The following is a 461373-nucleotide window of genomic DNA, read 5'->3' on the forward strand; positions in this document are numbered from 1 at the left end:
TGTTGCGCCGTATCGCGCAGTCAGGCCCGCTTTCTGTGGCCGAGTTTATGACCGAGGCGCTGCTTCACCCTGAATTTGGGTATTACATGAAGAAACCCGCTATTGGTCGGGACGGGGATTTTGTGACGGCACCCGAAGTCTCGCAAATCTTTGGCGAGATGATTGGGTTGTGGTTGGTGCAGGTTTGGTCTGACCAAGGCAGACCATCCGATGTAAATTTGGTCGAGCTTGGCGGCGGGCGCGGGACCTTGATGGCCGATATTCTGCGCGCTGCAAAACTGCTGCCCGAATTCACCCAAACGATCAGATTGCACATGGTCGAAGCCTCGCCCTTGATGCGCGCAGCCCAAGCAGAGGCTTTGGGACAGTATCAACCGCAATTTCACGACACTATTGCCACCCTACCTGACGGGCCGCTTTATTTGGTGGCGAATGAATTTTTTGATGCCTTGCCCATTCGGCAATTTCGAAAAGGGCGTGATGGATGGCATGAACGCCAAATCGGTGCAGATCAGGGCGCGCTAATATGGGGGCTTGGCCCTGTCATTGCGCCCGATTGGATAACGGCCCGTTTTGGTGACATGCCAGAGGGTACGATTGTCGAGGTTAATGCTGCGGCCGAGGCGATTGCATCAGATATCGGGCGGCGCATTGATGCGCATGGCGGTGCGGCGCTTTTGATTGATTACGGGGATTGGATCAGCGCAGGCGACACCTTTCAAGCCGTCAAAGATCACAGATACGCCGATCCATTGGTGGATATTGGCACATCCGATCTGACCGCCCATGTGGCGTTTCAGCCTTTGGCGGCCGGTGCCGCACCCGCCCGCGCGGCACCGCTACAGACGCAAGGTCTGTTTCTTGAGCGTCTTGGGATCACCGCACGGGCGCAGGCGCTTGCGCAAAAATTGCACGGTGACGCGCTTCAATCACATATTGCCGCGCATCGTAGGTTGACCCACCCCGAAGAAATGGGACAGCTATTCAAAGTGCTGGGTCTTACGCAACAGTCTGCGCCCGCCCTGCCAGGTTTGGATGATCTTGAAATAAGGGATATTTGAGATGGCTGCGCATTTCGCTCCAATTGACCCGATCACATCGCCGCTTTTGGGGGCAGCAAAGCATGGTTTTTTTACACGCAAGGGTGGTGCATCTAGCGGTATTTTTAGCAGTCTGAATTGTGGTGCGGGATCATCTGATCAATCAGATTTGGTCGAAATCAACCGCGCGCGCGTGGCGCGTGAGATGGGGGTTGCGGAAGATTGCCTTGTGACGGTGTATCAAACGCATTCCGCGGATGTTGTCTTGGTTGAAGGCCCGATTGGCGGCGGTACCCCTGAGGCAGATGGTCTGGTTTCCTGCAGCAAGGATTTGGCCATTGCGATTCTCACAGCCGATTGTCAGCCCGTCCTGTTTCATGAAGCGGAGGCTGGCGTGATCGGCGCTGCCCATGCGGGTTGGAAGGGCGCGCGGGCAGGGGTGCTTGAGGCCACGATTGACTTGATGGTTGCACAAGGGGCGGTGCGCGAAAAAATCAAAGCGGTGATTGGCCCTACGATCAGCCAAGCGAATTACGAGGTCGGGCAAGAATTCTTTGAGGAATTCGTAGATGATGATCCGCAGTCTGCGCGGTTTTTTATCAATGGGGCGGCACCTGATAAATATCTCTTTGATTTACCAAGCTACGGATTAACGCGCCTGCGTAATGCGGGCATCGGGCAGGCAGAATGGTGCGGGCATTGCACCTATCGTGACGAAGAACTGTTCTTCTCCTACCGCCGTGCCACACATCGGGGCGAGGCGGATTACGGGCGCCTGATTTCGGCTATTAGCCTTTAGGCTTTGCCGCGCAATCACCTTTTTCTTTACCCAAGCTGACGGGATTTCGTCCAATCTTTGACAGATTTGGACGCGACTTTAGACCCATCGAAGCGCAATGTTGCGCGAATCTTTTTGGAGGGTCTGAGATGAAAACACGTTGGATGGAGTCGGTGATCGCGATGACCAAGCACGAGGCGCCACGCATGCCTTGGATGCGCGATGAAACCGAAGTGCAGCGACCAGCGATGACAGATCGTGCAGAAATTGGCTTGAAACGGGCAGGATAATCCGCTTCGCCTTAATCCATCTTGGCCAGTCGGTCTTCGAGAACTTCGAAGGGCACGCCTGGTTGATCCTTAGCCCCACGAATGACAAGCGATGTACGCACGCTTGCAACATTCGGGGCGGCGGTTAGGTGTTCGGTAAGGAAGCTTTGGAATGTGGACAGGTCAGGCGCCACGCATTTCAAGATGAAATCAATCTCGCCGTTCAGCATATGACATTCGCGCACGAGGGGCCACTCGGCACAGCGGTTTTCAAAGGCGACCAAATCAGCCTCGGCCTGACTGTGCAGGCCCACCATGGCGAAAACCTGAACTTCGAAACCAAGCATCCGCGCATCGACATCTGCGTGATAGCCGCGGATATAGCCCGACTCCTCCAAAGTGCGCACGCGCCGTAGGCAAGGGGGTGCAGAAATCCCAACGCGTTTGGCCAATTCCACATTGGTCATCCGCCCGTCACTTTGCAGTTCCGCAAGAATCTTGCGGTCAATCGGATCGAGTTTGGTCGTTGGCATTATTGTTATCCTCTCGCTCGCGACTTTGCGATCCTGAGCGATAATGCCAGAAATACGCAATTTTATTTCGCACCCGCGCAATATATGGAATATTGAGCGCCGCTTTGCAAGGCTTAGGCGGGGCTTTCATCGCGGGCGATCGGTGGTTATATCAGGATCAAGATAAGTGCTGCGCTGTGTCGTTCGGGTGTCATTGCCCATGCTGCGATGGCGGCGCGTGACAGGTTTAATGAAGGATCCATCTCATGAGTGCAACCCGCCATACCCGTCTTTTGATTATTGGCTCTGGCCCTGCTGGCTATACGGCGGCAGTCTACGCCAGCCGTGCTATGCTCGAGCCGATTTTGGTGCAAGGCATCCAACCGGGCGGACAGTTGACCATCACAACGGATGTTGAAAACTGGCCGGGTGATGCCTCCGTCATGGGGCCTGATCTAATGGTGCGGATGGAGAACCACGCCCGCGAGATGGGGGCGGAGATCATCTCGGATCATATTTCTGATCTCGATTTGTCGCAGCGCCCATTCCGTGCTTCGGGCGATACAGGCACAACATATACGGCCGATGCGGTGGTTCTGGCGACAGGCGCGCAGGCGCGGTGGTTGGGCTTGCCCTCTGAAGAGCATTTCAAGGGCTTTGGCGTGTCGGCTTGTGCCACCTGTGATGGGTTCTTCTATCGCGGGCAAGAGGTGGTGGTTATCGGTGGCGGCAATACAGCCGTTGAGGAGGCGCTGTTTCTCACCAATTTCGCCTCAAAGGTCACATTGATCCACCGCCGCGATAGCCTGCGTGCGGAAAAGATCATGCAAGATCGCCTTTTTAAAAATCCGAAAATCGAGGTGATCTGGAACCACGAGGTGGATGAGGTGGTCGGCACAGATGCCCCCCGTGGTGTTGAGGCGGTCAAAGCGCGCCATGTCGAGACAGGCGCCATCACCGAAGTGCCTTGCAAAGGGTTTTTTGTGGCCATTGGCCATGCACCTGCCAGCGATTTGATCAAGGATCAGCTTGAGCTGCATTCGGGCGGTTATGTTTGGGTTGAACCTGGCACGACCCGCACCTCGATCCCTGGCATTTTCGCGGCGGGGGATTTGACCGACCACACCTATCGCCAAGCGGTTACAAGCGCGGGCATGGGCTGTATGGCCGCTTTGGATGCCGAGCGATGGTTGGCGGAACAAGCGGCAGGTGATGTGAAAGCCGCCGAATAGGGCTAGGAACAGGGGTTGCGTGATTGCCAATTTTTCAGCACCGCCATTTCGTTTGTGGTGGATCGGCAATCACGCTGTTTCTTTTTTCTTTGAAAAAGACAGCTTTGCTTGAATTTCGCCACATTCGGGATCTATGGCGGCGCTGAATGCGGGGCCGTGTCGTTTTCTTGCGGCCCCTAATGTTTTGACCCTTGTTGGAAAGTAAACTTGATGGCTGCCCAATTTCACGCCCCGATCCCTGAACTTTATGTCTCTTACGACTCCGCGCAGAAGCTAAAGCTTGAGGCGGCGGAGTTGGTTTCATGGGATCTGACCCCGCGCCAAATCTGCGATTTGGAATTGCTGATGAATGGTGGGTTCAACCCGCTCAAAGGGTTTTTGGGGCAGGAGGATTATGATAGCGTGGTTGAGACCATGCGTCTGGCCGATGGCACGCTTTGGCCGATGCCGATCACGCTTGATATTTCCGAGGATTTCGCCGCCAAGGTCGAGACAGGCCAAGATATCGCACTTCGCGATCAAGAGGGGGTGATCCTTGCGATCCTCTCTATCTCTGACAAATGGGTGCCCAATAAGGCGCGCGAGGCAGAAAAGGTGTATGCCGCAGATGATCTGGCCCATCCTGCAGTGAACTATCTGCATCATGTGGCAGGCCCCGTTTATTTGGGCGGGGCGATTACGGGCATCCAACAGCCCGTGCATTACGATTTCCGCGCACGCCGTGATACGCCCAACGAGATGCGGGCCTATTTCCGCAAATTGGGGTGGAAGCGGATTGTTGCCTTCCAAACCCGCAACCCGCTGCACCGCGCGCATCAGGAATTGACCTTCCGCGCCGCCAAAGAGGCACAGGCAAACCTATTAATCCATCCTGTGGTTGGCATGACCAAGCCCGGCGATGTGGATCACTTTACCCGTGTGCGCTGTTACGAGGCGGTGCTTGATAAATACCCTGCCGCAACCACAACCATGAGCTTGCTGAACCTTGCCATGCGCATGGCTGGCCCGCGCGAGGCGGTTTGGCACGGCTTGATCCGCGCCAATCATGGCTGCACCCATTTCATCGTGGGGCGCGATCACGCGGGGCCAGGAAAGAATTCAAACGGCGAAGATTTCTATGGCCCCTATGACGCGCAGGAGCTGTTCAAGAAGCACCAAGATGAAATTGGCCTTGAGATGGTGGATTTCAAGCACATGGTCTATGTGCAAGAAAAGGCCCAATATTACCCCGCAAATGAGGTGCTAGAGGGCGATACGGTTCTGGATATTTCGGGCACGGAACTGCGCCGCCGCCTGCGCGAGGGGTTGGAAATTCCCGAATGGTTCTCCTTCCCTGAGGTGGTTAAGGAATTGCGCCGCACCTCTCCACCGCGTAGCAAGCAGGGCTTTACAGTGTTTTTCACGGGGCTTTCAGGCTCGGGCAAATCGACCATTGCGAATGCCCTGATGGTCAAGCTGATGGAAATGGGCGGCCGTCCTGTGACGCTGCTTGATGGGGATGTGGTGCGCAAGCATCTCTCCTCGGAATTGGGGTTCAGCAAGGAACACCGCGATATCAATATTCGCCGCATTGGCTATGTCGCTTCGGAGATCACGAAGAATGGCGGGATCGCCATTTGCGCCCCCATCGCGCCTTATACAGCGACCCGCCGCTCGGTACGCGAGATGGTCGAAAGCTTTGGCGCTTTTGTTGAGGTGCATGTGGCCACCAGCCTTGAAGAATGCGAGCGCCGTGACCGCAAGGGTCTCTATAAATTGGCGCGCGAGGGCAAAATCAAGGAATTCACGGGGATTTCTGATCCTTACGAGGCCCCAACCGCTGCAGAATTGGTGGTCGATACCGAAGGCACGGAGGTGGATTACTGCGCGCAGCAGGTGCTGTTGAAACTCGAAAGCATGGGGCTGATTGCAGCCTGATTTTACTGCGATTGCGGTTCGCTGACATCAGGGGTTTCGGGGGCAGGTGGCAAATCCGCCGCCCCCGCGCCCACTAATTGGCCGTTTTCCCACAGTCCTTCTACCACTTGGCCCGTGGCGTAGGTCAGTCGCCCTTGACCTTGGCGGGTTCCGTTTTCGAACGTCCCTTCATAAACATCGCCCGAGCGATAGCGCGCCACGCCTTGGCCTGTGATTTCACCTGCGCGCCAAGCGCCCTCATAGGTAAACCCATCGGCCATCTCGAGGCGGCCTATGCCTTCGCGCGCCCCGCCTACGAATTGCCCACGATAGCTGCTGCCATCAGGATAGGTTGTGATCCCTTCCCCCTCGCGCAGGCCTGCGTTCCATCCGCCCTCGTAGCGATAGCCGTTGGTTGAGGTCATTACCCCTTGGCCGTGTTGGCGCCCATTGAGGAACTGGCCCTCATAGCGCAACCCATCGGCATATTCCGCAAGGCCAAAGCCTTGCATCGCCCCCGCGACCCAATCGCCCTCGTATTTGGTGCCGTCAGGATAGGTTATGGTTCCCGTCCCATGGGCCAAATCATTTTCAAATCCGCCAGCATAGACCACCCCATCTGGGTAGGTCATCACGCCTTGCCCCTCAATGCGCCCTTCGACCCATTCGCCTTCATAAACAAGCCCCTGATGCCCTGTGAAACGACCTTGGCCATGGCGGCGGTCATTGAGAAATTCGCCCTCATAGAAATCGCCATTCGCATAGCGCACCACGGCTTGGCCTTGGCGCGCGCCATTGACTAAACCGCCCTCATAGATATCGCCATTGGGTTGGGTCAGGCTGCCTTGACCGTTGATCTGATCATTTTCCCATGCGCCCTCAAACACCATGCCATCCGAGGTTTCCAACCGTCCTGCGCCGTGGCGCATGTCGTTGAGAAATTCCCCCACATATGTTGAGCCATCTGGGAAAGTGAGGCTTCCTTGGCCATGCTTCTGGCCCGATTGCCACCCACCTTCATAGACAAAACCATCGGTGTTGGACAGCCGTCCCTGTCCCTCTTGAAGGCCCACGACAAAGCTGCCCGTATAGGTCAGTCCGTTGGAATAAAAGGCGCGCCCTTCGCCTGACATGAGGCCGTCTGCCCAAGTGCCTGTATAGGTTGATCCATCGACAAAGGTGATCTTGCCTTGGCCATTGGGTTTGCCCGCCACAAACGCACCTTCATAGACCGACCCATCAGGAAAGGTTGCGCGGCCTTCGCCCATAATTTGGCCATCAACCCACTGCCCCGTATATTCATACCCATTGGGCAAAGTATAGGTGCCCGTCCCGTGTTGTAGCCCGTTGCGGAATTGCCCGCGATAGATCGCGCCATTGTCATATTGCTGTTCGTCACGGATGATTTCGCCCTCTTGGGCAAGCCCGCTCTGCGGCGCCAATCCAAAAAAAAGACCAAGCAAAGCTGCCTGTGCTGTCCTTTCCAAGGGGCGCATTTTGTTTCGCATATTTAGCAAATGTCCCATCTGCTTACTCTGGCCTTGTAAAAGAAACTATTGAAGCCCGCCTCATCTCGCAACGTCTTTTGCGCCTTTTGGTGCGATCAATATGCGCAATGGCCTTGGCCTGAGGGTTTGATCTGCTAGAACCTCGGGTGAGTGAGTAGGGAAGGCACAGCTAAATGGCGTCTCGGTTTTGTTTGAGTGTTGCGCAGATTAACCCCACAGTCGGTGACCTCGCAGGCAATGCACAAAAGGTCTTGGCTTATTGGGCCAAAGCGCGGGATGCGGGGGCTGATTTGGTGGTGTTCCCCGAAATGGCGTTGACGGGCTATCAGTTGCAAGACCTTGTCACGCGGCCCGCTTTCTTGGCCTCAGTCGTGCAGGCCTTGGAAGATTTGGCAGAGGCCACCAAGGATGGCCCTGCCTGTGGGATTGGTCTGCCTTTGCCTGCCGAAGGCGGGGGTATCAACAACGCCTATGTCATTTTGCAAGGCGGCGTGCAGATTGCGCGGATCAATAAACATCATTTGCCTAATGACAGCGTTTTTGACGAAAAGCGGTATTTCAAGTCAGGCAATCCGTCTGGCCCCGTGCGCATTGGCCCTGTGCGGATCGGTATCCCGATTTGTGAAGATGCGTGGCATGAGGACATTACCGAGACGCTCGCCGAAGCAGGATCAGAGGTTTTGCTTGTCACCAATGGCTCGCCCTATCATTGCGGCAAGATGGGATTGCGGCAGACCCATATGGTCGCGCGCGTGATCGAGACGGGCCTGCCATTGATCTATTTGAACCTTGTCGGTGGACAAGATGATCAGATTTTTGATGGTGCCAGTTTCGCCTTGAACCAAGGCGGGGCCTTGGTGGCGCAGATGCCCGCCTTTGAAGAAGGCATGACCCATCTGACACTTCGAGAGGGGGCTGAGGGCTGGCAGATTGACAAGACTGACCTGACCTGCTTGCCCGATGACATCGAGGCGAATTACCACGCGATGGTTTTGGGTCTGCGTGATTACATGGCCAAGGCAGGGTTTTCTCGCGCGGTTTTGGGTCTGTCGGGCGGGGTGGATTCGGCCTTGGTTGCGGCCATTGCCGCCGATGCCATTGGCCCTGAAAACGTGCATTGCGTGATGCTGCCTTCGCGCTATACCTCGCAGGCTTCGCTTGATGATGCCCGCGATGTGGCCCAGATGCTTGGGGTCACGCTTGACAGTTTGCCGATTGAGGCCCCGAAAGAGGCGGTTGAGGCTACGCTTGCCCCGCTCTTTGCAGGCCGCGATCCAGATTTGACCGAGGAAAACATCCAATCCCGTTTGCGCGGGGTTCTTCTGATGGCGTTGTCGAATAAATTTGGCGAAATGTTGTTGACCACAGGTAATAAATCCGAGGTCGCGGTAGGTTATGCCACCATCTATGGCGACATGGCAGGGGGCTATAACCCGATCAAAGACCTTTATAAAACGCGCGTCTTTGCAACATGCCATTGGCGCAATGCCAACCACCGCGCTTGGATGAAAGGGCCAGATGGGCCTGTGATGCCTGTGTCGGTGATTGAAAAGCCGCCATCGGCTGAACTGCGCGATGATCAAAAAGACGAGGATAGCTTGCCGCCATATGAGGTTTTGGATGCCATCCTTGAGGGGCTGATAGATCATGAGGCAAGCGTTGCAGATTTGGTTGCACAAGGGTTTGATATCGCGACAGTCAAGCGGATTGAGCATCTGATCTACATTTCGGAATATAAGCGCTTTCAATCCGCACCGGGGGCGCGGCTGACGTCCCGCGCATTCTGGTTGGATCGGCGCTATCCAATCGTCAATCGCTGGCGCGATCCATCTGCGGGATAGGGCGCATGCTGGGTCTGAACCTAACGCTAATGGGGGCTGAGGTCTTGGGCCCTGAGGGGCTTGCGCCGCGCCCTGTGAGCATGGCGGAGGGGGTCATCACCCAAGATCAAGGCTCGCGCTGTATTGATCTATCTGGCTATATCATCTTGCCGGGATTGGTCGATTTCCATGGCGATGGGTTCGAACGCCATGTTGCGCCCCGCCGTGGGGCTGTTGTTGACCCGCGCGAGGGGATACGTCCCATCGAGGCGGAGTTGGCGGCCAATGGGATAACGACAGCCATGCTTGCACAATTCTACTCTTGGGAAGGGGGGATGCGCGGCCCCGATTTCGCCGCCGCCATGGCCCGCGCCTTGCAAGATGCGCAGGGCTTGATCTGTGATTTGCGTCTGCAATTGCGCGTTGAGATGAATATGGTTGACCATTACGCCGCAATTTTAGACTTGGTGCGCGATTACCAAATCGCTTGCGTGGTGTTAAATGATCATCTGCCGCATGAGGCCTTAGCGGCGGGAAAACGCCCGCCGCGTTTGACGGGGCAGGCGCTTAAGGCAGGCCGCTCGCCCGAGGCGCACCTCGCGTTTCTGCGCAGCCTCCATGCCCGAAAGCCCGAAGTGATGCCTGCATTGCGTGATCTGGCGGGACGCCTTTCTGAACTTGGGGTGGTGATGGGCAGCCATGATGACGCAACCCCCGCCGCCCATGCGCAATTCTCGGAGATTGGGGTCAGCTTGGCGGAATTTCCTGAAACAGTCGAAGCTGCAAAGGCCGCGCGCACAGAAGGCCATGGCGTAGTGATGGGGGCGCCCAATGTTCTGCGTGGCGGGTCGCATGCGGGCAAGGTCTCTGCGCGGCTTTTGGTCGAAGCGGGTTTGGTCGATGCTTTGGCGTCAGATTACCACTACCCTGCTTTGCTGCGCGCCGCGCTGACTTTGTGGCAAGGGGGAATGGATTTGACAGAGGCTTGGGCGCTCGTGTCCTCTGGCCCTGCGCGGCTTTTGGGTTTGGAGGATCGTGGTGTGATTGCCACGGCCAAGCGCGCCGATTTTGTCATCCTAGATGCCAAAAGCCATGCGGTGGCCGCCACAATCGCGGGCGGGCAGATTGCCTATGCGCGCGGGGATATTGTGCAAAGGCTGTTGTCATGACGCGGTTGATCCTCGCGGCCTTTCTGACCTTGATTGCTTTTGCTGCCAATTCTGTGCTGAACCGTATGGCCGTGGCGGGAGGGCATATCAGCGTTGGGGATTTCGCAATTTGGCGTGTGGCTGCGGGCGCTGTGACGCTGCTTGGCCTGAGTGTGATTTTATGCGGGCGGAAGTTTCTGACGATTGCGCGCGCCAATCCCAAGATGCGTCTTGCGGGCGGGTTTTGCCTTGCGACCTATATGTTGGGCTTTTCATTGGCCTATTTGAAATTGGATGCGGGCTTGGGCACTTTGCTGCTCTTTGGCGCGGTGCAATTGACCATGTTTTCAGGATCGCTCCTTTTGGGGGAGGGGGTGTCACCCCGCCGCTTGGGGGGCGCGGCTGTCGCGCTTGCGGGGTTGGTTTGGTTGCTTCTGCCAGAAGGGCAGATCACTTTGCCGCTAGATGCGGTCACCGCAATTGCGGTCGCAGGGTTAGGATGGGGGGGCTATTCGCTTTTGGGGCGAAAGGCCCGCGACCCGATCCCTGAAACAGCCGTGAATTTTTGGATTGCCTTTGGCCTTTGTGCCTTGGCCCTGTTCTTGTTTCCCCTTCCCAAAGTTCAGACTGCCGATGCAACGGGGCGGGGTTTGGCGATCCTGTCAGGTGCGGTGACTTCGGGAATGGGCTATGCGCTGTGGTACACGATCTTGCCGCATCTGGGTGCCGCCCGCGCAGGGCTTGCGCAGCTCAGTGTTCCGCCTTTGGCAATTTTGGGCGGTGTGCTGCTGTTGGACGAGGTTTTGACGCTGCATTTGATCGCTGCAAGCCTCGTGGTCATTGGTGGCGTGGCCTATGGTCTGACGGGCACGCATAAAGCGTCTTAGCGCAGAATTGGCTCTAGCGCGTCATAGATCATGATCTCGCCATCCCATGCAACGCGTGCAAGGCTATCAGGTTTCACCTGTAGGGTCGCAAGCTCTGCGCGCGTCACCCAGCGCCTTTCGCTCACCACACCCTCAGGATCGCGCCACTCTCCCGTAAGATTGCCTGCGATATGGGTCACATGAAAATAAATGTCGACCTGATGAAATGTGCCTTGAGGGTCGTGGAACTCGTTGACCAAGCAGGGCGCAGCTACCTCAACTGTCAGCCCCGTTTCTTCGTGAAATTCGCGCTGCAGGTTTTCGGGAAGGGATTGGCCTGCCTCAACCCCACCGCCCGGGGCGCAATAAAGCGCCCCTTCACGCCCCTTATAGGCATTCACAAGCAACAGCTTGTCTGCCAACACCAACAGGCCGCGCACGGCCAAACGGGGTTTGGCGCGGATCATCGGCTGCTGCGCTCATCGGTGACGGCGGGCGTAAGACCCATAGACAAGGCCAAAGCCCCGAAACGCGCTTGGGCGACCTCGCCAAACAGATCATCCGCTGCATCACTGAGCAAATGTAGGATCAATTTTTTGCGCCGCCTGTTCACTTCGAGATAGCAATGATCCAGCGGTTTTTCCAAGGTAAGCATCGCCCCAAAGCGCATGGCGCCCCCCAAAATCTCGGCCTCTTGCACTTCCACCTCGCGCAAAAGGGTCAAGAGATTGGTGTCAAAATGTGTCGCCTCGCGGTTCGATTTATACCGATGCAATAGGGCAAGACCCAAATAGACGCGTTCCCAATGGGCGAGCCCGCCCAAATTGGCGCGCGTTGCATTGTCAAAACATGTCTCGGCCCGATAGTCGGGATGTGCGCGCCATGAGACATCATGCAGCAAGCACGCCGCACGGATCAGTCGCTTTTTTGCAGGCTTTGCCTGTGGAAAAAGCGGCTCAACAAAATGATATAGTTTGCGCCCAAACCCTGGAATGCGGGCTGACATGGCCTCGGCGTGGCGGGCGGCCTCGATCAGCGGGTCGCGTTGGCGCAGCTCTTCGGACATTTGTTCATAGAGCAGACCTTCGCGGATGCCATAGCTTGAGATGGCCACATCGCGTGGTTTCAACTGCCGCAGCAATTCCTTCAGCACGATCGCCGCAAGGGGCACAAGGCGCAGACGTTCAAGACTGGTGCCTGTCTGTGCGCGCAGCGTTTCGATGTCGGTCTTGGCAATATATTTAATTGTTTCAAGAATGGCCTTTGGTGTCATGCGATATTCATGCAAAACCTTAAGCGGGTAGCCGCGCCGCTCCATATCGACCCGCGCGATAGCGCGCCATGATCCGCCGACTAAGAACAGCCTTTGGTGATCTTCGGGAAATTCAGCCTTGAGATCAGCAATGCGTGCTTTGATATGCGCCTTGATTGCGCGTTTGCCGCCTGTGATCCCCATCAGCTTCAGCGGCCCAAGATCCACCGATCTGCGCCGCCCGATGCTGCCGCCGCCTTCAAGGGCGGCCAATTCCATTGATGAGCCACCAATATCGCAGATCAACCCATAGGCCCCGGGCCATCCTAAGAGAACGCCCTGTGCAGAAAGACGGGCCTCCTCTTCGCCTGTTACGATGCGGATCGCGAGGCCTGTTTGATCGAGCACATCTTTGCGGAAGTCCGCGCCATCTTGAGCATCGCGCACCGCCGCAGTGGCCACAGTCAAAAGAGGTGCCACCCCCATGCCCTTGCACAGCGTGGCAAAGCGGCGCAGCGCGACCAGGGCGCGTTGGCGGCCTTCTGGGTTCAAGCGCCCCGTTTCTGCAAAGCCTTCCCCTAAACCACAGAGAATTTTTTCATTGTAGAAATAGGCAGGGCTGCGGGCGGCCCCATCAAACACCACCATCCTCACAGAGTTTGAGCCGATGTCGATAACCCCCACCCGCGAGAGCGAACGGGCATGATCGGCATCAAAAAGAGGCGCGCCGAAAGGCCCCCATTCAGGATGATCCTCAACCACCAATTCGGATTTCTCAGCGGGCACCACGATACTCATGGAATTGGTTGTTTCACAAAGCGTGGTCTTGCGTCAATCTTCTGTATGGGTCAATTCGGGCACATCATTTGCCCCCGCAGACCCCCGCCCTGAAAGGGATGGGTTTTCCATAAAAAAGCGGTGACAATTGAAGGGTTGGTCAATCACGCTGAGGTCAGGGCGCAGGAAACTTCCATCGGGCTGCAACATCCAAGATTGCGCGACATCTGCCATATTCGCCGCCATAATTTGGCTGACAATCTGCGCCTTTACAGTCGGGTTTTTACATTCGACCAAAGTCTCTACGCGGCGACCGAGATTGCGGCCCATCCAGTCAGCAGAAGAAATATAGACCCGTGCCTTTTTCGAAGGCAGCCCCGCCCCATTTCCAAAGCAAACGATACGGGAATGTTCTAGAAAGCGACCCACGATAGATTTGACGCGGATATTTTCAGACAGCCCTTTGATATTGGGACGCAAGCCGCAAATGCCGCGCAGCACCAGATCAATTCGCACCCCTGCCTGAGATGCGCGATACAGCGCGTCAATCACATCGGGGTCGATGAGACTGTTCATCTTGGCCCACATCATCGCAGGGCGACCCGCTTTTGCATGGGCAATCTCGGCATCGATTTCCTCTAAGATGCGCGATTTTAGGTTGATGGGCGAGATGGACAGGTTTTCCAGTCCCTCAGGTTCGGCATAGCCGCCTACATAATTAAACACTTTGACCGCATCGCGCCCCAAAGAATCATCACAGGTAAAGAGGCTAAGGTCAGTGTAAATCCGCGCCGTGATCGGGTGATAATTGCCTGTCCCATAATGGGTATAGGTCACCAATCGGTCACCCTCACGGCGCACAACCGAGCTGATCTTGGCATGGGTTTTATAGTTGATGAAGCCATAGATCACATGGGCGCCTGCGCGCTCGAGTTTGCGTGACTGCCGAATATTGGCGGCCTCGTCAAAACGGGCTTTCAACTCGACAAGGGCCGTAACTGACTTGCCGTTTTCCGCCGCTTCACACAGGGCCGCCACAATCGGGCTTTCATTTGAGGTGCGATACAGCGTCTGTTTGATCGCCACAACATTCGGGTCGCGCGCGGCCTGCGCGAGGAAGCGGATTACCATGTCAAAGGTTTCATAGGGGTGATGCAAAAGCATATCTTTTTGGCGGATTGCGGCGAACATATCGCCTTCAAAATCCTGCACCCGTTCTGGCACGCGCGGGGCAAAGGCGGGCCACAGCAAATCGGGCCGCTCGTCAATCACCAACTCCTTGAGATGAACAAGGCCAATCATGCCGCGCACTTCAACAATCTCAGTGTCATCCACGCCCAATTGGTCGATGATCTCATCGCGCAGATCTTCGGGCGCGCCCGCGCTGATTTGAAGGCGCACCACTTCGCCACGGCGGCGGCGTTTGAGGGCGGTTTCAAATTCACGCACCAAATCTTCGGCTTCTTCCTCAACCTCCAAATCGCTGTCGCGCAGGACGCGGAATGTGCAGGAACCTGTCAACTCATAGCCAGGAAATAATTTGCCAAGATGCAGCAGCAGCAGCTCTTCAAGGGGCAAGAACCGTGCTTGGCCTTCTGCGGCGGGCAGTCGAATGAAACGATCAATTTGCGCAGGGATTGGCAGCAACGCCGATAACATCCGCCCATCTTTGCTACGCTTCATCTGGAGGGCAAGGGCAAACCCCTCGTTTGGGATGAAGGGAAACGGATGCGCGGGGTCAATCGCCAAGGGCGATAAGATTGGAAAGACGCGGCGGATGAAAATCTCCTCAAGATCTGCCTTGTCGCGTGCCTTGAGATTGGCGCGGGTGCAGACCGTGATCTTTTCGGCCTCTAATTTGGATTTCAGCTTGCGCCACACCTGTTGTTGATAGGTCATCAATTTGCGCGCATCCGCGTTGATGAGCTTGAGCTGTTCAAGCGGGGTGCGCCCATCGTCAGCTGGGGTTGTGTTGCCACTATGGGCCAATTCGCGCAAACCTGCCACGCGCACAGTGTAGAACTCGTCCAGATTGCTTGCCGAGATTGACACAAAGCGCACCCGCTCAAGCAGGGGAACACGTGGATTTTCCGCCTCATCCAAAACGCGCCAATTGAAGGCCAACCAACTCAATTCGCGGTTAAAATAGCGGCTAGGCCCCGTGATCTCCCGCTCAGGAAGGGTCACGGGATCAGGCATGGGGGCATTCAGGAAATCTGTAAAATGTGTCATGCCTGCGTCTTTACTGGCTCTCTATCACAATTCAATGACAGTCAAAATTGGCTCACCCCTCCATCCCAAGAATTGCACGGGCATGCGAAAGGCTTGGGGATTTTCCTTCAGAAAGGGCTTGTTGATCAAGTTCTATCACAAAATCGATCACGGCTTTGAAACTGCGCTCAATGCGGGGCAGCGCGTAATGCAGGACTGATGCAGGCAGGCTTATGCCGCGATCATGGGCCAGTTTCATCGTGAGCGCCATTAAGGCCGCATCATCTGGGGCCTCAAGGCGCAGCAGATCGGTCTGACGCAAGCGGCTATCAAGATCGGGCAGGGCGATGCCCCAGGCCTCTGGCTTGTCGCGAGCGGTCAGCAAGAGTGGTGCTTGACGGGTGGCTGCATCATTGTGCAGGTGAAACAGAATTTCCTCACGCGCAGCATCGCCTGCGATTTGGTCGCAATCTTCAATCACCAAAGCACAGGCTTGCATGAGTTTTGGGATGTCTGCCTCTTGCAGCCCCGTTGCGTTGTGGATCAGCGCCCCTGATTGTGCCGCAAACACATGGGCGAGGTGGGTTTTTCCCGCGCCTTCAGGCCCGATCAAGATCATTTTTGACAAGGGCCAATGGTGCCATGCGTCAATGCCTGCTACCGCAACCGCGTTGCAGGGGGAAAGAAAGAAATCTTGCCGCCCCATAGCTGCGCGATAGGGCAGATCAAATTGCATCTGTTTGGCCATGTCAGTCGTCCTGCGGGGGTTCAAGCCCGCGATAGAGCAGGCTTGCCTGATAGCGGGTTATGGCAAAGCGCACCAAAACGCCGATCACTGCGGCCACGGGCACAGCAACCAGAAGCCCGACAAAGCCAAACACCGCCCCAAAGGCCGAGAGCGCGAAGATCAGCCAAACGGGATGCAACCCAACGGAGGAGCCGACCAGTTTCGGGGTCAATACATTGCCCTCAAGCATCTGTCCGACCTGGAAGATGATTGCGATGGCGGCGATGTTCCACCAATCTCCCCAGAATTGGAAAAGGGCAAGCCCTATGGATAAAAGCCCCCCCACCAAAGCGCCAACATAGGGGATAAAGGTCAAAAGCCCTGCAATCAAACCCACCACAAGCCCAAATTGCAAACCAACCACCATGAGCGCGATGGCATAAAATGTGCCCAAGATGAGACACACTGTGCCTTGCCCCCGCACAAACCCTGCCAAAGTGCGATCCGCATCAGCGGCGATTTGACGGATCACGGGGCGATGGTCGCGGGGCAGCAATTCATCGATACGGGCCACCATACGATCCCAATCGAGCAACATGTAAAAGGCGACAACAGGCACAACGACCATAAACACGATCGCGTTTACTACGTTGATTGCTGAGGTGAGAGCCGTATTGAGCAATTCGCCCCCGCGCGCCTGAATGGTCTGGCCGACGGAAATCAAGGATTGGCGCAAAGGCGATCCATCATCCATCAATGACGGAAACTGTTGGGTCAAAAAGGCCTGCAATTCGATGAATATTTGCGGTGCGGATTGGATTAACGCCGTGGCTTGCGCCACCAAAAGTGGAACGATCACAAAAATACCTGCCACGACCACCAAAAGCGCAACCAAGGAGATCACGGTTGTAGCCGCCGCGCGACCAAGGCCCCATTTCTCAAGCCGATCTGCGAGAGGATCAAGAAAATAGGCAATCGCCCCCCCTGTCAAAAAGGGCAGAATGACATCACCCAAGAACCATAACAGCGCCAAAAAGACGGTAATAATGCCACCCCAAATCGCTGCTTGTTGTTTGATTGGCAATGCCATTGGTTGCGCGCGCCTTTGAACCAGACTTCCCTTTCCTCACATCTGCGGCATTGCTGCCTGTGGTTCAAGGGGTTTCGCCAAAGGCGCGCTGCAAAACTATCCCCGTGCCTCGCGAATAAGGCGCAGAATATCGGCGGCTGCGGCGGGGATGTTCGTGCCAGGCCCAAAGATTGCCTTGACCCCTGCGGCCCTGAGAAAGTCGTAATCTTGCTGCGGGATCACGCCGCCGCAAATGACGATGATTTCCTCGGCACCTTGCGCCTTGAGCGCGGCGATCAATTTGGGTGCTAGGGTCTTGTGACCTGCCGCCTGACTGGAAATGCCCACCACATGGACGTCATTGTCGATGGCATCTTGGGCCGCCTCATCGGGCGTTTGGAACAAGGGGCCGACATCCACATCAAAGCCTATATCAGCAAAGGCTGTGGCGATCACCTTAGCGCCACGATCATGGCCGTCTTGGCCCATTTTGACCACCAACATGCGGGGGCGGCGGCCTTCTTCCTCTGCAAAAGTTTCGACATCTTTTTGAATTTGTGCAAAGCCCGCATCGCCTTCATAGGCCGCGCCATAGACCCCTGCGAGAGTTTTGACCTCGGCGCGGTGACGCCCGAATGTTTTCTCCATAGCCATGCTGATCTCTCCTACGCTGGCCCTTGCGCGTGCTGCATCAACGGCCGCTTCGAGAAGGTTGCCGCCCTCTGCTGCGCGGCGGGTCAATTCGGCCAAGGCCGCCTCAACCGCCGCGCCATCTCGGGTGGCGCGGATATTTTCAAGCCGCGCGATTTGTGACGCGCGCACCTTGTCATTATCGACTTCGAGAATGTCGATCTGGTCTTCTTTTTCTTTGCGATATTTGTTGACGCCCACGATTACCTCTTGACCACGATCAATCATGGCTTGGCGTTTGGCGGCGGATTCCTCGATCCGCAATTTCGGCAGACCCGAAGCCACCGCTTTGGTCATGCCGCCCATGTCTTCAACTTCTTCAATCAGTTTCCAAGCGGCTTCGGCGAGGTCATGGGTGAGCTTTTCGACATAGTAAGACCCAGCCAGCGGGTCGACCACTTCGGTCACGCGTGTTTCTTCTTGCAGCACCAATTGCGTGTTGCGCGCGATACGCGCCGAGAATTCGGTGGGCAGCGCAATCGCTTCATCAAGCGCATTGGTATGAAGGCTTTGCGTCCCGCCCAAGACCGCTGACATGGCCTCATAGGCCGTGCGGATCACGTTGTTATAGGGGTCTTGCTCTTGCAGGCTTACGCCTGAAGTCTGGCAATGGGTGCGCAGCATTTTCGAGCGGGGATCTTTGGGGTCAAACTCGTCCATGATCCGCGACCAGAGCAGGCGTGCGGCGCGCAGCTTGGCGATTTCCATGAAGAAATCCATGCCAATGGCAAAGAAAAAGCTAAGACGGCCCGCGAATTTGTCGACATTCATGCCGCGCGCAATCGCAGCGCGCACATATTCGCGGCCATCGGCCAAAGTATAGGCCAATTCCTGCACCAAATTGGCGCCTGCCTCTTGCATGTGATAGCCTGAGATTGAGATCGAATTGAATTTTGGCATCTCATTGGAGGTATATTCGATGATATCCGCCACTATCCTCATCGAGGGCTCTGGTGGATATACATAGGTGTTACGCACCATGAATTCTTTGAGGATGTCATTCTGGATTGTGCCAGACAGGGCGGCTCGGGACACGCCTTGCTCCTCGCCTGCTACGATGAAATTGGCCAAGATGGGGATAACGGCCCCATTCATGGTCATCGACACCGATACTTGATCGAGCGGGATGCCATCAAAGAGGATTTTCATATCCTCAACGCTGTCAATGGCCACGCCTGCTTTGCCGACATCCCCCTCGACACGGGGGTGGTCGCTGTCATAGCCGCGATGGGTGGCGAGGTCGAATGCGACCGAGACGCCCTGCTGCCCCGCTGCAAGGTTCTTGCGATAGAAGGCGTTTGATTCTTCGGCAGTTGAGAAACCCGCATATTGGCGGATCGTCCAAGGGCGGCCCGTATACATCGTAGCCTTTACCCCCCGCGCGAAGGGCGCAAATCCGGGTAAATTCCCCATATGGGGCAAGTCTTGGATGTCCTCGTGGGTATAAAGCGGTTGGACAGTGATCCCCTCAAGCGTTTCCTTGTTCAAACTCTCAAGCGGCTTGTCGCGCAATTCTTTCGAGGCGAGCTCTTGCCAGTCTTTTTTGGTCACAGTCATATCCGTCTTCCTCTGTCCTTCATCTGCGGCGCAAATCCTTGTGGCTGAAATGCTTGTTTGGCGCAGTTTCTCGTAGCTTCGGCCTTTGGTTTCGTGGCTTAGGCCCTATATGTCTTTCATCAGCAGGAGGCGTGATGAAACGGGTTCTTTCCTTTGCGATTACAGTCTGGATGGCACTCGCCCCCAATGGCGCATGGGCCGATGAGGAGGGAGAGTTGCCGATTTTGCGGGCCGAAGATGTCAGTCTGGATGACTATCTGTGGACGGCGCGACCGCTGATTGTTTTCGCCGACACCGAGGCCGATCCGCGGTTTGCGGAACAAATGGCGCGGCTTGCGGCGCGCCCCGCTCCGTTGTTGGAGCGCGATGTTGTGGTGATCATCGACACTGACCCCGATGGCCAAAGCGACATTCGCAGCACCTTGCGCCCGCGTGGTTTTGCAGTCGTGATTTTGCAAAAAGATGGCCGTGTCGGCCTGCGCCGCCCCAGCCCGCGCGATGTGCGCGAACTGACCCGCGCGATTGACAATTTCGCCCTGCGTCAGGACGAGTTGCGCAACCGCTAGGCTTTGGGCGGCAAGGGTCATTTATTCGAACTCCATGATCACATCATCGACCGCAAGGCTGTCGCCTGCTGCGGCGTTGATCTTGGCCACAACACCCTTGCGCTCAGCGCGGAGGATGTTTTCCATCTTCATGGCCTCAACCGTGCAAAGGGCCTGACCCTCTTGCACTTCTTGGCCTTCCTCAACGCTGAGTTTCACCATCAATCCTGGCATTGGGCAAAGCAGAAGGCGCGAAGTATCTGGGGGCAGCTTTTCAGGCATCAGGCGCGCAAGCTCGGCTTGGCGGGGGCTGCGAATGAACAGTTTGAAATCCGCGCCGCGCGTGCGCACGCGGAAGCCCTGCGGAATTTTTGACACTTTCACAGTCAATGGGCCGCCATCAACAGTCAGTTTTGCCAACATTGTTCCAGGCCGCCAATCCGATGTCACTCGTATATCTTGACCATCATCAAAGCGAATTGTGGCCCCGTCATGATCTGCTGTAATGGTCACAGGCCATTCTGTTTCACCCATGCGCGCAACCCAGTGATTGCCAACCACACGCTCGTGATTGTCCATCCGACCCGAGACGCGGGTGCGGCGGATTTCTCTGACGCGATACATTGCGGTTGCGGCGGCCACGACACGGCGCATTTGATCCTCAGGCAAGGTCACGCCTTCGAAGCCTTCGGGATATTCCTCGGCGATAAAGGCGGTGGTCATATCACCTGACACGAATTTCGGATGATCCATCACGGCAGAGAGGAACGGCAGGTTGTGGCCAATCCCCTCCAACTCGAACCCGTCTAGGGCGTGGCGCATGGCTTCGATAGACTCTGCCCGCGTTGGGGCCCAAGTGCACAGCTTGGCGATCATCGGGTCGTAATACATGCTGATTTCGCCGCCTTCGTAGACGCCCGTATCGTTGCGTGTCGCCGTATCGCCCTTGGGGGCATCGCCCTGCCATTTGTCACTTTCCAACAGCGGCCCCGCAGCCACTTCGACAGGAGGGCGATAGCGGGACAGGCGGCCGATTGAAGGCAAGAAGTTCCGATACGGGTCTTCTGCATAGAGGCGGCTTTCCATGGCCCAACCTGTCAGCGTCACATCCTTCTGCGCGAAAGGCAGTTTCTCGCCATAGGCGACACGGATCATCTGCTCGACCAGATCAACGCCCGTGATCAACTCGGTCACAGGATGCTCCACCTGCAAACGGGTGTTCATCTCAAGGAAGTAGAAATTGCGATTGCCATCGACAATAAATTCCACTGTGCCCGCACTTGTATAATTCACTGCTTGGGCCAAGGCCACGGCCTGCTCGCCCATGGATTTGCGGGTGGCTTCATCCAAGAAGGGCGAGGGGGCTTCTTCGATCACTTTTTGGTTGCGGCGTTGGATTGAACATTCGCGCTCGCCTAAATAGACGCAATTCCCGTAACCATCGGCGAGAACCTGAATTTCGATATGGCGCGGCTGGGTTACGAATTTCTCGATAAAGATGCGGTCATCCCCAAAGGAATTTGCCGCTTCATTCTTGGAGGATTGGAACCCTTCGCGTGCCTCATCATCATTCCATGCAATTCGCATCCCCTTGCCGCCGCCGCCTGCGGAGGCCTTGATCATCACGGGATAGCCGATCTCATTGCTGATTTTCACCGCTTCTTCAGCATCTTCAATCAGCCCCATATAGCCCGGAACAGTGGAGACGCCCGCCTCTTGGGCGAGTTTCTTTGAGGTGATCTTATCCCCCATGGCCTCAATCGCGCCTGCAGGTGGCCCGATAAAGGCCACGCCTGCGGCCTCAAGGGCTTCGGCGAATTTCTTATTTTCGGACAAGAACCCATAGCCGGGATGCACGGCCTCGGCACCCGTTGCATTGATGGCTGCCATCACCTTATCGATGACGATATAGCTTTCATTGGCGGGGGCGGGGCCGATATGCACCGCCTCATCTGCCATTTGCACATGCAGCGCGTTGCGATCCGCATCGGAATAGATCGCCACGGTGGCGATGCCCATTTTGCGCGCGGTTTTGATGACGCGACAGGCGATTTCGCCACGGTTGGCAATCAGAATTTTTTTGAACATGGGTTCACGTTCCTTCCTTTTGGGCCAAGCTGGCCGTCTGTCTCAAACAAAAAGCCGCGTGCGGGGCGCTTCCCCACACGCGGCGATTTGAATTTTTACGTATTGCGCTGGGTTAGCGGCGGCACAGCCCCACATCGTCACAAAGCGCACCGCCTGCTGCGCCGACAATGGCGCCTGTGGCAATGTCGCCATCCAAGATAACAGCTGCACCAGCCCCCGCAGCGGCGCCAACGCCCGCGCGCTCAATATCTGAGGAGACGCAAGCCGAAAGCATTGCGCCCACAAGAACGATGCCGAAGAGTTTGAGTGTTTTTTGCATATTGGATCTCCTGTCCGATGACTGCCTATATGCGAAAATAATACATGGTTTATCCATGCAATCCTAGAGGGTCGATGCGCGGGGCGCACCGACCCTTTCGAAGGGGAATAGATGGAACATCTTGGGGCCGTATGGGCCCCGCTGCAGCGGCTAGGATAGGAGGTAAAATCCGTTGCGTGACCAATCATATGGGCAGGCGGCTGCCGTGCTTCAAGTGGGGAAGCGGGCTCAGATTTGGCATCAGCGGCAATTCGCTGAAATCTGTCGAAGATGGGCAGATTCATGCCGATCGCCCCTCCCAAACGCCTGATCCATCAAAGGCTTCAGGGAAGGCGGCCTGTGCGCGGGCCACATCAATCCGCAAAAGCGCATCATAGCTTTCTGGATCAAACGGGTCTTCGGCGGCGATAATTTCGCGCCCAAAGAGCCATGACAGGCGACCTGCATCGAGATTTCCCCGCTCGAAAGGGGCCTCGCCAAAATAGAGCCACAACGCCTCCATGAAAGCTGCATCTGCGCGGCGATCTGCGGCTTTGCGATCCGCAAAACGCTCGCGGCGCTTAAGGGGGGTGGCCCCCTCACGGCTTTCACGGCGGATGGTGAAGTGATAATCGGTGCCTGGAAGGCGCGAGGGGAAACCGCGATGTTTGATCATGGCCGCACCTCGTAAGGAGCGGCCATCGTGAACCCAAACCGATTATAACGCGGTTCAGCGGTATTTGTTGTAAACAGGCTCTGGCATGATTGGCGCAGGCTCGACATAGATGACTTCGTCTTGCACAGGCGCGCGTTGCGCACAGCCTGCAAGGCTGGCCAAACCTGCCGCAACCAGAATAATTTCGATGCTCGCTGACATCTTGCTCTCCTCAACTTTGTTATAGGCGCAAATTCACTTCCGAATTCGCGCAACGCTTTGGCCATGAACTCATGGCTTGCGCGCATCATATACGCAGTCAAAGGAAATTTTAAATATAAATTAAACATGATTTTAATGTAAACGATGGGCCGTTCTGTCCTAGAGCGGGATATTGTCGTGCTTCTTCCATGGCATGCTGCGCTTTTTGCTGCGAAGCATGGCAAAGGCTTTGCAAACGCGCTTGCGGGTGGATTGCGGTTGGATCACCTCGTCAATGAACCCACGCTCTGCGGCCACGAAAGGATTGGCGAACCGATCCTCATAATCTTTGGTGCGCTGCGCGATTTTTGCGGCATCGCCCAATTCGGAACGATAGAGGATCTCCGTGGCACCTTTCGCGCCCATAACGGCCACCTCTGAGGTGGGCCACGCGTAATTGACATCGGCGCGCAGATGTTTGGAGGCCATAACCACATAGGCCCCGCCATAGGCTTTGCGGGTGATGACAGTGACTTTTGGCACGGTCGCCTCGCCATAAGCAAAGAGTAGCTTTGCGCCGTGCTTGATCACCCCGTCATATTCCTGCTTCGTGCCTGGCAGGAAGCCTGGAACATCCACCAAGGTCAGGATCGGGATCTCGAAGCAGTCGCAAAAACGTACGAAGCGGGCGGCTTTGCGGCTCGAGTCGATATCAAGAACGCCCGCCAGCACCATCGGCTGATTGGCAACGACACCCACGGTCTGCCCCTCAAGGCGGATAAAGCCCGTGATAATGTTTTTCGCGAAATTTTCCTGGATCTCGTAAAAATCGCCCTCATCCGCGACCTTTTCGATCAGTTCTTTCATATCATAGGGCGTGTTGGGGTTGTCGGGGACGAGCGTATCAAGGCTCTCTTCGATCCGATTGGGCGTATCGTAGAAGGGGCGGACTGGGGGTTTTTCGCGGTTGGATAGCGGAAGGAAATCAATCAATCGGCGCACTTCTGAGATAGCCTGAACGTCATCTTCAAAGGCGGCATCCGCGACCGAGCTTTTCTTGGTATGTGTCGAGGCGCCGCCCAGTTCTTCGGCTGTGACGACCTCGTTGGTCACGGTTTTCACAACATCTGGCCCTGTGACGAACATGTATGAGCTGTCTTTGACCATGAAAATAAAATCAGTCATCGCGGGGCTGTAGACCGCACCGCCCGCACATGGCCCCATGATCAGGCTGATCTGCGGAATAACGCCTGATGCCTCAATATTGCGTTGAAAAATCTCGCCATAGGCAGCCAAGGAGGCAACGCCTTCTTGGATGCGCGCACCGCCTGAGTCGTTCATGCCGATCACAGGCGCGCCATTTTGCATGGCCATATCCATAATTTTGCAGATTTTCTGCGCGTGGGTTTCCGATACGGAACCGCCAAGCACGGTAAAGTCTTGGCTAAACACATAGACCAAGCGGCCATTGATGGTGCCCCATCCCGTGATCACCCCATCGCCGCGTGGCTTGCTTTCGGCCATCCCAAAATCGGTGCAGCGATGGGTGATGAACATATCATATTCTTCGAAGGAGCCTTCATCGAGCAACAGTTCGATCCGTTCGCGTGCGGTCAGCTTGCCTTTGCTGTGCTGGGCATCAATGCGCTTTTGCCCGCCCCCCAAACGCGCCTCCGCGCGGCGATCCTCAAGCTGTTGCAAAATATCCTTCATCAGGCGATCCTCCTTCATGCCGCGTCATGGGGCGGTCTCACAATTCCGTTGAACTTACGCAATCTTATGTGGTCGGGCGAGTCTTCTCTGGCATATTTGCAAATTACTTCGCTTTGCTTTTAATAATTTTGCAAATCTGCAAATATTAGAGGCATTGCCGCCATGTGCAGATTTTGAACTAGACAGTTTAGTCAAACGGGCTTAGCGATGGGCTATGTCTCACATCCCTCCGCAGCGGTTCTTAGACCGCAGCACGGCCCCATCCATTTTCACATTGATCGTGCTCACGGGCTTGGGCGCGTTGTCGATGAATGTATTTCTGCCGTCTTTGCCGCAGATGGCCGAGTATTTTGGGGCAGAATACGGTGTGGTTCAGCTTTCTGTGGCGCTTTATTTGGGGGTGAACGCTGCCTTGCAGCTGTTGGTTGGCCCGCTCTCTGATCGCTATGGCCGCAGACCTGTGATGCTTGTTGGGGTGGCGATCTATTGCTTGGCCAGTTTGGGGTGCCTTTGGGCGCCAGATGTCATCACCTTTCTGGTGTTTCGCATGACCCAAGCCAGCGTTGTTGTGGGTTTGGTGTTGGGACGTGCTGTGGTGCGTGACCTTTACCCTCGGGATCAAGCGGCCTCGATGATTGGGTATGTCACCATGGGTATGGCGATTGTTCCAATGGTTGGCCCCGTCATCGGTGGCGCTTTGGGGCAAGCCTTCGGATGGAAGGCCAATTTCTGGCTCTTATTTGGCGCAGGCCTAGTGATCTTGCTCTTGGCATGGGCTGATTTGGGCGAGACCGCGCGGAAGGGGGAGGGGCGCTTGCGGGATCAATTCGCGCAATATCCCACTTTGCTGCTTTCGCGCCGCTTTTGGGGCTATAGCCTATCAAGCACTTTGGCCTCGGGCGCGTTTTTTGCCTATTTGGGCGGTGCTCCTTTGGTGGGCGCGCGCATCTTCGGTCTAGAGCCTGCATTGCTTGGCCTGTTTTTTGGCGCGCCCGCTTTGGGTTATTTCTTTGGCAATTTCATATCGGGGCGCTTCTCAGTGCGCGTGGGCGTTGACCGCATGATCCTATGGGGCGCACTGATCACCGTTGCAGGTCTCAGCATAGGCTTGGGTCTGTTTTTCGTAGGCTATAAAACCGCACTGGTCTTTTTTGGCTCAATGACTTTTGTGGGCCTTGGAAATGGGATGGTGCTGCCGAATGCGACATCTGGGATGATGTCCATCCGACCTGATCTGGCGGGCACGGCTTCGGGGCTTGGTGGCTCGATAATGTTGGCGGGTGGGGCCAGTCTTTCCGCGCTTTCGGGCGTCATTCTGTCTCAATCGGATCAGGCCTATCCGCTGATTTATTTGATGCTCGCTTGCGCTATTGGCGCCGCCGCTTCGGCTATCTACACGGCGCGGCGCAATCATGCGCTTCGGATCAGTTAGGCGATCCCCATAGCGCAGCTCTGCCCTTGTCGTGCGCCGCTCCCTTCGCTAACAACACTCACAGAACGATAGCCGTGAAGGAGTGCGATTGATGCGAATTCTGATTACCAATGACGATGGCATCAATGCGCCGGGTCTGGCCAGCCTTTACAAAATCGCAACTGATCTGGCAGGCTCTGATGGCGAAGTTTGGACGGTTGCCCCTGCCTTTGAACAGTCAGGTGTCGCGCATTGCATCTCCTATGTGCATCCTACGATGATCGCTGAACTTGGCCCCAAAAAATTTGCCGCTGAAGGCACGCCTGCGGATTGCGTTTTGGCGGGGCTTTACGATGTGCTGCAAGACTGCCCGCCAGATTTGGTTTTGTCTGGCATCAATCGCGGCAATAATTCTGCTGAGAACGTGCTCTACTCTGGGACGATTGGCGGTGCGATGGAGGCGGCCTTGCAGGGCTTGCCTGCAATCGCATTGTCGCAATATTTCGGGCCGCAAAATGCCCATCTGGAAAACCCGTTTGAGGCTGCCGAGGCGCATGGCGCAGATCTTTTGCGCGCGTTGTGGCAGCAGGCGCATTGGGATCAAAATGATTATCGGCTGTTTTATAACGTGAATTTCCCACCCGTTGCCGCAGCAGATGTGAAAGGGCGCCGCGTTGTTGCGCAGGGCTTTCGCCGCGAAACAAGCTTTAAAGTCGAGGCTATGATCGCCCCCAACCAGCGCCGCTTTTTGTGGATCAAGGGCGGCGCGCAAGATGTGCCGACCCAGCCCGATACAGATGCCCATGCCAATTTGGCAGGTTATATCTCAATCACGCCAATGCGCGCAGATTTGACCGCTCATGATGCGCTGTCAGATCTGAAATCCCGCCTTGAGTGATCCAATATGAGCGATTTGGCCGAACGCAAAATGCGGTTTCTGTTCACCTTGCGCTCCAAGGGGATCAGCAATGCGCGTGTTTTGGCGGCTATGGAAAAAGTCGACCGCGGCATGTTTGTGCGCGGCCATTTCGCGGATCGGGCCTATGAAGATATGCCCTTGCCGATTGCCTCGGGTCAGACCATCTCGCAACCTTCCGTGGTGGGGTTGATGACCCAAGCCCTTGAGGTGAGCGAACGCGATAAGGTTTTGGAAATTGGCACAGGGTCTGGATATCAGGCTGTGGTGCTGTCGCATCTGGCGCGCCGCGTCTATACGATCGACCGCCATCGCAACCTGACCCGTGCCGCGCAAGAGGTGATCACGGCGCTCGGTATCCCCAATGTCACTGTTGTGACAGGGGACGGGTGTTTCGGGATGGAGGAACAAGCCCCGTTTGATCGTATCCTCGTCACAGCCGCGGCCGAGGACCCGCCGACACCCTTATTGGCGCAGCTGAAGGTGGGCGGCATAATGGTGCTGCCTGTGGGGCAGTCCGATCAGGTGCAAAGCCTGATCAAAGTTGTGCGCCATGAGGGCGGGTTTGACTACGAAGAATTGATGCCTGTCCGCTTTGTCCCGCTTGTCGAAGGCTTGGCCGAGGCATAAAGCGCGCAATAACGCGGGACAAAGGGTAGAAACGACCCTCATCTTTGATATATAGTTGAGCGTAAAGAACGTGCAGCGGTGAAACCGATGCCCTCCCTCTGGCTGAGCGGCCAGAAGCTGAAAGAGCAGATGATGAAACGCAAATTTTCGGTGGCGCGCCACTTGCCTGTGACCAATATTCTCGCCTTCGGGCTGAGCGCTGCGCTGTTGTCGGGCTGCGTTGGTGCGGTCAGCGATTTGGATTTTGATTTGCGTGGAAACGCAATTTCCAACACGGATGTTAGCGCCACAGCTCCACGGCCTGAATCTGATGCGCAAGGTTTAATCACCTATCCCAATTATCAGCTTGCTGTCGCGCGGTCGGGTGACACAGTGCGCAGCGTGGCATCGCGCATCGGTATTGATGCGGACAGTTTGGCGCGGTTCAATGGTCGCACTGCGGATGATCCGCTGCGCCCGAACGAGGTTTTGGCCTTGCCGCGTGATGCGCGTGTGGGCAGTGGCGGTGCGGGACGGGACATCACGCAGATTGCAAGCTCGGCCATTGATGCGGCTGAGACACGCAGCCCGCAATCGCCCGCCGTGCAATCTGGTCAAGAGCCTGTGCGCCACCGCGTGACACGCGGGGAAACGGCCTATTCCATTGCGCGTCTTTACAACGTGTCTGTGCGCGCCTTGTCGGATTGGAACGGGCTTGGCCCCGATCTCGAGGTGCGTGAGGGGCAATATCTCATCATTCCGTTGGCCCTTGAAACCGCCACAGGCACTATTGCCGATGGGGCGGTGCCAGGTGCCTCGACCCCACCCCCACCGCCTTCTGCAAGCCAAGCTTTGCCAGCCCCCATCACCAGCGAAACGCTGCCCGCGCAACAAAGCGCAGCCGCACCTGCAAGCAGCACTGCGCCTGCGCCGCGCCCCGCGACCCCAAGCAGCGCACCCGCACCTGCACCTGCTGCGCAACCGCAGGCAGCCGCGCCTGCAGTGGCAGATGCAGGGGGGGCTTTGTTGCGCCCCGTATCGGGCAATATCATCCGTGCCTTCTCGGCCAGCAATGAGGGGGTTGATATCGCCTCGGCGGTTGGCACGCCCGTGCGAGCAGCGGAGGCGGGCGAAGTGGCGGCTATTACCCAAGATACGGATCAAGTGCCGATCTTGGTTTTGCGCCATGCCGATGGGTTGCTGACCGTTTACGCCAATATCCGCGACATCACCGTCTCGCGCGGGGATCGTGTCAGCCGCGGTCAAACCATTGCCGAGGTTGGGCCTGGTTCGCCGTCCTTCTTGCATTTTGAGGTGCGGCGCGGGTTCGAAGCCATCGATCCGATGCCCTTCTTTGATTAACCCGCTCTGGAGTAGAAGGCAGCTTAACCCATGCATTGGATCTATCTTACTATCGCGATATGCGCCGAAGTTGCGGGAACAAGCGCGCTCAAGGCTTCTGATGGGTTCACACGGGTTTTGCCATCTGTGGTGGTTGTCATCAGTTACGGCTTGGCCTTTGTCATGCTTTCACAGGCCTTGCGGGTTTTTGATTTGGCCGTGGCCTATGCGATTTGGTCAGGGGCAGGGATTGCCGCAATCGCACTGGTGGGGCTGTGGGTTTATGGGCAAAAACTTGACCTTGCGGGCATCATTGGGATTGGCATGATCGTGAGCGGCATTGTGGTGGTGCAGCTTTTTTCCAACAGCACACATTAGCATCTTGGCCACAGGCCCCTTGCCGCATCGCGGATGATGGCCTAAGCGGTTTTGTCAAACGTATTGCGCCTGATTGAGAGGGCGCATCACCATAATCCATGAGGATCGCTATGCGCCTGACCCGCTATTTCCTGCCCGTCCTGAAAGAAACGCCCTCCGAAGCGCAGATTGCAAGCCACCGCTTGATGCTGCGCGCAGGCATGATCAAACAGGCCAGTGCGGGGATCTATAGCTGGCTTCCTTTGGGCTATAAGGTTCTCAAGCGGATCGAGACGATCGTGCATGAAGAGCAGGTGCGCGCAGGCCATATTCCAATGCTGATGCCCACCTTGCAATCTGCCGATCTTTGGCGCGAGAGCGGACGCTATGATGATTACGGCCAAGAAATGCTGCGCATCACAGACCGCCATGGCCGCGATATGCTCTATGGCCCGACCAATGAGGAATTGATCACTGATATCTTCCGCGCCCATGTCGGCAGTTACAAGGATTTGCCGCTAACGCTCTATCATATCCAGTGGAAATTCCGCGATGAAATCCGCCCGCGTTTCGGTGTCATGCGGGGCCGCGAATTTTTGATGAAGGACGGGTATAATTTCGATCTGACCAAAGAGGATGCGCTGCACGCCTATAACCGCCATTTGGTCAGTTACCTGCGCAGCTATGAACGTATGGGGCTGCAAGCAATTCCGATGCGCGCTGATGGCGGCCCTATTGGCGGCGATTACACCCATGAATTCCTTGTTCTGGCCGAGACAGGCGAGTCTGAGGTATTCTATGACAGCGAAATCACGGATCTGCGTTTTGGTGATCGGGATATTGATTACGACAATGTCGACCAGTGCCAAAGCGTGCTGGAGGAATTCACAAGCCGCTATGCGCGCACAGATGAAACACATGATGCCGAGATTTTCGCGCAAGTGCCCGAAGCGCGTCAGCGCGTGGCGCGCGGTATTGAGGTGGGCCAGATTTTCTATTTTGGCACAAAATATTCAGAGGCAATGGGGGCTGTTGTCTCAGATTGTGATGGCAATCGTGTGCCCGTCCATATGGGCAGCCATGGCATCGGGGTGAGCCGTCTTTTGGGTGCGATCATTGAAGCCAACCACGATGATAATGGCATCATCTGGCCCGAAGGCGTGACCCCGTTCCATTGCGGGATTGTCAATCTCAAGCAGGGTGATGCTGCCGCAGATGCAGCCTGTGACGAGATTTACAACGCCCTCAGTGCCAAGGGTCTTGAGCCACTTTATGATGATCGCGCCGAGCGGGCAGGGGGCAAATTCGCCACGATGGACTTGATCGGCCTGCCATGGCGTATCACTGTTGGCCCGCGTGGCCTTGCCAATGGCGTGGTTGAATTGACCTCGCGGCGCACGGGCGAAAGCGTTGAGATGAAGCCAGAAGATGCGATTGCGCGCTTGGTCGAGATTTACGCCCCGCATTTCGGGCATATCCAGAGCTGAGGAGCGTGGCCATGTCTGCATCTGCCAAGCACGGGCTTGAGATTGATTGGTCAACCATCCCTGCGCCTGTTGATGATGGTGCGGCAGATCACTTGCGCGGTATGACCTTGCCTGATGTATCTTTGCCTGCCACTGATGGGGCGGTCGTCTCTCTGGCGGCGCTTCAGGGGCGGAGCGTGATCTTTGCCTATCCGCGCACGGGACGACCTGATGTCGCGCTGCCAGACGGGTGGAATGACATACCCGGCGCGCGGGGCTGCACCCCGCAATCTTGTGCGTTTCGTGATCTTTACGCAGATTTGCGCGCGCTTGGGGTCGATCATCTTTTTGGCCTTTCAACCCAAGACAGCGCCTATCAGGCTGAGGCGGTTCTGCGTCTGCATCTGCCCTATGCGATGCTATCGGATCGGGGGCTTGCACTGCGCGATGCGCTGCGGTTGCCTAGTTTTGAGGTTGCGGGAGAGGTGTTGTTGAAACGCCTGACCCTGATCTGTTGCGATGGGGTGATCGAAGATGTGATCTATCCCGTGTTTCCGCCTGACGAAAACGCGAGCCAAGTTGTAGAGCGCCTCAAGAAGGCCTAAATCAGGGCAAGGAAGCCTTGCGAAGGAGTGGTCATGACCACCGCTGCCACCGCCAACCCTGCACCGCGTTCCCCGCGCCCGTTTGCGCGGTTTGAATTTATGATCGCCTTGCGCTACCTGCGCGCCCGCCGCGCTGAGGGGGGCGTGTCCGCGATGACATGGATCAGCTTTCTTGGCATCGCTTTGGCCGTGGCGGCGCTGATTGCGACCCTCTCGGTGCGGGCGGGGTTTCGACATGAATTTGTTGGCACGATTTTGGGCGCGAACCCGCATATTTCGGTCTATGGTGCGCCCAATTACAGCGCAACAGGCGCGATGAGCCGTGAGATTTCAGATTACACTGATATTGCTTCGGCAATTGCAACGCTAGATGGCGTGGCCCATGTGACCCCGGTGGTCACGGGGCAGGTCATGGCCGCCGCTTTTGGCCGAAATGCAGGCGTTGAGGTTGTGGGGATCACAGGCGCAGATTTGCGCAGTCTGCCCCTTGTCGCGGACCCTGAACGCGCATGGGGCAATCTGGATCAATTTGATCAAGGTGTCGCTATCGGCTCGGGCGTGGCGCGGGAATTGGGGGTGGTGGTTGGAGATCAAATCCGCCTGATTTCGCCCGATGGCGCGCGCACCGCTTTTGGCACAAGCCCGCGCATTGTGAATGCTAAAGTGGTCTATATTTTCCAAGTGGGCCGTTTCGATATCGACCGCGTGCGGGTCTATATGCCACTTGATCAAGCGCAGCCCTATTTTAACCGCGAAGGTTTGGTTGATCGCATCGATGTGATGCTGGACGACCCCGAACAAGCAAATGCGGCCGTGACCCGTGTGCTCGGTGCAGCGGGGCCCATGGCCACAGCATGGACTTGGGAAGACAGTTCTGGCGCCTTTTTGCAAGCGTTGCAAATGGAGGACAATGTGATGTTCATCATCTTGTCGATCCTCGTGATGATTGCCACGCTAAATATTGTTTCGGGCCTTATCATGTTGGTTAAAAACAAGGGGCGCGATATTGGGATTTTGCGAACAGTTGGCCTCACGCAAGGGGCGATTTTGCGCGTCTTCTTCATTTGCGGGGCCTCTGTAGGGGTGGCGGGAACGCTATGTGGCGTGGCCCTTGGCTCGGCCTTCGCGATTTATATTGATCCCATTTTTGCTGCCGTAAATTGGATGGCAGGGGGCGGGGTCTGGGATCCTTCGGTTCGATATCTGTCGCAATTGCCTGCCCGATTGGAGATGGGCGATATTGTTTCCGCCATGTCCCTGTCCCTTGGGTTGTCATTTTTGGTGACGATGTTCCCTGCGCGCCGTGCGGCGCGAATGAACCCTGTGGAGGCACTGCGTTATGAGTGATCAGCCTGTGCTGCGCCTCGAGGGGGTGGAAAAGTCCTATAACCTTGGTCGCCCCAATGAGACGCGTGTTTTGTCGGGTGCGGATCTGCGCATTCATGCAGGCGAGATTGTTGGGCTCATTGCGCCGTCAGGCGCTGGTAAATCCACGCTTTTGCATATCGCGGGCTTGCTTGATACGCCTGACGCGGGGCAGGTTGATCTCTGCGGTCAGGCCATGGCGCGCGCGACTGATGCGGGGCGCAGTGCTGCACGGTGCCGTGATCTGGGGTTTGTGTATCAATTTCACCATCTCTTGCCTGAATTCAGCGCGCTAGAGAATATCGTGCTGCCACAATTGGCCCTTGGCCATGGTGAAGGGGCAGCGCGGGCACGGGCCGCCGCTTTGCTTGATCGTGTTGGCCTCTCGCAAAGGGCGCAGCATCGCCCCGCCCAAATGTCTGGAGGCGAGCAGCAGCGCGTGGCAATTTGCCGTGCTTTGGCCAATGCACCACGGATGCTTTTGGCGGATGAGCCAACGGGCAATCTTGATCCTGATACGGCGGATATGGTGTTTGATATGCTGCTTGATCTCGTGCGCGCCTCCAACATGGCCGCGCTTGTGGCCACCCATAACCACGCCTTGGCTGCGCGCATGGATCGGGTGTTGGTGTTATCCCAAGGGCAGATTGCCCCGCATTGCCCCTAAGGGGCAACGCGCCCCAAAATCTGGGCTATGGCGCGCAAGGCTTGATCGCGCAGGGGATCTGTTTCCATCAACACCTCATGCGCGGCGCCTTCAATTTCAAGAAACTGACCATCAGGCCATGTCGCCATGATCTTTGCAATTCTCGCGCGCGAGACCACGCGCTCATCCGTGCCGACAAAGCCAAGGGTCGGAACACCTTTTGGCGCAGGCAGTGCGGCAAGGGCCTGACACTCGGTCAAGGCATGATAGACCCATGAAATGGATGCCCCCCCAAGGGTCAGCAGCGGGTCTGCCTTGGCTTGTTCCTTCATCCAATCGAGACGCGCCTGATCATGGGTTAGGGGATTGCCTTCAAACACCATCGGCTTATGCGGGCCTTGCGTGGGCGCATAGCGCGCGGCAAGGCCAATCGGCTTAGCGATGACATAGGCAACCTTTGCCAAGATCCGCAAGACGGGGCTCAGTTGAATGTCCCACATTGGCGCAGAGAACACCGCAGCTGCGGGGCGGAACCCGTTGTGAAGGGCGCGCAAGCCGATAGCGCCGCCCATCGAATGGGCGAACATGACCCATGGCTTGGGCAAATCGCAACGCGCGCAATAGTCAAGAAACGCATCCACATCGCGTTGATATTCAGAAAAATCACCCACATGACCGATTTGTGGATCTTCTAGCAACCGCGCCGAGAGGCCTTGACCCCGCCAATCAAGCGAAGCTATCCCCCATCCAAGCGCGGCAAAAGTTTGGGCCGCATCCGTGTATTTCTCAAGGAATTCGGTGCGCCCCGTGAACAAAAGAATTGTTCCCTTTTGCCCCTTCGGCCAATGGCCCGCGCGTAAGCGTTTGCCGTCTGCGGCGGTGATCCAACGTATATCCTCGGGCCGATCTGCGCCGTAAAACGGGGGAGGTGTCACGCCAGAACCCCACCAAGGCGCATGGCGGCACTCATATCGCCCTCAAGTTTAAGTTTGCCTGACATAAATGCCATGGCGGGGTTTAGTCGCCCTGCGAGGATGTCTTGGAACACCTCTGATGTTGCACGCATGGTCACATCGGCAGGTTCAGCCTCGTCACTGGGGCGCACGTCTGCGCCTTGGATAATCACGCAACCTGCCCCCTCGATCACGAATTTTGCCGCGCCATCGTAAGGTTTGACCAGTTTTTTGGCGATTGCATCCACGGCTGCGGCAATCAAATCGGACATTGGAATTTCTCTTTCATAACGCGGCCTCACCGCAAGGATTTTGAAAATCAGGACTGGATGTCGCGTGATTGGCTGCTAACTTCTCACCTATGATGTGGCTATTTCGGATCAGCTTCAACATCCTGATCGCGGTATTTTCAATAAATACGGCCCTCTGCGGTGCTGCCCTCGCACAATCTGCGCCTGCTGCACCAAGTGAGGAGGCTGCATCCGATGCAAGGCTCGCCTCCCTGTTGAGCGAGTTGCAAACCCCCGTTTTGCCCGATTGGGAACGTGTCGAAGCCGAAATCCTAAACCTTTGGTCGCGCTCGGGCTCTCCCGCGATGGATTTGTTGCTGCGCCGTGGCAGGCAGGCCATGGCACGGGGGGATTATCCCGCTGCATTGACCCATTTGACGGCCTTGACCGATCATGTGCCTGAATTTGCGGAAGGCTGGAACGCGCGCGCGACCCTATTTTATGAAATGGGCGATTATGGCCCAAGCCTTGATGATATCGCGCGCACTTTGGCCCTGAACCCCAATCATTTTGGGGCGCTCACGGGATTGGGCATGATCATGGAGCAGGTGGAGGCCTATTCCCATGCTTTGGACGCTTTTCGTGCCGCGCGCGCTATACATCCGCATCGCCCCGACCTAGAACAGGCAGTGGAGCGGCTGGAGCGCCAGCTTGAAGGAATCAGCCTCTAGGCAAGAGGCGGGCAGGGCTCTGCCTAAAACGGGCAAGATGGGCGGCATGACGGGCACATTGATGGGCCAAGGGCGGATCGCTGCCGTATTAGGCCCCACCAATACGGGCAAAACCCATTACGCCATCGAGAGGATGTTGGCGCATCGCACTGGCGTGATTGGCCTGCCTTTGCGCCTCCTGGCGCGCGAAGTCTATGATCGCATCGTGGCCATACGCGGCCCTTCCGTGGTCGCGCTGATCACGGGCGAGGAACGCATCATTCCTGATCGCGTGCAATATTGGGTCTGCACAGTCGAGGCGATGCCCACAAATCTCGCATGCGATTTTTTGGCTGTGGATGAAATCCAACTTTGTGCTGATCCAGAGCGGGGCCATGTCTTTACCGACCGCTTGCTTCACGCGCGGGGCCTGCATGAGACGTTGTTTCTGGGCGCAGATACGATGCGGGGCGCAATCGCGGCGCTTGTGCCGAAGGCGCAATTCCTGAGGCGAGAACGCTTTTCTGAACTGATCTATACTGGTTCAAAGAAACTGTCGCGCATGTCGCCGCGCTCGGCCATTGTTGGGTTTTCGGTTGAAAACGTCTATGCCATTGCCGAGCTTTTGCGCCGCCAAAAGGGCGGTGCTGCGGTTGTGATGGGTGCGCTTAGCCCGCGCACACGCAATGCACAGGTCGATTTATATCAAAACGGCGATGTTGAATTTCTGGTGGCTACGGATGCCATTGGCATGGGGCTTAATCTGGATATCAAGCACGTGGCCTTTTCGGGGCTGCGCAAATTTGATGGTCGCAAGATGCGCGATTTGGCGCCGAATGAATTGGGTCAGATCGCGGGCCGCGCGGGCCGTCATACTTTGCCAGGCACATTTGGTGTGACGGGCGAGGCAAGCCCATTAGATGATGAAGTGGCTAAAGCCATCACCGAGCATCGTTTTGCCCCTATCCGCAAATTGCAATGGCGCAACAGTCGCCTGTCATTTGGATCAATTTCGCGTCTTTTGATGTCTTTAGAGGCGCAAACCGACAATGAATGGCTGACGCGGGCGCGTGCAGCCGATGATGTCATCGCGCTGCGGACGCTTTCGGAACGGGCTGATGTGACCCATCGGATCAGAGATGCCCAAGATGTGCGGCTTTTGTGGGATGTATGCTGTATCCCTGATTTTCGGGGGATTAGCCCCGCTGAGCATAGCAGCCTCTTGGTGGGTATCTTTCAATATTTGCATGAATTGGGCCGCGTGCCTGATGATTGGCTTGCGCGTCAGGTAAAGCGGATTGATCGGCAAGATGGCGACATTGACACATTATCGAAACGCTTGGCTTATATCCGCACATGGACATTTGTCGCACAACGTGCTGCTTGGGTGGATGATGTCGCGTATTGGCGCGAGGAAACCCGTGCGGTAGAAGACCGCTTGTCAGATGCGCTCCATGAGCGACTGACCCAAAGATTTGTCGATCGGCGCACATCGGTTTTGATGCGGCGATTGAAACAGAAGGAGAGCCTTGTGGCCGAAGTGAATGAAAACGGGGAAGTCACCGTAGAGGGCCAATTCATTGGTCGTTTGGACGGGTTCCGCTTCCGCCAAGATAGTGCCGCCACCCCTGATGAAGCGAAAACTTTGCGCCAAGCCGCCGTGGCTGCCCTCAAGCCCGAGCTGCATCTGCGCGCAGATCGTCTGTATAATGCACCCGACACGGAATTTGACTTCACCGAGCAAGGTGGGCTGATGTGGGGCCAATCGGCGGTTGGCAAACTCACCCTTGGCAGTGACGCAACACGCCCCGTGGCTGAGGCCTTTGTTGACGAGGATGCTGGCCCTGAGGTTATCCAGAAAGTGCAGCGGCGCTTGCAGCATTTTATTGATCGCAAAATTGCGGCCCTGTTTGAACCTATGTTGGCGATGCAAAAAGATGAGGGCATCACAGGGCTTGCGCGCGGTTTTGCCTTCCGCCTGTCTGAGGCCATGGGCATCTTGCCGCGCAGCGATGTCGCAGACGATGTCAAAGCCCTTGATCAAGAGGCACGCGCGCTCTTGCGCCAACATGGGGTGCGCTTTGGTCAGTTCACCGTGTTCATGCCTGCCTTGCTAAAGCCCGCGCCGACACGGTTGCGCTTGGTTCTATGGGCGTTGGCAGGCAAGTTGGATCAATTCCCCGAAAGCCCCCCTCCGGGGCTCGTGACAATTCCCAATGACGCAGAAGCGCCAGAGGGGTATTTCACAATGTCAGGTTACCGTCCTGCTGGCGCGCGTGCGATCCGTATTGATATGCTTGAACGTCTCGCTGACATGCTGCGCAAGGAAGACAGCCGCGCAGGGTTCGAGGGCAATGCAGATATGCTGTCCATCACGGGCCTCACGCTGGAGCAATTCGCGGATTTGATGACAGGTCTTGGCTATCGCGCTGAGAGGGGCGAACGGGTGAAGGTTAAGGCGGTGGTTGATGCCCCCGCCGAGATCGCAGCGCCTGATGCCGCCACGGATGCAGAACCCGCCGAAACTACCCCTGAGCCAATCACCGAAGTGCCACAGGTGGCAGATGCTGCTGCAACCGATGCCCCAGAGGATGCCCCAGAGATGGAAGTTTTCTATAACTTCAAATGGGCGCCACCACGGCGGGATCGTAAACCAAACCCGCGCCGCGAAGGTGCGGGTGAGGCGGATGGATCAGGACGGCCTCCGCGCAAAGGTGGCAAGCCGCAGCGCGGGCCCAAAGGGAAGGGTCAGGGCGGCAAGCCTGCGGCCGCGCGCAGTTTCAGCGCCAAGCCCGAGAAAAAAGATCGCATTGATCCCGATAACCCATTTGCGCAGGCCTTGATGGGTCTGAAGGAGAAAGGTTGACCCAACCCCGCCCGACCTTGCGGATTGATAAATGGCTGTGGCACGCGCGGTTCTTCAAAACCCGCAGCCTCGCCACCCGTATTGTTGAGGAGGGGGCGGTGCGGGTGAACAGCGCGCGGGTTACCAAACCCGCAACTGCCATCGGCGCGGGGGATGTTCTGACCTTCGCACAAGGCCAGACGGTGCGCGTGGTGCGGGTTATATCCTTGCCCGTCCGCCGCGGCCCCGCCTCGGAGGCGCAGGCCTGTTATGCCGATTTGAGCGAGATCAAAGAAACTGTTCCAGAAAAGCCCCAGATGGAGGGACATGGACGCCCCTCAAAACGCGAAAGGCGACAGGCTATTTCTTTGCGCCAAGGGGTGCTTGAATGATGGGCGACAGGGCAGTAAACCCATGCCGCATGATCTTTTGAAAAGAGTGATGACCCTATGACCTATGTCGTGACCGACAATTGCATTGCCTGCAAATATACAGACTGCGTTGAGGTATGCCCCGTGGATTGCTTCTACGAGGGCGAGAATATGTTGGTCATCCATCCAGACGAATGTATCGATTGTGGCGTCTGCGAGCCTGAATGCCCTGCCGATGCGATCCGGCCCGATACTGAGCCAGATATGGAGCAGTGGGTTGAGTTTAACCGCAAATGGTCAGAAGCATGGCCTGTGATCATTACCAAGAAAGACCCACTGCCCGAGGCAGAGGAAATGGATGGTAAGCCTGGCAAAATGGATCTCTTTTCCGAAAAGCCCGGTGAAGGTGGTTAAATAGCAAAAAGACGCGGCGATTCTGGCACCGATTCGCCTGTGTTCTGTTTGTGCTGGCCTTTATTTGTGCGCAAATTTATCTGAAAAAATAGGGATACGGGCGCAGGTCTGCTGCGCCAACTTTGAATCAGCGTAATTTTGTGTTAAAATGATGGTGCAAGCTTTTTTGGAATCACTGCCCAAACCAACATATTCACGGGCTTAGGCCATCGCCTCACATTCCGTAACAATCGCCAAGGTAGAAAAGCAGCTCTTTTCTGCGTGCGGTTTTTTCGGCTGATTGCCGTGGGTGGCCCGTGCAAAGGAAACACTGCTTATGAGCAAGTCGCGTAAATCGCAAGAATTCAGCCCCAATGATTATGTGGTCTATCCCGCCCATGGTGTAGGTCAGATCATCTCGATTGAAGAGCAAGAGATTGCTGGCATCAATCTGGAGCTGTTCGTGATCTCGTTTGAAAAAGACAAAATGACCCTGCGGGTGCCAACCGCAAAGGCCACTGAGGTCGGGATGCGCTCGCTGTCGAGTCCCGATGTCGTGTCCAAGGCGCTGGATACGCTGAAGGGTAAGGCGCGGGTGAAGCGGGCCATGTGGTCGCGCCGTGCGCAAGAATATGAGCAAAAGATCAATTCTGGCGATTTGATCGCAATTGCCGAAGTGGTGCGCGATTTGCATCGTGCGGATGACCAGCGCGAGCAAAGCTATTCTGAGCGTCAGCTGTATGAAGCGGCGCTCGAGCGTTTGACCCGCGAGTTGGCCGCCGTGCAAGGCATGGATGAGCGCGGCGCGCAGCAGCGCGTGGATGAGGTTTTGACCGCCCGCGCGGCCTAAGCCATTTCTTGAAACATTCGATGCGCCGCGTGAAGGGATCTTCGCGCGGCGTTTTCGTTATAAGACAGATGCAATTGTCGCCAAGGCGACAATTTCGGTGATCTGTTGGCTTGCCCCCAACACATCCCCCGTTTGCCCGCCGATTTTTGCCTTAGCCAACAGGCCAAGGCCAAATGCCGTCAAGGTTGCAACGCCAATCACCAAGAGGCCCGAAAGCGGCCCGATTAGGCCCAATGTTATCAGGCAGGCAAGAATAGCTGCGCCGCCCGTGGTGACGTTAGACGGGGTTCCCACGCTGCGCGACAGGCCCGCGGCGCGGGGGTTAGGCAAAAAGCGCATCAGCACGACCATGGGCGCGCGGCTCAATGCGGCGATGGCAATCAGTGCAAGGGGGGCTTGCGGTAAAACCGTGATAATTAGGCTTGCGCGAAGCAGCAGCGATAAGGTCAGGGCAATGACGCCGTATACGCCCACATGACTGTCTTTCATGATGGTCAGGCGATCTTCCACACTCCATCCGCCCCAAAACCCATCAGCCACATCCGAGAGACCGTCCTCATGCATCGCGCCTGTGCTGAGGATAAGGGCGGCAAGCGCGATTATACCCGCAACGCTAAGCGGCAGGCCCAGCCCCAAAGCCGCACCGCCAAGCCCCATCCCAATCGCGCCGATAGCCGCGCCCACAAGCGGATAGGCCCATGCGGCCTCTGCGCCGCGCGTATAATCGGGTTTGAAGGGCAGGGAAAGGCGGCTCAAAAGCGCAAAGGCAACGGCGATATCGCCTAGTTTTGGTCGGTTTCCATGCAGAAAGTTATGGGTCATTCTTGCGATGTTCCTGTTGTCCCTGCCATTGTCTATCGGATAGGGGGGGCAGCACGCAATCCTTTGATCTGGTGGACAAAGCTCGTCATGCAATTTGAGACCCTTTCCGACATTCGCGCGACCCTTGTCGCAGCCCCCAAATCTGATGCAACCGCGTTGGAGGCTGCCGAGTTGCGCAACAGCCAATTGACCAAGCCCCCTGCCGCTTTGGGGCGGCTTGAGGAGGTGGCAATCTGGTATTGCGGGTGGCGCGGTAATGCGCGCGCGCAAATTGACGCCCCACAGGTCATTGTCTTTGCTGGGAACCACGGGATCACAGCTCAGGGTGTCAGTGCCTTTCCTGCTGAGGTCACAGTGCAAATGGTTGCTAATTTCGAGGCAGGCGGGGCAGCGATCAATCAACTGTCCAAGCTTGCTGGCGCGAAGATGGATGTTCATGCGCTTGATCTGGAACAGCCAACCGCAGATTTCACGCAAGGCCCTGCAATGGATGAGGCCGCATTTTTGGCTGCGTTCTTAACGGGCTGGGGGGCTGTTGATCCAACTTCTGACCTTTTGGTGGTGGGAGAAATGGGGATCGGCAACACCACTGCCGCTGCGGCGATGGCCTGCGCGCTGTTTGGTGGCACGGGGGGCGATTGGGTTGGTCGCGGCACGGGTGTGGATGATGCGGGCCTTGCGCGCAAGGCGGATGTGGTGGCGCGGGGGATTGCCGCGAACCCTGAGGCGCGGAGCGATCCATTGACGGCTTTGCGATGCTTGGGCGGGCGCGAGATTGTTGCCATGGCGGGCGCGATTGCTGCGGCGCGCGCAAACTGCATCCCTGTTATCCTTGATGGATTTATCTGCACTGCGGCGGCCGCCTGTTTGGAGCAGGCCCAAAAGGGTGCATTGGATCATTGTGTGGCAGGCCATCTCTCAGCTGAGGGAGGACATCGCAAATTGCTGGACGCGATTGGCAAAGAGCCTTTGCTGAACCTTGGATTGCGTCTTGGTGAAGGTAGCGGGGCCGCCTTGGCCATTCAAATTCTTAAAGGGGCGCTTGCCTGCCACTCAGGCATGGCGAGCTTTGCTCAAGCTGGCGTCAGCGCGGGTTAAGAGGCATCCCGCGCACCGCCACGTGACAGCTTGCCCGAAAGTGCGCTGGCATCACCGCGCGCGCGGCGGCGATCTGTCGGGCCTTCCCCCATGGCATTCTCCCGCGTGGCTTCGTCTAATGCGCTGAGCAGCGCCGCCTCAAGGTTCGCGTTCAATTCGCGCGCGCGTTCCATATAGGCGGGGTTCTCGGCAATCGGCACGCCTGGTTTCCACAGTTCCGCCAAATCGCGCAGATTTTGGCGGTCATGGCGGTAAAAGGCCACCTCCATTTCATGGGCCTCGTAATCAGACAGGCCCATATCCTCAAGCACATAGCGCGCGGCCCGCAGTGAGCTGTCGAACATCTCGCGCACGATATGATCTGCACCTGCCTTATAAAGTTCGTAGACATGCAGCCGATCATGCGCCCGTGCAGTGATATGGAGATCTGGCCTGATGCGGCGCGCATAGGTGACAAGACGCACCGCGCTTTCCTTGTTGTCGACCGCAACGACAAGAACCTTGGCCTCTTCTAACCCTGCCGCGGTCAAGAGTTCGGGGCGGGTCGGGTCACCGAAAAACGCCTTAAAGCCAAAGCCGCGCATCAGCTGGATGACCGATAAATCGGCATCGAGCACCACCGTCTTAAACCCTGCACCTTGGACAACACGATTGACCACCTGCCCAAACCGCCCCACGCCTGCGATGATGATGGGCGCGGTTTCCCCGATTTCATCGGCCTCTGGGGCGGTGCCTGTATCGGCTAAACGATGGGCGAGCCGATCATAGAGGATGAAGGCCAAAGGTGTCAGCAGCATGGACAGCGCCACAACCAGCAAAAGCATTTGGCCGGTCGCATCGGTCATCACCGATTGCTGAACTGAGAATGAGATCAAAACAAAGCCAAACTCGCCCGCTTGTGCAAGGCCAAGCGTAAAGAGCGACAGGTCTTTTTTCCGCATTCCAAAGCCAAAGCCGATAGCCAAAAGGATCACGCCTTTGAGGGCCATCATTCCCAAGGTCAGACCCAAGATTGTCAGGGGTGCTGAAAATAGCGTTCCGAAATTTATACCTGCGCCCACTGTGATGAAGAATAGCCCCAAGAGCAGGCCTTTGAACGGGGCGATATCGGCCTCTAATTCATGGCGGAATTCGGAGTTGGCAAGGACAACGCCCGCAATAAACGCCCCAAGCGCGGGCGAAAGCCCCACCAAGATCATGAGGGCTGCGATTCCAACAACGATCACAAGGGCCACCGCGGTATAAACCTCGCGCAAGCGTGCCATGTGGATAAAGCGGAACAGGGGGCGGGATAGGAAATGCCCCGCAAGGATCACAAGCGCGATGGCGGCAATTGTGACCAGCGTCACCCCCCATCCCGGCAGTCCTTCGACCAGTGAGAAGGAATGGGCCCCATGATCCGCCGTATCGGTGGCGCGTTGGATCGAGCCGTCTTGCGCAAAACTTAAACTGCCCGACACGGCCAAAAGGGGAAGGAACGCCAACATCGGAATGACTGCAATATCTTGGGTCATAAGCACAGAAAACGCGCCTCGGCCGCCGTTGGTTTTCATCAGTCCCTTTTCGCTGAGCGTCTGTAGCACAATCGCGGTCGAAGACAGGGCCAAGATCATCCCTGTTGCCAAGGCCAATTGCCATTGCAAGCCAAAGAGCAGCGCGACCCCTGCAAGCGCAAAGGTTGTCAAAACAACCTGCGCCCCGCCTAAACCAATCAAGCGTTGTCGCATATCCCAAAGATTGCGCGGCTCTAGCTCTAGACCGATCAGAAACAGCATCAGCACCACGCCAAATTCGGCGTAATGTTGAAGGTCATCTGTGTCCGAGCCGATATAACCAATCAATGGGCCAATCGCGATGCCAGCAAGCAAATACCCCAAGACCGACCCCAGACCAAACCGCACGGTCAGGGGCACAGCGATCACCATCGCAGAAAGATAGATTGTCGCCTGTAAAAGCAGGCTTTCCATCGGCCTGTCCTTTGCGTGGGGGAGGGTGCGTTTGTCTTGAGTGCAACTTTGACACGAGTGGATCAGAGCGGCAAGGCACTGTCTGGCTTGATTTGCGCCATCACGATCTCGGTGTGCAGTTTCTCGACCATCGGATGGGGTAAGATGATGGTATCAATAAGCTCGCGTAGCGCGTCTAGATCGCTGCACCAAACGCGCAGGATTGTGTTTGCAGAACCTGTGACATCAAAGGCTGAAACGATTTCAGGGGTGCTGTGCAGCAATCGCTTGAAATCATCCATCAAGGCAGGATCATGGGCACTGCGGGTGAGTGTCAAAAACGCCTGCACGGATAAGCCGCAGGCCTCTGGTGCAATATCTATGCTGACCGCGCGCAGCACGCCTGTTTGTTCTAGCTTTTGTCGCCGCCGCCCTGCTTGAGAGGTCGAAAGACCAAGATGGCGCCCCATCTCCTGCGCCGTCATTGCGCCATTTTGTTGCAAGGCACGCAATAAGCGGCGGTCAGTTCGATCAAGCATGCGAAAATCACCAAAAATATACTCAAAATTTGTATATAATTTGCATGTTTTGTGTAGCTTTCCAAGTCTTTTGCGCGCGGATTAAAGGCCGCCCAACATCATGGGGCGCAATTCGCGTTCGAGTTTTCGCAACATGGCGGCTTCAAAATCTTGGTAATCGCGCGCCTGTTCGATAAAGGCACCCCGCCCGCGCAGGATTTCGCGTTGGTAATATTCGATAATATCAACCGCCGCGCCCCCAATCGCCAACCCGTTCACAGTAACACCGTCAAAAGGGAAATGGGCAAAAGCATGGCTTGGTTGAAATCCCTCGTTGTTTTCACCATCCCCAGAGATGTCGAGCGTATAAAAATCACAGGCAGGTGCGGCGGCTAATTGCGTGGCCCCAAAGCCAAGCGCGTATCCAAGTGCGGTTGGAAATTCATCATCCCCGCGCGGCGCGGCTATAATTTCGGCAGCAACAGCGGTGAGGGTTGTCGGGGTGTCGAGGATCGTCCAGTCAACCAAAACTTGCTGTTGCCTTCTCCCTGACCACTCATACACCAAGATGGCCACAGGTGCCGCGCTGTCAAACAGTGCGGTCATGACAACTGGGCTTGTCAACGCATTGGCAAGGCCCGCGCGCATCAGCCTGTGTTCATCACTGTCAACCGATGCCGATGCATCCAACCCAAGGGCCAAGGCCAAGCGGCAAGCTGTGGCCGATTGGGGCAGCAGCAAAGCCACCCCAATTATGAGTGCGGCCCTTACCAATGCCCGATATTTGGCATCAAAGCCCATGGTTCAGCGGGCTCTTGTGCCGCACCTTTTTGAAGCAATTCGACCGAGATATTATCGGGTGAGCGCACAAAGGCCATACGACCATCGCGCGGGGGGCGATTGATTGTCACGCCATGATCCATCAAGTGCTGACACATCGCGTAGATATCATCCACCTCATAGGCGAGATGCCCAAAATGGCGGCTATCTGATGGCAGCCCATCATCGCCATCCCAGTTATAGGTCAGTTCAACGGGACATTCTTCTTGGCCTTCAGGGGCCATGAAGATCAGGCTGAAGCGCCCGCTTTCATAATCAGTGCGCCGCGTCTCCTTTAGGCCCAAGAGCGCAAAGAATTTTTGGGTTGCTTCAAGGTCTTTGACGCGCACCATTGTGTGAAGATATCGGATTGCCACGGCTGTCTCCCTCGTGAAATTTCGCGTTGCCTCAAGCTTAGCGTGAAATTTGCAGAATTACAGGGGGCGGGGGCAAGAAATGCCCTACCCGATATTGCGGTTTGTGCTAAAATCGTTTCAATATATAGCGTAACGATGGCCCAACCTGTGGATGTGTGGCGATGCAGCAATATCATGACCAATTGGCGCTGATCCTTGAAAAGGGCGTGGATACAACCGACCGCACAGGCACGGGCACGCGCAGCTATTTCGGCCTGCAGGCGCGCTATGATTTGAGCGAAACTTTCCCGCTCATCACAACCAAAAAGCTGCATCTGAAATCCATCATCCACGAGTTGTTATGGTTCCTCGCAGGCGACACGAATATCGGCTATCTTAAAGAAAATGGCGTGTCTATCTGGGATGAATGGGCCGATGAGAAGGGCGATCTTGGCCCGGTTTACGGCCACCAATGGCGACATTTCCCAAAGGTTGCGTGTGGCGCAGATGGCGCCGTGTCGATTGGATCGGTTGATCAGATTTCGAATTTGGTTGAGATGATCAAACGAACGCCTGACAGCCGCCGCCTGATTGTGTCTGCTTGGAACCCTGGCGAGGTGGATCGAATGGCCCTGCCGCCCTGCCATACGCTGTGGCAGGTGAAAATCTTGAACGGGCGGCTGAGCCTGCAGCTTTACCAGCGTTCGGCAGATATGTTTTTAGGGGTTCCGTTTAACATTGCCTCTTATGCCTTGCTCGCGGTGATGCTGGCCCATGTCACGGGCTATAAGCCTGGTGAATTTGTGCATTCCATTGGGGATGGTCACATCTATTCGAACCATATGGATCAAGTCAAAGAACAGCTGTCGCGCGACAGTCGCCCTGCGCCGACCTTGCGGCTTGCACGCGATGTTGGGTCGATTTTCGATTTCCGCTACGATGATTTTATCATCGAAGGGTATGATCCCCATCCCGCCATCAAAGCGCCTGTGGCGGTTTAGGGAGGCGGTCATGATTTCACTTGTGGTAGCGCGGGCGCAGAACGGCGCAATTGGTAAAGGCAACACAATCCCGTGGCACGCGCCCGAAGATTTGGCCTTTTTCCAACGTGAAACAATGGGCGGGGCGGTGATTATGGGCCGCAACACATGGGAGAGCCTACCGTTTAAGCCGCTGAAAAATCGCCTCAATATCGTGGTCAGCCGTGATAAAACGCTGCACGAAACGGTTGTCGCTTCTGTGGATGCAGCGATTGAGTTGGCCCGAAGCGCAGGGTATCCGCGGATTTACGGGATTGGCGGTGCACAGATTTATGCGCAAATGTTGCCGGTGGCAGACAGGCTTTTGGTCACCGAGGTTGATTTGGTGATTGAGGCGGCAGATGCCTACTTCCCTGAGATCAACGAAGGTGATTGGCGCGAGGTGTGGCGGCATTCCTTGCGCGAGGATGGCCCCGCGTGCGTGGTGCGGGAATTGGTGCGGGCCTAAGGTTTTGCCTTATTCAAAAGCACCGCTAACTTATGCCATGCGGGACGTAGCGCGAAAAGGCGGCACCTGATGACACTCTTGATCCTCTTTGTGGCGACATCTTTGATCTTCCTCATTGCCGATGCGGTGATGTTGAACATAGTTTTGCAGCCTGTCTTTGCGCGGCATATTGGCGATTTGCTTTATGAAGGTGGGTTTCGCCTGTTGCCTGCAATCTTGTTTTATCTGACCTATATGGGGGGCATTCTTTACTTTGCCTCCACCCCCGCGATGCGCGCAGATATGCCAAGCCTGGCCCTGATCAATGGCGCAATTTTGGGCTTTGTGGCCTATGGCACCTATGAGTTCACGTCATGGGCGGTGATGCGTGACTGGCACCCGCAAATGGTGGTGATGGATGTGATTTGGGGCGCCACGCTGACAGGGGTTGCTGCATGGGGCGGGGTCATGATCGCGCGCGCCATCACGGCCTAGGGGGCCATGCGCGCAAAGCGGTGTGGCTGCCTTGCGCGCGGGGTTTTGACGTCAGAGAATTTTCAGATCGACCGCAGAGGCCCGACCATCGCGGCCTTCACGAAGCTCAAAGCTGATTTTCGTGTTATCGGCTAATTCTTTCATCTCCGCTTGTTCAACTGCAGAGATATGCACGAACACATCTTTGCCGCCGCCATCAGGCGCGATAAACCCGTAACCTTTGGTGGTGTTGAACCATTTCACAGTGCCAGTGGGCATTTTCGTATCTTTCCTGTCTCAAGTCTCGATCCCACAAGCGTGTCTGCGCGTGGGGTGCAGCCAGGGCCGATGACCATACCTTTGCTGCCGTCTCAAAAGCAGTTCAACAGGTGACCTAGAGGCACGCGAATAGAGTGCCTTGGTTTTGCTAAAAATCAAGAAAAACTCTCTGGAACCCAGCGCCTGCGGCCCTATGCTGTGGTTTGTGGAATAAAAAAGAGGCACAGATGCAGATTATTGGGCTGAAAAATTGTGACACATGCCGCAAGGCGGTGAAGGAATTGACCACTGCAGGTCATAGCGCCGCGTTGCGTGATCTGCGCGAAACCCCGTTGAGCGATGCTGAGATTTCGCAGTTTTTGGCAGAATTAGGGGCGGATGCCCTCATTAATCGCAAATCCACCACATGGCGTGGTTTGGATGATGCCACGCGCGCCACTGACCCAAAGGCGCTATTGGCGACCCATGCCGTGCTGATGAAACGCCCCGTCATCCTTGCGGATAACGGGGCGCTCTATCTGGGATGGGGCGCGGATGTAAAAGCCGCGCTTTTATAAATTAGCTGCGCAGATCAGGCGCAATCGCCTCGGCCACCAAGGCATCAATCACGGCATCTAAGGGCTGAACGGAAGTTTGGCTTTCACCCAAACGGCGCAAGGTCACGCTGCGATCTTCCATCTCTTTGCGTCCAACGGCCAAAATTACAGGCACCTTTCCTGTGGAATGCTCGCGGATTTTATAATTGATCTTTTCGTTGCGCTTATCAGCCTCGGTGCGTACGCCGCGTTTTTTGAGCAGCGCGACAATCTCATCCACAAACCCATCCGCTTCGGAGACGATAGAGGCAACCACAACTTGGCGCGGGGCCAACCAGAAGGGCAGGCGGCCTGCGAAGTTCTCGATCAAGATGCCAATAAAACGCTCAAAGCTGCCCAAAATAGCACGGTGCAGCATGACGGGGCGGTGTTTCGCGCCATCCTCACCGATATAGGTTGCGTCCAGACGTTCGGGCAGAACGAAATCCACCTGCAACGTGCCGCATTGCCAATCGCGCCCAATGGCATCGGTCAGCACGAATTCCAGTTTCGGGCCGTAAAAAGCCCCTTCGCCGGGATTCAGTTCATAGGCATATCCCGCCGCTTCGGTGGCGGATTTAAGTGCCGCTTCGGCCTTGTCCCAAACCTCATCGCTGCCCGCGCGGGTGTCGGGGCGGTCAGAGAATTTCACGCGGAATTTCTCAAACCCAAGATCCTTGTAAACCGCTGAAAGCAACTCGATGAATTGCTTTGTTTCATCCTCAATCTGCGTTTCGCGGCAGAAGATATGCGCGTCATCTTGGGTAAAGCCGCGCACCCGCATGATCCCATGCAATGCGCCCGATGGTTCGTATCGGTTACATGATCCAAATTCCGCCATCCGCAAGGGCAGGTCGCGATAGGATTTCATGCCCTGATTGAAAATCTGCACATGGCAGGGGCAGTTCATCGGCTTCAGGGCGTTGATGGCCTTTTCGCGAGCATGGTCTTCGTCCACTTCCACGATGAACATATTCTCTTGGTATTTTTCCCAATGGCCCGAGGCCTCCCAAAGACGGCGGTCAACTACTTGCGGGGTGTTAACTTCTACATAGCCGCCATCTTGCTGACGGCGGCGCATGTAATCTTGCAGCGCTGTATATATGCGCCACCCATTGGGGTGCCAAAACACCTGACCTGGGGCCTCTTCCTGCATATGGAACAGGTTCATCTCTCGGCCCAAGCGGCGGTGGTCGCGCTTTTCGGCTTCTTCCAAGAAAGTCAGATGCGCCTTGAGGTCATCGCGGTTTTTGAACGCGACCCCATAGATGCGCTGCAACATCGGGCGGTTGCTGTCGCCGCGCCAATATGCGCCTGCGAGTTTCATCAATTTAAACGCATCAGCGGGCAATTGCCCTGTGTGCTGCAAATGCGGGCCACGGCAGAGGTCTTGCCAATCCCCGTGCCAATACATCCGCACGGGTTGATCTTCGGGGATCATCCCAACCAGTTCTACCTTATATGGTTCGCCTGCTGCTTCGTAATGGGCGATTGCGCGTGCGCGATCCCAGATTTCTGTGCGCACGGCATCGCGGGAGTTGATGATCTCTTTCATCTTCGCCTCAATCCGACCCAGATCATCTGGGGTGAAGGGCTCTTTGCGGTCAAAATCGTAATACCAGCCATTTTCGATGACGGGGCCGATTGTCACTTTTACATCTGGCCAGATTTCTTGAACGGCGCGCGCCATCACATGGGCAAAGTCGTGACGGATCAGCTCTAAGGCTTCGGCGTCATTATCCTTCATGGAGTTGATCGCGATGGTGGCATCGGCATCAATTGGCCAAGCCAAGTCGTAATGCGCGCCGTTCACTGTGGCGCTGATCGCCTTTTTGGCAAGCGAGCTTGCGATGCTTTCGGCCACCTCGGCGGCTGTCACGCCAGCCTCGTAGCTGCGGGAATTGCCATCGGGAAATGTTAGGGAAATCTGTGGCATAGCCATTGCTCCTCGTCAGTTTGGCGCCTACGAAACGCCCGGTTGCGGGTTAAGTGTTGCTTGGTCTTTTGGCGCGCCTTTGATGTGGTGTCAACTCTTGCGCGGGGGGACAGGTTTTTGGCATGGAGGGGACATATGCCTGCACATGAAAGCGAAACCATGCCCGACCATCTGATCACCGAGAAATCTCGCAGCATTGCCTATCATCTGACGGAAGGCACCCATCCGATGGTGGTGTTTTTGGGCGGCTTGCGCTCAGACATGGCGGGAACCAAGGCTGTATTCCTTGAGGAATACGCTAAATCCCGTGGGCGGGCTTTCCTGCGGTTTGATTATTCTGGCCATGGCGAAAGCAGCGGCGCGTTCACCGAGGGCTGTATTGGCGATTGGGCCGAAGACGCCGCCGAGGTTTTAGATCGCCTTGCCCCGAAGCGGGTGGTTTTGGTGGGGTCGTCCATGGGGGGATGGATTTCATTGTTGATAGCGCGCCGAAACCCCGAACGGATTGCGGGGCTGATTGGCATCGCGGCTGCCCCTGATTTTACTGAAGATGGGTTTTGGGCCGGTTTCACCGAAGATCAACGCGCTGAAGTCATGGGGCAGGGGCAAACCGCGCTGCCCTCAGAATACGGGGAGCCGATGATCGTCACCAAGCGCATGATTGAGGATGGACGCAAGAATTTGGTTCTGCGCAGCGCTCTGGCGATTGACGCCCCTGTGCGCCTTTTACAAGGCACCGAGGATGAGGCGGTGGATCAAGCGGTGGCTTTGCGCCTTCTTGCGCATTTGCAGTGCGATGATTTGCATTTGGAATTGGTCAAAGGCGAGGATCACCGCTTTTCCAGCCCGCATTGCCTTGTTCTTTTGGCGCGCAGGCTGGATGAAATGCTGGAAAGCGCGGTTTAACTGACGGCTTTGATCTTCACGGACTTATTGTTGGCGTCAATGAAATCCAGAACAAGCGGGCGGATATTGTTGCGCCAGCTTTTGCCTGCAAAAATCCCGTAATGGCCTGCATCAGGCTCGAGGTGGCTCGCCTTTTTGCTGTCTGGCAGGCCGGTGCATAGATCTAGGGCTGCAACACATTGGCCCGGGGCGGAAATGTCATCTTTGCCGCCCTCAACAGTTTTCACCGCAACCGATGTGATTTTGCCGATATCAACAGGCTTACCCGAAACGGAGAAGGTGTTTTTCGCAATCTCGCGCTTCTTGAAGATACGATCCACGGTTGAGAGGTAGAATTCCGCAGGCATATCCATGACCGCAAGATATTCATCATAAAAGCGGTTATGCTTGTCGTTGTCAGATGCCTCGCCCTTGGCCACACGAAGGATCTGCTCGGTGAAGGCGCGGCTGTGTTTTTCGGCATTCATCGCCATAAACGAGCTAAGCTGCTGCAATCCTGGATAGACCATGCGGCCGGCGCCTGCATATTTGAACCCCACCCGCTGCAACATGGACTGTTCCAACTGGCCCATGGTGACGCGGTTGCCAAAATCGGTCACATCCGTTGGCGCGGCTTCTGGGTCAATTGGGCCCCCGATCAGGGTCAATGAGCGGGGCTGTGCCTTGGGGTCTTCCTCGGCCAGATAGGCGGTCGCTGCTAAGGTCAGAGGGGCGGGTTGGCAGACCGCGATGACATGGGTGTCTGGCCCCATGTGGCGCATGAACTCCACCAGATAGAGGGTGTAATCCTCGACATCGAACTTGCCTGCGCTGACAGGGATGTCGCGGGCATTGTGCCAATCGGTGACATAGACATCACAATCGGGCAGCAGACTGATGACGGTCGAGCGCAGAAGCGTGGCGTAATGGCCCGACATTGGGGCAACCAACAACACTTTGCGGGTCATAGCCGCGCGCTCTGCAACAGCGAAATGCACCAAATCGCCAAAAGGTTTTGGAAGAACAACATTCGGACTGACAGCGTGGTCACGGCCATCGCTGAGTGTGATGGAGCGAATGCCCCAATCAGGTTTTACCGCCATGCGCGCAAAACTGCGCTCCATTACCTCACCCCAAGCGGCGGTCATTTGGATGGCGGGATTGGCCACAAGCCCGAATTGCGGATAGGAGCACATCGCCCGCGCGGTTGATCCAAGCCATTGGTTGGTCACGCGCATGGTTTCCATGAAATCATAGGTGAGAAGCTGTCGCATCGGATGCATATCTCCAAAATTGAGCTTGGGCGCCGTCAATGCACCCTGCGGTAAATCAGCCCTACCCCCTCACCTTGGTAAAGCCTCTCTATGCAAATGCAGCATTTATCGGATAAAATCAAGCAAAGTGACGATCCGCGCGCGAGGAGGCAAGAGTCATGGGTGACCATTTAGAAAAGTTAAACACCAACCTCAAACGCGTGGAAGAGTTAAGCCGACGTTTGGTCGAAGCCCTCGCAAATAAAGGCCAAAACGACCCTGGCCTGAATGGGCCAGGCCCCGATCTCTATATGAAAGCCAGCATGGCATACTGGTCGGAATTGGTGAATAACCCCGCAAAATTAATGGAGCGGCAGGTCAAATTTTGGGCTGATTCCGTCACGCATTACGCGGAAGCTCAACAGAATCTTACGCAAGGCAAGCTAGAGCCGCCCGAGGATAACACCCCGGATGATCGCCGTTTTTCCAATCCGCTGTGGAAAACGCACCCCTATTTTAACTACGTCAAACAGCAATATATGATCTCGGCCAATGCCATAGAGGTCTCGTTGAAGGATCTTGAGGGGCTAGAGCATAAAGATCGGCAGAGAATCGAATTCTTTGCAAAACAGATGGTTGATCTTTTGGCACCAACAAATTTTCTGGCCACAAACCCAGATGCGTTGGAGCGTGCGGTCGAAACCGAGGGCGAAAGCCTTGTGAAGGGCTTAGAGAACCTCGTGCGCGATATTCAGGCCCATAAGGGTGAGATCTTGCCAACTTTGGCCGATGGTTCGGCCTTTGAATTGGGCACGAATATCGCAACCGCAAAAGGCGCCGTCATCTATCGCAACGAAATGATGGAGTTGCTGCAATTCGCGCCGACCACAGAGAAGGTCTATAAAAAACCTGTGATCATCTTCCCGCCGTGGATCAACAAATATTACGTAATGGATTTGCGCCCCGAAAATAGTTTGATCCGATGGATTGTGGATCAAGGCTATACCTTATTCGTAGTGTCGTGGAAGAACCCTGATAAGTCCTATTCAGATAAGGGCCTCGAAGATTACATCGAGAAAGGCTATCTCAAGGCTATTGACGTCGCCAAAGAGATCACGGGCAGTAAGGCGGTCAATACGGTGGGCTATTGCATTGCAGGCACCACCCTTAGCCTCACGCTCTCGCTGCTGAAAAAACGGCGCCAAAAGCCGATTTCATCGGCCACCTTCTTCACCACGATGACGGATTTTTCCGATCAGGGTGAATTTACGGTCTTTCTGCAAGATGACTTTGTCGATGCCATCGAACGGCAGGTTGCCGAAGATGGTGTGCTTGATAACAAATATATGGCCAAGACCTTTAGCTTTTTGCGCGCCAAGGATTTGATCTACGGCCCTGCGGTGCGCAGCTATATGATGGGGGAGGCGCCGCCTGCCTTTGACCTGCTTTACTGGAATGGTGACGGGACGCATTTGCCTGGCAAGATGACCGTGCAATATTTGCGAGGTCTTTGCCAAAGCAATGATTTTGCTGAGCGCACGTTTGAATTGATGGGAAAGAAGCTCAAGGTCAGTGATGTCGACCTGCCGCTTTGCGCCATTGCCTGCGAGGCGGATCACATTGCGGCGTGGAAGGACAGTTATCGCGGTGTGCAAAAAATGGGGTCACAAGATAAAACCTTTATCCTATCCCAATCGGGCCATATCGCGGGGATCATCAATCCGCCCAACAAAAAGAAATACGGTCATTATACACATGATGACCTTAGCCTTTCCGTGAAAGACTGGCGCGAGCAGGCTGAATTCCACGAAGGGTCATGGTGGCCTCGGTGGGAAGCATGGTTGCGCACCCATTCGGGAAAGCGCGTTGCCGCGCGCAGCTTGGGTGAGTCGGGCTATAAAATATTGGCGCAAGCCCCCGGAACCTATGTCAAGGAAACGCCAGAACTCTGATAATCCATAAAATTTTTGGCTTTTGCTGCGGTGCAGAAAAGTGCTTGACTTGCTGCGGTGCAGCATGGCATATACTGCACATGCAGCAAACGCAGTCCGCGAAACACGCGATATTTTTTGGAGTAGAGACCATGGCAAAAACAGCCGCAAACGAATTCACAAAAGTTCTTCAGGACATGATGAAGGCTTACCCAATGGACATGTCGGCAATGACCGACGCGTTCAAAAACTCTGCCGCGATGGGCGAGAAGTTCTCAAAAGTTGCTCTTGAAGCTGCTGAGAAATCCTCTGAGATCCAAGCAGGTTGGACAAAAGAAACCATCGCGAAACTCGGCGATTTTGCAAAAGTAAAAGAAGAGCCTGCTGATTACAGCAAAGCCCTGACCGATTTCGCTTCTGCACAAGCAGAAATCGCAGCTGAAAACATGGCTGCTTTCGCTGAAGTCGCGAAAAAAGTTCAGATGGACACTGTTGAGTTGATGATGGCCGCAGGCAAATCTGCAACTGAAGAAGCTTCTGCAGCTGTTAAAAAAGCAACTGCTGAAGTCACTGCAGCAGCCAAGAAAGCAGCAACTGCAGCTGCATAAGCTACAGATTTCTGTGCCGCGTTGGTATCCTCCCTTCCAACGCGCTCCCAAAAAGGGCAGGCCTCACCGCCTGCCCTTTTTGCATCTGCAAAACAATTATTGTTTTTTTTCTGCGACTGCTTAGGCTGATCCCTAGGGTGAACGCGTGACAGTAAGTCAGGGAGGATGAAATGGCACAGGCACAAGAGCCTTTATTGATCAAACGCTATGCCAGCCGCAGGCTCTATAATACTGAGACCTCCGATTATGTGACGCTTGATGATGTTGCGGGGTTCATCCGCGCAGGGCGCGAGGTGAAGATTGTTGACCTGAAATCAGGGGATGATCTGACCCGCCAATTTCTGTTGCAGATTATCGCAGAACATGAATCACGCGGCGAAAGTGTTTTGCCAATTGCCGTGCTGAATGATCTGGTCCGCAGTTACACAAGCCAAGCACAAAGCGTGGTTCCCGATTTTCTTGCGATGTCCTTTGATATGCTCAAACAGGGCCAATCCGCGATAATGGAAAACATGAGCGCGATTAACCCGATGGCCTCCATGCCCGGGTTTGAGGCCATGCGCGCCCAGCAAGAAGCCTTGATGAAAGCGATGACTGGTGGTTTGGGCAAAGGGTGGTCAGGCCCGAGCGCAGAGGAGGAAGACGCGCCCACCCCTGCGAGCGAAGAGGACGAACTGAGCCAGATCAAACGCCAGCTTGCGGAACTGCAAAACAAGCTCTCCAAGCTGTGATGGCATCGGAGGCGCGCTGTGCTACAGCGCCCTCCATCCGATGTCTGAGCGGCAAAACCCGTCAGGCCAATCAATTTTATTGACCATGTCATAGGCGCGGTGGCGGGCCTCGGCCAAGGTTTCACCTCGGGCGGTGACGTTTAAAACGCGCCCTCCTGCGGCTGTGATTGCACCATTCACTTCCTTGGTGCCTGCGTGAAATACCATGTGGTTGCTGTCTTGCGCCAACGCCTCAAGCCCGTTGATCACGCTGCCTTTTTCATATGATCCGGGATAGCCATTTGCCGCCATCACAACGCTGAGCGCGTGATCCTCGGCCCAGTTGACCGACATTTGGTCAAGCCTCTGTTCCGCGCAAGCCACCATCAGATCTAAGGCCTGCGCGCCGAGGCGCATCATCAACACCTGACATTCAGGATCGCCAAAGCGCACGTTATATTCGACCAAGCGTGCTTGGCCGTCTTTGATCATCAACCCTGCATAAAGCACGCCGCGATAGGGCGTGCCGCGCTTGGCCATTTCGTCAATCGTGGGCTGCACAATCTCGCGCAAGGCGCGCGCGGCGATCTCATCGCTTAGGACGGGGGCAGGGCTATAGGCACCCATGCCACCCGTATTCGGCCCCGCATCATTGTCAAAGGCGCGTTTATGATCTTGGGCTGTGCCAATAGGCAGGATGGATGCGCCATCAGAGAGAATGAAGAAGCTAGCTTCTTCACCCTCCATGAACTCTTCGATTACCACCTCGGCACCTGCATCGCCGAACTCGCCGCCGAACATATCGTCAATCGCGTCCAACGCCTCGGTCAGGGTCATCGCCACGATCACACCTTTGCCCGCCGCCAAACCATCGGCCTTGACCACAATGGGCGCGCCTTGTGCTGTGACGTAGTCCCGCGCGGATGCTGCATCGGTGAACCGCGCGTAGGCGGCAGTCGGTGCCTTGGCCGCGTCACAGATTTCCTTGGTAAAGGCCTTAGAGGCCTCAAGCCGCGCCGCCTCTCGGCTTGGGCCAAAAGCCAAGATGCCCGATTGTGACAGGGCATCGACCACGCCCTCGGCCAAGGGGGCTTCGGGCCCAACAATCACAAAATCAATCGCGTTTTCGGCAGCAAAATCCACAACCGCCTGCGGGTTAAGAATATCGATATCGGCACAAGCGGCGATTTGGGCGATCCCCGCATTGCCGGGGGCAACGATCAACGTATCACATTTGGGGCTTTGCAAAACCGCCCAAGCCAAAGCGTGTTCACGGCCACCACTGCCCAAAATCAAGATATTCATCGCATCCGCTCCACTTGGCCTTTTCGTTGCCGCGTTCTAAGCTGCGAGGGAAATCAACGCAAGCCAACCCAAGGGATGAAAGGCAGATGTCGGATTTGATCGAAGAAGCCGAGGGCGGAAACGCACCAGAGTTCTCTGTCACTGAGCTTTCTGGTGCGGTGAAGCGAATGATTGAGGGGGAGTTCTCGCATATCCGCGTGCGCGGCGAATTGGGCCGTATTTCGCGCCCTGCTTCTGGTCATATCTATTTGACCTTGAAAGATGATCGCTCAAATTTGGATGCCGTGATCTGGAAGGGCACAGCCGCGCGCCTATCCCACAGACCCGAAGAGGGGATGGAGGTTGTCGCCGCGGGGCGCATGACGACCTTTGCAGGCCAATCGAAATATCAATTGGTGATCGAGGATATGCGCCCTGCGGGGGCGGGTGCCTTGATGGCGATGTTGGAACAGCGCCGTATGAAATTGGCTGCTGAGGGTTTATTTGATGCTGCGCGCAAGCAGGAGCTGCCCTTTTTGCCTGAGGTGATCGGTGTGGTTACCTCGCCCTCTGGGGCGGTGATCCGCGATATTTTGCACCGCCTGCGGGATCGTTTCCCACGGCAGGTCTTGATCTGGCCTGTCGCGGTTCAAGGAGAGAAATGCGCGCCAGAAGTGACGGCAGGCATTCGCGGGTTTAACGCCCTTACCGCAGGGGGGCAAATCCCCCGCCCTGATTTGATCATCGTGGCGCGGGGCGGAGGCAGCCTTGAAGACCTGTGGGGGTTCAACGAGGAAATCGTGGTGCGCGCCGCCGCCGAAAGCAGGATCCCCCTGATCTCCGCTGTGGGGCATGAAACCGATACCACCTTGATTGATTTTGCGGCTGATTATCGCGCGCCCACGCCGACCGCTGCGGCCGAGCGTGCGGTGCCTGTGCGGATGGATATCCTCACTTGGGTTCAAGATTGCGGCGCGCGCCTCTCGCGGGGGGCACAGGCAGTTGTCACGCAGCGGCGTGTGCGGCTGGCGGATCTCTCGCGCGCCTTGCCGCGCCCTGCCTCGCTGCTTGAGACTGCGCAGCAGCGCCTTGATCGCGTGGCAGACAGGCTTGAGCCTGCATTGGTGCAATCCGTGCAAACCCGCAGCCATCATGTGCAAACTGTGGGCGCGCGACTGGTGCCTGCCTTGGATCGTGCTTTGGCGCAAAAACGCCTGCCTTATGAGCGCGCTTGCGCCAATTTGCGCCCCTCGGTTCTGAGCCGCGCGATTGCAGATGCACAGCAAAAACTGAATGCCCTTGAACGGATGCGGCAAAGCCTCGGCTACACGGCAACGCTCAAGCGCGGCTATGCGGTGTTGCGCAATGAGACGGGGTTGATCACCACAACTGCAGCTCTGCGCACGGCGTCCGAGGTTGAGGTTGAACTGGCTGATGGTAAGGCGCAGGTTAAGCCGCTCCCGTAAAGGTGTGGCGGGAATCCGCTTGCTGCCTTATCTAGGCGGGATATAGTTTTCGTGAGACAGCCGATGCACAAGAAAGGGGCCTCTTATGCCGATCAAAAACCGCTTTGCCGAATTGCTGCCCGAAATCACCGCGTGGCGGCGCGATCTGCACGAGAACCCCGAAATCCTGTTCGAAACCCATCGCACTTCGGCTGTGGTGGCCGAGCGGTTGCGCGAATTTGGCTGTGACGAGGTGGTTACGGGCTTAGGGCGCACAGGGGTTGTGGGCATCATCAAAGGCAAATCCACTGCATCGGGTCGCTGCATCGGGTTGCGCGCAGATATGGATGCCCTGCCGATCCATGAAGAAACGGGGCTTGATTATGCCTCGAAAACACCCGGTGCAATGCATGCCTGCGGCCATGATGGGCATACGGCCATGTTGCTCGGTGCCGCGAAATATCTGGCCGAGACGCGCAATTTTGATGGCACGGTTGCCATCATCTTCCAACCCGCCGAAGAGGGCGGCGGCGGCGGCCGCGAAATGGTTGATGACGGGATGATGGAGCGTTTCGGCATCCAAGAGGTCTACGGGATGCATAATTGGCCGGGGATGCCCACGGGCGCATTCGCGATCCGACCTGGTCCATTTTTCGCCGCGACCGATCAATTCGATATTTACCTGACGGGCAAAGGAGGCCATGCCGCCAAACCGCAAGACACGATTGACCCTGTGGTGATGGGCAGCCATCTGGTGCTTGCCCTGCAAACCATCGCCAGCCGCAATGCCGACCCTGTGAAACAGGTGGTGGTTTCGGTGACGGCGATGCACAGCGCGGGCGAGGCCTATAACGTGATCCCTGAGAAAATCCATCTGCGCGGCACTGTGCGCACGCTTGACCCTGATCTGCGAGAATTGGCCGAAGCGCGGATTACCGCGATTGCCAAAGCCACCGCCGAGGGTTTTGGCGGGCAGGCCGAGGTGCAGTATCACCATGGCTATCCTGTGATGATCAATTCGGAGGCGCAAACCGAATTCGCCGCCGAAGTCGCCCGCGCCGTTTCAGGCGATTGTGTCGAAGCGCCCCTGATCATGGGCGGCGAAGATTTCGCCTTCATGCTCAATTCCCGCCCTGGGGCCTATATTCTGGTCGGCAATGGTGACAGCGCAGGCGTGCATCACCCAAAATACAATTTCAACGATGAAGCCATCCCCGCAGGCTGCAGCTGGTGGGCCGAGATCGTAGAGCGGCGGATGGCGGCGGGCTGAAGGGGTAAACCTACCCCCCCGTATGGCTCATATGCCGTGACATCTGACCCGCCACTTTTTGGCGGGAATAGTCGAAATCATGGCCTTTGGGTTTGCGGGCGATGGCTGTGCGGATGGCGGCCTCTAGGGTGGCGTTATCATCACTGGTGCGCAAGGGGGCGCGTAGGTCGGCCATGTCCTCTTGCCCCAAACACATATAAAGCTGCCCCGTGCAGGTCAGGCGCACGCGATTGCAGCTTTCGCAGAAATTATGTGTGAGCGGCGTGATGAACCCGATTTTCTGCCCTGTCTCCTCAAGGCGGACATAGCGGGCGGGGCCGCCTGTGCGTTCGGCCAGATCGGTCAGGGTAAAGCGCGTGGCCAGACGCCCGCGCAAATCCGACAGGGGCCAATATTGGTCTAGGCGGTCTTCATTGCCCAGATCGCCCATTGGCATCACCTCGATAAAGGTCAGATCCATATCGTGCTGCGCGCACCAGGATTGGATGTCGAACAGTTCATCCTCATTGAACCCTTTAAGGGCCACCACATTGATTTTGACGCGCAGGCCCGCGGCGCGCGCGGCCTCGATTCCCGCGAGGACTTGGGGCAGGCGGCCCCATCGGGTGATGGCGGCGAATTTGTCATCCTTCAGCGTATCAAGCGAGACATTGATCCGCCGCATCCCCAAATCATAAAGCGGCTGCGCAAAGCGGCTAAGTTGGCTGCCATTGGTGGTGAGGGTCAATTCCTCGAGCGCGCCTGTTTCCAGATGCCGTCCCATCGCCTCGAAAAAGGTCATGATGCCACGGCGCACCAAGGGTTCCCCGCCTGTGATCCGCAGTTTCTTGATCCCAAGATTGACGAAACTGGAACAAAGCCGATCCAGCTCTTCCAAGCTCAACAATTCGGCCTTGGGCAGGAATGTCATATTCTCCGCCATACAGTAGACGCAGCGAAAATCGCAGCGATCCGTGACGGAGACGCGCACATAGGAAATCGCGCGGGCAAATGGGTCGATTAAAGGCGTGGTGGTGTTCATGCGCACAAGCCTAAATCAGCGCATAAACCCTGCGCAAGCCCTCATTCGATATGGCGGCGCAGGCGGTTGATCACAAACCAGACAAGCCCGATCACAGGGATCACCGCAGCTGCTGTGAGTGTGGTTTTGGAAATCCCCAAAGGTTCGGATAAGGGGGCCAAAAGATAGGCCACCAGATTGATGGCGTAATAGCTGATGGCCACGACCGAAAGACCCTCAACCGTTTTTTGCAGCCGCAACTGCAGATCCGCGCGTTTGTTCATGCTTTCCAGCAGCAATTGGTTCTGTGCAGACCGCCCCACATCGACCCGTGTGCGCAACAAATCGCCCGCGCGAATGGCGCGATCTGTGATCTGTTGCAGGCGGTTTTCATTCGCCTTGACGGTTCGCATGGCGGGGTCAAAGCGGCGCATCATAAATTCCGCAAAGGTTTGCCGCCCCGCGAACCGCTCTTCGCGCAGCACGTTTATGCGTTGATTGACGAGCGCATTATAGGCGGTCGTGGCCCCAAAGCGAAACGCGCTTTCAGATTGCAATTTCTCCAATTCCGCGGCGATGGAGAGAAGTTGATCAAGCGTGTCTTCGGGCTGTGCCAAGTCACCATTCATATCAGCGACAAGTTGCGACAGGGTTTCGTCCAACTCGCCCATCCTTGCGCCAATATCGCGCGCGCGGGGAAGGCCGAGCATGGACATGGTTTTATAGGTTTCGATTTCGCAAATACGCTGCACCACGCGGCCGATACGCCGTTGGCCTGTCTCGCTATCCACAAAAACGGCAAAGCGCATGTGCCCGCCGCTATCAATGCGAAAATCGCCTGCAATCACAGCACTTCCATCGAGAACCGAACTGACGGCAAGGCTTTCTGGAACGAACCACTCGTCAATCTCTTGTGCGATCTGGGCATCGCTTGGGGCATTGGCCACGCGAATATGAAGGGATGTGATCCGCGCACCGGGTGCGGATTTTAGCCATTCCTCGGGAAAGACCTGCCACAACTCAGGATCAAAGGCGCGTGTTTCTGGCCCGTCCATAAAGACGGTATAGGTTACAAATTCCGTGTGCATTTCCCATTTGATACGGAACTTGCCCATATCACCGAAATAATGGGTGGCATCAGGCTGCGGATGCGCGGCGCCGAACCGATCAAGCAGCGCGATAAGATGCGCGCGATCAAGAGCGCGGTCGCGCTTGGCGGCATTTTGCGGCTGTTTGATCGCGAGGAACAAAGCCTGCGAAGGCGCGTTCAGCGAAGGAAAGGGCCTCGCGTGCAACTCATTGGCAAGCGCATAGCGCAGCGGATGATCTTGTAGCATATGCCGTCACGCCTTTCAGGCGGGGAAAGATGCTTCAAACTGACGAAAATTTTTGGATATGTAAACCAAAAATTTATTTGTATTTTAAAGGTTTATCTGCACTTAGCGGTATGCAATCAGGCGACCTTAGGTCACTGCGTTGCGTGTCTTCCATTCGGGGCGATCCCAAAGCCGGCCTTTGATGATTTCCGAAATTGCGCCAATGGCTGCGTCAATTTCAGCCGTGCCGATGTAAAGCGGCGTAATCCCAAATCGCAGAATGTCGGGGGCGCGGAAGTCTCCGATGATGCCGCGCGCGATCAGGGCTTGGCATAGGGCATAAGCCTGTTCGAAATGAAATGATACCTGACTGCCGCGTTGCTCGGGGTCGCGGGGGCTTGCAAGGCGCAGAGTGGGGCAATTGGCCTCAATGCCTGCAATCAAACGCTCGGACAGCGCGACCGAGGCCGCACGTAGATCATTCAGATCAACCCCCTGCCACACATCAAGGGCGGCATCTAGGATTTGCATCTGCACCACCGCAGGGGTGCCAATCCGCATCCGATCCACCCCTGTGGCGGGTGTATATTCTAGCGGAAATGCAAAGGGTGTTGCGTGCCCAAGCCACCCGTTGAGCACAGTATGCGCATGGTCACGATACTGCGGGGCGATATAGATAAAGGCGGGCGCCCCTGGCCCGCCATTGAGATATTTATAGCTGCATCCAACCGCAAAATCCGCGCCTGTTTGCGCAAGATGCAAGGGAAACGCCCCCGCCGAATGGGCCAAATCCCAGATTGTGATAATCCCCAATTCATGTGCCCGAGCCGTCAGGCGCGCCATGTCATGCCTGCGGCCTGTGCGATAATCAACTTGGGTCAGCATCAGCACGGCGATCTCGTCACTGAGCGCCGCTTCCACGGCTTCGGGTGCAACCAAGCGCAGTTCGTGGCCTTGGCCCATGATTTGGATCAACCCTTCGGCCATATAGAGATCGGACGGAAAATTGCCTTGATCGCTAAGAATGATCTTGCGATCTGTCATCGCCAAAGCGGCCCCAAGCGCCTGATAAAGTTTCAACGATAATGTATCGCCCACTTGAACTGTTTCAGGCTCAGCCCCAATCAGCGGTGCGATGCGATCCCCCAATTTGCGCGGCAGATTAATCCAGCCTGCGCGGTTCCATGCGGTGATCAACATCTCGCCCCATTGATCGGTCAAGGTCTGGCTGGCGGCTGCTTGTGCCGCCAAGGGCAGGGGGCCGAGGGAATTGCCATCAAGATAGATCACCCCATCGGGAATATGGAATGCCCCACGGGTTTTGGTGAAATCTGTCATCTTGGCCTCTCCTCTTTTTAAATTGCTGCCGCATCTGCCCGTTGAGGTCAATTGATCTGGCGCGGCTGCGTTCTGCCTCTGGACATTGCCGCAACTTGAGCCAATTCTTGTTTCGTACAGATATTGCGCGGTATGCGGTTGTATACGAAATATTATGTCGCGGAATGGGCCGTTGTATCCATCTGCGGCACTTGTTATGGGGGCGGGAGCCACCAAAAACTGGAGGGAATGTAGCGTGAAAATTGGCGCTTTAAAAGAAATCGAAGAGGGCGAAGCGCGGGTTGCGATGACACCCGACAGCGCGGCGCAATTGCAGAAGCTTGGACATGAATGCGTGATCGAAACAGGTGCGGGTGCAGCAGCTGGCTTTTCAGACGCAGTCTACAAGGCGGCTGGCGTCAGCGTTGTGAAAACAGCGGCGGCCTTGTGCAAAGCCTCGGATGTTGTGATCAAAGTGCGCCCGCCCCAAGAGGCTGAGGTCAAGCGCTTGCGCGAGGGGCAGACCCTGATTTCATTCTTCTGGCCCGGCCAGAATGAGGCGTTGATGGAATTGGCCCGCAGTAAAGGTGCCAATGTGATCGCAATGGATATGGTGCCCCGCATCAGCCGCGCGCAGAAAATGGATGCGCTCTCCTCAATGGCGAATATCGCAGGCTATCGCGCGGTGATTGAGGCAGGCAATAACTTTGGCCGCTTCTTCACAGGGCAGGTGACTGCGGCAGGCAAGGTTCCCCCTGCAAAGGTTTTGGTGGTTGGTGCAGGCGTTGCGGGCCTAGCCGCCATTGGCACGGCCACATCTCTGGGCGCAATCACTTATGCGTTTGACGTGCGTCCCGAAGTTGCAGAACAGATTGAATCCATGGGCGCGGAATTCGTGTTCCTTGAATTCTCAGATGACGAATTGCCCGATGGGGCAGCGACTGGTGGGTATGCCCCGCCCCAAAGCCCTGAGTTCCAAGCCAAGCAATTGGCCAAATTCCGCGAGATCGCGCCAGATATGGATATCGTGATCACCACGGCCTTGATCCCAGGCCGCCCTGCGCCATTGCTGTGGACCAAAGACATGGTCGAAAGCATGAAGCCTGGCTCGGTAATCATCGATCTGGCTGCAGAACGGGGCGGCAATTGTGAATTGACCAAGGCGGATGAGCGGATTGTCAGCGACAATGGCGTGGTGATTATCGGTTATACCGATTTCCCTAGCCGTATGGCGGCGCAATCCTCAACCCTCTATGCCACAAATATCCGCCATATGTTGGCCGATCTCACCCCCGCAAAGGATGGTCAGGTCGTGCACAACATGGAGGATGATGTGATCCGCGGGGCAACTGCGGTGTTCGGCGGTGAGATCACTTACCCACCGCCGCCACCCAAAGTGGCGGCTATTGCCGCGCAGAAGCGTGAAAAGCCCAAAGAACTGACGCCCGAAGAAAAGCGGGAGCAAGAGATCGCTGCCTTCAAGGCGCAGACGAAGAACCAAGTTACCCTTCTGGCGATTGGTGCCGCGTTGGTCTTGGGCGTGGGCTTGATTGCGCCTGCGAGCTTTATGCAGCACTTCATCGTCTTTGTGCTGTCGGTGTTCATCGGGTTCCAAGTTATTTGGAACGTGGCGCACAGCCTTCACACGCCTTTGATGGCGGTGACCAATGCGATTTCCTCGATTGTGATCTTGGGCGCGCTGATGCAAATCGGCTCGAGCTCTGCGCTGATCACGATCTTGGCGGCCCTTGGTATCTTTATGGCTGCAGTTAATATTTTCGGCGGCTTCCTCGTGACACGGCGGATGCTCGCCATGTTCCAGAAATCGTAAGCAGCAGGGGTATCAGATATGGATTTCGGTTTCACCATTGCGGCTTATGCAGTCGCGGGCGTTCTCTTCATCCTCTCGCTGGGCGGTTTGTCGGGACAAGAAAGTGCCAAGCGCGCGGTTTGGTATGGCATCGCAGGCATGGCCATTGCGATTTCGGCCACCTTAATCGGCCCAGGTTCGGGGTTGTGGCTGATGTCATTGGTCTTGATCGCGGCAGGCGCAGGGGTTGGGTATCAACTCGCCACCAAGGTTCAAATGACGCAAATGCCTGAACTTGTGGCAATCATGCACTCCTTGGTGGGTCTTGCTGCCGTTTTCGTAGGCTTTAACGCGCATCTTGAATTGGTCAGCGTGGGCGAAGTTTTGCGCGAGGCAGGTATGGCCTTCCCGCAACCCAAAGGCCCGATTGCGGCGCCTGTTTATGAAATGCTTGGCACCCTGTCCAATTTCGCGGCGCTGTTGGGAAAGAAAACCGCCGTTGAAGTTGGCATTTTGCGCGTTGAATTGGTCTTGGGGATTTGGATCGGTGCTGTGACCTTTACGGGTTCCGTCATCGCCTATGGCAAACTTGCAGGGCGTGTGAACAGTGCGGCGAAGCAACTGCCTGGTGGGCATATCTTGAATGCTGCTGCCGCTGCCGCATCCTTGGCGTTGGCCGCGATGTATCTGGGCGGCGCAGGCGGCTGGACATTGATTGCCTTGACAGTTTTGGCTCTCTTTATCGGCTATCACCTGATCATGGGGATCGGCGGCGCGGATATGCCCGTGGTTGTGTCCATGCTGAACAGCTATTCAGGTTGGGCGGCGGCGGCGATTGGCTTTAGCCTTGGCAATGATCTGTTGATTGTTGTGGGGGCTTTGGTGGGCTCTTCGGGCGCCATCCTCAGCTACATCATGTGTAAAGCCATGAACCGCAGTTTCATCAGCGTGATTTTGGGTGGTTTTGGCGGTGCCAAAGGCGAGCAGCAGGCCATTGAGGGCGAGCAAATCGCAATCGACAGCGATGGTGTGGCCAATGCGCTGAACGAGGCCGACAGCATCATCATTATCCCAGGCTATGGGATGGCGGTGGCACAGGCACAGCAAGGTGTGGCTGAGCTTACACGCAAACTGCGCGCGGCAGGCAAAACCGTGCGTTTCGCCATTCACCCCGTTGCAGGCCGCTTGCCCGGTCACATGAATGTTCTGCTTGCAGAGGCCAAAGTGCCCTATGACATCGTTCTGGAAATGGATGAAATCAACGAGGATTTCCCATCCACCGATGTGGCCATTGTGATCGGTTCAAACGACATCGTGAACCCAGCCGCGCAAGAAGACCCCAACTCGCCAATCGCAGGGATGCCTGTGTTGGAATGCTGGAAAGCCAAGCAGGTTTTTGTCTCCAAACGGGGGCAGGGCACGGGCTATTCGGGCATTGAGAACCCGCTTTTCTACAAAGAGAACACGCGGATGTTCTATGGCGATGCAAAGGCCTCAATCGACAGCTTGCTGCCGAAAATCGCCTAAGCCCTTGTGGTGCGCGAATGACAATCAGGCGGCCCTTATTCGGGGCCGCCTTTTTTATGGCAAAACGCCCTGCGCCGCAGGGCGCGCAGAGAGCAGGGCAATGCGATCTCGGATTGTATCGCGAATTGGTGTTTCGTCTTGGTTGTCATGCAACTGCGTGAACCATGTCGCGGGTGGTGATTTCCCTTTCGAATGCCCCGCCCAAGATAGACCCCGCAAGATCGCTTCGCCCTCTTGTGGGAGGCGGTCAGGAATATCTTGCCCGCTGAGTGTGGCCCAAATGCCGCTCCAGACGCGGGCGACTGTCCATGGGTTATAGCCCCCACCCCCTGTCACCAATAGGCGGGGACAGCGTAACGATTGAACGGCAGCGACCATGTCCCAATAGCTTTGCGCAGATAGACAGAGCCTTGAGAGCGGATCATCGGTCACCGCATCAGCACCGCATTGCAACACGATGGCCTCAGGCGAAAACGCCGCAAGGGCGGGTAAGATCAGCATATCCCGAATGAGTGCCATTTCCGCATCAATAAACCCGCGCGGGACGGGCAGGTTTAGACAATTTCCCCCGCCATCATCGTCCAGCGCCCCTGTAAATGGCCAACGCCGCTCTTCATGCACAGAGATCATCAAGACATCGGACGCGCCCTTGAACCCATGCTCCACCCCGTCTGGATGGTGGGCGTCCATATCGACATAGGCGATGCGCGTCCGCCCTTGCTGTCGCAACGCCGTGATCGCAAGCGCAGGGTCATTGAGATAGCAAAACCCGTTCGCGCGGTCGGGCAGACCGTGATGCGTGCCGCCGCCTGGATGAAAAACGACACCGCCCGCGCGCAGCAATTCAACCGCCAAAAGCGCGCCACCTGCCCCCGTGGCGGGGCGGCGATACATTTCGGGAAAGACGGGGTTTGCCACAGTCCCAAGGCCATGGCGCGCGCGGGTTGCGTCATCCACATCTTGGGTTTCTTCGGCGCGCATGAGCGCCTCGATATAGAGGGGGTCATGCCATGCAGACAGGGCTTTTGGCTTGGCTCGAGGGCTTTGGCGATATTGCGCTGCGCTCAGCCACCCCATGGCTCGGCATAAATCCATCACAGTTGAGACACGCGGAATGCGCAAGGGGTGCCACGAACCATAGGTTGATCCGCGATATATCTCGGAGCCAAGAAAAACGGGCGTGGTCACAGGGACTAGCGCGCCAATTCGCGCTCAACCGCCCGAATGATCGCGCCACTTGTCGGGCCTGTCAGGCTTGACCAATCCTCGACAAATTCACCATTTCCATCAATGAGGAACTTTGAAAAATTCCATGACGGCCGCGCATTATGTTCGCGCGCGAGCCATTCGAAAAATGGATGTGCATCGGGGGCTTTAATCCGCGTGATCTCGGTCATCGGAAGGGTCAAATTGTAATTCAATTCACAAAACTCGGCCACTTCGGCCTCGCTGGCCAGTTCCTGCCCAAAATCATCGGAAGGCACGGCCAATACAATCAATCCCTGATCGGCATAACGATCATGCAAGGCCTGCAATCCCTCATATTGTGGTGTGAAGCCGCATTGCGATGCCGTGTTTACCACCAAAATTGGCTGCCCACGCCAGTCTGAAAACTGATATTCACCGCCGTCAATCGAAGGAAATGTGAAATCCTCTACAGCCACGGCCATTGATGTGGCCACAGCCCAAACCAAAACGGATTTGGCCAAAATCCCTGAGACTGTCATCAATGCTGCTCCTTCGATTGGCATTTGTGCAAAAGTTAGTTGAAATGCCAATGTGATCAAGGGCGCGGGTGCTACATGCGCCAACCCCCGCTTGAAAAATTTATGGTTTATTTTGCTTTTCTTGGGAAAGTTCGGCAAACTGGGACATAACGAATATAACAAAGAGCGGTGATAAAACGCGATGAGCAATCTTCGCACAGTGCAAGGGCCATTACGGGTTGAGGGGGCATCCAAACGGGAACCGCGCTCGCAATTTGCAGCGCTGTGTTTTCGCCGCAAGAAGAAAGGCGTCGAGATTTTGTTGATCTCCTCGCGTGACAGTGAGCGGTGGATCATCCCCAAAGGATGGCCCATGGATGGCAAAACCCCCGCCGAAGCCGCAGGGATAGAGGCATGGGAAGAGGCAGGTGTGCGCGGCACGACCCTAGACCTTTGTGTCGGGCTTTATTCCTATTCCAAAGAGATTGATGGCACCGATCCAGTGCCCTGTATCGTGTCCGTCTTTCCTGTCGAGGTGAAATCTTTGGCCGATAAATATCCCGAAGCGGGGGAGCGGCGGCGCAAATGGTTTTCCGCGAAAAAGGCCGCGTCAAAGGTGCGGGAGCCTGACCTTAAGGCGATCCTGAAAGGGTTTCTGCCACCGCCACCTGCCACGTGATTTTGACCCTTGCAGGGGGCAATGCGCAGGATGTAACACTTAGGGCCACTTGCAATCTGACGTTTTCGCCACAGTTAGGGACTCTATGATCCGATATGCGTTGAAATGTGCCGAAGGGCACGGGTTTGACAGTTGGTTCCAATCTGCTGCCGCCTTTGACGATCTGGCGGAGCGGGAATTGCTGTCTTGTGGTGTTTGCGGATCTTCTGATGTCACAAAGGCGATCATGGCGCCTCGTGTCGCCCCAAGCGATGGCGATGGCGATAGCCCTCAAATTGCACATAACCTGCCTGTGCCAAGCACCCCGCCCACAGGGGCGCTGAGCGCCCCCGATGGTAAACTTCAGGAAATGATCCAAGCGATGCGCAAACATGTCGAAGAAAATTCGACCTATGTTGGCAAGAATTTTGTCAAAGAAGCGCGCGCAATCCATGATGGCACCGCGCCTGAGCGCATGATCCACGGCGAAGCCGCCCCCGGTGAAGCCAAAGCATTGATTGAGGAGGGCGTGCAAATAGCGCCCTTGCCGTTTTTACCGAAGTCGAAGGCAAATTGACCCTGCTGTTTGGCCTTAATACGCAAGGCCAATAGGGGCAATGATGGTGTGGATTAGAAGATTTAGGGTTATACTAGGCGGGGTTATAAACGCCTAGCGCCCCCCTGAGACTTCCACAATTGTTCCAGTCACATAGCTTGCGTCGTCTGAGAGCAACCAACTGACGACCTCGGCTACCTCATCAGCCCGTCCGATACGCTGCATCGGTACATTTTTTTTCATTGTGACTAGCCGGTCTCCCACTCCTGCGGCTGCATGAATCTCCGTATCGATCAAGCCAGGGGCCACCGCATTCACTCTGATGCCAGCTGGCCCCAGTTCGCGGGCAAGGCCGACGGTCATAGTGTCAATCGCTCCTTTTGAGGCTGCGTAATGCACCCATTCGCCCGCGCCACCCAGTTTTGCCGCACGGCTGGACATCAAAACGACAGACCCACCTTGGGGCATCGCGGCAGTGGCGGCCTTGGCGATCGCAAAAACACCCAGAAGGTTGGTATCAATAACACGCCGCAGATCAGCCATGTCCAGATCACGCAATGGTAGGGCAGGTCCCGTGATGCCAGCATTTGCAAATAGCGCGATTGGGGCCCCAAAGCGCCTTATGCATTCGGTCACCACGGCCTCCGCCGCGGCGGGGTCAGCCGCATCAGATTGCAGTGCCACCACTTGCGCGTCCTGTGCATGAAGGTCTGCACAGAGCGTATCAGCAGCGGCGGCGTTGCTGTGATAGGTGAAGAGCACAGGATAGCCTGCAAGGGCCAAGCGGCGCACCGTTGCGGCCCCGATCCCGCGTGAGCCGCCCGTGACAATGACCGCGCCTTTTGGATCAGAATGCGACATCACCCGCCCCCTTCAAATCTAGCATCTCGCGCGCTTCGTCAGGCGTTGCCACTTCGAGGCTCAGTCCTTCAAGCAAGGCACGCGCTTTTCTAACTTGGTCGGCATTGCTTTGTGCTAATTGACCCGGCGCCGACCAAAGGCTGTCCTCAAGCCCGACACGGATATTCCCCCCTTGCGCAGCGGCTTGGGCCGCCACGGGCAATTGATTGCGCCCTGCACCCAAAACAGACCACACATAAGTATCCCCGAACAAGCGATCTGCAGTGCGCTTCATATGTGCGACATCTTCGGGGTGCGCGCCAATTCCTCCTAAGAGGCCAAAGACGGTTTGAACCAAGAAAGGGGACCTGACTAAGCCACGATCCACAAAATGCGCCAAATTGTAGAGATGGCTTGTGTCATAACATTCAAACTCAAACCGCGTGCCATTGGCATTGCCCGTGCGCAGGATGTGTTCGATATCGGCAAATGTGTTTTTAAAGACAAGGTCGCGGCTGTTTTCGAGATGCTCGCGCTCCCAGTCATGTTTGAACTCTTTGAAACGGTTAAGCATGGGATACAGTCCGAAATTCATGCTTCCCATATTGAGGGAGGCAACCTCGGGCTTGAGCTCTGCGGCAGGGCGCATTCGCTCCGCTACGGTCATATGGGGCGAACCGCCTGTGGTTAGGTTCAACACCGCTGAGGTTGCCTGTTTGAGTTGTGGCAGGAATTTGCGGAACATCTCAGGGTCCTGTGTAGGCCGTCCATTTTCAGGATCGCGCGCGTGCAGGTGCAAAATAGATGCGCCTGCCTCAAAGGCCTTGATCCCGTCATCAATGATCTCTTGTGGGGTGACAGGAAGGAAGGGTGACATAGATGGCGTGTGGATTGCGCCTGTAACCGCGCATGTGATGATCACCTTACGTGAAGATTTCGGCATTCTGGCGGCTCCTTATTCTAAAAGCTGTTAGCAAGCTTACCTGAGTATTTTAGTGTAATGAACATGATCCAAGCAGGATTAAAGTGTTTCAACACCACCACAGACGCTTAGAGCTTGACCTGAAATGTTGGAGCCCCCGGGAGATGACAAAAATAGACACATTGATGCAATGTCCTGCGGGCTTACCATTCGACGCAACGATACTTTGGCAAGATATGTATTCCGCATTTCTTCAAAGCTTACGCCTGTTTGTTCGGCTCGGGCCGATATCACGCCATCCATGCGGGGTCCTTGAACTATTCCCGGTAAAATAGCATTGGCGCGCACCCCTGTTGGACCAAGCTCTGCAGCGAGGGATTTAGCCAATCCTACTACGCCCCATTTGGAGGCTGAATAAGGTGTCCTAAAAGCATAGGGAAGTCGACCAGCGGCTGACGACATTGCGATAAATAAGCCTTTTGATTTAATTAGTTCATTGCTTGAGTGGTGAGCTGCTAGATAGGCTCCTTTCAGGTTAACTTCGAGTGTTTCATCCCAATCTTCTGGTGAGACATCATCAATAGTTGCTGTGGGCCCTGCTATCCCCGAATTTGCAATTACTACATCAAGCCCCCCCAGGTTTAGCATCGCTTGTGTAAACAGCTGCTTGGTATCTTCGGGACTAGCTGAGTTTGCTAGGGTTCCCGTGATTGGGCCGCCTATTGCCTCATTGAGGGCATCTGAGTTGATGTCAGAGATATGGACACGAGCGCCGGCTTCTATGAACCCATCCGTGATGTGTTTGCCTATGCCGCTGGCTCCAGCAGTTATCAAAACGCGTAAGCCCTTTCGTGGAGTCAAAGACGCGAGTATCGACATTAGCAGCTACCTCTTTCAGATCTTGTTAAGATGCGACTGTGGGCAATTTCTGAGTTTTTGAAAAGAGTCATTTTTTTTCATAACCTTGACAGTTCGGTTTCATCTGTCCCCTATGTCCATGACCTTTTATAAATGATGCAGGGGACTTTATGAAACAGCGCAGACTTGGTGCAAATGGGCCCATGGTTGGGGCAATTGGTTTGGGATGTATGAGTTTTGCGGGTGTATTTGGCGAAACGGATGAGGCAACAAGCCACGCGTGCCTTGATTGCGCTTATGAGATGGGCATCACATTTTTGGACACGGCTAATGTCTACGGAATGGGGAGATCGGAAACTGTTCTTGGCTCTTGGCTAAAAAAAGCCCGTCGTGATGTTGTGCTTGCTACAAAAGTTGGGATCCAACGTGATGCCAAAGAGCCGGTTAACAACCGCCCCGACCATATTCGAGCTGAAATAGAAGGATCGCTGAAGCGCCTCGGTGTAGATCATGTCGCACTATATTATCTGCATCGTCGCGATCCCGCAGTGCCCTTATCGGAGGCTGTCGGGGTAATGCAAGATTTGATCCGAGAGGGAAAGATCGGCGGTTACGGTCTATCTGAGGTAGCGCCTTCGACAGTTAGGGAAGCTCATGCAATTTTACCCCCGCTTGCAGTCCAAAGTGAGTATTCACTCTGGTCTCGATTGCCGGAATTGGGAGTAATCCAAAGTTGTGAAGAATTGGATATTACCTTTGTGCCGTTTTCGCCTCTGGCGCGCGGCGTCTTTGGCGAAAATTATCCCGATCCGACGCTGATGGCCGAGGGTGATTTGCGCCGTGATATTCCACGTTTTTCAACCGAGAATTATCCAAAAAACAAGGCTCTGATCGACCGCTTCAAAGAATTAGCAAGGGCCAAATCTGTACCTGTATCCGCCATGGCAATGGCGTGGGTGCTGCAGCGTGGGGCTGGGTTTGTTCCCATACCTGGAACACGGACTGCGGCGCATCTAATGGAATGGGTTCGCGCTGATGAGGTTGCCCTTTCCGATGCTGATATGGCGCGGATCGAAGCAGTGTTACCTGTGGGATTTGCCCGCGGGGATCGCTATTCTTACACTCACATGCGTACGATCGAGCGGTATTGCTAAGCCAACCAGGCAAGTGAGATCAGCGAGAGGGTTGATGTCCAGATAATGACTGGGGCGATAGTATCTGTGCGTACTCCGTGTAGCATTGCGAGTGTAAATGCCATTGCCCCGGACGGACCCGCTGCGCAAAGGACCACAAGCGTATTCCATTGGGCTGGACGTTCTCCAAGGCTCAAAGCTGCAAATACTAAGGCTGGGAACGCTAGAAGTTTCATCCCTGTAAGCATGATGACACTGGCGTTGGGTGTAAGTGGATGGCTTGATAGGATTACGCCAAGTGCGAATAACGTCAGCGGCGCAGCAGCTGCCCCAGCAAAGTCGAGACCTGTGAGTATTGGTTCCAGCGCTACTACGCCCATCAAGTTGGTGACGATCCCCAAAAAAATTGAAATCAACACAGGGTTGAGTGCTATGCGGCGCATAGATTGGTAAACATTTGCTTTTGGGTTGGCCATCAAATCCGTTGTTATTATGAAGAAAGCAAATGTAATAGTGGCATCCCATGCCACAATTGCAGTGATCGGAAGGGCTGCGGCTTCGCCATAAATTAGATATGAAATCGGCCACATGTATAGCAAAGTGTTTACGAAAATCATGGCCATTGAGAGCAGCCAGGCCTCAAGCTTTTCGCGACCTAAAACGATCCGGCAGATGAAAAAAGTAATGCTAAATATTATTATTTGGCAAATTGCATAAAGACCGATTGCGTCGAATTGAAAGTCATGCCAATCGAGCAAATTCGTCAGGGGAAACAGAAGTGCAGGCTGTAGTAGAAATGCTACACGGTTAAGCGTTTTCGCATCTGGAACACTGACTAAGTTACCCCTACCGAGTATGAAACCCAGTGCCATCATGGCAAAGACTGGCAGGATGTCATGTGTCAGAACATGCAGCATCGCGAGCATGGGGAGGGCTCTTTCTAAACTATGGGGTCTTAGGCGTAGATGCCTTTTTGTGCTTTTGCGCCTGCCATCATCGCTTTGGCGCGCGACTGCCTTATTTCGTCATAAAGATCAATTGCGCGAGACTCAAACAGAGTTTGCGGCGCGGTGTAATGGATAAACTTGCCCACCCGGTCGATGCCACGCGCAAGCATAGCAAAATCCTGATCGGCCATGTTTTGCGCTACTTTAGGCGTGAGATAGCGTACTACAACCGCGATGCGCCGATCATCCGAGACATTTGGACCAGAGCCATGAATGGTCAGCCCGTGATGTAACGACATTTGCCCCGGCATCAGCTCAATGGCGGTTTTGTCTGTCTCGGCCACATCGACCGCAATCTCTTGGCCACGCGACAGCAGGTTCTTCTCACTGAACGTATCGGTATGAGGTAGAATTTCCGATTTATGACTGCCTTTGACGAAATCCATACAGCCACTTGCCCGCGTTGCTGGAGAAAGGGCGATCCAAGCGGTGACCATCTCAGAGGTGGTGCCCATTCCCCAATAGGTCAAGTCTTGATGCATCGAGACATACTGATCGCTTTGTGCGTTTTTAATGAAAAACTCGGCACTATAGATCAAAATATCAGGTCCAAGAATGCCTTCGATCACGTCTAAGACCTGTGGCTTAGTCGCTATCTCATGGACAAAGGGCATTACCAGCTGCGCGTTGACGCGTTTGTAGGTGTTGAGGGGCAGGGGCAAATCACCGTCTAGCCAATCACGCTCGACCAATTCCAGTTGAGTGCGGTAGGCTTGCGCCTCATCGCGTGACAGAACATCTATTGGAAAGAGAAACCCATCCTCCCAGTAGCGCGCGATCATATCAGGGGCGAGATGGGTTCCGTTGCGTGCGACAGGTTCTTGCATCAGGTCATCCTCTTTTCCCGCAATCCAAGGGGCAGAGTTGCCTCGCTTGGGTTGTCATCTTCGAAATAGGCTTCATGCTCGGCCCGAATACGGATCAGTTGTTCATGAATGCGTGAGAGATGAGCGCGCATGATCTCTGCCGCGCCATCAGGATCACGATCAGCTAAGGCGCGGGTCAGCGCTATATGATCATCCCATGCCGTTTGCGATGAAAACGCCAAGGACAGCATTCTGACCCGATCCATATGGCCTTTGTTTTCTGCAATCAGGTCCCATGTAAATTCTAGCCCCGCCCGCAAACAGATTTCGCGGTGGAAGGCGTCATCGGCGGCATGAAACCGCAGCTTGTCGCCAGCGTCTTTGGCGGCGGTCTGTTCTGCGATCAGCCCCTCCAATGCTTGAATATCTGCGGGGGCAAGCCGTGTGGCCGCATGGCGCACGGCCTCAGCCTCAAGCGCGATGCGAATGAACTGGGCCTGCATCACCGCCCGGGTGGAGATCAACGACACCAATGTGGCGCGTTGCGGGCGGATCAGCAGGAAGCCCATTTTCGAAAGCCTGTAGAATGCATCGCGCACTGGTTGACGGGAGACTTCAAACCGTTTTGCGATCTCAGCTTCTGACAGCTTCTCACCGGGTTTCAGGTCAAGGTTGAGCACCTGTTTGTGCAATTCCCCATAGACCAAATCCGCGATCGCAGGGCGGGCGGTTCGGTCAAGCGATATGAGTGGCATGTCTTGGGTCATTTCAGGATCAATCCCTGTCTGATTGACCTAGGTTATATACTAGCATATCAGTTTGCAAGAAGATTAACCAAAAGGGGCCGCCTATGGGCTTTTTAAGTGAAGACCGCCTGTTTCCTACAGAGCCTACAGCGCGGTCGCTGGCCCGTGCGCTTTATGCGCAGGTCAAAGATGCGCCGATCATCTCACCCCATGGTCATACCGACCCCCAGTGGTTCGCGAAGAATGAACCCTTTGAAGACGTCGCCAAACTGTTCATCACGCCCGATCACTATGTGTTTCGGATGCTTCATTCCCAAGGTGTCGCGCTAGAGGATTTAGGCGTGCCGCGTGCCGATGGTGGTGCGGTGGAAACGGATCCGCGCAAAATCTGGCGGCTGTTTGCGCGGCACTATCGCCTTTTTGCAGCGACCCCTTCGCGGATGTGGATTGACCACGCGCTGCAAGATTTGTGTGGCCTAGATCAAAGACTATCGCCAGAGACGGCAGACGCGGCTTTTGATGCAATCAACGAGAAATTAGCAAGCCCCGCCTTTCGGCCCCGCGCCCTATTTGAGCGGTTCAACTTAGATGTTCTCGCGACCACGGAAAGCGCGCTTGACGATTTGGCCCATCACCGCACGATCCGCGACAGCGGATGGCAGGGTCGCGTTATCACCACCTATCGGCCTGACGCGGTTATTGATCCCGATTTTGATGGGTTCATAGGCAATGTCGAAGCCTTCTGTGCGCATGGTGGCGGTGCTGTAACATGGGAGAGCTACCTTGCCGCCCATCATGCGCGCCGTGCGTATTTTGCATCTTTGGGTGCAACCGCGACTGACCATGGCCACCCAACGGCCAACACCGCCAATCTCTCGCGGGCCGAGGCCGCGGCTCTGTTTGACGATGTCATGACAGGCAAAGCTGACCTCGCCACGCGCGAGTTGTTTCGCGCGCAAATGCTGACCGAGATGGCGCGCATGTCGGTTGCAGATGGTTTGGTGATGCAAATACACGCAGGATCACAGCGCAATCATTCCGATTGGGTTTTGGCGCGCTTTGGTCGGGATAAGGGTTACGACATCCCGCAACGCACCGATTACGTCAACGCGCTGCGCCCTTTGTTGCAGGAATTTGGCCGCGCGGACGGGTTCCATCTGATCCTATTCACCTTGGATGAAAGCAGCTACGCCCGCGAACTAGCACCTTTAGCGGGAGTATATCCTTGTCTCTTTCTGGGCCCGCCTTGGTGGTTCCATGACAGCTATGAAGGGATGATGCGCTTTCGCCGTTCGGTTACGGAAACCGCAGGGTTCTATAACCTTGCAGGGTTCAATGATGACACCCGTGCCTTTTGCTCGATCCCCGCGCGCCACGATGTCGCCCGGCGGGTCGATGCAGCCTATTTGGCGGAATTGATTGTCACAGGCCGCTTGGACGAAAGCGAAGCGGGTGATCTGATGCAGGACTTAACCACGGGGCTTGCGCGCCGTGCCTATAAACTTTGAAAGGACCGCCCCGATGATCGAGGTTGAAACCCGCCATGCCATTCACCCTGACCACGCAAAGGGTATGGATACGGCAATGTTGCGCGCGTCCTTTTTGGTCGAAGGTCTGTTTGAGAGCGGCAAGATCAAGCTGTGTTATTCGCATTATGACCGCTTCACCCTTGGCGGCGCCGTGCCAAATGGCGGCAGTCTGCGCCTTGATAAAATTGGACAGACGCGCACGGCCAGTTTCATGGAGCGCCGTGAAATGGGCATCGTCAATATTGGGGACACAGGCCAAGTCAGCGCGGATGGTCAGGTGTGGGAGATGGCGCAGGGCGATGTGCTTTATCTGGGGATGGCGGCGGGTGATGTGACCTTCTCAGGAGCGGGGCGGTTTTACATTACCTCCGCCCCCGCGCATCACCGCTATCCACATCGTCATCTCACACCGAAAGACAGCAACCGCGTGGCCTTGGGTGCGGCTGAGACGGCCAATGAGCGCGTGATTAACCAATTCATCCATCCTTTGGTGATGGAGAGCTGCCAATTGGTCATGGGCTACACCACTTTGGGTCAAGGATCGGTCTGGAACACGATGCCGCCACACACGCATGATCGGCGCATGGAAGCCTATCTTTATTGGGATATGGCACCAGAGGCGCGGGTGCTGCATCTGATGGGGGAACCGCACGAGACCCGCCATTTGGTTGTGGGAAATGAGGCGGCTGTGCTGTCGCCGCCGTGGTCAATTCATGCGGGCGCGGGGCATGGGCATTACAGATTCATCTGGGCCATGGCGGGCGATAATGTCGATTTCACGGATATGGATTTTGTTGATCTGGAGGATCTGCGATGAGCGCGTTTTCCCTCGCCGGCAGACGGGCCTTGGTGACGGGGGCGAATACGGGCATTGGTCAGGCCATTGCCCTTGCCTTGGCCGATCAAGGGGCATCTGTCACTTGTGCGGGGCGGCGCGACTGCGCTGAAACTTGCGCGGCGATTGCGGCGCAGGGCGGTATTGCCGATGAGATGATCCTTGATTTTGCGGATCCCATGGCCGCGCGCGAAATTTTTGCGGGCGCGGGCTATTCCATCTTGGTCAATAACGCGGGCATCATCCGCCGCGAGGACAGTCTCGATTATACGGCGGCGGATTGGGACGCGGTGATGGATGTAAATCTCAAGGCGTTGTTTTTTACCACGCAGGCCTTCGCCAAGGCGCATCTTGACCGCGCGCCGCGCGGCCCCGCAGCGGTGGTGAATATTGCCTCATTGTTGGCGTTTCAGGGTGGCATTCGCGTACCTGCTTATACCGCCTCAAAGCATGGGGTTGCGGGTTTAACCAAAATTTTGGCCAATGAATGGGCGGCAGACGGCATCAACGTTAACGCGATTGCGCCGGGTTATGTTGTGTCCAACAACACGGAAAACCTGCGCAAAGATGCCGATCGCAATGCGGCAATTCTGGCGCGCATTCCCGCAGGTCGGTGGGGCGAGCCGTCAGATATTGGTCATACGGCGGCCTTTCTCGCCTCGCCTGCGGCGGCTTATATTCATGGTGCGGTGATCAATGTAGATGGAGGATGGCTTGCCCGATAACCCTTTGACCCGCACGGCACCTGCCCCAAGCCCGGGCATTGTTCACTTGGGCCTTGGCGCGTTTTTTCGCACGCATGGGGCAATTTACACGCAACAGGCCATGGCAAAGGCAGGCGGGGATTGGGGGATCATCGGGGTTTCTCTCAAATCGCCCACAACCCGTGATGCGCTGCAACCGCAAGGCGCTGTTTATCACGCTTTGGAACTTGCCCCAGATGGTGCGGAGCTTCTCCTTGTTACAAGCCTAAACACGGTTTTGGTTGCCCCAGAAGACCCTTCTGCGGTTTTGGCCGCAATGGCAGCCCCTTCGGTCAAAATTGTTTCGCTGACCGTCACGGAGAAAGGCTATTGCCACCATCCCGCAAGCGGCGCGTTGGATCGAGATCACCCTGATATCATCCATGATTTGACCCATGACAGCCCGCAAAGCAGCATTGGCTATCTCACTCGCGCGCTTGCCTTGCGCAAGGCGGTGGGCATCCCGCCCTTTACCATTTTGTGCTGTGATAACCTACCTCATAACGGGAAACTCTTGCGCGGGCTGGTTTTGGAATTTGCACAAATCCTTGACCCAGATCTTGCGCAATGGATCGCGGATCATGGGGCCTTTCCTTCAACCATGGTCGATCGGATCGTGCCCGCTACGACCGATGAGACACGGGCAGAAGTGGCGCGCCTGACGGGCTTTGCCGATGCCGCACCCGTGGTGCATGAACCTTATCGCCAATGGGTGATGGAGGATGATTTTGTCGGCGGTGTGCGCCCTGCATGGGATCAGGTCGGGGCAGAGTTGGTGCAAGATGTCGCCCCCTATGAGGATATGAAGCTTCGGATGCTCAACGCCTCCCATTCGGCCTTGTCCTATTTGGGTTATGTGGCGGGGCATCATACGATCACGGATGTTATGGCTGATCCCGTGTTTGACGCTTATGCGCAACGTCTTTGGGCGCGCGAGGTCATTCCGCATTTGACCCCGCCTGAGGGTGTATCGCTCGAAAATTATGCCGCAGCCTTGCGTGCGCGGTTCAACAACCCTGCGATCCAGCACCGCACATGGCAGATCGCGATGGATGGCAGCCAGAAATTACCGCAACGCCTGCTCGGGACATTGCGCGCGGCGCGCAAAAAGGGGGCTGAGGATCGGGGTCTGATCCTCGCTGTTGCAGGGTGGATGCGCTACACCGCTGGCTTTGACGAGGCGGGGGAGGCGATTGAGTTGCGCGATCCTATGGCCGATGTCCTGCGCGCCGCTCATTCAGGCGTGGATGAGGCCGAGGCGGTTACACGAATTTTGGGCCTTGAGGCGATCTTCGACCCAAGCCTTGCTGCTGATATTCATGTGCCCGTGACGGATGCCTATCTAGCCCTGTCCCGTGAGGGGGTGCGCAAAACGCTAGAGACTTATCTTACGACTTAACGCGAAAGCCGTGCTTTGGCGGCGGCAACAATGGCCTCGGTTGTGATGCCGAAATGGGCGAAGAGTTCGGGCGCTTTTGCAGAGGCGCCAAAGCCCGTCATGCCGATAAACGGATCTTCTGGGGCAAGGATTTGATCCCATCCGAACCGCACAGCGGCCTCAATACCGATTTTGGGCCCCGTGCCCAAGATTGCGGCGCGCTGCGCGGGGCTTTGGGTTTCGAAAATTTCCCAACAGGGCAACGAGACAACCGTGGCGCGGATGTCTGCCCGTTGCAACTGCGCGGCTGCGTCAAGCGCAAGTGCAACTTCACTGCCTGTTGCAATCAGCGTGATATCGCGAGGGTCTTCGCCTGCCAGGATATAGCCCCCATTGGCACAACCCGATATTTGGGGCAGCTGCACCAAGTCCTGACGGCTGAGCGCCAAAAGGGTGGGGCCTGATTTTCGGCGCAGGGCTTGATCCCACCCCATGACTGTTTCGCGCGCATCGGCGGGGCGCATCACCCAGAAATTCGGCATAGCGCGAAAACTGGCGAGGATTTCAACGGGCTGATGGGTTGGCCCATTCGACCCGACCCCGATGGAGTCATGGCTAAAGACAAAAAGCACGGGCAGCCCCATCAAGGCGGCCATCCGCATCGCAGGGCGCTCGTAATCTGCGAAGGCCAGATAGGTCACATTGACCGCAATCAGCCCGCCATGGGCGGCGATCCCACAGGCCATTGCCCCCATTAAATGCTCGCGCACCCCGCAATGCACATAGCTGCCTTGGCGGTTCTCAGGGCCGAATGCCGTGCGACCGCGCTTGTGATTGGTGGGGGCCTCCAAATCTGCGCAGAGAATGCACAGCTCGGGCAAAGCGGCCTCTAATCTTTCGCAAACATCACCCGATGAGGCGATTGTCGCGCGGGCTGCGTCCGTTGCTGTTAAACGCGCCTCAATATCGGCCATAATTTGCGGCCAGTTTTGGGGCAATATGCCCTCCATTCGGCGGGTGAATTCTGCGGCCTTTGGGTCGAACTCTAGACGCGCGGCCCAATCCCGCGCAGCATCTCTTCCGCGCGACATTGCGGCTGTCCAATCGGCATAAATGTCTTGCGGGATCACAAAGGCCTCGTGCGTCCAGTTGCGCGCAGCGCGCGCCTCAGCCGCGTCTTTTGGAGAGAGTGGCGCGCTATGTCCGCCGCGTTGCCCCTGAAGGCGGGGGATGCCGCGCGCGATTGTGGTGCGGCAGGCAATCAAAGACGGGCGGCGGTCAGACTTTGCAGATAGAATGGCGGCATCAATCGCGGCGATATCATGGCCATCCACCTCGACCACATGCCACCCCGCCGCGGTGAAACGGGCGGGAATGTCCTCGCTGATCGACAAAGCAGTGTCGCCGTCATCGGTGATATGGTTGTCATCCCAGAGAAATGTCAGACGCCCCAAGCGCAAGTGACCCGCCAGTGAAATCGCCTCTTGGCCAATGCCCTCCTGCAAGCAGCCATCACCCACAAAGGCCCATGTGCGATGATCGCAGAGATCAGCGCCAAATTCTGCGCGCATTCGTTCTTCGGCCACGGCCATGCCAACCGCACAGGCGATGCCCTGGCCAAGCAGCCCCGTGGTGATCTCAATCCCTGCATCTTGCTCAATCTCGGGATGGCCTGCGCAGACCGAGTGCAATTTTCGAAAAGATTTCACCGCCGCAAGATCAACCTTCTCATAGCCTGAGAGGTGCAACAGCGCATAAAGCAACATAGATCCATGACCATTGGAGAGAACCACGCGATCGCGGTCGGGCCAGAGCGGGTTTTTGGGGTCAACCTTGAGGTGATTGGCGTAAAGCGTTGCGGCAACCTCGGCCATACCAAGCGGGACGCCTTGATGACCCTCACCCGCTGCCACAATCGTATCAAGTGCCAAAAAGCGGATTGAATCCGCCATGGATTGGATGTTCATGCTGCCCTCCCTAGCCATTGGCCATTTCGCGCAAGGCACGGCGCATCTCAAATATATCGAGATCGTCTTTGATTTCGACATCGTCTAGGGTCACGATCTGGTCGCGGGCGATGTCGCGCTTGAGTTTGATGTGATGTGCAAGCCCGATTGGCAAGGCATTGACCTTGGCCGCGCGCGTTGCGGGGATTGCCTTGGCCCACACTTTGAACCCGCCTTCGCCGTCCAAATAGTCGCCTGCTTTGAAGTCCCCTTTGGCGGTTGCGACTGCATCGGCGCGATAAAGCGTTGAACTGCCTGTGGCCTCGCCCCGCAAAACAGCGTTCAACACGGAAACCGATGTTTCAAGGCCGATCAAATGGAACGGCCGCCACATTGACCCATACCACCCGCTGTCATCGGTCAAGAGTCCATATTGCTGGAAGCAGCCGCGCGTATATTCATCGGGCGCCCGAAAGGTGACGAACATTCCGTATTGGATATTGTTCATTACCACCCGCCCATCGGGCTCGCGACTTGCTGCGATATCGACCAAACCTGCGCGGGCCAATTCCCCGCCTTCGGATTGGGGTTTGAATACGCGTGCCAGATCATGCAGGCCCGCAGGGTGGAAGGCCAAGCCATCCTCTGGACAGTCAAGCCCTGTGGCATTGGCGACCGCGGCCATTTCAATCGCGGCCTTCGTGCCATCGGTGAAACTGTTATACATTTTTGGATTGAAATCACCTGCAGCGACTTCTTCATCGCTCCACCCGAAAAAGCCCCAGACCGTGTCGGGGGTCGAATAGCGGTAATGCGGGCAGAAATTCATGCCCTTTCCTGCGGCGACCAATTCAAAGCCGCTCGCCTGCACCCAATCGACAAGTTCGCAAATGGCGGCAGGCTGATCGCCATAGGCCATGGAATAGACCACACCTTTTTCACGGGCGCGCGCGGCCAGATAGGCCCCGCATAGAACATCGGCCTCAACATTAACCATGATCACATGTTTACCCGCCTCAATGGCGGCAAGCGCATGGCGGATGCCTGCAATCGGATGCCCTGTGGCCTCAATCACGCAGTCGATGCCATCAAATTCCATCAACGCCTCCACGTCATCGGTAATGCAGGTTTTGCCCGTCTTATACGCGTCAGAGAGGGTCGGGGCGTCATAGGCCTCGGCAGCCCAATGAACGCGCGCGAAGGAGGATTTGGCCTTGCTGATATCAAGATCCGCAACACCCACAATGTGATAGCCCTTGATGTGCTTCGCCTGCGCGAGGATCATTGAGCCAAATTTTCCCGCCCCAATCAAACCAACACGCACAGGCCCCTTGGCGGCGTTATATTCGGCAAGCAGTCGTGACAGGTTCATGATGTTTTTCCCCTATTGGTTGCGGCACAAGCTCTATCTTTGATAACGGGACGGCTGCGACAATAACCATCATTTTTTTGAGCATTATCTTAAAGCAGGGCTTAAAGATAATTCATTTATCTGGTCTTGTTTTTCGTCCTGTCGCTGCCGCATCTTCGGCGCGGATATCATGGGGAAACCGCAGAGCATGCAGGGAGGGGTGTTGTGAGCCAGAGCGGAGCAAATATGTCGCTGGCACAACGGGCTTGGGCAATTCGGCGCAACGCGCTATTGATGGGTGAGGTGCAGGGGCAAGGCTATATTGGTCAGGCGCTTGGTGTCGCTGATGTTTTGGCCGTGTCCTATTTTCATGCGATGCGCCTGCGCGCCGATGATCCAGAATGGGAAGGGCGCGATAGGTTTTATCTCTCTATCGGTCACTATGCGATCGCACTCTATGCAGCACTGATTGAAGCGGGGATTTTGCCCGAGGATGAAATCGCCACCTATGGCATGGATGATAGCCGCCTGCCGATGTCGGGCATGGCCGCCTATACGCCTGGGATGGAGATCACAGGCGGATCGCTTGGTCATGGGTTGGGCATTGCGGTGGGCGCAGCCTTGGGTCTGAAGCGCAAGAACAACCCTGCCTTTGTCTATAATCTGTTGTCAGATGGCGAACTTGGCGAAGGCTCGACTTGGGAGGCCGTGATGTCTGCCACCCAATGGAAATTGGACAACCTGATTGCGATCGTTGATTTCAACAATCAACAGGCCGATGGGCCAAGTCGTGCGGCCTTGGCCCAAGGGGCCGAAGCGCCGAAATGGGAGGCCTTTGGCTGGTTCGCACAAGAGGTGGATGGCAATGATTTAGCAGCGGTGGTTGCGGCCTTTGATGCGGCCAAAACGCATCCCAATCCATGCCCTCGTGTTATTATTTGCAATACCAAAATGTGTCATGGGATCAGCTTTCTTGAGACCCGTGAGAAAACGCATTTTATCCGTGTCGAAGCCGATGAATGGGCCAAGGCCTTGGCTGAGCATGAGGAGAAAAAGCCGCTATGAGCATCCCTCCCCATTCCCGCAGAAAGTCGAAATATACCCCCCGCAGCCGCGCAAGTGGCGCAGATGCAGTGCGCACATCCGCTATGATCGCCTCTCTCGATGCCGAAGGCCGCGAGACGATTGCGGCGCCATTTGGTCATGCATTGGTGGACTTGGCCAAGACCCGTGCGGATATCGTGGGGTTGTCTGCCGATTTGTCGAAATACACCGATCTGCATATTTTTGCGCAGGCCTATCCTGAGCGGTTTTATCAGATGGGTATGGCCGAAGGGCTTTTGATGTCGGCCGCAGCAGGGCTTGCCCGCGAAGGGTTTACGCCCTTTGCAACCACCTACGCGGTTTTTGCCGCGCGGCGCGCCTATGACTTTATCGCTATGGCGATTGCAGAGGAAAACCTGCCCGTCAAAATCGTCTGCGCGCTGCCGGGTTTGACCACAGGCTATGGCCCAAGCCATCAAGCGACCGAAGACATGGCGATCATGCGGGCGATGCCCAATATGGTGGTGATTGACCCTTGCGATGCGGTGGATGTGGCACAGGCCACGCGCGCCATCACAGACTATAACGGCCCTGCATATATGCGGCTTTTGCGCGGACAAGTGGCCAATGTGTTGGGCGCGTATGATTATAGTTTTGAGCTTGGTCGCGCGAAGTTGCTGCGTGAGGGTGCGGATGTTTTGATCATTTCTTCAGGGATCATGACCATGCGCGCTTTGGATGCGGCGCAGGTTCTGGCGCAAGATGGCATTGGCGTTGCGGTGTTGCACAGCCCAACCATCAAACCCTTGGATCAAGACACAATTCTTGCCGAGGCACAAAAAAACGGGCGCCTTGTGGTGGTTGCAGAAAATCATTCCATCACAGGCGGGCTTGGTGATGCGGTCGCCAAGACGCTGATGACGCATGATGTCTTCGTGCCATTGCGCCAAATTGGCTTGCCAGATGAATTTTTGGACGCAGGCGCATTGCCAAGCCTGCATGACCAATACGGGATCACAGTTGAACGGATTGCAGAGCAACTGCGCCGTTGGGTCGACCAATAACCACGCGCCGCGCGGCGCGGTCAAAGGAGAAGCGAGAATGGGTTTACTGGACGGACAGATTGCCATCATCACAGGGGCTGCAAGCCCGCGCGGATTGGGCAAGGCCACGGCAAAGCTTTTCGTGAAGCATGGCGCAAAAGTGGCAATCTTGGATTTGGACGAGGGCCAAGCCGAAGAAGCCGCCGCTGATTTGGGCGCAGGCCATATCGGGCTTGCCTGCGATGTGACGCGCAAAGAGGATTGCGACCGTGCGGTCGCTGTGATCCTCGAGGCCTATGGCCAGATTGATATTTTGGTCAATAATGCGGGCATTACACAGCCATTGAAGATCATGGAAATTCGCCATGAAAACTATGATGCCGTGTTGGATGTGAACCTGCTTGGCACGCTGAATATGAGTCAGGCTGTAATCCCGCATATGCGTGAGCGCCAAAGTGGCAAGCTTGTGAATATGTCATCGGTATCGGCGCAGCGGGGCGGCGGTATTTTTGGCGGGCCGCATTATTCGGCGGCCAAGGCGGGTGTTTTGGGCCTGACCAAGGCAATGGCACGGGAATTGGCGCCTGATGGCATCCGTGCCAATGCGATTTGCCCAGGATTTATCGCCACCGACATTACGGCGGGCAAGCTGACCCCTGAGATGAAGGTGCAGATCCTTGCGGGTATCCCGATGGGGCGCGCGGGCGAAGCCTCGGACGTGGCAGGTTGCGCGTTGTTCTTGGCATCTGATCTTTCGGCCTATGTCACGGGTTCTGAGGTCGATGTGAATGGCGGATCGTTGATCCACTAAACCTAATGCTGCTCTGCCGCCCGCTCGAGGTCGAATTCTATACGGGTTTGACGCAATCCGTGGCGGGCGCAGGCAGCGGTGATTTCAGTTTCGAAATCCTTGGTCTGCGATTTTAACCACGCAAGAAATTCTTGCACAGCGCGCCGCTTGATATAGCGGCTCGGGCAGATCGCCCAATAGGATGTAAAGCGCAAAACGGGAATTTGCGGCAGAACTGGCACAAGCCGCCCCTCGGCGATTTCAGGCATAGCTAAGGACATGCTGTCGAGCACCACCCCCACCCCATCAACGGCCAGTTGCAGCGCCATAGAGGAGCGATCCATCAAAATCGGCATATGCCGTTCGGGCAGGGTGATGGCATTGTGGTTCAGCCAATAGTCCCACTGGCACAAGGCCCGTGGCGTGCCAATGAGACGTGCCGCGGCAAGGGTGGCGGCGGCATCGCCGCTTTGTGGGAGCTCTTTTAGGTAGTCGGGGCTGCACAGGGGAACCACGCAATCGTCAAACACCGCTTCGCTGTGATAGCCCGGCCAATTCCCCGTGCCATAGCGTAGATCCAGTTCCATCATCTCGCGGTCAAAATCGGTGGGGTCGGGGGCCGCATCAATGTGAAGATCCCAATCAGGATGGCGCGCGATGAAATCAGACAGGCGGGGGCCCAACCACCGCACCCCAAAACTGGGGGTTACGCGCATATTCAGCTGATAAGTTTCGCGCCCGCGTTTGAAATGACGGCTTGTGTCGCGCAGCATGCGAAGCGCCACGGAGGCCGATTGAAACAGTTGCTCGCCTTCCAGCGTCAGGCTCAACATACGCCCCTGACGACGGAACAGCTTTACGCCCAGATTTTGTTCAAGAAGTTTGATTTGTTGGCTGACCGCTGAGGGCGATACTGACATCTCTTCGGCGGCGCGGCTGATCGTGCCCCGCCGTGCCACGGTTTCGAAATACAGAAAGCCGTTAAGGTTGGGCGTGCGCGACATGGGGACAAACTCTGGCCGAACATAAAAAACCAAGGCGGGCGAACCCCGCCTTGGGAAACTTAGATGGCCTTAGCTTGCAGCTTCGGCTGTTTGTTTTTGTGCGCCGAGACCCTTCACTTCGATCTCCATCATATCACCTGGCTTGAGGAACCGTTGCGGTTTCATCCCCATACCTACGCCCGAAGGTGTGCCTGTCGCGATGATATCGCCCGGAACCAGTTTCATGAATTGGCTCATGTAAGAGATGATTTTCGCGACACCAAAAATCATATCATCGGTGTTCGAATCCTGCACAACTTCGCCATTCAGCGACAAGGTTAGCCCCAGTTTTTGTGGATCGCCAACCTCATCTGCGGTGACCAGATAGGGGCCTGTAGGGCCAAAGGTTGGGGCAGATTTGCCTTTGATCCACTGACCACCTTTTTCGATTTGGAACTCGCGCTCTGAGACATCGTTAATGGTGCAATAGCCCGCCACATAAGAGAGCGCATCCGCCTCGCTGACATAAAGCGCCTCGCGGCCGATCACCACGCCAAGCTCGACCTCCCAATCGGCTTTGACCGAATTGCGTGGAATGACCACAGGGTCAAACGGGCCAGACAAGGATGAGGTCGCTTTGGAGAAAATGATGGGCTCCTTTGGGGGCTCTGCGCCTGTCTCGGCGGCGTGTTTGGCGTAGTTTAAGCCAATGCAATAGAAATTAGGCACAGAGGCAAGGCAGGCCCCAATCCGACCAGGATTGGCAACAACGGGTAGCGTTGAGATGTCGATTTTGCGGATTGCGTCCAAAGCCTCAAGTGACACGGCTGCGCCTGCGAAATCGGCGACATGGCCCGACAGGTCGCGCACTTGGCCTTCTGCATCTAGAATAGCTGGCTTTTCCTGACCCTGGGGGCCGTAGCGCAGTAATTTCATCTATTATTCTCCTACTCTTGATTTGATCTTGCTATGTACCCTTCCGGGCATTTTGGTTTGTAATCTGTTGACGAATATCTTCGGCTAATTGCGACAGATGCGCTCCCACTGCGCTGCAAGCGGCCCGTTTGTCTCTCATTTTTAACCCTTCTAGGATAGAGTTATGTTGACTGACGACACGATCTCGGTTGCGACGTTCCCGCGCGGCTAAATAGCGTGCGTGCCATAGCCGTTGCTGAAAGGCTTGATGTGTCTTTGCTAGTGCCGAGTTGTGCGACGCTTTGGCGATAGCTGTATGAAACGACATGTCAATCTCAAACATGTCGAGGGGGTCGAACTGGTAGAAATTCGCATCCATATTTTCAACAATTTGCTGCATGTCCTCGAGATCTTTCTCGGTCGCGTTTTCGCACGCTAGTTCAACGGAAAGATTTTCCAAAGCAATAAGGACTGCAGCCTGCTCTGTTGCGGATGTTATATTCAGCTCTGCAACTACTGGACTCCTGCTTGGCCGAAGCTCAATGAGCCCTTCCTTGGATAGCATACGGATCGCCTCGCGCATCGGCGTACGACTCACACCCATCACGATGGCTGTGTCTCGTTCTTTGATTGGATCGCCAGGTTTGATGTCACCTCTAAGGATGCATCTTCTGAGCTTTAGAGCCGTTTGGTCGGCCAAATTTTGCGATGAAAACTCTGACATAGAAATTTCACAATCGACAACAAACCAATAAACAACGTTTGAAATAATTGAGATGAAAAATTTTGGTATACCAAAAGTGGTTGATTGTCGATAGCGCTTTGGCTACCGTCGATTCTAGATGGTGCGCCATCGAATTTTAAAAGCTGCAGTACAGCAGCAAAATACTCAGCGGCTAAAGCCGCAAAGGGAGGAACGATGAAAATTAAATCGCTTTTAGTAACGGCTGCAGCGGGCGCTATGGTCGCTGGCGCAGCGGCAGCGGACCCGGTTAATCTCCGGATCCAAACTCACCACGCAGCAGAGACGCCGCTTGGTCGTCATATTACACAGTGGGCTGACGACGTAAATGTGATGTCTGGCGGAGACATTACCGTAGAGATGTTCTTCTCTTCATCTGTTGTGGGTTCTGTTGAAACTTGGGACGCTGCGGTTAACGGCATTCTGGATTGCGACGCAACCGGCGCCGCTTACCAAACTGGTAAAAACCCTGCCTTCCAATTCTTGGGCGATATCATGGGTGGTTATGACACTCCATGGCAGCAGTATTCTTGGCTTTACCAGGGCGGTGGATACGATGATGCCCAGGAGCTGTACAATTCATACAACATGCAGCTCATCGGATGGTCGCTGTTTGGCCAAGAATCGATGTCTTCTTCCCGTCCAATCGCTGGACCAGCAGATCTTGAAGGTTGGAAGTTCCGCTCGCCTCCTGGAATGGAGACCGAGATTTTTGAGAAGCTTGGTGCATCGCCAATCGTGATGGATTTCACTGACATCTTTACCGCTCTTGAGACGGGTGTTATCGACGGCGCCGACGCTTCTGCACTTGCTAACAACGTAGCAATGGGTCTTTACGACATCGTAGGACATGCGTCGTTCCCTGGCTTCCACTCAATGCCATCTGACCACCTCGCCTGTAATAAGGACGTCTGGGATGGTTTGACTGAGCAGCAGCAACGCATCATGGAAGTCGCATGGCAGAAGCTTTCTCTGCAGCTGACCCTCTACATGGACGTTGCAAACGCCGAAGCGGCGGCTCAGCTGACAGCGGATGGTATCGTGCTTCACGACTGGTCGGCAGAAGATCGTGCGATGTTCCGCTCGATGGCTCAAGAAGCTTGGGCTGACTGGGCAACACGTTCGCCTGAGGCAGCTGCGCTGGTAGACAGCCATGTTGAGTACATGACCGTTCTGGGTCTGATCAACTAATGCTCAATGGCCGCAATTAGCGGTTAGCTTGGGGCTGGCGAACTACCAGGTTCGCCAGCCCCTTCCAGCAGGGTTAAACCAACAAGTGATTGGGGCAAATTATGCAGACTAATAGTCTTTGGTTGGGGAAGATGCGCCAACCAGTAAAAATGCTAGCGATTGCATCTGGCTGTATTACGGGCGTCATCTACTTGTATCTCTTGTCCACCCATTTGTGGGCAGAGGAAGGTATGGGCCTGTATGAGATGATCCGGCCTGAAGGGCGGCCAATTGTACCGGTTACTTGGGTATCAGTTGCCTTTACCTTAATCATGACCTCGCTTTATTTTTCTGACACCAAAGGTGCGATTGAACCCGTGCCCGACGGCTTTTTTGACAAACTAACTTTGGTGACGTCCAGGCTTACCATGATCGCGATTGCTGTAATTGTGATGGTAATGTTCTACGAGGTGGTTGCGCGGTATGTATTTTCAGCGCCAACTTTGTGGGCCAACGAGATGTCGCTTTGGATTGCTGCTTTCGTGTTCTTGTTCGCTGGTCAGTACGCCATGCAGCAACGAAGCCATATTCGGATCTACGTTATCTACGATATGATGCCGCGCTGGGCGCAAAAAACTGCTGACGTTATTTCTGTTGTTTTAATCGTTTTCTTTGCCTTTGCGCTTGTCTGGGGTGGCTACAACGATGCGGCAGCACGTTGGGCCCGTATGGAGGTTTTCGGAACGTTTTGGGATCCACCCATCCCAGGCACGTTGAAGGCTTCACTTCTGGCCATCATCAGCTTGGTCGCTGTGCAAGCTGTGTCCAACCTCTTCTCAGATTGGAACAAGGCTCCTGAGCACCTTGCCCACGATGACATTGATGAAACGGAAATCGAAAATATCCGTAAGACTTTGGAGCAGTAAACATGGAATTTTTGGAATTATTTTCGTGGATCAAGACTGGTGACATCGGCACAATTAGTCTTGTTCTGCTCCTTTCAATGTTTGCCTTGTTGGCGATTGGTATGCCGCTTGGGTTTGCATCAGCTGCGTTGGCAGTTCTTGTTCTGGGTATGAAGTTTGGCCCGGAATTGATCTTCAGAGATTTTGGCTCTGGCCCATTGGCCGTTCTCAGTCAGGCAATTTATCGCCAGATGACAAACTATGTTCTGATTTCGGTTCCTCTCTTTATCTTCATGGCGGCACTACTAGAGCGCTGTGGTATCGCCCGAGACATGTACAGTTCTCTGAACGTTTGGTTGAGCCGAACTCGGGGTGGTATTGCAGTAGTTACCGCGATTATGGCGGTCATTATGGCTGCCATGTCCGGCATTATTGGTGGTGAGGTTGTACTTCTGGGCCTCATCGCTTTGCCTCAAATGCTGCGTCTTGGATATAATCAAAATCTGGCAATCGGAACCATCTGTGCGTCTGGCTCGTTGGGTACAATGATCCCGCCATCTATCGTTTTGATCTTCTATGGCTTGGTGACTGAAACTTCGATCAAGGCTTTGTTCACAGCATCCTTCCTACCTGGCTTCATGTTGGCGACGTTTTTCATTCTTTATATCTTGATCCGCACCAACCTAAACCCGTCACTTGCTCCTCTACCGGAGCCTGATCCTTCGATGCCTAGTGGGTCCGAAAAGGGTATGTTGTTCCTTGGCTTTATCGCTAAGTTCGCCATGTGGGTGACGGGTGTCCTGTTCATCCGAGCGGTGTTTTTCACGCTCACTGGTGATAATAAAATCGTAGAAGGTATTGATCCAATTCCGTTGGGGATGGTTGCTGATATTCCCTACATTGTTGGAGCCTTTGCTCTGGCTACAGCGACCGTCTTTTTGTTGGTTGGAAAAGAACGCACCGAACGTGGTTGGGAGATGGGCAAAGGCTTGATTGCCCCTACGATCGTGATTGGTGTTGTTCTGGGTTCCATCTATATGGGTATTACTGGGATCACAGAGGCTGCTGGGATGGGCGTGATAGCAGTGTTTGTGCTTGGGTTAGTCCGTCGCGAAATGACCTTCGAGATTGTGTGGGACAGCCTTATGAGGACTTTGAAGTCTACCGGTACAATTATTTGGGTCACTATCGGTGCCGCAGCTTTGGCAGCATCATACACGCTAGCTGGGGGACCAACTTACGTGGCTAACTTGATCGTTGCCTCGGAGTTGCCGACAATGGGCGTTATCTTGATGATGATGCTCATCTTCCTCATCATGGGCATGTTTATGGACTGGATTGGCATTGTGCTTCTGGTCATGCCAGTGTTTTTGCCCATTGTGACAAGGCTTCCGATTGAGGAGATAGGACTAATAGGCCAGCTCGAGCCTCGCTATGTCGCAATTTGGTTTGGTGTGGTGTTCTGTATGAACATGCAGGTAAGCTTCCTGTCGCCACCATTCGGACCAGCGGCGTTTTACCTAAAATCGGTTGCGCCGCCGCATATCACATTGACGGCCATTTTTAGAGGTTTCCTGCCCTTTATTCTTCTGCAGCTTTGCGCTTTGGGTGTATTGCTTATTTGGCCTAACATGGTGACGTTATTCCTTTAGGATAGGTCAATAACTGATCAAAATTGGAGCGCGCGTAATTGTGAAATAAATTGCGCGCGTTCTTTTATGGACGTTAAGTTTAGTGGTGTGTGCATATGAAGACAGTAAGACTTTCCCAATCTGATAATGTTGTTACTGCCCTAGAAACTCTTAAAATTGGCGATGAAGGTGCGGTGCAGGAAATTCCTCAAGGTCACAAAGTTGCTTCAGAGGATATTCCGGCGGGTTCAGCAATTATCAAATATTCGCAAACCATTGGTTACGCTGGTTGCAACATACCGAAGGGTTCGCATGTCCACACGCACAACTTGGAATTCCGTAACGTAGATACCGAGTATGAATATTCGACTAATCTGCGTCCTGTCCTTGCTGCAGATCAGACAGATTATTTTATGGGGTATCGACGTGCCACGGGTCGCGTTGGTACCCGTAATTATATTGCAGTGTTAACCAGCGTTAACTGCTCTGCAACTGCGGCTCGCTTAATCGCCGAACATTTTACCTCTGAACGTCTCGCAGCGTATCCGAATGTAGACGGGGTGGTTGCATTCGTCCATGGAACTGGCTGTGCAATGGGTGGAGACGGCACTGGCTTTGAGCTGCTGCAGCGAACTCTTTGGGGATATGCACGAAACCCAAATGTTGGTGGAGTTCTTATGGCCGGTTTAGGCTGTGAGATGATGCAAATTGATTGGCTGATCGAAGCCTATGGTTTGAAGCCTGGCCCATTGTTTCAGACAATGAATATTCAAGATATCGGTGGACTTCGCCGGACAGTCGAATGGGGTATCGAAAAAATTAACGCCATGCTGCCTTTGGTAAATGAAGCCCAGCGTGAGAAATGTCCCGCATCTGAGTTAATGGTTGCCCTTCAATGCGGCGGATCAGATGCATGGTCTGGAATTACCGCTAACCCAGCAGTTGGATATGCATGTGATCTATTAGTTGCGCAGGGAGGCACGGGAGTTTTGGCCGAAACTCCTGAAATTTATGGGGCCGAACACCTTTTGACGGCCCGTGCGGTAGATCGCAAAGTTGGCGATAAGCTGATTGAATTAATTAAATGGTGGGAAACTTATACATCGCGCAATGGGGGGTCGATGGATAACAATCCTTCTCCCGGAAATAAGAAGGGCGGTTTGACCACAATTTTGGAAAAATCCTTGGGCGCAGCGGCCAAGGGCGGGACCACTCCGCTTACCGGTGTTTATAAATACGCTGAGCCGGTCACAGCCAAGGGGTTCACTTTCATGGATAGCCCCGGATATGACCCGGCAAGTGTTACGGGACAAATTGCAAGTGGTTGTAACCTAGTTGTCTTCACGACAGGGCGCGGTTCGGCTTTTGGCTCTAAGCCTTCACCGACTTTAAAGGTAGCAACAAACACTGAGATGTATAACCGACTTATTGAAGACATGGATGTGAATGCCGGTCGTATTCTCACCGATGGCGCATCTGTCGAGCAAGTAGGACGTGAAATCTATGATGCTTGGTTACGTATGGCGTCTGGTGAGAAATCAAAATCTGAGACGCAGGGGTTGGGTGATTTTGAATTTGTACCATGGCAAGTTGGCGCGGTGATGTAAGGTAGGATTATGAAAAAACCTCTCCCAATTTGTGTTATCGGAGCAGGATTAATTGGAGCGCGCCATGTAGAAGTGGCGCAAAAGTCTGATTTTGTTGATCTTGTTGCTGTTGTAGAGGCGGATGAAGCCCGGCGGATTAAACTTACAGAAAGCGGCCTGTCTGCTGTGGCTACCTTGGATGACTTGCCCAAAAATGTTAGGGCTGCTGTCATTGCGACACCGACTCCAGCTCACTACGAGAACTCTATGTCGGCTTTGGATAAAGGGCTCGGAGTGCTTCTTGAAAAGCCCGTGGCGGCAACACTCGGTGAGGCTCTTGCAGTTGTTGATGCTTTCGAAAAAGCTGGCATCCCGCTGGTTGTTGGGCATCATCGGCGCTGCCATCCTTTCACGGTTTCGGCGCGTGAAGAGCTTTCAAGTCTCGGTGATTTGGTTGGTGTTCAAGGTTTTTGGTCGCTACGCAAAAATGACAGCTATTTCGACCCACTTTGGCGCCGTAAGCCAGGTGCGGGTCCTCTTATGATAAATTTGATCCACGAAATCGATTTACTAAACTTTTTAATTGGTGAAATCAGTGAGGTAACAGCACTGACTTCATCTGCTCGCCGCAAGTTAGAAATCGAAGACACCGCTTCATTGGCGTTGAGATTTGAAAATGGAGCTTTAGGATCTTTTTTAATCTCTGATGCTGGGGCTTCGCCTTGGAGTTTTGAGGCGGGAACGTTCGAAAATCCAAATATTGCAGGGACAGGTCAGGACTATATTAAGATCTCTGGTACAAGAGCTTCGATGGAGTTTCCGTCACGAAAGATTTGGAGGGCCAATTACTCCGGTGAAGTTGAATGGGGACGGGGTCTGTCTCAATTTGAAGCGCCTGCTTATAATTCTATTGATCCGATCCTTGCTCAGATGGAGCGGTTCGCTGCGGTTATAGATGGTGCACATGATGATGTCCTGTGCACTGGATCCCAAGGTATTCTGGCGATGGAAATGACGCTTGCTGCTGCCTTGTCGGCAAAGCTCGGAAAGCCTGTATCTCGTGGCGAGGTTCCCCAAGATTTCCGTGGTATTTGAAAAGATAAAAGGTAGAGCATATGGCTGAACACATTGGATTTATTGGACTGGGTCTTATGGGGCGAGCGATGGCTTCCCGCCTCTTGGCAGCGGGTCATCCTGTAACGGTTTTGGGGCACAAAGATCGTAGTGGGATCGAGGAAGTCGCTGCAAAAGGCGCGGTTGAAGCGCTAGACGCTGCAAGTCTAACAGCGTCGGTCGATATTGTGATGCTTTGCATGGGTACATCGGCACAGGTGGAAGCGCGAATTTTTGGCGAGGCCGGTGTGCTTGCGGGCGCAAAGCCAAATCAAATTGTGATTGATTTTGGCACCTCGCTGCCGGCGTCCACGCTAAAGATCGGAGTGGCGTTGGCTGAGAAAGGCGCGATTTATCTTGATGCACCTTTAGGGCGCACCCCTGCCCACGCCTATGATGGCAAATTAAATATTATGTGTGCCGGCGATGAAGATGCTTACACACGCGTGAAGCCGGTTCTGGACGTCTTGGGTGAAAATGTTTTCCATTTAGGCAAGCTTGGGAATGGTCACACAATTAAGTTGATCAACAATTACTTTGCCATGACTACGGCGATTTCTATGGCAGAGGCTTTTGCTCTCGCCGATGAGGCGAAAATCGCGCGTCAATCTCTTTATGAGGTGATGGCGGCAGGACCAAACCATTCAGGCATGATGCAATTTGTTCGAAATTACGCCACCGAAGGGCAGATCGATCTGGCGTTCTCAGCACAAAATGCGGCTAAAGATGTCGGCTATTATCGACAAATGGCCCAAGATTTGGGCCTTAATAGCCGTATGTCAGGCGCAGCTAACGCCACGCTTGCCGAAATTGTTGAAAGTGGCGCAGGGGGTTTAATGGTCCCACAGATTGTGGACTGGATGGTTGAAAATTTGGGAAGGAAATCATCATGAGATTACAAGGTAAGCGCGTATTTGTAACTGCTGCTGGGCAGGGGATTGGGCGGGCCAGTGCTATTGCGCTTTCGCGTGAAGGCGCACACGTTATTGCCACGGATTTACATGATAAATTTCTGTCTGACTTGAATGTCGCGGAAGCCTTTGCCCTTGATGTTCTTGATAAGGCTGCTCTGGTTGCTGCAGTGACTAAAGCACAGCCAGACGTTTTGGTGAATTGCTCTGGGATTGTGCATTCTGGTACGATTGAGCAAGCAACCGATGAAGATTTTGACTTGGCGATGAACCTGAACGTGCGGGCCCATTTTCACGCAATCCAAGCCGCTGTTCCTGGGATGTTGGAGCGTGGTCAGGGAGCCATTGTGAACATTGCATCAGTATGTTCATCTCTCCGCGGTCTTCCCAACCGCTTTATTTATGGGACATCTAAAGGCGCAACTATTGCCCTAACCAAACAGGTTGCCGCCGATTATATTACGCGCGGTATTCGCGCGAATTGTATTGCACCTGGCACTGTAGATACACCAAGTTTACAGGTCCGTTTGCATGCAACAGGTGATTACGATCAGGCGATGAAAGATTTTGTTGCGCGACAGCCAATGGGAAGACTTGGTACCGCGGATGAAATCGCAGAGCTTGTGGTGTATCTTTCCTCCGACGAAACGAAGTACATGACCGGTCAATGCGTCGCCATTGATGGTGGCATGACGATGTAATTCATAAACATGAACGTCCCGGAGCCCAGAGAGCATCGAGTTTTGGCTGGCGTGCTTGCCATGACCCTAGCGGTGATATTTTTCACTGGCATTGATACGTCTGCAAAATGGTTGAGTATAGTTGGCATTCCTATTTTGCAGATTGTCTTTATTCGGTACGCAGGACACTTTCTGATTTCACTAGTAATTTATGTGCCGCGTGAAGGATTTGAGGTGTTTCATTCCAACGCGCCAAAGCGTCAAATATTGCGCTCTTGTGCTCTTTTCATGGGTACTGTTTTGAACTTTCAAGCTCTAAAATTTCTTCCCATTACCGTGACTACTACGATTTCTTTTGCTGGACCCATTGTAATAACCTTAATGGCTATCCCAATTCTTGGTGAAAAAGTGGGTTTGCGTCGTATTATTGCAGTGTGCGTTGGTTTTCTCGGGGTTCTTCTGGTGATTCAGCCTTGGGGGCAATCGTTTCATCCAGCAATGCTTCTAAGCTTATGCACGTTATTGATGGCTTCGACATATTTCATCATGACCCGGCTGTTAGCCGGTGTAGAGACCAATGCAACACAACAGGTATGGTCCAGCGGAATTGCTACAATAGTGCTAGCGCCATTTGCTTTAAATGTTTGGGTATGGCCAAATAACGGCGTTGACTGGGCCGTCCTAGGCATAATTGGTTTCTGCGGTGCTATGGGCCATATTGCGGTTACCACTGCCCATCGTTGGGCTGACGCATCAATTCTAGCTCCACTTATCTACACACAGGTTTTTTGGGCTGCGTTGGTAGGTGTGGTAATTTTCAACACATATCCAACGGTTTGGACTTTAGCCGGGGCTGCAGTTATCATCGCTTCTGGTCTCTATATTTGGCGAAGAGAACGTGACAAAAAAGTGCAGGCCAATCGCGTTGGATAAGTCTTCTTTTGGGGTGATTATGTCAAAAGAGAAAAAAGTCGGCTTCAGTAAGGGACTTACCAATTACGGTGACCAAGATTTCTCATTGTATTTGAGGAACTCATTTGCGGCTTCAATGGGATACTCAAAAGAGGTTTTGAAAAAGCCTATTGTTGGAATAGCCAATAGTTATTCTGGATTTAACAATTGCCATCGGCATTTCCCTGAATTGCTTGAGGCGGTTAAGCGGGGCGTTCTTCTAGGAGGGGGACTGCCCATTGAGTTTCCGACCATATCGCTTGGCGAGGTTTTTCTTAATCCAACTAGTCTCAAATTTAGAAATTTGATGTCGATGGACGTCGAGGAAATGATAAGAGCTCAGCCAATGGATGCCGTTGTGTTGATGGGGGGCTGCGACAAAACTGTGCCGGCTCAATTAATGGGTGCGGCTTCAGCAAATTTACCGGCAGTTCAGCTGGTTGGTGGTCCAATGATGACTTCCCGCTATGGTGAAGAAAGGCTAGGAGCTTGCACCGATTGTCGCAGGTTTTGGGCTAAGTTCAGGTCTGGTGATGTCTCAAAAGACCAAATCGATGATATTGAAGGTCGGCTAGCCACTACTGCAGGCAGTTGTGCAGTTATGGGCACTGCCTCAACAATGGCTTGTGTTGCTGAAACTCTAGGAATGACCATTCCTGGTACGGCCGCTATACCCGCGGTGCATGCGGATCGCCTTAGAGCGGCTGAAGCGTCTGGTTTGGCCGCGGCGCGGATGGTTGAAAAACCCATACTTCCTAGTGAAATCATAACTGAAAAATCCGTTGAAAACGCAATCAGGGTTTTGCTCGCGCTAAGCGGCTCAACTAATGCCATAGTGCACCTAACTGCCGTTGCTGGTCGGCTAGGGATAAACGTTTCTTTAGAGCGATTGAACGAGCTATCGGATACGACACCAGTCCTCGTTAATCTAAAGCCTATGGGCTCACATTACATGGAAGATTTTTTCTTCGCGGGTGGGATGGGAGCTGTACTTCGCGAATTACGTCCCCTGCTACACTTGGATACAATTAGTGTGACCGGTGAAACGCTTGGCGATCGATTGGAGACAGATGACGGCTACATAGATACGAGGGTTATAGCACGTGCACAGGAGCCGTTAGAGCCAGAAGGAGGGTTGATTGCTCTTTTTGGAAATTTGGCTCCAAATGGTGCAATATTTAAGCGGGCTGCGGCCGACAAAAATCTCTTTGAAGCAGAGGGCCGTGCCGTTGTTTTTTCCTCTCTCGAAGATTTAGCTGCAAGAGTTGATGATCCAGATTTAGATATTTCTAGCGATGACTTTATGGTTCTACAAAATGCAGGGCCAAAAAGTGACTCTGGGATGCCTGAAGCGGGGTATTTACCTATTCCTAAAAAGCTCAGCAAATTGGGTGTGAAAGATATGGTGCGGATATCTGATGCCCGAATGTCTGGAACTGCTTTCGGTACTATTGTGCTTCATGTGTCTCCTGAAGCAGCCATAGGAGGTCCGCTATCACTCGTGCGAAATGGAGATCGCATTCGCATTTCTGTTTCTAACAAGCGTATTGATTTGTTGGTCGATGAAAAGGAATTAGATAAGCGTCGGTCAGAATGGGTATCTGATCTCGAAGAGCCTGAGAATTTGCGTGGATATAATAAGCTCTATGCTACCGAAGTCACACAGGCAGAACAGGGTTGTGATTTCCAATTTCTTAAGCCGGTAAAACGATAGCGGAAAAAGAGTGACTTCGCGCTTACAGCGGTAGGTGGCGAGTGGAAGGGCGGTTCTCCCTTCCACTAATAATTTAGCCACGTCCAATATATGGCATATTCGTAGCCATGACTGTCATAAACTGGACATTGGCCTCCAAAGGAAGATTTGCCATATGAAGCACGGATGTTGCGACATTAGACACATCCATGACCGGCTCTACTTCGATACTTCCATCAGCTTGCGGTACACCTTTTGTCATTTTTCTGGCCATGTCGGTAAGTGCGTTGCCGATGTCAACTTGCCCGCAAGCAATGTTAAATGGACGTCCGTCAAGGCTGATTGAGCGAGTAAGACCGGTAATCGCGTGTTTTGAAGCTGTATACGGCGCAGAGCCCCAACGTGGTACATAGGCAGAGACAGATCCATTGTTGATAATGCGGCCGCCTTGTGGCGATTGATGTCGCATGATCCTAAAAGCGGCGCGGGCCACAATGAAGCTGCCTGTAACGTTGATATCAATAAGATTACGCCAGTCGTCCACTGAAAGTTCGTCGATTGGCGCGCCTCCGAGGCTCACGCCGGCATTGTTGAATACGGCGTCCAATCGCCCCCATGCCTCGTAGGCAGTGTTAAACGCACTTTCCACTTGGGTTTCGTCAGTGACATCACATGGTAAAATAAGTGTATTTTTATTTTTTGCCGCGGTTTCTTCCAAAGCGGCGGATCTGCGGCCGATTAAGCCGACTTGCCATCCATTGGCGAGGAAATGTTGCGCTGTGGCGCGTCCGACACCGCCGCCGCCGCCTGTAATGATAATAGTTTTGGACATATTAGGCCTCCTTGTTCGATTGATCTTATGCGGTGGCTTCAGTGATTGTCCCTGGGTAGATCACGCCCAATCTTCTGATACGCAGTCGCTAATTCTAAGCAACCTCCATCGGCTAGCTGGCCCACATGAGTACGATAAATTTCCTGCCATGGGGTTTGATGATGTAATTCAGGAGGGATCCAAGCATCAATTCTGGCTTGCCACTCGGCATCATCAACTAATGCGTGCAATGTTGAACTGTTGAAATCCAATCTTACCCGGTCGCCTGTCTTTAGATAGGCAAGGCCACCTCCAACTACGCTTTCTGGCGAAGCGTTCAGGATTGATGGGCTCTCAGATGTACCTGATTGACGCCCATCTCCCACGGTCGGCAAGTGGCTGATACCTTGACGAATGATGTGATCAGGTGGCTGCATGTTCACAACTTCCGCTGAGCCAGGATAGCCAACGGCGCCAACGCCACGTATAAACATGATGGTGTGCTCATCGATGCCCAAAGAGGCTTCATTAACTCGTTCGTGATAATCTTCAGGGCCCTCAAAAACCACTGCCTTAGCCTCAAATACGCCCTCACTCCCGGGTTCTGAGAGGAAGCGCTTGCGAAAGTCTTCCGAAATCACAGAGGTTTTCATTAAAGCTGAGTCAAACAGGTTACCTGAGAGCACCTTAAAGCCTGCATTTTTACGCAGCGGTTTTTCATAAGTCGTAATTACGCTGTGGTCACGAGAGACCTGACCTTCCAGGTTTTGGCCCATACTTTTACCTGTCGCAGTAATTACATCTTCATGTATGCGGCCTGCCTTTTGTAGTTCTCCCATAACAGCAGGAACACCGCCGGCTCTGAAAAAGCTTTCCCCCAAATACTCGCCTGCTGGCTGCATATTAAGCATTAGTGGTACGTCATAGCCGATCTTTTCCCAGTCCCGTACGTTAAGTTCTACACCTATGTGACGGGCAACCGCCTGCAAATGAGGTGGAGCATTTGTCGAACCACCAATCGCCGCATTAACGACGATAGCATTTTCAAAAGCTTTGCGCGTCATGATGTCGGAAGGTTTTAGATCCTCATGAACCATTTGTACAATTCGCTTGCCTGTTTCGTAAGCCATTGTCATCCGCTCACGAAATGGTGCAGGAATAGCCGAGTTTCCAGTCAGAGACATTCCCAAGGCTTCAGCCATGGCGTTCATAGTCGAAGCTGTCCCCATGGTATTGCAATGCCCGAGTGAAGGCGCTGACGAGCATACCCGCGACATGAACTCTTCGTAGTCTATCTCACCAGCAGCAAGCAGGCGACGGCTTTCCCATACGATCATGCCGGAACCCGCTCGCTTTCCATTCCACCAACCGTCAAGCATTGGTCCGCCATTAAGCGCGATTGCTGGCAAATCGACAGTGGCTGCTCCCATCAACATTGCTGGGGTTGTTTTGTCACATCCTGTGGTTAACACCACTCCGTCGATAGGATAACCATGCAAAACCTCTACCAACGAAAGATATTGCAGGTTGCGATCAAGCGCTGCAGTTGGCCTCTTGCCTGTTTCCTGAATTGGATGGACGGGAAATTCCATTGGAACCCCGCCTGCCTCACGAATGCCTTGTTTGATCCGTTCCATCAGGAAAACATGTATCTTATTACATGGTGCCAGATCAGATCCCGTTTGAGCGATGCCAATGATTGGACGCTCACTTTGTAATTCTTCGCGTGAAAACGTCGAGTTCTGATAACGCTCAACATAGAGAGCAGTCATCCCCGGGTTGTTGGGGTTATCAAACCACTCTTGTGAGCGGAAACGTTTGTTGGCGCGAGTGTCAGACATTGTAATCTCCTGATCGAGCGGCTTCGCTGGGGTTAGCAGCTCTAATAAAGTCAAACGTCAAAGTGTTCTTGTTATACAAAATGCAAATGGTATACCAAATGCAAGAGTAAAGCGTTTGAACTGAGAAACATTATGAAAACGAAATTTTGGTCATTCCTCACAGTGGCCTGCATGCTAGTTTTTTCGGGCCCTGCATTAGCGCAAGATGCACGACTAACACTCAACACGTGCTTGTCTGATGGTACTCAGGACGAAGAGGGAGTACTGTCGTGCATCAATGAAGCGCTATATCCGTGTCTCACTCAGTCTGAAGATATGAGTTCGGTCGCGACCTTATGTTTTATCGAAGCCCGTGGTCAGTTTGATGAGGGCATCAGTTCTGCGATGTCAAATATCCGCGGCAGAGTTGACGAGCAGTTAATTGCTCTTATGACGATTGGGCTTAAATACGATATGCTCAGCGGTTTGTTGCAGTGCGATCGTTTGGAAGAGCTAGCGCTCGCTTTATCCGAACTATCAGGAGAAATAATTCAAAGGCAAAAAGCACAGTGCCTCGCAACGACCTCTGGTCTTGCATTGGCCAGGGTCACATCACGCGCAGCAGGCCTTGATTGATGGTGTAAAAGCCACTCAATTCGCTTGCCTGGATATTGATTAGTTAGAATGAAAAAAGTTTGATTGGCTGTTTTATAACAGGAGAAAATAACGTGATTTTTGAACCACCAATTTTGACTATTTGTGAGAACTTCAAGCGCCCATCCTCAGCACAAATTGCTGCTTTTAAGAATATACCTACCGGCTATGTCTGTGACGCCATGGAGGGGCAGGGTGCGATGGACAGTAGTATTAAGCCCCTTTTTGCAGCTACTCGAGATAAAGATCTTTACACCACCGTGGGGGTGGCACTTGTCGCTGAAAATGGCCCAGCAGAAATTCTTGCTACAATGGGTGCGCTGCATGTTTTGCAAAAGGGAGATATAGTCATTGCTGCAATGCAAGGCGGTAAAAACTGCTCGGCTTCCGGGGATCGCTTCTGTGGCATGCTAAAGAACAAGGGTGCGGCGGGGTTCGTTACAGATGGCGAAATGCGTGATTATGAGGGGATTTTGGAAACCCGTTTGCCAGTTTTTTGTACGGGTCTTAGCCCTAATTCGCCCTATTCCAATGGGCCTGCTCGTGTTGGTTTCGGCGCCATAGTTGGCGGACGAAATGTGCAAAGTGGTGATATTATCGTGGCTGACATAAACGGCGTGGTAGTAGTACCTTTTGCTCGAATTGATGAAGTTATTGCTACAATAAATGAAATCAGCGCAGCTGAAGATGCATTGGATGAAAAAGTCCGCAGTGGATTTTGCGAAATGCCCATTATCTCCGAGATGATTAATGATGGGCGTGCAGTAATAGTCGATTAATTAGGGAGTAAGTTATGTCAGACACTGAAAGCAGGATTAACTTAGAGGGCCTTTGTGCGGTGGTGACGGGTGGCGCGCAAGGCATAGGTTATGCTGTAGCATCACGAATATTGCGATCCGGGGCTAGTGTTATGCTTTGGGATATGAATTCGGCACTAAATGATAAAGCGGTCAAAAGCTTGTCTGCGATTGGGCGGGTTCAGGCTCTTGATTGTAATGTAAGCGATTACAGTTCTGTTGAGGCAGCGGTTAATGCAACTGAGACCGCGTTTGGACGCATCGATATCCTTGTGAATAGTGCGGGTGTTGCAGGCGATAACGCGACGGTGGCGGAGTATTCCAATGACGAATTTCGGCGGGTTATAGACATCAATTTGATGGGCACGTATTACACGAACAAAGCTGTGATTTCTGGAATGATGGAACGCAATTTTGGTCGGATCGTAAACATTGCGTCTATCGCTGGTAAAGAAGGCAACCCCAATGCAAGCGCTTATAGCGCTTCGAAGGCTGGTGTCATTGGCTTTACTAAGTCACTAGGAAAGGAATGCGCGAACCACGACATTGCAGTTAATTGTGTAACACCTGCCGCAGCACGCACAGCGATTTTCGATCAGATTACGCAGCAGCACATAGATTATATGCTTTCAAAGATCCCACGTAATCGTTTTCTAGAAGTTGATGAGGCAGCGGCAATGATCGCTTGGCTTGTGAGCCGCGAGAATTCCTTTACCACTGCATCAGTTTTTGACCTGTCAGGTGGGCGCGCGACTTATTGAAGGTCCGCGCTCGTTGTCACTGAAACGCACTTTTCGCGCCTGCGCTTTGTTGAGTTTTGAAAATTGAACTGTTGTCTGGCGCAGGTGGCAGGGGCATACGCACAGGCACTGTTTCAAGACGGGGCACTAGGCAGGCTTTGCCTGTGATGATGCGTTCCTGTAAATCTTCCCAAAACCGCCGCTGACCCAATTCGTGGATATACGAAGCGGCACCAAGGATCGGCCATGCGTCTGCCTTGGCGATTTCATAGAACAGAATATAGCGCGGTCTATCGCTGACATTCGGGGCTGAGCCGTGCAGAATGCGGGCGTGATGCACCGTCATTGATCCTGCTTTTCCTGTCAAAGTTACAATCTTGTCGCGCTCAAAGAGTGGGTCATCGGGATTGATCGCGCCCGCGAAAACCCCGTTTATGCCGTGATCCAAAATTGGCCCGCGATGGGTTTCAGGGATCACCATCAATGGGCCATTGGCCGCATCCACGTCCTCAAGCATCAGGCCAAAGGCCAGAAGGTCATCGTTAGTATGTGGATAAAATGCCCAATCTTGGTGCCATTCCACCGCTGCCCCACCGCCTGGTGCCTTGGTGTTGAGCTTAGAAGTGATAATGGCTGTATCGGGGCCAAGCAGGCTTGCCAACACCTCGGTCATGCGTGAATTGCGCAGCACCTCCCAGAAATAGGGATGCTGCTTATGCGGGATTTTGATCCGGGTTAGGCGCGGGGTGTCTGGCCCGTGGCCCTTGTCGAGATCATAAACCGCGTTGCTTTCGCGTACATCGCGGGAAGCCTCAATGAACTGCGCGGTCAAGCGGCGCAATTCGTTTAATTGGGAGGGGCTGACTGCATCCTCCACCATCAGATAGCCATTCTTTTGGTAGGATGCGATCTCGTCTTTGGATAGCATGGTTAGCCTCCTTTTTGATGCAGGTGCTACTTTTTACCTTTGGCTACTTCGGCGGCTAAATCCATTCCGTTTAAGTTGCCAATGTGATCCGACAGCATTGGAACAAAATCTCCGCCTTTTCCGATGGCTTCGGCATGGGTGAAATAATGCCGCGCAGCGGATGCCATGACATTCATCACGCCCGCATCTGTTGCCATCGCATTCACATAGCGGATGTCCTTTGACAGATTCTCAATCGAGAATTTATGCGCATTCTCATCCCTATCGCAGACATATTGCATGAATGTACCAAAGAAGCCTGAGCCAAGACGGCTGGGTGCAATCACTTCGCGAAACGCGTGGGGTGAGATCCCAACTGCTGCGCCTAGAACAGTAGCCTCGGAATAAAGAGCAGCATAAGCGGCTCCTAAGAAATTCATCAAGAGCTTCATCTTGTGGCCTGTGCCCACCTCGCCAATGCGCGTGATGGTGCCAGCCCAGCAATCAATGACCGGATGCACCTGATCAAACAGTGCAGCATCGCAGCCCAACATCGCGTCAAGCATCCCTTCCTCGGCCTCTTTGGGCGTGCGGCCCAAGGGGGCATCCACCATATGCGCGCCAACCACTGAAAGCTTTTCTGCCATAGCCAGCGTTGATGTTGGATCAGCGGTGGTCGTGTCGATCACAATCATACCTTTGCGCGCACCTGCGATGATGCCACTTTCGCCCGTGATCACCGCTTCGACCTGGGGCGAGTTGGACAGACACAGATGGATGATGTCGCATTTTGAGGCCATGTCTTGTGGCGATGCGGCCTCTTTTGCACCCATGCTGAGCAAGCTTTCGACAGGCGCGCGGTTGCGGTTGCCCAAGATCCAAAGTTCATACCCGCCCTTTAGGATGTTTTTCGCCATCCCATGGCCCATGAAACCTACGCCGATAAAACCGATAACGGGTTTTTTTGTCATGATATGGATCTCCCTTTCCTATAGACTTGCGGTGATGCCGCCATCGACAAACAGCGTGTGGCCGTTCACGAAACTGGATGCTTCCGCAGATAAAAACACGCACGCGCCCACCAATTCATCCACCTCCCCCCAGCGGCCTGCAGGGGTGCGCTTTTCAAGCCACGCGGAAAATTCGGGGTCAGCAACAAGGGCCGCGTTGAGCGGTGTGTTGAAATAGCCAGGCGCAATGGCATTGCAGTTGAGCCCGTATTTCGCCCAATCGGTCGCCATCCCTTTGGTGAGGTTCGCAACCGCGCCCTTAGACGCCGTGTAAGGTGCGATAGAGGGGCGGGCGAGGGCGGTTTGTACGCTTGCAATATTGATAATGCGGCCTTTGCCTCGTGCGATCATGTGGCGTGCCACTGCTTGGGCAACATAAAAAACCGAATTCACATTTGTCCGCATCAACCGATCAAAAGCATCGGCTGGAAAGTCCTCTAATGGCGCACGATGTTGCATACCTGCATTATTCACCAAAATATCAATTGCACCCTCTTTTGCCTCGAAGGCATCAATCGCTTCGCGCGCTGCGACTGGGTCGGTTACATCAAAGGCTAATGCCAAAACATTTGCCCCTTTTGCGCGTAGGTCTTCGGTAGCCGCATGAAGGCGGTCTGCATTGCGGGCATTCAGCACAACTTGAGCGCCTGCGTCACTCAGACCTTTAGCCAAAGCGTATCCAATACCCATTGAAGAGCCTGTAATCAAAGCACGTCGCCCGCTTAGACTAAACAGTTTCATTGTTTCTCCTCTGGGTTTTTCGCACCCTGATTTTTGATTGGCCTAGCCGAACCAAGCGCCACTCGCGCCCTTGACATTTCTTGTAAATCCCGCGCTCTATGCTCAAATGGTATACCATTTTTAGGTTGGCGCAAGAGAAAGCCTGACGTTTGAAAAACGAGGATATTGTTGTGGCACAAGCGCTATTCGTACATGGCTCTGGAGACCTCCGCGTTGGGACCTGTAAGACGGCCTGTCCATCGGAAGGTGAAGTGCAGGTTGCCCTGCGCCGAGGGGGGATTTGCGGGTCAGATTTGCATTATTTCAACCATGGCGGCTTTGGCACCGTGCGTCTGCGTGAGCCGATGATCTTGGGTCATGAGGTGGCGGGCGAGATCACTGAAATTGGGCCAGAGGTAACGGGCTTGGCGGTTGGGGATCTGGTTGCCATTTCACCCTCGCGTCCCTGTTTCACTTGTGTCGAGTGTAGGCGCGGATTGCCCAATCAATGCCTTAACATGCGGTTTTACGGATCGGCTATGCCTTTTCCCCATATCCAAGGCGCATTTCGAGAAGTAATTACAGTGCGCGCAGAAAACTGTGTTAAAGCCGATGGTTTGAGTGCTGCTGAGGCTGCGATGGCCGAACCCTTGGCTGTGGCGCTGCACGCAGTCCGCCGCGCAGGGAACCTGGTGGGCCAGAGCGTTTTAGTGACGGGATGCGGCCCGATTGGCGTTTTGGCCATTATGGCTGCGCGCCGTGCGGGCGCAGGCGAAATCATCGCCACAGATATCAGCGACACGATGTTAAGCTATGCGCGCAAAGCGGGTGCAGATGTCTGTCTGAACACCGCGCGCAACCCAGAGGCGCTAAGCCCGTATGAAGAAGGCAAAGGCACAGTTGATGCGTTGTTTGAATGTTCAGGCGCGCAAGTGGCCCTTGTTTCTGCACTGCTCGCGATCCGCCCCCAAGGTCGTCTTGTGCAATTGGGGATGTCTGGGGATATGCAGCTTCCCATGATGCAGATCACCGCGCGCGAATTACAACTGATGGGCTCTTTCCGCTTCCATGAGGAATTCGCAATGGCTGTGCGGATGATGCAAAATGGGCTGATCGACACGCGGCCCCTGATTACGCATAGTTTTGCTTGGGCGGAATTTTCGGCGGCTTTTGCGATGGCCAATGACCGCACTCAGGCCATGAAAGTGCAATTGGAGTTTGGCCCGTGCTGACTTTTGCGCTTGCTGTCATTTTGCTTATCATCACTCCTGGGCCGGGTGTTCTTAGCACCGCGGGCTTTGGCGCGGCTTATGGGTTCAAGCCCTCTTTGCGCTATGTTCTAGGTTTGTTTATTGGCACAAATTTGGTGATGCTGGCAGTCGTGTCTGGATTAGCGGCGGTGGTCTTGTCTGTGCCATGGTTGCGCGTGGTGCTAATGGGGGCCTCGGTGGCCTATCTGCTCTATCTCGCGACGAAGATTGGTTTTGCAGGCGCAAAAATCGCTTTTATCGAGGCTGCCACTCCGCCAGGCATCTTGGGGGGTATCTTGCTACAAGCGATTAACCCCAAGGCCTATGCCGTCAATACATCGCTGATGACTGGTTTTGGATTCGCGCCCGATAACTTGGTCTTTGAGATTGCCATGAAAATCCTGATTGCCAATGCGATTTGGATTCCTATCCATTTGGCGTGGCTTTGGGCGGGGGTGACGCTGCATCGCCTTGATCTGCCGTCTCGAACGCAGCGGATCATTAATATTTTCATGGCATTGGCCATGCTCAGCGTTGTTGGTTTGGCCCTATGGTCAAGTTTCGGAGGTCAGGGATGAAAATTACCAAATTGGAAACCATCCGGGTTAAGGAACGGCCCAACTTGGTATGGCTGCATGTGCATACAGATGACGGTGTGATGGGCCTTGGCGAAACATTTTTTGGCTCAGGCGCAGTAGAAGCGTATATTCATGAGACCCTTGCACCATTGGTAATTGGTGAGGATCCATTGCGTATTGAGTATCTGGCCCGCAAAGTGGAGGGCTATCTCGGGTGGCGCTCAACAGGCGCTGAGGCGCGGGGAAATTCTGCATTTGATATTGCGCTTTGGGATCTTTGGGGCAAGTCCACAGGCCAGCCAGTGGCGCAGCTACTAGGCGGTTTCACTCGTGATAGCATTCGTACCTACAACACTTGTGCAGGCAATGATTACATCAAAAAAAATGAAGGCCAGACTACCAAGAATTACGGACTCGGTGCGGATGATCGATATGATGACCTAAATGGATTTTTGAATCGAGCGGACGATTTGGCTCAGTCTCTTCTGGAAGAAGGGATTACCGCAATGAAAATTTGGCCATTTGATGCGGCGGCAGAGGCTAATGAGGGATCGCATATCTCGGCTGAGGAATTGAAATTGGCGCTCTCGCCGTTTGAGAAAATTCGCCGCGCCGTTGGTGATCAAATGGATATTATGGTCGAATTCCATTCGATGTGGCAATTGACCCCTGCAATTCGCATTGCGCGGGCGCTTCAACCCTATCAGACCTATTGGCATGAAGACCCGATCCGAATGGATAATTTTGCAGCCCTTTCACGTTATGCTCAAGAAAGCCCCGCACCTGTTTGTGCCTCTGAAACGCTTAATGGAATCGGTGCATTTCGTGATCTTTTGGCCTCGCAGGCAGCAGGCGTCGTTATGTTGGATTTATCATGGTGTGGCGGCTTGACTGCTGCTCGGAAAATCGCTGCGATGGCCGAGGCAGAGAAACTTCCAGTGGCACCGCATGATTGCACAGGTCCGGTAGTTTTAGCGGCTTCCACGCATTTGTCGCTCTCTGCACCCAATGCCCTGATCCAAGAAAGCGTACGCGCTTTTTATAAGGGGTGGTATGCAGAAATTGTGACATGTTTACCCGAAGTCAAAAACGGCCAAATTTCTGTTAGCCGTTCTCCAGGTTTGGGCATGGAATTGATACCTGATCTTGATCGCGCTTTCACAACTGCGCGCCGTGTATCGCAATGAGGGATGACATGCGTGATCATTCACAGGCCATTACTGAGCTCAGCGCACTGTTGGGAGAACGCTTAGTTACTAGTGCAGCTGATTTGAACCTGCATGGTCAAAATGAGACCTATTATCCCAACACACCACCCGATGCCGTTGCCTATCCTGAGACGACCGAGGAAGTGTCTCAAATTCTCAAAATCTGCCACGCGCAAGAATGTCCCGTGGTAGCTTATGGCGCTGCATCGTCCTTGGAGGGGCAGCATCTCGCCGTTGCAGGGGGGATCAGCTTGGATATGTCGCGCATGGCGCGCGTGCTGTCCTTGGATGCTGAAGACTTGAAGGTGACTGTGCAGCCCGGCATCACGCGCAAATCCCTCAACGAGGAATTGCGCGCAACGGGTTTATTTTTCTCGGTAGATCCTGGCGCAGATGCGTCAGTCGGGGGTATGGCCGCCACCCGCGCCTCTGGCACAACTGCAGTGCGATACGGCACGATGCGTGAGAATGTCCTTGCCCTTGAGGCGGTGATGGCAGACGGCACGATTATCCGCGCAGGTTCAGACGCGCGCAAATCCTCGACTGGCTATGACTTGGCCCATCTTTTGATCGGTTCGGAGGGAACGCTTGGGATCATCACTGAGTTGACCCTGAAATTGCACGGTGTGCCTGAAACAATTGCGGCTGCCACTTGCCGTTTTCCGAGCGTCGAGGATGCGGTCAATTGTGTCATTTTAACGATCCAGTCGGGTATTCCGATGGCGCGTATCGAATTGGTAGATGAGATGATGGTGCGTGGCTTTAACGCATATGCAAAATCAGATTTCCCCGAAATACCGCATTTATTTTTAGAATTTCACGGCACAGAGGCGGGTGTCAAAGAGCAGATGAGCTCTTTTGCGGATATCGCAAGCGAGTTTGGCTCAGATGGGTTTGAGACAGCCACTACCACTGAAGCGCGCAACGCCCTTTGGGCGATCCGCCACAATTCCCATTACGCCAGTGCGGCCTTAGGGCAGGGCGGCCATATTTGGCCCACAGATGTGTGCGTCCCGATCTCAAAATTGGCCGAGGCCGTGTTGCAGGCGCAACGCGATGCAAAGGCAATGGGGCTCACCGCAACGATTGTTGGCCATGTTGGCGATGGAAATTTCCACGCAGGCCTCAGTGTTGATCCGAATGACTCAGATGAAATGGAGCGGGCCGAAAAATTCACCACGGCCTTAGCTGAAACCGCGCTACGCTTGGGGGGCACTGTCTCGGGCGAGCATGGGATTGGCCTTGGCAAAGTCAAATTCATGAATGCTGAACATGGCGCGGCAGTGGCTTACATGCGGGCAATAAAAACGGCTTTTGATCCGAAAAATATTCTCAATCCGAACAAGATGTTTCCAGCGCATTAGGAAAGGGCAAGGCATGATTTCCACAAAAGATTTTGATCCAAAAGGAACTTATGTAGGCCGCGTCTGGCGACCTGATGTGGGGCCTGCGCTTGTTAGGCTTGAGGGAGGGGATGTGCTTGATATCACGAGCCGCGCTTGTCCCACCATGCATGACCTTTTGGAAGGTGAGCACCCTGCGGCGACCGCCCGTGCTGCTAAGGGCGATGTGATATGTGGTCTTGATGATCTGGTTGAAAGCAGCCTTTCCGCTGCGCAAACAGGCGATGCCAATGCTTTGCGTTTTTTGGCCCCACCCGATTTGCAAGCGATTAAAGCGTCTGGCGTGACCTTCGCCGAAAGCATGGTCGAGCGTGTTATTGAGGAGCAGGCGGCAGGCAATGCCGATTTGGCTGACGGGATCCGCGCGCGCGTGAAAGCGGTGATTGGCGACAGCTTGTCCGGCATTGAGCCTGGATCAGAGGCGGCGATGAAGGTGAAATCGGTTCTCCAAGAAGAGGGGCTCTGGTCGCAATATCTTGAGGTGGGCATTGGCCCTGACGCGGAAGTCTTCACCAAATCCCAACCAATGGGATCGGTGGGCTACGGCGCTCTAGTTGGGCTGCATCCGATGTCCAGTTGGAATAACCCAGAGCCCGAAATTGTTTTGGCAATCAATTCTAAAGGCGTGATTGTAGGCGCTACGCTTGGTAATGATGTTAATCTTAGGGATGTAGAGGGGCGCTCTGCGCTTCTTTTGGGTAAAGCTAAAGACAATAACGCGTCTTGTTCAATTGGCCCATTCCTGCGCCTGTTTGATGACAGCTTCAGCCTTGATGATATTCGAGCGGCGGAGCTTTCCATGCGGGTTGTGGGCGAAGATGAATTCGTTCTTGAAGGGCATTCATCGATGACCAAGATCAGTCGTGACCCTGCCGATATTGTGGCGCAGACCATCGGACGACATCACCAATATCCTGATGGGTTTTTCTTGTTCTTGGGAACAATGTTTGCCCCCGTCAAAGATCGCGACGCAGTAGGTCAGGGCTTTACCCATCATGGTGGCGATGTGGTTACCATTACTGAAGCGCGGCTTGGATCGTTGCAAAACACTGTGCGACTGTCGACCGAATGCCCCGAATGGCGCTTTGGTATGGCGGCTTTGATGCGCAATTTGGCAGAGCGTAGATTGATTTAATGGGGTCGTCCTTCATCTCTTTGGGTGAGTGTATGGTTGAGCTGTCCGATCAGGGCGGTGGCCTCTATCGGCGCGGCTTTGCGGGGGATACGTTTAACACCGCATGGTACGCCCGCCGCATTTTGCCAAAGACATGGTCAGTGTCCTATGGCAGTTGCATTGGTGCGGATGCAGCCTCAGGCGAGATGCGCGCCTTTATGGAGGCAGGTGGAATCGATACTAAGGCATTGCGCGTGATCCCGGATCAAACCGTTGGGCTTTACATGATCAGCCTGGATCAGGGCGAGCGCAGCTTTTCCTATTGGCGCAGCCAATCTGCTGCGCGTTGCCTCGCTGATGATCCCGCATGGCTTCAGGCCACTCTTGCCGGCTGCGATGTAATCTATTTTTCTGGCATCACCCTAGCAATCCTTTCGCCTGAGGGGCGCGCGGCCCTTTGCGCCGCATTGGCGGAGGCGCGTAGACAAGGGACCATGATCGCCTTTGATACAAACCTTCGCCCCCGTTTGTGGGAAGATCATGCGACTATGCAGACAGGAATAATGGCTGGTGCAGCAGTGGCTGATATTATTTTGCCGTCTTTTGATGAAGAACAAATCTTGTTTGAGGGAGCGACAGCGTCAGACACGATTGCCCGCTACCGCGCAGCAGGGGCACATATCATCGCGCTTAAAGATGGCGCGGGCGATGTGCAATTGTGGGATGAAGCAGGCGGGGTGCGTGTCTTACCGTGTCGGCCCGTCGACCATGTGGTCGATAGTACCGCTGCGGGGGACAGTTTTGGCGCAGCTTTTGTAGCAAACGTAGCGCAGGGTTGCTCTTTGGAAGAGGCCGCATTAGCCGCGATGCAGCTTGCAGGTCAGGTTATCCAATATCGCGGAGCTTTGGTGCCACAGATTTTTAAGGGAGAAAAGTAATGCATATTCTGATTATTGGCGGCGGTGGCGTCGTGGGACAAAAACTGGCGCGATCATTGGCAGCACGCGGGCAGTTGCGTGGAAAAGAAATCCGTAAAATCACTTTGGCTGATATTGTTGACCCCGCAATGGTAGAGGCCCCGTTCGACGTCGATTGCGTTTCCTGTGATATCAGTAATCCCGCTTCAGTGGCTGCCACGCTCGGAGCAGATGTGGATGTGATCTATCTACTCGCTGCCATTGTCTCTGCCCATGCAGAAGAGGATTTTGATGCTGGGTTGTCGATTAATTTAATGGGGACGCTCCACGTATTGCAGCGGGCGCGCGAGTTGCAGACTAAGCCGGTAGTGGTCTTTACCTCTTCAATTGCTGTTTATGGGGGTGAAGTGCCGGACCCGATTGTGGATCACACTTTTCTAAATCCACAAACTTCATATGGTGCGCAAAAGGCAATGGGCGAATTGTTGGTGAATGATTTTAGCCGCAAAGGTTATATCGACGGTCGCGGCTTCCGCTTGCCTACCATCTCAGTGCGCCCAGGCAAACCAAATCGCGCTGCTTCGAGCTTTATGTCATCGATTTTGCGCGAGCCGCTCAATGGGCAAGAGGCAATTTGCCCTGTTAGTGATGATTTTCCGCATTTCTATCTGTCGCCGCGCAAATGTGTCGAAAACCTTATTCGCGGAGCAGAGGTTAACGAGGAAGATCTCGGCCAAAACCGATGCATGATGATGCCCGGTAGAACTTGGACAATTCGTCAGATGATTGAAGCCTTGACAGTGGTCGCTGGACCGGAGCCAGCCAAGCTAATTAAATTTGAAGCGCAACCAATGATTGAAGAAATCTGCAAAGGATGGCGTTTTGATTTGCGCCCTGAAAAAGCTCTTAAACTTGGCTTAAGTGCAGATGAAAGTTTTGAGGATAACATCCGATATTATTTGGAAGACGATAAACCTGCAGCCTGACTTAGGTCGTATATCATCAAAAAACCCCCGTTTTTCGGGGGTTTTTATTTTGGGTTAATTGACGGGTGTGATCAAATTGGATCCTTGAATGAACGCGTGAATGTTGTCTCGTTGAAGAGCCGCCATAGCGTCACGGGTTTCGACTGTTCCAGAGCCTTGATGCGGCTGAACCACTACATTTGGCAAACTATAAAATCTCGGATTAATGTTGGGTTCGTTGAGAAACACGTCCAATGCAGCGCCGCCAATTTTACCAGTCTCCAGCGCTTCGAGCATAGCTTCTTCGTCTATTGTGCTTCCGCGTGAGATGTTCACAATTATCGAGCGGGGGCCCAATGCTGCAATGACTTCGCGCGATACAAAATTTATAGTGTCTGGACCGCCTACTACAGCGACAATCAAATAATCCACCGCTGCGGCCAGGCTCGTGACGTCTGAATGATAGGTCCAACCTGGGGTTTCTTTTTCTGTTCTAGCGTAATAGTGGATGTCCATTTTAAAGGCCGCTAAACGGTTAGCAATTTCTCGTCCGATACGACCAAGGCCAACGATTCCCGCGCGCCCACCGGAGAACTTTCGATTTAGGCGGTATTCGCCTGCAGTTTTCCAGTTTCCTGAATGTGCCCATTCGGAAGCTTGAGCCATTTCTCGGACTTGCATCAACAACATTGCAACGGCTAGATCCGCCACGTCATCATTAAGAACATTTGGAGTGTTGGTAACTTTGATGTTTCGTTCATTTGCAGCCGAAATATCAATAGCATCATACCCAACCCCAAAATTTGCTATGAGATTTAGGTTTGGAAGCATTGCGATTTCATTAGCGCCAAACGAGGTGTGCCCCTTGAACGCAAGTGCTTTTATTTTTGATCGCTCGCTTGCATCGAGTTCATGCATTTGAGAAGGCGTGTCCAAAAAAATAGGATCAAAAGCAGATTTTAGACCTGAAATATCACGTTCGCTGTATGGCCCAATTGCAAGTACGTCAGTCATAAGGAGCTCCACTTATATCTATTTAAAGTTCAGAATTGTGCAAGTTTACAATCAGGATTGAGCGTCATCCCAAAACCCGGTTTCGACTCTAATTTGAGTTTTCCATTTTTTGGTACGGGTTCGTCGCTAAACAATTCACCAAAAACCGGTCGTATATAGGTTCCATCAGGTGCTGATGTAACATATTCGCATCTCGGTTGTTCGTTTTGGCTCATTATAAAGTGGTAACTATAAGGACCGGAGCCATGAGGAATAATGGGAATATCATACGCTGATGCATGTGCCGCAATGCGTAGAAGTTCAGTTAAGCCGCCTACCCACATGACATCAGGTTGAAGAACGTCGATGGTTCGTTCCTCAATTAACTTTCTAAATCCATGCCTAGTGTAGTTATGTTCACCTGTCGTCCACTTTAGTGTGGGATGAGCATTTCTTATTATGCGATAGCCTTCAATATCTGTCGGCTGCAGTACTTCTTCCCACCAATAAATGTTCAGATCAGAGCAAGCTTTTGCAAGTTCGATAGCATAGCTTGGAGTTAAGGACATGTAGCAGTCCACCATCAAAGGAAAATCACTTCCAATTTCGGCCCGCTGCTTTTTGAGAAATTGATAATTCTGTTTTACTCCATCAATTCCATCATAGTGGCCATGAGGAAGCGGTACTTTCGCCCCCCAAAAGCCCATTTCCTTTATGGCTTTGGCATTAGGGCCTGTACAATAAAACGATATTTCTGGACGGCTACACCCGCCAATTAAATTATAGACAGGCTCGTCGCGTAGTTTTCCCAGTAAATCCCACAAGGCCAAATCAACAGCAGAGATAGCCGCTATTGGCAAACCAGCTTGCCCGTAGGGCAAGCTGGCGCGATACATTTGATCCCAAATAAGATTAATATTTCTAGCGTCTTGGCCAACCAAAAAACGGTTAAAATGATGATTAATTATCCAAGCTGCAGGCGCGCCACCAAATCCTGTTGCAACTCCAATTGTCCCATTAGAAGTTTCGATTTCGACTACTATCGATCCCAGAACGTCTATTCCCCAGCTTGTTCTCACTTTTTTATAGTCATCATGCCCTGACATCGGATTGGCGATCAAAGAACCTATGAGCCAATGTTCTTTGCTTTGCTGGAAATAGTCCCCACCGCTTCCACTTCCTTCAACACGGCTAACAGTGACTCGTTTGATAGTAAAATCCATGCCATCAGTCCTAGATTTGTAGCAACGGGTTTCGGAGTATCGCTAACTCGTTGATCGTCACGAAAATCTTTTAGTAATAGGTTGGCTCGTGCAACCCTATTAATCCTATGATGCAGGGCATATTGGCACTTTAACGGCAATAGTAACGCTATTATGGCGCTGCCGCGTCGTTAATCTTCGCAGATTTCAGTGACTGACTTCTTGACGGCGCCCAGATCAAAGACGCGATCTAACCAATCGGGTTGGAAGATCACAGAGCGCGCCTTATCAATCGCCATCAAGGCCCCGTCTGAAAATTTGCCCTCAGGGAAAATACCAAAGGCGATGGCCAATTCAATTTTGAGATGGCCCAAGATGAAATCATGTGCGGCCGCCTCAGAGATGCCCATGGATACGGCGCGATCTGTTGCCTCGCGCAGCGCCAAGGCCATGGTTGCCCCGACCGTCTCAGAAAGGGCTGGTTCCAGAACAGCAATATTTTCAAGGCTGCACCGATGCGAGCGCGCAACGGGGGCATAGATCACTTTAGCGATATCTTCACATAGCGCATAATGCGGCTCTGGCCCTTGGATCAGCGCGCAAACAATGCCCTGCGGCGCGGCGATCCCACCAAAATAATCCTGCTGCGCGGCAATGCTGTCATGTGCCTCAAGGATATGGGGGTGGCAGGGATGCGTGCAGAAATAAGTGACATCTTCGCGCACGGGCATCTGACCTGCATAGGGTGCGGCAGCATCCAACACGATCACGGCCGCGCCAGATTTCAATTGATCCACAAATCCATGCGCGATTTTGCCGATCAGGCGATCTGGTACGGCCATGACAACAACATCGGCATCGCCAAGGGCGGTTTCAGCGGCCACACAGTCAAGCCCCGTTTCCGACTTAAGGCGTGCTTGGCCTGCCTCGGTTACTTCGACAGGGGCAAGATGATAGCTGCTTTGCATCAGGTTGCGCGCAATCCGCACACCCATTTTGCCGCCCGCACCAAGAAGTGCAATTTTTGTCATGATCTATCCTTTCGCTTCGGCACGCGCGCCGTTTTTGATCCAAGAGAAATAATCAGGGCTGCCCATTTGACCGCCCTTTAGGGCCAATTCCAAACCATCAAATTCGAGGTTGTCGCTATGCCCTTTCAAAAGGGCCGCGCCTGCCGTGGTTGCGCCAATCGCGGTGAGGGCAAACAACCCGAGCGCTTGAGCGGCAAAGCCTGATGTGTCGCCGCCTGCGATGATCGCGCGCGCAACGCCCGTGCCGCGCAAAAGATCTCGCAAAAGCGCGCCGAGACTTGTGCCGATGAGCGCATTGGCCTCATGCGGTGTATGCTGAGATGCTGACAGCGCCGCGCGCATGGCCGCAACGGCCGGGTCATCTGGCCCGCGCGCGCTGCAAATCAGCGGATCGCGCCCTTGGGAGAGCGCGGCGCGTGCGGCTTCATAGCTGTTGGTCATAGCCCGCTTGGCGCTATCGCCGCCCTTGATCAGTGCTGCAGCGTCCAGTGGGATGACGACAAACCCATCTTCTTCAGCGCGGGCAATTTGCGCCGCAGTGGTGGGTGAGACAGAGCCGGAAATCGTAATCACCTGATCCACTTTGCCAAAACTTGGGGCGGGTTCGGGCGGGGGTATAAGGCCCGATTTTTGCCAATGGGCCACCAGTGCATATTCCACCCCCTGCGAGCCTATTGCCAGATGTCCATCCGCCCCTGCGGCATCCCAGATCAACGCGCCCAGTTGCGCCGCGTGATCCATGTCGGTGCAATCAAGCGTTATGATTTTCGCGGGCGCGTTGGCGCGCAAGGATGCAAGGCCTGTGGGGTTGAGATGCTCAAGCGTCAGTGTCGCAAGCGGCAGGTCGGTTTGCTTCCGCAGATGCATGGCCACATCGGCCTCTTGCATCGGGGTTACGGGGTGGGATGCCATCACAGGGTGGCGATCAAGCCGATAGACCGCGTCCCCTGCGGCGGCAAATAGCTGACCAAAGGCTTGGTAGCGCCGTAACGGTGGTGCGGCGATCAAGCAAGAAACCCAATCGCTACCGCGCACCGCAAGGGCTAATTCAACTGCCTTGCCAATCGAGCCTGTATGCGGCGCGCTGTCCAAGGTGGAGCAGGTTTTGTAATGCAACAGGGGCGCGCCCGTAGCGGCCAAATGTGCAAAAAGGGGTGGCAGATGTCTGGCCATCCAATCGGGTGATTGGCTGCGCGCGGTGGTGGCAATGCCGATGCCCCGCATCGCGCCAAATCGCGCCGCTTGCGCCTTTGTTGGGGGCGCAAGGAACAGCACCGTTTGCAGGCCTGCAAAACTCAACACCTCCATCGTGGCGGCGGAGCCTGTGAAATCATCGCCCAAAAAGGCAATTAATGGCCCATCACGGAGTGTCATTTCGCATAGGCCTTTAGCGCGCGGGAAAGCTCGGGATGGGATTTGGCATAATCAGCGGCGGGGATGCCCGCCATCGCCGCTTGCCACGATTGCCGCAATGCCGCGACACCTGCACGCGGCCCGTCAGGGTGGGCCATAATCCCACCTCCTGCTGCATAAATGCAATCTGCATGGCCGAGGTGGCGATAGGTTTCAGGGGGTTGCAGCGCGGATTGGCCCGATGAAAAGACGGGCATCGGGATGCAGGGTGCATCACCAAAGAGTGGGGTGAGCAAAGATTTGGCCGAGGCGATGACGCTTGCGTCACTTTCGCTGAATTTGTTTTGGAGGCCGTTGACGTGCATATGATCTGCCCCCGCCAAGCGCCAGATTTTCGACCATGCTGCATAGTCCCATCCTAACAATTCGGCGCGGCTGAGATATCCCCATCCGTTGCGATGAGCATGGAGAGGCAGCGCGCTATGCCGTGATAGGCCCAAGAAGCCCGCCACGCCGACCGAATTGAGGCTGACCATCACGCAAGTTGCACCTTTTGAGAGGGCAAAATCATGTCGGGCACGCATCTCATCGACTTCGCCTGTTAGGTTGAAGGCATACATGACCTTTTTACCAGTGCGGTCGGCATGGGCGTTGATGACATCCATCACCGCGCTCACCCTCTCCTCGAAGGGGCAGGCAGGGCCATTGGCCTGCAATTCATCATCCTTGATGAAATCAATGCCCGCTTCGGCAAGTGTGCCGACAAATTTGGCAGTCTCCTGCGGGTCAAGCCCGACAGAGGGTTTAATAATCGTGCCAATCAGAGGGCCAACCACAACCCCTGCCAATTTACGGGTGCCGCTGATCCCAAATTTTGGGCCAGAATAGGCATCCGCAAATGCGCGCGGCAGGCGGATATCCAGCAAACGTAGCCCTGAGAATTGCGCCAATTCGAAAAGATTGCCCGCGACCGTAGCCATGAGGTTCGGTAAATCGGGGCCGATATTATCCAAGGGCCAACTGAGTGTGACCTTGGCGCGCTGATAGCGCGTGCCCTGCTGCCCGCCTGTCAAGCTTGGGCTGTCGGTTGCATCAAGCGGAGTTAGGGAAACCACTTGGGCCCCCGCGCGGGCCTGTAGTTCTGGCGTTTCGGCCGGCACTTTTACAAAGGTGCCCGCGCTTTGCTCGCCCGCCATCACGGCGGCGGCGCGGGCGGGGTCAATCGGGGTTTCGATCAGGTAATCTGCTTCAATTCTGTCGCTCATTGCGCGTGATCCTGATGATATAGGGCGTTGGCGCGCTCCAAATGCTCGCGCATGGCACGTGCGGCGGCATTGGTATCTTTGCGGGCAATTCCATCCAAAATGGCGCGATGCTCGGTCAATGTCAGTGGCTCTAGGCCCAATTTGTGAACCTGTTCTTTATGAAAGGCGCTCATCCAAGAGAAAACGCCATGGGTCAGGGTTTCAAAGATCGGATTGCCCGAGATGGCAGAGATGCGGCGGTGAAACTGCCCGTCCATCTGGGTAAAAAGCGGCACATCGCGCTTGGCTGCGGCTTGGGCGCGCAAAAGCTGTTCTAAATCGTTTAAGTCACCTGCGCTGCGGCGTTCTGCGGCAATGCGCACCATTTCGACCTCAAGGGCCACGCGCGCCTCCTTGAGATGTTCGAGAGAGGAGTGCGAATGCGTCAGAATATGGCGCATGGAAATGCCCAATTGATCAATAACCCCATCCAAGGATGGGGTTGCCACGCGCGGCTTGCCGCCGTGGCGGATATCAATCACGCCTTTATGCTGAAGGCTTTGCATGGCTTCGCGAATGGCAGGGCGGCCAATGCCATAGCGCGCCATCAAAGCGCGCTCGCTTGGCAAAACATCACCTGGTTTGAGGTCATCCGCGCGGATCAAGGCCAACAGGCGATCTTCGACTTCGTCTGACAGTTTTTTGGGCCGTATGATCTGGTCGCGGTCGGACATGGGCTGCCATAATTCTGGTATACTGGTCATACCAGTGTGGCATAGAAAAAGACCCCCCGCAATCCCAAACACGCGTGGGGATCAGCGAAACTGTGCCATCCAGTCTAAGGTCAGGTCTGTCTCGATTTTCGGCTTATATTCTGCACCTATCGGGCGGGCCCAACCAAGGCTGTCGATATGGGAGAAGATATGCCCATAATTCACCTCACCATGATCGGGGGTGCCACGATCAGGCACAGAGGCAAATTGAATATGCCCAATCACAGGCAGAAGGCGGCTGAGGCGGTTGGTCAAATCCCCCTCCATCAACTGAACATGATAGCAATCAAACATCAGCCGCAAATTTGGGGCTTTGACCTCTTCTATGATGGCGACCGCTTGTGCGGTTGTCGAAAGGAAATAGCCCTTTGCATCATAGTGATTGAGGGGCTCAATCAATATTGTGATGCCCTTTTCGGCGGCCTGTGTGGTCGCGTAGCAGAGATTGGCTACAAAGGTCTTATGGGCGGTTGCGCCACTGGCGAAGCCCGCCATCACATGCACAGCGCCTGCGCCGATGATGTGGGAATAGTCGAGTGCTTGATCAATCGCGGCGCGCGCCTCTGCCTCGCGGTTGGGCAAAGCGGCCAATCCGTTTTCGCCAGCCGGAACATCGCCTCGGCTTGTGTTGAGCCCAAGCATCTCAAGACCCGTTTCATCTAAGGCGGCCTTTACGTTGTGCGGGTCATGGGCATAGGGCCAATGACATTCGACCGCATCAAACCCTGCCGCTTTTGCAGCGCGGATGGCATCAGGCAGGGGGCGGTCAGCCCATAGAAACCCTAGATTTGCAGAAAAACGCATCAATCCCACTCCACCTCGAATTTACGCACGACATCGCGCACCTGTACAGGCGTCAAGGCGCGGGCATCAAAGCCACGCATCATGATCGCAAGCTTGGCTGTTTCCTCCAGCTCTTCAATTGCGTTGCAGGCGGCCTCGACATCTTTGCCTGCAACCACTGGGCCGTGATTGGCAAGCAAGACGGCGCTGCGCTTGCCCCCTAGACTGCGCAGGGCTTCGCCCATTGCGGCATCGCCTGGCATGAAGAACGGCAAAAGCTGCACCTTGCCCAGTTTCATGATCGCATAAGGGGTCAGCGGCGGCAGCACATTGTCGGGGTCAATTTCAGGCATCATTGACCACGCCACAGAATGGCAAGAGTGTAAATGAACCACCGCGCCTGCTGATTTTCGTGTCTCGTAAAAGGCACTGTGAAGCGGCATTTCCTTGGTTGGTTTCAGGCCCGCGATATGTCGGCCCGCTGAATCGAAGCGGGACAACTCTGCGGGATCAAGCCGCCCAAAAGAACTGCCCGTAGGCGAAACCAAAAGCCCCCCATCTTCGGTGCGGGCGGAGATATTGCCTGTTGATCCCCCCGTCAGGCCACGATCGAACATCGATTTCGCCAAGAGGCAAATCTGATCGCGCAGTTTGGATTCAGAACTCATGCGTCCTCCAATTTTGCGAAAGCATCGCTGAAAAAGCTTTCTGCGCCAAAATTGCCAGATTTGAGGGTGAGGGCGATATCCTGCCCCTTTGATGTGCAAAAACACCATGGCACGCCTGCGGCAATTTCAGGCCCGATATCCAACCTGTCGACCCGCAAGGCCTTTGTGACCGCGCCTGAGGTTTCCCCGCCCGCGACCACAATTCGCCGTGCGCCCTGATCGCGTGCGGCAACGGCCAAATCTGCAAGTGCCGCCTCAACGATTGCGCCCGCCTCAGCCTTGCCCAATTGGTCTTGTGCGGCGCGCACCGCATCGGGTGTTGCGGTCGCGTAGATTAGGGGCTGCGCTGTGAGATCTTGCGCTGCAAGCCAATCCATGGCGGGTTGCAGGCCCCGTGCCTTCAGGCTTAGGGGGTCAAGCTGGAAACTGGGCTTTCCTTGGGATTGATACCGCGCAACTTGTGCATTTGTCATCGCAGAGCAACTGCCAGATAAAACGACCCCTTCTGGCGCGATGTCGCGGGATCTGGTTTCTGTCTCATGCGCAGCCAGTAGGCCGCGCTTGGCATAAATCTGGGGGATCGGCATCGCAATCGCAGAGCCGCCCGTCAGAAACCGCATATCGGCGCAGGCCTCGGTGATCCGCGCAAGATCGGCGTTTTCCACCGCATCAACCACGATATGCGCCACGTTTTTCTCGTCCAAGTCTGCACAAGCTTTTTTAATGGCAGCGGCCCCTGTGGCGACAGTCAGGCGGTCAATCAGCCCAACTTTCCCACGCACCTGCGGCTGCAAAAGCCGCATCAGATTGCTGTCGCGCATGGGCGTCAGGGGGTGATCTTTCATCGGGCTTTCTGACAACGGCACTTGGCCCACAAACAAATTGCCCATGAAAATGGCACGGCCATTTTCGGGAAAGGCGGGGCAATAGATCGTCTGCGCGACATCCAGATCGGCCATAATCGCCTCGGCCACTGGCCCGATATTGCCCTCTGGGGTCGAGTCGAAGGTTGAGCAGTATTTCCAAAAATATTGCTGTGCCCCGGCGCGCTTGAGCCATGCGAGGGCCGCGCGCGCCTCTGCAACCGCATCTGTCACGGGCTCAGTGCGGATTTTAAGGGCGATGACCTCGAAGGGGCTTGTGCCCTGTGGCGGTTCAGCAGGAACGCCAATCCGCAAGGAAACAGGGTATCCGCTGCGCGCCAAAAGCCCTGCAAGATCCGTTGCGCCAGTGAAATCATCGGCAATTGCACCAAAAAGCGTGGTCATTGTGTTATTGTCCCTTGGGTAAGGTCAGACCTGCGGCCTTGGCATAGAGTTTGGCAAGGGCTGCATCATCCTCTGCCCCAAGACCCTGCGCTGCGGCCTCCTTGAATAACGCAAGCGCGGCCTCAGTGATCGGGGCAGAAAAGCCCGAGTTTTGCGCAATATCCATCACAATCCCCAAATCCTTGGGCCAGATATTGATGGTGCTGCGTGGGGTGTAATCACCTTCGATGATGTGGGGCGCGCGGTTTTCTAACATCCAACTGGTTCCCGCGCTTTGCGACACCACCTCTAAAAACCGCTCAGGAGAGATGCCCTGCGCCAGCGCAAAGGTGATCGCCTCGGCCATTGAGGCGATGTGAATACCTGCCAACATTTGGTTTGTGGCCTTCATCGCGGAGCCTGCCCCCGCGCGGTCGCCCATTTTAAAGACTTTTGCAGAGATGGCATCGAGTGCGGGCTTTGCAGCCTCAAAGGCCGCTTTGCGCCCCGATGCCATGATCGTCAACTCACCCGAGGCAGCCTTAATCGCCCCGCCAGAAATTGGCGCGTCCAGATAAAGCAGGCCTGCGCTTTCTGCGCGCGTTTCCATTTCGGCAGCGAAAGCAGGGGGGATCGTGGCGCAAGAAAGGATCACCGTGTTTTGTTGAAGCGCTGCCGCCACGCCCTCAGGGCCGAAAAGGACGGCTTCGGTTTGCGCCGCGTTGAGCACGACCACCACCAACGCGTCCAAAGCCTCTGCATGATCTAAGAGCGCACCTGCTTGTGCACCATCTGCCACAAGTCGCGCGACCGCATCGGGGTTGATATCATGGCCCCAAACCTGATGACCCGCCTTGATCAGATTGCGCGCCATGCCATAGCCCATAGACCCCAATCCGATAATCCCGATCTTTTGCATATCTCGGCCCCTTTGCCTAAGTTGTGAGGTGCAATCTTCCGCTCGTCATGCTTGAGGTTGCTGCCCTCTTCACATAGCTCTATGCCTTGGGTATCACAAGTTTGGTATACCAAAAAAGAGTGGCCATTTTGGCCGCGCATCATAGAGGGAGCGCGCATGTCTGACTTGAAATTCGCCCAAAGCCTGTCTCGCTTGGGAACGGAATCTGCCTTTGTCGTTTTGGCCCGCGCGCAAGCCTTGGCCGCCGAGGGGCGCGACATCATCAATCTGGGCATCGGTCAGCCCGATTTTCGGACGCCTGAGCATATCGTTGAGGCAGGCGTCAAGGCGCTGCGGGATGGTCATCATGGCTATACGCCCGCCAATGGCCTGCCCGCACTGCGCGAGGCGGTGGCCGCCGATTTGCATCGCCGCCATGGGGTAGAGGTGAACCCTGATTGTGTGGTCGCCGTTCCTGGGGGTAAACCCACGATGTTCTTTGCGGTAATGATGTTCGGCGAGCCTGGCGCCGAGATCATGTATCCCAACCCTGGGTTCCCGATTTACGAATCTGTCATCCGCTATTCAGGGGCAACCCCTGTGCCGATTGCGCTGCGCGAGGAAAACGGGTTTTCCTTTTCGGCAGAGGAGGTCTTGGCACAGATCACGCCCAAGACGCGGTTGATCATCATCAACTCGCCCGCAAACCCAACGGGCGGTGTGACCCCGAAGGAAGAGATCGACAAGTTAGTCGCGGGTGTTTTGGATCATCCCCATGTGGCGCTGATGTCGGATGAGATCTATTCCAACATGCTTTATGGCGGGCGCGAGCATGTTTCGCTTCTGCAATATCCCGAAATTCGGGATCGATTGATTATGCTAGATGGGTGGTCAAAGACCTATGCGATGACAGGGTGGCGTTTGGGTTATGCCGTTTGGCCTGAGGCCTGCGTGCCGCATGTGACCCGCCTGTGCATAAATGACCATTCCTGTGTGAATGCCGCTACACAATTTGCAGGGATTGCGGCGCTCAATGGCCCTCAAGACGCCGTGCGCGAGATGGTCGCCCAATTCGATGCGCGCAGACAAGTGATTGTTGAGGGGTTGAACACCCTCAAAGGCGTGACCTGCACCGATGCGGCGGGTGCGTTTTATGCATTCCCAAATATCTCGGGCACCGGCATGACTGCCGTGGAGGCACAGAACCTGTTCCTGAACGAGGCGGGCGTGGCCACAGTGGCGGGCACGAGTTTTGGCGCGATGGGCGAGGGCTATGTGCGCTTTTCATACGCCAATTCCACCGAGAATATCCTCGCTGCGCTTGATCGTATTGCGAAGGTGTTGTGATGCAATGACGCGCGAAGATGACCCTTCGCGCGTCATTTTTTAAGATCTGGGCGCTGTGGCGCAATGCGCGCCGCTGGCGGCTTGACCTGAACCCAGTGCCAGAATGGCAGGCGCGCGGAATGGATCAAGCGGTGCGCTGTGGCTAAGGTCAAAAGCCAAAAGAGCGCCGATCATCACGAACAGCGCGATGACCCTATGTTTGCGAGACAATGTCATGTGCGGGGCTCCAGTTGTAGAAGCGGGCGCAGACGCACACCGATGATGGATCCAACAAAGGCTGCTGCAAACCAAACCCATCCATGCAGGCTGCCTGTGGAAATGCCGCTGAAAAAGGCACCCACATTGCAGCCAAAGGCAAGGCGTGAGGAGTAGCCAAGCGCAAGCCCCGCAAGGATCGTAGCACCCCATGCAATCAAGGGCAGTCGCGGGATTGGTTGCGAGAGGCCAGCGCGCCATGCGGCCACGATGAATGCGCCCCCGATCAGGCCAAGATTGGTGAGCGAGGTAACATCGGTCAAAAGGCTTTGCGCGATGCGTTCAGCATGGGTGGGGCTTCCCCAAAACGGGTTGAGCGTCAGATCAACGCCTGTCGCACTGACGCCCTTAGCCACCCAAAGGCCAAGACCGTAAACCACGCCCCAAGGTTGCCCTGCGACCACAAGGTTGCCCAGTGCCAAGAGAGCGACCAATATTGCGGCCATCACAAGACGGCGGGGCAGGCGGCGTTTGCCTTGTTCGGCGAAAATCCACACCATGAGCGCGACACTGCCAAGCCCCATAAGGGTCAGGCCAAGGCCTGCGCCGCCCTCAAGCGCGACTAGAGGCAAAGTGCCAAGTGACGTCCACCAGTTGAGATGTGCAGCGCCAAGAAAGCTGCCGATGCCGAAGAAAGGTAACGCGACCAATGCCACGGGATTGCCGCTGCCTGCATTAACCAAGGTGCCAGAGCCACAGCCCAGAACCACTTGCATTGCGATGCCAAAGACAAAAGCACCGCCCACCATGGCAAACCCGATGGGCGCATGGGCCCCGATCAACTCGCCCGAGTGGCTGGCCAATAGCGGGAAGGCCACAGCGGCCACAAGGGCGATGGCCAAGAGCTGCGCAAAGAGGCCCGATGGATCACGGCGCAGGATCATCGCGCGCCACGGCCCCGCAAAGCCAAACCGCAACCCTTCGAGCGTTGCACCAAGGCCAAGACCGATCAGCAAAAGCAGACCGAACCGCGCACCCGCAGCGGCGGCAAGGATCAAAACAAAAGAAATCGCGCCAATCAGCAAGGCAAGGCGCCCCCAACGCGCGGGGCGTTGGGGGCGGTCTAAGTGGCTGCTTTGGTCGCTTTGGGCCAGCGGCGCCATTGCGTCTCTCCTTAGAAAACCGATTTGATCTGGTTCCACAGGTTGCGGATTGGGCCTGGGACATTGGCCATCTCATAACCTGCATTCGACCATCCGACCATGGATTCGGGGTAGAGTTTCACATTCTCAATCCCTGCCAATTCCGAGAGGGCGAACCAGTTGGTTGCAGCCCAGTGGCCGGTGTTGCAGAAAGACACCAAGGTTTCTGCATCCGTGAACCCCTCGGCCTCGGCCAAAGCACGCGCGGCATCGGCGTCCACAATTGCAGGGCCATTGTCGAACCAGCTGCTATGCACAAAATATTGCGACTGCGGCAGCGTGCCTGGACGGGCAGCGGCAGGGTGGCTTTGGTCACCGTTCCAGAAGCTTTCAGGGCGCGCATCAAGCAACAAACCATTGCTGCCGCCTGCAATCACAGTCTGGATTTGCTCTGCCGTGGCTGTCCACTGATCAGAGAGGGTGACAGTGATCGTGCTTGGAATTGGGGTGGTTGCCTCGGTCGACAGTGCAAGCCCTGCTTCCGTCCATGCGGCAACGCCGCCATTGAGGATCGACAGATTTCCGAAACCTGCGGATTTCAACGTCCAATAAACACGCGCCGCGGCACCGAAATCGGTTTCATTCGCGCCTTGATGGGCAATCACAACAGTCTGGTTCTGGCGCAAACCCAATTCACGCAACAATGCGGTCAGCTCTTCGGCGCTGGGCAATTGGCCAGGGTTTTCAGCAGGCCCACGGAACCGACCATAGGGGGCGTTGATTGCGCCCTCGATATGGCCTGCTCTGTAGGTATTTACATTTTCTTGACCTTCGGCTGCGGCAGGCGCGCGAATGTCCAATATAACGGGCGCATTTGTGCCCAAGCTGGCGTTCAATTCAGCGGGGCTGACCAAAGGGCCAAATTGCGCTGCTGCAACATTTGCCATCAGCACTAGGGCTGCGGCTGCATAAGAAAGAAGTTTCATCTCATGGCCTCGTTTTTCGGGTGAGAGGGACGATTATGGCGCCGCATGTGACGTGAGAATGCATGACTGACAAGGGGACAGCACATCAGAAAACAGCCCCGAAGGCGGCCAAAATTCTAAGTAAGGTGGATCGGCAGAATTCCTGTCAAGTCGCAGAGTTGATCGAGAAAATTTGTTCCGCAATTTTCAATTCAACAGAACATTTTCGTTCTTTTTTGCATGGACGCACGAATGGCGCGAACAATCTACCCGCTTAGGGCGATTTTTGTATGAGGATACTAAAACTGGGGGGAAGTGGAGGCGAGTACCGGAATCGAACCGGTGTACACGGATTTGCAATCCGCTGCGTCACCACTCCGCCAACTCGCCTTCGGGGTATCTGTGGTGTCCATGGGGCGGTGCTACTGCAAGGTTTGCGCTTGCGCAAGTGGTAAGAGGGCAAAACGCGCGGAAGAACGGGTGGGGTTAGCTTGAAAACAGTCCCTTGCGCCTTGGTTTTTCCACCGCATCGGCCTCACGGATCACGATTTTGATGCGAGGCCCCGTTTGGATCATGGATGGATCCACGGGGCAAAGGCTGAGGTCAAGGATCTCAAGCCGTTGCAGCCGCGCAATCGGCGTGATGTCATAAACTTCGGTGTCACGCAGAATCAATTCCCGCAGATCTTTGCACAGGCTCAACGGGCTGATATCCGCAACGCGGCTATGAGATACATCGAGATAGCGCAGCCCCGTCAATTCGCGCAAAGCTGTGATGTCCGATATAAATGTTCCCCCAAGCTGCAGATGGGTCAGGCTGCGCATACCCGCCACGGGGCTGAGATCACTAATTGGCGTGGCCCAAGCTGAGACGCGCTCAAGATGAGACAGGCCACGCAAAGACTGTAGACTGGTGACGCGGGTGTTTGAAATGTTCAGGCTGCGCAAATTGCTGCATTTGGCGATGCTTGAGGGCAATTCCACCAAATTGTTAAGCCCCGAAAGATCAAGCGATTGACCATCACTCATCAAACAATCTGCGATCATGCCTTGGCAAATTGAGTAACCGGCGGCGCATTCGGGCAGGTTACGCAAATATTCGGTCGATGGCGCCTCAACATCCATGCTGCGCGCAAGTTTCATCTGCGAGGCATTGGACACAAAGACCAGTTCATTGGCGTTTTCATACTCTGCGCTCATGGTGCTGTACCTATTGATTGCTGCGCGGTTCAATCGTTCATCACCATGCTAGATTGCTGCTTCACGGTGACATTACCTTCAAAGCGCGCGCCAAAGGCCACGGCGAGGATGTTTTGGTTGAACTCGCCGCGCGCTTGCGCGTTGCTGTCGATTTGCAGCTTTCTGCAGGTGATCGTGCCCTCGAACTGGCTATCGATTTTAACCATGTCAGCGGTGATTGTGCCGCGCACTTTAGCCCCGTGGGCAATGGTGACGTTATGACCCGTGATGTCGCCCGTCACGCTGCCTTCGATGACGACATCGCCATTGCTGCGCAACTTCCCCTCAATCGCCATACCTGCATGGATGACTGTTGCAGACGCGGTGCCGCGTGGGCCGTCAAGGTTGGGTTCATTCGGGCTTGTGGGAGAGAACGGCGTCATCATTCATCCAGAAAAATTATCAATATGATATAATATGCCTTTGGAGGGCCACGGGTCAATCCGCTGCGACCCTATGGATCGCGCTGTATAGCGTGCTCCATACGCTTGCCCAAATTCATCGCAATTTGGGTGCCAAAGGCCACGCAATATTTGGGATTTTCGGCCACGGTTGCAGGAACGCCCGTGAGGTCAGACAAGGCTTTGTCAATGCCCCTGAGGCCCGCGCCACCGCCTGTAAGCATCAACCCATATTCATGGATGTCCGATGCCAGATCGGGCGGTGTTTGATCGAGCAGTGACATCACCGCCGTCCAAATCTGTTCGATAAGCGGGTGCAGTGCCTCGGCCACATCCTGTTCGGTCACAACTTGCTCTTTGGGCAGGCCATTAAAGGCATCGCGCCCCCGCACTGTGGCGCTCCGTCCTTTACCAACTGCGGGGAAGATGGCGGTGCCGATCTCATGTTTGAGCTTTTCACAGGATGAGACGCCCACGTTCAAATTGTAGTTTTTCTTGATGAAGTTTGAGATAGCCTCATCAAAATGGTCGCCCCCGATGCGCACTGAGCGTGCTGTGACAATGCCGCCCAAGGAGAGAACGGCAACTTCGGTTGTGCCGCCGCCAATATCGACAACCATCGCGCCGCGTGGGTCAAGAACAGGCAGGCCCGCACCAAGTGCGGCGGCCATCGGTTCTTCGACTAGCCCAACTTTGCGCGCCCCTGCTGCTTCGACCGAGTGCTTGATCGCACGCTTTTCAACGGGGGTGGCGCCATATGGCACGCAGACATAGACAATCGGCTTTCGCAGCATGAAACGGCTCAAGGCCTTGCGGAAAAACGCACCAATCATTTCTTGAGCTGCATCAAAATCGGCGATGACCCCATCGGACAGGGGGCGGCAGGCTTGGATCGATTCCGGCGTCTTGCCGAGCATTAATTTGGCATCTTCACCCACCGCGAACAGCTTTTTGCGCCCGTCTTTGATGTGAAACGCCACGACAGATGGCTCATCCAAGATCACGCCCGACTCGCTATCCACGAAAACGGTGTTGGCCGTGCCAAGATCAATGCTGATTTTTGACGTCATACTGGTTAACCGAAATACAAATAAACTGACAGATGGGCATCAATCAGGCCGCCCTTGCGCAAGTGTTAATCTATTGTGATACGCGCGTCTATCACCCCATTGCGGGGGAATTTTGGGCAAGGATGCGGCAAAGCAGACCTAACTTGCACCAAAGCGCCCAGCAGGCGTTGCACGAGGGCCCGCCATGTGCCATAGCAAGAACAACGTAAACTAGACTCATTGGTTCAGTTGAATGGCCGACTTTAAATCTCGCCGCGTCACGATGGTAGACACCCAAGTGCGCCCCTCAGATGTCACGAAATTCCAGGTGATTGATGCTATGCTTGCCATCCCGCGCGAGGCCTATGTGCCCGCCGATATGCAGGATGTGGCCTATATTGGTGAAAACCTGATCCTTGGGGCGGGTCGCGTGATCCTTGAAGCCCGCAGTTTTGCGAAAATGTTGGACGCGCTCGACATTGGCCCGAGTGATCTGGTTCTCGATGTCGCCGCAGGCCTTGGTTATTCCAGTGCGGTGTTGGCCCATATGGCCGAGGCTGTGGTCGCGGTCGAAGAAAATGCCGACTTTGCCCAAGAGGCAGAAGCAAATTTCGCAGCACAATCTGTTGATAATGCCGCAATGATTTGCGCAAGCCATGTTGAAGGCGCGACCAAATATGGCCCCTATGACGTCATAGTTGTGAACGGGGCTATTGAAACCATGCCCACAAGCCTGACGGATCAATTGAAGGAAGGTGGCCGCATGGGCGCGATCTTCGCGGTTGGTCAACTCTGCGAATTGCGGATTGGGCGCAAAATTGACGGCCAAATGAATTGGCGGCTGTTGTGCCATGCCAATGCGCCTGTTTTAGACGGGTTCAAGCGTGAAGCGGCGTTTCAGCTCTAAGCACGCGCATCAGCGGCGGCACGAAGTGAATTTGGGGCGCCTATGGGCCCCGTGAGGGAGTGTTGCTTGTGAGTGTTCGGATCAAGAAATCCTTTCAGATGTTTGGCGCCTCTTTGGCCATGTCCCTGTCCGTTCTCGGGGCAGGGCATGTGAGCGCACAAGGGTTGCAGGCCACGATGGAAGCGGCCTATGAAAATTCCGATCTGCTCGAGCAAAACCGCTATCTTGCGCGAGTTGCTGATGAAGGCATTGCGCAGCGCGTTGCCGCGTTGCGACCCACCCTCAATATGGTTGCACAGCGGGCGCGCACGGACGCGGCAGGCAGCTTGACCGAAACCATTGCCCTCACCGCAGATTTGGTGCTGTTTGCAAGTGGCAGTCGCAGCGCTCAGATTGCGGCGGCGCGGGCCTCCGCCGAGGCCACCCAAGCGCAGCTTTTGGGGCTTGAGGGGCAGGTGCTGCTTGATGCTGTCACGGCCTATATGAATGTCTGGCGCGATGTTCAGGTGGTGAATGTGCGTCAATCCAATTTGCGGGTGGTTGAGGAACAATTACGCGCCGCAAGAGATCGCTTTGATTTAGGCGAGGCCACCCGAACCGATGTTGCGCAGGCCGAGGCGCAGATGGCTGCGGCACGATCCGCTTTGGCCGCGGCGCAAGGGACGCTCAGCATCAGTCGCGAACTTTATCAATTGGCCGTGGGCGTAGCACCAGAGGCACTTGGCGCACCAGGTGCACGGCCCGAATTACCTTCATCTGCTGAGGCAGCGGAAATGATTGCGCGCAGCTCAGCCCCTTTGATCCTCGCCGCACAGCATGAGGTGACGGCCAATCAATATAATTTGACCGCGGCCCGTGCCGCTTATGGCCCAACTGTCAGCATGAGCGCGACCTCGACAGACACGCGGGAAGGGGCCCCCAATACCATCGGAAACAGCGAGCGTCTGTCGCTGACCATCACGCAACCCATTTACCAAGGTGGGCGGCTGGCCTCTCTTGAGCGGACTGCGCTGGCCAATCTTGCAGCCTCTCAATCCAATTTGAGCCGCCAGACCGCAACTGTCATCCAAAACTTGGGCAATGCTTATGCACGCCTTTCTATCGCATCCGCGCAAATTGCGGCCACCGAGCAGCAGATTAACGCGGCGCAGCTGGCCTTTGAAGGCGTCCGTGAAGAGGCGTCTTTGGGTGCGCGCACCACGCTTGATGTGCTGAATGCGGAACAAGATCTGCTTGATGCGCGCATAGCCCGCATTCAGGCGCAGACGGATCTCTATACGGTAAGCTACAGCGTTTTAAATGCGATGGGCGGGCTGACCGCAGAGGCGATGGGGCTGGATGTAGAGCTATACGATGCTGACGCCTATGGCGCGCGCTTCTCAGGCGCACCACTTGGCCGCCCATCGGTGCAAGGCAGCCGCCTTGACGGTGTTCTGGAACGCTTAGGGCGTGAGTAAGCCCAAACGGCCAAGTCGCGACTAGGCCCGATGAAACCCGCCCCATGGGGCGGGTTTTTCATATCTAGGCCACTGGTCTTGCATCCGCCCTGCCGTGTCACGTGTCGCAGCTGCCGCATCGGCAGAATTCTTTACGTTGCTATTTGACTTTCTTGCAGAGTATATAATTAAATAAATACATAAATAATTTACTATTTTACTGTGATCAAAATGTTCTGCCCCGCGATGCAGGTGAGATCGGCAACAAGACCGCAAAGCGGATGGCATTTGGGGTGACGGGATGAGCGAAGATAAAGACGGCGCTGATATAGAGGATGTGCTCTCTTCCATCCGCCGTTTGGTGGCTAAGACAGCGCCCGCGCAAACGGTGTCATCGGCCGCGCGCTGCGCGCAGAACCACACTTGCGACCAACGCGCCCAGTGGGTGACGCTGTTGAGCAAAAATTGGTGCTGTCCCCAAGCCAACGGGTGAGTGAGCCTGAAAACCCTTGGGCAGTGATTCCCCTTGATCCTGCAGATCACGCGTCTGGCGATGAACGTGCTTGGGCGCGTGAGGATCGCTTGGCGGATTATGCAGATGGCGGCGCTTCGCCATCAGCCGCACCGCAAGATGCGCTTGGTGCTGCCTTGGCTGCCGCTGCAGATCCCCTGCCTGATCAGGCAGATGCAGCGCAACAAGACGCGCCTGAAAGGCATCATAATTTTATATCAACCGAGATAGCCGATGAAGATGGCTATGACGAGGAGGTGGAAACCCTGACCCTCTTCGCCGCGCCGCCGCCGCCATTGAGGGCCAAGCCCAAAGCGGAGGCCCCCCCTGTCTACACGATTGAGCCCGAGCCAGAGGGGCAAGAAGATGATCTTGCAACGGAGGATCCTGTTGATGACTTGGGCCATGCCCCGCATATGCGGTTCGCTGCAAAAGAGGCCGATCTCATCTTGGCCGAGCAAGACGAAGTTGCGTTACGCGCCCTTGTTGCGCGTGTTGTCCACGAGGAATTGCAGGATGATTTGGGGCAACGGATTACCAGCAATCTGCGCAAATTGGTGCGCCGCGAAATTCGTATGATCCTCGCGGCTGAGAAACTGGATGGATAAGCCTTGACGACAGGCGCGGTCCCGCGAAGATGGCAGTGTCATGTTTCCGATACGCGACCATAACCCATCCAACCGCAAGCCCGTGATCACGATCGGTCTGATCTTGGTGAATGTTGTTGTGTTTCTGGGCTATTACCCCGAACTTTCATCGACCCCTACAGGTCTTGCGCGGTTTTTTGACAGTTGGGCGCTTGTCCCCGCCGAAGTGCTGAAGGGCGGAGATCCCCATAGTTTGATTACGTCCATGTTTCTGCATGGCGGCTGGATGCACCTGATCGGCAATATGCTGTTCTTATGGATTTTTGGCGATAACCTAGAGGATCAGCTCGGGCATGTTGGGTTTTTGGCCTTTTACCTTGTCGCAGGGCTCGCAGCGGCGTTTGGACAAATTTTGTCAAACCCCGCTTCGCAAGTGCCGATGGTGGGTGCCTCTGGGGCCATCGCTGGGGTGATGGGGGGATATTTACTGTTATTCCCGCGCGCGAAGATCGACATCCTTTTTATCTTCATCATTTTCTTCAAAGTCTTCACTGTGCCCGCATGGGCCATGTTGGGGCTATGGTTTGGGCTGCAGCTGTTTAATGGTCTGTCGATGGATGCCACAGGTGGCGGTGTGGCCTATTGGGCCCATGCGGGCGGGTTTATCGTGGGCTTCGCATTGATGCTGCCGTTTTGGATCAATCGTGGCGCTCAGGCTTTTTGGGCGCGCACCGCGGGGGTTCCCCCCCATGAAGAGGCGCAATATCGCTTCGGCCAAAGCCGAATTCCTGCTGTGGGTCGGCCCAAAAATGCGCCAACCGCAGTCACCCGTGTGCCGCGGGTGACCCGCAAGACGCGCGGCGACAACCCTTGGTCAAAGTGATCTGCCAAACGAAAAATGCCCCACGCATCGCGCAGGGCATTTGATCTGACCGACCGCGTGCGTGTTTAGGCGCGTTCGGAATATTCCATCGTTTCGGTGTTTACGATGATCATTTCCTCTTGGCCGACAAAGGGCGGAACCATAACCTTTACGCCGTTGTCGAGGATTGCGGGCTTAAAGCTATTCGCGGCTGTTTGGCCCTTTACCACGGGTTCTGTTTCCACAACTTTGCAGGTGACTTTCTGAGGCAAGGTTGCGTTGAGCGCTTCGCTTTCATGGAATTCCACCACGATGGTCATCCCATCTTGCAAGAAGGGGCGGCGGTCGCCCAACAATTCCGCAGGCAATTCGATCTGCTCATAGGTTTCGGCGTCCATGAACACCAACATTCCATCTTGCTCATAGAGAAATTGTTGGTCTTTTTGTTCAAGACGCACGCGTTCTACCTTGTCCGCAGAGCGGAAACGCTCGTTCAATTTGCTGCCATTGCGCAGATTGCGCATCTCGACCTGCGCAAAAGCACCGCCCTTACCAGGCTTCACGTGATCCACTTTTACAGCGGCCCAGAGGCCACCATTATGTTCCAAAACATTTCCGGGACGAATTTCATTGCCGTTGATTTTAGGCATATTGTAAACCCTAGCAAACCTTGATGATTGATTAACGCTCCCTATATCTAGGCGATATCAGGGTGGCAATACACAAGCGCCGTGCAGCATTAAATGCGATCCCATGCAAAAAACGCATACGAGGTATGCAATATTCGCATACCAGAATCGCTTAGAACATGTGCATAAGGGGCCCCACGCCGCAAAACGCAAGAGCAAAAAATAAAAAGGACGACGAAATGCGAGATTTCGTTGATGGCACCGCCTTCAATTACGAGCAAGGTCAACGCGCACGCAAGTTGTTTGCTGCCGTTGTTTTGGCCGCGCTTGATGATGCAATCGCCGATGACAAGAAATTCGGCAACGGTCCAGAGCAAATCGCACGCTGGGCGCGCTCCCGTGATGGGCGCGAAGTGCTCAGCTGTGCAGGGATCGACCCCAATGAGCGCGTTGTTCAAGGCTTGATGAAATTTGTGGCCTCTGGCGTGCGCACCTCTGTTGCGCTGAGCCGCGAGGAAAGCGAACGCCGCAATCAGGCCGAAGCTGCCTGATCAAACGTCACGCCTGATCTTTCAAAACGCGTCCCATTGGGGCGCGTTTTTTTGGGGAAGGTGGTGGCCGCTGTGGGACTCGAACCCACACGCCCGAAAGCCTCGGATTTTAAGTCCGGTCTGTCTACCAGTTCCAGCAAGCGGCCACAGGGTTTGACTAGAGGAAAGTTTCCCGCCCCGCAAGCGGCCAAGGCACGTTCCATCCCCTACATCCAAAATTCGCCCCGCCCATAATATGAGCGAGGCGAGGGTTTGGGTTAGCAAGCAACATGTTCGCACGTGCTGGCGAACGCCCCTTCGATACAGGGCAGGGCGTTAAATTTTGGTGAAATTGCGAAAAATTTTATAGCCCATCGAATTGGCAGAGCGCGTGAACGCTTTGGCCCATCTCCTCAAGCTTGGCGCGCCCCCCCAATTCGGGCAGATCAACCACAAAGGCGCAGCCCGTCACCTGCGCGCCGAGGCGCTCAATCAGGTGAATGCCCGCTCGCGCCGTGCCGCCAGTGGCCAAGAGATCATCCACGAGCAGGACACGTTCACCCGCCTCGAAAGCATCATCATGGATCTCGACAGTGGCGGTGCCATATTCCAATGCGTAATCTTCGCTGATTGTGGCCGCGGGCAATTTGCCTTTCTTGCGAATAGGAACAAAACCTTTGCCCAGTTGATGCGCGACCGCGCCGCCAAGGATGAACCCCCGCGCCTCAAGCCCCGCGACCTTATCAATCTTTTGCCCAACATAAGGGGCAAGCAATTGATCCACAGCCAATCGAAACCCGCGCGGGTCTGCAAAAAGCGTGGTCACGTCACGAAATAAAATCCCCTCATGCGGGAAATCGGGAATGGTGCGGATATAATCCTGAACCGTTTTTTGGGGCGTCATAGCGTCTCTCCGTTCGGCGGGCCTTACAGCACGCGGCCTGCAATCGCATCTAGCTTGGTGACCATATCAGGGTCGCGCTTATCGGGGGCCGTCATGATGGCGTGATCCAATGCGCGATCACAGCCGCACCGACAAGGCGCGCGCTCAGGCCCCAAAAGCGCAGGCAAGGCGGCTATGGTTTTGCGCGCATTCTCTGCATTTCCTGTGAGGGTTTTGATGATCTCGGTGATATCCACTGCGCCGTGATCTGCATGCCAACTGTCATAATCCGTAATCATTGCAATCGGGGCGTAGCACATCTCCGCTTCGCGGGCCAATTTTGCCTCTGGCATATTGGTCATGCCGATCACATCGGCCTTCCATTCATTGCGATACATCAGTGATTCCGCGAGGGTCGAGAATTGCGGGCCTTCCATCGCCAGATACGTGCCGCCTTGATGCAGTTTTGCGCTGCTTGCGCTTGCGGCCTTGGCCAATTTTGCGCTGAGATCCGCGCAGGTTGGATGCGCCACGCTGACATGGGCCACCAGACCTGTGCCGAAAAAAGATTTATCGCGCGCGAAGGTGCGGTCGATGAATTGATCAACCAAGACGAAATCACCAGGCGCCAAGTCTTCGCGGAATGACCCGCAGGCGGAGACAGAGATCAATTCGGTCACCCCAAGGCGTTTTAGCGCGTCAATATTGGCGCGATAGGGCACCGTGGTGGGGCTGTGGACATGACCGCGCCCGTGGCGGGGCAAAAAGGCCATGCTGACCCCGCTCAGGCGGCCCGTCAGGATGGCGTCAGAGGGTGTGCCAAATGGGCTGTTCACCTCAGCCCATTTCGCGCCCTCAAGCCCGTCTATCTCATAGACGCCCGAGCCGCCGATCACGCCAATCACGCGCTCTGTCATCCTGCCCCTCCATGGGTTGGTTCCAAATCCAAGCGTGCAGTATCGCAAGCGGCGGGGGGAAGGGAACCCGCGAATTGGTATTTTGGCCTATTCAGGCCGCGTCATGGTGAAAATTTCACCGATTTGCGCGTAATCCTGATAGCCAAGCCGTGAAATCACGCCCGCGCGGGTGATGTCAAAGCGGCCATCATTCAGGCAATCGGGGCGGATATGAACCCCCGTCACTTCGCCAAAGACCGCAAAATTATGTGCCCCGTCCAAGGCAACGATTTGGGTCAGTTTGCATTCAAGGCTTGCGGGGGCGTTGGCCACCCGCGCCGCCGCAATGGTTTCACAGGGGGCACGGGCGATCTGTGCATGGGTGAATTCATCCACGCCCCTTGGCCACGGGCCAGAGCTTTGGTTCATCATATCGCGCATCTCGTAGCCCACGAGATTAACACAAAACACCCCCGTCTCGCGAATATTGGCCACGCTATCCTTGGTGCCGCCGCGATCCGCTTTGGCCGAGGTCGAGGCGAACATCACCTGTGGCGGCACATAGGCGACTGCGTTGAAAAAGGAATAAGGCGCAAGATTGTCCTGACCATCGCTCCCCCGTGTCGAAATCCACCCAATCGGGCGCGGTGCGACTATGGCATTGAATGGGTTGTGGGGCAGGGGGTGGCCGTCATCAGGTTTATAGAACATCGCCGCGCCTTTTGCTTCTTCGGTTTGGCATTGAGCTAGTGCCGTGCTACCAGTTTGACCAGAGGCATTACATGAGCAGCCAATGGTCGATATAGCCAAAGAGCAGCCAAATGACTGGTGGGAGGTCGAAGCCCTTTTCGATCTGTGCTTTGCGCCCGGGCGCACGGCCCTGAGTTCCTATCGCTTGCGTGATGGGGTGCCGCCTGTTGAGGAGCTCTGTCTCATAGCCCGCGATGACTATGGCGCGATTGGTGGGGCGATCCGCTTTTGGCCCGTGCGTGTCAGGGCCAAAGAGGCGTTGTTGCTTGGTCCGATTGCCGTGCATCCCACCCGTCAGGGGGAAGGTTTGGGCGGGCTGCTGATCCGTGAAGGTCTGCGGCGGGCTGACGCCTTGCACTGGTCGCGCACCATGTTGGTGGGGGATGCCCCGTATTATAGCCGCTTCGGGTTTCACCGCCTCGAGGGGGTAGAGATGCCACCACCCACCAACCCTGCTCGCATTTTGGGCGTTGGGGATTGGTCAGGGGTCACGGGGAAAGTGACGCGTTGGGGTGCCTAAGCGAGGCGCGCCAAGATCAAATCTGCGGCTTTTTCGGCAATCATGGTCACGGGGGCATGGGTATTTCCCGAGGGGATGGATGGCATCACGCTGGCATCCGCCACAGACAGGCCCGAAATCCCGCGCAAGCGCAACTCTGGGTCAAGCGGCGCGTTTTGAGCCGCTCCCATTCGAACGGTTGAGACAGGGTGAAAAATCGTGGTTGCGATATCGCCTGCGGCGCACACCAGATCACCTTCGCTATTGATATGGGTGCCAGGTTTGATTTCTTGCGGTGCAAAGGCGCGCAAGCGTTCGGTTTGCATCAGGCGGCGGGCATGTTTGATGCTATCGACCGCCACGCGCTGATCAGCTTCAGCCGATAGGTAATTCGGGTCAATGACAGGGGCGGCGTTTGCATCGGGCGAGGTGATATGCACCGAACCGCGGCTTTCTGGGCGCAGGTTGCAGACCGAGATGGTGAGGGCGGGGAAGTCATGCAAAGGCTGACCAAAAGCTTCAAGCGATAGGGGCTGCACATGATATTCGATATTAGCGGTTTCGTAATCGGAACTTGATTTCGTGAAAATACCCAGTTGTGAGGGGGCCATGGCCATCGGGCCAGATCGCTTGAGTGCATATTCAAGCGCAATTTTGGCCCGCCCCCAGAGCGAGGCGTAAAGGGTGTTGAGTGTTTTTGCGCCTGAAATGCGGAAAATCGTGCGGATCTGAAGGTGATCGGCGAGGTTTTCGCCAATCTCGGGGCTGTCTTGGATCACGGGTATGCCCAAACCCTGTAGGCGCTCCGCTTGGCCGATCCCTGACAACTCCAAAAGTTTCGGTGTGCCAATTGCCCCTGCGGCTAAGACCAACTCACCACGGATTTGGATGTCTTTGACGATCCCGTTTTGACGATAGCGCAAGGCGCGAACGCGCCCCTCGGTGATGACGATTTGCTCGGCCTCGGCATTCGTTACGATCCTCAGGTTCTTGCGGGTTTTGGCAGGATCAAGGAAGGCGCGGCGCGCATTCCACCGCAAACCGCCTCTTTGGGTCACTTCGAAATATCCCGCGCCCTCATTGTCGCCTGTGTTGAAATCATCTGAGGGCGGGATGCCCATTTCAGCGGCGGCTTCCCGCACCGCATCTAAAATTTCCCATGACAGGCGCTGATTTTCCACGCGCATTTCGCCGCCTGCGCCATGCAGGGCGTCCGCGCCGCGATGATAATCTTCCGAGCGTTTGAAATAGGGCAGGACATCCTCCCATCCCCAGCCCGTATTGCCCATCTGGCGCCAAAGATCATAGTCGCGCGCTTGGCCGCGCATATAGATCATTCCATTGATTGAGGAGCAGCCCCCTAAAACCCGCCCACGCGGATAGTTGAGCGCGCGCCCATTCAACCCCGCCACAGGCGCGGTTTTATAGCACCAATCAAGGCGCGGATTTCCCATCGCATAGAGATATCCCACGGGGATATGCACCCAAGGGTGGCGGTCATGCCCACCCGCCTCTAACAACACGACCTTGTGCTTGCCATTTTCAGACAGGCGATTGGCCAACACACATCCCGCTGACCCTGCGCCGACAATCACAATATCCGCTGCCTGCATAATTTGACCTCGATTGCTTTTTATATGCCCGCTTCAATACGGGCTTTTCTTGTTGCAGAAAGCTTCATCCCTGGGCTTGAAAGTTTGCTTTCAGGCCCAAGCCATGCATATGCCAAGAGGCAGGGATCAAGATCCGCCGTTGTTATCCGATGTTCGTCACCGGGGCGGTTTAGGATTAACGAACCTGGCGCATGAACTGCGACCTCGTTTTCAGACCAATCGCCCGCGACCGAGATATCGCTTTCTTCAATTTCCGCATGGCTGTGTTGCGGGTAAGTGGTGCGGGGGGCAAAGAGAACAAAACCCAAGATCATCTTTTCAGAATAGATCGGCCCGCGCGGCATCACCACGGGATTTGTGTCAAATACCTGCGAGATGCCTTCACGCACCCGTTTGCGGTGGGTGCGGATTGGTTTTGATCCCCCCGCCGAGCCGCGCCTGTAAAGCGCCTCAAACTCGCGCAAGAGATAGACCCAATTTGGAAAGGCCATAAGCCGCTTTGGGGCCTCAACCTCAAGCGCTAAAGGGGCAAGGGGGGCTGTCATAGCTGCTATCCTTTTGGGGCCCTATCAGGCCAGTGCCGCATTCAAAGGCACAACCACGCGGCCGCGGATTTTACCTTCAAGAAATTTTGGCGCCTCTGCGATGACATCTTCAAGGGCCATTTCATGGGCGATTGCCGCCAATTTGCTCATATCCAAATCTTTGGCCAGGGCCGCCCATGCATCAATCCGCTCATCGCGCGGCACCATGACACTGTCGACCCCCAATAGGCTGACCCCGCGCAAAATGAAGGGCGCGACCGAGCTTGGCAAATCCATGCCTGCGGCAAGGCCACAGGCGGCGACAAGCCCACGATATTTCATTTTCGAGATAACATTAGCCAAGACGGTGCTGCCCGCAACATCGACCGCGCCTGCGAAACGCTCCTTGTCGAGGGGACGGGGTTTGCCTGCGAATTCCTCTCGCGGCAGGATTTCGCTTGCGCCCAAGGATTTAAGATAGGCTTCTTCCTCGGCGCGGCCCGTGACCGCACAGACAGTAAATCCTTTCGCCGCCAAAAGGGCCACTGTAACACTGCCAACACCGCCCGCGGCCCCCGTGACCACGACCTCGCCCGCCTCTGGCGTGAGACCGGCCTTCACCAAGGCGCTGACGCAGAGCTGCGCGGTATATCCTGCCGTGCCGATCTCCATCGCTTGGCGCAGGCTGACACCATCGGGAAGTGGAACCAACCAATCGCCCTTGAGCCGTGCGAAACGCGCCAAACCGCCCCAATGTTTTTCACCAACACCCCATCCGTTCAAGACCACCCGATCGCCGGGATTATAGCGTGGATCTGCGCTTTCACGGACGATGCCCGATAGGTCAATGCCGGGAACCATCGGAAAACCGCGCACCACTGGCGCGGCCCCTGTGATGGCGAGCGCGTCCTTGTAATTCAAGGTTGACCAAGCCACTTCGACCAAAACATCCCCCTCGGGCAAGTCTTCCTTGGCGATTTGGCGCAAGGCCACGCTTTGCTGATCATCCTCTTTGCTGATTACGATGGCATCGAACATAGGGCATCTCCTTTTGGGGTGGTGTTAAGTTGTGCAAGAAATCGCGCTGCAAACAGGCGCAAGGGCGCAGGCCCGCGTTCCAATTTGGCCCGCAAAACGGCGCCCTCCCATCCGATCCAGAACATTTGCGCCAGATCGGCGGGGTTTTGATGGGGGGATATCTCGCCCTGATTTTGGGCAAGCTGTAGAACCCGCGCCAAGCGGGCTTGCCAATCTTCCAAGGTCGCAATGAGATCGGCTCGAAATTCTTCGGGCAATGCGCCCATTTCTTGGCCCAGATTGCCAATCAAACATCCGCGCCGAAAGCCGTGACGGGCCATGCCCGCCTCGGCCGCCGCAGCAAAGGCCGCGACACGGGCAAGCGGGGCAAGACTGTCATCGCTCAAGTGGCGTTCCATCTTTGCCACGAAATAGGCGCGATAGGCCGCGATGGCGGCGCGACCGAAGGCGGCCTTGCTGGGAAAATAATGATAGAAACTGCCCTTTGGCACACGGGCATGCGTCAGGATCATATCAAGCCCGACCGCAGAATAACCCCGCTCTGTGAGATGCACCAACCCGGCGCGGATCAATCGCTGATAGGTGGCCGCGTCTTGGGGCGCAGTGGCGGGGCGGCCACGGCGTTTGGGGGCGTCATATGTCACATCGGCTAAGCTCATGCGATATTTCTTAGACGGCTCGGTCTAATAATAAAAGCCCTCATTTTTCGGGCGGCATAAATTCCGCTTGCCACGAGCGCGGAACCCGTCAGGATGCCACGGCAAAGCCAACATAAAGGGAGGGACAAACAGGTGAGCAAAGTAGCGATTGTAACGGGGGCCGCGCGCGGTATCGGATTGGCCACCACTGATCTTTTCCTTGAGATGGGCTGGCGGGTTGCGATGGTGGATCGCGATGCGGCCGAACTTGGCGCGACATCCACCCCGCGTGATGGGGCCCTAGGGTTTGTTTGCGATGTCTCAGACCCTGAGGCTGTGGCAGAACTGGCGACCCAGATCAGCGCCAAAATGGGGCGCGTGGATGCTTTGGTGAATAATGCAGGTGTCGCGGAATTTGGGCCGATTGAAGAATGCGATTTCACAACATGGCGCCGTGTCATGGCGACCAATTTAGATGGCGTTTTTCTGATGTCACAGGCAATGACGCCTGCGCTAAAGGAAACCCATGGCGCGATTGTCAATATTGGGTCAATTTCTGGTCTGCGGGCGTCAACCTTGCGGGTGGCTTATGGCACGACCAAGGCGGCTGTTATTCATTTGACCAAACAGCAGGCGGCAGAATTGGGCGAATACGGCATTCGTTCGAATTGCGTCTGCCCTGGCCCTGTGCGCACGAAATTGTCGATTGCGGTGCATTCGCCCGCCATCATCGCCGCCTATCATGATGCGATCCCGCTCAATCGTTATGGGTCCGAGCGTGAGATTGCTGAAGCGATCTGCTTCCTATGCAGTGAAAAAGCGAGCTACATCTCTGGTCAAATACTGGCTGCGGATGGGGGGTTTGAGTCGACAGGCGTTGGGCTGCCTGCGCTGCGCAGCTAGGGCCTAATGGCCGTTTTGATTAGCGAGCCAGTTTGCAACCGCGCAGCGCACGCTCATCGCCCCTGTTGCCTGCGCTTCGCGGATCACGGCGCGCAGTTCGCGCAAATCAACCCGCCGCAAGAGGCTTTTGACGGGGCCGATGGAGGCGGGGCGCATCGACAATTTGCGCAAACCCATCGCGGCAAAGCACAACGCCTCAAGGGGGCGGCCTGCATCCTCGCCACAAAATGACAAATCGGTTTCAGTTTCCGCGCACCGCGTGACGATCATTTCTAGGAAATTCAAGAAACTGACATTGAGCGTGTCATAGCGGCGGCGCACCTGTTCGTTCTCGCGGTCAGCGGCGAAGAAGAACTGCTTAAGGTCATTGCCGCCGATTGAGACAAAATCAGCCATTTCAAAAAATTGGCGCGGTGCGAAAGCAAGGCTTGGGGTTTCCAGCATGGCCCCGATTTTAAGGGTTTTGGGCAAGATATGTCCCAAGGCCGCTTCGCGATCCATTTCGCGCAAAAGATGATCACGGGCCTCGGTGAATTCTTCAAGCTGGGCCACAAAGGGGAACATGACCGAAAGCGGGCGGCCGTGTGCCGCGCGGATTAGGGCCTGCAACTGCATCCGCATAACGCCCGGTTTATCAAGACCCACGCGGATCGCGCGCCACCCCAAGGCGGGGTTTGGTTCTTCTGGCCGCTTCATATAGGGCAGCACCTTATCCGACCCAATATCAAGCGTGCGAAACACCACGCGCTTGCTGCCTGCTGCATCCATGACGCGAGAATAGAGCGCGGCCAATTCCCCGCGCCGTGGCACTTGATTGCGCGTTAGAAATTGCAATTCCGTGCGAAATAATCCTACGCCTTCAGCACCTGACGAGGGCAGGGAGGGAAGATCCGCCATAAGGCCCGCATTCATCTCAAGCGTGATACGCGTGCCGCAAAGCGTCTCGGCGGGTTTGTCACGGATCGAGGCATAGCGTTTTTGGGCTGCGGCCTGCATGGCGATTTTATCGCGAAACGCCTTGGCCACATTCTCTTCGGGCCGCAAATGCACGATGCCCTGCTCGCCATCGACCAAAATCGGGTCACCGTTCAGCGCCTCGGTTGTGATACGTTTGGCATTGATGATTAGCGGAATGGCAAGGGCGCGGGCCACAATCGCCGCGTGACTTCCAACCGATCCCTCCTCAAGCACCACGCCTTTGAGGCGGCGGCCATAATCCAACAATTCCCCTGGCCCAATGTTGCGTGCCACGAGAATCGGGTGTTCGGGCATTTCCGCGCCCGTGTCGCCGCCTTGACCTGTCAAAATCCGCAAAAGGCGGTTTGAAAGGTCGTCTAAATCCTGCAAACGTTCGCGCAAATAGGCGTCAGGCACAGTTTCGAGCCGCGCGCGGGCGGCTGATTGTTCTTTTTCAACGGCTGCTTCGGCCGATAGGCCGCGCGCAATGTCCTCTTGCATCCGTTTGATCCAACTGCGCGAATTGGCGAACATGCGATAAGCTTCGAGAACTTGGCGTTCCTCGCTGTCATCGTTGTCCATACGGGTCAAAAGCTGATCAACCGATTGGCGCAGCGTGGCGATTGCATCCGATAGGCGGGCTTGTTCGGCCTCTGGATCATCGGCTACGGGGCGGGTGACGACCACGCGCGGTTCGTGTAGGTAAACCGCGCCTTCGGTCACGCCCTCTTGCGCGACACCGCCACGGATCATCACCTGCGACTGGTGACGAGCCGATAAAGCCTCGCCCTCACCGACAAAGGCGCCAAGTTCTGTCATTTCAGCCAGAACCATCGCGACAACCTCTAGGGCATAGAGTTCATCTTCCGAATAGCTGCGCGCCTCTTTCGATTGCACAACCAAAACGCCAAGCCGTTCCCCTAAGCGCTGGATTGGCACGCCTAAGAAACTGGAATACCGCTCTTCGCCCGTCTCAGGCATATAACGAAATCCACGCGCGGCGGGGGCGTTGGGGGTGTTAATGGGTCGGGCATCGCGGGCAACGCGCCCCACCAGACCCTCGCCGAGGCGCATTCGGGTGACATGAACGGCCTCTGGGGCCAAGCCCTCAGTCGCGCAAAGCTCGAGGGTGTCGGAATCGCGCAGCAGGTAAATCGAGCATACCTCCGTGCCCATCGAATCGGCGATCAGATGGGTGATACGGTCAAGTCGCTCCTGTCCTGCGCCTGCTTCGGCCAAACTGGCTTGCAGGCGGCGCAGCAATTTGCGGCTCTCGGTTTCCGTGCGCTCTGGCATAGTCCCTCATTTAGCCCCATGGGGGCTTGTCGTTCGGCCTAGACATACCGCCCGATGCAGGTGTCGCGCAACACAGGGTTAGCGCAATCCGCGCCTTGCGGCATAAATTTGCACGAAACTCGGGCCTTTGGTTGAAAAAAGCAGCGACAAAACGTGCGCAATGCGCGCGCATCGGTTGACCACTTCAAGGCTTGGCGCTAGACCCTGCGCTGACCGGACACCCTTTGCCACGGTTCCTGACAACCGAGGGAGAGCATCTTGCAAGACCTTCTTTCTGAATACGCGCCAATTTTGATCTTTCTTGCCATGGCCATCGGCCTTGGCCTGATCCTGATTTTGGCTGCTGTGATTGTCGCTGTGCGCAATCCTGATCCTGAAAAAGTTTCCGCCTATGAATGTGGGTTCAACGCCTTTGATGATGCGCGCATGAAATTTGATGTGCGTTTCTATTTGGTGTCGATCCTGTTCATCATCTTTGATTTGGAAATCGCGTTCCTGTTCCCGTGGGCGGTTGCCTTCCCAGATATGTCGATGACGGCGTTCTGGTCGATGATGGTGTTCTTAGGCGTGCTGACCATTGGCTTTGCCTATGAATGGAAAAAAGGAGCGCTGGAATGGGAGTGATGACAGGTCAAAACACCGCAGGTGTGGACAAAGAGGTCGCCACCCAAGCGCTTAATCGCGAGCTTCAGGATAAAGGGTTTTTGCTGACCTCGACAGAGGACATCATCAACTGGGCGCGCACGGGCAGCTTGCATTGGATGACATTTGGTCTGGCGTGCTGCGCGGTTGAGATGATGCACACCTCAATGCCGCGCTATGATGCGGAGCGGTTCGGGATCGCCCCACGCGCCTCTCCACGCCAGTCGGATGTTATGATCGTGGCGGGCACTTTGACCAACAAAATGGCCCCTGCGTTGCGCAAGGTTTACGACCAGATGCCTGAACCGCGCTATGTGATCTCGATGGGATCTTGTGCGAATGGCGGCGGTTACTACCATTACAGCTATTCCGTTGTGCGCGGCTGTGATCGGATTGTGCCAGTGGATATTTATGTTCCTGGCTGCCCTCCGACCGCTGAAGCGCTGCTTTATGGTATCCTTCAGTTGCAGCGCAAAATCCGCCGCACGGGAACGATTACGCGCTAAGGCGCATCTTTGGGCGCAAGGCGCTCGAACCAAAAAGAGAGTGACGCAATGAGCGACCAGGCCTTGCAAGAATTGGCGAATTATCTGGCCGAAAAGCAGCCCGAAGCCGTGATGGGCAGCGCCATCATACGCGGCGAATTGACGGTTGAGGTCTCTTTGGCCCATCTTTTGGATTTCGTGGAATTCTTGAAACTCGACCGCAATTGCGCCTTCTCGACCTTGGTCGATGTGACCGCTGTGGATTACCCCGGTCGGGAGCGGCGCTTTGATTTGGTCTGGCATTTCTTGTCCATGTATCAAAATCAGCGCATCCGCCTTAAAGCAGCGCTGCGCGAGGATGAGATGGCCCCCTCTATCGTGTTGATTCATCCATCGGCGAATTGGTTTGAGCGCGAAGTGTTCGATATGTTCGGCATCCTTTTCACAGGCCACCCCGATCTGCGCCGCATTTTGACCGATTACGGCTTTCGCGGTCATCCGTTGCGCAAGGATTTCCCGACCACTGGCTATGTTGAGCTGCGCTATGACGAGGCGCTCAAGCGCGTGGTCTACGAGCCTGTAAAACTGGTTCAGGAATACCGCCAATTTGATTTCATGAGCCCATGGGAAGGCGCGCAATATGTGCTGCCCGGGGATGAGAAGGCAGACCAAGCCAAGGAGGCGCAGAAATGATGGACGGCTCCAAAGGATTTGAAGACGCGCTGACAGGCGAGCAGAAAATTCGCAATTTCAATATCAATTTCGGGCCACAACACCCCGCAGCGCATGGCGTGTTGCGTTTGGTGCTAGAATTGGACGGCGAGATTTGCGAGCGCTGTGATCCCCATATCGGCCTTTTGCATCGCGGCACAGAAAAGCTGATGGAAAGCCGCACCTATCTGCAAAACCTGCCTTATTTCGACCGTTTGGATTACGTTGGCACGATGAACCAAGAGCACGCATGGTGCTTGGCGATCGAACGTATGACAGGTGTCGAGGTGCCGCGCCGCGCCCAGTTGATCCGTGTTCTCTATTGCGAGATCGGGCGTATCTTGAACCATTTGCTGAACGTGACCACGCAGGCAATGGATGTGGGCGCGCTGACGCCGCCCCTTTGGGGCTTTGAGGAGCGCGAAAAGCTGATGGTGTTCTACGAGCGCGCCTGTGGTGCGCGTTTGCACGCGGCCTATTTCCGCCCCGGTGGCGTGCACCAAGATCTGCCCCATGAATTGATTGCGGATATCGATACATGGGCGAAGGACTTCCCGCGCGTGTTGTCAGATATTGACGGGCTTTTGACCGAAAACCGCATCTTCAAACAGCGCAATGTCGATATTGGCATTGTTACTGAAGAAGATATTCAAAACTGGGCATTCTCGGGGGTTATGGCCCGCGGGTCTGGTTTGGCATGGGATTTGCGCCGCGCACAGCCCTATGAATGCTATGACGAGTTCGAATTCCAAATCCCTGTGGGCAAGAATGGCGATTGCTATGATCGCTACCTGTGCCGCATGGAGGAAATGCGCCAATCCATTTCGATCATCCGCCAAGCCTGTGCTAAGTTGCAACTGCCCGAAAATCAGGGCGATGTTCTGGCACGCGGCAAGATCACCCCGCCCTCACGCGGTGAGATGAAAACCTCGATGGAGGCGCTGATCCATCACTTCAAACTTTATACCGAGGGCTTCCACGTCCCTGAGGGCGAAATTTATGCCGCCGTCGAGGCCCCGAAAGGTGAGTTTGGTGTCTATCTGGTTTCTGATGGCAGCAACAAACCTTACCGCTCTAAGATCCGCGCCCCTGGATTTGCGCATCTTCAGGCGATGGATCACCTATGCCGCGGCCACCAATTGGCGGATGTGTCTGCTGTTCTTGGGTCGCTTGATGTTGTGTTTGGTGAGATTGACCGCTGATCTCCGATCGGCCTTTGCAGCGGCGGGATCACCGCCGCGTTCAACCTGTTGACGGAAAACTTTACGATGCTCAGACGCCTTCATTCGGAACAGCCAGATAGCTTTGCCTTTACCCCTGAAAATCAGGCATGGGCTGAGGCGCAGATCACCAAATACCCTGAAGGACGTCAGGCTTCGGCGATTATTCCCCTGTTGTGGCGCGCACAAGAACAGGAAGGGTGGCTCAGCAAGCCTGCGATTGAATTTGTCGCTGATATGCTCGGCATGGCCTATATCCGCGCCTTGGAAGTCGCGACCTTCTATTTCATGTTCCAATTGCAGCCCGTGGGCAGCGTGGCGCATATTCAGGTTTGCGGCACCACCTCCTGCATGATCTGTGGCGCGGAAGATTTGATTGGCATTTGCCGCGAGAAAATTGCCCCCAACCCGCATGAGCTGTCAAAAGATGGCAAGTTCTCGTGGGAAGAGGTCGAATGTTTGGGCGCCTGTTCCAACGCGCCAATGGCGCAGATCGGCAAGGACTATTACGAAGACCTGACGGCGGCGCGCCTGTCTGAGATTATTGATGAATTGTCGGCAGGCAAGGTGCCGACACCTGGGCCACAAAATGGCCGCTATACATCCGAGCCTGCATCGGGTCTGACCAGTTTGGCCGCACATGAAAAGGGCCGCGATCCGCTGAATGCCTCTGCGCGATTGGCGGCAGATATCGGTGATACGGTCAAGCGGATTGATGGCACCGAGGTGCCATTGCTGGCCCCTTGGGGTAAGCAGTCATCGGCCGGTCTTCCCAAGGAGGCCGCGCGGCCCAAACCCGCAAATGCGGCGAAGAAAGCGCCTGCGAAAAAGCCTGCTGCTAAGAAACCAGCCGCCAAAAAAGCGGCAGCAAAGCCCGCATCGCGCAAGCCAAAGTCGAGCGAATAAGCGGCTTTACCATTCAAAATTCGGATCAATTCCACAAAAAACCCGCCTTTATGGCGGGTTTTTTACATGTCACCCCATGAAAAGATGTTTTTTATATGTGAAAAGATAGGGTAAGTTGCCGGACATTAAGGCGCGACAGGCGCATGTCGAAATCAGTGATCAAAAATCTACGATCAGACGGGGGAAAATAAATGAGCGAGAATTCAGGGGGTTTGACCTGTGCAGCTGTGTCATGGGGCTTGGCGGCATTGGTCGGGGCATTTGCAGCGGTGCTTGTGGCAGTCCTTGGCGATTGGAGCTTTATGCAAGCCGTGTTTGCGGCTGTGATCGTGGCGGTTGGTGTGGGGTTGTTTTTGATGCTCACGCTGTGTCGCAGCTTGCCTGAGCCCGCCAATAAGAGCGTTTCTGCGCCACAGCCCGTAGCGCCAAAACCCGCGGCCCCGAAGGCGGCAGCACCTGCTGCATCCACAACCACAAAACCTGCTGCAAAACCTAAAGCCGCCTCCAAGCCAGAAGCAGCGGCGAAACCCAAAGCCACAGCAAAACCCAAAGCGGCTGCCAAAGCCGCCGCACCCGCGGCCACCACAGGCGCGGGCACGCGCCCTGCCGCCTTGAGCGCCGCGCGCGCCTCAGGAGCGGATGATTTGAAAATGATCAAAGGCGTTGGCCCGAAACTGGAGGCGTTGCTCAATCGTTTAGGGTTTTACCATTTTGACCAAATTGCCTCTTGGACGGCGGATGAGGTTGCATGGGTTGATCAGAACCTCGAAGGGTTTAAGGGCCGCGTCAGCCGCGATAATTGGGTTGCGCAAGCCAAAACCTTGGCAGCCGGTGGGCAAACGGAATTCTCAAAACGCGTTGGCGATGGGGATGTCTACTAAGTCCTAATGCGAATTCCTTCAAAAGGCGGCCCTGCATCCCAGATACGGGGCCGCTTTTTCTTGCAGCTTGCAGCCACCCCCGTTAAAACCCCGAGCAAATGACATGCCATGTTGCAGACCAAATGAATGACCCGCAAACTGCCAATGCAAAACGCTGAAGATGCCGCGCTCGACCGCAAGGGGCGGGTGGCTGCCTTGGTTATTGCGGGGGCAATGCTATTGTGGATGTTGATGCAGGCCATCGGTGCCCATCTTGGGTGGCCTGCGAGACTGGCTTTTTTGTTTGACCTTGCGGCAATTGCGGCCCTTTTCTGGGCGCTTGTGGTAACGTATCAGGTATGGCAAGGCCGTAAAAAACTCCGTGCGGGGCACGGGCAGCGCCAGAACGACAAGGACTAGGACATGCTTCAGGATAAAGACCGCATCTTTACCAACATCTATGGGATGCATGAGCGCGGCCTGAAAGGCGCAAAGGCGCGGGGCCATTGGGATGGCACCAAAGACCTGATTGCGCTGGGCCGTGACAAAATCATTGAGATCATGAAAGCATCGGGATTGCGGGGCCGTGGCGGGGCAGGGTTCCCCACAGGTCTGAAATGGTCCTTCATGCCGAAGGAAAGCGATGGTCGCCCGTCATACTTGGTGGTGAATGCGGACGAATCTGAGCCTGGCACCTGTAAAGACCGCGAGATCATGCGCCATGACCCTCATACGCTGATTGAGGGATGTTTGATCGCCTCTTTCGCGATGGGGGCCCATGCCTGCTACATCTATATCCGCGGTGAATATATCCGCGAACGCGAGGCCCTACAGGCCGCGATTGACGAATGTTATGATGCGGGCCTTCTGGGCAAAAATGCCGCGAAATCGGGTTGGGATTTTGATCTATACCTGCATCACGGGGCAGGGGCCTATATTTGCGGCGAGGAAACCGCGCTTCTTGAAAGCCTTGAGGGCAAAAAAGGCATGCCACGCATGAAACCACCCTTCCCTGCGGGGGCGGGTCTTTATGGATGCCCGACCACGGTGAACAATGTCGAATCAATCGCAGTTGTGCCGACCATTTTGCGCCGTGGGGCTGAATGGTTTGCGGGCTTTGGGCGCCCCAATAATGCAGGGACAAAACTTTTTGCAATTTCTGGCCATGTGAACACCCCATGCGTGGTGGAAGAGGCGATGTCGATCACATTTGAGGAATTGATCGAGCGTCATTGCGGCGGCATTCGCGGTGGCTGGGATAACCTTAAGGCGGTCATTCCCGGTGGATCATCTGTGCCCTGTATCCGTGGTGAGGATATGCGCGAGGCCATCATGGATTTTGATTATCTGCGCGAACAGCGCTCTGGCCTTGGCACAGCTGCGGTGATCGTGATGGATAAATCCACAGACATCATCAAAGCGATTTGGCGCTTGTCGAAATTCTACAAGCACGAATCTTGTGGCCAATGCACGCCTTGCCGCGAAGGCACGGGCTGGATGATGCGCGTGATGGATCGTTTGGTCAAAGGCGAGGCATCGGTTGAAGAAATCGATATGCTGCTTGATGTGACCAAGCAGGTTGAAGGTCATACAATTTGCGCGCTTGGTGATGCGGCTGCATGGCCGATCCAAGGTTTGATCCGCAATTTCCGTGATGAAATTGAAGATCGCATCAAATCAAAACGCGGTGCCGCGATTGCAGCAGAATGATAGAGAACGGGGCCCTTGCGGCCCCGTTTTTGTATCTATCGTTGGTCTAAGCTCTGCACGGGCTTGTGAATTGCGCTCTGACATCCGATGTGGCCTGATTTGAATATGGTAACGCAGATGCACAAATCCCCTCGAAATGGCCCGCGCGCGATGGTGCGCGCCTTGGTCCTTACGCTGCTTTTGGCGGCAGCGGCGATGCCTGCAAGGGCTGAGGATCGCTTTGATGCCTTGCGCAACGATCCCCAAATTCATGAGGGTCTTTTGGTCATCTCAATCGGGCGATTGGTGCGCAATCATTGTGACAGTATCAATGCACGGATTATGCGCGCTTGGGCTTTTGCACGAAGTTTGGTTGATCGCGGCATATCCTTGGGCTATTCGCGTGCTGAGCTAGAAGACTATCTCGACAGCGATGCTGACAAAGCACGATACCGTGCCCTAGCAGCGGCCTATCTGGCAGAGCGCGAAGCAAGTGTCGAAGATGCCCAATCTATGTGCAGATTGGGCCGCGACGAAATTTCTTCGCAGTCAGCCGTTGGCAGATTGCTTGTTGAGGGTTAGAAGGCACCAAAAGCGAATTTGCAGGGCATAAATTCCAGACCCGCCCTGAGGCCAACGAAGGACCGCGCGCATGAGCGACCTGAGAAAAATCGTAATTGATGGGAATGAGATCGAGGTGGAAGGGGCGATGACCCTGATCCAAGCTTGTGAAGTGGCAGGAATCGAAATTCCGCGCTTCTGCTATCACGAGCGCCTCTCCATCGCGGGCAACTGCCGGATGTGTTTGGTTGAGGTTGTGGGTGGCCCCCCCAAACCTGCGGCCTCTTGCGCGATGCAGGTGCGCGATTTGCGCCCTGGCCCAGAAGGTCAGCCGCCTGTGGTGAAAACCAATTCGCCTATGGTGAAGAAAGCCCGCGAAGGGGTCATGGAGTTTCTTCTGATCAACCACCCGCTTGATTGTCCAATCTGTGACCAAGGCGGTGAATGTGATCTGCAAGATCAGGCCATGGCTTACGGCGTGGATTTTAGCCGGTATCGCGAACCCAAACGTGCCTCAGAAGATTTGGACTTGGGCCCCTTGGTCGAAACCCACATGACGCGCTGCATTTCCTGCACGCGCTGCGTGCGCTTCACCACCGAGGTGGCAGGGATCACCCAAATGGGCCAGACAGGCCGTGGCGAGGATGCAGAGATCACCTCTTATCTTGGGGAAACCCTGAATTCGAACTTGCAGGGCAACATCATCGACCTGTGCCCCGTGGGCGCGCTGACCTCCAAGCCTTATGCCTTTACCGCGCGGCCTTGGGAGTTGAGCAAGACCGAGACTATCGATGTGATGGACGCGCTTGGCAGCAATATCCGCGTGGATACAAAAGGGCGCGAAGTGATGCGTATCCTGCCGCGCAACCATGATGGCGTGAACGAGGAATGGATTTCGGATAAAACCCGCTTTGTGTGGGATGGCCTGCGCCGCCAGCGGCTTGATGTGCCCTATATCCGCGAAAAAGGTAAATTGCGCAAAGCAACGTGGGGCGAGGCTTTGGCCAAAGCCGCGGAGGCGCTGAAAGGCGCTAAGAAAATTGTCAGTCTCGTGGGTGATTTGGCCCCCGTTGAGGCGATTTTTGCAATGAAACAGATGATCGAGGGTCAAGGTGGCGTTGTAGAATGCCGCACCGATGGCGCGAAATTGCCCGAAGCCAATCGCGCGGCCTATGTGGGCACAGCGGCGATTGAAGATATTGATCACGCAGATCATATCATTCTAATCGGCACCAACCCCCGCCTTGAGGCCCCCGTGCTCAATGCGCGGATTCGCAAAGCATGGGCGCGCGGCGCAAATGTCGAGGTGATCGGCGAAGAGGCTGATCTGACCTATGACTATGCACATCTGGGCACAGATCGTGCGGCCTTGGAGAATACCTTGTCCCGTGCGGCAGGGGCGGTCGCAAAACAGGCATCACTGGTCATCATCGGCCAAGGGGCCCTGCGTGAGGCCGATGGCGAGGCGGTTTTGGCCGCAGCGCAAGCCTTGGCTGAGAAAACCAAATCGGGCCTCTTGGTCTTGCACACGGCCGCGGCCCGCGTGGGCGCGATGGATGTGGGCGCTGTTACCAAGGGGGGGCTGCCCGCCGCGGTAAAAGATGCGGATGTCATCTATAACCTCGGCGCAGATGAGGTTGAGATCGCCGATGGTGCCTTTGTTATCTATCAAGGCAGCCACGGGGATCGTGGCGCGCATCGTGCGGATGTCATTCTGCCTGCTGCAGCTTATACCGAAGAAAATGGCCTCTTCGTAAACACCGAAGGGCGTCCGCAATTGGCGCTGCGCGCGAATTTCCCCCCCAATGAAGCCAAGGAAAATTGGGCGATTTTGCGCGCGCTTTCCGCTGAATTGGGCGCGACATTGCCTTACGATACCCAAACCCAATTGCGTCAGGCCTTAGTGAAAGCCGTGCCGCATTTGGCTATGGTGGACGAGTTGCCCGCGAATTCAGGCGCGGCTCTGACGCAAAAGGCCTTGGGTAAGGCAGATTTCAAATCGGCCATTGCAGATCATTACCTAACCAACCCGATTGCCCGCGCCAGCCAATTGATGGCCGAGCTATCGGCGAATGCAAAGGCGCGTAATGCGGCCGCATTGGCGGCTGAATGAAGAAATGATGTTCCGCGATTTACATCATATTATCTCGAAACGGGGTTCTATGATGGTCGCGGGGCTGATATGGGCGGGCTTAGGCCTTGCGGGATGCCAGACCATTCCGCGTTACGATTAAGGGCCACCCGCTTTTTATGACGGTGTAGAGACAAGACTACTGGACGACGACTTGGTGAATTTCATCGTGCAAATGTCAGGCGCGGCCACGACAAGTAATGTCGAGGACTATGCCAAATGTGCGGCAGCGCAATATGCGCTGATCCGCGAATATGGTTTTGCGCGACATGTGCGCACAAATGTATACGAAGAGGGTGGCATTTGGCGCGGAGATGCGGTTTACACCATCTCGCCATCGCTCCCGCTCGGGTCGCAAACGATAGATGCAGAAGTCATCGTTGCGGCCTGTCAGGATAACGGCATACCGACGGTTTGAGGACGACATGGACGGTTTCTTATCAACCACGCCCGGAATGATGCTGATCATCGCAGCACAATGTTTGCTTGTGATCGGCTTTGTGATGGTTTCGCTACTTTTTCTTGTTTATGGCGACCGCAAAATTTGGGCGGCTGTTCAGATGCGCCGCGGCCCCAATGTGGTGGGTGTGTTTGGCGTGTTGCAGACCGTGGCCGATGCGCTGAAATATGTCGTGAAGGAGGTCGTGATCCCCGCAGGTGCGGATCGCCCCGTATTCCTTTTGGCGCCAATGACCAGTTTTGTCTTGGCCATGATTGCTTGGGCGGTGATCCCGTTCAACGATACATTGGTTTTGGCCGATTTGAACGTGGCAATCCTGTATGTTTTCGCGATTTCCTCGCTTGAGGTTTATGGCGTGATCATGGGGGGATGGGCGTCCAACTCGAAATACCCGTTCCTTGGCTCTTTGCGCTCGGCAGCGCAAATGATCTCTTATGAGGTGTCCATTGGTCTGATCATCGTTGGGGTAATCATTTCGACTGGCTCGCTGAACTTTGGCGATATCGTGCGCGCGCAGGACGGGGATTTCGGCCTGTTCTCGTGGTATTGGTTGCCGCATTTGCCGATGGTGTTTTTGTTCTTCATCTCGGCGCTTGCTGAAACCAACCGCCCGCCCTTCGATCTGCCCGAAGCGGAATCGGAATTGGTCGCGGGCTATCAGGTTGAATATTCTTCGACACCTTTCTTGCTGTTCATGGCCGGCGAATATATCGCGATCTTCTTGATGTGCGCGCTGATGACGCTGTTGTTCTTCGGCGGTTGGCTATCGCCCATTCCAGGGGTCGCAGATGGCGCGCTGTGGATGGTCGCTAAGATGGCCGTATTCTTCTTCTTCTTCGCGATGGTAAAGGCGGTTGTGCCGCGCTACCGCTATGACCAATTGATGCGCATCGGTTGGAAAGTGTTCCTGCCTATGTCTTTGGCTTGGGTCGTCTTGGTCGCTTTCCTTGCAAAGTTTGAACTCTTTGGTGGGGCATATGCCCGTTGGGCAATTGGGGGCTAAACGATGACACAGATCGATTATATCCGCGCTGCAAAATATTTCTTGCTGGTCGACTTTTTTAAAGGCTTCAAGCTGGGCTTTAAGTATTTCTTTGCCCCCAAAGCGACCGTCAATTACCCGCATGAAAAGGGGCCTCTGTCGCCGCGTTTTCGCGGTGAACATGCGCTGCGCCGCTATCCTAATGGCGAAGAACGCTGCATCGCGTGTAAATTATGCGAGGCGATTTGCCCCGCACAGGCGATCACGATTGACGCAGAACCCCGCGAGGACGGCAGCCGCCGCACCACGCGCTACGATATCGATATGACCAAATGCATCTATTGCGGTTTCTGCCAAGAGGCTTGCCCTGTGGATGCGATTGTTGAAGGGCCGAATTTCGAATTCGCCACTGAAACCCGTGAAGAACTGTATTACGACAAGGCCAAACTTCTGGCCAATGGTGAGAGATGGGAAGCGGAAATTGCCCGCAACCTAGAGTTGGACGCGCCGTATCGGTAAGTCCGAACCCGTGAGTGTGTAAAATGAGTAACGAGTTCCCCCAGAATCCTTTCGAGGCATTGATGCGCCAAACGCAAGAGATGACACAGGACTTCCTCAAGGCGGTTAACCCCGCCATGGCGAATATTACTGCGTCAAATCTTGATAAACTTTGGCCCACCATGCCCGCCGAAATGATGGAGGCTTTCTTTGGAAAGCAATTCAATCCTGGGGGTTTGGACGCGAAAACGCGGCTGCTTTTGACCCTGCATGGTCTGACCGTTCAGGGCGCATTGGCCGAGGCGCAAATCCGTATGACGGTGCGCCACGCGGTCGAGGCAGGGGCAAGCCCGCAAGAGATTGCTGAGACCATTGGCATGGCCGCTATGTTTGGCGGTGTGCCTGCGATGAACAAAGCGATGGAACTGGCCAAAGCGGCCATTGACGAAGGCGAGGACTAAAATATGGGCGTGGCCGATATCACCTTCTATGCGTTTTCAACCGTTCTGGTTGCCGCAGCACTTTTGGTGGTGCTGGCCCGCAACCCCGTGCATTCGGTTCTGTGGCTGATCCTCAGCTTCCTGTCTGCCGCGGGTTTGTTTGTCCTTTTGGGCGCTGAATTTGTCGCGATGCTGTTGATCATTGTCTATGTGGGCGCGGTGGCGGTGCTGTTCCTCTTTGTGGTGATGATGTTGGATGTTGATTTCGCCGAACTTAAGGCGGGAATGGCGCAATATATGCCACTTGCGCTTTTGATTGGTGTGGTTTTGTTGATCCAACTGGGCCTTGCCTATGGCACATGGGCCTTTTCAGATGGGATTGATACCCGCTTGGGCAATCCAACCCCCGCAATCGATCAGATGCACAACACCAAAGCTTTGGGGATGATCCTTTATGATCATTACCTGTTGGTGTTCCAATTGGCAGGTTTGGTTTTGTTGGTTGCGATGGTGGGCGCGATTGTTCTGACGCTGCGCCACCGCGTGGACGTCAAGCGCCAGAATGTCTTGGCGCAGATGTATCGTGATCCTGCGAAAGCGATGGAACTAAAAGACGTAAAGCCTGGTCAAGGGCTGTGACATAAGCGGGGCTTTTAGCCCCGCAGAATATTGAATGACCATGAGGGAAACCCCCTCGGAGGGACGAAATGACGATCGGACTGGAACACTACCTAACGGTGGCGGCTGCGCTCTTTGTGATCGGGATTTTTGGCATCTTCCTCAATCGGAAGAATGTCATCGTGATCCTGATGTCAGTCGAATTGATTTTGCTATCGGTGAATATCAACCTTGTCGCGTTTTCCTCCTATTTGGGGGATTTGACAGGTCAGGTCTTTACCATGTTCGTCCTGACAGTCGCCGCGGCAGAGGCCGCGATTGGTCTTGCGATCCTTGTCTGTTTCTTCCGCAACCGTGGCACCATCGCGGTTGAAGATGTTTCGAATATGAAGGGCTGAGCCGATGGAAACGATCCTGCTTTTTGCACCGCTCATCGGCGCGCTTTTGGCTGGCTTTGGCTGGCGGTGGTTTGGTGAACAACTCGCCTGCATCATTGCAACCGCGCTTTTGTTCTTGTCGATGATCCTGTCTTGGGCCCTGTTCATCGGGTTTGATGGCGAAACCTATTCCATATCAATCCTGCGTTGGGTGGAATCAGGCAGCCTGTTCACGGATTGGGCCATTCGCATTGATCGCTTGACGGCGATTATGTTGATTGTGATCACCTCTGTCTCGGCGCTCGTGCATCTGTATTCCTTTGGCTACATGGCGCATGACGACAATTTCCGCGAAGGCGAAAGCTATCGCCCGCGGTTCTTTGCCTATCTGTCGTTCTTCACCTTTGCCATGCTGATGCTGGTGACCGCGGATAACCTGCTGCAACTCTTCTTCGGGTGGGAAGGGGTAGGGGTCGCCTCCTATCTTTTGATTGGCTTCTATTTCCGCAAGCCAAGCGCAGGTGCGGCGGCGATGAAGGCCTTTATCGTCAACCGCGTTGGCGATTTCGGCTTCTTGTTGGGGATCTTCGGTCTGTATTGGATGGCGGACTCGATCCAATTTGATGTGATTTTGCCGATGGGTGCGGAACTGGCAGAGCAAAGCTTTGCCTTCCTCGGCTTCGAGGTGAATGCCGCCAATACAATCGCAATGCTGTTGTTCATCGGCGCGATGGGGAAATCGGCGCAGCTCTTGCTGCACACATGGTTGCCTGACGCGATGGAAGGCCCGACCCCTGTATCCGCGCTGATCCACGCTGCAACCATGGTGACGGCGGGGGTCTTCTTGGTCTGCCGTATGTCGCCGATTATGGAATACGCCCCCTATGCCACAAATTTCATCATCATCCTTGGCGCGCTGACCGCGTTCTTTGCGGCCACTGTTGGATTGGTGCAGAACGACATCAAGCGCGTCATCGCCTATTCCACCTGTTCGCAATTGGGATACATGTTCGTTGCGGCAGGGGTTGGGGTTTATTCGGTGGCGATGTTCCACCTCTTTACCCACGCATTCTTCAAGGCCATGCTGTTCCTTGGCGCAGGCTCCGTCATCCACGCGATGCATCATGAGCAGGATATGCGCAATTACGGCGGATTGCGGAAGAAGATTCCCTTTACATTCGCGGCCATGATGATTGGCACATTGGCCATCACGGGCGTTGGTGTCCCGCTGACCTATTATGGCTTTGCAGGGTTCCTGTCCAAAGACGCGGTGATTGAAAGCGCCTATGCCTTTGGCGGTGGATTGGGCCATTACGCCTTCTGGATGTTGGTGATCGCTGCTGCCTTCACCAGCTTCTATTCATGGCGTTTGATGTTCCTCACCTTCTTTGGCACCCCGCGGGGTGACAAGCACACGCATGATCACGCACATGAAAGCCCTGTGGTGATGTTGATCCCGCTTGGCGTTCTGGCCTTTGGTGCGGTGTTTGCAGGTATGATCTGGCTGAAGCCGTTCTTTGGGCATCCAGATGAGGTCGGTAAATTCTTTGGCGTCCCCTATGCTGAGGCGATGGCCCATGGTGAGGGGGACGCAACCCATGGCACCGAAGGTCACACCGATGCGGCCATGGCCAAAGAAGGTCATGATGCCACCCATGCCGCCACGCATGAGGGTACAGCCGAAGCTGAACATCACTATGTCTTTAAGGGCGTACCCGGGGAAGGGGCCATTCACCAAGCCCCTGACAATACCGTTCTCAATGACGCGCATGAAGTGCCCAAATGGGTCAAAGTTGCGCCGTTTATCGCGATGTTGGGCGGGCTACTTGTGGCTTACATCTTTTACATAGCTGTCCCAAGCCTTCCTGCCCGTTGGGCAACGGTCAACCGCCCGCTTTATCTGTTCTTGCTGAACAAGTGGTATTTTGACGAGATTTATGACGCGGTCTTTGTGCGCCCTGCTCAGACGATTGGCCGTGTCTTTTGGAAGCTTGGCGATACCAAAATCATTGACGGGGGGATCAACGGCCTTGCCCTTGGGATCATCCCCTTCTTAACCCGCCTCGCAGGGCGTGCGCAGTCGGGTTACGTTTTCCATTATGCATTTGCCATGGTGGTCGGTGTGGTAGCACTGATCACATGGATCAGCCTTTCGATCGGAGGCTAAGGGATTTCCATGGACAACTTACTTTCCATCGTCACCTTCCTGCCTATGGTTGCGGCCCTCATCCTTGCGCTGTTTTTGCGCGGCGAGGATGAGGCGGCACAGCTTGGAGCCAAGCGTTTGGCGCTGGCAGCCACCACCGCAACCTTCCTGATCTCCTTGGCGATCCTTGTGCAATTCGATGCGAATGACACGGGCTTCCAAATGGTGGAAGAACGCGAATGGCTCTTTGGCCTCAGCTATAAATTGGGTGTAGACGGGATCAGCGTGCTATTCGTTCTGCTGACCACATTGTTGATGCCGATTACAATTGCTGCCTGTTGGGGCGTAGAGCATCGCGTCAAAGAATACATGATCGCGCTTTTGGTTCTCGAAAGCCTGATGATCGGCGTCTTTGTGGCATTGGATTTGGTTCTCTTCTACCTGTTCTTCGAAGCAGGCCTGATCCCGATGTTCTTAATTATTGGGATTTGGGGCGGCAAAAACCGCATCTATGCGGCGTTCAAATTCTTCCTCTACACCTTCCTTGGTTCGGTGCTGATGCTGGTGGCGATGGTGGCGATGTATATTGATGCGGGCACCACCGATATCCCCACATTGTTGACACATGAATTCTCGGCGGCAGGTATCAGCCTCTTTGGATGGCAGATTGCAGGTGGGATGCAGATGTTGCTTTGGCTTGCTTTCTTCGCGTCCTTTGCGGTCAAAATGCCAATGTGGCCTGTCCATACGTGGTTGCCCGATGCACACGTTCAGGCGCCAACCGCAGGCTCTGTGGTTCTGGCGGCAATTTTGCTGAAGATGGGCGGATACGGTTTCTTGCGCTTTAGCTTGCCAATGTTCCCAGTCGCCTCTGACATCATGGCGCCATTGGTGCTGTGGATGTCTGTGATTGCGATCATCTACACCTCACTGGTCGCGATGGTGCAAGAAGATATGAAAAAGCTGATCGCTTACTCATCAGTTGCGCATATGGGATATGTGACGATGGGGATTTTCGCCGCCAATCAACAAGGTGTAGATGGCGCGATTTTCCAAATGGTCAGCCACGGCTTTGTTTCGGGGGCTTTGTTCCTCTGTGTTGGCGTCATCTATGATCGCATGCATACGCGCGAGATTGATGCCTATGGCGGTCTGGTAAATCGGATGCCCGCTTATGCGGCGGTGTTCATGCTGTTCACTATGGCCAATGTGGGCCTTCCTGGCACATCGGGCTTTGTCGGCGAATTCCTGACCTTGATGGGTGTTTTCCATGTGAACACGCTGATTGGGCTTTTGGCGGCAACAGGCGTGATCTTGTCGGCGGCCTATGCGCTCTGGCTCTATCGCCGCGTGGTGTTTGGTGACCTGATCAAGGAAAGCCTGAAATCCATCACCGACATGACCGCGCGCGAAAAGGCGATTTTCGCGCCATTGGTGGTGATGACCATTCTATTGGGTGTCTATCCGAGCCTCGTCACCGATATTATTGGCCCCTCGGTAGAGGCGCTTTTGTCGAATTATCACACAAGCGTTGCGGAGTTTGCCCCCGCAACTGCGCTTGCAGCCAGCCATTGAGGAATTTCTAATGATCGGCGCAGACCTCGCAGTTTTGATCCCAGAGATTGTCCTGTCCATCTATGCGATGGCGGGGCTGATGTTGGCTGTTTACACAACCAAAGATGGCATGGCGCCTGCCTTGACCTACGCGACCGCCGCAGTCTTTGCGATTATGGCGCTCTATGTCGCGGCAACAGGTCAAGGCGATGCAAGCAGCTTTGGTGGCATGATCGTGGTTGATGATTTTGCGCGCTTTGCCAAAATTGTGATCCTTTTATCCGCGGCGGCAATTTTGATCGTGGGCCAAGAGGCGATGCAGAAATCGGGCCTTGGTCGGTTTGAATATCCGATGATTGTCACCTTGGCGGTTGTTGGCATGATGATCATGGTGTCTGCTGGTGATTTGATCGTGCTTTACATGGGGTTGGAGCTGCAATCCCTAGCCCTTTATGTGGTTGCCGCCTTGCGCCGTGACAGCGTGCGCTCAACCGAAGCGGGCCTTAAATATTTCGTACTTGGCGCTCTCTCCTCGGGTCTATTGCTCTATGGCGCGTCCCTCGTTTACGGCTTTGCGGGCACCACGCTTTTTGCGGGCATAATCGAGGCATCGATGGGCGGTATGTCTTTGGGTATGGTGTTTGGCCTTGTCTTTATGGCGGCAGGTCTGGCCTTCAAAGTATCAGCGGCCCCGTTCCATATGTGGACACCTGATGTTTATGAGGGCGCACCGACCCCTGTGACAGCCCTTTTTGCGACAGCGCCGAAAATGGCCGCAATGGGGCTATTTGCCCGTTTGGTCTACGATGCCTTTGGCATGGCCATTTCCGATTGGCAGCAGATTCTTGCGGCCTTGGCGGTTTTGTCGATGTTTGTCGGGGCCATTGCAGCCATTGGCCAAACTGATATCAAACGCCTGATGGCTTATTCCTCCATCGGGCATATGGGCTTTGCCCTGATGGGTCTGGCTTCTGGCACGGGGCAGGGTGTCGAGGCGATGCTGATCTATATGGCGATTTATGTGACCATGAATATTGGTGTTTTCTCCTTCATCATGTCGATGGAGAAAGATGGTTACCCCGTCACCGATATCTCTGCCTTGAACGGCTATGCTACCGCACAATCGGGTCAGGCCTTGGCGGTTTTGGTGCTGATGTTCAGTCTCGCAGGTGTCCCACCCATGTTGGGCTTTTTCGCGAAATACGCGGTCTTGGTAGCGGCTGTTGATGCGGGCTTGGTTTGGTTGGCCGTGGCAGGGGTCATCGCCTCTGTGATCGGCGCCTACTATTATTTGCGTATCGTCTATTTCATGTATTTTGGCGAACCGCGCGAAGGCCTAGATGGGCGGATGTCGATCATCCAATTCTTGGGCCTGACGATTTCCGCCGTGGTCATGATTGCGGGCATTGTGAATTTGTTCGGTATTGACCATTTGGCGGCCAACGCGGCGCAGGCACTTGTGCGCTGACAGCACGGCGGTTGAACGGGTCATTTTGGCCCGTGTCGACAGCACCATGGCCGAAGCGGAGCGGCGCTTGCGCGCCGCGCCGCTAGAGCGACCCACATGGATTTTGGCCCATACCCAAGATGCGGGATATGGTCGGCGGGGGCGGGCATGGCGCGCCCCCCTTGGTAATTTCACAGCCTCACTTATCCTGCCACTCAACTGCCCCCCGCAAGAGGCAGCTTTGCGTTCGTTCACCGCAGCGCTGGCCTTGCGTGATGCTTTGTCCAGTTATGTGGCGCCTGACGCATTGACCTTAAAATGGCCCAATGATGTGCTACTTGAGGGCCAGAAAATCGCGGGCATCCTGCTGCAAAGCCGCGGGATCGCTGCGGGCAAGCAGGGGCATTTGGTGATCGGCATCGGTGTGAACCTTCGACACAGCCCAAATGTGGCGGGCCTTGAGGAGGGCGCGCTTGCGCCCATTGATCTGTTCAGCGTTGCAGGCCGATGCCCAGACCCTGAAACCTTTTTAGATCAGCTGACCCCGCGCATGGCGCATTGGGAGGCGCAGATCTCTCAGCAGGGTTTTGCCCCTGTGCGCGCCGCATGGATGACCCACGCGGCCAAGCGCGGCCAAGTCATTTTGGCGCGTTTGCCCAATCGGGACATTCGTGGCGTTTTTGACGATGTCGATGAAACTGGTAATCTGATATTAACCACGCCAAGCGGGCCTTGTGCCATTGCGGCGGCGGATATTTATTTTTAGGGGGCGTGCGAGATGCTTCTTTGTGTGGATTGCGGCAATACGAATACGGTGTTTTCCCTTTGGGATGGCGCGCAATTTCTGTGCACATTGCGCACCGCAACCGAGCATCAACGCACCGCAGATCAATATTACGTTTGGTATTCAACCTTGATGGATCATTATGGGCTAAAACCCAAGATTGACGCGGTGATTATCTCCTCAACTGTGCCGCGCGTGGTCTTTAACTTGCGCGTTTTGTGTGATCGCTATTTCGACTGCCGCCCGCTTGTGGTTGGTAAATCTGAGTGTCTCTTGCCTGTGCCGCCACGGGTGGATGCAGGCACGCAAGTGGGGCCTGACCGCTTGGTCAATACCGCGGGCGCCTATGATCGCCATGGCGGCGATTTGATTGTGGTGGATTTTGGCACAGCAACTACCTTTGACGTTGTGGCCGAAGATGGCGCTTATGTGGGTGGTGTCATTGCGCCGGGCGTCAATCTTAGCCTTGAAGCATTGCACCACGCAGCCGCCGCCTTGCCCCATGTGGATGTGACAAAACCGCAATCGGTGATTGGCACCAATACGGTGGCTTGCATGCAGTCGGGCGTGTTTTGGGGCTATGTGGGCCTTGTGCGCGGTATTTGTGACCGCATTCGCGCCGAGCGCGACCGCCCGATGCGGATAGTTGGGACAGGGGGGCTTGCGCCACTCTTCTCTACGGGCGATGTGTTGTTTGACAGGATCGAAGATGATCTGACCATGCATGGTCTGACCGTGATCCATAAATATAACGAGGAACAGGCAAGCTGATGAGCGATCGAAACAGGCTGATCTATCTTCCCCTTGGCGGGGCAGGTGAGATCGGAATGAACGCATATGTCTATGGTGTTGGAGAACAAGGTGCGGAGCGTTTAATCCTTGTCGATTGCGGCGTCAGCTTTCCCGACATGGATGGTCAACCGGGCGTTGACCTGATCCTACCTGATATCGCGTGGTTGGAAGAACGTGCAGATCGCCTTGAGGGGATTTTCATCACCCACGCCCATGAAGATCACGTTGGCGCCCTCGGCCATTTGTGGGGGCGCCTGCGCGCGCCTGTTTACGCCCGTAATTTCACGGCCATCCATGCCCGCCGCAAATTGGAAGAGGCGGGTCACGACCCTGATCAGGTGCGGGTCGTTGGTGCCTATCCCAAAGTGGTGGAAGCAGGCCCTTTCAAGGTGCAATTTGCCCCCGTCTCGCATTCCATCCCTGAAAGCTCGGGCCTTGTTATCGACACGGAACATGGCCGCGTAGTGCATTCGGGTGATTTCAAAATCGACACGAACCCAATGGTCGGCGAACCTTTTGACGAAGCCATGTGGGGTGAGATAGCAGGGAAGGGGGTCTTGGCCTATATCTGTGACAGCACCAATGTGTTTTCGCGCCATGAAGGGCGCAGCGAAAGCCAGTTGCCAGAACCCATCACAGCGCTGATTGGGCGCGCGCGGGGCATGATGGTGGCGACCACCTTTGCCTCCAATGTTGCGCGGGTAAAAACCTTGGCCGATGCCGCAGTGGCCAATGGCCGTTCCGTCTGTCTGCTAGGCCGTGCAATGCAACGCATGATCCGCGCCTCGGTCGAGGCAGGCGTGCTGACTGATTTCCCCTCGACCGTGTCAGTTGAGGAGGCCCGCGATATCCCACGCGAAAACCTTATGCTGATTGTGACAGGCAGTCAGGGGGAGCGGCGGGCAGCCTCGGCGGCCCTATCGCGTGGCTCTTATTTGGGGATGGAGCTCAAAGAGGGCGATATGTTCCTCTTCTCGTCCAAAACCATTCCAGGCAACGAGGTCTCTGTGGGGCGCATTCAAAACGCGCTTGCAGAAATCGGGGTAGAGATCGTGGATGAACAATCGGGCTTTTTCCATGTGTCGGGCCATGCCAATCGCCCCGATTTGGAAAAGATGCATGATATTTTGCGTCCGCGTATCCTTGTGCCCAATCATGGTGAATTCCGCCATTTGCGCGAACATGCGCGGCTTGCCATGGAAAAGGGAATGCTTGGCCTTGTTGCGCCAAATGGCACAATGTTGGAATTGTCAGGCAATGCGCCCGCTGCGGTCGAATATGTCGAGGTCGCGCGCGATTACCTAGATGGCAGCACACGGGTGGGCGCCTATGACGGGGTGATCCGTGATCGCATGAAACTGGCCCTAAATGGCCTCGTGATTGCGGCGCTGATTGTCGATGAGGATGACAGCTTGATTGAAGATGCGTGGGTCGAGCTGCGTGGCCTGCCAGATCATTTGCGCAATGGCCATGGCAGTTTAACCGAGATGCTCGAGGATGAATTGGCCGATCTTCTGCCGCGTCTGGATCGCAAGATCACCCGTGATGACGACAAGATTGAGGAGGCGGTGCGCCGCGCCATCCGCCAATCTGTTCAGGCCGAAATCGGCAAAAAGCCTGAGGTCAGCGTGATTATCAGCCGCCTTGTCGCTGAATAAAAAAACGCCCCAAGATGGGGCGTTTTTTTATTCTTCTGATACTGGTTCAGCGGGGGTTTCTGGCCCTTCCGCCTCAGGTTTTTCTTTAGGTTTGCGCGGGCTGCGCTTGCGCTTTGGCTTTGGGGCCTCCTCAGTGGCGGCCACTGGTGTCTCAATCTCTTGCGCCTCAGCTTGGCTCTGCTCATCCTCTGCATCGGCAGGAACATAGCTGCTGCTTAGCCCGCGGCGTTCGTCAAAGCTGAGCGCGATGAAGCTTGGCAAATGCTCACCCATGCCAACAACACGATGTCCGCCACCTTGTCCGCCGCGATTGCGTCCGCCGCGCTCATGGCGGTCATGGCTGCGCTCGGGGCGCGGCGCCGCGCTGCTCGGCGTTGGCTGGGGCGGGGTGTTGTCTTCGGACACCTCTTTGGGCGCTTCGGTCTGTGTTTCAGTCTTTGCTGTGCTGCCTTCATCGCCCTCGTGCGACTTGCGGCGACCACGCCCCCCGCGGCTGCGGCGGGGTTTGTCGCGCTCATCATTCGCCGCGTCCGCTTCATGAGGCTTTTGCTCGCTTGTGGGGCTCCATGGTAGGGGCTCATCAGTCGGAATGGGCTTGCCAATCAAGGCCTCAATCGCTGTGAGATATTTTTCATCTGCAGGCACCGCGATGGTGATTGCGCGGCCCTTACGCCCTGCGCGGCCCGTGCGGCCAATACGGTGGACGTAATCCTCGGCGTGAGAGGGGACGTCATAATTAAACACGTGGCTTACGCTTGGCACATCAAGGCCGCGCGCGGCCACATCTGAGGCCACAAGAAAGCGAAGGCTTCCTTCGCGGAACCCATCCAAGGTGCGCATGCGTTGCGATTGATCCAAATCGCCATGAATAGGGGCGGCATCCAGCCCGTGTTTCTTCAACGATTTTGCGACTATATCGACATCCACTTTGCGATTGCAGAAGATGATGGCATTTGTGCAACCCTCGCCCTCTGCGGCAATCGCGGCGCGCAGCATGGTGCGCTTTTCTTTCGCGCTTGTGTCGCGGCGGGTGGGTTTGAAGGAAAACAACGCCTGCGTGATGGTGTCGGATGTCGTGGATTGGCGCGCCACTTCGATCCGCGCGGGATTAGACAAAAAGGTTGATGTGATCCGCTCAATCTCTGGGGCCATCGTGGCAGAGAAAAAGAAGGTTTGGCGCGTGAAGGGCGTCAGCGAGAAAATCCGCTCAATATCGGGGATAAAGCCCATATCCAACATGCGGTCGGCCTCATCCACCACCATGATCTGAACGCCCGTCAACAGCAGTTTGCCGCGCTCGAAATGATCCAAGAGACGGCCCGGTGTTGCGATCAGAACATCGACACCCCGATCAATCAGAAGGTCTTGCTCTTTGAATGACACCCCGCCAATCAGCAGGGCCTTGGTCAGTTTCAGATGCTTGGTGTAGGTGTCGAAATTTTCGGCCACCTGTGCCGCCAATTCGCGGGTGGGACAAAGAACGAGGCTACGTGGCATCCGCGCCCGTGCCCGACCCCGTGCCAAAAGCGTGATCATGGGCAATGTGAAACTGGCAGTTTTGCCTGTGCCCGTCTGGGCAATCCCCAAAACATCGCGCCCTTCCAATGCGGGGGGGATTGCGCCTGCCTGAATGGGGGTTGGGGTTTCATACCCTGCTTCAGATATAGCTTTCAGAACCTTCGGATTGAGGTTTAGATCGGTGAATTTGGTCATATGCGTCCGTTCTGGCCAGTCTCAACCGGCATATGTGAAGGAGCGCATATCCTCGCGCGCTCCGCGGCGTGATCCTTGGCCAGATTGCCAAGAATGGACAAGCATTTAGCCGAAACCACGGCAAGGGTCAAACGGGGTGTTAAACCATCAATTCCTTGGTCGCCGAGAGCCGCACATCGGGGTAGTCGCGTTCGACACGATCAATGTCCCATTGCAGGCGCGTCAGATACACAGGGTCGCCATCATTATCGACCGCCATATGTTGTTTATTGGCGGTCGCAAATGCATCGACCTTATCGCGCGCGCCATGCACCCATCGGGCCGATGTGAATTGGCTGGCTTCAAAACGCACGGGCAGCCCGTATTCCAGTTCTATCCGACTGGCGAGAACCTCGAATTGCAGCGCGCCCACAACACCCACGATAAAACCTGAGCCAAGTTGTGGCTTAAAGATTTTTGCCGCCCCTTCTTCGGCGAATTGCATCAGGGCCTTTTCAAGGTGTTTGGCTTTCATCGGGTCGCCTGCGCGCGCCACTTGCAACAATTCAGGCGCGAAACTGGGTATCCCTGTAAAGCGCAGCGCCTCCCCTTCGGTCAGGGCATCCCCGATGCGCAACTGCCCGTGATTGGGAATGCCGATAATGTCGCCTGCCCATGCCTCCTCCGCCAATTCGCGGTCAGCTGCGAGGAAGAGCACGGGGTTGGATACAGCCATCGGTTTCTTAGAGCGCACATGATGCAGTTTCATGCCCCGCTCAAAATGTCCTGACGCCAAACGAATAAACGCCACGCGATCGCGGTGTTTTGGGTCCATATTGGCCTGAACTTTGAACACGAAGCCCGTTACCTTGCCTTCTTCTGGCGCAATTTCGCGCGGATCGGCCGTTTGCACCTGTGGCGCGGGGCCGAATTCGGCAATGCCCTCCATCAATTCCCGCACCCCAAAGGAGTTGATGGCCGAGCCGAACCAAATCGGGGTCATCGCACCCGCAAGGAATGTGGCGCGATCAAAGGCGGGCAGCAATTCGCGCGCCATCTCGATTTCCTCGCGCAGCTTGGCAAGCTGTGCTTCGGGGATGTGATCCGCAAGTTTCGGGTCGTCTAGCCCACTCATTTTGACCGTTTCGGCAACGCGGTTGCGATCTGCGCGATCCATCAATTCAAGCCGATCATGGATCAGGTCGTAGCACCCCAAGAAATCGCGCCCCATCCCAATAGGCCAACTGGCGGGGGCCACATCAATCGCAAGGTTCTCTTGGATTTCGTCAATGATTTCGAATGTGTCGCGGCTTTCGCGATCCATCTTGTTGCAAAAGGTGAGGATGGGCAAATCGCGCAAGCGGCAAACCTCAAAGAGTTTTTGGGTCTGGCTTTCTACGCCCTTGGCCCCATCAATCACCATGATGGCAGCATCCACCGCCGTAAGCGTGCGGTAGGTATCCTCTGAGAAATCGCTGTGGCCTGGGGTGTCGACAAGGTTAAAGCGGAACGCGCGGTAATCAAAGGACATGGCCGAAGCCGAGACTGAGATGCCGCGATCCTGTTCCATTTTCATAAAGTCCGAGCGCGTGCGCCTTGCTTCGCCTTTGGCGCGCACTTGACCCGCCATTTGAATCGCACCGCCATAAAGCAAGAATTTCTCGGTCAGCGTGGTCTTGCCCGCGTCTGGGTGGGAAATGATCGCAAAGGTGCGTCTGCGCCCGATTTCAGGCGGCAGGGCAGGGCGATTGGCGAGGGGTGAAGGCGATATATCGGACATGGAGCGCGGTATATGGCGCGATGCGCCCTTTGGAAAGGGGGATGATGCGGCAGGGTGAAGAGAATATGCTATGGGTTAGGGCGTTTTTTGCCACCCAGTGAGGCCTCGTAAAGCGCTTTGGCGGGATCACCCTCTGCGCGGGCAAGCGCCAGCGCGTCAAGCTCAAGCGCGGTGCGTAATTCGGGGCTCAGATCGGGCGCGGCGGTTGCAAGGATCGCTTCGGGCAAGGCGGGGCGGGTTTGTCCTGTAACCATCAGGCTTTCGACCGCGATCCCGTCGGCATAAAGGATTTCGTGACGATCAAGCAGGATTTGGAACCCATCAAAGAAGCCGCCCTCAAGCCGTGTGATGGTGCTGCCATTGATCAAATGGGCGGCCTTGACCATGACCTCAGCGCGGCCTGTGCCAAGCATATCTTGGCGTTGCCATACAAAGAGGCGATGGTTCGGCATCAAAACCAAATCTCGCGCCGTGTTTAACGCGCCTTGGCGGATCAGCACGGGCGCTGTGCTGCCTGTGCCGCGCAACACAGTGCGCCCAATCCACCGAATAGGCTGCGCCCCATTTTCGCGGGTCAGCAGCAGATCGCCCTCTTGCAGCGCCTCAACGGCAATTTGTGCGCCAGAGGCACGGGTAAGGTGCGTGCCTGCCAAAAAGGACAGGCAGGCAATATCAGCAAAGCGCAGCGATGCTGTTTCGGCCTCAGAGCCCACCAATTCATAATCTTCACCCGGCTCAAGATTGCACAGCGACAGGATGTAATGGGCGGGTTGGCCTGCAGGCCAGATTGTCAGGGTCAGGATTTCGGCCAAAGTCCCGTCTGGGGTCATCAATTGGTGACAGGCTGCAATCGTCAGCTTGTCGCCTGCACGGCCCAATTGACTGCCTTCGGCCACCAACTGCGTGCCATCGGCATCATCCCGCATGGCAAGGGTGAGGGCGCTGGCATCTTTGCGCATGCGGTAGATATCGCCTGCCTCCACCTCGTCAAAGGTGCCAAGCGCATCGCCTTCATTGGCGCCGCGATCCACGCAGAACTGCGTGGCAGGATAAACATCGAATTTTAATTGCGCGGGTAAGCTGGCCATTTCACCCTCCTTTTTTCTCAATAGAAACGGGGCAGGGCGCGGTCAAGCGGCGCTTTTGGTGAAAGGTAAATCTCACGCAAGACTGGATTTGGCAGCAACAGGCACCTAACTTGCCCCCAGAGGCGCGCTTGCGCGCAAGGAAAGATGGTAAAGAATGCGAGGGAGCAGATTATGGATTTGGGCATTAAGGGAAAGCGCGCATTGGTTTGTGCATCGTCCAAAGGCTTGGGGCGCGGCTGCGCCGAAGCCTTGGCTGAGGCAGGGGTTGATCTGGTGCTCAATGCCCGCGGTGCAGAGGCGCTTGAGGCGACTGCCGCGCATATTCGCGACACCTATGGCGTTTCAGTCACCGCGATTACCGCCGATATCACCGATGAGGCGGCGCGCGCCGATGTGGTCGCGGGGGCGGGTGCAATTGATATTCTTGTGACCAATGCGGGCGGCCCCCCACCAGGTTTGTGGTCGGATTGGACGCGCGATGATTTCATCAAGGCGCTGGATGCCAATATGCTGACACCGATTGCGCTGATGAAACATTACATGCCGCAAATGATGGAAAAATCATGGGGTCGTGTGGTCAATATCACCTCGCAGTCGGTCAAGGCACCGATCCCACAATTGGGCTTGTCCAATTCTGCACGCGCAGGCTTGACGGGCTATGTTGCGGGCACAGCCCGACAGGTTGCTGCCAAAGGGGTGATCATCAACAATCTCTTGCCCGGTATCCACGCCACGGATCGCGCCGATGCGCTTGATAAGGGCGTAGCGGAGCGCGAGGGAATTAGTGTTGAGGAGGCACGCACCCGCCGCTTTGGCACCCTACCCGTTGGGCGCTACGGCACGGCGCAGGAATTTGGCGCTACTTGTGCGTTTTTATGCTCGCAACATGTGGGCTTCATGGTGGGGCAAAATGTGCTCTTGGATGGTGGTCAGAACGCCATCACTATTTGAGAAGCCGCAGCAAAGCGGCGCTTGAAAGGGGGGCTTGTGCCTGATAGCTGACCAAGTTGAGTGTTTTTATCAGGATGCAATCGCCCTATGAAACAAGTCCCGCGCCAAAATTCCCCGCGGCTTGAGGTAAGCAACCTCTCTTGCGTCTTTGATGGGACGGAAGTGGTGCGGGGCATATCCTTGTCGGTGGCGGCTGGGCAGGTGATGTGTTTGCTTGGCCCTTCGGGATGCGGAAAATCCACCACATTGCGTGTCATCGCGGGGGTTGAGCGTCAAACGGGTGGGACGGTTGCGCTTGATGGTGTCACTGTCTCCGATGCAGGGCTGCATCTGCCCCCCGAGGCGCGGTCGGTCGGTTTGATCTTTCAAGATTTCGCGCTTTTTCCGCATCTCAACGTGGCGCAAAATATTGCCTTTGGTCTAAAGGGTCGCGGCCCTGAAGTGGGCGCGCGGGTTAAGGAATTGCTCGCCCGTGTTGATCTCAAAGGCTATGGGGAAAAAGGCATCCATATGCTGTCGGGCGGCGAGCAGCAGCGTGTGGCCTTGGCCCGCGCGCTTGCGCCGCGTCCCAAAGTGATGCTGATGGATGAACCCTTTTCGGGGTTGGACAATCGACTGCGCGATGGCATCCGCGATGAAACATTGGAATTGCTGACGGAAGAGGGCACAGCGGTGGTTCTTGTCACCCATGAGCCCGAAGAAGCGATGCGCATGGCGGATCAAATCGCCTTGATGCGCAACGGTCATATCGTGCAACAGGGCGCGCCCTATAATATTTACAACGCCCCCGTGGACAAAGCGGCGGCGGCGTTTTTCTCGGATGTGAATGTCATCTCTGGCCGTGTGGATGGGGCGCTGACCGACACCGCCTTTGGGCAATTCTTGGCGCCGGGTTTTGCCGATGGCACGGCGGTTGAGATTGTCTTTCGCCCCCAACATGTGAAGATTGATTTTGATCGGGGTGGTCGTGGCCCAAACCCTACTGTCAGCGATGGTGTGCCAGCACGCGGCATGGTCGAGCGCGCGCGCTTCATGGGCCATGAAAGCCTTGTTGAGTTTCGTATGGATTTCAACGGCGAGGTGATCCGTGCCACAGTGCCGGGCGTGTTTTTGCCCAAGAAAGGCACCGCGATGTGGTTGAGCCTGCGCCGCGAGAAATGTTTTGTCTTTCCTGTGGCCAAAGCTTCCTAAACGGGCCTTCATTATACAATCGTGATCAGTTTCCCGCGTGCAGGGGCGTTTTGCCCCTTGCAGGCGGCGCAGGATTTCGCGACATTCCTTTGGTGGGCAAGCGGCATTGGCCTTTGGGGGCTGTGGCGTTGAGGCCAAGATATAAACGCGGCGCGGTTGATGTGCGGATTGTGTCATCAGCCTGCGCTGAAATGGGAGAGCGAAATGTTCAACAATATTGGCCCTGCAGGGCTTTTGCTGATTGCGGTGGTCGTGCTGGTTCTATTCGGGCGCGGCAAAATCGCGGGCCTGATGGGCGAAGTGGGAAAAGGCATCACCGCCTTTAAGCGTGGCGTCAAAGACAGCACCGAGGAGCTTGAAAATAAAGCTGCCGATGGTGAGGGCGCGCGCGATGTTACCCCTGAAAATGAGCGTGACAAGGCCTAATGATCGTCTTTGGCCTTGCGCATTGGCGCGGGGCCGGATCATGAAACCTTGCGCTAATCGCGGTTTGTCACGAGAGGGACGCCATGCCTGATATCGGGTGGATGGAATTGATGGTGATCGGCATTGTTGCCTTGATCGTTGTCGGGCCAAAAGACTTGCCTGTCATGTTCCGCAAAGCAGGTCTGTTTGTGGGGCGCATCAAGGGCATGGCGCGCGAGTTTACCTCGGCTATGAATGATGCGGCCGATCAAACGGGCATGCGCGAAATGAACCGCGAGATGAAAGCCCTGACCAATCCGCGTCAATATGGTCTGGATAAGGTCAAGCAATCTCTCAACGCGGATCTTGATCTGGATGCAGATTTCAACAGCGACAAGCCGCTGAAGACGGGCAAACAGGGTAAACCTACGGGCGCGCAAGGAAATCCGACCCAAGCCCCCGCACCTGCCGTTAAGCGCAGTGAGCCTGCAGAGGCGCCAAGCGAGGCGCCAGCGCAGGCAAAAGCCGCGCCTGCCAAAAGGGCTGCGCCCAAAGCAAAGGCGGCCCCTAAGGCTGCGCCGAAAAAGGCACCTGCAAAAAAAGCCGAACCCGCAAAAACGACACGGGCCAAGGCTGCGCCTGCAAAGGTCAAGACCACTGCGCCCAAAGCGGCCCCTAAACCCCGCGCGAAAAAGGCGGATGAGGCATGAGCGAAGACGAGATTGAAGATCATTCCGCCCCATTGATTGAGCATTTGGCGGAATTGCGCACGCGGTTGATCCGCTCGGTTTTGGCCTTTGTGGCGGGTATGGTGATTATGTTCACTGTAGCCGAACCATTGCTTGAATTTATTTCGCAACCTCTGGCCGATGTCTTGCGCGCGCGGGGCGAAGATGCACGTTTGATCTTCACCGCCCCGCAAGAGAAATTCTTTGTCTTGATCCGTATTTCGGTGATCGCGGGCTTTGCGATTTCTTTCCCTGTGATTGCGCATCAGCTTTGGCGCTTTGTGGCACCTGGTCTCTATAAAACTGAAAAAAATGCATTTTTACCCTTCTTGATTGCTTCGCCGCTTTTGTTTCTCTTAGGGGCTGCCTTCGCGCATTTCATCGTTACGCCCTTGGCAATGAATTTCTTCATCGGGTTTTCTGATGCGATCCCTGCCTTGGCCAACTTGATTGCAGGGGAGGGGGAGTTCCAACCCTCCGCGCCCTCACAAGAGCTGCAAACGGTCTTTCTCGGTTCGGTGCGCGAGTCGCTTGATCTGGCGCTTAAGTTTATCTTTGCCTTCGGGCTGTGCTTTCAGCTGCCCGTGCTTTTGACCTTGATGGGTAAGGCGGGTTTGGTTTCAGCGGCAGGTCTGCGCGATGTGCGCAAATATGCGATTGTGGGCATTTTGGTCGTTGCGGCCTTGGTGACCCCGCCAGATGTTGTCACGCAGCTGATCCTTTTCAGCGCCGTTTATGGGCTTTACGAGATTTCCATTTTCTTGGTCGCCATGGTTGAGAAAAAGCGTAAGGAGCGCCTCAAGTCCGAAGGCCTATGGGATGAAGACGAGGCCGATGAAGTATCCGCAAAGGACGCGGCGCAGAAAGAGTAAACGGTAGTAATGGCTATGGCGAAAAAGCAGCTTGCCCGAATTGCGGATGCGTTAGAACGGATGGCCCCGCCCGCCGCGCAAACCCCTGATTGGGGCGCAGCTGACGCCTTTGTGTGGCATGCAGATCCTGATCATTTGGAACCTGTCGCGCAGATTTCGCGCGTGGGTGTTGAAATGTTGGTGGGCGTGGATCGCGCGCGCGACACGCTTATGGCCAATACGCGCCAATTCGCGCGCGGCTATGCCGCCAATAACGCGCTCTTATGGGGCGCGCGGGGGATGGGGAAATCCTCGCTGGTTAAGGCCGCACATGGGGCCGTGGTGGCCGAGGGTTTGCCGCTCAAATTGGTGGAAATGCAGCGCGAAGATTTGCCCACGATTGGCAGGCTTTTGACACTGTTGCGCGCAGCCCCTGTACGCGTGATCTTGTTTTGTGATGATCTATCCTTCAGCCATGATGACCAACATTATAAATCGCTCAAGGCGGTTTTGGATGGTGGTGTGCAAGGCCGCCCTAAAAATGTGATTTTCTATGCCACGTCTAACCGCCGTCACCTGATGCCGCGGGATATGATCGAGAATGAGCGCAGCGGTGCTATAAACCCGTCTGAGGCGGTGGAGGAGAAGGTCTCGCTCTCGGATCGGTTTGGGCTGTGGCTTGGGTTCCATCCTTGCACGCAGGACGAATATTTCGAGATGATTAACGGCTATTGCCGTGCCTATGGCGTGGCTGTGCCCCAAGATCAGTTGCGTGCCGAGGCGATTGAGTGGACTGCAACACGCGGGGCGCGGTCAGGCCGCGTGGCGTGGCAATTTTTCACTGATTTGGCAGGTCGACATGGCGTTGTGCTGAAATAATTACAGACCGAAAACCCGCGCCCCAAGGCTCAGCCACAATGGCATAGTTGCGAAGGAGAGCAGCGTTTGCACCGTGATCATTGCGGCCATAAGCGGCGCATCCCCTCCCATTTGTCGGGCCAATGTATAGGCGGCCACACCTGTTGGCAGCGCGCCAAAGGTCAGCGCGATTTGTGCCTGTAGGGGCGGCACATCGAGGATCAAAGCCAACCCCATAATTGCGGCAGGAAACAAGCCAAGCTTTGCGATGGCTGCAAGAAATAATGGCCCCGCCTCTGCCGAGAGGCCGCGCAGTTTGAGGTTCGCCCCAACGCACAGCAACATGATGGGCAGGGCCGCTTGGCCCAGAATTTCGAGGCTGTCGTGAAAAACTGGCATCCGCGGCAACCCTGCAAGGTTCCATGCCATGGCAGCGGCAATCGACAGGATCAAAGGGTTTTTCGCAAGATTTTTCAGCGTGGCCGTGATCTGGCCGCCAATCCCCGTGCCGCGCTCTTGTGGCAACATGAGGACAAGCGTGGTCACCACTGTTAGGTTGACCACAGGCACCAGAATGGCCGCGCCTAAAATCGCAAGCTCCAATCCCTCAGGCCCATAGAGGGCGCCCGCGACAGCAACGGCGATGAACGTGTTGAACCGTCCCGCCCCTTGCACCAAAGAACTGCCCGCGGCGCGCCCATGGTGGCGCATTAAGCCTGCCCCGACGAGCCCCGCAATGATGCCCACGAAAAAACCCGCATAGAGCAATGCGGAAAAGCCACCCAAAGCAGCAGCGCCCAAATCGGCCGTAGAAATGCTGTTAAAGAAGATGGCAGGCATCAGAACCAGATAGACCAGACGGTCATTGAGGTTCCAAAACTCGGCCGAGGGCAGGCCCGCGCGGCGCAGGCCATAGCCTGTGGCAATCAGAACGAAAATCGGCGCAATGGCGAGGGTTATTGTGAACATGGCGCTTTCTTACGCCTCTTGCAGGATAATGGCGAGCAGCGCGGCGAGGATCAGAACCAATCCCATCACCTCTTTTTTGGTGCTGCGTTCTTTGAGCCAGAAGATGGAAAACAGATAGGTAAAGACCAATTCCACTTGCCCGACCGCTTTGACCAATGCCGCATTTTGCAGGCCAAAGGCCAAGAACCATCCAAGTGAACCCAAAAGTGAGGTGGCCCCCGTGGCAAGTCCAATGCGCCATTGATGCAGCACAGAACCAATTTGTGCGCGCTCGCGCCAAGCAATCCAAAGGCCCAAACTGCTGGCTTGAATGGCGCAGGCCACCGCAAGGGCAAATCCAGATCGCAGCAGCGCATCCCCCCCTTCAAGGCTTAGGATCGCGCCGCGATAGGTCACGGCAGACACCCCGAAAAGCCCGCCAGAGGCCAGCCCGAAAAATGCGGCCTTGGTGGCAAAGCGTGCGAGAAGGGTTTGACCATCGCCCTTTTGCCCCCCGTCTGAGATCAAAATAACGCCGATCACCCCAACCACGATGGCGGCAAAAACCCACAGCGATACGCCTTCGCCCAAAACCACCAAACCGAGGCAGGCGGTCAGGATGGTTTCCGTCTTTTTCAGGGTCACGCCAATTGCGAAGTTGCGAAACCCAAACAGCGCCACAACACAGGCTGTGGCCAGAACTTGGGCCAATGAGCCAAGAACGATATAGGCCCAGAACTGGGGTTGGATCTGTGGCAAATCAAACCCGCGTATACGGGCATATAGGATCACGCCACAGGCCACGATGGGCGCGCTGTAAAGAAACCGCGCCCAAGTGGCGCCTGCGGTCGACAGCGCACTTTTGCGCAAGTGATGCTGTAACAGAAACCTGAGGTTCTGCATGAAGGCAGCAAAGATGGTAGCGGCAATCCAAATTGGCATGCGATCAGATTGCGCCTTTCCTGAGAAAGGGCAAGCGTGCAGTCATGGGTTCAGCGCGATAAAATCATTTGGATCATAGCCATTGGCCGCGGCAAGGCGCAATGCAGCGTCAATGCGATCAGCGCCCCCCGTTGTTCTGCGGTCAATGATCCACGCCAAGCGCCCGTCAGGCGCGCCTAGCAATGCGGTGCGATAGTCATCATCAACCCAAAGCACCCAAAGCGCCCGCCCGCGCGCATCTGTAAAGCGGGCAGGGTGCGGGCCGTCCGAGGTCAGCGCCATCCTTTGGCCAGACCCATCCACATACCGCAAACCTATGATTTGGCCGCTGCCTTCCTCAAAGCTGAGGTTGCGCGGCGCGGTTCTATCGATGGCGTGGCGCATCACCCATGGACCCGCAAATCGTGCGGCTTCAAACCGCGTGGTCGAGGCAATCGGTGCATCCGCCCGTCTTGCCCCCATCATGGGCGGGCTACAGGCTGTGATCAAACACAGGGCCAATAGGAGCGCGGTTTGGGTGAGGCGCAGGCGCATCAACAGGGCAACGGATGGGCGCGATGGATCGCGTCTATCTCGTCCAGAACATCGCCCGATAGGGTCACATCCAAGCCATCTAGAATGCGGGCAAGCTGTGCGCTTGTGGTTGCGCCAAAGATGGTCGAGACGGAGAAAGGGCGCTGCACAGTAAAGGCCAAAGCCATGTGAACTGGATCAATACCGTGCTTTTGCGCCAAGTCTAGATAGGCTGCGACCGCATCAAAGACGCGCGGGCTTTTGCGACCGCCCAAATCCCCGTTACCCTCCATGCGCGAGCCTTCTGGAATGGCCCCGTTTTGGTATTTCCCAGTCAAAAGGCCCGCGGCAAGGGGCGAATAGGCCAGCAGGGTCAGCTGCTCATTCACGGCCAGTTCCGCAAAATCTGTGTCATAGAGGCGGCACAGGAGCGAATATTCATTTTGCAAGGACATCACACGCGGCAGGCCGCGCTCTTCGGAAAGGCGCATCCATTGCGCAACGCCCCAGACCGTATCATTGGACAGCGCGAAATAGCGCATTTTGCCTGCTTTGATCATCCGATCTGCTGCATCCAAGATCTCTTCCATATGGGCCAGCGTCACGGATTTCACCTGTGCCGAAGGATCATAGCCCCAGTTTTGGCGGAAATGATACGAACCGCGATTGGGCCAATGCATTTGGTAAATGTCGATATACTCTGTGCGCAGTCGTGCGAGCGAGGCATCGAGTGCTGCGGTAAAACTTGCGGCTGTTATATCCTCACCCATGCGCACAAACGCAGCGTTTTTGCCCGTGATTTTGGTGGCCAAGATATAATCGCCGCGCCGCGCAGGGTTGGCGCGGTTCCAATTGCCAAGAATGGTTTCGGTATTGCCGACTGTTTCCGCCCGCACAGGGTTAACGGGATACATCTCGGCGGTGTCGACAATATTGATCCCTGCCGCAAGCGCCATATCCATTTGGCGATGTGCGTCTGCCTCTGGGGTTTGGTTGCCCCATGTCATCGTGCCAAGGCAGTAATCGGTGATCATTGTGTCTGTGGTGCCAAGCTGAATTTTGCGCATCCCATCCTATCCTTCGCTGCTATCTTCCGCGTTATTGGTAGCGAGATGCCCAAGAAGGGCAAGGGGAGTGCGAAAATTTCTTGCAGAACAAAAGAAGAACATTTAGTCTGGCCTCATGCAAATCACCCATGCCTCTTTTGATCACATTACGGCCTCTGTGGCGCGGGCAAACCCGTCTTTGCGCCTTTTCGAGGGGTGTGATTTGCGGCTTGGGCGGGTGCATGAGTTTTGCGGCCCCGCACGGCGGCGTCTGGCGCTTTGGGCGGCGGCGCGGATGGAGGGGGCGGTGTTTTGGATCCGCCCTGCGTGGCACCCTGATCATCTGCATATGCAGGCCGTGGCGGAGGAGATTGACCCTGCCCGCATGATCTTTGTCGCGCCTGAGCGGCGCGAAGACCTGTTATGGTGCATGGAGGAGGCTTTGCGCAGCGGGGCCTGTAAAACTGTGGTTGCCGAAGTGCTAGAGCCACCCAACCTGACCGCGATCCGCCGTTTGCATCTGGCGGCTGAACATGCGGGAAAGCAGCCTTTCGCCGCGATTTTAACACCGCATCATGGGGGCGCAGCAGGGGTTGAGACGCGCTTTTCCTTAGCGGCCAATCATGGGGCCTTATCCATGCAAGGGGCGCTTGCAGGAAATCTGCCTGCAGGCCTAGAGGGGCGCGCATGGCATATGCAGCGTTTGCGCGCGCGCCTTGCCCCGCCCGCCGCATGGCGCGTGACGCGCGCATCCTCAGGCCTTTGTGCGAAATCCATAGCGCCCAGTTTTGTTTGACATCTTTGCACCGTCTAGCCATCCGCTTTGCTTTGGGTTAGACGCGAGAGCGAAGGAAATCATCTAAGACAAGGCGGGCGTGATGGAGCGTGTTCTGATCACTTCGGCGATCCCATATATCAATGGGATCAAGCATTTGGGAAATCTCGTAGGCAGCCAATTGCCTGCTGATCTTTTCGCCCGTTACAACCGCGGTCGGGGCCGTGAGGTGTTGTTCCTCTGCGCCACGGATGAGCATGGCACGCCCGCCGAATTAGCCGCCGCCAAAGCGGACATGGATGTCGCGGAATATTGCGCAAAAATGCACGCAGTTCAGGCTGAGATTGCACAGGGTTTTCGCCTGAGTTTCGATCACTTTGGACGGTCTTCTAGCCCGCAAAACCACGAATTGACCCAGCATTTCGCAGGCCGTTTGGCCGAGGCAGGGCTGATCTCTGAGGTGAGCGAGCGGCAGGTCTATTCCAATGCCGATGGCCGCTTTTTGCCTGATCGCTACATTGAGGGCACATGCTCCAATTGCGGCTATGACAAGGCCCGTGGGGATCAATGCGAGAACTGCACCAAGCAGCTTGACCCGACCGATTTGATTGACCCGCGCAGCGCGATTTCTGGCTCAACGGATTTGGAGGTGCGTGAAACCAAGCATCTCTATCTGCGCCAATCCTCTATGCGGGATCAATTGAACGCGTGGATCGACAGCAAGACAGATTGGCCAATTCTGACCACCTCTATCGCCAAAAAATGGCTCAATGACGGGGACGGGTTGCAAGATCGTGGCATCACGCGCGATTTGGATTGGGGCATCCCTGTTAAAAAGGGCAAGGATGAATGGCCAGGGATGGAGGGCAAGGTCTTCTATGTTTGGTTCGATGCCCCGATTGAATATATCGCCTGCGCCGCAGAATGGGTTGACGCAGGCAAGGGAGATGATTGGGAGCGGTGGTGGCGCACTGACAAGGGCGCCCAAGATGTACGTTACGTCCAGTTCATGGGCAAGGATAACGTGCCTTTCCACACCTTGAGCTTTCCTGCAACGATCTTAGGCTCTGGCGAGCCATGGAAGCTGGTGGATTACATCAAATCCTTCAACTATCTCAATTATGATGGCGGCCAATTCTCGACCAGCCAAGGGCGTGGCGTGTTCATGGATCAGGCTTTGTCGATCCTGCCTTCGGATTATTGGCGGTGGTGGTTGCTGAGCCATGCGCCAGAAACCTCGGATAGCGAATTCACTTGGGAGAATTTCCAAGCAGGCGTGAACAAGGATTTGGCCGATGTTCTGGGCAATTTCGTCAGTCGGATCACCAAATTCTGCCGCTCGAAATTCGGTGAAGTGATCCCTGAGGCGGGCGGCTACAGCGCACAAGAGGCCCAAGTGATGGCTGATTTACAGGCCCGCCTTGCGGCCTATCAGGCGCATATGGAGGCGATTGAAATTCGCAAAGCCGCCGCTGAATTGCGCGCAATTTGGGTTTTGGGGAATGAATATTTACAATCTGCCGCCCCTTGGACAGTGTTCAAGGAAGATCCAGATCGCGCCGCGGCCATCACGCGGTTTTCTCTGAACCTCATCCCGTTTTATGCGCTCTTGTCTGCGCCGTTCATCCCAGATGCCGCACAGGCAATGTTGGATGCGATGGGGTGCAAAGATTACGCATGGCCCGAAGATGTCGCAGAAGGCCTCTCGCGGCTGCCAGCCGGGCAGGGCTTCACTGTGCCTGAGGTTCTTTTCGCAAAGATCAGTGACGAGCAGCGCGAAGACTGGCAAGCCCGCTTTGCGGGGGTGCGAAGCTGATAGAGGGTTGAATTTCAACCTCTTTGGGCCTTTGGTGGTGATAGAGGCGCGGCGCAAAGGCTGGTAAGTTGGATAAAGACCCGTCCCGATCTGGGCAACACCCCCTTAAGGCGATGTTGGCAGCAACATGGCGCCAGCAGCGCGCCTTGTTGTCGGAGGCATGGTTTATCCTGCGCCGCAAAGGCCCAAGCCAAATTCAGTTTTGGTTTATCGCGCTTGTGCTTGGGGGTGCAGCAGGCAGTGCGGCGGTTTTGTTCCGCCTTGGTGTGGATCGCTTGCAAGCCACGCTTTATGGCACCGATGATATCCGTCATTTGCACAGCTACGCCGAAAGTTTGCCGTGGTATCTGATTTTACTGATCCCCATTTTAGGGGGGCTTTTGGTGGGGCTGATCCTGCATCGCTTTACGCCTGATGGGCGGGTGCGCTCTGTGGCGGATGTGATTGAAGGGGCCGCGCTGAATGAAGGCCGTGTTGAGATGCGCGCAGGCCTTGCCTCGGCTGCGGCGTCCTTGATCACGCTTGGCTCAGGCGGCTCTACGGGTCGAGAGGGGCCTGTGGTGCATTTGGCTGCCGTAATCTCTAGTAAAATCTCCGCGCTTATTCGTGCCGATGGGATCACGGGGCGGGATTTGTTGGGCTGTGCGGTGGCTGCGGCTGTCTCCGCCTCGTTCAATGCACCGATTGCAGGGGCACTTTTCGCGCTTGAGGTGATCTTGCGTCATTTCGCGGTGCATGCATTTGCGCCCATTGTCATTGCCAGTGTGGCAGGCACAGTGATCAGTCGCGTCACCTTGGGCGATGTGACCGAGTTCACATTGGGTCGTGAAAGCGCCTTGGGCTTTTACGCGGAACTACCCGCCTATCTTATGTTGGGATTGATCTGTGGGCTTGTTGCCGTGGTGTTTATCTGCGCGGCCTTTTGGGCCGATGATCAAGGCACTAGGGTGCAAAATCTCTTACGCTTGCCGCGGTTCTTGCGCCCTGCGATTGCGGGGGCTTTACTGGGCGGTTTGGCGATTTTCTTCCCCCATATCATTGGCGTGGGCTATGAAACCACAAGCGCCGCTCTGACGGGGCAATTGGTGCTGCATGAGGCGATTATCTTCGCCATTCTCAAGACGGTTGCCGTGGCAATCACGGTTGCGGGGCGCATGGGGGGCGGGGTGTTTTCGCCCTCATTGATGATTGGCGCGCTGACGGGGCTTGCCTTTGGTTTGATCGCGACCGCAATCCTGCCTGAAATGTCAGGGTCGGTGACGCTCTACGCTTTGGCAGGGATGGGGGCGGTTGCCGCCGCTGTTTTGGGCGCGCCCATCTCAACCACGTTGATCGTGTTTGAACTGACAGGCGACTGGCAAACGGGCCTTGCGGTGATGGTTTCCGTGTCCCTTTCCACGGCGCTTGCCAGCCGCCTTGTGGATCGCTCGTTCTTTTTGACCCAACTTGAACGGCGAAACATCCATTTGGCGGCAGGGCCACAGGCCTATCTTTTGGCGATGGTGGGGGCAGGGCGGATCATGCGGCCCATGACAGATCCGCGTGCCGCGCCCGCTGATGCCCTCTTGGCGCAGGTTGCGGGAGGGGTGTTTGTGACGCTTGAGGATACGCTTGAAACCATCATGCCGATTTTTGAGAAAACCGAAGCGGATTACATTCCCGTGATCAAAGAAAATCCGCAGGATGGGCCGCCCGCCCTAGAGGGGGCGGTGTTCCATATTGATGCGCTCAAAGCCTATACCCGTGCCATGGCGGACACTGCCGCTGAAGAGCACAGCTGACGGACACGCTGTTAAATACGCTCGACTGTGACGCGGTCGGTAAAGAAGGCGATATGGCCCTTAATGGCTTGGGCTTCGTCCGTTTTTGGGTCTTCATAAGACCACGCCGCATCGTCAATCTGCCCTGATGCCGTTGAAATGGCATAGTAGCAGGCCATTCCCTTCTTGGGGCATTTGGTGGTGCTTTGGGTCTTTTCCAAAAGCGCCATGGCGATATCTTCGCGCGGAAAGTAGATCACGGCGGGCAAATCGCCCTCGTTCAATTCCAATGCCGCAGCAGATTCCGCCACGATCGCGCCGCCTGCGCGCACAACATATTTCCCCGATGCAGGGCGAATCGACATTGTGTTGGTCATGAATAGATCTCCTTCTTGGGCCTCTCATACAGGCTTGGTCTGAGAATAGCTAGGGAAGGTAACGGAAAGACTACGCGATGGGCGCAGTGGCCTGTCGCAGCCATGCCTGCGCCTCGGGCGGCACCAGCGGCATCAGGGCTTTGGCCACGCGGGCGTGATATTCGTTCAGCCATGCGATATCCGCCGCCGCCATGTCATGACTGACCACCAACCGCCGATCAATGGGGGCGAGGGTCAAAGTTTCAAATTCCAACATCGTCCGCGCATCCCCCCCCGCAATTGGGGCGGCTTCTTGGACGACAATCAGGTTTTCAATGCGGATCCCATAAGCCCCCTCTTTGTAGAAGCCTGGTTCGTTTGATAAAATCATCCCAACCTCAAGGGGCACATCCGAGGCGCGACTGATCCGTTGCGGGGCCTCATGCACGCTGAGATAGACGCCGACACCGTGACCTGTTCCGTGGTCATAATCGCGTCCAGCGGCCCAGAGGGGGGCGCGGGCCAATGCATCCAAATCCCGCCCTGCCAATCCTTTGGGGAAGCGCGCGCGCGACAGCGCAATCATGCCACGCAAAACTTGGGTAAAGGCCTGTTTTTCCTCAAGCCCAACATCCCCTACGGGCAGGGTGCGGGTGATGTCGGTGGTGCCATCAAGATATTGCCCGCCTGAATCGATCAAAAACAGCGTGTTTGGCGCAAGCGGCGCATTGGTGGCCTCGCTCACGCGATAATGCACAATCGCGCCATGTGCGCCTGCGCCTGCGATTGTATCAAAACTGATATCTTGCAGCGCGCCCGTCTCGCGGCGAAAGCGTTCAAGCGCGCAGACGCACTCAATTTCAGTCAACCCGCCTTGAGGGGCGTGGTGATCAAACCAATGCAAAAACCGCACCATGGCGGCCCCATCGCGCAGATGTGCAGCACGGGTTGCGTCAATCTCGGCGGGATGTTTGCGCGCCTTGGGCAGGGTGCAAGGCTCGGGGCCTTCGTCAATTTCTGCCCCTGCCTCGGCCAAAATCATCCGCAGCTTATGGGGGGCTGTCTTGGGATCAAGGCGGATGGGGCCAGAGTTTGCCTTTTGGCGCAACCGCTCCTCAAAGCGGTTGAGCGGGTAAAGCGTGACCTGATCGGGCAGATCAACATCCGCGAATTTCGTAGGGTCGGCAAATACGCTGATGCTGCCTGTGCTTGAGAGAATGGCGAAGGCCTGAACCACGGGAAGATGCGGCAGGTCGGCGCCGCGAATGTTTAACAGCCAACAGATGGAGTCGGGCAGGCTGAGCACAGCGGCACTTACGCCTTGGGCGGCGAGATCAAGCCCCACTTCGCTACATTTTTCAATGGCGCTGCGGCCCGCGTAGTGCAAGGGATAGGCGCTCGCCTTCCCATGAGGCGGCGGCGGGCGGTCAGACCAAAGCGCGTCAATTGGGTTCTCAGCAAGTGGGCGCAAGGTGATCTGATGGCTTGTAACAGCCTCAGCCAAGCGGTCAATCTCGGCCATTGTGTGCAGCCATGGATCAAACCCGATCACGCCGCCCTTCGGCAATGCTGTGGGCAGCCATGTTTCAAGTTTGGTTTTGGGCCAATCTACAGGGGTGAAGATGTCTAAATCGACCTCATCGCGCACCTGAAGGCGGTAACGGCCATCAATAAAGATACCAGCCTGCTCTTTGAGAACGGCACAGAACCCTGCCGAGCCAGAAAACCCGCTCAACCACAAAAGCCGTGCATCACAAGGCGCAACATATTCGCCTTGATGGGAATCGGCGCGCGGAACTAAAACACCATCGACCCCAAGTTTTGGGAAACAGTCACGCAAAGCGGCCACGCGTGGGGCGCCTTGTTCGGGGCGGGAGGCAGTATCAAAACTTTGAAACTCTGCCCGCTTATCCAAACCGATATAACCCTGATTTTGCGCCCCCGCTGCGCAGTCCCATAACGCGGGCGCGGGCCCGTGGGTCATTGTCAAAGAGGGCCGCCAATTGTTCGGTGATTGCCCCTGCCAATTGTTCGGCATCAGTGATCGTCACGGCGCGCTCGTAATAGCGGGTTACATCATGACCAATGCCAATCGCCAGCAATTCAACGGCACGGCGGCGTTCAACCATGCTGATCACATCGCGCAGGTGCTTTTCGAGGTAATTCGCGGGGTTCACGGATAAGGTGCTGTCATCGACAGGCGCGCCATCCGAAATGACCATCAAAATTTTGCGGGCTTCGGGGCGGGCCAACATCCGCTTATGCGCCCATTCCAGCGCCTCGCCATCAATGTTTTCTTTCAAAAGGCCTTCTTTCATCATCAGGCCCAAATTGTCGCGCACCCGCCGCCACGGGGCGTCTGCTGATTTATAGATGATGTGGCGCAGATCATTCAGACGACCGGGTTGCTGCGCGCGCCCTTGTGCCAGCCATTCCTCGCGCGCGCGCCCACCTTTCCACGCGCGGGTGGTGAAGCCCAAGATTTCGACCTTTACATCGCAGCGCTCTAGCGTGCGCGCCAGAACATCGGCGCAGATTGCCGCGATGGAAATGGGCCGCCCGCGCATCGAGCCTGAATTGTCCAAAAGAAGCGTCACCACCGTGTCGCGGAATTCGGTATCCTTTTCGACCTTAAAGGACAAAGGCGTTGTAGGATTGGCCACAACCCGCGCAAGGCGGCCTGCATCCAAGATCCCTTCTTCGCGGTCAAACTCCCATGAGCGGTTTTGCTGTGCCTGAAGGCGGCGCTGTAGTTTATTCGCCAAGCGGCTGACCGCGCCTTTCAAAGGTTCCAACTGCTGATCAAGATAGGCGCGCAGGCGTTCAAGCTCCTGAGCTTCGGCCAAATCTTCGGCGGCGATTTCCTCGTCATGGGCGGTTGAGAATACGATGTAATCTGGATCAGCATCCGAATGAGGGGGCGCTTGGGGCGGTTCAACGGGCGCGTCCCCATCGGGCAGTTCTTGTTCCTCGCCCTCCTCGGCATCACCGTTTTCATCCATTTGCACCTGTGCCTGAGAGGCGTCCTGCTGTTCTTCTTGCGAACGCTCTGGGTCGGCATCGGCGCTGTCATCTTCCTGACTTTCGCTATCGCCTGTGCTGTCTGGTGTTTCTTCTTGCTCCTGATCTTGATCGGCGCTGTCCTCATCCTCTTGGTCGTCCAATTGGTCGGGGTCATCGCCCAGTTGGTCAGCATATCCCAGATCAGAGATGAATTGCCGCGCAACGCGCGAAAAGGCGGTTTGATCGTCCAGTGACCCTTTGAGGGCATCTAGGCTTTCGCCGCAGCGTTCTTCAATGAAAGGGCGCCACAGCTCAACGATATTTTGCGCCTCAGCGGGCAGGGGGCGACCTGTTGCAATTTGGCGCAGCATATATCCCGCCGCGGTCGACAGCGGCGCATCGCTGCGTTCGGTGATTTCACCATAGGCCTTGCGCCGCGCCTCTGCGCCGATTTTTGCGTCAATATTCCCAGCTGTGCCAGGCATGACGCGGGCGCCAATGGCTTCGCAACGGGCGGTTTCAATCGTCGTCATCAAATCGCGCGCAATAGGCCCCGTGGGTTCGTATTTCGCGGCAATGCGGGGGTTGTGAAAGCGATGACGCAGTGCAAACGCATCAGCCGTGCCGCGCGCAAGCAGAACCTCATCGCGGCTCATACGGCGGCTGATTTGCGGCAGGCGGATCGTGTCATTGCTGGCACCAGGCGGGTCAACCGAATAGCTGACCCCAAGATCGGGGTCATTGGCCAAAACCCGTGTCGCATCGGCAAGCGCCTTTTTGAACGAATCGGCTGGATTATCGGTGGGCTTGCCCATTGGGTCTCGGTCTTTCCTTAGCCAAGGCTGATGCTTGCAGCACTTTCTGGCAATTCTTCATCAAAGCAGCGCTGATAAAACTCTGCGACAGTCTGGCGCTCGAGTTCGTCACATTTGTTGAGGAAGGACAAACGGAACGCATAGCCCGTATCGCGGAAAATCTCGGCATTCTGCGCCCAGTTGATGACGGTGCGCGGGCTCATCACAGTCGACAATTCCCCGTTCATAAACGCCGTGCGTGTGAGATCGGCAACCGTGACCATCTGGCTGACCGTTTTGCGCCCCTCTGCCGTGTTGTAATGAGGCGCCTTTGACAGAACGATTGCGGCTTCGGCATCATGGCTGAGATAGTTCAAGGTCGCCACGAGGCTCCAACGGTCCATCTGCGCTTGGTTGATCTGCTGCGTGCCGTGATAAAGCCCTGTGGTGTCGCCCAAACCGACAGTGTTTGCCGTTGCGAAAAGACGGAAATATTTATGCGGCTGAATGATCTCGTTTTGGTCAAGCAGGGTAAGCTTTCCATCATGCTCGAGCACGCGCTGGATCACGAACATCACATCAGCGCGGCCCGCATCATATTCGTCAAACACGATGGCGACAGGATTGCGCAAAGCCCAAGGAAGGATGCCCTCGTGGAATTCGGTCACCTGTTTACCATCGCGCAGTTTGATGGCGTCTTTGCCGATGAGGTCAATACGGCTGATATGACTGTCGAGGTTCACGCGCACGGCGGGCCAGTTCAGTCGGGCGGCGACCTGTTCGATATGGGTGGATTTCCCTGTGCCGTGATAGCCTTGGATCATCACGCGGCGATTGTGCGAAAACCCCGCCAAAATCGCCAATGTCGTGTCGCGGTCAAATTTATAGGTTGAGTCGATCTCGGGCACACGATCAGTCGCGTCAGCAAAGCCTTTAACCTTCATATCAGTGTCGATGCCAAAGACATCCCGCACCGAAATTTCTTCGGTGGGTTTTGCATCCATTGCCAAGCTGCCATCTGCCATATCGTAAAACCTCGAGGGAGTTAAAATGCGTCACCTGTGGTGGTGCAACATATCGCGCTGCGCCGCAAGGGGAAGGGGCGTAGGAATTTTGTCTCCGATTTGGGGGTGATTTCCACCAAAATACACGCTTAACGCGAAAGACAGGTCACCTTTGCCGTGATCGCCTGCGCAAGCCGCGCTAAGGTCTCGCCGCGCAGCGGTTCCTCTCGGATCACACGGGGCAGGGCAGGCAGCCCTGCCGCCGCAAGCGTTGCGGTGATATCGGCAGCAGGCGTGACAGCCCCCCCGCGATAAAGCCCCAAAAGCCCGCCCGTGGCATCAAGGACGGGCCCGCCCAACTCGGTTTGCGAGGGGTTTGGATAGGCGGGGCCTGCGTCCTCCAAGGGTCGCAAGGTGGCCGCTGAAAGCCTGCCCTCATAGGCAAATCCAGCGATATATTGCGCCAATCCCATCCGAGAGGCAGCGGTAAATTCCGCCAAAGCTGGTGGGCTCAGCGGGGTGTCGGGCGCAATCACCACGATCCCAAGGGCGCTGTCGCGGTAAATCTCCCGCGCGGCAACCGCATCATTGAGGCGTAGGGTGGGGCAGGTTTGCGGCAGGCTAGCATCGGTTAAGACATGGCCTGTGTCCGTCACAAAAACGCCTGAGCGTTGCGCAAGGGGGCTTGGCTCTGTTTCTGATTTATTCAGCGCGGGTGATGTGCCGCTTGGCGCGGTGTCACGCTCTAACACGCCCTCTAATGCCAGAAAATTTTCCTCAATCTGCTGCATCAGCCGTGCGATGGGGGTATATTCTGTGGCGGGGCCACGGATGATTAGACCCTTAATCGCGCCGCCCTCTAAGCGGGCAAAACCCGTGGTAAAGCGCGCCGCATCACTGGCGGCAATATCAAAACGGCCCCGCAGCATATCGCGCAAGCCCCCTTCGGGCATGATGTCGGCATCTGTTACAATCTCAAACAAAGATTGCAGCCGCGCCTGATCCCCCTCAGCGGAGATCAACACGACCTCGACCCCGCGCGCATCTGTCGGGCTAAAGACCGCAAAGGGGGGGGCGTAGGTCGCGAATTCCACATATCCCATGGGCAAGAGTGCTGCGATGCCCGCGCGGGTGTCCGTGATCCGCTCTAGGCCAAGTTGCGCCAAGTCTGCCTGCCATTGCGCGATTAAATCTGACCGTTCGGCGGTGGTTAATACCCCTGTTTCGGGCCAGTCATTCCTGCGCTGCCATGCCGCCATCGCCGCCCGCGTGCCCGCGCCAAATACGCCATCAATCGCCTCATCATAAAGCCCGAACCATTGCAGCGCGCGCTGTAAATCATCGCGCGCGGCGGGATCAAGATCCGCTTCGCCTGCGCGCGCTTGGGCAAGGGTTTCTCTCGGTGGCGCATCTGTTTGGGGCGTGGTTACAGGGGCGGCTTTTGGTTCCACGGGTGTTTGTGATGGTTTTTCAGGCGCGTCTTGTGGCGCGACCTCGGGCAAAGGTTCAATTGCGATCACCTGCGGTGCTATCGCTTGGGCGGCAATAGGCCAGAATTGGCGCGTGTAATTTTGCGGCGTTTGCATATAGCTGTCGCTAGGGATTTGACCGGAGGCCCGTAGATCGCGCAGGCGTTCCTGTGCCACCGCGCGCGGATAGGGGCCGAGGGCCAGTGCATATAGGCCCGTGCGCATCATAAACCCTGCTACCCCCATGGTGGCGCTGCGGCTCTCATAGACGCGCAGACGCGATTGCGCCGTCACCAGATCGGGATGCGCTTCGATTTGCACCCAAACCAAATCTGTTTGGGCCTGCGCTTGGGCCTGTGGCGCGTGGCCAATCAGACTGGCGCATAGAATGGCCAAAGAGATCACAATTGCTGCCCTCAACCGCGCAGTCTGACCTGCCCGAACCCCGTGATTTTGCATACTGCCCTAATCCGTAACCTTAAGGGTGATTTTGTTCAGGTTATCCGCGAAACGGACGGGATGCACCGTATTTTCACCAATAATTTCGTAAATTTCCCATCGCGCAGGTCATAAGCTGTGATTGACCCTCGGCATCCTGCGTCCTATGTGGTCGACAACTTTCGTTAAGCCCAAGGAACGATCAATGTCGCGCATGGAAAAGCCCCGCAGTTTCCAAGAGATCATCCTGCGTCTTCAAACCTACTGGGCGCAGAAAGGCTGTGCAGTGATGCAGCCCTATGACATGGAGGTCGGGGCGGGAACCTTTCACCCTGCCACAACCTTGCGCAGCTTAGGCTCGCGGCCTTGGGCGGCAGCTTATGTGCAGCCCTCGCGCCGCCCCACCGATGGCCGGTATGGGGAGAACCCGAACCGCTTGCAGCATTATTACCAGTATCAGGTGCTGATCAAACCAAGCCCGCCCAATTTGCAAGATCTCTATCTTGGTAGCCTTGAGGCCATCGGGATTGATATGGCGATGCATGACATTCGCTTTGTGGAGGACGACTGGGAAAGTCCGACTTTGGGCGCTTGGGGCCTTGGTTGGGAAGTTTGGTGTGATGGCATGGAGGTCAGCCAATTCACCTATTTCCAACAGGTGGGGGGGCATGATTGCCACCCTGTGTCGGGCGAGTTGACCTATGGTCTTGAGCGTCTGGCGATGTATGTTCTGGGCGCGGATCATGTGATGGAGATGCCGTTTAATGATCCAGATGCACCGATTGCGTTGAAATATGGGGATGTGTTCCGTCAGACCGAGGAAGAATATTCCCGTTTTAACTTTGACACGGCCAATACAGACATTCTTTTGCGTCAGTTCGAAGAGGCAGAAGCCGAATGTCAGCGCATCCTTGCCGCAGAAAATATTGATCCCAAAACAGGCAAGCGGATCATCATGGCGCATCCCGCCTATGATCAATGCATCAAGGCAAGCCACATGTTCAACCTGTTGGATGCCCGTGGGGTCATTTCGGTGACGGAGCGGCAAGGTTACATTGGGCGGGTGCGCGCATTGGCGAAACTGTGCGCTGACGCTTTCGTGCAAACTGAGGCGGGCGGATTTGAGGCGGGGCAGCACGCATGAGCAATAAACGCGTGGGTCGTTTTGTGGTGGCGGCGATTGCCCTCTCGGCTTTGGCGGCAGGGGCGGGAATCTGGTATGCGCAAACCCGCGCCTATTATGCCCCTGTCATGCCCGATGATCCGCGCGGGCAGATCACGCTCAGCGTTGATGGCGCGCCCACGCCTTTGGCCATTTCCAACTTCGATGGCATTGACAGCAACAGCTCGCCCATTCGGTTCCGTGCTTGTTTTGATCTCGAGGCAGGCCAAGAGGCGCTGATTTCGGCAGCGGAACCTTATGAGGGGGCAACGCCCTTGATCGCGCCATCTTGGTTCCAATGTTTTGACGCCGAGGCGATTGGTGCCGCCCTAGAGGCGGGGCGCGCAACCGCCTATTTGAGTGCGCGCGATTTTGTCTATGGGGTCGATATCGTGGTTGCCTTGGATGACGCGGGGCAGGGCCATGCTTGGCGGCAGATCAACCTGTGCGGCGAAGCGGCCTTTAATGGGGATCCTGTGCCAGAAGGGTGCCCCCCTGTCCCTGAGGGGATGCAATGACCGAAACCCTCACCGAACTTGAACAGCTGCAAGCCGAGTTTGATCGGTTCCGCCGCCGCGCGCGCCGCAATGCGCGCAAGGCGCAGGCGGATGGGCTGTTGATGGGGGTTGTGTCGATGCTGACCCCGCGTGATGTGGTGTGCGATTGTGGGGCGAATGTGGGGGATGTGACCGCACAGCTTGCCGCGTCAGGCGCCCATGTTCACGCATTTGATCCTGATCCCTATTGCATTGATACGTTAAAAAAACGCTTTGCCGATGCGCCGAACGTGACCATTCACGAAGCGGCACTTGGCACGCGCGAAGGCACGATCCAATTGATGCGGGCTGTCAATTTTGACGAAAACCCAAAAGGTGCATCCGTCAAATCCACTGTCTTGGAAGGCGGGCGGATGATTGATCAGGATCTGGAGCACGCGATAGATGTGCGCCTGTTGGATTTCCCCGCCTTTTCGCGTGATCTCATCGCAGAGCATGGCGAAATTGCCTTTGTCAAAATGGATGTCGAAGGTGCTGAGCTTGACCTTCTCGAGGCGATGGAGGCGGCGGGCCTGTTTGACGCAATCCGCCTGAGTGTGGCTGAAACCCATGAAAATAAATTCAAAGAGCTTCGCCCCCGTTTTCGCGCTTTGAGCGAACGCCTGAGCGAGGCCTATCCGATCACCCGCGTCAACCTTGATTGGATCTAACGCGACCGCAATAGGACGAAATCTATGCCCGATCTTCTGCTGGAACTGTTTTCCGAAGAAATCCCTGCCCGCATGCAAGCAAAAGCGGCCGAGGATTTGAAAACGCTTGTGACCAATGGTCTGGTTGAGGCTGGGTTGACCTATGCATCCGCGGCAAGTTTTGCGACCCCCCGCCGCCTGTGTTTGGTGGTGGACGGGCTGAGCGCCAATTCCCCAACCACAACACAAGAGCGCAAAGGCCCGCGCGTGGATGCGCCAGAGGCCGCGATCGAAGGGTTCTTGCGCGGCGCAGGCGTGTCACGCGATGCGCTTGAGACACGCGAAGATAAGAAGGGCGAGATTTATGTCGCCCGTATCACCCATCAGGGGCGTGATGCTGCGGATATTATTGCGGAATTGGTGCCATCGGTCATTCGCAATTTCCCATGGCCGAAATCCATGCGATGGGGGGCAGGCTCTTTGCGTTGGGTGCGGCCTTTGCATTCGATCCTATGCCTCTTGACCGATGAGGCGGGCGCAGGCGTTGTGCCCTTCGAGGTTGATGATATCGTGGTGGGTGACAAAACGCGCGGCCATCGCTTCATGGCCCCTGATGCCTTTTCTGTCAGCAGTTTTGAGGATTATGAAGCCAAGCTGAAACGTGCCCATGTGATCTTGCGCGCTGATGAACGCGCAGACGCCATTTGGCACGAGGCCAGTCAAATGGCCTTCGCCGCGGGGTTGGAATTGGTCGAAGATCGCGGCCTTTTGGCGGAGGTGGCGGGCCTTGTGGAATGGCCCGTTGTTTTGATGGGCGAGATCGGCGCGGATTTCTTGAACCTGCCACCAGAGGTTTTGCAGACCTCGATGAAAGAGCATCAGAAATTCTTTTCTGTGAAGAACCCCAAGACAGGGCGGATTGAGCGCTTCGTGACTGTGGCCAACCGCATTACCGCTGATGAGGGCGCGACCATTTTGGCGGGCAATCAAAAGGTGCTTTCTGCGCGTCTGTCAGATGCAAAATTCTTTTGGAAAAATGATTTGCGCGTGGCAAAAACGGATATCACCCAATGGACGCAAAGCCTTGAGAATGTGACCTTTCAGGCGAAACTTGGCTCGCAGGCCGCGCGGATCGAACGGATCGCGGATTTGGCGGCGGAACTGGCCCCAATTGTGGGGGCGGACGCAGATCAGGCGCGTCAAGCGGCAAAGATCGCCAAGGCGGATTTGTCCTCTGAGATGGTCTATGAATTCCCTGAATTGCAGGGCTTGATGGGCCGCTATTACGCCGCTGAGGCAGGCTATGCGCCTGAAATTGCGAAGGTTGCGCAGGAACATTACCAACCCCTTGGCCCGTCAGATGATGTGCCAAACGCGCCTCTCTCGGTCGCCGTGGCTTTGGCCGATAAGATCGACACGCTGACGGGCTTCTGGGCGATTGATGAGAAACCAACAGGCAGCAAAGACCCCTACGCGCTGCGCCGTGCGGCCTTGGGGGTGATCAGGTTGATTTTGGACAATGGGGTGCGCTTGAACCTATCCGCCCCCTTCGTTTTGCGTGGTGCGGCTTTTGGGTCTGATGCACCTGAGGCTGTAGCCGCAGACCTCCTTTCGTTCTTCCATGACCGCCTTAAGGTGCATTTGCGCGATGAGGGCATTCGCCATGATGTGATTGATGCCTGCCTGTCGATGGTGGGCAATGATGATTTGGCCTTGGTCGTAGCGCGGGCGCGCGCCGTGCAGGCGGTGCTGTCGACCGATGATGGTGAAAATCTGATCCAAGGTTATCGCCGTGCCAACAACATCCTGACGCAAGCAGAGGCCAAGGATGGGGTGGAATATCGGTTTGGCGCAGATATGAAATTTGCAGAAACCGATGAAGAACGCGCGCTTTTCGCGGCCCTTGCCGCCGCGCGGGAGGCGGCCAACCCCGCCCTAGCGTCAGAGGATTTTGCGGCCGCCATGGCCGCTTTGGCCGCGCTGCGCGGGCCGATTGATGCCTTTTTCGAAAAGGTGCAGGTCAATGCGGATAGCGAAATTGTGCGGCGCAATCGTCTGAACTTGCTGCATGAAATCGTGGAAACTTGTGGCAAGGTCGCCGATTTGTCGCGCATCGAGGGGTAATGCTGCATCGCGGCGCTTTACAGATAGCGTTATGATTGTATCTTAGTGTCTTGGCCAGTTTCGGCTAAGAGTAAGAATTGCAAATGAAAAATCGCCCCGACTATATGCTGATCACCGCCACGGCGGATATGCACACAGCCACCCATGGCAATCGCGCCAAATGCTTGCAGCGTTTGGTGCGCTTGGGCTTGCCCGTGCCTTTGACAGCGGCCTTGTCCTTTGACGCTGTGCGCCAAATCGCGCAAAGGGTGGTTCCTGATCTGGCCCCGCTTTGGGCCGAGTTTGGCCCTCATGCCTTGGTTTCTGTGCGCTCCAGCAGCCAAGCTGCGGATTGGGGCGGGCCTGGCACGGTGCTGAATATCGGGATGAATGACGAATTGGCCGAACATTTGGCCAAGGTTCATGGGCGCAGCGCGGCAGATCAGCTTTATGTCAATTTCATCCGCGCCTATGCGGTGGATGTCTTGCGTCTGGATGCCGATGAATTTGAGGGGCCGCTGACCCCACGGATTGCCAAAGACCATTTCGAGGATGAAGCGGAGGAGGCCTTTCCCCAAGACCCCGCGGTGCAGTTGCGAGAGGTTCTGCGCTCTATGGCGCGGGCGTGGGAGGGGACAACCGCGCGGCTGTTGCGGCAGGCGCAAGGCGCACCTGCTGATGCGGGGCTTGGTCTTGTGGTGCAGCGCATGGCACTGGGTGTCGGTGAGGGCGTTTCGGGCTCTGGCATCGTTCAGATGATTGACCCTGACACGGGAGACGCCGATGTGATCGGTCGCTTCGTGCCGCAGGCGCAGGGTCGGGTGGCATTGCGTGATGATGATGCGCTCTACATCCGCAGTGATGCGCGTGGCCATTCCCTTCAAGATGCAGCGCCAGAGGCCTATCATGACCTGATCGCTGCGGGCGCTTTGATGCGCGAGAAATTGCGCGAAGAAATGCAGATTGAATTCACCTTGATGAATGGTCAGCTGAACATTCTTGACGCAGTGCGTGCGCCCCGGTCTGCACGCGCGGCTGTCGCAACAGTGGTCAATTTGGCCAATGATGGCGTTATTTCGCGCGGCGAGGCTTTGTCGCGGATACCGCCCTTTTCTTTGGGGCAATTGTTGCACCGTCAGGTGGATGCAGAGGCCCCCCGTGATGTTTTGGGGCGCGGTATTGCCGCCGCACCTGGGGCTTCGACTGGCAAGATTGTCTTTTCGTCTACCGCGGCCCAGGCCTTGGCCGCGCAAGGCGAGGCCACAATTTTGGTCAAGCGCGAAACCAGTTCAGAAGATGTGCGTGGGATGCACGCCGCGCAGGCCGTTTTGACCGAGCGGGGTGGTATGACCAGCCATGCCGCCGTGATTGCCCGCGGGCTTGGTTTGCCCTGTGTGACGGGGGCAAGCAGCCTGCAACTGGATATGCGTAAGAAAACGCTCACCACCGCAGGGCGGCGCGTGTTCCACGAGGGGGATGTGATTACTGTTGACGGCTCCTCTGGTGATATTTTGGTGGGGGCTGCCAAGATGATCGAGCCCGCTGTTGGCGGGGCCTTTGCCACGCTGATCCACTGGGCTGATGAAATTCGTGATATCGGCATTCGCGTCAACGCGGACACAGTCGAGGATGTCGAAACCGCGCAGCAATTCGGTGTTGACGGGATCGGATTGTGCCGCACAGAGCATATGTTCTTTGATCCAAATCGCCTGACTTTGATGCGCGAAATGATCTTTGCCGAAACCGAAAGCGACCGCGCGGCAGCCTTGGATCGATTATTGCCAATGCAACGGGGTGATTTCACCGAGCTGTTTAAACGGATGCAAGGCAAGCCTGTGTGTATCCGACTTTTTGATCCGCCTTTGCACGAATTCTTGCCCTCAGATCGCGATGGCATTCGTGCCTTGGCCGAAGCGTTAGATTTGCCTGTAAGCCGCGTGGCCGCGCGCATTGAATCGCTGCAAGAATATAACCCAATGCTGGGGATGCGCGGCGTGCGTCTTGGGATCACCGTGCCTGAGATTTATGACATGCAGGCCCGTGCGATTTTTGAGGCAACCATTGCCGCAAGCGAGGGGAAAAACCCCGTTGTTCCCGAAATCATGATCCCGCTTGTTTCGGCCAAGCGTGAGGTTGAGTTGGTAAAATCAAGGGTGGATGCGGTGGCCGCCGCCGTTGCCGCGCAAAATGGCAAAAGTTTCACCTATCGCCTTGGGGTGATGGTTGAGACGCCGCGCGCAGCGTTGCGGGCGGGCGAGATTGCGGAATCTTCCTCCTTTTTGTCATTTGGCACCAATGACTTAACCCAAATGACCTATGGTTTGTCGCGCGATGATGCGGGGCGCTTTATGTCGGCCTATGTTCAGCAAGGTGTGTTTGTGGAAGACCCGTTCACCCGCTTGGACACGGAAGGGGTGGGTGAATTGCTGCTCATTGGCGCAGAACGTGGGCGCGCTGTCCGCCCCGAAGTGACCCTCTCCATCTGTGGGGAGCATGGCGGTGATCCAGATTCGATCCGCTTTTCGCGGATCGCTGGTTTCGACTATGTGTCCTGTTCACCTTTCCGTGTTCCTTTGGCCAAGCTATCGGCGGCACAATGGGTTTTGGAGGATGAGACTCTCTCTGCAAAGCGTTGATATTGCGTTGAGTCTGCCATCTGATTTGCCAAGGCCTACGTCTAAATGATGCGGTGCGCTGCGCGTCAAACACAAAAACGCGGGTCAAGTTGTCGGTTTTATAAAACCATGCTAGTGGCTCTGTCGCAATCTGAACAACGGATTGCGACATTGGGGATCAACCCCAAGGAGCAGAGGTAATGGGTTTCAAACAGGCATGTGCTGCGATTGCGGCCTCCTTGTTATTTATGTCAAATGCCGCCTTGGCAGAAACGTCCTCAATCTATCATGGGGATTATCCCGTTGTGATGTCATCTTCGCAGCCGCAAGCCGGTTCGATGGAATTGCGCCTATCGTCTTTGATGTTTGATGAGCGCGCTGCGTTGCGGGGCATCAGCCCCTCACAAGTCGCCCGTTTGGGTGCGCCTGTGCGCTCCCCCTTTGGTCGAAATGGGGCGCCGCGTCAGATTTATAACGAAGCCCAATTGATGTCTTTGCCCCGTCCACGCAGTAACGCGCAGCATCGATGCCTCTCCGAGGCGCTTTATTTCGAGGCGCGCGGCGAGCCGATCCGCGGTCAATATGCCGTGGCCGAAGTGATTTTGAACCGCGTGGATAACGACAATTATCCAGATAACATTTGCGATGTTGTCTACCAAAACGCGCATCGGCATTTGGCCTGCCAATTCACCTATGCCTGTGATGGCATCCCCGAGAATGTGACGGATCGTGCCACATGGGACCGCCTGTCGCGCATCGCCCGTTTGATGATGGATGGCGCGCCGCGCACCCTCACCTCAGGGGCCACGCATTATCATGCGGATTATGTCCGTCCTGACTGGGCGCGGGTTTATCCGCGCACTGCCACGATTGGGCAGCATCTGTTCTATCGTCAGCAATATTAAGCGCGGCGCAGCAGCGGGTCGCTGATAGCGCGGGTTGCGGCGGTTTTGACGCCTGTCTTTTGCCGTGTTTCGGGCTATACAACCTGCAAAAAGACGATCACGAAAGCCTACGCCGATGACGGATGATATTCGACTTGCTTTTGCCCACCCGTCCGAGCGGGCCAAGGCGGCCGCCACAGATGCCCCGCTTGATCGTATTTCGATGTCCAATCATGAGCGGGATGTTGAAATCGGTGCCTTTCAGGCCGAGCGCGGGATTTTGCAGCGTATCCGTTTTAATGTGGTCGTAGAAGTGCGCTCTCAGGCGGAAAGCGCCGAGGATGATGTGGACCGCATTTTGTCCTATGACCGCATTGTCGAGGCGATTGATGCCGAGCTTGCGCAGGGCCGTGTCAATTTGCTGGAAACGCTATCGGTGCGAATTGCAGAGCGGGTCTTGAGCTACCCGTTGGCTGCGCGCTGTTTCGTGCGAATTGAGAAATTGGATCGCGGGCCCTATGTTTTGGGGGTCGAGATTATGCGCGAAGCAGAGGCCAATCAGCGCCTTAGTCTTCTTGCGGATGATGGCCCGCATCCTTTGATCGTGTATTTGGCCAATGATGCAATAGCGCGCCCTGATTTGGCGCAGCTCCTAGATCACCTTGAGCAGGCAGGTGCCCCTGTCATTTTGTGCGTGGGCAGTACGGGCTTGGCGCAGCCTCAAGCCCGCCATGGCCTGCCGCAGCGGCGGATTGATCTGTTGGATATGGAAAAGAACGCTTGGGTCTTGGCTTCTTGCGATGATCGCTGTGTGGTGGTGGACAGTCGCACAGAATTGGACTGGGCCATGCGGCAGGGGCAAATTTCGGTTTGGGCCCCTTCAAAACTGGTTTTGGACAGTGCCGAACCACCCAAAGGGGCAAAAGTGACGGGGGAGCAATTGGCGCTGTGGTTGGCCGAGCAATTTGAGGCGCAGCGTATTGTTTATTTGGGCGGCCACCCGCCGTTGAAATCATCTATCCCTGTGCAGGCATGGCCGTTTGACGTGATGCCTGATCTTTAATCTGGGCAGTAAACTTGATGGACGCTGAGCCACAGGGTAGGGCTAGTCCTATGACTGATTATTATCGCCCCATACCCGTTACGGGCCCCGCGATCGGGCCTGATGCCGTGCCCCTTGCAGGGGGCTGGTGCCATTTCACGCATGTTGAGCGGTTAAACCGCACGGGCGCGCGCGAGATTTTACCCGCCGCAGACTTGCCCGCGGCATGGCGCGCGCCGTTGACGGCAGCGCGTGGTGATTTTGCCACTGTGCCTATGGGGCGCCCAAGCCTTATGGGAATTTTAAACCTCACCCCAGACAGCTTTTCCGATGGTGGGCGGCATGAGGACATCCAAGCCGCGCTGGAGCAAGCCCATCGTCTTGTGGCGGAAGGCGCAGATATTTTGGATTTGGGCGCAGAAAGCACCCGGCCAGGCGCCAAAGAAGTGCCGCAACAACAAGAAATCGCGCGCCTGATGCCTGCGCTAGAGGCCTTGCGCGGCTCTGGGGTGATCTCGCTTGACACGCGCAAGGCCGATGTGGCGCGTGCGGGCCTTGCTGCGGGCGCGCAGGTGATCAACGATGTTTCAGGGCTGCGCTTTGATGCAACTATGATTGAGGTTCTGCGCGAGAGCCGCGCGCCCGTGATCCTGATGCATTCGCTTGGCACGCCTGAAACCATGCAAGATTTGGCCCCCGATGCCTATCAAGATGTCGTTCTCGATATCTACGATGGGCTTGCTGCGATGCGCGATCAGGCGCTTTCTGTGGGGCTGACGCATGACCAAATCTTGCTTGATATTGGAGCGGGCTTTGGCAAGACCTTTGCGCAAACCCGCGCGTTGTTGCGTGACATCAGCCTGTTCCACGGGCTTGGCTGTGGGTTGCTTTTGGGGGTATCGCGCAAAGGGTTTGTGGGCCATGTGACGGGGATCAAACAGGCAGATCAGCGTGATGCTGCATCGGCGGCAATCGGCCTATGGGCCATATCGCAGGGGGTTCAGATGCTGCGTGTCCATGATATAGCCGTGCATCAAGCGATGATTTCTGCCTATATGGCAGTAAGCGGTTTGACCCTTGGGGAGGGGTAATAAAATGGCACGAAAATTATTTGGCACGGATGGGGTGCGGGGTCAGGCAAACAGCTATCCCATGACCGCCGATATGGCGCTGAAATTGGGGGCGGCGGCGGGGCGCTATTTCCGCCACGATATGGAGCGTGGCCATCGTGTTGTGATCGGGAAAGACACGCGCCTGTCGGGCTATATGTTGGAAAATGCGCTGACGGCGGGCTTCACCTCCACGGGCATGGATGTGCTGTTGCTGGGGCCTGTGCCAACCCCTGCTGTGGGCCTTTTGACCCCCTCCATGCGGGCCGATGTTGGTGTGATGATATCCGCAAGCCACAACCCCGCCTCAGATAATGGGATTAAGTTTTTTGGCCCTGACGGATTTAAACTGTCAGACGAGGCAGAGGCCGAGATCGAAGCCCTTGTGTTTGGGGATATTCAACCTGCACAAGCGGGCAATATCGGGCGCGCACGGCGCATTGATGATGGTCGTTTCCGCTATGTCGAACGCGTCAAAGGCACATTCTCCCAAGGTCTGAGCCTTGAAGGTTTGAAGGTTGTCATCGACTGCGCCAATGGTGCCGCATATCGCGCCGCCCCCGAAGTGCTGTGGGAATTGGGTGCCGAAGTCGTGGCGATTGGCGTGAGCCCAGATGGGTTCAATATCAACGAAAATGTCGGCTCAACAAAGCCGCAAGCCGCGATTGCCAAGATCAAGGAAACAGGGGCCGATGTGGCCTTGTGCCTTGATGGCGATGCTGATCGCATTGTGATCATTGATGAGGCGGGCCAAGTCGCGGATGGGGATCAGATCATGGCGCTGTTGGCGGCGCGATGGGCGGATGAGAACCGTCTCAAAGGTGGTGCCTTGGTGAGCACTGTGATGTCGAATTTGGGATTGGAGCGGTTCCTGAGCGGGCGCGGGATTGGCCTACACCGCACGGCCGTTGGGGATCGCTATGTTGTCGAGGCGATGCGCGCAGGTGGTTACAATCTTGGCGGTGAGCAATCGGGCCATATCGTCATGAGCGACCATGCCACCACGGGTGATGGGTTGATGGCAGGTTTGCAATTCTTGGCTGAAATGGTGCGCCAGAACAAACCTGCAAGCGCGCTTGCCCGCAGCTTTGATCCTGTTCCGCAGATGTTAGAGAATCTGCGCTTTTCACCTGACAAAGCCCCGTTAGAGGCAGCATCAGTCAAGGCCGCCATCGCCGAGGCAGAGGCCCGATTGGGGCAGGCGGGGCGTATTTTGATCCGTAAGTCAGGCACAGAACCCCTCATTCGCGTTATGGCCGAAGCCGAGGATGAGGGGCTCATGGCGGCTGTGGTTGGGGATATTGCGGCGGCCATTCGCGCCGAGCTGTAACCCCGTGCTGACTGTCCCTTTTGGGATTTTTCGCAAAACCACCTTTTCAGATCGGCTTTGCAATGTCATACCCCGCGCAAGGCCTGATCTTGTTGCGCGAGGTGGATCATGTTGGACGAACAAGACCTCCATCTAGATGATGATCGTGACGCTTATGCGTTGGACGATAGTCTGCGCGCGCAATTGCGGCGTGCGGTCAGCGCAGAGGATGTAGATGCCATCGATGCGTTGATGGAGCCGCTACACCCTGCTGATATCGCTGATATTCTCGAACAAATCTCCAGCGGCGAGCGTGCAGCCCTTCTGGCGCTTTGGTCGCGTGGGATTGATGGTGAGGTTCTCTCTGAACTTGATTGGTCAATCCGCGAAGACATTCTGCCGCTTTTGCCAAGCGATGTTCTGGCCGATGCTGTGCGCGAGTTGGACTCGGATGATGTTGTTGATCTGGTCGAAGACCTAGAAGAAGATCAGCAAGGGGCCATTCTTGGCGCGCTTGACGATGCCGATCGGGTCGCGGTTGAACAAGCGCTGAGTTTTCCAGAAGGGTCTGCTGGGCGTCTTATGCAGCGCGAGGTGGTGCGCGCGCCTGAACATTGGAATGTCGGGCAGATGATTGACTATCTGCGTTCCGAAAAAGCGGAATTGCCCGAACAATTCTATCACATCATTCTTGTGACCCCTGCAATGAAACCTGTGGGTTATGTCTCGCTTGGGCGGCTGTTGTCGAGCGCGCGGGCAACATCATTGAAGGACATTCTGGAAGACAGCTTTCGCACTATCCCTGCCAAGCAGGATGAAGATGATGTCGCCTACGCCTTTAACCAGTATCACCTGATCTCTGCGCCCGTTGTCGATGATGATGGGCGATTGGTGGGCGTGATCACCATTGATGACGCGATGAGCGTTCTTGATGAAGTCAATGAAGAGGATTTGCGCCGCCTTGCAGGTTTGGGCGTGGATGAAAGCCTCAGCGACACGACCTTTGAAACTGTGCGTCAACGCTTTCCTTGGTTGTTTGTCAATTTGGGCACAGCGATTTTGGCCTCGGTGGTGATTGCTCAATTCGAAGCGGTGATTGCGCAATTGGTGGCCTTGGCCGTGTTGATGCCGATTGTGGCCTCTATGGGGGGCAATGCGGGAACGCAAAGCCTTGCCTTGGCTGTGCGTGGGCTTGCAACGCGCGACCTCACCTCCGCCAACCTGTGGCGCGTTGTGATGCGTGAGGCGGGCGTGGGGGCTTTGAACGGTTTGGCCTTTGCCCTTGTGATGGGCGTTGTGGGTTATGTTTGGTTCGACTCCGTTCTCTTGGGCGGCGTGATTGCAGGCGCTATGGTGGTTAATCTTGTTGTGGCGGGATTGGCGGGGATATTGATCCCCGTTGCGTTGGAACGCTTTGGCGCAGATCCTGCGCTCGCCTCAGGCACATTCGTGACCACGGTCACCGATGTTGTGGGCTTCTTCGCCTTTCTTGGCCTCGCCGCACTTGTCCTGATTTAGCCGTTTGGCACTTCTAGCGTGATGTTTTCGCCGTCCTTGATGTATTGAAGGCTGTCATCGCCAATCGCGGCGACACGCCCCCCGTCAAGACGATCTCCAACTTCGACCGTAACAAACCGACCCGATGGCAGGCGCACCAAGGCGCGGCGGCTGCTCGAAGGGCCAGTGACACCAATCAAATTCGTGTCGCGCAAATTTATGGCATTGCGATTGGTCGCGGCGCGGGTCACCCGTTCGCCGGATGGGGTGTCGGTGCTAACGGCGGCGATTTCTGCCTCAATTTCCTCATCTGCACCTGATTGTGCGGAGGCCTCTGCGGCAACGCCATTTGGTGCAGCGGCGCTTGCAGGTGTTGCAGCGGCCACCACCGCCTCAAAGCCCGAGGGGCGGGCCTGTGGCAAAAGCGAACTTGCGACAGCCAAGTCGCTGATCAAGGCCTGATTGGCGCTGCGTCCTTCACTGACGGCGAGGGCTGCTGCCTCGGCGGCGCGGGCTGCTTCGGCAATTTCTTGAAGCGAGGCGGGGCGCAGTTGCGGCGTGATGCTGCTCAATTCGCTGCGCGTAAAGCCGTTTAATTGCTGGCGCTCAAGGATTTCTGCGAAATTCTCAGGTCTGAGGCGTGGCAGCGTGCCTGCCAATGTTTCGATTTGCTCAAGCCGTGCCGCACGGGCCGCCTCTAGGATGGCATCAGGGCGCGGGATTGCCGCAACGGGGGGCGCCGCATCAAAGACCAATACGCCACCGGGGTTCAACGCCCCCTCAGGGGTTGGATCGACAAGACCTGCGCTGTTCAAAACGCTGCCCGTGCCAAAGGGGATCGGCGAGAGGATTGGCGGCGGGGCATCATCGCCGATGCCGCCCGAGGGTGGGCGTAGGGCCAGCGCATCTTGTTGGGTCAAGATCGGGTCAATCGCGGCAAGGATGGTGCCGTCACGCCGTGGCCTTGGCGCAGTAAGGGTAGGCGGTGTCGCCATAAGTGCCACATCGGGCGCAGGCAGGCCGCTTGCCACAGGCGCGCTTGGGGCAGGTTCGGCAACTGGGGGCGTTGCTGCGACAATTGCGGGGGCTTCAGGCGTCACATCTTGCTCTGGGGCAGAAGGCATCAGGAGAAATGCCGTAACAATCACGGCAATCCCCCCTCCAAGACCAAGGGCCATTCCTTTGCGAAAACGCGGCACGAAGAGTGCGATATCCTCTAGTCGAATTTTGCGCTTGGGGGCGGGGATGGTTGCAAGGTTTTGCACATGCGGTGTCGGCTTGGGGCGCTTTGCCAAACGAAAGATGGGCGTTTCATCATAATCATCTGGCAGCGCTTCCACAGTCAACGCCACAGCCGTGATCCCGTAGGATTTTATAAACTCTTGCGCGGCTTGGATGGTTTCCGCTGCTATGGCGGCGATTTGGATCACGGAAACCGTGCGCAGCCAATCATATTGCAATTCTGACAATTCATAGGGGGTGAGGCCATCCAATTTGGCCTCTACTGCGCGCTGCTCAGCGGCGGGGGTGGCCTCATCAGGGGCTTCGCAGCTTGTAAACAGAACTTGCTCATGCGGGACAATCACCAAAACTTGGGCGTTGTCTTCGGCCTCAATCAGAGATTTCATCTGCGCAAAAGCGGCGCTGAGATCCTCCGCATCTGGCGCGGTGCGAACGACAACCTCCCACGCATCATCAGAGCGGCGTGATGCAAGGCTAATGGCCTCGGGCGACAGGTGTAGCGTGAACTCCGTGCTCAAAATACCGATGCGCTTCTCGTTAAGTGGGCCAAAGGGGGGGGCGAATTTTTTCCCTCCTTGCGCCCAACTCTATACGATAGTTGCAGGGGGCATAAACCAGATAAGCGCGATATTTATAAAAATTTGAACGAGATCAGCGCCATTACTCGTAGGCGCGCGTCAGGGCCACGGCGATCAACAGCACACCAATCAGCAGGCATGCATCAAACAGTACGACAGCCGTCAATTCAAACAGTACTGAAAGCCCAAATTCTGCATTAGGCGCCATCACCCATGCACAGATCATCAAAATTGCACTACTTGCGATAGTGACGGGTGGTAACACCCGCCATGACTGGCGCTGTGCAACTGTGGTGTAGTGCCCCAAGAAAGCCAGCAGTTTGAATGCGAGAACGGGCAGCGTGAGCCCGATCATGCCCAGTAAGAAAAGATGGGCATCATTTTCGGTGCCGTAGATATATACAGTCAGCGCGATACCTGGCAGGCCGTAGAGAAGCCCAGAGTGTGAATAAAGCCAAGCGGTCAGCACTTTGGCAATGGTTGCAAAGCCAAAGAAGATCAAAACGGACTCCGTGGCATGATGGAGGGTCGCATTGGTTTGGCCCACCAAGCCATGAGTGATCGCCGCAGCAGCCAACAGGCCTGCGGAAACGAAAAATGCGGTTTTCAAATGTGAAACAGTGCGCAGGAACGCAGGTCCCGCAAGACATCTAAACCATTTAACCACGCGGTTAACTCCTTTGGAGGTAAGAGCCCGCTCCGAGCTACGATAACCAACCTTAAAGTCTTGTTTTGAATCAAGACCTATTACTCATGCCTAAAGATTGCAAGTTCTTATATTTGACTGATGTCAATCGTCACGCTGCAAAAGACGGGGCCAATGCTCTGTCTTGCGATAGTGTTTGGCGCGACTGTCAGGATTCAACTGTATAAACCCCTTTTTCATAAGGGATTTCAGCGCACGATTGAAAGTGGCTGTGGGGACGTCTCGCATCAACGGATGATTGTGGATCTCTGCGGATGTTAAAATCTCATCTGGATTTTCAGCCAAAAGGTCGATCGCGTATAGAAGATCAAGTTCTACTTTGGGCAGCGAGACAAGGCCCAAGTCCCGCTCAAGCGACGCCAAAGGCTGGCGCATGCGCGACAACACATTGAGCGAGCCTTGGTCCACGCTTAAACTCCGTACTAACCGGCCGCGCGTTTATACCAATCTCGCCGCCAAGCCGCTCATATCTCACATCTATATGTAACTATAATTCATATATGTTTCCCAAATGCAACGTCTTCTCTGCATTGAAATTCATAAAAAATAATCAAAATGATTGAAAACGAGCGCCCAATGTGTCACATGCGATCCACGGGGAAATCTCAGACCTGAATTCTTGATGCAAGCGCTTTAGTCGGGCGTGTCAATTTGGGACTTTTCCGCAGATATTCGAACACCCCTCCTGCAGCTGGCCAATCTTGCAGGTTGGGTGCGGGCTACTCCGTAACCCCATCGTAGCCCGGGGCAGAGGCCAGTCCCCAGTTTAGCAGCCGACACTGGCCTCTGCCCGAAGCTATCAAAAACCCCCATCCAAATCTGTTTGGACGGGGGTTTTTCTTTTTCAGTGGTGCAAGGTTTACGCGGTTGCTTTGGCCAAGGCCTGATCAAGATCGGCAATCAGGTCATCTGCATCTTCAATCCCAATGGACACACGCACCAGATTGGGTGCGGCCCCCGCTGCTTGTTGTTGTTCTGGGGTCAGCTGGCGGTGGGTGGTGGATGCTGAATGAATGATCAGCGAACGCGTATCGCCCAAATTTGCGACATGGCTGAACAGCTCAAGACCATCTACCAGTTTCACACAAGCCTCATATCCGCCTTTCACAGCAAAGGTGAACAATGCGCCTGCACCCTTGGGGCAGATATCCTTGACCCGCCCATGATAGGGGGAGGATGGCAGACCCGCATAGGTCACGAAATCAACGCGGGGATCCTTTTCAAGCCATGCAGCGATTTTCGCAGCATTCTCAACATGGCGCTGCATCCGAAGCGACAATGTCTCAATCCCCATCAGCGTGTAATGCGCCGCTTGCGGGTTCATGGTCATCCCCAAATCGCGCAAGCCAATCGCGATTGAGTGGAAGGTAAAGGCCATCGGCCCCAACGCCTCGTGGAATTTTAGGCCGTGATAGGCGGGTTCAGGTGCCGAGAGCGAAGGAAATTTATCACTGGCTGACCAGTCAAATTTGCCGCTATCAACCACACAGCCGCCTGTGACAGTGCCATTGCCCGTGAGATATTTTGTGGTGGAATGCACAACCAATGTCGCGCCATGTTCAATTGGGCGGCAGAGATAAGGTGTCGCGGAGGTGTTATCCACAATCAAAGGGACACCTGCGCCATCGGCGATATTCGCAATGCTGCGCAGATCGGTGATATAGCCACCAGGGTTTGCGATGGCCTCGCAGAACACGGCGCGGGTGTTGCCGTCAATCGCCGCGTTCACCGCGTCAAGATCATCGAAATCAACAAATTTTGCAGACCACCCAAAGCGTTTGATGGTCTGGCTGAATTGGGTGACTGTGCCGCCATAAAGGCGCGTAGAGGCCACGATGTTGCAGCCTGGCCCCATGAGCGGAAACAGGGCCATAATCTGCGCCGCATGACCAGACGAGCAACAAACCGCACCAACACCGCCCTCTAGGGTCGCGATCCGCTCTTGGAGCACAGCGACTGTGGGGTTGGTCAGGCGCGAGTAAATAAAGCCGACCTCTTGCAAGTTAAACAGACGCGCCGCGTGATCAGCATCTTTGAACACATAGGCCGTGGTTTGGTAGATCGGCGTTTGGCGTGCGCCGGTTGCAGGGTCTGGATGCGCACCTGCATGGATCTGCAGCGTGTCAAATTTTAAGCTTTTGGGGTCGGACATGGCGTTTTTCTCCTCGCGTGTTTCCCTGAAGGTTATGTTTAGGGCGCTGGCGTGTGCAAAACAACATCTGTCGCAGTTGTTATTGGCATTGCCCCTAGACCTTAGCGGCGCGTTGCGGCATTAGAAGACAAAACGACACGCGATTTAGTTTGGAGATTGTCATGCTCTCATTCCTGCTGCGCCTTGTGACTTGGTGGAATGGTCAGACGGTTGGAACGCAACTCTACACTTGGCGGAAGGGCCAGAAAGTGGGTGAGGATGCGCAGGGCAATGTGTTCTACCAATCCCGCGATGGCAAACGCCGTTGGGTGATTTTCAATGGCGAGGCCGAAGCCAGCCGCATCAGCCCCGATTGGCATGGCTGGTTGCATCACACATGGGATAAATCCCCTGCCGATGCGCCGATTGCGCGCAAGTCATGGGAAAAAGAGCACGAAATGAATCTGACGGGGTCAGAGGCGGCCTATGCGCCTGCGGGCTCTTTGCGTCAGGCCGCACCAGTCGCGCGCAAGGATTACGAGGCATGGAGCCCCGAATAAGCCTGTGCGCTTTTTTGGCAGCATGAGAGGGGTTCCGTGATGGCCGAAAATAGATTGAGCGAAATTTTGGTTGGCGGCGCGGTCTTGGCCGTAGCTGCGGGCTTTCTGCTCTATGCCGCTGAAATCGGCGGGATCGGGCGCAGCACGGGGTCGAGCTACGAGGTGTCGGCGCTGTTCCGCTCTGCAGAAGGGATTGGAATTGGCACAGATGTGCGCCTTGCGGGCGTTCGGGTTGGCACCGTCAGCAGCCTTAGTCTTGACCCTGCCACCTTCCGCGCAGAAGCGACCTTGAATATCCGTGACGATATTCTGTTGCCTGATGACAGCATTGTCAGCATCGCCTCAGAGGGGCTTTTGGGTGGGTCATTCGTTGACATCCAACCGGGTGGTTCGCCGTTTAACTTGGCCGCTGGGGATGAGGTGTTAAACACACAAAGTTCGGTCAGCCTCGTTACCTTGCTGATGCGCGCCTTCTCGGGGTCTGGGCAGTAACATGCGGACGCGTCTGGCGGGATTGGCGTTGCTATCAGCCTTTTGTGTAGGCCCTGTGGGCGCGCAAGATCAATCCTTGGGTTTGAATGGGCAAATGTCGGCCGATGGCATTGTTGTGATCCCGATTGATCCTTTGCCGCTTGATACTGGCGCAGAGACAAGCCGCCCGCAAACCTTTGGTGAAGGCAGCCTTCCGCTTGGCAGCGGCACAGTCATCGCGCCTGCCCCCGTTATGGGGGAGGTGGCGCCTGTGATCGTGCCGCAAGAGGAAAACGGGGATGTGACCCAGACCGATAATGGCGGTGCGGGCCAATCGGGTGTCCTCTTGGAAACAAGCCCCGCTGAACCTGATTTGGGCGGCGTGACGTCCATAACAGAAATCGCAACAGAAACTGGGTCGGGGGCGCTGTTGCGCGCCTTGGACAAAACCTTGGCGCAATCGCGTGATTTGGAATTGGCGACGGGGGCCGCGGCGCGGCTTGGCCGTATCACGGTTGAAATGGTTGCGTGCCGTTATCCTGAGGGTGACGCCAATTCAGATGCTTTCGCCCATATGCGCATCACCGATACCGATGGGCGGGCCTTGTTTGATGGATGGATGGTGGCCTCCAGCCCCGCGCTGATCGCCTTTGATCACCCGCGCTATGATGTATGGGTGTTGCGCTGTAGCACATCCTGAGGGGTGAATAGGCCCCCGCCTGCTATGAAATCTGCATGTTTCTTAAGCGCCGCATCAAGCCGCTTGCGATAGTCGATGCGCGAGATCTCGATAGCACCTAAGCGGATCAAATGGGGCGTGGTAAATTGCACATCAAAGAGCGTGAACCCGCCTGCATTGAGGCGCGCGACCAAATAGGCGAGCGCAATTTTCGAGGCATCACGCGCCCGCGAAAACATACTTTCCCCAAAAAACGCAGCCCCAAGCGCCACCCCATAGACACCACCCACCAGATCACGCCCTTGCCACAGCTCAAGGGAATGGGCGAATCCTTTCTCATGCAGAGCGCTGTATAAAGCGGTTATTTCCGCATTGATCCATGTTTCGTCCCGATCCGCACAGGCGGCCACAACACCTGCAAAATCGCTATTGATCCTAATCTCAAATGGGTTTTGGCGGATCCTGCGGGCAAGGCTGCGGGATATGTGAAAGCCGTCTAGGGGAATGATCCCGCGCCGTTTTGGCTCAACCCAAAATAGGTTTGGGTCATCGCGGCCCTCGGACATTGGAAATATGCCCGCTGCATAGGCTTGCAACAGAAGTTGCGGGGTAATTTCAAGGGCGGCTTGGGTGTCGGGCATGAGTGAAATTTAGCATGATAAAGGCCAAAATGCTTCACGCATTTTGGCCTGTGATCTTTGATTTTGTGCCAGAATTAGGCCTTGCCGAAGGTTTCTTCCAGCCAATGTTCTAGCCAGTGGATGTTATATTGGCCTGTTTGCACCGCCTCTTGGTCGAGCAAATCGTGAAACAAGGGCACCGTGGTGTCGACACCATCCACGATCAATTCTGACAAGGCGCGCTTGAGGCGGGCAAGCGCCTCGGGTCGGTCACGGCCATGAACGATCAGCTTGGCAATCAAGCTGTCATAATAAGGAGGGATGCGGTAGCCATCATAAAGCGCGCTATCCATCCTTACACCCAAGCCACCTGGGGCGTGGTATTGCGTGATCTTGCCGGGGCAGGGGGAGAATTGTGGCACTTTTTCCGCGTTGACCCGCACCTCAATGGCATGGCCGTTGATCTGCAAATCTTCCTGCGCAAAGCTGAGCGGCAGGCCCGCTGCCACGCGAATTTGCTCGCGCACCAAATCCACCCCGAAAATCCCTTCGGTCACGGGATGCTCCACCTGCAAGCGGGTGTTCATTTCGATGAAATAAAACGCGCCTTTCTCGTAGAGAAATTCAATGGTGCCAGCACCCTCATATCCCATTTTGGCAATCGCATTGGCACAGATCGCCCCGATCTCGGCGCGTTCCTTTTCGCTTATGCAGGGGCCTGGGGCCTCTTCGAAGACCTTTTGGTGACGGCGCTGCAGAGAACAATCCCGCTCGCCCAAATGAACTGCATTGCCCTTACCATCGCCAAATACCTGCACCTCAATATGGCGCGGCGTGGTGAGGTATTTCTCAATATAAACCGCGTCATTGCCAAAGGCAGATTTCGCCTCGCTGCGCGCCGTGCGGAATGCGTTTTCCAAGTCCTTGGCGCTTTGCGCCACTTTCATGCCGCGACCGCCGCCCCCTGCAGTGGCTTTGATAATGACGGGGTAGCCCATATCGGCGGCGACTTTCTTGGCCGCGTCCAGATCGGGAACGCCCCCCTCAGAGCCGGGGACGCAAGGAATACCAAGCGCCTTTGCCGTTTCCTTAGCGGTGATTTTATCGCCCATGATGCGGATATGCTCGGCAGAGGGGCCAATGAATTTGATCCCGTGATCCTCTACGATTTGCACGAAATTCGCGTTCTCGGAGAGAAACCCATAGCCAGGGTGAATCGCTTCGGCCCCCGTGATCTCGCATGCCGAGATGATAGAGGGGATCGACAGATAGCTGTTGGTGCTGGTGGGCGGGCCGATACAGACACTTTCATCGGCCATGCGCACATGCATCGCATCAGCATCGGCGGTGGAATGCACGGCGACTGTCTCAATACCCATTTCGCGCGCGGCACGGATCACGCGCAGCGCGATTTCCCCGCGATTGGCGATGAGAATTTTTTTGAACATGCGGGCAGCCATCTTATTCGATGATCATCAATGGCGCGCCGAATTCCACGGGTGAGCCATCTTCCACCAAAATTCGCTTCACCGTGCCTGCGCGCGGGCTTGGGATTTGGTTCATGGTTTTCATTGCTTCGATGATCAAAACGGGCTGACCTTCAGTGACTTTATCGCCCACCGAGACAAATGCCGCCGCGCCAGGTTCTGGTGCGAGATATGCGGTGCCCACCATTGGAGAGGTCAGCGCATTTGGGCTTTGGGTTGGGTCTTCGGCGGCGGCAGGGGCCGCTGCGGGTGCGGCGGCGGCAACGGGGGCCGCTGCAGAAGGGGCTGCTGCAACTGGGGCAGGGGCCATCGCAACTGGGGCCGCATGGATTTGCCGCGCCACGCGCACATTCAGGCTGTCATCTTCGCCATACTCGCGGATAACTTCCAATTCGGTCAGATCGTTTTCGCGCAGCAACTCGGCCAAGGCTTTGATAAAGCCAACGTCACCGTCATGCGTATTCTTGCTCATGGATCCCTCGCAGATTATTCGCCCGCCTTTGGCTGAGCCCTTCGCTTATGTTTGCGCCCTAAATTGCCGCAAAATCAGAAGTTCTATATGCCACCTCGGCCAGAGTGGAAAGCACCAGATGGTCAAAAAATTATGCTTCTTTTGCAACGAATGCGCATTTCTTCCCTTATCTGTATTTGCATCTTCTGTGATAGGCCAGAACGATTGCGCATGCAATGATTGAGGATATGCGCATAGATCTGCCCTGTTCCCTCTTGCGCGACTGTCAATAAAGGCGTTCATATTCTTGGAAATGGAACTAGGGCGCTTTTGCCAAGGGAGAGATGCATCATGGCTTTGGATCGGTCGAACACACCCAATGATCTTTCGGCATTTTGGATGCCATTTACCGCCAATCGGCAGTTCAAGAAAGCGCCTCGGATGCTCGTCTCAGCCGATGGGATGTTCTACAAAACTGCTGATGGCCGTGATGTTTTGGATGGCACGGCAGGGTTGTGGTGCTGCAATGCAGGGCATAATCGTCCCAAAATTGTCGAAGCCATCCGCAAACAGGCAGGCGAATTAGATTATGCGCCTGCGTTCCAGATGGGGCATCCGGTGGCGTTTGAATTGGCCTCTCGCCTGAGGGATATGGCGCCTGCGCCTTTTGAGCATGTGTTCTTTACGAATTCGGGCTCTGAGTCTGTTGAAACGGCTTTGAAAATTGCGCTGGCCTATCAGCGGGCCATCGGCCAAGGCAGCCGCACCCGCCTGATTGGACGCGAGCGCGGCTATCACGGTGTGAATTTCGGCGGGATTTCTGTGGGTGGCATCGTCAATAACCGCAAATTCTTCGGCAGTTTGCTGACAGGTGTTGATCACCTGCCGCATACGCATTTGGCCGAAAACGCTTATAGCAAAGGTCAGCCTGAGCATGGCGCGCATCTTGCCGATGATCTGGAGAGGATCGTGGCCCTGCATGGGCCTGAAACCATTGCCGCCGTGATTGTAGAGCCTATGGCGGGCTCAACGGGTGTGCTTCTGCCGCCCAAAGGATATCTTGAGCGCCTGTGCGAGATCACCCGAAAACATGGCATTTTGCTGATTTTTGATGAGGTGATCACAGGGTTTGGTCGTCTGGGCTCGTCCTTTGCTGCGGAACATTTCGGGGTCATGCCTGATCTGATCACCTGTGCCAAAGGCTTGACCAATGGCGTGATCCCCATGGGGGCGGTTCTGGCCACAAAAGAAATTCACGATGCCTTTATGCAAGGCCCAGAACATATGATTGAGCTCTTCCATGGCTACACCTATTCAGGCAGCCCGATTGCCTCTGCGGCAGGGATTGCTACGCTTGAAACCTACAAAGAAGAGGGCCTTTTTGAGCGTGCAGCCGAACTTGCCCCGTATTGGCAAGAGGCGCTGCATAGCCTGAATGGCCTGCCGCATGTCAAAGACATCCGCAATATGGGTTTGATTGGTGCGGTCGAGCTAGAGCCGATTGCAGGCGAGCCAGCCAAGCGCGCCTTTGCAGCCTTCCTTGACGCTTATGAAAAAGGCATCTTGATCCGCACCACAGGCGATATTATCGCCATGTCACCGCCGTTGATCATTGAGAAATCGCATATTGATCAATTGATCGGAACATTGGCAGATGTGTTGAAAAAACTGCATTGATCTGATTTGACGAACAGCGGGGTGCGGCTGAGTGCTTGCCCACATAAAAACCAAATGCGCCATAGGGGGCCTCTGTCGTGATGATACTGAACTTCACCGGATCAAATCTGCGATTTGCAGCAGGGGCCGTGGCGATGGCCGCGTTTTTGTCAGGGTGCGTCACAAGCCCGCCTGTGGATGACGAGGGCTATTTGGTTGAATTGCCAGAGGCTTTGGTCGAGTTGGCGGCGGATGGGCAAGACATTGCCCGCGTGCGTCTGATGGAAGATAACTGTTACTGGTATCTCTATAACGGCGTGGTCGAAACCACTTTACTGCCAATCCTCACCGAAGAAGGGCGCATGATCTGCAACCAGTAGGGCAGGCAAGAGGTGGTTAGTAAATTCTTTTACAAGGCCGCCTAACTTGCGATAAGCAGGGATCATGAGCCATGCTGACCTGCCCCCTAACACGAAAAACGCCGCCCTGCCTTCAAGCAGCGCGCTGACAGGCAGTCGCATTCGCCAACGCCGCAGTGCTTTGGGGATGCGGCAGGCTGATTTGGCGAAGGCGGTCGAGATTTCGCCCAGTTATCTCAATCTGATTGAGCATGGCCGCCGCCGAATTGGCGGTAAATTATTGGTCGATATTGCCCGCGCCCTATCGGTCGAGCCGACCGCCCTGTCATCAGGCGCGGACGCAACGGTTTTTGACGCGCTGCACAAGGCCGCGACAGATTTGCGCCCGAACCTTTTGGCCGAGCCAGAATTGGATCGCATAGATGAATTGTCTGGCCGCTTTCCTGGATGGTCGGGGGTTTTGACCCAACAGCAAAAACGGATCACCGCACTTGAGGCGATGATTGACAGTTTGCAGGATCGATTGGCCAATGACCCCGTTTTGGCTGAAGCCATGCATGAAATTCTTTCAAGCGTTGCCGCCATCCGTTCAACCGCTGACATTTTGGTGCGCGAACCTGATCTCGAAACGCAATGGCGTGCCCGCTTTCATCGTAACCTAAACGAGGAGGCAGAACGCCTATCGTTGCGGGCCACGCAAATGCTCAGCCATTTCGAGCAACAAGGTGATGCAAATGATGGCGCAAGCTCAACAGCGCAAGAAACGGTTGAGGCCATGTTTGACGCGGCAGGGCATCATTTTGCGGCGATTGAGGCGCATGGCGTGGACGCGATAGACGCGGTGATTGCTCGCGCTGCTGGGATGGAGGATCGCACAGCGCGGGATTTGGCGCGTGCTATGTTGCAGGCCTATGCGCAAGATGCTGCGCGACTTCCCTTGGGGCAGTTTCAATCAGCCGCCAAATCCGCGGGCTATAACCCGTCTCAATTGTTGCATCTGGGGCAGGGGGATGTGGCCTTGATCTTGCGCCGCTTGGCCACGCTTCCGCCTGACCCTGATATGCCTGAATTTGGACTTGCGATTTGCGATGCTTCGGGCGCGCTGATGTTCCGCAAACGTATCACGGGGTTTTCGATTCCGCGCTTTGGGGCGGGCTGCCCCTTATGGCCGCTATATACCGCGCTGTCGCGTCCGATGATGCCAACGGATGGGGTTTTGGAATTGCCCAATGGTTTGGCCTACCACGCATGGGCGGTAGCGCAACCACGCGGCGGTGCGGGGTTTGCAGCCGCGCCAATTTTGAATGCAACGATGCTTCTAAGTCCTTTGCAGGACGCCGAGAATGCCCTGCCGCAAACCGCGCTTCCCATCGGGTCGGGTTGCCATGTTTGCCCGCGTGACGCCTGTGCCGCGCGCCGCGTGCCTTCTGTTCTGGCCTAGCGTCTTGATGCAGAACGATTGACAAAAGCGGTGTCGCGGGGATTCCATAGGAAAAGCAGCGTGGGACAGAAGGCGCAAATGCCAAGCCCATATCTGCTTTGGGGAGGGACATCATGACGAACCGCATTTTGCTGGTTGAGGATGAGGCCAATATTCTTGAGGCCATCACGTTCATCCTCTCGCGTGCTGGAATGGAGGTGCGCAGCCACGGCAATGGGGCCACCGCCGTGGATGAGGTCAAACGCTATGGCCCTGATCTGATCGTATTAGATGTCATGCTGCCTGGCAGATCGGGCTTGGATATTCTGCGTGACCTGCGCGCTGATCCGAGCACGGAGGCATTGCCTGTGGTCATGCTGACCGCAAAAGGCCAAGCCAAGGATCGCGAGACGGCGCTTGGGTTAGGGGCAGATGCCTATTTGACCAAACCCTTTTCCAATTCCGAAATGTTGCAGCTTTTGACCCAAATTTTGGACGACCGCGGGGCAAAATCAGCCGCGCAAAAAGGATCGGCCTAAATGAGCCCCCCACGCGACACGTCCCGCGCGGCGCCCCCTGCGCGCAGGCATTTGTTTCTTGAGCGCGAAAGCTATCGCAAGAATCGCCTGCGCGATGCGGCTGCCTTGATGCCTGTCTTTGGGGGTTTGTTGTTCTTTGGCCCCGCCTTCATCCTGACCCCGCGCGAGCAACTAGCAGGGGGGATATCATTCTGGCTTGTCTATTTTTTTGCGGTTTGGACAATCTTGATTGTGATCACCTATATTCTGTCGCGCGCGCTGCGCCAGATTGAGCGCGAAGATGCCACCGCAGACCTCCTAGACCCTGCGGCCGATCCAGTATCGGGGGAGGGGTGATGCTGTCCTTTGACGGGTTGGTCGCGGTTGCGGTTCTGTATGTGGTGGGGCTTTTTGGCGCGGCTTTTTGGGCGGAGAAACGCGCAGCCGAGGGCAAAGCGCGTTGGCTGCAATCTCCTGTGACCTACACGCTGTCATTGTCGATCTACACCACCGCATGGACATTTTACGGCGCGGTCGGGTCTGCCGCGCGATCAGGGCTTGAGTTTATCACGATCTATCTTGGCCCGACCTTGGTCTTCATCGGATGGTTCTGGATCTTGCGAAAATTGGTGCGCATCGGGCGCACGCAAAGGATCACATCTATCGCGGATATGATCTCGTCTCGATATGGGAAATCGGGGGGATTGGCTGCGATTGTGACCATCCTCATGGTGATCGGGGCCACGCCCTATATCGCCTTGCAGATGCAATCGGTGACGCTGTCTTTCTCTGCCTTTATCACGCCAAATTCAGGTCGTGAGATGGATACAGGCCTGATGGCCATATGGGTCGCGGGGGGGCTTGCACTCTTTACCATTGTATTTGGGACGCGCTCTTTGGATGTGAATGAGCGTCACCCGGGTCTGGTTTCGGCAATTGCCCTAGAGGCCATCGTCAAGTTGTTCGCTCTGATCGCCGTGGGTGTATTCGTGGTCTGGGGTGTGGCCTCTGGCCCGATGGATATGTTGGCGCGGATAGATGCAAGCCCGCTTGCCTCGATTTCGTCCAATGGCGCGCGTTGGGTCGGTTTAACACTGTTATCGGGGGCCGCGATTTTGTGCCTGCCGCGGATGTTTCAGGTTTTGGTCGTAGAAAACTCTGACGAGCGGCATCTGGCAACGGCGGCTTGGGCCTTCCCGCTGTATATGCTGCTGATTTCGATTTTTGTGGTGCCAATTGCCGTGGTTGGTCTGCAAGAAATGCCGCAAGGCGCGAACCCTGATTTGTTCGTTCTGACCCTGCCTTTGTCGCAGGGGCGAGAATTTCTAGCCCTGCTTGCGTTTTTGGGCGGGTTTTCTGCCGCCACCTCAATGGTCATTGTGGCGGCCTTGGCCTTGGCTACTATGTTGTCGAATCATATTATCATGCCTGTCTGGCTGCGCGCCACGCGCCACGATGATCCGATGTCTGGCGATATGCGCCGCGTGGCCCTCATGGCGCGGCGGTTTTCGATCCTTGGGATCATGGCGTTGGGTCTTGCCTATTACCGCCTCTCTGGTGGAACCGAGGCTTTGGCCGCAATGGGATTGATTGCCTTTTTGGGTGTGGCGCAGGTTTTGCCTGCGCTTGCAGGGGGCATATTCTGGCGCGGGGCCACGCGGCTTGGGGCAGGGGCAGGCATTTTGACGGGCTTTGCCGTTTGGGCGTGGCTGCTGTTGCTGCCAAATGCCTTTGCGGGTGAATTGCTGCATGATGTGCTGACTTTGGGGCCAATGGGGGTGCAATGGCTGCGCCCCAATAATTTCCTTGGCATGGCTGGAACAGACCCGCTTTTGACGGCGATGGTGCTGTCTTTGGGGCTGAACACGGTTGTGTTTATCGTGGTGTCTTTGGCAAGCTTTCCATCCCCGCTAGAGCGCTTGCAAGGCGCGCAATTTGTCAAAGTGTTTGACTATACCCATGCCCCATCGGGGTGGCAGGCGGCGCAGGGCACGGCTGATGATCTTTTGATCATGGCGCGGCGTATTTTAGGGGCAGGGCGTGCTGCGCGCCTCTTTGGGCAGGCGGCCCGCGCGCAGGGGCGGGACAGTGAATTACCCGATCCAACCCCCGATTTTCTGGAGCGCCTTGAACGCGAACTGGCGGGGTCTGTCGGTGCTGCAACAGCCCATGCGATGGTCGGGCAAATTACGGGCGGCGCAGGCGTGTCGGTGCAAGACCTTTTGGCTGTGGCCGATGAGACCGCGCAGATTATGGAATATTCATCGAAACTTGAGGCGCAATCGGCGGAATTGGCCCGCACCGCGGCGCGCTTGCGCGAGGTGAACCAAAAGCTGACGGAACTCTCTGTGCAAAAAGATGCGTTTCTATCGCAGATCAGCCATGAATTGCGCACGCCTATGACCTCTATTCGCGCGTTTTCTGAAATCCTGATGCAATCTGACGGTTTGGATGATGCGGCGCGGGCGCGGTTCTCGAAGATCATCCATGATGAAAGCCGCCGTCTGACACGGCTTTTGGATGATTTGCTGGATTTATCCGTTCTTGAGAATGGCCATGTCTCTCTGAACCCCAGTGAGGTGCATCTCGCGCGGGTCTTAGAGCGGGCGATCAATGCCACCGCCGCCCTTGAGGAAAGCCATCGCCTTGAGATCATTTACAATGGGACGGAGGAGGCGGGCTTTCGTTTGAACACGGACGCAGATCGTTTGGCGCAGGTCTTTATCAATTTGATTTCGAACGCCCAGAAATATTGCGAGGCAGAGGCCCCGCGCCTCACCATCACCCTGCGCGAGACAGCGCGACATCTTGAGGTGGAATTTGCCGATAATGGCGCAGGCATTCCTGAACGCCAGAGAGGTTTGATTTTCGAGAAATTCGTGCGCCTTGATGGCACGCGCCCCGCACAAGGCGCGGGGTTGGGTCTGGCCATCAGCCGCGAGATCATGCAGCGCCTTGGCGGAGGGCTGCACTATGTGCCGTCAGAGGGCGGAGCCGTGTTTTTGGTGCGCCTTCCCAAAGCGGAGGCGCGCGCGGCTTAAACTTTGCTCAACCTTTGCGCGGCTATGATCCCCGAAAGGCCGATGAGTTTTGGGGCAGAAAGCGCGCAGGATGACAGAAGGCATTTCAAAAAATCGATCCGATCACACGCGGATCCTGTCCAAAATACTGGGCCGTGATCTGCCGCGGCAAGCCAGTGCCACGACCCCGCCAGATCCGCGGCAAGAGGCGCGGGTGATCCGTGGGGTGCAGCGGGCCTTGATTGCAGCAGGTGACAGTTACGGCACGCTTTTCCCGAATGCGTTGGACTCGACCTTTCATTTGGGCCGCGATCTGGGGGATCTGGGCACGGTCATGCCCACAGACGGGTTTGTCGCCCTTCTCGAGGGGCAAGTGCCCGATCAAACTGGTGCAGGAGAAGCTATGATTTACGGCGCGGTGGCGCTGTCCTTAGGCATTGTCGATGCCATGGTCGAGGTGCAGACAACGGGCCGGGTTGAGGCGCAAACAGGCCCCGCCCGCCCCGTGACGCGGGTTGATATCGTGTTGGTGCGCGATTTTATCGACCTGCTTTTGGCAAGCTGCGCGCGGGAATTCGGCGATTTTCAAGCCCGCGATTGGCCGTTGCGTCTGTCTTTGGGGGAACCTGTAGAAGAACGTCATCGCTTGCCTTTGATTTTGGAGGAGCGGGATTACCACATGTGGAAATTAAGCCTTGAGTTGGGCGGCGGGGTGAAATCGGGGCAGATCGCGTTGATCCTGCCTGTCATTGGGCGCGCCTATGCCGTGGCCCAAGCCCCCAAAAAGCTGCGCAAATTCACCAAGGCAGATCGGCAGAAATGGCGCGCCGCATGGGGCGCTGTAATTGGCGAGGCCAGCGTTTCGCTTGGGGCCATTTTGATGCGCCGCAAACTGCCTTTTGTTGCGGTTGAGGGGCTGTCTGTCGGCACTGTGCTGCCGTTTACAGATGCAACATTGACCGAGATACGGCTTGAGGATGTGACAGGGCGGGCCGTGTTGCGCGGTCGGTTGGGGCAAAAGTCAGGCATGCGCGCTGTGCGCCTTGGAAAAGAAATTACGATGCGTGCGACTGGCGGGCTTGCGCCGCCGCCTACAGCAGCGCCGCCTGCGGTTGACCTGCCTGAGATGCCCGCACTGCCTGCAGTGGAAGCCGCACCTTTGCCGCCAGGCGCATAGGCTTTTGAATGAGCTATGCGTCTGGCGCATGGCGGGATGATCAAATCGGCAGTGGTAAGTCACCTATGCTGTCCCATATGCTGCATAGCAGAAAGGCTGATGTGACAGCCATATAGGAGAAATGAAATGACAACTGCTTCTGTTTATTCTTTCGCTGATGTTCGCCGTGTAGAGCTTGAAGCACGCCGTTTGCGCGCCGAAGCGATGAAAGAAATCTTTGGCGCACTCTTTAACGCACTTGGCACCCCCTTCCGCGCTGTCGCAAAATTGGGTGGCAAACAAGCGGCGCATTTGGCCTAATTTTACGGCCCTCGCCTCGCGCGGCCCTTGCGCGCAGGGGTTTGAGATCAAGAATAGCCTCGGCAATGTGCCGAGGCTTTCTTATTTCCGCCTCATTTATGGGTCATTGGTGCTGAAAACAGCACAATTCTTGAGTCGCATCTGCGCCTATTCTGGCCACTGCGATAGGGAATAAACCCAGAATGGGGGAAGATATGTCACGATTGACTACCGCATTAGGCCTTGTTGCCGTGGCGCTCTCGGCTTCGGCCTGTGTCTCGAACGGGACAGTAACCCGCGAAGCGACCAACGCCTTTGACACATCCACCTTTTTCGATGTTGCTGGGAATGTTTCAAACCCATCGGCACAATCCCAACCCGCCCTTGCGGCGTTGATGCGCGAGCGGGGCTGGCGGATCACGGATGTGCGTGTGAATGTGCCGCGCCGCCTCAGCACCTCTGAAGCAAATACCATGAAACCCAATGTCGAACTTTTGTGGCAGGATGAGTCCTATGGGGATCGCTATGCCCAAGTTGCGTGACATTCTAGAGCGGCCTATGCGCGGGCTTCTTCCTGCCTTCGAGGGAAGCCGTGACGTGGTTTTGCAACTCAACGTGTCGTTCTTTCATGCCCAAACACCCTTGGTGCGCAGCACCTTTGGCGGTGAGCATGAGATCGAATTCACCTTTTCGCTCTATGACGCGACAACGGGTGCCTTGGTCTATGGCCCCGCATCGCGTGACTTGACCTTTGCCGCTTATGGCGGGCGGCGCGCCGTAGAAGCCGAAGCCATGGGTCTGACCCAGCGTGCGCGCATCGAGGCGCGTATGCATGATTGGATGATTTCCGAATTCCGACCGCCTGTGGCCCCATCGGGCGTCACATTCTAATCTCGCGCCCTCTTTCAGGGTGCGGTATAATGGGCTAAAGGCGGGGCATGACACATAATCCTTCGCCCCTTCCCGTTTTGCGTCTGCGTCCCAAGGCCGATGCGCGTGCCATCCGCTTTGGTCACCCTTGGGCTTGGGCCGATGATCTGGTGCTTGATCGCCGCAGCCGCGCGATTGCGGCAGGCAGTCTTGCCATTTTAGAGGATGCCGAGCGCAATCCGCTGGCCCTTGGCATCGCGACACCTGAGGCGAAGATTGCTTTTCGGGTTTTGGAGCGCCGCGCGGATGTCGTGATAGAGTCTGCGTGGCTGCAGGCAAAAATCCAAGCGGCCCATGACCTGCGCCATAAGATCTATCCCGCCCCCTATTACCGCCTGATCCATGCCGAGGGCGATGGGTTGCCAGGTCTGATCGTTGACCGCTTTGGAGACTGTTTGGTGATCCAACCCAATGCGATTTGGCTAGAAGATCGGATTGAGGAGATCGCCACCGCTTTGCGCCATGTGACGGGCGCTGAAACGTTGATCAAGAACGGCACGTCCCGTGCGCGCGCCGCGGAAAACCTCCCCGAGGAGATGGTGCAGCTTTCTGGCGCGCCGATTTCTGGGCCATTGCCCGTGGTCATGAACGGGGCCACTTATATGGCCGATGTGATGGGGGGGCAAAAGACGGGTCTCTTTTACGACCAGCGCCCCAACCACGCCTTTGCTGCGCAATTGGCCAAGGATGCGCGGGTTTTGGATGTATTCTCGCATGTCGGCGGGTTTGCCTTGGCAAGTCTGGCGGCGGGTGCGCGCTCGGCCCTGTCGGTTGATGCCTCGCAAGCGGCGCTTGATCTGGCAACGCAAGGGGGCAAGGCCATGGGGGCCGAGGCGCGATTTTCCACCCGCCAAGGGGATGCTTTTGACGTTCTTGAGGCCTTGGCAGGCGAGGCAGCGCAGTTTGATCTTGTCGTGGCCGATCCACCTGCATTTGCGCCGTCCAAGCCCGCTTTGGAAAAAGGCCTGCGCGCCTATGAACGTGTTGCACGTTTGTCAGCCCCTTTGGTGGCTGAGGGGGGTGTTCTGATCCTATGCTCCTGTTCGCACGCGGCGGATCTGGAAAAATTCCGCGCCGCGTGTTTGCGCGGCATCGGGCGCGCGGGGCGTGAGGCGCGATTGATCTATACGGGCTTCGCGGGGCCTGATCATCCGCAACATCCAAGTTTGACTGCAACAGGCTATCTGAAGGCTTTGGCCTTCCGCCTAATGCCATGAGGCTTTGTCTTGATGCCTGTGTGCTTTATCCTACGGTTCTGCGCGACTGTTTGATGGGGCTTGCGCAGGCAGGGCAGATGACGCCCCTGTGGTCAGATCGCATTCTCGAGGAATGGGCCCGTGCCGCAGAACGTAATCTTGGGCCTGAGGGGGGGATGATTGCACGCGGCGAAATTGCGCTGCTGCGGGCCAATTTCCCCGCTGCCGTCATCGAAGCGGACCCTGAGATGGAAGCGCGGCTTTATCTGCCTGATCGTGCTGATATTCATGTGTTGGCCACCGCCATCGCGGGAAAGGCCGAAGCCATTTTGACCTTTAACCTGCGCGATTTTCCGCGGGCTGAGTTGGCGGGTCATGATATCGTGGCCCTACATCCTGACAGCTATCTGTGCGATATCTGGGCGCAGAAGCCTGACTTAGTGGCCAAAATTTGCGCGGGCGTTCTGGCGCGCATGAATGATTTGCGCGAGGCGCCGTCTGATCTGCGCAAAATGCTAAAGCGCGCGCGCCTGCCAAAATTGGCGAAACGCCTTGCAGATTAGCGGATTTGCCCGCGCCATTTATCTTCTAGGGTTTCGATGGCTTTGATCCGATCAGCCGTGCTTGGATGGCTCATCAGCCACGCCGCCCCCCCGCGCAATCCTCCGCCAGACAGGGCTTCGAGTTTCCGAAAGAGCGATTTTTGCGGCTCTGTCCCGATGCCGCTTGCCGTCAATAATGAGGCGGCATAGGCATCCGCCTCGTATTCATCGGCACGGCTTAGGCGCGCGGCCAAAAGAGAGGTGAGGATATTGGCGACCCAAATCCCCACCGCCGCAACGGGGATCAACCGCCCCAAAAGGCTGCTGAGGGCCACACGGATTGCATTTTGACCCGAAAAATCAATCATCCGCCGCTTGGTGTGACCCAGTGAGACATGGCCCAATTCATGCGCGATCACCGAGGCCAGCTCTTTGGCGGTGACTTCGCCCGCGCGATATTTTTGATAAAAACCACGGGTAATGAAAATGCGCCCATCTGGTGCTGCAAGCCCATTGATGGCATCAACCTCGTAGAGATGGACGGGAATATCCTCAAGCTCGAGCACCTTGGCCATCCGCTTAGAGATTTCGCGCAGTCGCGGATCGACCAAACGGGTTGAGCGTTCGTCAAGCTCTCGCTTCAGTCGCCAGCTTGAGAACTGGTAACTGAGCAGCGCGTAGCCAATGGCCAAAAGGATCGGGGTCAGCTTCAACATAAGGCTGATATGGCGCGGGACTGCGCCTCGGACAAGGGGTGCTTATGCAAGGGTTGCCTAAACGGGGGCAGGCACGACCAACATCACAAAATAGCCCAAAGTGAACCCGATCAGCCCGCAGACCGCGCCATAATGCAAGAGGTCTAGCTTATTGCCCTTTTTGCGAAAGGCCATAAAGAGGCCGAGGGCAATGCCGCCCAAAAGGCCAAGAAGTGCGGGCAAGGGGATCATGCGAAGCTGTCCTTTTCTCGTCTTAATTGCGCGCGGCTTGAGTTGCGTTTGGAGCGAGATTTGCGATTTCGCCCAAACGAATTTGCATCAGGCTGCGATCCGCAAACCCATAGCGGCCCCATGCGTAGGCTTCAAGCCGTGATCTCTGCGCCTCAGACCCGCGCCCCAATCCTTCGAGTGCTGTTGCGCGCAGCATTGAAAGGCTTGCCAAGAGGTGGGCATTTTCACTGCGCCGCGCAATCGGAAGGGCGGTTGTGCTTTGCAAAAGCGCGGCGGTCATATCCCCGCGCGCGAGGGCCAAGGCCCCGATTTGCATCGCGATATGGGCGCGCTGCACATCGGTGTTGGGCATGCGTTGATATATATCTTGCGCCGATGCAAAGGCCGCTGCGGCACGATCAGGGTCGCGGGCCAAGGCAATCCGACCCAAGGCATAATAGCTAAATCCCAAACGCGCATCGCGCATGTTTGAGCGTTGCGCAATGTTGAGCGCCGCTTGCGCGTGTTCAAGGCGCTGTCCTTCGGGCATATTAGGGCCAAGCGCGCGACCAATGGCATTTGACCATGCCCGATTGTCGCGGTTGGCCAGATTGATGCTAGACACAACACCGCCTGTCGGGTTGATCCGCCCCAAAATCGCGGGCAGGCGCGCTGCGATATCGGCCTGACCCATGCCGCTTTGCAGGGACGGGTCATTGAAGATCCGCAGAAACATCATATCGGTCGTGGTGAGCACCGCATGAAAATTGTCATCGTTAAAGACACTGTCGGTCAGGTCATATAGGTCGTTCAATGGCCCCAAAGCCTGCCCCAATTCTTCGTGGAGGCAATCACGCATTTCTTGCAGGCTGGCATCGGCGGGCAGGAAAATAGCCGCGCGGTTTCGGGTGGTGAGGCTCGCCCAATCGGAGGTGACGCGCCCTCTTTGGCGGATGAATTCTTGCCATGTGCTGGCATTGGGCGCGACAAAACAGGCCGCTTGAGGCACGGCAGCCGCAATGCGTTCAGCGGGCAGGGCCTCGATTGTGATTTTTGCGGGGCTGTTCGTGCGATAGGCGGTTGCGCTGATCGCAATCCCCGCTTCGGTGCGCAGACGGGTCAGCAGGCGCGACAGCTCCCCCTCCAATGCAGGTGGGGCGGACGGGGTAAGGGCCACAGTAATCGGCCCTTCAAAACGGCTGATCCGTGGGATTTGCCGCCCCGATTCCAAAACAAAACTGAGGGCCATGAAATCTTCAGCTAAGGATTGGTTGCTGCGCGAGAAACGGATTGGGTTTGGCGCACCAAAATTTGGCAGATCAGATGAGGATGTGTCCAATGCGGGCGCAAGACGCGCCGCCGCATCATCGCGCGGCATATCGGCCATGCAGGCGCACAGCGTGAGCAGCGCCAAAAAGCCAAAAGCGCGGTTTAATTTATTTCGCATATTTCACAAAGCCCGTATCCGTTGCCACGCGATCATAAAGCCGCCGCGCGGTCGCATTGTGGCTTTGTGTCAGCCAATACACCGAAGGCCGCGCTGCCGCTGTGGCATCGGCGCAGACATGGTCAATCAAAGCGGCCCCGATACCCTGCCCGCGTGCATCAGGCGCGACAAACAGATCTTGCAGATATGTTACGGGTTCGGCCTTCCACCCGTGAGCGTGAGAGATGACATGAACCAAACCAATTGCGCGCCCATTCTGCCATGCCAACCATGCCATCATATCGCCATGCGCAGGGGTGCTGTAGCGGGTAAAGCTGAGATCAATCACCGCCTCGGCGAGGGTGGTTTCGTAGAATGCGAGATAGGCCTTCCACAGCCCCTCCCACGCGCTCCGATCCTCTGGGCGCAAGGGCAAAATATCGATTGAGCTGGGCATATGTTACTCCGACTACCAATTGCTGTTGCGGATGTATCCACAGATTCTGTCGCAAATTTGGCGAAAACTGGTGTTGTTTTGGGTGATAATCCCTGAGGCATTATAGCCGCGACAAATTGCGCGGGCCAAGCCGAATTGGGGCCATTCGTCAGTCCAAAGCGATTTGAGGCGCAGTTAGAAACGGGTTTCATAATAGGGCCTAGGGGCGCGCCGATCCGTTCAGGTGATTTTGAGCGGAAAAACCGTCTTTAGGTGGGTGACATTGCCCACGCCATCCTGTAAGCGAAGCCCGAGGTGGTAAAATGACGTCTGATGCAAAATCAAAAATCGGGTCAGCCGCCGCTGAGGGGAACGAGATGAAAGCTGAGACCTTTCTTCCAGAAGACTATCGTCCCGCCGAGGACGAGCCGTTTATGAATGAGCGACAGTTAGAGTATTTCCGCAGGAAACTGCTCAACTGGAAAGCTGATCTGCTTGATGAAAGCCGCACAACTGTCACCGCGCTGCAAGATGGCACGCGCAGCATCCCTGATGTTGCGGATCGTGCGAGTGAGGAAACAGACCGCGCGCTTGAATTGCGCACCCGCGATCGTCAGCGCAAGCTGATCACCAAGATTGATGCTGCTTTGCGCCGTATCGAAGAGGGCGAATATGGCTATTGCGAGGTCACAGGCGACCCGATCAGCCTTAAACGTCTGGATGCGCGCCCGATTGCGACCATGACGCTTGAAGTACAAGAGCGCCATGAGCGCCGCGAAAAAGTTCATCGGGACGATTGATTGCGCGCAGCGAGTTTATAAGATCAAAAAAGGCATCTTTTCGGATGCCTTTTTTCTTTGACAGGTGCGAGGCTGAGCATGCTTATCGGGCGCAATATTTTGGTGATTGGGGCAGGTATTGGTGGCTTGGCAGCGGCCTGCTGCCTTGCGCAACGCGGCGCTTCGGTGCGCGTGCTAGAACAGGCTGAGGAAATCCGTGCCTTTGGGGCAGGGCTTCAACTTAGCCCTAATGGGATGGCCACGTTAGCAGGCCTTGGGCTGGTCGAAGAGATCAGCGCGATATCCCCCCGCGCCAATGCCGTATATCTGCGCGATTTTCGCAAAGGGGCGGCGGTGGCGCGCGTGCCCTTATCCCGTCAAACACGCCCATATCACTATGTCCATCGCGCGGATTTGATCGAGATTTTGGCCAATCGTGCCCGTGATCTTGGGGTTGAGATTGCCCTTGGCGCGGCTGTGACAGGGGTCGAGGGGCGTGATGTGATCTTGGCCGATGGTCAGCGCCAAAGCGCGGATGTTATTATCGGGGCAGATGGATTGCATTCCCGCATCCGCACCCATCTTGAGCCGCGCGGGCATCCGTTTTTCACGGGCCAAGTTGCGTGGCGCGCCGTGATTGAGGCGCAACAGGGCGATGCGTTGCGCGATGTGCAGGTGTTTATGGGGCCTGCCCGCCATATGGTGATCTATCCGCTTCGAGGCGGGGCATTGATCAATATCGTGGCGGTTGAGGAACATGACCAGTGGGTTAAGGACTCGTGGTCGGAGCGGGGCGATCCTGCACAGCTGACGGGCCGATTTGGTGATTTTTGCCCCGAGGCGCGTGCCTATTTAGGCCGCGTGACGGAATGCTATCAATGGGGGTTGTTTCGGCATCCGGTCGCGCGCAACTGGCAAAATGGCCAGTTGGTGCTTTTGGGGGATGCAGCGCATCCAACGCTTCCCTTCCTCGCGCAAGGGGCCAATATGGCGTTGGAGGATGCTTGGATCTTGGCAGCGCGCCTTTCGGATAAACATGATCTATCAAGGGCCTTGGCTGAATATGAGGCGCTGCGCCGCCCCCGCACCGCGCGGATTGTTCAGGCGGCCTCGGACAATGCAGACCATTATCATATGCGGCCAAGCCTGTTTCGGGTGGCCGCGCATACAGGGTTACGCATGGTAACGCGCTACACGCCGCATCTGCTGACGCAACGCTTTGAGTGGATTTACGGATTTGATCCGACTAAGTCGTAAAGCTATAGGGGGGTAGGCTGTTAAACGCATGCTTTAACGAATCTCCTTAAACCATTGATAATACGTTGAAATACGGATCATTTTTTGATCCGTGTCATTGTTCCATGCCTCAAGCTGTCTGCAGTATAAACATGAAGATCAAGCGGCAGGTTGACCGAAAGATTGGCCTTAATGGTCGAGTCAAAACTCACCATCAAAAGCTTGGCCGCATCCTCAAAACTCATTTCGAGGTCAAAGGCACGCACCAAAATGGGGCGGCCATATTGCATCGCGCTAATCTGAAAGAGTGGCGTGTCATCGCTGGCCTCTACGAAATTGCCCTAACGATAAATTTGGAGCAAGCGCGTGGAGGTGCCTTTGATCTGGCCACCCAATATCATGGTTGCTGAAAACGTCGCCTCAACGATCACTGTTCCAGTCTACCCATTCAATGAAATCAAAAATGAACGTGAGCAGTCGTCGTTATCCAGAAGTGTCAATTAATTCCGCAGCAATCGCTTCGACAATGGGGCGTGCCTCATCGGGAGTCATGCCAATCTCCAGGCGCGGATCATAAAGCACGCGCAACAGCAATTCGTCATGCGCGGTCAAAAGGGCGAATTCTTCATCATCATTAAAAATCGAGGGGCGCGCCGTGGGGCTGTCATTGGGCAATCCCAACCCTTGGGCGATTTCCTCATGAATGCAGGATGTGCGCATCAAATCCGGATGCTCGGTGCGGATTACGGCAATAGCGCTTCGATATTCTGGCCGCGCATTTGAACGCGCAAATGCATAGACAGAGCAGAACGTATGGCGCGGCAGGTTCTCAATTTCGCGGATGATTGAGGTATCAATACTAGGCTCGATACTGCGCAGATAGGGGCTGATTTCTGCCTGCTCATCGCGGCTGATGAACAGCACATGGAAATTTCCACCCGTCCCAACTAAATCAATCGAATGCCCCGCGGCGCGGCTGAGTTGTCGGGCGTAATCGGTCAGAATTTGGCGATCCCTTGCCATTTTTTGCGGGTCGGTTGCTGGCCCAAAATGTGCTTCGATACGGACAGGATCAATCCATCGTCTCAGCCGCGAGGGGGTTTGACGGGCGACAAAGCGACCGTTTTCCATTGCATATTCATCATATAGCGCAATGGCTTCGAAATTGCGCGCCAAAGCACGGCGCGAGACAGGGGCATCCGAGGGGGTGGTGGCTTGGCGCAATAAACCCTCACGCAGAAGCCGTGCCTCGGTTTGGGCATAGTATTGCGCGTAAAGTGCGCTTTCGGAAGAGGGGGTGGTTACAGGTATGCTGCTTGATACTCCGTTCTGGTCCATGGCGGCTGGCCCCATGGCCTGACAGCCCACCAAAATGCCAAGCGCCGCTCCCATCCATAGACCGCGCCAAAACTTGCGTCCTAAAAACATCGCGTTTTTCATAAAATGCATAATGACGCCTTACATATCAGCGCTTAGGAAGCGTTGCATATGGATTTTGTCTTTGCCAGCGGCCAACGTGTTGCGCAATTTCGCGTCCATCTTGAAGGTGTCTTCATCAGTTGCAGAGCGGAGCATCCGTGCTGTGTCTGCACTTGCAAGATTATCTTTGATGTTTGCAACCAATTTCTTATTAGCGCGTTTCACCGTCTCAATTAAATAACGCCACGCTCGACTTCTTTGCGGAAAATACTGTTCGACGATCACGACATGCGCCAATTCGGCAACCCCGAGTGGCCAAATGTCAACCACGGTTGGGTCGATTTTGAGGACTTAGGATCGATCATTTTTTCACCCTTGCATTGGATTTCACCGTTGCAACCCAATGTGGTAATGAATCTTTAAAAATTTATACATATATTTTTCTTTAATCAGCTTTGCGGTAGTTTGGCTGGTAAAGATTTGGAATGTATCTGTCATGGTTGCAATCTCACAACGTGGCGACGGGTATTGTATTGCAGCCCCTTGACCCTAATAATGGCAAGGCGTAATGCCCTGTACCGTGGCGATTTGTTTACCGGATTGCGGGCCACAAAAAAAATGCCGCTAAAGAGGTCGAGGCCTGCTTGCCGCATGATGCCCGACCGTTCAGATGGAAGGGATATAAAGTGTCAGACGCAGCTGCCAAGCAATCCGTAGGATTGAAACTCTTGCCCGATACCGTTTCGGCGCAGACACGCGCGGTGCATTCAGGCACCCGCCGTAGCCAATACGGCGAAGTGTCTGAGGCAATCTTTATGACCCAAGGTTTTGTCTATGACAGCGCCGAGGCAGCCGAGGCCCGCTTTATCGAAGCGGGTCGTGAGGAATTTATCTATGCCCGCTACGGCAACCCGACTGTCGCAATGTTCGAGGATCGGATCGCGGCGATTGAAGGCACAGAAGATGCTTTTGCAACCGCCTCTGGAATGGCGGCGGTGAATGGCGCGCTGATGTCCATGATGCGCGCGGGTGATCATGTGGTGTCTGCGCGCGCCTTGTTCGGGTCTTGTCTCTACATTCTTGAGGAGATTTTGACCCGTTACGGGGTTGAGGTCACGTTTGTGGATGGCGATGACCTGACCCAATGGGAGGCCGCAATCATCAAGGGCAAAACCCGCGCTGTATTCTTTGAAAGTGTTTCGAATCCCACGTTGCAGGTTGTCGATATCGCCGCCGTTGCGCGTCTGGCCCATAATGCAGGCGCTTTGGTGGTGGTCGATAATGTGTTTGCCTCTCCCTTGTTTCAAGACAACCGCAAACTGGGCGTTGATGTCGTGATCTATTCCACGACCAAGCATATTGACGGGCAGGGGCGGTGTTTGGGCGGGGTGATTTGTGGCACCCGTGAGTTCATTCGTAAGACCGTGGAACCCTATCTGAAACATACAGGCGCGGCGATGTCGCCCTTTAACGCATGGGTCATGCTCAAGGGTTTGGAAACGCTCCACCTGCGGGTTAACGCCCAAGCCGACACTGCTCTTGCCATTGCGCAAGGGCTAGAGGGGGAGGCGGGTGTGGCGCGGGTGCTCTATCCGCATCTCGACAGCCACCCGCAAGCCATGCTTGCCCGCACGCAAATGCAAAAAGGCGGCACAGTGATAGCGATTGAACTGGAGGGCGGGCGTGATGCGGCGTTTCGGTTCCTCAACGCGTTAGAGATCATTACAATCTCAAATAATTTGGGCGATGCAAAATCCATTATCACCCATCCTGCAACAACGACCCACCAGCGTTTGCCTGAGGATCAAAAGCAACATCTGGGCATTACATCTGGTCTTGTGCGCCTGTCGGTGGGGCTTGAGGACGTTAACGACCTGTTAATGGATTTAAAACACGCGCTCGGTGCTGCGCGTGCTGCAAATTAACCATTATTTTTGGGATTTTGTCGGAAACTCAAGGAATTGGTCGATATTTGTCGGGCCAATATTGATCCGTTCGGCGTTCACAATCGTAAACTATTCACAAAACAAGTTTGGATTCCGCGCACCAACACCCATATAATGGTAAGGTCGCGTGACCGAAGGGGTGATGAGATGAACGTCCATATTGGTGCAGTTGCGAGTGAACCGACCCAAGACGAGGCCCGTGCGGCCTTGGCGCTTTTGAAGCAGTGGGCGGAAAGCGCAAGCATGGCGGAGCGTGCCGCCCTTGATCCTGCTGTCTCCAAACTTTTGACCCCCTCCCAAGATTACTCCGAATTTTCGCGCAGCTATCCGCAGGATTTTAAAGTGGACGCAGCCTATAAGGCGGGTCTTCCTGATCTTCAAAATGGCCCTGCCTCGCTGATTAAAGGGGCCAAGCGTCAAATCCAACATGTGGGGATTTCCAATTTCCGCCTGCCTATTCGCTATCACACCCGCGACAATGGCGATGTGATGCTGGAAACTTCGGTTACGGGCACCGTCAGCCTAGAGGCGGGCAAAAAGGGCATCAATATGAGCCGCATCATCCGCAGCTTCTATGCCCATGCCGAAAAGACGTTCAGCTTTGGGGTGATCGAAGCCGCGCTTGATGATTACAAATCTGACCTCGAAAGTTTTGATGCGCGTATCCAAATGCGCCTTTCCTTCCCAATGAAGGTCCAGAGCCTGCGGTCTGGCCTGTCGGGGTACCAATATTATGACATTGCGCTGGAACTGGTCGAGCGCGACGGGGTGCGCCAGAAATTGGTGCATCTGGATTACGTTTATTCTTCGACCTGCCCCTGCTCGCTTGAATTGAGCGAACATGCGCGCGCCACGCGTGGGCAATTGGCCACCCCGCATTCTCAGCGATCTGTTGCGCGGATTTCTGTCGAGATTGCCCCTGACGCAGGGTGTATGTGGTTTGAAGACCTGATTGAGATGGCGCGCCGCGCTGTGCCAACAGAAACGCAGGTCATGGTGAAACGCGAGGATGAACAAGCTTTCGCAGAATTAAACGCTGCAAACCCGATCTTTGTGGAAGATGCGGCCCGCCTTTTCGCGGGCGAGTTGCAAGCCGATCCACGGGTGGGCGATTTCCGCGTTTTGGCAAGCCACCAAGAAAGCCTGCACAGCCATGATGCGGTCAGCCTCTTGACCGAAGGCGCCACGTTTGAACAGGCCAGCCTTGACCCCCGCCTGTTCCAAAGCCTGTTCCATATCGGCTAAGGTCCAAGACCCCATACGAAAAAAGCCCCAAGACGCGGGTCACGGATGTGACGCTGTCTTGAGGCTTTGCTCGGTCTGACGAAGCAGTCCGGTCGTATAGTAACGAACACAGTAAACTGCGGGCGTGGTGTTTGCAAATGAAATGAAGTCCCAGATCAAGGCTTTGGAGGGGTTTTAGGCCCTTCCATGCTTGACACTGCCTAAGTCAGAGGCCAACGCTCTGCCTCATGTTTGATATACGCCCCGTTGGATATGTCATTGGCCTGATCGTTACCTTTCTTGGGGTGTCGATGCTTGTGCCTATGGGGGTGGATCTTACCTTGGCCAATGGCGAATGGGGTGTCTTTGCCGAGTCTGCCGCAATCTCGGTGTTTATCGGCCTTGCTTTGGTGTTTTCTTGCGCCAATGGGGTGCAGCAGGGCCTGAGCCTACAACAGACCTTTCTTCTGACAACCGCAATTTGGGCGATTTTGCCGATCTTTGCGGCGCTTCCCTTTGTGTTCGGCGCAACAGATGCACGGATTGTTGATGCAGTGTTTGAGGCGATGTCAGGGCTGACGACAACAGGCTCAACAGTTTTCACAGGCTTGGAATATTTGCCCCACGGGCTGAACCTTTGGCGGGCGATGATCCAATGGTTTGGCGGGGTAGGTATCATCGTTGTCGCGATGGTGTTTTTGCCCGAATTGCGGGTGGGGGGGATGCAAATCTTCCGCTCCGAGGCATTTGAAACAATGGGAAAAATCTTGCCCCGAGCAACTGAAATTGCGGCGCGTATTTCGGTGATCTATGTGGCGCTCACCTTCCTGTGCTTTCTGGCTTATTGGGCCTTAGGCATGACCTTTTACAACGCGATCTTCCACGCCTTTACCACGCTGTCCACGGGTGGGTTTTCGAACACGGATGCCTCTTTTGGGGTTTATCAAGGACCGCTTGAATATGTCGCGGCGGTGTTCATGATTTTGGCAAGCCTGCCCTTTGTGCGGTTTGTGCAGCTTTTGGCGGGCACGGCAGAACCGCTTTATCGTGACAGCCAAGTGCGCGCTTATCTTGGGGTCATCACGGCCCTTGTGCTGATCATGACAGTGTATCGGATTATCGCAAATGGCGACCATCTCGAGCATGGGATCCGCGAAGGGCTGTTCAACGTTACCTCCATCATATCTGGCACAGGCTATTCTTCGGTGGATTACCAGCTCTGGGGGCCTTTGCCCGTGGTGGTGTTCTTCTTTGTCGGCTTGATCGGGGGATGTGCGGGTTCGACCTCCTGTTCCATCAAAATATTCCGCTATCAGATCTTGCTCGAATCCATCTCCACCCAAGTGCGCCGCTTATCGGCCCCCCATGGTGTGTTCGAACCTCGCTTTGAGGGGCGGCCTGTTTCGGCAGATGTCCTCTCCTCCGTCATGGGGTTCTTTGTGCTGTTCTTCGTGTTGTTGGGGATTTTCGCGGTGGCTTTGGGACTGACGGGGCTAGATTTCGTCACCTCGGTATCAGGGGCTGCCTCCGCCTTGGCAAATATCGGGCCAGGATTGGGGGATGTGATTGGCCCCTCTGGCAATTTCGCGCCGCTCAATGATGCGGCGAAGTGGATTTTGACGCTGGGCATGTTGCTTGGCCGCCTTGAATTGTTGGCAGTTTTGGTGCTGTTCATGCCTGCCTTTTGGCGCGTATAGCCGCCCCTGCCGCAGCGGCCGAGGCCCATGCCCATTGAAAATTATATCCGCCCAACCAACCCGTGACATCCACCGCTTCGCCAATGAAATAGAGGTTGGGGATATGCGTGGATTGCATGGTTTTGGAACTTAAGCCATCGGTCGCGACACCGCCCAAGGTCACTTCGGCGGTGCGATACCCTTCGGTGGCTGTGGGCCGCAGTCGCCAATCCTGCAATGCCTCGACAATCTCGCGCAGGCGTGCATCGCTGCAATCGGCGATATTGCCCGCAAGGCTTTGGGTTTGCCCAAAATCCGCAACAAAGGCTTTGGGCAGATAATCGGACAGCACCCCTTGCAGGCTGCGTTTGCCCGATTGACCCCGCGCTTCGCGCAGGACAGCGAAAAAATCGGTTTCGGGGTCGATATGCAGCGTGATCTCTTGCCCTTCGCGCCAATAGGATGAAATTTGCAAAATGGCTGGGCCAGACAGGCCGCGATGGGTGAAAAGCATGGCTTCGTCAAATTCTGCATCGGCCGCCTTGGCGCGCACAGGCAGGGACAGCCCAGCCAGCGCCTCGAACCGCGCGCGTTGCCCCTCGTCAAACGTAAAGGGCACAAGGGCAGGGCGGGTGTCGGTGACGCGGTGACCGAAGGTTTCTGCAATCTGATAGGCCAAGCCTGTAGCGCCCATTTTTGGGATGGATTTTCCGCCCGTGGCCACGATGAGATGATCGGCATATATCTCGCGCGCTTGGCCCTGTCTTTCGACTAATACGCAAAATTTATCCCCGCTCTGCCGCACGGAAGAAATGCTTGTTTCTAGCCAAAGTTCGGCACCAACCGCCGCCATCTCGGCCCGCAGCATGGCGATGATCTCTTTGGCAGAGGTGTCGCAGAAAAGCTGCCCCAAGGTTTTCTCATGCCATGAAATGCGGTGGCGATTGACCAAATCTAGAAAATCATAGGGGCCGTATCGCGACAGGGCAGATTTGGCGAAATGCGGATTTTCGGACAAAAACGCCGAGGGGTCGCAGTAAATATTGGTAAAGTTACATCGCCCGCCGCCTGAGATGCGGATTTTCTCACCCGCGGCTTTTGCGTGATCTATCACCAAAACGCCCGCGCCCGAATGGGCCGCGGCCATCAGTCCTGCTGCCCCCGCGCCAAGGATTAGGGTGCTGACATGATGCTGCGGCAGCTGTGCCATTTAATCTACGAAATTACGGCTGATCTTGATTTGATCCCAAGCCCAGACCACCTCTTGGAGGCGTTCCTCATCCGAGCGGTCACCGCCATTCATATCGGGATGCAGAACCTTGATCAGCGCCTTGTAGCATTTGCGAATTTCGGTCTTGTTCATCGTGTCGCGTGCTTCCAAGATCTCAAGCGCACGCCGTTCTGTGGGCGGCAGTTTGCGCCCCGATTGTGCCCCACCTGCCTGCCCTGGATTACGGGTGGCATTGCCGCCCAAAACCTGATGCGGATCATCCACGCCTAGCCGTGCCCATGCTTTTTCTTCAACCGATTTTTTGAAGGGTTTGGTCGGCCTGTCCCAGACGCGATCGCGGTCGAGCTGCGCTTCCATCTCGGCTTCGGTCGTGCCCTCAAAGAAATTCCATTTGAGATTATATTCGCGCACATGTTCGCGACAGAACCAGAAGAAATCCTCAAGATTGTCGGGGGATTTGGGCGCACGATACTGCCCCGCCTCTTCGCAGGCGGGATGCTCGCATTTGCGCTGCGAGGTTTCAAATGCCCCAGACATGCCACGCCGGCCCGTCTTGCGTTTCTTCTTGTCGGTCGAAACGCGAAGGTCAAAATTAAATGGATCTTTGTCGGTCATGGGCCTGTCCTTCTCGACTCGGAACGGGCAGTCTAAGCTATTGGTGGCGAAGGTGAAGGGCTAGGGTGAAGATTTTCATGACAAGAACCGAAAAAATTCGTGATACATTAGAAAAAGCATTCAATCCCAAAGTGTTGGATGTTCACGATGAAAGTGAGGCCCATCGTGGCCATAGCGGCTATCAAGAGGGGGGCGAAAGTCATTTTCGCGTGGTGATCCGCGCCGATGGATTGGCGGGGTTGTCGCGCATTGCGCGCCATCGTGCCGTGCATGATGCCATCGGCAAGCTTTTGATGGGCGAAATTCACGCTTTGGCCATTGATGCAGACGGGCCTGAGCGGCCCGCCTGAGAAAGGTTACAGCCCCAGTTTCTGGCTGACCAACTGGTTCACAGCGGCAGGGTTTGCCTTGCCGCCTGTGGCCTTCATCACCTGACCCACGAACCATCCCGCAAGTTTCGGGTTCTGCTTGGCCTTTTCCACTTGGGCGGGATTGGCGGCAATGATCTCGTCTACCGCTGCTTCAATCGCGCCTGTATCCGTGACCTGTTTCATGCCGCGCGCTTCAACAATCTGCGCGGGGTCGCCGCCTTCGGTATAGACGATTTCGAACAGGTCTTTCGCGATTTTGCCCGAAATATCCCCCGCCTTAATCAGCGCGATAATGCCTGCAAGCTGTGCAGGTGAGACAGGGCTGTCACTGATATCGCGTTCGTCTTTCTTTAGGCGGCCAAAGAGTTCGTTGATGACCCAATTCGCGGCCAGTTTCCCGTCTTTGGCGGTGGCCGCGACATCTTCGAAAAACGCGCTGGCGGTGATATCGGCGGTCAAAACGCTGGCATCATAATCCGAAAGGCCAAAATCGCCGATAAAGCGCGCCTTTTTGGCATCGGGCAATTCGGGCAGGTTCGCGCGAATGTCGTCCACCCATGCCTGCTCAATCTCAAGCGGCAAAAGGTCGGGATCTGGGAAGTAGCGATAATCATGCGCCTCTTCTTTCGACCGCATCGAACGCGTTTCGCCCTTATCAGGATCATAGAGTCGTGTTTCCTGATCCACAGTGCCGCCATTTTCGATAATGGCGATTTGGCGGCGTGCCTCATATTCGATGGCCTGTTGAATGAACCGCAGCGAATTCATGTTCTTGATCTCGCAGCGCGTTCCAAGATGGCTGAAATCACCTGTTTCACGGAATTTTTCATAGGCGCCCGGTGCGCAGACAGACACGTTTACATCCGCACGCAGATTGCCGTTTTGCATATTCCCGTCACAAGTGCCCAGATAGAGCATGATTTGGCGCAATTTAGAGACATAGGCCGCTGCCTCCTCTGGGCCGCGAATATCGGGGCGCGAGACGATCTCCATCAACGCCACACCTGTGCGGTTGAGATCCACGAAAGACAGGGCGGGATCCATATCATGGATGGATTTGCCTGCGTCTTGCTCCAAGTGGATACGTTCAATCCGCACAATCCGTGCCGTGCCATCGCCAAGCTCGACCAAAACCTCGCCTTCGCCCACGATGGGGTGATACAATTGGCTGATCTGATAGCCTTGCGGAAGGTCAGGGTAAAAATAGTTTTTGCGATCAAAGGCCGAGAACAAATTGATCTCTGCCTTCAGGCCCAACCCTGTGCGCACCGCTTGGGCCACGCAGGCCTCGTTGATCACAGGCAGCATTCCTGGCATGCCAGCATCCACAAAGGCCACGTTAGAATTGGGTTCTGCCCCAAATTTCGTTGAGGCCCCTGAAAAGAGTTTCGCACGGGTTGCGACCTGCGCGTGCACTTCCATCCCGATCACAAGTTCCCAATCGGATTTGGCACCCGCGATCACTTTGGGTTTTGGGGCTTCATAGCTGAGGTCAAGCATGGCGCATCTCTCCAACAGGCGGTTTCCCGCCGTTTACTAGGCCAGCGCGTAGGGCGCGGCAAGGGCAGGACTTGCATTTTGAGGCAAAATAAGGGCAAAGGGCGGGCATCTATTGGCCACCTGAGGGAATTGCATGTTTTCATTCAAAAGGAATGAACGCGATCTGGTGCATCATGCGCAGAAATTCGGCAAATGTGCTGCAACCTTTTTGGGCGCGGCGGTTTTGATGGGATGTGTCGGCGCGCAGGCTGATTTGCCCGCCGCACGTTGGGATGAAACCCGACAGGCCCAAGATTGGACAAAGGCAAGCCTCTCGATGTTGGAGGAGGACGCGGCCGTTTTGGTTGCGACAACCCCTGCGGATATTGAGGCATGGTGTCCCGCCTATGATGAGGCGAACCCAGAACAGCGTGCTGCGTTTTGGAACGGGCTTTTGTCCAGTTTGGCCTATCGTGAAAGCACCTTCCGCGAAGATGCAATTTCGTCAAATGGTAAGTGGCATGGTCTTTTGCAAATCTCGCCCGCAACGGCGCGCGGCTATGGGTGTGCTGCTGGCACAAGCGAGGCTTTGCGCGAGGGCGAGGCGAATTTGCGCTGTGCTTTGCGCATTTGGTCATCAACTGTCGTGCGCGATGGGGTCATTGCCGCAGATCAAGGCGGGGTTGCGGCCGATTGGGGGCCATTGCAACGCGAAGCCTTGCGCAATGATATTCGCGGTTGGGTGTCGGAGCAGGATTACTGCCAATCATGACGGCGCGCTTGTCGGGTTTGGATCAGGCGCGCGGTGTCGCGCTTGTGGCCATGGCAAGCTATCATTTCATCTTTGATCTTGATTTATTCGGCCTTGTGCTTTCGGGCACAGCCCTATCCCCCTATATGCGCGGCTATGCTATCGCGATTGCGGGCAGCTTTCTGTTCCTGTCGGGCCTCAGCATGGTCGTGGCCCATGGGGTGGGGCGGCGGCGGCCCGCCTTTTGGCGGCGGTGGGGCATTTTGGTCGCTGCTGCGGCGGCGGTAAGTGTTACGACCTATTTTGCCTTTGGGGCGCAATTTGTCTTTTGGGGCATTTTGCACATGATGGCGGCTGCAAGCCTAGTGGGAATTGTCCTCTTGGGGCGGGTGCCTGCTTGGGGCTTGGCCGTGCTTGGTATCTTTGCCCTTGGTGCAGGGATTTGGCTGCGCCTGCCTGCGCTTGAGCACCCGATATTTTGGATCACAGGCGCACAGGCGGCGCGGCCTGTGACAGTGGATTATTTGCCAATCTTGCCATGGATCGGCCCCTATCTTTTGGGTATGGCTTGGGCGCAATTTGCCCGTGATCTGGGCAGGCCGATCATGCCCCAAAAGATATGTGGTGGTGCGCTTGGGGCGGGTTTGGCCCTTTTGGGACGCAATTCCCTTGCGTTTTATCTCATCCACCAACCCGTGCTGCTGGCATTGGTCGGTGGATATGTTTGGCTGCTGGATTATGCGCCTTGATAACCCGCACGCATTCTTGCCACCATCTCGCTCATATCGCGGCTGAGGTTCGGGGTGTCAGAAATACGCTTTAGCGCCTCTTGGATCAGGGCCTGACGATCAACATCATAGCGCGCCCATGTCTCAAAGGCGGTGGACATCCGCGCCGCGGTTTGCGGGTTTTTGCCGTCCATGCGGATTAGCCAATCCGCGAGAAACTGATAGCCCGCGCCTGAGGGCGCATGAAAGCCCGCAGGGTTGGCCGAGGTCAGACCTGCAATCACCGCGCGGAAGCGATTGGGGTTCTTCCAATCAAAATCTGCGTGCTCGGTCAGGCGATGTGCAACTTGCGCGGCCTCATCAGGGGCGGCATGGGCGATTTGCAGCATGAACCATTTATCCATCACGATGCGGTTTTCATGCCATTGGTCGTAGAAGGCGATGCTTGCCTGCTGTGCAACATCACCCCCGTGATCCAACAGCGCACCGAACGCGGCCAATTGATCGGTCATATTGGTGGCCGTCTCGAATTGCGTCCGCGCGAGGTCTGGGCCATGCACACGGGTCAAGGCGCGCAGGGCCACGTTGCGCAAACTGCGCCGGCCTGCAGAGGCCGCATCAGGGCTATAGCCGTCTTTATCGGTCAGTGTTTCGAACAGCCGCGCGTAAATCTGCGCAAGTGCAATTGCGATGGACTGTTCCAAAGCGCGGCGCTTTTCGTGGATGCTGCTTGGATCAGGCACCACGCCTGCTTCGGCCAAATCATTGGCCAGCGCATCTTCGCTTGGCAGGCTTGCGCATAGCGCACGAAACTCGGGGTCGAGCGTGTCATCCTGCACCACCGCAGCGAGGGCTGCGATATAGTCAGGGTTCGGGGCTGTCCCATCGGTGATCATTGCGCAGAGAACCTCACGCGACAGGCTGCGGCCCGCTTCCCATCGGTTGAACGGGTCTGTGTCATGGGCAAAGAGGGTCGCGCGCGCAGCAAAATCTTGCTCGATTTCTAAAATCACAGGGGCCGAGAATTCGCGCAAGACCGACAGCACAGGGGCCTCAGGCAGATCGTCAAACACCAATTCCATCTCAGAATCCACCATTTCGACAATCTGCGTGGGCCGCAATTCGCGCCCGTCCCGACCCAATAGGCCAAGCGCCACGGGGAACAACAAGGGCTCTTTCAGCGGTTGGTTGGGGGTGGGTTCGGTGCGCTGTGCCAATTTAAGCACCAAGCGCCCATCTTGATAGGTGGAAGTGACCGTCAAACGCGGTGTGCCTGCCTGTTCATACCAGCGTTTGAATTGCGATAAATCGCGCAAAGTGGTGTCTTCGAACACCTGCAACCAATCCTCGATGGTGCAGGCCTGCCCATCATGGCGGTCGAAATAGAGATCAAGCGCCGCGCGATAGGCCCCTTCGCCGACCAAAAGCCGCAGCATTCGGATCAGCTCCGCCCCTTTTTCGTAAACAGTGGCCGTGTAGAAATTGTTGATCTCGACAAAACTTGCAGGGCGCACGGGATGAGCCAATGGGCCTGCATCCTCGCGGAATTGGCGCGCGCGCAGATTCAGCACATCACCAATTCGCTGCACAGGCGCAGATCGGGCATCTGCGCTGAACTGTTGATCGCGAAAGACGGTTAAGCCCTCTTTGAGGCAGAGTTGAAACCAATCGCGGCAGGTGATGCGATTGCCTGTCCAATTGTGGAAATATTCATGGGCGATGATCCGCTCGATAAAGGCATAGTCCTGATCCGTTGCGGTTTCAGGGCTGGCCAAAACATATTTGGAGTTGAAGATATTCAGCCCCTTATTCTCCATCGCGCCCATGTTGAAATCATCGACCGCCACGATGTTAAATAGATCAAGGTCATATTCGCGGCCATAAACCTGTTCATCCCAGATCATTGACCGCTTGAGCGCGTCCATCGCATAGGCGCAATACCCCTCATCACCGGGGCGGACATAGATATTGAGATCAACCTCGCGTCCCGAGGCCGTGGTGAACTGATCGCTATAGGCGCGCAAATCGCCTGCCACCAAAGCAAAGAGATAAGCGGGTTTGGGCCAAGGGTCATGCCATTCTGCATAGCCTGCGCCTGTCTCGCCTCGATTGCCATTGGACAGTAGGATCGGTGCATCCCCCTCAATGCGCACATCAAAGGGCGCCATGACATCGGGGCGGTCGGGGTAATAGGTTATTTTGCGAAACCCTTCCGCCTCGCATTGGGTGCAATACATGCCCTTGGACATATAAAGCCCTTCAAGGGCTGTGTTATCCTGAGGTGCGATTTCGACTTCGGCCTCCCAAACAAAGCCACCCTCTGGCAGGCGTGCGGCAGGCACAGTCAGGCCAGTCTCACTGAGGCGATAATCGGCCTCACCTAACGCTGTTCCATCTATCTTTGCCCAGATCAGACGCAGATCCTCGCCATCAAGCACAAGCGCCCCTTCGCCCAAACCTTGCGCCTCGGGGTTGGGGCGAAAGGTGATCCGTGAAATGACCCGCGTGGTCTTTGGTGCAAGGTGAAAGGCAAGATGCACATGGTCAATCAAATACTCGGGCGGGGTGTAGTCACTAAGCCAAATGGTGCGGGGCGTGGCAGTGGCGGATGTTGCATCAAGGGGCAGGGCAGACACGGGGCAGGCCTCATTATATCGGGGAAGGGTTCGCCTTAGGCTATGCGCGGCGGTGACAGGCTGCAACCAGATTGGTGGGTTAGAGCCAGTAAAACCGCGATATATCTGTGCGATTGTCAAAGAACGCCACCGCCTCAGGCCGAAATCCATAGCCGTGGCGCGCCACCGCTTGGGATAATTCCGCGAGGATCACATGGGTGATAAAGGGGATGTCCAAGTTTTGCGCCTCTGCCAGATCAAGCCATGTCAGATGAGACAACTCGCCATCGCCTTTGGTGAAATCCTGCGCAAAGCCCCTCAGATCGTCAGCACGCGCCAAAAAAAAGCGCGCGTCAAAGCGGCGTGGGCGGCCTGTGGGGGTGACGGCACGAAAAAAGAAATCAACCTGTCGCGGGTCGTGTGGGCCAAGGCTGAGCCCTGTTTCTTCGTACAACTCACGAAAGGCTGCGTTGATCAAGGCCTCGGGTGAACAGGCGCTTTCATGGCCGAGGCGCGCTGCAAGCGCATCAGGGATTGCGTGGGCAAGCGGGCTGTCGTGATCCGCCGCATCCACCGCCCCGCCGGGGAATACAAATTTTTGTGGCATGAACGCGGCAGATGCCCCGCGTTGGCCCATTAAGACCTGCGCGCCTTTTGTGCTGCCGCGCAATAAGATGATGCTTGCGGCATCCCGAATGGGAGGATCAGAAACCATGCATCCGCTTGGCCCATTGGATGCCCACAATCAGCCCCTTAAAGCGGGGCAAGAGGAACAGTGCTACCACAAAGGCCCCAAGCGAAAACCCGCCTGCCATAACCCATGGGCTTGGTTGATAGGCCGTATAAACCCAGAGCATTAAGGTGCCCAAGATTTTCGCTGTGACGAGGATCGTCAAATAGGCAGGCCCATCATCCGCGCGGGCTTGGCTCAGATCTTCACCACAGCTGCCACAGGTTTTTACAAGGTTCAGATAGCCGCTAAACAGTGCGCCCTCACCACAGCACGGGCAGCGGCCGCGCATGGCTTTGGCAATCGCGGGCCATGTTGGGCGTTCCTGCGGGGCATGATCGAAAACACCATCCGCCAAGGCAGTGATTGGATCGATTTCAGCCGCTTCGGTGCTGGGGTTTGCCATGGCAAGCATCCTTTTCTTGTCTCGACCCTAGCCTTAGCGCAAAGCGCAATCATTGGCAAAGGGGCGGGCGCGAAGGGATGGGCGCCGCGCGCCGTGGGATCGGGGCGGCCAATCTGCAGGTTGAGGCTGCGTTGCGCGCAACCCCCTTTGTGCCTGATGCGTTGATGCAGGCCCTGTCTGAGCAGCGCGGATATCTCGGCGCCATACAGGAAAGCGGGCATTGTGCCTTGGTTGATTTGATCGCGGATATGCCGCCTGAACGCCGAGCGGCCTTGGCCGATGAATTGGCCGAAGGGCGCAGGCGTTAGAGTTCAGCACTCATCCCTGCGGATTGCAATTCAACAAGACGCGCGTAAATGCCGCCCCTTTGCATCAGGCTGTCATGGGTGCCTTCTTCGACAACATGGCCTTTATCCATGACCACAATCTTATCGGCATCACGAATGGTGGACAGCCGATGCGCAATCACAAGGGTCGTGCGCCCTTGCGACAGGCGCGATAGGGCAGTTTGCACCAATTTTTCAGACTGCGTGTCGAGGGCCGATGTGGGTTCATCCAACAATAAAATCGGCGCATCTTTCAGCATCGCGCGGGCGATGGCCACGCGCTGACGTTGGCCGCCCGACAGGGACGAGCCGCGCGGGCCAACAGCCGTTTCCAACCCTGCGGGCAGGGATTTGGCAAATTCCATCACGGCGGCGTTTTCTGCGGCGTTGGCCACATCGGCGCTGTCAGCATTAAGCCGCCCCATGCGGATATTATCTTCGATGCTTTCATCGAACAGCGCCGTGTCTTGGCCCACAACCGCGATCATGTCACGCAAGGCGGCCAGATCAGCCTCCGTTGTTGCAACACTGCCGATGCGCACCTTGCCTGCCACTGGGTCAATCAAGCGTGTCAGCAAGGCAAACAGCGTGGTCTTGCCCGCGCCTGATGGTCCCACAATCGCGGTTGTCTTCCCCTCTTTGGCGGTGAAGGTCAGATCATGCAGAACGGGCATGTCCCCGTAGGAGAATGCGACATTCTCAAAGCAGATATTGCCAGAACTCAGCGGGGCAGGTTGGGCAGGGCTAAGAACGGTGGGGCGCAGATCAAGCATGGAATAGATCCGCTCGAGCGAGGCTGCGGCGGCCTGAAGGCTGCCTGCGATATTTGACAGACGTTTGAGCGGGTCGAACATCAGCGAAAGCGCGGTGATAAAGGACATGAAATCCCCCACCGATTTATCACCTGTCACAATGGCGGTGGCCCCAAATAATGTGACCGAAACAAACCCAATGCCCGACATAAGGTCGATCAACGAGGGGTTCGCGGATTGTCCTGCACTCGAGCGGATCTGTTGCTTTAGGTATTGCTTGACGCTGCGCTCAAACCGCCCGCGCTCATGCGCCTCAAGGCGGTTGACCTTGATGGATTGAATGCCGTGAAACATCTCGTCCAGCCGTGTGGTCAGGGTCGCGGCAGCCTCGCGCGCGGCAAATGCGGTGCGGCGGATTTGCTTGAGCAGCAGGGTCATGGGCACGATCATCAAAGGCAGCCCAACCAAGGCCACCAATGACCATTGCCAATCATTTGAAAACATCACAAAGGACAAAGCCACAAGCGAAACTAAATCACGCCCAAAGGAGAGCAGGACACTTGTCGCCGCAGATTGCAGCGTCTGGCTGTCCCCGCGCACGCGTTCGATCAATTCACCTGGGGGGTGGCGGGTAAAGACGGCGCCATCAAGCGTCAAAAGATGCTCGACTAGGCGTGTTTGCAATGCGGTTGTCACTTTCAGGCCAAGCGCCGACATAATGACGCGCTGCACAAAGCCCGCAACGGCGCGGAACAGGAACAAAAACCCGATGACCGTGACCACTTTCCAAAGCCCATCCAAGGATTGTGCGGCAAAAAGTTCATCGAAGAGAGGGCGCACCATCCATGCAAATGCACCAAGTGCGGCGCCTTCAAGGCTCATCAAGATCAGCGCGAATGTCAGGGCGGGCCAATATTTGAGGACATGCTCGCGCCACAGGCGGATCACAAGTCGAGACGAGCGCAGATCAACCCCATTTGGGGCCGTGGCCTGCGAATCTGATGCGGGGCTTGGGTCTGACATGCGTCTCCAAATCTGCGAAAAATTACGCATTCTGCTAAAGAATGCTCAGCAAATCATCATCCGCCCTGATTAGGCTATGCCGCCCCTGCAAACAAGCACCCACAATGTATGGGGTCATATTTCCTGAATCCGCCATTGTTTTCGGGTCGATGTCTTTTCTGAGGTGCAAAGCGGCGCTTTCAGGACGGTTTTACGCTAATTTCTGTTAATTGGTTGTCATCTAACGCTCAGGCTGTTTAGCTTAGGGCAATTGAGTGCGGGGCTACACCGCAACCACAACGGGAGTTCGACACTTTGTTCGACACAGCAAAAGACGCGTTTGTCGCTTTTGAGCATGTCCAGAAAAGTTACGATGGCGAAACGCTGGTCGTAAAAGATCTTAACCTTCAGATCGGTCAGGGCGAATTTCTAACGATGCTTGGACCTTCAGGGTCGGGCAAAACGACCTGCCTGATGATGCTTGCAGGTTTCGAGACAGCCACCCATGGCGAGATCCTGTTGCAGGGTCGTCCTATCAACAACATTCCGCCCCATAAGCGCGGCATTGGGATGGTGTTCCAGAATTATGCTTTGTTCCCGCATATGTCGGTTGCAGAAAACCTTGCCTTCCCTTTGGAAGTGCGCGGCATGAGCAAATCAGAGCGCGAAGGAAAGATCAAACGCGCGCTTGATATGGTGCAGATGGGGGATTTTGGCGGTCGCCGTCCCGCGCAGCTTTCGGGTGGGCAGCAACAGCGTATCGCCTTGGCGCGGGCCTTGGTGTTCGAGCCTGAGCTTGTTTTGATGGACGAACCTTTGGGGGCGCTCGACAAGCAATTGCGCGAACATATGCAATTTGAAATCACCAATCTGGCGCATCAGTTGGGCATCACCACAGTTTATGTGACCCATGACCAAACCGAAGCCTTGACCATGTCGGATCGTGTCGCGGTGTTTGATGATGGCCGTATCCAACAGCTTGATCCGCCTGATGTTCTCTATGAACAGCCACAAAACAGCTTTGTGGCGCAGTTTATTGGCGAAAATAACACGCTTTCGGGTTTGGTGACGAAAATCTCAGGCGATCGCTGCGTTGTGATGCTGGACAGCGGTGACGAAATTGACGCGCGTCCTGTAAACGTCTCATCCGTGGGGGATCGCACCACTGTTTCCATCCGTCCCGAGCGGGTGGAAATGGACAAGCGCCGCCTCTCTCCTGATGCGCATACGCTGAAAGGTGAGGTTCTCGAATTTATTTACATGGGCGATATTTTCCGCACGCGCCTGCGCGTGGCAGGGTCGGATGACTTCATCATCAAGACCCGCAACGCCCCCGATCAAAAACGACTCACACCTGGCACCCAGATTGAAATAGGATGGTTGCCTGACGATTGCCGCGCGCTTGATGCTTAAGCGCATGGCCTAAGCTGCCACCTTCGCCTGGAGGGTGGCCATGCATAAGACCATACCAGGTAACAACACGGGAGACTGATATGAAACTGTCAAAAATACTTCTGGCAACTTCTGCGGTGGGCGTAGCTGCAGCGGGCTTAGCCTATGCTGGGGGCCACATGGCCACTGGCTCATTCACTTTGGTTAGCTGGGGCGGGGCGTATCAAGCCAGCCAAACCAACGCGTACACAAATCCTTACTCCGCCAATAACCCAGATGTTGAATTCGTTTGGGACGAAAGCTCAGCCGAAGCTGTCGCAAAACTCCGTGCCATGAACGAAGCGGGCAACTTGACATGGGACTTGGTTGACGTTGTGGCATCTGATGCGCTGCGTCTTTGTGACGAAGGCCTCGCAATGGAAATCGATGCTGACGAGATGTTAGCGCCTGCTCCTGATGGAACATCAGCGAGCGACGACTTTGGTGATCTCTTGGTTGGTGATTGCTTTATCCCACAGATCGTTTACTCCACCACCTTCGGCTATCGCACCGACATGGTGCCTGATGGTGTAGAGCCTCCAAATGACATCTGTGATGTGTTCGATCTCGAAACATATCCTGGCATGCGTTCGCTTGAGAGCCGCCCAATCAACAACATGGAATGGGCTTTGCTTTGTGACGGCGTTGCAAAAGCAGACGTCTATGACGTGCTGGGCACTGATGAAGGCCAAGAGCAGGCTTTGGCCAAGCTCGACACCATCCGCGACAGCGTGATCTGGTGGAACGCAGGCGCCGATACGCCACAGCTTTTGGCGGATGGCGAAATCTTTATCGGTTCGACCTATAATGGTCGTCTGTTCTCGGCCATCGTTGAGCAGAACCAGCCAATCGGCATGATGTGGGACGCGCAGGTATTCGACCTTGATGGTTGGATCATCCCAGCAGGTCTGCCTGAGGATCGTCTAGCCCGCGTTATGGACTTCGTCAATTTTGCGACGGACACCCAGCGTCTGGCAGATCAGGCGGCCTACATTTCCTATGGCCCTGCACGTCTGTCCTCTGCGCCACTGGTTGGTAACCATGCAGAGCTTGGCATCGAAATGGCACCACATATGCCAACCGATCCAAACAACGCACAGAACACGTTCCTCTATAACTACGAGTTCTGGGCGGATTATCGCGATGATATTGACGCGAAATTCCAAGCATGGCTGGCTCAGTAATCTGAGCTGAATTTGGGGCGGGGCCGCGATCAAACGCGGCCCCCTCTCAACAATCGGGTGGCCCTATGAGGGCAGGGGTCTAGGCAGGCCTAACCCGCGTGAAACCGCGGTACGGCCCCACCAAATTCATGACGATTGAAGATAGAAACGACTGACGGGGACAGGATGAGCGACACCACCAATTCAGGCCCGATGCTGGCGGCGGATGGAACCCCCCTCAAGACGAGCCTCGCCCGTGCCCTCAGACGCCAAAAGCTGCGTGCGCTGATGTTGATTGCGCCCCTTTTGGCCTTTGTTGTTTTGACATTTGTTGTCCCGATCGGATCGATGTTGTTTCGATCGGTGGAAAACCAAATTGTATCTGGCACGCTTCCCGAAACGGTTGAAGCGCTTGACGCTTGGGATGGCCAAGACGGCACCTTGCCAGATGAGACCGTGTTTCAAGCCCTATTTTTCGACATTTTCCGCGCTGCCGAGGCCAAGGAACATACCAAACTTGGCTCGCGCCTGAATTATGAACGCACGGGCCTTTCTTCGATGTTCCGCACCACAGGGCGAGGCATTGATGATATTGGCGAGGTGTTTCAAGATTGGCTTGAAGATGCAGATCCTGCCTTCAAGGACGGGATCACATGGTATGAGATGCTGTCTGGCACAGGCGGCGAAGATGTGATCGAAGCCCGCCGCGCCCTTTGGGCGAATATGGTGGGCGAGGGGTTTGCAGGCGATATTGGTTTTACCCTATCGGGCGAGATGGTAGCACTTCTGCCCCAAACCGCCGCCGCTTATAGTGACTGGGCCATCTATACCGCCATCGCGGATGAGGATGTGGTTTCCGAAGAAGACCCATGGGAGGCGGTATATGCGGCCTTGGCCCTTGATCTGGCGCGCGCTGATACAGCGGCCGCTCTAGCCTCATACACAGGGGCGGGCGCAGGCCCATTGGCCAATGCGATTGCAGCCCTGCCAAGCCTGCCGCAAATTGATTTCCGCGCCGCATTCATCGAAGAAAATGATGGATGGGGCGATACGGAAAACTGGCAAACGATCAAGATTTACAGCCCTGATTACACCACAGGCTATTTCCTCAACGCGATTGATATGGAAAAGGGGCTTGAGGGTGTGAATGCTCGCCCTGAAAGCCAGCAGCTTTATATCAAACTGTTCATTCGTACGATGATCATGTCCTTGATCATCACAGGTTCCTGTATCCTTTTGGGTTATCCCGTGGCGTGGCTTTTGGCCAACCTGCCCGTGCGCAGCGCCAATGTATTGATGATCCTTGTTCTTCTGCCGTTCTGGACATCGCTCTTGGTGCGCACCAGTGCGTGGAAAGTGCTGCTGCAACAGCAAGGCGTGATTAATGAAATCCTTGTCTGGCTTGGATTTGTCGATGATGCAAACCGCTTGATTTTGATGAATAACTCGACAGGCACGATCATTGCGATGACGCATATTTTGCTGCCCTTTATGATTTTGCCGCTTTATTCGGTGATGAAAACCATTCCGCCGTCTTATCTTCGCGCCGCTAAAAGTCTTGGCGCGACCAATTGGACAGCGTTCTGGCGGGTCTATTTCCCACAATCTGTTCCAGGTATTGGGGCGGGGTCGATCCTCGTGTTCATCTTGGCGATTGGCTATTACATCACGCCTGAAATCGTGGGCGGCACAGATGGTGTCTTTATCTCGAACCGCATTGCCTACCATATTTCATCCTCGCTCAACTGGGGCTTAGCGGCGGCTTTGGGGTCGATCCTTCTGGCCTTGGTCTTGGCGCTGTATTGGCTTTATGACCGCATTGTGGGCATTGATAACGTGAAATTGGGGGGCTGAGATTATGGCTCAATCGCTGAAACTTATGCTCAAGCGCCCCTCCCTTTGGGGGTTCACGGCACCCCTGACTGCGGCTGTATCAGCGGCCTTTGGCTATATCGCAGGCACATCCTTTGGAAATCCGCTTATGGGGATTGTTGCGGGCGCTGTCATTGGGGCCGTATTGGCGGCCTTGCTGCACCCCATGGCTGAAAAGCGGATGATGGCGCGCCTTGGTGTGATTGCGATCTTCTTTGCCGCGGGTCTTTTCGCCACCAATTTGGGCGGCGGGATCGCAGCGGGCCTTGTGGGCGCGGTGCTGTCATGGTTCGTTTTCTGGATCGACACGGGCGATTATCGCAAAGGCGTGCCGATTTATTACACAGGCGGGCAGACCCTTTGGTATAACAGTTTCCTGTTTATCTGTGGACTGATCTTCTTCTTTCTGATTGCCCCGCTTTTCCCCGTGATGTGGCTGTCGTTTAACGCGCAGGATTTCTTTACCTTCACGCCCGAGATGCTGGCTTTTGACCCCGAGGGGTATTCGCTGAAACATTACCGCGATTTCCTGACCACGGATGAGTGGATGCAGCCGCTGAAAAACTCGCTGATCATTGCGCCGATTGCGACTGTTATCTCGGTTAGTCTTGGCACATTGGCGGCCATCGGTTTGTCGCAATCGCATGTGCCTGGGCGTCAAACCATCATGGCGGTTTTGATCTCGCCCATGATCGTGCCTTTGATCATCTCGGCGACAGGGATGTTCTTTTTCTACGCCCCACTTGGTAATTGGTTGGAACTGACCTTGGGTCTGAACAAGTCCTTCGTGGGTTATGTGAAGGTGATCTTGGCGCATGCCGTTTTGGGCGTGCCCTTTGTGATCATCACAGTGACCGCCACGCTTGTTGGCTTTGATCGGTCGCTGACGCGGGCGGCGGCGAATATGGGCGCCAACCCTGTGACCACCTTCTTCCGTGTGCAGATGCCGCTCATTTTGCCGGGTGTTATCTCTGGCGGTCTGTTCGCCTTTATCACCTCGTTTGACGAGGTTGTCGTGGTGCTATTTGTTGGTTCAGCACAGCAGCAGACCCTGCCTTGGCAGATGTTCACGGGCCTCCGCGAACAGATCTCGCCAACGATTTTGGCGGCGGCCACGATCCTCGTGACAATCTCTATCCTGCTTTTGACCACAGTCGAACTTCTGCGCCGCAGATCAGAGCGCCTGAGGGGCCTCAGCCCGAGCTGATTGGTGCAAGATCACATCATCAAGGCCGCATTGGATATGCCGATGCGGCCTTTTTTTTGATCTGATGTTGCGATAGAATTTGTGGAAATTGATAGGAAGTTCCTATGATCCAAAAATTGGAAATGCTGCTCGCTCTGGCCAAAACCCAGCACTTTGGCCGTGCGGCTGAATTGTTGGGGGTTACTCAGCCAAGCCTGTCCTCAGGGATCAAGCAACTGGAAGACCAGCTTGGGGTAAAGCTGGTGCAGCGCGGGTCACGCTTTGGCGGTCTGACCCCTGAGGGGCAACGCGCGTTGGAATGGGCGCGGCGTATCGTGGGCGATAGCCGCCAGTTGCGTGAAGAAATGCGTTATAGCCGCGAGGGGTTATCGGGCCATTTGCGCCTTGCGGTGATTCCGACTGCATTGACCGAAGCCGCGCGTCTGGTCAGCCGCTTTTCGCGCGCGCATCCCAATGTCAGTTTTTCTATTCTGTCCCGTTCGTCCGCCGAAATCCTCAAGCTGTTGGAAAATCTCGATGCAGATGCGGGTGTGACCTATTTGGACAATGAGCCTTTGGGACGCATGGTTAGCACGGGGCTCTATCGGGAAAATTACGCGGTTCTGTGCCGATCAGATCACCCTTTTGCGGCACAGACCCGAGTGGCATGGGCCGCGCTCAAGGGGATGAGCCTGAGCCTCCTAACCCCTGATATGCAAAATCGGCGGATCTTGAACCGCAATTTCGCGGCGCATGGTCTCGAGCCAAAATCGGTTGTCGAAAGCAATTCGACCATTGTTCTGGTGAGCCATGTGATTGAGGCAGGTGCGCTGACAGTTTTGCCGCAACCCATGGCGCAGTTCCTTGCCATTGGCCATGATCTGCGGGTGATCCCGTTGGAAGATGGGGCGCTGCGCCCTGAGGTGGGTTTGATCGCCCCCCATCAAGAGCCTTATACCCCCGTTTTCCGAAGCCTTTTACGCGTTGCGCGCGAGATGGCGGGCGAGGTTAATTGATAGATTTTGTCTATCATTTAACGAAATTTTGATATTGAAACGGAATTAAACCTCGTGCATCGGTCGGGCATCGCGCGCGCGTTCAGGCGTGGATGCGCGCGATCCTCACGACCAAAGGATGACGGCCATGCCCCGCGACCATGCTGATGCGAATGATCAAGACATCACGGCGATTGTGATGCGCCACATGGGGATGGAGGGGCCTCTGCTGCCCATGCTGCATGCCTTACAAGAGGAATTTGGGTATATTCCTGAAGCGGCCCGCCCGATCATTTGTGATGCGCTCAACATCACAGGCGCGGAATTGCACGGGGTGATCAGCTTTTATCATGATTTCCGCACAGCGCCGTCCGCGCGGCACAGCTTGAAAATTTGTCGTGCAGAGGCCTGTCAGGCTGTTGGCGGCAAGGCGCTGTCTGATCGTATTCTCGCGATGCTTGGACTGGATTGGGGGCAGGCGCGCACCGATGGGAAATTGGTGGTTGAGCCTGTTTATTGTCTGGGCCTATGCGCCTGTGCGCCTGCGGCTATGCTGGATGGCAAATTGATCGGTCGCGCCACCGAAGAAAAAATCAGTAAAACCTTGTCGGAGGTGGGCCTATGAAAAAGATTTATATCCCCCGTGATGCCGCCGCCAAGGCGCTTGGGTCGGATGAGGTTGCGGCCACTTTGGCCGATACGCTTGTGGCGCGTGGGGAAGAGGCGCAGATCATCCGCAACGGAAGTCGCGGGATGATCTGGCTAGAACCTCTGGTCGAGATCGAAGAAAATTGCACCCGTTTGGCTTATGGCCCGATTGCGGCGGATCAAGTCGAGGATCTTCTGGCAGGCAAGATCGAGACGCTCGGCCCTGTCGAAGATATTCCGTTTTTTGCCAAGCAAAACCGTCTGACTTTTGCGCGCTGCGGTTTGATTGATCCGCTCAGCTTGTCGGATTACCGCGCTCACGGCGGCCTTGTGGGACTGTCTCGTGCCGCCGCCATGAGTGCCGCTGACATTGTCGCAGAGGTGATCGCCTCTGGATTGCGCGGGCGTGGTGGTGCAGGCTTCCCGACTGGGATCAAGTGGAAAACTGTCTCAGAGGCGGCAGGCCCTCAGAAATACATCGTTTGCAACGCAGACGAGGGGGATAGCGGAACCTTCGCGGATCGGATGATCATGGAAGGGGATCCTTTCTGCTTGATTGAAGGCATCGCGATTGCGGGACTGGCCACAGGGGCCACGCGCGGGTTTGTATATATCCGTTCCGAATATCCCGATGCGATTGAAGTGATGGAAGAGGCGGTCACCATCGCCAGTGCCGAAGGCGTTTTGGGTGACGATGTGTTGGGATCAGGCAAAGCCTTTGATCTTGAGATTCGCGTGGGGGCAGGGGCTTATGTTTGCGGCGAAGAGACATCGCTTTTGAACAGCCTTGAGGGCAAACGCGGTGTTGTGCGCGCCAAGCCGCCGCTGCCCGCCTTAGAGGGTTTTCTAGGGCGGCCAACCGTTGTGAATAACGTCCTGTCCTTGGCAACGATCCCTGTGATTTTCGAAAAAGGTGCGGCGCATTATGCCAGTTTTGGCCTTGGTCGGTCTAAAGGGACGATGCCAATCCAGATTGCAGGCAATGTTGCGCGCGGCGGGTTGTTTGAAACCGCCTTTGGGATGCCTTTGGGCGAATTGGTCAACGAGATTGTGGGCGGCACCGCTACGGGGCGGCCCGTCAAAGCGGTTCAGGTGGGCGGCCCCTTGGGTGCCTATATGCCCCCGTCCAAATTTGACACGCCTTTTGCCTATGAGGAATTTGATGGGCAGGGCGGGTTGATTGGGCATGCGGGCGTGGTCGTTTTTGACGACAGCGCCGACATGGTGCAGATGGCGCGGTTTGCGATGGAATTTTGCGCGGTGGAATCTTGCGGGAAATGCACGCCCTGCCGCATTGGGGCAAGACGCGGGGTGGAAACCATCGACCGCATTGCCGCCGGGGATGCGACCGCAATCCCCTTGTTGACCGATCTGTGCGAGACGATGAAAGACGGCTCACTCTGCGCGCTTGGCGGGTTCACGCCTTACCCCGTCATGTCGGCGCTTCAGAATTTTCCAGATGAATTTGGGGCCACCCCCGCCAATCAGGCCGCGGAATAGGAGGGTTTTGATCCATGAAAGATTTCATCATTCCTTGGGATGACCGCGACATGGGAACGCCCGCTAAGACGGGCGCGCCTGTCAGTCTGACGATTGATGGTGTGGCGGTTACTGTGCCAGAGGGCACAAGCGTTATGCGCGCCGCAGCCGAGGCGGGATTGTCGATCCCCAAGCTCTGCGCGACGGACAGCCTTGAGGCCTTTGGCTCTTGCCGTTTATGCGTTGTCGAAATCGAGGGGCGGCGCGGCACGCCCGCCTCCTGCACGACACCCGTGGCTGAGGGTATGGTGGTTCATACCCAAAACGCCAAGCTGCACAAACTGCGCCGCGGGGTGATGGAGCTGTATATCAGCGATCACCCGCTTGATTGTTTGACATGTGCCGCCAATGGCGATTGCGAATTGCAGGACATGGCGGGCACGGTTGGATTGCGCGATGTGCGCTATAGCGCGACCGAAGGGGCGAGTATCGCCAACCATTTCACCGCGCGTGATACCAATGGGGATCTCAACCCCGAATATTTACCCAAGGATGAAAGCAATCCTTATTTCACCTATGACCCCTCCAAATGCATCGTCTGCAACCGCTGTGTTCGGGCCTGCGAGGAGGTGCAAGGCACGTTTGCGCTGACCATCGAGGGGCGTGGGTTTGACAGCCGCGTATCTGCAGGCGGCCCGTTGGATGATTTCCTCAGTTCGGATTGCGTGTCATGCGGTGCTTGCGTGCAGGCCTGTCCAACGGCAACTTTGCAGGAAAAATCTGTCATCGAATTGGGCACGCCGCAACGCTCGGTCGTGACCACATGCGCCTATTGTGGTGTGGGCTGTTCGTTCAAAGCAGAATTGAATGGCGATCAATTGGTGCGGATGGTGCCCTATAAACACGGCAAGGCCAATCGCGGGCATTCCTGCGTGAAGGGGCGCTTTGCCTATGGCTACGCCACCCATAAAGACCGCATTTTGAACCCGATGATCCGTGATGACATCTCCGAGCCATGGCGCGAAGTGACATGGGAGGAGGCGCTTGGCTTCGCCGCGCAAAAACTGCGGGGCATTCAGGCGACGTATGGCCAGAAATCCATCGGCGTGATTACCTCAAGCCGTTGCACGAACGAAGAAACCTTCCTTGTGCAAAAACTCGCGCGTGCGGTGTTTGGCAATAACAATACCGACACTTGTGCGCGGGTCTGCCATTCGCCAACCGGTTATGGCTTGGGCCAAACCTTTGGCACATCGGCAGGGACGCAAGATTTTGACTCGGTCGCGCATGCGGATGTGGTTGTAGTGATTGGGGCCAACCCAACCGATGGCCACCCCGTTTTCGCAAGCCGTCTGAAAAAGCGCCTGCGCCAAGGGGCAAAGCTGATTGTGATCGACCCACGCCGCATTGATCTGGTGAAATCCGCCCATATCAAGGCCGCGCATCACCTGCCGCTGAAGCCTGGCACAAATGTGGCGGTTGTTACGGCCATGGCCCATGTGATTGTCACCGAAGGTCTTGCGAACGAGGCCTATATCCGCGAGCGCTGCGATTGGGATGAGTTCGAAGATTACGCAGAATTTATTGCTGACCCGCGCCATAGCCCCGAGGCGGTTGAGGCCTTGACGGGTGTGCCTGCTGCGGAACTGCGCGCCGCAGCGCGCCTATATGCAACGGGCGGCAATGGGGCGATTTATTACGGCTTGGGTGTGACAGAGCATTCCCAAGGCTCGACCACAGTGATGGGGATCGCCAATTTGGCGATGCTTACGGGCAATGTGGGCCGCGAAGGCGTGGGTGTGAACCCGCTGCGTGGACAAAATAACGTGCAAGGCTCGTGTGATATGGGGTCTTTCCCGCATGAATTGCCGGGCTATCGCCATGTCAAAAACGCCGATGTGCGCGCTATTTTTGAGCAAGCTTGGGGCGTTGAGATTGACCCAGAGCCAGGCCTGCGCATTCCCAATATGTTGGATGCGGCAGTGGCGGGTAAGTTTAAAGGGCTTTACTGCCAAGGCGAAGATATCCTTCAGTCTGACCCAGATACCAAACATGTGGCGGCAGGTTTGGCCGCGATGGACTGCGTGATCGTGCATGATCTTTTCTTGAATGAAACTGCTAATTACGCCCACGTTTTCTTGCCTGGCTCAACCTTCCTTGAGAAAGATGGCACCTTCACCAATGCTGAGCGGCGCATCAACCGCGTGCGCGAAGTCATGGCGCCAAAGGCAGGGATGGCTGATTGGGAAGTAACGCAAGCCTTGGCCAATGCCATGGGGGCAGGGTGGAACTATACCCACCCGTCTCAAATCATGGAGGAAATCGCCGCCACCACCCCAAGCTTTGCTGGCGTTGATTACGCGGTGCTTGAGGAAAAAGGCAGCGTGCAATGGCCGTGCAATGACGCAAACCCAGAGGGCACGCCATTGATGCATGTTGATGGGTTTGTGCGCGGCAAGGGGCGCTTTATTCTGACTGAATATGTTGCCACCGATGAGCGCACAGGGCCGCGCTTCCCACTTTTGCTGACCACAGGGCGTATCTTGAGCCAGTATAATGTGGGGGCGCAGACACGGCGCACGGAAAACACCGTCTGGCATGAGGAGGATGTGTTGGAAATCCATCCCCATGACGCAGAAACACGCGGGATCAAGGAGGGCGATTACGTCAAGCTGGCCTCGCGGTCAGGCGAGACATCCCTGCGCGCCAAGATCACTGATCGCGTCAGCCCAGGTGTGGTCTATACAACCTTCCACCACCCGCAGACGCAGGCCAATGTGATCACCACCGATTTCTCGGATTGGGCCACGAATTGCCCTGAATATAAGGTGACAGCGGTGCAAGTGTCGCAATCAAATGGCCCGACTGAATGGCAAGAAAGCTATGAGGCGCAGGCCAAGGCGGCGCGGCGTATCCTGCTAGCGGCGGAATAACTATGGCTGCGGCCCCATTGGCGCGCGCGGTGGTAAAGGCCACCCGTGACGGCCTGACGGCCGAAGACCGTGCCTTGGCCGAAGAATGCCCTGTGGCCATGGTCTTTGATGGGGGCACGCAAGCGGTCATGATGGCCACCCCGCGTGATCTCGAAGATTTCGCGCGGGGCTTTGCCAAGACCGAAGGCTTTATCGCGAGCGATGCCGATATTCGCGAGATTGAGATTGTCCGCCACGAGGCGGGTGAAGGCATTGAAGCACGGCTTTGGCTTGATGCTGCGCAATCAAAGGCCTTGCAGGCGCGGCGCCGCTCGATGATGGGCCCTGTGGGATGTGGGCTGTGTGGTATTGATAGCCTTGCGCAAGCGATGCGGGATATCGCGCTCTTACCGTACGATTTAGCCCCTTTGCCTCTCACCCCGCTATTGGGTGCGGCGGAGGCCTTGCGGGGTCACCAACCTTTGCACGATGAAACCCATGCGGTTCACGCGGCGGGGTTTTTTCATCCCTCACAGGGCATTGTCTTGGCGCGCGAGGATGTTGGGCGGCACAATGCGCTTGATAAGCTGATCGGCGCGATGGGGGCGGCACATATTGATCCGACTGCGGGCGCGATTGTGATCACTAGCCGCGTCTCGGTTGAGATGGTGCAAAAAACCGTTATCGCAGGCGCGCCTGTGCTAATCGCGGTTTCCGCACCAACCGCGTTGGCCTTGGATGTTGCAGATCAGGCGAGGCTGTGCGTGGCGGCATTGGCGCGCAAAGGGCAATTTGAAATTTTCACGCATCCCCAGCGGATAGAACAAGGATACATCACTATGGCATCGGATAAGCTGATTACGATGGCGAACCAGATCGCCACATTTTTCGAAAGCCAAAAAGGCGATGACTTGGCCGAGCGTGTTGCGGCCCATCTGAACGATTTTTGGGGGCCAGAGATGCGCGCTGATTTTGTAGGCCTTGTCAGCGACTCGTCACAGGCTGGCCGATTGCATCCGCTGGCACGCGATGCCGTGGCATTGTTGCGTCTGCCTCAAGACGTTTGATCATCCTCTGCTGCGAGGTCAGAGGTAAGATCAAGTTTTGATGCGGGTGAAAAGCCGCCCACCTCTTGCAGAACCATATCTCGGGCTCTAGATCGCCTCACAGAAAGTTGAGACCACCGAAGAAGGCAAAAAGAACGGGCAGCGGTCAGTGTGACCTTCCCATTATGCGCTCATGGCAGGTTGGCGCAGGTTGGGGCGATATTTTGGCGTTTTTCACGCGCATTCTCTATCGGACGCAGAAAATGCGCCGTTAATTGGGTGTCAGATATTGACCTTTCCCGCAAAGCCTTTGCAGATTGAGACAGCATAATCGCGCATCACCCAAGATGCGCCTAGAACAGGGAAGTAACATGAGCAGCGCAGGCCAGATATTGCCTATCATTGCCATTTTACCGTTTTTGGGCGCCTTGGTGCCGGGGTTGATGATCCGCGCGGGGCGCAATGCTTGCGCCACATTTACCGCGATCCCCACGGCTTTGGCGCTTATTATGTTGGGCACGCTTGCACCTGTGGTATTTCGTGGCGAGGTTTTGACCTATTCCGTCCCTTGGCTGCCTGCCATGGGTTTGGAGATGGCATTCTTCCTTGATGGTTTGGGCCTGATGTTTGCGGGCATGATCTTGGGCGTTGGCCTGTTGATCACGCTTTATGCGCGGTTCTACCTGTCGGACAAAGATCCGATGGGGCAATTTTACACCTATCTTCTGCTGTTCCAAGGCGCGATGCTCGGCATCGTTTTGTCTGACAATATCCTGCTTTTGCTGATTTTCTGGGAGTTGACCTCGCTCTCCTCCTTCTTGCTGATTGGCTACTGGAAACACCTGCCAGAAGGTCGCCAAGGCGCGCGGATGGCTTTGGCTGTCACGGGTGCGGGTGGTTTGGCCATGATCGGGGGATTGGTCATTTTGGGCCAGCTTTCAGGCAGCTATAACCTGACGGATATTTTGCAGGCAGGCGATGCGATCCGCGCCTCCGACTGGTATTTGCCCGCGCTGATTTTGATCCTGCTTGGCGCCTTTACAAAATCCGCGCAGTTCCCCTTCCATTTCTGGCTGCCCCACGCGATGGCTGCGCCCACACCTGTGTCAGCCTATCTGCATTCGGCAACCATGGTGAAGGCGGGCATTTTCCTGATGGCGCGGATGTGGCCCGTTTTGGCGGGCACGCCTGAGTGGTTCTATATCGTGGCCACGACAGGTTTGATCACGATGGTGATGGCCGCGAAAATCGCACTGTTCAAAGACGACCTAAAGGCATTGTTGGCCTTCTCGACTGTCAGCCATTTGGGTCTTTTGACCTTGCTCTTGGGGATGGGCACGAAATTTGCCGCTGTTGCGGCGGTGTTTCATATCCTCAACCACCTAACCTTTAAGGCCGCATTGTTCATGAGCGTGGGAATTGTCGACCATGAAACCCATACCCGCGATATCAAGCGGCTTGGCGGTTTGCGTCATCTGATGCCCATCACCGCGGTGATTGCGGTGATTGGGTCGTTGTCCATGGCAGGTATCCCGCTTTTCAACGGGTTCTTGTCCAAGGAAATGATGCTTGAGGCGGCGGTTCATACCCCTTGGGCGGGGGCGCATTGGGTGATGCCATTATTTGCAACCTTGGGGGCATTATTCTCGGTTGCCTATTCGTTCCGTTTGATCGTTCATGTCTTTTTTGGGCCAAAGCGGGATGACTATCCGCATATGCCGCATGATCCCGGGTTTGGGATGTGGGCCGCGCCCGCCTTCTTGGTCGTTTTCGTTGTTTTGATCGGCCTCTTCCCCGCCCTGATTGCGGGGCCTTTGGTGGCCACGGCAGGGCAGGCGGTCATTGGCGGGGAGTTGCCTTATTACGCCCTCAAGATTTGGCATGGCTTCACGCCTGCCTTGTTTATGTCCATCGGCGCGGTGGTCGGTGGTTTGATCCTGCTCGCCCTGCATGACAAGCTTGAGCGTCTTTGGAACGCGGTGCCGCGCCCTGAGGCGAAAGTGATTTTTGATGCTCTTTATGGCGCGCTTCAGCGGGCCATGTCGGCCCTTAACGGGGCGTTGCACAATGGCGCGATCAGTCGCTATTTGGCAATTTTCGTGGTTGCCATTTTGGCGGCAGGCTACATCGCATATAGCGGCGCGGGTATCGGCCCTGTCACGCGCGAGGCATTGCCAATCACCCCGATAGCCACAGCGGGGTGGGTGGCCATGGTGATCGCAACGGCGCTTGTTGTCTTGAACCACCGCAAGCGGTTCTTGTCGCTGATTTTGATCAGTATTATTGGCCTGGGTGTCTCTGGTACCTTTGTCTACCTCTCGGCGCCTGATCTGGCGCTGACGCAAATCTCGGTTGAGACGGTGACGATCTTGCTGTTGTTGATCGCGCTGCATTTCTTGCCGAAATACACCCCCAACGAAAGCAGCCCCGCTTTGCGCATGCGCGATGGTGCGATTGCGATTGCGGCGGGTGTTGGGGTTGCTGCCTTGTCCATGGCGTTCCTCTTGCGGGATTTTTCGTCAATCTCGCATTACCACCTCGCCAATTCCAAAACAGGCGGTGGCGGCACCAATGTTGTGAACGTGATCTTGGTCGATTTCCGTGGCTACGACACCTATGGCGAGATCATCGTTCTGGGTATTGCGGGTCTGGTGATCTATGCCCTGATGGAGGCGCTGCTCTCTGGCCCTGTGGGGCGGCGGTTGCGGCGCAGCGCGAACCCTGATCGTGGGGATTTGTCGCGTGATCGTCACCCGTTGATGATGGTTGTCGCAACCCGCGTGATGCTGCCTATTGTGTTGATGGTCGGGGTCTACATGTTCCTGCGCGGCCATAACCAACCGGGTGGTGGATTCGTTGCGGGGCTGATCGTGTCGATTGCGCTTTTGACGCAATATATGGCGTCAGGCTTTGCTTGGGCGCAGGAGCGGCAAAAATTCGAATATCACAGCTTGATTGGTTGGGGCGTGGTGATTGCAGGCATGACGGGGATGGGCGCGTGGCTTTCGGGCACGCCCTTCCTGACCTCTGCCTTTGGGTATTTCCATTTCCCGCCCATTGAGGAATTCGAATTGGCAACAGCGGCCCTTTTTGATCTGGGCGTCTTCTTGACGGTGCTGGGGGCGGTGATGCTGATGCTCTATTCCTTGGCTCGTATTGCCTTTACCAGCGGCGAGCGTGCCAATCCCGAACCAATGGATTTTGATCCCGCGCGCGCCGATGACACGGCGCAAGAGCAGACTGCGAAGGGGGTTTGAGATGGAGTTTCTTGTAGCCAGCGCGGTCGGCATTCTGACCGCTGGGGGCGTTTACCTGATCTTGCGGTTGCGGGCCTTTCCCGTGATCCTTGGTCTTGCCCTTTTATCCTATGCGGTGAACCTATTTTTGTTCTCAACAGGCCGCCTTGTGGTAAATGCAGCGCCCATCCTCAACCCCTATGGTGATCAGCCCTACACGGATCCGTTGCCACAGGCCTTGGTTCTGACGGCGATTGTGATTTCCTTCGGGATGACGGCGGTTTTGGTGATGATTTCCTTGGGCTCATTTTTCGAAAACGAAAGTGATGAGATCAATCTTGACGCCGAAGACGCAGCAGAAGAGGGGACGAAATGATGCATTGGATCATTGCCCCCGTTATTCTGCCTGCGATGCTTGCACCGATCATCGCTTATGTGATGCGGCACAACATAACCCTTGCGCGGGTTGGATCATTTGCAGGCGTTCTTGGCCTATTGGGTCTTGCGATTGGTCTCTTTGTGATGGCTTCGGGCGGCGAGACATTTGTCTATCGCCTCGGCGATTGGCCCGCACCTTTTGGCATTGTTTTGGTGCTTGATCGCCTTTCGGCGCTGATGGTGTTGCTCACGGCCATTTTGGCCTTGGTGGTGCTTTATCATGTTGTCGTAACCGATTGGGATAAGCGAGGCCGCCATTTCCACGCGCTCTATCAATTCCAACTTATGGGGATTGTGGGGGCATTTCTGACGGGGGACGCGTTCAACCTCTTTGTGTTCTTTGAGGTTCTCTTGATCGCGTCTTATGGGTTGATGATCCATGCGGGTGGCAAGATCCGTCTGAAGGCAGGCTTGCAATATATGGTGATGAACCTTGCAGGCTCGACCCTCTTTTTGTTCGCGCTTGGCACGCTTTACGCCTCGACTGGCACGCTGAATATCGCTGATATGGCGGTGAAAATTGCGCAGGTGCCTGTAGAGGATGCAGCCTTTGTGCGGGTTGCGGGGATTTTGTTGCTGTTCGTTTTTGCGGTCAAAGCCGCGTTGTTCCCTGTGCAATTTTGGTTGCCTGCGACCTATTCCAACGCACCAGCCCCCGTTGCTGCGCTTTTCGCCATCATGACCAAGGTTGGTGCGTATGCAATCTTGCGCATTCACACCATCGCCTTTGGCCCTGAGGCGGGCGCGATTGGGGATATGGTGACCGCGTGGTTGATCCCAATGGCGGCTTTGACTTTGGCGGTTGGGGCGATTGGTGTCTTTGGCGCCAAACGTTTGGAGCACCTCATCGCCTATGCGGTGATCGGGTCAATGGGCACGATGATGTTGGCGGTTGCCGCCATGACCCCTGCGGCGGCCTCCGCGGCGATATATTACATGCTGAACTCGACTCTTGCGGCAGCGGCGCTGTTCTTATTTGCAGATCTCTATCTGTCGCGGCGCGGCGAAGGTGGCAGGGTAATCCTTGCAGCACCTTTGGCGCAAAACGGGCTTTTTGCGGCTGCCTTTTTTGCCGCAGGGATTGCGATGGTGGGTATGCCCCCATTGAGCGGCTTCTTGGGCAAGTTGTTGATCCTCGAGGCCTTGGCCGATGGCCTGCATATCACTTTAGCCTTTTCGGCCATCTTGATAGGCTCTTTGGTGATGATCTTGGGCTTTGTGCGCGCGGGATCAATCCTGTTCTGGAAATCGGTTACGGTCGCACCAGACCCCGATGCAGAGGCCGCCCCGCCTGTCACCCTATCGCAAGGGGCGGGAATGGGTGCGCTTGTCGCGCTCTTAGTGTGGCTGACCCTCTTCGCAGGCCCAATTTATGACGCGGGCGCGGCTGCGGCGGATCAATTGTTCTTCCCGCAGGGCTATATTGAGGCGGTGCTTACACCCCATGGCGAAGGATGACCCACATGCTCAGACGCATCTTTCCACATCCCTATCTTTCGCTTTTGCTGACATTGGTCTGGTTGGGCCTCGTCAACAAGGTGACGCTTGGCAATATTTTGCTTGGCGGGTTCCTTGGGCTTGTTCTGCCTTTGATGACATCGATCTACTGGCCGCATCGGCCTATTCTACGTCACCCGTTCAAGGCGATCGAATTTATGCTGATCGTGCTGTGGGATATTGTTGTCGCGAATATTCAAGTCGCGAAGGTGATCTTGTTCAAGCGCAATGCCAATATCCATTCGCAATGGGTGGTAGTGCCGCATGATCTGACCTCGGCTGAGGCGATCACGATTTTGGCGGGAACCATCACGATGACCCCCGGCACGGTGTCGACCATGCTGTCCTCGGACGGGAAGGCGATCTTGGTTCACACTTTGGACACGGATGATCCCGATGCCGTGCGCGATGAGATCAAAACCCGCTATGAGCGCCGTTTGAAGGAGATTTTCCAATGATCACCTATGCGTTGATTTTCGCGATGGCCTGTTTTGGCATCGGCCTCTTGGCCAATCTCTATATTCTGGCCACGGGCGCTGATCTTGCGGATCGCATCCTTGCCTTAGATACAATGGTGCTGAATGTCATTGCCTTGGTCGTGCTTTACGGCATTTGGCAGGGAACGGGCGTTTATTTCGAAGCCTCCATGCTGATCGCAATGGTCGGGTTTGTGTCAACCGTTGCTTATTGCCGCTTTTTGTTGCGCGGCGACATTATCGAATAGGGGATGGCGATGTTGGCAGAAATTATCATCAGCGCGTTCTTGGTCATCGGCGGGATTTTTGGCCTCGTGGGTTCATTCGGGATGATCAAGTTGCAAGACACGTTGCAAAGGCTGCACGCGCCGACCAAGGCCGCAACTTTGGGCGTGGGTGGGGTGCTTCTGGCCTCGATGCTCTATTTCCTATTGATAAAAGGGCATCTGAGCTTTCACGAGCTGCTGATCACCTTGTTCTTGTTCCTCACCGCACCGATTTCGGGTCATTTTATCGCCAAGGCCTATATGGCGCGGCGGGTGCGCGAAACGGAGTTGCCGCCATCAGGTGGGGATTACGGCTGGGCCGCCTATAACGATCCACCCGCACAACCTGAGGACGATAAGACCGCTTAATCAGCCAAACAGCCTGCCGCGGGCGGTGATGATATTGCCCGTGATCAGCGCGCCATAGCCTCCGCAGATTGCAGCGAAGAGCGTCCAAGGCATCGAAAAGATCAAGCCGATAAAGACCACTGTGACAATCATCAAAGGTGCGATTGACCAGCGCGGGATTTTCAGCGCCTTTGGCGAAAAGGTTTTTAGCGTGGAGATCATCAAAATCGCCACAATCCCCAACCAAAGCGCGGCAGCGAACGGGTGCATGATTGGGAAATCCCAACCTGCAAAAATGAGATAAAGCGGCAATAGCCCCAACATTGCGCCACCTGGGGCAGGGACGCCTACGAAATGGGGTTTGCTGTTTTCAACCTCTTCGATGACATCATCGAGATCAGGTGTGCTGTCCTCGATTTTGTCAGGTTCGGCCCGCATGACGTTAAAGCGCGCAAGGCGCAGGCAACTTGCCCCTGCAAAGGTTAAAACGGCGATCCATCCTAAAGATCCAGTGCCATCCAAGATCATATGATAGACAAGCAGCGCGGGCGCGACCCCAAAGCAAAGAAAATCTGACAGGCTGTCCAATTCTGCGCCAAGGCGAGAGGTGGCGTTGAGGCGGCGGGCAATCAGCCCGTCTAGCCCGTCCATCACAGCCGCAAGCAGGATTAACACTACCGCTGTTTTGAACCGCCCATCCATCGCAAAACGGATCGAGGTAAGGCCCAAACACATGCCTGTCAAAGTGACAAGATTGGGCAGTAGAAGGGCGAAAGGCACCCCCTCATTTCCAGAATTGCGCGAAAACAGACGTTTCATTGCCGCGGGCCTTAGTGTTGCGTGTCAGGGTCAAGCGTGGCGATCACAGTCTCGCCTGCGATCATGGTTTGTCCGATCTCGACCAAAGGTTCTGCGCCCTCTGGCAGGTAGATATCAAGCCGCGAGCCAAAGCGGATCAGGCCAAAGCGTTGCCCGCGCTCCATCGCTTCATCCACAACGCTCCAACACAGGATGCGGCGTGCAACCAATCCTGCAATCTGCACCACACCATATTTGCGGCCATCGGGCAGTTCAACGGCGATGCCGTTGCGCTCATTATCGGTCGAGGCTTTGTCGAGCGAGGCGTTGAGGAATTTGCCCTCGTGATAGGCCACGGCCGTGATCCGCCCCGCCGCAGGGATACGGTTGACATGGCAATTAAAGACGGACATGAAAACCGAGATACGCGTCATCGGCGCCTCGCCCAAGCCAAGTTCGGCGGGCGGGGTCGCAGGTTCAAGCAGGGACACCACACCATCGGCGGGCGAGACCATCACGCCAGCGTGATCTGGGGTGACGCGCTCGGGGTCGCGAAAAAAGTAATAGACCCACACTGTCAGACCCGTGCCAATCCACCCCAAAGGTTCCCATAGCGCGAAGAGGACAAGCGTGATCGCCGCCGCAATGGCCACGAATTTGCGCCCTTCGGGATGCATGGGTTTGACAAAGGTGGAGAGCATCGAAACCGACATTTTGGCCATTCCTGAAAGGATTACGTTAGCGCTTGCCTAATCTGCGAAGGCCCATGCGTAAAGGGGCAATAACAGATGCCCGTCATTCTGCCCCTATGTGCAGGGCAGGACAAGGGCGTTGTCATAAACCGCGCCCGTGGCATCGCGATAGAGCCATAATTCGTTGATTGCATCCGTCCAAGCGCCCAAATATACCCCGCTCTCGAGATAAAAAGTAACTTCCTCGCCCCGATCAGAGTGTTGATGTGCAAATTGCGCCGTAAAGCGCGCGCGTCCGTCAGCAATCTTGGCCTGTGGCAGTGCCGTGGCACGCAGAGACGCGAAATAGCGCCGAGGTTGATCGACCCGCACTGTGGCCGTGACATCCCCCGCGCGGCAGGTCAGCTCAAGCTGATAGGGTGGGATGGCGGTCGCAAAAGCAAGCCCCGCGACTGTGAAGCCCAAGACGGCCCATGCGGTAAGGATAGGCTTCACGATCTGTCCTCCCGTTTTGCCTCGCGCCGTTGGTGCAAATGGTAAAGGGCGGGTGCCGCCACTTCGCGATAGGCCCAATCCACAACCAAGCGCAGTGGCCATAGTCCAATCAGGCGCGCAATCCATCTTGTGCGAGGCATAGCCTGCCAAAGCGCCAAAAAGGCCGCAACCCCCGTTTTATGTACATCTGGGCTGTCCATCTCGCGTAAATGCAGCGCTCGCAGAGCAGCATCTGTGCTGACACCCCAGTCTGCGGCAGCGTCATCCGTTATGGGAACAAAGCGGAAATGCTCAGGCGCACGTTTTTTATACTGATTGATCTCCCAACTGCAGATGGGACAATTGGCATTGTAAAGCAGTTCGATTTCGGGGGGCGGATGGGCTCTATGCTTGGTCATGGGGCATAGATAGTACAGGTTTGAACACTGTCACCTTCTTTGAACGAATTCTGTCGCTAAAGGATAACCCTCAATCGATAGAACGAAAACGACCATAAAAAATCTGAATTATTATGGCATGGCAATGATATCTGTCGGCAGCGTTTCAATTCCTATGGCAGTCATCATCGAGTGGATTTGGCCTCTGTGATGGGTCTGATGATTGAACATGTGAACAATCGCAAGAGACTTATTTATCCTTATCTCTTTTTGATAAACTCGTGAGAACCAGATGAGTTCTTCCTCAAGGGTAATCTGAGTTAAATCACAAACCCATTTCATGATGCGCTGGTCTAATTTTTCACGCTCTTCATTCCAATCTCCAAACGTTTTTGTAAGTTCCGCGCTTTGATCAACGGACGCTTTTGGACCTTCGCCATCGTCAAAGCGCGACATCCAAATTTGATCACCCCAAAGAAGGTGATTAAGAGTGCCAAGTATTGACCCGAAGAAGGCGCCACGATCAACAGTTAAAACTTCATGAGAACAGGCACTTAGGCTTGAGTGGATGTTGGTATTTTGCCAACTGTTGTAACGGGCCATTTGTTCACAGAATTGAGGCGTAATCATCAAATAATTCCTTTTTGTTTATATTTGACTTTATAGTCGCAATTATCGGTTAATCGCACCCGCGACCTCGCTTGACCAAGCTGTGGGTTACTGTTGTGAGTGTGGGCCTATTTTTGAGACGAAGGCAATTATGAAAATAACCAAAGTAAAAAGCCATGTTTTACAATATGAACTGCCAGAAGACCTTGGATATTCCCAACAATTCTACTCAAAGCGAAGTGCGCACTTGGTTGAGGTGCAAACCGATGAAGGAGTAACCGGATGGGGCGAGTGCTTTGGTGCGGGGAACATTGCACTCGCAAATAAAGGCATTGTGGAATTAGTCATCCAACCAATGATCTTGGGGTCTGATCCATTGGATCGTGATGTTATTTGGCACAAAGTTTACAATTTACTGAGAGATCATGGCCAAAAGGGTATGCCTCTACAGGCCCTTTCAGGCGTAGATATAGCCCTATGGGACATTGCAGGTAAGGTCGCTGGCTTACCTGTGCATAAGTTGATCGGCGGGGCGCATCGCAGTAGTATAAAAGCCTACGGTTATGGCATGATGCTAAAACGCGAAAGTGTTGCTGATCATAAATCGCGCTTCAAGGACGAGGCATCCCGTATACTTTCAATGGGCTTCCACGCCACTAAAATGAAAGTTGGGCTCGGAGCTAAGGCCGATGTAGAGCTTTGCGCCGCCGTTGCAGAAGGAGTGGGCACAACAGGCCAGTTTATGGTTGATGCCAACCACTGCTATACAACCTCTGATGCGTTTTATGTAGGTAGGGCGCTAGAGGAAATGGGTGCATACTGGTTCGAGGAACCTGTCGCTCCTGAGGACCTGGATGGCTATCGCGAATTACGTCAAGGCCTTTCGGTAAACATATCGGGCGGTGAGGCAGAATTTAACCGCTGGGGTTGGCGGACTATTTTAGAAAACCGTGGTCTTGATATTGCCCAACCTGAAGTCTGTGCTCTAGGCGGTATTTCTGAATATCTACGCGTTCTAGCCCTATGCCACGCCTATTTCACCCCCGTCATTAATCATGTGTGGGGATCAGCAATAGCTGTATCAACAAACTTACAGCTTCTTGCAGCTATGCCAGTCATGCCAGGTGGTATGCACCAATGGGAACCAATGCTGGAGTTGGACACAACGCACAATCACTTCCGTGACGAGTTATTGAAAGAACCGCTCGATGTTTTAGGTCAAGTGAAAACAAATCAAGGCTACGTAACTGTCCCTAGTTCTCCAGGAATTGGTGTTGAGCCTGACCCGGAAATCATAAGGAAATACTCCATATGAAATCCCCCCTTAGTTTAATTAGAGGAACCTAAGAGAATGCGGTGAAAAGGACAAAAACCAGAGAAATTTCCCTCTTCAAAGACCTATCAAAAAGTTTCTAGGCGCAAAGTGGCATCACAATATTGCCCGTCATAGGTACCAACCCAAATGTCCAAGTACCCGTCTGATGGATATGTAAGGGTGATTTTTGGGTCCATGTTTCCATTGTCATCGTCATCGTAGTACCAGTTTGCACTTCCTGTGTTTATAAGCAGCGCCGAGTCACATTGGCTCACTACGCTAATGTGAAGTTCATAGCCTCTCATACCCCTTAGATCGAAGGTGAAGTCTGGCGCAGTTGTGAAATAGCCTGGCCCTCGGTCCGTTCTGGGGTTTATGTGTCTGCAGTTTTGCAGATAGTTTTCTCCCCCGGCGACTACATTAAAAAACTGTGGTTGGTAGAGTTGATTTCCGCTGACGTTATAGCTTTCACGCCCCAATTGTGAGTAATCTGGGCAGGCTGACACAGCGTTGGCCGCCAGTGTTACTAACGCTCCAATGGCGAAAGCCGTTATGGATCTCATTGTTATCTCCGTGCGTTGGGTCTCGGACGTTCTCTAACAATTATAGATCGTAAAGGCAGGAATATCCACTGTTGTATCTGTATTTTTGGGCCGGTGGCCCATACCAAACGCGATGACGCTGCATCGAAGGTGACACATTGCTAGTAAGCTTGGTGACAGCATTTGCATCCAAGCAACTAGCCCCGTTTATCGGTTAATCTTTGCGGAGGACATAATAACTTTTTTATTCAACGCAGTTGATAATCTAATAAGTCAGCTACTATTTTGGGTGTAATGGCGGAGGAGGTGGGATTCGAACCCACGGTACGCTTTTGACGTACGTCGGTTTTCAAGACCGGTGCATTAAACCACTCTGCCACTCCTCCGACTTAAGCGAGATAGCCCTTGGAGGGCGATTCTGGAAGGGGTGCCGGATTGTGAATTTTTCAATGATAAAAATTATGTGGCACTGATTTTCAAGTTGCCTCTGCCCCCACGATTACATGAATCCTTCCGCTCGCTGCGACAACGTACTTTCAGCAGAGTTTTGTGTAATTTGGCAATGCGCGCTGCAAGAAAATGCAAATCAAACCGCCCAGGCCTTGCGAAATTCTGGATTGCAGCCCACCATCAATGATCAGACCTCCAATGGCCGCCGTTTTTTGGCGGATGGTGGTCGGCCCTGCCTCGACAAGTGCGGAGCTGGCCAATAATCTGGACGTTGCACGCGGTCTTGAGTTTCAAGATGCGTATTTTGTAACCAATTGAACCCGCAGCCAAGCCCTGCGGGTCGAGTGACAGGTGGGGAATGGGCGTGACATTGGCAAAGACACTCGGCAGTTTTGGCTGCAGTTTGGCCTTGGCTTTGGGAATTTTGCTGCCTCAGGCGGTCAAGGCCCAAGGGTTTGAGACACAGGCAGGATCGGCCTATGTGGTGGATCACAATTCAGGGCAGGTTCTGTTCGCGCTGAATGCGGATGTGCCATTGCCGCCTGCCTCGATGTCCAAGCTGATGACGTTGAACATGACGTTTGAGGCGCTGGAAGATGGGCGCCTCACGTTGGACACCGCACTGCCCGTGTCAGAGCATGCCATGTCCTTTGGTGGCTCAACCATGTTTCTCAACACCACCGACCGCGTTCGGGTCGAGGATTTGATCCGCGGGATTGTTGTTCTGTCTGGCAATGACGCAACGGTGGTTTTGGCTGAGGCGCTTAGCCCTGATGGCACTGAGGCAGGATTTGCCGCGCTGATGACAGAACGCGCACGGCAATTGGGGATGGAGACGGCAACCTTTCGCAACGCCAGCGGCTGGCCCGCGGCCGGGCATGTGATGTCGATGCTCGATCTGGGCATTTTGGCCGAGCGTCTGATCACCGCGTTTCCACAATATTATCACTATTTCAACGAGCGTGAATTTCCCTTCGACAACCGCGCGCCTGACAATCGTTTTAACCGCAACCCGATTTTGGGATTGGGCATCGGGGCTGATGGTCTGAAAACGGGCCATACCGAGGAGGCAGGCTATGGTTTGGTCGGCTCTGCCGTGCAAGGCGATCGCCGCGTGACCTTTGTGATTTCGGGTTTGCCTACGGCGGATGCTCGCGCTGGCGAGGCGGAGCGGATCGTCAATTGGGCCTTTCGCCAATTTGTCGAGCGCGATGTGATCGCTGCGGGGGATATTTTGGCGCAGGCGCCTGTGTTCTTGGGCGAAACGCCAACTGTGCCTTTGACAGTAGCCGATGATGTGCGGATGCTCTTGCCGCAATTGACGGTCACGGGCGGGTTGCTTGAGGCGGAGGTTACGCTGTCTGGCCCTATTCCCGCGCCGATCGCAGCGGGCACGCCTTTGGGTGAGCTGCACATCGCGGTTGAGGGGCTTGCGCCGACAACAGTTCCCTTGATTGCCGCCACTGATGTGGCGCAGGCAGGCATAATGGGGCGTTTGGGGGCTTCAACTTCGCGCGCCATGGCGGCCGTGATGGGTCAGGTGTCTAGCCTGAGTGATAATTGAATGTCGGGCGCGGCAGGCGGGCTGTTTATCAGTCTTGAAGGTATAGATGGGGCGGGAAAATCCACGCAAAGCCGCCTTTTGGCGGCGCATCTGCGCGGCCTTGGCCGTGATGTGATTGAGACACGCGAACCTGGCGGTGCGGCGGGGGCAGAGGATATTCGCAAGCTGTTGGTCGAGGGGGATCCAGATCGCTGGTCGCCCGAAACGGAGATCTTGCTTTTTTCTGCCGCGCGCCGTGATCACCTTGAGCGCACGATTGCGCCTGCGCTTGCCCGTGGGGCCGTGGTGATTTGTGATCGATTTGCGGACTCCACCCGTGTCTATCAGGGGGCTGCGCGTGGCGATTTGCGCGATCTTGTCGATGATATCCATGCCCGTGTGATCGGGGTGGAGCCTGACCTGACCTTGATATTGGATATGGATCCCACTGTGGCGTTGGCGCGTGGGTTGGCGCGGCAATCGGGCGAAGATCGGTTCGAGGACATGGGGCTGCCCTTTCAAGAGCGGCTGCGGTCTGGGTTTCAGGCGCTTGCCCGCGATTTTCCTGACCGCTGCGCAATGGTTGATGCCAATCAAGTGCCCGAGGCGATTGCACAGGATATCGCGCGGATCGTAGAGGCGCGGTTATGAAGGATGATGATCTCCTGCCAGAGGCGGATGCCGCCGAGGGTCTGCCGCATCCGCGCCATGCCCCGCAACTGATTGGTCACGCCGCCGCCGTGACCGAGTTTTGTGCGGCGCTCGTCTCAGATCGGATGCATCACGCGTGGCTGATTACGGGGCCAAAGGGCGTTGGTAAGGCTACATTCGCGTGGAAAGCGGCGGAGCATTTATTGAACAGCCCCAATGACGCAGGGGCGGCTTTGTTCGGCATGCCGCCTGATCCGCAGGGCTTCGTCACTGATCCTCAGGGAGCCGTGGCACGGCGTTTGCGGGCGCTGTCCGAGCCACGGGTTTTGCTGGTGCGGCGCGGATGGAATGAAAAAACCAAGAAGCTCTCCGCCGAAATTACCGTGGATGAAGTGCGCCGCCTGAACCAATTTTTTGGACTTTCCGCCGTAGATGGCGGGCGGCGTGTGGTGATTGTTGATGCGGTGGATGAGATGAACCGCAACGCGGCTAATGCATTGCTCAAACTGCTTGAAGAACCGCCTGAGGATGCGATTTTGCTTTTGGTTGCGCATCAACCCGCGAAGCTTCTGCCCACAATCCGCTCGCGTTGCCGCACGTTGCGTCTTAACCCGCTTGGGGCGGATGAGATGGCCCAAGCCATGCAAAGCATTGATGTGGCGGTGGACGACCCGCGCGCGGTGGTTGAATTGGCCAATGGATCGGTTGGGGTGGCCGCGCAGATGATTGAGGGGGGCGGTTTGGCGCTTTACGGCGCTTTGGTTTCGCTGATTGGCACATTGCCGCGATTGGATCGCGCCCAAGCGATGGCCCTCTCCGAGCAGGTCACGGGCAAAGCAGGCGAAGCGCAGTTCGATCTGATGCTTGCGCTGTTGGATCGGTTGTTGGCGCGCTTGGCTCGTGTGGGGGTAACTGGCGCACTGCCTCCCGACATTGTCACGGGCGAGGGGGCAATTTTGGCGCGCCTTTCGCCAAGCCCCCATGAGGGTCGGGGATGGGCCGATCTTGCGGATCGTTTATCCGCCAAGGCAAGACAGGGGCGCGCGGTGAACCTTGACCCTGCCGCTTTGATCCTTGATATGATCATAAGCATCGAAAAAGCGGCACCGCGTGTGATGGCGTGATCCTCCTGGAGGGGCGCATCACCCCCCTTGCTGCGCCATAATCTGCGAGACTGATCTTTTAGCCCATGAGTGACCGCGTGACCCCCTCCTATGATGCCACCCCGCAATTGGTCGACAGCCATTGCCATCTGGATTTTCCCGATTTTGAAGGCGAATTGGGCGATGTCGTGGCGCGGGCTGTGGAGGCGGGTGTGTCCCGTATGGTGACGATTTGCACCAAAATGGGCAATGTTCCACAGGTGCGCAGCATTGCCGAAAGCCATGCGCCCGTGTTCTGGGCTGCGGGCCTTCATCCGATGAGCGTGGCCGATCAACCGCCCGTCACGGTTGAGGATTTAGTGGCCCTTGCAGCGCATCCAAAATTCGTTGGCATAGGTGAGACGGGTCTGGATTATCACTACACCGCCGATAGCGCAGAGGCGCAAAAAGACAGTTTGCGCATCCATATTGATGCCGCGCGCGAGACAGGGCTGCCCTTGATCATCCATGCCCGCGCCGCAGATGAGGATATGGCGCATATCCTGCGCGAAGAATATGCAAACGGCCCTTATTCCTGCGTGATGCATTGTTTCAGCTCTTCGGCTGAATTGGCGCGCGCGGCATTGGATTTGGGGTTTTATCTTTCAATGTCCGGCATAGCGGCCTTCCCAAAATCGGGCGAGTTGCGCGCCATTTTTGCCGAAGCGTCCCTTGATCGGATTTTGGTTGAAACCGACAGTCCCTATTTGGCCCCGCCACCGCACCGCGGACGGCGCAATGAGCCAAGCTATACAGCCCTGACCGCGCATGTTGGGGCGGATATCTTTGGCATCAGCCTTGCCGAATTCGCCGCTGCAACCAGTGCGAATTTTGACAGACTGTTTTCCAAGGCCGCCCAATGGCAGGGGGGCGTTTAGGGTTATGGGCAAGCTGCGTTATACTATACTTGGCTGCGGCTCATCAGGCGGGGTGCCGCGTTTGGGAGGCAATTGGGGGGCCTGTGATCCGCGTGAACCCAAGAACCGCCGCCGCCGCTGCTCGCTTTTGGTGGAGCGTTTGGGCGAGGGCGGCACAACGCGGGTCTTGATTGATACCTCGCCTGACATGCGCGCCCAGCTATTGGATGCAGATGTGGGCGCGCTGGATGGGGTGGTTTACACCCATTCACACGCGGATCACGTGCATGGTTTGGATGATCTGCGCATGATCGTCTTCAACATGAAATCCCGCCTCAATATTTGGGCAGATGCAGCCACGGCCAGCGATCTCTTGTCTCGCTTTAGCTATGCCTTTGTGCAGCTCGAAGGGTCGGATTATCCACCGATCCTGACGCTGAACCCGATTGAGGGTGAGATTGTGGTGACGGGGGCAGGCGGGCCTGTGACGCTGAAGCCATTCGATGTGGAACATGGGCGCATCATGGCGAAAGGGTTTCGCATCGGTGACGTGGTCTATTTGCCTGATGTCTCGGACATTCCTGCGCCTGCCTGGGAGATGCTATCGGGTTTGGATTGTTGGATTTTGGACGCGCTGCGCCGCACGCCCCACCCAAGCCACGCGCATCTTGAGCAAAGCCTAGATTGGATTGCCCGCGCCCGCCCGCGCCGCGCAATCTTGACCAATATGCATTTAGATTTGGACTATCAAACGCTTTGCGATGAATTGCCTTCGCATATCTCGCCCGCCTATGATGGGCTGCGCATCAGTTTGGATATTTAGAGGATGTCCGCCCTTCTCGAAGTTGTCTTGCCCGTCTTTATCGTCATTGGCTTTGGCTATGTGATGGTCTGGCGCGGCTTGTTTTCTGAAGCAGGCGTTGACCTTCTCATGAAGTTTTCACAAGGGATTGCGATTCCTGCGCTGCTATTTTTGGCGATTGCGCGGCTTGATCTGAGCCAAGATTTCCATTTCCCGCTGCTGCTGAGCTATTATTCTGGCTCAATCCTTGTGTTCCTTTTGGGCATGCTCGGGGCGCGCGTCATCTTTGGACGGGTTTGGACAGATGCGGTGGCGATTGGGTTTGTGGCCATGTTCGCCAATTCCGTGCTGTTGGGCCTGCCGATCATGGAGCGCGCTTATGGCCCCGATAGCCTTGCAGGGAATTTTGCCATTGTCGCGCTGCATGCCCCGTTTTGTTATCTGGTGGGCGTGACCGCAATGGAGGGGGTCAAGGCGGGCCGCGTGGCCCCGCATATCTTGGCCCTTGCCGTGGGGGGCGCGCTGTCGCGCAATGCGCTGACCTTGGCCATTGGGGCGGGGTTTGTTGTGAATTTCATCGGGCTTGGCATGCCCGTTGTTGTTGAGGATGGGATTGGCCTTTTGGCCCGTGCAGCCCTGCCAACCGCGCTGTTTGGCTTGGGTGGGGTGCTCTATCGTTATCGCCCTGAGGGCGAGGTTCGGGTGATCGCGATGGTCTTGATCCTGTCGCTGATTGTGCATCCCGCAATTGGGTGGATGATGGGATCGCAGATTTTGCATATTCCCAGTGATGATCTGAAATCTGTGGTCATCACCGCCGCGATGGCCCCAGGCGCCAATGCCTATCTGTTTGCCAATATGTATGGAGCAGGGCGGCGCGTTGCGGCCAGTTCGGTTTTGGTTGGCACGGGCGTGACAGTTTTGACCTCATCAATTTGGCTGATCATCCTCGGGTGAGGCCCTTGTAAATTTTGTGCTGCGGCAACCTTCACGCTTCCCATTTGCTCAATTGTATACTATGGAATGCCGAAATCATCCTCCCTAAGGAACCAAAGCTATGACCGACCAGACCCCAGACATCATCTATACCAAAGTTGACGAAGCGCCTGAACTTGCCTCGGCTTCGCTTTTGCCGATCATCGCGCGCTTTGCGCGGGCGGCGGGTGTCTCGGTTGGCACGCGCGACATTTCGTTGGCAGGGCGCATTTTGGCGGCATTTGCCGATCAATTGCCCGCCGATCAGCGCCAAACTGATGATCTGGCCGCCTTGGGGGAATTGGTCAAAACGGCGGATGCCAATGTGATCAAGCTGCCAAATATCTCGGCCTCTGTGCCGCAATTGCAAGGCGCAATCAAAGAATTGCAGGGGCAGGGCTATGCCATCCCTGATTATCCAGAAAATCCAAAAACTGATGCGGAAAAAGACGCGCGCGCGAAATATGACGCGATCAAAGGCTCTGCTGTGAACCCTGTCTTGCGTGAAGGGAATTCAGACCGCCGCGCGGCCAAAGCCGTGAAGGCCTATGCGCAGGCCAACCCACATCGCATGGGCGAGTGGACGAAGGACAGCAAAACCCGCGTTGCGGCCATGTCGGGCGGCGATTTCCGCAGCAATGAAACATCGGTCACGCTGAAAGATGCAGCAACCGCGCGCATCGTTCACGTTGCGGAAGATGGCACTGAGACTGTGTTGAAGGATGCAGCCAGCTACCCCGCGGGCACGGTTGTCGATGCGACCTTCATGAGTGCTGCGGCGCTGAGCGATTTTCTGGCGGCAGAGATTGAACAAACGAAGAAAGATGGAGTGCTGTTCTCGCTGCATATGAAGGCCACAATGATGAAGGTCTCTGACCCGATTATCTTTGGTCACGCGGTCAAAGCCTATCTTGCGCCCGTCTTTGAACAATTTGGGGATCGTTTGGCGGCACTTGGCGTCAACCCCAATTCGGGTTTGGGTGATCTCTTGACCCGCATTGCAGGTGAGGCCGATATCAAAGCGGCGATTGACGCTTGCATGGCAGCGCGCCCGCCTATGTATATGGTCGACAGTGATCGCGGCATCACCAATTTGCATGTCCCCTCGGATGTGATTGTTGACGCATCCATGCCCGCGCTGATCCGTGCAGGTGGCAAAGGCTGGGGGCCAGATGGCAAGGAACATGATGCGGTCTGTGTGATCCCTGATAATTCTTACGCGCCCGTCTATGACGAGACGATCAAGTATTTCAAAGAAACGGGCAAGCTTGATCCCGCCACCTGCGGCACGGTGCAGAATATTGGCCTGATGGCGCAAAAGGCCGAAGAATATGGCAGCCACCCAACCACATTCGAAATTGCCGCAAAAGGCATGGTTCGGATGATCTTGGAAGATGGCACAGTGATCCATGAACATTCTGTTGAAGCGGGTGATATTTGGCGTTCGGCCTCTGCACGCAAAGCACCGATTGAGGATTGGGTGAATTTGGCGATTGATCGTCAGCGCGCTGAAGGCTGCGAGGCGGTGTTTTGGTTGGATGAAACCCGCGCCCATGATGCGGAATTGATTGCCTATGTGCGCCCGATTTTGGAAGCGCGCGGTGTGGCCGATAAATTCGCGATTATGGCGCCGCGTGAAGCGACCCGTAAAGCCCTAGAGACTATCCGCGCAGGCAAGAACCATATCGCCATCACAGGCAATGTGTTGCGCGATTACCTGACCGATCTCTTCCCCATCCTTGAATTGGCGACATCGGCCAAGATGCTGTCGATTGTAAAGCTGATGCAGGGCGGTGGTTTGTTTGAGACGGGTGCAGGCGGCTCGGCCCCGAAACATGTTCAGCAGCTGCAAGGTGAAAACCACCTGCGTTGGGACAGTCTGGGCGAGTTCTGCGCCCTTGGTGAAAGCTTTAAGTTCTTGGCGGAGACAAAGAACAATGCCGCAGCTCGTATCTTGGGCGAAGCGGTCGAGGCCGCGACCCAAGGCGTGTTGGACGATAACCGCAGCCCTGGCCGCAAGGTGGGCGAGCCTGACAACCGCGACAGCCATTACTGGTTTGCGCGCTACTGGGCCGAGGCCTTGGCCGCGCAAGGCGAGGATGCAAAGCTTGCCGCAGAATTCGCGCCAATCGCCAAAGCATTGGCAGAACATGAGGCGCAGATTTTGGCCGAGTTGCACGCAGGTCGCGGTGCGGCTGTGGATTTGGGCGGCTATTACCACGCAGACCCCGCAAAGGTTGCAGCCGTCATGCGCCCTTCGGCCACGATGAACGCAATTTTCGCCTGACGCACAGGCCACTTCGCGTGATAATTTAGCAAAGCCCCCCGTGGTTTCGGGGGGCTTTTCTCTGTTTTGGGGCTTTCCATATCGGCCCCAATCAGACAGAACATGGCGCAACATGAGGGGAGATGCCATGCGCATTGTCATTGCAGGGGCGAGCGGGTTTGTGGGGCAAATGCTGGTGCCCGAATTGCGCGCGCGCGGGGCTGATGTGATGCTGCTGGGCCGTACCCCTGAGGCGCTGCAGGCGAAATTCCCCGAGTGTGCGGTGTCGGATTATGCAAACCTATCGCAGGCGCTGCTGGGGGCAGATCTGCTGCTCAATTTGGCGGTGGTGAATTCAGATGCGGGGGCAAGCCTGAGCGCCTATCAGGCCGTCAATGTCGAATTCGCAGCCACGCTTGCGCAGGCGGCGCAGGATGCGGGCGTGCGGTTTATCAATGTCAGCTCAACCCATGCTTTGGAGGCAGCCAACCGATCCGCCTATGCGCAAAGCAAACGCGATGGTGCTGCCGCAGTTGACGCGGTGGGGGGGGATATCGTGCATCTTTATCTGCCCGCGATTTATGGGGCGACATTCGCAGGCGCGTTGCGCCATCTAAACCGCTTACCCACGCCTCTGGCGCGGTTTGCCTTTGGCCCGATTTCAGCGCTGAAGCCGACCCTGTCCGTGACGCGGCTGGCGGAGTGGCTGTGTCATCACGCGCGGACGGCCGGGTGTGAGCTTGTGCTGAGTGACGGGCAGGGGGGCAACCTCACCTATCGCGCGGTCAGCCGCGTGATGGATTTAGCTGCTGCAGTGGGTGGCTTGATCCTATTCGCGCTGCCTATGCTGATCTTGTGGGCGTTGATCCGCAAAGAGGGCGATGGCGCTGCAATTTTCGCGCAACCGCGTGTGGGCCGTGGGGGGCAGGTTTTCACTTGCTACAAATTCCGCACCATGGCGGTTGGCACGAAACAGGCGGGCACGCATGAGGTGTCTAGCGCCGCCGTCACGCCCTTGGGGGGCAAGCTGCGTCGATATAAACTTGATGAGCTGCCGCAGCTTTGGAACGTGCTTTGGGGTGATATGAGCCTTATTGGCCCACGCCCCTGCCTGCCTACGCAAGAGGAATTGGTGCGCCTGCGCGGTCAGGCGGGTGTTTTGCACATTCGCCCTGGCATCTCAGGTCTTGCCCAAGTTGCGGGCGTGGATATGAGCGACCCCGCGCGCCTCGTTTCATGGGATGCCCGCTACATCGCGCTGCGCGGTCTGATTTTGGACATCCGGTTGATCTTGCAAACCGCCCTTGGGGCGGGGCAGGGCGATCGCGTGGGGAAATGAGATTGATTTTGCGCGTGTTTGATAACTGATGTTTCGTGACATTTGAAAAACACTTCAAAAACGCAGCCACGCGCGTGGAACGCTTTTCTTGGAATAAAATCAACTTCTCAGGATATTTATCCATTTGTGAAATTTGCTGCGTGTCATTTGCCTGTTGATCGTAGCCAGAGGTTGCAAATTTTCGTGCATTGGCGTCTCATGTTGCGGCCAAATTATGTTCGGGAGGGTCACGTGGAGCGCATAATTTTTGTGATAATTTTGGTAGTTGCGAACTGGTGCGTGAGCACTGCTGCAGCTCAAAGCTACTACGAGCCGGAGAGGGGCACTGCGACGCGGTCTGCACTGATGGATGCAATACGCCCGCATGTCGAGTGGGACCTTGGCCAGCCCATTGAGTTCGTTGTCAACGATTTGCGCGTTTCAGGCGACGTAGCATTTGCGTCTCTTGCTCCTCAGAGGCCGGGTGGCGCTCCAATCGATCTCAGAGACACTCCTTGGTATCGCCGCAATTGGGACCCGAATTCTGACTTTATGGATTTTATGGATGGCACACACACTGAGGCGCTCTATCGCAGAATGAGGGACACGTGGGTCGCAGTCCACTTCGCAATTGGAGCGACGGATGTGTGGTATGATTGGGGCGAGTATTGCCCAGAGTATCGCTCGGTTATTCCTGAGTGGTGCAAGTAGAGCATTTATTCTATCGGTTGACGGTGGTCATAAATAATTCGGGCGGTTCTTGTGAGCGTTAAGAGGATATTCCACATTCAACCGGGGACGGATGGCGGCACTGAGCGCTTCTTCGTGACGCTGTCTGAGGCCTTTCATGGGCGCGGCATCGATCAGGCATTTGCCATTCGACCGAAACGCGCTTGGCGTAGCGAATTGGAAGAATTTGGTGATGTCGTCGAGGGGCAGTTCCTGAGGAGGACACCAAGGGGTATGTTCGATCTGTGGCGCCTTCACAGATCTATCAGAGAATTTAAGCCTGACGCGATTATGGCGTGGAGAGCTCCGGCTGCTCGTTTGATACCACGCGCAGTGCCGGCGGCTAAGGTGGTAAGGCTTGGAGATTACCCCCGCCACGTGCGCCACTTTGCAGGCCTTGACGCAGTAGTTTGCAATAACCCCAGCATAGCGCGACACATTGACGGAATTGGTTGGGATGGCGATGCTCCAATTATTTCTAACTTCTCTCGACCAGTTTCTGTGTCTCCGATATCGCGCGGAGAGCTCGACACGCCCGATGGTGCATTTGTTGTCTGTGGCGCCGGCCGCTTCACGCGCGTGAAGGGTTTCGACCTTCTGATTGATGCAATTGCTCACGTCCCCGGCGCTTATTTGTGGCTGGTCGGTGATGGTCCTGAGGCAGAAGCTCTCAAGTGGCAGTCAGAGGATTTGGGGGTGTCTGATCGCGTGCGCTTCGCGGGTTGGAGAGATGACCCGACCGAGGTGATTGGAGCGGCTGACGCGTTTGTTTTACCGTCGCGAGCTGAGCCGCTTGGTAATGCTCTCATTGAGGCTTGGCGCGTCGGTGTACCGTCAGTCGCTACTCGGACAGACGGACCGAATTGGTATGCAGAAGACGGCCGCGACGCACTGTTGGTGCCATTTAGTGATCCTGGCGCAATGGCTGCTGCACTGCTCCGGCTTCAACAGGATCCTGGCCTTCGCCAGCAACTTGCAGATGGAGCTCAAGCCACACTGTCGGAGAAATTTGATAGAGATGGTGTCGTTGATGCTTATCTTGAATTGTTCGACAGCCTGAACGGCCGCCAGATATGATTGATCAGTGTCCCGCAGAAAGCTAGATCAGAAACGACAACACTTCGTCCCAATTTTTAGATGATCAGTCCCTCACAAAGGCGCCGGCCACTGTCCGGAGATATGCAGTCTCGATTGGAAAAATTCACCGCTTACTGGATATACACGATCCCACAAATTGCGAGATGGTAAAACTTGCCCTTAGGCGCGCTCAACGCTCAGCCATCGCGCCGCAGAAGCAGTCAATGGGTCTAACACGTGACAACGTAAATGCGATTGTGGCTTTATCACATCGCTCTGTGAGGCACTTGCGCGACGCAACTATGATTTCCGTTGGGTTCGACGCTTTGGCACGTCGATCTGAAATTATCGGTATTCGAGTGAGTGATGTTCAAATCCCTGATCCAAGGGCTGGGCGCTTATTAATACGGCGCAGCAAGATGGACCGAATGGCGCGCGGAAGGTGGGCACACCTAACGGAGTTGACTTCCAGGCTGGTTCTAAGATGGCTCGAAAAGAGCATAAATAATGAATTCTTATTTGGCCCTGTATTTCGGGAGCGTGTGATTGATAGGGCACTTGATCCGGTCACTGTTCAGCGCAGCCTGCGCCGCGCAATATCTGAAATAGGTTTAAGCGAAACCTGCAAGTATACGTGGCACGCTTTAAGAGTTGGTGCTGCTCAAGAGCTTCTTAAACTCGGCAGGAGCAGTTCCGATATCATGCGCGCCGGGGGGTGGCGGTCCATATCGAGCGTCGCTCGCTATCTTGAGGCAGCAAATCGAAATGTTTGGCTGTAGGATACATCTACTTGAAACTGTCGTTAAAAACGTCGCATTTCAACGTTGCTACTGGTTCTACCTGCTTCCGTGACGTTTACCTCGTCTTAATTGTCGTTTGGTGTCAGCACGTGACCCACGTCAAGCCATTTCAACCTAAGAGCAGATCGGACTTTAAATTGAAATCGACTTGATCGTTGAGAATGGTCCACTTCAAATAACAATAATAAAGCTAAAAAAGTATCACAAAATAAATCTTAATTATATTGCAAAAAATTTTTATTGTTCAACAATTTTGGTTGCGTGATAAATAACAATTCAGAGGCACACTGTCACATAAGTCTGTTATTGCGAATAAATACAGGTCATGTTTAAAACGGCAATACTTGTGGATTCGGGATGCAGTGTGACCGCAAGCTAGCCTCAATGTTGTGGGCTTCCATTCATATGGGGCTAGTGAGTTTGAACAATGCAGTCAGCTATCGCGCTAACCAACCGCGCGTGCGGTAGCTATTCCATAATACGCTCACCACAGCCTTTGTGGTACTGGTTGGCCCATCTGGCGCTATCCAGGTTACAGCTATCTCCTAGCTATTGGCATAGTAAATTTTTCAAGAAGACAGTTCCATTGGTGTTCACTCTAAAGATTTTAAAAGAAGTTCGGTTTTTTCTGGGGATGAGTGGCCGAAAAAATGCAACCATTGCGATCCTTCTTGTGATTGTTTTAGCATTACTGGAAGCTGTTGGAGTGGCCTCGGTTATGCCATTTCTTGCAGTGCTCGCTGATCCGGAATTGATAGTTAGCAACCATGTTCTTGCGCAACTTTTTAGGGTTGCAGGCTATTGGGGTATCGAGTCTGAGGAAGGTTTCTTGGTGGTAATGGGATTGTTGGTTTTATTAAACCTCTCAATTGTTACTGCTTATCGAGTTATAACGAATTACTATATTTCAAGATACAGTGAAAAACTCAGACATAATATATCGATCTCTTTATTGAAGACCTATCTTCACCAGCCATACACATTCTTTGTAGAGCGAAACAGTACAGACATGGTGAAATCAATTGTTTCAGAAGTGGATCAATTAACTAGCTTCGTTCTGCAACCATTTATCAACATGATTGCTTATTCGTGTGTGTTGTTCTCAATATTGGCCCTTCTTTTTATTGTCCATCCGCTGATAGCTACCCTCTGTATAGTCTTATTCGGGGGATTTTACATTGCAGCATTTTTAATTATGAAAAAACAAATTTCGAATCTTGGTGAAAGAAGAGTAATTGCTAATCAAAAAAGATTTCTTGTGTTGGCGGATGCATTTGGTGGTATAAAGGAAACTAAAGCAACAGGCCGCGAGACATACTTTTTGCATAGTCTTGTTCAGCCCTCAAATGAACTTTCTATCACCCAGTCTCTAAGTGCAACACTTAATCAAATCCCAAAATATTTAGTTGAATTTCTAGGTTTTGGTTTGATTATATCTTTAATCACTATTTTAATGATCACTTCAGGGGGGTTTAGTAGTAACGCACTAGCGTCTGTATTGCCTCTTTCCGGACTTTACGCCCTCGCTGCGTACCGGATACAGCCAGCGTTGCAGGCGATTTTCTCTGCATTGGCAAGTGTGCGTTACGGTCGTGTTGCGATGTCGAGTTTATATGAAGACCTGCAATGTCTGCGGGGAAGGCGAGATTTAGATGATGAAGAAAACAGTACCATAAAATTTAAAAATAGAATTAGTTTTTTGGACATTTCATTTCGGCATGAAAAATCATCAAAGCTAATTTTGAATAATGTAAGTTTTGAAATTAACCATGGAGAAACAGTGGGGATAGTCGGCTCGACTGGTGCTGGTAAGTCTACACTTGCGGATATACTGCTTGGGTTAATGAGGCCGACATCTGGGCAGATACTAATCGATGACGTTTGTGTGCGACATTTGAATATTATCCAATGGCGTAGGTCGTTGGGTTATGTACCTCAAAATATATATATTTCAGACACATCGGTTTATCAAAATATTGCGTTTGGTATCGCGTTTGAGGATATTGACAAAGACTATGCGGAATATTGCGCTAAATTGGCTAACATTCATGACTTTATAGAAAAAGATTTGCCGTTTGGATACATGAGTGCACTCGGCGAGAGGGGTGTTAGCTTGTCGGGTGGACAGCGTCAGAGGATAGGCATAGCGAGAGCTTTATACTCAAATCCAGATCTTCTTATATTTGATGAAGCTACAAGTGCTCTTGATGGAGTTACGGAAGCGGCTGTGATGGACTCCATTTTGTCACTACGCAACAAAAAAACTATTGTTATTATCGCTCATCGTTTCAATACGTTAAGAAGTTGTGACTCGATAATTTTTTTGGAAGATGGTCGAATTCGCAGTCACGGCACTTACGAATACTTAATGGGCAACGACCCGATGTTTTTGAAAATGAGTGGGGAGGCTCGTAGAGAAAGTGATACTTGATAAACAAATATTTCCTTATGTTGTTCACTATAATGATTCAATTGAGTATGCGCTGCAAAAAATAAATAGTAACTCAAGGCGTATTGTTTTTTGTTTGTCTGATAACGGCGCACTGCTTGCGTCTTTTACAGATGGTGATTTTCGTCGGTGGGTTTTGAGCGGTCAGGATATTGATTTATCTAGCCCAGTTCATGTAATTGCCAACCGCAATTGTTTCTTTTGCAATGAAAATGACAGTCCACTCCATATTTCGCATCATTTCTCGGATAAAGTCTCTGGGATTCCTCTGGTTGATAGTGCGGGTAAGATTTCAGCCATCGCATGGAAGTCGGAAGGGGGGTTAGCGTTTGGTGATCACCTCATATCACCTGATAGCCCAACTTTTATAATTGCTGAAATAGGCAACAACCATAATGGCTGTATCAATGTAGCTAAACGCCTTGTTGAATCTGCTGCGGAGGCGGGCGCAAATTGTGTAAAATTTCAGATGCGTGATATGCAGTGCCTGTATGGTGACACCCGTCGTGTCGATGGCTTCGACCTTGGAGCTGAGTATGTTTTCGATTTACTTGACCGGTATCAACTTTCAAACGATGATATTTTCGAAATGTTGGATTTTGCAGCTGAATGTGGTCTTGTTCCTCTCTGCACTCCATGGGATTTACAGAGCTTAAAAGCCCTAGATAATTATGGTGTCTCTGGTTTTAAGATCTCATCTGCAGATCTCACAAATCACATTTTACTAGAAGATGCGGCAAAAACAGGTAAACCTCTTCTTGTTTCCACTGGAATGTCTAAAGAGATTGAAATCCAAGAAAGTGCTAAATTATTACAAACATATGGAGCATCATTCGCTTTTTTGCAATGTAACTCTGCATATCCAGCTCCGTATGAAGATGTCAATCTATTGTATATGGATCGCCTTAAAGCTCTATCGTACGGAATTGTGGGTTATTCAGGCCATGAGCGAGGATACGAAGTGTGCATCGCTGCCGTAGCGCGGGGGGCAAAGATCATTGAAAAACATTTGACACTAGATCGCGATATGGAAGGCAACGACCACAAAGTTAGCCTGCTGCCAGATGAATTTGCTCGAATGTGTTCATCCATTCGAAACGTTGAAGCTGCGCTCGGGCAGTCGGGCGATCGCGTTATTACTCAAGGAGAGCGTCTGAACCGTGAGGTTTTGGCCAAGTCCCTTGTTGCCGCCAAAGATATAAAATTGGGCGAGAAAATTACTCGCGATAAGATTGAGATATTCAGCCCGGGCAAGGGAATCCAGCCCTCAAGGTTGAAAGATTTGGTAAATATAATAGCTTCAAGAGAAATAAAAGCAGGTGAGCCATTTTTTGATTCAGATATTTCAGGTCAAAGTGTGGCGCCTCGTGACTATAACTTTGATCGGCCGTGGGGAGTGCCTGTAAGGTATCATGATATATTAAATATCTCAAAACTAGTGAACCTAGATTTGGTAGAATTTCATTTAAGCTATCGTGATCTTGATTTGGATCCATCCGATTATTTTAGTGGGCCATTGGATTTGCAATTGATTGTCCATAGCCCTGAGTTGTTTTCTGGTGACCATATTATGGATTTATCATCAGATAACGCGAGTTATAGAAATAGATCGATCAAGGAGCTGAAGCGTGTTATTGATCACACGATAAACCTTCTTAAATTCTTTCCTAACGTTAACCGCCCATTGATCGTCGTTAATGCAGGTGGCTTCAGTAGTGATAGCTTTTTATCGAAACAGCAAAAAGATGTACGATATTCGCGCGTTCTAGAGGCGTTGGATCAAGTTGCCGTAGATGATGTCGAAATCATTATCCAGACGATGCCACCATTTCCGTGGCATTTTGGTGGACAACGATATCATAATCTATTTATGCATCCGCAGGAAATTCATGATTTTTGTAATATATCGGGGCATCGCATATGTCTGGATATATCACATGCCAAGCTTTTTTGTAATTACTTTAATCACTCTCTACACGATTATATTGCGAAATTGGGGCCACAAATCGCTCACTTACACATTGTCGATGCTGCAGGCTTTCATGAGGAAGGATTGCAAATAGGTTGTGGAGAGATCGACTTTTCTAGCATCTGCGCCGATTTAAACAAGTGGGCTCCAGCGGCACCGTTTATTCCTGAAATTTGGCAGGGACATGTCAATACTGGGGAAGGTTTTTGGGTGGCGCTTGATAGATTAGAGCGCCACTTTCATGGACCTCAGTTATAAAATATACTAGATTACATGAAAAAAGTCTGTTGTATCATCCCTGCTAGATCTGGCTCTAAAGGAATCCCCCAAAAGAATTTGTTAAGCTTTGGAGGGAAACCGCTTATTGCTTGGTCGATAGAGGCGGCATTGGCCTGTGACCGTATAGATCGAGTTGTGGTTTCTACCGATTGTAGAAAAATTGCCAAAGTAGCTAAAGCTTTCGGTGCTGAAGTACCATTTTTGCGGCCATCCAGTCTTGCCGCTGATGATGTTCATGCAACTAATGTAGTAATTCATGCAGTTGATTGGCTTTCCGTCAATGAAGGCTATTCGCCAACCGCTGTTTTGATGCTCCTTCCAACTAGTCCTTTGAGAACTAATCATGATATTTGCAGAAGCATTGATTTACTTTTTGCTCAGGACGCGCCGGCTGTTGTAAGTATCGTCAGGACAGGAAAATATTTAAATAATTTGCGCTATTTTGATGGTGAAAATATGGAGCTTGTTGCGTGCTCGGACAAAATCAATCTTCAACGGCAAGAATTGCGAGAACTATATGCCGTAAATGGCTCAATTTTTATTGCCAAAACTGCAGTGCTTATGTCAGAAAAAAATTTTCATGTTGTGGGTGCTAAAGGTTATGAAATGTCTTTTGAGCATTCCGTTGACATTAACGGGCATGACGATCTTTGGTTGGCGTCTCTTCTTCTTTCTAACAGATGAAAAGTGAAGCTGTCTGTGTGCATCAATCGTGATGGAGAATAAATATGAGTTATGATTTTTACTATATTATAGAAAAGCTTGAAAAAGAAAAATTTGCTTGTGAGCCTTTTACCCATGTAGAGATAAAAAATGTTTTTTCTGATGAGCATTTTAGCGAGTTAATTTCATCATGTGACATATATCTGAGTCCACAAAGATCTGACAAAGATCTTATCAAGGCCTTGGAAACGCAAGGCTATGCGTCGATCAATTTTCCAGGTAGTGTCACGGATAGCGATCACTACATTTCGTGGAGAAAATCTAAGGGCACTGGGCGCGATAAGATTATTAATCCAAATATGAACACCGCGTGCGAAGGGTTTGGGTATGTCATGCGCCTTTATCAGGTTAATTCCCCAATAGTGGCGGCAGTTCAAAGTTTTTTTGGCTCTAGTGAATTTCATGAGGCAGTCGCTAAAAAGTTTAATATCACCGCCAATGTAATTTACGATGGAGGTGTGCAAAAATATTTAGATGGATATGAAATAAGTCCACATCCCGACATAAGAAAGAAGGCAGCCACATGGATGGTAAATATTAACCCAACGGTCAACTCAGATTTATTGAATTACCATACCCACTACATGAAATTTAAAAAAGTTCGTAAATATGTTCAAGCTTTGTGGGAGGCAAATAGAGATATTGAGCGCGCATGGGTTCCTTGGGATTGGGCTGCCACTTGCAAGGTGCAAGACGCAAATAATTCTATGGTGCTATTTGCACCGAGCGATAATACTCTTCACGCTGTTCGTGCGGACTATGACCACCTAATTACCCAGAGGACCCAGATATACGGCAATTTGTGGTTTCACAAATCCGAAGCATCAAAAGGTCTCAAATGGGAGGAGCTCGATGTCTTGGCTCGCGCGCATGACATTTTTAGCAGAACCGATACAGGTCAAGGTAAACGCGCTATCTAGTATTAATTTATCCGTCGCCGTATGAACTGCATTCGTAACGTAGGTAACAGCTTTTTGTGAGGTACAGTGCCTAATAAGCCTAGAATTCTTCATGTTGGGATACACAACTCGCTAAACCACAATGCTGGCGATACGTTGCTTTTTCCTGTTGTCCGGAAAACTTTCGAGCATTTTCTTGGTCCTGTAGAGTGGGAATTGTGCCAAGCTTGGGAGCCGTTCACATTAGAGGATGCACAACGAGTTAACGAGTTCTTCGATGGCCTTGTATTAGGAGGTGGGGGGCTATTGTTGCGTGATCAAGCTGGGAGTGATTCTACGCGCAGCGGTTGGCAGTGGAATTGCGAGACGGCGGCGGTTAACGCTCTTGATATACCACTTTTTACGTTTGCGATTGGATACAATAGATTTAGAGGGCAACCAGAATTTGATTCAATCTTTACAGAAAACATAAGAGCATTGGTTGCCAAGTCATCATTTTTTAGCTTGCGAAATAACGGATCCATAGAGTCGCTTAAGCGATATTTATCAGGGTCTCAGTCTTCGAAGCTTTGCCGCCAGTTTTGTCCTACAACGATTATTTGGCAACTTTTCCCTGAATATCGGCGCGACTCATTGAACCATTATGGTAAGAACAAAAAGGTGTTATCGGTTAATGCGGCTTTTGATCGTATCAATTTAAGAATACCTCATTTTTCAGATCACTATTTAAACCAATTTGCTTTGTCCCTTAAGTCAGCATGTGATAATGGCTGGGAGATTTTACTCACTTTACATAAAAAAGTTGACCAACAAATAGAACCGTTCTTACGGGCTGAGGGCATAAGATATAAAATCATCGATTTAACACAATCGACACCAAATCAAATTATGGCATTTTATGCTGAAGTGGATGCCGTGGTTGGAATGCGTGGGCACTCTCAGATGATCCCATTTGGCTTACGAAAACCAATTTTCTCCATTATAAGTCATGATAAAATGAAGTTTTTCCTTGATGACATTGGTCACCCGGAGTGGGGGGAAGAAATCACATCCCCCGAACTAAATTCTAAGATTATTGGCTTTTTATCTGCTCTTGAGTGTGCACGAGACGACATGAATGCGTCCATTTCTTGTGCGCAAGAATCTGTATTTTGTGAAACGGTTAAAAATTTTGATTCAATACGACGCGTTTTATCTTTATGAGTGTTGAGGTCATCCATGCTCCTATATTTGCACTACGTCGTAGAACCCAGTGGAGGTAAGTCACGTGAGTATTGACGGTTTCTTTATTAAGCTGACGTCGCGCCTTGAAGCCAGAAATTCCACAATTGAAGCTTGGATTGCACGTGTTCTACGCCGTATAAGGATATCTCTATCGCTGGGTGTCTTGAGGAGCCAAAGAAAGGATAAATTAAAAGCAATAAATTTATATGTTAATAGCAAATTTCCAAATATAAATTTAAATGAATATTTTTATGATATTTATCTCAGGTATGATAATATTTTGCATGATGAGGTAAAGAGCACTCTTTACCCTGAGTGCTTTATTTCAGAGGAAAAGATAATAGATAAGTATCATAATGTATTGGCTGATGGAGAAATTAAAAAAAATACCGCTGACAATTTTGATGTACGTTGCTTAAGTAGGATGCGTGGTGATTTTATAAAATTCGGCTATGTTGTTGCTCCATTTGAGCTATCTGATGACGCCGTGCAAAATTTCATGCAAGCTTCACGAAAAATCGAATATACCCTTAGCGGTCTGGTGCAACCTGGAATTGATACTGCATATTTGCCCGATACTCCTGCAGCTGCCAAGGCTGTGCAATATCTTCACAAAGTAAACCAAGGTTCAGAAAGCCTATATCCGCACGCTGTTCGCTCTCTTATCTTTGATATTTCATGTTACTTGATGCAACAAAAAAGCTTGGCGCTTTGCTCGGATCAATTCTGGTATAGCTACCCGGTCAAGGCGGCACCGGGTCAGCATGACGCTGCTCAGGGATGGCATTTTGATCTGGACGCGCTAAGCTGGATTAAAGTGTTTACTTTTTTTACTCCTGTGGACGAGCGCTCAGGCGCTCACGAGGCGGTTTTGGGTAGCCATTTGAGTGGAGCCAAACCTGCTGCCGTTAGAGCATATGGTACTCAAAGGTTGCCCGTTGATTTAATCGAGCGCACTTATGGCTCAAGTAAAGTTTTCGAGCTACCAGCTGGATCGATTGTTTTTGGTGATACTAAATGTTTACATCGCGGCAGGCCATTGAAGGCAAGTGGCTACCGATGCATGTATCAATTTTATTTAACAGTTCCTCCAGGTAGTTTTCATTGGCCAACTATAAAAGTTCATAACTTTAAATAATGTATTTTTGTTTTTTAAAAAATTTTATATCAGTCTTTAGTTGTCTTTCGAACTTATTAATTACCAAGGCACATGAATTTTTTTTATATTTAAATTTCTATATAACTGTTAATCATTTGAAAATAGTTCGCAACAGGTGGCGTAATGTCAGATTTCCATAAAATGCTTGAGCAACTGGGCGTAATTTCATGTGATCGTTTGGAACTGTATCACGATCGGGTAAGAGACCGTGAAGACGTTTCAGTTTTTCGCGATCCAGTTACAAAAGTAATTGTTCTTTCCAAGGCCAGCCACATCTCTGATCAGTATTATGCGGAGAGAGATGAGGAAGATGGATATATTGTAAGAGACCAAAAAATAATATCACCCCGCGTTTCTGATAATCTTCGGCGTAAATCCGATTTTTTAAATTATGTGCAAGGTAAGCGTTGGCTTGATTTTGGTTGTGGTTTAGGCGGTACCCTTGAAGAATTGTCTGATCAGTCTGCTTCATGCGCAGGTCTTGAAGTAAATAAGCTTAGGGCTGAATTCGTCGCATCAAAAGGATATCAGGTATTTAACTCAATCGGTGAGTTATCACATGGATCCTTTGACATTATAACATTGTTCCATGTTTTAGAGCATTTATCCGAACCTGTTGAAGCACTGACCGATTTAAAGGCGAAGTTGGCAGCGGGGGGTAAAGTATTGATTGAGGTGCCTCATGCTAAAGATGCTTTGTTTGATTTATATGACTGTACAGAATTTAAGAATTTTACATTTTGGAGCGAGCATTTGGTACTTCACACACGGGAAAGTTTGAGAGCTGTTGCTCAAGCAGCAGGTTTTAAGAATATACAAATCAAAAGTTTGCAACGCTATCCACTTTCTAATCATCTGTATTGGTTGTCGCAGGGGCTGCCAGGCGGCCACAAGGTATGGCCAGAGCTTAGTTCAAATGAGCTTGATAGAGCATATCAAGCCGCCCTAGCTATGCTTGATCAAACAGATACGCTCCTGCTAATTGCATCATGAATTTCCTTCTTGACCGATTTCCATACTCTACTTATCAAGCCGTTAGCGAGGCGCTCTTGGCGGAGGGTCATCGAGTAGCGCTAACTGTGCTGACGCAACAGTCTAAGTTCTCCGCCCTAAATCTACCTAAAAATTGCTTTTATGATCATCAGATTGCACGCGGAATGGTTACATATAACGTTCCCAATGTACTATCTAGAGAACATTTGGAGAAAGCGTCAACCTACGAGGGATTAGCTATTGGTGTCTTCGCAAGATATTCAATTGGTCAGAGAAATTTTTCTGCGCAAGAAATGTCGAGCCACTATTTTGAGTTATATAATTTTTGGTTATATCATGTATTGGATAAAAAAATAAATTTTTGTTTTCATCACTATGTTCCGCATGATCCATCTTCTTTTGTGTTATATGTAGTTTTGAAGGCAATGAAAATTCCATCAGTTTATGTTGACACTCCTCATATTTTTAATAGGTATAGATTTCTCTCATGCTCCTTTACGGACAGAACTCTTTTGCTTTCTAGCTCACAAAACTCCCAAAATTTTGATTTTAGAGGGGCCTCTTCCCGATTTGGTCACAGCCTGCGGCTGAATATGGAAGAAAGCATACCAAAGCCAATAAGATTTCGAACCGCTAGAGAAAAAGACAAAAAAATCCATACAGCAATTAAATTATTGAATTTTAAATTTATGGATATTTTTAGGGTTATAGGCTTTATTTTAAGGCTTAATAAACCCGCGGGTCATTTATTCAAATTGTCTAGGCGCAGATGGTCATCATCAAAGAGTGAATTTAATAAAGTTTATTATTCAATATTTTTTTTATATCAAAAAATCCTTCTTAGGATTAAGCTAAAACAGTACGAGTTAAAGTGTAGCACCGAACTAACCCCCGGAAGGTACTTATATTTCGCAATGTCCGCTCAGCCTGAAGGTTCCACACTTCCAACCGCCTTGGCGTATAAGGATGTATTTACGGTCTTGCGGGCTATTAGGACTGCTTTACCGTCGAATATAAAAATTGTCTACAAAGAAAATCCATCAATGTTTGAACTGAGAAACCCGTATATCTCTGCAGTTAACTATCGATCATCAGATTACTATGATCAAATATTGGACATTGGTAATGTTCAACTGGTATCGACCACCCACGACTCTACTGAACTAATAAAAAATGCATATTGCGTTGCGACTATAAACGGCACAGTCGCTATTGAGGCAGTTCATTTTGGTGTTCCGGCGATAACCTTTGGTTCAAATTGGTATGATCAGGTCGATGGGATACTTCGTTTTGAAAATAACGATGATCTAGCAAAAAAGCTTTTACATTTAGATAATTATCATCCCGTGCCTGAACTAAGTAATGTGTATTTGGATCAGAATTTCCTTATAGAATTTGATGATCATGATCCTTATGAATTTCATGGTGAAGCGCGCGAGCAGCTTGTTAATGCTTTTTTAAGATCAGTTGAAAAGTTCAGATCTCTGGGTGAATGTAAGTGGAGTATTTAAGTGAAGGTTGTGTTGTTAGCTGGTGGTTATGGCACTCGTCTTTCTGAGGAAACAGACTTAAAGCCTAAACCTATGCTAGAAATTGGTGGGAAACCAATTTTATGGCATATCATGAAGATTTACTCAACTTATGGGCTTAACGATTTTATTATTTGCTGTGGCTACAAGGGTTACGCGATTAAAGAATATTTTTCTAATTACTTTCTGCATCAATCAGATGTCACATTTGATTTGGGAAACAACAGTCTTCAAGTGCATCAAAATAAAGCTGAACCTTGGTCTGTTACTCTAGTAGATACCGGCGAGGACACGATGACCGGAGGTAGATTAAAACGCATTCGCTCATATCTCAATGCTGAAGAAGATTTTTGCTTTACCTACGGGGACGGTGTGGGAGATATTAATATCCCGAAATTAATTGACTTTCATCGTGCTCATGGTCTGGATGCGACCCTCACTGCAACTAGGCCGCCAGGTCGGTATGGTGCGCTAAAGCTGACACCAGATGATGGAGTAGAACGTTTTGTCGAGAAGCCTGAGGGTGACGGTAGTTGGATCAATTGCGGTTTTTTTATACTGAAACCGCGCGTTATTGACCGCATTGAGGGAGATGAAACAAGTTGGGAGAAAGAACCGTTAGAGCAGTTGGCTTTTGATGGCAGCCTAGCAGCGTTTAAGCATACTGGATTTTGGCAGCCGATGGATACTATCAGAGAGAAAAAATACCTTAATGATCTGTGGAATTCAGGTGCTGCGCCTTGGAAGGTTTGGAAATGAATGACAGTTTCTGGAAAGGTAAGTCGGTTTTCATTACTGGCCATACTGGGTTCAAAGGCGGTTGGTTGGCGCACTGGCTTTATGAGTTGGGTGCCTATGTTTATGGATATTCGCTAGAACCACTCACCAGACCCAATTTCTTTACAGAAACTCATCTTAGTAAGCGTATCTCACAATCAATCATTGGTGATGTACGTGACATTTCTGCACTCTCCGATGCTATACATGCAGCACAGCCGGAGATTATTATCCATTTGGCGGCGCAATCATTGGTGCGCATGTCTTATAGCACCCCTGTTGAAACCTTTGCCGTGAATGTACTTGGAACGGTTAATGTGTTGGAAGCTGCACGCAAGGTTGGCACCGTGAAAGCCATCGTTAACATCACTACTGATAAGTGCTACGTAAACAATGAGTGGGTTTGGCCTTATCGAGAAAACGATCGATTAGGCGGTCATGATCCTTACGCGGCAAGCAAGGCTTGTGCAGAAATCGTAGCTGCGGCATATCGCGCGTCTTTTCTGGATAACTGTAATATCCATCTTGCGAGTGTACGCGCGGGCAACGTGATTGGTGGTGGTGACTGGGCAACCGATCGTTTGATCCCTGATTTTTTTCGCGCATTTGATGCAGGCAAAACATTGGCCATTCGATCACCGAATGCAGTTCGTCCCTGGCAGCATGTATTGGAGCCGCTTTACGGTTATCTATTGCTCGCAGAAAAGCTCTACACAAAAGGCCGTGAATTCGCTGAAGCTTGGAACTTTGGTGCGAATTACGAGGACTCGAAACCCGTTAGTTGTATTGTGGACATGTTGTGCGCGCGCATGCCAGGTGCGAGGTGGAAAACCGGCAGCACCCTAAAAGTGCATGAAGCCGGTTTGTTAACGCTTGATAGTAGCAAAGCAAAAACCCAGTTGGGTTGGGTACCTAGATGGGATCTTGGGGCCACACTCGACAAGACGATAGAATGGCATCAGGCGTGGCGAAATAAAGCGGATATGGCGATGATCACCAGTTCCCAAATTCAAGCTTATATTAAGCCATGAAGCGCTTTAATGTTGCAAAATCTTCAATAAATGATTTGCGAGTTATCCATCGTCAGCCCATCAGTGATGAACGCGGCTATCTTGAACGTGTTTTTTGTAGTGACGAACTAAAATCGATCATAGGCCAACGCAACGTCATGCAGATCAACCACACGTTGACTGGTAAGGCGGGTACGGTTCGCGGAATGCACTTTCAGCATCCACCATATGCAGAAATGAAGCTAGTATCTTGCTTGAGGGGGGAAGTGTTTGATGTCTCGATCGATCTGCGCAATGGATCACCGACATTTCTTCATTGGCATGGGGAAATTTTAAGCGAAAAAAATCATCGCACGGTTTGTATCCCTGAAGGTTTTGCTCATGGCTTTCAATCTCTAACTGATAACTGTGAATTGCTATATTTGCACACTACTACTTACAGCCCAGATGCAGAGGCAGGTCTGAACGCGCTTGACGCTCGTTTAGCAATCAAATGGCCGATGCCCATAACAGAGCGTTCGTTGAGGGATAAGCAGCACACGATGCTCACTTCGGAATTCGAGGGTTTGTTTCTATGAAATGCCGTCACTGCAAAAGTCCCCTGATACATGAATTTATTGATTTGGGCTTTGCGCCGCCATCGAATGCATATCTGACTGCGGCAGATCTTAAGAAACCGGAGCAGTATTATCCGCTTAAGGTGAAAGTTTGTGACCACTGCTGGTTAGTACAAACTGAAGACTATGCACAAGCAACTGAGCTCTTTCTTGCGGATTATGCTTATTTCTCTAGTACATCTGATAGCTGGGTGGCGCATGCTAAAGCTTATTGCGAGAAGATGATCCGGAACTTACGGTTGAGCAGAAATAGTTTTGTCATTGAAGTAGCGTCAAATGATGGCTACCTATTAAAGAATTTTTTGGCGGCGGGCATCCCTGCGCTTGGGGTTGAGCCGACCGCAAGCACTGCTGAGGTTGCAGAAAAATTAGGTATCCCAGTTATACGCGAATTCTTTAGTGCAGCATTAGGTCAGAAGTTGGCTCAGCAGGGAAAGGAAGCAGATTTAATCGTTGGAAATAACGTATATGCTCATGTGCCAGATATCAACGATTTCACCAATGGACTCAAAAAAGTACTGAAATCGAATGGTACGATCACGCTTGAATTTCCGCATCTTATGAAGCTGATTGAGCATGCACAGTTCGATACGATCTACCATGAACATTTCTCTTACCTCTCACTTTACACCGTGGGCCACATATTTTCTGCCTCAGGTTTACGGGTTTGGCACGTTGAAACGTTGCCAACTCACGGCGGTAGCTTGCGCATCTATGGCTGTCATGCTGGCGATGCGCGAAAAACTACTGAATCGGTTCAAGTAGTCCTGGAAAAAGAAGCGGAGTTAGGGCTTCAAAGTTTGTCACCATTTGTCGAGTTTCAGCCGCGCGCTGATAGGATCAAGAATGAACTGTTGGGGTTCCTTTTGAAGCAAAAAAGTTCAGGGAAAACAGTTGCCGCTTATGGGGCTGCGGCCAAGGGCAATACATTGCTCAACTATGCAGGTGTGAAGTCTGATCTGTTGCCTTTTGTTTGTGATGCGGCGGTATCCAAACAAGGGAAATTTATGCCGGGTAGCCACATTCCCATCTTGGAACCCCAGGCTCTAATTGAGGCTCAGCCAGATTATGTTTTAATCCTCCCATGGAACATTTCTGAAGAAGTGAATAGCCGATTGGCACAAGAGATGCCTGCCTCTCAATTTGTGACGGTAGTGCCTGAGCTTAAAATCATATGAACGCGCGGATTTTTTATACTAAGCCCTCTATTACTGACCTTGAGGTGAGCTATGCAAGCGATGCCGCTGCAAATGGATGGGGGGATCAATGCTACCGTTATATTGATCGATTTGAAGAACTATTCAAAAAACATCTCGATGTCGGCTACGCCATTGCAACATCCAGTTGTACTGGTGCTTTACATATGGGACTGGCGGCACTTGGCATAGGCCCTGGAGATGAAGTGATTATTGCCGATACCAACTGGATAGCCACTGCATCGCCCATTGTTCTTTTAGGCGCGCGGCCTGTATTTGTCGATATTTTACCTGACAGCTGGTGCATCGATCCTGAGCAAGCTGCGGCTGCAATTACACCACGAACAAAAGCGATCATTGCGGTGCACCTTTATGGCAATCTCTGTGATATGGACCGGCTCCTAGCGATTGGTGAACAATATAGCATCCCTATTATTGAAGATGCTGCCGAAGCTATAGGTTCAAGTTATCATGGAAAACGTGCTGGAAGCATGGGTGCTTTCGCGGCGTTTTCCTTTCACGGCACTAAAACATTAACCACTGGCGAAGGCGGAATGTTTGTCACGAACGATGCCCACCTCTATGAGCGCGTACTTACATTGAGCAATCACGGAAGATCCAAGCATACAGTCAGACAGTTTTGGCCAGATATGATTGGTTTTAAATATAAGTTGTCAAATATTCAGGCCGCAATAGGGTGCGCTCAAATAGAAAGAGTAGAACAATTAATCAAGAGAAAGCGTGAAATTTTAAATATCTACAAAAAAAATATCGAATATCTTGGCGGGATCTCAATGAACCCCACTAATGGTACAATTATAAATGGCGCTTGGATGCCAACTGTAGTGTTCGATGAGTGCAAAAATGTATCTCGCGAGATGATCAAAAATGAATTTGAGAAGGAAAATATTGATGCACGTGTGTTTTTTTGGCCTTTATCTGGACTGCCTATGTTTAAAGAAGTTAATTCCAATGTAAATGCAAAATCAATAGCCTCTCGAGCCATCAATCTCCCCTCCTATCATGATATCTCTCTCGAAGAGCAAGAGCGAGTTATCAACGTCATTCGAAAACTAGCAAAGGTATAAGGTTAATATGGCACATGATGATAGAGAAATTTTTTTGCGGTCGCGCTCCAAGAGAATAGAAGATTATGAGAGATATAAAGATGAATTTAATAAAACTCTGACTCAGCTTACTAGACTGGATTATGAATATAACTTTGATTATCTTGGATTGCCAATTATCCAGATGCCGCAGGATATCATTGCGATGCAGGAAATTATTTGGAAAGTAAAGCCAGATCTTGTTATTGAAACCGGTGTTGCCAGAGGTGGTTCAATAATATTTAGTGCATCTATGTTGTCGTTATTAGAATATTGTGATGCGATGGATGCAGGTCATTTAATCGATCCCAATAATGTGAATAGACGTGTAATCGGTATTGATATTGATATAAGATCACACAACCGTCTTGCGATTGAAAGCCACCCGATGAGTCATAGAATTGATCTAATTGAAGGATCTTCTACGGACGTTAGGATCATCAGGGAAGTTACTGAGATGGCAAAGAAATTTAAAAGAGTATTGGTTTGTTTGGATTCTAATCACACACATGAACATGTATTTTCAGAGCTTGAAGCCTACGCTCCGTTGGTTTCAAAGGGAAGTTACTGTGTTGTCTTTGACACAAATATAAACGACATGCCTGATGATTTGAATGCAGATAAGCTCTGGAGCACGAAGCAAAACCCGAAAACTGCTGTTCACCAGTATCTAAAAGATAATGATGCATATGTTATTGATAAAGAAATACACAAGAAATTACTTTTATCTGTTGCACCTGATGGATATCTGAAAAAGATCAGGTAGAAAGACACAACGGCATTTCATGCATATCAACTTATTCAACTGGAAAGTATATTGACAGAACTACAAAGAAATATATCAATTGGATTGCCAGTTTATAATGGAAGCAGATATATAAAGGATACAATTCAGACCATTTTGAATCAAGATTATCCATTTTTTGAATTGATTTTGGCTGATAATTGTTCCAATGATATGACTGAGAAAATTTGTCGCGATGCAATGAGGGGCGATGAAAGGATAAGATATTATCGCCACAAATCCAATATTGGTTTTCTAAGTAATTTCTATTTTACATTACATAAAGCAAAATTTGATTGCTTTATGTGGATTGCAGCTGATGATCAGTTGGCCGATTCCACTTATCTTAGTAAACTTATTTCTGCTTTAGAAAATGATATTGATTATGTATTTCCAGAAGTGAAGGTTATAGACGAAAATAATAGCGTCATCGAAGGCGAGATTATGGATCCATTTCGCGATGCAAAAACTAAGTGGTCGTTCACTCTTGCGTCATTACGAGTAAACTCCTATCAGGTGTACGGCTTGTATCGGACAAAAGTGCTTAAAGCAGATTTTAGATACCTCGAGCGTTGTCGTTCAATGAAGTGCTTCGGTGAAGGGCTGTTTGTTCACGCTGTGAGTGCGACGAGGGTGGGTTTGTATGTTCCCGCAGCATGTAAGCTTTACAGGCGCCACGGCGCGAATATGTCTAGTGTTGTATCTGGAAAGCAGCAAATTCCAGATTTCATTAACTATTTTACCTACTCAATCTCCTATTTTTTGAGTTGCAAGCAATTTTCCGTCGGACAAAGATATACGCTTATTATTCATAAGTTTTTTATAGATATCCCATATTTTTCTTATATCTTTGCATCTGCCTTAATTGAATTATTAGGAATAAAGCGTTGCGTTAAAAAATTTATCGCTGGTTTAAGAAAATGAAAAAAGACCTCGATGGCATTGTGCACAAACAAAAAAGATCTAACGTTACTATTATTTTTCGGGGGGGGCTTGGAAATCAACTCTTTCAGTATGCAAATGGGTTGGGGCGTATAAAGAAAGGGGATAAAGTTGCATACAATGACATTTGGGGATTTTTGCGAGACAAAAGATTTCGTCGTAAGTTTGAATTGTCTAGCTGTAGGCCATTCAAATTTAAGATTTCTATTGGCTACTGCATCTACTTAGGTGTTTATAAATTTTCAGGATCTTTGAGTCACCTCCGAAGGTTGAGGAAAAAGTATGATATCGGCTATCATCAAATTATGCAGCAAGCTCTATGGACCTTAAAGTCTAACAAAAACAGTTTTTTGTTTTTAAGTTCTATTCACAGTCCATCAGTGGAAGGGGCGGCACTTCATTTTCGGATATTTAATGAAAATAAAAATAGCAAGGAAAATATTTCCACGTGTTATTTGAAAAAAGTAGAAAATATTCTTCGTGAACGAAAAATTTTTGTCTTGGACGTGTACACAGATAATGAAAAAATTGTTAAAACAATAATAAATGATGAGGACTTGTTCCGAGATTTTGAGGTTTTTTATTCAGGATCTAAAACTGCTGTGCTTGATCTGAGGCGTATATCTCGATATAAATATATTTTTTTATCGAATAGTACATTCAGCTTGTGGGTAGGGCTTGTGGCGGATTTTTTGGACGAACGAGAATGTATAATTTATTATCCCAATGCTACGTACACTGATTGGCGCTTCCCACGCCCTTGCTTCATGCCAGGAGATTGGGTGTCGCTTTGATTTATGACTGCTTCACATTGTTCAATGAGATTGAACTTTTAAAAATTCGTTTACGATATCTTTATCCCTGCGTGGAAAAATTTATTATTTGCGAGGCTAATAAAACTCACTCGGGAATAGATAAGCCTTTTAATTTTGAGGCGCATATTAACGAATTTGATGAATGGATCGATAAAATTATTTATGTAAGGATGGATATTAATTCTATACCTAAAACAAGTTGGCACCTGGAAAATAGTCAGCGTAACAAAACATTTGAGTATTTAAATCACATTTGCAGAGATGGCGACGTTGTACTAGTCTCTGATTTAGACGAATTTCCAGATGTTTCTAAGCTTCCAGCCAAACTAGAAGACGGCCAGGTGTATAGGTTTGTACAACACTTTCGGTTCTACCATTCCAACTGGCGCAGAAAATCTCTACCGTATTGGTTTGGTGGAACAGTTGCGGTACGATATAATACAATTAAAAACGGGTTACTAATTGATAAACCGTATGATTTTGGTCCTGGGTTTATTCCTTACTTGAACATCGGCGTTACGGCTACAAAGCTTCGTCTGTACCGTTACCCAAAATTAATTTTTAATGGCGGCTGGCATTTTTCGTACATGGGAGGGGCAGAGCGGGTATCTCAAAAGCTGAGTGCTTTTTCGCATCAAGAGTTGCCAACGTATTTTCGCGATGACAGTTATATAAAAGGGCGTTTGGAGTCCGGCATTGATGTACTCTCAAATGATAAACTAATAGCGGTAGATAGCCCGTTTGACCTTTTGAAGGATTTTGAAGGGCCTAACAGTAATCTGGGTTCGATTAACTTGATCACCAAATTTCTTGATAAGATTCTATTAATTAAGTTTTGGACCAAACTTCAGTTGAAAAAAATATTTAAGATATGAAAGCAACTATTTTGTATTTTGGGTTCGGAGATGAATGCTCTTCCTTAGGATCGCGTTATTATTCGCCCGCTGGGCAAGACCTATCATTATTTACTCTAGAGTTACTCCGTAGTTTTCACAAGGTCGAGTACATAGATTGTGGTGCGCAGCTTTCTACTAATAAGTGGGTTCATTTTTTATTTTTAAATTTAAAGATTTTATATTTACTGGCGAAAAAATCTGGCGGGCGTCAATGTTGTGTTTTTTACCATTCTTTAGCAATACTTCCCGCAATATCCCTAGCAAAATTTTGCGGAGCAAAACTTTTTGCTCAGATAAATGAAGTTTATAGTAATACTCCGGAATACAATGCCTGGCTCTTTCGATCCTTAGAGAGAAAGCTGCTTAGGGGCTTTTCATTTTATATTTTGAGTTCTGAGCTGTTAGCTGAAAAACTTGGAATCGATCGTAATCTAAATTTTTGTGTGCTTCCCGGGCCAATTAGGATTGATAAGAATTTTCAAGAGACAATTTTTATTAATAAAAAGACGATTAAATTAGTTTACATTGGTATAATTGACGATAAAAGTAAATCTGGTGCATTTGACGCGATTGAATTTTTTCACAATATTAGTCGATACCAGTGCCAGCTAGACATATATGGCTTTGGCAACGAAAGTTCTATTGATTTATTGAAAAGTAAACTGACGAGAAATGTGCGATTTATGGGAGCGTTAGCGCCTAACGAATTGGATGGTGTATTGGGCAACTATGATATCGGTTTAGCTTTACAAGATACCGATGCGGCCTTTTCTGCATCGTCGTATCCTAGCAAGGTATTAAAATATCTTTCGGCAGGCTTGCCAGTAATTGCGTCTCCCACTCCTGCAATTTTAAAAGATAATATTAATGATTCAATATCGTTGCTGCATGATTTTTGCGAGGCTGACACCTGTATTGATGTGTGTATTTCTTCTAGGCGCTCAGATCGTATGTCAGCGCTGGAATTATACCTAAATCAAGTAAAAAAATGCTTGTTTAAGGCTATTAATAATGGTTTTTAAATTCTTTGCTTACCGCGATTGGGCCATCAATTCAATCGATTGCAGCCAGTTGTCTGGGGAAATATTCAAGAATCCACAAAAAATTAATTGGCAAAAATTATCTAATCAAAATTTTGTTTTTGTGTTTATCGGTTGGAGTTGGATCGTTCCTTCTTCTTTCGTGCAGAACGAGTTGTGCCTTTGTTTCCACCCATCCGATCTTCCTGAATATCGTGGTGGATCACCAATTCAACACCAGGTCATAGATGGTGTGGAAAATACCTTCGCTTCAATGTTTCGGATGACCGAGCTGGTCGACGATGGCCCCGTTCTGGCAAAAGTACCAATTAATCTTTCGGGTTCAATAAGTGATATATTCGGTGAGCTTACTCGTTCGGCAAAGCTTTGTTTGAATATTTTGTCGGTTATGGATGATCTCGGTGAGAGATGTGACGCTCAAAAGATTAACACAAGGAGTGTGGGTGACTTGCGTCGGCGACGCACTTCCGAAATGTCAATAATTACACTGACTGAATTGGAGGAGATGTCATTTCGCCAACGATGTGATTTCATCAGGTGCCAACAAAGTCCTTATCCAGTAGCAAAACTTAAACTTCGCGACGGGACGTATGTTACTCTTTCAGGAGCGGTAGATGAAAGTAATGATGATACATGATGTGCGTGACGTGGACCCACATTTTTTTCCAAATCGATATAAGTTGCCGTCATTTCTTTCGAAATGTAATTTTTACAAAGGGCTTGAATCTTTAGGGAAAAATACATTAAATTCAAATTTCTATTCTATTCTCGATGCAATTAAATTTGGTAACTTTGACTACATTTTAACTTTTGATGATGGGCTGAAAGATCATTTGGAGGTCGCTCATTACCTCAATAAAAAAGAAATTTCTGCAATTTTTTTCGTACCAACTGATGTTTGCAGTGATCCCGCTACCTTTATTGACTCAAACTTAATACAGTTTGTTTTGGCAAGTGGCCCAGAAAATGAGATAATGTCAGATCTGATTGTATTTATGAAGAAAAGAGGTTTTACGGAACGTACATTAAGTCATTTCAAAAAATCGCGATGGACGAATAACACTTGGTCCAATGAGATGATTTTTGTCACGAGAGTATTGCGTGAATTTCCCAATGCAAAACTCCGTCAAACTGCGCTTGCTTTTTTAGCCGAAAAGTATATCCCAATTCCGCTTTGTGAGTTGCACTCTAAGCTATACTTGTCTTGGGGCGATATACATGAAATTCACGAACTAGGCCATTTCATTGGTTCGCATGGTGCAGCTTCATTTGACTATACTTTCCAAAGCTTTCCCGCAATAGAAGATGATCTTCGTAGGTCTAGCGCAGCTTTGAATCGTTTTCAGGGTCATACGACTTTATCCTACCCGAATGGTGGTTGTAATGAAACTGTGGCAGCATTAGTTCAACAATGCGGTTTTGAGGTTGCGTTCACAACAGAAGCACGCGAATTCATGCATAATGATTGTATTTTTAGAGTTCCTCGGTTTGATGCTTCGAAAGAGAGGATTTTTAGATGAAATTATGCAGTAGCAATTGAAATAGCACAAAGTGCACCTTTCCATCGTTGAAGCCTTAACGCTTTATCTTCACCTAAGTTACACTGCATCTCGTGCCTCGGATTGTATTGTGCTTTGGATCCATTTTTGCTTGTACTCCAATACGGTCAGGCTACACAGCGCATTAGCCTATCGGCCACCCACGCCAGAAAGTATCGTTCCGACGGACTAGACGCGTACAATGCAATAAGAAGTAAACTGAACCACTCTATGGGGGGCGCGTCAAAATATTCACATAGTTTTCAATGAGACCAGTGAGGTGCATCCACTCATTAACTTTTCACTTTGTACAGTACAACTTGAAAGTAATGTAAGGATGATGATAGAGAGTAAGCGGCTGGGTTTCTGACAGTGCCGGATACATAAATAATATTTTGCTACTTTTTTGTTAAGTGCCTGTGTAATTCTTCATCGCTTAAGTTGTTTGTTTTCCAACGAGGGAGAAACAGGTGAAAATTGCAGTACTCGGTGCAAGTGGAATGCTCGGTCATCAGTTATGTCGTCAATTATCTTCAATTCCTAACGTGACCGTTACTGCTGTAATGCGAGACCGAAGCACGGCAAATATCGTTTCACATCAAAACTGTAAAATACTTCGTTTGCAGGATTTTTCAAAAGAAGAAGTGCGGCGTCAGTTAGGTGGCCTTAAACCTGACTATGTTCTGAACTGTGTTGGCTTAGTGAAGCAGATTATACCACCAAATGATGACCAGATGTATTACTGGAACGCAATATTTCCGCACGAAGTTGCGGAAATTTGTTTGGTCAATGATATAAAATTTATAACATTTGGTACAGATTGCGTTTTTTCAGGAGTTACTGGAGACTATACTGTTTTCACTAAGAGTGATGCCACCGACATTTATGGGCGTTCTAAGTTTATGGGGGAGGTCAAGGACCTTCCAAACACGATGACTTTACGTTCGTCCATTGTCGGTCATGAAATTGACCGAAATTTAAGTTTATTAAATTGGTTTATGTCTAATAATCACGGTAAAGTTTTTGGGTTTCGGAATGTGTACTTTTCTGGCGTTGCAACAGCGCACCTGTCAAATATTATTGGTGATATTATAACGTCCAATTGGTTTGAGCCCGGTTTGCATCATATCGCTTCGGAAAGGATATCAAAGTTTGATTTTCTGATGTTAGTGCGCCAGATTTATAATCTTGATATTGAGGTAATTCAGACTGAAGAGCCTAGACTTGATAGAAGTTTAGTCGCTAAGGATAAGTTAGGCCATATCCAAATCAAGAAACCGTGGGCCGATCAACTGAAATTACAATTGCAGTCATGCCATGATATTGTAAGGAAATATCTGTGAGTTATAATCTCCCTGATCTTGACCAGAAATCTGTTTTAATCACTGGTGGTACTGGCTCATTTGGCCAAACGATGGTTCGTTCATTACTGTCACGTTTCTCATGCCACGTACGTGTTTATAGCCGTGATGAAAAAAAACAAGAAGACTTAAGAGTTAGCGTAAATTCGCCCAATCTGGAGACCGTTTTAGGAGACGTTCGTGATATTGACTCAGTACAGAACGTTATGCATGGCATTGATTATGTTTTCCATGCGGCTGCACTTAAGCAAGTTCCGTCTTGTGAGTTTCATCCGTTAGAGGCGGTCAAAACTAACGTTTTAGGCGCTAGCAATGTTTTGGATGCCGCCGTGCAAAGTGGCGTTCAAAGTGTGGTAGTGCTGAGTACTGATAAAGCCGTTTATCCAATCAATGCAATGGGTATGACAAAAGCATTGATGGAGAAACTAATGGTGGGCAAAGCGCGGCAGCATATGATGGCGAAGACTCGGTTTGCAGCAACGCGTTATGGTAACGTTATTGGATCGCGCGGGTCTGTAATACCCGTTTTTTTTGAGCAGATATCTTCGGGTAAACCCATTACGGTTACCAATCCATTAATGACTCGTTTTATGATGTCTTTGGAGGAGTCGGTGGATTTAGTACTACATGCCTTTGATCATGGGAGTAGTGGATCGATTTTTGTAAAAGACACTCCATCATGCGATATAATGACCTTAGTACATGCCGTATGCTCAATCATGGGGGTTGAAAATCACAAAATACGGTACATTGGAAATAGGCACGGAGAAAAACTTCATGAAGTTTTACTTTCTGTGGAAGAAATGAGAATTGTTGAGCAAAATGGAGACTTTTTTCGAGTGCCATTAGATACTCGAAACCTTTCTTACGATGATTATTTGTCGAAAGGTATGGAGGATTGGGGTGAAGATAAATCCTTTAATTCACAGAATTCACGACATTTAACTGTTGATGAAACTATTGAAGTACTTAAAAATGACAATCTAATTTCATCTCTACTTCGTTTTTATCTCTAATGCATGTTATCTTTGTTGTCAGTGATTTCAATAACAAAAATGGTGGAAAATCCCATGCTGCATTGGCTTATATAAAATGTGTGAGTGAGAAGCTTAGCTCTGTCGCAGTTATTTGTACAAATTTAGATCCTTATTTTCGTAGTGAACTAATCGAAAATGCTGGAGTTCTTGGAGAAAACTTGTATGAATTGTCGTTTTCGGATTTTTTATCGATTAGAAATGTTTTGAAATTTTTCAAAATTACACGGTGTGAAAATGTAAAGATGCATTTTCATGGTGTCTTTGATTTATTGTCAAATTTTTTAATGCTTTTGTGTCCATGTGATTTTTTTATTTCTCCACACGGAATGTTAAATAACTACGGTATGCGTGATAATAAAAAAAAGAAATTATTTTATAATTTTTACTTAAGGCATATGATTGCTCGATCTTCTGGCTTAATATTTACATCAAGTGATGAATATGAGCAGACAATGAGTCATGTAACTCAACTTAAGTCTACATTTGTTGTTCCAATTCCGGTGTTTGTGAGGCCGTCTTTGGAACATGCGGATAACAGTGTAAGCACAACGAGCCACATCATCGAAGATAAGCAATCGCAAATACTCCATGTCGGTACAATTGGTCGAATTCATGAGGTAAAAAATTTAGAAAATTTGCTAATCGCTATCTGCCGCGATCAGAAGTTCTTACTATCTGTTGCCGGTGATGGAGAGGTATCTTACTTGCTGCAACTGCGATATCTTGCAGATAAATTAGGAATTGGCGATAGAGTTAAGTGGCTTGGCTTAGTTGACGAAACGGCAAAACACGAAATGCTTTCTAATTTGGATTTGTATGTTCAAGTTTCCTGGTCTGAAAGCTTTGGTTTGGCTGCGGTAGAGGCCGCTGCCGCTGGGGTGCCAGTCCTTTGCTCATCGAGGGTTGCAATTGCTCGTGAACTATTCGAAATGGGAGCGTGTAAAATCTGTGAGCCATCATCCCAAAGTATATACGAAGCTCTGCTAGGATTTTCAAATTTAAAGGCGCTAGGAAGCTTAAGTACTTTTTCTGCACCCGCCGAAGTCAGGGAGCATTTTTCTGCCGCTGCTATTGGAGATTCACTAAAATACGTATATGAACTTCCAAGGGTATAAATATCAGCAAGATAGCATTCGAAATAGTGTTTTAAAAATTTACAATCGGGCTGGAGATGGTTTTGAATAATAATTCGTATAATTCTAAGTCAGTTGTCGTTACTGGGGGGGCTGGATTTATTGGATCACATTTGAGCGAAACCTTATTGTCCCAGGGGCACAACGTAATTTGTGTTGATAACTTTTTGACTGGTTCGCGAAATAATCTTCTCCATCTCCTTGAGAATGAGCGGTTTGAAATTCTGCGCCACGATGTGATATTTCCACTCTACGTTCAAGCTAATGAAATATATAATCTAGCTTGCCCAGCATCTCCGGTTCATTATCAAACCGATCCAGTTCAAACTATAAAAACAAACGTTAATGGAGCCATTAACATGCTTGGATTGGCTAAGCGAGTTAACGCGAGGATCCTGCAAGCATCTACCAGTGAAGTTTATGGGGACCCAGTGATACATCCCCAGAATGAGTTATACTGGGGCAATGTCAATCCGATTGGTGTTCGCGCTTGTTATGATGAAGGAAAGAGATGCGCTGAAACACTATTTTTTGATTACCACCGGCAGCATAACGTAGATATTCGTGTCGCAAGGATCTTCAATACTTATGGGCCGCGGATGCAGCCAAATGACGGAAGAGTGGTAAGTAATTTTATTATGCAAGCACTGAGTGGTAACGATATCACAATATTTGGCGATGGCAGCCAAACAAGATCGTTTTGTTACGTCGATGATCTCGTGTCGGGTCTGGTCAGGCTTATGAACTATAGCCAGAGTGAGGTGACACCTGTGAATTTGGGAAATCCATCAGAGTGTACAATATTAGAGCTGGCCGAAAAGATTCTTAATTTGTCAGGTAGTAAGTCGTCGATATCATTTGTAAAATTACCTAGCGATGACCCCAAAAGAAGACGGCCGGCGATAGATAAAGCGATATCTGAATTGTCGTGGAAGCCAGAAGTTTCATTAGATGATGGAATATTAGAAACAATTAAGTATTTTAAATTTATTTGCAACTAATTCTCGAATATTTTATGATTTAATATGGAAAAAATTGTATTTTTAGTGACCGGTTCTTCCGGAATGGTTGGTTCTCGTGTCGTAAGAGATTTATCGCGCAGGGATGATGCTCGAGTAATCGCCGTGGATCGGGTGGCTCCTGTGCGTGAACTTGAAAATGTCGACTACTTGACCATGGATTGGATGAGTAAAGGCACAATTGAAGCAATATCAGAAATTTCACATAAAATTGACTACATAATCCATCTCGCTGCTGTGACAGATTTGAATGGTCGTTGTCTTGGTCATTATGATTTTAATTATTTGTCAATTCTTAAAGTTAAGGAGCTATCTGATTTATTTTCCGTGAAAAGAGTTGTATTTTCGTCAACCCAATTAGTAAAAAATATATGGTTGGAGGAAGATGCTCCTCCCTTGACGTTTTATGGAGAAAGTAAGCGGATAGCTGAATTTCTGATTAGTTCACTTCTTCCTAATAAGGCAGTTATAGTTCGATTGACTACCGTTTGGGGAGAAGGCCACAATCAACATTACGATCGTTTTATTCATTACCTGAGAAGAGGTTTTTATTTCCACATGGGCACAAGCCCCGTATATAAGAGCTACAGCTACATTGGTAATTGCGCATATCAAATTATCAATATTTGTCAGAATGATAAATCAAATTTTAAAAACAAAGCTTTTTATATTTGCGATCCTGAGCCGATAGAAATCCGAAAGTATGTGGATGATATCTGCGCGCAGATTGGCGCCAAGAGGCCAATGACTTTACCTCGCAGCCTGTCTATACTTTTTGCTATGGGTGGAGATGCTTTGAACAAAATAGGTATTAATTTTCCATTCAATTCATACAGGTTAAACAACATTATTTGCTGTTACATTTACGAAAACCAGGAGTTGCATGAGATGGTCGTAGATTTGCCGTATACCTATGAAAGCGCTATGGAAGAATACGGCCTATGGTTGAGAACAAAAGAGTAAATAATAGCTCAAGGACTAAATTGTGACCATTATTTTAGGACTAAATTGCTATCACCCAGATTCCTCTGCTTGCCTACTTGTAGACGGAAAGCTTGTTGGCGCAGTAGCTGAAGAGAGATTAGGCCAGCGGCAAAAACATTCGGCAGATTTTCCTATAAATGCGATCAAATGGCTTATGACTGAAAATGGAATTTCGCTTAATGATGTTAATTCCATAGCGGTTTCTCGAAATCCGGCGGTTAATCTTTATCAAAAGGCTAAGTTTGCCTCTAAGTACCCTTCTGCTAGTATTGATAATATTCTTAATCGCTTTTTTCGTAGGTCTTCTCCAAATAATCCCTTTAAAGAGATCCAGGAACATCTGGGTGGTACATATAGTCCTGTCCGTCAAAAGTTAATCCCAGTTGAACATCATGTTGCCCATGCGGCCAGTGCATATTTAGCATCCCCCTTTAAAGAAAAAACGCTCAGCTTCTCCTATGATGGCTCTGGTGATTTCGTATCGTCTATGATTGCTTTATGCGAAAATGGTAACATTTCTTCATCTAAGAAAGATTTCGTTCCCAACAGCTTAGGGCACTTTTACACGGCATTATCTCAGTTTGTTGGCTTTGATCAATTTGGCGAAGAGTACAAAGTTATGGGGTTGGCGCCTTATGGCGAACCCAGATTTGTCGATGAGTTAAGCAAGGTTATTTCAGTAACGAGCCGGCACAGTGTTAAGATAGATGATAGTTTCTTCCGGTTTGACGATCTGCTTAGAGCAAGTTTAAGAGATGCAGAAGGAGTGTGGTCCGTACCAACGTTGTACTCCGAAAAGCTAACTTCATTGCTCGGAAAGAGTAGGGCAAGAGGCTCTGATATCCAACAAGTCTACATGGATATTGCTCGTTCTGCGCAAGTTGCTTTTCAAAATGCTGCTTTAAAAATGGTTGCACATCATCTTGAAAAAACTTCGGTGAAACATCTTGTTTTATCAGGTGGTTGTGCTCTAAATGGCGTTGTCAACGGTTTGATCAGCAAGTCGTTTCCTGAAGTGCAATTTTATGTGCCTCCAGCAGCTGGTGACGACGGAACTGCAGTCGGCGCTGCACTTTATGCAGGTCGCATGCAAAATCCCCAGCGCGACCGCTTTGTGATGGACAGCGCGTTTTGGGGCCCTGAGTATTCCTCTTCGCGAGTAATAGCTGCAATAACTGAACGAAATCTTAATTTTATTGAAGCCAAAGATAAGTTCCATGCAGCGGAGCTTACGGCAAGCTATTTAGCTGAAGGCTTAGTTTGTGGATGGTATCAAGGACGTTCAGAGTGGGGGGCGCGAGCGCTCGGAAACAGATCCATTCTTGCAGATCCTGCAATCAAAAACATGAAAGACATCATCAACAAGAAAATAAAAAAGCGAGAAAGTTTCCGTCCCTTCGCTCCGTCTATTCTGGAGGAAGACGTGACTGAGTATTTTGAATATCCGGTATCAAGCCCGTTTATGACACATGTTGTTCCATTTAAAGAGAAGTGGCGAAGTGTGTTCCCTGCGGTAGTGCATGTAGACGGAACCGGACGAGTGCAAACTGTAAACAAAAATTTTAATGAACTATATTATCATTTGATCAGTTGCCTTAAGAAACAAACTGGCCATGGCGTCGTTCTGAACACCAGTTTTAATGAAAATGAACCAATTGTTGATACGCCAGAGCAAGCAATTGCATGTTTTCTTCGGACCGACATGGATGTGTTGGTCATGGATAAGTTTATAGTAAGAAAATCAGAGCGCCCTTAACAGATATGTGTGGTATATTTGCCGAATTTTCGTTGCATTCAAATGCTAAGGATATCGAGAGGAACTTATTCCGTGCTCTAAAGCATCTGGCTCGGCGGGGTCCTGATGGCAATGGTATTTGGATTTCTCAATGTGGACGGGCAGGGCTTGGTCATACTCGTCTTTCTATTATCGACATCAGTGATCGTGCTGCCCAGCCAATGGTCACCGCCGATAGTATGTACGCCATTTCATTTAATGGAGAAGTATATAATTATATCGAGCTAAGAAAGCTGCTTGAAGAAAAGGGTCACGAGTTCAAATCGTTTTCAGACAGTGAAGTTCTTCTGAAAATGTATGTCGAGTATGGCGCTAATATGTTTTCGTATCTTGAGGGGATGTATGCATTCGTCATTTGGGATGAAGTCAAGCAGTCTCTAGTCGCTGCCAGAGATCCTTACGGAATAAAGCCACTTTACATGGCCCAATTGGAAGATCAATTTATGTTCTCTTCCACCTTTAAGGCTATTTTAGCTGATCCTCGCTGCGATTTTGAAATAAACAACGCGGCAATAGAACATTTCCAAGCCTTTGGCCATGTGCTCCAATCTGAAACTATTTCGAAAAACGTTTGCGCAGTACCAGCAGGGAGCATTTTGGAAATCACATCTGATGGAGAGGTGAAGGTCCGCAAACATACGGATATTTTCGAAAAAATTGATCGAAGCTCAAAATACTCCTGTGTAGAACGCGAGATGAACTTGTCTGAGGCGATTGAAAATACTGTACGAAAACATTTAGTCTCCGACGTACCAATTGGCATATTGCTGTCTGGTGGTGTGGATTCAGCAGTTATATCTGAGTTTGCCGTTAGAAATTGTACGTCGCAGCTGACAGCTTTGACTATATTATTCGAGGGTCTAGAACAGACGCCATTTGACGAAGTGGAGCGAGCCGCAACAATTGCAGCCTCGTTGGGTTTGTCGCACAAAGTTCGTAAGGTAAGCGTCGAGGAGGTGGTAAGTGACTTACCAAAGATCATCCGATCAATGGACCTTCCAAGTACCGACGGTATTAATACTTGGTTTGCAGCGAAATTTGCAGCAGAATTGGGTATAAAGGTTGTGTTGTCTGGGGTAGGGGGAGATGAGCATTTTTACGGCTATCCATCATTTAAATTGGCCCCCAGATTATATAAAATCTGTAGATTTTTAGAAAAGCTACTATTGAATTTTATAAATATAAAATATTTTAGTGAGTTTTTGTTTAGTTCTGGTGTTTTAAAAAATGAAAAAATAAAATACTTGCTAGAAAAGCCTAGTTCTCTCGAAAATATTTGGGGTTTGGTGCGTTGTATTGATCCTCAAAAGTATTCTGCAGGTAATTTTGATCAAATATTGAATAAAATTTCTCATAATTTTGCTTCCCCTTTGGATACGGTTCAAGCCTTGGAGATAGAGTTTTATCTTTCAAGTAAGCTCCTTCGTGACGCTGATTGGGCGGCAATGGCCCATTCGGTTGAACTTCGTACCCCTCTGGTTGACTATAGATTTTTAAATGAACTTTCTCGTGTAACGACAAAAAATATTTCAAAATCAGACTTAATAAAATGTATCAAAAGTAAGAATTTGAGATCTTTAATGCGTAGACCAAAGGTTGGGTTTCAAGTGCCCTACCGAGACTGGTTAAACAGAATTGGTCGCCCAGTCACAGCTTCATCCGGGATCAAAGAGTGGGCTGAATTTATTTTGCATGAATATAGAAGCAGCTTAAAGGTTCTCGATGCCTAGAGACCTGATATTTTTGGCAAATGATTGCTTTGACGCAATGGGTGGAATTGCACATTACAATCGAAACTTCTGTTATATCGCATCAAGGGCATTGAGAGGCTCTCAGTTAGTGTTTGTTTCAAGGTCAAACAAAGCTTCAAGAGTTGACCACAATTCAGGCGCGATCGTAAAAACGATCAATCCCAAGCAGAAATTTTTATATACTCTTCATTCATTGATTTCAGCCTATCGTATGAAGAAGAAGCTCGTGGTGGTCTGTGGTCATATGAATTTGCTCCCTGTGGCTGCTTTGATGAAGCTAGTGTCCGGGTGTAACATAGTTTTACAAATCCACGGGGTAGAGGCATGGTCGCCAGGTAATAATATAAAAAAAATAATAATTAAAAATTATGTTGATTGTGTGCTTAGTGTAAGTCACGTAACAGCCACTCGTTTCAAAGCTTGGTCAAATTACAGGGAGCCTATCAGTATTGTATCGAATTGTATTAATGTGAAAGAATATCGCGAACACATTGTCCTTGATGAAACAAAAATTTCACCAATTCAAAATTTTGCTCAAGGCCGAAAAATTATAATGTTTCTGGGTCGGTTGGATGAACGAGAGCGCTACAAGGGTGTTGATGAACTTATATCTGTATTTGTAAATTATCCATCACTATCACAAAGGGCGTGCTATATTGTTTGCGGTGGTGGAAGCGACCTACAACGTTTGAAGGCAAAAGTTCATACGTTGGGACTATCAGAGACAATAAAATTTACCGAATTTGTCGACGATTGGAGTAAGAAAGACTTACTAAAAATATGTGATGCTTTTGTCCTTGCTGGATTTGGTGAAGGTTTCGGAATAACACTTTTGGAGGCGATTGCATCTGGCGCACCCGTTGTAGCGTCGTCATTGGATGGAACTCATGAAGCGATCTTGGAGGGCGAGCTTGGGATCGCTGTGGATCCTAGTGATACAGATGCTTTGCACGGGGCATTAATGAAATGCTTTGCCAGCGGCCGCCACAATAACGACAAGATCATGCACTTTGACATTGATAGGTCTAAAGATCGGTATGCGGCACTTTTTATTAAAATTTTCCAGTGATCCTTTTCATTTTTAATTATTGCAATAAGATAACTATCTCGGATCGATTAAACAAGCTTAACTATCAATATTTTAAGATATTCATGCCTAAAATTTACATGTTCCGTAAAGCTCAAATGGAAAATAATGGGCCACAAAAACAGGGGGCGGGGGTATGATAAATTTTGGGACCGTTATATTCAGGTTAAAAAGGTTTTTTCGCGCAATATTATATGGATTTTTCTATATTGGTTTTCAAAAATTTAAACCTCCAAGAAGAATACTCTGCAACTATAAGTTAGTAGATTTAGAAATTCCACAAGACGTGGCGTCATATCAAAGCTTTATAGAAATATTTTTAGATGATACATATTTTTTAAAATCGGCAGACCTGCCGTCACAAGGTGTAATTGTTGATATTGGTGGAAATATCGGTCTTTTTGCAATTTATGCTAAGATTATACACCAAAAATTTAAAATATACTCAATTGAACCCAATACAAATGTATTGCCAGTATTAGAAAAAAATTCAAAATTTTTTGATTTTAAAGTTATACCTGTTGCAATAACAGAGAGCCATCAGTCAATCAAAATTATCGAAGGCGAAGAGAGCCATTTGATGGCGAGAACTCAGACGGATTGTAATGGTGAGCAAATAGGTATTCCATTCCAAGACATTTTGGCGTTGGTTGGGGGTAAAATAGATTTTTTAAAAATGGATTGTGAGGGCGCAGAGTGGGACGTATTTTCAAGCGATGTTGATTGGCAAAGGGTGCGTTATATCTCCCTTGAATATCATGAATTGGGCGTGGGGAAAAAATTTCCTGATGCCGTTGACGCACTTCATAAAAATGGATTTGATGTTTTGTGTGTTAATAACTTGAGTGGTTATGGCATGATTTTTGCAAAAAACACTAATTTTAGGGGCTAAATATATTAACAATTTTCAAAATCCAGGGCATTTATTTTCTCGCAAATATTATTGTGAGTTTTATTTTTTTGTGGGGATTGCCTGTTGGATCTTATGCAATTTACTTTTTTTGCACAAGCTTCACAGCTATCACTGCAGTGCTTTGCGATTTGGGTCTTTCACAGTCTTTAGTTAATCGTAGCGCTTCTATGTCGAATAATAGGTATGGAGTGATTTCTTCCTATAAAAGTGCATCACTTATCAGTGGGTTTTATGTGTTTTTGCCGATTTTAGGATTTATTATATTGTATGGTGTGTTTGGAAACTCATTTTCATATATCCGAGAAAATTTCTACTTAGTTCTATTATCTATTTTTATTGGCGCAGCTCAAAGCCAGCTCCAGATGCTTAGATCCATATTTATTGGTTTGCGTGACAATAAAATGCAGGCGATAAGCTATTTGAGTGAGGCTGGCGTTCGGATGATTTTATCTCCACTAATTCTATACTTTTCAAACGCTAGCATCGCACTTCTGATAAACCTCTTAGCAATAATTTTAACAGCTTTAACCGTGCTTAAAATATCTCGTTTTCCCAAAATTGAAAATACTCCGTTGATTATTGAAAGTTGGGCATTAATCAAAGAGAGTTTTCCTTTAGCCCCAATGCAGGCATATTATATCATCCAGAACCAAATTCCACCTTTCTTAATTGCCTATTTTGGGATTACTACAGACTTGGCGTCGTATGGTGCATTGGGGCGCATTCTGATAGGATTTTCGTTTGTGTCAGTCGTATTGGCTACATATTTGCAGCCTATTTTTGCAAAACAGGATATGCTGGCAGTATCAATCAAACGCCTTTGGCAGATATCGCTGTCTTGGACATTGATATCATGTACATTGATATTGATTGGAGCTTACTTACCACAAATGCCATTATTTGTTTTGGGAGCTCAGTATAGTGGCCTTGTAGACGAAGTATTTTTTACTATCCTAGTTGGATGTGTAACAGTCTTTGGAGTGATATTTTACTGTATGGCTCTATCGGTTGCTAATAGAAATGCCCAGTACTTAGCTATTTTTCCCTGCATGTTTTTACAGCTCGTAACAATCTTGAGTGTTGACGAGTTTTCTGTCGTCAATGCTACTTTGATTTCCCTTGCTCCATCCATAGGGTATATGGTTTTCCAAATTGCGATCGGAATGCACGCACTATTTTTTCTGAAAAAGGTCAAGTAGCGTTGTCGCGGAGTATTGATATTAGCGTTGTTACCGTAGTGAAAAATAATGTTAGTGGCATCTCGCGCACCATTGACAGCACAGCGCGCCAAACAAATGTCAATATTGAGCACGTGATCATTGATGGTGGCTCCACGGACGGAACACTTGATGTGATAAATCTTGCAAAACAACCGCGCAACATCTCCCGTCTTCTGGTAAGTGAAGAAGATAATGGAATTTATGACGCTTTGAATAAAGGAATTTCGAGATGCAAAGGAGATTTAGTGGCAATACTCCATTCTGGAGATACTTATCTTTCCAACAACACTTTGCACGAAATAGTTCAAAAATTTAGAGCAGTTGATAGCGTAGACTTTTTATACGGTGATGCAGTATTTGTTAACATAAATGGTAAAGTTTCTAGATATTATAAGTCATATAATAATTTCAAATTTTTTATGAATTTCGGATTAATGCCGGCGCACACATCTCTCGTGGTGAGAAAAAGTGTTTTCCAAAAAATTGGTACCTACGAAGACAAGTACAAAGTCGCGGGTGATTATGACTTTTTTGTACGTCTTTATTTGGATAACGCTTTAAGAGGTGTATATTTGAAAGCTCCGTTGGTAGTGATGTTAGACGGAGGTGTAAGTACTTCTGGAATTACAAGCAATAAAACTATTTATCACGAAAAGAGAGAGATATTAAAGCAAAAAAATATTAAATTTGGTATATTACGGATTTTGCTGAGGTATTTGTTTGTTGTAATCGAAAAAATTTACCTTTTTTTGTATCTCTATAATAAGAGAAATTTATGAATATAGCATTTTTGATGAATGACTTTAAGCCGAGTTTTTGCGGAGTGTCAGATTATTGCGTTAGTCTTGCGGATGATTTCAACAAAAATGGTCATAATGCAGTTTTAGTTGACGTAAGTTACGACTTTTATAACTTTAAGGTGTTTGACATTAAGGATGGCAGGCCCATCTTGCGTGACAACTATCAAGGATATAACTTTTTCTGCCAATTTGACTATGTGCTAGTCCAATATACGCCATTTATGTATTCAAAAAGCTGGTTAAGCAATCGATTCCGTGTGGTCAGGCTTGCCCGGCGTATTTCAAAATTAAATGCACGAGTTATGGTCACTCTGCATGAGGGGTATGAGTTTTTTGGCGGCTCTTCTAAAGAATTTCTCTTGGCTTCTATCATTAATCTTGAAATATTATGGCTCTCAATTTATTCGTACTTTTTTGTGACGAGCTCAGAACCTCTTCTTCGTAAGCACAAAAAATACAAATTCTTTTGTGATATTCGTTGGTTGCCGATTAGTTCAAATTTTCCAAGATTGCAAAATAAAAAATCAAAAAATTTACCATACCCGTCGGTGAATGGAATATGTATTTTTGGGGGGGCGAATAATCTCAGGCATGCTTTTAAGCATGTTCTTGTTCTTCAAGATTATTTGGCGCAACAGAATATTGAGTTTCAATGGATGGTATTGGGGGCTGTAGATGCAGATTTGCTTGATCAGATGAATGAACCAATTATTTATGGTCCTTTATCTGCGGATGATGTATCGAACGTGTTGTCGTCCGCAAGGGTTTTTCTTATGCCGAATGTTCACGGAGTTAGTTTGAAGCGAGGCACTCTGATGGCGGCTATGCAGCATGGCTTGCCTGTCGTTGGAACTGCTGGTGTGATGACAGACCCATTGCTGCGCACAATCGAAGGAATAAAGCTTTTTGAGCTCAATGACTTTGCGTCATTTTGTGAAGCTGTTAAGACTATCCTTGTGGAAGATTTTCAATATCGAGAACTTGGATCCTCGAACATCGACGATTATCAAAGATATTTTTCAAGTGAAGTAAGATACAATTTGTTGTGTGGGTATCTTAAAGGTTTAGGGTAATATGTTGCATAGAGGTATCTCACTGAACAGTCAGATTGTGGTAGCTTTTGCATTTCTTTTTAGCATTACTGTCTACGGAGATTTGTTAAAGCGCTTACTTGCCCCTTTTTGGGCTCTTGGGGCTTTGTATGCTCTCGCATGTTGCTGGCTATTAATGGTGTTTTTTATATTTGTACGTCGGCGCGTGTTCCGTACGAATGTCTATGTTATGATCCCTTTTGCATCTATTATCACTTTATATTTTATCCAGATATTTGTTCACCCACAATTTTTCTCTTTAGATGCATTGGTGTTTTTTCTTTATTTTCTTGTTCCTGTGACTTCCCTAATCCTGTGGAATTCGTTTAGTGAGGAAATCGATACACGGAGAATAGTGTTCATATTTGGGATTTTTATGCTTCCCCATCATATCGTTGCGATTATTCAAATGTTCTTTGAACAAGGCTTTGGTGTGTCTACTGCGTATAGCGAACATGGTGGCGTGATTTTACGTAGTTTCATTGCTCCGACTGTCGAAGAACATACGACGGTATACGCGCGGCTTCCCGGGTTATTTGTGTCGGCTGACCGCTATGCCGGTATGTCTGCATTGCAGGTTGCATTGAGTGCATATCTTGTAAGCTTAGACCGAAAAAATACATCAATCGATTTGTCAAAGTTTATATTTCTTTTAACGCTTGGAATTCTGGGCCTTTTCATTTCAGGTGTACGTTCCCGCACAGGAATTGGAATTTCGTCAATATTGGCCGCAACGATGGCGTGCTACCTTTACTGGTATTTATCGGAGAGAGTGGCTCTGAGTAAGGTATTTCGACACTTGGTTGGATTTTTGCTAGGGGCAATACCTATAATCGGTGTCTTTTGGGTTATGAATTTCGACAGTCTTATCATGTTAAAGCAAACCCTTATGTCGGATGATATTTTCATTCGTTTTGGTCAAATGTTTGCAATGTCTCTCCCGCCTGCTGACGTGACGATGGTGGGCCAGGGGATTGGCTCTTTGGGGGCGCGTCCTGCAGAATTTGGTATCTGGGCAATGTGGAGAGAGTCTGGCCTTCTATTTTCTAGTTTCTTGTTGCTTTCTTATTTTACTGTGATTGTTGTTTGCATGATTGCGATTATTGGGGGCATTCGCGCTAATAACGTTGGCGACACTTCGGTCATCTTCTGCTTTCTTGGTTTTCTAATGTTTGGAATGCTCGCCGGATTTTCGACAAACTTTGAGTACTCACTAGGTCTAGCGCTCTTCACATTGACGGGCATGGCGTTGCGTCGGAGCGCTCCTAAATGGCTTGTGCAATCCTCCTTGTTTGGACGCAGCAAGGCTTCGTCTTTTGGAGGTATAAGCAAATGAATAAATTTCGTTTTTTAATATACTCAAATGTTAAGAGGCTTTTACGTAAATTATTCAATATTGAGGTTTTTTCTGCGGTTAATACGGATCCTGTCGATGTGATTTCGTATATTGTTGGCAAACGTGCTATCGATTGCGTCGTAGATGGTGGTGCTTTCCGTGGTGAATTCACATCTAAAATGCTTGGCCATGCCAAAGCGTCGCACTTTCATTTGTTCGAGCCAACTCCTAGTTCTTTTAATTGTCTAACTAACAGGTTTCGAGAACTTTCGAATGTAAGTGTCATCCACTCTGCGCTTAGCTCTTCTTCCGGTCGTTGTGTGTTTCATCTAAACACTTCACAGTTAACAAACTCTCTTCTGCCTGAGCATGAAAATTCTCGGCGATATCACGGAGATTTGTCGTTAACGCAAGAAGTTACAGAAGTAAGTACAATAAGCCTCGATGAATATTTTCTTGGCTCTGGCCGTCATCTCCCAAATATTATAAAGCTTGACCTTCAAGGTGGAGAGGGAGAAGCAATCAAGGGCGGGTATGAATGCTTGCGACATGCATCTATCGTGCTTTGCGAAGTTCAATTTGTCGAACTTTATCAGGGTGCAATGACCTTTACGGATTTAAACAAGGTATTCGAAAGCTTTGGTTTTCAAATATATCAAATTTTTGATGCAAGCCGTGATCGTGAAAGTGGCCGGCTTTTATTTTGTGATATTCTGTATGTTAAGCCTGAGTATTTAATTTGACTACGCACGAAGACCCGTTAGTTGTCGGTATATTAATGAATGGCCGCTGTGACGAGTGGGCACATGCGTTAGATCACTTTGAAAATCACTCTAAGCCTCGGTTGCCCATCCCTTATTCAATCCTTTCAAAATATCCTAGGGATGAAGTTCATTTTGTGGGTATAAGCTTTGGGAATGAGTTTCCAAAAACAAAGTATCCATTTTCAAGAGTAGTTTCTTATCGCAACATAATAGAGGCAAGGCGCACATGCGACCTGATAGTTGCATGGGGGCGCTATGCGATATTAAATTGCATTTTAGATTTATTTAAATTTCCTAGAAATAAAAAAACTATTATTATTAGTTATGATTGGCCTTGTTGTCGTCGACAATCAAATTTTTTGAGATCTATTTATCAAGCATTCCAGGGTTTCATGGCGAAGTTTAGTCGTGGTGTCTCTGTTATGACGGAGGAACAAAAGCTGTCTGCAAAAAGCTATTTGCCACCCTGGATAAGTGTGGAAAAAATAGACTTCAGAATTGACGCCAGTTTTTATGAATCTTTTGATCCGGCGGTATGCGATCAGGCGTGGTTCGACAAATTCAGTGAAGAAAACCGTCATCGTCCTTATATGGTCATGCTCGGCGATGAGCTCAGAATAGAAGATGACGCTATTACTGTTGCAAAAAACACAGAGATGTCTGTTGTTCGCGTGTGCCAGTACATGGACGCAGATACTAAGGCAGAAATTCTGCATAATGTGTCAGCGCAAGGATTGATTAGTAAATATCATATGATGAATAACTTAAGTTATGGACAGCTTATATTGTTGTTAAGGAATGCGTCTGGATATTTAGGTTTGGTTGATAGTACTTGGCAGCCAGCAGGCTGGACGGCTTTGAGTGAGGCTTTATGCTGCCGCCTACCAGTAATAGTTTACGATGGGCTAGTATCTCGAGAGATGCAATTTCGAGGCATTCCGGCATCTGCAATGAAGGTTATAGCTAGTGGTGACGTCGCTGGTGTTTGTGCTGCCGTTTCTGAAATTAATCTGAGCAAGCCAAATGGCGTCGAAGCTGATCAATTATCAGAATTTGTTAAAAGAGAATTATCTATGACGCCGCTCATAGAAGATACATCGGTATCTCGATGATTAAGGTATTACATGTCATCAGAAGTTTAGATAGGTCCGTTGGTGGACCAGTTGTTGGCCTAAGCCGGTTAGTTTCTGCCCAAAATGCGTCAAAATCTATAGTCCCATCGATCTTCGCAGCGCAAACTGAAAGAGATCATTTTATTCAGAGATATGATTGCAGTGTTAACGTCATAAAAGTTGAAGATTTGCCACTGAGAGCAAACAATAACTTTAGATTTTTTTATGATAAAAACAAAATTCTTCAAAATCTGATTTTTAATGCAGATATTATACATTTGCACATGGCTTGGGACTACGTTGTCTTGAAAGCGGTAGACCTTGCGCATCGCCTGAATAAACCCGTTATACTTCGGCCATGTGGGAGTTTTGAAGGATGGTCGATGGGACAAAAGGCATACAAGAAGAAACTGTATTTGAATTCAATTGGTAAGAAATTAAATTCCGTAAGCGCATTGCATTTTACAACTTCGTTTGAAGATCGGCATTCGTCTATAACCCAAAATTGGAAGGCAAATAGGTACACCATTCCCATAGGCGTTGAAAAAAACTCTGTTATGGGAGGGCAGTCTGTAAAAACAAAAAATCTACAAGATAATAAAATAAAAATACTATTTTTGGGTCGTTTGAATTACAAAAAGCAGCCAGAAAAAGTATTGTACTCTCTCAAGTTCTTATTGGAAAATTCAAAAAACGAGTTTTCCGTCCGTTTTGTTGGCCACGGCGATGGTGATTACATTGGATCATTGATTGCTCTATCAAAGCGCCTTGGAGTTGAGAATGCTGTTACTTTTGCAGGGCCTGCTGATAGTGTACAGGTTACACAAGAACTTCGTGATGCTCATGTCTTCATTTTGCCCAGTCTGCAAGAGAACCTAAGCATCGCCACTATTGAGGCGATGTCTCATGGTTTGCCGGTAATCATAAGTGACCGAGTTGCAATCCATCAGGATGTTTCGATTTATGAAGCAGGACGTGTAGTACCATTTGGGCAGGCACATTACGGCAAGGAAGTCCTCGATATGTTTTCTGAAAGAGACCTCTATGACCGTATGTGTGAAAATGCATTTAGATTGGCGTCAGATAAATTTTCAATTAGCGAAAACTGTAAAGATATTTTGCAGATGTACAGAGATGTTTTGACACGTTAATTTTAGCTTTTTAGAAAAACTCCATGTTTTAAAGCATCTTGGTAAGTTAGCGCGACACCTGTCTCTAAATTAATTTTGGGTTTCCATCCTAGGTTGCTTAGCTTGGAACTATCCATGAGCTTCCGAGGGGTCCCGTCGGGATAGTCCGGATTGAATACAATTTCCGCTGGGTATTGGAGCACTTTTGTAATAATTGAAGCCAAATCATGGATGCTAACCTCGTGCCCAGTTCCGACATTTATGTGTTGGTCCTCCGAATATTGCTTCAATAAGTAAATTAGTGCGTCTGCCAAGTCGTCACAGTGCATAAATTCACGTAGCGGTTTGCCGGTGCCCCAAATTTCGACTTTTGAGTGTCCATTAATTTTTGCTGTGTGAAATTTACGCAATAGGGCAGGGAGGACGTGAGAGTTCTTGAGGTCGTAATTGTCACCCGGTCCGTATAGATTGGTTGGCATTGCCGAGATCCAATCCCTTCCAAACTGCCTGCGAGTGGCTTCTACTAATTTAATTCCTGCAATTTTTGCAATCGCATAGGGTTCGTTGGTCGGCTCTAGAACCCCACTAAGAAGCTGATCTTCATCGATCGGCTGATTGGCCAGTTTGGGATATATGCAGGACGATCCGAGAAAAAGTAATCGTTCAACATCACGTTGGTGGCTCGCTGAGAGAACTGAGTTTTGAATACTTAAATTATCGAATAAAAAATCAAACGGATAAGTGTTGTTGGCATGTATGCCTCCAACTTTTGCAGCTGCTAGAACTACAACATCTGGTCTGCTATCCCTCATCCATTGGTTTAAGGCCGATTGATCTCTAAGGTCTAGTGTTTCTCTGTCTACTGTCAGTATCTCGCAGTCCTCATCTTTGAGTCGTCTACAAACAGCAGATCCGACCATGCCTCGGTGGCCTGCGACGAATATTTTTTTTCCTTTAAGATTATAATGCATGTCAGCCCTCCAAGCTGACTGGCAAGCTTAATCCGTGCTCGCCGAGTAACTTAGTGCGTTTTGCAGCTATAAGGTCCGCCGCTACCATTTCAGCGCACATTGCTTTTGCAGTTATTTTAGGGGCCCAACCAAGTTCGGCTCTCGCTGCAGATGCATCTCCGAGGAGTGTCTCGACTTCGCTAGGCCTAAAATACTTGGGATCAACCTTTACAAGTATGTCGCCCGTGTTAACTTGAGGGGCGCGCTTGTGGTCCACGCTTATCACTCTACCAATTTCATCAATGCCTCGGCCTTGGAATTCTAGTTTAATTCCCAGCTCAGCTGCAGACCACTTGATGAATTCACGCACGCTATATTGTTGCCCAGTTGCAATGACGTAGTCCTTTGGATCTTTTTGTTGCAACATTAGCCATTGCATTTCTACGTAGTCCTTTGCGTGCCCCCAGTCACGAAGGGCGTCAAGGTTTCCCATAAATAGGCAGTTTTCAATGCCAAGCGCCACATTGGCCAGTCCCCTTGTGATTTTTCTGGTTACAAAAGTTTCTCCGCGACGAGGACTTTCGTGATTAAATAAAATCCCATTGCATGCATAAATATTGTAAGCTTCTCTATAGTTAACGGTAATCCAATATGCGTATAGTTTTGCAACTGCGTACGGACTTGTCGGGTAAAACGGTGTTGTCTCGCTTTGTGGAGTTTCGCGCACTTTTCCGTACAGTTCTGATGTTGACGCTTGATAAAATCTTGTCTTTTTTTCCAAACCTAAGAAACGTATTGCTTCTAGAAGTCTTAGTGTACCCAGAGCGTCCACATCGGCTGTGTATTCAGGCGTTTCAAAGCTAACGGCGACGTGCGATTGCGCTGCTAGATTGTAAACTTCATCAGGCTCTATATCTCTCATAAGCCGTATGATGCTGGAACTGTCAGTGAGGTCGCCATAGTGTAACTTCAGCTGCCGACCTTCCAGGTGTGGATCCTCATAAATATGGTCAATTCGCTGAGTGTTGAAAGAAGAAGCCCTACGTTTTATTCCATGAACTTCATAGCCTTTGCTCATGAGAAGTTCTGCAAGATATGATCCATCTTGGCCCGTGATGCCGGTGATAAGAGCTTTCTTCATATTTTTGCCACATTCCATGTTGCTGTTGAAGATTTGTTGCTGAAGTTATCAACTTAATCTAAGAACGCGCTTACGATTAGAAGCTTACACGTCAAATTCTAGGGTATGTTCTAGAGATGATGTACTTAGGTTACAATGCTGGTGGGCAGGATGTTTGCTCGGTAAGAGGTTTCAATGCGTGGACGGCTAATCCGTCGCATAAGCGGATGGATGAAATTTTTCAACACCTTGCGCAAATGGGCTCAATTAGGCGGGCGGTTAAACGTGTTGCGTCCAATTGTGTCGGAGTTCAATGAAGGTGCTGGTGTTGTTGGTGGGCACTATTTTCACCAGGATCTCGTTGTAGCGAAGTTAATCCACGAACATAATCCAGTACGACATGTAGATATTGGATCTCGTATTGACGGGTTTGTCGCCCACGTAGCAAGCTTCCGAAAAATTGAAATCATCGATATCCGTGAACTGGAAGATAGTGTGCATACAAATATTGTTTTTACGCGCGCTGATCTGATGCGCCCACTGGATCTTGGTGTCGTTGACTCCCTGTCATGCCTGCACGCCTTAGAACATTTTGGTCTTGGCCGCTACGGGGATCCTGTAGACCCTCATGGTCATGAAAGCGGTTTGTCTAATATGGTCAACGCTGTTGCTTCGGGGGGACGATTTTATGTGAGTTTCCCAATTTCGTTCACTCCCCGCGTCGAATTTAACGCCCACCGGGTTCTTCATCCTGAGTGGATTTTAGATCAACCATGTGTATCGAAAGCTCTCAAGCTTGTGCGTTTTGACTTTGTAAATGATCGAGGTCAACTTTCGCATGACAGTTCAATTGGTGATTTGCCACGAAATTTGAGATACGGATGTGGCATCTACACATTCGAAAAAATATAAACACTCCTAACAACCTTGAGGTTTGTGATTTGATTTTGCCTGTAATTCTGTGCGGTGGCTCTGGAACACGACTTTGGCCTGTAAGCAGGTCGGCTTATCCTAAACAGTTTGTTGCGATGCATGGTGAAGGTAGTTTGTACCAGCAGGCCTTGAAACGCGTTTCTGGATCAGGTTTTTCTGATCCGGTCGTGATCACGTCAGATCAATTCCGCTTTACAGCTGCAGAGCAATTGCAAAGCTTTGGTGTCGAGCGGCATTCTATTCTTCTTGAGCCTGAGGGTCGCAACACGGCACCCGCCGTTCTTGCCGTAAGTCTCTGGGCAGCTGCTCGGGATCCCAAGGCTGTTCTGCTATTGGTTCCTTCTGATCATGTGATACCTGATGCAGACGCTTTCAACGCTGCCGTATTTAAAGCGTTTGATGCTGCTGTTGCGGGCAGTATTTTAACGTTCGGAATTCGACCGGATCGACCAGAAACCGGTTATGGATATCTTGAGGTTGGCCAATCCTTTTTGAATGACTGCAAGTCCCTAAAACGTTTTGTTGAAAAGCCCAATTTTGACCAGGCCGAAGAAATGGTTGGGTCAGGCAACTATCTTTGGAATGCGGGTATATTTCTATTTCGTGCAGACGTAATGATTGCTGCATTTGAGAGGTTTGCCCCAGATATGATTTTGCCTGCAAAAAAAGCTGTGGAACAGGCAAGAACTGACTTGGACTTTATTCGGTTAGATGCAGAAGAGTGGTCGAAGCTCCCAAAAATTTCAATTGATTACGCAATCATGGAAAAGGCAGATAACTTGTCCGTGATGCCTTATGATGGACGGTGGTCGGATTTGGGCTCTTGGTCAGCTGTGGCTGAACAATATAGAGATTTGAGCGATGACGCCGGGAATATTGTTTTAAGCAATGCGCACGCGATTGATTGTGAAAATAGTTTTCTGATGGGTGATGATGAAGGACCCCATCTTGTGGGCTTAGGTTTAAAAGATGTCGTCGCTGTTGCAACAAAAGACGCTGTCCTGCTGTCTGCGAGAGATCAAACTCAGGGTGTCCGCGAAGTGGTTGAAGTTCTGACAAAAGACGGTGTCAAACAGGCAAGAGAATTTTCTCGGGACTTTCGACCTTGGGGATGGTTCGAAAGTTTAGCGGTTGGTGAGCGGTTTCAGGTGAAACGGATTGTTGTAAAACCAGGGGGCGTTCTGTCACTTCAGTCTCATAAGCACCGAGCTGAACATTGGGTTGTTGTAGAAGGAATTGCCAAGGTCACCATAGAAGACACTGTAATGATGGTGTCTGAAAATCAATCTGTCTACGTCCCGTTGGGAGCGATCCATAGAATGGAAAATCCTGGCACAACGCCCATGGTCTTAATTGAAGTGCAAACAGGGTCGTATTTAGGCGAAGACGATATTGTCCGTTACGAAGACCTTTATGATCGAACCTAGCAGGGAACGGCTTAATTCGTGGTATAGCCATTGGGGTTTTTAGATTGCCAATTCCAAATTGAACTGCACATGTCGTTGATATTTAGCTTAGCTTGCCAGCCCAAAAGATGCCTCGCTTTTTCAACACCTGCGATGCTTCGCGCGACATCTCCGGGACGCCGAGCTCCGATTTTGTGGCGTATTTTTTGTCCTGAGGCCTGTTCGAATGCTTTGACCATCTCTAGTACGGTAGTGCCATACCCAGTTCCGATATTTATTGCGTCACAGGCCCGAGAATTCATGCAAAAATCAACAGCAGACACATGAGCTCGCGCTAAATCTTCAACATGTATGTAGTCGCGTTCTCCCGATCCATCGCGCGTATCGTAATCCGTGCCGTGAATATTTAGAAATGGTAGGTTTCCGACAGCGACTTGTGCGATGTATGGAACCAAGTTATTTGGGATGCCATTCGGATCTTCCCCGATATCTCCAGAAGCGTGAGCTCCAACCGGGTTGAAGTAACGCAGCAAAACGGCGCTTGCACCCGATAAAGATGATGCCCAGTCTCGAATTATTCCTTCAGAAAAATATTTCGTACGTCCATATGTATTAGAAGGCTGTAGTGGATGTTTTTCATCGTAGGGCAGGTACTGTGGCTCTCCATAGACAGTTGCTGACGATGAGAAAACGATCCTCTTGCAATTATGGTTTGCCATAACTTTCAGTAGGTTCATTGTACCCGCCACATTTGCATCATAATAACGCAAAGGATACTGATGTGACTCTCCTACAGATTTCAGCCCAGCGAAGTGGATGACGGCATCGGGCTTAAAACCTGTGAATATCGTATCAACCATGCCTTTATTTTGGATATTGCAATTAAAATACCGAAAGTTCGTGTTGGTTAATTTCTGAACGCGCTCTAATGCTACGGGCGAGCTATTTATGAAGTTATCCAGAACAACCACATTGTGTCTCAACTCAAGAAGTTTAAGCAAAGTGTGGCTGCCAATGTAGCCGGCTCCTCCAGTGACCAGTATCCTCATCTTTTAGTCTTTCAGATCAATTGATATCTCAATGTATATAAAATTAGGTGCCTCTCCTCCTTTGAGGCTCATTAGTGTTTGTCAGCTTACTAGGTATCCGATTTGACCATAGTATAAAGAGCTTTCGATGTCAGTCCTAACCTCTAGCAAGAGCTTGCCGGCACGGGTTTAAGGTGTGTTTTCCAAGGTCAAGTGAGTGTTGGAATAGCTAAAGACTGAAAAGGGATTTGTCGAGGAGCTGAGAAACCCTTTTCATCACAAATTGTTAGACAAATTGATCATCATGACTTGACGGCCTACATAATGAGATCAAGACCGTCCAAAACCAAGATTTTTCGGAAGTCTCTGAGGCGTGAAGCTCTACTGCCATACGCGCGCCTCAAGCTGAAAATGTGGCTTCTCCCACCCGAACGTGTTGATCAGGCGCCGACACAAATGTAGTGTTGATCGTGGCAGGCATACAGAAAACAGTTCATGTAATATTGCTCACAGTTTTTAGATTATAATGAAGTCTTTATTTTTCTTATTATCCAGTTTGGCGATTTCCTATTTTTGTCTGAATATACTTTCTAGTATTCAGGGTTATGTGATAACATCTGGTGATCAGAATTGGTTTCTGCCTATTGCTTGGGCCTTTTCTGAAACTGGTATTCTATTCCACCCTCTTAGATCTCCGATTCAAGACAATCCTGAATATTTGCTTATTTGGCATGGTTGGCTAATGCCATGGCTTCAGGGGCATTTGAACCCTCTGCGGGAATACAGCCATGTTCGCCTCTCAGGCGACATCATAGCATTATTGACTTTTTGCGCTTATGCTCACTACTTACATAGACAATTTGGGAGCAAATATGCAGCGATTTGCACCCCAGCTTTGGCAGCAGTTCTCGCATATCAAGTTGGCCGCCCAGAGCTAATCGTTTCGGCAATTCTAATTGTGCATTTCTATCTCGAGCGCAAGTTTGATCCACTGCCGTTGTTGGCGTCCACGCTTGCGCTTCTTGCTATCACCAGTCCCGCAGCAGGCCTGCTCGTTAGCGTGATGCTTCTATTGCGCCTGTGTGCCTCTATGAACGATCGCCGCGAGTTCTTTGCTCTTTTGTTTAAACTAACGGTGGTCGTGCCACTGCTCGTTTACTGTTTAACGTCAATACTTTCCGGAATAAACCCATTTGATTGGCTGCGTGGTATTATTGATCACGGGCAGATTGTATCTGATCGCTTTGGATCAGGCTTTGTCCAATACTTTGTGCTCCACTCTAAAATTCCGTTCAACTTTATGCTGTTAATTCCTCTAGTAGTCATAATGACGCTTTTTATCCGGCACTCCGACCCGGCGATAGCCTCAATTCTTGCGCTAATCATTGTTTTCCTTATTTGGTATTTATCTTTCCGGCTACCGCTAGCCGTCTATAATTTTCTATCACTGGCGCCAATTATTTTAGTTTCCTTTGGAGAAAGACTGTCTGATATTAATAAGATAATTGTGCGACAAGCACTATTTTCAATAGTACTTCTTTCGCTGGCCTGTTCGATGGCTATGGGCAGAAACGGGCTAATAGATGTTATTAACTTCAAGGGTGGTAATCGTGTGTCTGACTGGCTTAGTGCAGTACAAGCTCTTCCGGTTAATTCTGTCATCCGCCATAATTTTGACGGCGATCCATTTATTTTTTCTTCTGGGATAGAGCCTTCCACTTTTCTTGCTGCTGTTCAGCAAGGCTTAATCCCAAGAATGGATGGGGAACTACATGTTGATATGCTGACGGAAAAAAACTCGTTGCTGCCAAGAGGCGATTTAAACGATGAACATTCGTTTTTCCTAGATGTACAAAGTAATTCTGGACGGCTTGCGCCTTTACGTGACAGTGAGGAATGTATTCTCGTGTCGAATTTTCATCCATTGGCACCTGAGTTCTTTGCAATTCCTCTTGGAAGAACGCTGAAAGACTGGTCCTTTGCTATTATTCTGGAGGAGCCCTGCATTGTACCTTGACATCCCTCGGTCTTTGAATTGCTGCGGGTTAAACAGTAAATTATGCTTATGATTGGCTGTGCATAGCTCATGTTGGGATGTAGGGGAGGGCTGCCATTTTTGGACTTTACATGAGCTGGTGGCGCGATCAGATCTCGACACAGCGATCATTGTCTTGAATTAATAAATGTACAGCCGGTTTAAGGGCGTTAATAAGAGATAATTTTGTTCAACGTGTTTGTGAGTGGATTAACAGTACCAATTACGCCTCATTGAGATGCAGGCCACTTCGCGCTATAAACCGCTGCACAACGCCCTTGTACTATCGTATGAATGTCGTAGTCCGTGCAAACGTAATAGCATGCATGATATTTTTTACCAAACTTTCAAATGGCCTGAAGTTTAATGAGTGATAGCGTGAATACTGTGCTGGTAGTGGATCTGGATGGCACGCTGCTTAAGTCCGACATGTTGTATGAAAGCTTCTGGAGCGCCTTGTCTAGAAACTGGCGCAGCCCTTTTTTATCCGTTGCAGCACTTGGGCGCGGCAAAGCAGCCCTAAAAACTTATCTGCGCTCTGAAGCAGATGTTGACGCGACTTCCTTGCCCTATGATGACGTGGTGATTGAGTACATACGGGCTCATCGAGCACAGGGCGGGCGCACGGCACTGGTAACGGCATCCAATCAGGTGTTTGCCAACGACATTGCCGAGCATTTGCAGATTTTTGACGAGGTGCATGGGTCAGGCGCAGCGCACAATCTAAAAGGGTCAAACAAAGCGAACTTCCTTGTGGAACGCTTTGGTGATGTGGGCTTTTGCTACATGGGGGACGCGGCTGCTGATTTGCCTGTTTGGGAAGTGGCTAACAAAGTTGTAACGGTCAACGCAACCCCGTCTGTGCGCCAACAAGCAGAGGGTCTTGGCAAGCCCTTCGAGCATTTGGCGACAACAGCCATGTCGCTGCGCCCATACGTGAAAGCTTTGCGGCCGCATCAATGGTTCAAGAATATTTTGATATTCCTACCCATGCTGGCTGGACATCAACTTGACGCAGCAACATTCATCAGCAGCATTCTTGCCTTTACTGCGTTCAGTCTCGTTGCCTCAAGTGTTTATGTGCTGAACGATTTGTTGGATTTGAATGCGGATAGGATCCATCCGCGCAAGCGATTGCGCCCTTTCGCTTCTGGTGCTGTTCCTATCGCACACGGCAGTATTTTGGCACTGGGCTTGTTGGCTGTCGGCGCTTTGTTTGCAGCAGTATTAGGCTCAAAGTTCTTGCTGACGCTTGTAGCCTATTACGTGCTCACCACGGCCTATTCTTTGTCACTGAAACGTAAAATCATCATCGATATATGCGTCTTGGCAGGGCTCTACACCATGCGCATTCTAGCAGGCGGTGTTGCGACAGGGATTGATTTGTCTGTGTGGCTGTTTGCTTTTTCTATCTTCTTCTTTTTCTCACTGGCGGCTGTGAAGCGCCAAGCTGAATTGGTGGATATGGCGGAGCGTGGCGCTTTAACAGCAAAAGGGCGCGGTTATCACGTTGGGGATTTGTCTATCATCAGCATGGTAGGTCTCGCTGCTGGCTATATCTCCGTATTGGTAATGGCACTTTATGTGAACTCAACTGCTGTGCGAGAGCTCTACGCGCTACCAGACGCGCTTTGGGGTATCTGCTGCATATTACTCTACTGGTTGACACGCATGGTATTGCTCACCCATCGCGGCTCAATGCATGACGACCCAGTTGTTTTTGCAGCGAAAGACCGGGTGAGCCAAATCTGTTTTGTAGCCATGTTGGCCTTCGCTATCGGAGGCGCTCTCCTATGACCTTGCAGTCGTTGGTGCTCCGCTACACTCTCTTCGCTGTGTTGGCGACTTTGGCGAACTTGGTCACACAGCGCGGAGTTTTATGGTTTGGCGATAGTGGTACTGTGTTCACATTCGCTGTAGCAGCGGGAACCATAGTGGGCTTGGTGCTCAAATACATTTTGGACAAACGCTGGATCTTTGGCGACATGAGCGTGGGTGTCAAAGCGCATAGCAAACGGTTCTCTCGATACACAGTTATGGGTTTCGTGACTACTGCGATATTTTGGGGTATGGAGACTGCATTTTGGCTAGTCTGGAAAACTGATGCTATGCGTGAGTTGGGCGCAGTTCTGGGGCTCAGTATGGGCTATCTGGTCAAATATAACTTGGACCGCCGCTTTGTGTTTAGTGATACAGAACTGGGGAACGTGACATGACCCTGTCGGGCTGGGGGCGATATCCGCGTATTGACGCGAAACTCACTGCTCCTCACAGCGAAGACGCCTTGCGAGCGCTAGTTTTGCAGGGCAATGCCATCGCACGTGGCAATGGACGAGCCTATGGCGACAGTGCGGTTAGTGCTCAGAACACTGTCCATATGCGGCATTTCAACCGCATTTTGTCCTTCGAGGCTGAGCAAGGCCAGTTGGTGGCTGAAGCAGGCGTGCTGCTTGCCGATGTTATTGATGCGTTTCTTCCGCGTGGTTGGTTCCCTTTTGTTACGCCCGGCACCAAGTTCGTCACATTGGGCGGAATGATTGCCGCAGATGTACATGGCAAAAACCATCACAAAGACGGCAGCTTTGGCACCTATGTCGACTGGATAGATGTCCTGGTCAGTGACGGGAGTATTCAACGCTGTTCTCGCAGTGAAAACGCTGAGCTCTTCGAATGGACTGTGGGCGGAATGGGGCTCACAGGTATCGTGCTCCGCGCCGCTATTCGTCTGCGCCCCGTTAGCTCGGCTTGGCTTGAACAGCGCACTTTGGTGGCAGAGAACATCAGCCATGCCATAGAGCTGTTTGAGCAGTCACAAGACGCGACCTATGCTGTGGCTTGGATTGATTGCCTTCAGAAGGGCAAATCTATGGGGCGCTCACTAGTAATGTTGGGTGAACATGCAGATGATTTAAGCGTTCCGTCTCAATATCGCAAAACACCACTACACATATCCTCCAAGCGTAGACTGCGCATCCCCTTTGAGTTTCCTAGCTGGGCGCTGAACAGTTTGAGCGTACAGGCGTTCAATGCGCTCTACTACTGGAAAGGCCAACGCAAACTAGGGAAGGAACTCGTTGATTGGGACAGCTACTTCTATCCGCTTGATGCCATACTGGGCTGGAACAAAATCTACGGACGGCGGGGCTTTGCTCAGTTCCAGTGCGTTTTACCACTACAAAGTGCCGATGAAGGTCTGCGAGCCCTTTTATTTGCTATAGCAAGTGCAGGTGCTGGCTCGTTTTTGGCGGTACTTAAACGCTTTGGCACACAAAACAGCAGGTTCTCATTCCCAATGGAGGGCTATACGCTGGCGTTGGATTTTCCTGTGAATAAGAAAACACTGGCTCTCATGGAACGATTAGACAGTATTACTCTGGAGCATAGGGGCAGGTTTTATCTCGCCAAAGACAGCCGCATATCGCGCGATGTGTTCCGGCAGTCCGAACCACGTTGGCAGGACTATCTGTCGTTCAGACACGCTAAGATGGCCACTCAAGCCTTCGCGTCAGCTCAATCACAGAGGCTGGGATTATGAGCAAAGGTACTGTGTTGGTCCTGGGCGCATTTAGCGACATTGCTAGGTCTATTGCGCATCGCTTCGCCAAAGAAGGCTATGACATCCAACTTGCTGCCCGTAACTCTGGCGGACTGGTGGCGGACACTTCCGACCTTGAGCTGCGCTACCAGGTGGCTGTGACACAGCATGAGTTTGACGCTTTGGACACAGCATCGCACGAGATGTTTGTTCAAAATCTACCAGTTCTGCCGGACATCGCTGTATGTACTGTGGGCTATATGGGTGAGCAGACCGAAAACGAACGGGATACTCAAGCTGCATCGCTAGTGATCCGCAGCAACTATGAAGGTCCCGCTAGCATCCTGGCGTTGCTTGCCAATCACTTTGAGGAACGAGGTTCAGGCTGCATAGTGGGCATCAGTTCGGTGGCAGGCGAACGAGGCCGGGCCGCCAACTATGTCTACGGTTCGGCAAAGGCTGGGTTTACAGCATTTCTTTCGGGGTTGCGTAATAGACTGGCGAAAAAAGGCGTTCATGTTGTCTCCGTGCTACCTGGTTTTGTGGCAACAAAAATGACTGCAGGCATGGATTTTCCTCGTAACCTCACTGCGCAGCCGAACCAAGTGGCAGATGCTGTCTTTAAGGCAGCACAACAGAAACAAGACATTATATATGTAAAGCCGATCTGGCAACTTATTATGATAATTATAAGACATTTACCGGAGCGGGTCTTTAAAAGAATGAATATATGATTTGGTCTCATTTTTTCATTTTCTCCTTTGATGGAGCAAGACCTTGTTTTATTTATAGGTAGTAGTCTCTAAGCTGAGGATGAAAGCTATTAGGTTAAGGAACAAGTGGCTCAAATAGATATAATGTGAATACGGGATAAAATATTACTGTCATGTTTTTAAATATTGAGAATTTTAGTTTTAAAAATTACACATTTTGAGAGAAATTAAAATAAAAAATGGGTGATTGATATGATCGGCAAATACACCATTGAAGCATATCTCATATTTATCTTGGCAATTGTTTGTTTGTTGATTTTATCAAATATAATCTCCTTAAATACTAATGGCTTTTTATGGGATTTGGATGTATACACAAGAGCTGTGAACGATTATTCCCAAGGTGTGGACCCGTATCGAGATGACGTTGGCTTTCTTTTTGTGTACCATCCATACGTCTTAAAGTTTTTTTCTTTCTTAAGTCATATATTAAGAATAGAATTATGGCTTTTGGCATTATATTTTATTTCAACGATTTTTTTCTTCCGTGAATTTATATTTTTCTCACGATCCAGTCATAATTCACCTTCAAAAGAAGTAAAGTTTTCGGTTTTTTCTATTATTTTAGTGTCTTTGTGCTACGGTGGGGCTGGATTAACTGCGATACAAACTGGAAATATCACAATATTTTTGCACTTCTTTCTGCTCGCTGTTTTTTTAAATTCTTACCGAAAAAAATCATTGAAAAAATATTATTTTTTGGCTTTTTCTATTTTTTTGTCTTCGATCGTCAAGCCTTATTTACTGGCCTATGTCATTATTTTTCCATGCCTCTCGCTGAACTATAGAGTGTTGTATTTTATTCCTGCTGTGATATTTGCATCCGCCGCAATATGGTTATCCGGGCCATTGCTTGCACCAGACTTGTTTGAAAAATTTATGTCGGCGTTAAAATATCAAACAATTGGTAAAGGTGATTTAGGATACACGATTTTCGGGTTGATTGCTCACAGGGTTGGTGAAGCAAATGGAATTATAATTCATACTTTTACTATGCTATTTTTCCTTATTTCATTTATCGTCTATTTAAAAAATTTCAATTTTAACTTTCAGTCGGAAAGGTTTTTTCCGTTGATCATTGTGTTCGTAATTTTTGTTAATCCTAGAATGAAGATTTATGACTTTCCGATTGCAGTTTTATTTGGATATTATTATCTGTGGTCATCAAGTCTTTCATTATTCAAAGTGATAAGAGTGATTGCATTTAGTTTGTTCATATCCTCTACGCCGTTGTTGTCAGCGGCTTTCCGTAAATTTGGCATTTTTGAACCTAGTGATTTTCTTTTAGACCCACGTTTATTTCAAATTATTGGATTTTCATTTATCTTCGCTATCATTGTATCTTCGGTCCGAAAGTTACCAAAGCATGAAGACGTGCGATCATCTAGCTTACGTTGAGTGTAATACTAGTTTCAAAAGTGAATCTAAGGAAAATGGTGCTGTGCCACTTAATCTGTGGCGGCACCATAATTGAATACATCTCTTATCATGCTGTTTTTGTCTTAAGCTCTCACTTTAGAACTCACATCGTCGAACACACTTAAGATCCTATTCTAGCATCTGCGTTTCGTCGTCTTTTGTTACATTGTGGAGAAATCAAAATACGGCAGATCTCAGATCATATCGCTGTCTAGTTCGAGACCAGGGGCTTAAATTTTACTTACGTTTGGCGGTGACGAATTGAATTCAATTGGCAGTTTTTTCAGGATTTCTATTGCGAGCGACGCATCCATAGAAGCGATGGCCTTCTCAAGATCAGCTATTTCAGATAAGGTGTTATTTGTATTTTGATAATGTTCAGGGTCTTCTATCATTATTCGTGGGTGTTGAGTCGATATGGATTGTTCATTGACTAATAGTTCTTCGTATAACTTTTCGCCGGGCCGTAACCCGGTAATTTCAATTGGCAAACCCTGAGGCCGCGGAGTTTCATCGCCTACGATGTACGGATCAAAGCCTTGAAGACGTACCATAGTCTTAGCAAGATCGATAATTTTTATCGGATCGCCCATGTCGAGCAGAAAAATTTCTCCGGATTCAGCCATTGCGCTGGCCTGAATAACTAATTGTGCAGCTTCGGGGATGGTCATGAAGTAGCGCGTTATTTCTGTATGTGTTACTGTAATTGGCCCCCCGTTCTTTATCTGCTCTGAAAATTTTGGAATAACTGAACCTGAAGATCCTAAAACATTTCCAAAGCGAACCGAACAATATTTTGTATTATCATACTCTGCGGCATTTGCCTGCATTATGATTTCGGATATACGCTTAGTCGCGCCCATTACATTGGTCGGCCTAACAGCTTTATCACTTGAAATAAGTGTGAAATTTTTAACTTTTAAACGTCCTGCCACCTCTGCCAAAATCTTTGTTCCAACAACATTATTTTGTAGACCTTCTATGATATTTCCTTCGACCAACGGCACATGTTTGTATGCGGCTGCATGAAAAACTGTATCGACACCATGGGACGTCATGACATTCGTTAGTAGTAATCGATTGGTAACAGAGCCCAATACTGGAACAATTTGTGGCCGTTCGTCATTGGCAGTTGTAACGTCGTTAAGTTCTTCTAGAATGCGATAAAGGGAAAATTCGGAATTTTCGAACAAAACAAGAATTTTTGGTCGCTGTTCAATTATTTGACGGCAGAGTTCGCTACCGATTGAACCGCCTGCGCCTGTAACCATTATTGACCGATTTTTGATAGTTTTTGACAGTAAGTTAGGCAGTGGTTTTACTGGATCACGCCCTAGAAGTTCTTCAACCGTAATTTTCCGCAAATCCGACACGCTAACACGACCGGAGATAAGGTCTGTGATGTTTGGAACTGTTCGTACTTCTAGACCGAGTTCGGTTAACTTTTGTGCTACATCACGGCGGTTTGATGAGCTTTGGTCCGTGGATGTGAGAATTGCGGTTTTAACGCCCAAAACGGGTATTTTTCTGGGAAGCTGATCGATTTTGATCACCCTAATTCCTCGGATTTCTGTACCTGCCAGTTTGTCATCATCGTCAATAAATAAAATTGGACGGAAGCTTTCGTTGTCTTCTAGCGCTTGAAGGGTCATACGGCCCTCTTCCCGAGCCCCATATATAAGCACAGGTTCCCGTTTCGATTGGCCATGTCTCAGATGTAGTCCGCGCATTAAGAAGCGGGAACCGCCTACAGTGATCAGTAGTAGGGCAAAATAAATACCCGGTACTGAACGCGGTACGTTTAGTGCCAAAGCCTGACTAAATACAAACATTGTTAATGCAGAAACGAGTACGCCTATCGCTACTGTTCTTACGGCTCTATCTGCCATGAAGCGGATGACAGCACGGTAAAGACCGAGACTAATGAAAGCTATAATTGTAATTGGAGTCACTGGTATCAACACAAGGAAAGGCTTTGTTGAGAAAGCCATGACATTACCATCGAGCCGCAAAGCCATTGCAAGCCAGAAGCAAGCTAGGATCGCGAATGTATCAAAGGTTACTTGAATTATGCGTTTTTTACTTCGGCTGAGCCGGAAAATTCCATGCATTAGATTTAGCATCCTAGCTCCCTTAAAAGGTAGTGTCGAAAGTGGGTAGAGTAATAGGTAACGGGGGGGCGGGGGCAAGCCTGTTACACTTTGTAGTCAACAATACGACCTTCGATGTCAGAATATGAGCTATACTGACGAGCTGCACGTGGTTTGGCGAGAGCAAATATATGTTTTCGTTGAGCTTCTCGCCAAACGACATCTATAGCGGCGGATTTGTCCGGTATATTATCTTCTAACATCTCAATACTTTTGAGCGCACATGCCTCAATCGCATGCAATGCATGAGGTTTTGCAATATAGCAGGCTGTAGTGCGTGAGTTCGATGAAATCAAAAAGTCCTCATCCACAGAAATACCGTTGCGACGGTTGTATGCAAGACAAAGAACATCCATGCGGCTGTCGCGATAAAAGCTTTCAATCAATTTATCGAGACGCGCGCGATTTACGAGAAACTCGAGATCATCTTCGCATACCATTAAGACCCTTCCAGGAGAAGGCAGGCTTGACCTTAAGATATCAAGGTGTGACATGGCACACCCAATAGATCCACGTTTGTGTTTATGAGCTGAGAAGCGCTTAATGTTTTTTGCGCCAATTTTTGAAAACTCTTTCTCCACCTGTTCGCGGCGATCAGTGCGGTGATCTAAGTTTATGTAGGTAATGTCACATCTTTCGAGGCCATAGGCAACATCCAATCCCTCGGGCTCCATACGTGGCGCCTGCCTCCATCTAAATTTGAGAATTAAATGTTGAAAAAATCTCTGAAGTTCTCGTTTTGGGCTCATAACTTCAGAACCTTACCCAATTTTTTATGTAAATGTCTTCCATTTGCTCCTTGCTTCCAGATAGCCATTGCTCAGGCGCAATGACTATCTGTTCGCTGTCTGCGTATCCATGGGCATTTGCAAGCCAAGCGCCCCACCAGCTGAAACTAGAGTTTGCAATTATGTGGTGTTTACACCGCGCCATGAGCATCATGTCACGGTAGCTGTTGCTCCCATTATTGCAGTCAACATAAGTTGTTTCAGGGCTTTTGCCAAATTCTTGAATAGCAGCCTGTAAGTCATCTGAAAAAATATAAAAATGTGGCGATCGCACTCGTTTTCTGATGTGGTCCATTGCCTTATGGTAGTAATCCCAGTGACAAATACCGTGAAAAGCATAAGTTTTTGGGTTTTGGATGTAGTCACCTCTTCTTACGTGTAGTGCGACTGGAATGGTGTCTTCCATTTCCATGGCAATTTCGGCGTTTCGACCAGTAAGGTTTTCACGAAACTTGAAGGTTTCGGCAAGTATCGTTTCAAAGCCATGAAAATACTTTGCCGATTGCCAATAACCGACAAGGTAAATCTCGGCGCCGAGCTCATTAAACCCATTCCAAAAATTGTGAGTAGGTTGTCGGATTGTGGGGCCTAGACGGTTAGGTAGCTTGCCTTCAACAGGTGTTGCGCTACCGTGCACCGCCTGCCTTTTTGAAAAACCAAGAACTTTAAAAAGGTCTAGCCAGTTCGCTGTGCAGAAGTCTCCACAGAAAATTTCGGGAAGTTGATATCCCTGGTGAGCCCGTACATCTCGGAGAGATGTAATGTCCACACGTAATTTTTGCCCGGTTCTGTGGGCTAAAGCAAAACCAGCAGCATACTGGAACATTTGGTTGCCTAACCCCCCAATTAAACGAGTAATTATCATATGCGTTGCTGCCATCTGCTGTCGTTAAACATTGCCATATCGTACAGATACTCCTACACAAACCTTAACTGTTGCGAAAGCAGATGTGTTTTGAATTTGTGACCTTACACAATTTCATTTCTAATTTTCTGGTCGTTGGGGCGGTCCGATGGTTTCATCCAAAAAGCTAAAAATTTTGATGGTTATGGACTCTTTTTCTCCGGGAGGCGCCCAGAGAGTTGTCCTTGACTTGCTTCGCGCTGCCGTTGCGGATGGCTATAAAGTGTATTTGGCCGTTTCGGTTGCAAGGGGCGAATTATTGCAGGATTTGCCTGATGGTGTTCCAGTGTTTGAGTATGGAAAATACCGTGGTTTGCATAATATTTTTAATTTGAAATTTTTTTTTGAAAGAGTTTGTTTTTTAAATGAAATTGATGTAATATTCTCAAATATGACACAGCTAAATAAAGCTGTGCTAAGGGCGAAATTTTTTTATAGATTAAGCCCTCCAGTTTTCGTAATTGAGCACACTAATATAAATCGTTACATTAAGTCTAACAATTCTTTTTGGAAGAACTTAATTCGCCCACTGGAGCTTTCTCTCCTTTATAAGACGGCTAGGGGGGTGGTAGCTGTTTCCGATGAGTTGGCTGATGAAGTAGCCTCTACATTGAAATTAGACCGTGACAGTATTGCGACCATTCATAATCCAATTAGTATTGAAGCTAACCATGAAGCTGATCGGAAGCCTAATCATTTTCGCGGGCCCGACAGAACATTTATTTCTGTAGGACGTTTAGAAGATGTAAAGAACTTCTCTCTTCTTATCAAAGCGTTTAGAGAGGTGAAATCGCTTCGTGAGGGTTATACGGACCGCTTAATTATTGTAGGGGATGGTGGGCAGTCAGGAACTCTGAAACGCCTGGTATCTGAACATCATCTGGATGAAACTGTTGAGTTTACTGGATTTACTAAGAATGTTCGGGAGCAACTTTTGAAAGCAGATTTCTTTGTATCATCGTCCAGATATGAAGGCTTTCCCCTGGCAATGCTTGAAGCGGTAGCTAATGGACTTCCATGCGTTGCAACCCCAACCACTGGCTCTAGAGAGTTGTCACGCTACCTGGGCTGCATCAAGCGTTCGAATAATCACACTGTATCGTCACTTAGCTCTGCAATGATCGAGGCGATTCACGATACTGAACTCTACGTGTCCAAAGATGATATGAACTTTGTAGAAAGCTTAACGCCAGAAATTGTTTTCACGAGATACATGAAATTTGTGAAAGAAAAAATTTGATTTGTAGGGATGATGATTTGAATTCCTAATAGGTATATAGATGAAAATAAATTTTAAGTATATTAAAGAATTAAATTCTGGACGCGAAGCAACCGGCGTGGAAATATTTTTTCTTGCGGCATCATTTTTTGTACTCCCACTTTTTGAAGCGCCAAAAAACGTAGCAAATGTTTTGTTTTTGTTGAGCTTTGTATTTCAATCACTTCGTATGCGCAATTTTGGGCGAAAAAATCCGTTTGAATGGCCCATCATTGGTTTGACAGCTGTACTGTTGATTGGGCCTGCTATGTCTGAGCTTGATGACCTTGTGCCACCCACAGCACGTTGGTACTTGTTAAGTCTTTTTGTGCTTGCGGCAGGGCGCTTAGATTATACTTCCCGCGATATGAAAATTTTAGTGGCGGCGCTGCTTTTGGGCGGGGTTTGCGCAGTGATCGAGAGCCTTTATGCGTGGTCACTGAATGATCGAACATATCCTGAATTTCGATCTGTCGGCCATGTGAACCATTCGGGAATGTATTCCTTGATCCCTTTGGCCGTGGGGATTGCAACGTTCACGGCGCGCGAGCTTTGGTTAAAAACTCTTGGCGCCTGTGCTGTGGCCGCCACACTCACATATTTGCTGCCTTCGCGCAGTTTGGTTACTGGCATTTCTACAGTGGCCATAATTATGGTAGCTGCGGTAATGGCTAGCTATGCGGCCCGAAGGCCGCGCTCCCTCACCTTTATTGTGTTGGGTGTTTTTGTTCTCGGAGTAGGGATGATGACCCTGCCCGTTGCGCAAAACTTCCGCGCTGAGGTGTTTGACCGGGTTACGGGTGATGATCTGTGGTCAGGCCGTGATAAAATCTTTAATTCTGCCATCGAGGTTTATGATCGTAATCCGCTTTTTGGTACCGGATTTCAAAGTTTTAAATTGGCCACTTCCGAAGAAATTGTTCGTACCGAGGTTGAGAGTGATGGTCGCGACTATGACGCGATAAAGGCTCGGTATTTGTTTTTTGAGCATGGACATAACCTCTGGACAACCATGTTGATTGAGCGCGGTATTCTAGGAGTGGTGCTGACAGCTTGGCTTCTTGTTGCTTACTTCCGGGCCTTTGTGCCGAATGCTATACGCTATTATTCAAAATCCGCACATCAAATGGCGGCGGCGGCAGGGGTCCTAATTGCAACAGGTTTCCTTGTAGCGGGCCTTGGCAACACCACCATGACGAATGAGCATGGTCAGGCTGGTATGGCGATGATTGCAGTTCTTTGGGGATATCTGCGCAGCAGTAACACGTAGCTTATCAGGCCCTGTGCCTCATGATTTGAGCGATGGCGCCAGAGATTCCTTTCCAATTTGATAGTAAGCTTTGCGCGAATTCATAATTTATTTGTACGATCTTTGATTTCGTCAGTAATATTGGGTGTCTTATTATTCGCATGGTTCGAACGTTCTGTTCAAGCTCATCCCCTGAAGAAGATTTCATTGAATTGACAGAACGCCTACACCGTAAGTTGATTGCCTTTGGTTTTTTTTGTAGAAATAGACTGCCGGATCAAAGATATTGAACAAATAAATTTGTTTATTATCACTTTATAAACAACGAGCCGCGAGAAGTGATTTTTAACCAAGCCATTACGTGTGGATGTGAGCGCACTGATTTTGTCTTATAAGTCGCGCTGATCAAACGCTGTGGACTTTGTATTTTACACCAACGGAGATTTCGAGATGAACAAAGTTCGCAAGGCTGTGTTTCCTGTAGCTGGCTTTGGTACGCGTTTTCTGCCTGCGACAAAAGCCATGCCCAAGGAGCTATTGCCTATCGTTGATAAGCCGTTAATCCAATACGCAGCTGAGGAAGCCATTGCAGCTGGTATCGACACACTTATTTTTGTCACGGGACGCAACAAGCGGGCGATTGAGGATCACTTCGATAACAACCAAGAGCTCGAGATGGCTTTGCGTGCTAAGGGTAAGCATGAGCAGGCCGACATGGTTAAAAACATTTTGCCTGATGGTGTGGAATGTATCTTTGTCAGACAGGCCGAGCAGCTTGGTCTCGGGCACGCGGTGCTCTGTGCAGAGCGGGTTGTGGGGAACGAACCCTTTGCTGTTCTTCTCGCTGACGACTTCTTGACTGGTGGTACAGAAATGGGCGTCACGGCTGAGCTAGTAGCCGCATTTCACACATCTGGTCACACGCAGTTGAGCGTCATGGAAGTCTCTGATGCTGACATATCGAAATACGGGGTGGTCGTGCCAGGCGAGGAGGCGGGAGCCGTCAGTGGGCTTATTGAAAAACCGCGCGCCGAAGACGCGCCGTCAAACTTAGCGAGCATTGGGCGTTATGTTCTAACACCTCAAATCTTTGATATTTTGCGGACGCAAACTAGCGGCGCAGGCGGAGAGATCCAGCTTGCCGACGCGATTAACACGCAGGCCGCAGCTGGTAATGTTCAAGCTGTAACACTTCGAGGTCGGCGCTTTGACTGTGGCAGCGTCGAAGGCTATCTCGATGCCATTATGGAAGTGGCTCGTAATCGAAGTTCGTTTATCAAAGTGCAGTCCTGAATTGATCGCGCGCAGTAACGCGCCATTATAGCGCTTATTGGGTATAAAAAGACGTCTTTAGACGCACGTATGGCATCCATCTTCGAATTAAAATCAGCGCGTTTGTCGTTGAAGAACGCAAATTGATTGTCTTCATTCTTAAGATGAAAGGTATGCTTGCTTCCGCCGGCGTGTTTTGACTTTTTTACCACGGTGCGAACGAATGCAAACTTGGCTTTATGGTCTGGCTTGTTTACGTTCGTCGAGACTCATTTTGGTAAAGGTTGCCCGTGTTCCATCAGCTATCTAAATCACTGAGAGATAGTGTGACATTATTCGGCCTAGGTCTTGCTGTGTTCGGTTCAGCTTCCTATGTTGTGGCGCAAGGCTTGGAGCCGGATAATCCGACCTTACTTTCCTCTATGATTGCAGACGATCTCTACTTCGACCAAGATCGTCAGTTCTACCACGCCACGGGAAACGTCCAAATCTTCTTTGATGGTTTGGAACTGCGTGCACCAAGCGTTTCTTATGACGTAGTGTCTAATCGCGTAGTCGTAGACGGTCCGCTACTGTTAATTGATGACGCCGGTCAGCAGACAATTTACGGTGATTTCGCGGACATGTCTGCCGATCTAAGAGACGGCATCATCACGTCGGCTCGTCAGTTGATCGACCAAAACATGCAGATTACATCTGATCAGCTGGTGCGCCGTGATGGTCGCTATACAGAGCTGGGGTATGTGCGTGCATCTGCTTGTGAGATCTGTTCAGAAAATGCGACGCCGCTTTGGGAATTGCGGGCGCGCCGAGCTGTTCACGACCAAGAAGCTCGAACAATTACATACAATGACGCTCAGCTGCGAATAGCCGGCTACCCGGTGCTCTACACTCCGTGGCTGCGGACGCCCGATCCGACCGTCGAGCGAGCAAACGGTTTCCTGGCGCCCACATATTCGATCAATTCACGCTTGGGTACGCGTATTGGCCTGCCGTATTTCCGTATGTTGGGTGACAGCGCTGACGTCACTGTGACGCCGACAGTGACGCTTGATGGCGGGCGCGACGCTGGAAACTATCTCCTGCGGACGCTGCGTGGGCGTTATCGTCAGGCCTTTAGTTCTGGCTACATCGAAATGCATGGGGCCTTCAGTCAAGACGACCTCACCAGCGATAACCTTCGGGCGTTCTTGTTTTCAAATGGACGCTTTGAATTGGAAAATGGCTTTAACGTGTTGTTCCAGAGCCAGTCGTCGAGCGATCGAGCATATATCGGGACATACGACTTCTTCGCAGACCGTATTACCACCTTCGGCAATGACGACGTAGTCTTTAACGAAGATCGACTGAATAATTTTTTGCGGTTTTCTCGTAGAGAGAGCGATGAATTGATCGCGTTTGATTACACAGGCTTCTCGGCATTGCGAGATCCTAATTACACTTACGATGCGCCGAACAGGGTCCTGAATTCTCAGTGGACGCTGTTTGAGAGCTTCGATGGCATCCCTGGGAATTTCACCGTCAATTTTGGGGCGCAAGCGAATTATAATGAGTTCGGCGCTTCCAATTCGCGGCAGAGAGACATCAATCGAATAACTGCCAATGTGAGATGGAATGACACCTGGCAAGCCGGCAATGTGTTGCGTGTCGACAGTGATGCTTCGTTATTCTTCGACCATTACGGAATTCACGATGACGCGGTAAATCCTGACAGTCAGTCATCATCCAGCGGTGTTGTGTCGACGCGTCTTACATGGCCTTTCCAATTTGATACGGCTTCTGGTTCAAGGCACTCAATCACACCATCAATTGGCTTCGTATCTTTTGCTGCAGGTGATGTGACCATGCCGTCTGTAGACGGTTCAATTGATGAAGTAGATCCATTCAATTATTCGTCTCTGGGCCGCTTTCGTCGTGTAAACCGCAACCAGAATGCTCAATATGACGTTACAGGAAGTGACGTTGACCTGACGTATCGTTTTGAGACGGCGTCTGGTTACTACATTGGTGGCTCAGCGGAGAGAGATTTTATACTGTCGACGGATAATTCAGCCCTCAGAGAGGGTGAGCTTTACGCGACCCGTTTTGGCAAAAATGGCGGAGGCTTTCAGTTCTCGGTCATCAGCCAGTTCAACTCAGAGTTTGAAAGAATATCTGACCGCGTCACGGCATCGCAGAATTTTGACTTTCTGACCCTCACCGGAAATTACCACAGGGTTGATAGCGATGAAGCCATCGGCAGCCCCGACGAAGTGCGTCGGTGGGGAATAGGACTGACTGCCGAAATCACACCACAGATCGATGCAAGTCTTGGCTTGACCAGCGACAGATATGAGAGCGAGCGGTCTTACACGGAGGGTTCTATTCGCTTTGACAATGATATCGATTGGAACTCTTCCTTGAGCTGGGTTTATGACCGCGACAGCAACAAATATGACGACCTGCGCTTTATGGTGGGGCACTCCCTCGATTGGGGCGGCGACATCTCTGCCCTCTACGCGAGAGAGGATGACACTGTCCGGCGTTACGGACTGTCACTTGATTACCAAAACGAGTGTGTATTGATGCGTGCTCAAGTGACACGTGTTGATAACCGCGTGACAAATCTCGATCCAATAACAGAATTTTCTCTGAATTTTGAACTTGGAGCATTTGGGCGCGGGAGTGGAACTCAAATCCGAAGGTGTAATTGACGCGACCGTAGACTATTTCGCCCATGGCGAGAATTGATTGCCTTTGTTTAAGAAATTGGAAGAGCCTCATGCCAGATAAAGCTAATGAATGGTATTTGGTGCAATTCAAACCCAATTCGCACAGCATTGCCTTGCGCAATTTGAACCGCCAAGGGTTTGAAACTTTCCTACCGTTGCTGAGTGTCACGTCCCGTGTTGCTGCGCGGTTTATGTCCAAGTCCCGCCCGCTTTTCCCAGGCTATCTCTTTGTCGCGCTAGATGCGGGGCAGGGGGCGTGGCGCAAGATCAACTCGACCTATGGGGTTGCGCGCATTGTTTCCTTCGCAGGGCAGCCAAGCCCCGTGCCCCATGATTTGGTAGCGGGATTGCAAGCGCGATGCGATGAGGCGGGGGTTTTAATAGCAGCCAGTGATCTGGCCCCGCAAGATCAGGTGACCTTGCAAAAGGGCCCGTTCTCGCAATTTGTTGCGACAGTCGAAAGCTTGGATGAATATCAGCGCGTTTGGGTTTTGATTGACCTGATGGGGCAAAAGACCCGGATCAATGTCGCGCGCGAAGATTTAACAAAATCCTAAATGAAAAGCGGCCCCGCGAGGGGGCCGCTTTGTCGGATCAATCTAGGCCTTTGACATCGATCTGTGCATCCGCCTTCGGGTGGAACAGTTTTTGGATCAGATAGACCCCAACTGCGCCACCAAGGCCGATCAGATCGGTCAGCAGCCCGCCTTCAATCATGAACAGCGCGGCCGCAACAAGGATGGCGCGTAAGAACCACGGGTTGCGCGCGCCCATGAACCACCCTTGCACACCTGAAGACAACAAGAACACGCCAAAAATGGCGGTTGCACCTGCGCGCAGGATTTCAAGCGTGGTGCCATCCATTAGCAAGGCCGAATTGTAGAAGAACATGAAAGGCACGATGAAGGCGGCGATCCCGATTTTGAACGAGGCCACCGATGTCTCCATTGCATTCGCCCCCGATATCCCCGCCGCCGCATAAGATGCCAGTGCCACAGGCGGTGTAATGGCCGAGACAACCGCAAAATAGAACACGAAGAAATGCGCGGTCAACTGCGGAATTCCAAGCTCAACCAAGCCTGGTGCCACCACCGAGGCCGCAACCGCATAGGCGGCTGTGGTGGGCATGCCCATCCCCAGAAGGATCGCGATACACATCGCAAAGAATAGTGCCAGAATTTGGCTCACACCCGCCAAATCCAACAGGAGGGACGAGAAGCGCGCACCAACACCTGTCAGGCTGATCACACCCACGATAACACCCGCGCAGGCACAAACCGCGATGATCTGGATGGCCATGATGCCAGCCAATTCAAACGCCTTGAGAATCTCCCGTGGCCCCATACCCGCGACCGAGGCGGCAGGCAGGCTTTGTGGGAAGAAGCGCACCATCAACACGGGCATCCATGAGATGACGGCTGCACTGAGCGTGGCCAAGGTGCCCGCACGGATGACGGAATAACCTTGAAATAGAGCATAGATCAGGATCAGGATGGGCAAGAACAGATAGAGCTGCTTCAAAAGCAGCTTCAATTTTGGCAGCTCATCCTCGCGCATTCCGCGCATTCCCAATTTCGCGGCCTCAAGATCGACCATGAAATAGACCGAGACGAAGTAGAGGATCGCGGGAATGATCGCTGCGATTGCGATATCCTGATAGGGGATGCCTGTGATCTCGGCCATGATGAATGCGCCTGCGCCCATGATGGGGGGCATGATCTGACCGCCTGTTGATGCTGCAGCTTCCACCGCGCCTGCGGTTTTCTTGTGATAGCCTACCTTCTTCATCAAGGGGATGGTCAGCGACCCTGTCGCCACAACGTTACCTGCGGAGGTGCCGTTGATCATGCCCATCAGGCCGCTTGCAAAAATGGCCACTTTGGCAGGGCCGCCGCGTGCGCGTCCTGCTGCTGCAAATGCGAAATTTACGAAATAATCACCAACCTTAGAGGCCTGAAGGAAGGCCGCAAAGATGATAAAAAGGATGATGTATGTTGAGGATACCGCCGTGGTTGGCCCAAGGATGCCCGCATCCGAATAAAGATGGCCAAAGAAGCGGTGCCACGTATAGGGGTTGCGCACGGCCAAAATGCCCGGCAGCAAATGCGCAGTAAATGTGTAAACAAGAAACACGCCTGTGATGATAACCAATGCCAGACCTGCCACGCGGCGCGTCAATTCCATGATCATTGCCGTGCCCGCTGTCGCTGCGAACGCCACACCGATTGGTACAAAGGGCGTGCCTACCGAATTGCGTGCTGCGGTAGAGAAAATGGGTACAAGATAGGCGGCAACTACAATTGCGCAGAGCGCCAGAACCAAGTCGCTGGTTGCGAAGCTATCGCGTGGCTTGCGTTCAAACCAACCCAAGATTATGGCGCCGAATGTCGCCACTAAGAGGGGCATACCAAAATTCCAAATCTCGGTTTCATAAATCTCGGTTCCGGGGAAGGCGGCCCATGACACAAGCCCACCCATCTCTGGTAAGGTGCCAGAGGCAATCAAACGCCCGAAGGATAGCGCAGACCACAATGCTAGTGCCGCCGGTATGAACAAAGCATATCCCGCTTTTGACAGAAGCGCTGTATCGCTTGGAGCCTCTACTTCATCGACCCAAGTGTAAGCAGCATAGACGACAAAGCCTAAGACAAGCGCGCCTGCAATGTGAACAATTCGAAAATTCCACGTTTCAAGCGGGAATTGCGGCAAGAGCGGCAGGTCTATGCCAGTCAGAGCCGAGATGGAAATTCCGTTCAAAGCGGCCATGTGGAACCCGGCATAGAGGGTTGCTAGGACGGCTACTGCGATCATACGAGTGCCAGAAAACAGGCGGCGGTTACTTTCAACGGGTTCCTGATCTACACCTTCGGCGATGACGGGACCTGTCTCAACGATCTCTTCAACTTCGTTGGTTTTGGTCTCTGAAGTGTTGGTCATGATGTTACTTCCGCTATGCCAGTGAGTGCAAAAAGAAAAGGCGCGCGAAAGGTCCATTACTTTCGCGCGCCCTGTAGGTTAAAACATTAGCCGCCGAAAATCTGATCAGCAGCGATGGTCGCGCCCGCGTTTTCGTTGAACCAACGTGCCGCGCCTGGGTGCCACATCAGAACGCCGTTCTTGTCCCAGTGTTCAGGTAGGGTAGAACGGGCTGCTTTATGGATATCTACCATGCGCTGGTTGTCGGACATTACAACATCCACAACCGCATATACAAAGCTCTCTGGCAGATCACAGTTAGCGATGGAGAAGTTCCACATGGAAACGGAACGGGCAGGTGCTTCCAATGTCGTGTAGGCATCAGCAGAAATATTGAACTGCGATACGGGGAACGCTTCCAGGATTTGGGCCTGTTCTGCTTCTGTGAATTCAATGATGTTGATGTCTGTTTGAACTTCAAGCTGGCTCACCGCTGGTACAGGAACGCCGGCTGCGAAAGCGATCACGTCCAAGAGACCATCCTGCAACTGACTTCCAAGATCTGACCAGCCACCATTGCGGCGCTCAAAGTTTACACCCAACTCTTCCATCATGCGTGGGAAGTAGGTGTCAGACGTCGAACCCGCGGGGCCAAAGCCGATGCGCGCGCCATCAGGGATTTCAGAGATGCTTGTGATGCCCGATGAGGACAACGCAGTCACTGAGAATGGTGTTTGATACATTGGGAACATTGCACAAGCATTGGTCATTTGCAGACCAGGTGCGATTGGGTTGGTGCCTGCCAGCGATTCCGCAGCGGGGCCCATTGTGGTCATGCCGAAGGCTACCTCGCCTGTGTGTACAAGTGCCATGTTCTGCATCGGACCACCGGTGACTTCGCCGCCGCCAGTCATGCCTAATTCTTCTGCGACGAGGTTCGCCCAGCCAGCACCGTACGCAAAGTAGGTGCCGCCTTGCGATGCAGTGCCGACAGTAAAGCTTTCAGGCCAGCCAGTGCGATCCATATGGCCATCTGCAAAAGCAGCAGAAGCGCAGATCGCACTGCTCATAGCAAGTGCAGTCAATTTGGTGATTTTCATGTTAAAATTTCTCCCTTAACTCATATCTTACCAGCTGTTGTCCTTTGTACAGCACAAGCTGGATGCGGGTTTTCACGCCACTATTAAACTTCTGTCAGCTAACGAGGCGAACCGCTGACTGTTATTGTAGGTTAAATGCGATCAAGGCAAGGTAGTTGGCGCTAACAATTTGTATTATCAATAATAATTTTCCATTGGATGGAAATCTTTCTGCTTTCTTCATGGTAAGCCGATTTCAGAGCCCTTGATCCACATTTTTTAAAAGGCCGTAACGTTGTGTTTCCCCTTTTATGTCTCGGCTTTTCCGACTATCGTCTTGGTCAACACCAAGGATAGTTCTCAATGAATCTGATGCCAGCAGGCGCCTCTTGGATTGACCGATTTACAGGTCTTTCGCGGCTAGAGCCGCGGGTGCGCGATGTGCTGACTGCGCGCGCGACTACGATTTCCATTCGCGAGGGCATGGTCATTTTCGGGCCAGGAAAGCGGCCTGAAAACTTGCTTTTATTGCTTGAGGGCACGGTGCGCGTGCAGCAAACATCGGACACAGGGCGCGAGGTGGTTCTTTATCGTGTCAATGCAGGGGAAAGCTGTGTGATGACCTCGGCCTGTCTTTTGGCCTATGAGGATTACTCGGCTGAAGGTATCGCCGAAACGGTGGTTGAGGCGGTTGCGATCCCGCGCAGCGTTTTTGATGATCTAATCAGCCAATCCGAAAGTTTCCGCACTTTCGTGTTTTCTGCCTATTCGCGGCGCATGACCGATTTGTTCCATGTGATCGAAGAAATTGCATTTCGCCGCGTGGACATCCGCCTTGCACAGCGAATTTTGGATTTGGCCAAGGATGATCTGATCCAAGCCACCCATCAGAAAATGGCAGCCGAACTTGGCACCGCGCGCGAGGTCATTTCCCGTCAACTGGCCGAATTTCAGCGCCGCGGTTGGATCAGCCTGTCACGGGGGCAGATCAAAATTGAGGCGCGTGGCGAGATCGAAAAACTGGCGCGTTCCGAGCATTAAGCGCTGGTTGCTCTCCGAAGCCTCAAAAAATTTTTGGCTTATGTGACTACATCACTGTTAGCGCGGGTGGTATTTTGTAGATAGATTTCCAGCGAACAACGTAACCAGTTTAATCACGCATAAAATAAGGGCGAATCTCTTAGGCCTTGATTTTACGCGCAGACATATGGACGTAAGATGGAAACCGAATTTACACCACTTCTTTCCGCCACCGGCGGTATTTTGATCGGCCTCTCGGCCGTTCTCTTGATGCTAACCTTGGGTCGCGTAATGGGGGCTACAGGCATTTTAACGGGCGTTTTGGCACCTGCCAGCCGCAGCGACTTTTCTTGGCGCGCGGCCTTGATGTTGGGCATGATCACCGGCCCTGCGGCACATTTCTTTTTGCGCGGCGAGATGCCCGAAATCAGCGTTCCCGCCTCGATGCCGATGCTCTTGATCGGTGGCTTTATCGTGGGACTTGGCGTCACCTTTGGCTCTGGCTGCACATCGGGCCACGGCGTTTGCGGCATGGCGCGCCTGTCCAAGCGGTCAATCTCCGCAACTTTGACATTTATGGCAACCACCGCGATCACTGTTTTCGTGATCCGCCACCTGATCGGAGGCTGATCTGATGCGCTATATTTCAACATATATCATCGGCCTGATTTTCGGCCTCGGCATCTCTCTGTCAGGCATGTCTAACCCCGCAAAAGTGATCAACTTCTTTGACGTTGCGGGCAGTTGGGATCCAAGCCTTGCCTTTGTGATGGGCGGTGCTTTGCTTGTCACGTTTATCGGGTATCGCTTGGTTCTGCCGCGCCCTTCTGGCCCTATTTTTGAGGGTAAATTTGCCCTACCAACCGCGACCAAATTAGACGCGCGCCTCTTGGGTGGCTCAGCCTTGTTTGGGGTGGGTTGGGGTATTGCAGGCTTTTGCCCTGGCGGGGCCTTGCCCGCAATCGGCACTGGTCGCCTCGATGTCTTGGCCTTTGTCGCCGCAATGCTTGTCGGTATTTTTGTGGCCCGCGCCATCATAGCGGCGCGTCAAAATGCCGAACTGAATTCAAATGTGAAACGCGCCTGACTGAAACGATCGTCTTTAAGGAGCAAAAAAATGACCACCTTACCCGTAAATATGAATGTTCAGCCTGAGGTTGAGTCGTTCTTTGATCCTGCGACCAATACAATCTCCTATGTGGTCAAAGATCCCAATTCCAATTCCTGCGCGATTGTCGATAGCGTTATGGATATCGACTATGCGGCGGGCAAGATTTCCTATGAAAACGCCGATGCGATTATCTCTTATGTCAAGGAAAAGGGCCTCAAAGTTGAATGGCTGATTGAGACCCATGTTCACGCTGATCACCTGTCGGCAGCACCTTATATCCAAGAAAAACTTGGTGGGAAAATCGGTATTGGTGAAAATATCATCACCGTTCAGGAAACCTTTGGTAAAATATTTAACGAAGGTACGGAATTCCAACGCGATGGCAGTCAGTTTGACGCGCTCTTTAAGGATGGTGATGTCTACGAGATCGGGGGCCTACGTGCCTTTGCAATCTACACCCCTGGCCACACGCCCGCTTGCATGACCCATGTGGTTGGGAATGCGGCCTTTGTGGGCGACACGCTGTTCATGCCTGATGGCGGCTCTGCGCGGGCGGATTTCCCAGGCGGGGACGCAGGCACGCTTTATGACAGCATTCAGAAAGTTTTGGCTCTGCCCGATGAGATGCGTCTCTTTATGTGCCATGATTACGGCCCCAATGGCCGCAATATCGAGTGGGAAACCACAGTGGGTGATGAGAAAAAGCACAACATCCACGTGGGCGAGGGCAAGACACGCGCGGAATTTATCAAGTTCCGCACCGAGCGTGACGCGCACCTTGATATGCCGAAATTGATTATTCCCTCATTGCAGGTGAATATGCGCGCAGGCGACATTCCGACAGACAAGGATGGCCGTCCCATGCTCAAGGTGCCTTTGAACACACTTTGAGCGTCTCGCTATAACAAGCCAACAGTCTCCGTTTTTCGGAGGGGGGAACGACAATGGAAATCAAGACCATCAATGCCGAGATTTCGGTTGCGCCGCAAATCGCGCCAGATGAGGTGCAGCAATTGGCAGATCAGGGCTTTCGCGCTTTGATCTGCAACCGCCCTGATGGCGAGGCGGCGGATCAGCCGAATTTTTCGGAAATCGAGGCGGCGGCGAAAAAGGCAGGTCTTGAAATCCGCAATCTGCCGATTGTGTCGGGCAAATTATCTGACCAAGATGCAGTGGATTTTGGCGCGGCAATGCAGGAATTGCCGCGTCCCATTTTGGCCTATTGCCGCACGGGCACGCGCTCGGCCACTTTGTGGTCACTATCGCAAGCCAATCGAATGTCCGTTGCTGATATTTTGGGGGCCACCAAGGCGGCGGGCTATGATATGGGGGGCGTTGTGCGCCGCATTGCCAATGGCGGCAAAACCCCAACGGATCGCGCGGATGCAAGTTATGACATCATCATCGTAGGCGGGGGGGCGGCAGGGCTTGCTGTTGCGGCCTCTCTCAAATCGCGCAAATCATCGCTTGATATTGCTGTGATTGATCCTGCAGATATCCATTACTATCAACCCGGTTGGACAATGGTGGGGGGGGGCATTTTTGAGGCCTCTGACACGGCCAAAACCATGGGCAGCTTGATCCCACGTGGGGTCACATGGATCAAATCCGCCGTTGCGGCCTTTGAACCCAAAGATGATGCCGTGATCCTTGATGGATGTCGGGTGGTTAAATACAAGCGCCTGATCGTGGCACCTGGTTTGAAACTGGCATGGGATCGGGTTGAGGGCTTGGAGGCCACGCTTGGCAAGAATGGCGTGACCTCAAATTATCGTTATGATTTAGCGCCTTACACATGGAACCTCGTCAAGAACATGAAGGAGGGGCGCGCAATCTTTACGCAGCCCCCCATGCCCATCAAATGCGCAGGCGCGCCACAAAAAGCGATGTATCTCTCTGGGGATCATTGGACGCGCGCGGGCGTGCTCAAGGACATCTCGATTGATTTCATGAACGCAGGTGGCGTTTTGTTCGGGGTCAAGGATTACGTCCCCGCGCTTGAGGGCTATGTGCAAAAATACGGCGTCAATCTGAACTTCTTTCACAATCTCAAGGCGATTGATGGGGAGGCGAAAAAGGCGTGGTTCACTGTGGCCAAGCCCGACACCACGCCCACTGAAGTTGAGGTGGAATTCGACATGATCCATGTCGTTCCGCCGCAGATCGCACCCGATTTCATTCGCGTCTCGCCTTTGGCTGACGCGGCGGGATGGGTCGATGTGGATCAAGCCACGCTGCGTCATAAAACCTATGACAATATCTGGTCATTGGGCGATGTGATGAACGCGTCAAATGCAAAAACCGCCGCGGCGGCGCGGATGCAGGCCCCTGTGGTCGCGCAAAACGTGGTCGATGACATCAATGGCCGCAGCGCCACCGCCCAATATAATGGCTATGGCTCCTGCCCCTTGACGGTTGAGCGTGGCAAAATCGTTTTGGCCGAATTTGGGTATGGTGGGGCGCTGCTGCCCTCCTTCCCGAAACTGTTGATTGACGGCACAAAACCCTCGCGCCTTGCATGGTGGCTGAAGGAAAGCTTCCTGCCGCCTTTCTATTGGAAAGGTATGCTAAAGGGCCGCGAATGGATGGTGAAACCTGAAAAGATCAGCGCAAGCTGAGGCTGAAATTGGTCAGGGCCGCGTCTGGCTCTGACCGCTAAACTGCCACGACACCTAGCGTGCCGCGTGCCAAAACCCTACCGCTAGACGACAGGCAATTGTCCCATGAAGAAGCTCTCCGGTTACCTCCCCGTCCTTGATTGGGGACGGACATATAATTCCCACGCCTTTTCCAATGATATGATTGCAGCAGTGATTGTAACGATCATGCTGATCCCGCAATCGCTGGCTTATGCGCTTTTGGCGGGCTTGCCGCCTGAGGCGGGGATTTATGCCTCGATCGCGCCCATCATTCTTTATGCTATTTTCGGCACAAGCCGCGCTTTGGCGGTGGGGCCTGTGGCAGTTGTGTCCTTGATGACCGCTGCTGCCGTTGGACAGGTCGCTGAGGCGGGCACAATGGGCTATGCCATGGCGGCCTTAAGCCTTGCGATGTTATCGGGCGTAATGCTGCTGTTTTTGGGCATTTTCCGCCTTGGCTTCTTGGCCAATTTCCTCAGCCATCCCGTGATTGCAGGGTTTATCACCGCCTCTGGCATCTTGATTGCGGCAAGCCAGTTCAAACATATCATCGGGGTGCAGGCCAGCGGCCATACATTGGTTGAGATGGTCATTTCCTTGGTCGAGCATCTTGGCCAGATCAATCCGATCACTGTGGTGATTGGTTTGTCGGCAACCGCGTTTCTGTTTTGGGTGCGCAAGGGCCTAAAGCCGCGGCTTTTGGCCATGGGAATGGCGCCGCGCATGGCTGATATTGCGCAAAAAGCGGGGCCTGTTGCGGCCGTCGTTGTGACAACGCTTGCCACTTGGGCCTTTGGGTTGGCGGATCACGGCGTTGCGATTGTGGGGGATGTGCCCCAAAGCCTGCCGCCCTTGACCCTGCCTGATCTGTCGCCAACACTGTTGGGGCAATTGTTTGTGCCCGCGCTGTTGATCTCGATTATTGGGTTTGTTGAATCGATTTCGGTGGCACAGACCCTTGCCGCCAAAAAGCGGCAGCGCATCAATCCCGACCAAGAATTGATTGGCCTTGGTGCGGCCAATTTGGGCGCGGCCTTTACGGGGGGCTATCCTGTGACGGGTGGTTTCGCCCGTTCCGTGGTCAATTTTGATGCAGGGGCTGAAACACCAGCGGCAGGGGCTTATACAGCGGTGGGTTTGGCCATTGCGGCCGTGGCATTGACGCCATTGGTGTTTTTCCTTCCCAAAGCCACGCTTGCGGCCACGATCATTGTAGCGGTGCTGAGCCTTGTCGATTTATCAATTTTGAAAAAAACATGGGGCTATTCCTTTGCCGATTTTGCGGCGGTGGCTGCAACCATTGTGCTGACCTTGGGCTTTGGCGTTGAGACGGGGGTTTCGGCAGGGGTGATTTTGTCAATCTTGCTGCACCTTTACAAAACCTCGCGCCCCCATGTTGCCGAGGTGGGCCTTGTTCCGGGAACGCAGCATTTTCGCAATATCAACCGCCACAAGGTTGAGACGGCGGATAGCCTTTTGACCATTCGGATTGACGAGTCGCTGTATTTCGCCAATGCCCGCTTCCTTGAGGATTTGGTGCTGGATCGCGTGGTCGAGGATTGCCCGATCAAGGATGTGGTGCTGATGTGTTCTGCGGTGAACGAGATTGATATGTCCGCGCTAGAAACCCTTGAGGCGTTAAATACGCGCCTAAGTGACATGGGCGTGCGGCTGCATATGTCCGAAGTGAAGGGGCCTGTCACCGACCGCCTCAAGCGCAGCCATTTTCTGGATGAATTGTCAGGCGAATTGTTCCTGTCGCAATATGATGCGTGGGTCAAACTCTCGGGCAAAGCATGACAGCGTGCCTCAGGGCGGCGGGGGATTACTCCGCCGCTTGTGCTGGGGTTTTGCGCAGACGAATCACGACATCCAATTTGGATATCTCATAACCCTCGGGCAAATCGGGCAGGGCCGTGACCTTTAATTGGCCCGCAGGCGCATCTTCAAGCTGACCTGTTTCTTCCATGAAGAAATGCGGATGGTCATCCATGCGGGTGTCGAAATAACTGCGCGCGCCATCCACGATAACCTCGCGCATCAACCCTGCATCGCAAAACGCCCGCAAGGTGTTGTAGACGGTCGCAAGGGAAACTGGATCACCCGCCGCTTGCGTTGCTGCGTGCAAGCCTTCAGCCGTCACATGGCGATGATGACCATCCCCCACCAGCAAAGTCGCAAGCGAAAGGCGCTGACGGGTCGGGCGGAGCGCCGCCTGTGAAAGCCAGTTTGTGCTGCGCTCTAGGGCTTCGGGTGTCATCATTGGTCAATGTCCTGCCAGTTCTGGTTGTAATATATGTCCTAAGGTGTAGGTTTTTCAATTCGTTTGTCGAAATTGACGCAGTTGGGCGTCAAGTGGCAGGAAAAAACCTTAGGCAAGCTGTCGCAAAATCGTTACCTTTGCTGCGCGCTGCCCTTGCATGGGGTGCAAACGCAATGGTAAGTCGAATAAACACGATCGGACAGGCCGCTCCTCGCGGGTGCTCGGCAAAAATAAGCAGGGGAGGCAGAGGATATGTCGCAATATCCGACACGCTTTGACAGAGATGATCTATTGAAATGCGCGCGCGGCGAATTGTTTGGGCCTGGCAACGCGCAATTGCCCGAGCCGCCGATGCTGATGATGGATCGCATCACCGATATTTCCGAAGACGGCGGCGCACATGGCAAGGGCCATGTGGTTGCAGAATTCGACATCAAGCCAGATCTTTGGTTTTTCGACTGCCATTTTCCCAATAACCCAATCATGCCGGGCTGCCTCGGTCTTGATGGCCTGTGGCAATTGACGGGCTTCAATCTTGGTTGGCGCGGATGGCAGGGGCGCGGATATGCGCTTGGCGTGGGTGAGGTGAAACTGACGGGTATGGTGCGCCCTGATCGCAAAATGCTGACCTATCATGTAGATTTCACCAAAGCCGTGCAAACGCGGCGTCTGACAATGGGTGTCGCCGATGGTCGGGTTGAGGCCGATGGTGAGGTGATTTACCAAGTCAAAGATATGAAAGTCGCCCTTTCAGAAAGCTGATTGGAAGCGGTTCGAATACGCAAGAAGGAGCTTTGAATGCGCCGCGTTGTCGTTACGGGATTGGGCATTGTCTCACCCATCGGGAATAATGCCCAAGAGGTTTCCGCAGCTTTGAAAGCGGGGCAGTCTGGGGTTGAATTCAACCCTGATATGGCCGAGCGCGGGTTTCGAAGCCATGTTTCGGGCACGCTGAAAATTGATGTGACCGAACATGTCGATAAACGCGCCTTGCGCTTTATGGGGCCGGGCGCCGCCTATGCGCATATTGCGATGGCGCAAGCCATTGCGGATGCAGGCCTGTCTGAGGCCGACGTTGTGAATGAACGCACAGGTCTGATCGCAGGCTCAGGCGGGCCATCCACCAGTGCCATGTTGGCTGCGCATCAAACAGTGCTGAATTCGGGCGCAACCAAGCGCATTGGGCCGTTTGCTGTGCCCAAATGCATGTCCTCGACCATCTCGGCAAATCTTTCGACCGCCTATCAGATCAAGGGGATCAATTATTCGATCACTTCGGCCTGTTCGACCAGTTTGCATTGCATCGGGGTCGCAGCTGAACAAATCATGATGGGCAAGCAAGATGTGATGTTTGCAGGTGGCGCGGAAGAATTGGATTGGACCTTGTCCTGTCTCTTTGACGCGATGGGGGCGATGTCCTCAAAATATAATGACACACCCACAAAAGCGAGCCGCGCCTTTGATGCAGACCGTGATGGTTTCGTGATTGCAGGGGGCGGCGGCATCGTTGTGTTGGAAAGCCTCGATCACGCGCTGGCGCGCGGTGCGAAAATCTATGCCGAGGTCACGGGATTTGCTGCAACATCGGATGGGCATGACATGGTTGCCCCATCGGGCGAAGGGGGCGAGCGCGCGATGCGTCTTGCGCTGCAATCCCTGCCTGAGGGGCGCAAGGTCAGCTATATCAACGCGCATGGCACATCCACACCCGTGGGGGATGTGGGCGAGGTTCAGGCGGTGCGCCGCGTCTTCGGCGAGGGTCAGACCCCGTCAATTTCCTCGACCAAATCCATGACGGGCCACAGCCAAGGGGCCACCGGCGCGCAGGAAGCGATCTATTGCTTGCTGATGTTGGATCAAGATTTCATTGCGCCTTCGATCAATGTGGAAACCCTTGATCCTAATTTGCACCCAAGTGAGATTGCCACCACACTTGTTGAGGCGGCAAATCTGGATACGGTGATGACCAATTCATTTGGCTTTGGCGGCACCAATGGCTCGATGCTGTTGTCGTGCTATCGGGGGTAAGGGATTATGGCGGATTTGATGAAGGGTAAGCGCGGCCTGATTATGGGGGTCGCGAATGATCGCTCTATCGCATGGGGCATTGCCAAGGCCATGGCAGATGAGGGCGCAGAGCTTGCCTTTAGCTATCAGGGCGAGGCCTTTGGCAAACGGGTGGAACCGCTTGCCGCATCCGTTGGATCGGACATTTTGATTGATGTTGATGTGACCAATGATGCCTCGATGGAGGCGGCATTTGCGGCACTCAAAGAGAAATGGGGCACACTCGATTTCGTGGTTCATGCCATCGCTTTTTCGGATAAGTCCGAATTGACGGGGCGGTTTTCAGATACAAGCCGTGCAAATTTCTCGAATTCCTTGGAAATCTCTTGCTACTCGTTCATTGATATCGCCCGCCGCGCATCGGAATTGATGCCTGAGGGTGGCACATTGTTGACACTGACCTATCAAGGATCAAACCGCGTGACGCCATTTTACAACGTGATGGGCGTGGCCAAGGCGGCCTTGGAAAGTGCTGTGCGCTACTTGGCCAATGACCTTGGCCCGCAAAATATCCGCGTCAATGCTATCAGCCCAGGCCCAATGAAAACCTTGGCAGGGGCCGCAATTGGGGGCGCGCGGAAAACCTTTAAGACGACCGAGCTGAACGCACCCTTGCGCGCCAATGCCACGCTAGAGGCGGTTGGGGGAACGGCGGTCTACCTCGCCTCTGACTATGGGGCCTGCACCACGGGCGAGATTGTGCGTGTGGATGGCGGCTATCACGTTCTGGGCATGGCGCAGCCTGAGAATTTGTGACGAAGGCCAAAATATGATCGGCTTGGGCGGGTGTTGGGCCGCCCTTCGGCTGATTTCGAGACGCGTTAGAAACGGCGCGCCGCATTAAAAAACCGCCCCTGCATCTGGGGGCGGTTTTGTTTTTCTCATCAGCCTAAATTAGGCGATTTCGACCAATTCCACGGCAAAGGTCAAATCCTTGCCTGCCAACGGGTGGTTTGCGTCTAGGGTGACTTCTTCATCTGTGACCGAGGTCACTGTGACGGGGATCGTCTGGCCGTCTGGGGTTTGCACTTGCAGGCCACCACCCACTTCAAGGGGGATTTCAGCAGGGATTTGCGCCCGTGGCACAGCCTGAACCGCCTCGGGGCGGTGGTCGCCATAGGCCTCAGCTGCGGCGATGGTCACCGATTTCTTTTCGCCTTGGCTCATGCCCGTGATGGCCGCGTCTAGACCTGCGATGATCTGACCTGAGCCAAGCGTAAAGCGCAGCGGATCGCGCCCTTCGGAACTGTCAAACTGGCTGCCATCGGCCAAGGTGCCTGTGTAATGAATGGCGACTGTATCGCCTGCTTTCGCCTGCGTCATGGCTGTCCTTTCGGATATTTTGGGGGAAATGAATGTCACGGGGCCGCATCTTTGCAGGTGCCCGTATTGGGTTCTGTCTCAACGTAGGCGTTTCTACCCCAGATTGAAACCCCGTTGGTGAATTTTGCGATTGTGCACGCGAAGGCGGCTGATACTCTGACCCCGTAGATGCGCGAGAGGGGGGGGTATCTGATGGGCGAAACGGCCTATGTGACCGCCAAAGATGGGGTGAGCCTTGCCTATGATGACACGGGCGGGGCGGGGCCTGTTCTACTCTGTCTTGCTGGGCTGACGCGCAATCGCGAAGATTTTGATTTTGTGGTGCGCGATTTTCGCGATCAGGCGCGCATCATTCGCCTTGATTTTCGGGGGCGGGGCGGGTCGGATTATGCGGATCCCGCCACCTACACCCCTTTGCAAGAGGCCGAAGATGTCGTGACCCTGCTGGATCATTTGGGGCTTGCGCAAGCGGCGATATTGGGCACCTCGCGCGGGGGGATTGTGGCGATGATCATGGGGCTTACGGCGCGCGCACGGCTCAGCGGTGTTTGCCTCAACGATATTGGCCCCGAAATTATGCCCGAAGGGTTGTCCGCGATCATGGGTTATATTGGCCGCAGACCCAAGTTTCACAGTTTGGCCGAGGCGGCGGCGGCCATGCCTGATCTGCAACCCAGTTTCCGCAATGTGCCCTCTGAAACATGGGCCGCCCATGTGGCGCGGCTGTGGCGCGAGGATGAGGCAGGACTGCATCTGCGCTATGATCCGCGCCTGCGCGAGGCGGTTGCGCCCGTCTTTGCCGCTGATGCCAAGCCCATTGATCTTTGGCCCTGTTTCGATGCTTTGGCCGCGCTGCCCCTTGCGCTGATCCGTGGGGCAGGGTCAAATATCCTATCGTGGGAGGTGGCCGAAAAAATGCGCGCCCGCAGGCCCGATATGATTTACGCTGAACTACCCGATCGCGGCCATGTTCCCTTTCTCGATGAACCCGCATCACAGGCGGTGATATCCCAATTTCTGAAAGAGATTGCATGAGCGATATCGCGCAAATCCGTGCCGCTGCTGCCCGCGCTAAGGGCCATGTGCGTCAAACCCCGCTCTTATCCGCACCCGCCCTAGATGACATTGCGGGGCGTAGGGTTTTTGCAAAGGCCGAGGTTTTGCAACTGACAGGCAGTTTTAAGTTTCGCGGGGCGTGGTCTGCCGTCTCAAATTTACCTGCAGCAGAGCGCGCCAAAGGCGTGCTTGCCTTCTCATCGGGCAATCATGCACAAGGTGTGGCCTATGCCGCCGCGCTGCATGGGGTGCAGGCCACCATCATCATGCCCGCCGATGCGCCACAGGCCAAGATCGACAATACGCGCTTTTATGGGGCCGAAGTGATCCTTTATGACCGCAAAGGGGGGGAGGATCGCAATGTGATCGGCGCGCGCCTGCAAGAAGATCGCGGCCTGCCTTTGATCAAACCCTTTGACAATGCCGATGTGATCGCGGGGCAGGGCACCTGCGGGCTTGAGATAGCCCAACAGGCGCGCGAGGCGGGTATTGAGCGAGCCGAGGTTCTGGCCTGTTGCGGTGGCGGCGGGCTTTCTGCGGGCATTGCCTTGGCGCTTGAGGCGGATGCATCACAAATGCGCCTGCGCACAGTCGAGCCTGAAGGGTTTGATGACACGGCCCGCAGTCTGGCTGCGGGCGAGATTTGTCGCAACACGGGGCCAGAAGCAGGGCTTTGTGATGCGATTGTCACCCCTGCGCCAGGGCAGTTGACCTTTCCCATCCTTAACCGCCTGGCAGGGGCGGGGATCGTGGTCAGCGATGACGAGGTGCGCGCTGCCATGCGCGCGGCCTATGCGCATTTGAAACTGGTGGTTGAGCCAGGTGGCGCGGTGGCTTTGGCCGCCGCACTCTATCATGGGGCCAAGTTGGAGGGCGACACGGCCATAGTCACCTTGTCAGGGGGCAATGTTGATCCTGATCTCTTTGCCGATATTTTACGCGGCTGAGGTCGTGATCCCGCGTCCCTTGCTGACGAAGATCACGAGGGACGCCACCATCAGCAGGCTTGACACCAAGAAGGCAGCGCCCGGCAGGTAAAGGTTGGCCCCTTCACGGGTGAACCAGAAAAAGGCTTGGGTCATGACAAGGGGCGAGATGATCATCGATAAGGCGGAGCAAGAAGCAAGCACGCCTTGCAACGCCCCTTGTTGATCTGCCCCTGCCGCGCGGGACATCAGCGCCTGCATCGCGGGGGCCACCACCGCGCCCACGGATGAGATCGGGATCAACACCCAAACCATCCACGCCTCAGGCGCAAACCCATAGCCCCACAGCGATAGAATATTCAGGATCAAGCCATATCGCACCGCGCGCGCCTCGCCCAAATAGGACAGGATCGGTCGGATCAATGCGCCCTGTGTAACGGCAATGGCCACACCATAGGCCGCCAATGAGGCCCCAATCAGGCCAGTATCCCATCCAAAGGCGGCTTGGGTGTAATAGGCCCAGATCGTGGGGTAGACGAAATTTGAAATTTGATAGGCCAACATCACGGCCAAAAGCGGGGCGAGATTTGGCAGCGCCCCAATTTCCATGATGCCGCCCAAAGGGTTGGCCCGTGCCCATTTGAAGGGGCGGCGATTTTCGGCACGTAGCGTTTCGGGTGCTACGAAAATCCCAAAGATCAGGTTTAATCCAGCCAGAAGGGCCGCCGCATAAAACGGCGCGCGCGGATCAAGCCCGCCCAAAATACCGCCCAGAACGGGGCCCAAAATAAACCCCATCCCAAACCCTGCCGAGATCAGGCCAAAATTCTGCGCTCGTTTTTCAGCGGGGGAAATATCGGCCATATAGGCAAGGGCGGTGGCGTGGGTTGCAGCGGCAATGCCTGAAATAATCCGCCCCAAAAGCAGCAACCAAATCGAATTGGCTTGCGACATGATCAGATAATCCACCGTCATCACCAAAAGCGAGATCAGCAAAATGGGGCGGCGGCCAAATCGGTCTGACAGATTGCCAATGATGGGGGAAAAGATGAATTGCATCACCGCATAAGAGGCCGACAAGATGCCGCCCCAAATTGCGGCATCAGAGAGGGTGATCCCCTGCACCTCCTCAATAAGGTCTGGCATAACAGGCAAGATCAGCCCGATACCCATGGCATCAAGCGTCACTGTGATCATGATAAAGGTAAGCGACAGGCGCATTGTCATAGACCCCTCATGCGAGGAGGAATGCGGCTTGTCAAGCTAGGTTGACAGATGGCCTGTGGCCGCGATGAAGTCTGTGATCAAGGCTGCATAATCTTCGGGCGCCTCGACAGGGGGCAAATGCCCTGCATTGCGCATCAATTCAAATCGCGCGCCGTGGATCAGATCCGCCATCTCGCGCATCAGATCGGGCGGGGTGGATCCATCTTCGGCCCCCGCAATGACAAGGGTCTGGAGGCGCAAAGCGGCGGTGGTGGTGTAAAAATCACTGCCTGATATGGCCTCGGCCCCGGCGAGATAGCCTGTTAGGGAGACATTTTTCAGGTCTTCCTCAAAGGCTGCGTGTCCCCCTTTGGCGCGAAAGGCGCGGGTGAACCAACGCTCCATCAAGGCGGGGGCTGCGGCCGCCATGCCGCCCTTGGCGATTGTGGCAATGCGGGACTGCCACATCTCGCGCGTGCCGATTTTGGTGGCTGTATTCGACAGGATAAGTGCGCGAATGAGGTCAAGCCGCTTTGCCGCCAATCCTTGCGCTACCATTCCCCCAAGAGACAGACCCAAGAACATCACCTCAGAAAGCTCCAATTCATCCAACAACGCCTCAGCATCGCGGATCAGCATCCCCATGGAATAGGGGCCGTCTGGAATATCGCTCTGGCCATGGCCGCGCATATCATAGGCGATGATCTGCAAACCTTCGGGCAAATGCGGAATCATGCCATCCCAAAGCCGCGTGCTGCACCCCAAGCCGTGACATAGCACAAGCGCGGGGGCCTGATCGCTGCCCCATCGCTCAACATGATGGCGCACCCCGTTCAGGGTCAAATCGAAGGCGGTGTTATCTTTCGCGTTCATGGTCATAGCGCAATTTGGCGATTTGTTCATTGGCTTCGGCCTTTTGTTGCCGATGCAAATCTTCTTCGACATAGGTCAGATGGTGGCGGATGGCGGACCGCGCCGCCTCGCCATCGCGGGCTTGGATCGCATCATTGATCGCGCGGTGATGATCGAGCAGTAAATCGCGCGTTGTGCGTTGCTTGAACATGACCGAGCGGTTGTAAAACACACCTTCGCGCAGCAGATCAAACATAGAGCGCATCATATGGAGCATGATGACATTGTGACTGGCTTCAATGATCGCCATATGAAATTGCGCATCAAGATCAGCCTCATCCGCAGGGTTGCGCTTGGAATGGGCAGCTTCCATTTTGCGAAATACGGTGTCGATCACCTTGAGGTCAGTGTCCGAGGCAAATTGTGCGGCGCGTTCTGCGGCTAAAGCCTCCATATCTCGGCGGAAGGCCACATAGTCAAACACCGCCTCTGGGTGGCTGCCAAACAGGCGGATCAGGGCAGGTGAGAACGCAGACCCCAAGACATCGGCGACATAAATCCCTGCGCCTGCGCGGGTTGCCAGAAGGCCGCGATCTTGCAAATCGGCAATCGCTTCGCGCAGCGAGGGGCGCGAAACCCCAAGCCGCTCTGACAATTCCCGCTCAGATGGCAGCCGTTCACCAGGGCGTAATATGCCGCGCAAGATCAGCATTTCTATCTGGCGCTGCACAGAATGCGACAGTTTTTCGGCTTCGATCCGTTGAAATGGCATCCGCGCGCCCCTCCCTGATTGGTCAATTTATATGACCAGACAGGGCGCGGGGCAAGGAATTAGCGCCTCATTGGGTGCTGGGGCGAATAAAGATTTCCACGCGGCGGTTTTGCTGCCGTCCCTCAGGGGTCAGGTTCGAGGCGACTGGTTCAGTTTCGCCACGGCCAAAACTGCGCACGCGCCAAGGGGCAACTCCCTCTTCAAGCAAGACACCCGCAACCGCGCTCGCACGGCGCGAGGACAGATCCATATTATAGCCAGACGACCCCGTATTATCGGTGTGACCGATCACATCAACAGTCGTGTCAGGATAGGTTTGAAGGTTCTGCGCCAAGGCCCGCAAATCCGATTGCAGCATGGCCCGAATGGCGGCGCTGTCCGTGTCGAACAAGATGCCCTCGGGCAAGGTGACAATCAATTCGTCACCTGTGTTCTGGATCATAATGTTTTCATTATCCATCTGCGCCCGCAGATCAGCCGCTTGGCGATCTAGCATTGACCCAATCCCTGCACCAATTGCAGCCCCCGCTGCCGCACCGATCACGGTATCGCGGCGGCTGTTTTCTCCGTCACGGGTCGCGCCAAGGAAGCCGCCCAACATCGCGCCTACAATCGCCCCGTCACGGGTACGGTTGGCGTTTGGATCAGCGGCGGTGCTTTGGACACAGCCACTCAACACAAGGGCAACCGCGCTCAATGCGCCCAGAGATTTCACGCGCAGGCCTGCAGTCTGTTGCGCCATGGAACACCTTCTTTCTTGGTTATTTGCTCGTGCGTCCATCATAGCTTTGCGCCGCAGCAAAAGAAAGCGGGCAAGCTTGCAATCGGCAAAGCCTCGCGCAGACGTGAGAGGCGCGTGAGGTTTATTATTGCGCCTCAAAAGCGGCGGTTTCCCATGCCAACATCGCGCGTTTGACGGGCAGGCCCCAATGATAGCCCCCCATCTCGCCCGATTTGCGCAAGGCGCGATGGCAGGGAATAAGCAGCGAGATGGGATTGCGCCCCACCGCCGTTCCAACCGCCCTGACTGCCTTTGGCGCGCCAATGGCCCCTGCAATTTCGGAATAGGTGGTGACATGGCCTGCAGGCACATTCATCAGCGCCTCCCAAACCTTGATCTGAAACGGGGCGCCTATTAGGTGCAAAGACGCCTCGCCCTTGGCGCTTAGGGCGGCATTGGCCCATGGGGCGATGGCCGCTTGGTCGTGCTGCAAATCGGCTTTGGGCCAACGTCTTGCCATATCCGCCAAACAGGCCGCTTCCCCCATCTCAGCGGCAAAGCCAAGCCCGCAAATCCCGCGATCTGATGCAACGATCAAAGCGGGGCCAAAGGCGCTGTCAAACCATCCGTAGCACAGGGTCAGGCCCGCGCCGCCTTTGGCATAGTCACCGGGGGCCATGGCCTCCCATCGTAGGAATAAGTCATAAAGCCTGCCCGTGCCAGAAAGCCCCGTCAGCACAGCTGTTTCAAGCGTGCTGTGGCGCGTGGTCAAAAGCGATTTCGCATGGCCAAGCGTCAGGAATTGCGCATAGCGCTTGGGTGAGATGCCCGCATAGCGCGAAAAGACCCGCTGCAAATGCGCAGGGCTTAGCCCGATTTTAGCGGCCAGATGGTCAAGGTTACTGGCCACAGCAGGGTTTTCATCAATCAGGGCGATGGCGCGGGCAATGACGCCATAGTGATACTCGGTTTCACTGTCGGTGGTCTTCATCGCGCGGCTTCGTCCCTATTTGCTCTGATGTGCCTACACTAAACCTACGCGAGGCTTTGGTGCCGCGCGACCCGAAACTTGCGCAAAAGCCCTTCAACAGGGCTTGCGCCCGCGCGCGCCAATCGCCACAAGAGGCCATGGCACGCCAATTGGATTACAGCACCCTTGTCGAAATCTTTTCCCGCTTTGAGGCGGCTGAACCCGAACCCAAGGGCGAGCTTCACCATGTCAATGTCTACACGCTTTTAGTGGCTGTTGCCCTTTCCGCACAGGCCACAGATGCGGGCGTGAACCGCGCCACTGCAAAGCTCTTTCAGATAGCGGATACGCCGCAGAAAATGCTGGAGCTGGGCGAAGCGGGGCTGATTGAACATATCAAGACCATCGGGCTTTATCGCAACAAGGCCAAGAATGTGATCAAAATGGCGCAAATCTTGGTGGAAGAATATGATGGTGTCGTGCCTGCCTCGCGCGCCGCGCTTCAGGCGTTGCCAGGGGTAGGGCGCAAAACCGCGAATGTGGTCTTGAACATGTGGTGGCGGCAGCCCGCGCAGGCGGTGGATACGCATATTTTCCGCGTGGGCAATCGAACGGGCATTGCCGTTGGCAAATCAGTCGATGCGGTTGAGCGCGCGATTGAGGATCATGTCCCCGCCCCATACCAACTGCACGCCCATCACTGGCTGATCTTGCATGGTCGCTATATCTGCGTGGCGCGCAAACCCAAATGCGGGGCGTGCCCGATCAAAGACTTGTGTCAATTCGAGGAAAAAACCCAATGAGCAATACCTATGATCTGGTCGGCATCGGGAATGCCATTGTTGATGTGATCGCACATGGCAATGACGCGTTTTTGGCTGACATGGGAATTGACAAGGGCATCATGCAATTGATCGACAAGGATCGCGCCGAGACGCTTTATGCCGCGATGACGGATCGTGTGCAGACCGCTGGCGGATCGGTGGCCAATACAATCGCAGGTGCGGCCAGTTTGGGGCTGAAAACCGCGTTTTTGGGTAAGGTCAAAGACGATGAGTTGGGCCGATTTTACGCCGATGGCATGCGTGCCGATGGCAGCGATTTTCCCAACCCGCCCGTGGCAGACATGGATTTGCCCCCCACATCGCGCTCGATGATTTTTGTCTCATCAGATGGTGAGCGCTCGATGAATACATATCTTGGGGCAGGCGCTGATTTTAACGAGGCGGATGTGGATGTCGACACTGCCAAAGCCGCGCGCTGGATGTTTTTGGAGGGCTATCTCTATGACAAACCCGAAGGCAAGTCCGCCTTTACCCTTGCAGGTCAGGCCTGCCGCGCGGGCGGGGGCAAAGTGGGGATCACCCTGTCTGATCCGTTTTGTGTGGACAGGCACCGCGATGATTTTCGCAACCTGATTGCGCAAGGTATGGATTTCACCATTGGCAACCATGAAGAATGGCTGTCGCTCTATCAGACCAGCGATCTGGACGCGGCCTTGGCCGAGGCCGCGGGGGCGTGTGGGCTGATTGTCTGCACCCATTCGGGCGAGGCGGTGAAGATCATCCACCAAGGCACGCGTTGCGAGGTTGCTGTAACCCCCGTCACCCCTGTGGATGCAACAGGAGCGGGCGACCAATTCGCCGCGGGGTTCTTGGGCGGGATGGCGATGGATGTTGGCATTGCGCGCGCAGGCGAGATGGGTGTGGCTGCGGCGGCAGAGGTGATCGCCCAAATCGGCCCGCGCCCCAAGCGCAGCCTGCGTGCGGTATTCGCCGATCAAAACTTGATCTGATCAATCGCCCAGTTTGGCCTGCACCTCGTCTAGATCAATCTCGCAAATGGGCATCTTATTGGCAGGGTTTGATCCGCATTACATCATCCGTCAATCACGCAATAGCGATGAGAACTTGCAGGCGCTTGCGCAATTCTTCACCATATCGCAGGAACAGGCGCAGGGGCTGTTGAACACGCCGCATTTGTTTGACGACTAACCCCTGCCAAAGCCAAAGCCAAAAGGGGGCCGCAAAATATGCCGCATGAGTACGATCCGCAGAATATCTTTGCCAAAATCCTGCGCGGGGAGATTCCAAACAACACGGTCGCTGAGACTGATCATTGTTTGGCCTTTCACGATATCGGGCCACAGGCGCCGACCCATATTCTGGTGATCCCCAAAGGGGCCTATGTGACCTATGATGATTTTGCACAAAACGCGTCAGACGCGGAAATCTTGGATTTTGTGCGCCTAACGGGGCGGCTGTGCAAAGAGCTTGGCCTGTCCTTCGCTGAAGGCGGGCAGGGCTATCGCGTCATCTCCAACGCGGGCGATCATGGTGGACAAGAAGTGCCGCATTATCACCTGCATCTTTTGGGTGGGGCGGCTTTGGGGCCCTTATTGGCGAAGCGCTCAGGCTGATTGCGTGAGCGAGACAAAGACATCCTGCAAATCGGGTTCTTGGGTTTTCACGTCACGAATGCCCACGCCCGCAACCCGCAGACTGTCTAAAATCGCCGCAGGGCTAGTTTTGGCGCGGCTATAGCTAAAGACCAATGCACCATCGCTGCGCCGCTCAAGGGTTACGCCTTGCGGGGCGGTGACAGCATCGCTTGGCCCTTCTGGCAAGATCACAAGGCTTTTTTGATCCATCTGCGCCAGTAAGTTTTCGGTGCGGTCGCGCGCGATCACCGCGCCGTGGTTGATGATGGCGATTTCATCGCACATCTCCTCAGCTTCTTCGAGGTAATGGGTGGTCAGAATGATGGTCATGCCGCGCTCTTCATTCAGGCGACGCACATTGGCCCATAACATTTGACGTAATTCAATATCGACCCCTGCGGTTGGTTCATCCAAAACCAGCACATGGGGGTTGTGTATCAATGCCTTGCCAAGGAGCAATCTGCGCCGCATCCCGCCAGAGAGGGTGCGGGCATAGGCTTCGGCCTTATCCTCAAGCCCAATGAGGCACAAAACCCCCTCAACATCGCGTTGCGATTTTGGCATTCCATACAAGCCTGCCTGCACATCCAATGCCGCGCGGGGGGTGAAAAACGGGTCGATGTTCAATTCTTGGGGCATCACCCCGATAGAGGCGCGCGATTGGCGGGGGTTTTTGTCCTGATCAAACCCCCAAATTGTCACTTGGCCTGAGGTCTTGGTTACAAGCCCCGCCAGAATGTTTATCATCGTGGATTTGCCCGCGCCATTTGGCCCCAAAAGCCCAAAAATAGACCCGCGTGGAATGTTGAGATCAACGCCCTTCAGCGCCTCTTTGGCAGGGCTGCGCGCAGTGGCCGCGTAGGTCTTACGCAAATTGCGCAACTCGATGGCGTTTTCGCTTGGCATTGTCCTGTCTCCTCTTGCCCGATGGGAGGCAAACTGCGATATGAGGCAGGTGTAAGCGTATGCTACGGCTAGGGCAAGCAGCCCGCGTGCGCACCGCGCGCAGACAGACAGGACAGGAGGAACGGCTCAATGACCATGGACGCCCCAGAAACCGAGATTGTCAGCCAATGGCGTGTGGCCTGCGATGGCGGGCAGGGCGCCTTGGGTCATCCACGGGTGTGGCTGTCCATTCCGCATGAAACGGGCCGTGTCGAATGTGGCTATTGCGACAAAATGTTCATTCACGAAAGCGCCGCCAAAAAGGCCAAGTCCTAAGCACCGCTTTCGGGTCGCATCCGCTCTGATGCTGCGCTAGAACAGGGGAAGCAAGACCCCAGAAACAAGCGCGGTGTGAATATGAGCGGATTTAGCAAAGGGTGCCACCTTCATCTCGTTGATGGCTCGGCCTTTATTTTTCGGGCCTATCATGCGCTGCCGCCGCTGACGCGCAAATCCGATGGCCTGCCCATTGGGGCGGTGGCGGGCTTTTGCAATATGCTTTTGAAAATGATTGTCGAGAATGGCGGCTCTGACGGGCCGACCCATGCGGCGGTGGTGTTTGACAAAGGCAGCCACACGTTCCGCAATGATCTATACGATCTCTACAAAGCCAATCGTGATGCCATGCCCGAGGATTTGCGCCCGCAAATGCCGCTGACCCGCGAAGCCACGCGGGCCTTTAACCTCGCCTGTCTGGAGTTGGAGGGATACGAGGCGGATGACATCATCGCCACCCTTGCGCGGCAAGCGCGCGAGGCAGGGGGGCGCTGCACCATTATCTCATCGGATAAAGACCTGATGCAGCTTGTCGGCGGTGGGGTCGAGATGTTCGATGCGATGAAAAATGCGCGCATTGATGCTGACGGTGTTTTTGCAAAATTTGGGGTCGGGCCTGAGCGGGTGATTGATGTGCAATCCTTGGCGGGGGATAGTGTTGACAATATTCCCGGGGCGCCTGGCATCGGGATAAAAACAGCCGCGCTTTTGATCAATGAATATGGTGATTTGGACACGCTTCTGGCGCGGGCCGAGGAAATCAAACAGCCCAAGCGGCGCGAGGCGCTGATTGAATTTGCCGATCAAATTCGATTGTCGCGGCAATTGGTCAGTCTCGATGATCAAGTGCCGCTTGAGATCAACCTTGACAATTTAGAGGTTAAAGACCCCGAACCAGAGACGCTGATGCAATTTCTGGCCGCGATGGAGTTTCGCAGCCTGACCAAGCGTGTCGCGGATCATTTGGGGGTTGAGGCCCCTGAAATTCAGGCGAGCGCCGCGGCCCCTGCGCCTGCGGGCGGGGCGGCCCCTGCCACACCAGAATTCCCTGCCTTTGATCATGGCCAGTATGAGACAATCATAACGCTTGAGGCCCTTACCCCGTGGCTTGAGGCGGCGCGCGCGCAAGGGTTCATTGCGATTGATACCGAGACAACCGCCCTAGATGAGATGCGCGCCGAACTGGTTGGCGTGTCCTTGGCCACCAAGGCAGGGCACGCCTGTTATATCCCGCTGCAACACCGCGCGGGCGGGGATGATCTCTTTGGCAGCGCCGCATTGGTCGAGGGGCAAATGCCGCTTGCCACAGCCCTAGATGCATTGCGTCCCGTGTTCGAGGATGAGGCCATCGTCAAAATCGGGCAAAATATGAAATATGACGCGAAAATCTTGGCCCGATACGGGATCAAGGTCGCGCCAATTGATGACACGATGTTGATGTCTTATGCGCTGCATGGCGGGTTGCACGGGCATGGGATGGATGCGCTCTCTGCACGCTATCTCGATCATGAACCGATCCCGATTAAAACCCTGCTTGGGGCGGGCAAGGCCGCAATCACCTTTGACTTGGTTAAGATTGAGGATGCAGCCCCCTATGCGGCGGAGGATGCTGATATCACCTTGCGCCTGTGGCAGGTGTTCAAGCCTCAGTTGCATCAGGTGCAGGTGACACGGGTTTATGAAACGCTAGAACGCCCACTTGTGCCCGTTTTGGCGCGTATGGAAATGGCAGGGGTCTGCGTTGACCGCGATGTGCTGAGCCGTATGTCAAACGCTTTTGCGCATAAAATGGCGGCGCTCGAGGCCGAAGCGCATGAGTTGGCGGGCGAGGCGTTTAATCTGGCGAGCCCCAAACAGCTTGGTGAAATCTTGTTCGACAAGATGGGCCTTGAAGGTGGCAAAAAGGGTAAGACGGGGGCTTATTCCACGGGGGCGGATATCCTCGAGGATCTCGCCGCCGCAGGTCACGAATTGCCTGCGCGCCTGTTGGATTGGCGCCAGATTGCCAAGCTGAAATCGACCTACACCGATGCGTTGCAAGATCATATCAACCCTGAGACGTGCCGCGTGCATACATCCTACGTCATTGCGGGCGCGAATACAGGCCGTCTGGCCTCAACCGATCCGAACCTGCAAAATATTCCCATCCGCAGCGAAGAAGGTCGCCGCATCCGCGAGGCCTTTGTGGCCCCTCAGGGGCGCGTTTTGGTCAGTTTGGATTATAGCCAAATCGAATTGCGCATTTTGGCCGAGATTGCAGGGATTGATGCATTGAAACAGGCCTTCCGCGAAGGGCAAGACATTCACGCCGCAACCGCATCTGAAATGTTCGGCATCCCACTGGATCAAATGACCTCGGACATTCGCCGTCAGGCCAAGGCAATCAATTTTGGGGTCATTTATGGCATTTCTGGCTTTGGTCTTGCGCGCAATTTGCGGATACCACGCGCTGAGGCGCAAGGGTTTATCGACCGCTATTTTGAGCGTTTCCCTGGCATCCGTGACTATATGACCGCGACCAAGGAATTCGCCAAATCGCACCGCTATGTGCAGACCTTGTTTGGCCGCAAAATTCATACACCTGATATCGAGGCGAAAGGCCCCGCCGCAGGCTTTGCGCAGCGCGCGGCCATCAACGCGCCCATCCAAGGCACCGCGGCCGATATCATCCGCCGCGCGATGATCCGCATGGATCAGGCAATTGCAGATTTGCCTGCAACCATGTTGTTGCAGGTGCATGATGAATTGGTCTTTGAGGTGGATGAGGGCGCGGTGGGCGTCCTGATTGCCCGCGCCCGCGATGTTATGGAAAGCGCGGCAAGCCCTGTTTTGCATCTATCTGTGCCGTTGGTCGTGGATGCAGGTCAGGGTAAAAATTGGGCCGAGGCGCATTGAGGGGGCGCACAAATCGGCCGCGCCCCCGCAAGACGCTTGAGGGGCCAAGGCGGCTTGTGGCTTTTAACAAGCCTATGGATGTCCTAAGCCAATTTTCGCCCGATGGTCATTGGCGGGGGCTTTCGGATTATTTGGATCTGCCTGGCCTTTATCCTGCGGGGCGGTTGGATCGCGACAGCGAAGGGCTGCTGCTGCTGACCAATGATGGCCGACTGCAAGCGCAGATCACAAGCCCTGCCGCCAAATTGCCGAAGACCTATTATGCGATGGTAGAGGGCGCGCCAAACCCCGATGCCGTTGCCGCATTGCGCGCAGGGATTACGCTAAAAGACGGGCCAACACGCCCTGCCGAGGTTGCGCAGGTGGCCGAGCCTGACTGGCTCTGGCCGCGTGTGCCGCCTGTGCGTTATCGTCAAACTGTTCCAGATCATTGGCTGCGCCTCACCATTACTGAGGGACGCAACCGCCAAGTGCGGCGGATGTGCGCCCATGTGGGGTTGCCTGTTTTGCGGCTTGTTCGATGGCAAATCGGGGATTGGGTTTTGGGTGACCTGCCCCCTGCCGCATGGCGCGAGATTACTTTGCCCAAATAAAAAGGCGCGCAAGGCTTTCTCCCTGCGCGCCCTTATCCGAATGTTGCGGGCTGTTAGGCCAGCATCGCCATTGGGTTTTCCAGATTGCGCACAATGGAGGCCAGTAATTCTGCCCCAAGTGCGCCATCAATCGCGCGGTGATCCACGGAAAGCGTGACCGACATCACAGTCGCCACTTGCACCGCGCCATCCTCGCTGACGACAGGCTTTTTCACCCCTGCACCAACCGCCAAGATTGCGCCATGGGGTGGGTTGATAACGGCATCGAAATTATCGACCCCGAACATACCCAAATTGGAAATTGCGAAACTGCCGCCCTGATATTCATGCGGGGCGAGTTTCTTAGACCGCGCGCGTGCGGCCAGATCCTTCATCTCAGCCGACAAGCGCGACAGGGATTTTTGATCCGCATCTTTGAGGACAGGCGTGAACAGCCCACCTTCAATTGCCACGGCCACCGCAACATCAGACGGTTTCAGCTTGAGGATACGATCCCCCGCCCAAACCGCATTGGCATCTGGCACTTCCTGCAGGGCAAGGGCGCAGGCCTTGATGATGAAATCATTGACCGAAAGCTTGACATCCCGCGCCGCCAATTGCGCGTTCAGCTGGCCGCGGAAGGCAAGTAAATTGTCGATCCGAATGTCGCGGCGCAGATAGAAATGCGGGATGGTTTGCTTGGCTTCTGTGAGGCGGGCGGCAACAGTTTTGCGCATCCCATCCAAAGCCACTTCTTCATAATCGCGGCCTTCGTAGATTTTCTTGATCTGATCTGCACCGGGCGAGGCGGGCAGAGCGGGCGCGCTTTGCGCAGGTGCCGCTGTCGCCGCAGGGGCAGATGCAACCGCCTTGCCGCTTTCGACATCGGCCTTCACGATCCGCCCATGTGGACCTGTGCCCTTCACTTTGGTCAGGTCGATGCCCTTTTCCGCCGCAATCCGCCGCGCAAGCGGTGAGGCAAAAACCCGTGCGCCCTCCGCCTTGGGGGCCGCAGGTGCAGGGGTGGGGGTTGCAGGTGTGGCTGGGGCTGCTTGGGCTGCGGGTGCAGATGCCGCAGAGGCAGGGGCCGCTGCGGCGGGTGCCGCGCTCATATCCTCGCCCGCCTCACCAATAATGGCGATGACGGTGTTGACCTTCACCCCTTCGGTGCCCTCAGCCACAAGGATTTTGCCAATCACGCCTTCATCCACGGCCTCGAATTCCATCGTGGCCTTGTCGGTTTCAATCTCGGCCAAGAGGTCGCCTGCTTGCACAGTGTCACCCTCTTTGACCAACCATTTCGCCAATGTACCCTCTTCCATTGTGGGCGACAGGGCAGGCATTAGAATTTCGGTTGCCATAATCAGCCCCTCCTTAGCGATAGGTTACGGATTTGACCGCTGCGACCACTTCATCGGTGGTGACAAGGGCCACTTTCTCAAGGTTCGCCGCATAGGGCATTGGCACATCTTTGCCCGTGCAATTGATCACAGGCGCATCGAGATAATCAAACGCGTTCTGCATCAGATATGCCGAGATGTGATTGCCGATGGAGGCCACAGGGAAACCTTCTTCGATCGTCACGCAGCGGTTGGTTTTTTGGACGGAGGCCAAAACCGTGCCGTAATCCAAGGGGCGCAATGTGCGCAGGTCGATCACCTCAGCAGAAATGCCTTCGGCGGCCAGACGTTCGGCGGCCTCCATGGCGTATGTCATGCCGATCCCGAAGGACACGAGGGTCACATCATCCCCTGCACGGGCAATTTTTGCCTTGCCAAACGGAATGGTGAAATCGGGCAGATCTGGCACCTCAAAGGTTTTGCCGTAGAGAATTTCATTCTCAAGGAAGATCACGGGGTTCGGATCTCGGATGGCCTGTTTCAAAAGGCCCTTGGCATCTGCGGCGGTATAAGGCTGCACCACCTTCAGGCCTGGAATATGCGCATACCATGCGGCGTAATCTTGGCTGTGCTGTGCGCCCACGCGGGCGGCGGCGCCGTTCGGGCCACGGAACACGATAGGACAGCCCATCTGACCGCCTGACATATAAAGCGTCTTTGCCGCCGAGTTGATGATCTGGTCAATCGCCTGCATGGCAAAGTTAAAGGTCATGAATTCCACGATTGGGTTCAGCCCGCCAAAGGCCGCACCAACCGCGATCCCTGCAAAGCCATGCTCGGTAATGGGGGTGTCGATCACGCGCTTTGCGCCGAACTCATCCAACAAACCTTGGCTGATCTTATAGGCACCTTGATATTCACCGACCTCTTCGCCCATCAAGAACACATTGTCATTGCCGCGCATTTCTTCGGCCATGGCATCGCGCAACGCTTCGCGCACGGTTTGCGTTTTCATCGGCGTGCCTTCGGGCCAATCGGGGCTTTGATCTGCCACGGGCGCCGCAGGGGCCGCAGCCACAGGTGCGGCAGGTGCCACTTCTGCAACGGGGGCCGCATGGGCGGGGGAGGCTGCCGCAGGGGTCGCGCTCATATCTTCGCCCGCTTCGCCGATGATGGCGATGGCGGTGTTCACCTTCACCCCTTCGGTGCCCTCAGCCACAAGGATCTTGCCGATCACGCCTTCATCGACCGCCTCGAATTCCATCGTGGCCTTGTCGGTTTCAATCTCGGCGAGAATATCACCCGCTTGCACGGTGTCGCCTTCCTTAATCAGCCATTTGGCCAAAGTGCCTTCTTCCATCGTTGGCGAAAGGGCGGGCATCAAAATTTCGGTTGCCATTGGTTTATCCTCTCCTTCCGCTCACGCGTCCGCGTAAATATCTGTCCACAATTCATCCAAAGGTGGCTCAGGGCTTTCTTTGGAGAATTCGGCGGCCTCATTCACGATGTCTTTGATTTCTTTATCAATCGCCTTGAGGTCGTCCTCAGAGGCGTGACCGCCCGTCAGCAACAATTGGCGAACATGTTCAATCGCATCGCGCTTTTCGCGCATTTCCTGCACTTCTTCGCGGGTGCGATATTTCGCAGGGTCAGACATCGAATGTCCGCGATAGCGATAGGTTTTGACCTCAAGAATGTAAGGGCCTTTGCCAGCGCGGCAGTAGGCAACGGCGCGTTGCCCCGCATCTTTGACCGCCAGAACATCCATCCCGTCAACCTCTTCGCCCGCGATCCCATAGGCCGCGCCGCGCTCCCATAGGCTTGGGGATTTTGTTGAGCGCTGCACTGAGGTGCCCATCGCGTATTGGTTGTTCTCAATCACAAAAACAACAGGCAGCGACCACAGCTCGGCCATGTTATAAGTCTCGTAGACCTGACCTTGGTTGGCTGCACCATCGCCGAAATAGGCAAAGGTGACGCGATCATTGCCGCGATATTTGTCCGAGAAGGCCAGACCCGCACCCAATGGCACTTGCGCGCCCACGATGCCGTGGCCGCCGTAGAAATGTTTCTCTTTCGAGAACATATGCATCGAGCCGCCCTTGCCCTTGGAATAGCCCCCGATGCGGCCCGTCAATTCGGCCATAACACCCTTGGCATCCATCCCGCAGGCCAGCATATGGCCATGGTCGCGATAGGAGGTGATCCGCTTGTCGCCTTCGCTGGCCGCGGCCTCTAGGCCGACAACAACCGCCTCTTGCCCAATATAGAGATGGCAAAAACCACCGATCAAACCCATGCCGTAAAGCTGACCTGCTTTTTCTTCGAATCTGCGGATCAGCAACATTTCGCGATAGAATTTTTTCAATTCATCAGGCGAAACATTTGATTTCGCTTTGGTTTTTCCGCTCGATGCGGGGGTCGATCGTTTCGCGGCCATATCCTTGGGCCCTCCCATTCGAAAGAATAGTTTAACGTTGAACTATTCTTTATCACAAAAGTCAGGGGAAAGGGTAGGGGGAATTCAGCCTAAGGGTTTTTGCGCAAATTTCTGCTATTTTTACAGCCGTTCAGCATGCCAACGAATGTGATCTTCGATCACGGAGGCCACAAAGAAATAGCTGTGATCATAGCCCTCATGCATCCGCATCACATGGGGCTGTGCGCGTTCTGTCATGGCGTGGGCCAAACTGGCAGGGCGTAGTAGCTCAAGGAATTGATCTGCGCCGCCTTGGTCAATCAAGATGTCACTTGGATAGCCCTGTGTAGCCAACAAAAGACTTGCGTCATGCGCGGCCCATTGGCCCTGATCTGGCCCCAAATAGGCGGCAAGCTGCTTTTTCCCCCAATCTGATTGGGTCGGGTTGGCGATTGGTGCAAGGGCAGAAAGGCTTTTGAACCGATCAGGGTAGGTCATGGCAAGCGTCAGCGCCCCATGCCCGCCCATTGAATGGCCCGTGATGCCTGCGCGGGTGCCGTCAATGGGGAATTCCGCATCAATCAAGGCCGGCAATTCTTCTGCGATGTAATCCGACATCTTAAAATGTGCAGCCCAAGGGGCTTCGGTCGCATTGACATAGAACCCTGCGCCTTGGCCCAGATCATAGGCCTCGTCATTGGCAACGCCTTCGCCACGCGGGCTCGTGTCGGGAAAGACCACGGCAATGCCATACTCTGCCGCCCATGCTTGGGCGCCCGCTTTGGTCATGGCATTCTCATGCGTGCAGGTCAGACCTGACAAATAATACAACACGGGTACAGGCCCGTCTTCTGCCTGTGGTGGCAGATAAACGGCAAAGGTCATTCCGCAGTTGCACGCATCTGAGAGATGTTTGGCGACAATTTGCTTGCCGCCAAATGCACGATTCTCGCTGATCACCTGCATCAGAATTCCACCACCGCGCGGATGGATTTGCCCGCATGCATCAAATCAAATCCCTCATTGATTTGATCTAGTGTCAATTTATGGGTGATCATCGGATCAATTTCGATCTTACCATCCATATACCAATCGACAAATTTTGGCACATCGCTGCGCCCTTTCGCGCCGCCAAAGGCCGTGCCTTTCCAGACGCGCCCTGTCACAAGTTGGAAGGGCCGCGTGCTGATCTCGGTCCCTGCGGGGGCAACGCCGATGATGACGGAAACACCCCACCCGCGGTGGCTGCATTCTAATGCATCGCGCATCACTTTGACATTGCCTGTAGCGTCAAAGGAATAATCCACGCCACCGATCTGGTCATCGCCGCGCTTGGTGAGGTTTACAATCTCCTGCACAACGCTGCCTTCGATTTTTGACGGGTTGATGAAATGGGTCATGCCGAATTTGCGCGCCATCTCCTCTTTGCCATCATTGAGATCAACGCCGATGATCATATCTGCACCCGCCATGCGCAGGCCTTGAATGACGTTCAAGCCGATGCCGCCAAGGCCAAACACGGCGGCGGTTGACCCGATCTCGACCCCTGCGGTGTTGATCACCGCGCCAATACCCGTGGTCACGCCGCAGCCAATATAGCAGATTTTGTCAAACGGCGCGTCATCGCGCACTTTGGCCAAGGCGATCTCGGGCAGCACTGTGTGATTGGCGAAGGTTGAGCAGCCCATATAGTGATAAATCGGCGTGCCATCGAGCATCTTAAACCGTGTTGTGCCATCAGGCATCAGCCCTTGACCTTGGGTGTTGCGAATGGCGGTGCAAAGGTTGGTCTTGCCTGAGCGGCAGGATGCACATTGCCGACATTCAGGCGTATAGAGGGGGATCACATGATCACCAGGTTTCAGGGTGGTCACGCCTTTGCCCACCTCAACCACAATGCCTGCACCTTCATGGCCAAGAATAGCAGGGAAAATCCCCTCAGGGTCCGCGCCCGAGCGGGTAAATTCATCCGTATGGCAAATGCCTGTGGCTTTTATTTCCACCAAGACCTCGCCCGCCTTCGGGCCGTCCAATTCGACCTCCATCACGGTCAATGGTTCGCCCGCTTTTAGGGCTACGGCTGCTTTGGTGCGCATGGTGATCTCCCCTATTTTTATCCGATCTCGCCATAGTGTTAAGAAGCCCATCCCATAGGGGCAAGGCAGAATGCGGCGGTTGAGGGGGTTTTTTTGCCTTAACGCAGGACGATCTCATCCGCGCGCAGATAGCCGAGGATTTCGCGGGCTTGCTCATCCAGAAGGTCAAGGTCAAGGAACGTGTCGGACATGCGCCGTGTCAGCGTCTCAAGATGGGCCGTTTCAGCCTGCAACGCCGCCAATTCGAGACGCAGCTCATCGGCTTCCGCTTCGATTTGGATGCGCTCGAACAGGCCCGAGTCCCCTTGGATCGCGACAAGCCCAAAATACCCACCGACCAAAATCAGCGTGATCTGAAGAACTGCTCCCGCAAGGGAAAGTTTGCGTGTCTTCGACATGCGTTACTGCCTCATCAATTCGGCATTCTTTGAGTTTGTGCCGATATCGTGCGGGAAGATTCGCATATCCCAATCGAAAAGGGAATCCCTCTGATTCGATTTTTTTTATATTTAGAGTCAGATATTTATAGCACTAAATTTAGGGGGTCAGACCCCAAGCGCCGCAACACCTGGGAGGGTTTTACCCTCCATCCATTCAAGAAAGGCGCCGCCTGCGGTTGAGATATAGGTGAAATGCTCCGCCGCGCCCGATTTATTGAGGGCCGCGACCGTATCCCCGCCGCCTGCGACAGAAATCAGATGGCCTGTTTTGGTGGCCTGTGCCGCCGCTTGTGCGGCCGCGTTCGTGGCCGCGTCAAAGGGGCTAAGTTCAAAGGCGCCAAGCGGGCCGTTCCAGATCAAGGTTTTTGAAGTTTCAATCTGGCCAATGATGGCGGCCACGCTGTTCGGGCCTGCATCCAAAATCATTGCATCCTTGGGCACGGCCGTGCTTGCAACCACCTCATGCGCAGCACCCGATTTGAATTCGCGGGCAATGACCACATCGTTTGACAAAATGATGGCACAACCCGTGGTTTTTGCGTGATCCAAAATGTCGCGCGCCGTTTGCGCCAGATCATGTTCGCACAAAGACGCGCCGACATCATGGCCCTGTGCCGCCAAAAACGTATTGGCCATGCCGCCCCCGATTACGAGGCGATCCACCTTACTAACCAGATTGTGCAGAAGATCCAGCTTGGTCGAGACTTTTGCCCCGCCAACAACGGCCATAACAGGGCGGGCAGGGGTGCCAAGTGCGGCTTCCAATGCGGCCAATTCCGCAGCCATCAGGCGGCCCGCGCAAGAGGGCAGCAAATGCGCGACCCCTTCGGTTGAGGCATGCGCCCGATGCGCCGCTGAAAAAGCGTCATTGCAGTAAATGTCACCAAGCCCTGCAAGGAATTGCGCCATTTGCGGATCGTTTGCCTCCTCCATCGGAGAAAAGCGAGTGTTCTCAACCAAGATCACAGCATCCGTGGGGGTTGCCTCAATCGCGGCGCGGCTTGGGGTTTCGATGAAAATTACCTCATGCCCCAGCGCGGCCTCAAGGGCAGGCGTCAGTTGCGCTAGGCTCATTTCTGGAACGGGGCGCCCTTTCGGGCGGCCAAAATGGGCCAAAAGAACCACGCGGCCACCTTTCGTGCGGATGTCGCGGATCGTGGGGATGATCTTCTCAATCCGTGTCGCATCGGTGACGCGGCCATTTTCCATCGGCACGTTGATGTCGACACGGGTCAGCACCGTTTTGCCCGCAAGATCGAGATCATCCAAGGTGTTCCACGCCATTTGCGGCCTCCGATATTTGGGAAATACAGTCATCCTTGCGCTAGACTTTTCCAGCAAAAAGGTCAATTTTTTGGCAAAGAAAAAGGCGCGGTGTTCCGCGCCTTTTTGTCTTTAGATTAGTTTTCCCATCGCCACGGCCGTATCGGCCATGCGGTTTGAGAAGCCCCATTCATTATCATACCAACTCAGAACGCGGCACATATTGCCATCCATCACTTTGGTCTGATCCAAATGGAAGATCGAGGAGCGGGGATCATGATTAAAATCCATCGAGACATTAGGCTGATCCGTCACGCCCAAAATTCCCTTAAGCGGGCCATTGGCCGCCTCGATCACTGCCTCGTTGATTTCTTCAACTGATGTGGCGCGGGCCGCCTCAAAGGTCAGATCAACAACCGAGACATTCGGTGTCGGCACGCGAATTGCGACCCCGTCCAGCTTGCCATTCAATTCGGGCAAAACCAAACCAACGGCGCGCGCGGCCCCTGTTGAGGTGGGGATCATGCTCATCGCGGCGGCGCGGGCGCGATAGAGGTCCTTGTGCATCGTGTCCAAGGTCGGCTGATCGCCCGTGTAGCTGTGGATAGTTGTCATAAAGCCGCGCGAAATGCCGATGGCATTGTGGATCGCGAAGGCCACAGGGCTAAGGCAGTTCGTGGTGCAAGAGGCGTTCGAGACGATGATGTCGTCCTTCGTCAATGTGCCGTGGTTGACCCCGTAAACGATGGTCTTATCCGCCCCTTTTGAAGGGGCCGAAACCAAGACACGCGAAGCCCCGTTTTCAAGATGCACGGCGGCCTTGTCGCGGTCGGTGAAAATGCCCGTGCATTCCAAGACGATATTAATGTGACCCCATGGCAATTCAGCGGGGTTACGAATGGCGGTGACCTCAATTGGGCCGCGCCCCACGTCAATGGTCGTCTCGGTTGTTTTCACTTCGGCGGGAAAGCGGCCATGCACGCTGTCAAAACGCAAAAGATGCGCGTTGGTTTCAACAGGCCCCAGATCATTGATTGCGACCACCTCAATATCGGTGCGGCCCGACTCGATGATCGCGCGCAGCACGTTGCGTCCAATCCGACCAAACCCATTAATGGCAACTTTAACAGCCATAATCCCCTCCAGTGCGCCAAGCATGGCATTGTTAGCGGTAACAGTTGCGGGTGGTATAGTCCCTTAGCTGCGAAAAGGAAAGGGGATCTCTAGCGCCAGAACGCCATTTTATCGAGGATATGGATCAAATGTTTGCACGCTGCTCTTCGGTCAGACGCTCATAGCCAGAGGCCTGTGCCGCCAAAGGCAGGGCGGTGGTCAGGGCCAGTGCTGCGACAAAGGTCGATGTTTTCATAAAAGACATGTGGATTTCCTTTCTGCTGTGGTGAACGGCCCACCTGTTTGTGGCGGCCTTGTGAGACAGGATTTGTGAGGAAATCGCCCCGATCGCCATTGGACGCGGGTTATAAATCGGAGAGTTCGATCTCTGGTTGGGGGCATTATAACTTGGGTTTAGGCCGTTCAGGGGATGAAAAAGCAAAAACCCTGCCATGCATCATGGCTGGGTTTTATAAAAAGTCGTGACCTAGGACGGGGGTTTAGGCGATCAGGCGCCCCATGGCAGCAGAGACATCCGCCATACGCGCCGAAAATCCCCATTCATTGTCATACCATGCCAAAACACGAACCGTGCGCCCACCGATGACCTTTGTCTGATCTGGCGCAAAAATCGAGCTATGCGTGGTGTGATTGAAATCAATCGAAACCTTGGGTTCTGGGTCATAGGCCAGGACGATGCGCATATGGCCCTCGGCCGCATCGCGCATGATTTGGTTAACCTCCTCCACCGATGTATCGCGCCCCGCCTCAAAGGTCAGATCAACGCAAGATACATTCGGGGTTGGAACCCGCATGGCCGTGCCATCCAACCGACCTTCGAGTTCAGGCAGAACTTCTTTCAGCGCTTTTGCAGCGCCAGTTGATGTGGGGATCATCGCCATAGCGGCAGCACGCGCGCGGTAAAGATCGGAATGGCGGCGGTCTAGCGTGGGCTGATCGCCCGTGTAGCTGTGGATCGTGGTCATGATCCCGCGCTCAATACCAATCGCCTCATTCAGCACTTTTGCCAAAGGGGCCAAGCAATTCGTGGTGCAAGACCCGTTCGAGACGACATGATGATCTTCGCGCAGATCGCGGTGGTTCACACCATAGACGATGGTTTTATCGGCTTGTTTCGCGGGGGCCGAGACCAAGACCCGCTTTGCGCCGCGGGTCAAATGGACTGCGGCCGCGTCACGATTGTTGAACTTGCCTGTGCATTCAAGAACGACATCGCAGCCCTCCCAATCCAACTCTTGTGGGTCGTAGGTGGAAAAGACTTTGATCGGGCCTTGGCCTAAATCCATTGTGTCCTCGGTCAGGCGCACCTCGCCGCCAAAACGGCCATGCACGCTGTCATATTTTAGAAGATGCGCATTGATCTCAAGCGGGCCAGTCGCGTTGATTTTGACCACTTGCACATCGTTGCGTGCCGCCTCTGCGATATGGGCAAGTGTGCACCGCCCGATGCGGCCAAATCCATTGATGCCAAGGGTGATGGTCATGATCTTGTCTCCAATCCGATTTGCGCTCTTGCTTGACCGCATACAAAAGCCGCGCCCGATCCCCAAGGAAAAAATGACTAATTTTCAAAATGTTAGCGAAAACACCCGATGTTAGCGCGAACGGTTGCGCGAACATGCTGCGCCGCTATGCTAAGGGCGGCTGTTGGGTGCAAAAGGATTGGGGTGGATGAGCGGATTATTGGCGCTGTTGGATGATGTCGCGGCTTTGACCAAGGTTGCGGCGGCCTCCGTGGACGATATCGCGGCACAAGCAGCCAAAGCGGGGGCAAAAGCCGCAGGCGCGGTGATTGATGACGCGGCCGTCACCCCCAAATATCTCACAGGGTTTTCGCCAGAGCGTGAATTGCCGATTGTCTGGAAGATCGCGCGCGGCTCGATTGTCAATAAATTGGTGATCCTTTTGCCTGTGGCGCTCCTGTTGTCGCAATTCGCCCCTTGGACGATTCCGCCCCTGTTGATGATGGGGGGGGCTTATTTGTGTTATGAGGGGGCAGAAAAGATCCTTCATGCCTTTCGCCCGCATTCCGAGACGCGCGATCCTGCGGCAAGCGACCCCGCCCATTTAGAAGAGGCGCGTGTCAAAGGTGCGATCAAAACAGATTTCATCCTTTCCGCTGAAATCATGACCATCGCGCTCTCGGCGCTTGAGGCGCCAAGCCTGATTTATGCGGGTTTCGCGCTTGCCCTTGTGGCGATCGGCATCACCGCTTTGGTCTATGGGTCGGTCGCCCTGATTGTGAAGGCCGATGATGTGGGGCTGCATTTGGCGCATACCGACCGCGCGCCCGCCTTACAACGTCTGGGGCGGGGGGTCGTGGCCGCGATGCCCAGCTTCCTGCTGTGGCTCACCCGAATTGGCACAGCGGCGATGCTGTGGGTGGGGGGCGCCATCCTTCTGCACGGGGCCGCGCAACTGGGCTGGCCCGCCCCAGAGGAGATGCTGCATCACCTCAGCCTTGTCGCAGCGGATGCTGTGGCCGCGGCCCACGGAGTGGTGGAGTGGGCGGTGTTCGCCCTTGGCGCAGGTATTTTGGGCTTGGGTGTTGGGGCCTGTTTGATCCCGCTCGTTGCGGTGATCCTGCCACTTTTCCCAAAGAAAAAGGGCGTGTAGGAGGCCCCCACACGCCCGATTTTGTTTCTTAGGTTCTGTGCTTAAAGGCGCGCTTTGACCTCGGCCTCGACCGCCTCTGCGGTGATGCCGAAATGCTCGTAGAGAACTTCAGCAGGGGCAGAAGCGCCAAAGCTGTTCATCCCAACAAAGCCCGCCTTGGCCTCACGACCACGCTCGCCCAACAACCAGCGATCCCAAGGCTGACGCACAGCGGCCTCAACCGCAATGCGCACGGGCCCTGCAGGTAGAACGCGCTTGCGATAGGCTTCGTCTTGCTCGGCAAAGAGTTCCATAGACGGCACCGAGACAACCCGTGTTCCGATACCTTCGGCCTGCAACTTGTCGCGGGCCGCCATGGCAATTTCGACTTCCGACCCTGTTGCCATCAAGATCACCTGACGCTTGCCTTCGGCCTCGGCCAAAACATAGGCCCCTTGGGCGGCCAAATTGCGCGAGACATGTTTTCTGCGCAACGTGGGCAGGTTTTGACGGGTCAGGGCCAACACGCTGGGGCGGTTTGGTTGCGACAGCGCGATTTCCCAACATTCCGCGGTTTCCACCGCATCGGCAGGGCGCATCACAAGGCAATTTGGCGTGGCGCGCATCATGGCGAGATGCTCAACAGGTTGGTGGGTTGGGCCATCCTCGCCAACGCCGATGCTGTCATGGGTCATCACATAGACCACGTTAATCCCCATCAAAGCGGAAAGTCGCATCGAGGGGCGCGCGTAATCGGTAAAGGTAAAGAATGTCCCGCCATAGGGGCGCACGCCCCCATGCAGCGCCATACCGTTCATCGCTGCCGCCATGCCATGCTCGCGGATGCCGTAATGGACATAGCGCCCTTTGCGGTTCTCGGGGGTGAAAATCCCCATATCGCCCGTTTTGGTATTGTTCGACCCCGTCAAATCCGCAGAGCCGCCCAAGGTTTCCTTCATGATCGGGTTGATCACGGCAAGGGCCATTTCACTGGCCTTGCGGGTCGCCACTTTGGGCGCCTCATCCGCGAGGGATTTTTTATAGCGGCGCAGCGCATTGCCCAATTTCGCGGGAACCTCGCCTGCAAAGGTGCGGGTAAACTCGGCCTGTTTGGCGGCGGGCAGGGCGGCAAGACGGGCTTCCCATTGGGCGCGCGCGGTGGCGCCTTTTGCGCCGACAGCTTTCCACCAGTTTTTGAGATCGGCAGGGATTTCAAAGGCCCCATGCGTCCAGCCATAGGCGGCCTTCGTGTCAGCCACCACTTTTGGGTCGGTCAATGCGCCGTGGCCCTTGGGGGTGTCCTGCGCGGCAGAGCCGATTGCGATATGGGTTTTGCAAGCCACCATTGCAGGGCGCGAGCTTGCCTTGGCGGCCGTGATCGCGCGGTCGATATCGGCGGCATCATGGCCGTCGCAGTCAAACACATCCCACCCTGCGGCGGCAAAGCGGGCGCGTTGATCCACACGGCAGGCCATATCGACTGTGCCATCGATGGTGATGTTATTGTCATCCCAAAGCACAATCAGGCGGCTGAGTTCATGACGCCCTGCAAGACCGATAGCCTCTTGGCTGATGCCCTCCATCAGGCAGCCATCGCCCGCGATGCAATAGGTGTAGTGATCCATAATCTTTGCGCCCCATGTGGCGCGCAGATGTTCCTCGGCCATGGCAAAGCCAACTGCGTTGGAAATCCCTTGCCCCAAGGGACCTGTGGTCGTCTCAACCCCTTCGACATGGCCAAATTCAGGATGGCCCGCTGTGATGGCGCCCAGCTGACGGAAATTCTTGATCTGCTCCAATGTCATCTGCTTGTAACCCGTGAGATACAGCAGCGCATAGATCAGCATCGAGCCATGGCCCGCCGACAGAATAAAGCGGTCACGATTTGGCCAGTTCGGGGCCGATGCGTCAAAAGAGAGGTGCTTGTCAAACAGCACGGTCGCAACATCCGCCATCCCCATCGGCATACCAGAATGGCCCGAATTCGCGGCGGCCACCCCGTCAAGGGCAAGCGTGCGGATACAGGCGGCGCGGCGCCAATGGTCAGGATTGCGGGCGGCAAGTGCAGAAAGATCCATATCAATGTCCTAGAAGAGGGCTGCGGGAGTGCTTGTGCGAGCGTTAACGCGCACGGGTTTAGCAGGGCGTGACCAAAGTTCAAGCCCGAAGCCCACGCCCAAATCCTATTGGTCGCTAAAGACGCAAGGGTTGCCTTAGATCAAGAAATCCTGCCAAACTCCCGAAATTGGATCATAATGTGTCGCAGGGGTTCAGATTCGGCCCGCACGATCTGACATGGTCTGCGTGATACGACTGCCGCGTAAATGTTTCATGAGGCGATCCAAACGCCCGCAATTGGGGGAGGCAAAATGAGCGATCCTTTGGCCATTGAAAAAGTCGATCAGCTTGAGGCGCGCCTCTCAGCTGCGCTTGCGCGGATTGATGCGGCGATGGGAAAGGCCCGCGCCCTCGCAAACCGCACTGCGTCCTCGGATGAACTGTCCGATCTGCGCGAGGAATTGGCGCTAGAGCAGCGCACGCGATTGGATCTGGCGGCACGGCTTAAAGCGATGGAGGCTCAGGCGCAGGGCAGCACGGATGGAGCCGAATTGCGGGCCGCTGAGGCCGAGGCCACGCGGGATGCGCTCAAGGCCGAATTGGCAGCCGCCCGTGCCGAGGTTGAGCAGCTGAAATCTGACCTTGCCCAATCTACCACCCAAGCAGCGGCCGCATCTGATGCCGTCCAAATACCTGAAGCCACGGGCGAGAGTGAGGTGCAAATCCTGCGGATGCGCGCCGCGCGCTTGCGCGGAGAACGCAACGAGGCCCGCGATGAGCGTGATGCCGCGCGCGATGCGCTCGAGGATCGGGGTGCTCAGATGACGGACAGCACATTGGGCGAATTGCGCGCAACAATCGAAAGGCTGCAAGAGACCTTGGAAGAGTTGCGCGAGGCGCCCGAAGGGAATTTTGATCGCGAATTGCTGCAATCTGGTCTTTTGGCGGAAATTCGTGCGCTCAAGGCGCAGCGCGCCGCCGATGCCCAAGAATTGGCGCAAATTTTGGCCGAGATTGATACCGTGACCGAAGAAGGGGGCGCGTAATGCCTGATGTAACGATTACCATCGGTGGCCGTAATTTCCCAGTCGCCTGCCAAGAGGGCGAGGAACCCCTTCTCAAAGCGGCGGCGAAAATGTTGGACACCGAGGCCTCTGTGGTCTCGGGTCAGATCGGTCGGTTGCCTGCGGAACGGATGTTGCTGATGGCGGGTCTGCTTTTGGCCGATAAAACCCTTGCCAAAACCGATGAGCTTGAGGCCGCGCAAGCCAAAATCAGGGCGATGGAGGAGACGCTGGCCAAGGCTGAGGATCTTTTGCGCAAATCGCAGATGAAAATCGCAGATCTTGAAGCAGCGAAGCCGCCGGCAGAGGTGGCGGTCATCCCTGCGCAAGTGGTGGATGGGTTGGCCGAGCTTGCCGCCCGCGCCGAAGCCTTGGCAGATCGTATCGAAGAAATGCCTGAGGTTGAAGCGCCCCGTCCCACGCCTGTGGCCCCGAAGGCCAAAGCGGCTGCGGTCGAGGACGAAGAAGATTACGATAAAGATTAGCTGACCTTCGGCTTTTAGCCGAAGATCGGTTGTAACAGCCGTTCGGCTTCGTCACTGGGCTTTGCCAACCCTTCCCGATCTTCACCAGGATAAAACCGTGCGCGCAACGCGGTTGGCATGGGCTTTGGATGCAACAGATGCACGTTCGGCCCGTGCTTTTCCGTCTCGGTTTGCCAGTTTTGCACCAAGGCGCGGGTGGCGGCCTTGCTCATACCATAGGTGCCTGCGAATTTCGCGTCCCATGTATCGTCAAAGAAAACGGCATGCGGGTCATCAGACGGCTCAATCAATGGCGCGATCATGGTGATCAAACGCGATACTGCGCGGATATTGGTGCCGATGGCCCGATCAAGGTCTTTTTCCGTGATATGCGGGGCAGGGGTCAGCGCGGTTGCGTGAAAGGCCGCATGCACCCAAATATCGGCGCGCCCCCATCGATCATAAATCGAACGGCACAAATGCGCCATTGCAGCATCGGTGGTAATATCCATGGGGGCAAGCGTGGCTTGCCCGCCTTTGGCTTGGATGCGGTCATCCAATTCTTCCAAAGCGCCCGTGGTGCGGGCAACGGCAATGACATGAGCGCCGCGAGCGGCCAACCATTCCGCCGAGGCTGCCCCAATTCCGCGCGATGCCCCTGTGACGAGGGCGATTTTACCTGACAAAATCTTTTCCATGCCTCCCACATGGGGTGAAAGCAGCGATTTGGCAAGCAGGGTTTTTTGCCGCTCCTGATTTGCGGTGGCTGTGGATAATTTGCGTGCTCTTTGCTTGACTTTGCCGTGCTGCAAGCGGAAAACAGCTTAAACGCGAATTCCCCAGAACCTTTGAGGAGCCCGATTTATGAGCCGTTCTGACTTTCTAACCAAATCCCTGACCACTCCCACAAGCCTTGCGCAAAAAGCGGCATTGGTCTTGGCGGGCTCGCTTGTGATTGCGATTGCGGCGCAAATCTCGGTGCCGATGTTCCCCCTTCCAATGACGCTACAAACCTTAGCAATCCTGACCGTTGCTTTCGCCTTGGGCGCGCGTTTGGGCGTTGCGGCACTTGTGGCCTATTTAGTTGAGGGCGCGATGGGGCTGCCTGTGTTCGCCAATGGCGGTGCAGGTTTTGCCTATATGTTTGGGCCTACCGGTGGTTTCCTTCTGGGCTTTGTTGTGATGGCTTATATCGCGGGTTTGGCTGCGGATCGTGGCATGGCGCGTAAGCCAATCCTTGGCTTTGCTGCGGCACTGGTTGCTTCGGCCGCGCTTTATGTCCCCGGCCTTGCATGGCCTGCCTTGGTCATGGGGGTTGAGCCTTCAACCTTGCTCTCTGGCTGGATGGCGCCCTTCATCGCGGGTGATGTGGTCAAGGCGCTTTTGGCAGCTTTGATTGTGGCGGGTGCGTTTAACTTGCGCAAAGCGGTCCGCTGATCTGCAGTAAAGGTCTAAAGAAAAAGGCCGCTCTTCGGAGCGGCCTTTTTCTTTTGTGCCATGGTGCCGTTTATTCAGCGGCGGCGGGTTCGTTCATGGCAAAACCTTTGGCGATTTGGTCTGTGGGGCGCACAGGATATTCGCCTGAGAAACAGGCATCGCAATAGGTGGGGTTTTTGGGATCACGGCCCTTGGCCTCACCCACGGCACGATAGAGCCCATCAAGCGAGATAAAGCGCAGGCTGTCCACACCCAGATGGGCGCGCATTTCTTCGGCGCTCATTGTCGCCGCAAGAAGCTTGTCGCGCTGTGGCGTGTCCACCCCGTAAAAACAAGGCCATGCTGTAGGCGGAGAGGCGATGCGGAAATGCACCTCGGCCGCGCCTGCGTCCAAAATCATTTCTTTGATCTTTTGCGAGGTGGTGCCGCGCACAACGCTGTCATCTACCAAGATCACCCGCTTGCCTTCAATCAAGGCGCGGTTGATGTTCAGCTTAAGACGCACACCCATATTGCGGATCTGTTCGGTGGGTTCGATAAAAGTGCGGCCCATATACTGGTTGCGGATGATCCCCATGCCAAACGGGATGCCGCTTTCATGGGCAAACCCGATGGCCGCAGGCGTGCCACTATCGGGCACGGGGCAGACGAGATCTGCCTCAACAGGGGCTTCACGCGCCAATTCCACGCCAATCTGGCGGCGTGTTTCATATACTGACCGCCCGCCCAAAATACTGTCGGGGCGCGAGAAATAGACATGTTCGAAAATGCAAAAGCGCGATTTGCGCTGCTCGAAGGGCATATAGCTTTCGATGCCCTGCGCGGTGATGACGACCATCTCACCGGGCTTGATCTCGCGCACGAATTCGGCGCCGATGATATCAAGCGCACAGGTTTCGGAGGAAAGCGCGTAACCATCGCCGATCTTGCCCAATACCAAGGGGCGCACCCCAAGTGGGTCGCGCACACCCATCAATTTTGTGCGCGTCATGGCCACAACCGAAAACGCGCCCTCTACGCGGCGCAGCGCGTCTTTCATACGCTCGGGGATATTTTTCTGATAGCTGCGCGCCATCAGGTGAATGATGCACTCACTGTCCGATGAGGATTGGAAGATGGACCCGCGTTCAATCAATTCGCGGCGCAGTTCATCGGCGTTGACGATATTTCCATTATGCGCAATCGCGGCCCCACCCATGGCGAATTCGCCAAAAAAGGGCTGCACATCACGAATTGCCGTGTTGCCCTTATTGCCTGCCGTGGAATAACGCACATGGCCGATTGCAAGCGCACCTGGCAGCGTGCCCATCACACTGGCATTGGTAAAATTATCGCGCACATATCCGAAACGGCGGGCCGAGTTGAACCCTTCGACAGGGTCATAGCTGACTATCCCGCCCGCTTCTTGGCCGCGATGTTGCAACGCATGCAGGCCAAGGGCCACAAAATTCGCGGCATCCGCCACACCGATCACACCAAAGACGCCGCATTCTTCACGCAGCTTATCATCAGAGAGGGGATCAAAGGGATGGGCGGGGAATTGTGCGGTGCGCGGGGACGCAAAATTGCTGGGCATCGGCGGGCTCCTGCCTGCGGTCATAGCCGAAAGCTACGGAAATGGGCGAGTCGGTTGCACGTCTTACCTAGGACAAAGGCGCGGCGCTGTCACCTATTAGCTGTCATGAATGCGTCACAATTTGCGCTCGAAATTCACGTATAATTTTACCGCAACGCGGCGCGGGCACGCACTTACGCTGCGGGCACGGATAGGATTGCGCGCGCGCTTTGCGTGTCGCCTGCGGCAGGGGCCACGCATCCTGCGGTCAGCCCCTCATAGCGACCGATCAACCAACCCGGCGCATCGCTTGGGATTTCGCTGTCGATTTGCGTGGTAAGCGAGGCAAAGATTTGTGCGGTTTGGCTGTTCACGACTGCCGCTGCAGGGTCGCTGCCTGCCAGTCGGTCATAGGCGACCAAGGCCACGGCCACTAAGGCCACACCGCGCAGCACGCCAAAGAAAAGACCCGCACCCGCGTCAAACCCGCCTAGCTTTGTTTTCTGGATGAACGAGGAAAACAGCGGCGAGAAGAGCGAGACTACAATCAGCGTCACAGCAAAGGCTGCCGAAAAGCCCAAGATCATGCCCAATTCGCAGCTGTCATCGACATATGGCCCGATATAGGGAATTTCCGAGATCAGTGGGCGCACTTCAGGTGCGGCCCAATAGGCCACGATGGCGGCGGAGATCCAGCCCAAGATTGACATGACCTCCCGCACAAAACCGCGCGAATAGGCCAAGATGGCCGAGATGAAAATCACCCCGCCTGCAATGCCGTCAATCATCGTGAACCCATCCATCGCCCGCTCCCTCACTTATTTTGGCGCTAGCCCGCGCCGAATATATCGCCCACAAATCGCGTCATATCCGCCATTTGCATCAGCTTAACACCCCCGACCGAGCCAAAATTGCAGCCCTCTGGCGCGATCACAGTCGAGAAACCAAGTTTTTGCGCTTCTTTCAACCTGTTTTCCGCCTGTGCCACGGGCCGAAGCGCGCCAGATAGACTTAATTCGCCAAAAATCACCGACCCTTGTGGCAGCGCCGCATCCTCGCGCGCGCTTAGCAAGGCGGCAGCAACCGCCAGATCAGCCGCAGGTTCAGTGATCCGCAACCCGCCTGCGATGTTGAGATAAACATCAAGCCCCGCAAAGGCGATCCCCACACGGGCCTCAAGCACCGCCAAGATCATGGCAAGCCGTGCGCTGTCCCAGCCCACAACCGCACGGCGGGGTTGACCAAGCGGGGAGGGGGCGACCAAGGCTTGGATTTCGACCAAGACGGGTCTTGTGCCCTCAATGCCTGCAAAGACCGCCGATCCGGGTGAGGCGGTTTCATTCTCTGAGAGAAACAGAGCAGACGGGTTTGCAACCTCGGAGAGGCCCGCACCGGTCATTTCAAAAACACCAATCTCACACGCAGGGCCAAAGCGGTTTTTGACCGAGCGCAGAATGCGGAATTGATGACCGCGTTCGCCCTCAAAATATAGCACGCAATCGACCATATGTTCGACCACGCGCGGCCCCGCAATTTGGCCATCTTTGGTGACATGGCCCACCAGGATCACGCTGACCCCACGCCGTTTGGCGAAGGTAACCAATTCATGTGCTGCGGCGCGCACTTGGCTGACAGATCCAGGTGCGCTGTCGACTGTGTCAAGCCACATGGTTTGGATGGAATCGATAATCACCAAATCGGGGCGGGTTTCGTCCAAAGTGGTCAGAATATCGCGCAAATTGGTTTCTGCCGCCAAGGCCATCGGGGCTGCGCCCAGACCCAGACGTTGCGCGCGCATGCGCACCTGTGCGCTGGCCTCCTCGCCCGAGACATAAACAACCGACAGGCCCTTGGCCGCGAAACTGGCCGCAGCTTGCAACAACAGGGTTGATTTCCCGATGCCCGGATCCCCCCCCAAGAGCAGCGCAGAGGCCGGCACAAGCCCGCCACCAAGAACACGATCCAATTCCGCCAAGCCTGAAGGGTGGCGCGGTGGCGGGGCCTCTTGGCTGGCCAAATCCATAAGCGCCATTTTGCGCCCCTTGCCTGCACCCAAGCCCGATTTGGCGGGGCCTGCCGAAAGCGGGGCCTCCTCAACAATCGTGTTCCACTCGCCACAGCCATCGCAACGTCCGATCCATTTTTTATGAACCGTGCCGCATTGGCCGCAGATAAATTGGGTTATAGGTTTTGCCATGGCACAGGATTAGCGCGGGTCGCGCGCTTTGGCCAGAGTATGCTGCGCCTTAGCGCACCGCCTCAATCGGGCCATCGGCAGAGCCTGTGATAAACTGGCGCAAATAGGGGTCATCGGCGCTGTCCATATCCGCCACGGGACCTGTCCATTGGATCACTCCGTCATGCAGCATGGCGATTTTATCGGCAATCGCGCGCACCGAGGACATATCATGGGTGATGGTCATGGCGGTTGCACCCATCTCAACCACGATTTCGCGGATCAAATCATTGATCACGCCCGACATGATCGGATCAAGCCCTGTGGTTGGCTCGTCAAAAAAGATAATTTCAGGCTCCGCTGCAATGGCGCGGGCGAGGCCTACGCGCTTTTGCATGCCTCCTGATAATTCAGACGGGTAAAGGTCAGCGACATCGGGCTTCAGCCCCACACGGCGCAATTTTTCAATCGCGATCTCGCGCGCCTCTGATTTTGGCCGCTTAAGATGGCCGCGCATCAGACGAAAGGCCACGTTCTGCCATACCGGCAGACTGTCAAACAGAGCCGCACCTTGGAACAGCATCCCAAAGCGGGCCAAAAACGGGTCACGCGCGGCGCGGGTGACATCCTCGCCGTCAAGCAGGATCATCCCAATGTCATGGCGCACAAGACCCAAAACCGATTTCAGCAAAACCGATTTGCCCGTGCCAGAGCCGCCAATAATGACCATGCTTTCGCCTTTGGGAACCTCGAGGTTCACGCCGCGCAAGACCTGCTTGGGGCCAAAGGATTTATGGACATCGGACAGGGTAATCATGCGCTGAAAAACACCTCTGTCAGAATGTAGTTTGACGCCAAAATAAGGATAGAGGCCGAGACCACCGCATTGGTTGTGGCGCGGCCCACACCCGCGGCCCCTTTGCCTGAATTCATCCCATGATAGCAGCCCATCATGGCCACGATAAAGCCAAAGACCGCCCCCTTGATCATGCCCGAGATGACATCCCAAGCTTCGAGAAAATCAACGGTGTTCTGAATGTAATTGGCAGCGTTGAACCCAAGCCGCGTTGTGCCGACCAAATAGCCGCCGAAAATCCCGATACTGTCCCCAATCGCCACCAAAAGCGGCAAAGACAGGGTCGCGGCTAAAACCCGGGGTAGGGTCAGATATTTGAGCGGGTTGGTCGAAAGCGTGACCAACGCATCAATCTGTTCGGTCACTTTCATCGTGCCAATCTCGGCGGCAATCGCAGCCGCCACGCGGCCCGCAACCATGAGGCCCCCCAAAACAGGCCCAAGTTCGCGCACCATGCCGATGGCCACAATCGAGGGGACAACCGCTTCGGCATTAAATCGCGCGCCGCCTGAATAGATTTGCAGCGCCAAGGCCCCGCCCGTAAACAGGGCGGTCAGGCCGACCACAGGCAGGGATAAAAACCCAATTTGCATCAGTTGGATCAGGAACTCGCGCGGGTAAAATGGCGGACGAAATAGGTGCGAGACAGTCGCTCCTGCATAAATGCTGACGCGCCCCACACCCGCCAACAGCCCCATAACCGAGCGGCCAATCGTGGCAAGCGGTGCAAGAATGAGTGCAGCCATCCCTAACCCCTTTGATAGTGACGCTGATAGCGCGCGCCAAGCGAGGTGAGGATTTCATAGCCGATCGTGCCCGCATGATCCGCCAGTTGATCCACGCCTTGTGCGGGGCAGAGAATGTCTAGGTGATCTGGCACATCCGCCCCAAGCCCGCTGACATCCACCCCCATCAAATCCATCGACACCCGCCCCGCAAGCGGGCAGGGCGTGTCACCTGCATAGACTGCGGCTTTGCCCGTCATCGCGCGGATCAACCCATCGGCATATCCCGCGGCCACGGTTGCGATCTGGCGGGGGCTGTTGGGGCGATAGCCCGCGCCATAGCCCACAAACTCGCCTGGCTCGACTTGCCGCACTTGGATGACAGGCAGGGAGAGACGCACCACGGGGGTCGCATCCGCAAAGGGCAGCCCCCCATAAAGCCCAATCCCAGGGCGGGTGAGCTCAAAATGATAAGCCTCGCCCAAAAGAACGCCACCCGTGGCAGAGAGCGAACGGGGGTGATGCGTGCCATCGGTCATGGCGCAAAAATTTTCCAATTGCGCGGGATTTTCTGGGTGATCAGGCTCATCAGCGCAGGCCAGATGGCTCATGATCAACTGGCAGGGCCCGCGCTCGGCCTCATCGCGCAAGGCGGCCCAATCAGCCGCCTCCATGCCTAGGCGGTTCATGCCTGTATCAAGTTGAATTCCATAGGGCAGGTCGCCCGCATCGCGGTGGCGGCGGAATTGATCGGCGGAATTCAAAAGGGGGATCAAATTGTGATCCCGCAACAGCGCGTCATCACCTGCCATGTGACCCGAAAAGACGAAAATGCGGGCGTGTGGGAAACCTGCCTTCGTGAGGGCGGCGCGCAGTGCCGCGCCTTCTTCGGCAATTGCCACAAAGAATGTGTCAGCGCCTGCGCGGGCCAAGGCAGGGGCCACGCGCCCTGCGCCCAAGCCATAGCTGTCTGCCTTCACCACCGCGGCCGTTTTCGCGTTGGTCAGGCCGTCAAGGGCGTGCCAATTGGCGACAATCGCGCCCAGATCAATATGAAGCTTTCCAGATGCCATGCGCCTTCTGTCCCGTTTTCATCGGGACCCGTCAAGGGGCAAGGCGGGTTTTGCCCGAAATTCCAACAGATCATGGCACGAATGCGCGCCTTAGTTGTACCCGTCCGCGCCTTGCTGCCATGGTTTGACGAGATTGCCAAATTTGGTGAAGCGCCCCTCAAAGCTTAGCTCAACCGTGCCAACAGGCCCGTGACGCTGCTTGCCGATGATCACCTCGGCCTTGCCATGAAGCGCGTCCATGTCCTGCTGCCATTTTGCCATGGCCTCAAGATTTTCTTCGCCTGGTTTTTCGCGCTCTTTGTAATATTCGCCGCGATAGACGAACATGACCACATCGGCATCTTGCTCGATTGATCCCGATTCCCGAAGGTCTGACAATTGGGGGCGTTTATCATCGCGGTTTTCGACCTGGCGGGACAGCTGCGACAGCGCTATCACAGGAATATCCAATTCCTTCGCAATCGCCTTGAGCCCTTGGGTGATTTCCGAAATTTCGTTCACGCGGTTTTCGTTGCGGCCATTGCCCCGTAACAATTGCAAATAGTCGATGATCAACAAATCCAACCCCTGCGGGCTGCGCTTGAGGCGGCGCGCGCGGGCGGCGACCTGAGCAATCGGCAGCGCGGGGGTGTCGTCAATATACAAGGGGCAATTCTGCAAATCCTGCGCTGCGATCAGATAGCGTTGGAATTCTTGCTCGTTCAAATCGCCTTTGCGGATCAGTTCCGATGGCACCTCGGCCGCCTCTGACAGAACCCGTTGCGCCAATTGCGCAGCAGACATCTCGAGGCTGAAAAAACCCACCACACCGCCATCAATTGTGCCCTCTGTGCCATCATCCTTAAGACCCCGCTTAAAGGCACGCGCCACGTTAAAGGCGATATTGGTGGCAAGCGAGGTTTTCCCCATCGAGGGGCGCCCCGCAAGGATCAAAAGGTCAGAATGGTGCAAACCGCCCAACATCTTATCCAGATCAGCCAAGCCCGTGGAAAGGCCCGCCAAACCGCCCGACCGATTATAGGCCGCATTGGCCATTTCCACCGCATCATGCAGCGCGCGCAAGAATGATTGAAACCCGCGGGATGTGCTGCCCGTTGAGGCGAGTTGGAACAAATCGGACTCGGCCTGCACGATCTGCTCATCGGGCGACACATCTTCGCGCATCGATTGCGCGCGATCCGAAATGGACTTGCCCAAATCTATCAGATTGCGGCGCACAGCCAGATCATGGATCAGCTGGGCGTAATCGCGCGCGGCCGATGTGGCGATGGCCGAAAGCTGCAATTTCAACAGGTATTCGGCCCCTCCAAGAGCGCGCAGACCTTCGTGTTCGGCCATAAAGTTTTTGAGGGTCGTCGCGTCTGTTTGCTGCCCCTTTAGAATGCGCGCCCGCGCAACCTCGAAAATCGCGCCATGCACGGGGTCATAGAAATGCGCAGGTTCAATCAGGTCTTGCAGGCGATCAATGACGTCATTTGACGCCAAAATCGCGCCCAATAATTGCTGTTCGGCTTCGATGTTATGCGGCAGAGGGGAGAGGGCGCTTGCGTCCGTGTCGGGGTCACCATCGCCTGATTTGCGCAATGCTTTGGCATTGAGATTGGCGATCTCGCTCATGATTACTCCCCCAACATATCACACCCTACCTGCGGTATGCTGCGTATGCCGCAGCGTCAATCTGGATATCCTGTGGATATGTTGATCCCCGATAATATCCCCAAGATATGGGTGCCCCCTTTGTAAACCCTACCACATAGGGCAAGGCGGCAGGAATTTTTTTCGGGCCTCTGCTTTGCTTGATGGATCGGGCAAATGAGGCCGCGTTAATTCTGGGCCGTTTTTGGGCCTTTGCCTCGGGGCTTAGGCGAATCCCCGCGCGGCGCGCCACCCTTCGGGGTCACGCAGGAAATGTTCGACCTGCTCAAGCGTGTTCGCGTCAAAGTCATTGCCTGCGCGTGCCTCGGCAATCACATCGGCCCAAGTGCATAGCCAATGCAATTCAACCCCGTGCTCCCGCAACCGCGGGATCGTGTCCTCGAAAATGCCGTAATAGAACACAACCGCCGTGTGAGCACAGCTTGCGCCTGTCTCGCGGATTGCATCGACAAAGCTCAGCTTCGAGCCACCATCCGTGGTCAAATCTTCCACCAATAGCACGCGGTCACCCGCATCCATTGCCCCCTCGATACGGGCGTTTTTGCCATACCCTTTGGGCTTTTTGCGCACATAGCTCATGGGGAGGGCCATACGCTCGGCCACGAAGGCGGCAAAAGGAATGCCTGCCGTCTCGCCGCCTGCGATATTGTTAAAGGCCTCAAGCCCCGCATTGCGCATGACTGTGCAGGTCAGAAAATCCATCAATGTGGCGCGCACGCGCGGGAAGGAAATAATCCGCCGACAGTCAATATAAGTGGGCGCACGTTTGCCTGAGGCATGGGTATAGGGCTCGTCCGCGTTGAAATGCACCGCGCCAATATCCAGCAACATCCGTGCTGACATTTTCGCAATCTGCGCCTGATCGGGATAGCTTGTTGGGATCATGGCATGGCTCCTTTATTGGTCGAGAACCCGCCAAAACAGCGGATGGCCTGGGTCAAAGACAGTGACAGGCCCATCTTCTGTCTCGATTTTCGCGGGATAGGTCACAGGGGTGTCTTCCTTGACCAAGGTGATCGTCGTGTCATTCGGGGCCAGACCATAGCGCGCTGGGCCAAATAGCGAGGCGAAGCCCTCAAGTTTATCAAGCGCGCCTTCTTCCTCGAACACATGGGCGAGGCAGGCCATGGTATTGGTTGCGGTGAAACATCCCGCACAGCCACAGGCGCTTTCTTTATTGGGGTCGGTATGGGGTGCGCTGTCTGTGCCAAGGAAGAACCGCGGATTTCCCGAAATTGCGGCTTTGCGAAGCGCTTCTTGATGGGTAGCGCGTTTGGCCACGGGCAGGCAGTAGTAATGCGGCTTGATCCCGCCCACCAAGATATGATTGCGATTAATCATAAGGTGATGCGTTGTGATGGTGGCCGCAATATCGCCGCTCGCATCGCGTACATAGTCAATCCCATCGCTTGTGGTGACATGTTCAAGCGTCACTTTAAGTTCAGGAATATCACGACGCAGCGGATCAAGAACCGTATCTAGGAACACTTTTTCGCGGTCGAAAATATCGACATTATGGCGCGTGACCTCGCCATGGATGCACAAAGGTAGGCCAATCTCTGCCATCCTTTCCAAAACGGCGCGCACATTGCCGATGTCGCGCACGCCTGAAGCGGAATTTGTGGTGGCCCCTGCAGGGTAAAGCTTCACCGCCGTGATCAGCCCCGCCGCATGCGCAGAGGCCAGATCGTTGGGATCTGTGCCTTCGGTTAGGTACAATGTCATCAATGGCGTGAAGGTCATGCCATCGGGCAGGGCCGCCAAAATGCGGTCGCGATAGGCGCGGGCGTCGTCCCCCGTGACCACGGGTGGCACAAGGTTTGGCATGATGATTGCGCGACCAAAATGGCGCGCGGTTTCGGGCAATACGGCGGGCAACATCGCACCATCGCGCAGGTGCAAATGCCAATCATCAGGGCGGCGAAGGGTCAGGGTGTATGTCATGCCCCTTGCGCTACAAAATTCCCGCAGCCTTGCCAAGAGCTAAGCGCGCTATCGGTGGGGGTACATCCTGCTGCTCTAGCTGCTGCTTCTTTTGTGTCGGTAACCTTATGAGATCCTAGCAGCCGAGCAGGGCGAAACAAAAGGATTTTGCACAGGCTTGACCGCAGGCTATTCTCTGGCGTTGATAGGGGCGACACATTGCGGGAGGCAGCATGCGCGGGTCATCACACCAAACGGCAATTCCCCCATCAATTGATGCATTGCGCACAGGGTTAAGCGCTGAAGGTTATATCTGCGGCAAATCGTTAGGCACGGTTGCCTATCTTGCCCTCAGCCTCGGGCGGCCGTTGTTTCTAGAAGGCGAGGCAGGTACAGGGAAAACAGAAATTGCCAAATCTATTGCCGCAATGTTGGGTCGCCGCCTGATCCGTCTGCAATGCTATGAGGGGCTTGATGCGGCCTCTGCCGTCTATGAATGGAATTTTGCCGCACAGATGGTTGCCATCCGCGCAAGCGAGGCAGCGGGTAGTGCAGATCGCGCAAGCTTGACCGCTGACTTGTTCTCGCAAGATTATTTGATCGAACGGCCATTGTTGCAAGCCATGCGCCCTGATCCCGAAGGCGCGCCTGTTTTGCTGATTGACGAGATTGACCGAACAGATGAACCTTTTGAGGCGTTCCTCCTTGAGGCGCTGTCAGATTTTCAGGTAACAATCCCCGAGCTTGGCCAGATCAAAGCCCCAGAGCCGCCCATCGTCATCTTGACATCAAACCGCACCCGCGAGGTGCATGATGCACTAAAACGGCGGTGCCTCTATCATTGGGTCGACTATCCCGACATCACCCGCGAGATGGCGATTTTGCGCGCCCGTGTGCCACAGGCGGCAGATACACTCTCGCGCGAGGTCGTGGCCTTTGTGCAGCGCCTACGCAGCGAAGATCTATTCAAAAAGCCAGGTGTCGCAGAAACAATTGATTGGGCGAAATGTCTGCTTGCGCTTGATGTGATCGAATTATCGCCTGAGGTGATTGCAGATACGCTTGGCGCGATTTTGAAATATCAAGACGATATCGCGCGGCTGCAAGGGTCTGAGGCCAAGCGTATCTTGGACGAAATCCGCGCCGATTTGGGCTAGGGCGCTATGGAATACGCCCCTCTTGACCTGCCCGACAATCCGCAGCTTTTGCGCAACCTTGCGCATTTTGCGCGCGCCTTGCGCGTGGCAGGGCTGCCTGCGGGGTCAGGGCGTGTGATGGATGCGGCGCGCGCCTTGGCCAGTGTCGGTTTTACGGATCGGGATACGTTTTTCTATGCAACGCGTGCCTGTTTTTGCACGCGGCCCGAACATTTGCCAATTTTTGCGCAGATCTTCCGCCTCTATTGGCGAGACCCGCGTTATATGGAGCATATGATGTCCTTGATGCTGCCCGCTATTCGCGGCGTGGCGGAGGAACGCCAAGCCAAACCCGCCGAAAAGCGCGCGGCAGAAAGTCTGCTAGACGGGATCACGCCTGAGGCCCCCGATATAAAAGGCGAAGATCGCCCGCAGGACACGGAAATCAAAATTGACGCAAGCCTGACGATGAGCCGTGAAGAACGCTTGCGCAGCCTTGATTTTGAACAAATGTCCGTGGCTGAAATGGCTGAGGCGCGGCGTATTTTGGCGCGGTTGAGCCTGCCCGTGCCACCGCTGCTGACCCGCCGCTACGCGGCTGATGCCAATGGCACCAAGCCCGATTGGCGCAGAAGCCTGCGCCAAGCCATGCGCTATGGTGGCGAAATGCACGGCTTTGCGCGCAAGGCGCGGCGCGAAAGGATGCCTGCCTTGATTTGTCTTTGCGATATCTCTGGGTCGATGTCAGCCTATAGCCGTGCGGTTTTGCATTTTCTGCACGCGCTCTCAAACGCGAAAGGGGCGGGGTGGTCAAAGGTCTATGGGTTCACCTTTGGAACGCGGCTCACCAATATCACCCGCCACTTGCGCGGGCGCGATGTGGATGCGGCACTGGCCGCTGCGGGGGCGGAGGCACAAGATTGGGAAGGCGGCACGCGCATCGGGTATTGCATCGACCGCTTTAACCGCGATTGGTCGCGCCGTGTCATGGGGCAAGGCGCGATTGTGCTTTTGATCACAGATGGTCTGGATCGGGATGATCCCGAACTGTTATCGAGCGCGATGCAGCGTCTTAGCCTGTCGTCTAAGCGGCTGATTTGGATTAACCCGCTTTTGCGTTGGGAGGGGTTTGCGCCAAAGGCCGCAGGCATTCGTGCCATTTTGCCCCATGTTGATATGTTCCGCGCGGGGCACAATATCGCGGCATTGCAGGGCTTGGCCGAGGCGCTGAATGCGCGCGGGGATTTCAACGAAAAAGCACGGCTTGCGCGGATGCTATCCGATGCGGCAAGCTGAGGTTGAAAAGGAGGGGTCATTATGGAAAATATGCCCGAATTGGCGCTTGAATGGCATCGCGCGGGTCGCGGTGCGGTCTTGGCCTCTGTGGTGGAGACATGGGGCAGCGCGCCGCGCCGTGTGGGCAGCCAATTGGTGGTTGCAGGCGATGGCGAGATGCAAGGCTCCGTATCGGGGGGCTGTGTCGAAGGGGCTGTGGTTCTTGAGGCGCAGGATATGCTTGCCACCCACGCCGCCGCGCCCAAGCTGTTGGAATTTGGGGTTTCTGATGATGCAGCCTTTGCCGTGGGCTTGGCCTGTGGGGGGCGGATCAAAATTCTGCTTCAGCCCATTGGCGGGGCCTTGCCCGAGGCCGTCTTGCGCGATCTCGTTGCGGCCCGTGCGGCCCGCCATGCGGTGGCCTTGATCAGCGATGTCACGGGCGAAGCCCCGCCGCAGGTCGTGGAACGCGCAGAAGCACCCGATCTGAGCGAGGCCTTTGCCAAGGATAAGTCGGGCCTTGATGCCGAGGGCTCGCGCTATATCGCAATCCACAACCCGCCGTTGCGCATGGTCGTTGTGGGGGCGGTGCATATCGCGCAAAGCCTGATCCCAATGGCGCAAATGGCAGGGTATGATGTGACGCTGGTTGATCCGCGCCCCGCCTTTGGCTCGACCGCCCGATTTGAGGCGGTGCGACTGCTCGATGCTTGGCCCGATGAGGCCTTGGATGAAATCGGGCTTGATACTCGCACGGCCGTTGTGACCTTGACCCATGATCCCAAGCTTGATGATCCCGCAATCATGGCCGCGCTGCGGGCCGATGTGTTTTATCTGGGCTGTTTGGGCTCAACGCGCACCCATGCAAAACGGGTGGATCGCCTGACCGAGGCAGGCTTTGGCGCCGAGGCTATTGCGCGCATCCATGCCCCTGTTGGTCTGAATATTGGGGCGATGGGCCCCGCAGAGATTGCAATTTCGATCATGGCGCAAATCACTGAAAGGTTGCGCACATCATGAAGTTTGGGCCGCGTCCTATAGCCGAAGGGATGGGCGCGATCTTGGCCCATTCCGTGTCCGTTGAAGGGGGGGTGATCCGGAAGGGCACGCGCCTTGGGGTAGATCATATCGCCGCGCTGCGGGCCGCGGGGGTGGCCGAGGTGACAGTTGCCGCGATGGAGGCGGGCGATATCGATGAAAACACCGCCGCCGCGCGATTGGCGCATGCATTATGCGGGGCCGATGCAGGCCTTGAGATTGAAGCCGCCTTTACAGGGCGGGTCAATCTGCGCAGTCGCGGCGCGGGCATTGTGTCGGTGGATGCCACAAAAATCGCGGCGGTGAATGCGATTGATCCCCGCATCACAGTGGCAACCCTGCCGCCATGGCAGCGGGTTTCAAAGGGGATGATGGTCGCCACAATCAAGATCATTCCCTATGCCGTGCCAGAGGCCGCGCTCCTAGCCGCGGAAGATGCGGCCCGTGGTGGGGCATTGGCCCATATCGCGCCGCAGATTTCTTCGGCTACCCTGATCCTCACCAGCCATGAGGGGCAAAAGGCGGCCGCGCTTGAGGCAAAATCTATCGCCGCGGTTGAGGCGCGTCTCGCTGCGTTGCACGTTGAACTCAAAGACACCCGCATCTGCCCGCATGACAGAGCCGCGCTTGAGGTTGAGATTGCGCAGGCAAAGACAAGCCTGATCTTAATCCTTACCGCCTCTGCCACATCTGACATCGACGATGTGATGCCTGCTGCGTTGCGAGGCGCGGGGGGGCAGGTGACGCGGTTTGGAATGCCTGTTGATCCAGGCAATCTTTTGGTTTTGGCCGCATTGGCAGAAATCCCTGTCATAGGCTTGCCCGGTTGCGCGCGCAGTCCCGCCTTGAATGGGGCAGATTGGGTGTTGGAGCGGGTCATATGTGGCCATCCGCCGAGCGCCGAAGAAATTGGCGCGATGGGGGTCGGTGGCTTGTTAAAGGAAATTCCCACCCGTCCACAGCCCCGTGATGGACGCGAACGATAGGCCCTTCACGCGGGTTTGAGGAGCAAATTGGCGCGAATGCACTTTTTTTGTTTTGCCATTGGCAAAATCCATGTTTGGATTACAGCAATCGTTCTAGGGAGGATCGAATGACGACGGTCAAACTATCAGTAAATGGAAAGGAAATGTCAGTCGAGGTCGAAGGCCGCACACTTCTTGTTGAGGTGCTGCGCGAAAAACTTGGTCTGACAGGCACCCACGTGGGCTGTGATACCAGCCAGTGTGGGGCTTGTACCGTTCATGTGGACGGCAAATCGATGAAATCATGCTCAGTTCTGGCTATGGATGTCGCGGGCGCAGAGGTTACTACAATCGAAGGCATGGCCAATCCTGATGGCTCGCTCTCGGTGATCCAAGCAGCCTTTAAAGAGCATCATGGCCTGCAATGCGGGTTCTGTACACCTGGTATGGTGATGACTGCAGCCGCTTTGCTGAAAGAAAACCCTAAGCCCACCGAAGGCGAAGTGCGCGCCTATCTTGAAGGCAATATCTGTCGCTGCACGGGCTACCATAACATCGTCAAGGCGATCCTTGCAGCCTCGGGCCAAGATGTCGCTGCGATGGCTGCAGAATAAAGGCCACTCCTTTGGGAGGAGAAGGCCCGAAGGAATGTGATTAAAGCAAAAAGGCGTGCCTCGCAGTTGGGTGGGCGCGACAAACCTAGGGGAGGAATGATTATGCCAAAAGACAGTGGTATCGGGGCCGCGTCGAAGCGGCGAGAAGATTTTAGATTTCTGACTGGTCGCGGAAAATATACAGATGATGTTGCGCTGCAGGGGCAGCTTTATGCGGTTATGGTCCGTTCGGAAGTAGCTCACGGAAAAATTAAAAAGATAGACACTAAAGCTATCTCTGAAATGTCAGGTGTGCGCGCAGTGTTTACTGGCGAAGATTTTTCCGATGTCGGAGGCAACCCCGCCGGTTGGCTGATAAATTCTCGTGATGGCACTCCAATGCGAGAGCCTAAAAGACCAGTCTTGGCGCATGGAAAAGTCCGACATGTAGGTGATGCTTATGCTGCTGTTGTCGCAGAAACTTTGCAGCAAGCTAAGGATGCGGCAGAAAGGCTTGCAGAAAGCGCTGTGATTGAAGAGCTACCTGCCATCATCGATATGGCTGGGGCTATCAGTGACTCTGAAAATCGCGTTCATGATGAGATAGATGACAACCTTTGCTTTGACTGGGGGTGGATAGAAGACAATCGTGAAGTTGTTGATAAAGCCCTAGCATCTTCTCCCCACGTAACAACTTTGCAATTAGTTAATAATCGTCTGGTGCCAAATGCTATGGAGCCTCGATCATCGATTGGAGAATATGATCCCGGGACCGGAGAATACAAACTTACCACAACCAGTCAAAACCCACACCTGACCAGACTTTTAATTTGTGCATTTGTACTGGGTATCCCTGAGCACAAGTTAACGGTAGTTGCACCAGACGTTGGCGGTGGTTTTGGATCTAAAATTTATCACTACGGTGAGGAAGCGCTAGTCTTAGCAGCGGCAAGAAAGCTTGGGCGCCCTGTTCGGTGGACTGCTGATCGCTCGGAAAGCTTTTTATCTGATGCTCATGGGCGTGATCATCTGACTACCATCGAGGTGGGGTCCACGATGGATGGAGAGATATTAGCCATCAGGACTAGCACGCTTGCCAACGTTGGTGCGTACCTGTCGAATTTCTCGACAGTGACGCCGACCTTTTTGCATGGCACCTTGATGGCTGGCCCTTACAAAGTTCCACACGTTTACGTGAACTTGAAGGCCGTCTTTACTAATACGGCGCCTGTAGATGCCTACCGCGGAGCTGGTCGACCTGAAGCTACCTACAGTTTGGAGCGAGCAATAGACAAACTGTCCAGAGAACTTAATTTAGATCCGATTGAGGTACGTAAGAAAAATCTACTCACACCTGATCAATTCCCTTACACCTCACCAGTCGGATTAATCTACGATATCGGAAATTATCAAAATACCTTGGATAAGGCGATAGAGTTAGCAGACCTTAAAAATTTTGAAAATAGGGCTAAAAAGAGCAAGTCCAACGGGAAATTGCGGGGTCTGGGTCTCTCAACTTGGATCGAGGCCTGCGGAATTGCGCCGTCTAATTTAGTGGGGCAACTTGGTGCTAGAGTTGGTCTTTACGATGCCGCAACAGTAAGAGTAAGCGCGACTGGCACTATTCAGGTAATGACTGGCGCACACAGCCATGGCCAGGGGCATGAGACAGCTTTTGCCCAATTGGTTGCTAGCAAATTAGGCGTTGCTGAAGATGCTGTTGAAATAGTCCATGGCGATACCTCGAAAATCCCGTTCGGGATGGGCTCCTACGGATCGCGTTCGCTGGCCGTTTGTGGTTCTGCGATGGATCGCGCGGTGGATAAAATTATTGAGAAAGGCAAAAAAATAGCCGCCCACATGTTGGAAGCTGACGAAATTGACATCAACTTCGAGAACGGCAATTTCACTGTAAAGGGCACAGACAAGAGTAAGTCGTTTGGAGAAGTGGCTTTTTCTGCGTATGTGCCTCACAACTACCCGTTAGAAACGCTTGAACCGGGATTGGAAGAGACGGCGTTCTATGACCCCAATAACTTCACTTATCCGGCGGGAGCATATTTATGTGAGGTTGAAGTCGATCCGGATACTGGAAAAGTTACGATATGCTCTTTTACCTGCGCTGATGATTTTGGAAATGTGATAAATCCGATGATCGTCGATGGGCAGGTACATGGTGGCGTAGCTCAAGGCATTGGGCAGGCCTTAACTGAGCAAACGGTTTACAATCAAGAGGGACAACTTTTAACCGCTTCGTACATGGATTATACGATGCCGCGTGCCGATGATTTGCCGTTTTTAAAAGTTGATCACTCATGCCAGACCCCTTGCACCCATAACCCGTTGGGCGTGAAAGGCTGCGGAGAGGCGGGGGCCATCGGCTCGCCCCCAGCGGTGGTGAATGCGGTTGTCGATGCGTTGAACCGCGGCGGTCATGCCGTGACGCATATTGATATGCCCCTGTCGCCGCACCGCGTTTGGCAAGCGATGCAAGGCTAAAGAAAACAGGCGCGGGTCGGTGCTCTGACCCGCGCACCATAAACGTCAAAGAGGGGCCATGCCCCTTGGAACCAGAGGAAACGGGATATGTATAATTTCGACTTTACCCGCCCAAGCAGCATCAAAGACGCGGTTGCGGCCATTGGCGCAGGCGGTCAGGCGCTCAGTGGCGGGCAGACCCTCATCCCCACGATGAAAGCGCGGCTTGCCATGCCTGAAACCTTGGTCAGCCTCACAGGCATTCAAGAGATGAAGGGCATTTGCACCAATGATGCAAGCCAGATTTGCATCGGCGCGGCAACAACCCATGCAGAGGTCGCACGCGAGGTGGCCAAATCTTATCCTGCGCTGTCTGATCTTGCAGGCCATATCGGGGATCCTGCCGTGCGCAACCGTGGCACAATTGGCGGCAGCCTTGCCAATAACGACCCGTCTGCCTGCTACCCGTCTGCGGTGCTGGGCTCAGGGGCCGTTGTGAAAACCAACAGCCGCGAAATCGCTGCGGATGATTTCTTTCAAGGCATGTTCACCACGGCCCTTGAAGAAGGCGAGATCATCACCGAGGTGAAATTCCCCGTGCCGCAAAAAGCGAATTATCAAAAATTCGTGCAGCCCGCCTCGCGCTTTGCGCTTGTCGGGGTGTTTGTTGCGAAATTCGCAGATGGTGTGCGCGTGGCGGTCACGGGCGCGTCAGGCGAGGGCGTGTTCCGTTGGACGGAGGCCGAAGCGGCACTGTCCAAGGATTTCACCGCAGCTGCGCTTGATGGCGTGGCGGCCCCTTCGGCGGATGGGATGATCTCTGATCTGCACGGCACAGGCGCCTATCGCGCGCATTTGGTCAAAGTGATGACCGCGCGGGCTGTCGCGGCAGCCTGAGGTCAGCACAATCCAAAAAAGTAAGCCCCGCGAAAGCGGGGCTTACTTCGTGCCATGGGCCTGAGGCCCATGACCCCATCCAAATTATTTTGCGGGGCCGATCATCATTACCATTTGGCGACCTTCCAGCTTGGGCATATTCTCGATCTTACCCACGCCTTCAATCTTTTCGGCTACACGTTCCAGCAATTCACGGCCCAATTGTTGGTGCGCCATTTCGCGGCCACGGAAGCGCAGCGTCACCTTCACCTTATCCCCATTCTCAAGGAATTTGATGGCATCGCGCACCTTGCGGTCGAAATCGTGATCATCGGTGCCAGGCCGCATTTTGACCTCTTTGACCTCGATCACCTTTTGCTTTTTGCGGGCTTCGGCTTCACGTTTCTGCTGTTCATATTTGAACTTGCCGAAATCCATGATTTTACAAACGGGCGGTTCAGCATTTGGGGAGATTTCCACCAAATCCAATCCTGCCTCATCTGCCAATTCTATTGCGCGTTCTGGGGTGACCACCCCAATATTCTCGCCCTCTGCGCCAATCAGGCGAACTTCGGGGCAGCGGATACGGTCGTTGACGCGCGGGCCAGTGTCACGGCTGGGCGGCGCGTTGTGGGGTCTGCGGGCTATGGGTTTTGTCCTTCTGTCGTTTTGCAGTTATGATGCATTAACCTACAGGCCCACCAAAGGGCTTTCAAGGGGGCACGTTCTTGGCTGCTGCAATCAGTCAAGAAAGGCCTTTTCTACAACGTAATGCTGTGGGTTGGAATTGGCCCCTTCGACCAAACCATAGCCCTCAAGCATATCTTTGATCTCAAGATTGAAGGCGAGGTTGCCACAGACCATGGCGCGGTCGCATTCGGGGCTGAGGGGCGGAACACCCAAATCCTCGAACACAGTGCCTGCCCGCATCAAATCGGTGATGCGGCCCATCTTGGGGCTCGGTTCGCGGGTGGTGGTGGGGTAGTATCGGATTTTATCCGCGAACCCGTCACCGATCAATTCGCGCAACAGCTCATCTTGTCTGATCTCTTCGATCAGGGTGCGGCCATAATCCAACTCGGCCACTTCGCGGCAGGTATGGGTGATGATGACCTCGTCATAATCTTCATAGGTTTGCGGCTCGCGCAGGAGGCTTGCGAAAGGGGCAAAGCCCGTGCCCGTAGCAAAGAACCAAATCCGCTTTCCAGGCAACAGCGCGTCATGGACCAATGTCCCCACAGGTTTGGGGCGCAGGATGATTTCATCACTCACTTGGATATGTTGTAGCTTTGAGGTCAGGGGGCCGTCTTGCACCTTGATGGAATAGAATTCCAATTCTTCATCCCAGGAGGGGGAAGCAATGGAATAGGCGCGCAAAAGTGGCTTGCCGTTATCGCCCATCAATCCGATCATAACAAATTCGCCAGACCGAAAGCGCAGGCTTGCTGGCCGCGTTACGCGGAAGGAAAACAGCCGATCCGTCCAATGTTTCACAAAGGTCACGCGCTGCGCATCGGGCATGGTGGGGGTGGCTTTGGGGAGGGTCGATGTTGCGTCTGTCACGTCACTTTGGCCTATGGTTCGGAATGGGCACAGCCCTAGCATATGCCCACAGTTGTAAACTTTGATTTATGTCAGGGAAAGGCGCTATTCGCCTCGTAGGCGATTTTGGTAATCATGCGCGCGCCAATCGGCCCGAAACACCCATGCCTCTTGCGGTTGCCTGCGGGCCAGATCAGGGCTGATTTCCACCTCGTCAAACCCTGCGCGCCGCGCCATGGCGTATTGATCCGCAATGACATGACCCGCAGCGCGCAAGCGCCCCGAAAACCCCGCCATGCGCAGGCGTTTGGCCCATGTAAAGCCACGGCCATCGGAAAAGCTGCCAAAGGGAATGCAGATCGCGCTATGGCGTTGCGGTGTCTGTAGGGCCGCGTCAAACCCGGCGGGATCGCTTAATTCGACCATCTCTGCGGGCCGCGCAGCCTCTGGGGTAAAGCCATGATCTGTGACCAGAATATGGGGGGTGGTGTTCATGATATATCCTTTCACGCCACATTGCGGCGGATGATTTTGCCATCCACGAAATGGATGCCGCATTCCTCTTTGTCCTGCCCGCGCCAACGGCCCGAGCGCGGGTCTTCGCCTGCGGCAACGGGGCTCGTGCAGGGGGCGCAGCCAATAGACGGATAGCCCCGCGCCACAAGCGGATGACGGGGCAGGCGGTTATTGGTGATATAGTCCTGCACATCCTCGCGCGCCCAATGGGCCAGCGGGTTGATTTTGATCCTTATCTCGGCCTCATTCTCGAAGAAGTCCAACGCCGCGCGGCTTTGCGCCTGAAAGCGTTTGCGCCCCGTGATCCAAGCGTCAAACGGGGCCAAAGCGTGTTCAAGCGGTTCAGTCTTGCGCTTGGCGCAGCAGGCATCGGAGTTGGTTTTATGCAAATCGCCCTGCGGGTCGCTGGCCGCAATCATCGTGCGGCTGGCGTGAATGCGGCGCACATCCTCAAGGCCCAGATGATCTGCCAAGTCGTTTTGATAGGTTAAGGTTTCGGGAAAGAGCATTTCGGTGTCGATGAACAAAACGGGTGTCGTGCGATCAATCACTGACACCATGTGCAACAACACCACAGACTCCGCCCCAAAGGAGGACACCAAGGCCACGCGCCCGCAATCTGCGTCCCGCAACGCATGCTCAAGCACGGCTGTGGCACCATGTTTGTCATAACGGCGGTTCAGCACAGCCACCCGTTCAGCAACTGTGCCAAAGGGGCTAGGCTGCAACATCTTGCGCGCCCTCCTGCGGATAAAGCGCGGCCTTGAAAGGGTCTAGCCCGACACGGCGATAGGTTGTGATGAAGGGCTCATCCACCCTATCGCGCAAGGTCAAATAGGCGCGCAATAGACGCTCAAGCGCAGGGATCAGCGCATCAGCAGAAAAACCGGGGCCTGCGCGCTCGCCGATTGCGGCGGCCTCGGTGTGATCACCCCCAAGGGTGATTTGATAATTTTCGACCCCTGCACGATCCAAGCCCAAAATCCCGATATGGCCCACATGGTGATGCCCGCAGGCATTGATGCAGCCTGAGATTTTTATTTTCAGCGCGCCAATTTCCTCCTCTAGCCCGATATCACGAAAATGCCTGGCGATTTCCTGCGCAATAGGAATAGAGCGCGCCGTGGCCAAGGCGCAGTAATCCATGCCAGGGCAGGCGATAATATCCGAGATCTTCCCGATATTGGCCGTGGCCAAACCCACAGCCTTCAGCCGCTGATAGAGATCAGGAAGGGCTGCGCGGGGAATATGGGGCAGGATCACGTTTTGCTCGTGGCTGATGCGCAGCTCGTCATGCCCGTAGGTTTCGGCAAGATCGGCCAAGACCTCCATTTGCGCGGCGGTGGCATCACCGGGTGTCGCGCCATGGGATTTCATCGAAACCGTCACAATGGCGTAATCTGGATGGCGGTGTGCCGTTACGTTGCTGTCGATAAAGGCGCGCAAAGCGGGGCTTAGGGTTGGGGCGCCGTTGTCGCCTTTGATAAACTCAGGGGGTACAAAATGGCCCCGAATTTCTGCCAAAAGGCGTTGATCAACCCCTTTGAATGCCGCGCGGCGCGGGATGAATTCCTCTTCGACAAGGCGTTTGATTTCGTCCAAGCCTGTCTCGTGTAGGGTGATCTTGATGCGGGCCTTATATTTATTATCTCGCCGCCCGATCAGGTTATAAACCGCCACAATTGCCTCGATATAGGGCAGAAGATCAGCCTCGGGCATAAACTCTGCCAAAACCTTGCCGATCATAGGCGTGCGGCCTAAGCCGCCCCCGACCAAGACCTGATAGCCAATCTCGCCTTCGCGCGCGACAATGCGCAGACCGATATCATGGGCGGCGGTGACGGCACGGTCATTGGGGCTGCCTGTTACGGCAATTTTGAACTTGCGCGGTAGGAATTGAAATTCGGGATGATCGGTTGACCATTGGCGGATTAATTCCGCCACGGGGCGAGGGTCTGCAATCTCATCTGCAGCGGCCCCTGCAAAATGGTCTGCGGTGACATTGCGCACGGTGTTCCCCGAAGTTTGGATGGCGTGAAGGCCAACTTCGGCCAAAGCGTCCAGAATATCGGGCACATCCTCTAATTTTGGCCAATTGAATTGGATGTTTTGGCGCGTGGTGAAATGGCCATAGCCCTTGTCCCATTGCCGTGCGACCCGCGCCAAGGCGCGCATCTGTGCTGAATTGAGCGTGCCATAGGGGATTGCTACGCGCAGCATATAGGCGTGAAGCTGCAGATATAGCCCGTTCATCAAGCGCAGAGGTTTAAACTCATCCTCGGTCAATTCGCCAGAAAGGCGGCGGGCCACTTGCGCGCGGAATTGCGTGTTGCGGGCGCGCAGGAAATTTTGGTCAAATTCAGTGTAGCGATACATCTGCCTTACCTTTGCGCTTGTTCTTGTTTGCCATGGGGATAGTTTGAGGGGCCGCGCATCCGAAATGCCTCGCGAAAATGCGCAGGCGCGGGCCCTGTTTCGGTTGTAATGGCATCGACCAAATAGGGGCCAACCACCAGATCGCTTTGCGCGAAGGCTGCGGCAAGCGCGGCCTCGGCCGTGGCGCTGTCAGAAAAGACCACCGCATCCGTGATGTCCCGCGCCCATCTTTGGTCGGCCGCCCAATAGACGACATCGCCAAGGCGCAGGTCATTCGCAGTCAGGAATTTGGAATAATCACGGCTCATAAAGCAATCTCCGCTTTTAGAGTGTTGACGGCCGTGCGCGCGGCGCGCGGCGCAAGCCCATATAGGATCACCGCAGGCGCACCTTTGCATTGCGCCTCAATGGCGTGGGCAAGATGTGCAAGATCGGTATCGATGACATGGGTGTCGGCGCGGCTTGCATGTTCGACCACAGTGACGGGTGTGTCGGGGCGTGCGCCATGCATCAAAAGCCGCCCTTGGATAAAACGCGCACCGCGCTTGCCCATATAAATCGCCGCCACCTCGCCACTGCGCGCAAGGCCGCGCCAATCATGTTCGGCAAACCCTGCCACATCATGGCCCGTGAGAAATCGCAGCGCGGAATTGCGCCCCCTTTTCGTCAGGCTTTGCCCGATTTGCGCGGAGGCGGCGCTTGCCGCCGTGATACCTGGAATGATCGACCATGGGATATCAGCATCAGAAAGCGCATCAATCTCATCATCCAAGCGGCCATAGACGCACGGATCGCCCGCCTTAAGGCGCACCACCTTTGCGCCGGCGCGCGCATGTTCCACCATAACGGCAGAAATATCTTCTTGCTTCATCGCAGGGCCAAAACCCGTTTTTCCTGCATCAATCAGCACCGCCTCGCGCCGTGCAAGCTCTAGGATTTGGGGCGAGATCAGGCGGTCGTGGATCACCACCTCGGCCTCATCAAGGGCTTTGCGCGCCTTGAGTGTTAGAAGTTCGGGGTCGCCGGGGCCTGCACCGACCAAAAGCACTTCGCCCATTGGGGGGGTGGCGCTCAGGCTTTCCGTTAGCAGGGTTTCAAGTGCACCCTCAAGACCTGCTTCACCCTCGGCCGCAAAGATCCGTGGCGCGAGTTGATCATAATAGCGTGCCCAAAACCCGCGCCGCGCGGCCCCTTCGGGCAAGGCTTCGACCTGAGGACGAAATGACTTCGCCACACGGGCAAAAATCCCAAGGGCAGGGCTTAACCTCTCCTCCAAGTCACGCTTGATCCGCCGCGCTAAAACGGGCGCCGCGCCCTCGGTGCCGATGGCAATGGTCACGGGGTCACGATCAACGATAGCGGGGGTAATGAATTCGGATGCCTCGAGATTGTCGACCCAATTCACCAATGCCCCATCCGCGCGGGCCAATCGAATGACGCGTACATCTTCGGCATCATCATCATTTGCGGCGTAAAAGAGCGCGGCACAAAACGCATCCCCCGCCGCAAGCGCACGCTTGATCAAGTTGATCTTGCCTGTGGCGGCTAAATCCAAAACCGCAGGGGCAGGGTCAGCTGCAAAAACCCAAATGCGGGCTTGGGTTTTGAGCAGCAAGCGCAGCTTGGCCAAGGCGCATTCGCCGCCGCCCGACACGATCACACGCCGTCCCGCGAGATTAAGGAAGATCGGAAAATGCTGCATGGTCAAAACTCCGCGTTCACTGGGCATTGTATAGAACAATTTCCTGAAAATTGGCAGATACCCCTTGCAGATAGGGAAATATGTTCTGTATTGATGCCGCATAACCCCTCGCTGTTCTGTGGATGAAAGGCTTTGCGAATGGCTGTTCAAATAGACGAGATCGATCGAAAAATCCTTGCAGTGCTGCAAGAGGATGCAAGCCTGTCTTTGGATGAAATCGCGCGCCGTGTTGGTTCGTCCAAGACGCCTGTTTGGACGCGGATTCGCCGCATGAAAGAGGCGGGAATTATCGGGCGGCATACTGTGGAATTGGATGCCGATGCCTTAGGGCTTGAGGCGTGTTTTTTCGTTTTGATCCGCACATCGGAACATGATGCCGAATGGCAAAAGGCGTTTTTGCGCAGCCTCAAATCTCGCCCCGAAGTGTTAGAGGCGCATCGCCTCGCGGGGGAGATTGACTATATTTTAAAGGTTCGGGTGCGTAATGCACGCGCCTATGACGCCTTTTATCAGGCCTTGATTTCAGAGGTGAAAATCTACAACGTCACCGCATTGCTTTCGATGGAGGAGATTAAATCCACCTCCATGTTGCCGTTGGGATTGGCCGAGGTGAAATGATCTCAGACAGGATCTTATCCGACCCTATTCTGCACGACCATCTGCCAAGCGCGCCTTGGATGGCCGAGGCGACCCGCCGCCTGCCAGGGGTGCAACCTGTGCCGATGTCGGATTGGCTGATCCGTGACGAGCGATATGCCGAACAAATGGCCTTGCGCGATCATCTGTTGTCGGCGCATCGTGCGCGGGTGTTTGAATGCCAAACAGGCGTAGAAGCCGCCTGTGCCGAATTGCGCGATCTGGTGGTCGCGCATCTGCCTGATGGCTTTCTGCATCAAGGCCGCGTGACCCTCCGGCCAGATGGGGTGGCGATTGATCTTGATGCCGATCACCCGTTGATCACCGCTGCCCGTCTTGTTCAGGAAGATTTGTGCATCCTCACCCATGATGCCCTGCAGGGCGAGCATCTGCTCAGTGCGGCGGTTTTGTGTTTTCCCGCCAGTTGGACATTGGCTGAAAAGATTGGGCGCCCTTTGAGCGCGATCCATATTCCCGTTGAAAAATACGATGATGTTATGGCCAAGCGCGTGCAGCGCCTGTTTGATATGGTGCGGGCCGATCACCCGCTGTGGCGGCAGAATGCGCTTTTTTATCAAAACCCCGCCCTGTTTCAGCCTGCCTCAGAGGCACAGCCACGCAAAACCCCTGAACGGCGACCAGAATTTTTGCGCTCAGAGCGTCAGGTTATTCTGCGTCTGCCCCTTACAGGGGCGATGGTGTTTTCGATCCACACATGGGTTTTGCCCTTTGGGCAATTAAGCCCTAAACAGGTCGAAGGTTTGGCAGCTCACCCTGTGCATTACGCAGGGCGCTCTGTCTGACGCCTATTTGAAATGCTTGGACAGTTTTAGCCCTTGGCCCTGATAGTTTGAGGCAATCTCACGGCCATAGAGCGTGCTGGGGAGGCTTTCCATCCGTTCATAAACCAAGCGGCCAACCACCTGCCCATGTTCGAGCACAAAGGGGGCTTCGTGGCAGCGCACCTCAAGAACCCCGCGCGCGGGTTGGCCGTGGCCAAAACCTGGATCAAAGAAGCCTGCATAATGAACGCGGAATTCTCCAACCATCGCCAGATAGGGCGACATTTCCGCTGCGCAATCGGGCGGGATTGAGACTTCCTCGCGGCTCACCAGAATATAAAACGCACCGGGATCAAGGATGATACGGCCTTGATCCGTATGGATTTCTTCCCAAAAATCGCGCGCGTCATAGGCGCCGATACGATCGAGATCAATCACGCCCGTATGAGGTTTAGCGCGATAGCCGACAAGGGTGCTATTCTCGCGCTTGAGGTCAACCGAGAACCCCAATCCTTCGTCAATCACAGCTGTCTCGCCTGAGACAAGCGGGCTTTCTGCGTGGCGTGCGCGCAATTCATCATCGCTGAGAACCGCTTGCCCTTGGCGAAAGCGGATTTGATTAAGTCGCGCGCCTGCCCGCACCAGAACCGAGAAACTGCGCGGGCAAATTTCGGCATAAAGCGGCCCGTTATAGCCATGTGCGATGCGGTCAAATTCTGTGCCGCTATCGGTGATCGTGCGCGTCAAAAGGTCAAGACGCCCGGTTGAGCTTTTGGCATTTGCAACGGCGCTGATATCTTGGGGCAGGTTTAAGCCCTCCATCAGGGGCACAACATAAACGCAGCCCTTCTCCAATACGGCGCCTGCGCTGATGTCGATTTTATGCATCTCAAATTCGGCCAGCCGATCTGCGACACGCGCACCCTGGCCTGCAAGAAACGAGGCGCGCACCCGATAGGCCACGGGGCCAAGGCGCAGGTCAAGACTGGCGGGTTGCACTTGGGTTTCCGCAGGTGGGGCAGTGAGCGTGATCTGACCTTCTGCGATCATCGTCTCAATCCGATGATCTGGCAGCACGCCCCGTGTCTGATCTGTCGCCATTGCGAACCCTCCCTTGACCTTTACCCAAGAAAAAACCGCCCCGCCGCAAAGGGCAAGAGCGGTTTTCAAAAATCTGGTCGGGCTAGCAGGACTTGAACCTGCGACCTTCCGTCCCCCAGACGGACGCGCTACCAGGCTGCGCTATAGCCCGAATGGGGTTCTTCTACCGATTTTATGGCGTGGCGCAAGGGCTAGGGCGCAGGAATTTCGACAAAGCGCAGGCTTTACCCATGCGCCGCAGCCATGAGCCCCGCCTGTAGCTTGCGCAGCCGCGCAAGGATTGGGGCGGATTGCGCCTCTGGCAATGATTTCAGCACAGTCTTGCGCGCCTTTAGCGCGGCCAGCCCATCAGCGAGGGGCAGAGGGGTTCCTTGCATCACAGACTGAGCGGGGGCAGGGTGCGGCGTGGGGCTTGGCGTATTTTCATTGGCCGCTTCACGCGCCACCTCTGCAGTGCTTGGGGCAGGTTGCGCCTCGGCTACCATCATATCGGGGTCAAGCTCAGGCGAGCGCGCAGCGACTGCCGCAACCCCGTCTTCGCGCAAAAGGCGCTGAACGCCCCGAATGGTCATGCCTTCATCATGCAGCAACACCTTGATCCCGCCGATCAGGCGCATATCGGCAGGGCGATAATAACGCCGCCCGCCTGCGCGTTTCACAGGTTTGATCTGGGTGAATTTGCTTTCCCAAAACCGCAACACATGGGCCGCGACACCAAGCCAATCGGCGACTTCGCGAATGGTACGAAAGGCATCGGGGGATTTGGCCATCCTGCCCGCCTCTTAGCGTTTCTTATTGCCGTCTGCGACCCGCTCTTTCATCAGATGCGAGGGGCGAAAACTGAGGACACGGCGGGGCGTAATGGGCACTTCTTCGCCCGTTTTCGGGTTGCGACCAATGCGTTCAGATTTGGCGCGCACGCTAAATGTGCCGAAAGACGAGATTTTGACCTGTCCCCCATCGACCAATGCGTCTGACATCAACTCAATTACACGCTCAACAAGGTCGCTGCTTTCATTGCGCGACAAACCCACTTCACGAAATAGGGCTTCGGATAAATTCATCCGCGTCAGGGTCTTATTGCTCATTGCTCATGTCCTCCCGACATTGGCGCAGCGGTATAAGGGTTGTTTTAGCACCGCCACAGCATGAGCAATGCTGCGGCGCGAGTCAATCGCCGTGACGTAAGGGCAAGATTTTAGCGCCTTACCAGCGCAAAACCACCGCACCCCAAGCCAAGCCACCGCCAATCGCTTCGGTAACCAAAAGGTCACCTTTTTTGATCTGGCCGCGCGCGACGCCGACCGACAATGCCAAGGGGATAGATGCGGCTGACGTGTTGCCGTGATCTTGCACGGTCACAATCACCCTATCCATATCGACCCCCATTTTTTGGGCGGTTCGGGTGATAATGCGCAAATTGGCCTGATGCGGCACGATCCAGTCGACATCTTGGGCCGCATTGCCCGAACGCGCGAGCGCAGCATGGGCGGTTTCGGCCAGTTTTTCGACCGCATGGCGGAACACTTCGCGCCCTTCCATCCGCAGATGGCCAGTGGTTTGTGTCTGCGAGACACCGCCATCGACATAAAGCAGATCACGAAATTGACCATCTGAATGCAGATCAACGGCCAAAACGCCCCGATCTGTGGCCGCGCCCGCGCTTTCTTCGGCGCATAACAGAACGGCGCCTGCGCCATCCCCAAACAAAACGCAAGTTCCGCGATCTTCCCAATCTAAAATGCGGCTAAAGGTTTCCGCACCAATCACCAAAATCCGCTTGGCCTGACCAGAGAGGATATAGGCATTGGCGGTAGACAGCGCATAGATAAACCCCGCGCAGACGGCCTGCACATCAAAAGCAAAGCCCTGAGTCATCCCAAGCCCATGCTGCACCATCGTGGCGGTAGAGGGAAAGGTGAGATCTGGGGTTGAGGTGGCAACGATGACGCCATTAACATCGGCCGCAGACAAGCCCGCATCCGCCAAGGCAGCCTCACAGGCCTTGATTGCCATTTGGCTGGTCGTCTCGCCCTCGGCGGCGAAATGACGCCGTTCAATCCCTGTGCGGGCGCGAATCCACTCATCCGAAGTGTCGATTTGCGCTTCGAACTCCGAATTGGGCACAACCCGCTCAGGCAGGTAATGGCCAATTCCAGTTGCGACCGCGCGAAGTGTCATGCCTGTTTCCCTTCCCCATGGACGATCTGATCTGCTGCGGTTTCCGCCTCGGCGATCCGTTTGGTCAACTGATCTGCAAAATCCGCTGCGGCCAATCGTGCCGCCAATTTGATTGCGGCTGCAACCCCTGTTCCATCTGCCGAACCGTGGCTTTTGACCACTGTGCCATTCAGGCCCAAGAACACACCGCCATTTACGCGGCGGGGGTCCATACGTTTTTGCAACCTCTTGAGCGAGCTATAGGCCATCACCGCAACCAAGCGCGACAATATTGAATATTCAAATGCCTCGCGCAGAAATTCGCGGATAAGACGCGCGGTGCCTTCGCCCGTTTTGAGCGCGGCATTGCCTGTGAACCCGTCACAGACGATCACATCGACCTTATCAGAGGGGATATCGCCCCCCTCGACAAAGCCCACGAATTCAAAATCTGCCGCAGGTGCGGCGCGGGCGACAAGGTCATAGGCATCGTGTAATTCGGTGCGGCCCTTATGTTCCTCGGTGCCTACATTCAGGATTCCGACACGCGGGCGGGATTGGTCTAAGCCGCTGCGCGCATAGGCGCTACCCATCAGGGCGTAATGCAACAAATCTTGGGCATCGGCCCGGATATCAGCGCCTACATCCAACATGACGTTAAAGCCAGATGGGTTGCGCGAAGGCCACAAAACACCAATCGCGGGACGGTTCACCCCTGGGATTTTGCGCAACCGCAACATCGACAGCGCCATCAGCGCGCCCGTATTGCCACAAGACACAGCCGCCCGCGCCTCGCCGTTTTCCACGGCCTGAACCGCGCTCCACATCGAGCTGCCTTTGGAGTGGCGCACCACCTGCGAGGGTTTGGCATCCATCGTGACCACATCGTCACAATGGCGAATGTCGCAGCGCCCCTTCAGGTCACCGCGTTTGGCAATCAGCTTGTTCAGGGTTTTGCCATCGCCATGCACGATGAACCGCAGATCAGGGTTCTTGCGGGCAGCTTTGGCCATGCCAGAAACAACAACAAAGGGGCCAAGATCGCCCCCCATTGCATCAATCGATAGCACCGTTCCAGGAACTTGACGCCCAGTCAGAACGGATGTCTCTGTCATGACTTTTAAATCCGCTTGCCTCGGAAAAACGCGCGGCCCTTAGGCCGCGTCATCATCGAGATCAATCTCGTCTGTTTGGGCAATAACCTCGCGGTCATTGTAGCTGCCGCAAGACGGGCAGACGTGGTGGGGGCGTTTCAGCTCACCACAGCTTGGGCATTCATTTGGATTGCCAGCGGTCAACGCGTCATGCGAACGGCGTTGGTTGCGGCGCGAGCGGGTCACTCGGTTCTGGGGGACAGCCATGTCTCAACCTCGGTTTTGTTAGGGGCTTCGCGGTCAAGATTGACCAAACAGGGGCAGCCCATCGTCACGTTTCAAATCTCTGTCACATTTTTTTCACCAAAGGGCAACCTGTGATGCGCCGTTCATGGGGAGATTTGCCCGAAAAACGCGCGCAAAATTGGGATAAAATCCAATTGGCGAATGAGGGCGGGAACATACAAAGATTCTGCACCTATGCAAGCCCTAATAGACCTTTGGGTAAATTCCGCGCGTTTGCGTTTGTTTGCGGTTATTAATCTCTGTTTTTGGCGGGGCTGCCTGTGTTTTTGCTTGCGCCCGCATCGCCACTGTCTGCGGGGGATTGCACCAATTTATCCCGTAATTCTTGCAAAGCAGAAAGTGGGTTTGCGGTTTGGGAGGGCTCAACCTCCGCCTCTACTGGGCCCGCATTGGGGGGGCTTGCGCTGTAAATATGCACCAAATCGGCGGCGTCATCCTCGGCTGCGGCATCTGGTGCGCGCGGATAATCGGGCAGGGCCAATGCCAAGGCTTCGGTCATCACGGCATATAGGTCAATTTTTGCTGGCAATGGCTCGATGCTGTCGTCTTCGGGCATCTCGGCCTCTTCGGCCTCGGGCGCCGTGAAATCTGCGATATAGCGGCGCAACACGTCGGTATCGATCCGCGTCACCACATCCGCCAAACTGACGCTGCAGGCCTGTGTCACTGTTGCGCCCAGTTGCCCCTCAAGGCGCCAATCGCTTTTGCCTTCGGGCATAATTTTGCCTGTAAAGCGCAGTTTGCGCAGCGCACGCAGCTCTAGATCATCTGCAATCTCGCGCAACGCATCCGCATCGGGGGTCAAGGCAAATGTTTTGCCGCCTGCGCGGCGCAGTTCGGCCAATGCCAAAAGATCAGGGCGTGGGCTGGCGTTTGACATGATCTCCCCTCAAGTTTCTGATCAATTTCCCCTCGAAAATGAGGGTCGCGCGATTGCAATGCTTGCTCTGTTGGTCGCTGTAAGTTAAGCCCAAATGAAGATAGACGCCATGCCTGAATGTTTGCGCCTAAGCGCAGAAGGGAAGCTGGCGCTAGGTTGAGGAAGATGGGTATGGCAGAACTTCGGATCAGCACGCAGGCACGCATGGGGCGCAAGCGGGTGCGTGCAGCGGTGATTGCAGTGGCCTTTGGATTGGCTTTGTCTGGCTGCACCGAAAGTTTCCGTGACCATGGCTTTATCCCGCCGCAAGAAGAATTGGATGCCATCACCATCGGTCAGGATACCCGCGACAGCCTCGAGCAAACCCTTGGCCGCCCTGCTGGTGAGGGCGTCATTGGCGAAACCACATGGTTCTATTCGCAATATAGTGTGCGCAGCTATGCATGGTGGGCGCCCGAAATTGTGAGCCGCGATATCGTGGCCGTGTCCTTTGCCGATAACGGCACCGTGTCGAATGTGGAAACCTACACGCTTGCAGATGGTCAGATTGTCGGTATTTCGCGCCGCGTTACGGAAAGCTCGATCCGTGAAGTGTCGATTTTCCGTCAGGTTATGGGTAATTTTGGCCGCATCAATGTGGGTGAGTTGGTCGACGCCAACAATTAATCCTTTGTCTGCGTAACATAGGTGCATCATGCGCGAGAAGGTGGCGGGAAAATATCGGCTGCGCATGGCCCAAACCGCCGCCGATGTGACCGCCGCGCAAACCCTGCGGCACCGCGCTTTTCGCGGTGGGGCAGATGGGGCGGGTCTAGATGCGGATCCCTATGATGCGCTTTGTGACCATATCCTCATTGAAACGCAGGAAGCGGGGAAATTGGTCGCCTGTTTTCGCCTGATGTGCCTGCCCGATGGGGCAGCCTTACACACCAGTTATTCGGCGCAGTTTTACGATTTATCGCCCCTGTCCGATTTTGACGGGCCAATGGTTGAGATGGGGCGTTTTTGCCTTGCGCCAGAGTTGCATGACCCGGACATCTTGCGTCTCGCATGGGGGGCATTGACCGCCTATGTGGATGAGATCGGGGTCAAGCTGCTCTTTGGTTGCTCGTCTTTTCGCGGTACGGATGCGCTGCCCTATCATGATGCCTTTGCGCTGTTGCGTGATCGCCATATTGCGCCCGCCCGATGGCGGCCTCAGATCAAGTCGTCCCATGTGTTTCCATTCGCGGCAAAGCTGCGGCTCAAACCCGATCTGAAACGGGCAATGGCAACGCTGCCGCCGCTTTTGCGCAGTTATTTGATGTTGGGGGGGTGGGTCAGCGATCATGCTGTGATTGATCAAGATTTGAACACGCTGCATGTGTTCACAGGGCTAGAGATTGCCGCCGTTCCGCCCGCCCGCGCGCGGCTGTTGCGTCTGGCGCGCTAAGCGGTGCAAGGGGGCCAAAGCGCGGCTGAGCACCCATGTGCCCCCAAGCGGCAAAAGTATTGCCCCCGTTCCCCGTTTGAACCGCGCAAGCCCGGGGCTATCCGCCTCACTCAGCCCCAGATCAAAATCCTGCGCCCGCTTGGCGGCGTATTCCATGGCCGCGAAGAGCAGCATCTGGTGGCTGCCATAGGGGCAATCGGCGCTGCGCCAATTAATGTGATAGGCCGCTTCATGCCCTGAAAGTGAGAAAACCAACGCTGCCTGCCGCGACACCCCCTCGCAGATATAAAGCAGTTTTTGGATCTTGCTGCGGCCAATTTCGGCCAAAAGGGCCAGCGCGATCCCGTCATAGTGGTTTCTTTTGCGCTGTGCCGCTTCGGCGGCCAAAAGCCACCCATCGCGCGGCGTATAAATGGGCCGAATGCGGGCCACAGCGCCACGCTGCAACGCGGTTTTGCGCGCGGCCCGCCATTTGGGATGCAGGCGCGCGAGCATCTTGGCGGTGTTTTGTGTCAGCGGCACGCTCAAGCTGTGGCGCGGTTTGGCAAGGCGCAGAAACCCCGCACGGGCCAAGGCCGCCCCTTGCGCAGGGGTGGCCGCGTTGATGAGCAACTGTGCCATGCCCTGTGGGGATGCGCTTGAAAGAATGGAGGCAGGAATATGAGCAGGTTTTGCACAATAGCCAACGGGGCCTAGGATTGGAAACCGGCGCGATATGAAAAGCTGCCCGTCAATGCGCGCAACTGACTGCCCGAGCGCGCGCAATGCCTGCTCAAACCCCGCAGATTGGGTAAAGCCCGCTGTGGCAACGGGCAGGGCATCCTCAAGATCGGGCAGGCTGTGCAACATAGCCGCAAGCCTTCCCGATCAAGGTAAATCCAAGATTAACGGATCAGCCCAATTCCACCAAAGCGTGGCGCTTTTTCCCTGCGCTCAGTTTCAAGGGCGTGGCCAGATCACTGGCTGTGATCATCAGGCCTGCATCGGTGATGGCCGCGTCATTCATCCGTGCGCCGCCTTCTGCGATCAGGCGCTTGGCCTCTTTGCCCGACCCTGCCAAGCCTGAGCGCGTGATCAGCTGCACTATCGACACGCCCTCGCCAATATCATCGGCCCTGAGCGTCAGACGGGGCAGGTCATCGCCCATACCCCCTTTTTCAAACACCTCGCGCGCGGTGGCCTCTGCGGCGGCGGCGGCATCGCGCCCGTGCAACAGACCCGTCACCTCATTGGCAAGAACGATTTTAGCTTCGTTGATTTCGGAACCTGCAAGCGCGCCAAGCCGCTCGCATTCTTCAAGCGGCAATTCGGTGTAAAGTTTCAGGAATCGCCCCACATCCGCATCGGTTGTGTTGCGCCAGAATTGCCAGAATTCGTAAGGCGACAGCATCTCGCCATCCAGCCAGATCGCGCCACCTTGGGATTTGCCCATCTTCTTGCCATCTGATGTGGTCAGAAGTGGCGTGGTTAGGCCAAAAATCTCGTGATCCAAAACGCGGCGGGTCAGGTCGATGCCGTTGATGATATTGCCCCATTGATCCGACCCACCCATCTGCAGCGCACAGCCATAACGGCGGTTCAATTCAAGAAAGTCATAGGCCTGAAGGATCATGTAATTGAATTCAAGGAAGCTCAGGCTTTGTTCGCGATCCAGACGCGACTTGACCGATTCAAACGACAGCATGCGATTGACCGAAAAATGCCGCCCAATATCGCGCAAAAATTCCAGATAATTCAGCCCGTCCAGCCATTCGGCATTGTTCAGCATCAACGCGCCTGTCGCGCTGTCATCATAGCTGAGATAACGTGCGAAAACGCGGCTCATGCCCGCGATATTGTTATCAATCGCCGCCGCATCCAAAAGCGGGCGTTCATCAGATCGGAAGGAGGGATCACCAACCTTTGTGGTGCCGCCGCCCATCAATGTGATCGGCTTATGCCCCGTTTTTTGATACCAACGCAGCAACATAATGTTCAGCAAATGACCCACATGCAGGGATTTTGCTGTTGCATCATATCCGATATAGGCAGGGGTCACGCCCGCGCGCAGCTTTTCGTCTAGCTCTTGCAGATCCGTGCAATCCGCAAGAAAACCGCGCGCACGGATGATCTGAAGGAAGTCGGATTTGGGCTGGTAGGTCATTGCGGTGTGATCCATTCTTGGCAAGCGAGGCGCAGCGGTTTTATGCTCTGCGCGGTGATCTATAACGGGGGCGGGGATGAAGGGAAAGGGTCAAGCCAACCCAAGGCTACGCGTGGCGGGATTGATGTCTGGCACATCGCTAGATGGGGTGGATGCCGCCATTTTGGATACCGATGGGGTGCATGTGCTTGATTTTGGTCAAACGGCCTTCCGCGCCTATAGCGCGCAGGAGCGTGCCGTGCTGCGGGGCTGCCTTGGCAAGTGGCCCGATGATGCGGGCCTTGCAGAGGCCCAAGAGGTTATTCACCGCGCCCATATCGAGGCGTTGCAGGCGTTGAACACCCCCTTTGATCTCATAGGGTTTCATGGACAAACCTTGGCCCATGATCCTGATCAGGGACGCACGCATCAATTGGGCGATGGCACGGTTTTGGCGCAGGCCTTTGACTGCCCCGTGATTTGGGATTTCCGCAGCAATGACATGCGGATGGGGGGGCAGGGCGCGCCTTTGGCCCCGTTTTATCATTTTGCCCTTGCCAAACATAGGGGCGCCACGGCGCCCTTGGCCTTTCTCAATTTGGGGGGTGTGGCGAATATCACCTATGTTGATCCAAGCCATGACCGCCCAGAACAGGAGGGGGCGCTTTTGGCCTTTGACACGGGGCCTGCCAATGCGCCGATGGATGATCTGATGTCACGGACAGGGCAGGGCTATGACAATGACGGCGCCTTGGCCGCATCGGGCCGCGTGAACGAGGCCTTTGTTGCACGCGTTTTGGCGCAGGGATATTTCTTGAAAATGTCCCCAAAATCCCTTGATCGCGATACGTTTGCGCAGGTTCTGACCGAGGCGCAAACGATGCCCTTGCCCGATGGTCTGGCCAGTTTGGCTGAGGTCAGCGCGCGCGCCGTGGCCGAAGGCCTCGCACATCTGCCCAAGCCTGTTGCCCAGATTTTGGTCTGTGGTGGCGGGCGTAAGAATGGCCATCTGATGGCGCGCCTCGCCGCGTTAACGGGCGTTGAAGTCGTGGCGGTTGAGGTGGCGGGCTTTGATGGGGATTTCCTCGAGGCGCAGGCCTTTTCCTATCTTGCGGCGCGGGTGCAGGCAGGGCTGCCCACCTCTGCACCTGCAACCACGGGCGTGGCGGCGGCCATAGAGGGCGGGCAAATCAGCCGCCCCTAGCCAGCCGCGCGCGGGATATCAAACCCCGCAGGGGCAAGGGTAAAGCCGTCAAAAGAAAAGGCAGGGCTGACAGTGCAGGACACCAGCGTGTAAGCCCCCGTGCTGCGCGCCGATTGCCAATGCCCCTCTGGCACGATGATCTGCGGCGCTGCGCGGGTCAGGTCTGGCCCTAGAATATGATCGCGCGCAGGCCCCTGATCGGTGGCGCTGAGCGACAGGATCAATTCCGCGCCCGCGTGGTAATGCCAAATCTCGGTCGCATCGACATGGTGCCAATGGCTGACCTCGCCTGCGGCCAAAAGGAAATAGATGCAAGACCCCGCAGGGCGGTCGGCCACGCCGCCGCCCACCCATGTCTGGCTATAATGCCCCCCTTCGGGATGGGGCATCAGGCCCAGATGGGCGATAATCTCGGCGGCTGTCTTCATGCCTTAGCGCAGGATGGATGTGCCCGCATAGCGCGCGACATCGCCCAATTTTTCCTCGATACGGATCAATTGGTTGTATTTCGCCAAACGATCTGACCGCGCGAGGCTGCCTGTTTTAATCTGGCCGCAATTGGTGGCCACGGCTAGATCGGCAATCGTGGAATCCTCGGTCTCGCCCGAGCGGTGGCTCATCACGCAGGCCATGCGGTTGCGATGCGCCAGTTCGACCGCGTCCAAGGTTTCGGTCAGTGTGCCGATCTGGTTCACTTTCACTAGCAACGCATTGGCGCAGCCTTTTTCGATACCTTCGGCCAAACGGGCAGGGTTGGTAACAAAGAGATCATCGCCCACCAATTGCACCTTGTCGCCAATCGCATCGGTCAATTCTTTCCAACCTGCCCAATCATCTTCGGACATGCCATCCTCGATGGACAAGATTGGGTAATCAGCGCAAAGCGCCTTGAGATAGGCCACATTTTCCGAAGGGGTCAGGCTGAGGCCTTCGCCTGTCAGCTCATATTTGCCGTCTTTGAAATATTCGGTCGCCGCGCAATCAAGCGCCAACATCACATCAGAGCCGGGCTTGAAGCCTGCTTTTTCAATCGACTGCATGATGAAATCAAGCGCCGCGCGGCTTGAGGAAAGCGCAGGGGCAAAGCCGCCCTCATCGCCAACACCCGTTGCCAGACCCGCGGCGGATAGTTCTTTTTTCAGGGTGTGGAAAATTTCCGACCCCCACCGCACAGCCTCAGACAATGTGGGGGCTGCAACAGGCATGACCATAAATTCTTGAATATCGATTGGGTTATCTGCGTGCTCACCGCCATTGATGATATTCATCATCGGCACAGGCAGAACGCGCGCCTGAGTACCGCCGATATAGCGATAAAGCGGCTGGCCTGTGGCCTCGGCGGCGGCTCTGGCAACGGCCATCGAGACGCCCAAAATCGCGTTCGCGCCCAGACGGCCCTTATTCTCGGTGCCGTCCATTTCGATCATCACCGCATCAATTGCGGCCTGTTCAGTGGCGTCAAACCCAACCAACGTGTCGGCCAATTCGCCATTGACGCCCGCGACCGCCTTTTGAACACCTTTGCCCATATAGCGCGCTTTATCGCCATCGCGCATCTCAACCGCCTCATAGGCGCCTGTGGATGCACCCGAAGGCACAGCCGCGCGGCCCAAGGTGCCATCTTCGAGGATTACATCCACCTCAACGGTGGGGTTGCCACGGCTGTCGAGAATTTCGCGGGCGTGAATATCAATGATGGTGGTCATGGCTTGGCCTGTCTGTGAAGAAAGAAAAAAGATTTGCGCGATGCTTTAGCGCGATGTGGGATCAGAAGAAAGGGTCGATTGCGCCTGTTGTGCGGCACGCGCAAGCCGCGCTTCGCGGATCAACGTGTAAAGCCCCGCCGAGATCACGATGGCCGACCCTGTCAGCATATAGGCATCGGGCCGCTCGCCAAAAACAATCGCGCCCAAGATCAGGGCGAATAAGAGCCGCGAGTAGCGAAACGGTGTAATGACTGAGATATCCCCCATACGCATGGAGAGGGTCAGCGCGTAATAGCCCATCACCCCTGCAAGCAAGGCGGCAGCAAGTCGGATCACCTCGGGGCTTTGCGGGGCAAAAGCCCCGCCTGAAAAGGCCCAGAGTAACAGGCCTGCGGGCACGACCGCAAAAAAACCGTAACAAGACAGCTTCATCGAGCTGTATTTTGCGGGCATCACACGGGTTGCCAAATCGCGTGCCGTCAGGCCCGTGACCCCCAAAAGGGCTAAAACCGCGCCGATATCAAATTCGGCTGTGCCGGGGCGGATGATGATGAGAACCCCGATGAAACCAATGATAATCGCACTCCACCGCCGCCACCCAACAGGCGCACCTAAAAACAGGGCCGCGCCCATCGTCACCATCAAGGGCATGGCCTGAATAATGGCCGCGACAAGAGACATGGGCGAAAGCGCAAGGGCAGAGACAAAGGCCATCGTGCCAAACATCTCGCCCAAATTGCGGGTCAGCATCAGCGGGTCAAGCAAGTCACGGGTGATCAATTTGGTGCCTTGCGCCCAAGCGATCCCGCCAAAGATCAGCGCGCCCCCTAAGCCCAAAAGGATCAAAATTTGTCCGACAGGCATGGTCACGCTGAGGGTTTTGACCAGCGCATCCTCAATCGCAAAGCCAAACATCGCTGCCGTCATCAAGGCGATGCCGCGTATATTTTCCATTCTGGGGGTCGCTTCCGTGCAAACTAGCCTTGCGCGTGGCTTAGCCTGTGCCGTGGCGCGATGCTAGCCCTGTGGTGGGTCTGACTATTTTTTCTCAGGCGCTGTAATCGGCACGCCGTAAAGCTCAAGCTTATGCCCCTGAAGCCTATAGCCCAACTTAGCCGCGATTTTTTCTTGCAGGGCTTCGATCTCGGGGTCGATGAATTCGATGACATCGCCTGTTGTCACATCAATGAGATGATCGTGATGTTCGCGCTCTGCATCCTCATAGCGTGCGCGGCCATCGCCGAATTCCACCTTTTCTAGGATGCCCGCTTCTTCAAATAATTTAACGGTGCGATAGACTGTGGCCAAGGAAATCCGTGGATCAACGGCGGATGCCCGAGAGTAAAGTTCTTCGACATCGGGGTGATCGGCGGATGCGTCTAGAACCTGCGCAATGACGCGGCGCTGTTCCGTCATGCGCAGCCCTTGCGCATTACATCTCATCTCGATCGTCTCAGTCACCAATTTTGCCCTTTTTCCACCTCTGCCTTTTCTTTTGTAAGGGATTTGACATCGCCCGAAAAGACCGCTTGGGTCATGGCATATCAAAACACATAGGCAGGGTTATGGAGCATCAACCACAGCGCAAAGCGCAGATGGATCAATTTGGCACTGTGGGCATGATCCTGTTTGCGGTTTTTCTGGCTTTTAATCAGGTCGTGGTCAGGGTCACGAATGAGGGGATTCAGCCCGTGTTTTTTGCAGGCATCCGATCTGTGGGGGCCGCATTCTTGCTGCTGCTGTGGATGCGCTTTCGCGGGATCCCGCTTGATTTCGCCCGTGCGCCCCTCTCTGGCCTTTGGGTGGCGCTGCTCTTTGCGGGACAGTTTATGTTTCTGTTCCTTGCCCTTGATTACACCACGGTCGCGCGCGCCTCGGTTTTGTTTTACACCATGCCGATTTGGCTGACACTGGCCGCGCATTTTCTGATCCCGGATGAGCGGATCACAGCCCAAAAAGGCATCGGGTTGGCGCTTGCGTTTGGCGGGGTGGTGTGCGCTTTGGCATGGCCACATGACGGGCGGGCGAGCGGCGCAGGCGGGGTTTTGGGCGATATTTATGCGATTGCAGGGGCAATGTGTTGGGCTGCGATTGCGGTGTCGGCACGGATCACGCCGTTGCGCACACTGCGGATTGAAATGCAGTTATTTTGGCAGCTTTTAGTCTCTGGCCCGATATTGATCGCGGCGGCGCTGTTTTTTGGCCCGTTCTTGCGTGACCCTGAGCTGATCCATTGGGCGGGGCTAGGCTTTCAGATTGTGGTGATTGCCTTTGCCGCCTTTCTGGTCTGGTTTTGGTTCATCTCGATTTACCCTGCCTCCTCCATTGCGTCCTTTAGCTTTTTATCGCCGATTTTTGGGGTGGCGATGGGGTGGCTCTTTTTGGGCGAGGCGATTGGGCTTGAGCTTTTGCTTGCGCTTGCTTTGGTTTGTGCGGGGCTGATCTTGATCAATCGCCGCTAGGTGCCGCAGAAGGTCTGTGTCACCCGTTCTGCCGCGGTAGGCGCGGCCTCATAGGCGGAAAGGCTGGGATCGGGCGTATAGGGCGCAGCCAAGGCATGGCTTAGGGCCTGAAATTTTGACAGATCACCCGATAGCGCGGCTGCGGTCATTGCCTCAACCTGATGATTGCGCGGGATGCGCACAGGGTTAGCCTGACCCATTTCTGCGCGTGTCTCTGGGGTGGTTTCACCGTCCCACATCATGCCCCAGTCGCGCAGGGCTTGATCCCCTGTTGCGCACAGTTCAGCCTCAAGGCCCGATAGGCCCCCTTCGGTCAGTGCCCGAAAGGCGCGGGTGAAATCCCCCCCCAGCCGTGCGAGATGCTCGAGAAACTGAAGCCCCATTGTGCCTGCCTGCGGATGATCAGGGCCAAGCCCCAGTTTGCGCCCCAAAACAGCATGCCATTCCGCGTCAAAGCGATCCGCAAATCCCTGCACGATCTGGGTGAAACGGTCTATTGCATCCTCACGCGGGCCATCGAAGATGGGTAAAAGCGAGGTGGCGAATTGGGCGATGTTCCAGACCACGATATTGGGCTGATTGGCATAAGCATAGCGCCCAAACTTGTCGATGGATGAAAACACCTGCTCAGGATCATAACGATCCATGAAGGCGGCAGGGCCATAGTCAATGGTTTCGCCCGATATTGTCATATTGTCGGTGTTCATCACGCCATGGATGAACCCCACCCCCATCCATTGCGCAATAAGGCGCGCTTGCGCATCGCGCATCCCGATCAAAAGCTCATCAAGGCTTTGGGCCTGCGGATAGTGGCGCGCAATTGCGTGATCCACCAAAGCGCGCAGGGCCTCGCGATCATCCCGCGCTGCAAAATATTGGAATGTGCCCACGCGGATATGGCTTTGGGCAACGCGGGCGAGAACCGCGCCGGGGCGGATATCTTCGCGCAAGATATCCTCGCCGGTGGTGACAGCGGCCAAAGCGCGGGTGGTGGGTATCCCAAAGGCCGCCATCGCCTCGCTCAAGACATATTCGCGCAAGACGGGCCCAAGCCATGCGCGCCCATCGCCCATGCGCGAAAAGGGTGTGCGCCCTGCGCCTTTGAGTTGGATGTCAAAGCGCCCCTGATCCGTTACCACCTCGCCCAAGAGGATTGCACGCCCATCCCCTAATTGCGGCACCCATCCTCCGAATTGATGCCCCGCATAGGCCTGTGCAATCGGGTCTGCCCCTGCAAGCATCTTGTTGCCTGCGAAAATCTGGGCCAGTTCGTCATCGCTCATAGCGCGGAGCGTATCAGCAAGCCCCAAGCGGTCTGCAAGCGGGTGATTAAGCGCCAAAAGCTTTGGATCTGGCGCAAGGGTCGGGGTAACCCGCGCAAAAAAGCGATCGGGCAGGCGGGCATAGCTGTTGTCAAAGCCGATGCTAGGAGGGGGTTTGTCTTGGCCTGTCATGGCAGTCTTGCGATCCTGTCATGCAGCAGCGCATAAAACCCATCTGCATCCATGTCGCGGATAAACAGCGCATTGGCCTTGCGATCTGTAACACCCCAATAATCCGCGACTGTCATGCCCAGTGTCAGCTCGGATTGGGTTTCAATCTCGACATTGATGGTGCGGCCAGAAAAGAGGTCAGGATCTAGCAGATAGGCAATCACGCAAGGATCATGCAAAGGCGCCCCAGCAGCGCCGTATTTTTCTTTGTCGAAGCGTTCAAAGAACCCTGTCCATGCGGCAACCATCGCGCCTGCGTGATTTCCCATTGCCTCAAAGCCCGCAACGCGGGGCGCGGTTGTCAGGGCCTGATGCGTGACATCGAGCGGCATCATCGTGATCGGCGCGCCTGATTGAAACACAATCTCGGCGGCCTCTGGGTCTACGTAAATGTTAAATTCTGCGGCAGGGGTGATGTTTCCGACCTCAAAATAAGCGCCGCCCATCAGCACGATCTCTTGCACCAGTGGGACCACATCGGGGGCCTTTTGAAAGGCTCGTGCGATATTGGTCAGGGGGCCAAGCGGGCAAAGCGTCACTTGGTTGGGATGGGCGCGCAGGCTGCGAATGATGAAATCCACCCCATATTCAGGGTCAAGCGGCAGATGGGGTTCGGGCAAAGGCGGGCCATCTAGACCTGTTTGCCCATGCACATGCTCGGCGGTCACAAGGGGGCGGGCAAGCGGGGCAGCCTCGCCCGCGAAGACGGGCACATCAGTGCGCCCAGACAGACCCGTCACAATGCGGGCATTGCGTTCGGTCAAGGGCAGGGGGACATTGCCTGCAACGGCCACAACGCCCAACACATCAAGCGCCTCAGGGCAGGCCAAAGCCAACAGAATGGCCACGGCATCATCTTGGCCTGGATCCGTATCAATGATGATTTTGCGTGCCATGTGGTGTTGATCCTTGCGCTGCGTCATTGCGGCTAAATTGGCGTGGCTTGGCGGGCTTGTCCATGACCTGTGCGGCAGGTTTTGGAAATTCGCGCAAAAGGCGCAGTCCCTTGCGCTAATGCGGTCTGCGCAGTAAGCGGGGGAAAGAAGCGAGTTGGAACCTGAGATGACCAAAACCCCCACAGGAAAAAGCGGCAGCGGGCGCGGCGCGCGGGATTTGCGTGTGAAGGTCAAAACCGCGCGCGGGCGGAAACTCAGCTCAACTCGTTGGTTGGAGCGGCAGTTGAACGACCCCTATGTGCAGCGCGCCAAGCGCGAAGGCTATCGCGGCCGCGCGGCGTTTAAGATCATGGAATTAGATGACAAGTTCCGCTTTCTGGTGCCAGGCGCGCGGGTGGTTGATTTGGGCTGTGCGCCGGGGGGATGGTGTCAGGTGGCCGTGCCTCGGATCAACGCGTTGGGCGAGAAATCAGGCAAGGCCATTGGCCGTATCATCGGTGTTGATCTGCAAGAGGTCGAAGCCATCGCAGGCGCAGAGCTGCATCAATTGGACTTCATGGAAGATGATGCAGATGAAAAGGTCAAAGGCTGGCTTGGTGGCAAGGCCGATGTCGTGATGAGCGATATGGCCGCAGCCTCGTCAGGGCATAAGCAAACCGACCATTTGCGCATCATCGCCTTGTGCGAGGCCGCAGCTTATTTCGCCTTTGATGTGTTGGAAGAGGGCGGCACATTTGTGGCCAAAGTGTTGGCAGGGGGCGCTGAGGGCGATTTGCAAAAGATCCTCAAACAGCGCTTTGCCAAGGTGGCAAATGTGAAACCAGGCGCGAGCCGCGCGGATAGTTCCGAGAAATTTGTGGTCGCCTCAGGATTTCGCGGCTGAGATTTTTTCCCGATTGGGGCTTTCCCTCAGGGCTTATGCATGAGATAGGGCAGTGCCAATTGAAACTCCCGCAAGGAGAGATGCGTGATGGAGATTCGTGAGGCTCTTACCTTTGATGATGTTTTGCTGCTGCCTGCCGCGTCTAGCGTGCTGCCCTCGACTGCAGATACGCGCACGCGGGTGACAAAATCGATTGCGCTGAACATCCCGCTTTTGTCTTCCGCCATGGATACAGTGACCGAGGCGCGCATGGCAATTGCAATGGCGCAGGCGGGCGGTATGGGCGTGATCCACCGCAATCTTACGCTTGAGGAACAAGCCCGCGAGGTGCGGCGCGTCAAACGGTTTGAAAGCGGTATTGTCTATTCACCCGTCACATTGACCCCAGATCAGACCTTGGCCGATGCCAAGGCCCTGATTGAGCGGTATAATTTTACGGGCTTTCCTGTTGTGGATGAAAAGGGCCTCGTGGTGGGGATCGTCACCAACCGCGATATGCGCTTTGCGACATCTGACGAGACGCCTGTGCGCGCGATGATGACATCTGATAATTTGGCGATGCTGCGCGAACCTGCAGATTTGGAAGAAGCCAAAAGCCTGATGAAGGCACGGCGTATCGAGAAGCTGTTGGTTGTCGATAAATCGGGCAAGCTAACGGGTCTTTTGACCCTGAAAGATACTGAGAAAGCAGTGCTGAACCCCAATGCCTGCAAAGATGATTTAGGCCGTTTGCGCGTGGCCGCCGCCACAACCGTGGGTGATGCGGGCTTTGAGCGTTCGGAGGCGTTGATTGACGCAGGCTGTGATCTGATCGTGATCGACACTGCGCACGGGCATTCCGAGGGCGTGGCCCATGCGGTTGAGCGGGTTAAGAAACTGTCCAACGCCGTGCAGGTCGTGGCGGGCAATGTCGCCACAGGCGATGCCACTCGAGCCTTGATTGATGCGGGCGCAGATGCGGTTAAGGTGGGCATTGGCCCCGGATCCATTTGCACCACGCGGATTGTGGCGGGCGTTGGTGTGCCGCAATTAACCGCCATCATGGATTGTGCCGAAGCAGCCGCGGCCTCTGGCACGCCGATCATTGCCGATGGCGGTATTAAATTCTCAGGCGATTTTGCCAAGGCGATTGCCGCAGGCGCCTCTTGCGCGATGGTCGGCTCTGCTATTGCGGGCACAGATGAATCCCCTGGTGAGGTGATCCTCTATCAAGGTCGCTCGTTCAAATCCTATCGCGGGATGGGCAGTCTTGGCGCCATGGCGCGCGGCTCAGCGGATCGCTATTTTCAAAAAGATGCCGCCTCTGACAAATTGGTGCCCGAAGGCATCGAGGGGCAGGTGCCCTATAAAGGCAGTGCCAATGCGGTTATCCACCAGTTGGTGGGCGGTTTGCGCGCGGCGATGGGCTACACGGGCTCGGCCACTGTGGATGAGATGCGCAAAAACTGCCAATTCGTGAAAATCACCAATGCGGGCCTGCAAGAAAGCCATGTGCATGATGTGCAAATCACCCGCGAGAGCCCCAATTACCGCGTGGGCTGAGGCGCGCGCGTGACGCCTGCTGCGCGATATCAGGCCGCGATTGAGGTCTTGGACGCCATTCTTGCGGGCCAAACCCCTGAACCCGCCTTGCGGGCATGGGGCAGGTCTGCGCGCTTTGCGGGGTCAAAAGACCGCGCGGCCATTAGCGACCATGTCTACGATGTGCTACGAAATCGCGGCCGCGCAGCGGCCCTTGCGGGATGCACCGTCCCGCAGGCCACGGGGCGCGCGCTGATTTTGGGGCTTTTGCGCCTGCAAGGCGTGGCGGTTGAGGATGTCTTTGGGCAGATGCCATACGGCCCTAGCGCGCTTTCTTCGGATGAGGCGAAGGAACACCCAACCCCCGATATTTTGAGCGATACGCCAGATTGGCTGCTGGCGCTGCTCAAGGCGGAATTTGGGCCAGACTTGGAGGGCTTGCTTGCCGCCATGTCCACGCGGGCGCCTGTCTATCTGCGGGTAAATACGCGCAAGACCACGCCTGAGCATGTGATTGCCGACTTGGCCCAAGCGGGCGTGCACGCGATAGCCGACCCACGCCTTGCCACCGCGCTTGAGGTGCAGACGGGCGCACGCAAAATTACCGCCACAGCCGCCTATCAGGCAGGTTTGATCGAGGTGCAAGACCTGTCTGTGCAGATGGCAATGGCCGAGATCCCAGTGCCCCAAACAGGGCGCATTTTGGATTATTGCGCAGGCGCAGGAGGGAAATCTTTGGCCATTGCCGCGCGCAGTGATGCGGATCTGACATTGCATGATAAATTCCCCAAACGCATGGGCGATGTCGCCTTGCGCGCCGAACGGGCGGGGATGATCTATCAAACCCGCGAAGATGCGCAATTGGATCACGAAGTCCCATTTGATGTGGTTCTCTTGGATGTGCCCTGTTCTGGCAGTGGAACATGGCGGCGTGATCCGATGGTGCGGTGGCGGATGACACCCGAAACTCTGGCGAATTTGCAGAGTGAGCAAGCGCAGATCTTGGATCGGGCGGTGGCCCTTGCCGCGCCGCGCGGCCTTATCATTTACATGACCTGTTCGCTGCTGCGTGCGGAAAATGAAGATGCGGTGCATGCGCTTTTGGCGCGCCACCCGCAGTTTGACCTGCTTCAGTCACGCCGATTTGATCCGCGCAATGCCTCGGACGGGTTCTTTTTTGCCGTGTTACAGGCAAAATAAGGCATCTTCGCGCGCTGCCGCGCCTTTCGCGTAAATCTTAATCAATCGTTAATTGTTTGGGCCGATGCTGCGTGAAAAACCGTGAACACGGAGGCGCGGCTTGTCAGATCAAGCCAGTATAGTGAGCGGGCAAACCAAGCCGCGGTTTGGTCAGTTTTCTCATGTTCTTTTGACAGTGCTTTTGGTGCTTGGGATTGTGACCCTTGGCTTGGGCCTGACCTATGCGGGGCTCACGACCTCTATGTCACCGCTGTGGTCGGTCGCGCTGATTTGTGAGGCGGGGGGGGTATCAAGCAACCATGCCTCAATAAATTCGGCGAAACTTACATCAGCGGTTGAATTTGGTTTTCCTTTGATCTGGTCGCACCGCCTATAGCGATACCAACTTCCAAGCCAGTCAATGGGTTCGGGCATGATGGCCATGATTTTATGCGGTTGCTTGCCGCGCGCCTCGAAAAACGGGGCAAGCTGCGCCTGATGGCGCGACACGGAGACATGTTTGATCCCCGGCGGGTCAAGAATCGCCGCACTCGCATAGGGCATGGCTGCGGCCTCTAATGCGGTTGTGCCTGTTTTCGGCACACTGAAAAACACCAGTTTCTGCTTAAAAACAAGAGCATATTAATATTACCGCCAAGGGCGATCCCCGTAACCACTTCTTTACCATTCAACGTAAAACATGGGCCTTGCAAGATTTTACTTGAAATGTTCTCTTTTTGTTTGCATTTATATCCGAGAACAAGAGGTGAACACAGGCAAGCATTGCCGCCTTGGCAGCAGTGTGAAATAAGGAGCCAAACCAATGGCAATGGCGGATATTCTGGACATGACGGATCGCAACGCGGCGGAAAAGCAAAAGGCACTCGACAGCGCCTTGGCACAGATCGAGCGCCAATTTGGCAAGGGCTCGATCATGCGCCTTGGGGGCGAGAACGCCATCCAAGAAATTGAGGCGACATCGACAGGCTCGCTCGGGCTCGATATCGCCCTTGGGATTGGGGGTCTGCCAAAGGGGCGGATCATCGAAATCTATGGCCCTGAAAGCTCGGGTAAGACCACGCTGACGCTTCACGCGGTCGCGGAAGAGCAAAAGAAGGGCGGGGTTTGCGCCTTTGTCGATGCCGAACACGCGCTTGACCCACAATATGCCAAAAAATTGGGCGTGAATTTGGATGATCTTCTGATTTCTCAGCCCGATACAGGGGAACAGGCGCTTGAAATCACCGATACATTGGTGCGCTCTGGTGCGGTCAGCCTTGTGGTGGTCGACTCCGTTGCAGCTTTGACCCCGAAATCCGAACTTGAGGGTGATATGGGCGACAGCTCGGTCGGGGTGCATGCGCGCCTCATGTCTCAGGCGATGCGCAAACTGACAGGTTCCATCGCGCGCTCAAACTGTATGGTGATTTTCATCAACCAGATTCGCATGAAAATCGGTGTGATGTTTGGCAGCCCAGAAACCACCACAGGCGGCAATGCGCTGAAATTCTATTCATCCGTGCGCTTGGATATCCGCCGCATCGGTGCGATCAAGGATCGTGACGAGGTTGTCGGCAACCAAACCCGTGTGAAAGTGGTGAAAAACAAGGTGGCCCCTCCGTTCAAACAGGTGGAATTCGACATCATGTATGGCGAGGGCATCTCGAAAACGGGCGAATTGCTTGATTTGGGTGTTAAGGTAGGCGTGGTTGAGAAATCAGGCGCTTGGTTCTCTTACGGGGACGAGCGGATTGGACAGGGCCGCGAAAACGCCAAGCAATTCCTGAAAGACAATCCAAGCATGGCTTTGGAGATCGAAGACAAAATCCGCGCCGCCCATGGGTTGGAATTCGGTATGGATGACAGTGATGACAGCGCGATGGTTGAGGATTAATTCCCCACTCCTTGCGTCAGCACAGTTTCGCGCGTAGCCCCAATCGGGCTGCGCGCGTCTTGTATTTTAGGCCCTTGAAATTTCCATCCCCGCCCCAAGTTTTTGTCCTGTGGACAGTGCTTTGACAAACTTGTATCCCACGCAGAACCGATGGATTTAGTCAGAAAGACCGCGTGCTCATGGCCAGTTTGAACGATATTCGCTCAACCTATCTCAAATATTTTGAACGCAACGGCCATGCCATTGTAGAAAGCTCGCCACTTGTGCCGCGCAATGACCCTACTTTGATGTTCACCAATTCGGGCATGGTGCAGTTCAAAAACGTCTTCACAGGGCTTGAGCATCGTGACCCGCCACGCGCCACCACGGCGCAAAAATGTGTGCGCGCGGGCGGCAAGCATAATGACCTTGATAATGTCGGCTACACGGCGCGCCACCACACGTTTTTCGAAATGCTTGGGAATTTCTCCTTTGGTGATTACTTTAAAAAAGAGGCCATTCCCTTTGCATGGGAATTGATCACCAGGGATTTTGATATCGACCCGAAACGTCTTTTGACCACGGTCTATCATACCGATGACGAGGCGTTTGAGATTTGGAAAAAGGTGGGAGTGCCTGAGGATCGGATCATCCGCATCGCCACATCCGACAATTTCTGGCAGATGGGGCCAACAGGTCCTTGCGGCCCCTGCACCGAGATTTTCTATGATCATGGCGACCATATCTGGGGCGGCCCTCCTGGATCGGCCGATGAAGATGGCGATCGTTACATCGAGATTTGGAACGTGGTTTTCATGCAAAATGAGCAATTCGCTGATGGCTCGATGGTGCCTCTCAAGATGCAGAGTATCGATACGGGCATGGGTCTTGAGCGGATTGGCGCGCTTTTGCAGGGCAAGCACGACAATTATGACACCGATCTGATGCGCGCCTTGATTGAGGCTTCTGCGCACGCAACATCCGTTGATCCAGACGGGTCAAAGAATGTGCATCACCGTGTGATTGCAGATCACTTGCGCTCGACCTCATTCTTGATTGCTGATGGGGTTATGCCCTCAAACGAGGGGCGGGGGTATGTGTTGCGCCGCATCATGCGCCGCGCGATGCGCCACGCCCATCTTTTGGGCGCGCAAGATCCGTTGATGTATCGCCTCGTGCCTGCTTTGGTCAGCCAGATGGGGCAGGCCTATCCCGAGCTTGGCCGCGCGCAGGCGCTGATCACCGAGACGCTTAAGCTTGAGGAAGAACGCTTCCGCACCACGCTTGATCGTGGGCTTAAACTGTTGGATGAGGCCCTTGTTGATCTGCCCGAAGGGGCAGCTTTGGCAGGTGAGACTGCGTTCAAACTTTATGACACATATGGCTTTCCGCTGGATTTGACCCAAGACGCTCTGCGCGAAAAGGGCCGCAAGGTGGATACAGACGGGTTTGACCAAGCGATGGAGGCCCAAAAGGCCAAGGCGCGCGCCGCATGGTCAGGGTCGGGCGAGGCGGCAGATGCCGCAATTTGGTATGATCTGGCCGATCAACATGGCCCGACCGAATTTTTGGGCTATGACACGGAACAGGCCGAAGGTCAGATTTTGGCCCTTGTTTCTGACGGGGCCGAAGTGATCGCCGCGGCAAAAGGCGGCGCTGTCACGCTGATCACGAACCAAACCCCGTTCTATGGCGAAAGCGGTGGTCAGGTTGGCGATACTGGTCTGGTTAAGACCGATACGGGCCGCGCTGAAATATCAGACACGAAAAAGGTTGCGGGCCTGTTCTTGCATATCGCCAAGGTTACAGAAGGCGAGATTAAGACAGGGCAGGCCGCTGAATTGGTTGTGGATCACAGCCGCCGCAGCGCCATTCGCGCGAACCATTCGGCCACGCACTTGTTGCACGAGGCCCTGCGCCGCGCGCTCGGCGATCATGTGGCGCAGCGTGGTTCATTGAACGCGGCGGATCGTTTGCGCTTTGACTTCTCGCACGCCAAGGCGCTTAGCACCGAGGAATTGGCGCGGGTCGATGCCAAGGTGAATGAATTCATCCGCCAAAACGCGGCTGTTGAGACACGGATCATGACTCCTGATGCGGCGCGTGATTTGGGGGCGCAGGCGCTCTTTGGTGAGAAATACGGCGATGAGGTGCGCGTGGTCTCCATGGGTAAGCTTGCAGGGTCGGGCAAGGGCAGCGATGGCGCGACCTATAGTCTTGAACTGTGCGGCGGCACCCATGTGCGCCAGACGGGCGATATTGGCCTGTATGTGACCCTTGCGGAAACCGCCTCTTCCTCGGGTGTGCGGCGCATTGAGGCGCTGACGGGGCAAGCCGCCTTTGATTATTTGGCGCAACAAGATCGCATCCTCAGCCAGCTTGGCGGGATGCTCAAGGCGCAAGGGCCTGATGTTTTGGCCCGTGTTCAGTCGTTAATGGAGGAGCGCCGCGCGCTTCAGAATGAACGCGACCAATTGCGCCAACAGCTTGCGCTTGCGGGTGGTGGTGCGGGGGCCAAAGAGGTCGCTGCCGAAGATATCGGCGGCATCGCCTTTTTTGGGCAGGTGGTTGCGGGTGTTACTGGCAAAGATCTGCCCAGCTTGATTGATGCGCATAAGGCCAAAATCGGCTCTGGCGCGGTTCTTTTGATTGCCGAAGCCGATGGCAAGGCCGCAGTGGCCGCCGGGGTGAGCGATGATCTGACCGCGCGGCTTAGCGCCGTTGATCTGGTCAAGGCAGCCGTTGAGGCGCTTGGCGGCAAGGGCGGCGGTGGCCGCGCAGATTTGGCGCAAGGGGGGGCGAAGGATGCAACCCAAGCCGATGCGGCGCTTGCAGCCGTGCGGGATGTGATTAAGGGAGTATCATAATATGGCAGGGGCATATTGGGTGGCACATGTCACCGTTACAAATCCAGAGGAATATGCGCGCTATGCCGAATTGGCAGGCCCTGCGATTGCGGCCTTTGGTGGCAAATTCTTGGCGCGCGGTGGTGAGGTGATTATCAAAGAAGGGCAGGGTCATGCGCGCAATGTGGTGATCTGGTTCCCCAGTTTGGCCGATGCCAATGCCTGCTATGACAGCCCCGCCTATCGAGAGGCGATGGCATTTGCCAAGGACAGCTCAATACGCGAATTGATCTTGATTGAAGGCGTGGAATAATCCACCGCTGCCTTGCACGACACAAAAAAGCCGCCCTTTAGAGGGCGGCTTTTCTTTTTCCGTCTAAAGTCGTGCCTTAGCGCTTTGCGATATCGACATAATCGCGCTTGGTTGGGCCCGTATAAAGCTGACGCGGACGGCCAATTTTTGCCGCAGGATCGTTCAGCATTTCTTTCCACTGTGCAATCCAACCCACTGTGCGGCTCACCGCGAAGATCGGGGTGAACATTGAGGTTGGGAACCCCATCGCATCCAGAATGATGCCTGAATAGAAATCCACGTTTGGATAGAGTTTCTTATCCGCGAAATAGCTGTCTTCAAGCGCGATTTTCTCAAGTTCTTTCGCAACTTGCAGGATTGGATTGTTCTCAACACCCAACAGATCCAGCACCTCATCGGCGCTTTCCTTCATCACCTTCGCGCGCGGGTCAAAGTTTTTATAGACGCGGTGACCAAAGCCCATCAGGCGGAATGAGTCATTTTTGTCTTTCGCGCGGGCGATATATTCGGGAATGCGATCCACAGTGCCAATTTCGCGCAGCATTTCAAGGCAGGCTTGGTTCGCACCGCCATGTGCAGGCCCCCAAAGGCAAGCAATACCCGCCGCGATACAGGCAAACGGGTTCGCCCCAGACGAGCCCGCCAAGCGCACCGTTGAGGTGGAGGCGTTTTGTTCGTGATCTGCGTGCAGCGTGAAAATGCGATCCATCGCGCGGCTTAGCACAGGATCAGGCACATATTCCTCGGCGGGCACGGCAAAGCACATCCGCAAGAAATTGGTCGCATAATCGAGGTCATTGCGCGGATACACAAAGGGCTGGCCGATGGAATATTTATAGGCCATCGCAGCAATGGTTGGCATTTTCGCGATCATACGGATCGAGGCCACTTCGCGCTGCCAAGGATCCGCAATATCGGTGCTGTCGTGATAGAAGGCCGACATTGCGCCCACGACACCCACCATTGTCGCCATTGGATGCGCGTCACGGCGGAAGCCACGGAAGAAATTATGCATCTGTTCGTGGATCATGGTGTGACGGGTCACGCGGGTCTCGAAATCTTCCAATTCTGCCGCTGTCGGCAATTCGCCATAAAGCAAGAGGTAGCAAACCTCGAGATAATGCGAATCTTTCGCCAGTTGGTCGATGGGATAGCCGCGGTGCAAAAGCTCGCCCTTGTCGCCATCAATAAAGGTGATCTGGCTTTCGCAAGACGAGGTGGAGGTAAAGCCTGGGTCATGGGTGAACACGCCCGCTTGGCCATATAGTTTGGTGATGTCGATGACATCAGGCCCTGCTGTGGGGCTGTAGACGGGTAGATCGAAGTCGCGATCATTGATGCTGAGTTTGGCCGTTTTCGTGTCAGTCATGACGTTCCCTCTCGCTTTGCCGCGCAAAACACAGGGTTTGCACGGGGGGTGTTGACGTATCTGGCCGTAGCATGCGCTTGGGGCCTCATTGGTGCGGGTCTGGTTTAATCCGCACCAACCGTTGCATCCGTAAGTCGGGCAATGGATTCGTCCCGACCCAGCACGAGCATCATATCAAAGACGCTCGGTGAAACTGTTTTTCCCGACAAGGCCGCACGAAGCGGTGCTGCCAATTTGCCAAGCTTGGTCTCATGCGCCTCGGCGACTGCGCCGATCAGCGTTTCAAGACCCTCACGCGTCCACGTAGCATTCTGCAACTGCGCAGTCAATGATTTCAGTATACCACGGGATACATTATCCAGCGCCCCTAAGGCCTTTTCGTCAGGTTTTATTGGTCTTTCGTTCAAAGCAAATGCGGCCTTCATCAAAAGCTCTGGCAGGGATTTGGCGCGATCCTTTGTGCAATAGAGCGCGGATTTGAGGCCATCTTTCTGCGATTGCGAAAGGGCGGGCTGACTGGCCGCTGCGAGATATGTTTCAATATCCCGCAAAAGCGCGGCATCTTCCATCTGTGCGATATGCCATTGGCAGACATTTTCGAACTTTTTGAAGTCAAGCCGCGCAGGCGATTTGCCAATGCCGCCCAGATCAAACCATTCGGTCGCTTGGGCATCGGTGAACAATTCATCATCACCATGGCTCCATCCCAGACGGGCGAGATAATTGCGCATTGCGGCAGGCGGATATCCCATCGCGGCATATTCCTCGACCCCCAAAGCGCCGTGACGCTTGGACAGTTTTTTGCCGTCTGGCCCGTGGATCAGCGGGATATGCGCCCAAATCGGTAAATCCCATCCCATTGAGTGATAAATCTGGCTTTGCCGTGCGGCATTGTTGAGATGGTCATCGCCGCGGATCACATGGGTCACACCCATGTCATGGTCATCGACCACCACCGCCAACATATAGGTCGGGGTTCCGTCCGAGCGCAGCAAAACCATATCATCCAATTGCGCATTGCCGATGGTGACACGCCCCTGAACCTGATCTTCGATGATTGTTTCACCATCACGCGGCGCGCGCAGACGGATCACAAAGGGCGCGTCAGGGTGGGTTTCAGGGGCCGCATCCCGCCACGGGCTTTGATAAAGGGTGGATTTGCCTTCGGCCCGAGCCGCCTCGCGAAAGGCTTCAATCTCGTCTTGGGTGGCAAAGCATTTATAGGCCGTGCCATTTTCCAGCATCGCGCGCGCCACTTCGGCATGGCGGTCTGCGCGCTCAAACTGGCTGATGGGTTCCCCATCCCAGTCGAGGCCAAGCCAAGCCAAGCCCTTTAAAATGGCCTCTGTCGCCTCTGGGGTCGAGCGGGCGCGATCCGTATCTTCGATCCGAAGCAGGAATTTTCCACCCCGCCCGCGCGCGTAAAGCCAGTTGAACAAGGCCGTGCGCGCGCCGCCAATATGCAAATACCCCGTGGGCGAGGGGGCGAAACGTGTGACAGGCTGGTTCATCGGCTTACCTTTCGCGGGTTTGGGTGGTGGCCCTTAGCCCTTCTCTTACAAACTTACGGCTAGGTTTGGCTCTGTGTTTAGGCACTCCGCAACAGGGAGACAAGGGCGCAGAACGTGCCGATTGCAGCACCACATTCACCAATCCACATCTTGAAACGCCGCCTTGGGTTTCGTGCTGTTGTTTCTAACTTCCGCGCGCAAGCCCAAGATCAGTTTTTATGGGTGCCTGTCTTTTTAGCCGCAGGCATTGCAGCATATTTTGCGCTGCCTGTGGAACCTGACACGGGCACGCGCATCGCCGTTTTTGCGACGGGGTTTGTGGGCGGATTGATTTGGAACGGGCCAATGCGGGCCGCCTTTCTCTTGCCCATGGGGGTGGCCCTTTGGATTTGGGGCCAAAGCCCGCGACCAGACATATTGATTGCCACTTCAGCGCGTCTTGTGGGGGTGATGGATGCGGCGGGCCTGCGTGTGCCGAGCCATGCGCGCGGCGAGGGGTTCGTGGTGGATCTCTGGCTTGAAAACAATGGGGATCGCGCGACCCAACCCGAGGCGGCCGCACGACCGCTTTGGTAAGCGAAGGGGCGGGGCAGGCTGCCACCGTCAAAGGGTATCGTCTTTGGCACGGACGGGGCGAGGCGGCCTTGGCGGATGCCCTTTCTGCCTGTGCGGCAGCGGATGTTGTGATCCTTGCCGCCCGTCTAAACCCATCGGATAGTCCGGGGCCTTGCCTATTTTTTGATGCGCGCGATATGGCCCGTGAGGGCGCTGTGGCCTTGCATTTGCCCAAGGGGCATCGGCCCAATTACCATAGAAACAAGCCGCGCATCACAGGGTGCGCGGCTTTGGTCTGGCAGGTCGCGATAAAAAGGGGGGTCAGTAAACCCGCACCAAGCCAACAAGGCGACCTTGTACCTTCACCTGACCTTCGGGCAGAACGCGGGTTTCATAGGCAGGGTTGGCCGCCTCAAGCGCGATCATATTGCCCTTGCGGCGAAAGCGTTTGAGCGTGGCCTCATAGCCTTCGACCAAGGCCACAACGATGTCACCATTCTCGGCGCTGTTGCGTTCTTCGATGATGACCATATCGCCATCATTGATGCCCGCCTCAATCATAGAGTCGCCTTTAACCTCTAGCGCGTAATGCGCCCGCCCTGCGGCCAACATGGAGGCTGGTACGCTGACGTGATGCGAGATTTCCGCCAAAGCCTCAATCGGGGTGCCGGCTGCGATGCGGCCCATCATTGGCAATTCGCTGACCCCGCGGGTCTCAACCGCTTGCGCGCGGGCGAGCGGGTCGACCCTGTCCCCCTCGATCACGCGGGGCGCAAAGCCTGCTTTGGCCCCAGTGCCAACCCCAGTGCCAAATTTCTGCTCTAACGCATCGGGCAGTTTTACAATCTCCAGCGCGCGGGCCTTATGGGCCAGACGGCGGATAAAGCCCCGTTCCTCAAGGGCGGTGATCAGACGATGGATGCCCGATTTCGAGCGCAAATCCAGCTCATCCTTCATCTCGTCAAAACTGGGGGGAACACCGTCCTTTTGCATGCGGCGGTGGATGAATTCCAACAGGTCTAGCTGCTTTTTCGTCAACATCTCGAACGGGCCTCTGCTCATGCATCGCTTGGCGTGATGCGGTTATGTTCGATGAATGTTCTACCCTTGTTCGCCTATTTTGTCAACGCCCCTGCGATTTTAGGTGTTAAAGGCTGAGGTAATCAACAATATCGCCCGCCCTTCGCGGCCCGTCATGCGGGGGGCGGATCAACAAGGCACCCGCCTCGGCGAAAATGGTCAAGAGCGCGCTGTCTTGGCTTGTAAAGGGGGCAATATGTGGCAGCGCCGCCCCCTTTTGCGGCGCAAGGCTTGCGCGCATGTAATGGGCGCGGGGGCCATTGGCGGGTAGATCAGTTGACAGTTGCGCCTGTTTGGTGCGGCGCGGGGATTTAGGTAGCCCTTGGAAGGCGCGCAATTGCGGCACCATGAAAAGATGCCCACACACCATGGCGGATACGGGGTTTCCTGGCAAACCCAAGAGGGCCGCATCCCTCATCCGCCCCGCCATCAGCGGCTTTCCGGGGCGCATCGCAATTTTGTAAAAGCTGCGCTCAAGCCCAAGATCTTGGGCCACGGCGCCAACCAAATCATGATCGCCCACCGATGCGCCGCCCACAGTGACAATCAAATCCGCGCCTTTTGCCATCTCAAACGTGGCGGCAAGGCTGTCGCGCCCGTCGCGCGCAATCGGCAAAAGGCGCACGACCGCGCCCTCAGCCTCGGCCATTGCGGCTAAACCATAGGTGTTTGAGGCAATGATTTGATCAGGGCGCGGGGTTTCCCCAGGGCTGACCAATTCATCCCCTGTGGCAATGATTGCCACCTCAGGGCGGCGATAAACCAAGAGGCGCGGCGCATTCATGGCCGCGGCCAAGGCCAGATCTGCAGAAGTCAAGCGGCGCGGTGGGGTCATCTCTGCCCCTGCTTTGAAATCAGCGCCTGCAGGGCGAATATGGGGCGCGTCATCCACTGCATTGATCACGATATGATCCTCTGCGGCGGTCACATCCTCTTGGATCACAATATGATCGGCCCCTTGCGGCAGCGGGGCGCCCGTGAAAATACGCACGGCCTCACCTTGGCCAATCTGGCCCTGCCATGCTTGTCCCGCGGGTGCCGCCCCCACCACACGCAGCCGCGCGCCAAGGCACAAATCCGCTTTTCGGATTGCATAGCCATCCATCGCAGAAGCCGCAAAGGGCGGCTGATCACGCATCGCCACAACAGGCCGCGCCAAAACCCGCCCTGCTGCATGGCGCAAGGGGATATCTTCAACCCGTAAGGGCTGCGCTAAGTCCAAACACCGCGCGAGGGCCTCACTTACGGAAATCATTGCGCCTCGTATTTCCCTGACTTGCCGCCATCTTTGAGCAGTACGCGCAGCCCGCCGATTTCCATCGCGCGGTCGGCGGCTTTGAGCATGTCATAGACCGTCAGCGCGGCGGTGGAGGCGGCGGTCAGCGCCTCCATCTCAACACCTGTCTGGCCCGTGGTTTTCACAATCGCCACGATCCGCACCCCGGGCAGGGCGCTGTCTGCCTCAAGCGTCAAGGCCACTTTTGACAAGGATAAAGGATGGCACAGCGGGATCAAATCGGCGGTTTTCTTCGCCCCCATGATCCCCGCAAGCCGCGCGACCCCCAAAACATCGCCCTTTTTCGCAGTGCCACTTTCCACAAGCGCCAATGTCTCAGGGGCCATGCGCACAAAACATTCGGCCATCGCCACGCGATCAGTTGCGTCTTTTGCAGAGATATCCACCATATGCGCCTGTCCGTCTTTGTCGAAATGGGTCAGTTTTTGCTCGCTCATGCCGCCCTCACATTGTGCCATTATAGGGGTCAGATAAGAGCGCGCTTGTGGCCGCGGCCACATCATCCGCGCGCATCAGGCTTTCGCCGATCAGGAAACTGCGCGCCCCATATTTTGCCATATCGGCCAAATCTGCAGGGGTGAAAAGCCCGCTTTCGCAGATCAAAAGCCGATCTTCAGGGGCCATGCGCGACAGGCGGCGGGTGGTCTCAAGGCTGGTCTCAAAGGTGTTGAGATTGCGGTTATTGATCCCCAAGAGGCGTGATTTCAGGGCGCTTGCGCGCTCTAGCTCAGCCTCATCATGCACTTCGATCAGCGCATCCATCCCCCAATCAAACGCCGCCGCCTCAAGCTCGGCGGCTTGGACATCACTGACAGATGCCATGATGATCAAAATGCAATCGGCCCCCCAAGCGCGCGCCTCGGCCACTTGATACGTGTCATAGAGGAAATCTTTGCGCAGCGCGGGCAGGGTGGTTGCGGCGCGTGCCGCCACCAGATAGTCAGGCGCACCCTGAAAACTGGGGGTGTCGGTCAGAACCGAGAGGCAAGTGGCCCCGCCCGCCTCATAGGCCTGTGCAAGGGCCGGCGGATCAAAATCAGGGCGGATCAACCCTTTGGACGGGCTCGCCTTCTTGATTTCAGCAATTAAACCATAGCCTTCGCGGCTGGCCTTTTGTAGCGCCTCGGCGAAGGGGCGCAGTGGCGGGGCATTGCGCGCCGCATCCTCAACCTCGCTGAGAGGGGTCGCTGCCTTTGCGGCTGCGATTTCCTCAAGCTTATAAGCTTTGATTTTTTCTAGGATCGTGGGGGTGCTCATGCGGCCTCCGATGTCAGGCTTGCGATGTCAGGCGGGCAAGGGCGGTTAGTTTTGCCTTGGCCTTGCCGCTGTCGATGCTGTCGCGGGCCATCTCGACCCCTGCGCGCAGATCACTGGCGTGATCCGCAACCACAAGCGCACAGGCCGCATTCAAGAGGACCGCATCGCGATAGGCTGATGGCGCGCCCTCAAGCAGCGCGGCAAAGGCGCGGCCATTCTCCTCAGGAGAGCCACCCAAGATATCGCGCAAGGGATGAACGGGCAGGCCTGCATCCTCGGGGTGAATTTCACCGCCTGTGATTTTTCCATCCTTAAGCTTTGCAACCTGTGTGGCCCCGCAGATCGACACCTCATCGCTGCCGTCATCCCCATGGACAAGCCATGCTTTCTCGGATCCCAAATCCTTGAGAACTTCAGCCATTGGGAAAATCAGGTCAATCGCAAAGGCCCCGGTCAATTGCCGTCTCACCCCTGCAGGGTTGGTCAAAGGCCCAAGGATGTTGAAGATGGTTTTGCATCCCAATTCTTGGCGCACAGGCATGACATGTTTGATCGCGGGGTGATGCATTGGGGCCATCATAAAGCCGATGCCAATTTCATTGATGGCACGTTCTGCGACTTCGGCACCGACCATGACATTGACCCCCAAGGCGGTCAGCGCATCTGCTGCCCCTGATTTGGACGACAGATTGCGATTGCCATGTTTGGCCACGGTCACCCCTGCGCCCGCCACCACAAACGCGGTCGCGGTGGAAATGTTCAGCGTGCCCATGCCATCGCCACCTGTCCCCACGATATCTATCGCGCCTGCGGGTGCGGACACGGCGGTGCATTTTGCGCGCATCACTGCCGCCGCCGCCGCATATTCTGAGACGGATTCACCGCGCGCGCGCAAGGCCATCAACAAGCCCCCCATTTGCGCGGCGGTTGCTGTGCCCTCGAACAGATGTGTAAAGGCCGTCTCGGCTTGGGCGCGGGATAGCGGCCCTTCTGAGGCCGCAAAGATCAGGGGTTTAATTGCATCGCTCATGCAGGCACCGCTCCCTTCGTGGTGTCGATAAAGGTTTTCAGCATCGCATGGCCATGTTCCGAACGGATGCTTTCGGGATGAAATTGCACGCCCTCAATCGGCAGGGTTTTATGGCGCAGCCCCATAATCGTGCCGTCTGTTAATTCCGCTGTGACCTCAAGACAATCGGGCAGGGAGGCGCGCTCGACCACCAGACTGTGATAGCGCGTGGCCAAAAGGGGCGAAGGTAGGCCTGCAAAGACCCCGATGCCCTTGTGATGGATCTCGCCCAGTTTGCCATGCACGATTTCATGGCACTGCACGACCTTACCCCCAAAGGCCTCGCCAATGGTTTGATGCCCCAAGCACACGCCAAAAAGCGGCACGCGGGCCTCGGCGGCAGCGCGGGTCAGATCAAGGCAGATACCCGCCTGTGCGGGGTCACAAGGCCCAGGTGAAAGAACAATCCCATCTGGCCCCATGGCCAAGGCCTCGGTCACTGTCAGCGCGTCATTGCGCAAAACGCGGGTTTCTGCCCCAAGCTCGCCCAAGTAGTGAACAAGGTTATAGGTGAAACTGTCGTAATTATCGATCAAGAGAAGCATGACGGGCTCGCGGAATTGGGGGTGTTTTGGCAGATTACTCAGGCTACAAATGTTCAGAGCCGCGCCTCGGGGTCAAGGGAGGTGGGGCTGAAAACATGCGGCACTGCGCAGATTGATTGGTAAAAGAGAGGGTAAAGTCGGATGCTAAAGGGGTTTTGGTCGGTGCCGTGATCGGCCCGGTGATCTCTGTGACGGGATTATTGGGCACATCCTATTTCTTAGGGCAAGACACGGGCGGGGTGGTGGAGCAGGCCCAAGAGGCCGCAGCCCCCTCCCCAGATCCTGCCCCTGCCGCCGCGCCTGAGCCAGAACCCCAGCCAGAACCACAGCCAGAACCACAGCAAGAACCGCAGCCAGAGCCAAAGGCTGAGCCGCAGCCAGAACCTGAGCCAGAACGCGTGATTTGACCAACAATCACGCCAGATGCCCCTGTTGTACAACCCGCGATGCCCCCCCGTGTCGGCCTCGGCACCCATGCCAGAGCCCGAAGATCTGCCTGCGGTCGTGGCCTACGCAACGCCGTTTTCTGCACCGCAATCTGTGCCGCTTTTCTCAATCTTGCTTTATGATGATCCCGAATTTCCGCTGATCGATAGCACCTTGCAAAGCCTAACGGTGCCTGTGAGCATCGTGATTGATCCCACGCGCATGGATGCAGAGGCGCAACTGGCGCGATATCGTGCGGCAGGGATTGAGGCGGTAATAGAGGCGCGGTTTGCTGATCTTGCGGCATTCGAGGCCGCGCTCGACCGCCTGCCGCAAACTGTGGGCTTGCTTGACAGCGCAGATGGAACAGTGCGCGGGGATGTTTCTCTCCAAGGTCAGGTTCTGGCGCGGATGGGGGAAACGGGCCATGGGCTGATTGCAGGTGCCTTCGGCCTTGGCGGCCTTGAGCAGGCCGCCGCCCGCGATGGCGTTCCTGCCGCGCGTCTTTACCGCGTTTTGGATGACAAGGGGCAATCTGCGCCCGTCATGTTGCGGCTTTTGGATCGTGCGGCTTTTGAGGCACAGCAAACAGGCAGCTCGATTGTTTTGGGCCGCAGCTATCCCGAAACCTTGGCGGCGCTGTTGTCTTGGGGGGCGGGGTAGGCTGCTGTGAACGCAAGCTATGCGGTCGCGCCCGTCTCAGCGATCTTGCAACAGACCCTCATGCGTTAGGCGTTCTTGTCTAATCTTTGCTATGGGATTGGCCCGCGAATTGCGCGGCCTCTGCCGCAGCTTTGCGCAAGGCGCGCGATTTGTTCACGGTTTCCATGAATTCCGACTCGGGGTCACTGTCATAGACAACGCCGCCGCCTGCTTGGATGTAAAGCTGTGCATCTTTTAAAACAGCCGTGCGCAAGGCGATACAAATATCCATATCACCGCCCGCGCTGAAATACCCGACACCGCCCCCATAAACGCCGCGCTTTTCTGGCTCTAACTCGTCAATAATCTGCATGGCACGCAATTTGGGCGCGCCCGAGACTGTGCCTGCGGGCAGACCCGCCAAAAGGGCAGAAAGCGCATCATGCTCATCCGACAATTCGCCCACAACATTCGAAACGATATGCATCACATGGCTGTAGCGTTCGACAATGAATTCTTCGGTTGGACGCACTGTGCCTATTTTGGCGACACGACCCACATCGTTGCGGCCCAAATCCAGCAGCATAAGATGTTCGGCCAATTCTTTTTTATCGCTCAGCAAATCCGCCTCAAGCGCGCGATCTTCTTCGGGCGTTGCACCGCGGGGGCGTGTGCCTGCAATCGGGCGAATGGTGACTTGGCTGCCTTTGACCTGCACCAAAATCTCTGGGCTTGCGCCAACGACTTGATAAGGCCCGAAATTGAAGAAGAACATATAGGGCGACGGGTTCGTGCGCCGCAACGCGCGATAGAGGGCGAAAGGTGGATGCGGGAAATCCTGCGTCCAGCGCTGCGAGGGAACAACCTGAAAAATATCGCCCGCTCGAATATAGGCCTTGGCCTTGTCCACGGCGGCGAAATAGCCCTCTTTGGTGAAATTGGAAACGGGCTCAACGCCAGATGTGTCTGCATCCACCCCCAAATGGCGTTGCGCGATGGAAGGGGCCTGTTCGAGCTTGTCGAGCGCCTCTTGCACCCGCGCGCAGGCCGCCGCATAGGCGGTTTCCGCCGAAATATCCGCCGAGAAGAACGCAGGCGACACCAAGGTTACATCGCCTTTAACCCCATCTAGCACGGCAACCAAAGATGGGCGCATCATCACGGCATCAGGCAGGCCAAGCGGGTCTGGGTTCACATCGGGCAAATGCTCCACCAAACGGATCATGTCATAGCCCAAATAGCCGAATAGACCCGCTGCGGCCTGTGGCATATCGGCGGGCAGATCAATTTGACTTTCGGCCAAAAGCGCGCGCAGCGAGGTGAGGGGTGCGATGTCGCAATCAACAAAATGATCCCGATCTTGGGCAGCGTGGCGGTTGATCCGCGCATGTGTGCCGTGACATTCCCAGATCACATCGGGGGCCATGCCCACGATTGAATAGCGGCCGCGCAATTCTCCGCCGGTGACAGATTCAAGCATGAAACTGTCTTGGCCCGCATTGGCAAGTTTCAGCATCAGCGAAACAGGCGTGTCCAAATCAGCAGCCAAACGGGCATAGACAATCTGGTTTTTGCCTTGCGCCCAACCTTCGGCGAAGCGGTCAAAACGGGTGATTAGCGCCATGATCCGTGCCTTATGGGAAGGATGCGTGGACTTGGTTGACCACGGATTGGTTAAAGGTGAGGCCGACCGCCGATTGCATCTGGCGTCCGAAATCTTCGAATAAATCAGCCGTCAGGGACTGGCTGATTTGTTGGGTCAGGATATTGGCCAGTAGATCCGTGTCAGGGTCGGCGCGATCGGCAGGGTTGATCGCATCAAGGCGCACGACCAAGGCCTGCGCCTCACCGCCGACAACCGCAATCTCGCCCGTGCGGGACAGGCCAAACACTGTTTGTACCAGCGCGTCAGGCGTATCAGCGATAAAGTCATTGCGCCGCACATCTGTCTCGCGCATCAAGCCGCCAAACCGCTCAAGCCGCCGACCCGAGGCCGCGATATCGGCGCGGATTTCTTCGGCGCGGGCCAAGAGCGCGTCTTGGGTCGCATAGATTGTCCAATCCGCGATAACATCCGCGCGCACATCGTCAAGAGGCGGCAGGGTTGGCAACACGATTTGGTCAAGCCGCAGGGCGAATACCCCGCCATCGGAGAGATCGAGAATTTCGGGGAAATCACCGTCTTCAATCGTGTTTGTAACCGCGCGGAAAGCCTCGTACGCGGCAATGCCATCCTCTTGGCTGCCATCATAGCGGATCGTGCCAAGCACCATTTGCGTCTCATCCGCGACCTCCTCAAGGGTGGCGCCTGAGGCGAGGAGGTCGTCAAACCCTTCGCGCAGGTCAGAAATGGCGCGGCGCGCGGCATCCGCCGTGACTTCGCTGCGCAGGTCGTCCTGCACCTCTTCGAACGGGATTTCTGTCGCATCCAACACGGCATTAATGCGGAAAATTGCAGGGCCAAAGGGCGAGGCAACGGGGCCCACGAATTCCGCATTGCTTGCGGCGAAAACGGCCTCTGCCTCGGCGGCAGAGAGATCATCGCGGGTAACATCCCCCATATCAGTGTCTTCCAACAACAGCCCACGTTCGCTCACGAGGGTTTCAAAATCTGCGCTGTTGTCATTGAGCCGCGCCCAAGCGGCTTCGGCCTCTGCTTCTGTGGGGTAGACCAAACGCTCCACCAAGCGGCGCTCGGGTTGGCGGTATTCCTCAATGCGTTCCTGATAGAGGCTTTGCAGCGTGCTGTCGCTGACGGGGATATCATCCATGATGATGTTGGGCGTGATCCAGATATAGGTGATCTCGCGGGCCTCGGGCAGGGTAAAGCGATCTGGGAACGCCTCGTAATGGGTTATGATCTGCTCTTCCGTAGGGGCAGGCACGGGGGCGTCCAAATCGGCGGCGGTCAAAGGCAGATAAGAAAAGCCACGGGATTCTTGTTGATAGGCCACCAAAGGATCAACCAATGCCGCAGGCGCAGGCACGCGCCCCAAAATCGCAGATTGCAGGATGGTGCGGGCGATATCCGCACGAATTTCTTCCTCAAATTCGCCAGCACTCAAACTACGTTGGCTGAGAAAAAACTCATAGGCTTGGCGGTCGAACGTGCCATCTGCACCTTGGAAAGCTGGGATTTGCAAAATCTGGTTGGCGATCTCCTCATCCCCGATGGAGAGCGTCATCATCGCCGCCTCATTATCAAGGGCCGCGCGCGCAAAAAGGCCCTGACGCACCTGTGCATCTATGCCGTTGGCAATCAGCATCGACAGGGTCACATTTTGCCCCGTCTCCCCGCTGCGGGCACGCAATTCTTGATCTAGGGCGCGGGCATAATCTTCGGCGCTTATCTCAATATCGCCGACCGATCCCATCCGCGAGGCGCCGCCTGAGAACGACCCGATCCCAAAGCCTGCTAGGGCCACAAATAGCAGGCCAAGGATTGCCCATACAAAAATCTTGGACAGGGATTTGCGGGCCGATTTGCTCATATGCGTGTCTCGCTTTGTTGCGCTTTGCCGATCTTGTGCCTGACAAAAGCCACCACGCGCAACCCGCGCGGGTGGCATTTACCAAATTTGTGATGAGGATTTACGCGCTTGGGGCAGGGGGGGCAAGCAACTTAGAAGGGGATTTCGTCATCCATATCGCTTGGCATGGATTGGCCCGCACCACTGCGATCCATTCCGCGATCATCTGGGAAACCGCTGCCGCTGATGCGGTCATCTCCGCCGCCATAGCCCCCGCTATCGCCATAGCTGCCACCACCACCCGATTGGTCATTGCGACCATCAAGCAAGGTCAACTCGCCACGATAGGGGCGCAAGACCACCTCGGTCGTGTAACGATCCTGCCCATTTTGATCCTGCCATTTGCGGGTTTCCAGCTGGCCTTCGATATAGACCTTTGACCCTTTGCGCAGATATTGTTCTGCAATGCGGGCCAAAGGTTCTGAGAAAATCGCCACCGAGTGCCATTCCGTGCGCTCGCGTCGCTCGCCTGTGTTGCGATCTTTCCAGTTTTCAGATGTCGCGATGCGCAAATTGCACACTTTGCCGCCATTCTGAAAGCTGCGCACCTCAGGGTCGCGCCCCAAATTCCCGACCAGAATTACCTTATTAACCGAACCTGCCATGTCATCTCTCCCATAGTCGTGGCCGCGAATCTGCGCCTTTGAGACATGTTTAGACCATCGTAAATTGGTTAATGAAACCCGAATTTCATTTGCGGGCGGCGCGCAAGCGCTTGGCGCTGTGGGGGATACAGGCTAAAACAGCGCAGGTTTTATGAGGTAAAAGGGCCGTGAAGGTGCAGAAAGTCAGCCTGATTTCTGTGGGATTTGTCCTAATATTTGGGCAAATCTCTATGGCCTATGGCAATAGCCTTGATCGTTTCCGTTCGGCGGCACGGGTTTTGGACAGCCGCGCCTCAAGCCAATATTCCAATTCAGAACGCTTGCGCCCTGATTACGATGCGGCCCTTGGCGCGGCGATCCCGCGCTTTTCGGGGCAGGCCCCTCAGGCCTATCTTGATCTTGCCCGCAATGCGGCGCGCCGTCATGGCGTGCCTGAGGATTTGTTCCTACGCCTTGTTGCGGTTGAATCGAACTGGAACCCGCGCGCCATCAGCCATGCGGGTGCGATTGGTTTGGCGCAATTGATGCCAGATACCGCTGATCTCTTGGGGGTGAACCCGCATGATCCTGCGCAAAACCTAGAAGGGGGCGCGCGCTATTTGGCGATGCAATATCGCAATTTCCGCTCATGGCGTTTGGCCTTGGCGGCCTATAATGCTGGGCCACAAGCCGTAAACACCCATGGCGGCGTGCCGCCCTTTCAAGAGACACAAAATTACGTGCGCCGCATTTTGGGGGGTGGGTGAGCGCCTAGCTGGTCGGCTCGGCCCCCAATTCGACCAAAGCACGGCGATAGGTTTCGGCCTCGGGCAGCCCTGCATCAAGGGCAAAGACATAAGCATGGGTCAAATAAAATGCGGCAGAGGCCGCACCCATATCATCGGCGGCCTTGGCATATATCTGCGCAATGCGTTCTTTATCGCCTGCCGCATGGGCCGCAAGAAGTGCGGCATCAAGCGCGGATTTTGGGGCGCTCACAATCCGCTTTCCGTGTCGCGCAACCGCTGCGCCACCCATTGGTGGAACATATGTGTCGGCCCGTCCATCGCGGGGGCAAAGCGGCCCCCATCAAACCCTGCGGCAGCACGCCCTTTTTGCATCCCCTCCACCACAAAAATATCTTCAATAAAGACATCCTTCCACAGCTTGGCGTTTTTGGCGCGCAAGTCAGGATCGGTCTTTGGGGTGGCATAGTAGAGATGCACATGCTCGCGCGTGCGGTTATGGGCGACAGGCTCTAGGATAATCGCAAAGGCATGATCGCGATGCACGCCCAGCAAGACATTGGGATAAAGCGCGATATATTCAGCGGCGGTGTCCCATGTCTGCGACAGCCCGTCAAAATCAGGAAAGCTTTGACCTTTCTCATCCTTGAGCTGGCGATAGACAAGCGTGCCTTGGCCCGAGAATCTTTGTTCTTCTTCAATGTGATAGTGATCTTCGAGGCGTGAATAGCTGTTCAGGCCCGGATGCACCCATGGCAAGTGATAGCTCTCGCAATAATTCTCGACCGCGAGTTTCCAATTCGTATTCACATCCAAGGTAAAGCAGCTGTCTTCGCCGCCATGATAGAGCGGCTTTTCAAATTCAGCCCAACGGGTGAGGGCGGCTTGGTGTTGGGTTTCAAAATCGGGGGCATCGCCCGACAGGTTGATAAACACCACATCCCGCCAGATATGGCTGCGCACCTCTTTGAGGCCCAAGGTCGCCCGCTCAATCCCTTCATGTTGGTTTTGGCCAGGCCCGCCCACGTGGGGCGTGGCCACAAGGCGGCCATCCTTGGCATAGCACCATGAATGATAGGGGCAGCGGATCGCGCCTTCGATTTTGCGCGGCGCATCGACCAAGATCATACCGCGGTGGCGGCAGATGTTGAAAAAGACCCGCACCTCCCCTGTGTCATCGCGCAAAAGCAGCAGGGGTTGGCCCAAAAATTCAATCGGTTTTGCATCGCCATTTTTAGGCACATCGGCCCCAACGGCCAAAGCGGCCCATTGATGCTCAAGCGCCGCGCGGTTTTCACGAGCGATTGTTGCAGGGTCGGTGTAATGCGCATTCGGCAGGCCATTGGCGCGCGAAATTGGCGCAAGAACGCTGTCGAGATCGTACTTGATCAAATCATCAGGCATAGGTCTTTTCCCCTAAGAAAAGATGCGCCCCAAACGGGGATGATCTTTTTTGAAGGCTAAGGCCACGCTGATCTTATCAAAACGCGACCTTTGAGACTATGGGAAGCGACCTGTGCGGTTACGCACCGCGCGCAATGGCAGCAACGCCTGTGCGGGCAACCTCTAATAGGCCCAAGGGGCGCATGAGATCGGCAAAGGCGACAATTTTCTCGGGCGTGCCCGTGATTTCAAAGACGAAACTTTCCAAAGTGCTGTCCACCACATTGGCGCGGAAAATCTCGGCAATGCGCAAGGCTTCGACACGATGCTCACCCTTGCCTTTGACCTTGAACAAGGCCAATTCACGGCTGACCATCGCGCCTTCCACGGTGAGGTCATGCACCTCATGGACGGGCACCATACGCTCGAGCTGCATTTTGATTTGGTTGATCACCTGTGGCGTGCCTGAGGTAACAATCGTGATCCGTGACCGATGGCCTGCGTGATCAACCTCAGCCACAGTCAGGCTTTCGATATTATAGCCACGGCCCGAAAACAGCCCAATGACACGAGCCAGAACGCCCGCTTCGTTTTGCACCAAAACCGCAAGCGTGTGGGTTTCAATCGCGTCAGACATATGGCTGCGCAGATCATAGGCCGAATGGCTGCTAGAGCCTTTTTCGATATTGAGCGGAGACATGATTACACCCTTTCCTCAGACCAAGACGCTGCCCTTGGCGTCAATCACGCCTTGGGTTTCAGCCTCGCCCAACAACATTTCATTATGTGCCTTGCCCGATGGAATCATTGGGAAGCAATTTTCATGCTTCTCAACCAAACAGTCGAAAATCACTGGCCCATCATAGGCGAGCATTTCCTTGATCGCCTCATCAAGATCATCGGGATTGTCGCACATGATACCCTTGCACCCGAACGCTTCGGCCAGTTTGACGAAATCTGGCAAGGCCTCTGACCATGAATGGCTGTAGCGTTCACCATGCAGCAATTCCTGCCATTGGCGCACCATGCCAAGACGTTCGTTGTTCAGGATGAATTGCTTGACGGGCAGGCGGTATTGCACGGCCGTGCCCATTTCCTGCATATTCATCAGCCATGATGCCTCGCCCGCCACATTGATCACCAAGGCGTCAGGATGGGCGACCTGCACCCCGATTGAGGCGGGTGTGCCATAGCCCATTGTGCCAAGGCCGCCAGAGGTCATCCAACGATTTGGGTCATCAAAACCCAAATATTGCGCGGCCCACATCTGGTGTTGGCCGACCTCAGTGGTGATGTAGCGATCCATGCCTTTTGTCAGCGCCTCAAGCCGCTCAAGCGCATATTGCGGTTTGATTGTCTTGGTTGAATTTTTATAGCTGAGGCACTTCACGGCGCGCCATTCTTCGATCTGGCCCCACCATTTCTTGACCGCTGCGGAATTCGTTTTGCTGCCGCGAGATTTCCAGATGCGCAGCATATCTTCCAACACATGGGACACATCCCCAATAATGGGGAAATCCGCATGGATTACCTTGTTAATCGAGGAGGGATCAATATCGACATGCGCCTTGAGGCTGTTTGGCGAAAACGCGTTGATGCGCCCTGTGATGCGGTCGTCAAACCGCGCGCCAATGTTGATCATCAAATCGCAGCCATGCATGGCAAGGTTGGCCTCGTAAAGGCCATGCATACCCAGCATCCCCAACCATTTTTCGCCTGATGCAGGATACGCGCCAAGCCCCATCAAGGTTGACGTGATAGGAAATCCAGTCGCTTCGACCAGTTCACGCAGCAGCTTGCTTGCCGCGGGGCCGGAATTGATCACGCCGCCGCCTGTATAAAAAATCGGACGCTCCGCCTGTTCCATGGCCTCGACCAAGGCGGTGATCATCGCGGTGTCGCCTTTGACGCGCGGGGTGTAGTGATCAACCTTCGCGCGGGGCTTTTCGACATAGGTGCCTGTTGCGAATTGCACATCTTTTGGAATGTCGATCAAAACGGGGCCGGGGCGGCCTTTCGTGGCGATATGAAACGCCTCGTGAATGGTGGACGACAGATGATCTGTGTCTTTGACCAACCAGTTCATCTTGGTGCAGGGGCGGGTGATGCCGACTGTATCGGCCTCTTGGAATGCGTCTGACCCAATCATGAAGGTTGGAACCTGACCCGTCAGAACCACAATTGGGATCGAATCCATCAAGGCATCCACCAACCCTGTCACAGCATTAGTTGCCCCGG

438 protein-coding genes, 4 tRNA genes, 2 pseudogenes and 1 riboswitch (2 of these 445 running past the window's edge) are annotated in these 461373 nt (G+C 54.1%); of the genes and pseudogenes, 258 read left to right on the plus strand and 186 right to left on the minus strand.

Annotated elements, in window-relative coordinates; all coding sequences use genetic code 11:
• The 3 genes from AAC632_RS06305 to AAC632_RS06315 all read left to right on the plus strand — a co-directional run.
• A protein-coding gene (locus AAC632_RS06305) for a class I SAM-dependent methyltransferase (protein ID WP_340297543.1) crosses the window boundary here: on the plus strand, positions 1-1061 show its 3' portion. It extends 28 nt beyond the left edge of the window; only the last 1061 of its 1089 coding nucleotides appear in the window; its start codon lies beyond the left edge, outside the window; it ends in the stop codon at positions 1059-1061.
• A gap of 1 nt (position 1062) precedes the next feature.
• Entirely contained in the window at positions 1063-1839 is a 777-nt protein-coding gene (gene pgeF / locus AAC632_RS06310; protein ID WP_340261556.1) for a peptidoglycan editing factor PgeF, read from the plus strand.
• Between the two features lie 128 nt (positions 1840-1967).
• Complete coding sequence (locus AAC632_RS06315) at positions 1968-2108, plus strand: hypothetical protein (RefSeq protein ID WP_340297542.1); 141 nt, start codon at positions 1968-1970, stop codon at positions 2106-2108.
• A gap of 11 nt (positions 2109-2119) precedes the next feature.
• On the opposite strand, the gene AAC632_RS06320 is transcribed toward AAC632_RS06315, so the two are convergent.
• Positions 2120-2620 carry an Lrp/AsnC family transcriptional regulator gene (locus AAC632_RS06320; protein WP_340243371.1) on the minus strand — a complete coding sequence of 167 codons (501 nt, stop codon included), beginning with the start codon at positions 2618-2620 and terminating at the stop codon, positions 2120-2122.
• 245 nt (positions 2621-2865) lie between these two features.
• Between AAC632_RS06320 and trxB the strand changes: the two genes are divergently transcribed.
• Both trxB and AAC632_RS06330 read left to right on the plus strand, forming a co-directional pair.
• Positions 2866-3831 (plus strand): thioredoxin-disulfide reductase, encoded by a 966-nt coding sequence (gene trxB, locus AAC632_RS06325; protein ID WP_340297540.1) that lies wholly within the window; start codon positions 2866-2868, stop codon positions 3829-3831.
• A gap of 210 nt (positions 3832-4041) precedes the next feature.
• Positions 4042-5748 carry a bifunctional sulfate adenylyltransferase/adenylylsulfate kinase gene (locus AAC632_RS06330; protein ID WP_340297538.1) on the plus strand — a complete coding sequence of 569 codons (1707 nt, stop codon included), beginning with the start codon at positions 4042-4044 and terminating at the stop codon, positions 5746-5748.
• Positions 5749-5750: 2 nt separating this feature from the next.
• Here the strand turns inward: AAC632_RS06330 and AAC632_RS06335 are convergent, their stop codons facing one another.
• Positions 5751-7235, minus strand: coding sequence for a 2-isopropylmalate synthase (locus tag AAC632_RS06335; RefSeq protein ID WP_445322646.1), 1485 nt, complete (start codon positions 7233-7235; stop codon positions 5751-5753).
• Positions 7236-7408: 173 nt separating this feature from the next.
• On the opposite strand from AAC632_RS06335, the gene AAC632_RS06340 reads away from it, so the two are divergent.
• The 3 genes from AAC632_RS06340 to AAC632_RS06350 are packed head-to-tail and all read left to right on the plus strand — an operon-like array spanning position 7409 to position 11090.
• Positions 7409-9076 carry an NAD+ synthase gene (locus AAC632_RS06340; protein ID WP_340297534.1) on the plus strand — a complete coding sequence of 556 codons (1668 nt, stop codon included), beginning with the start codon at positions 7409-7411 and terminating at the stop codon, positions 9074-9076.
• A gap of 5 nt (positions 9077-9081) precedes the next feature.
• Positions 9082-10224, plus strand: a complete 1143-nt coding sequence (locus AAC632_RS06345; protein WP_340297532.1) for an alpha-D-ribose 1-methylphosphonate 5-triphosphate diphosphatase — start codon at positions 9082-9084, stop codon at positions 10222-10224.
• Positions 10221-11090: a DMT family transporter gene (locus tag AAC632_RS06350; protein WP_340297530.1), complete on the plus strand. Its 870-nt coding sequence runs from the start codon at positions 10221-10223 to the stop codon at positions 11088-11090. Before AAC632_RS06345 ends, AAC632_RS06350 begins: the two co-directional genes overlap by 4 nt.
• On the opposite strand, the gene AAC632_RS06355 is transcribed toward AAC632_RS06350, so the two are convergent.
• The 6 genes from AAC632_RS06355 to scpA form a co-directional block, all read right to left on the minus strand.
• Positions 11087-11536 (minus strand): NUDIX hydrolase, encoded by a 450-nt coding sequence (locus AAC632_RS06355; RefSeq protein WP_340297529.1) that lies wholly within the window; start codon positions 11534-11536, stop codon positions 11087-11089. The genes AAC632_RS06350 and AAC632_RS06355 overlap by 4 nt on opposite strands.
• Entirely contained in the window at positions 11533-13119 is a 1587-nt protein-coding gene (locus AAC632_RS06360) for a Ppx/GppA family phosphatase (RefSeq protein WP_340297527.1), read from the minus strand. Before AAC632_RS06360 ends, AAC632_RS06355 begins: the two co-directional genes overlap by 4 nt.
• A gap of 33 nt (positions 13120-13152) precedes the next feature.
• The gene (locus tag AAC632_RS06365; protein ID WP_340297524.1) at positions 13153-15330 is read right to left on the minus strand and encodes an RNA degradosome polyphosphate kinase; all 2178 of its coding nucleotides are present in this window, start codon (positions 15328-15330) and stop codon (positions 13153-13155) included.
• A 52-nt stretch (positions 15331-15382) separates the two neighbouring features.
• The gene (locus AAC632_RS06370; RefSeq protein ID WP_340297521.1) at positions 15383-16057 is read right to left on the minus strand and encodes a DnaA ATPase domain-containing protein; all 675 of its coding nucleotides are present in this window, start codon (positions 16055-16057) and stop codon (positions 15383-15385) included.
• 1 nt (position 16058) lies between these two features.
• Positions 16059-17126 carry an AI-2E family transporter gene (locus AAC632_RS06375; protein ID WP_340297518.1) on the minus strand — a complete coding sequence of 356 codons (1068 nt, stop codon included), beginning with the start codon at positions 17124-17126 and terminating at the stop codon, positions 16059-16061.
• Positions 17127-17222: 96 nt separating this feature from the next.
• Entirely contained in the window at positions 17223-19352 is a 2130-nt protein-coding gene (scpA, locus tag AAC632_RS06380) for a methylmalonyl-CoA mutase (protein WP_340297515.1), read from the minus strand.
• A gap of 134 nt (positions 19353-19486) precedes the next feature.
• On the opposite strand from scpA, the gene AAC632_RS06385 reads away from it, so the two are divergent.
• Positions 19487-19918, plus strand: coding sequence for a DUF4174 domain-containing protein (locus tag AAC632_RS06385; protein WP_340261331.1), 432 nt, complete (start codon positions 19487-19489; stop codon positions 19916-19918).
• 21 nt (positions 19919-19939) lie between these two features.
• Here the strand turns inward: AAC632_RS06385 and AAC632_RS06390 are convergent, their stop codons facing one another.
• From AAC632_RS06390 to AAC632_RS06410, 5 genes are all read right to left on the minus strand, one after another.
• A complete protein-coding gene (locus AAC632_RS06390) occupies positions 19940-21985 on the minus strand; it encodes an acetyl/propionyl/methylcrotonyl-CoA carboxylase subunit alpha (protein ID WP_340297512.1) in 2046 nt (681 codons plus the stop codon).
• Between the two features lie 112 nt (positions 21986-22097).
• Positions 22098-22304, minus strand: coding sequence for a hypothetical protein (locus AAC632_RS06395; RefSeq protein ID WP_317656234.1), 207 nt, complete (start codon positions 22302-22304; stop codon positions 22098-22100).
• 280 nt (positions 22305-22584) lie between these two features.
• Positions 22585-22959 carry a hypothetical protein gene (locus AAC632_RS06400; RefSeq protein WP_340252380.1) on the minus strand — a complete coding sequence of 125 codons (375 nt, stop codon included), beginning with the start codon at positions 22957-22959 and terminating at the stop codon, positions 22585-22587.
• Between the two features lie 54 nt (positions 22960-23013).
• Positions 23014-23160 (minus strand): hypothetical protein, encoded by a 147-nt coding sequence (locus tag AAC632_RS06405; protein ID WP_340297510.1) that lies wholly within the window; start codon positions 23158-23160, stop codon positions 23014-23016.
• Between the two features lie 159 nt (positions 23161-23319).
• Positions 23320-24852: an acyl-CoA carboxylase subunit beta gene (locus AAC632_RS06410; protein WP_340297507.1), complete on the minus strand. Its 1533-nt coding sequence runs from the start codon at positions 24850-24852 to the stop codon at positions 23320-23322.
• A gap of 214 nt (positions 24853-25066) precedes the next feature.
• On the opposite strand from AAC632_RS06410, the gene AAC632_RS06415 reads away from it, so the two are divergent.
• The 9 genes from AAC632_RS06415 to AAC632_RS06455 all read left to right on the plus strand — a co-directional run bounded on the left by AAC632_RS06415 (position 25067) and on the right by AAC632_RS06455 (position 33589).
• Complete coding sequence (locus tag AAC632_RS06415) at positions 25067-26284, plus strand: multidrug effflux MFS transporter (RefSeq protein ID WP_340297504.1); 1218 nt, start codon at positions 25067-25069, stop codon at positions 26282-26284.
• Positions 26285-26375: 91 nt separating this feature from the next.
• A complete protein-coding gene (gene surE, locus AAC632_RS06420) occupies positions 26376-27161 on the plus strand; it encodes a 5'/3'-nucleotidase SurE (protein WP_340297501.1) in 786 nt (261 codons plus the stop codon).
• A 6-nt stretch (positions 27162-27167) separates the two neighbouring features.
• On the plus strand, positions 27168-27809 hold the full coding sequence (locus tag AAC632_RS06425; protein ID WP_340297498.1) for a protein-L-isoaspartate(D-aspartate) O-methyltransferase: 642 nt from the start codon (positions 27168-27170) through the stop codon (positions 27807-27809).
• A gap of 132 nt (positions 27810-27941) precedes the next feature.
• Positions 27942-29150 (plus strand): peptidoglycan DD-metalloendopeptidase family protein, encoded by a 1209-nt coding sequence (locus AAC632_RS06430; protein WP_340297496.1) that lies wholly within the window; start codon positions 27942-27944, stop codon positions 29148-29150.
• A 30-nt stretch (positions 29151-29180) separates the two neighbouring features.
• Complete coding sequence (locus AAC632_RS06435; RefSeq protein WP_340297494.1) at positions 29181-29507, plus strand: DMT family transporter; 327 nt, start codon at positions 29181-29183, stop codon at positions 29505-29507.
• A 110-nt stretch (positions 29508-29617) separates the two neighbouring features.
• A complete protein-coding gene (gene proS, locus AAC632_RS06440) occupies positions 29618-30973 on the plus strand; it encodes a proline--tRNA ligase (protein ID WP_340297491.1) in 1356 nt (451 codons plus the stop codon).
• An 11-nt stretch (positions 30974-30984) separates the two neighbouring features.
• Positions 30985-31557: a peroxiredoxin gene (locus AAC632_RS06445; RefSeq protein WP_340297490.1), complete on the plus strand. Its 573-nt coding sequence runs from the start codon at positions 30985-30987 to the stop codon at positions 31555-31557.
• Positions 31558-31590: 33 nt separating this feature from the next.
• Positions 31591-32904, plus strand: a complete 1314-nt coding sequence (locus AAC632_RS06450; protein WP_340297489.1) for a lipoprotein-releasing ABC transporter permease subunit — start codon at positions 31591-31593, stop codon at positions 32902-32904.
• Positions 32897-33589 (plus strand): ABC transporter ATP-binding protein, encoded by a 693-nt coding sequence (locus AAC632_RS06455; protein WP_340297486.1) that lies wholly within the window; start codon positions 32897-32899, stop codon positions 33587-33589. Before AAC632_RS06450 ends, AAC632_RS06455 begins: the two co-directional genes overlap by 8 nt.
• On the opposite strand, the gene AAC632_RS06460 is transcribed toward AAC632_RS06455, so the two are convergent.
• Complete coding sequence (locus AAC632_RS06460) at positions 33586-34503, minus strand: alpha/beta hydrolase (RefSeq protein WP_340297484.1); 918 nt, start codon at positions 34501-34503, stop codon at positions 33586-33588. The two genes, AAC632_RS06455 and AAC632_RS06460, sit on opposite strands and share 4 nt — an antisense overlap.
• Positions 34500-34793, minus strand: a complete 294-nt coding sequence (locus AAC632_RS06465; protein ID WP_340252356.1) for an SCP2 sterol-binding domain-containing protein — start codon at positions 34791-34793, stop codon at positions 34500-34502. The genes AAC632_RS06460 and AAC632_RS06465 overlap by 4 nt, the downstream gene beginning before the upstream one ends.
• A gap of 68 nt (positions 34794-34861) precedes the next feature.
• Here AAC632_RS06465 and AAC632_RS06470 point away from each other — a divergent pair, with 68 nt between their 5' ends.
• The 5 genes from AAC632_RS06470 to AAC632_RS06490 all read left to right on the plus strand — a co-directional run bounded on the left by AAC632_RS06470 (position 34862) and on the right by AAC632_RS06490 (position 39920).
• On the plus strand, positions 34862-35482 hold the full coding sequence (locus tag AAC632_RS06470; RefSeq protein WP_340299899.1) for a tetratricopeptide repeat protein: 621 nt from the start codon (positions 34862-34864) through the stop codon (positions 35480-35482).
• Positions 35483-35528: 46 nt separating this feature from the next.
• The gene (locus AAC632_RS06475) at positions 35529-38327 is read left to right on the plus strand and encodes a helicase-related protein (RefSeq protein ID WP_340297479.1); all 2799 of its coding nucleotides are present in this window, start codon (positions 35529-35531) and stop codon (positions 38325-38327) included.
• Positions 38324-38698, plus strand: coding sequence for an RNA-binding S4 domain-containing protein (locus AAC632_RS06480; protein WP_317656209.1), 375 nt, complete (start codon positions 38324-38326; stop codon positions 38696-38698). The genes AAC632_RS06475 and AAC632_RS06480 overlap by 4 nt, the downstream gene beginning before the upstream one ends.
• 57 nt (positions 38699-38755) lie before the next feature.
• Positions 38756-39091, plus strand: coding sequence for a ferredoxin FdxA (gene fdxA, locus AAC632_RS06485; RefSeq protein ID WP_317656208.1), 336 nt, complete (start codon positions 38756-38758; stop codon positions 39089-39091).
• A gap of 316 nt (positions 39092-39407) precedes the next feature.
• Positions 39408-39920, plus strand: a complete 513-nt coding sequence (locus AAC632_RS06490) for a CarD family transcriptional regulator (protein WP_317656207.1) — start codon at positions 39408-39410, stop codon at positions 39918-39920.
• 57 nt (positions 39921-39977) lie between these two features.
• Here the strand turns inward: AAC632_RS06490 and AAC632_RS06495 are convergent, their stop codons facing one another.
• The gene (locus AAC632_RS06495; protein ID WP_340297477.1) at positions 39978-40742 is read right to left on the minus strand and encodes an adenosylcobinamide-GDP ribazoletransferase; all 765 of its coding nucleotides are present in this window, start codon (positions 40740-40742) and stop codon (positions 39978-39980) included.
• An 87-nt stretch (positions 40743-40829) separates the two neighbouring features.
• Here AAC632_RS06495 and cobT (AAC632_RS06500) point away from each other — a divergent pair, with 87 nt between their 5' ends.
• Positions 40830-41840 carry a nicotinate-nucleotide--dimethylbenzimidazole phosphoribosyltransferase gene (gene cobT, locus AAC632_RS06500; protein ID WP_340297475.1) on the plus strand — a complete coding sequence of 337 codons (1011 nt, stop codon included), beginning with the start codon at positions 40830-40832 and terminating at the stop codon, positions 41838-41840.
• Here the strand turns inward: cobT (AAC632_RS06500) and AAC632_RS06505 are convergent.
• The 4 genes from AAC632_RS06505 to AAC632_RS06520 all read right to left on the minus strand — a co-directional run bounded on the left by AAC632_RS06505 (position 41837) and on the right by AAC632_RS06520 (position 45500).
• Positions 41837-43807 carry a cation:proton antiporter domain-containing protein gene (locus tag AAC632_RS06505; RefSeq protein ID WP_340297473.1) on the minus strand — a complete coding sequence of 657 codons (1971 nt, stop codon included), beginning with the start codon at positions 43805-43807 and terminating at the stop codon, positions 41837-41839. The two genes, cobT (AAC632_RS06500) and AAC632_RS06505, sit on opposite strands and share 4 nt — an antisense overlap.
• Before the next feature lie 62 nt (positions 43808-43869).
• Positions 43870-44325, minus strand: coding sequence for an Lrp/AsnC family transcriptional regulator (locus tag AAC632_RS06510; protein ID WP_317656202.1), 456 nt, complete (start codon positions 44323-44325; stop codon positions 43870-43872).
• Positions 44326-44406: 81 nt separating this feature from the next.
• On the minus strand, positions 44407-45105 hold the full coding sequence (locus AAC632_RS06515; RefSeq protein WP_340297471.1) for a DUF1194 domain-containing protein: 699 nt from the start codon (positions 45103-45105) through the stop codon (positions 44407-44409).
• Positions 45072-45500: a VOC family protein gene (locus AAC632_RS06520; protein WP_340297469.1), complete on the minus strand. Its 429-nt coding sequence runs from the start codon at positions 45498-45500 to the stop codon at positions 45072-45074. The genes AAC632_RS06515 and AAC632_RS06520 overlap by 34 nt, the downstream gene beginning before the upstream one ends.
• A 161-nt stretch (positions 45501-45661) precedes the next feature.
• Here AAC632_RS06520 and AAC632_RS06525 point away from each other — a divergent pair, with 161 nt between their 5' ends.
• The 3 genes from AAC632_RS06525 (at position 45662) to AAC632_RS06535 (ending at position 47441) form a co-directional block, all read left to right on the plus strand.
• Complete coding sequence (locus tag AAC632_RS06525) at positions 45662-46480, plus strand: thymidylate synthase (RefSeq protein ID WP_340297467.1); 819 nt, start codon at positions 45662-45664, stop codon at positions 46478-46480.
• Positions 46481-46490: 10 nt separating this feature from the next.
• Positions 46491-46967 (plus strand): dihydrofolate reductase, encoded by a 477-nt coding sequence (locus AAC632_RS06530; protein ID WP_340297466.1) that lies wholly within the window; start codon positions 46491-46493, stop codon positions 46965-46967.
• A gap of 69 nt (positions 46968-47036) precedes the next feature.
• Complete coding sequence (locus AAC632_RS06535) at positions 47037-47441, plus strand: DUF2177 family protein (RefSeq protein WP_340297465.1); 405 nt, start codon at positions 47037-47039, stop codon at positions 47439-47441.
• A 51-nt stretch (positions 47442-47492) separates the two neighbouring features.
• On the opposite strand, the gene AAC632_RS06540 is transcribed toward AAC632_RS06535, so the two are convergent.
• A complete protein-coding gene (locus tag AAC632_RS06540; RefSeq protein WP_340297463.1) occupies positions 47493-47699 on the minus strand; it encodes a cold-shock protein in 207 nt (68 codons plus the stop codon).
• A 227-nt stretch (positions 47700-47926) separates the two neighbouring features.
• Here AAC632_RS06540 and AAC632_RS06545 point away from each other — a divergent pair, with 227 nt between their 5' ends.
• Positions 47927-48256 carry an arsenate reductase family protein gene (locus tag AAC632_RS06545; RefSeq protein ID WP_340297461.1) on the plus strand — a complete coding sequence of 110 codons (330 nt, stop codon included), beginning with the start codon at positions 47927-47929 and terminating at the stop codon, positions 48254-48256.
• Position 48257: 1 nt separating this feature from the next.
• On the opposite strand, the gene thrS is transcribed toward AAC632_RS06545, so the two are convergent.
• Positions 48258-50210 carry a threonine--tRNA ligase gene (gene thrS, locus AAC632_RS06550; protein ID WP_340297459.1) on the minus strand — a complete coding sequence of 651 codons (1953 nt, stop codon included), beginning with the start codon at positions 50208-50210 and terminating at the stop codon, positions 48258-48260.
• 135 nt (positions 50211-50345) lie between these two features.
• Between thrS and AAC632_RS06555 the strand changes: the two genes are divergently transcribed.
• The gene (locus AAC632_RS06555; protein ID WP_340297458.1) at positions 50346-51116 is read left to right on the plus strand and encodes an alpha/beta hydrolase; all 771 of its coding nucleotides are present in this window, start codon (positions 50346-50348) and stop codon (positions 51114-51116) included.
• Here the strand turns inward: AAC632_RS06555 and phaZ are convergent.
• Positions 51113-52369 (minus strand): polyhydroxyalkanoate depolymerase, encoded by a 1257-nt coding sequence (gene phaZ, locus AAC632_RS06560; RefSeq protein ID WP_340297456.1) that lies wholly within the window; start codon positions 52367-52369, stop codon positions 51113-51115. The two genes, AAC632_RS06555 and phaZ, sit on opposite strands and share 4 nt — an antisense overlap.
• Before the next feature lie 158 nt (positions 52370-52527).
• Between phaZ and phaC the strand changes: the two genes are divergently transcribed.
• From phaC to phaR, 3 genes are all read left to right on the plus strand, one after another.
• A complete protein-coding gene (phaC, locus tag AAC632_RS06565; protein WP_340297454.1) occupies positions 52528-54300 on the plus strand; it encodes a class I poly(R)-hydroxyalkanoic acid synthase in 1773 nt (590 codons plus the stop codon).
• Between the two features lie 131 nt (positions 54301-54431).
• A complete protein-coding gene (locus AAC632_RS06570) occupies positions 54432-54887 on the plus strand; it encodes a Phasin (RefSeq protein ID WP_340261276.1) in 456 nt (151 codons plus the stop codon).
• 170 nt (positions 54888-55057) lie between these two features.
• Complete coding sequence (gene phaR / locus AAC632_RS06575; RefSeq protein ID WP_340297452.1) at positions 55058-55618, plus strand: polyhydroxyalkanoate synthesis repressor PhaR; 561 nt, start codon at positions 55058-55060, stop codon at positions 55616-55618.
• A 21-nt stretch (positions 55619-55639) separates the two neighbouring features.
• Here the strand turns inward: phaR and purD are convergent, their stop codons facing one another.
• Positions 55640-56902, minus strand: a complete 1263-nt coding sequence (gene purD, locus AAC632_RS06580) for a phosphoribosylamine--glycine ligase (RefSeq protein ID WP_340297450.1) — start codon at positions 56900-56902, stop codon at positions 55640-55642.
• A gap of 86 nt (positions 56903-56988) precedes the next feature.
• Here purD and xseA point away from each other — a divergent pair, with 86 nt between their 5' ends.
• Together xseA and AAC632_RS06590 are read left to right on the plus strand one after the other, a co-directional pair.
• Entirely contained in the window at positions 56989-58347 is a 1359-nt protein-coding gene (gene xseA, locus AAC632_RS06585; protein WP_340297448.1) for an exodeoxyribonuclease VII large subunit, read from the plus strand.
• Positions 58348-58432: 85 nt separating this feature from the next.
• Positions 58433-59596 (plus strand): M20 aminoacylase family protein, encoded by a 1164-nt coding sequence (locus tag AAC632_RS06590; protein ID WP_340299900.1) that lies wholly within the window; start codon positions 58433-58435, stop codon positions 59594-59596.
• Positions 59597-59606: 10 nt separating this feature from the next.
• Here the strand turns inward: AAC632_RS06590 and moaA are convergent, their stop codons facing one another.
• The 3 genes from moaA to kynU all read right to left on the minus strand — a co-directional run bounded on the left by moaA (position 59607) and on the right by kynU (position 63250).
• Positions 59607-60617: a GTP 3',8-cyclase MoaA gene (gene moaA / locus AAC632_RS06595; protein ID WP_340297445.1), complete on the minus strand. Its 1011-nt coding sequence runs from the start codon at positions 60615-60617 to the stop codon at positions 59607-59609.
• A 41-nt stretch (positions 60618-60658) separates the two neighbouring features.
• The gene (locus AAC632_RS06600; RefSeq protein WP_340297443.1) at positions 60659-61933 is read right to left on the minus strand and encodes a DUF3422 family protein; all 1275 of its coding nucleotides are present in this window, start codon (positions 61931-61933) and stop codon (positions 60659-60661) included.
• Between the two features lie 126 nt (positions 61934-62059).
• Complete coding sequence (gene kynU, locus AAC632_RS06605; RefSeq protein ID WP_340297441.1) at positions 62060-63250, minus strand: kynureninase; 1191 nt, start codon at positions 63248-63250, stop codon at positions 62060-62062.
• A gap of 235 nt (positions 63251-63485) precedes the next feature.
• On the opposite strand from kynU, the gene AAC632_RS06610 reads away from it, so the two are divergent.
• Entirely contained in the window at positions 63486-65060 is a 1575-nt protein-coding gene (locus AAC632_RS06610) for a Re/Si-specific NAD(P)(+) transhydrogenase subunit alpha (RefSeq protein WP_340297439.1), read from the plus strand.
• An 18-nt stretch (positions 65061-65078) separates the two neighbouring features.
• Entirely contained in the window at positions 65079-66566 is a 1488-nt protein-coding gene (locus AAC632_RS06615) for an NAD(P)(+) transhydrogenase (Re/Si-specific) subunit beta (RefSeq protein ID WP_340252305.1), read from the plus strand.
• Positions 66567-66620: 54 nt separating this feature from the next.
• Here the strand turns inward: AAC632_RS06615 and AAC632_RS06620 are convergent, their stop codons facing one another.
• Positions 66621-67754, minus strand: coding sequence for an acetoin utilization protein AcuC (locus AAC632_RS06620; protein WP_445322645.1), 1134 nt, complete (start codon positions 67752-67754; stop codon positions 66621-66623).
• A 5-nt stretch (positions 67755-67759) separates the two neighbouring features.
• On the minus strand, positions 67760-68293 hold the full coding sequence (locus AAC632_RS06625) for a glutathione peroxidase (protein ID WP_340297437.1): 534 nt from the start codon (positions 68291-68293) through the stop codon (positions 67760-67762).
• A gap of 181 nt (positions 68294-68474) precedes the next feature.
• Between AAC632_RS06625 and AAC632_RS06630 the strand changes: the two genes are divergently transcribed.
• Together AAC632_RS06630 and AAC632_RS06635 are read left to right on the plus strand one after the other, a co-directional pair.
• Complete coding sequence (locus AAC632_RS06630; protein ID WP_340297436.1) at positions 68475-68951, plus strand: NUDIX hydrolase; 477 nt, start codon at positions 68475-68477, stop codon at positions 68949-68951.
• Between the two features lie 85 nt (positions 68952-69036).
• Complete coding sequence (locus tag AAC632_RS06635; protein WP_340252299.1) at positions 69037-69507, plus strand: DUF1178 family protein; 471 nt, start codon at positions 69037-69039, stop codon at positions 69505-69507.
• Positions 69508-69600: 93 nt separating this feature from the next.
• Here the strand turns inward: AAC632_RS06635 and AAC632_RS06640 are convergent, their stop codons facing one another.
• The 3 genes from AAC632_RS06640 to AAC632_RS06650 form a co-directional block, all read right to left on the minus strand.
• Complete coding sequence (locus AAC632_RS06640; protein WP_340252297.1) at positions 69601-70347, minus strand: SDR family oxidoreductase; 747 nt, start codon at positions 70345-70347, stop codon at positions 69601-69603.
• Entirely contained in the window at positions 70334-71269 is a 936-nt protein-coding gene (locus AAC632_RS06645) for a BKACE family enzyme (RefSeq protein ID WP_340297434.1), read from the minus strand. The genes AAC632_RS06640 and AAC632_RS06645 overlap by 14 nt, the downstream gene beginning before the upstream one ends.
• 78 nt (positions 71270-71347) lie before the next feature.
• On the minus strand, positions 71348-72127 hold the full coding sequence (locus AAC632_RS06650; protein WP_340297432.1) for an SDR family oxidoreductase: 780 nt from the start codon (positions 72125-72127) through the stop codon (positions 71348-71350).
• Positions 72128-72276: 149 nt separating this feature from the next.
• Between AAC632_RS06650 and AAC632_RS06655 the strand changes: the two genes are divergently transcribed.
• Positions 72277-73260, plus strand: coding sequence for an aldo/keto reductase (locus AAC632_RS06655; protein WP_340261259.1), 984 nt, complete (start codon positions 72277-72279; stop codon positions 73258-73260).
• Here AAC632_RS06655 and AAC632_RS06660 read toward each other — a convergent pair.
• The 3 genes from AAC632_RS06660 to AAC632_RS06670 are packed head-to-tail and all read right to left on the minus strand — an operon-like array spanning position 73257 to position 75819.
• A complete protein-coding gene (locus AAC632_RS06660; protein ID WP_340297430.1) occupies positions 73257-74165 on the minus strand; it encodes an AEC family transporter in 909 nt (302 codons plus the stop codon). The genes AAC632_RS06655 and AAC632_RS06660 overlap by 4 nt on opposite strands.
• A gap of 29 nt (positions 74166-74194) precedes the next feature.
• Positions 74195-75073: a phytanoyl-CoA dioxygenase family protein gene (locus AAC632_RS06665; protein WP_340261257.1), complete on the minus strand. Its 879-nt coding sequence runs from the start codon at positions 75071-75073 to the stop codon at positions 74195-74197.
• A complete protein-coding gene (locus tag AAC632_RS06670; RefSeq protein WP_340297428.1) occupies positions 75073-75819 on the minus strand; it encodes a GntR family transcriptional regulator in 747 nt (248 codons plus the stop codon). The genes AAC632_RS06665 and AAC632_RS06670 overlap by 1 nt, the downstream gene beginning before the upstream one ends.
• 83 nt (positions 75820-75902) lie before the next feature.
• On the opposite strand from AAC632_RS06670, the gene uxaC reads away from it, so the two are divergent.
• From uxaC to AAC632_RS06690, 4 genes are read left to right on the plus strand one after another with little or no spacing between them, the layout of a single operon-like run.
• Complete coding sequence (gene uxaC / locus AAC632_RS06675) at positions 75903-77306, plus strand: glucuronate isomerase (RefSeq protein WP_340297426.1); 1404 nt, start codon at positions 75903-75905, stop codon at positions 77304-77306.
• Positions 77307-77319: 13 nt separating this feature from the next.
• Entirely contained in the window at positions 77320-78144 is an 825-nt protein-coding gene (gene kduI / locus AAC632_RS06680) for a 5-dehydro-4-deoxy-D-glucuronate isomerase (RefSeq protein WP_340297424.1), read from the plus strand.
• A complete protein-coding gene (gene kduD, locus AAC632_RS06685; protein ID WP_340297422.1) occupies positions 78141-78887 on the plus strand; it encodes a 2-dehydro-3-deoxy-D-gluconate 5-dehydrogenase KduD in 747 nt (248 codons plus the stop codon). The genes kduI and kduD overlap by 4 nt, the downstream gene beginning before the upstream one ends.
• Positions 78877-80304: a mannitol dehydrogenase family protein gene (locus AAC632_RS06690; RefSeq protein ID WP_445322644.1), complete on the plus strand. Its 1428-nt coding sequence runs from the start codon at positions 78877-78879 to the stop codon at positions 80302-80304. The genes kduD and AAC632_RS06690 overlap by 11 nt, the downstream gene beginning before the upstream one ends.
• Here the strand turns inward: AAC632_RS06690 and AAC632_RS06695 are convergent.
• Together AAC632_RS06695 and AAC632_RS06700 are read right to left on the minus strand one after the other, a co-directional pair.
• On the minus strand, positions 80301-82250 hold the full coding sequence (locus AAC632_RS06695) for a transketolase family protein (protein ID WP_340297419.1): 1950 nt from the start codon (positions 82248-82250) through the stop codon (positions 80301-80303). The genes AAC632_RS06690 and AAC632_RS06695 overlap by 4 nt on opposite strands.
• A 10-nt stretch (positions 82251-82260) precedes the next feature.
• Positions 82261-83601, minus strand: a complete 1341-nt coding sequence (locus AAC632_RS06700) for an NAD(P)H-dependent oxidoreductase (protein ID WP_340297418.1) — start codon at positions 83599-83601, stop codon at positions 82261-82263.
• A gap of 225 nt (positions 83602-83826) precedes the next feature.
• Between AAC632_RS06700 and AAC632_RS06705 the strand changes: the two genes are divergently transcribed.
• Genes AAC632_RS06705 through AAC632_RS06715 form a run of 3 tightly spaced genes read left to right on the plus strand, consistent with a single transcriptional unit; the run spans position 83827 to position 86478 of the window.
• Positions 83827-84645 (plus strand): transketolase, encoded by an 819-nt coding sequence (locus AAC632_RS06705; RefSeq protein ID WP_317656691.1) that lies wholly within the window; start codon positions 83827-83829, stop codon positions 84643-84645.
• Positions 84642-85688: a transketolase family protein gene (locus AAC632_RS06710; RefSeq protein WP_340252268.1), complete on the plus strand. Its 1047-nt coding sequence runs from the start codon at positions 84642-84644 to the stop codon at positions 85686-85688. The genes AAC632_RS06705 and AAC632_RS06710 overlap by 4 nt, the downstream gene beginning before the upstream one ends.
• Before the next feature lie 37 nt (positions 85689-85725).
• Positions 85726-86478 carry an SDR family NAD(P)-dependent oxidoreductase gene (locus AAC632_RS06715; RefSeq protein ID WP_340297416.1) on the plus strand — a complete coding sequence of 251 codons (753 nt, stop codon included), beginning with the start codon at positions 85726-85728 and terminating at the stop codon, positions 86476-86478.
• 2 nt (positions 86479-86480) lie between these two features.
• On the opposite strand, the gene AAC632_RS06720 is transcribed toward AAC632_RS06715, so the two are convergent.
• The 3 genes from AAC632_RS06720 to AAC632_RS06730 form a co-directional block, all read right to left on the minus strand.
• A complete protein-coding gene (locus AAC632_RS06720) occupies positions 86481-87461 on the minus strand; it encodes a LysR substrate-binding domain-containing protein (protein ID WP_317656144.1) in 981 nt (326 codons plus the stop codon).
• Between the two features lie 69 nt (positions 87462-87530).
• Positions 87531-88376, minus strand: a complete 846-nt coding sequence (locus AAC632_RS06725; protein WP_340297414.1) for a fumarylacetoacetate hydrolase family protein — start codon at positions 88374-88376, stop codon at positions 87531-87533.
• A gap of 31 nt (positions 88377-88407) precedes the next feature.
• Positions 88408-89079, minus strand: a complete 672-nt coding sequence (locus tag AAC632_RS06730) for a GntR family transcriptional regulator (RefSeq protein WP_340261243.1) — start codon at positions 89077-89079, stop codon at positions 88408-88410.
• Positions 89080-89274: 195 nt separating this feature from the next.
• Between AAC632_RS06730 and AAC632_RS06735 the strand changes: the two genes are divergently transcribed.
• The 9 genes from AAC632_RS06735 to AAC632_RS06775 all read left to right on the plus strand — a co-directional run bounded on the left by AAC632_RS06735 (position 89275) and on the right by AAC632_RS06775 (position 99758).
• Positions 89275-90288: a TRAP transporter substrate-binding protein gene (locus AAC632_RS06735; protein WP_340297412.1), complete on the plus strand. Its 1014-nt coding sequence runs from the start codon at positions 89275-89277 to the stop codon at positions 90286-90288.
• Positions 90289-90389: 101 nt separating this feature from the next.
• Entirely contained in the window at positions 90390-91193 is an 804-nt protein-coding gene (locus AAC632_RS06740; protein ID WP_340252258.1) for a TRAP transporter small permease subunit, read from the plus strand.
• A gap of 2 nt (positions 91194-91195) precedes the next feature.
• The gene (locus AAC632_RS06745; protein ID WP_340297410.1) at positions 91196-92824 is read left to right on the plus strand and encodes a TRAP transporter large permease; all 1629 of its coding nucleotides are present in this window, start codon (positions 91196-91198) and stop codon (positions 92822-92824) included.
• 95 nt (positions 92825-92919) lie between these two features.
• On the plus strand, positions 92920-94410 hold the full coding sequence (locus AAC632_RS06750) for a UxaA family hydrolase (RefSeq protein ID WP_340297409.1): 1491 nt from the start codon (positions 92920-92922) through the stop codon (positions 94408-94410).
• Between the two features lie 9 nt (positions 94411-94419).
• Positions 94420-95484 (plus strand): Gfo/Idh/MocA family protein, encoded by a 1065-nt coding sequence (locus AAC632_RS06755; protein WP_340261238.1) that lies wholly within the window; start codon positions 94420-94422, stop codon positions 95482-95484.
• A 20-nt stretch (positions 95485-95504) separates the two neighbouring features.
• Entirely contained in the window at positions 95505-96395 is an 891-nt protein-coding gene (locus AAC632_RS06760; protein WP_340261237.1) for an NAD(P)-dependent oxidoreductase, read from the plus strand.
• On the plus strand, positions 96392-97114 hold the full coding sequence (locus AAC632_RS06765) for an SDR family oxidoreductase (protein WP_340297407.1): 723 nt from the start codon (positions 96392-96394) through the stop codon (positions 97112-97114). The genes AAC632_RS06760 and AAC632_RS06765 overlap by 4 nt, the downstream gene beginning before the upstream one ends.
• Before the next feature lie 9 nt (positions 97115-97123).
• Positions 97124-98026 (plus strand): DMT family transporter, encoded by a 903-nt coding sequence (locus tag AAC632_RS06770; RefSeq protein WP_340261234.1) that lies wholly within the window; start codon positions 97124-97126, stop codon positions 98024-98026.
• A 19-nt stretch (positions 98027-98045) separates the two neighbouring features.
• Positions 98046-99758, plus strand: coding sequence for a dihydroxy-acid dehydratase (locus AAC632_RS06775; protein ID WP_340261232.1), 1713 nt, complete (start codon positions 98046-98048; stop codon positions 99756-99758).
• A gap of 73 nt (positions 99759-99831) precedes the next feature.
• Here AAC632_RS06775 and AAC632_RS06780 read toward each other — a convergent pair whose 3' ends face one another.
• Positions 99832-100569: an SDR family oxidoreductase gene (locus AAC632_RS06780; RefSeq protein WP_340252240.1), complete on the minus strand. Its 738-nt coding sequence runs from the start codon at positions 100567-100569 to the stop codon at positions 99832-99834.
• Between the two features lie 38 nt (positions 100570-100607).
• Complete coding sequence (locus AAC632_RS06785; RefSeq protein WP_340261231.1) at positions 100608-102389, minus strand: IlvD/Edd family dehydratase; 1782 nt, start codon at positions 102387-102389, stop codon at positions 100608-100610.
• A 132-nt stretch (positions 102390-102521) separates the two neighbouring features.
• Here AAC632_RS06785 and AAC632_RS06790 point away from each other — a divergent pair, with 132 nt between their 5' ends.
• The 3 genes from AAC632_RS06790 to AAC632_RS06800 all read left to right on the plus strand — a co-directional run bounded on the left by AAC632_RS06790 (position 102522) and on the right by AAC632_RS06800 (position 104580).
• The gene (locus AAC632_RS06790; protein WP_340261230.1) at positions 102522-103004 is read left to right on the plus strand and encodes a hypothetical protein; all 483 of its coding nucleotides are present in this window, start codon (positions 102522-102524) and stop codon (positions 103002-103004) included.
• A gap of 92 nt (positions 103005-103096) precedes the next feature.
• The gene (locus AAC632_RS06795) at positions 103097-103801 is read left to right on the plus strand and encodes an RraA family protein (RefSeq protein WP_340261229.1); all 705 of its coding nucleotides are present in this window, start codon (positions 103097-103099) and stop codon (positions 103799-103801) included.
• 14 nt (positions 103802-103815) lie between these two features.
• Positions 103816-104580 carry an SDR family NAD(P)-dependent oxidoreductase gene (locus AAC632_RS06800; protein ID WP_340261228.1) on the plus strand — a complete coding sequence of 255 codons (765 nt, stop codon included), beginning with the start codon at positions 103816-103818 and terminating at the stop codon, positions 104578-104580.
• Between the two features lie 16 nt (positions 104581-104596).
• On the opposite strand, the gene AAC632_RS06805 is transcribed toward AAC632_RS06800, so the two are convergent.
• From AAC632_RS06805 to AAC632_RS06815, 3 genes are read right to left on the minus strand one after another with little or no spacing between them, the layout of a single operon-like run.
• Positions 104597-105487: a phytanoyl-CoA dioxygenase family protein gene (locus AAC632_RS06805; protein WP_340252230.1), complete on the minus strand. Its 891-nt coding sequence runs from the start codon at positions 105485-105487 to the stop codon at positions 104597-104599.
• Positions 105488-105513: 26 nt separating this feature from the next.
• On the minus strand, positions 105514-106437 hold the full coding sequence (locus AAC632_RS06810) for an NAD(P)-dependent oxidoreductase (protein WP_340261227.1): 924 nt from the start codon (positions 106435-106437) through the stop codon (positions 105514-105516).
• An 18-nt stretch (positions 106438-106455) separates the two neighbouring features.
• Entirely contained in the window at positions 106456-107217 is a 762-nt protein-coding gene (locus AAC632_RS06815) for an SDR family oxidoreductase (protein WP_340252227.1), read from the minus strand.
• A 149-nt stretch (positions 107218-107366) separates the two neighbouring features.
• Here AAC632_RS06815 and AAC632_RS06820 point away from each other — a divergent pair, with 149 nt between their 5' ends.
• From AAC632_RS06820 to denD, 7 genes are read left to right on the plus strand one after another with little or no spacing between them, the layout of a single operon-like run.
• Positions 107367-108428, plus strand: a complete 1062-nt coding sequence (locus tag AAC632_RS06820) for an L-idonate 5-dehydrogenase (RefSeq protein WP_340261225.1) — start codon at positions 107367-107369, stop codon at positions 108426-108428.
• Positions 108422-109024, plus strand: a complete 603-nt coding sequence (locus AAC632_RS06825) for a LysE family translocator (protein ID WP_340252224.1) — start codon at positions 108422-108424, stop codon at positions 109022-109024. Before AAC632_RS06820 ends, AAC632_RS06825 begins: the two co-directional genes overlap by 7 nt.
• Entirely contained in the window at positions 109021-110211 is a 1191-nt protein-coding gene (locus tag AAC632_RS06830; protein ID WP_340297404.1) for a mandelate racemase/muconate lactonizing enzyme family protein, read from the plus strand. Before AAC632_RS06825 ends, AAC632_RS06830 begins: the two co-directional genes overlap by 4 nt.
• Positions 110212-110219: 8 nt before the next feature.
• Positions 110220-111596 carry an FAD-binding oxidoreductase gene (locus tag AAC632_RS06835; RefSeq protein WP_340261222.1) on the plus strand — a complete coding sequence of 459 codons (1377 nt, stop codon included), beginning with the start codon at positions 110220-110222 and terminating at the stop codon, positions 111594-111596.
• A gap of 13 nt (positions 111597-111609) precedes the next feature.
• Positions 111610-112770, plus strand: a complete 1161-nt coding sequence (locus AAC632_RS06840) for a fumarylacetoacetate hydrolase family protein (RefSeq protein ID WP_340261221.1) — start codon at positions 111610-111612, stop codon at positions 112768-112770.
• Complete coding sequence (locus AAC632_RS06845) at positions 112770-113687, plus strand: sugar kinase (RefSeq protein WP_340299902.1); 918 nt, start codon at positions 112770-112772, stop codon at positions 113685-113687. Before AAC632_RS06840 ends, AAC632_RS06845 begins: the two co-directional genes overlap by 1 nt.
• Positions 113687-114652, plus strand: a complete 966-nt coding sequence (gene denD, locus AAC632_RS06850) for a D-erythronate dehydrogenase (RefSeq protein ID WP_340252212.1) — start codon at positions 113687-113689, stop codon at positions 114650-114652. The genes AAC632_RS06845 and denD overlap by 1 nt, the downstream gene beginning before the upstream one ends.
• Positions 114653-114706: 54 nt before the next feature.
• Here denD and AAC632_RS06855 read toward each other — a convergent pair whose 3' ends face one another.
• The 10 genes from AAC632_RS06855 to ltnD form a co-directional block, all read right to left on the minus strand.
• Positions 114707-115645, minus strand: a complete 939-nt coding sequence (locus tag AAC632_RS06855) for a 2-hydroxyacid dehydrogenase (RefSeq protein WP_340297401.1) — start codon at positions 115643-115645, stop codon at positions 114707-114709.
• A gap of 29 nt (positions 115646-115674) precedes the next feature.
• Positions 115675-116847 (minus strand): L-rhamnonate dehydratase, encoded by a 1173-nt coding sequence (gene rhmD / locus AAC632_RS06860; protein WP_340297399.1) that lies wholly within the window; start codon positions 116845-116847, stop codon positions 115675-115677.
• 170 nt (positions 116848-117017) lie between these two features.
• The gene (locus tag AAC632_RS06865) at positions 117018-117857 is read right to left on the minus strand and encodes a phosphogluconate dehydrogenase C-terminal domain-containing protein (RefSeq protein WP_340297397.1); all 840 of its coding nucleotides are present in this window, start codon (positions 117855-117857) and stop codon (positions 117018-117020) included.
• A 3-nt stretch (positions 117858-117860) separates the two neighbouring features.
• Positions 117861-119231 (minus strand): four-carbon acid sugar kinase family protein, encoded by a 1371-nt coding sequence (locus AAC632_RS06870; RefSeq protein ID WP_340297395.1) that lies wholly within the window; start codon positions 119229-119231, stop codon positions 117861-117863.
• Positions 119228-120475, minus strand: a complete 1248-nt coding sequence (locus AAC632_RS06875) for a ribulose-bisphosphate carboxylase large subunit family protein (RefSeq protein WP_340297393.1) — start codon at positions 120473-120475, stop codon at positions 119228-119230. Before AAC632_RS06875 ends, AAC632_RS06870 begins: the two co-directional genes overlap by 4 nt.
• Positions 120472-121218 (minus strand): transcriptional regulator NanR, encoded by a 747-nt coding sequence (gene nanR, locus AAC632_RS06880; protein ID WP_340297391.1) that lies wholly within the window; start codon positions 121216-121218, stop codon positions 120472-120474. Before nanR ends, AAC632_RS06875 begins: the two co-directional genes overlap by 4 nt.
• A 51-nt stretch (positions 121219-121269) precedes the next feature.
• A complete protein-coding gene (locus AAC632_RS06885; RefSeq protein WP_340297389.1) occupies positions 121270-122031 on the minus strand; it encodes a hydroxypyruvate isomerase family protein in 762 nt (253 codons plus the stop codon).
• Positions 122031-122678, minus strand: a complete 648-nt coding sequence (gene otnC, locus AAC632_RS06890; protein WP_340297387.1) for a 3-oxo-tetronate 4-phosphate decarboxylase — start codon at positions 122676-122678, stop codon at positions 122031-122033. The genes AAC632_RS06885 and otnC overlap by 1 nt, the downstream gene beginning before the upstream one ends.
• Positions 122675-123946 carry a 3-oxo-tetronate kinase gene (otnK, locus tag AAC632_RS06895; protein WP_340297385.1) on the minus strand — a complete coding sequence of 424 codons (1272 nt, stop codon included), beginning with the start codon at positions 123944-123946 and terminating at the stop codon, positions 122675-122677. Before otnK ends, otnC begins: the two co-directional genes overlap by 4 nt.
• Positions 123947-123950: 4 nt before the next feature.
• On the minus strand, positions 123951-124844 hold the full coding sequence (ltnD, locus tag AAC632_RS06900; protein WP_340297384.1) for an L-threonate dehydrogenase: 894 nt from the start codon (positions 124842-124844) through the stop codon (positions 123951-123953).
• 156 nt (positions 124845-125000) lie between these two features.
• Between ltnD and AAC632_RS06905 the strand changes: the two genes are divergently transcribed.
• The gene (locus tag AAC632_RS06905; RefSeq protein WP_340297383.1) at positions 125001-126170 is read left to right on the plus strand and encodes a pyridoxal phosphate-dependent aminotransferase; all 1170 of its coding nucleotides are present in this window, start codon (positions 125001-125003) and stop codon (positions 126168-126170) included.
• A 39-nt stretch (positions 126171-126209) separates the two neighbouring features.
• On the opposite strand, the gene AAC632_RS06910 is transcribed toward AAC632_RS06905, so the two are convergent.
• The 7 genes from AAC632_RS06910 to AAC632_RS06940 all read right to left on the minus strand — a co-directional run bounded on the left by AAC632_RS06910 (position 126210) and on the right by AAC632_RS06940 (position 131182).
• Positions 126210-126386, minus strand: a complete 177-nt coding sequence (locus tag AAC632_RS06910) for a hypothetical protein (protein ID WP_340297382.1) — start codon at positions 126384-126386, stop codon at positions 126210-126212.
• Entirely contained in the window at positions 126383-127528 is a 1146-nt protein-coding gene (locus AAC632_RS06915) for a YeeE/YedE thiosulfate transporter family protein (protein ID WP_340297380.1), read from the minus strand. Before AAC632_RS06915 ends, AAC632_RS06910 begins: the two co-directional genes overlap by 4 nt.
• An 11-nt stretch (positions 127529-127539) precedes the next feature.
• Positions 127540-128493: a sulfurtransferase gene (locus AAC632_RS06920; protein ID WP_340297378.1), complete on the minus strand. Its 954-nt coding sequence runs from the start codon at positions 128491-128493 to the stop codon at positions 127540-127542.
• Positions 128494-128788: 295 nt separating this feature from the next.
• A tRNA-Cys gene (locus AAC632_RS06925) sits at positions 128789-128862 on the minus strand.
• Positions 128863-128958: 96 nt separating this feature from the next.
• A complete protein-coding gene (locus AAC632_RS06930) occupies positions 128959-129672 on the minus strand; it encodes a leucine-rich repeat domain-containing protein (RefSeq protein ID WP_340297377.1) in 714 nt (237 codons plus the stop codon).
• A 29-nt stretch (positions 129673-129701) separates the two neighbouring features.
• Complete coding sequence (locus tag AAC632_RS06935; RefSeq protein ID WP_340297376.1) at positions 129702-130094, minus strand: bactofilin family protein; 393 nt, start codon at positions 130092-130094, stop codon at positions 129702-129704.
• Positions 130095-130165: 71 nt separating this feature from the next.
• Positions 130166-131182: a rod shape-determining protein gene (locus AAC632_RS06940; protein WP_340297374.1), complete on the minus strand. Its 1017-nt coding sequence runs from the start codon at positions 131180-131182 to the stop codon at positions 130166-130168.
• Between the two features lie 232 nt (positions 131183-131414).
• Here AAC632_RS06940 and AAC632_RS06945 point away from each other — a divergent pair, with 232 nt between their 5' ends.
• The 4 genes from AAC632_RS06945 (at position 131415) to AAC632_RS06960 (ending at position 135485) form a co-directional block, all read left to right on the plus strand.
• Complete coding sequence (locus AAC632_RS06945) at positions 131415-132068, plus strand: protein-L-isoaspartate O-methyltransferase family protein (protein ID WP_340297372.1); 654 nt, start codon at positions 131415-131417, stop codon at positions 132066-132068.
• A 68-nt stretch (positions 132069-132136) separates the two neighbouring features.
• A complete protein-coding gene (locus AAC632_RS06950; protein ID WP_340297370.1) occupies positions 132137-133525 on the plus strand; it encodes a TolC family outer membrane protein in 1389 nt (462 codons plus the stop codon).
• A 420-nt stretch (positions 133526-133945) separates the two neighbouring features.
• On the plus strand, positions 133946-134623 hold the full coding sequence (locus AAC632_RS06955; protein ID WP_340297368.1) for a hypothetical protein: 678 nt from the start codon (positions 133946-133948) through the stop codon (positions 134621-134623).
• A 40-nt stretch (positions 134624-134663) separates the two neighbouring features.
• Positions 134664-135485, plus strand: coding sequence for a rhomboid family intramembrane serine protease (locus AAC632_RS06960; protein WP_340297366.1), 822 nt, complete (start codon positions 134664-134666; stop codon positions 135483-135485).
• Positions 135486-135550: 65 nt separating this feature from the next.
• Here AAC632_RS06960 and efp read toward each other — a convergent pair whose 3' ends face one another.
• Complete coding sequence (gene efp / locus AAC632_RS06965; protein ID WP_317656085.1) at positions 135551-136114, minus strand: elongation factor P; 564 nt, start codon at positions 136112-136114, stop codon at positions 135551-135553.
• Between the two features lie 218 nt (positions 136115-136332).
• Here efp and AAC632_RS06970 point away from each other — a divergent pair, with 218 nt between their 5' ends.
• Positions 136333-136644: a DUF6280 family protein gene (locus tag AAC632_RS06970; protein WP_317656084.1), complete on the plus strand. Its 312-nt coding sequence runs from the start codon at positions 136333-136335 to the stop codon at positions 136642-136644.
• A 61-nt stretch (positions 136645-136705) separates the two neighbouring features.
• Here the strand turns inward: AAC632_RS06970 and AAC632_RS06975 are convergent.
• The 4 genes from AAC632_RS06975 to AAC632_RS06990 form a co-directional block, all read right to left on the minus strand.
• Positions 136706-136790, minus strand: a tRNA-Leu gene (locus AAC632_RS06975).
• A gap of 197 nt (positions 136791-136987) precedes the next feature.
• A complete protein-coding gene (locus tag AAC632_RS06980; RefSeq protein WP_317656083.1) occupies positions 136988-137527 on the minus strand; it encodes an adenine phosphoribosyltransferase in 540 nt (179 codons plus the stop codon).
• A gap of 23 nt (positions 137528-137550) precedes the next feature.
• On the minus strand, positions 137551-138423 hold the full coding sequence (locus AAC632_RS06985) for an S-methyl-5'-thioadenosine phosphorylase (RefSeq protein WP_340297364.1): 873 nt from the start codon (positions 138421-138423) through the stop codon (positions 137551-137553).
• A gap of 87 nt (positions 138424-138510) precedes the next feature.
• Complete coding sequence (locus tag AAC632_RS06990) at positions 138511-139113, minus strand: flavin reductase family protein (protein ID WP_340297362.1); 603 nt, start codon at positions 139111-139113, stop codon at positions 138511-138513.
• Positions 139114-139195: 82 nt separating this feature from the next.
• Here AAC632_RS06990 and AAC632_RS06995 point away from each other — a divergent pair, with 82 nt between their 5' ends.
• Positions 139196-139672, plus strand: coding sequence for a GNAT family N-acetyltransferase (locus AAC632_RS06995; RefSeq protein ID WP_340297360.1), 477 nt, complete (start codon positions 139196-139198; stop codon positions 139670-139672).
• Here the strand turns inward: AAC632_RS06995 and AAC632_RS07000 are convergent.
• Genes AAC632_RS07000 through acuR form a run of 4 tightly spaced genes read right to left on the minus strand, consistent with a single transcriptional unit; the run spans position 139669 to position 143485 of the window.
• Positions 139669-141264: a GMC family oxidoreductase gene (locus tag AAC632_RS07000; protein ID WP_340297358.1), complete on the minus strand. Its 1596-nt coding sequence runs from the start codon at positions 141262-141264 to the stop codon at positions 139669-139671. The genes AAC632_RS06995 and AAC632_RS07000 overlap by 4 nt on opposite strands.
• A 20-nt stretch (positions 141265-141284) precedes the next feature.
• The gene (locus AAC632_RS07005) at positions 141285-141809 is read right to left on the minus strand and encodes a dimethylsulfonioproprionate lyase family protein (protein WP_445322643.1); all 525 of its coding nucleotides are present in this window, start codon (positions 141807-141809) and stop codon (positions 141285-141287) included.
• A gap of 24 nt (positions 141810-141833) precedes the next feature.
• Positions 141834-142826, minus strand: a complete 993-nt coding sequence (acuI, locus tag AAC632_RS07010) for an acrylyl-CoA reductase (NADPH) (protein WP_340297356.1) — start codon at positions 142824-142826, stop codon at positions 141834-141836.
• The gene (acuR, locus tag AAC632_RS07015; RefSeq protein WP_340297354.1) at positions 142808-143485 is read right to left on the minus strand and encodes an acrylate utilization transcriptional regulator AcuR; all 678 of its coding nucleotides are present in this window, start codon (positions 143483-143485) and stop codon (positions 142808-142810) included. Before acuR ends, acuI begins: the two co-directional genes overlap by 19 nt.
• A gap of 132 nt (positions 143486-143617) precedes the next feature.
• Between acuR and AAC632_RS07020 the strand changes: the two genes are divergently transcribed.
• Positions 143618-144367 carry an SDR family NAD(P)-dependent oxidoreductase gene (locus AAC632_RS07020; RefSeq protein ID WP_340297351.1) on the plus strand — a complete coding sequence of 250 codons (750 nt, stop codon included), beginning with the start codon at positions 143618-143620 and terminating at the stop codon, positions 144365-144367.
• A gap of 3 nt (positions 144368-144370) precedes the next feature.
• Here AAC632_RS07020 and ptsP read toward each other — a convergent pair whose 3' ends face one another.
• Positions 144371-146620, minus strand: coding sequence for a phosphoenolpyruvate--protein phosphotransferase (gene ptsP, locus AAC632_RS07025; protein WP_340299903.1), 2250 nt, complete (start codon positions 146618-146620; stop codon positions 144371-144373).
• Positions 146621-146878: 258 nt separating this feature from the next.
• Between ptsP and AAC632_RS07030 the strand changes: the two genes are divergently transcribed.
• The 22 genes and pseudogenes from AAC632_RS07030 to AAC632_RS07135 all read left to right on the plus strand — a co-directional run bounded on the left by AAC632_RS07030 (position 146879) and on the right by AAC632_RS07135 (position 167581).
• The gene (locus AAC632_RS07030) at positions 146879-147244 is read left to right on the plus strand and encodes an NADH-quinone oxidoreductase subunit A (protein WP_317656069.1); all 366 of its coding nucleotides are present in this window, start codon (positions 146879-146881) and stop codon (positions 147242-147244) included.
• On the plus strand, positions 147235-147768 hold the full coding sequence (locus AAC632_RS07035) for a NuoB/complex I 20 kDa subunit family protein (RefSeq protein WP_317656068.1): 534 nt from the start codon (positions 147235-147237) through the stop codon (positions 147766-147768). The genes AAC632_RS07030 and AAC632_RS07035 overlap by 10 nt, the downstream gene beginning before the upstream one ends.
• A gap of 48 nt (positions 147769-147816) precedes the next feature.
• Entirely contained in the window at positions 147817-148440 is a 624-nt protein-coding gene (locus AAC632_RS07040) for an NADH-quinone oxidoreductase subunit C (protein WP_340297348.1), read from the plus strand.
• On the plus strand, positions 148437-149660 hold the full coding sequence (locus AAC632_RS07045) for an NADH-quinone oxidoreductase subunit D (RefSeq protein ID WP_340297346.1): 1224 nt from the start codon (positions 148437-148439) through the stop codon (positions 149658-149660). Before AAC632_RS07040 ends, AAC632_RS07045 begins: the two co-directional genes overlap by 4 nt.
• A 66-nt stretch (positions 149661-149726) precedes the next feature.
• Positions 149727-150560, plus strand: a pseudogene (nuoE, locus tag AAC632_RS07050) (NADH-quinone oxidoreductase subunit NuoE); the annotation flags it as partial.
• Positions 150561-150775: 215 nt separating this feature from the next.
• On the plus strand, positions 150776-151465 hold the full coding sequence (locus AAC632_RS07055; RefSeq protein WP_340297345.1) for a hypothetical protein: 690 nt from the start codon (positions 150776-150778) through the stop codon (positions 151463-151465).
• 126 nt (positions 151466-151591) lie between these two features.
• The gene (locus AAC632_RS07060; protein WP_317656064.1) at positions 151592-151864 is read left to right on the plus strand and encodes a DUF5337 domain-containing protein; all 273 of its coding nucleotides are present in this window, start codon (positions 151592-151594) and stop codon (positions 151862-151864) included.
• Positions 151865-151867: 3 nt separating this feature from the next.
• Positions 151868-153154: an NADH-quinone oxidoreductase subunit NuoF gene (gene nuoF, locus AAC632_RS07065; protein WP_340297343.1), complete on the plus strand. Its 1287-nt coding sequence runs from the start codon at positions 151868-151870 to the stop codon at positions 153152-153154.
• A 117-nt stretch (positions 153155-153271) separates the two neighbouring features.
• The gene (locus tag AAC632_RS07070; protein ID WP_340297342.1) at positions 153272-153715 is read left to right on the plus strand and encodes a DUF5333 domain-containing protein; all 444 of its coding nucleotides are present in this window, start codon (positions 153272-153274) and stop codon (positions 153713-153715) included.
• A gap of 70 nt (positions 153716-153785) precedes the next feature.
• Positions 153786-155807: an NADH-quinone oxidoreductase subunit NuoG gene (gene nuoG / locus AAC632_RS07075; protein WP_340297341.1), complete on the plus strand. Its 2022-nt coding sequence runs from the start codon at positions 153786-153788 to the stop codon at positions 155805-155807.
• A 136-nt stretch (positions 155808-155943) separates the two neighbouring features.
• Positions 155944-156243, plus strand: a pseudogene (locus AAC632_RS07080) (hypothetical protein); the annotation flags it as partial.
• Between the two features lie 7 nt (positions 156244-156250).
• Positions 156251-157288 carry an NADH-quinone oxidoreductase subunit NuoH gene (nuoH, locus tag AAC632_RS07085; RefSeq protein WP_340297340.1) on the plus strand — a complete coding sequence of 346 codons (1038 nt, stop codon included), beginning with the start codon at positions 156251-156253 and terminating at the stop codon, positions 157286-157288.
• A gap of 3 nt (positions 157289-157291) precedes the next feature.
• The gene (nuoI, locus tag AAC632_RS07090) at positions 157292-157786 is read left to right on the plus strand and encodes an NADH-quinone oxidoreductase subunit NuoI (protein WP_340297338.1); all 495 of its coding nucleotides are present in this window, start codon (positions 157292-157294) and stop codon (positions 157784-157786) included.
• A 23-nt stretch (positions 157787-157809) separates the two neighbouring features.
• On the plus strand, positions 157810-158226 hold the full coding sequence (locus tag AAC632_RS07095) for a carboxymuconolactone decarboxylase family protein (RefSeq protein ID WP_340297336.1): 417 nt from the start codon (positions 157810-157812) through the stop codon (positions 158224-158226).
• A 3-nt stretch (positions 158227-158229) separates the two neighbouring features.
• A complete protein-coding gene (locus AAC632_RS07100) occupies positions 158230-158844 on the plus strand; it encodes an NADH-quinone oxidoreductase subunit J (protein ID WP_317656051.1) in 615 nt (204 codons plus the stop codon).
• Positions 158845-158912: 68 nt separating this feature from the next.
• Positions 158913-159221: an NADH-quinone oxidoreductase subunit NuoK gene (gene nuoK, locus AAC632_RS07105; protein ID WP_317656049.1), complete on the plus strand. Its 309-nt coding sequence runs from the start codon at positions 158913-158915 to the stop codon at positions 159219-159221.
• A gap of 4 nt (positions 159222-159225) precedes the next feature.
• Positions 159226-161367 (plus strand): NADH-quinone oxidoreductase subunit L, encoded by a 2142-nt coding sequence (nuoL, locus tag AAC632_RS07110; RefSeq protein WP_340297334.1) that lies wholly within the window; start codon positions 159226-159228, stop codon positions 161365-161367.
• A gap of 9 nt (positions 161368-161376) precedes the next feature.
• Complete coding sequence (locus tag AAC632_RS07115) at positions 161377-162921, plus strand: NADH-quinone oxidoreductase subunit M (protein WP_340297333.1); 1545 nt, start codon at positions 161377-161379, stop codon at positions 162919-162921.
• Positions 162922-162931: 10 nt separating this feature from the next.
• Positions 162932-164368: an NADH-quinone oxidoreductase subunit NuoN gene (gene nuoN, locus AAC632_RS07120; RefSeq protein WP_340297331.1), complete on the plus strand. Its 1437-nt coding sequence runs from the start codon at positions 162932-162934 to the stop codon at positions 164366-164368.
• Positions 164358-165113 carry a biotin--[acetyl-CoA-carboxylase] ligase gene (locus AAC632_RS07125; protein WP_340297329.1) on the plus strand — a complete coding sequence of 252 codons (756 nt, stop codon included), beginning with the start codon at positions 164358-164360 and terminating at the stop codon, positions 165111-165113. Before nuoN ends, AAC632_RS07125 begins: the two co-directional genes overlap by 11 nt.
• 12 nt (positions 165114-165125) lie before the next feature.
• Positions 165126-165902 (plus strand): type III pantothenate kinase, encoded by a 777-nt coding sequence (locus AAC632_RS07130; RefSeq protein ID WP_317656040.1) that lies wholly within the window; start codon positions 165126-165128, stop codon positions 165900-165902.
• Positions 165902-167581, plus strand: coding sequence for a ribonuclease J (locus tag AAC632_RS07135; protein WP_340297327.1), 1680 nt, complete (start codon positions 165902-165904; stop codon positions 167579-167581). The genes AAC632_RS07130 and AAC632_RS07135 overlap by 1 nt, the downstream gene beginning before the upstream one ends.
• Before the next feature lie 27 nt (positions 167582-167608).
• Here AAC632_RS07135 and AAC632_RS07140 read toward each other — a convergent pair whose 3' ends face one another.
• The 3 genes from AAC632_RS07140 to AAC632_RS07150 all read right to left on the minus strand — a co-directional run bounded on the left by AAC632_RS07140 (position 167609) and on the right by AAC632_RS07150 (position 172141).
• The gene (locus tag AAC632_RS07140) at positions 167609-169294 is read right to left on the minus strand and encodes a DEAD/DEAH box helicase (protein WP_340297325.1); all 1686 of its coding nucleotides are present in this window, start codon (positions 169292-169294) and stop codon (positions 167609-167611) included.
• A gap of 139 nt (positions 169295-169433) precedes the next feature.
• Positions 169434-171053 carry a peptide chain release factor 3 gene (locus tag AAC632_RS07145; RefSeq protein WP_340261164.1) on the minus strand — a complete coding sequence of 540 codons (1620 nt, stop codon included), beginning with the start codon at positions 171051-171053 and terminating at the stop codon, positions 169434-169436.
• A 68-nt stretch (positions 171054-171121) separates the two neighbouring features.
• On the minus strand, positions 171122-172141 hold the full coding sequence (locus AAC632_RS07150) for a Hint domain-containing protein (RefSeq protein ID WP_340297324.1): 1020 nt from the start codon (positions 172139-172141) through the stop codon (positions 171122-171124).
• Positions 172142-172312: 171 nt separating this feature from the next.
• Between AAC632_RS07150 and AAC632_RS07155 the strand changes: the two genes are divergently transcribed.
• The 6 genes from AAC632_RS07155 to AAC632_RS07180 all read left to right on the plus strand — a co-directional run bounded on the left by AAC632_RS07155 (position 172313) and on the right by AAC632_RS07180 (position 177146).
• Entirely contained in the window at positions 172313-173092 is a 780-nt protein-coding gene (locus tag AAC632_RS07155; RefSeq protein ID WP_340297322.1) for an SDR family oxidoreductase, read from the plus strand.
• Positions 173093-173179: 87 nt separating this feature from the next.
• Positions 173180-174283, plus strand: a complete 1104-nt coding sequence (locus AAC632_RS07160) for an ABC transporter ATP-binding protein (RefSeq protein WP_340297321.1) — start codon at positions 173180-173182, stop codon at positions 174281-174283.
• A 204-nt stretch (positions 174284-174487) separates the two neighbouring features.
• A complete protein-coding gene (locus AAC632_RS07165) occupies positions 174488-174709 on the plus strand; it encodes a twin-arginine translocase TatA/TatE family subunit (protein ID WP_317656028.1) in 222 nt (73 codons plus the stop codon).
• A gap of 83 nt (positions 174710-174792) precedes the next feature.
• Positions 174793-175398: a Sec-independent protein translocase protein TatB gene (gene tatB, locus AAC632_RS07170; protein ID WP_340297320.1), complete on the plus strand. Its 606-nt coding sequence runs from the start codon at positions 174793-174795 to the stop codon at positions 175396-175398.
• A complete protein-coding gene (tatC, locus tag AAC632_RS07175; protein ID WP_340297318.1) occupies positions 175395-176288 on the plus strand; it encodes a twin-arginine translocase subunit TatC in 894 nt (297 codons plus the stop codon). Before tatB ends, tatC begins: the two co-directional genes overlap by 4 nt.
• Before the next feature lie 15 nt (positions 176289-176303).
• Complete coding sequence (locus AAC632_RS07180) at positions 176304-177146, plus strand: ATP-binding protein (RefSeq protein WP_340298748.1); 843 nt, start codon at positions 176304-176306, stop codon at positions 177144-177146.
• On the opposite strand, the gene AAC632_RS07185 is transcribed toward AAC632_RS07180, so the two are convergent.
• From AAC632_RS07185 to AAC632_RS07200, 4 genes are read right to left on the minus strand one after another with little or no spacing between them, the layout of a single operon-like run.
• Positions 177147-178094, minus strand: coding sequence for an AEC family transporter (locus tag AAC632_RS07185; RefSeq protein ID WP_340297316.1), 948 nt, complete (start codon positions 178092-178094; stop codon positions 177147-177149).
• Between the two features lie 9 nt (positions 178095-178103).
• Entirely contained in the window at positions 178104-179015 is a 912-nt protein-coding gene (locus AAC632_RS07190) for a DMT family transporter (RefSeq protein WP_340261157.1), read from the minus strand.
• Between the two features lie 42 nt (positions 179016-179057).
• Complete coding sequence (locus tag AAC632_RS07195; RefSeq protein WP_340252058.1) at positions 179058-179549, minus strand: lipocalin family protein; 492 nt, start codon at positions 179547-179549, stop codon at positions 179058-179060.
• Positions 179549-180595, minus strand: coding sequence for an aldo/keto reductase (locus tag AAC632_RS07200; protein ID WP_340297314.1), 1047 nt, complete (start codon positions 180593-180595; stop codon positions 179549-179551). Before AAC632_RS07200 ends, AAC632_RS07195 begins: the two co-directional genes overlap by 1 nt.
• Before the next feature lie 115 nt (positions 180596-180710).
• On the opposite strand from AAC632_RS07200, the gene AAC632_RS07205 reads away from it, so the two are divergent.
• The 3 genes from AAC632_RS07205 to AAC632_RS07215 all read left to right on the plus strand — a co-directional run bounded on the left by AAC632_RS07205 (position 180711) and on the right by AAC632_RS07215 (position 184946).
• Complete coding sequence (locus tag AAC632_RS07205) at positions 180711-181370, plus strand: ImuA family protein (protein ID WP_340297312.1); 660 nt, start codon at positions 180711-180713, stop codon at positions 181368-181370.
• A gap of 82 nt (positions 181371-181452) precedes the next feature.
• The gene (gene metG / locus AAC632_RS07210) at positions 181453-183165 is read left to right on the plus strand and encodes a methionine--tRNA ligase (RefSeq protein ID WP_340297309.1); all 1713 of its coding nucleotides are present in this window, start codon (positions 181453-181455) and stop codon (positions 183163-183165) included.
• 113 nt (positions 183166-183278) lie between these two features.
• Positions 183279-184946 carry a chloride channel protein gene (locus AAC632_RS07215; protein ID WP_340297307.1) on the plus strand — a complete coding sequence of 556 codons (1668 nt, stop codon included), beginning with the start codon at positions 183279-183281 and terminating at the stop codon, positions 184944-184946.
• 11 nt (positions 184947-184957) lie between these two features.
• On the opposite strand, the gene AAC632_RS07220 is transcribed toward AAC632_RS07215, so the two are convergent.
• The 5 genes from AAC632_RS07220 to AAC632_RS07240 all read right to left on the minus strand — a co-directional run bounded on the left by AAC632_RS07220 (position 184958) and on the right by AAC632_RS07240 (position 192010).
• On the minus strand, positions 184958-185302 hold the full coding sequence (locus AAC632_RS07220; protein WP_340297305.1) for a DUF427 domain-containing protein: 345 nt from the start codon (positions 185300-185302) through the stop codon (positions 184958-184960).
• Positions 185303-185372: 70 nt separating this feature from the next.
• On the minus strand, positions 185373-187196 hold the full coding sequence (locus AAC632_RS07225; RefSeq protein WP_340297303.1) for an aminopeptidase P family protein: 1824 nt from the start codon (positions 187194-187196) through the stop codon (positions 185373-185375).
• Positions 187189-189099: a cobaltochelatase subunit CobT gene (gene cobT / locus AAC632_RS07230; RefSeq protein ID WP_340297301.1), complete on the minus strand. Its 1911-nt coding sequence runs from the start codon at positions 189097-189099 to the stop codon at positions 187189-187191. The genes AAC632_RS07225 and cobT (AAC632_RS07230) overlap by 8 nt, the downstream gene beginning before the upstream one ends.
• 17 nt (positions 189100-189116) lie before the next feature.
• On the minus strand, positions 189117-190103 hold the full coding sequence (gene cobS, locus AAC632_RS07235; RefSeq protein ID WP_340297299.1) for a cobaltochelatase subunit CobS: 987 nt from the start codon (positions 190101-190103) through the stop codon (positions 189117-189119).
• Positions 190104-190231: 128 nt separating this feature from the next.
• Entirely contained in the window at positions 190232-192010 is a 1779-nt protein-coding gene (locus AAC632_RS07240) for a peptidoglycan-binding protein (protein WP_340297297.1), read from the minus strand.
• A 184-nt stretch (positions 192011-192194) separates the two neighbouring features.
• Between AAC632_RS07240 and AAC632_RS07245 the strand changes: the two genes are divergently transcribed.
• The 10 genes from AAC632_RS07245 to mgtE all read left to right on the plus strand — a co-directional run bounded on the left by AAC632_RS07245 (position 192195) and on the right by mgtE (position 204917).
• Complete coding sequence (locus AAC632_RS07245) at positions 192195-193133, plus strand: glycine--tRNA ligase subunit alpha (RefSeq protein ID WP_340297295.1); 939 nt, start codon at positions 192195-192197, stop codon at positions 193131-193133.
• Entirely contained in the window at positions 193130-193669 is a 540-nt protein-coding gene (locus AAC632_RS07250) for a DUF6446 family protein (protein WP_340297293.1), read from the plus strand. Before AAC632_RS07245 ends, AAC632_RS07250 begins: the two co-directional genes overlap by 4 nt.
• Entirely contained in the window at positions 193666-194358 is a 693-nt protein-coding gene (locus tag AAC632_RS07255) for an FkbM family methyltransferase (RefSeq protein ID WP_340297291.1), read from the plus strand. Before AAC632_RS07250 ends, AAC632_RS07255 begins: the two co-directional genes overlap by 4 nt.
• 24 nt (positions 194359-194382) lie before the next feature.
• Positions 194383-196461, plus strand: coding sequence for a glycine--tRNA ligase subunit beta (gene glyS / locus AAC632_RS07260; RefSeq protein ID WP_340297289.1), 2079 nt, complete (start codon positions 194383-194385; stop codon positions 196459-196461).
• A gap of 83 nt (positions 196462-196544) precedes the next feature.
• Positions 196545-199076, plus strand: coding sequence for a putative PEP-binding protein (locus tag AAC632_RS07265; protein WP_340297287.1), 2532 nt, complete (start codon positions 196545-196547; stop codon positions 199074-199076).
• A 179-nt stretch (positions 199077-199255) separates the two neighbouring features.
• Positions 199256-199960, plus strand: coding sequence for a cell wall hydrolase (locus AAC632_RS07270; RefSeq protein WP_340297285.1), 705 nt, complete (start codon positions 199256-199258; stop codon positions 199958-199960).
• Positions 199961-200075: 115 nt separating this feature from the next.
• Entirely contained in the window at positions 200076-201002 is a 927-nt protein-coding gene (locus AAC632_RS07275) for a dihydroneopterin aldolase (RefSeq protein ID WP_340297282.1), read from the plus strand.
• Positions 201003-201052: 50 nt separating this feature from the next.
• Complete coding sequence (gene folP / locus AAC632_RS07280; RefSeq protein ID WP_340297280.1) at positions 201053-202072, plus strand: dihydropteroate synthase; 1020 nt, start codon at positions 201053-201055, stop codon at positions 202070-202072.
• Positions 202073-202076: 4 nt separating this feature from the next.
• Entirely contained in the window at positions 202077-203420 is a 1344-nt protein-coding gene (glmM, locus tag AAC632_RS07285; RefSeq protein ID WP_340297278.1) for a phosphoglucosamine mutase, read from the plus strand.
• Between the two features lie 108 nt (positions 203421-203528).
• Positions 203529-204917 carry a magnesium transporter gene (mgtE, locus tag AAC632_RS07290; protein WP_340243090.1) on the plus strand — a complete coding sequence of 463 codons (1389 nt, stop codon included), beginning with the start codon at positions 203529-203531 and terminating at the stop codon, positions 204915-204917.
• Here mgtE and AAC632_RS07295 read toward each other — a convergent pair.
• The 4 genes from AAC632_RS07295 to AAC632_RS07310 form a co-directional block, all read right to left on the minus strand.
• Positions 204914-206656 carry a hypothetical protein gene (locus AAC632_RS07295; protein WP_340297277.1) on the minus strand — a complete coding sequence of 581 codons (1743 nt, stop codon included), beginning with the start codon at positions 206654-206656 and terminating at the stop codon, positions 204914-204916. The genes mgtE and AAC632_RS07295 overlap by 4 nt on opposite strands.
• A 142-nt stretch (positions 206657-206798) precedes the next feature.
• On the minus strand, positions 206799-207383 hold the full coding sequence (locus tag AAC632_RS07300) for a hypothetical protein (RefSeq protein ID WP_340297275.1): 585 nt from the start codon (positions 207381-207383) through the stop codon (positions 206799-206801).
• A 123-nt stretch (positions 207384-207506) separates the two neighbouring features.
• Positions 207507-207830: a hypothetical protein gene (locus AAC632_RS07305; protein ID WP_340297273.1), complete on the minus strand. Its 324-nt coding sequence runs from the start codon at positions 207828-207830 to the stop codon at positions 207507-207509.
• 451 nt (positions 207831-208281) lie between these two features.
• Positions 208282-209574, minus strand: a complete 1293-nt coding sequence (locus AAC632_RS07310; RefSeq protein ID WP_340297271.1) for an O-acetylhomoserine aminocarboxypropyltransferase/cysteine synthase family protein — start codon at positions 209572-209574, stop codon at positions 208282-208284.
• 161 nt (positions 209575-209735) lie between these two features.
• Here AAC632_RS07310 and AAC632_RS07315 point away from each other — a divergent pair, with 161 nt between their 5' ends.
• Genes AAC632_RS07315 through AAC632_RS07325 form a run of 3 tightly spaced genes read left to right on the plus strand, consistent with a single transcriptional unit; the run spans position 209736 to position 211284 of the window.
• Positions 209736-210113 (plus strand): NADH:ubiquinone oxidoreductase subunit NDUFA12, encoded by a 378-nt coding sequence (locus tag AAC632_RS07315; RefSeq protein ID WP_445322478.1) that lies wholly within the window; start codon positions 209736-209738, stop codon positions 210111-210113.
• Positions 210114-210152: 39 nt separating this feature from the next.
• Positions 210153-210605: an outer membrane lipid asymmetry maintenance protein MlaD gene (gene mlaD / locus AAC632_RS07320; RefSeq protein WP_340297269.1), complete on the plus strand. Its 453-nt coding sequence runs from the start codon at positions 210153-210155 to the stop codon at positions 210603-210605.
• Between the two features lies 1 nt (position 210606).
• A complete protein-coding gene (locus AAC632_RS07325) occupies positions 210607-211284 on the plus strand; it encodes a DUF2155 domain-containing protein (RefSeq protein ID WP_340297267.1) in 678 nt (225 codons plus the stop codon).
• Here AAC632_RS07325 and aat read toward each other — a convergent pair.
• From aat to accB, 3 genes are all read right to left on the minus strand, one after another.
• Positions 211248-211904 carry a leucyl/phenylalanyl-tRNA--protein transferase gene (aat, locus tag AAC632_RS07330; RefSeq protein WP_340297265.1) on the minus strand — a complete coding sequence of 219 codons (657 nt, stop codon included), beginning with the start codon at positions 211902-211904 and terminating at the stop codon, positions 211248-211250. The genes AAC632_RS07325 and aat overlap by 37 nt on opposite strands.
• Before the next feature lie 74 nt (positions 211905-211978).
• Positions 211979-213331, minus strand: a complete 1353-nt coding sequence (gene accC / locus AAC632_RS07335; protein WP_340297263.1) for an acetyl-CoA carboxylase biotin carboxylase subunit — start codon at positions 213329-213331, stop codon at positions 211979-211981.
• A gap of 13 nt (positions 213332-213344) precedes the next feature.
• Positions 213345-213842 (minus strand): acetyl-CoA carboxylase biotin carboxyl carrier protein, encoded by a 498-nt coding sequence (accB, locus tag AAC632_RS07340; protein WP_340243073.1) that lies wholly within the window; start codon positions 213840-213842, stop codon positions 213345-213347.
• Positions 213843-214172: 330 nt separating this feature from the next.
• Here accB and AAC632_RS07345 point away from each other — a divergent pair, with 330 nt between their 5' ends.
• The 12 genes from AAC632_RS07345 to AAC632_RS07400 all read left to right on the plus strand — a co-directional run bounded on the left by AAC632_RS07345 (position 214173) and on the right by AAC632_RS07400 (position 224939).
• Complete coding sequence (locus tag AAC632_RS07345; protein ID WP_340297261.1) at positions 214173-215498, plus strand: aspartate aminotransferase family protein; 1326 nt, start codon at positions 214173-214175, stop codon at positions 215496-215498.
• Positions 215499-215575: 77 nt separating this feature from the next.
• On the plus strand, positions 215576-215857 hold the full coding sequence (locus tag AAC632_RS07350) for a hypothetical protein (RefSeq protein WP_445322477.1): 282 nt from the start codon (positions 215576-215578) through the stop codon (positions 215855-215857).
• 64 nt (positions 215858-215921) lie between these two features.
• The gene (locus AAC632_RS07355; RefSeq protein WP_340297259.1) at positions 215922-217277 is read left to right on the plus strand and encodes a short-chain fatty acyl-CoA regulator family protein; all 1356 of its coding nucleotides are present in this window, start codon (positions 215922-215924) and stop codon (positions 217275-217277) included.
• 113 nt (positions 217278-217390) lie between these two features.
• Positions 217391-217795 (plus strand): response regulator transcription factor, encoded by a 405-nt coding sequence (locus AAC632_RS07360; RefSeq protein ID WP_340297258.1) that lies wholly within the window; start codon positions 217391-217393, stop codon positions 217793-217795.
• A complete protein-coding gene (locus AAC632_RS07365; protein ID WP_340297257.1) occupies positions 217796-218131 on the plus strand; it encodes a hypothetical protein in 336 nt (111 codons plus the stop codon).
• Positions 218131-220815 carry an ATP-binding protein gene (locus AAC632_RS07370; protein WP_340297255.1) on the plus strand — a complete coding sequence of 895 codons (2685 nt, stop codon included), beginning with the start codon at positions 218131-218133 and terminating at the stop codon, positions 220813-220815. Before AAC632_RS07365 ends, AAC632_RS07370 begins: the two co-directional genes overlap by 1 nt.
• A gap of 70 nt (positions 220816-220885) precedes the next feature.
• Complete coding sequence (locus tag AAC632_RS07375; protein WP_340297254.1) at positions 220886-221971, plus strand: hypothetical protein; 1086 nt, start codon at positions 220886-220888, stop codon at positions 221969-221971.
• Positions 221972-222097: 126 nt separating this feature from the next.
• Positions 222098-222271 carry an RSP_7527 family protein gene (locus tag AAC632_RS07380; RefSeq protein WP_340297252.1) on the plus strand — a complete coding sequence of 58 codons (174 nt, stop codon included), beginning with the start codon at positions 222098-222100 and terminating at the stop codon, positions 222269-222271.
• 194 nt (positions 222272-222465) lie between these two features.
• Entirely contained in the window at positions 222466-222792 is a 327-nt protein-coding gene (locus AAC632_RS07385) for a DUF6778 family protein (protein ID WP_340297250.1), read from the plus strand.
• Positions 222776-223141 (plus strand): DUF6778 family protein, encoded by a 366-nt coding sequence (locus AAC632_RS07390; RefSeq protein WP_340297248.1) that lies wholly within the window; start codon positions 222776-222778, stop codon positions 223139-223141. Before AAC632_RS07385 ends, AAC632_RS07390 begins: the two co-directional genes overlap by 17 nt.
• 47 nt (positions 223142-223188) lie before the next feature.
• Positions 223189-224397, plus strand: coding sequence for an RSP_2647 family RNA methyltransferase (locus tag AAC632_RS07395; RefSeq protein WP_340297245.1), 1209 nt, complete (start codon positions 223189-223191; stop codon positions 224395-224397).
• Positions 224394-224939: an RSP_2648 family PIN domain-containing protein gene (locus AAC632_RS07400; RefSeq protein WP_340297244.1), complete on the plus strand. Its 546-nt coding sequence runs from the start codon at positions 224394-224396 to the stop codon at positions 224937-224939. Before AAC632_RS07395 ends, AAC632_RS07400 begins: the two co-directional genes overlap by 4 nt.
• Here the strand turns inward: AAC632_RS07400 and AAC632_RS07405 are convergent.
• The 4 genes from AAC632_RS07405 to AAC632_RS07420 are packed head-to-tail and all read right to left on the minus strand — an operon-like array spanning position 224936 to position 227727.
• On the minus strand, positions 224936-225634 hold the full coding sequence (locus AAC632_RS07405; protein ID WP_340297242.1) for a M48 family metallopeptidase: 699 nt from the start codon (positions 225632-225634) through the stop codon (positions 224936-224938). The two genes, AAC632_RS07400 and AAC632_RS07405, sit on opposite strands and share 4 nt — an antisense overlap.
• A gap of 57 nt (positions 225635-225691) precedes the next feature.
• Complete coding sequence (locus AAC632_RS07410) at positions 225692-225865, minus strand: hypothetical protein (RefSeq protein WP_317655964.1); 174 nt, start codon at positions 225863-225865, stop codon at positions 225692-225694.
• Positions 225866-225887: 22 nt separating this feature from the next.
• Complete coding sequence (locus AAC632_RS07415) at positions 225888-227291, minus strand: DUF2927 domain-containing protein (protein ID WP_340297240.1); 1404 nt, start codon at positions 227289-227291, stop codon at positions 225888-225890.
• Positions 227281-227727, minus strand: a complete 447-nt coding sequence (locus AAC632_RS07420; protein ID WP_340297238.1) for a GNAT family N-acetyltransferase — start codon at positions 227725-227727, stop codon at positions 227281-227283. Before AAC632_RS07420 ends, AAC632_RS07415 begins: the two co-directional genes overlap by 11 nt.
• A gap of 356 nt (positions 227728-228083) precedes the next feature.
• On the opposite strand from AAC632_RS07420, the gene dksA reads away from it, so the two are divergent.
• Both dksA and AAC632_RS07430 read left to right on the plus strand, forming a co-directional pair.
• Positions 228084-228506 carry an RNA polymerase-binding protein DksA gene (gene dksA, locus AAC632_RS07425; protein WP_340298747.1) on the plus strand — a complete coding sequence of 141 codons (423 nt, stop codon included), beginning with the start codon at positions 228084-228086 and terminating at the stop codon, positions 228504-228506.
• 78 nt (positions 228507-228584) lie between these two features.
• On the plus strand, positions 228585-229742 hold the full coding sequence (locus AAC632_RS07430; protein WP_340297236.1) for an FAD-dependent monooxygenase: 1158 nt from the start codon (positions 228585-228587) through the stop codon (positions 229740-229742).
• A 77-nt stretch (positions 229743-229819) separates the two neighbouring features.
• Here the strand turns inward: AAC632_RS07430 and AAC632_RS07435 are convergent, their stop codons facing one another.
• The 3 genes from AAC632_RS07435 to AAC632_RS07445 form a co-directional block, all read right to left on the minus strand.
• Positions 229820-230011, minus strand: a complete 192-nt coding sequence (locus AAC632_RS07435) for a hypothetical protein (protein ID WP_340297234.1) — start codon at positions 230009-230011, stop codon at positions 229820-229822.
• A 193-nt stretch (positions 230012-230204) separates the two neighbouring features.
• Positions 230205-231170 (minus strand): DUF2927 domain-containing protein, encoded by a 966-nt coding sequence (locus tag AAC632_RS07440; RefSeq protein ID WP_340297232.1) that lies wholly within the window; start codon positions 231168-231170, stop codon positions 230205-230207.
• 9 nt (positions 231171-231179) lie between these two features.
• Positions 231180-231470, minus strand: coding sequence for a hypothetical protein (locus AAC632_RS07445; protein ID WP_340297230.1), 291 nt, complete (start codon positions 231468-231470; stop codon positions 231180-231182).
• A 240-nt stretch (positions 231471-231710) separates the two neighbouring features.
• A riboswitch (SAM riboswitch) is annotated at positions 231711-231789 on the plus strand.
• Between the two features lie 79 nt (positions 231790-231868).
• On the opposite strand from AAC632_RS07445, the gene metZ reads away from it, so the two are divergent.
• From metZ to AAC632_RS07460, 3 genes are all read left to right on the plus strand, one after another.
• A complete protein-coding gene (gene metZ / locus AAC632_RS07450; protein ID WP_340298746.1) occupies positions 231869-233065 on the plus strand; it encodes an O-succinylhomoserine sulfhydrylase in 1197 nt (398 codons plus the stop codon).
• Between the two features lie 168 nt (positions 233066-233233).
• Positions 233234-234331 carry a GTP cyclohydrolase FolE2 gene (gene folE2, locus AAC632_RS07455; RefSeq protein WP_340297228.1) on the plus strand — a complete coding sequence of 366 codons (1098 nt, stop codon included), beginning with the start codon at positions 233234-233236 and terminating at the stop codon, positions 234329-234331.
• Positions 234332-234558: 227 nt separating this feature from the next.
• Positions 234559-236007, plus strand: a complete 1449-nt coding sequence (locus AAC632_RS07460; RefSeq protein ID WP_340297227.1) for a TrkH family potassium uptake protein — start codon at positions 234559-234561, stop codon at positions 236005-236007.
• On the opposite strand, the gene AAC632_RS07465 is transcribed toward AAC632_RS07460, so the two are convergent.
• Positions 235982-237196, minus strand: a complete 1215-nt coding sequence (locus tag AAC632_RS07465; protein WP_340297226.1) for a BaiN/RdsA family NAD(P)/FAD-dependent oxidoreductase — start codon at positions 237194-237196, stop codon at positions 235982-235984. The genes AAC632_RS07460 and AAC632_RS07465 overlap by 26 nt on opposite strands.
• Positions 237197-237832 carry a DnaJ domain-containing protein gene (locus AAC632_RS07470; RefSeq protein ID WP_317655940.1) on the minus strand — a complete coding sequence of 212 codons (636 nt, stop codon included), beginning with the start codon at positions 237830-237832 and terminating at the stop codon, positions 237197-237199. It lies immediately after the preceding gene.
• A 77-nt stretch (positions 237833-237909) separates the two neighbouring features.
• Between AAC632_RS07470 and AAC632_RS07475 the strand changes: the two genes are divergently transcribed.
• Positions 237910-238182, plus strand: coding sequence for a BolA family protein (locus AAC632_RS07475; RefSeq protein WP_340297224.1), 273 nt, complete (start codon positions 237910-237912; stop codon positions 238180-238182).
• Between the two features lie 6 nt (positions 238183-238188).
• On the opposite strand, the gene gatB is transcribed toward AAC632_RS07475, so the two are convergent.
• Positions 238189-239703 (minus strand): Asp-tRNA(Asn)/Glu-tRNA(Gln) amidotransferase subunit GatB, encoded by a 1515-nt coding sequence (gene gatB, locus AAC632_RS07480; protein ID WP_340297222.1) that lies wholly within the window; start codon positions 239701-239703, stop codon positions 238189-238191.
• Between the two features lie 133 nt (positions 239704-239836).
• Between gatB and AAC632_RS07485 the strand changes: the two genes are divergently transcribed.
• Both AAC632_RS07485 and AAC632_RS07490 read left to right on the plus strand, forming a co-directional pair.
• Positions 239837-240454 carry a transglycosylase SLT domain-containing protein gene (locus tag AAC632_RS07485; RefSeq protein WP_340297220.1) on the plus strand — a complete coding sequence of 206 codons (618 nt, stop codon included), beginning with the start codon at positions 239837-239839 and terminating at the stop codon, positions 240452-240454.
• On the plus strand, positions 240451-241182 hold the full coding sequence (locus AAC632_RS07490) for a heparan-alpha-glucosaminide N-acetyltransferase (protein WP_340297218.1): 732 nt from the start codon (positions 240451-240453) through the stop codon (positions 241180-241182). The genes AAC632_RS07485 and AAC632_RS07490 overlap by 4 nt, the downstream gene beginning before the upstream one ends.
• Here AAC632_RS07490 and pepN read toward each other — a convergent pair.
• The 3 genes from pepN to AAC632_RS07505 form a co-directional block, all read right to left on the minus strand.
• Positions 241170-243797 (minus strand): aminopeptidase N, encoded by a 2628-nt coding sequence (gene pepN, locus AAC632_RS07495; RefSeq protein ID WP_340298745.1) that lies wholly within the window; start codon positions 243795-243797, stop codon positions 241170-241172. The genes AAC632_RS07490 and pepN overlap by 13 nt on opposite strands.
• Before the next feature lie 79 nt (positions 243798-243876).
• Positions 243877-244491 (minus strand): NUDIX hydrolase, encoded by a 615-nt coding sequence (locus tag AAC632_RS07500; RefSeq protein ID WP_340297216.1) that lies wholly within the window; start codon positions 244489-244491, stop codon positions 243877-243879.
• Positions 244481-244912 carry a DUF983 domain-containing protein gene (locus AAC632_RS07505; protein WP_340297214.1) on the minus strand — a complete coding sequence of 144 codons (432 nt, stop codon included), beginning with the start codon at positions 244910-244912 and terminating at the stop codon, positions 244481-244483. The genes AAC632_RS07500 and AAC632_RS07505 overlap by 11 nt, the downstream gene beginning before the upstream one ends.
• A gap of 77 nt (positions 244913-244989) precedes the next feature.
• On the opposite strand from AAC632_RS07505, the gene AAC632_RS07510 reads away from it, so the two are divergent.
• The gene (locus tag AAC632_RS07510; RefSeq protein ID WP_340297212.1) at positions 244990-245220 is read left to right on the plus strand and encodes a periplasmic heavy metal sensor; all 231 of its coding nucleotides are present in this window, start codon (positions 244990-244992) and stop codon (positions 245218-245220) included.
• Here AAC632_RS07510 and AAC632_RS07515 read toward each other — a convergent pair.
• On the minus strand, positions 245217-247013 hold the full coding sequence (locus AAC632_RS07515) for an ABC transporter ATP-binding protein (RefSeq protein ID WP_340297211.1): 1797 nt from the start codon (positions 247011-247013) through the stop codon (positions 245217-245219). The genes AAC632_RS07510 and AAC632_RS07515 overlap by 4 nt on opposite strands.
• Positions 247014-247307: 294 nt before the next feature.
• Here AAC632_RS07515 and AAC632_RS07520 point away from each other — a divergent pair, with 294 nt between their 5' ends.
• The 15 genes from AAC632_RS07520 to AAC632_RS07590 all read left to right on the plus strand — a co-directional run bounded on the left by AAC632_RS07520 (position 247308) and on the right by AAC632_RS07590 (position 266006).
• Entirely contained in the window at positions 247308-248405 is a 1098-nt protein-coding gene (locus AAC632_RS07520) for an ABC transporter ATP-binding protein (RefSeq protein ID WP_340297209.1), read from the plus strand.
• Positions 248406-248485: 80 nt separating this feature from the next.
• On the plus strand, positions 248486-249607 hold the full coding sequence (locus tag AAC632_RS07525) for an extracellular solute-binding protein (RefSeq protein ID WP_340297207.1): 1122 nt from the start codon (positions 248486-248488) through the stop codon (positions 249605-249607).
• A 165-nt stretch (positions 249608-249772) separates the two neighbouring features.
• Positions 249773-251440 carry an ABC transporter permease gene (locus tag AAC632_RS07530; RefSeq protein WP_340297205.1) on the plus strand — a complete coding sequence of 556 codons (1668 nt, stop codon included), beginning with the start codon at positions 249773-249775 and terminating at the stop codon, positions 251438-251440.
• 4 nt (positions 251441-251444) lie between these two features.
• A complete protein-coding gene (locus tag AAC632_RS07535; RefSeq protein ID WP_340297203.1) occupies positions 251445-252665 on the plus strand; it encodes an ABC transporter permease in 1221 nt (406 codons plus the stop codon).
• A gap of 104 nt (positions 252666-252769) precedes the next feature.
• Positions 252770-253660, plus strand: a complete 891-nt coding sequence (locus AAC632_RS07540) for a LysR family transcriptional regulator (RefSeq protein ID WP_340297201.1) — start codon at positions 252770-252772, stop codon at positions 253658-253660.
• A 127-nt stretch (positions 253661-253787) separates the two neighbouring features.
• Entirely contained in the window at positions 253788-254264 is a 477-nt protein-coding gene (locus tag AAC632_RS07545; RefSeq protein WP_340297199.1) for a formate dehydrogenase subunit gamma, read from the plus strand.
• Entirely contained in the window at positions 254261-255787 is a 1527-nt protein-coding gene (locus tag AAC632_RS07550; RefSeq protein WP_340297197.1) for a formate dehydrogenase beta subunit, read from the plus strand. The genes AAC632_RS07545 and AAC632_RS07550 overlap by 4 nt, the downstream gene beginning before the upstream one ends.
• Positions 255788-255801: 14 nt before the next feature.
• Positions 255802-258699 carry a formate dehydrogenase subunit alpha gene (gene fdhF / locus AAC632_RS07555; protein WP_340297195.1) on the plus strand — a complete coding sequence of 966 codons (2898 nt, stop codon included), beginning with the start codon at positions 255802-255804 and terminating at the stop codon, positions 258697-258699.
• 2 nt (positions 258700-258701) lie between these two features.
• Positions 258702-259745: a formate dehydrogenase accessory sulfurtransferase FdhD gene (gene fdhD / locus AAC632_RS07560; RefSeq protein ID WP_340297193.1), complete on the plus strand. Its 1044-nt coding sequence runs from the start codon at positions 258702-258704 to the stop codon at positions 259743-259745.
• Between the two features lie 350 nt (positions 259746-260095).
• Positions 260096-262981 carry a monovalent cation/H+ antiporter subunit A gene (locus AAC632_RS07565; RefSeq protein WP_340297191.1) on the plus strand — a complete coding sequence of 962 codons (2886 nt, stop codon included), beginning with the start codon at positions 260096-260098 and terminating at the stop codon, positions 262979-262981.
• A 1-nt stretch (position 262982) separates the two neighbouring features.
• Positions 262983-263336: a Na+/H+ antiporter subunit C gene (locus tag AAC632_RS07570; protein ID WP_317655906.1), complete on the plus strand. Its 354-nt coding sequence runs from the start codon at positions 262983-262985 to the stop codon at positions 263334-263336.
• The gene (locus AAC632_RS07575; RefSeq protein ID WP_340297189.1) at positions 263333-264856 is read left to right on the plus strand and encodes a monovalent cation/H+ antiporter subunit D; all 1524 of its coding nucleotides are present in this window, start codon (positions 263333-263335) and stop codon (positions 264854-264856) included. Before AAC632_RS07570 ends, AAC632_RS07575 begins: the two co-directional genes overlap by 4 nt.
• Positions 264857-264861: 5 nt before the next feature.
• The gene (locus tag AAC632_RS07580) at positions 264862-265353 is read left to right on the plus strand and encodes a Na+/H+ antiporter subunit E (RefSeq protein ID WP_340261070.1); all 492 of its coding nucleotides are present in this window, start codon (positions 264862-264864) and stop codon (positions 265351-265353) included.
• Complete coding sequence (locus tag AAC632_RS07585) at positions 265350-265619, plus strand: K+/H+ antiporter subunit F (protein WP_317655903.1); 270 nt, start codon at positions 265350-265352, stop codon at positions 265617-265619. The genes AAC632_RS07580 and AAC632_RS07585 overlap by 4 nt, the downstream gene beginning before the upstream one ends.
• 3 nt (positions 265620-265622) lie before the next feature.
• Positions 265623-266006: a Na+/H+ antiporter subunit G gene (locus tag AAC632_RS07590; protein ID WP_340297187.1), complete on the plus strand. Its 384-nt coding sequence runs from the start codon at positions 265623-265625 to the stop codon at positions 266004-266006.
• On the opposite strand, the gene AAC632_RS07595 is transcribed toward AAC632_RS07590, so the two are convergent.
• The 5 genes from AAC632_RS07595 to AAC632_RS07615 form a co-directional block, all read right to left on the minus strand.
• The gene (locus AAC632_RS07595) at positions 266007-266804 is read right to left on the minus strand and encodes a CDP-alcohol phosphatidyltransferase family protein (RefSeq protein WP_340297185.1); all 798 of its coding nucleotides are present in this window, start codon (positions 266802-266804) and stop codon (positions 266007-266009) included.
• 11 nt (positions 266805-266815) lie between these two features.
• On the minus strand, positions 266816-267496 hold the full coding sequence (locus AAC632_RS07600) for a phosphatidylserine decarboxylase (RefSeq protein WP_340297183.1): 681 nt from the start codon (positions 267494-267496) through the stop codon (positions 266816-266818).
• A 93-nt stretch (positions 267497-267589) separates the two neighbouring features.
• Entirely contained in the window at positions 267590-267970 is a 381-nt protein-coding gene (locus AAC632_RS07605; protein ID WP_340297181.1) for a hypothetical protein, read from the minus strand.
• Complete coding sequence (locus AAC632_RS07610) at positions 267967-268368, minus strand: thiol-disulfide oxidoreductase DCC family protein (protein WP_340297179.1); 402 nt, start codon at positions 268366-268368, stop codon at positions 267967-267969. The genes AAC632_RS07605 and AAC632_RS07610 overlap by 4 nt, the downstream gene beginning before the upstream one ends.
• 111 nt (positions 268369-268479) lie before the next feature.
• Entirely contained in the window at positions 268480-268977 is a 498-nt protein-coding gene (locus AAC632_RS07615) for a DinB family protein (protein ID WP_340297177.1), read from the minus strand.
• 130 nt (positions 268978-269107) lie between these two features.
• On the opposite strand from AAC632_RS07615, the gene AAC632_RS07620 reads away from it, so the two are divergent.
• Positions 269108-270271: a mandelate racemase/muconate lactonizing enzyme family protein gene (locus AAC632_RS07620; RefSeq protein ID WP_340297176.1), complete on the plus strand. Its 1164-nt coding sequence runs from the start codon at positions 269108-269110 to the stop codon at positions 270269-270271.
• A gap of 837 nt (positions 270272-271108) precedes the next feature.
• Here the strand turns inward: AAC632_RS07620 and AAC632_RS07625 are convergent.
• Positions 271109-271199: transfer RNA gene (locus AAC632_RS07625), tRNA-Ser, on the minus strand.
• Positions 271200-271633: 434 nt separating this feature from the next.
• Here AAC632_RS07625 and AAC632_RS07630 point away from each other — a divergent pair.
• The 46 genes from AAC632_RS07630 to AAC632_RS07850 all read left to right on the plus strand — a co-directional run bounded on the left by AAC632_RS07630 (position 271634) and on the right by AAC632_RS07850 (position 323922).
• A complete protein-coding gene (locus AAC632_RS07630) occupies positions 271634-272827 on the plus strand; it encodes a D-alanyl-D-alanine carboxypeptidase family protein (protein ID WP_445322641.1) in 1194 nt (397 codons plus the stop codon).
• Positions 272828-273457, plus strand: coding sequence for a dTMP kinase (gene tmk / locus AAC632_RS07635; RefSeq protein ID WP_340297174.1), 630 nt, complete (start codon positions 272828-272830; stop codon positions 273455-273457).
• On the plus strand, positions 273454-274581 hold the full coding sequence (locus AAC632_RS07640; RefSeq protein WP_340297172.1) for a DNA polymerase III subunit delta': 1128 nt from the start codon (positions 273454-273456) through the stop codon (positions 274579-274581). Before tmk ends, AAC632_RS07640 begins: the two co-directional genes overlap by 4 nt.
• Before the next feature lie 65 nt (positions 274582-274646).
• Positions 274647-275477, plus strand: coding sequence for a TatD family hydrolase (locus tag AAC632_RS07645; RefSeq protein WP_340297170.1), 831 nt, complete (start codon positions 274647-274649; stop codon positions 275475-275477).
• Positions 275478-275481: 4 nt separating this feature from the next.
• Entirely contained in the window at positions 275482-276279 is a 798-nt protein-coding gene (locus AAC632_RS07650; RefSeq protein ID WP_340297168.1) for an MBL fold metallo-hydrolase, read from the plus strand.
• A 3-nt stretch (positions 276280-276282) separates the two neighbouring features.
• Positions 276283-277215, plus strand: a complete 933-nt coding sequence (locus tag AAC632_RS07655; protein ID WP_340297167.1) for an AEC family transporter — start codon at positions 276283-276285, stop codon at positions 277213-277215.
• Positions 277216-277315: 100 nt separating this feature from the next.
• On the plus strand, positions 277316-279520 hold the full coding sequence (locus tag AAC632_RS07660; protein ID WP_340297166.1) for an NADP-dependent isocitrate dehydrogenase: 2205 nt from the start codon (positions 277316-277318) through the stop codon (positions 279518-279520).
• A gap of 127 nt (positions 279521-279647) precedes the next feature.
• On the plus strand, positions 279648-280838 hold the full coding sequence (locus AAC632_RS07665) for a hybrid nucleoside-diphosphate sugar epimerase/sugar transferase (protein WP_340297165.1): 1191 nt from the start codon (positions 279648-279650) through the stop codon (positions 280836-280838).
• A gap of 741 nt (positions 280839-281579) precedes the next feature.
• Complete coding sequence (locus tag AAC632_RS07670) at positions 281580-282623, plus strand: glycosyltransferase (RefSeq protein WP_340297164.1); 1044 nt, start codon at positions 281580-281582, stop codon at positions 282621-282623.
• Between the two features lie 224 nt (positions 282624-282847).
• Positions 282848-283402, plus strand: coding sequence for a tyrosine-type recombinase/integrase (locus AAC632_RS12230; protein WP_445322688.1), 555 nt, complete (start codon positions 282848-282850; stop codon positions 283400-283402).
• Between the two features lie 448 nt (positions 283403-283850).
• The gene (locus AAC632_RS07675) at positions 283851-285854 is read left to right on the plus strand and encodes an ABC transporter ATP-binding protein (RefSeq protein WP_340297163.1); all 2004 of its coding nucleotides are present in this window, start codon (positions 283851-283853) and stop codon (positions 285852-285854) included.
• Positions 285844-288099 (plus strand): N-acetylneuraminate synthase family protein, encoded by a 2256-nt coding sequence (locus AAC632_RS07680; protein ID WP_340297161.1) that lies wholly within the window; start codon positions 285844-285846, stop codon positions 288097-288099. The genes AAC632_RS07675 and AAC632_RS07680 overlap by 11 nt, the downstream gene beginning before the upstream one ends.
• Positions 288100-288114: 15 nt before the next feature.
• A complete protein-coding gene (locus AAC632_RS07685) occupies positions 288115-288804 on the plus strand; it encodes an acylneuraminate cytidylyltransferase family protein (protein ID WP_340297159.1) in 690 nt (229 codons plus the stop codon).
• A 44-nt stretch (positions 288805-288848) separates the two neighbouring features.
• On the plus strand, positions 288849-289763 hold the full coding sequence (locus tag AAC632_RS07690) for a hypothetical protein (protein WP_340297157.1): 915 nt from the start codon (positions 288849-288851) through the stop codon (positions 289761-289763).
• Between the two features lie 66 nt (positions 289764-289829).
• Complete coding sequence (locus AAC632_RS07695) at positions 289830-290945, plus strand: polysaccharide pyruvyl transferase family protein (RefSeq protein ID WP_340297155.1); 1116 nt, start codon at positions 289830-289832, stop codon at positions 290943-290945.
• A gap of 64 nt (positions 290946-291009) precedes the next feature.
• Positions 291010-292104 (plus strand): phytanoyl-CoA dioxygenase family protein, encoded by a 1095-nt coding sequence (locus AAC632_RS07700; protein ID WP_340297153.1) that lies wholly within the window; start codon positions 291010-291012, stop codon positions 292102-292104.
• Between the two features lie 144 nt (positions 292105-292248).
• On the plus strand, positions 292249-293118 hold the full coding sequence (locus AAC632_RS07705) for a class I SAM-dependent methyltransferase (RefSeq protein WP_340297151.1): 870 nt from the start codon (positions 292249-292251) through the stop codon (positions 293116-293118).
• Positions 293115-294629 carry a capsular polysaccharide export protein, LipB/KpsS family gene (locus AAC632_RS07710; RefSeq protein WP_340297149.1) on the plus strand — a complete coding sequence of 505 codons (1515 nt, stop codon included), beginning with the start codon at positions 293115-293117 and terminating at the stop codon, positions 294627-294629. The genes AAC632_RS07705 and AAC632_RS07710 overlap by 4 nt, the downstream gene beginning before the upstream one ends.
• Complete coding sequence (rfbF, locus tag AAC632_RS07715) at positions 294630-295406, plus strand: glucose-1-phosphate cytidylyltransferase (RefSeq protein WP_340297147.1); 777 nt, start codon at positions 294630-294632, stop codon at positions 295404-295406.
• On the plus strand, positions 295403-296455 hold the full coding sequence (gene rfbG, locus AAC632_RS07720) for a CDP-glucose 4,6-dehydratase (RefSeq protein WP_340297145.1): 1053 nt from the start codon (positions 295403-295405) through the stop codon (positions 296453-296455). Before rfbF ends, rfbG begins: the two co-directional genes overlap by 4 nt.
• On the plus strand, positions 296452-297012 hold the full coding sequence (locus tag AAC632_RS07725) for a dTDP-4-dehydrorhamnose 3,5-epimerase family protein (protein WP_340297143.1): 561 nt from the start codon (positions 296452-296454) through the stop codon (positions 297010-297012). Before rfbG ends, AAC632_RS07725 begins: the two co-directional genes overlap by 4 nt.
• A complete protein-coding gene (locus tag AAC632_RS07730; RefSeq protein WP_340297142.1) occupies positions 297009-298229 on the plus strand; it encodes a class I SAM-dependent methyltransferase in 1221 nt (406 codons plus the stop codon). Before AAC632_RS07725 ends, AAC632_RS07730 begins: the two co-directional genes overlap by 4 nt.
• Positions 298226-299335 (plus strand): DegT/DnrJ/EryC1/StrS family aminotransferase, encoded by a 1110-nt coding sequence (locus AAC632_RS07735; RefSeq protein ID WP_340297141.1) that lies wholly within the window; start codon positions 298226-298228, stop codon positions 299333-299335. Before AAC632_RS07730 ends, AAC632_RS07735 begins: the two co-directional genes overlap by 4 nt.
• Before the next feature lie 7 nt (positions 299336-299342).
• Positions 299343-300119 carry a cephalosporin hydroxylase family protein gene (locus AAC632_RS07740; protein ID WP_340297140.1) on the plus strand — a complete coding sequence of 259 codons (777 nt, stop codon included), beginning with the start codon at positions 299343-299345 and terminating at the stop codon, positions 300117-300119.
• A gap of 51 nt (positions 300120-300170) precedes the next feature.
• Positions 300171-301061, plus strand: coding sequence for a glycosyltransferase family 2 protein (locus AAC632_RS07745; RefSeq protein ID WP_340297139.1), 891 nt, complete (start codon positions 300171-300173; stop codon positions 301059-301061).
• Positions 301058-301873 carry a hypothetical protein gene (locus AAC632_RS07750; RefSeq protein WP_340297137.1) on the plus strand — a complete coding sequence of 272 codons (816 nt, stop codon included), beginning with the start codon at positions 301058-301060 and terminating at the stop codon, positions 301871-301873. Before AAC632_RS07745 ends, AAC632_RS07750 begins: the two co-directional genes overlap by 4 nt.
• Entirely contained in the window at positions 301870-302769 is a 900-nt protein-coding gene (locus AAC632_RS07755) for a hypothetical protein (RefSeq protein WP_340299916.1), read from the plus strand. The genes AAC632_RS07750 and AAC632_RS07755 overlap by 4 nt, the downstream gene beginning before the upstream one ends.
• Entirely contained in the window at positions 302766-303812 is a 1047-nt protein-coding gene (locus AAC632_RS07760) for a glycosyltransferase (protein WP_340297133.1), read from the plus strand. Before AAC632_RS07755 ends, AAC632_RS07760 begins: the two co-directional genes overlap by 4 nt.
• Entirely contained in the window at positions 303802-304467 is a 666-nt protein-coding gene (locus tag AAC632_RS07765; RefSeq protein ID WP_340297131.1) for a formyltransferase family protein, read from the plus strand. Before AAC632_RS07760 ends, AAC632_RS07765 begins: the two co-directional genes overlap by 11 nt.
• On the plus strand, positions 304445-305350 hold the full coding sequence (locus AAC632_RS07770; RefSeq protein WP_340297129.1) for a polysaccharide deacetylase family protein: 906 nt from the start codon (positions 304445-304447) through the stop codon (positions 305348-305350). Before AAC632_RS07765 ends, AAC632_RS07770 begins: the two co-directional genes overlap by 23 nt.
• A 488-nt stretch (positions 305351-305838) precedes the next feature.
• Positions 305839-306711: a sugar nucleotide-binding protein gene (locus AAC632_RS07775; protein WP_340297127.1), complete on the plus strand. Its 873-nt coding sequence runs from the start codon at positions 305839-305841 to the stop codon at positions 306709-306711.
• Positions 306708-307745 carry a polysaccharide biosynthesis protein gene (locus AAC632_RS07780; RefSeq protein WP_340297125.1) on the plus strand — a complete coding sequence of 346 codons (1038 nt, stop codon included), beginning with the start codon at positions 306708-306710 and terminating at the stop codon, positions 307743-307745. The genes AAC632_RS07775 and AAC632_RS07780 overlap by 4 nt, the downstream gene beginning before the upstream one ends.
• Positions 307745-308881: a glycosyltransferase gene (locus tag AAC632_RS07785; RefSeq protein ID WP_340297123.1), complete on the plus strand. Its 1137-nt coding sequence runs from the start codon at positions 307745-307747 to the stop codon at positions 308879-308881. Before AAC632_RS07780 ends, AAC632_RS07785 begins: the two co-directional genes overlap by 1 nt.
• 56 nt (positions 308882-308937) lie before the next feature.
• Positions 308938-309900: a UDP-glucuronic acid decarboxylase family protein gene (locus AAC632_RS07790; protein WP_340299905.1), complete on the plus strand. Its 963-nt coding sequence runs from the start codon at positions 308938-308940 to the stop codon at positions 309898-309900.
• Between the two features lie 24 nt (positions 309901-309924).
• Positions 309925-310881: an NAD-dependent epimerase/dehydratase family protein gene (locus AAC632_RS07795; RefSeq protein WP_340297119.1), complete on the plus strand. Its 957-nt coding sequence runs from the start codon at positions 309925-309927 to the stop codon at positions 310879-310881.
• 22 nt (positions 310882-310903) lie between these two features.
• Positions 310904-312658 (plus strand): carbamoyltransferase family protein, encoded by a 1755-nt coding sequence (locus AAC632_RS07800; protein WP_340297117.1) that lies wholly within the window; start codon positions 310904-310906, stop codon positions 312656-312658.
• 5 nt (positions 312659-312663) lie between these two features.
• Entirely contained in the window at positions 312664-314427 is a 1764-nt protein-coding gene (asnB, locus tag AAC632_RS07805; RefSeq protein WP_340297115.1) for an asparagine synthase (glutamine-hydrolyzing), read from the plus strand.
• Entirely contained in the window at positions 314420-315517 is a 1098-nt protein-coding gene (locus AAC632_RS07810) for a glycosyltransferase family 4 protein (protein ID WP_340297113.1), read from the plus strand. The genes asnB and AAC632_RS07810 overlap by 8 nt, the downstream gene beginning before the upstream one ends.
• A gap of 154 nt (positions 315518-315671) precedes the next feature.
• Positions 315672-316427, plus strand: a complete 756-nt coding sequence (locus AAC632_RS07815; protein ID WP_340297112.1) for an FkbM family methyltransferase — start codon at positions 315672-315674, stop codon at positions 316425-316427.
• An 11-nt stretch (positions 316428-316438) separates the two neighbouring features.
• Positions 316439-317647 carry an oligosaccharide flippase family protein gene (locus AAC632_RS07820; RefSeq protein WP_340299917.1) on the plus strand — a complete coding sequence of 403 codons (1209 nt, stop codon included), beginning with the start codon at positions 316439-316441 and terminating at the stop codon, positions 317645-317647.
• A 2-nt stretch (positions 317648-317649) separates the two neighbouring features.
• Positions 317650-318447 carry a glycosyltransferase family 2 protein gene (locus AAC632_RS07825; RefSeq protein WP_340297111.1) on the plus strand — a complete coding sequence of 266 codons (798 nt, stop codon included), beginning with the start codon at positions 317650-317652 and terminating at the stop codon, positions 318445-318447.
• The gene (locus tag AAC632_RS07830; RefSeq protein WP_340297109.1) at positions 318444-319541 is read left to right on the plus strand and encodes a glycosyltransferase; all 1098 of its coding nucleotides are present in this window, start codon (positions 318444-318446) and stop codon (positions 319539-319541) included. Before AAC632_RS07825 ends, AAC632_RS07830 begins: the two co-directional genes overlap by 4 nt.
• Before the next feature lies 1 nt (position 319542).
• The gene (locus tag AAC632_RS07835) at positions 319543-320895 is read left to right on the plus strand and encodes a hypothetical protein (RefSeq protein ID WP_340297107.1); all 1353 of its coding nucleotides are present in this window, start codon (positions 319543-319545) and stop codon (positions 320893-320895) included.
• The gene (locus AAC632_RS07840) at positions 320892-321638 is read left to right on the plus strand and encodes an FkbM family methyltransferase (RefSeq protein WP_340297105.1); all 747 of its coding nucleotides are present in this window, start codon (positions 320892-320894) and stop codon (positions 321636-321638) included. The genes AAC632_RS07835 and AAC632_RS07840 overlap by 4 nt, the downstream gene beginning before the upstream one ends.
• Positions 321635-322771 (plus strand): hypothetical protein, encoded by a 1137-nt coding sequence (locus AAC632_RS07845; RefSeq protein ID WP_340297103.1) that lies wholly within the window; start codon positions 321635-321637, stop codon positions 322769-322771. Before AAC632_RS07840 ends, AAC632_RS07845 begins: the two co-directional genes overlap by 4 nt.
• Positions 322768-323922 carry a glycosyltransferase gene (locus AAC632_RS07850; RefSeq protein ID WP_340297101.1) on the plus strand — a complete coding sequence of 385 codons (1155 nt, stop codon included), beginning with the start codon at positions 322768-322770 and terminating at the stop codon, positions 323920-323922. The genes AAC632_RS07845 and AAC632_RS07850 overlap by 4 nt, the downstream gene beginning before the upstream one ends.
• Before the next feature lie 2 nt (positions 323923-323924).
• Here AAC632_RS07850 and AAC632_RS07855 read toward each other — a convergent pair whose 3' ends face one another.
• Positions 323925-324872: a GDP-L-fucose synthase family protein gene (locus tag AAC632_RS07855; RefSeq protein ID WP_340297099.1), complete on the minus strand. Its 948-nt coding sequence runs from the start codon at positions 324870-324872 to the stop codon at positions 323925-323927.
• Between the two features lies 1 nt (position 324873).
• Positions 324874-325992 carry a GDP-mannose 4,6-dehydratase gene (gene gmd, locus AAC632_RS07860; RefSeq protein ID WP_340297097.1) on the minus strand — a complete coding sequence of 373 codons (1119 nt, stop codon included), beginning with the start codon at positions 325990-325992 and terminating at the stop codon, positions 324874-324876.
• Positions 325993-326202: 210 nt separating this feature from the next.
• Between gmd and AAC632_RS07865 the strand changes: the two genes are divergently transcribed.
• A complete protein-coding gene (locus AAC632_RS07865; RefSeq protein WP_340297095.1) occupies positions 326203-326883 on the plus strand; it encodes a DUF268 domain-containing protein in 681 nt (226 codons plus the stop codon).
• Positions 326853-328331: a mannose-1-phosphate guanylyltransferase/mannose-6-phosphate isomerase gene (locus tag AAC632_RS07870; RefSeq protein WP_340297093.1), complete on the plus strand. Its 1479-nt coding sequence runs from the start codon at positions 326853-326855 to the stop codon at positions 328329-328331. Before AAC632_RS07865 ends, AAC632_RS07870 begins: the two co-directional genes overlap by 31 nt.
• Before the next feature lie 11 nt (positions 328332-328342).
• Here the strand turns inward: AAC632_RS07870 and galE are convergent, their stop codons facing one another.
• On the minus strand, positions 328343-329359 hold the full coding sequence (gene galE / locus AAC632_RS07875) for a UDP-glucose 4-epimerase GalE (RefSeq protein ID WP_340297091.1): 1017 nt from the start codon (positions 329357-329359) through the stop codon (positions 328343-328345).
• A gap of 505 nt (positions 329360-329864) precedes the next feature.
• Here galE and AAC632_RS07880 point away from each other — a divergent pair.
• The 6 genes from AAC632_RS07880 to AAC632_RS07905 all read left to right on the plus strand — a co-directional run bounded on the left by AAC632_RS07880 (position 329865) and on the right by AAC632_RS07905 (position 337079).
• Positions 329865-331355 carry a hypothetical protein gene (locus AAC632_RS07880; RefSeq protein WP_340297089.1) on the plus strand — a complete coding sequence of 497 codons (1491 nt, stop codon included), beginning with the start codon at positions 329865-329867 and terminating at the stop codon, positions 331353-331355.
• Positions 331356-331739: 384 nt separating this feature from the next.
• A complete protein-coding gene (locus AAC632_RS07885) occupies positions 331740-333170 on the plus strand; it encodes a UbiA family prenyltransferase (RefSeq protein ID WP_340297087.1) in 1431 nt (476 codons plus the stop codon).
• A complete protein-coding gene (locus AAC632_RS07890; protein WP_340297085.1) occupies positions 333167-333589 on the plus strand; it encodes a GtrA family protein in 423 nt (140 codons plus the stop codon). Before AAC632_RS07885 ends, AAC632_RS07890 begins: the two co-directional genes overlap by 4 nt.
• On the plus strand, positions 333586-334908 hold the full coding sequence (locus AAC632_RS07895) for an FAD-binding oxidoreductase (RefSeq protein ID WP_340297084.1): 1323 nt from the start codon (positions 333586-333588) through the stop codon (positions 334906-334908). Before AAC632_RS07890 ends, AAC632_RS07895 begins: the two co-directional genes overlap by 4 nt.
• Positions 334905-335642, plus strand: a complete 738-nt coding sequence (locus AAC632_RS07900) for an SDR family oxidoreductase (RefSeq protein ID WP_340297082.1) — start codon at positions 334905-334907, stop codon at positions 335640-335642. The genes AAC632_RS07895 and AAC632_RS07900 overlap by 4 nt, the downstream gene beginning before the upstream one ends.
• A gap of 231 nt (positions 335643-335873) precedes the next feature.
• Positions 335874-337079 (plus strand): hypothetical protein, encoded by a 1206-nt coding sequence (locus tag AAC632_RS07905; RefSeq protein ID WP_340297080.1) that lies wholly within the window; start codon positions 335874-335876, stop codon positions 337077-337079.
• Between the two features lie 251 nt (positions 337080-337330).
• On the opposite strand, the gene AAC632_RS07910 is transcribed toward AAC632_RS07905, so the two are convergent.
• The 3 genes from AAC632_RS07910 to AAC632_RS07920 form a co-directional block, all read right to left on the minus strand.
• Positions 337331-339223: a polysaccharide biosynthesis protein gene (locus AAC632_RS07910; protein WP_340297078.1), complete on the minus strand. Its 1893-nt coding sequence runs from the start codon at positions 339221-339223 to the stop codon at positions 337331-337333.
• 71 nt (positions 339224-339294) lie between these two features.
• Positions 339295-339909: a hypothetical protein gene (locus AAC632_RS07915; RefSeq protein ID WP_340297076.1), complete on the minus strand. Its 615-nt coding sequence runs from the start codon at positions 339907-339909 to the stop codon at positions 339295-339297.
• A gap of 94 nt (positions 339910-340003) precedes the next feature.
• Entirely contained in the window at positions 340004-340918 is a 915-nt protein-coding gene (locus AAC632_RS07920; RefSeq protein ID WP_340297074.1) for an alpha-1,2-fucosyltransferase, read from the minus strand.
• Positions 340919-341051: 133 nt separating this feature from the next.
• Here AAC632_RS07920 and AAC632_RS07925 point away from each other — a divergent pair, with 133 nt between their 5' ends.
• From AAC632_RS07925 to AAC632_RS07945, 5 genes are all read left to right on the plus strand, one after another.
• Positions 341052-342182 (plus strand): glycosyltransferase, encoded by a 1131-nt coding sequence (locus tag AAC632_RS07925; protein WP_340297073.1) that lies wholly within the window; start codon positions 341052-341054, stop codon positions 342180-342182.
• A gap of 40 nt (positions 342183-342222) precedes the next feature.
• A complete protein-coding gene (locus tag AAC632_RS07930; protein WP_340297071.1) occupies positions 342223-343470 on the plus strand; it encodes an O-antigen ligase family protein in 1248 nt (415 codons plus the stop codon).
• Between the two features lie 429 nt (positions 343471-343899).
• Complete coding sequence (galU, locus tag AAC632_RS07935) at positions 343900-344742, plus strand: UTP--glucose-1-phosphate uridylyltransferase GalU (RefSeq protein ID WP_340297070.1); 843 nt, start codon at positions 343900-343902, stop codon at positions 344740-344742.
• Between the two features lie 269 nt (positions 344743-345011).
• Entirely contained in the window at positions 345012-347414 is a 2403-nt protein-coding gene (locus AAC632_RS07940; protein WP_340297069.1) for an LPS-assembly protein LptD, read from the plus strand.
• A gap of 68 nt (positions 347415-347482) precedes the next feature.
• Positions 347483-347989 carry a transcriptional activator RfaH gene (locus AAC632_RS07945; protein WP_340297068.1) on the plus strand — a complete coding sequence of 169 codons (507 nt, stop codon included), beginning with the start codon at positions 347483-347485 and terminating at the stop codon, positions 347987-347989.
• 37 nt (positions 347990-348026) lie between these two features.
• On the opposite strand, the gene AAC632_RS07950 is transcribed toward AAC632_RS07945, so the two are convergent.
• A complete protein-coding gene (locus AAC632_RS07950; protein ID WP_340297067.1) occupies positions 348027-350369 on the minus strand; it encodes a TRAP transporter permease in 2343 nt (780 codons plus the stop codon).
• A gap of 86 nt (positions 350370-350455) precedes the next feature.
• Complete coding sequence (locus AAC632_RS07955) at positions 350456-351448, minus strand: TAXI family TRAP transporter solute-binding subunit (RefSeq protein WP_340297066.1); 993 nt, start codon at positions 351446-351448, stop codon at positions 350456-350458.
• A 342-nt stretch (positions 351449-351790) separates the two neighbouring features.
• On the opposite strand from AAC632_RS07955, the gene AAC632_RS07960 reads away from it, so the two are divergent.
• The 6 genes from AAC632_RS07960 to AAC632_RS07985 all read left to right on the plus strand — a co-directional run bounded on the left by AAC632_RS07960 (position 351791) and on the right by AAC632_RS07985 (position 357997).
• On the plus strand, positions 351791-352468 hold the full coding sequence (locus AAC632_RS07960; protein WP_340297064.1) for a Crp/Fnr family transcriptional regulator: 678 nt from the start codon (positions 351791-351793) through the stop codon (positions 352466-352468).
• Positions 352469-352645: 177 nt separating this feature from the next.
• Positions 352646-353077 carry a YeeE/YedE family protein gene (locus AAC632_RS07965; protein WP_340297062.1) on the plus strand — a complete coding sequence of 144 codons (432 nt, stop codon included), beginning with the start codon at positions 352646-352648 and terminating at the stop codon, positions 353075-353077.
• A 4-nt stretch (positions 353078-353081) separates the two neighbouring features.
• On the plus strand, positions 353082-353534 hold the full coding sequence (locus AAC632_RS07970) for a YeeE/YedE family protein (protein WP_340297060.1): 453 nt from the start codon (positions 353082-353084) through the stop codon (positions 353532-353534).
• Positions 353535-353564: 30 nt separating this feature from the next.
• On the plus strand, positions 353565-354449 hold the full coding sequence (locus AAC632_RS07975; RefSeq protein WP_340297058.1) for an MBL fold metallo-hydrolase: 885 nt from the start codon (positions 353565-353567) through the stop codon (positions 354447-354449).
• Positions 354450-354502: 53 nt separating this feature from the next.
• The gene (locus AAC632_RS07980) at positions 354503-356176 is read left to right on the plus strand and encodes a TIGR01244 family sulfur transferase (RefSeq protein WP_340297056.1); all 1674 of its coding nucleotides are present in this window, start codon (positions 354503-354505) and stop codon (positions 356174-356176) included.
• Between the two features lie 105 nt (positions 356177-356281).
• Positions 356282-357997, plus strand: coding sequence for a SulP family inorganic anion transporter (locus AAC632_RS07985; RefSeq protein ID WP_340260961.1), 1716 nt, complete (start codon positions 356282-356284; stop codon positions 357995-357997).
• A gap of 25 nt (positions 357998-358022) precedes the next feature.
• Here the strand turns inward: AAC632_RS07985 and irrA are convergent, their stop codons facing one another.
• On the minus strand, positions 358023-358457 hold the full coding sequence (gene irrA / locus AAC632_RS07990) for an iron response transcriptional regulator IrrA (protein ID WP_340298743.1): 435 nt from the start codon (positions 358455-358457) through the stop codon (positions 358023-358025).
• A gap of 255 nt (positions 358458-358712) precedes the next feature.
• On the opposite strand from irrA, the gene fabA reads away from it, so the two are divergent.
• The 3 genes from fabA to AAC632_RS08005 are packed head-to-tail and all read left to right on the plus strand — an operon-like array spanning position 358713 to position 361283.
• Positions 358713-359222 carry a bifunctional 3-hydroxydecanoyl-ACP dehydratase/trans-2-decenoyl-ACP isomerase gene (fabA, locus tag AAC632_RS07995; protein WP_340297054.1) on the plus strand — a complete coding sequence of 170 codons (510 nt, stop codon included), beginning with the start codon at positions 358713-358715 and terminating at the stop codon, positions 359220-359222.
• Positions 359223-359258: 36 nt separating this feature from the next.
• Positions 359259-360488 (plus strand): beta-ketoacyl-ACP synthase I, encoded by a 1230-nt coding sequence (gene fabB / locus AAC632_RS08000; protein ID WP_340297053.1) that lies wholly within the window; start codon positions 359259-359261, stop codon positions 360486-360488.
• A 6-nt stretch (positions 360489-360494) separates the two neighbouring features.
• Positions 360495-361283, plus strand: coding sequence for an enoyl-ACP reductase FabI (locus AAC632_RS08005; RefSeq protein ID WP_340297052.1), 789 nt, complete (start codon positions 360495-360497; stop codon positions 361281-361283).
• A 138-nt stretch (positions 361284-361421) separates the two neighbouring features.
• Here AAC632_RS08005 and AAC632_RS08010 read toward each other — a convergent pair whose 3' ends face one another.
• Positions 361422-361850, minus strand: coding sequence for an FKBP-type peptidyl-prolyl cis-trans isomerase (locus AAC632_RS08010; RefSeq protein ID WP_317654331.1), 429 nt, complete (start codon positions 361848-361850; stop codon positions 361422-361424).
• 192 nt (positions 361851-362042) lie between these two features.
• Between AAC632_RS08010 and AAC632_RS08015 the strand changes: the two genes are divergently transcribed.
• Together AAC632_RS08015 and AAC632_RS08020 are read left to right on the plus strand one after the other, a co-directional pair.
• On the plus strand, positions 362043-362885 hold the full coding sequence (locus AAC632_RS08015) for an alpha/beta fold hydrolase (RefSeq protein WP_340297051.1): 843 nt from the start codon (positions 362043-362045) through the stop codon (positions 362883-362885).
• Positions 362882-363853 carry a threonine ammonia-lyase gene (locus AAC632_RS08020; protein ID WP_340297049.1) on the plus strand — a complete coding sequence of 324 codons (972 nt, stop codon included), beginning with the start codon at positions 362882-362884 and terminating at the stop codon, positions 363851-363853. Before AAC632_RS08015 ends, AAC632_RS08020 begins: the two co-directional genes overlap by 4 nt.
• Here the strand turns inward: AAC632_RS08020 and AAC632_RS08025 are convergent.
• From AAC632_RS08025 to AAC632_RS08045, 5 genes are all read right to left on the minus strand, one after another.
• The gene (locus tag AAC632_RS08025) at positions 363842-365053 is read right to left on the minus strand and encodes a TCR/Tet family MFS transporter (protein ID WP_340297047.1); all 1212 of its coding nucleotides are present in this window, start codon (positions 365051-365053) and stop codon (positions 363842-363844) included. The two genes, AAC632_RS08020 and AAC632_RS08025, sit on opposite strands and share 12 nt — an antisense overlap.
• Positions 365054-365095: 42 nt before the next feature.
• Positions 365096-365911 (minus strand): 3-oxoadipate enol-lactonase, encoded by an 816-nt coding sequence (gene pcaD / locus AAC632_RS08030; protein ID WP_340297045.1) that lies wholly within the window; start codon positions 365909-365911, stop codon positions 365096-365098.
• Entirely contained in the window at positions 365895-366662 is a 768-nt protein-coding gene (locus tag AAC632_RS08035) for a FadR/GntR family transcriptional regulator (RefSeq protein ID WP_340251753.1), read from the minus strand. The genes pcaD and AAC632_RS08035 overlap by 17 nt, the downstream gene beginning before the upstream one ends.
• A 67-nt stretch (positions 366663-366729) precedes the next feature.
• Positions 366730-367404: an OmpA family protein gene (locus AAC632_RS08040; RefSeq protein WP_340297043.1), complete on the minus strand. Its 675-nt coding sequence runs from the start codon at positions 367402-367404 to the stop codon at positions 366730-366732.
• Positions 367405-367528: 124 nt separating this feature from the next.
• Positions 367529-368374 carry a methylated-DNA--[protein]-cysteine S-methyltransferase gene (locus AAC632_RS08045; protein WP_340297041.1) on the minus strand — a complete coding sequence of 282 codons (846 nt, stop codon included), beginning with the start codon at positions 368372-368374 and terminating at the stop codon, positions 367529-367531.
• 137 nt (positions 368375-368511) lie between these two features.
• Between AAC632_RS08045 and nth the strand changes: the two genes are divergently transcribed.
• The 4 genes from nth to AAC632_RS08065 are packed head-to-tail and all read left to right on the plus strand — an operon-like array spanning position 368512 to position 370772.
• Entirely contained in the window at positions 368512-369156 is a 645-nt protein-coding gene (gene nth / locus AAC632_RS08050) for an endonuclease III (protein WP_340261472.1), read from the plus strand.
• Positions 369153-370148 (plus strand): adenosine kinase, encoded by a 996-nt coding sequence (locus AAC632_RS08055; protein ID WP_340297039.1) that lies wholly within the window; start codon positions 369153-369155, stop codon positions 370146-370148. Before nth ends, AAC632_RS08055 begins: the two co-directional genes overlap by 4 nt.
• A gap of 46 nt (positions 370149-370194) precedes the next feature.
• Complete coding sequence (locus AAC632_RS08060) at positions 370195-370347, plus strand: DUF5928 domain-containing protein (protein WP_340297037.1); 153 nt, start codon at positions 370195-370197, stop codon at positions 370345-370347.
• A gap of 38 nt (positions 370348-370385) precedes the next feature.
• Positions 370386-370772 (plus strand): histidine triad nucleotide-binding protein, encoded by a 387-nt coding sequence (locus AAC632_RS08065; RefSeq protein ID WP_340297035.1) that lies wholly within the window; start codon positions 370386-370388, stop codon positions 370770-370772.
• Here the strand turns inward: AAC632_RS08065 and AAC632_RS08070 are convergent.
• Positions 370764-371699 (minus strand): ABC transporter ATP-binding protein, encoded by a 936-nt coding sequence (locus AAC632_RS08070; protein ID WP_340297034.1) that lies wholly within the window; start codon positions 371697-371699, stop codon positions 370764-370766. The genes AAC632_RS08065 and AAC632_RS08070 overlap by 9 nt on opposite strands.
• A gap of 129 nt (positions 371700-371828) precedes the next feature.
• Between AAC632_RS08070 and AAC632_RS08075 the strand changes: the two genes are divergently transcribed.
• From AAC632_RS08075 to AAC632_RS08085, 3 genes are all read left to right on the plus strand, one after another.
• Complete coding sequence (locus tag AAC632_RS08075; RefSeq protein WP_340251735.1) at positions 371829-372014, plus strand: zinc-finger domain-containing protein; 186 nt, start codon at positions 371829-371831, stop codon at positions 372012-372014.
• A gap of 81 nt (positions 372015-372095) precedes the next feature.
• Positions 372096-374909, plus strand: a complete 2814-nt coding sequence (gene polA, locus AAC632_RS08080) for a DNA polymerase I (RefSeq protein WP_340297033.1) — start codon at positions 372096-372098, stop codon at positions 374907-374909.
• A 56-nt stretch (positions 374910-374965) separates the two neighbouring features.
• Complete coding sequence (locus AAC632_RS08085) at positions 374966-375502, plus strand: pseudouridine synthase (protein WP_340297032.1); 537 nt, start codon at positions 374966-374968, stop codon at positions 375500-375502.
• Positions 375503-375555: 53 nt separating this feature from the next.
• Here AAC632_RS08085 and AAC632_RS08090 read toward each other — a convergent pair whose 3' ends face one another.
• The 9 genes from AAC632_RS08090 to gap (AAC632_RS08130) form a co-directional block, all read right to left on the minus strand.
• Positions 375556-376842: a pyruvate dehydrogenase complex dihydrolipoamide acetyltransferase gene (locus AAC632_RS08090; protein WP_340297031.1), complete on the minus strand. Its 1287-nt coding sequence runs from the start codon at positions 376840-376842 to the stop codon at positions 375556-375558.
• A gap of 13 nt (positions 376843-376855) precedes the next feature.
• On the minus strand, positions 376856-378220 hold the full coding sequence (locus tag AAC632_RS08095) for a pyruvate dehydrogenase complex E1 component subunit beta (RefSeq protein ID WP_340297029.1): 1365 nt from the start codon (positions 378218-378220) through the stop codon (positions 376856-376858).
• A 21-nt stretch (positions 378221-378241) separates the two neighbouring features.
• Positions 378242-379261 (minus strand): pyruvate dehydrogenase (acetyl-transferring) E1 component subunit alpha, encoded by a 1020-nt coding sequence (gene pdhA, locus AAC632_RS08100; RefSeq protein WP_340297028.1) that lies wholly within the window; start codon positions 379259-379261, stop codon positions 378242-378244.
• Positions 379262-379381: 120 nt separating this feature from the next.
• Positions 379382-380206 (minus strand): S-formylglutathione hydrolase, encoded by an 825-nt coding sequence (gene fghA, locus AAC632_RS08105; RefSeq protein ID WP_340297027.1) that lies wholly within the window; start codon positions 380204-380206, stop codon positions 379382-379384.
• Positions 380206-381336, minus strand: coding sequence for an S-(hydroxymethyl)glutathione dehydrogenase/class III alcohol dehydrogenase (locus AAC632_RS08110; protein WP_340297026.1), 1131 nt, complete (start codon positions 381334-381336; stop codon positions 380206-380208). Before AAC632_RS08110 ends, fghA begins: the two co-directional genes overlap by 1 nt.
• Before the next feature lie 98 nt (positions 381337-381434).
• Positions 381435-381734, minus strand: coding sequence for an FtsB family cell division protein (locus AAC632_RS08115; protein ID WP_340297024.1), 300 nt, complete (start codon positions 381732-381734; stop codon positions 381435-381437).
• Positions 381735-381881: 147 nt separating this feature from the next.
• Entirely contained in the window at positions 381882-383060 is a 1179-nt protein-coding gene (locus AAC632_RS08120) for a phosphoglycerate kinase (RefSeq protein WP_340297022.1), read from the minus strand.
• Positions 383061-383171: 111 nt separating this feature from the next.
• Complete coding sequence (gene gap, locus AAC632_RS08125) at positions 383172-384173, minus strand: type I glyceraldehyde-3-phosphate dehydrogenase (RefSeq protein WP_340297020.1); 1002 nt, start codon at positions 384171-384173, stop codon at positions 383172-383174.
• A gap of 479 nt (positions 384174-384652) precedes the next feature.
• Positions 384653-385657 (minus strand): type I glyceraldehyde-3-phosphate dehydrogenase, encoded by a 1005-nt coding sequence (gene gap, locus AAC632_RS08130; protein ID WP_340297018.1) that lies wholly within the window; start codon positions 385655-385657, stop codon positions 384653-384655.
• Positions 385658-385844: 187 nt separating this feature from the next.
• On the opposite strand from gap (AAC632_RS08130), the gene AAC632_RS08135 reads away from it, so the two are divergent.
• Positions 385845-386789 carry a DUF808 domain-containing protein gene (locus AAC632_RS08135; RefSeq protein WP_340297016.1) on the plus strand — a complete coding sequence of 315 codons (945 nt, stop codon included), beginning with the start codon at positions 385845-385847 and terminating at the stop codon, positions 386787-386789.
• A 41-nt stretch (positions 386790-386830) separates the two neighbouring features.
• Here the strand turns inward: AAC632_RS08135 and tkt are convergent, their stop codons facing one another.
• The gene (gene tkt, locus AAC632_RS08140) at positions 386831-388846 is read right to left on the minus strand and encodes a transketolase (protein ID WP_340297014.1); all 2016 of its coding nucleotides are present in this window, start codon (positions 388844-388846) and stop codon (positions 386831-386833) included.
• A 291-nt stretch (positions 388847-389137) separates the two neighbouring features.
• On the opposite strand from tkt, the gene AAC632_RS08145 reads away from it, so the two are divergent.
• Complete coding sequence (locus AAC632_RS08145; protein WP_340297012.1) at positions 389138-389872, plus strand: hypothetical protein; 735 nt, start codon at positions 389138-389140, stop codon at positions 389870-389872.
• Entirely contained in the window at positions 389872-390375 is a 504-nt protein-coding gene (locus AAC632_RS08150) for a cell division protein ZapA (RefSeq protein WP_340297011.1), read from the plus strand. The genes AAC632_RS08145 and AAC632_RS08150 overlap by 1 nt, the downstream gene beginning before the upstream one ends.
• Before the next feature lie 14 nt (positions 390376-390389).
• Here AAC632_RS08150 and AAC632_RS08155 read toward each other — a convergent pair whose 3' ends face one another.
• Positions 390390-391052 carry an SDR family NAD(P)-dependent oxidoreductase gene (locus tag AAC632_RS08155; RefSeq protein ID WP_340297009.1) on the minus strand — a complete coding sequence of 221 codons (663 nt, stop codon included), beginning with the start codon at positions 391050-391052 and terminating at the stop codon, positions 390390-390392.
• 166 nt (positions 391053-391218) lie between these two features.
• On the opposite strand from AAC632_RS08155, the gene AAC632_RS08160 reads away from it, so the two are divergent.
• Entirely contained in the window at positions 391219-391791 is a 573-nt protein-coding gene (locus AAC632_RS08160; protein WP_340297007.1) for a biotin transporter BioY, read from the plus strand.
• Positions 391792-391861: 70 nt separating this feature from the next.
• Here AAC632_RS08160 and purF read toward each other — a convergent pair whose 3' ends face one another.
• From purF to pyrC, 9 genes are all read right to left on the minus strand, one after another.
• Complete coding sequence (gene purF / locus AAC632_RS08165; protein WP_340297005.1) at positions 391862-393367, minus strand: amidophosphoribosyltransferase; 1506 nt, start codon at positions 393365-393367, stop codon at positions 391862-391864.
• Positions 393368-393540: 173 nt separating this feature from the next.
• Positions 393541-394149 carry a CvpA family protein gene (locus AAC632_RS08170; protein ID WP_340297003.1) on the minus strand — a complete coding sequence of 203 codons (609 nt, stop codon included), beginning with the start codon at positions 394147-394149 and terminating at the stop codon, positions 393541-393543.
• Positions 394150-394175: 26 nt separating this feature from the next.
• The gene (radA, locus tag AAC632_RS08175; protein WP_340297001.1) at positions 394176-395543 is read right to left on the minus strand and encodes a DNA repair protein RadA; all 1368 of its coding nucleotides are present in this window, start codon (positions 395541-395543) and stop codon (positions 394176-394178) included.
• 49 nt (positions 395544-395592) lie between these two features.
• Entirely contained in the window at positions 395593-396339 is a 747-nt protein-coding gene (locus AAC632_RS08180) for an ABC transporter ATP-binding protein (RefSeq protein WP_340296999.1), read from the minus strand.
• The gene (locus AAC632_RS08185; protein ID WP_340260915.1) at positions 396336-397124 is read right to left on the minus strand and encodes an MlaE family ABC transporter permease; all 789 of its coding nucleotides are present in this window, start codon (positions 397122-397124) and stop codon (positions 396336-396338) included. The genes AAC632_RS08180 and AAC632_RS08185 overlap by 4 nt, the downstream gene beginning before the upstream one ends.
• 2 nt (positions 397125-397126) lie before the next feature.
• A complete protein-coding gene (gene alr, locus AAC632_RS08190) occupies positions 397127-398176 on the minus strand; it encodes an alanine racemase (protein ID WP_340296997.1) in 1050 nt (349 codons plus the stop codon).
• A gap of 90 nt (positions 398177-398266) precedes the next feature.
• Positions 398267-399793: a replicative DNA helicase gene (locus AAC632_RS08195; RefSeq protein WP_340296995.1), complete on the minus strand. Its 1527-nt coding sequence runs from the start codon at positions 399791-399793 to the stop codon at positions 398267-398269.
• A gap of 243 nt (positions 399794-400036) precedes the next feature.
• On the minus strand, positions 400037-400717 hold the full coding sequence (locus AAC632_RS08200; protein ID WP_340260911.1) for an orotate phosphoribosyltransferase: 681 nt from the start codon (positions 400715-400717) through the stop codon (positions 400037-400039).
• 12 nt (positions 400718-400729) lie between these two features.
• A complete protein-coding gene (pyrC, locus tag AAC632_RS08205; RefSeq protein WP_340296993.1) occupies positions 400730-401776 on the minus strand; it encodes a dihydroorotase in 1047 nt (348 codons plus the stop codon).
• Positions 401777-401988: 212 nt separating this feature from the next.
• Here pyrC and AAC632_RS08210 point away from each other — a divergent pair, with 212 nt between their 5' ends.
• The 7 genes from AAC632_RS08210 (at position 401989) to AAC632_RS08240 (ending at position 410137) form a co-directional block, all read left to right on the plus strand.
• Positions 401989-402912 (plus strand): AAA family ATPase, encoded by a 924-nt coding sequence (locus AAC632_RS08210; RefSeq protein WP_340260909.1) that lies wholly within the window; start codon positions 401989-401991, stop codon positions 402910-402912.
• A gap of 6 nt (positions 402913-402918) precedes the next feature.
• Positions 402919-404187, plus strand: coding sequence for a vWA domain-containing protein (locus tag AAC632_RS08215; RefSeq protein WP_340296992.1), 1269 nt, complete (start codon positions 402919-402921; stop codon positions 404185-404187).
• A 21-nt stretch (positions 404188-404208) separates the two neighbouring features.
• Positions 404209-405186: an XdhC family protein gene (locus tag AAC632_RS08220; RefSeq protein WP_340296990.1), complete on the plus strand. Its 978-nt coding sequence runs from the start codon at positions 404209-404211 to the stop codon at positions 405184-405186.
• Entirely contained in the window at positions 405183-406190 is a 1008-nt protein-coding gene (locus AAC632_RS08225) for a molybdopterin-binding protein (protein ID WP_340296988.1), read from the plus strand. The genes AAC632_RS08220 and AAC632_RS08225 overlap by 4 nt, the downstream gene beginning before the upstream one ends.
• Before the next feature lie 107 nt (positions 406191-406297).
• The gene (locus AAC632_RS08230; protein ID WP_340296986.1) at positions 406298-406783 is read left to right on the plus strand and encodes a (2Fe-2S)-binding protein; all 486 of its coding nucleotides are present in this window, start codon (positions 406298-406300) and stop codon (positions 406781-406783) included.
• Between the two features lie 102 nt (positions 406784-406885).
• Positions 406886-409261 carry a xanthine dehydrogenase family protein molybdopterin-binding subunit gene (locus tag AAC632_RS08235; RefSeq protein ID WP_340296984.1) on the plus strand — a complete coding sequence of 792 codons (2376 nt, stop codon included), beginning with the start codon at positions 406886-406888 and terminating at the stop codon, positions 409259-409261.
• An 87-nt stretch (positions 409262-409348) separates the two neighbouring features.
• Complete coding sequence (locus AAC632_RS08240; protein ID WP_340296982.1) at positions 409349-410137, plus strand: FAD binding domain-containing protein; 789 nt, start codon at positions 409349-409351, stop codon at positions 410135-410137.
• Positions 410138-410221: 84 nt separating this feature from the next.
• Here AAC632_RS08240 and infC read toward each other — a convergent pair whose 3' ends face one another.
• The 7 genes from infC to cysG form a co-directional block, all read right to left on the minus strand.
• Positions 410222-410791: a translation initiation factor IF-3 gene (infC, locus tag AAC632_RS08245; protein WP_445322689.1), complete on the minus strand. Its 570-nt coding sequence runs from the start codon at positions 410789-410791 to the stop codon at positions 410222-410224.
• Between the two features lie 66 nt (positions 410792-410857).
• Entirely contained in the window at positions 410858-411637 is a 780-nt protein-coding gene (locus tag AAC632_RS08250; protein WP_340298741.1) for a ferredoxin--NADP reductase, read from the minus strand.
• Positions 411638-411763: 126 nt separating this feature from the next.
• Positions 411764-412153: a DUF934 domain-containing protein gene (locus AAC632_RS08255; RefSeq protein WP_340296981.1), complete on the minus strand. Its 390-nt coding sequence runs from the start codon at positions 412151-412153 to the stop codon at positions 411764-411766.
• Positions 412154-412164: 11 nt separating this feature from the next.
• Positions 412165-412905 carry a phosphoadenylyl-sulfate reductase gene (locus tag AAC632_RS08260; RefSeq protein WP_340296979.1) on the minus strand — a complete coding sequence of 247 codons (741 nt, stop codon included), beginning with the start codon at positions 412903-412905 and terminating at the stop codon, positions 412165-412167.
• The gene (locus tag AAC632_RS08265; RefSeq protein WP_340296977.1) at positions 412892-414550 is read right to left on the minus strand and encodes a nitrite/sulfite reductase; all 1659 of its coding nucleotides are present in this window, start codon (positions 414548-414550) and stop codon (positions 412892-412894) included. The genes AAC632_RS08260 and AAC632_RS08265 overlap by 14 nt, the downstream gene beginning before the upstream one ends.
• A gap of 5 nt (positions 414551-414555) precedes the next feature.
• Positions 414556-414858 carry a DUF2849 domain-containing protein gene (locus tag AAC632_RS08270; RefSeq protein WP_340296975.1) on the minus strand — a complete coding sequence of 101 codons (303 nt, stop codon included), beginning with the start codon at positions 414856-414858 and terminating at the stop codon, positions 414556-414558.
• Complete coding sequence (gene cysG, locus AAC632_RS08275; RefSeq protein WP_340298740.1) at positions 414855-416252, minus strand: siroheme synthase CysG; 1398 nt, start codon at positions 416250-416252, stop codon at positions 414855-414857. The genes AAC632_RS08270 and cysG overlap by 4 nt, the downstream gene beginning before the upstream one ends.
• A 138-nt stretch (positions 416253-416390) precedes the next feature.
• Here cysG and AAC632_RS08280 point away from each other — a divergent pair, with 138 nt between their 5' ends.
• Positions 416391-416870, plus strand: a complete 480-nt coding sequence (locus AAC632_RS08280; protein ID WP_340296973.1) for an Lrp/AsnC family transcriptional regulator — start codon at positions 416391-416393, stop codon at positions 416868-416870.
• Complete coding sequence (locus tag AAC632_RS08285; RefSeq protein WP_340296971.1) at positions 416867-417691, plus strand: heme-dependent oxidative N-demethylase family protein; 825 nt, start codon at positions 416867-416869, stop codon at positions 417689-417691. The genes AAC632_RS08280 and AAC632_RS08285 overlap by 4 nt, the downstream gene beginning before the upstream one ends.
• A gap of 3 nt (positions 417692-417694) precedes the next feature.
• Here the strand turns inward: AAC632_RS08285 and AAC632_RS08290 are convergent, their stop codons facing one another.
• From AAC632_RS08290 to AAC632_RS08325, 8 genes are all read right to left on the minus strand, one after another.
• Positions 417695-418771, minus strand: coding sequence for a 2'-deoxycytidine 5'-triphosphate deaminase (locus AAC632_RS08290; protein WP_340296969.1), 1077 nt, complete (start codon positions 418769-418771; stop codon positions 417695-417697).
• Positions 418772-418845: 74 nt separating this feature from the next.
• Positions 418846-418922, minus strand: a tRNA-Pro gene (locus AAC632_RS08295).
• A gap of 73 nt (positions 418923-418995) precedes the next feature.
• Complete coding sequence (locus AAC632_RS08300) at positions 418996-419541, minus strand: MerR family transcriptional regulator (RefSeq protein WP_340296967.1); 546 nt, start codon at positions 419539-419541, stop codon at positions 418996-418998.
• Positions 419542-419553: 12 nt separating this feature from the next.
• Positions 419554-419859 carry an integration host factor subunit alpha gene (gene ihfA, locus AAC632_RS08305; protein WP_340296965.1) on the minus strand — a complete coding sequence of 102 codons (306 nt, stop codon included), beginning with the start codon at positions 419857-419859 and terminating at the stop codon, positions 419554-419556.
• 118 nt (positions 419860-419977) lie between these two features.
• Positions 419978-420952 carry a beta-ketoacyl-ACP synthase III gene (locus AAC632_RS08310; RefSeq protein WP_340296963.1) on the minus strand — a complete coding sequence of 325 codons (975 nt, stop codon included), beginning with the start codon at positions 420950-420952 and terminating at the stop codon, positions 419978-419980.
• Positions 420949-422046 carry a phosphate acyltransferase PlsX gene (gene plsX / locus AAC632_RS08315; protein WP_340296961.1) on the minus strand — a complete coding sequence of 366 codons (1098 nt, stop codon included), beginning with the start codon at positions 422044-422046 and terminating at the stop codon, positions 420949-420951. Before plsX ends, AAC632_RS08310 begins: the two co-directional genes overlap by 4 nt.
• Before the next feature lie 39 nt (positions 422047-422085).
• Positions 422086-422292 (minus strand): 50S ribosomal protein L32, encoded by a 207-nt coding sequence (gene rpmF / locus AAC632_RS08320; protein ID WP_340296959.1) that lies wholly within the window; start codon positions 422290-422292, stop codon positions 422086-422088.
• A gap of 271 nt (positions 422293-422563) precedes the next feature.
• A complete protein-coding gene (locus AAC632_RS08325; RefSeq protein WP_340296957.1) occupies positions 422564-423211 on the minus strand; it encodes a YceD family protein in 648 nt (215 codons plus the stop codon).
• A 171-nt stretch (positions 423212-423382) separates the two neighbouring features.
• Here AAC632_RS08325 and AAC632_RS08330 point away from each other — a divergent pair, with 171 nt between their 5' ends.
• Both AAC632_RS08330 and AAC632_RS08335 read left to right on the plus strand, forming a co-directional pair.
• On the plus strand, positions 423383-423877 hold the full coding sequence (locus tag AAC632_RS08330) for an outer membrane protein assembly factor BamE (RefSeq protein WP_340296955.1): 495 nt from the start codon (positions 423383-423385) through the stop codon (positions 423875-423877).
• Between the two features lie 28 nt (positions 423878-423905).
• Positions 423906-424643 carry a GNAT family N-acetyltransferase gene (locus AAC632_RS08335; RefSeq protein WP_340296953.1) on the plus strand — a complete coding sequence of 246 codons (738 nt, stop codon included), beginning with the start codon at positions 423906-423908 and terminating at the stop codon, positions 424641-424643.
• Here the strand turns inward: AAC632_RS08335 and AAC632_RS08340 are convergent.
• Positions 424587-425492, minus strand: coding sequence for a hypothetical protein (locus AAC632_RS08340; protein ID WP_340296951.1), 906 nt, complete (start codon positions 425490-425492; stop codon positions 424587-424589). The two genes, AAC632_RS08335 and AAC632_RS08340, sit on opposite strands and share 57 nt — an antisense overlap.
• A gap of 43 nt (positions 425493-425535) precedes the next feature.
• A complete protein-coding gene (gene tyrS, locus AAC632_RS08345) occupies positions 425536-426786 on the minus strand; it encodes a tyrosine--tRNA ligase (protein WP_340296950.1) in 1251 nt (416 codons plus the stop codon).
• Positions 426787-426862: 76 nt separating this feature from the next.
• Here tyrS and AAC632_RS08350 point away from each other — a divergent pair, with 76 nt between their 5' ends.
• On the plus strand, positions 426863-427969 hold the full coding sequence (locus AAC632_RS08350) for an anhydro-N-acetylmuramic acid kinase (RefSeq protein ID WP_340296948.1): 1107 nt from the start codon (positions 426863-426865) through the stop codon (positions 427967-427969).
• Here AAC632_RS08350 and AAC632_RS08355 read toward each other — a convergent pair.
• The 4 genes from AAC632_RS08355 to AAC632_RS08370 all read right to left on the minus strand — a co-directional run bounded on the left by AAC632_RS08355 (position 427966) and on the right by AAC632_RS08370 (position 431091).
• Entirely contained in the window at positions 427966-428397 is a 432-nt protein-coding gene (locus AAC632_RS08355) for a cupin domain-containing protein (protein ID WP_340296946.1), read from the minus strand. The two genes, AAC632_RS08350 and AAC632_RS08355, sit on opposite strands and share 4 nt — an antisense overlap.
• Before the next feature lie 3 nt (positions 428398-428400).
• Complete coding sequence (eno, locus tag AAC632_RS08360) at positions 428401-429675, minus strand: phosphopyruvate hydratase (protein ID WP_340296944.1); 1275 nt, start codon at positions 429673-429675, stop codon at positions 428401-428403.
• A gap of 45 nt (positions 429676-429720) precedes the next feature.
• The gene (locus AAC632_RS08365; RefSeq protein WP_340296942.1) at positions 429721-430629 is read right to left on the minus strand and encodes a DMT family transporter; all 909 of its coding nucleotides are present in this window, start codon (positions 430627-430629) and stop codon (positions 429721-429723) included.
• Positions 430630-430713: 84 nt separating this feature from the next.
• Entirely contained in the window at positions 430714-431091 is a 378-nt protein-coding gene (locus AAC632_RS08370) for a Fur family transcriptional regulator (RefSeq protein WP_445322542.1), read from the minus strand.
• A gap of 149 nt (positions 431092-431240) precedes the next feature.
• Here AAC632_RS08370 and AAC632_RS08375 point away from each other — a divergent pair, with 149 nt between their 5' ends.
• Positions 431241-432137 (plus strand): DMT family transporter, encoded by an 897-nt coding sequence (locus AAC632_RS08375; RefSeq protein WP_340296940.1) that lies wholly within the window; start codon positions 431241-431243, stop codon positions 432135-432137.
• On the opposite strand, the gene AAC632_RS08380 is transcribed toward AAC632_RS08375, so the two are convergent.
• A complete protein-coding gene (locus AAC632_RS08380) occupies positions 432134-433591 on the minus strand; it encodes a protein adenylyltransferase SelO (RefSeq protein WP_340296938.1) in 1458 nt (485 codons plus the stop codon). The genes AAC632_RS08375 and AAC632_RS08380 overlap by 4 nt on opposite strands.
• Positions 433588-434526, minus strand: a complete 939-nt coding sequence (locus AAC632_RS08385; protein ID WP_340296936.1) for a nucleoside hydrolase — start codon at positions 434524-434526, stop codon at positions 433588-433590. The genes AAC632_RS08380 and AAC632_RS08385 overlap by 4 nt, the downstream gene beginning before the upstream one ends.
• Before the next feature lie 166 nt (positions 434527-434692).
• On the opposite strand from AAC632_RS08385, the gene AAC632_RS08390 reads away from it, so the two are divergent.
• The 3 genes from AAC632_RS08390 to AAC632_RS08400 all read left to right on the plus strand — a co-directional run bounded on the left by AAC632_RS08390 (position 434693) and on the right by AAC632_RS08400 (position 438130).
• The gene (locus AAC632_RS08390) at positions 434693-435409 is read left to right on the plus strand and encodes an RlmE family RNA methyltransferase (RefSeq protein ID WP_317654418.1); all 717 of its coding nucleotides are present in this window, start codon (positions 434693-434695) and stop codon (positions 435407-435409) included.
• A gap of 87 nt (positions 435410-435496) precedes the next feature.
• Positions 435497-436951 carry an IMP dehydrogenase gene (gene guaB, locus AAC632_RS08395; RefSeq protein WP_317655777.1) on the plus strand — a complete coding sequence of 485 codons (1455 nt, stop codon included), beginning with the start codon at positions 435497-435499 and terminating at the stop codon, positions 436949-436951.
• Between the two features lie 9 nt (positions 436952-436960).
• Complete coding sequence (locus tag AAC632_RS08400) at positions 436961-438130, plus strand: RsmB/NOP family class I SAM-dependent RNA methyltransferase (protein ID WP_340296935.1); 1170 nt, start codon at positions 436961-436963, stop codon at positions 438128-438130.
• Positions 438131-438349: 219 nt separating this feature from the next.
• On the opposite strand, the gene AAC632_RS08405 is transcribed toward AAC632_RS08400, so the two are convergent.
• The gene (locus tag AAC632_RS08405) at positions 438350-438724 is read right to left on the minus strand and encodes a hypothetical protein (RefSeq protein ID WP_340296933.1); all 375 of its coding nucleotides are present in this window, start codon (positions 438722-438724) and stop codon (positions 438350-438352) included.
• A 208-nt stretch (positions 438725-438932) separates the two neighbouring features.
• Here AAC632_RS08405 and recA point away from each other — a divergent pair, with 208 nt between their 5' ends.
• The 3 genes from recA to AAC632_RS08420 all read left to right on the plus strand — a co-directional run bounded on the left by recA (position 438933) and on the right by AAC632_RS08420 (position 443141).
• On the plus strand, positions 438933-440003 hold the full coding sequence (gene recA / locus AAC632_RS08410) for a recombinase RecA (RefSeq protein ID WP_340296931.1): 1071 nt from the start codon (positions 438933-438935) through the stop codon (positions 440001-440003).
• A 179-nt stretch (positions 440004-440182) separates the two neighbouring features.
• Positions 440183-442849 (plus strand): alanine--tRNA ligase, encoded by a 2667-nt coding sequence (gene alaS, locus AAC632_RS08415; RefSeq protein ID WP_340296929.1) that lies wholly within the window; start codon positions 440183-440185, stop codon positions 442847-442849.
• Between the two features lies 1 nt (position 442850).
• On the plus strand, positions 442851-443141 hold the full coding sequence (locus AAC632_RS08420; RefSeq protein ID WP_340296927.1) for a DUF1330 domain-containing protein: 291 nt from the start codon (positions 442851-442853) through the stop codon (positions 443139-443141).
• Between the two features lie 76 nt (positions 443142-443217).
• On the opposite strand, the gene gltA is transcribed toward AAC632_RS08420, so the two are convergent.
• Positions 443218-444510: a citrate synthase gene (gene gltA, locus AAC632_RS08425; protein WP_340296925.1), complete on the minus strand. Its 1293-nt coding sequence runs from the start codon at positions 444508-444510 to the stop codon at positions 443218-443220.
• A gap of 104 nt (positions 444511-444614) precedes the next feature.
• Positions 444615-446021 carry a glutamate--tRNA ligase gene (gltX, locus tag AAC632_RS08430; RefSeq protein ID WP_340296922.1) on the minus strand — a complete coding sequence of 469 codons (1407 nt, stop codon included), beginning with the start codon at positions 446019-446021 and terminating at the stop codon, positions 444615-444617.
• 114 nt (positions 446022-446135) lie between these two features.
• Between gltX and AAC632_RS08435 the strand changes: the two genes are divergently transcribed.
• Positions 446136-446597: a hypothetical protein gene (locus AAC632_RS08435; protein WP_340296920.1), complete on the plus strand. Its 462-nt coding sequence runs from the start codon at positions 446136-446138 to the stop codon at positions 446595-446597.
• A gap of 300 nt (positions 446598-446897) precedes the next feature.
• Here AAC632_RS08435 and lexA read toward each other — a convergent pair whose 3' ends face one another.
• The 6 genes from lexA to AAC632_RS08465 all read right to left on the minus strand — a co-directional run bounded on the left by lexA (position 446898) and on the right by AAC632_RS08465 (position 451824).
• On the minus strand, positions 446898-447617 hold the full coding sequence (gene lexA / locus AAC632_RS08440) for a transcriptional repressor LexA (RefSeq protein ID WP_340296918.1): 720 nt from the start codon (positions 447615-447617) through the stop codon (positions 446898-446900).
• Positions 447618-447723: 106 nt separating this feature from the next.
• On the minus strand, positions 447724-448911 hold the full coding sequence (locus AAC632_RS08445; protein WP_340296916.1) for a molybdopterin molybdotransferase MoeA: 1188 nt from the start codon (positions 448909-448911) through the stop codon (positions 447724-447726).
• Positions 448908-449390 carry a cyclic pyranopterin monophosphate synthase MoaC gene (moaC, locus tag AAC632_RS08450; RefSeq protein WP_317654433.1) on the minus strand — a complete coding sequence of 161 codons (483 nt, stop codon included), beginning with the start codon at positions 449388-449390 and terminating at the stop codon, positions 448908-448910. The genes AAC632_RS08445 and moaC overlap by 4 nt, the downstream gene beginning before the upstream one ends.
• Before the next feature lie 7 nt (positions 449391-449397).
• Entirely contained in the window at positions 449398-450210 is an 813-nt protein-coding gene (gene trpC, locus AAC632_RS08455) for an indole-3-glycerol phosphate synthase TrpC (protein WP_340296914.1), read from the minus strand.
• Positions 450211-450223: 13 nt separating this feature from the next.
• Positions 450224-451240: an anthranilate phosphoribosyltransferase gene (gene trpD, locus AAC632_RS08460; RefSeq protein ID WP_340296912.1), complete on the minus strand. Its 1017-nt coding sequence runs from the start codon at positions 451238-451240 to the stop codon at positions 450224-450226.
• Positions 451237-451824: an anthranilate synthase component II gene (locus AAC632_RS08465; RefSeq protein WP_340251573.1), complete on the minus strand. Its 588-nt coding sequence runs from the start codon at positions 451822-451824 to the stop codon at positions 451237-451239. Before AAC632_RS08465 ends, trpD begins: the two co-directional genes overlap by 4 nt.
• Positions 451825-451940: 116 nt before the next feature.
• Between AAC632_RS08465 and AAC632_RS08470 the strand changes: the two genes are divergently transcribed.
• Together AAC632_RS08470 and AAC632_RS08475 are read left to right on the plus strand one after the other, a co-directional pair.
• Entirely contained in the window at positions 451941-452231 is a 291-nt protein-coding gene (locus tag AAC632_RS08470; RefSeq protein ID WP_340296910.1) for a hypothetical protein, read from the plus strand.
• A gap of 67 nt (positions 452232-452298) precedes the next feature.
• The gene (locus tag AAC632_RS08475; RefSeq protein ID WP_340296908.1) at positions 452299-452913 is read left to right on the plus strand and encodes a divergent polysaccharide deacetylase family protein; all 615 of its coding nucleotides are present in this window, start codon (positions 452299-452301) and stop codon (positions 452911-452913) included.
• A 79-nt stretch (positions 452914-452992) separates the two neighbouring features.
• On the opposite strand, the gene trpE is transcribed toward AAC632_RS08475, so the two are convergent.
• The 3 genes from trpE to ssb all read right to left on the minus strand — a co-directional run bounded on the left by trpE (position 452993) and on the right by ssb (position 457027).
• Positions 452993-454516: an anthranilate synthase component I gene (trpE, locus tag AAC632_RS08480; RefSeq protein ID WP_340296906.1), complete on the minus strand. Its 1524-nt coding sequence runs from the start codon at positions 454514-454516 to the stop codon at positions 452993-452995.
• Positions 454517-454526: 10 nt separating this feature from the next.
• Entirely contained in the window at positions 454527-456383 is a 1857-nt protein-coding gene (locus tag AAC632_RS08485) for a SurA N-terminal domain-containing protein (protein WP_340296904.1), read from the minus strand.
• A 131-nt stretch (positions 456384-456514) separates the two neighbouring features.
• Complete coding sequence (ssb, locus tag AAC632_RS08490) at positions 456515-457027, minus strand: single-stranded DNA-binding protein (RefSeq protein WP_340296902.1); 513 nt, start codon at positions 457025-457027, stop codon at positions 456515-456517.
• A 230-nt stretch (positions 457028-457257) separates the two neighbouring features.
• Between ssb and AAC632_RS08495 the strand changes: the two genes are divergently transcribed.
• Entirely contained in the window at positions 457258-457773 is a 516-nt protein-coding gene (locus tag AAC632_RS08495; protein ID WP_317655778.1) for a lytic transglycosylase domain-containing protein, read from the plus strand.
• Positions 457774-457777: 4 nt separating this feature from the next.
• Here the strand turns inward: AAC632_RS08495 and AAC632_RS08500 are convergent, their stop codons facing one another.
• From AAC632_RS08500 to AAC632_RS08515, 4 genes are all read right to left on the minus strand, one after another.
• Positions 457778-458005 carry a hypothetical protein gene (locus AAC632_RS08500; protein WP_340242852.1) on the minus strand — a complete coding sequence of 76 codons (228 nt, stop codon included), beginning with the start codon at positions 458003-458005 and terminating at the stop codon, positions 457778-457780.
• On the minus strand, positions 458002-459156 hold the full coding sequence (locus AAC632_RS08505; protein WP_340296899.1) for an aromatic ring-hydroxylating oxygenase subunit alpha: 1155 nt from the start codon (positions 459154-459156) through the stop codon (positions 458002-458004). The genes AAC632_RS08500 and AAC632_RS08505 overlap by 4 nt, the downstream gene beginning before the upstream one ends.
• A gap of 118 nt (positions 459157-459274) precedes the next feature.
• Complete coding sequence (ilvN, locus tag AAC632_RS08510; RefSeq protein WP_340296897.1) at positions 459275-459835, minus strand: acetolactate synthase small subunit; 561 nt, start codon at positions 459833-459835, stop codon at positions 459275-459277.
• 15 nt (positions 459836-459850) lie between these two features.
• A protein-coding gene (locus AAC632_RS08515) for an acetolactate synthase 3 large subunit (protein WP_340260833.1) crosses the window boundary here: on the minus strand, positions 459851-461373 show its 3' portion. Its footprint extends 232 nt past the window's final position; only the last 1523 of its 1755 coding nucleotides appear in the window; its start codon lies off the right edge, out of view; it ends in the stop codon at positions 459851-459853.

Source organism: Roseobacter sp. HKCC-CH-9351, assembly GCF_037830295.1.
GTDB lineage: Bacteria > Pseudomonadota > Alphaproteobacteria > Rhodobacterales > Rhodobacteraceae > M30B80.

Coding starts and splice junctions, on each gene's coding strand:
- pgeF (WP_340261556.1), top strand. CDS start 1,063: ATGGCTGCGCATTTCGCTCCAATTGACCCGATCACATCGCCGCTTTTG.
- AAC632_RS06315 (WP_340297542.1), top strand. CDS start 1,968: ATGAAAACACGTTGGATGGAGTCGGTGATCGCGATGACCAAGCACGAG.
- AAC632_RS06320 (WP_340243371.1), bottom strand. CDS start 2,620: ATGCCAACGACCAAACTCGATCCGATTGACCGCAAGATTCTTGCGGAA.
- trxB (WP_340297540.1), top strand. CDS start 2,866: ATGAGTGCAACCCGCCATACCCGTCTTTTGATTATTGGCTCTGGCCCT.
- AAC632_RS06330 (WP_340297538.1), top strand. CDS start 4,042: ATGGCTGCCCAATTTCACGCCCCGATCCCTGAACTTTATGTCTCTTAC.
- AAC632_RS06335 (WP_445322646.1), bottom strand. CDS start 7,235: ATGCGAAACAAAATGCGCCCCTTGGAAAGGACAGCACAGGCAGCTTTG.
- AAC632_RS06340 (WP_340297534.1), top strand. CDS start 7,409: ATGGCGTCTCGGTTTTGTTTGAGTGTTGCGCAGATTAACCCCACAGTC.
- AAC632_RS06345 (WP_340297532.1), top strand. CDS start 9,082: ATGCTGGGTCTGAACCTAACGCTAATGGGGGCTGAGGTCTTGGGCCCT.
- AAC632_RS06350 (WP_340297530.1), top strand. CDS start 10,221: ATGACGCGGTTGATCCTCGCGGCCTTTCTGACCTTGATTGCTTTTGCT.
- AAC632_RS06355 (WP_340297529.1), bottom strand. CDS start 11,536: ATGATCCGCGCCAAACCCCGTTTGGCCGTGCGCGGCCTGTTGGTGTTG.
- AAC632_RS06360 (WP_340297527.1), bottom strand. CDS start 13,119: ATGAGTATCGTGGTGCCCGCTGAGAAATCCGAATTGGTGGTTGAGGAT.
- AAC632_RS06365 (WP_340297524.1), bottom strand. CDS start 15,330: ATGACACATTTTACAGATTTCCTGAATGCCCCCATGCCTGATCCCGTG.
- AAC632_RS06370 (WP_340297521.1), bottom strand. CDS start 16,057: ATGGCCAAACAGATGCAATTTGATCTGCCCTATCGCGCAGCTATGGGG.
- AAC632_RS06375 (WP_340297518.1), bottom strand. CDS start 17,126: ATGGCATTGCCAATCAAACAACAAGCAGCGATTTGGGGTGGCATTATT.
- scpA (WP_340297515.1), bottom strand. CDS start 19,352: ATGACTGTGACCAAAAAAGACTGGCAAGAGCTCGCCTCGAAAGAATTG.
- AAC632_RS06385 (WP_340261331.1), top strand. CDS start 19,487: ATGAAACGGGTTCTTTCCTTTGCGATTACAGTCTGGATGGCACTCGCC.
- AAC632_RS06390 (WP_340297512.1), bottom strand. CDS start 21,985: ATGTTCAAAAAAATTCTGATTGCCAACCGTGGCGAAATCGCCTGTCGC.
- AAC632_RS06395 (WP_317656234.1), bottom strand. CDS start 22,304: ATGCAAAAAACACTCAAACTCTTCGGCATCGTTCTTGTGGGCGCAATG.
- AAC632_RS06400 (WP_340252380.1), bottom strand. CDS start 22,959: ATGATCAAACATCGCGGTTTCCCCTCGCGCCTTCCAGGCACCGATTAT.
- AAC632_RS06405 (WP_340297510.1), bottom strand. CDS start 23,160: ATGTCAGCGAGCATCGAAATTATTCTGGTTGCGGCAGGTTTGGCCAGC.
- AAC632_RS06410 (WP_340297507.1), bottom strand. CDS start 24,852: ATGAAGGATATTTTGCAACAGCTTGAGGATCGCCGCGCGGAGGCGCGT.
- AAC632_RS06415 (WP_340297504.1), top strand. CDS start 25,067: ATGTCTCACATCCCTCCGCAGCGGTTCTTAGACCGCAGCACGGCCCCA.
- surE (WP_340297501.1), top strand. CDS start 26,376: ATGCGAATTCTGATTACCAATGACGATGGCATCAATGCGCCGGGTCTG.
- AAC632_RS06425 (WP_340297498.1), top strand. CDS start 27,168: ATGAGCGATTTGGCCGAACGCAAAATGCGGTTTCTGTTCACCTTGCGC.
- AAC632_RS06430 (WP_340297496.1), top strand. CDS start 27,942: ATGAAACGCAAATTTTCGGTGGCGCGCCACTTGCCTGTGACCAATATT.
- AAC632_RS06435 (WP_340297494.1), top strand. CDS start 29,181: ATGCATTGGATCTATCTTACTATCGCGATATGCGCCGAAGTTGCGGGA.
- proS (WP_340297491.1), top strand. CDS start 29,618: ATGCGCCTGACCCGCTATTTCCTGCCCGTCCTGAAAGAAACGCCCTCC.
- AAC632_RS06445 (WP_340297490.1), top strand. CDS start 30,985: ATGTCTGCATCTGCCAAGCACGGGCTTGAGATTGATTGGTCAACCATC.
- AAC632_RS06450 (WP_340297489.1), top strand. CDS start 31,591: ATGACCACCGCTGCCACCGCCAACCCTGCACCGCGTTCCCCGCGCCCG.
- AAC632_RS06455 (WP_340297486.1), top strand. CDS start 32,897: ATGAGTGATCAGCCTGTGCTGCGCCTCGAGGGGGTGGAAAAGTCCTAT.
- AAC632_RS06465 (WP_340252356.1), bottom strand. CDS start 34,793: ATGTCCGATTTGATTGCCGCAGCCGTGGATGCAATCGCCAAAAAACTG.
- AAC632_RS06475 (WP_340297479.1), top strand. CDS start 35,529: ATGACGGGCACATTGATGGGCCAAGGGCGGATCGCTGCCGTATTAGGC.
- fdxA (WP_317656208.1), top strand. CDS start 38,756: ATGACCTATGTCGTGACCGACAATTGCATTGCCTGCAAATATACAGAC.
- AAC632_RS06490 (WP_317656207.1), top strand. CDS start 39,408: ATGAGCAAGTCGCGTAAATCGCAAGAATTCAGCCCCAATGATTATGTG.
- AAC632_RS06495 (WP_340297477.1), bottom strand. CDS start 40,742: ATGACCCATAACTTTCTGCATGGAAACCGACCAAAACTAGGCGATATC.
- cobT (WP_340297475.1), top strand. CDS start 40,830: ATGCAATTTGAGACCCTTTCCGACATTCGCGCGACCCTTGTCGCAGCC.
- AAC632_RS06505 (WP_340297473.1), bottom strand. CDS start 43,807: ATGGAAAGCCTGCTTTTACAGGCGACAATCTATCTTTCTGCGATGGTG.
- AAC632_RS06510 (WP_317656202.1), bottom strand. CDS start 44,325: ATGCTTGATCGAACTGACCGCCGCTTATTGCGTGCCTTGCAACAAAAT.
- AAC632_RS06515 (WP_340297471.1), bottom strand. CDS start 45,105: ATGGGCTTTGATGCCAAATATCGGGCATTGGTAAGGGCCGCACTCATA.
- AAC632_RS06525 (WP_340297467.1), top strand. CDS start 45,662: ATGCAGCAATATCATGACCAATTGGCGCTGATCCTTGAAAAGGGCGTG.
- AAC632_RS06530 (WP_340297466.1), top strand. CDS start 46,491: ATGATTTCACTTGTGGTAGCGCGGGCGCAGAACGGCGCAATTGGTAAA.
- AAC632_RS06535 (WP_340297465.1), top strand. CDS start 47,037: ATGACACTCTTGATCCTCTTTGTGGCGACATCTTTGATCTTCCTCATT.
- AAC632_RS06540 (WP_340297463.1), bottom strand. CDS start 47,699: ATGCCCACTGGCACTGTGAAATGGTTCAACACCACCAAAGGTTACGGG.
- AAC632_RS06545 (WP_340297461.1), top strand. CDS start 47,927: ATGCAGATTATTGGGCTGAAAAATTGTGACACATGCCGCAAGGCGGTG.
- thrS (WP_340297459.1), bottom strand. CDS start 50,210: ATGCCACAGATTTCCCTAACATTTCCCGATGGCAATTCCCGCAGCTAC.
- AAC632_RS06555 (WP_340297458.1), top strand. CDS start 50,346: ATGCCTGCACATGAAAGCGAAACCATGCCCGACCATCTGATCACCGAG.
- phaZ (WP_340297456.1), bottom strand. CDS start 52,369: ATGCGACAGCTTCTCACCTATGATTTCATGGAAACCATGCGCGTGACC.
- phaC (WP_340297454.1), top strand. CDS start 52,528: ATGGGTGACCATTTAGAAAAGTTAAACACCAACCTCAAACGCGTGGAA.
- AAC632_RS06570 (WP_340261276.1), top strand. CDS start 54,432: ATGGCAAAAACAGCCGCAAACGAATTCACAAAAGTTCTTCAGGACATG.
- phaR (WP_340297452.1), top strand. CDS start 55,058: ATGGCACAGGCACAAGAGCCTTTATTGATCAAACGCTATGCCAGCCGC.
- purD (WP_340297450.1), bottom strand. CDS start 56,902: ATGAATATCTTGATTTTGGGCAGTGGTGGCCGTGAACACGCTTTGGCT.
- xseA (WP_340297448.1), top strand. CDS start 56,989: ATGTCGGATTTGATCGAAGAAGCCGAGGGCGGAAACGCACCAGAGTTC.
- AAC632_RS06590 (WP_340299900.1), top strand. CDS start 58,433: ATGCCGATCAAAAACCGCTTTGCCGAATTGCTGCCCGAAATCACCGCG.
- moaA (WP_340297445.1), bottom strand. CDS start 60,617: ATGAACACCACCACGCCTTTAATCGACCCATTTGCCCGCGCGATTTCC.
- AAC632_RS06600 (WP_340297443.1), bottom strand. CDS start 61,933: ATGCTACAAGATCATCCGCTGCGCTATGCGCTTGCCAATGAGTTGCAC.
- kynU (WP_340297441.1), bottom strand. CDS start 63,250: ATGACAGATTTCACCAAAACCCGTGGGGCATTCCATATTCCCGATGGG.
- AAC632_RS06615 (WP_340252305.1), top strand. CDS start 65,079: ATGGATTTCGGTTTCACCATTGCGGCTTATGCAGTCGCGGGCGTTCTC.
- AAC632_RS06625 (WP_340297437.1), bottom strand. CDS start 68,293: ATGACAGTCTCAGGGATTTTGGCCAAATCCGTTTTGGTTTGGGCTGTG.
- AAC632_RS06630 (WP_340297436.1), top strand. CDS start 68,475: ATGAGCAATCTTCGCACAGTGCAAGGGCCATTACGGGTTGAGGGGGCA.
- AAC632_RS06635 (WP_340252299.1), top strand. CDS start 69,037: ATGATCCGATATGCGTTGAAATGTGCCGAAGGGCACGGGTTTGACAGT.
- AAC632_RS06640 (WP_340252297.1), bottom strand. CDS start 70,347: ATGTCGCATTCTGATCCAAAAGGCGCGGTCATTGTCACGGGCGGCTCA.
- AAC632_RS06645 (WP_340297434.1), bottom strand. CDS start 71,269: ATGCCGAAATCTTCACGTAAGGTGATCATCACATGCGCGGTTACAGGC.
- AAC632_RS06650 (WP_340297432.1), bottom strand. CDS start 72,127: ATGTCGATACTCGCGTCTTTGACTCCACGAAAGGGCTTACGCGTTTTG.
- AAC632_RS06655 (WP_340261259.1), top strand. CDS start 72,277: ATGAAACAGCGCAGACTTGGTGCAAATGGGCCCATGGTTGGGGCAATT.
- AAC632_RS06660 (WP_340297430.1), bottom strand. CDS start 74,165: ATGCTCGCGATGCTGCATGTTCTGACACATGACATCCTGCCAGTCTTT.
- AAC632_RS06665 (WP_340261257.1), bottom strand. CDS start 75,073: ATGCAAGAACCTGTCGCACGCAACGGAACCCATCTCGCCCCTGATATG.
- AAC632_RS06670 (WP_340297428.1), bottom strand. CDS start 75,819: ATGACCCAAGACATGCCACTCATATCGCTTGACCGAACCGCCCGCCCT.
- uxaC (WP_340297426.1), top strand. CDS start 75,903: ATGGGCTTTTTAAGTGAAGACCGCCTGTTTCCTACAGAGCCTACAGCG.
- kduI (WP_340297424.1), top strand. CDS start 77,320: ATGATCGAGGTTGAAACCCGCCATGCCATTCACCCTGACCACGCAAAG.
- kduD (WP_340297422.1), top strand. CDS start 78,141: ATGAGCGCGTTTTCCCTCGCCGGCAGACGGGCCTTGGTGACGGGGGCG.
- AAC632_RS06695 (WP_340297419.1), bottom strand. CDS start 82,250: ATGAACATCCAATCCATGGCGGATTCAATCCGCTTTTTGGCACTTGAT.
- AAC632_RS06700 (WP_340297418.1), bottom strand. CDS start 83,601: ATGAACCTGTCACGACTGCTTGCCGAATATAACGCCGCCAAGGGGCCT.
- AAC632_RS06705 (WP_317656691.1), top strand. CDS start 83,827: ATGTCGCTGGCACAACGGGCTTGGGCAATTCGGCGCAACGCGCTATTG.
- AAC632_RS06710 (WP_340252268.1), top strand. CDS start 84,642: ATGAGCATCCCTCCCCATTCCCGCAGAAAGTCGAAATATACCCCCCGC.
- AAC632_RS06715 (WP_340297416.1), top strand. CDS start 85,726: ATGGGTTTACTGGACGGACAGATTGCCATCATCACAGGGGCTGCAAGC.
- AAC632_RS06720 (WP_317656144.1), bottom strand. CDS start 87,461: ATGTCGCGCACGCCCAACCTTAACGGCTTTCTGTATTTCGAAACCGTG.
- AAC632_RS06725 (WP_340297414.1), bottom strand. CDS start 88,376: ATGAAATTACTGCGCTACGGCCCCCAGGGTCAGGAAAAGCCAGCTATT.
- AAC632_RS06730 (WP_340261243.1), bottom strand. CDS start 89,079: ATGTCAGAGTTTTCATCGCAAAATTTGGCCGACCAAACGGCTCTAAAG.
- AAC632_RS06735 (WP_340297412.1), top strand. CDS start 89,275: ATGAAAATTAAATCGCTTTTAGTAACGGCTGCAGCGGGCGCTATGGTC.
- AAC632_RS06740 (WP_340252258.1), top strand. CDS start 90,390: ATGCAGACTAATAGTCTTTGGTTGGGGAAGATGCGCCAACCAGTAAAA.
- AAC632_RS06745 (WP_340297410.1), top strand. CDS start 91,196: ATGGAATTTTTGGAATTATTTTCGTGGATCAAGACTGGTGACATCGGC.
- AAC632_RS06750 (WP_340297409.1), top strand. CDS start 92,920: ATGAAGACAGTAAGACTTTCCCAATCTGATAATGTTGTTACTGCCCTA.
- AAC632_RS06755 (WP_340261238.1), top strand. CDS start 94,420: ATGAAAAAACCTCTCCCAATTTGTGTTATCGGAGCAGGATTAATTGGA.
- AAC632_RS06760 (WP_340261237.1), top strand. CDS start 95,505: ATGGCTGAACACATTGGATTTATTGGACTGGGTCTTATGGGGCGAGCG.
- AAC632_RS06765 (WP_340297407.1), top strand. CDS start 96,392: ATGAGATTACAAGGTAAGCGCGTATTTGTAACTGCTGCTGGGCAGGGG.
- AAC632_RS06770 (WP_340261234.1), top strand. CDS start 97,124: ATGAACGTCCCGGAGCCCAGAGAGCATCGAGTTTTGGCTGGCGTGCTT.
- AAC632_RS06775 (WP_340261232.1), top strand. CDS start 98,046: ATGTCAAAAGAGAAAAAAGTCGGCTTCAGTAAGGGACTTACCAATTAC.
- AAC632_RS06780 (WP_340252240.1), bottom strand. CDS start 100,569: ATGTCCAAAACTATTATCATTACAGGCGGCGGCGGCGGTGTCGGACGC.
- AAC632_RS06785 (WP_340261231.1), bottom strand. CDS start 102,389: ATGTCTGACACTCGCGCCAACAAACGTTTCCGCTCACAAGAGTGGTTT.
- AAC632_RS06790 (WP_340261230.1), top strand. CDS start 102,522: ATGAAAACGAAATTTTGGTCATTCCTCACAGTGGCCTGCATGCTAGTT.
- AAC632_RS06800 (WP_340261228.1), top strand. CDS start 103,816: ATGTCAGACACTGAAAGCAGGATTAACTTAGAGGGCCTTTGTGCGGTG.
- AAC632_RS06805 (WP_340252230.1), bottom strand. CDS start 105,487: ATGCTATCCAAAGACGAGATCGCATCCTACCAAAAGAATGGCTATCTG.
- AAC632_RS06810 (WP_340261227.1), bottom strand. CDS start 106,437: ATGACAAAAAAACCCGTTATCGGTTTTATCGGCGTAGGTTTCATGGGC.
- AAC632_RS06815 (WP_340252227.1), bottom strand. CDS start 107,217: ATGAAACTGTTTAGTCTAAGCGGGCGACGTGCTTTGATTACAGGCTCT.
- AAC632_RS06830 (WP_340297404.1), top strand. CDS start 109,021: ATGAAAATTACCAAATTGGAAACCATCCGGGTTAAGGAACGGCCCAAC.
- AAC632_RS06835 (WP_340261222.1), top strand. CDS start 110,220: ATGCGTGATCATTCACAGGCCATTACTGAGCTCAGCGCACTGTTGGGA.
- AAC632_RS06840 (WP_340261221.1), top strand. CDS start 111,610: ATGATTTCCACAAAAGATTTTGATCCAAAAGGAACTTATGTAGGCCGC.
- AAC632_RS06845 (WP_340299902.1), top strand. CDS start 112,770: ATGGGGTCGTCCTTCATCTCTTTGGGTGAGTGTATGGTTGAGCTGTCC.
- denD (WP_340252212.1), top strand. CDS start 113,687: ATGCATATTCTGATTATTGGCGGCGGTGGCGTCGTGGGACAAAAACTG.
- AAC632_RS06855 (WP_340297401.1), bottom strand. CDS start 115,645: ATGACTGACGTACTTGCAATTGGGCCATACAGCGAACGTGATATTTCA.
- rhmD (WP_340297399.1), bottom strand. CDS start 116,847: ATGGATTTTACTATCAAACGAGTCACTGTTAGCCGTGTTGAAGGAAGT.
- AAC632_RS06865 (WP_340297397.1), bottom strand. CDS start 117,857: ATGACAAAAATTGCACTTCTTGGTGCGGGCGGCAAAATGGGTGTGCGG.
- AAC632_RS06870 (WP_340297395.1), bottom strand. CDS start 119,231: ATGACACTCCGTGATGGGCCATTAATTGCCTTTTTGGGCGATGATTTC.
- AAC632_RS06875 (WP_340297393.1), bottom strand. CDS start 120,475: ATGAGCGACAGAATTGAAGCAGATTACCTGATCGAAACCCCGATTGAC.
- nanR (WP_340297391.1), bottom strand. CDS start 121,218: ATGACCAGTATACCAGAATTATGGCAGCCCATGTCCGACCGCGACCAG.
- AAC632_RS06885 (WP_340297389.1), bottom strand. CDS start 122,031: ATGCGTTTTTCTGCAAATCTAGGGTTTCTATGGGCTGACCGCCCCCTG.
- otnC (WP_340297387.1), bottom strand. CDS start 122,678: ATGAGTTCTGAATCCAAACTGCGCGATCAGATTTGCCTCTTGGCGAAA.
- otnK (WP_340297385.1), bottom strand. CDS start 123,946: ATGACCACGCTTTTTGGTGCAATTGCCGATGATTTCACTGGCGCAACG.
- ltnD (WP_340297384.1), bottom strand. CDS start 124,844: ATGCAAAAGATCGGGATTATCGGATTGGGGTCTATGGGCTATGGCATG.
- AAC632_RS06905 (WP_340297383.1), top strand. CDS start 125,001: ATGTCTGACTTGAAATTCGCCCAAAGCCTGTCTCGCTTGGGAACGGAA.
- AAC632_RS06910 (WP_340297382.1), bottom strand. CDS start 126,386: ATGACATTGTCTCGCAAACATAGGGTCATCGCGCTGTTCGTGATGATC.
- AAC632_RS06915 (WP_340297380.1), bottom strand. CDS start 127,528: ATGGCGCCGCTGGCCCAAAGCGACCAAAGCAGCCACTTAGACCGCCCC.
- AAC632_RS06920 (WP_340297378.1), bottom strand. CDS start 128,493: ATGAAACTTCTTTCTTATGCAGCCGCAGCCCTAGTGCTGATGGCAAAT.
- AAC632_RS06930 (WP_340297377.1), bottom strand. CDS start 129,672: ATGAGCGCAGAGTATGAAAACGCCAATGAACTGGTCTTTGTGTCCAAT.
- AAC632_RS06935 (WP_340297376.1), bottom strand. CDS start 130,094: ATGACGCCGTTCTCTCCCACAAGCCCGAATGAACCCAACCTTGACGGC.
- AAC632_RS06940 (WP_340297374.1), bottom strand. CDS start 131,182: ATGACGTCAAAAATCAGCATTGATCTTGGCACGGCCAACACCGTTTTC.
- AAC632_RS06945 (WP_340297372.1), top strand. CDS start 131,415: ATGGCCGACTTTAAATCTCGCCGCGTCACGATGGTAGACACCCAAGTG.
- AAC632_RS06960 (WP_340297366.1), top strand. CDS start 134,664: ATGTTTCCGATACGCGACCATAACCCATCCAACCGCAAGCCCGTGATC.
- efp (WP_317656085.1), bottom strand. CDS start 136,114: ATGCCTAAAATCAACGGCAATGAAATTCGTCCCGGAAATGTTTTGGAA.
- AAC632_RS06970 (WP_317656084.1), top strand. CDS start 136,333: ATGCGAGATTTCGTTGATGGCACCGCCTTCAATTACGAGCAAGGTCAA.
- AAC632_RS06980 (WP_317656083.1), bottom strand. CDS start 137,527: ATGACGCCCCAAAAAACGGTTCAGGATTATATCCGCACCATTCCCGAT.
- AAC632_RS06985 (WP_340297364.1), bottom strand. CDS start 138,423: ATGACAGAGCGCGTGATTGGCGTGATCGGCGGCTCGGGCGTCTATGAG.
- AAC632_RS06990 (WP_340297362.1), bottom strand. CDS start 139,113: ATGTTCTATAAACCTGATGACGGCCACCCCCTGCCCCACAACCCATTC.
- AAC632_RS06995 (WP_340297360.1), top strand. CDS start 139,196: ATGGTCGATATAGCCAAAGAGCAGCCAAATGACTGGTGGGAGGTCGAA.
- AAC632_RS07000 (WP_340297358.1), bottom strand. CDS start 141,264: ATGCAGGCAGCGGATATTGTGATTGTCGGCGCAGGGTCAGCGGGATGT.
- AAC632_RS07005 (WP_445322643.1), bottom strand. CDS start 141,809: ATGACAGCCCCCCTTGCCCCTTTAGCGCTTGAGGTTGAGGCCCCAAAG.
- acuI (WP_340297356.1), bottom strand. CDS start 142,826: ATGTTCGATGCCATCGTAATCAGCAAAGAGGATGATCAGCAAAGCGTG.
- acuR (WP_340297354.1), bottom strand. CDS start 143,485: ATGAGCTTAGCCGATGTGACATATGACGCCCCCAAACGCCGTGGCCGC.
- ptsP (WP_340299903.1), bottom strand. CDS start 146,620: ATGCCAGAGCGCACGGAAACCGAGAGCCGCAAATTGCTGCGCCGCCTG.
- AAC632_RS07035 (WP_317656068.1), top strand. CDS start 147,235: ATGGGAGTGATGACAGGTCAAAACACCGCAGGTGTGGACAAAGAGGTC.
- AAC632_RS07040 (WP_340297348.1), top strand. CDS start 147,817: ATGAGCGACCAGGCCTTGCAAGAATTGGCGAATTATCTGGCCGAAAAG.
- AAC632_RS07045 (WP_340297346.1), top strand. CDS start 148,437: ATGATGGACGGCTCCAAAGGATTTGAAGACGCGCTGACAGGCGAGCAG.
- AAC632_RS07055 (WP_340297345.1), top strand. CDS start 150,776: ATGAGCGAGAATTCAGGGGGTTTGACCTGTGCAGCTGTGTCATGGGGC.
- AAC632_RS07060 (WP_317656064.1), top strand. CDS start 151,592: ATGACCCGCAAACTGCCAATGCAAAACGCTGAAGATGCCGCGCTCGAC.
- nuoF (WP_340297343.1), top strand. CDS start 151,868: ATGCTTCAGGATAAAGACCGCATCTTTACCAACATCTATGGGATGCAT.
- AAC632_RS07070 (WP_340297342.1), top strand. CDS start 153,272: ATGCACAAATCCCCTCGAAATGGCCCGCGCGCGATGGTGCGCGCCTTG.
- nuoG (WP_340297341.1), top strand. CDS start 153,786: ATGAGCGACCTGAGAAAAATCGTAATTGATGGGAATGAGATCGAGGTG.
- nuoH (WP_340297340.1), top strand. CDS start 156,251: ATGGACGGTTTCTTATCAACCACGCCCGGAATGATGCTGATCATCGCA.
- nuoI (WP_340297338.1), top strand. CDS start 157,292: ATGACACAGATCGATTATATCCGCGCTGCAAAATATTTCTTGCTGGTC.
- AAC632_RS07095 (WP_340297336.1), top strand. CDS start 157,810: ATGAGTAACGAGTTCCCCCAGAATCCTTTCGAGGCATTGATGCGCCAA.
- AAC632_RS07100 (WP_317656051.1), top strand. CDS start 158,230: ATGGGCGTGGCCGATATCACCTTCTATGCGTTTTCAACCGTTCTGGTT.
- nuoK (WP_317656049.1), top strand. CDS start 158,913: ATGACGATCGGACTGGAACACTACCTAACGGTGGCGGCTGCGCTCTTT.
- nuoL (WP_340297334.1), top strand. CDS start 159,226: ATGGAAACGATCCTGCTTTTTGCACCGCTCATCGGCGCGCTTTTGGCT.
- AAC632_RS07115 (WP_340297333.1), top strand. CDS start 161,377: ATGGACAACTTACTTTCCATCGTCACCTTCCTGCCTATGGTTGCGGCC.
- nuoN (WP_340297331.1), top strand. CDS start 162,932: ATGATCGGCGCAGACCTCGCAGTTTTGATCCCAGAGATTGTCCTGTCC.
- AAC632_RS07130 (WP_317656040.1), top strand. CDS start 165,126: ATGCTTCTTTGTGTGGATTGCGGCAATACGAATACGGTGTTTTCCCTT.
- AAC632_RS07135 (WP_340297327.1), top strand. CDS start 165,902: ATGAGCGATCGAAACAGGCTGATCTATCTTCCCCTTGGCGGGGCAGGT.
- AAC632_RS07140 (WP_340297325.1), bottom strand. CDS start 169,294: ATGACCAAATTCACCGATCTAAACCTCAATCCGAAGGTTCTGAAAGCT.
- AAC632_RS07145 (WP_340261164.1), bottom strand. CDS start 171,053: ATGTCCGATATATCGCCTTCACCCCTCGCCAATCGCCCTGCCCTGCCG.
- AAC632_RS07150 (WP_340297324.1), bottom strand. CDS start 172,141: ATGGCCAGCTTACCCGCGCAATTAAAATTCGATGTTTATCCTGCCACG.
- AAC632_RS07155 (WP_340297322.1), top strand. CDS start 172,313: ATGGATTTGGGCATTAAGGGAAAGCGCGCATTGGTTTGTGCATCGTCC.
- AAC632_RS07160 (WP_340297321.1), top strand. CDS start 173,180: ATGAAACAAGTCCCGCGCCAAAATTCCCCGCGGCTTGAGGTAAGCAAC.
- AAC632_RS07165 (WP_317656028.1), top strand. CDS start 174,488: ATGTTCAACAATATTGGCCCTGCAGGGCTTTTGCTGATTGCGGTGGTC.
- tatB (WP_340297320.1), top strand. CDS start 174,793: ATGCCTGATATCGGGTGGATGGAATTGATGGTGATCGGCATTGTTGCC.
- tatC (WP_340297318.1), top strand. CDS start 175,395: ATGAGCGAAGACGAGATTGAAGATCATTCCGCCCCATTGATTGAGCAT.
- AAC632_RS07180 (WP_340298748.1), top strand. CDS start 176,304: ATGGCGAAAAAGCAGCTTGCCCGAATTGCGGATGCGTTAGAACGGATG.
- AAC632_RS07185 (WP_340297316.1), bottom strand. CDS start 178,094: ATGTTCACAATAACCCTCGCCATTGCGCCGATTTTCGTTCTGATTGCC.
- AAC632_RS07190 (WP_340261157.1), bottom strand. CDS start 179,015: ATGCCAATTTGGATTGCCGCTACCATCTTTGCTGCCTTCATGCAGAAC.
- AAC632_RS07195 (WP_340252058.1), bottom strand. CDS start 179,549: ATGCGCCTGCGCCTCACCCAAACCGCGCTCCTATTGGCCCTGTGTTTG.
- AAC632_RS07200 (WP_340297314.1), bottom strand. CDS start 180,595: ATGCGCAAAATTCAGCTTGGCACCACAGACACAATGATCACCGATTAC.
- AAC632_RS07205 (WP_340297312.1), top strand. CDS start 180,711: ATGCAAATCACCCATGCCTCTTTTGATCACATTACGGCCTCTGTGGCG.
- metG (WP_340297309.1), top strand. CDS start 181,453: ATGGAGCGTGTTCTGATCACTTCGGCGATCCCATATATCAATGGGATC.
- AAC632_RS07215 (WP_340297307.1), top strand. CDS start 183,279: ATGTTGGCAGCAACATGGCGCCAGCAGCGCGCCTTGTTGTCGGAGGCA.
- AAC632_RS07220 (WP_340297305.1), bottom strand. CDS start 185,302: ATGACCAACACAATGTCGATTCGCCCTGCATCGGGGAAATATGTTGTG.
- cobT (WP_340297301.1), bottom strand. CDS start 189,099: ATGGGCAAGCCCACCGATAATCCAGCCGATTCGTTCAAAAAGGCGCTT.
- cobS (WP_340297299.1), bottom strand. CDS start 190,103: ATGGCAGATGGCAGCTTGGCAATGGATGCAAAACCCACCGAAGAAATT.
- AAC632_RS07240 (WP_340297297.1), bottom strand. CDS start 192,010: ATGCAAAATCACGGGGTTCGGGCAGGTCAGACTGCGCGGTTGAGGGCA.
- AAC632_RS07245 (WP_340297295.1), top strand. CDS start 192,195: ATGTCGCGCATGGAAAAGCCCCGCAGTTTCCAAGAGATCATCCTGCGT.
- AAC632_RS07250 (WP_340297293.1), top strand. CDS start 193,130: ATGAGCAATAAACGCGTGGGTCGTTTTGTGGTGGCGGCGATTGCCCTC.
- AAC632_RS07255 (WP_340297291.1), top strand. CDS start 193,666: ATGACCGAAACCCTCACCGAACTTGAACAGCTGCAAGCCGAGTTTGAT.
- glyS (WP_340297289.1), top strand. CDS start 194,383: ATGCCCGATCTTCTGCTGGAACTGTTTTCCGAAGAAATCCCTGCCCGC.
- AAC632_RS07265 (WP_340297287.1), top strand. CDS start 196,545: ATGAAAAATCGCCCCGACTATATGCTGATCACCGCCACGGCGGATATG.
- AAC632_RS07270 (WP_340297285.1), top strand. CDS start 199,256: ATGGGTTTCAAACAGGCATGTGCTGCGATTGCGGCCTCCTTGTTATTT.
- AAC632_RS07275 (WP_340297282.1), top strand. CDS start 200,076: ATGACGGATGATATTCGACTTGCTTTTGCCCACCCGTCCGAGCGGGCC.
- folP (WP_340297280.1), top strand. CDS start 201,053: ATGACTGATTATTATCGCCCCATACCCGTTACGGGCCCCGCGATCGGG.
- glmM (WP_340297278.1), top strand. CDS start 202,077: ATGGCACGAAAATTATTTGGCACGGATGGGGTGCGGGGTCAGGCAAAC.
- mgtE (WP_340243090.1), top strand. CDS start 203,529: ATGTTGGACGAACAAGACCTCCATCTAGATGATGATCGTGACGCTTAT.
- AAC632_RS07310 (WP_340297271.1), bottom strand. CDS start 209,574: ATGTCCGACCCCAAAAGCTTAAAATTTGACACGCTGCAGATCCATGCA.
- AAC632_RS07315 (WP_445322478.1), top strand. CDS start 209,736: ATGCTCTCATTCCTGCTGCGCCTTGTGACTTGGTGGAATGGTCAGACG.
- mlaD (WP_340297269.1), top strand. CDS start 210,153: ATGGCCGAAAATAGATTGAGCGAAATTTTGGTTGGCGGCGCGGTCTTG.
- AAC632_RS07325 (WP_340297267.1), top strand. CDS start 210,607: ATGCGGACGCGTCTGGCGGGATTGGCGTTGCTATCAGCCTTTTGTGTA.
- aat (WP_340297265.1), bottom strand. CDS start 211,904: ATGCCCGACACCCAAGCCGCCCTTGAAATTACCCCGCAACTTCTGTTG.
- accC (WP_340297263.1), bottom strand. CDS start 213,331: ATGTTCAAAAAAATTCTCATCGCCAATCGCGGGGAAATCGCGCTGCGC.
- accB (WP_340243073.1), bottom strand. CDS start 213,842: ATGAGCAAGAATACGCATGACGGTGACGTTGGCTTTATCAAAGCCTTG.
- AAC632_RS07345 (WP_340297261.1), top strand. CDS start 214,173: ATGGCTTTGGATCGGTCGAACACACCCAATGATCTTTCGGCATTTTGG.
- AAC632_RS07355 (WP_340297259.1), top strand. CDS start 215,922: ATGAGCCATGCTGACCTGCCCCCTAACACGAAAAACGCCGCCCTGCCT.
- AAC632_RS07360 (WP_340297258.1), top strand. CDS start 217,391: ATGACGAACCGCATTTTGCTGGTTGAGGATGAGGCCAATATTCTTGAG.
- AAC632_RS07365 (WP_340297257.1), top strand. CDS start 217,796: ATGAGCCCCCCACGCGACACGTCCCGCGCGGCGCCCCCTGCGCGCAGG.
- AAC632_RS07370 (WP_340297255.1), top strand. CDS start 218,131: ATGCTGTCCTTTGACGGGTTGGTCGCGGTTGCGGTTCTGTATGTGGTG.
- AAC632_RS07375 (WP_340297254.1), top strand. CDS start 220,886: ATGACAGAAGGCATTTCAAAAAATCGATCCGATCACACGCGGATCCTG.
- AAC632_RS07380 (WP_340297252.1), top strand. CDS start 222,098: ATGACAACTGCTTCTGTTTATTCTTTCGCTGATGTTCGCCGTGTAGAG.
- AAC632_RS07385 (WP_340297250.1), top strand. CDS start 222,466: ATGTCACGATTGACTACCGCATTAGGCCTTGTTGCCGTGGCGCTCTCG.
- AAC632_RS07390 (WP_340297248.1), top strand. CDS start 222,776: ATGCCCAAGTTGCGTGACATTCTAGAGCGGCCTATGCGCGGGCTTCTT.
- AAC632_RS07395 (WP_340297245.1), top strand. CDS start 223,189: ATGACACATAATCCTTCGCCCCTTCCCGTTTTGCGTCTGCGTCCCAAG.
- AAC632_RS07400 (WP_340297244.1), top strand. CDS start 224,394: ATGAGGCTTTGTCTTGATGCCTGTGTGCTTTATCCTACGGTTCTGCGC.
- AAC632_RS07405 (WP_340297242.1), bottom strand. CDS start 225,634: ATGTTGAAGCTGACCCCGATCCTTTTGGCCATTGGCTACGCGCTGCTC.
- AAC632_RS07410 (WP_317655964.1), bottom strand. CDS start 225,865: ATGATCCCCTTGCCCGCACTTCTTGGCCTTTTGGGCGGCATTGCCCTC.
- AAC632_RS07415 (WP_340297240.1), bottom strand. CDS start 227,291: ATGCGAAATAAATTAAACCGCGCTTTTGGCTTTTTGGCGCTGCTCACG.
- AAC632_RS07420 (WP_340297238.1), bottom strand. CDS start 227,727: ATGCCCAGCTCAATCGATATTTTGCCCTTGCGCCCAGAGGATCGGAGC.
- dksA (WP_340298747.1), top strand. CDS start 228,084: ATGAAAGCTGAGACCTTTCTTCCAGAAGACTATCGTCCCGCCGAGGAC.
- AAC632_RS07430 (WP_340297236.1), top strand. CDS start 228,585: ATGCTTATCGGGCGCAATATTTTGGTGATTGGGGCAGGTATTGGTGGC.
- AAC632_RS07435 (WP_340297234.1), bottom strand. CDS start 230,011: ATGCAATATGGCCGCCCCATTTTGGTGCGTGCCTTTGACCTCGAAATG.
- AAC632_RS07440 (WP_340297232.1), bottom strand. CDS start 231,170: ATGCATTTTATGAAAAACGCGATGTTTTTAGGACGCAAGTTTTGGCGC.
- folE2 (WP_340297228.1), top strand. CDS start 233,234: ATGAACGTCCATATTGGTGCAGTTGCGAGTGAACCGACCCAAGACGAG.
- AAC632_RS07460 (WP_340297227.1), top strand. CDS start 234,559: ATGTTTGATATACGCCCCGTTGGATATGTCATTGGCCTGATCGTTACC.
- AAC632_RS07465 (WP_340297226.1), bottom strand. CDS start 237,196: ATGGCACAGCTGCCGCAGCATCATGTCAGCACCCTAATCCTTGGCGCG.
- AAC632_RS07470 (WP_317655940.1), bottom strand. CDS start 237,832: ATGACCGACAAAGATCCATTTAATTTTGACCTTCGCGTTTCGACCGAC.
- AAC632_RS07475 (WP_340297224.1), top strand. CDS start 237,910: ATGACAAGAACCGAAAAAATTCGTGATACATTAGAAAAAGCATTCAAT.
- gatB (WP_340297222.1), bottom strand. CDS start 239,703: ATGCTTGACCTCAGCTATGAAGCCCCAAAACCCAAAGTGATCGCGGGT.
- AAC632_RS07485 (WP_340297220.1), top strand. CDS start 239,837: ATGTTTTCATTCAAAAGGAATGAACGCGATCTGGTGCATCATGCGCAG.
- AAC632_RS07490 (WP_340297218.1), top strand. CDS start 240,451: ATGACGGCGCGCTTGTCGGGTTTGGATCAGGCGCGCGGTGTCGCGCTT.
- AAC632_RS07500 (WP_340297216.1), bottom strand. CDS start 244,491: ATGGTTTCTGATCCTCCCATTCGGGATGCCGCAAGCATCATCTTATTG.
- AAC632_RS07505 (WP_340297214.1), bottom strand. CDS start 244,912: ATGGCAAACCCCAGCACCGAAGCGGCTGAAATCGATCCAATCACTGCC.
- AAC632_RS07510 (WP_340297212.1), top strand. CDS start 244,990: ATGGGCGCCGCGCGCCGTGGGATCGGGGCGGCCAATCTGCAGGTTGAG.
- AAC632_RS07515 (WP_340297211.1), bottom strand. CDS start 247,013: ATGTCAGACCCAAGCCCCGCATCAGATTCGCAGGCCACGGCCCCAAAT.
- AAC632_RS07525 (WP_340297207.1), top strand. CDS start 248,486: ATGAAACTGTCAAAAATACTTCTGGCAACTTCTGCGGTGGGCGTAGCT.
- AAC632_RS07530 (WP_340297205.1), top strand. CDS start 249,773: ATGAGCGACACCACCAATTCAGGCCCGATGCTGGCGGCGGATGGAACC.
- AAC632_RS07535 (WP_340297203.1), top strand. CDS start 251,445: ATGGCTCAATCGCTGAAACTTATGCTCAAGCGCCCCTCCCTTTGGGGG.
- AAC632_RS07540 (WP_340297201.1), top strand. CDS start 252,770: ATGATCCAAAAATTGGAAATGCTGCTCGCTCTGGCCAAAACCCAGCAC.
- AAC632_RS07545 (WP_340297199.1), top strand. CDS start 253,788: ATGCCCCGCGACCATGCTGATGCGAATGATCAAGACATCACGGCGATT.
- AAC632_RS07550 (WP_340297197.1), top strand. CDS start 254,261: ATGAAAAAGATTTATATCCCCCGTGATGCCGCCGCCAAGGCGCTTGGG.
- fdhF (WP_340297195.1), top strand. CDS start 255,802: ATGAAAGATTTCATCATTCCTTGGGATGACCGCGACATGGGAACGCCC.
- fdhD (WP_340297193.1), top strand. CDS start 258,702: ATGGCTGCGGCCCCATTGGCGCGCGCGGTGGTAAAGGCCACCCGTGAC.
- AAC632_RS07565 (WP_340297191.1), top strand. CDS start 260,096: ATGAGCAGCGCAGGCCAGATATTGCCTATCATTGCCATTTTACCGTTT.
- AAC632_RS07570 (WP_317655906.1), top strand. CDS start 262,983: ATGGAGTTTCTTGTAGCCAGCGCGGTCGGCATTCTGACCGCTGGGGGC.
- AAC632_RS07575 (WP_340297189.1), top strand. CDS start 263,333: ATGATGCATTGGATCATTGCCCCCGTTATTCTGCCTGCGATGCTTGCA.
- AAC632_RS07580 (WP_340261070.1), top strand. CDS start 264,862: ATGCTCAGACGCATCTTTCCACATCCCTATCTTTCGCTTTTGCTGACA.
- AAC632_RS07585 (WP_317655903.1), top strand. CDS start 265,350: ATGATCACCTATGCGTTGATTTTCGCGATGGCCTGTTTTGGCATCGGC.
- AAC632_RS07590 (WP_340297187.1), top strand. CDS start 265,623: ATGGCGATGTTGGCAGAAATTATCATCAGCGCGTTCTTGGTCATCGGC.
- AAC632_RS07595 (WP_340297185.1), bottom strand. CDS start 266,804: ATGAAACGTCTGTTTTCGCGCAATTCTGGAAATGAGGGGGTGCCTTTC.
- AAC632_RS07600 (WP_340297183.1), bottom strand. CDS start 267,496: ATGTCGGTTTCGATGCTCTCCACCTTTGTCAAACCCATGCATCCCGAA.
- AAC632_RS07610 (WP_340297179.1), bottom strand. CDS start 268,368: ATGACCAAGCATAGAGCCCATCCGCCCCCCGAAATCGAACTGCTTTAC.
- AAC632_RS07615 (WP_340297177.1), bottom strand. CDS start 268,977: ATGATTACGCCTCAATTCTGTGAACAAATGGCCCGTTACAACAGTTGG.
- AAC632_RS07620 (WP_340297176.1), top strand. CDS start 269,108: ATGAAAATAACCAAAGTAAAAAGCCATGTTTTACAATATGAACTGCCA.
- tmk (WP_340297174.1), top strand. CDS start 272,828: ATGTCGGGCGCGGCAGGCGGGCTGTTTATCAGTCTTGAAGGTATAGAT.
- AAC632_RS07640 (WP_340297172.1), top strand. CDS start 273,454: ATGAAGGATGATGATCTCCTGCCAGAGGCGGATGCCGCCGAGGGTCTG.
- AAC632_RS07645 (WP_340297170.1), top strand. CDS start 274,647: ATGAGTGACCGCGTGACCCCCTCCTATGATGCCACCCCGCAATTGGTC.
- AAC632_RS07650 (WP_340297168.1), top strand. CDS start 275,482: ATGGGCAAGCTGCGTTATACTATACTTGGCTGCGGCTCATCAGGCGGG.
- AAC632_RS07655 (WP_340297167.1), top strand. CDS start 276,283: ATGTCCGCCCTTCTCGAAGTTGTCTTGCCCGTCTTTATCGTCATTGGC.
- AAC632_RS07660 (WP_340297166.1), top strand. CDS start 277,316: ATGACCGACCAGACCCCAGACATCATCTATACCAAAGTTGACGAAGCG.
- AAC632_RS07665 (WP_340297165.1), top strand. CDS start 279,648: ATGCGCATTGTCATTGCAGGGGCGAGCGGGTTTGTGGGGCAAATGCTG.
- AAC632_RS12230 (WP_445322688.1), top strand. CDS start 282,848: ATGGGTCTAACACGTGACAACGTAAATGCGATTGTGGCTTTATCACAT.
- AAC632_RS07675 (WP_340297163.1), top strand. CDS start 283,851: ATGCAGTCAGCTATCGCGCTAACCAACCGCGCGTGCGGTAGCTATTCC.
- AAC632_RS07685 (WP_340297159.1), top strand. CDS start 288,115: ATGAAAAAAGTCTGTTGTATCATCCCTGCTAGATCTGGCTCTAAAGGA.
- AAC632_RS07690 (WP_340297157.1), top strand. CDS start 288,849: ATGAGTTATGATTTTTACTATATTATAGAAAAGCTTGAAAAAGAAAAA.
- AAC632_RS07705 (WP_340297151.1), top strand. CDS start 292,249: ATGTCAGATTTCCATAAAATGCTTGAGCAACTGGGCGTAATTTCATGT.
- AAC632_RS07710 (WP_340297149.1), top strand. CDS start 293,115: ATGAATTTCCTTCTTGACCGATTTCCATACTCTACTTATCAAGCCGTT.
- rfbG (WP_340297145.1), top strand. CDS start 295,403: ATGAATGACAGTTTCTGGAAAGGTAAGTCGGTTTTCATTACTGGCCAT.
- AAC632_RS07725 (WP_340297143.1), top strand. CDS start 296,452: ATGAAGCGCTTTAATGTTGCAAAATCTTCAATAAATGATTTGCGAGTT.
- AAC632_RS07730 (WP_340297142.1), top strand. CDS start 297,009: ATGAAATGCCGTCACTGCAAAAGTCCCCTGATACATGAATTTATTGAT.
- AAC632_RS07735 (WP_340297141.1), top strand. CDS start 298,226: ATGAACGCGCGGATTTTTTATACTAAGCCCTCTATTACTGACCTTGAG.
- AAC632_RS07740 (WP_340297140.1), top strand. CDS start 299,343: ATGGCACATGATGATAGAGAAATTTTTTTGCGGTCGCGCTCCAAGAGA.
- AAC632_RS07750 (WP_340297137.1), top strand. CDS start 301,058: ATGAAAAAAGACCTCGATGGCATTGTGCACAAACAAAAAAGATCTAAC.
- AAC632_RS07760 (WP_340297133.1), top strand. CDS start 302,766: ATGAAAGCAACTATTTTGTATTTTGGGTTCGGAGATGAATGCTCTTCC.
- AAC632_RS07765 (WP_340297131.1), top strand. CDS start 303,802: ATGGTTTTTAAATTCTTTGCTTACCGCGATTGGGCCATCAATTCAATC.
- AAC632_RS07770 (WP_340297129.1), top strand. CDS start 304,445: ATGAAAGTAATGATGATACATGATGTGCGTGACGTGGACCCACATTTT.
- AAC632_RS07785 (WP_340297123.1), top strand. CDS start 307,745: ATGCATGTTATCTTTGTTGTCAGTGATTTCAATAACAAAAATGGTGGA.
- AAC632_RS07790 (WP_340299905.1), top strand. CDS start 308,938: ATGGTTTTGAATAATAATTCGTATAATTCTAAGTCAGTTGTCGTTACT.
- AAC632_RS07795 (WP_340297119.1), top strand. CDS start 309,925: ATGGAAAAAATTGTATTTTTAGTGACCGGTTCTTCCGGAATGGTTGGT.
- asnB (WP_340297115.1), top strand. CDS start 312,664: ATGTGTGGTATATTTGCCGAATTTTCGTTGCATTCAAATGCTAAGGAT.
- AAC632_RS07810 (WP_340297113.1), top strand. CDS start 314,420: ATGCCTAGAGACCTGATATTTTTGGCAAATGATTGCTTTGACGCAATG.
- AAC632_RS07815 (WP_340297112.1), top strand. CDS start 315,672: ATGATAAATTTTGGGACCGTTATATTCAGGTTAAAAAGGTTTTTTCGC.
- AAC632_RS07830 (WP_340297109.1), top strand. CDS start 318,444: ATGAATATAGCATTTTTGATGAATGACTTTAAGCCGAGTTTTTGCGGA.
- AAC632_RS07835 (WP_340297107.1), top strand. CDS start 319,543: ATGTTGCATAGAGGTATCTCACTGAACAGTCAGATTGTGGTAGCTTTT.
- AAC632_RS07840 (WP_340297105.1), top strand. CDS start 320,892: ATGAATAAATTTCGTTTTTTAATATACTCAAATGTTAAGAGGCTTTTA.
- AAC632_RS07850 (WP_340297101.1), top strand. CDS start 322,768: ATGATTAAGGTATTACATGTCATCAGAAGTTTAGATAGGTCCGTTGGT.
- AAC632_RS07855 (WP_340297099.1), bottom strand. CDS start 324,872: ATGCATTATAATCTTAAAGGAAAAAAAATATTCGTCGCAGGCCACCGA.
- gmd (WP_340297097.1), bottom strand. CDS start 325,992: ATGAAGAAAGCTCTTATCACCGGCATCACGGGCCAAGATGGATCATAT.
- AAC632_RS07865 (WP_340297095.1), top strand. CDS start 326,203: ATGAAATTTTTCAACACCTTGCGCAAATGGGCTCAATTAGGCGGGCGG.
- AAC632_RS07870 (WP_340297093.1), top strand. CDS start 326,853: ATGTGGCATCTACACATTCGAAAAAATATAAACACTCCTAACAACCTT.
- galE (WP_340297091.1), bottom strand. CDS start 329,359: ATGAGGATACTGGTCACTGGAGGAGCCGGCTACATTGGCAGCCACACT.
- AAC632_RS07880 (WP_340297089.1), top strand. CDS start 329,865: ATGAAGTCTTTATTTTTCTTATTATCCAGTTTGGCGATTTCCTATTTT.
- AAC632_RS07885 (WP_340297087.1), top strand. CDS start 331,740: ATGAGTGATAGCGTGAATACTGTGCTGGTAGTGGATCTGGATGGCACG.
- AAC632_RS07890 (WP_340297085.1), top strand. CDS start 333,167: ATGACCTTGCAGTCGTTGGTGCTCCGCTACACTCTCTTCGCTGTGTTG.
- AAC632_RS07895 (WP_340297084.1), top strand. CDS start 333,586: ATGACCCTGTCGGGCTGGGGGCGATATCCGCGTATTGACGCGAAACTC.
- AAC632_RS07900 (WP_340297082.1), top strand. CDS start 334,905: ATGAGCAAAGGTACTGTGTTGGTCCTGGGCGCATTTAGCGACATTGCT.
- AAC632_RS07905 (WP_340297080.1), top strand. CDS start 335,874: ATGATCGGCAAATACACCATTGAAGCATATCTCATATTTATCTTGGCA.
- AAC632_RS07910 (WP_340297078.1), bottom strand. CDS start 339,223: ATGCTAAATCTAATGCATGGAATTTTCCGGCTCAGCCGAAGTAAAAAA.
- AAC632_RS07920 (WP_340297074.1), bottom strand. CDS start 340,918: ATGGCAGCAACGCATATGATAATTACTCGTTTAATTGGGGGGTTAGGC.
- AAC632_RS07925 (WP_340297073.1), top strand. CDS start 341,052: ATGGTTTCATCCAAAAAGCTAAAAATTTTGATGGTTATGGACTCTTTT.
- AAC632_RS07930 (WP_340297071.1), top strand. CDS start 342,223: ATGAAAATAAATTTTAAGTATATTAAAGAATTAAATTCTGGACGCGAA.
- galU (WP_340297070.1), top strand. CDS start 343,900: ATGAACAAAGTTCGCAAGGCTGTGTTTCCTGTAGCTGGCTTTGGTACG.
- AAC632_RS07945 (WP_340297068.1), top strand. CDS start 347,483: ATGCCAGATAAAGCTAATGAATGGTATTTGGTGCAATTCAAACCCAAT.
- AAC632_RS07950 (WP_340297067.1), bottom strand. CDS start 350,369: ATGACCAACACTTCAGAGACCAAAACCAACGAAGTTGAAGAGATCGTT.
- AAC632_RS07955 (WP_340297066.1), bottom strand. CDS start 351,448: ATGAAAATCACCAAATTGACTGCACTTGCTATGAGCAGTGCGATCTGC.
- AAC632_RS07960 (WP_340297064.1), top strand. CDS start 351,791: ATGAATCTGATGCCAGCAGGCGCCTCTTGGATTGACCGATTTACAGGT.
- AAC632_RS07965 (WP_340297062.1), top strand. CDS start 352,646: ATGGAAACCGAATTTACACCACTTCTTTCCGCCACCGGCGGTATTTTG.
- AAC632_RS07970 (WP_340297060.1), top strand. CDS start 353,082: ATGCGCTATATTTCAACATATATCATCGGCCTGATTTTCGGCCTCGGC.
- AAC632_RS07975 (WP_340297058.1), top strand. CDS start 353,565: ATGACCACCTTACCCGTAAATATGAATGTTCAGCCTGAGGTTGAGTCG.
- AAC632_RS07980 (WP_340297056.1), top strand. CDS start 354,503: ATGGAAATCAAGACCATCAATGCCGAGATTTCGGTTGCGCCGCAAATC.
- AAC632_RS07985 (WP_340260961.1), top strand. CDS start 356,282: ATGAAGAAGCTCTCCGGTTACCTCCCCGTCCTTGATTGGGGACGGACA.
- irrA (WP_340298743.1), bottom strand. CDS start 358,457: ATGACACCCGAAGCCCTAGAGCGCAGCACAAACTGGCTTTCACAGGCG.
- fabA (WP_340297054.1), top strand. CDS start 358,713: ATGTCGCAATATCCGACACGCTTTGACAGAGATGATCTATTGAAATGC.
- fabB (WP_340297053.1), top strand. CDS start 359,259: ATGCGCCGCGTTGTCGTTACGGGATTGGGCATTGTCTCACCCATCGGG.
- AAC632_RS08005 (WP_340297052.1), top strand. CDS start 360,495: ATGGCGGATTTGATGAAGGGTAAGCGCGGCCTGATTATGGGGGTCGCG.
- AAC632_RS08010 (WP_317654331.1), bottom strand. CDS start 361,850: ATGACGCAGGCGAAAGCAGGCGATACAGTCGCCATTCATTACACAGGC.
- AAC632_RS08015 (WP_340297051.1), top strand. CDS start 362,043: ATGGGCGAAACGGCCTATGTGACCGCCAAAGATGGGGTGAGCCTTGCC.
- AAC632_RS08020 (WP_340297049.1), top strand. CDS start 362,882: ATGAGCGATATCGCGCAAATCCGTGCCGCTGCTGCCCGCGCTAAGGGC.
- AAC632_RS08025 (WP_340297047.1), bottom strand. CDS start 365,053: ATGCGCCTGTCGCTTACCTTTATCATGATCACAGTGACGCTTGATGCC.
- pcaD (WP_340297045.1), bottom strand. CDS start 365,911: ATGAACGCGAAAGATAACACCGCCTTCGATTTGACCCTGAACGGGGTG.
- AAC632_RS08035 (WP_340251753.1), bottom strand. CDS start 366,662: ATGCCATTTCAACGGATCGAAGCCGAAAAACTGTCGCATTCTGTGCAG.
- AAC632_RS08040 (WP_340297043.1), bottom strand. CDS start 367,404: ATGGCGCAACAGACTGCAGGCCTGCGCGTGAAATCTCTGGGCGCATTG.
- AAC632_RS08045 (WP_340297041.1), bottom strand. CDS start 368,374: ATGAAGACCACCGACAGTGAAACCGAGTATCACTATGGCGTCATTGCC.
- nth (WP_340261472.1), top strand. CDS start 368,512: ATGGCACGCCAATTGGATTACAGCACCCTTGTCGAAATCTTTTCCCGC.
- AAC632_RS08055 (WP_340297039.1), top strand. CDS start 369,153: ATGAGCAATACCTATGATCTGGTCGGCATCGGGAATGCCATTGTTGAT.
- AAC632_RS08060 (WP_340297037.1), top strand. CDS start 370,195: ATGGGCATCTTATTGGCAGGGTTTGATCCGCATTACATCATCCGTCAA.
- AAC632_RS08065 (WP_340297035.1), top strand. CDS start 370,386: ATGCCGCATGAGTACGATCCGCAGAATATCTTTGCCAAAATCCTGCGC.
- AAC632_RS08070 (WP_340297034.1), bottom strand. CDS start 371,699: ATGCCAAGCGAAAACGCCATCGAGTTGCGCAATTTGCGTAAGACCTAC.
- AAC632_RS08075 (WP_340251735.1), top strand. CDS start 371,829: ATGACCATGGACGCCCCAGAAACCGAGATTGTCAGCCAATGGCGTGTG.
- polA (WP_340297033.1), top strand. CDS start 372,096: ATGAGCGGATTTAGCAAAGGGTGCCACCTTCATCTCGTTGATGGCTCG.
- AAC632_RS08090 (WP_340297031.1), bottom strand. CDS start 376,842: ATGGCAACCGAAATTCTAATGCCTGCCCTGTCGCCCACAATGGAAGAG.
- AAC632_RS08095 (WP_340297029.1), bottom strand. CDS start 378,220: ATGGCAACCGAAATTTTGATGCCCGCCCTTTCGCCAACGATGGAAGAA.
- pdhA (WP_340297028.1), bottom strand. CDS start 379,261: ATGGCCGCGAAACGATCGACCCCCGCATCGAGCGGAAAAACCAAAGCG.
- fghA (WP_340297027.1), bottom strand. CDS start 380,206: ATGCAGGTGATCAGCGAGAATCGTGCATTTGGCGGCAAGCAAATTGTC.
- AAC632_RS08110 (WP_340297026.1), bottom strand. CDS start 381,336: ATGCGCACCAAAGCAGCCGTAGCCCTAAAAGCGGGCGAACCATTGACC.
- AAC632_RS08115 (WP_340297024.1), bottom strand. CDS start 381,734: ATGTCGAAGACACGCAAACTTTCCCTTGCGGGAGCAGTTCTTCAGATC.
- AAC632_RS08120 (WP_340297022.1), bottom strand. CDS start 383,060: ATGGCGTGGAACACCTTGGATGATCTCGATCTTGCGGGCAAAACGGTG.
- gap (WP_340297020.1), bottom strand. CDS start 384,173: ATGGCTGTTAAAGTTGCCATTAATGGGTTTGGTCGGATTGGACGCAAC.
- gap (WP_340297018.1), bottom strand. CDS start 385,657: ATGACCATCACCCTTGGCATCAATGGATTTGGCCGCATCGGGCGGTGC.
- AAC632_RS08135 (WP_340297016.1), top strand. CDS start 385,845: ATGAGCGGATTATTGGCGCTGTTGGATGATGTCGCGGCTTTGACCAAG.
- tkt (WP_340297014.1), bottom strand. CDS start 388,846: ATGGATCTTTCTGCACTTGCCGCCCGCAATCCTGACCATTGGCGCCGC.
- AAC632_RS08145 (WP_340297012.1), top strand. CDS start 389,138: ATGAGCGATCCTTTGGCCATTGAAAAAGTCGATCAGCTTGAGGCGCGC.
- AAC632_RS08150 (WP_340297011.1), top strand. CDS start 389,872: ATGCCTGATGTAACGATTACCATCGGTGGCCGTAATTTCCCAGTCGCC.
- AAC632_RS08155 (WP_340297009.1), bottom strand. CDS start 391,052: ATGGAAAAGATTTTGTCAGGTAAAATCGCCCTCGTCACAGGGGCATCG.
- AAC632_RS08160 (WP_340297007.1), top strand. CDS start 391,219: ATGAGCCGTTCTGACTTTCTAACCAAATCCCTGACCACTCCCACAAGC.
- purF (WP_340297005.1), bottom strand. CDS start 393,367: ATGCCCAGCAATTTTGCGTCCCCGCGCACCGCACAATTCCCCGCCCAT.
- AAC632_RS08170 (WP_340297003.1), bottom strand. CDS start 394,149: ATGGATGGGTTCACGATGATTGACGGCATTGCAGGCGGGGTGATTTTC.
- radA (WP_340297001.1), bottom strand. CDS start 395,543: ATGGCAAAACCTATAACCCAATTTATCTGCGGCCAATGCGGCACGGTT.
- AAC632_RS08180 (WP_340296999.1), bottom strand. CDS start 396,339: ATGATTACCCTGTCCGATGTCCATAAATCCTTTGGCCCCAAGCAGGTC.
- AAC632_RS08185 (WP_340260915.1), bottom strand. CDS start 397,124: ATGGCTGCACTCATTCTTGCACCGCTTGCCACGATTGGCCGCTCGGTT.
- alr (WP_340296997.1), bottom strand. CDS start 398,176: ATGGCATCTGGAAAGCTTCATATTGATCTGGGCGCGATTGTCGCCAAT.
- AAC632_RS08195 (WP_340296995.1), bottom strand. CDS start 399,793: ATGAGCGAGATCGCCAATCTCAATGCCAAAGCATTGCGCAAATCAGGC.
- AAC632_RS08200 (WP_340260911.1), bottom strand. CDS start 400,717: ATGATCCCAACAAGCTATCCCGATCAGGCGCAGATTGCGAAAATGTCA.
- pyrC (WP_340296993.1), bottom strand. CDS start 401,776: ATGACATACACCCTGACCCTTCGCCGCCCTGATGATTGGCATTTGCAC.
- AAC632_RS08210 (WP_340260909.1), top strand. CDS start 401,989: ATGCGCGGGTCATCACACCAAACGGCAATTCCCCCATCAATTGATGCA.
- AAC632_RS08215 (WP_340296992.1), top strand. CDS start 402,919: ATGGAATACGCCCCTCTTGACCTGCCCGACAATCCGCAGCTTTTGCGC.
- AAC632_RS08220 (WP_340296990.1), top strand. CDS start 404,209: ATGGAAAATATGCCCGAATTGGCGCTTGAATGGCATCGCGCGGGTCGC.
- AAC632_RS08225 (WP_340296988.1), top strand. CDS start 405,183: ATGAAGTTTGGGCCGCGTCCTATAGCCGAAGGGATGGGCGCGATCTTG.
- AAC632_RS08230 (WP_340296986.1), top strand. CDS start 406,298: ATGACGACGGTCAAACTATCAGTAAATGGAAAGGAAATGTCAGTCGAG.
- AAC632_RS08235 (WP_340296984.1), top strand. CDS start 406,886: ATGCCAAAAGACAGTGGTATCGGGGCCGCGTCGAAGCGGCGAGAAGAT.
- AAC632_RS08240 (WP_340296982.1), top strand. CDS start 409,349: ATGTATAATTTCGACTTTACCCGCCCAAGCAGCATCAAAGACGCGGTT.
- AAC632_RS08250 (WP_340298741.1), bottom strand. CDS start 411,637: ATGCCCGATGCGCAGCGCGTGACCTTTGTGAAACATTGGACGGATCGG.
- AAC632_RS08255 (WP_340296981.1), bottom strand. CDS start 412,153: ATGAACACCACCCCCCATATTCTGGTCACAGATCATGGCTTTACCCCA.
- AAC632_RS08260 (WP_340296979.1), bottom strand. CDS start 412,905: ATGTTGCAGCCTAGCCCCTTTGGCACAGTTGCTGAACGGGTGGCTGTG.
- AAC632_RS08265 (WP_340296977.1), bottom strand. CDS start 414,550: ATGTATCGCTACACTGAATTTGACCAAAATTTCCTGCGCGCCCGCAAC.
- AAC632_RS08270 (WP_340296975.1), bottom strand. CDS start 414,858: ATGAGCCGTGATTATTCCAAATTCCTGACTGCGAATGACCTGCGCCTT.
- cysG (WP_340298740.1), bottom strand. CDS start 416,252: ATGCAGCATTTTCCGATCTTCCTTAATCTCGCGGGACGGCGTGTGATC.
- AAC632_RS08280 (WP_340296973.1), top strand. CDS start 416,391: ATGGCTGTTCAAATAGACGAGATCGATCGAAAAATCCTTGCAGTGCTG.
- AAC632_RS08285 (WP_340296971.1), top strand. CDS start 416,867: ATGATCTCAGACAGGATCTTATCCGACCCTATTCTGCACGACCATCTG.
- AAC632_RS08290 (WP_340296969.1), bottom strand. CDS start 418,771: ATGGCGACAGATCAGACACGGGGCGTGCTGCCAGATCATCGGATTGAG.
- AAC632_RS08300 (WP_340296967.1), bottom strand. CDS start 419,541: ATGGCCAAATCCCCCGATGCCTTTCGTACCATTCGCGAAGTCGCCGAT.
- ihfA (WP_340296965.1), bottom strand. CDS start 419,859: ATGAGCAATAAGACCCTGACGCGGATGAATTTATCCGAAGCCCTATTT.
- AAC632_RS08310 (WP_340296963.1), bottom strand. CDS start 420,952: ATGACACTTCGCGCGGTCGCAACTGGAATTGGCCATTACCTGCCTGAG.
- plsX (WP_340296961.1), bottom strand. CDS start 422,046: ATGACAGAGACATCCGTTCTGACTGGGCGTCAAGTTCCTGGAACGGTG.
- rpmF (WP_340296959.1), bottom strand. CDS start 422,292: ATGGCTGTCCCCCAGAACCGAGTGACCCGCTCGCGCCGCAACCAACGC.
- AAC632_RS08325 (WP_340296957.1), bottom strand. CDS start 423,211: ATGTCAAACGCCAGCCCACGCCCTGATCTTTTGGCATTGGCCGAACTG.
- AAC632_RS08330 (WP_340296955.1), top strand. CDS start 423,383: ATGGCAGAACTTCGGATCAGCACGCAGGCACGCATGGGGCGCAAGCGG.
- AAC632_RS08335 (WP_340296953.1), top strand. CDS start 423,906: ATGCGCGAGAAGGTGGCGGGAAAATATCGGCTGCGCATGGCCCAAACC.
- AAC632_RS08340 (WP_340296951.1), bottom strand. CDS start 425,492: ATGTTGCACAGCCTGCCCGATCTTGAGGATGCCCTGCCCGTTGCCACA.
- tyrS (WP_340296950.1), bottom strand. CDS start 426,786: ATGACCTACCAGCCCAAATCCGACTTCCTTCAGATCATCCGTGCGCGC.
- AAC632_RS08350 (WP_340296948.1), top strand. CDS start 426,863: ATGAAGGGAAAGGGTCAAGCCAACCCAAGGCTACGCGTGGCGGGATTG.
- AAC632_RS08355 (WP_340296946.1), bottom strand. CDS start 428,397: ATGAAGACAGCCGCCGAGATTATCGCCCATCTGGGCCTGATGCCCCAT.
- eno (WP_340296944.1), bottom strand. CDS start 429,675: ATGACCACCATCATTGATATTCACGCCCGCGAAATTCTCGACAGCCGT.
- AAC632_RS08365 (WP_340296942.1), bottom strand. CDS start 430,629: ATGGAAAATATACGCGGCATCGCCTTGATGACGGCAGCGATGTTTGGC.
- AAC632_RS08370 (WP_445322542.1), bottom strand. CDS start 431,091: ATGACGGAACAGCGCCGCGTCATTGCGCAGGTTCTAGACGCATCCGCC.
- AAC632_RS08375 (WP_340296940.1), top strand. CDS start 431,241: ATGGAGCATCAACCACAGCGCAAAGCGCAGATGGATCAATTTGGCACT.
- AAC632_RS08380 (WP_340296938.1), bottom strand. CDS start 433,591: ATGACAGGCCAAGACAAACCCCCTCCTAGCATCGGCTTTGACAACAGC.
- AAC632_RS08385 (WP_340296936.1), bottom strand. CDS start 434,526: ATGGCACGCAAAATCATCATTGATACGGATCCAGGCCAAGATGATGCC.
- AAC632_RS08390 (WP_317654418.1), top strand. CDS start 434,693: ATGACCAAAACCCCCACAGGAAAAAGCGGCAGCGGGCGCGGCGCGCGG.
- guaB (WP_317655777.1), top strand. CDS start 435,497: ATGGAGATTCGTGAGGCTCTTACCTTTGATGATGTTTTGCTGCTGCCT.
- recA (WP_340296931.1), top strand. CDS start 438,933: ATGGCAATGGCGGATATTCTGGACATGACGGATCGCAACGCGGCGGAA.
- alaS (WP_340296929.1), top strand. CDS start 440,183: ATGGCCAGTTTGAACGATATTCGCTCAACCTATCTCAAATATTTTGAA.
- AAC632_RS08420 (WP_340296927.1), top strand. CDS start 442,851: ATGGCAGGGGCATATTGGGTGGCACATGTCACCGTTACAAATCCAGAG.
- gltA (WP_340296925.1), bottom strand. CDS start 444,510: ATGACTGACACGAAAACGGCCAAACTCAGCATCAATGATCGCGACTTC.
- gltX (WP_340296922.1), bottom strand. CDS start 446,021: ATGAACCAGCCTGTCACACGTTTCGCCCCCTCGCCCACGGGGTATTTG.
- lexA (WP_340296918.1), bottom strand. CDS start 447,617: ATGTTGACGAAAAAGCAGCTAGACCTGTTGGAATTCATCCACCGCCGC.
- AAC632_RS08445 (WP_340296916.1), bottom strand. CDS start 448,911: ATGATTTCCGTAAGTGAGGCCCTCGCGCGGTGTTTGGACTTAGCGCAG.
- moaC (WP_317654433.1), bottom strand. CDS start 449,390: ATGAGCGAGCAAAAACTGACCCATTTCGACAAAGACGGACAGGCGCAT.
- trpC (WP_340296914.1), bottom strand. CDS start 450,210: ATGAGCACCCCCACGATCCTAGAAAAAATCAAAGCTTATAAGCTTGAG.
- trpD (WP_340296912.1), bottom strand. CDS start 451,240: ATGAGCGATGCAATTAAACCCCTGATCTTTGCGGCCTCAGAAGGGCCG.
- AAC632_RS08465 (WP_340251573.1), bottom strand. CDS start 451,824: ATGCTTCTCTTGATCGATAATTACGACAGTTTCACCTATAACCTTGTT.
- AAC632_RS08475 (WP_340296908.1), top strand. CDS start 452,299: ATGCCAGAGCCCGAAGATCTGCCTGCGGTCGTGGCCTACGCAACGCCG.
- trpE (WP_340296906.1), bottom strand. CDS start 454,516: ATGGCGCTAATCACCCGTTTTGACCGCTTCGCCGAAGGTTGGGCGCAA.
- AAC632_RS08485 (WP_340296904.1), bottom strand. CDS start 456,383: ATGAGCAAATCGGCCCGCAAATCCCTGTCCAAGATTTTTGTATGGGCA.
- ssb (WP_340296902.1), bottom strand. CDS start 457,027: ATGGCAGGTTCGGTTAATAAGGTAATTCTGGTCGGGAATTTGGGGCGC.
- AAC632_RS08495 (WP_317655778.1), top strand. CDS start 457,258: ATGGCCTATGGCAATAGCCTTGATCGTTTCCGTTCGGCGGCACGGGTT.
- AAC632_RS08505 (WP_340296899.1), bottom strand. CDS start 459,156: ATGCCTGATGATTTGATCAAGTACGATCTCGACAGCGTTCTTGCGCCA.
- ilvN (WP_340296897.1), bottom strand. CDS start 459,835: ATGTCTCCGCTCAATATCGAAAAAGGCTCTAGCAGCCATTCGGCCTAT.